The sequence below is a fragment of the Rothia dentocariosa ATCC 17931 genome (assembly GCF_000164695.2).
Lineage (GTDB): Bacteria > Actinomycetota > Actinomycetes > Actinomycetales > Micrococcaceae > Rothia > Rothia dentocariosa.
On the sequence record NC_014643.1, the window covers coordinates 1672047 to 2133419 of the forward strand.

379 protein-coding genes, 11 tRNA genes, 3 rRNA genes, 1 other RNA gene, 1 pseudogene and 2 riboswitches (2 of these 397 running past the window's edge) are annotated in these 461373 nt (G+C 51.5%); of the genes and pseudogenes, 287 read left to right on the forward strand and 108 right to left on the reverse strand.

Annotated features, from left to right (window positions below; translation table 11 throughout):
* The 11 genes from HMPREF0733_RS07210 to HMPREF0733_RS07260 all read left to right on the forward strand — a co-directional run.
* Positions 1-406 carry the end of a GNAT family N-acetyltransferase gene (locus tag HMPREF0733_RS07210; RefSeq protein WP_013398713.1) on the forward strand. Its footprint begins 659 nt before the window's first position, so only the last 406 of its 1065 coding nucleotides appear in the window; the start codon falls outside the window, past its left edge; the stop codon is at positions 404-406.
* A 141-nt stretch (positions 407-547) separates the two neighbouring features.
* Entirely contained in the window at positions 548-1714 is a 1167-nt protein-coding gene (gene dusB / locus HMPREF0733_RS07215) for a tRNA dihydrouridine synthase DusB (protein WP_013398714.1), read from the forward strand.
* Between the two features lie 110 nt (positions 1715-1824).
* On the forward strand, positions 1825-3186 hold the full coding sequence (locus HMPREF0733_RS07220; RefSeq protein WP_013398715.1) for a deoxyguanosinetriphosphate triphosphohydrolase: 1362 nt from the start codon (positions 1825-1827) through the stop codon (positions 3184-3186).
* A gap of 101 nt (positions 3187-3287) precedes the next feature.
* Positions 3288-5318, forward strand: a complete 2031-nt coding sequence (gene dnaG, locus HMPREF0733_RS07225) for a DNA primase (protein ID WP_013398716.1) — start codon at positions 3288-3290, stop codon at positions 5316-5318.
* Positions 5319-5407: 89 nt separating this feature from the next.
* Positions 5408-5480, forward strand: a tRNA-Asn gene (locus tag HMPREF0733_RS07230).
* A gap of 549 nt (positions 5481-6029) precedes the next feature.
* Positions 6030-6893: a phage holin family protein gene (locus HMPREF0733_RS07235; RefSeq protein WP_013398718.1), complete on the forward strand. Its 864-nt coding sequence runs from the start codon at positions 6030-6032 to the stop codon at positions 6891-6893.
* Positions 6894-7085: 192 nt separating this feature from the next.
* Positions 7086-8297, forward strand: a complete 1212-nt coding sequence (locus HMPREF0733_RS07240) for a glycosyltransferase (RefSeq protein WP_004006220.1) — start codon at positions 7086-7088, stop codon at positions 8295-8297.
* Positions 8298-8369: 72 nt separating this feature from the next.
* Positions 8370-8443: transfer RNA gene (locus HMPREF0733_RS07245), tRNA-Ile, on the forward strand.
* A 218-nt stretch (positions 8444-8661) separates the two neighbouring features.
* Positions 8662-10017 (forward strand): hypothetical protein, encoded by a 1356-nt coding sequence (locus tag HMPREF0733_RS07250; protein ID WP_013398720.1) that lies wholly within the window; start codon positions 8662-8664, stop codon positions 10015-10017.
* A 247-nt stretch (positions 10018-10264) separates the two neighbouring features.
* Positions 10265-11263 (forward strand): proline-rich domain-containing protein, encoded by a 999-nt coding sequence (locus HMPREF0733_RS07255; protein ID WP_244864676.1) that lies wholly within the window; start codon positions 10265-10267, stop codon positions 11261-11263.
* Positions 11264-11275: 12 nt separating this feature from the next.
* A complete protein-coding gene (locus HMPREF0733_RS07260; protein WP_013398722.1) occupies positions 11276-13348 on the forward strand; it encodes a hypothetical protein in 2073 nt (690 codons plus the stop codon).
* Between the two features lie 101 nt (positions 13349-13449).
* Here HMPREF0733_RS07260 and HMPREF0733_RS11020 read toward each other — a convergent pair whose 3' ends face one another.
* Positions 13450-13926, reverse strand: coding sequence for a murein hydrolase activator EnvC family protein (locus HMPREF0733_RS11020; protein WP_244864678.1), 477 nt, complete (start codon positions 13924-13926; stop codon positions 13450-13452).
* A gap of 814 nt (positions 13927-14740) precedes the next feature.
* Here HMPREF0733_RS11020 and rpsB point away from each other — a divergent pair.
* The 30 genes from rpsB (at position 14741) to HMPREF0733_RS07410 (ending at position 47968) form a co-directional block, all read left to right on the forward strand.
* Positions 14741-15535, forward strand: a complete 795-nt coding sequence (gene rpsB, locus HMPREF0733_RS07265) for a 30S ribosomal protein S2 (protein ID WP_004006225.1) — start codon at positions 14741-14743, stop codon at positions 15533-15535.
* Between the two features lie 131 nt (positions 15536-15666).
* Positions 15667-16497 carry a translation elongation factor Ts gene (gene tsf, locus HMPREF0733_RS07270; protein WP_013398724.1) on the forward strand — a complete coding sequence of 277 codons (831 nt, stop codon included), beginning with the start codon at positions 15667-15669 and terminating at the stop codon, positions 16495-16497.
* A 379-nt stretch (positions 16498-16876) separates the two neighbouring features.
* Positions 16877-17620: a UMP kinase gene (gene pyrH / locus HMPREF0733_RS07275; protein ID WP_004006227.1), complete on the forward strand. Its 744-nt coding sequence runs from the start codon at positions 16877-16879 to the stop codon at positions 17618-17620.
* 201 nt (positions 17621-17821) lie between these two features.
* A complete protein-coding gene (frr, locus tag HMPREF0733_RS07280; protein WP_004006228.1) occupies positions 17822-18379 on the forward strand; it encodes a ribosome recycling factor in 558 nt (185 codons plus the stop codon).
* 9 nt (positions 18380-18388) lie between these two features.
* Complete coding sequence (locus HMPREF0733_RS07285; RefSeq protein WP_013398725.1) at positions 18389-19267, forward strand: phosphatidate cytidylyltransferase; 879 nt, start codon at positions 18389-18391, stop codon at positions 19265-19267.
* A 90-nt stretch (positions 19268-19357) separates the two neighbouring features.
* The gene (locus HMPREF0733_RS07290; protein ID WP_013398726.1) at positions 19358-19951 is read left to right on the forward strand and encodes a DivIVA domain-containing protein; all 594 of its coding nucleotides are present in this window, start codon (positions 19358-19360) and stop codon (positions 19949-19951) included.
* Positions 19952-20013: 62 nt separating this feature from the next.
* Positions 20014-21342 (forward strand): 1-deoxy-D-xylulose-5-phosphate reductoisomerase, encoded by a 1329-nt coding sequence (gene dxr, locus HMPREF0733_RS07295; RefSeq protein ID WP_013398727.1) that lies wholly within the window; start codon positions 20014-20016, stop codon positions 21340-21342.
* A gap of 136 nt (positions 21343-21478) precedes the next feature.
* Positions 21479-22912 (forward strand): M50 family metallopeptidase, encoded by a 1434-nt coding sequence (locus tag HMPREF0733_RS07300; RefSeq protein WP_013398728.1) that lies wholly within the window; start codon positions 21479-21481, stop codon positions 22910-22912.
* 226 nt (positions 22913-23138) lie between these two features.
* Positions 23139-24281: a flavodoxin-dependent (E)-4-hydroxy-3-methylbut-2-enyl-diphosphate synthase gene (gene ispG / locus HMPREF0733_RS07305; protein WP_080513870.1), complete on the forward strand. Its 1143-nt coding sequence runs from the start codon at positions 23139-23141 to the stop codon at positions 24279-24281.
* A gap of 143 nt (positions 24282-24424) precedes the next feature.
* Positions 24425-25411 carry a GNAT family N-acetyltransferase gene (locus tag HMPREF0733_RS07310; RefSeq protein WP_013398729.1) on the forward strand — a complete coding sequence of 329 codons (987 nt, stop codon included), beginning with the start codon at positions 24425-24427 and terminating at the stop codon, positions 25409-25411.
* Positions 25412-25574: 163 nt separating this feature from the next.
* Positions 25575-27392, forward strand: coding sequence for a proline--tRNA ligase (locus HMPREF0733_RS07315; RefSeq protein ID WP_013398730.1), 1818 nt, complete (start codon positions 25575-25577; stop codon positions 27390-27392).
* Between the two features lie 65 nt (positions 27393-27457).
* Positions 27458-28123, forward strand: coding sequence for a ribosome maturation factor RimP (locus HMPREF0733_RS07320; protein WP_013398731.1), 666 nt, complete (start codon positions 27458-27460; stop codon positions 28121-28123).
* Between the two features lie 130 nt (positions 28124-28253).
* A complete protein-coding gene (gene nusA, locus HMPREF0733_RS07325) occupies positions 28254-29291 on the forward strand; it encodes a transcription termination factor NusA (RefSeq protein ID WP_004006237.1) in 1038 nt (345 codons plus the stop codon).
* A 176-nt stretch (positions 29292-29467) separates the two neighbouring features.
* Positions 29468-29761 (forward strand): YlxR family protein, encoded by a 294-nt coding sequence (locus HMPREF0733_RS07330; RefSeq protein ID WP_080556871.1) that lies wholly within the window; start codon positions 29468-29470, stop codon positions 29759-29761.
* A gap of 230 nt (positions 29762-29991) precedes the next feature.
* Positions 29992-32781: a translation initiation factor IF-2 gene (infB, locus tag HMPREF0733_RS07335; RefSeq protein ID WP_013398733.1), complete on the forward strand. Its 2790-nt coding sequence runs from the start codon at positions 29992-29994 to the stop codon at positions 32779-32781.
* A 116-nt stretch (positions 32782-32897) separates the two neighbouring features.
* Positions 32898-33338 carry a 30S ribosome-binding factor RbfA gene (gene rbfA, locus HMPREF0733_RS07340; RefSeq protein ID WP_172461384.1) on the forward strand — a complete coding sequence of 147 codons (441 nt, stop codon included), beginning with the start codon at positions 32898-32900 and terminating at the stop codon, positions 33336-33338.
* A 4-nt stretch (positions 33339-33342) separates the two neighbouring features.
* Positions 33343-34425, forward strand: a complete 1083-nt coding sequence (gene truB, locus HMPREF0733_RS07345) for a tRNA pseudouridine(55) synthase TruB (protein WP_013398735.1) — start codon at positions 33343-33345, stop codon at positions 34423-34425.
* A complete protein-coding gene (locus HMPREF0733_RS07350; protein ID WP_013398736.1) occupies positions 34422-34793 on the forward strand; it encodes a hypothetical protein in 372 nt (123 codons plus the stop codon). Before truB ends, HMPREF0733_RS07350 begins: the two co-directional genes overlap by 4 nt.
* 106 nt (positions 34794-34899) lie before the next feature.
* A complete protein-coding gene (locus HMPREF0733_RS07355) occupies positions 34900-35385 on the forward strand; it encodes a hypothetical protein (protein WP_013398737.1) in 486 nt (161 codons plus the stop codon).
* A 28-nt stretch (positions 35386-35413) separates the two neighbouring features.
* On the forward strand, positions 35414-36109 hold the full coding sequence (locus HMPREF0733_RS07360; RefSeq protein WP_013398738.1) for a DUF4345 domain-containing protein: 696 nt from the start codon (positions 35414-35416) through the stop codon (positions 36107-36109).
* 105 nt (positions 36110-36214) lie between these two features.
* On the forward strand, positions 36215-37180 hold the full coding sequence (locus tag HMPREF0733_RS07365; RefSeq protein WP_004006245.1) for a bifunctional riboflavin kinase/FAD synthetase: 966 nt from the start codon (positions 36215-36217) through the stop codon (positions 37178-37180).
* Between the two features lie 386 nt (positions 37181-37566).
* Positions 37567-38508, forward strand: a complete 942-nt coding sequence (locus HMPREF0733_RS07370; RefSeq protein WP_244864680.1) for a hypothetical protein — start codon at positions 37567-37569, stop codon at positions 38506-38508.
* Positions 38509-38746: 238 nt separating this feature from the next.
* Positions 38747-39208 carry an S-ribosylhomocysteine lyase gene (locus tag HMPREF0733_RS07375; protein WP_004006247.1) on the forward strand — a complete coding sequence of 154 codons (462 nt, stop codon included), beginning with the start codon at positions 38747-38749 and terminating at the stop codon, positions 39206-39208.
* The gene (gene mtnN / locus HMPREF0733_RS07380) at positions 39205-40122 is read left to right on the forward strand and encodes a 5'-methylthioadenosine/S-adenosylhomocysteine nucleosidase (RefSeq protein WP_013398740.1); all 918 of its coding nucleotides are present in this window, start codon (positions 39205-39207) and stop codon (positions 40120-40122) included. Before HMPREF0733_RS07375 ends, mtnN begins: the two co-directional genes overlap by 4 nt.
* Positions 40123-40286: 164 nt before the next feature.
* A complete protein-coding gene (locus HMPREF0733_RS07385; RefSeq protein WP_013398741.1) occupies positions 40287-40592 on the forward strand; it encodes a hypothetical protein in 306 nt (101 codons plus the stop codon).
* Positions 40593-40820: 228 nt separating this feature from the next.
* On the forward strand, positions 40821-42263 hold the full coding sequence (locus HMPREF0733_RS07390; protein ID WP_013398742.1) for an amino acid permease: 1443 nt from the start codon (positions 40821-40823) through the stop codon (positions 42261-42263).
* Positions 42264-42466: 203 nt separating this feature from the next.
* A complete protein-coding gene (rpsO, locus tag HMPREF0733_RS07395) occupies positions 42467-42736 on the forward strand; it encodes a 30S ribosomal protein S15 (protein WP_004006251.1) in 270 nt (89 codons plus the stop codon).
* Between the two features lie 280 nt (positions 42737-43016).
* Positions 43017-45236, forward strand: a complete 2220-nt coding sequence (locus tag HMPREF0733_RS07400; RefSeq protein ID WP_041321718.1) for a polyribonucleotide nucleotidyltransferase — start codon at positions 43017-43019, stop codon at positions 45234-45236.
* Positions 45237-45410: 174 nt separating this feature from the next.
* Positions 45411-46742: a M16 family metallopeptidase gene (locus tag HMPREF0733_RS07405; protein WP_013398744.1), complete on the forward strand. Its 1332-nt coding sequence runs from the start codon at positions 45411-45413 to the stop codon at positions 46740-46742.
* Between the two features lie 152 nt (positions 46743-46894).
* Positions 46895-47968 (forward strand): epoxide hydrolase family protein, encoded by a 1074-nt coding sequence (locus tag HMPREF0733_RS07410; RefSeq protein WP_041321719.1) that lies wholly within the window; start codon positions 46895-46897, stop codon positions 47966-47968.
* A gap of 19 nt (positions 47969-47987) precedes the next feature.
* On the opposite strand, the gene HMPREF0733_RS07415 is transcribed toward HMPREF0733_RS07410, so the two are convergent.
* Positions 47988-48953, reverse strand: coding sequence for a hypothetical protein (locus HMPREF0733_RS07415; protein ID WP_013398746.1), 966 nt, complete (start codon positions 48951-48953; stop codon positions 47988-47990).
* Between the two features lie 149 nt (positions 48954-49102).
* On the opposite strand from HMPREF0733_RS07415, the gene HMPREF0733_RS07420 reads away from it, so the two are divergent.
* The 3 genes from HMPREF0733_RS07420 (at position 49103) to HMPREF0733_RS07430 (ending at position 50747) form a co-directional block, all read left to right on the forward strand.
* A complete protein-coding gene (locus HMPREF0733_RS07420; RefSeq protein WP_239652982.1) occupies positions 49103-49552 on the forward strand; it encodes a hypothetical protein in 450 nt (149 codons plus the stop codon).
* Positions 49553-49657: 105 nt separating this feature from the next.
* Complete coding sequence (locus tag HMPREF0733_RS07425; RefSeq protein ID WP_013398748.1) at positions 49658-50215, forward strand: hypothetical protein; 558 nt, start codon at positions 49658-49660, stop codon at positions 50213-50215.
* Between the two features lie 28 nt (positions 50216-50243).
* The gene (locus HMPREF0733_RS07430; protein ID WP_013398749.1) at positions 50244-50747 is read left to right on the forward strand and encodes a hypothetical protein; all 504 of its coding nucleotides are present in this window, start codon (positions 50244-50246) and stop codon (positions 50745-50747) included.
* 250 nt (positions 50748-50997) lie between these two features.
* Here HMPREF0733_RS07430 and HMPREF0733_RS07435 read toward each other — a convergent pair whose 3' ends face one another.
* On the reverse strand, positions 50998-52941 hold the full coding sequence (locus HMPREF0733_RS07435; RefSeq protein ID WP_013398751.1) for an acyltransferase family protein: 1944 nt from the start codon (positions 52939-52941) through the stop codon (positions 50998-51000).
* A 284-nt stretch (positions 52942-53225) separates the two neighbouring features.
* Here HMPREF0733_RS07435 and dapB point away from each other — a divergent pair, with 284 nt between their 5' ends.
* The 12 genes from dapB (at position 53226) to HMPREF0733_RS07495 (ending at position 67320) form a co-directional block, all read left to right on the forward strand.
* Complete coding sequence (gene dapB / locus HMPREF0733_RS07440) at positions 53226-53993, forward strand: 4-hydroxy-tetrahydrodipicolinate reductase (protein WP_013398752.1); 768 nt, start codon at positions 53226-53228, stop codon at positions 53991-53993.
* A 21-nt stretch (positions 53994-54014) separates the two neighbouring features.
* Positions 54015-54665 carry a tetratricopeptide repeat protein gene (locus tag HMPREF0733_RS07445; RefSeq protein ID WP_013398753.1) on the forward strand — a complete coding sequence of 217 codons (651 nt, stop codon included), beginning with the start codon at positions 54015-54017 and terminating at the stop codon, positions 54663-54665.
* Positions 54666-54821: 156 nt separating this feature from the next.
* A complete protein-coding gene (gene dapA, locus HMPREF0733_RS07450) occupies positions 54822-55757 on the forward strand; it encodes a 4-hydroxy-tetrahydrodipicolinate synthase (protein WP_013398754.1) in 936 nt (311 codons plus the stop codon).
* A 279-nt stretch (positions 55758-56036) separates the two neighbouring features.
* Positions 56037-57761: a ribonuclease J gene (locus HMPREF0733_RS07455; RefSeq protein ID WP_013398755.1), complete on the forward strand. Its 1725-nt coding sequence runs from the start codon at positions 56037-56039 to the stop codon at positions 57759-57761.
* A gap of 231 nt (positions 57762-57992) precedes the next feature.
* Entirely contained in the window at positions 57993-61103 is a 3111-nt protein-coding gene (locus tag HMPREF0733_RS07460; protein ID WP_013398756.1) for a DNA translocase FtsK, read from the forward strand.
* A gap of 247 nt (positions 61104-61350) precedes the next feature.
* On the forward strand, positions 61351-61977 hold the full coding sequence (gene pgsA, locus HMPREF0733_RS07465) for a CDP-diacylglycerol--glycerol-3-phosphate 3-phosphatidyltransferase (protein ID WP_013398757.1): 627 nt from the start codon (positions 61351-61353) through the stop codon (positions 61975-61977).
* An 83-nt stretch (positions 61978-62060) separates the two neighbouring features.
* Positions 62061-62576: a CinA family protein gene (locus HMPREF0733_RS07470; protein WP_041321721.1), complete on the forward strand. Its 516-nt coding sequence runs from the start codon at positions 62061-62063 to the stop codon at positions 62574-62576.
* A gap of 234 nt (positions 62577-62810) precedes the next feature.
* Complete coding sequence (locus tag HMPREF0733_RS07475; RefSeq protein ID WP_004006266.1) at positions 62811-63218, forward strand: helix-turn-helix domain-containing protein; 408 nt, start codon at positions 62811-62813, stop codon at positions 63216-63218.
* Positions 63219-63375: 157 nt separating this feature from the next.
* On the forward strand, positions 63376-63597 hold the full coding sequence (locus HMPREF0733_RS07480; RefSeq protein ID WP_004006267.1) for a DUF3046 domain-containing protein: 222 nt from the start codon (positions 63376-63378) through the stop codon (positions 63595-63597).
* A 322-nt stretch (positions 63598-63919) separates the two neighbouring features.
* Positions 63920-65032: a recombinase RecA gene (gene recA / locus HMPREF0733_RS07485; protein ID WP_004006268.1), complete on the forward strand. Its 1113-nt coding sequence runs from the start codon at positions 63920-63922 to the stop codon at positions 65030-65032.
* Between the two features lie 139 nt (positions 65033-65171).
* Positions 65172-66257, forward strand: coding sequence for a regulatory protein RecX (locus HMPREF0733_RS11455; protein WP_013398760.1), 1086 nt, complete (start codon positions 65172-65174; stop codon positions 66255-66257).
* A 55-nt stretch (positions 66258-66312) separates the two neighbouring features.
* The gene (locus tag HMPREF0733_RS07495; protein WP_013398761.1) at positions 66313-67320 is read left to right on the forward strand and encodes a DNA glycosylase AlkZ-like family protein; all 1008 of its coding nucleotides are present in this window, start codon (positions 66313-66315) and stop codon (positions 67318-67320) included.
* A 1-nt stretch (position 67321) separates the two neighbouring features.
* Here HMPREF0733_RS07495 and HMPREF0733_RS07500 read toward each other — a convergent pair whose 3' ends face one another.
* Positions 67322-68644 (reverse strand): hypothetical protein, encoded by a 1323-nt coding sequence (locus HMPREF0733_RS07500; protein ID WP_244864682.1) that lies wholly within the window; start codon positions 68642-68644, stop codon positions 67322-67324.
* Between the two features lie 40 nt (positions 68645-68684).
* Between HMPREF0733_RS07500 and miaB the strand changes: the two genes are divergently transcribed.
* From miaB to dapF, 3 genes are all read left to right on the forward strand, one after another.
* Positions 68685-70202 carry a tRNA (N6-isopentenyl adenosine(37)-C2)-methylthiotransferase MiaB gene (gene miaB, locus HMPREF0733_RS07505; RefSeq protein WP_013398763.1) on the forward strand — a complete coding sequence of 506 codons (1518 nt, stop codon included), beginning with the start codon at positions 68685-68687 and terminating at the stop codon, positions 70200-70202.
* Between the two features lie 57 nt (positions 70203-70259).
* Complete coding sequence (gene miaA, locus HMPREF0733_RS07510) at positions 70260-71234, forward strand: tRNA (adenosine(37)-N6)-dimethylallyltransferase MiaA (protein WP_013398764.1); 975 nt, start codon at positions 70260-70262, stop codon at positions 71232-71234.
* A gap of 75 nt (positions 71235-71309) precedes the next feature.
* Entirely contained in the window at positions 71310-72248 is a 939-nt protein-coding gene (gene dapF, locus HMPREF0733_RS07515; protein ID WP_013398765.1) for a diaminopimelate epimerase, read from the forward strand.
* 94 nt (positions 72249-72342) lie between these two features.
* Here the strand turns inward: dapF and HMPREF0733_RS07520 are convergent, their stop codons facing one another.
* Positions 72343-72972 carry a class I SAM-dependent methyltransferase gene (locus HMPREF0733_RS07520; RefSeq protein WP_041322031.1) on the reverse strand — a complete coding sequence of 210 codons (630 nt, stop codon included), beginning with the start codon at positions 72970-72972 and terminating at the stop codon, positions 72343-72345.
* Positions 72973-73089: 117 nt separating this feature from the next.
* Between HMPREF0733_RS07520 and hflX the strand changes: the two genes are divergently transcribed.
* Together hflX and HMPREF0733_RS07530 are read left to right on the forward strand one after the other, a co-directional pair.
* Positions 73090-74739 carry a GTPase HflX gene (gene hflX / locus HMPREF0733_RS07525; RefSeq protein ID WP_013398767.1) on the forward strand — a complete coding sequence of 550 codons (1650 nt, stop codon included), beginning with the start codon at positions 73090-73092 and terminating at the stop codon, positions 74737-74739.
* Positions 74740-74756: 17 nt separating this feature from the next.
* Complete coding sequence (locus tag HMPREF0733_RS07530; RefSeq protein WP_013398768.1) at positions 74757-76775, forward strand: ATP-dependent DNA helicase; 2019 nt, start codon at positions 74757-74759, stop codon at positions 76773-76775.
* Between the two features lie 162 nt (positions 76776-76937).
* On the opposite strand, the gene HMPREF0733_RS07535 is transcribed toward HMPREF0733_RS07530, so the two are convergent.
* A complete protein-coding gene (locus HMPREF0733_RS07535; protein ID WP_013398769.1) occupies positions 76938-77306 on the reverse strand; it encodes a VOC family protein in 369 nt (122 codons plus the stop codon).
* Between the two features lie 102 nt (positions 77307-77408).
* Positions 77409-78077, reverse strand: a complete 669-nt coding sequence (gene lexA, locus HMPREF0733_RS07540; RefSeq protein ID WP_013398770.1) for a transcriptional repressor LexA — start codon at positions 78075-78077, stop codon at positions 77409-77411.
* Positions 78078-78536: 459 nt separating this feature from the next.
* Here lexA and HMPREF0733_RS07545 point away from each other — a divergent pair, with 459 nt between their 5' ends.
* The 20 genes from HMPREF0733_RS07545 to HMPREF0733_RS07640 all read left to right on the forward strand — a co-directional run bounded on the left by HMPREF0733_RS07545 (position 78537) and on the right by HMPREF0733_RS07640 (position 97613).
* Entirely contained in the window at positions 78537-79178 is a 642-nt protein-coding gene (locus HMPREF0733_RS07545; RefSeq protein ID WP_013398771.1) for a LysM peptidoglycan-binding domain-containing protein, read from the forward strand.
* 293 nt (positions 79179-79471) lie between these two features.
* Complete coding sequence (locus tag HMPREF0733_RS07550; protein WP_013398772.1) at positions 79472-80134, forward strand: imidazole glycerol phosphate synthase subunit HisH; 663 nt, start codon at positions 79472-79474, stop codon at positions 80132-80134.
* Between the two features lie 38 nt (positions 80135-80172).
* Positions 80173-80352 carry a hypothetical protein gene (locus tag HMPREF0733_RS07555; RefSeq protein ID WP_004006282.1) on the forward strand — a complete coding sequence of 60 codons (180 nt, stop codon included), beginning with the start codon at positions 80173-80175 and terminating at the stop codon, positions 80350-80352.
* Between the two features lie 4 nt (positions 80353-80356).
* Positions 80357-81109, forward strand: a complete 753-nt coding sequence (locus tag HMPREF0733_RS07560) for a HisA/HisF-related TIM barrel protein (RefSeq protein ID WP_013398774.1) — start codon at positions 80357-80359, stop codon at positions 81107-81109.
* Between the two features lie 187 nt (positions 81110-81296).
* Positions 81297-82007, forward strand: coding sequence for an SseB family protein (locus tag HMPREF0733_RS07565; protein WP_244864684.1), 711 nt, complete (start codon positions 81297-81299; stop codon positions 82005-82007).
* A gap of 71 nt (positions 82008-82078) precedes the next feature.
* The gene (locus tag HMPREF0733_RS07570; protein ID WP_013398776.1) at positions 82079-82498 is read left to right on the forward strand and encodes a DUF1844 domain-containing protein; all 420 of its coding nucleotides are present in this window, start codon (positions 82079-82081) and stop codon (positions 82496-82498) included.
* 372 nt (positions 82499-82870) lie between these two features.
* Positions 82871-83572: a translation initiation factor IF-3 gene (gene infC, locus HMPREF0733_RS07575; protein WP_013398777.1), complete on the forward strand. Its 702-nt coding sequence runs from the start codon at positions 82871-82873 to the stop codon at positions 83570-83572.
* A 168-nt stretch (positions 83573-83740) separates the two neighbouring features.
* Positions 83741-83935: a 50S ribosomal protein L35 gene (gene rpmI / locus HMPREF0733_RS07580; protein WP_004006287.1), complete on the forward strand. Its 195-nt coding sequence runs from the start codon at positions 83741-83743 to the stop codon at positions 83933-83935.
* A 113-nt stretch (positions 83936-84048) separates the two neighbouring features.
* Entirely contained in the window at positions 84049-84429 is a 381-nt protein-coding gene (rplT, locus tag HMPREF0733_RS07585) for a 50S ribosomal protein L20 (RefSeq protein ID WP_004006288.1), read from the forward strand.
* 170 nt (positions 84430-84599) lie between these two features.
* Positions 84600-85544, forward strand: a complete 945-nt coding sequence (locus tag HMPREF0733_RS07590) for a TrmH family RNA methyltransferase (RefSeq protein ID WP_013398778.1) — start codon at positions 84600-84602, stop codon at positions 85542-85544.
* 65 nt (positions 85545-85609) lie between these two features.
* Positions 85610-86560, forward strand: a complete 951-nt coding sequence (locus tag HMPREF0733_RS07595; protein ID WP_013398779.1) for a cation diffusion facilitator family transporter — start codon at positions 85610-85612, stop codon at positions 86558-86560.
* 66 nt (positions 86561-86626) lie between these two features.
* Complete coding sequence (locus HMPREF0733_RS07600) at positions 86627-87067, forward strand: (deoxy)nucleoside triphosphate pyrophosphohydrolase (protein WP_013398780.1); 441 nt, start codon at positions 86627-86629, stop codon at positions 87065-87067.
* A 277-nt stretch (positions 87068-87344) separates the two neighbouring features.
* The gene (gene efeU / locus HMPREF0733_RS07605; protein WP_013398781.1) at positions 87345-88331 is read left to right on the forward strand and encodes an iron uptake transporter permease EfeU; all 987 of its coding nucleotides are present in this window, start codon (positions 87345-87347) and stop codon (positions 88329-88331) included.
* Positions 88332-88374: 43 nt separating this feature from the next.
* Positions 88375-89718 (forward strand): iron uptake system protein EfeO, encoded by a 1344-nt coding sequence (gene efeO, locus HMPREF0733_RS07610; RefSeq protein ID WP_013398782.1) that lies wholly within the window; start codon positions 88375-88377, stop codon positions 89716-89718.
* 207 nt (positions 89719-89925) lie between these two features.
* Positions 89926-91260 (forward strand): iron uptake transporter deferrochelatase/peroxidase subunit, encoded by a 1335-nt coding sequence (gene efeB / locus HMPREF0733_RS07615; RefSeq protein WP_013398783.1) that lies wholly within the window; start codon positions 89926-89928, stop codon positions 91258-91260.
* Positions 91261-91411: 151 nt separating this feature from the next.
* Complete coding sequence (locus HMPREF0733_RS07620) at positions 91412-91933, forward strand: ABC transporter ATPase (protein WP_239652978.1); 522 nt, start codon at positions 91412-91414, stop codon at positions 91931-91933.
* 278 nt (positions 91934-92211) lie between these two features.
* Positions 92212-93339, forward strand: coding sequence for a phenylalanine--tRNA ligase subunit alpha (gene pheS, locus HMPREF0733_RS07625; protein WP_013398785.1), 1128 nt, complete (start codon positions 92212-92214; stop codon positions 93337-93339).
* A gap of 5 nt (positions 93340-93344) precedes the next feature.
* Positions 93345-95897, forward strand: coding sequence for a phenylalanine--tRNA ligase subunit beta (gene pheT / locus HMPREF0733_RS07630; RefSeq protein WP_013398786.1), 2553 nt, complete (start codon positions 93345-93347; stop codon positions 95895-95897).
* A gap of 213 nt (positions 95898-96110) precedes the next feature.
* Positions 96111-96872: a hypothetical protein gene (locus tag HMPREF0733_RS07635; RefSeq protein ID WP_013398787.1), complete on the forward strand. Its 762-nt coding sequence runs from the start codon at positions 96111-96113 to the stop codon at positions 96870-96872.
* 258 nt (positions 96873-97130) lie between these two features.
* Positions 97131-97613 carry an arginine repressor gene (locus tag HMPREF0733_RS07640; RefSeq protein WP_041321724.1) on the forward strand — a complete coding sequence of 161 codons (483 nt, stop codon included), beginning with the start codon at positions 97131-97133 and terminating at the stop codon, positions 97611-97613.
* Between the two features lie 112 nt (positions 97614-97725).
* Here the strand turns inward: HMPREF0733_RS07640 and HMPREF0733_RS07645 are convergent, their stop codons facing one another.
* Positions 97726-98163: an ankyrin repeat domain-containing protein gene (locus HMPREF0733_RS07645; RefSeq protein ID WP_004006300.1), complete on the reverse strand. Its 438-nt coding sequence runs from the start codon at positions 98161-98163 to the stop codon at positions 97726-97728.
* Between the two features lie 256 nt (positions 98164-98419).
* Here HMPREF0733_RS07645 and HMPREF0733_RS07650 point away from each other — a divergent pair, with 256 nt between their 5' ends.
* From HMPREF0733_RS07650 to der, 24 genes are all read left to right on the forward strand, one after another.
* The gene (locus HMPREF0733_RS07650; RefSeq protein WP_013398790.1) at positions 98420-100024 is read left to right on the forward strand and encodes an AMP-binding protein; all 1605 of its coding nucleotides are present in this window, start codon (positions 98420-98422) and stop codon (positions 100022-100024) included.
* A 97-nt stretch (positions 100025-100121) separates the two neighbouring features.
* Complete coding sequence (locus tag HMPREF0733_RS07655) at positions 100122-100667, forward strand: adenine phosphoribosyltransferase (RefSeq protein ID WP_013398791.1); 546 nt, start codon at positions 100122-100124, stop codon at positions 100665-100667.
* Positions 100668-100793: 126 nt separating this feature from the next.
* On the forward strand, positions 100794-103112 hold the full coding sequence (locus tag HMPREF0733_RS07660; protein ID WP_013398792.1) for a HelD family protein: 2319 nt from the start codon (positions 100794-100796) through the stop codon (positions 103110-103112).
* 155 nt (positions 103113-103267) lie between these two features.
* Positions 103268-104572: a tyrosine--tRNA ligase gene (gene tyrS, locus HMPREF0733_RS07665; protein ID WP_013398793.1), complete on the forward strand. Its 1305-nt coding sequence runs from the start codon at positions 103268-103270 to the stop codon at positions 104570-104572.
* 801 nt (positions 104573-105373) lie between these two features.
* Positions 105374-106900: ribosomal RNA gene (locus HMPREF0733_RS07670) — 16S ribosomal RNA — on the forward strand.
* 341 nt (positions 106901-107241) lie between these two features.
* Positions 107242-110343 (forward strand): 23S ribosomal RNA (locus HMPREF0733_RS07675).
* 93 nt (positions 110344-110436) lie between these two features.
* A 5S ribosomal RNA gene (gene rrf / locus HMPREF0733_RS07680) occupies positions 110437-110555 on the forward strand.
* The 16S, 23S and 5S rRNA genes sit together here, the layout of an rRNA operon.
* Positions 110556-110846: 291 nt before the next feature.
* Positions 110847-111977, forward strand: a complete 1131-nt coding sequence (locus HMPREF0733_RS07685) for a tetratricopeptide repeat protein (RefSeq protein ID WP_013398794.1) — start codon at positions 110847-110849, stop codon at positions 111975-111977.
* A gap of 62 nt (positions 111978-112039) precedes the next feature.
* A complete protein-coding gene (locus HMPREF0733_RS07690) occupies positions 112040-113074 on the forward strand; it encodes an HAD-IIA family hydrolase (RefSeq protein WP_013398795.1) in 1035 nt (344 codons plus the stop codon).
* Between the two features lie 3 nt (positions 113075-113077).
* Positions 113078-113278, forward strand: coding sequence for a hypothetical protein (locus tag HMPREF0733_RS07695; protein ID WP_004004338.1), 201 nt, complete (start codon positions 113078-113080; stop codon positions 113276-113278).
* Positions 113279-114013 (forward strand): TlyA family RNA methyltransferase, encoded by a 735-nt coding sequence (locus HMPREF0733_RS07700; protein ID WP_013398796.1) that lies wholly within the window; start codon positions 113279-113281, stop codon positions 114011-114013.
* A gap of 127 nt (positions 114014-114140) precedes the next feature.
* Positions 114141-115109, forward strand: coding sequence for an NAD kinase (locus HMPREF0733_RS07705; RefSeq protein WP_013398797.1), 969 nt, complete (start codon positions 114141-114143; stop codon positions 115107-115109).
* A 140-nt stretch (positions 115110-115249) separates the two neighbouring features.
* Complete coding sequence (gene recN, locus HMPREF0733_RS07710) at positions 115250-116959, forward strand: DNA repair protein RecN (RefSeq protein ID WP_013398798.1); 1710 nt, start codon at positions 115250-115252, stop codon at positions 116957-116959.
* Positions 116960-117198: 239 nt separating this feature from the next.
* A complete protein-coding gene (locus HMPREF0733_RS07715; protein WP_041321725.1) occupies positions 117199-118896 on the forward strand; it encodes a CTP synthase in 1698 nt (565 codons plus the stop codon).
* Positions 118897-119047: 151 nt separating this feature from the next.
* Positions 119048-119770: an NUDIX domain-containing protein gene (locus HMPREF0733_RS07720; RefSeq protein ID WP_013398800.1), complete on the forward strand. Its 723-nt coding sequence runs from the start codon at positions 119048-119050 to the stop codon at positions 119768-119770.
* Positions 119771-119776: 6 nt separating this feature from the next.
* On the forward strand, positions 119777-120952 hold the full coding sequence (locus HMPREF0733_RS07725; RefSeq protein ID WP_013398801.1) for a site-specific tyrosine recombinase XerD: 1176 nt from the start codon (positions 119777-119779) through the stop codon (positions 120950-120952).
* A 343-nt stretch (positions 120953-121295) separates the two neighbouring features.
* Positions 121296-122723: a C4-dicarboxylate transporter DctA gene (locus HMPREF0733_RS07730; protein ID WP_004004345.1), complete on the forward strand. Its 1428-nt coding sequence runs from the start codon at positions 121296-121298 to the stop codon at positions 122721-122723.
* Positions 122724-122957: 234 nt separating this feature from the next.
* Complete coding sequence (locus HMPREF0733_RS07735) at positions 122958-123854, forward strand: ParA family protein (RefSeq protein WP_013398802.1); 897 nt, start codon at positions 122958-122960, stop codon at positions 123852-123854.
* A gap of 144 nt (positions 123855-123998) precedes the next feature.
* Positions 123999-124991 carry a segregation and condensation protein A gene (locus HMPREF0733_RS07740; RefSeq protein ID WP_013398803.1) on the forward strand — a complete coding sequence of 331 codons (993 nt, stop codon included), beginning with the start codon at positions 123999-124001 and terminating at the stop codon, positions 124989-124991.
* Positions 124988-125923: an SMC-Scp complex subunit ScpB gene (scpB, locus tag HMPREF0733_RS07745; protein ID WP_013398804.1), complete on the forward strand. Its 936-nt coding sequence runs from the start codon at positions 124988-124990 to the stop codon at positions 125921-125923. The genes HMPREF0733_RS07740 and scpB overlap by 4 nt, the downstream gene beginning before the upstream one ends.
* A gap of 86 nt (positions 125924-126009) precedes the next feature.
* Complete coding sequence (locus tag HMPREF0733_RS07750) at positions 126010-127083, forward strand: pseudouridine synthase (RefSeq protein ID WP_013398805.1); 1074 nt, start codon at positions 126010-126012, stop codon at positions 127081-127083.
* Positions 127083-128219, forward strand: coding sequence for a prephenate dehydrogenase (locus HMPREF0733_RS07755; RefSeq protein WP_013398806.1), 1137 nt, complete (start codon positions 127083-127085; stop codon positions 128217-128219). Before HMPREF0733_RS07750 ends, HMPREF0733_RS07755 begins: the two co-directional genes overlap by 1 nt.
* A gap of 96 nt (positions 128220-128315) precedes the next feature.
* A complete protein-coding gene (cmk, locus tag HMPREF0733_RS07760) occupies positions 128316-129041 on the forward strand; it encodes a (d)CMP kinase (RefSeq protein WP_013398807.1) in 726 nt (241 codons plus the stop codon).
* Between the two features lie 92 nt (positions 129042-129133).
* Positions 129134-130723 (forward strand): ribosome biogenesis GTPase Der, encoded by a 1590-nt coding sequence (gene der, locus HMPREF0733_RS07765; RefSeq protein ID WP_013398808.1) that lies wholly within the window; start codon positions 129134-129136, stop codon positions 130721-130723.
* Positions 130724-130816: 93 nt separating this feature from the next.
* On the opposite strand, the gene HMPREF0733_RS07770 is transcribed toward der, so the two are convergent.
* The gene (locus HMPREF0733_RS07770) at positions 130817-131416 is read right to left on the reverse strand and encodes an NAD(P)H-dependent oxidoreductase (RefSeq protein WP_041321726.1); all 600 of its coding nucleotides are present in this window, start codon (positions 131414-131416) and stop codon (positions 130817-130819) included.
* Positions 131417-131706: 290 nt separating this feature from the next.
* On the opposite strand from HMPREF0733_RS07770, the gene HMPREF0733_RS07775 reads away from it, so the two are divergent.
* The 3 genes from HMPREF0733_RS07775 to HMPREF0733_RS07785 all read left to right on the forward strand — a co-directional run bounded on the left by HMPREF0733_RS07775 (position 131707) and on the right by HMPREF0733_RS07785 (position 134635).
* A tRNA-Pro gene (locus HMPREF0733_RS07775) sits at positions 131707-131780 on the forward strand.
* A 616-nt stretch (positions 131781-132396) separates the two neighbouring features.
* Entirely contained in the window at positions 132397-134055 is a 1659-nt protein-coding gene (locus tag HMPREF0733_RS07780) for an L-lactate permease (RefSeq protein ID WP_041321727.1), read from the forward strand.
* 184 nt (positions 134056-134239) lie between these two features.
* Positions 134240-134635, forward strand: coding sequence for a DUF1304 domain-containing protein (locus HMPREF0733_RS07785; RefSeq protein ID WP_013398811.1), 396 nt, complete (start codon positions 134240-134242; stop codon positions 134633-134635).
* 110 nt (positions 134636-134745) lie between these two features.
* Here HMPREF0733_RS07785 and HMPREF0733_RS07790 read toward each other — a convergent pair whose 3' ends face one another.
* Positions 134746-135450 (reverse strand): DNA-3-methyladenine glycosylase I, encoded by a 705-nt coding sequence (locus tag HMPREF0733_RS07790; protein ID WP_013398812.1) that lies wholly within the window; start codon positions 135448-135450, stop codon positions 134746-134748.
* A 98-nt stretch (positions 135451-135548) separates the two neighbouring features.
* A complete protein-coding gene (locus tag HMPREF0733_RS07795; protein ID WP_013398813.1) occupies positions 135549-136142 on the reverse strand; it encodes a methylated-DNA--[protein]-cysteine S-methyltransferase in 594 nt (197 codons plus the stop codon).
* A gap of 195 nt (positions 136143-136337) precedes the next feature.
* On the opposite strand from HMPREF0733_RS07795, the gene HMPREF0733_RS07800 reads away from it, so the two are divergent.
* From HMPREF0733_RS07800 to HMPREF0733_RS07810, 3 genes are all read left to right on the forward strand, one after another.
* Positions 136338-137315, forward strand: coding sequence for a hypothetical protein (locus HMPREF0733_RS07800; RefSeq protein WP_013398814.1), 978 nt, complete (start codon positions 136338-136340; stop codon positions 137313-137315).
* A 294-nt stretch (positions 137316-137609) separates the two neighbouring features.
* Positions 137610-137954: a hypothetical protein gene (locus HMPREF0733_RS07805; RefSeq protein ID WP_013398815.1), complete on the forward strand. Its 345-nt coding sequence runs from the start codon at positions 137610-137612 to the stop codon at positions 137952-137954.
* Between the two features lie 197 nt (positions 137955-138151).
* The gene (locus tag HMPREF0733_RS07810; protein WP_013398816.1) at positions 138152-138784 is read left to right on the forward strand and encodes an endonuclease III domain-containing protein; all 633 of its coding nucleotides are present in this window, start codon (positions 138152-138154) and stop codon (positions 138782-138784) included.
* 202 nt (positions 138785-138986) lie between these two features.
* On the opposite strand, the gene glpK is transcribed toward HMPREF0733_RS07810, so the two are convergent.
* From glpK to HMPREF0733_RS07825, 3 genes are all read right to left on the reverse strand, one after another.
* A complete protein-coding gene (glpK, locus tag HMPREF0733_RS07815; RefSeq protein WP_013398818.1) occupies positions 138987-140543 on the reverse strand; it encodes a glycerol kinase GlpK in 1557 nt (518 codons plus the stop codon).
* Positions 140544-140648: 105 nt separating this feature from the next.
* The gene (locus tag HMPREF0733_RS07820; protein ID WP_041321729.1) at positions 140649-141440 is read right to left on the reverse strand and encodes an MIP/aquaporin family protein; all 792 of its coding nucleotides are present in this window, start codon (positions 141438-141440) and stop codon (positions 140649-140651) included.
* 266 nt (positions 141441-141706) lie between these two features.
* Positions 141707-143473 carry a glycerol-3-phosphate dehydrogenase/oxidase gene (locus HMPREF0733_RS07825; RefSeq protein ID WP_013398820.1) on the reverse strand — a complete coding sequence of 589 codons (1767 nt, stop codon included), beginning with the start codon at positions 143471-143473 and terminating at the stop codon, positions 141707-141709.
* 133 nt (positions 143474-143606) lie between these two features.
* Here HMPREF0733_RS07825 and HMPREF0733_RS07830 point away from each other — a divergent pair, with 133 nt between their 5' ends.
* Entirely contained in the window at positions 143607-144554 is a 948-nt protein-coding gene (locus tag HMPREF0733_RS07830) for a sugar-binding transcriptional regulator (RefSeq protein ID WP_013398821.1), read from the forward strand.
* A gap of 16 nt (positions 144555-144570) precedes the next feature.
* Here HMPREF0733_RS07830 and HMPREF0733_RS07835 read toward each other — a convergent pair whose 3' ends face one another.
* On the reverse strand, positions 144571-145476 hold the full coding sequence (locus HMPREF0733_RS07835; RefSeq protein WP_004004365.1) for a LysR family transcriptional regulator: 906 nt from the start codon (positions 145474-145476) through the stop codon (positions 144571-144573).
* 576 nt (positions 145477-146052) lie between these two features.
* On the opposite strand from HMPREF0733_RS07835, the gene HMPREF0733_RS07840 reads away from it, so the two are divergent.
* The 6 genes from HMPREF0733_RS07840 to HMPREF0733_RS07865 all read left to right on the forward strand — a co-directional run bounded on the left by HMPREF0733_RS07840 (position 146053) and on the right by HMPREF0733_RS07865 (position 155171).
* Positions 146053-149544 carry a bifunctional proline dehydrogenase/L-glutamate gamma-semialdehyde dehydrogenase gene (locus tag HMPREF0733_RS07840; RefSeq protein WP_013398822.1) on the forward strand — a complete coding sequence of 1164 codons (3492 nt, stop codon included), beginning with the start codon at positions 146053-146055 and terminating at the stop codon, positions 149542-149544.
* 298 nt (positions 149545-149842) lie between these two features.
* Positions 149843-150229 (forward strand): glycine cleavage system protein GcvH, encoded by a 387-nt coding sequence (gene gcvH / locus HMPREF0733_RS07845; RefSeq protein WP_004004367.1) that lies wholly within the window; start codon positions 149843-149845, stop codon positions 150227-150229.
* 452 nt (positions 150230-150681) lie between these two features.
* Positions 150682-151458: a transcriptional regulator FtsR gene (gene ftsR / locus HMPREF0733_RS07850; protein ID WP_013398823.1), complete on the forward strand. Its 777-nt coding sequence runs from the start codon at positions 150682-150684 to the stop codon at positions 151456-151458.
* A 584-nt stretch (positions 151459-152042) separates the two neighbouring features.
* The gene (locus HMPREF0733_RS07855) at positions 152043-152630 is read left to right on the forward strand and encodes a MerR family transcriptional regulator (RefSeq protein ID WP_041322042.1); all 588 of its coding nucleotides are present in this window, start codon (positions 152043-152045) and stop codon (positions 152628-152630) included.
* A gap of 228 nt (positions 152631-152858) precedes the next feature.
* Positions 152859-153632, forward strand: a complete 774-nt coding sequence (locus HMPREF0733_RS07860) for a ParA family protein (protein ID WP_244864685.1) — start codon at positions 152859-152861, stop codon at positions 153630-153632.
* Between the two features lie 102 nt (positions 153633-153734).
* Positions 153735-155171: a mycothione reductase gene (locus HMPREF0733_RS07865; RefSeq protein WP_013398826.1), complete on the forward strand. Its 1437-nt coding sequence runs from the start codon at positions 153735-153737 to the stop codon at positions 155169-155171.
* Between the two features lie 75 nt (positions 155172-155246).
* Here HMPREF0733_RS07865 and HMPREF0733_RS07870 read toward each other — a convergent pair whose 3' ends face one another.
* Together HMPREF0733_RS07870 and HMPREF0733_RS07875 are read right to left on the reverse strand one after the other, a co-directional pair.
* Positions 155247-157352, reverse strand: a complete 2106-nt coding sequence (locus HMPREF0733_RS07870) for an AMP-dependent synthetase/ligase (protein WP_013398827.1) — start codon at positions 157350-157352, stop codon at positions 155247-155249.
* Between the two features lie 28 nt (positions 157353-157380).
* Entirely contained in the window at positions 157381-158244 is an 864-nt protein-coding gene (locus HMPREF0733_RS07875) for an alpha/beta hydrolase (RefSeq protein WP_013398828.1), read from the reverse strand.
* A 338-nt stretch (positions 158245-158582) separates the two neighbouring features.
* Between HMPREF0733_RS07875 and HMPREF0733_RS07880 the strand changes: the two genes are divergently transcribed.
* The gene (locus HMPREF0733_RS07880) at positions 158583-159332 is read left to right on the forward strand and encodes a lysophospholipid acyltransferase family protein (RefSeq protein WP_013398829.1); all 750 of its coding nucleotides are present in this window, start codon (positions 158583-158585) and stop codon (positions 159330-159332) included.
* Between the two features lie 119 nt (positions 159333-159451).
* Positions 159452-160813, forward strand: a complete 1362-nt coding sequence (locus HMPREF0733_RS07885) for a class II 3-deoxy-7-phosphoheptulonate synthase (RefSeq protein WP_013398830.1) — start codon at positions 159452-159454, stop codon at positions 160811-160813.
* A gap of 80 nt (positions 160814-160893) precedes the next feature.
* Here HMPREF0733_RS07885 and HMPREF0733_RS07890 read toward each other — a convergent pair whose 3' ends face one another.
* The gene (locus HMPREF0733_RS07890; RefSeq protein WP_013398831.1) at positions 160894-162558 is read right to left on the reverse strand and encodes a serine/threonine protein kinase; all 1665 of its coding nucleotides are present in this window, start codon (positions 162556-162558) and stop codon (positions 160894-160896) included.
* 197 nt (positions 162559-162755) lie between these two features.
* On the opposite strand from HMPREF0733_RS07890, the gene HMPREF0733_RS07895 reads away from it, so the two are divergent.
* Positions 162756-163124 (forward strand): Rv2175c family DNA-binding protein, encoded by a 369-nt coding sequence (locus HMPREF0733_RS07895; RefSeq protein ID WP_013398832.1) that lies wholly within the window; start codon positions 162756-162758, stop codon positions 163122-163124.
* A 109-nt stretch (positions 163125-163233) separates the two neighbouring features.
* Here HMPREF0733_RS07895 and HMPREF0733_RS07900 read toward each other — a convergent pair whose 3' ends face one another.
* Positions 163234-164376 (reverse strand): polyprenyl synthetase family protein, encoded by a 1143-nt coding sequence (locus tag HMPREF0733_RS07900; protein WP_013398833.1) that lies wholly within the window; start codon positions 164374-164376, stop codon positions 163234-163236.
* A gap of 168 nt (positions 164377-164544) precedes the next feature.
* Between HMPREF0733_RS07900 and dinB the strand changes: the two genes are divergently transcribed.
* The 24 genes and pseudogenes from dinB to nrdR all read left to right on the forward strand — a co-directional run bounded on the left by dinB (position 164545) and on the right by nrdR (position 195368).
* Entirely contained in the window at positions 164545-165879 is a 1335-nt protein-coding gene (gene dinB / locus HMPREF0733_RS07905; RefSeq protein ID WP_013398834.1) for a DNA polymerase IV, read from the forward strand.
* A 256-nt stretch (positions 165880-166135) separates the two neighbouring features.
* Positions 166136-166555, forward strand: a complete 420-nt coding sequence (locus HMPREF0733_RS07910; protein ID WP_004004380.1) for a DUF3040 domain-containing protein — start codon at positions 166136-166138, stop codon at positions 166553-166555.
* A 246-nt stretch (positions 166556-166801) separates the two neighbouring features.
* On the forward strand, positions 166802-167233 hold the full coding sequence (mraZ, locus tag HMPREF0733_RS07915) for a division/cell wall cluster transcriptional repressor MraZ (protein WP_004004381.1): 432 nt from the start codon (positions 166802-166804) through the stop codon (positions 167231-167233).
* A gap of 239 nt (positions 167234-167472) precedes the next feature.
* Positions 167473-168399 carry a 16S rRNA (cytosine(1402)-N(4))-methyltransferase RsmH gene (rsmH, locus tag HMPREF0733_RS07920; RefSeq protein ID WP_049775462.1) on the forward strand — a complete coding sequence of 309 codons (927 nt, stop codon included), beginning with the start codon at positions 167473-167475 and terminating at the stop codon, positions 168397-168399.
* Between the two features lie 78 nt (positions 168400-168477).
* Entirely contained in the window at positions 168478-169455 is a 978-nt protein-coding gene (gene ftsL / locus HMPREF0733_RS07925; RefSeq protein WP_115333573.1) for a cell division protein FtsL, read from the forward strand.
* A 50-nt stretch (positions 169456-169505) separates the two neighbouring features.
* Entirely contained in the window at positions 169506-171353 is a 1848-nt protein-coding gene (locus HMPREF0733_RS07930) for a peptidoglycan D,D-transpeptidase FtsI family protein (RefSeq protein WP_013398837.1), read from the forward strand.
* Between the two features lie 127 nt (positions 171354-171480).
* The gene (locus tag HMPREF0733_RS07935) at positions 171481-173199 is read left to right on the forward strand and encodes a Mur ligase family protein (protein WP_013398838.1); all 1719 of its coding nucleotides are present in this window, start codon (positions 171481-171483) and stop codon (positions 173197-173199) included.
* Between the two features lie 9 nt (positions 173200-173208).
* On the forward strand, positions 173209-174816 hold the full coding sequence (locus tag HMPREF0733_RS07940) for a UDP-N-acetylmuramoyl-tripeptide--D-alanyl-D-alanine ligase (RefSeq protein WP_004004387.1): 1608 nt from the start codon (positions 173209-173211) through the stop codon (positions 174814-174816).
* A 2-nt stretch (positions 174817-174818) separates the two neighbouring features.
* On the forward strand, positions 174819-176024 hold the full coding sequence (gene mraY, locus HMPREF0733_RS07945; RefSeq protein WP_013398839.1) for a phospho-N-acetylmuramoyl-pentapeptide-transferase: 1206 nt from the start codon (positions 174819-174821) through the stop codon (positions 176022-176024).
* Positions 176024-177625: a UDP-N-acetylmuramoyl-L-alanine--D-glutamate ligase gene (gene murD / locus HMPREF0733_RS07950; RefSeq protein WP_004004389.1), complete on the forward strand. Its 1602-nt coding sequence runs from the start codon at positions 176024-176026 to the stop codon at positions 177623-177625. Before mraY ends, murD begins: the two co-directional genes overlap by 1 nt.
* Before the next feature lie 103 nt (positions 177626-177728).
* Positions 177729-179705, forward strand: a complete 1977-nt coding sequence (locus HMPREF0733_RS07955; RefSeq protein WP_013398840.1) for an FtsW/RodA/SpoVE family cell cycle protein — start codon at positions 177729-177731, stop codon at positions 179703-179705.
* Positions 179706-179838: 133 nt separating this feature from the next.
* On the forward strand, positions 179839-180933 hold the full coding sequence (gene murG, locus HMPREF0733_RS07960; protein WP_004004391.1) for an undecaprenyldiphospho-muramoylpentapeptide beta-N-acetylglucosaminyltransferase: 1095 nt from the start codon (positions 179839-179841) through the stop codon (positions 180931-180933).
* On the forward strand, positions 180934-182418 hold the full coding sequence (gene murC, locus HMPREF0733_RS07965) for a UDP-N-acetylmuramate--L-alanine ligase (RefSeq protein ID WP_013398841.1): 1485 nt from the start codon (positions 180934-180936) through the stop codon (positions 182416-182418).
* A gap of 2 nt (positions 182419-182420) precedes the next feature.
* Positions 182421-183641 (forward strand): cell division protein FtsQ/DivIB, encoded by a 1221-nt coding sequence (locus HMPREF0733_RS07970; protein ID WP_244864687.1) that lies wholly within the window; start codon positions 182421-182423, stop codon positions 183639-183641.
* Between the two features lie 209 nt (positions 183642-183850).
* Positions 183851-185062: a cell division protein FtsZ gene (gene ftsZ / locus HMPREF0733_RS07975; RefSeq protein WP_004004394.1), complete on the forward strand. Its 1212-nt coding sequence runs from the start codon at positions 183851-183853 to the stop codon at positions 185060-185062.
* 94 nt (positions 185063-185156) lie between these two features.
* Positions 185157-185972 carry a purine nucleoside phosphorylase YfiH/LACC1 family protein gene (locus HMPREF0733_RS07980; RefSeq protein WP_041321732.1) on the forward strand — a complete coding sequence of 272 codons (816 nt, stop codon included), beginning with the start codon at positions 185157-185159 and terminating at the stop codon, positions 185970-185972.
* 54 nt (positions 185973-186026) lie between these two features.
* Entirely contained in the window at positions 186027-186848 is an 822-nt protein-coding gene (locus HMPREF0733_RS07985; protein WP_013398844.1) for a YggS family pyridoxal phosphate-dependent enzyme, read from the forward strand.
* An 812-nt stretch (positions 186849-187660) separates the two neighbouring features.
* Positions 187661-187972: pseudogene (locus HMPREF0733_RS11460) on the forward strand (cell division protein SepF); the annotation flags it as partial.
* 3 nt (positions 187973-187975) lie between these two features.
* Positions 187976-188278, forward strand: a complete 303-nt coding sequence (locus HMPREF0733_RS07995) for a YggT family protein (protein ID WP_004004398.1) — start codon at positions 187976-187978, stop codon at positions 188276-188278.
* 274 nt (positions 188279-188552) lie between these two features.
* Positions 188553-189137 (forward strand): DivIVA domain-containing protein, encoded by a 585-nt coding sequence (locus tag HMPREF0733_RS08000; protein ID WP_013398846.1) that lies wholly within the window; start codon positions 188553-188555, stop codon positions 189135-189137.
* 170 nt (positions 189138-189307) lie between these two features.
* Positions 189308-189931 (forward strand): signal peptidase II, encoded by a 624-nt coding sequence (lspA, locus tag HMPREF0733_RS08005; protein ID WP_013398847.1) that lies wholly within the window; start codon positions 189308-189310, stop codon positions 189929-189931.
* Positions 189932-189997: 66 nt separating this feature from the next.
* Complete coding sequence (locus tag HMPREF0733_RS08010) at positions 189998-190906, forward strand: RluA family pseudouridine synthase (protein ID WP_172461401.1); 909 nt, start codon at positions 189998-190000, stop codon at positions 190904-190906.
* Positions 190907-190962: 56 nt separating this feature from the next.
* Complete coding sequence (dnaE, locus tag HMPREF0733_RS08015; RefSeq protein WP_013398849.1) at positions 190963-194505, forward strand: DNA polymerase III subunit alpha; 3543 nt, start codon at positions 190963-190965, stop codon at positions 194503-194505.
* 251 nt (positions 194506-194756) lie between these two features.
* Positions 194757-195368, forward strand: a complete 612-nt coding sequence (gene nrdR / locus HMPREF0733_RS08020; RefSeq protein ID WP_013398850.1) for a transcriptional regulator NrdR — start codon at positions 194757-194759, stop codon at positions 195366-195368.
* A gap of 111 nt (positions 195369-195479) precedes the next feature.
* Here the strand turns inward: nrdR and ppgK are convergent, their stop codons facing one another.
* Together ppgK and map are read right to left on the reverse strand one after the other, a co-directional pair.
* Positions 195480-196271 carry a polyphosphate--glucose phosphotransferase gene (gene ppgK, locus HMPREF0733_RS08025; RefSeq protein WP_172461400.1) on the reverse strand — a complete coding sequence of 264 codons (792 nt, stop codon included), beginning with the start codon at positions 196269-196271 and terminating at the stop codon, positions 195480-195482.
* 123 nt (positions 196272-196394) lie between these two features.
* Complete coding sequence (gene map, locus HMPREF0733_RS08030) at positions 196395-197291, reverse strand: type I methionyl aminopeptidase (RefSeq protein WP_013398852.1); 897 nt, start codon at positions 197289-197291, stop codon at positions 196395-196397.
* A 249-nt stretch (positions 197292-197540) separates the two neighbouring features.
* Here map and HMPREF0733_RS08035 point away from each other — a divergent pair, with 249 nt between their 5' ends.
* Positions 197541-197735 (forward strand): hypothetical protein, encoded by a 195-nt coding sequence (locus HMPREF0733_RS08035; protein ID WP_013398853.1) that lies wholly within the window; start codon positions 197541-197543, stop codon positions 197733-197735.
* A 106-nt stretch (positions 197736-197841) separates the two neighbouring features.
* Here the strand turns inward: HMPREF0733_RS08035 and panB are convergent, their stop codons facing one another.
* From panB to HMPREF0733_RS08050, 3 genes are all read right to left on the reverse strand, one after another.
* A complete protein-coding gene (gene panB, locus HMPREF0733_RS08040) occupies positions 197842-198756 on the reverse strand; it encodes a 3-methyl-2-oxobutanoate hydroxymethyltransferase (RefSeq protein WP_013398854.1) in 915 nt (304 codons plus the stop codon).
* 99 nt (positions 198757-198855) lie between these two features.
* Positions 198856-200391 (reverse strand): hypothetical protein, encoded by a 1536-nt coding sequence (locus HMPREF0733_RS08045; protein WP_013398855.1) that lies wholly within the window; start codon positions 200389-200391, stop codon positions 198856-198858.
* A gap of 59 nt (positions 200392-200450) precedes the next feature.
* Positions 200451-202103: a hypothetical protein gene (locus tag HMPREF0733_RS08050; RefSeq protein WP_041321734.1), complete on the reverse strand. Its 1653-nt coding sequence runs from the start codon at positions 202101-202103 to the stop codon at positions 200451-200453.
* Between the two features lie 479 nt (positions 202104-202582).
* Between HMPREF0733_RS08050 and HMPREF0733_RS08055 the strand changes: the two genes are divergently transcribed.
* The 5 genes from HMPREF0733_RS08055 to HMPREF0733_RS08070 are packed head-to-tail and all read left to right on the forward strand — an operon-like array spanning position 202583 to position 208724.
* The gene (locus HMPREF0733_RS08055) at positions 202583-203923 is read left to right on the forward strand and encodes a glutamine synthetase family protein (protein WP_004004410.1); all 1341 of its coding nucleotides are present in this window, start codon (positions 202583-202585) and stop codon (positions 203921-203923) included.
* Between the two features lie 27 nt (positions 203924-203950).
* Positions 203951-207337, forward strand: a complete 3387-nt coding sequence (locus tag HMPREF0733_RS08060) for a bifunctional [glutamine synthetase] adenylyltransferase/[glutamine synthetase]-adenylyl-L-tyrosine phosphorylase (RefSeq protein WP_013398858.1) — start codon at positions 203951-203953, stop codon at positions 207335-207337.
* Positions 207338-207361: 24 nt separating this feature from the next.
* A complete protein-coding gene (locus tag HMPREF0733_RS11180) occupies positions 207362-207781 on the forward strand; it encodes a hypothetical protein (RefSeq protein ID WP_141744352.1) in 420 nt (139 codons plus the stop codon).
* A complete protein-coding gene (locus tag HMPREF0733_RS08065; RefSeq protein WP_013398859.1) occupies positions 207751-208446 on the forward strand; it encodes a hypothetical protein in 696 nt (231 codons plus the stop codon). The genes HMPREF0733_RS11180 and HMPREF0733_RS08065 overlap by 31 nt, the downstream gene beginning before the upstream one ends.
* A gap of 14 nt (positions 208447-208460) precedes the next feature.
* Positions 208461-208724: a type II toxin-antitoxin system Phd/YefM family antitoxin gene (locus HMPREF0733_RS08070; RefSeq protein ID WP_013398860.1), complete on the forward strand. Its 264-nt coding sequence runs from the start codon at positions 208461-208463 to the stop codon at positions 208722-208724.
* 68 nt (positions 208725-208792) lie between these two features.
* On the opposite strand, the gene HMPREF0733_RS08075 is transcribed toward HMPREF0733_RS08070, so the two are convergent.
* Both HMPREF0733_RS08075 and HMPREF0733_RS08080 read right to left on the reverse strand, forming a co-directional pair.
* Complete coding sequence (locus HMPREF0733_RS08075) at positions 208793-209431, reverse strand: hypothetical protein (RefSeq protein ID WP_013398861.1); 639 nt, start codon at positions 209429-209431, stop codon at positions 208793-208795.
* A 119-nt stretch (positions 209432-209550) separates the two neighbouring features.
* The gene (locus HMPREF0733_RS08080) at positions 209551-209967 is read right to left on the reverse strand and encodes a hypothetical protein (protein WP_244864689.1); all 417 of its coding nucleotides are present in this window, start codon (positions 209965-209967) and stop codon (positions 209551-209553) included.
* Positions 209968-210321: 354 nt separating this feature from the next.
* Here HMPREF0733_RS08080 and HMPREF0733_RS08085 point away from each other — a divergent pair, with 354 nt between their 5' ends.
* Entirely contained in the window at positions 210322-210576 is a 255-nt protein-coding gene (locus HMPREF0733_RS08085) for a type II toxin-antitoxin system Phd/YefM family antitoxin (protein ID WP_013398863.1), read from the forward strand.
* A 2-nt stretch (positions 210577-210578) separates the two neighbouring features.
* Entirely contained in the window at positions 210579-210839 is a 261-nt protein-coding gene (locus HMPREF0733_RS08090; protein WP_013398864.1) for a Txe/YoeB family addiction module toxin, read from the forward strand.
* Positions 210840-210928: 89 nt separating this feature from the next.
* On the opposite strand, the gene hrpA is transcribed toward HMPREF0733_RS08090, so the two are convergent.
* Positions 210929-215368 carry an ATP-dependent RNA helicase HrpA gene (gene hrpA / locus HMPREF0733_RS08095; protein ID WP_013398865.1) on the reverse strand — a complete coding sequence of 1480 codons (4440 nt, stop codon included), beginning with the start codon at positions 215366-215368 and terminating at the stop codon, positions 210929-210931.
* Positions 215369-215479: 111 nt separating this feature from the next.
* Between hrpA and HMPREF0733_RS08100 the strand changes: the two genes are divergently transcribed.
* Positions 215480-216175, forward strand: a complete 696-nt coding sequence (locus tag HMPREF0733_RS08100) for a GNAT family N-acetyltransferase (protein ID WP_013398866.1) — start codon at positions 215480-215482, stop codon at positions 216173-216175.
* Here HMPREF0733_RS08100 and HMPREF0733_RS08105 read toward each other — a convergent pair.
* From HMPREF0733_RS08105 to HMPREF0733_RS08115, 3 genes are all read right to left on the reverse strand, one after another.
* On the reverse strand, positions 216172-217116 hold the full coding sequence (locus tag HMPREF0733_RS08105) for an NADP-dependent oxidoreductase (protein WP_013398867.1): 945 nt from the start codon (positions 217114-217116) through the stop codon (positions 216172-216174). The genes HMPREF0733_RS08100 and HMPREF0733_RS08105 overlap by 4 nt on opposite strands.
* A gap of 223 nt (positions 217117-217339) precedes the next feature.
* On the reverse strand, positions 217340-217858 hold the full coding sequence (locus HMPREF0733_RS08110) for an HXXEE domain-containing protein (RefSeq protein ID WP_013398868.1): 519 nt from the start codon (positions 217856-217858) through the stop codon (positions 217340-217342).
* A 125-nt stretch (positions 217859-217983) separates the two neighbouring features.
* A tRNA-Arg gene (locus HMPREF0733_RS08115) sits at positions 217984-218056 on the reverse strand.
* A gap of 118 nt (positions 218057-218174) precedes the next feature.
* Between HMPREF0733_RS08115 and argS the strand changes: the two genes are divergently transcribed.
* From argS to HMPREF0733_RS08160, 10 genes are all read left to right on the forward strand, one after another.
* A complete protein-coding gene (argS, locus tag HMPREF0733_RS08120) occupies positions 218175-219839 on the forward strand; it encodes an arginine--tRNA ligase (RefSeq protein ID WP_172461383.1) in 1665 nt (554 codons plus the stop codon).
* The gene (locus HMPREF0733_RS11185) at positions 219839-219994 is read left to right on the forward strand and encodes a hypothetical protein (RefSeq protein ID WP_013398870.1); all 156 of its coding nucleotides are present in this window, start codon (positions 219839-219841) and stop codon (positions 219992-219994) included. Before argS ends, HMPREF0733_RS11185 begins: the two co-directional genes overlap by 1 nt.
* 28 nt (positions 219995-220022) lie before the next feature.
* Positions 220023-221537, forward strand: a complete 1515-nt coding sequence (lysA, locus tag HMPREF0733_RS08125; RefSeq protein WP_013398871.1) for a diaminopimelate decarboxylase — start codon at positions 220023-220025, stop codon at positions 221535-221537.
* A 205-nt stretch (positions 221538-221742) separates the two neighbouring features.
* Complete coding sequence (locus tag HMPREF0733_RS08130) at positions 221743-223026, forward strand: homoserine dehydrogenase (RefSeq protein WP_013398872.1); 1284 nt, start codon at positions 221743-221745, stop codon at positions 223024-223026.
* A gap of 79 nt (positions 223027-223105) precedes the next feature.
* A complete protein-coding gene (gene thrC, locus HMPREF0733_RS08135) occupies positions 223106-224206 on the forward strand; it encodes a threonine synthase (RefSeq protein ID WP_013398873.1) in 1101 nt (366 codons plus the stop codon).
* A gap of 195 nt (positions 224207-224401) precedes the next feature.
* Positions 224402-225382 carry a homoserine kinase gene (gene thrB, locus HMPREF0733_RS08140; protein ID WP_013398874.1) on the forward strand — a complete coding sequence of 327 codons (981 nt, stop codon included), beginning with the start codon at positions 224402-224404 and terminating at the stop codon, positions 225380-225382.
* Between the two features lie 389 nt (positions 225383-225771).
* Positions 225772-227862 carry a transcription termination factor Rho gene (gene rho / locus HMPREF0733_RS08145; RefSeq protein ID WP_041321737.1) on the forward strand — a complete coding sequence of 697 codons (2091 nt, stop codon included), beginning with the start codon at positions 225772-225774 and terminating at the stop codon, positions 227860-227862.
* A 164-nt stretch (positions 227863-228026) separates the two neighbouring features.
* Positions 228027-229109 (forward strand): peptide chain release factor 1, encoded by a 1083-nt coding sequence (gene prfA, locus HMPREF0733_RS08150; protein ID WP_004004426.1) that lies wholly within the window; start codon positions 228027-228029, stop codon positions 229107-229109.
* Positions 229110-229126: 17 nt separating this feature from the next.
* A complete protein-coding gene (gene prmC, locus HMPREF0733_RS08155) occupies positions 229127-230068 on the forward strand; it encodes a peptide chain release factor N(5)-glutamine methyltransferase (protein ID WP_013398877.1) in 942 nt (313 codons plus the stop codon).
* A gap of 92 nt (positions 230069-230160) precedes the next feature.
* Positions 230161-231210, forward strand: a complete 1050-nt coding sequence (locus tag HMPREF0733_RS08160; RefSeq protein WP_013398878.1) for an L-threonylcarbamoyladenylate synthase — start codon at positions 230161-230163, stop codon at positions 231208-231210.
* A 119-nt stretch (positions 231211-231329) separates the two neighbouring features.
* On the opposite strand, the gene HMPREF0733_RS08165 is transcribed toward HMPREF0733_RS08160, so the two are convergent.
* Positions 231330-232340, reverse strand: a complete 1011-nt coding sequence (locus HMPREF0733_RS08165; protein WP_013398879.1) for an NAD-dependent epimerase/dehydratase family protein — start codon at positions 232338-232340, stop codon at positions 231330-231332.
* 307 nt (positions 232341-232647) lie between these two features.
* Between HMPREF0733_RS08165 and HMPREF0733_RS08170 the strand changes: the two genes are divergently transcribed.
* The 13 genes from HMPREF0733_RS08170 (at position 232648) to HMPREF0733_RS08230 (ending at position 245740) form a co-directional block, all read left to right on the forward strand.
* A complete protein-coding gene (locus HMPREF0733_RS08170) occupies positions 232648-234567 on the forward strand; it encodes a glycosyltransferase (RefSeq protein ID WP_244864692.1) in 1920 nt (639 codons plus the stop codon).
* Positions 234568-236478: a polysaccharide biosynthesis protein gene (locus HMPREF0733_RS08175; RefSeq protein WP_013398881.1), complete on the forward strand. Its 1911-nt coding sequence runs from the start codon at positions 234568-234570 to the stop codon at positions 236476-236478. It abuts the gene before it with no gap.
* A gap of 151 nt (positions 236479-236629) precedes the next feature.
* Positions 236630-237736 carry an MraY family glycosyltransferase gene (locus HMPREF0733_RS08180; RefSeq protein WP_013398882.1) on the forward strand — a complete coding sequence of 369 codons (1107 nt, stop codon included), beginning with the start codon at positions 236630-236632 and terminating at the stop codon, positions 237734-237736.
* A gap of 134 nt (positions 237737-237870) precedes the next feature.
* Positions 237871-238224 carry a hypothetical protein gene (locus HMPREF0733_RS08185; protein ID WP_244864694.1) on the forward strand — a complete coding sequence of 118 codons (354 nt, stop codon included), beginning with the start codon at positions 237871-237873 and terminating at the stop codon, positions 238222-238224.
* Positions 238225-238263: 39 nt separating this feature from the next.
* Entirely contained in the window at positions 238264-238518 is a 255-nt protein-coding gene (locus HMPREF0733_RS08190) for a DUF2339 domain-containing protein (RefSeq protein WP_013398884.1), read from the forward strand.
* A 99-nt stretch (positions 238519-238617) separates the two neighbouring features.
* Entirely contained in the window at positions 238618-239415 is a 798-nt protein-coding gene (gene atpB, locus HMPREF0733_RS08195; RefSeq protein WP_004004435.1) for a F0F1 ATP synthase subunit A, read from the forward strand.
* 126 nt (positions 239416-239541) lie between these two features.
* A complete protein-coding gene (atpE, locus tag HMPREF0733_RS08200; protein WP_004004436.1) occupies positions 239542-239733 on the forward strand; it encodes an ATP synthase F0 subunit C in 192 nt (63 codons plus the stop codon).
* Between the two features lie 50 nt (positions 239734-239783).
* Positions 239784-240341 carry a F0F1 ATP synthase subunit B gene (locus HMPREF0733_RS08205; protein WP_013398885.1) on the forward strand — a complete coding sequence of 186 codons (558 nt, stop codon included), beginning with the start codon at positions 239784-239786 and terminating at the stop codon, positions 240339-240341.
* On the forward strand, positions 240341-241156 hold the full coding sequence (locus HMPREF0733_RS08210) for a F0F1 ATP synthase subunit delta (RefSeq protein WP_013398886.1): 816 nt from the start codon (positions 240341-240343) through the stop codon (positions 241154-241156). The genes HMPREF0733_RS08205 and HMPREF0733_RS08210 overlap by 1 nt, the downstream gene beginning before the upstream one ends.
* A 152-nt stretch (positions 241157-241308) precedes the next feature.
* Positions 241309-242934: a F0F1 ATP synthase subunit alpha gene (gene atpA / locus HMPREF0733_RS08215; RefSeq protein ID WP_013398887.1), complete on the forward strand. Its 1626-nt coding sequence runs from the start codon at positions 241309-241311 to the stop codon at positions 242932-242934.
* Between the two features lie 79 nt (positions 242935-243013).
* Positions 243014-243958 (forward strand): F0F1 ATP synthase subunit gamma, encoded by a 945-nt coding sequence (locus tag HMPREF0733_RS08220; protein ID WP_037230839.1) that lies wholly within the window; start codon positions 243014-243016, stop codon positions 243956-243958.
* A gap of 55 nt (positions 243959-244013) precedes the next feature.
* Positions 244014-245456: a F0F1 ATP synthase subunit beta gene (gene atpD / locus HMPREF0733_RS08225; protein WP_013398888.1), complete on the forward strand. Its 1443-nt coding sequence runs from the start codon at positions 244014-244016 to the stop codon at positions 245454-245456.
* A gap of 2 nt (positions 245457-245458) precedes the next feature.
* On the forward strand, positions 245459-245740 hold the full coding sequence (locus tag HMPREF0733_RS08230; protein ID WP_013398889.1) for a hypothetical protein: 282 nt from the start codon (positions 245459-245461) through the stop codon (positions 245738-245740).
* Between the two features lie 113 nt (positions 245741-245853).
* On the opposite strand, the gene nucS is transcribed toward HMPREF0733_RS08230, so the two are convergent.
* Positions 245854-246567 (reverse strand): endonuclease NucS, encoded by a 714-nt coding sequence (nucS, locus tag HMPREF0733_RS08235; RefSeq protein ID WP_041322057.1) that lies wholly within the window; start codon positions 246565-246567, stop codon positions 245854-245856.
* A gap of 112 nt (positions 246568-246679) precedes the next feature.
* On the opposite strand from nucS, the gene HMPREF0733_RS08240 reads away from it, so the two are divergent.
* Positions 246680-247006: a hypothetical protein gene (locus tag HMPREF0733_RS08240; RefSeq protein WP_004004444.1), complete on the forward strand. Its 327-nt coding sequence runs from the start codon at positions 246680-246682 to the stop codon at positions 247004-247006.
* Between the two features lie 66 nt (positions 247007-247072).
* A complete protein-coding gene (locus HMPREF0733_RS08245) occupies positions 247073-247891 on the forward strand; it encodes an alpha/beta hydrolase (protein ID WP_013398891.1) in 819 nt (272 codons plus the stop codon).
* Positions 247892-247972: 81 nt separating this feature from the next.
* Here the strand turns inward: HMPREF0733_RS08245 and HMPREF0733_RS08250 are convergent, their stop codons facing one another.
* Positions 247973-249295, reverse strand: a complete 1323-nt coding sequence (locus HMPREF0733_RS08250) for an AI-2E family transporter (protein WP_013398892.1) — start codon at positions 249293-249295, stop codon at positions 247973-247975.
* Positions 249296-249508: 213 nt separating this feature from the next.
* On the opposite strand from HMPREF0733_RS08250, the gene HMPREF0733_RS08255 reads away from it, so the two are divergent.
* The 5 genes from HMPREF0733_RS08255 to HMPREF0733_RS08275 all read left to right on the forward strand — a co-directional run bounded on the left by HMPREF0733_RS08255 (position 249509) and on the right by HMPREF0733_RS08275 (position 255740).
* Positions 249509-250465: a co-chaperone YbbN gene (locus HMPREF0733_RS08255; protein ID WP_013398893.1), complete on the forward strand. Its 957-nt coding sequence runs from the start codon at positions 249509-249511 to the stop codon at positions 250463-250465.
* Between the two features lie 298 nt (positions 250466-250763).
* Positions 250764-251612: an ABC transporter ATP-binding protein gene (locus tag HMPREF0733_RS08260; protein WP_013398894.1), complete on the forward strand. Its 849-nt coding sequence runs from the start codon at positions 250764-250766 to the stop codon at positions 251610-251612.
* Positions 251588-253243 (forward strand): hypothetical protein, encoded by a 1656-nt coding sequence (locus HMPREF0733_RS08265; RefSeq protein WP_013398895.1) that lies wholly within the window; start codon positions 251588-251590, stop codon positions 253241-253243. The genes HMPREF0733_RS08260 and HMPREF0733_RS08265 overlap by 25 nt, the downstream gene beginning before the upstream one ends.
* A 168-nt stretch (positions 253244-253411) precedes the next feature.
* Positions 253412-253711, forward strand: coding sequence for a DUF3039 domain-containing protein (locus tag HMPREF0733_RS08270; protein WP_004004450.1), 300 nt, complete (start codon positions 253412-253414; stop codon positions 253709-253711).
* Between the two features lie 238 nt (positions 253712-253949).
* Positions 253950-255740, forward strand: coding sequence for a DEAD/DEAH box helicase (locus tag HMPREF0733_RS08275; protein WP_172461382.1), 1791 nt, complete (start codon positions 253950-253952; stop codon positions 255738-255740).
* Between the two features lie 17 nt (positions 255741-255757).
* Here HMPREF0733_RS08275 and HMPREF0733_RS08280 read toward each other — a convergent pair whose 3' ends face one another.
* Entirely contained in the window at positions 255758-256384 is a 627-nt protein-coding gene (locus HMPREF0733_RS08280) for an isochorismatase family protein (protein ID WP_013398897.1), read from the reverse strand.
* A gap of 41 nt (positions 256385-256425) precedes the next feature.
* On the reverse strand, positions 256426-257724 hold the full coding sequence (locus HMPREF0733_RS08285) for a nicotinate phosphoribosyltransferase (protein ID WP_013398898.1): 1299 nt from the start codon (positions 257722-257724) through the stop codon (positions 256426-256428).
* Positions 257725-257875: 151 nt separating this feature from the next.
* Here HMPREF0733_RS08285 and clpS point away from each other — a divergent pair, with 151 nt between their 5' ends.
* The 7 genes from clpS (at position 257876) to HMPREF0733_RS08320 (ending at position 263806) form a co-directional block, all read left to right on the forward strand.
* On the forward strand, positions 257876-258223 hold the full coding sequence (gene clpS / locus HMPREF0733_RS08290) for an ATP-dependent Clp protease adapter ClpS (protein WP_013398899.1): 348 nt from the start codon (positions 257876-257878) through the stop codon (positions 258221-258223).
* Between the two features lie 3 nt (positions 258224-258226).
* Positions 258227-258793: a DUF2017 domain-containing protein gene (locus tag HMPREF0733_RS08295; RefSeq protein WP_013398900.1), complete on the forward strand. Its 567-nt coding sequence runs from the start codon at positions 258227-258229 to the stop codon at positions 258791-258793.
* 223 nt (positions 258794-259016) lie between these two features.
* Positions 259017-260057 (forward strand): glutamate racemase, encoded by a 1041-nt coding sequence (gene murI, locus HMPREF0733_RS08300; protein WP_013398901.1) that lies wholly within the window; start codon positions 259017-259019, stop codon positions 260055-260057.
* A 12-nt stretch (positions 260058-260069) separates the two neighbouring features.
* Positions 260070-260957, forward strand: a complete 888-nt coding sequence (locus HMPREF0733_RS08305; RefSeq protein WP_013398902.1) for an MBL fold metallo-hydrolase — start codon at positions 260070-260072, stop codon at positions 260955-260957.
* Positions 260958-260964: 7 nt separating this feature from the next.
* A complete protein-coding gene (gene rph / locus HMPREF0733_RS08310) occupies positions 260965-261702 on the forward strand; it encodes a ribonuclease PH (RefSeq protein WP_013398903.1) in 738 nt (245 codons plus the stop codon).
* Positions 261703-261709: 7 nt separating this feature from the next.
* Complete coding sequence (locus HMPREF0733_RS08315) at positions 261710-262372, forward strand: non-canonical purine NTP pyrophosphatase (RefSeq protein ID WP_013398904.1); 663 nt, start codon at positions 261710-261712, stop codon at positions 262370-262372.
* Between the two features lie 204 nt (positions 262373-262576).
* A complete protein-coding gene (locus tag HMPREF0733_RS08320; RefSeq protein ID WP_013398905.1) occupies positions 262577-263806 on the forward strand; it encodes a hypothetical protein in 1230 nt (409 codons plus the stop codon).
* An 88-nt stretch (positions 263807-263894) separates the two neighbouring features.
* Here HMPREF0733_RS08320 and HMPREF0733_RS08325 read toward each other — a convergent pair whose 3' ends face one another.
* The gene (locus tag HMPREF0733_RS08325; RefSeq protein ID WP_013398906.1) at positions 263895-264107 is read right to left on the reverse strand and encodes a DUF7455 domain-containing protein; all 213 of its coding nucleotides are present in this window, start codon (positions 264105-264107) and stop codon (positions 263895-263897) included.
* A gap of 227 nt (positions 264108-264334) precedes the next feature.
* Here HMPREF0733_RS08325 and HMPREF0733_RS08330 point away from each other — a divergent pair, with 227 nt between their 5' ends.
* From HMPREF0733_RS08330 to cydC, 4 genes are all read left to right on the forward strand, one after another.
* Complete coding sequence (locus tag HMPREF0733_RS08330; RefSeq protein WP_013398907.1) at positions 264335-266437, forward strand: DNA gyrase/topoisomerase IV subunit B; 2103 nt, start codon at positions 264335-264337, stop codon at positions 266435-266437.
* A 487-nt stretch (positions 266438-266924) separates the two neighbouring features.
* Complete coding sequence (locus tag HMPREF0733_RS08335) at positions 266925-268502, forward strand: cytochrome ubiquinol oxidase subunit I (RefSeq protein WP_041322060.1); 1578 nt, start codon at positions 266925-266927, stop codon at positions 268500-268502.
* Between the two features lie 20 nt (positions 268503-268522).
* A complete protein-coding gene (cydB, locus tag HMPREF0733_RS08340) occupies positions 268523-269596 on the forward strand; it encodes a cytochrome d ubiquinol oxidase subunit II (protein WP_013398911.1) in 1074 nt (357 codons plus the stop codon).
* Between the two features lie 180 nt (positions 269597-269776).
* Positions 269777-273571, forward strand: a complete 3795-nt coding sequence (cydC, locus tag HMPREF0733_RS08345) for a thiol reductant ABC exporter subunit CydC (protein ID WP_244864696.1) — start codon at positions 269777-269779, stop codon at positions 273569-273571.
* Positions 273572-273684: 113 nt separating this feature from the next.
* Here cydC and HMPREF0733_RS08350 read toward each other — a convergent pair whose 3' ends face one another.
* Positions 273685-274155, reverse strand: coding sequence for a GNAT family N-acetyltransferase (locus HMPREF0733_RS08350; RefSeq protein WP_013398913.1), 471 nt, complete (start codon positions 274153-274155; stop codon positions 273685-273687).
* 207 nt (positions 274156-274362) lie between these two features.
* Here HMPREF0733_RS08350 and HMPREF0733_RS08355 point away from each other — a divergent pair, with 207 nt between their 5' ends.
* Positions 274363-274740, forward strand: coding sequence for a nuclear transport factor 2 family protein (locus HMPREF0733_RS08355; RefSeq protein WP_013398914.1), 378 nt, complete (start codon positions 274363-274365; stop codon positions 274738-274740).
* A 62-nt stretch (positions 274741-274802) separates the two neighbouring features.
* Here HMPREF0733_RS08355 and HMPREF0733_RS08360 read toward each other — a convergent pair whose 3' ends face one another.
* From HMPREF0733_RS08360 to HMPREF0733_RS08380, 5 genes are all read right to left on the reverse strand, one after another.
* Positions 274803-275402 carry a tetratricopeptide repeat protein gene (locus tag HMPREF0733_RS08360; protein ID WP_013398915.1) on the reverse strand — a complete coding sequence of 200 codons (600 nt, stop codon included), beginning with the start codon at positions 275400-275402 and terminating at the stop codon, positions 274803-274805.
* 163 nt (positions 275403-275565) lie between these two features.
* On the reverse strand, positions 275566-276081 hold the full coding sequence (locus HMPREF0733_RS08365; protein WP_013398916.1) for a GNAT family N-acetyltransferase: 516 nt from the start codon (positions 276079-276081) through the stop codon (positions 275566-275568).
* 21 nt (positions 276082-276102) lie between these two features.
* The gene (locus HMPREF0733_RS08370; RefSeq protein ID WP_244864698.1) at positions 276103-277434 is read right to left on the reverse strand and encodes a tetratricopeptide repeat protein; all 1332 of its coding nucleotides are present in this window, start codon (positions 277432-277434) and stop codon (positions 276103-276105) included.
* Positions 277435-277637: 203 nt separating this feature from the next.
* Positions 277638-280016, reverse strand: coding sequence for a tetratricopeptide repeat protein (locus HMPREF0733_RS10785; protein WP_013398918.1), 2379 nt, complete (start codon positions 280014-280016; stop codon positions 277638-277640).
* 151 nt (positions 280017-280167) lie between these two features.
* Positions 280168-282696, reverse strand: coding sequence for a DNA gyrase/topoisomerase IV subunit A (locus tag HMPREF0733_RS08380; RefSeq protein WP_013398919.1), 2529 nt, complete (start codon positions 282694-282696; stop codon positions 280168-280170).
* A gap of 213 nt (positions 282697-282909) precedes the next feature.
* On the opposite strand from HMPREF0733_RS08380, the gene HMPREF0733_RS08385 reads away from it, so the two are divergent.
* A complete protein-coding gene (locus tag HMPREF0733_RS08385) occupies positions 282910-283506 on the forward strand; it encodes a DUF5998 family protein (RefSeq protein ID WP_013398920.1) in 597 nt (198 codons plus the stop codon).
* A 1-nt stretch (position 283507) separates the two neighbouring features.
* Positions 283508-284752 carry an alkaline phosphatase family protein gene (locus HMPREF0733_RS08390; protein WP_013398921.1) on the forward strand — a complete coding sequence of 415 codons (1245 nt, stop codon included), beginning with the start codon at positions 283508-283510 and terminating at the stop codon, positions 284750-284752.
* A gap of 59 nt (positions 284753-284811) precedes the next feature.
* Here HMPREF0733_RS08390 and sepH read toward each other — a convergent pair whose 3' ends face one another.
* Positions 284812-285885, reverse strand: coding sequence for a septation protein SepH (gene sepH / locus HMPREF0733_RS08395; RefSeq protein WP_244864700.1), 1074 nt, complete (start codon positions 285883-285885; stop codon positions 284812-284814).
* Between the two features lie 341 nt (positions 285886-286226).
* Here sepH and HMPREF0733_RS08400 point away from each other — a divergent pair, with 341 nt between their 5' ends.
* Entirely contained in the window at positions 286227-286526 is a 300-nt protein-coding gene (locus HMPREF0733_RS08400; protein WP_004004482.1) for a DUF4193 domain-containing protein, read from the forward strand.
* A gap of 66 nt (positions 286527-286592) precedes the next feature.
* On the opposite strand, the gene HMPREF0733_RS08405 is transcribed toward HMPREF0733_RS08400, so the two are convergent.
* Positions 286593-287042, reverse strand: a complete 450-nt coding sequence (locus HMPREF0733_RS08405; protein ID WP_004004483.1) for a DUF3093 domain-containing protein — start codon at positions 287040-287042, stop codon at positions 286593-286595.
* Between the two features lie 209 nt (positions 287043-287251).
* Between HMPREF0733_RS08405 and dut the strand changes: the two genes are divergently transcribed.
* The 5 genes from dut to HMPREF0733_RS08430 all read left to right on the forward strand — a co-directional run bounded on the left by dut (position 287252) and on the right by HMPREF0733_RS08430 (position 292154).
* Positions 287252-287698, forward strand: coding sequence for a dUTP diphosphatase (gene dut, locus HMPREF0733_RS08410; RefSeq protein ID WP_238382320.1), 447 nt, complete (start codon positions 287252-287254; stop codon positions 287696-287698).
* A 108-nt stretch (positions 287699-287806) separates the two neighbouring features.
* Positions 287807-288670 carry a DUF3710 domain-containing protein gene (locus tag HMPREF0733_RS08415; protein WP_013398924.1) on the forward strand — a complete coding sequence of 288 codons (864 nt, stop codon included), beginning with the start codon at positions 287807-287809 and terminating at the stop codon, positions 288668-288670.
* A complete protein-coding gene (locus HMPREF0733_RS08420) occupies positions 288670-289227 on the forward strand; it encodes a nucleic acid-binding protein (RefSeq protein ID WP_013398925.1) in 558 nt (185 codons plus the stop codon). Before HMPREF0733_RS08415 ends, HMPREF0733_RS08420 begins: the two co-directional genes overlap by 1 nt.
* Positions 289220-289960, forward strand: coding sequence for a DUF3159 domain-containing protein (locus HMPREF0733_RS08425; protein WP_013398926.1), 741 nt, complete (start codon positions 289220-289222; stop codon positions 289958-289960). The genes HMPREF0733_RS08420 and HMPREF0733_RS08425 overlap by 8 nt, the downstream gene beginning before the upstream one ends.
* Positions 289961-290048: 88 nt before the next feature.
* Positions 290049-292154 carry a hypothetical protein gene (locus HMPREF0733_RS08430; protein ID WP_013398927.1) on the forward strand — a complete coding sequence of 702 codons (2106 nt, stop codon included), beginning with the start codon at positions 290049-290051 and terminating at the stop codon, positions 292152-292154.
* Positions 292155-292267: 113 nt separating this feature from the next.
* Here HMPREF0733_RS08430 and HMPREF0733_RS08435 read toward each other — a convergent pair whose 3' ends face one another.
* Both HMPREF0733_RS08435 and HMPREF0733_RS08440 read right to left on the reverse strand, forming a co-directional pair.
* The gene (locus HMPREF0733_RS08435) at positions 292268-292921 is read right to left on the reverse strand and encodes a potassium channel family protein (RefSeq protein WP_004004494.1); all 654 of its coding nucleotides are present in this window, start codon (positions 292919-292921) and stop codon (positions 292268-292270) included.
* A gap of 12 nt (positions 292922-292933) precedes the next feature.
* The gene (locus HMPREF0733_RS08440) at positions 292934-293701 is read right to left on the reverse strand and encodes a potassium channel family protein (protein ID WP_004004495.1); all 768 of its coding nucleotides are present in this window, start codon (positions 293699-293701) and stop codon (positions 292934-292936) included.
* A gap of 97 nt (positions 293702-293798) precedes the next feature.
* Here HMPREF0733_RS08440 and HMPREF0733_RS08445 point away from each other — a divergent pair, with 97 nt between their 5' ends.
* The 3 genes from HMPREF0733_RS08445 to dxs all read left to right on the forward strand — a co-directional run bounded on the left by HMPREF0733_RS08445 (position 293799) and on the right by dxs (position 299800).
* Positions 293799-295880 carry an APC family permease gene (locus HMPREF0733_RS08445; protein WP_013398928.1) on the forward strand — a complete coding sequence of 694 codons (2082 nt, stop codon included), beginning with the start codon at positions 293799-293801 and terminating at the stop codon, positions 295878-295880.
* 111 nt (positions 295881-295991) lie between these two features.
* Positions 295992-297626, forward strand: a complete 1635-nt coding sequence (locus HMPREF0733_RS08450; protein ID WP_013398929.1) for a class I SAM-dependent RNA methyltransferase — start codon at positions 295992-295994, stop codon at positions 297624-297626.
* A gap of 164 nt (positions 297627-297790) precedes the next feature.
* Positions 297791-299800 carry a 1-deoxy-D-xylulose-5-phosphate synthase gene (dxs, locus tag HMPREF0733_RS08455; RefSeq protein ID WP_013398930.1) on the forward strand — a complete coding sequence of 670 codons (2010 nt, stop codon included), beginning with the start codon at positions 297791-297793 and terminating at the stop codon, positions 299798-299800.
* A gap of 138 nt (positions 299801-299938) precedes the next feature.
* On the opposite strand, the gene HMPREF0733_RS08460 is transcribed toward dxs, so the two are convergent.
* From HMPREF0733_RS08460 to HMPREF0733_RS08495, 8 genes are all read right to left on the reverse strand, one after another.
* A complete protein-coding gene (locus tag HMPREF0733_RS08460) occupies positions 299939-300460 on the reverse strand; it encodes a Rieske (2Fe-2S) protein (protein ID WP_013398931.1) in 522 nt (173 codons plus the stop codon).
* Positions 300461-300652: 192 nt separating this feature from the next.
* Positions 300653-301927 (reverse strand): HRDC domain-containing protein, encoded by a 1275-nt coding sequence (locus HMPREF0733_RS08465; RefSeq protein WP_013398932.1) that lies wholly within the window; start codon positions 301925-301927, stop codon positions 300653-300655.
* 173 nt (positions 301928-302100) lie between these two features.
* Complete coding sequence (msrB, locus tag HMPREF0733_RS08470) at positions 302101-302517, reverse strand: peptide-methionine (R)-S-oxide reductase MsrB (protein WP_013398933.1); 417 nt, start codon at positions 302515-302517, stop codon at positions 302101-302103.
* A gap of 22 nt (positions 302518-302539) precedes the next feature.
* Positions 302540-302758 (reverse strand): GNAT family N-acetyltransferase, encoded by a 219-nt coding sequence (locus tag HMPREF0733_RS08475; RefSeq protein ID WP_013398934.1) that lies wholly within the window; start codon positions 302756-302758, stop codon positions 302540-302542.
* Positions 302739-303239, reverse strand: a complete 501-nt coding sequence (gene ybaK / locus HMPREF0733_RS08480) for a Cys-tRNA(Pro) deacylase (RefSeq protein WP_013398935.1) — start codon at positions 303237-303239, stop codon at positions 302739-302741. The genes HMPREF0733_RS08475 and ybaK overlap by 20 nt, the downstream gene beginning before the upstream one ends.
* An 88-nt stretch (positions 303240-303327) precedes the next feature.
* Positions 303328-304254 carry an anti-sigma factor gene (locus HMPREF0733_RS08485; RefSeq protein ID WP_013398936.1) on the reverse strand — a complete coding sequence of 309 codons (927 nt, stop codon included), beginning with the start codon at positions 304252-304254 and terminating at the stop codon, positions 303328-303330.
* The gene (locus HMPREF0733_RS08490; RefSeq protein ID WP_013398937.1) at positions 304244-304873 is read right to left on the reverse strand and encodes a sigma-70 family RNA polymerase sigma factor; all 630 of its coding nucleotides are present in this window, start codon (positions 304871-304873) and stop codon (positions 304244-304246) included. Before HMPREF0733_RS08490 ends, HMPREF0733_RS08485 begins: the two co-directional genes overlap by 11 nt.
* 115 nt (positions 304874-304988) lie before the next feature.
* Positions 304989-305366, reverse strand: coding sequence for a hypothetical protein (locus HMPREF0733_RS08495; RefSeq protein WP_013398938.1), 378 nt, complete (start codon positions 305364-305366; stop codon positions 304989-304991).
* Between the two features lie 360 nt (positions 305367-305726).
* On the opposite strand from HMPREF0733_RS08495, the gene HMPREF0733_RS08500 reads away from it, so the two are divergent.
* The 6 genes from HMPREF0733_RS08500 (at position 305727) to HMPREF0733_RS08525 (ending at position 309682) form a co-directional block, all read left to right on the forward strand.
* Entirely contained in the window at positions 305727-307538 is a 1812-nt protein-coding gene (locus tag HMPREF0733_RS08500; protein ID WP_013398939.1) for a cytochrome c biogenesis protein DipZ, read from the forward strand.
* A gap of 239 nt (positions 307539-307777) precedes the next feature.
* Entirely contained in the window at positions 307778-308830 is a 1053-nt protein-coding gene (gene zapE / locus HMPREF0733_RS08505; RefSeq protein ID WP_013398940.1) for a cell division protein ZapE, read from the forward strand.
* A 206-nt stretch (positions 308831-309036) separates the two neighbouring features.
* Positions 309037-309109: transfer RNA gene (locus tag HMPREF0733_RS08510), tRNA-Gly, on the forward strand.
* 45 nt (positions 309110-309154) lie between these two features.
* Positions 309155-309225, forward strand: a tRNA-Cys gene (locus tag HMPREF0733_RS08515).
* A gap of 24 nt (positions 309226-309249) precedes the next feature.
* Positions 309250-309321, forward strand: a tRNA-Val gene (locus tag HMPREF0733_RS08520).
* 288 nt (positions 309322-309609) lie between these two features.
* Positions 309610-309682 (forward strand) — tRNA-Glu (locus tag HMPREF0733_RS08525).
* A gap of 165 nt (positions 309683-309847) precedes the next feature.
* Here HMPREF0733_RS08525 and HMPREF0733_RS08530 read toward each other — a convergent pair.
* The 3 genes from HMPREF0733_RS08530 to msrA form a co-directional block, all read right to left on the reverse strand.
* Complete coding sequence (locus HMPREF0733_RS08530) at positions 309848-310597, reverse strand: DUF6318 family protein (protein WP_244864702.1); 750 nt, start codon at positions 310595-310597, stop codon at positions 309848-309850.
* A 131-nt stretch (positions 310598-310728) separates the two neighbouring features.
* Positions 310729-311493: a DUF6318 family protein gene (locus HMPREF0733_RS08535; protein ID WP_013398942.1), complete on the reverse strand. Its 765-nt coding sequence runs from the start codon at positions 311491-311493 to the stop codon at positions 310729-310731.
* Positions 311494-311626: 133 nt separating this feature from the next.
* On the reverse strand, positions 311627-312151 hold the full coding sequence (msrA, locus tag HMPREF0733_RS08540) for a peptide-methionine (S)-S-oxide reductase MsrA (protein WP_013398943.1): 525 nt from the start codon (positions 312149-312151) through the stop codon (positions 311627-311629).
* Positions 312152-312285: 134 nt separating this feature from the next.
* Between msrA and HMPREF0733_RS08545 the strand changes: the two genes are divergently transcribed.
* Positions 312286-313176, forward strand: a complete 891-nt coding sequence (locus HMPREF0733_RS08545) for a Nif3-like dinuclear metal center hexameric protein (RefSeq protein ID WP_041321751.1) — start codon at positions 312286-312288, stop codon at positions 313174-313176.
* Positions 313177-313361: 185 nt separating this feature from the next.
* Here HMPREF0733_RS08545 and HMPREF0733_RS08550 read toward each other — a convergent pair whose 3' ends face one another.
* Together HMPREF0733_RS08550 and HMPREF0733_RS08555 are read right to left on the reverse strand one after the other, a co-directional pair.
* Complete coding sequence (locus HMPREF0733_RS08550) at positions 313362-314120, reverse strand: S-layer homology domain-containing protein (protein ID WP_244864703.1); 759 nt, start codon at positions 314118-314120, stop codon at positions 313362-313364.
* Positions 314121-314393: 273 nt separating this feature from the next.
* Positions 314394-315179 (reverse strand): YaaA family protein, encoded by a 786-nt coding sequence (locus HMPREF0733_RS08555; protein WP_013398947.1) that lies wholly within the window; start codon positions 315177-315179, stop codon positions 314394-314396.
* Positions 315180-315244: 65 nt separating this feature from the next.
* Here HMPREF0733_RS08555 and rnpB point away from each other — a divergent pair.
* Positions 315245-315634: RNase P RNA component class A (gene rnpB / locus HMPREF0733_RS10830), an RNA gene on the forward strand.
* An 85-nt stretch (positions 315635-315719) separates the two neighbouring features.
* On the opposite strand, the gene def is transcribed toward rnpB, so the two are convergent.
* From def to HMPREF0733_RS08575, 4 genes are all read right to left on the reverse strand, one after another.
* On the reverse strand, positions 315720-316292 hold the full coding sequence (def, locus tag HMPREF0733_RS08560; RefSeq protein ID WP_013398948.1) for a peptide deformylase: 573 nt from the start codon (positions 316290-316292) through the stop codon (positions 315720-315722).
* A 61-nt stretch (positions 316293-316353) separates the two neighbouring features.
* A complete protein-coding gene (locus HMPREF0733_RS08565; RefSeq protein ID WP_013398949.1) occupies positions 316354-317547 on the reverse strand; it encodes an acyl-CoA dehydrogenase family protein in 1194 nt (397 codons plus the stop codon).
* Between the two features lie 64 nt (positions 317548-317611).
* A tRNA-His gene (locus tag HMPREF0733_RS08570) sits at positions 317612-317684 on the reverse strand.
* Between the two features lie 133 nt (positions 317685-317817).
* A complete protein-coding gene (locus HMPREF0733_RS08575; RefSeq protein ID WP_013398950.1) occupies positions 317818-318480 on the reverse strand; it encodes a single-stranded DNA-binding protein in 663 nt (220 codons plus the stop codon).
* A 384-nt stretch (positions 318481-318864) separates the two neighbouring features.
* On the opposite strand from HMPREF0733_RS08575, the gene HMPREF0733_RS08580 reads away from it, so the two are divergent.
* Positions 318865-319770 carry an HNH endonuclease family protein gene (locus tag HMPREF0733_RS08580; protein ID WP_013398951.1) on the forward strand — a complete coding sequence of 302 codons (906 nt, stop codon included), beginning with the start codon at positions 318865-318867 and terminating at the stop codon, positions 319768-319770.
* A 104-nt stretch (positions 319771-319874) separates the two neighbouring features.
* Here HMPREF0733_RS08580 and HMPREF0733_RS08585 read toward each other — a convergent pair.
* Both HMPREF0733_RS08585 and mptB read right to left on the reverse strand, forming a co-directional pair.
* Positions 319875-319947: transfer RNA gene (locus HMPREF0733_RS08585), tRNA-Arg, on the reverse strand.
* Positions 319948-320119: 172 nt separating this feature from the next.
* A complete protein-coding gene (mptB, locus tag HMPREF0733_RS08590) occupies positions 320120-321763 on the reverse strand; it encodes a polyprenol phosphomannose-dependent alpha 1,6 mannosyltransferase MptB (RefSeq protein ID WP_013398952.1) in 1644 nt (547 codons plus the stop codon).
* A gap of 256 nt (positions 321764-322019) precedes the next feature.
* On the opposite strand from mptB, the gene orn reads away from it, so the two are divergent.
* From orn to fabF, 14 genes are all read left to right on the forward strand, one after another.
* The gene (gene orn / locus HMPREF0733_RS08595) at positions 322020-322655 is read left to right on the forward strand and encodes an oligoribonuclease (RefSeq protein WP_041321757.1); all 636 of its coding nucleotides are present in this window, start codon (positions 322020-322022) and stop codon (positions 322653-322655) included.
* A 254-nt stretch (positions 322656-322909) separates the two neighbouring features.
* Positions 322910-323257, forward strand: coding sequence for a 50S ribosomal protein L19 (rplS, locus tag HMPREF0733_RS08600; protein ID WP_004004530.1), 348 nt, complete (start codon positions 322910-322912; stop codon positions 323255-323257).
* 94 nt (positions 323258-323351) lie between these two features.
* Positions 323352-323912, forward strand: a complete 561-nt coding sequence (gene lepB / locus HMPREF0733_RS08605; protein ID WP_239661837.1) for a signal peptidase I — start codon at positions 323352-323354, stop codon at positions 323910-323912.
* Positions 323913-324017: 105 nt separating this feature from the next.
* Positions 324018-325136 carry a signal peptidase I gene (gene lepB / locus HMPREF0733_RS08610; protein ID WP_013398955.1) on the forward strand — a complete coding sequence of 373 codons (1119 nt, stop codon included), beginning with the start codon at positions 324018-324020 and terminating at the stop codon, positions 325134-325136.
* 164 nt (positions 325137-325300) lie between these two features.
* Positions 325301-326095, forward strand: coding sequence for a ribonuclease HII (locus HMPREF0733_RS08615; RefSeq protein WP_013398956.1), 795 nt, complete (start codon positions 325301-325303; stop codon positions 326093-326095).
* Complete coding sequence (locus HMPREF0733_RS08620; protein ID WP_013398957.1) at positions 326095-326430, forward strand: DUF2469 domain-containing protein; 336 nt, start codon at positions 326095-326097, stop codon at positions 326428-326430. The genes HMPREF0733_RS08615 and HMPREF0733_RS08620 overlap by 1 nt, the downstream gene beginning before the upstream one ends.
* A 278-nt stretch (positions 326431-326708) precedes the next feature.
* Positions 326709-327155, forward strand: a complete 447-nt coding sequence (locus HMPREF0733_RS08625; RefSeq protein ID WP_238789094.1) for a YraN family protein — start codon at positions 326709-326711, stop codon at positions 327153-327155.
* Positions 327155-328699 carry a YifB family Mg chelatase-like AAA ATPase gene (locus HMPREF0733_RS08630; protein ID WP_013398958.1) on the forward strand — a complete coding sequence of 515 codons (1545 nt, stop codon included), beginning with the start codon at positions 327155-327157 and terminating at the stop codon, positions 328697-328699. The genes HMPREF0733_RS08625 and HMPREF0733_RS08630 overlap by 1 nt, the downstream gene beginning before the upstream one ends.
* 50 nt (positions 328700-328749) lie before the next feature.
* Positions 328750-330234: a DNA-processing protein DprA gene (gene dprA / locus HMPREF0733_RS08635; RefSeq protein ID WP_013398959.1), complete on the forward strand. Its 1485-nt coding sequence runs from the start codon at positions 328750-328752 to the stop codon at positions 330232-330234.
* A gap of 60 nt (positions 330235-330294) precedes the next feature.
* Positions 330295-331365 (forward strand): tyrosine recombinase XerC, encoded by a 1071-nt coding sequence (locus HMPREF0733_RS08640; protein WP_013398960.1) that lies wholly within the window; start codon positions 330295-330297, stop codon positions 331363-331365.
* A gap of 294 nt (positions 331366-331659) precedes the next feature.
* Positions 331660-332559, forward strand: a complete 900-nt coding sequence (locus HMPREF0733_RS08645) for an ACP S-malonyltransferase (RefSeq protein ID WP_013398961.1) — start codon at positions 331660-331662, stop codon at positions 332557-332559.
* A 56-nt stretch (positions 332560-332615) separates the two neighbouring features.
* Positions 332616-333641, forward strand: coding sequence for a beta-ketoacyl-ACP synthase III (locus HMPREF0733_RS08650; protein ID WP_013398962.1), 1026 nt, complete (start codon positions 332616-332618; stop codon positions 333639-333641).
* 203 nt (positions 333642-333844) lie between these two features.
* On the forward strand, positions 333845-334087 hold the full coding sequence (locus HMPREF0733_RS08655; protein ID WP_004004541.1) for an acyl carrier protein: 243 nt from the start codon (positions 333845-333847) through the stop codon (positions 334085-334087).
* A gap of 88 nt (positions 334088-334175) precedes the next feature.
* Positions 334176-335444, forward strand: coding sequence for a beta-ketoacyl-ACP synthase II (gene fabF / locus HMPREF0733_RS08660; protein WP_013398964.1), 1269 nt, complete (start codon positions 334176-334178; stop codon positions 335442-335444).
* A gap of 197 nt (positions 335445-335641) precedes the next feature.
* On the opposite strand, the gene HMPREF0733_RS08665 is transcribed toward fabF, so the two are convergent.
* Positions 335642-337117 (reverse strand): GH25 family lysozyme, encoded by a 1476-nt coding sequence (locus HMPREF0733_RS08665; RefSeq protein WP_013398965.1) that lies wholly within the window; start codon positions 337115-337117, stop codon positions 335642-335644.
* Positions 337118-337597: 480 nt separating this feature from the next.
* Positions 337598-337737, forward strand: a riboswitch (FMN riboswitch).
* 123 nt (positions 337738-337860) lie between these two features.
* On the opposite strand from HMPREF0733_RS08665, the gene pnuC reads away from it, so the two are divergent.
* The 12 genes from pnuC (at position 337861) to lgt (ending at position 349863) form a co-directional block, all read left to right on the forward strand.
* Positions 337861-338580 (forward strand): nicotinamide riboside transporter PnuC, encoded by a 720-nt coding sequence (gene pnuC / locus HMPREF0733_RS08670; protein WP_013398966.1) that lies wholly within the window; start codon positions 337861-337863, stop codon positions 338578-338580.
* On the forward strand, positions 338577-339824 hold the full coding sequence (gene ribD / locus HMPREF0733_RS08675) for a bifunctional diaminohydroxyphosphoribosylaminopyrimidine deaminase/5-amino-6-(5-phosphoribosylamino)uracil reductase RibD (protein ID WP_013398967.1): 1248 nt from the start codon (positions 338577-338579) through the stop codon (positions 339822-339824). Before pnuC ends, ribD begins: the two co-directional genes overlap by 4 nt.
* 192 nt (positions 339825-340016) lie before the next feature.
* Positions 340017-341294, forward strand: a complete 1278-nt coding sequence (gene ribB / locus HMPREF0733_RS08680) for a 3,4-dihydroxy-2-butanone-4-phosphate synthase (RefSeq protein ID WP_041322074.1) — start codon at positions 340017-340019, stop codon at positions 341292-341294.
* Positions 341291-342052: a GTP cyclohydrolase II gene (locus HMPREF0733_RS08685; protein ID WP_013398969.1), complete on the forward strand. Its 762-nt coding sequence runs from the start codon at positions 341291-341293 to the stop codon at positions 342050-342052. The genes ribB and HMPREF0733_RS08685 overlap by 4 nt, the downstream gene beginning before the upstream one ends.
* Before the next feature lie 82 nt (positions 342053-342134).
* Positions 342135-342608, forward strand: a complete 474-nt coding sequence (gene ribH, locus HMPREF0733_RS08690) for a 6,7-dimethyl-8-ribityllumazine synthase (RefSeq protein ID WP_013398970.1) — start codon at positions 342135-342137, stop codon at positions 342606-342608.
* Between the two features lie 139 nt (positions 342609-342747).
* Positions 342748-344340, forward strand: a complete 1593-nt coding sequence (locus HMPREF0733_RS08695) for an anthranilate synthase component I (protein ID WP_013398971.1) — start codon at positions 342748-342750, stop codon at positions 344338-344340.
* 24 nt (positions 344341-344364) lie between these two features.
* Positions 344365-345048, forward strand: coding sequence for a Trp biosynthesis-associated membrane protein (locus HMPREF0733_RS08700; RefSeq protein ID WP_013398972.1), 684 nt, complete (start codon positions 344365-344367; stop codon positions 345046-345048).
* Between the two features lie 172 nt (positions 345049-345220).
* Complete coding sequence (locus tag HMPREF0733_RS08705) at positions 345221-345475, forward strand: HGxxPAAW family protein (protein ID WP_004004555.1); 255 nt, start codon at positions 345221-345223, stop codon at positions 345473-345475.
* Positions 345476-345569: 94 nt separating this feature from the next.
* A complete protein-coding gene (gene trpC, locus HMPREF0733_RS08710; protein WP_013398973.1) occupies positions 345570-346364 on the forward strand; it encodes an indole-3-glycerol phosphate synthase TrpC in 795 nt (264 codons plus the stop codon).
* Positions 346365-346551: 187 nt separating this feature from the next.
* Positions 346552-347883 (forward strand): tryptophan synthase subunit beta, encoded by a 1332-nt coding sequence (trpB, locus tag HMPREF0733_RS08715; protein WP_013398974.1) that lies wholly within the window; start codon positions 346552-346554, stop codon positions 347881-347883.
* Complete coding sequence (gene trpA / locus HMPREF0733_RS08720) at positions 347880-348731, forward strand: tryptophan synthase subunit alpha (protein ID WP_013398975.1); 852 nt, start codon at positions 347880-347882, stop codon at positions 348729-348731. Before trpB ends, trpA begins: the two co-directional genes overlap by 4 nt.
* Before the next feature lies 1 nt (position 348732).
* Positions 348733-349863: a prolipoprotein diacylglyceryl transferase gene (gene lgt / locus HMPREF0733_RS08725; RefSeq protein ID WP_080556873.1), complete on the forward strand. Its 1131-nt coding sequence runs from the start codon at positions 348733-348735 to the stop codon at positions 349861-349863.
* A 228-nt stretch (positions 349864-350091) separates the two neighbouring features.
* On the opposite strand, the gene HMPREF0733_RS08730 is transcribed toward lgt, so the two are convergent.
* Entirely contained in the window at positions 350092-350664 is a 573-nt protein-coding gene (locus tag HMPREF0733_RS08730) for a flavodoxin domain-containing protein (protein WP_013398977.1), read from the reverse strand.
* A gap of 509 nt (positions 350665-351173) precedes the next feature.
* Here HMPREF0733_RS08730 and pyk point away from each other — a divergent pair.
* Positions 351174-352652 carry a pyruvate kinase gene (pyk, locus tag HMPREF0733_RS08740; protein WP_013398979.1) on the forward strand — a complete coding sequence of 493 codons (1479 nt, stop codon included), beginning with the start codon at positions 351174-351176 and terminating at the stop codon, positions 352650-352652.
* Positions 352653-352851: 199 nt separating this feature from the next.
* Here pyk and HMPREF0733_RS08745 read toward each other — a convergent pair.
* Positions 352852-352931 (reverse strand) — tRNA-Leu (locus HMPREF0733_RS08745).
* 211 nt (positions 352932-353142) lie between these two features.
* Between HMPREF0733_RS08745 and HMPREF0733_RS08750 the strand changes: the two genes are divergently transcribed.
* The gene (locus HMPREF0733_RS08750) at positions 353143-353757 is read left to right on the forward strand and encodes an ANTAR domain-containing response regulator (protein WP_004004567.1); all 615 of its coding nucleotides are present in this window, start codon (positions 353143-353145) and stop codon (positions 353755-353757) included.
* A gap of 440 nt (positions 353758-354197) precedes the next feature.
* On the opposite strand, the gene HMPREF0733_RS08755 is transcribed toward HMPREF0733_RS08750, so the two are convergent.
* On the reverse strand, positions 354198-354662 hold the full coding sequence (locus tag HMPREF0733_RS08755; RefSeq protein ID WP_013398980.1) for a PaaI family thioesterase: 465 nt from the start codon (positions 354660-354662) through the stop codon (positions 354198-354200).
* 112 nt (positions 354663-354774) lie between these two features.
* Between HMPREF0733_RS08755 and HMPREF0733_RS08760 the strand changes: the two genes are divergently transcribed.
* Positions 354775-355188, forward strand: a complete 414-nt coding sequence (locus tag HMPREF0733_RS08760) for a nuclear transport factor 2 family protein (RefSeq protein ID WP_037230878.1) — start codon at positions 354775-354777, stop codon at positions 355186-355188.
* A gap of 79 nt (positions 355189-355267) precedes the next feature.
* Here the strand turns inward: HMPREF0733_RS08760 and HMPREF0733_RS08765 are convergent, their stop codons facing one another.
* Complete coding sequence (locus HMPREF0733_RS08765) at positions 355268-356545, reverse strand: dicarboxylate/amino acid:cation symporter (protein WP_013398982.1); 1278 nt, start codon at positions 356543-356545, stop codon at positions 355268-355270.
* Between the two features lie 229 nt (positions 356546-356774).
* On the opposite strand from HMPREF0733_RS08765, the gene polA reads away from it, so the two are divergent.
* Positions 356775-359720, forward strand: coding sequence for a DNA polymerase I (gene polA, locus HMPREF0733_RS08770; protein WP_080556875.1), 2946 nt, complete (start codon positions 356775-356777; stop codon positions 359718-359720).
* 323 nt (positions 359721-360043) lie between these two features.
* Entirely contained in the window at positions 360044-361504 is a 1461-nt protein-coding gene (rpsA, locus tag HMPREF0733_RS08775) for a 30S ribosomal protein S1 (protein WP_004004572.1), read from the forward strand.
* A gap of 115 nt (positions 361505-361619) precedes the next feature.
* Here rpsA and coaE read toward each other — a convergent pair whose 3' ends face one another.
* Entirely contained in the window at positions 361620-362240 is a 621-nt protein-coding gene (gene coaE / locus HMPREF0733_RS08780; protein WP_244864704.1) for a dephospho-CoA kinase, read from the reverse strand.
* 33 nt (positions 362241-362273) lie between these two features.
* Between coaE and HMPREF0733_RS11465 the strand changes: the two genes are divergently transcribed.
* The 5 genes from HMPREF0733_RS11465 (at position 362274) to HMPREF0733_RS11190 (ending at position 368335) form a co-directional block, all read left to right on the forward strand.
* On the forward strand, positions 362274-362966 hold the full coding sequence (locus HMPREF0733_RS11465; protein ID WP_115333568.1) for an IMPACT family protein: 693 nt from the start codon (positions 362274-362276) through the stop codon (positions 362964-362966).
* Positions 362967-363105: 139 nt separating this feature from the next.
* The gene (locus HMPREF0733_RS08790; protein WP_244864706.1) at positions 363106-364305 is read left to right on the forward strand and encodes a hypothetical protein; all 1200 of its coding nucleotides are present in this window, start codon (positions 363106-363108) and stop codon (positions 364303-364305) included.
* Between the two features lie 114 nt (positions 364306-364419).
* Complete coding sequence (uvrB, locus tag HMPREF0733_RS08795; RefSeq protein WP_013398987.1) at positions 364420-366588, forward strand: excinuclease ABC subunit UvrB; 2169 nt, start codon at positions 364420-364422, stop codon at positions 366586-366588.
* 209 nt (positions 366589-366797) lie between these two features.
* A complete protein-coding gene (locus HMPREF0733_RS11040; RefSeq protein WP_080556877.1) occupies positions 366798-367481 on the forward strand; it encodes a transcriptional initiation protein Tat in 684 nt (227 codons plus the stop codon).
* Positions 367482-368020: 539 nt separating this feature from the next.
* Positions 368021-368335, forward strand: coding sequence for a hypothetical protein (locus HMPREF0733_RS11190; RefSeq protein ID WP_141744372.1), 315 nt, complete (start codon positions 368021-368023; stop codon positions 368333-368335).
* A 21-nt stretch (positions 368336-368356) separates the two neighbouring features.
* Here the strand turns inward: HMPREF0733_RS11190 and HMPREF0733_RS08800 are convergent, their stop codons facing one another.
* The gene (locus tag HMPREF0733_RS08800) at positions 368357-368755 is read right to left on the reverse strand and encodes a winged helix-turn-helix transcriptional regulator (RefSeq protein WP_041321764.1); all 399 of its coding nucleotides are present in this window, start codon (positions 368753-368755) and stop codon (positions 368357-368359) included.
* A 158-nt stretch (positions 368756-368913) separates the two neighbouring features.
* On the opposite strand from HMPREF0733_RS08800, the gene HMPREF0733_RS08805 reads away from it, so the two are divergent.
* Complete coding sequence (locus tag HMPREF0733_RS08805; protein ID WP_013398991.1) at positions 368914-369516, forward strand: NAD(P)-dependent oxidoreductase; 603 nt, start codon at positions 368914-368916, stop codon at positions 369514-369516.
* 76 nt (positions 369517-369592) lie between these two features.
* Here HMPREF0733_RS08805 and HMPREF0733_RS08810 read toward each other — a convergent pair whose 3' ends face one another.
* The 4 genes from HMPREF0733_RS08810 to HMPREF0733_RS08825 form a co-directional block, all read right to left on the reverse strand.
* The gene (locus tag HMPREF0733_RS08810) at positions 369593-371044 is read right to left on the reverse strand and encodes an alpha/beta fold hydrolase (RefSeq protein ID WP_013398992.1); all 1452 of its coding nucleotides are present in this window, start codon (positions 371042-371044) and stop codon (positions 369593-369595) included.
* 667 nt (positions 371045-371711) lie between these two features.
* On the reverse strand, positions 371712-373052 hold the full coding sequence (locus HMPREF0733_RS08815) for a hypothetical protein (protein WP_041321766.1): 1341 nt from the start codon (positions 373050-373052) through the stop codon (positions 371712-371714).
* Positions 373053-373745: 693 nt separating this feature from the next.
* Entirely contained in the window at positions 373746-375110 is a 1365-nt protein-coding gene (locus tag HMPREF0733_RS08820; RefSeq protein ID WP_041321768.1) for a hypothetical protein, read from the reverse strand.
* A gap of 534 nt (positions 375111-375644) precedes the next feature.
* Entirely contained in the window at positions 375645-378251 is a 2607-nt protein-coding gene (locus HMPREF0733_RS08825; protein ID WP_013398997.1) for a DEAD/DEAH box helicase, read from the reverse strand.
* Positions 378252-378616: 365 nt separating this feature from the next.
* On the opposite strand from HMPREF0733_RS08825, the gene HMPREF0733_RS08830 reads away from it, so the two are divergent.
* The 3 genes from HMPREF0733_RS08830 (at position 378617) to HMPREF0733_RS08840 (ending at position 382989) form a co-directional block, all read left to right on the forward strand.
* The gene (locus HMPREF0733_RS08830) at positions 378617-379201 is read left to right on the forward strand and encodes a hypothetical protein (RefSeq protein ID WP_013398998.1); all 585 of its coding nucleotides are present in this window, start codon (positions 378617-378619) and stop codon (positions 379199-379201) included.
* Positions 379202-379436: 235 nt separating this feature from the next.
* Complete coding sequence (locus HMPREF0733_RS08835; protein ID WP_013398999.1) at positions 379437-381263, forward strand: ABC transporter transmembrane domain-containing protein; 1827 nt, start codon at positions 379437-379439, stop codon at positions 381261-381263.
* Positions 381256-382989, forward strand: a complete 1734-nt coding sequence (locus HMPREF0733_RS08840) for an ABC transporter ATP-binding protein (RefSeq protein ID WP_013399000.1) — start codon at positions 381256-381258, stop codon at positions 382987-382989. The genes HMPREF0733_RS08835 and HMPREF0733_RS08840 overlap by 8 nt, the downstream gene beginning before the upstream one ends.
* A gap of 112 nt (positions 382990-383101) precedes the next feature.
* Here the strand turns inward: HMPREF0733_RS08840 and HMPREF0733_RS08845 are convergent, their stop codons facing one another.
* Complete coding sequence (locus HMPREF0733_RS08845) at positions 383102-384190, reverse strand: hypothetical protein (RefSeq protein ID WP_244864715.1); 1089 nt, start codon at positions 384188-384190, stop codon at positions 383102-383104.
* A gap of 43 nt (positions 384191-384233) precedes the next feature.
* A complete protein-coding gene (locus HMPREF0733_RS10790; protein WP_013399002.1) occupies positions 384234-384989 on the reverse strand; it encodes a DUF6318 family protein in 756 nt (251 codons plus the stop codon).
* A gap of 198 nt (positions 384990-385187) precedes the next feature.
* Positions 385188-385312, forward strand: a riboswitch (TPP riboswitch).
* Positions 385313-385412: 100 nt separating this feature from the next.
* On the opposite strand from HMPREF0733_RS10790, the gene HMPREF0733_RS08855 reads away from it, so the two are divergent.
* Positions 385413-387056: a bifunctional hydroxymethylpyrimidine kinase/phosphomethylpyrimidine kinase gene (locus HMPREF0733_RS08855; RefSeq protein ID WP_013399003.1), complete on the forward strand. Its 1644-nt coding sequence runs from the start codon at positions 385413-385415 to the stop codon at positions 387054-387056.
* 118 nt (positions 387057-387174) lie between these two features.
* Here the strand turns inward: HMPREF0733_RS08855 and HMPREF0733_RS08860 are convergent, their stop codons facing one another.
* The 10 genes from HMPREF0733_RS08860 to HMPREF0733_RS08905 form a co-directional block, all read right to left on the reverse strand.
* Positions 387175-390600 (reverse strand): DEAD/DEAH box helicase family protein, encoded by a 3426-nt coding sequence (locus HMPREF0733_RS08860; RefSeq protein ID WP_013399004.1) that lies wholly within the window; start codon positions 390598-390600, stop codon positions 387175-387177.
* A 129-nt stretch (positions 390601-390729) separates the two neighbouring features.
* Positions 390730-391947 (reverse strand): 3'-5' exonuclease, encoded by a 1218-nt coding sequence (locus tag HMPREF0733_RS11050; RefSeq protein WP_218564876.1) that lies wholly within the window; start codon positions 391945-391947, stop codon positions 390730-390732.
* Between the two features lie 145 nt (positions 391948-392092).
* Positions 392093-392407: a hypothetical protein gene (locus HMPREF0733_RS08870; RefSeq protein ID WP_013399006.1), complete on the reverse strand. Its 315-nt coding sequence runs from the start codon at positions 392405-392407 to the stop codon at positions 392093-392095.
* A 71-nt stretch (positions 392408-392478) separates the two neighbouring features.
* Positions 392479-393582, reverse strand: coding sequence for a restriction endonuclease subunit S (locus HMPREF0733_RS10800; protein WP_013399007.1), 1104 nt, complete (start codon positions 393580-393582; stop codon positions 392479-392481).
* Positions 393582-395090: a type I restriction-modification system subunit M gene (locus tag HMPREF0733_RS08880; RefSeq protein ID WP_013399008.1), complete on the reverse strand. Its 1509-nt coding sequence runs from the start codon at positions 395088-395090 to the stop codon at positions 393582-393584. Before HMPREF0733_RS08880 ends, HMPREF0733_RS10800 begins: the two co-directional genes overlap by 1 nt.
* A gap of 186 nt (positions 395091-395276) precedes the next feature.
* Positions 395277-395831: an NAD(P)H-dependent oxidoreductase gene (locus tag HMPREF0733_RS08885; RefSeq protein ID WP_013399009.1), complete on the reverse strand. Its 555-nt coding sequence runs from the start codon at positions 395829-395831 to the stop codon at positions 395277-395279.
* 247 nt (positions 395832-396078) lie between these two features.
* Complete coding sequence (locus HMPREF0733_RS08890; protein ID WP_013399010.1) at positions 396079-396627, reverse strand: NAD(P)H-dependent oxidoreductase; 549 nt, start codon at positions 396625-396627, stop codon at positions 396079-396081.
* A gap of 209 nt (positions 396628-396836) precedes the next feature.
* Positions 396837-397619: a slipin family protein gene (locus HMPREF0733_RS08895; RefSeq protein WP_041321775.1), complete on the reverse strand. Its 783-nt coding sequence runs from the start codon at positions 397617-397619 to the stop codon at positions 396837-396839.
* Between the two features lie 158 nt (positions 397620-397777).
* Positions 397778-398587: a transposase gene (locus HMPREF0733_RS08900; protein WP_013399012.1), complete on the reverse strand. Its 810-nt coding sequence runs from the start codon at positions 398585-398587 to the stop codon at positions 397778-397780.
* A gap of 5 nt (positions 398588-398592) precedes the next feature.
* Positions 398593-401004 (reverse strand): nitric-oxide reductase large subunit, encoded by a 2412-nt coding sequence (locus HMPREF0733_RS08905; protein ID WP_013399013.1) that lies wholly within the window; start codon positions 401002-401004, stop codon positions 398593-398595.
* A gap of 461 nt (positions 401005-401465) precedes the next feature.
* Here HMPREF0733_RS08905 and HMPREF0733_RS08910 point away from each other — a divergent pair, with 461 nt between their 5' ends.
* From HMPREF0733_RS08910 to HMPREF0733_RS08990, 17 genes are all read left to right on the forward strand, one after another.
* Entirely contained in the window at positions 401466-402146 is a 681-nt protein-coding gene (locus HMPREF0733_RS08910; protein ID WP_013399014.1) for a lysophospholipid acyltransferase family protein, read from the forward strand.
* A gap of 91 nt (positions 402147-402237) precedes the next feature.
* Positions 402238-404211 carry an excinuclease ABC subunit UvrC gene (gene uvrC / locus HMPREF0733_RS08915; RefSeq protein WP_013399015.1) on the forward strand — a complete coding sequence of 658 codons (1974 nt, stop codon included), beginning with the start codon at positions 402238-402240 and terminating at the stop codon, positions 404209-404211.
* Between the two features lie 103 nt (positions 404212-404314).
* Positions 404315-405205, forward strand: a complete 891-nt coding sequence (gene rapZ / locus HMPREF0733_RS08920; protein ID WP_013399016.1) for an RNase adapter RapZ — start codon at positions 404315-404317, stop codon at positions 405203-405205.
* Complete coding sequence (locus HMPREF0733_RS08925; RefSeq protein WP_004004599.1) at positions 405205-406275, forward strand: gluconeogenesis factor YvcK family protein; 1071 nt, start codon at positions 405205-405207, stop codon at positions 406273-406275. The genes rapZ and HMPREF0733_RS08925 overlap by 1 nt, the downstream gene beginning before the upstream one ends.
* Positions 406276-406411: 136 nt before the next feature.
* Complete coding sequence (whiA, locus tag HMPREF0733_RS08930; protein WP_004004600.1) at positions 406412-407377, forward strand: DNA-binding protein WhiA; 966 nt, start codon at positions 406412-406414, stop codon at positions 407375-407377.
* Between the two features lie 476 nt (positions 407378-407853).
* Positions 407854-408858: a type I glyceraldehyde-3-phosphate dehydrogenase gene (gap, locus tag HMPREF0733_RS08935; RefSeq protein WP_013399017.1), complete on the forward strand. Its 1005-nt coding sequence runs from the start codon at positions 407854-407856 to the stop codon at positions 408856-408858.
* Positions 408859-409130: 272 nt separating this feature from the next.
* Positions 409131-410354, forward strand: a complete 1224-nt coding sequence (locus tag HMPREF0733_RS08940; protein ID WP_013399018.1) for a phosphoglycerate kinase — start codon at positions 409131-409133, stop codon at positions 410352-410354.
* Between the two features lie 118 nt (positions 410355-410472).
* Positions 410473-411930: a hypothetical protein gene (locus HMPREF0733_RS08945; RefSeq protein ID WP_013399019.1), complete on the forward strand. Its 1458-nt coding sequence runs from the start codon at positions 410473-410475 to the stop codon at positions 411928-411930.
* Between the two features lie 142 nt (positions 411931-412072).
* On the forward strand, positions 412073-412849 hold the full coding sequence (gene tpiA / locus HMPREF0733_RS08950) for a triose-phosphate isomerase (RefSeq protein ID WP_013399020.1): 777 nt from the start codon (positions 412073-412075) through the stop codon (positions 412847-412849).
* 129 nt (positions 412850-412978) lie between these two features.
* The gene (locus tag HMPREF0733_RS08955) at positions 412979-413323 is read left to right on the forward strand and encodes a DUF6176 family protein (RefSeq protein WP_041321777.1); all 345 of its coding nucleotides are present in this window, start codon (positions 412979-412981) and stop codon (positions 413321-413323) included.
* 290 nt (positions 413324-413613) lie between these two features.
* Entirely contained in the window at positions 413614-415236 is a 1623-nt protein-coding gene (locus HMPREF0733_RS08960; protein ID WP_004004609.1) for a BCCT family transporter, read from the forward strand.
* 144 nt (positions 415237-415380) lie between these two features.
* Positions 415381-415791: a hypothetical protein gene (locus HMPREF0733_RS08965; protein WP_013399022.1), complete on the forward strand. Its 411-nt coding sequence runs from the start codon at positions 415381-415383 to the stop codon at positions 415789-415791.
* Positions 415792-415913: 122 nt separating this feature from the next.
* On the forward strand, positions 415914-416171 hold the full coding sequence (secG, locus tag HMPREF0733_RS08970; protein WP_172461380.1) for a preprotein translocase subunit SecG: 258 nt from the start codon (positions 415914-415916) through the stop codon (positions 416169-416171).
* A gap of 247 nt (positions 416172-416418) precedes the next feature.
* Complete coding sequence (locus HMPREF0733_RS08975) at positions 416419-417798, forward strand: SWIM zinc finger family protein (RefSeq protein WP_013399023.1); 1380 nt, start codon at positions 416419-416421, stop codon at positions 417796-417798.
* Positions 417799-417864: 66 nt separating this feature from the next.
* Positions 417865-420519, forward strand: a complete 2655-nt coding sequence (locus tag HMPREF0733_RS08980; protein WP_013399024.1) for a DUF6493 family protein — start codon at positions 417865-417867, stop codon at positions 420517-420519.
* Between the two features lie 22 nt (positions 420520-420541).
* The gene (locus HMPREF0733_RS08985) at positions 420542-423208 is read left to right on the forward strand and encodes a DUF6493 family protein (RefSeq protein ID WP_013399025.1); all 2667 of its coding nucleotides are present in this window, start codon (positions 420542-420544) and stop codon (positions 423206-423208) included.
* The gene (locus HMPREF0733_RS08990; protein WP_013399026.1) at positions 423198-425873 is read left to right on the forward strand and encodes a DUF6493 family protein; all 2676 of its coding nucleotides are present in this window, start codon (positions 423198-423200) and stop codon (positions 425871-425873) included. The genes HMPREF0733_RS08985 and HMPREF0733_RS08990 overlap by 11 nt, the downstream gene beginning before the upstream one ends.
* Before the next feature lie 54 nt (positions 425874-425927).
* Here the strand turns inward: HMPREF0733_RS08990 and HMPREF0733_RS08995 are convergent, their stop codons facing one another.
* The 9 genes from HMPREF0733_RS08995 to HMPREF0733_RS09035 form a co-directional block, all read right to left on the reverse strand.
* Positions 425928-426893 (reverse strand): 6-phosphogluconolactonase, encoded by a 966-nt coding sequence (locus HMPREF0733_RS08995; RefSeq protein ID WP_013399027.1) that lies wholly within the window; start codon positions 426891-426893, stop codon positions 425928-425930.
* A complete protein-coding gene (locus tag HMPREF0733_RS09000) occupies positions 426886-427872 on the reverse strand; it encodes a glucose-6-phosphate dehydrogenase assembly protein OpcA (protein ID WP_013399028.1) in 987 nt (328 codons plus the stop codon). The genes HMPREF0733_RS08995 and HMPREF0733_RS09000 overlap by 8 nt, the downstream gene beginning before the upstream one ends.
* Entirely contained in the window at positions 427869-429422 is a 1554-nt protein-coding gene (zwf, locus tag HMPREF0733_RS09005; protein ID WP_013399029.1) for a glucose-6-phosphate dehydrogenase, read from the reverse strand. The genes HMPREF0733_RS09000 and zwf overlap by 4 nt, the downstream gene beginning before the upstream one ends.
* Before the next feature lie 211 nt (positions 429423-429633).
* Positions 429634-430740 (reverse strand): transaldolase, encoded by a 1107-nt coding sequence (tal, locus tag HMPREF0733_RS09010; RefSeq protein ID WP_013399030.1) that lies wholly within the window; start codon positions 430738-430740, stop codon positions 429634-429636.
* Positions 430741-430851: 111 nt separating this feature from the next.
* On the reverse strand, positions 430852-432993 hold the full coding sequence (gene tkt / locus HMPREF0733_RS09015) for a transketolase (protein WP_013399031.1): 2142 nt from the start codon (positions 432991-432993) through the stop codon (positions 430852-430854).
* 324 nt (positions 432994-433317) lie between these two features.
* Positions 433318-434229, reverse strand: coding sequence for a heme o synthase (locus HMPREF0733_RS09020; RefSeq protein ID WP_049775467.1), 912 nt, complete (start codon positions 434227-434229; stop codon positions 433318-433320).
* Between the two features lie 301 nt (positions 434230-434530).
* On the reverse strand, positions 434531-435577 hold the full coding sequence (locus HMPREF0733_RS09025) for a COX15/CtaA family protein (RefSeq protein WP_013399033.1): 1047 nt from the start codon (positions 435575-435577) through the stop codon (positions 434531-434533).
* Positions 435578-435672: 95 nt separating this feature from the next.
* Positions 435673-436503 (reverse strand): ABC transporter permease, encoded by an 831-nt coding sequence (locus tag HMPREF0733_RS09030; protein WP_013399034.1) that lies wholly within the window; start codon positions 436501-436503, stop codon positions 435673-435675.
* Positions 436500-437516: an ABC transporter ATP-binding protein gene (locus HMPREF0733_RS09035; RefSeq protein WP_370447724.1), complete on the reverse strand. Its 1017-nt coding sequence runs from the start codon at positions 437514-437516 to the stop codon at positions 436500-436502. The genes HMPREF0733_RS09030 and HMPREF0733_RS09035 overlap by 4 nt, the downstream gene beginning before the upstream one ends.
* 326 nt (positions 437517-437842) lie before the next feature.
* Here HMPREF0733_RS09035 and HMPREF0733_RS09040 point away from each other — a divergent pair, with 326 nt between their 5' ends.
* From HMPREF0733_RS09040 to HMPREF0733_RS09060, 5 genes are all read left to right on the forward strand, one after another.
* Positions 437843-438667 carry a helix-turn-helix transcriptional regulator gene (locus HMPREF0733_RS09040; RefSeq protein WP_013399036.1) on the forward strand — a complete coding sequence of 275 codons (825 nt, stop codon included), beginning with the start codon at positions 437843-437845 and terminating at the stop codon, positions 438665-438667.
* Between the two features lie 93 nt (positions 438668-438760).
* Positions 438761-440218, forward strand: a complete 1458-nt coding sequence (gene sufB, locus HMPREF0733_RS09045; RefSeq protein WP_004004625.1) for a Fe-S cluster assembly protein SufB — start codon at positions 438761-438763, stop codon at positions 440216-440218.
* A complete protein-coding gene (gene sufD, locus HMPREF0733_RS09050; protein WP_013399037.1) occupies positions 440218-441492 on the forward strand; it encodes a Fe-S cluster assembly protein SufD in 1275 nt (424 codons plus the stop codon). Before sufB ends, sufD begins: the two co-directional genes overlap by 1 nt.
* 18 nt (positions 441493-441510) lie before the next feature.
* The gene (sufC, locus tag HMPREF0733_RS09055) at positions 441511-442269 is read left to right on the forward strand and encodes a Fe-S cluster assembly ATPase SufC (protein WP_004004627.1); all 759 of its coding nucleotides are present in this window, start codon (positions 441511-441513) and stop codon (positions 442267-442269) included.
* A gap of 36 nt (positions 442270-442305) precedes the next feature.
* Positions 442306-442635, forward strand: coding sequence for a metal-sulfur cluster assembly factor (locus tag HMPREF0733_RS09060; RefSeq protein ID WP_004004628.1), 330 nt, complete (start codon positions 442306-442308; stop codon positions 442633-442635).
* A gap of 103 nt (positions 442636-442738) precedes the next feature.
* Here the strand turns inward: HMPREF0733_RS09060 and HMPREF0733_RS09065 are convergent, their stop codons facing one another.
* Both HMPREF0733_RS09065 and HMPREF0733_RS09070 read right to left on the reverse strand, forming a co-directional pair.
* Positions 442739-443206, reverse strand: coding sequence for an HD domain-containing protein (locus tag HMPREF0733_RS09065; protein ID WP_115333565.1), 468 nt, complete (start codon positions 443204-443206; stop codon positions 442739-442741).
* 114 nt (positions 443207-443320) lie between these two features.
* Positions 443321-444295 (reverse strand): GNAT family N-acetyltransferase, encoded by a 975-nt coding sequence (locus HMPREF0733_RS09070; protein WP_244864717.1) that lies wholly within the window; start codon positions 444293-444295, stop codon positions 443321-443323.
* A gap of 334 nt (positions 444296-444629) precedes the next feature.
* Here HMPREF0733_RS09070 and HMPREF0733_RS09075 point away from each other — a divergent pair, with 334 nt between their 5' ends.
* Positions 444630-445442, forward strand: a complete 813-nt coding sequence (locus HMPREF0733_RS09075; RefSeq protein ID WP_013399040.1) for a DUF4253 domain-containing protein — start codon at positions 444630-444632, stop codon at positions 445440-445442.
* Positions 445443-445492: 50 nt separating this feature from the next.
* On the opposite strand, the gene HMPREF0733_RS11560 is transcribed toward HMPREF0733_RS09075, so the two are convergent.
* From HMPREF0733_RS11560 to HMPREF0733_RS09090, 3 genes are read right to left on the reverse strand one after another with little or no spacing between them, the layout of a single operon-like run.
* Complete coding sequence (locus HMPREF0733_RS11560) at positions 445493-446140, reverse strand: CbiQ family ECF transporter T component (protein WP_013399041.1); 648 nt, start codon at positions 446138-446140, stop codon at positions 445493-445495.
* 36 nt (positions 446141-446176) lie between these two features.
* Complete coding sequence (locus HMPREF0733_RS09085) at positions 446177-446968, reverse strand: energy-coupling factor ABC transporter ATP-binding protein (RefSeq protein WP_013399042.1); 792 nt, start codon at positions 446966-446968, stop codon at positions 446177-446179.
* 6 nt (positions 446969-446974) lie between these two features.
* Entirely contained in the window at positions 446975-447568 is a 594-nt protein-coding gene (locus HMPREF0733_RS09090; RefSeq protein WP_004004635.1) for a biotin transporter BioY, read from the reverse strand.
* A 267-nt stretch (positions 447569-447835) separates the two neighbouring features.
* On the opposite strand from HMPREF0733_RS09090, the gene abc-f reads away from it, so the two are divergent.
* The gene (gene abc-f / locus HMPREF0733_RS09095; RefSeq protein WP_041321781.1) at positions 447836-449434 is read left to right on the forward strand and encodes a ribosomal protection-like ABC-F family protein; all 1599 of its coding nucleotides are present in this window, start codon (positions 447836-447838) and stop codon (positions 449432-449434) included.
* A gap of 592 nt (positions 449435-450026) precedes the next feature.
* Here the strand turns inward: abc-f and HMPREF0733_RS09100 are convergent.
* The 4 genes from HMPREF0733_RS09100 to HMPREF0733_RS10805 all read right to left on the reverse strand — a co-directional run bounded on the left by HMPREF0733_RS09100 (position 450027) and on the right by HMPREF0733_RS10805 (position 452787).
* A complete protein-coding gene (locus tag HMPREF0733_RS09100; RefSeq protein ID WP_041321782.1) occupies positions 450027-450743 on the reverse strand; it encodes a metal-dependent hydrolase in 717 nt (238 codons plus the stop codon).
* A gap of 131 nt (positions 450744-450874) precedes the next feature.
* Complete coding sequence (locus HMPREF0733_RS09105) at positions 450875-451843, reverse strand: SURF1 family cytochrome oxidase biogenesis protein (protein ID WP_013399045.1); 969 nt, start codon at positions 451841-451843, stop codon at positions 450875-450877.
* Between the two features lie 168 nt (positions 451844-452011).
* Entirely contained in the window at positions 452012-452245 is a 234-nt protein-coding gene (locus tag HMPREF0733_RS11470) for an acetone carboxylase (RefSeq protein WP_080513836.1), read from the reverse strand.
* A gap of 50 nt (positions 452246-452295) precedes the next feature.
* Positions 452296-452787, reverse strand: a complete 492-nt coding sequence (locus tag HMPREF0733_RS10805) for a DUF3099 domain-containing protein (RefSeq protein WP_013399047.1) — start codon at positions 452785-452787, stop codon at positions 452296-452298.
* A gap of 208 nt (positions 452788-452995) precedes the next feature.
* On the opposite strand from HMPREF0733_RS10805, the gene HMPREF0733_RS09115 reads away from it, so the two are divergent.
* The 6 genes from HMPREF0733_RS09115 (at position 452996) to HMPREF0733_RS09140 (ending at position 458052) form a co-directional block, all read left to right on the forward strand.
* The gene (locus tag HMPREF0733_RS09115) at positions 452996-453712 is read left to right on the forward strand and encodes a beta-ketoacyl-ACP reductase (protein ID WP_041321784.1); all 717 of its coding nucleotides are present in this window, start codon (positions 452996-452998) and stop codon (positions 453710-453712) included.
* Between the two features lie 66 nt (positions 453713-453778).
* A complete protein-coding gene (locus HMPREF0733_RS09120) occupies positions 453779-454522 on the forward strand; it encodes an SDR family oxidoreductase (protein ID WP_004004640.1) in 744 nt (247 codons plus the stop codon).
* Between the two features lie 86 nt (positions 454523-454608).
* On the forward strand, positions 454609-455394 hold the full coding sequence (locus tag HMPREF0733_RS09125) for an ABC transporter ATP-binding protein (protein WP_004004641.1): 786 nt from the start codon (positions 454609-454611) through the stop codon (positions 455392-455394).
* 66 nt (positions 455395-455460) lie between these two features.
* Positions 455461-456333 carry a TrmH family RNA methyltransferase gene (locus HMPREF0733_RS09130; protein WP_013399049.1) on the forward strand — a complete coding sequence of 291 codons (873 nt, stop codon included), beginning with the start codon at positions 455461-455463 and terminating at the stop codon, positions 456331-456333.
* A gap of 166 nt (positions 456334-456499) precedes the next feature.
* On the forward strand, positions 456500-456757 hold the full coding sequence (locus HMPREF0733_RS09135; RefSeq protein ID WP_004004643.1) for a type B 50S ribosomal protein L31: 258 nt from the start codon (positions 456500-456502) through the stop codon (positions 456755-456757).
* Positions 456758-456918: 161 nt separating this feature from the next.
* The gene (locus tag HMPREF0733_RS09140; protein ID WP_004004644.1) at positions 456919-458052 is read left to right on the forward strand and encodes an LCP family protein; all 1134 of its coding nucleotides are present in this window, start codon (positions 456919-456921) and stop codon (positions 458050-458052) included.
* 102 nt (positions 458053-458154) lie between these two features.
* Here the strand turns inward: HMPREF0733_RS09140 and HMPREF0733_RS09145 are convergent, their stop codons facing one another.
* Together HMPREF0733_RS09145 and pepN are read right to left on the reverse strand one after the other, a co-directional pair.
* Positions 458155-459384: an HIRAN domain-containing protein gene (locus HMPREF0733_RS09145; protein ID WP_013399050.1), complete on the reverse strand. Its 1230-nt coding sequence runs from the start codon at positions 459382-459384 to the stop codon at positions 458155-458157.
* A 217-nt stretch (positions 459385-459601) separates the two neighbouring features.
* A protein-coding gene (gene pepN, locus HMPREF0733_RS09150; RefSeq protein WP_013399051.1) for an aminopeptidase N crosses the window boundary here: on the reverse strand, positions 459602-461373 show its 3' portion. The gene runs 901 nt beyond the window's last position; only the last 1772 of its 2673 coding nucleotides appear in the window; the start codon falls outside the window, past its right edge; it ends in the stop codon at positions 459602-459604.

Sequence of the window (461373 nt, forward strand, 5' to 3'; positions counted from 1 at the left end):
AGGGACCGTAAACCGGTATTTCCTCTCGGACGAGGCACGCGCCTTCGGGGCGTTGGTACTGCGCGATAACATTCAGCAGGCTGAGAAAGAGGGGAAGAAAGGCGAAATCATTGCCTTTGCGGTGAGTTATCACCCCTTTGAGACTGACCCCGCCGCCGCGCTGGTCGATGAGAATACCGCGACTGAGGTTTTGCTCGGATATGACATGCAGAACGAAGGCGCGGTCGAGGCTATTATGCAGCTTCTTTCGCTATTGACGGCGCAGTACCCGGTGTTGGTTGAGGTAGACGACTCGATGACCGCTCTCGTAGAGGTAACCGATGCTCTTCTGCGTGCCGGAATCGCGAGCGTGGAAGGCGACCCAACCTACATTTACGCAAGCGATTATCCGGGTGCCGCTTCCTAAAGAACAAAGTGCCCAGAAGAGGCCCCAGAAAACTCGCAGCGTGAGGGCTTGACAACCTTGCCGAACGCTGACCGGTGCGCCTGTCGTGAACCGGGGTAGGTGCATCCGCGCCGATTTGCGTGTGTATGCCACAATATAGAGGTGAATTCTGAAGCCTCCCACCTGAAATTACCGCCGCTGAAACTCGGTAAACTGACCGTTGAAACGCCTGTAGTGCTCGCCCCGATGGCGGGTGTGACGAATAAGGCGTTCCGTCGTCTGTGCCGCGAGTACGGCGGTGGATTATATGTGACCGAGATGGTGACGGCGCGCGCCCTCGTGGAACGCAAACCCGAGTCGATGCGTATTATCGAACACGATGCGGATGAGCAGATTCGCTCCATCCAGATTTACGGGGTAGACGCGGTTAACGTGGGTAAGGCTATTCGGCTGGTCGTGGAGGAAGACCGTGCGGATCATATCGACTTGAACTTTGGGTGCCCGGCGCCGAAAGTCACAAAACGCGGCGGCGGCGCGGCGCTTCCGTGGAAAACCGATCTCTTCACCGCGATTGTGCACACGGCGGTCAAAGAAGCATCGCGCAACGATATTCCCCTGACCATCAAGATGCGTAAAGGCATCGATGATGACCACATCACATTCCTTGAATCCGCTAAGATCGCCCGGGATGCGGGAGTCGCCGCCATAGCCCTGCACGGGCGCACCGCTGCCCAGCACTATTCGGGAACAGCGGATTGGGACTCCATCGCGCAGCTTCGCGAGGCGATTTCAGACGTTCCCATCTTAGGCAACGGCGATATTTTTGCCGCTGAAGATGCCGTGCGTATGGTCGAACAGACCGGTGTGGACGGCGTGGTGATTGGGCGCGGCTGCCAAGGGCGCCCGTGGCTTTTTGGCGATCTGCAGAATGCTTTTGAGGGTAGTACCGAGCGTATCCGACCTACTCTGAGTGAGGTTGCCGCAATGATTTACCGGCATGCCGAGCTGCTTGTTGAGACTTTTGCGGATGAGTACAAGGGACTGCGTGAGATCCGTAAACATGTTGCCTGGTATTTCAAGGGTTACCCGGTGGGCGGCGAGCTGCGTGCCAAGATGGCGACCGTACCTGATTTAGCGACTTTCCGCGAACTGCTGGGGCAGCTTGATCACAGTATCGGGTATCCGGGGGCTGCGGTTGAAGGTTCGCGCGGCCGGGCCGGAAGTCCGAAGAAACCGCATCTGCCGGATGGGTGGCTTAATTCTCGTATTCTAGGGGATGCTGAAAGGCTTGGACTCGTGGAGGCGGAACTCGATATCTCGGGCGGATAATCGGTTGGAGTTTGTCGTAGTCTGATAAAAACATTGCGTCTGAGTGAAATAGTGCTTATATAGGTAGTAAACAATGTGCCAGACGCACCGGAAGCAGGAACGGAGGAGCGATGACTCGCATTGCCGAAGAGGGGCAGGAACGTTGGGAATGGAACCTGCCCGCAGGGTACACCCCCGACGATTCGGAACGCTGGGTGCCCGAAATACATCCGTTCCGGGATCGCACCCCCTTTGAACGTGATCGTGCCCGTGTGCTTCACTCCTCAGCGCTGCGGCGTCTAGGCGCTAAAACCCAGGTTATGAACCCGGATACGGACGATTTCGTGCGTACCCGTCTCACTCATTCCCTTGAAGTCGCCCAGGTCGGGCGCGAAGTGGGCGGGATGCTCGGATGCGATCCAGACGTAGTTGATACTGCTTGCCTCTCTCATGACCTGGGGCATCCGCCCTTTGGACATAACGGTGAACGTGCCCTGAACAAGCTCGCCGCCCATATGGGCGGGTTCGAGGGCAACGCCCAAACCCTTAGGCTGCTCAGCCGCCTTGAACCGAAAGTGATCGCCGAACATGACGTATCTGCGGGTCTGAACCTGACACGAGCATCCCTGGACGCAACCTGCAAATATCCGTGGACGCGCACAGATGCACCACGTCGCGCAGATGGTACCCAAACCCACAAATTCGGTGTTTACGAGGATGACCTGCCGGTCTTTGAATGGTTCCGCGAGGGCGCGCGTGATGCCGGGGTAGAGTCCCAGCGCAAATGCCTGGAAGCGCAGGTTATGGACCTTGCCGACGATATTTCATACTCGGTGCACGACGTTGAAGATGCAGTCTTCGGCGGGCACGTGCAGTTAGAACAGCTGCGTGAGGCGAAGCATCGGCAAGCCGTCTTCGACATGACCCGCCAATGGTATCTGCCAGCCGCTACTGACGAACAGCTGGATGCGGCACTCAGCCGGTTAGAGACCCTGAACCGGTGGGTTCCGTGCATGACCGGTTCGCGCGCCTCCCTAGCCCAGTTCAAGGGACTCACCAGTAAACTCATCGGTCGTTTCGCCTGGAGCGCTGTGGAAGCAACCCGTGAACGTTATGGGCGAAACACCCCGCTAACCCGCTACAGCGCCGAACTGATCGTACCGGAAGATACCCGAGACGAAATCGCCGTCATGAAGGGGATCGCAACAGCATTCGTTATGACGGTTCGTGACGCCCAACCCCACTACGAACACCAGCACGAAATACTGGGTATTCTAGTTGAAGCGCTCTACGAAGATTCCCAGCGCGCAAACCCGCAGTATATCGACAGCATCTTCAGAACGGACTACGCGCAGCTGGGGACTCATGACGACGATGCACGCCTGCGCCTTGTCATTGATCAAGTGGCATCCCTAACCGACAGGTCGGCGGTTGCGCTCTATAAACGCATTAACGGAACCCCCTGGATGCTGGGGGAGAAGCCCTTGTGGTAGCCGCAGCCTTCCACGCGGCAAAGACAAGACAGAGACCCGTGTATAGACGGGCATGAAATACCTAAAACTGTATTACAGCACGGTGCAGCAGAAATGAGACGATGGCTGGACTAATCCGCAAAGAAGACATTGATGAAGTACGCGCCCGTACCGACATCCGCGAAATCGTTGAGGGATACGTAACCCTCAAAGGTGCAGGTATCGGCGCGTACAAAGGGCTGTGCCCGTTCCACGACGAACGCACGCCCTCCTTCAACGTGCGCCCGCAAATGGGCACCTACCACTGCTTCGGATGCGGCGAATCCGGTGACGTCTACTCCTTCGTCATGGCGATGGAACACACCGGGTTTACCGAAACCGTTGAACGCTTAGCGGCGCGTATCGGCTACACCCTGCACTATGAAGGCGGAAACCCGCGAGACAGGTACGAAGCAAGCCTGCGCCGCCGACTTCTCGACGCACACAAAATCGCCGCAGAATTCTTTGAACGCAGCCTCTACTCAGCGAACGCAGGGGAAGCACAACGCTTTCTCGGCGCTCGCGGGTTCGACCCAGCCGCCACCAAAACCTTCGGGGTCGGATACGCCCCCCGCGGCTGGGACAATCTGCTCAAACATCTGCGTTCCCAAGGATTTACCGACGAGGAACTGCGCGCTACCGGTATGTTCTCTGAAGGGAACCGCGGCCTCTACGACCGTTTTCGTGGGCGCATCATCTGGCCCATCCGCACCATAGCGGGCGAAACCATCGGATTCGGTGCACGCCGTCTCTTCGACGACGACCAAGGCCCCAAATACCTCAACACCCCCGAAACGCCGCTATACAAAAAATCGCAAGTGCTCTACGGCATCGACCTTGCCAAACGTGAGATGACCAAAACCAAACAGGTCGTCATCGTCGAGGGCTATACCGATGTTATGGCGGCACATCTGGCAGGCATTAAAACCGCCGTAGCAACCTGCGGCACCGCCTTCGGTGCAGGGCACATCAAAGTGGTACGCCGCATGATCACCGATGACGGTTCCGGCGGAGAAATTATCTTTACCTTCGATGGCGACGCTGCGGGGCAGAAAGCCGCGCTCGCAGCGTTTGAAGAGGATCAGCGTTTCGTGGCACAAACATATGTGGCGGTCGCCCAAGAAGGTATGGATCCGTGCGACCTTCGCTTGCACAGGGGTGATGCGGCGGTACGATCCCTTATCGCCTCTCGCCGTCCGCTCTTCGAATTTGTCATCGACACAACCCTCAAACGCTTCGACCTGACCACCCTAGAGGGGCGTGTGCTGGCGATGCGTGCCATCGCGCCCATTATCGCCGGAATCAGGGACCGCGACCTGCGCCCGGCCTATATGCGTAAAGTCTCTGGACAGCTCGGTATGGAACTTGAGGAAATACAGCGTGCAGTTGCCTACGCCCAGCGCCACCCGCAGCAGAAAAAGCGTTACGAACCGGTGGCTCAGCAGGCCCAAACGCCCCGGTACGAGCAGGTATCTGGATACGGTCAGCAGGTTCCGCAGAACTACTCAGCTCAGCCGTGGAACGCATCTGCTGGAAACCCTGCGTATCAGCCAGAAGGATCCGTGAACCCCGGAAATACTATGCCAGACACTCACAGTGATACTAGCGTGGCAAATACCGCCGGGGGAGAGCCAATACTCGCCCCCGATCCCGCCGACCCCGTGGCGCGTTTGGAAAAGGCCGCGCTCGAAATCGCCCTGCAGCATCCTCACTTGATGAGCGTATCCCAGTGGCAGGAATTCGCCCGCGTAGAATTCCGCTACCGTATGCACCGCGAAATTTCTCGCGGCATCATACACGCGGCCTCCACGGTAGCGCCCGCTGCCGGGGTTGAGTGGCTCAACGTAGTGCGTTCCGGTACTATCGCCGAGGTACACCCCGCGATCGCCGAACTGAGTGTAGCGGCGCTGCCCATAGCCCACGAAGAGCACCTCCCCAGGTTTATTGAGGGTACTCTCAACAGCCTCTTTATCCACCAGATCACCCGACAGAAATCCGACCTCATGATGCGCCTGGAGCAGCTCAGTTCGGCCTCTGACGGTGAAGAGTATGCGCACGTGCAGCGAGAGCTTTTAGAGCTTGAAATGCGCCGCAGAACACTCACAAAAAACTAGTAAGGTACATCACTATACCCTAAGTTGCGGAGGCAACAAACAGCCGGTATAGTTATTACTCGTTGCGGATAAACGCCGTAACGGGATAATCCCCCGTAGCTCAATTGGCAGAGCATTCGACTGTTAATCGAAGGGTTACTGGTTCGAGTCCAGTCGGGGGAGCATTTAAAAGCCTCAGAGCAAAGCTCCGAGGCTTTTTTGTATGGTGACTGGACTTTGCCAGTAACCCACTTCGCCCTACAGAGGCGCTGGGGCACCTCCTATCGGGCTTCGTCTATTTCGAGTCCAGTCGGAGAAGCTTAGTAAAGGGCCTCAGAGTACGCCAGAGGTCCTTTCTCTATATGGTGACTAGATTCGAGTCAGTAAACCGCTCCATATTTTCTCAACGCTGGGGGTCTCTAAATACCCTCGCACAAGAACCCTCTCGCGCCTCAAACATCGCTGTCTCGAACACTATATGAATGCATACGCACAAAAGTTTTCGAGAAATTACACAGCACACGGTAGAATGCGAAAGATACCCTACGCACCATAAAACCGTATACTGCCGCCTTCTGAAGATTTGATGAGAGCAGAAAAACCATACGGTTTGGTTGGTGTGATCGCTGGGGCGGCTGTGTAACAACACACCTGCGGTAAGAATAGAGCTAGAATAATAACCGTGGGGTGCTAAACAGAAGCTCCACACAGAACAATCACGGAGAGGTGGGCATGACCACAAACACTAATCCCCAAGGCATACGAGCAGGCATTGCAGGGATTAAGTCAAGTATCGCGGGTCTCTTTGATGCCGCTAAGGTACTTAAAACCCTAGGTATTAACCAGGTCAAAGACGAAGTCCAGATTGCAAAGCACGAGCTTAAGACCAAAGGCGTCGCTCTTGGCAAAGGTGCAGCCTTCCTCGCCGTCGCAGCTGTTTTTGCGTGCTTCATGGTCATCGCTATTATCGGTCTGCTTATCTTCCTCCTTGGACAGCTTGTACCTTTATGGGCCTCGGCGCTGATTTGGGCAGGCGTCTTCCTCATTATTCTCGCCATTTTAGGGCTTATCGGATATAAAAAGGTTAAAGCCCAGCTGCCCTTTGCTCCCGAATCGGCAATCTTCGGCGTTCTCTTCGATCTCGGTGTGCTTCGTGAGGGCAGCGCAATGACAGCCTCCCGTTTGAAACAAGAGCAGGCTGAACGTGCAGCGCGCAAGCAGGCAGAGCGTGAGGCCGCTGCAGAGAAGGCACGCCAAGAAGCTGAGGAGCGTAAGGCACGCGGCGAAGAAGAACCCAAGCCGCTCACCATTGAGCAGATTCAGCAGCGCACTAAAGAACGTCGCGCACACCTTGCAGCTTTGCGCGATGATATGCAGAAGTACGCACAGAATGCTCAATCCTTCACCCAATCAACCGTAGACTCCGCAAAGACCGGTGTGCAGAACGCGCCCAGCAGCGCGGCTACCGTTGGGCGCAACATGGTCAGCAATGCATCCAAGCCTGAGGTTGTTAAGGCTCGGTGGAAGTCCTTCGCAGCTCTGGGCGCATCGCTCTCTGCAGTCGTACTCTTCCTCCGAAAGATTGTGCGACGCTAACGTAAGTATCTGCACCACAAACTCCGTATCATTGGCCCGTCACCTTCGCGGTGGCGGGCCATTTTTTGAGGGTTTTTGGAGAGACTCTCAGAGAACTCCAAGGCCTCTCTATGCTGAGGAACGCGATAACACCCGATAAAATAATGAAGAACACCCCATACACCTGAGAAGTCAGACCAAGGAGAACAGGCGATGCAGCAGGCAAAGAAGATCCTGATCGGTGCTGAGACCTATCCCCCCGATGTGAACGGCGCGGCACAATTTGGGCACCGCCTAGCGACCTCTATGCTCAAGCGCGGGCACGAAGTACACGTGGTTGCCGCAAATCCCAGCCGTGGACCTAGCTACCGAACCGTCGTAGAGGGCGGCATCGTCGAGCACCGTCTGCGTTCGCATCTGCCCCCCACTCATGAAACCAACCGCATTTGTATTCCCTGGGAAATCCACGCTGAGGTGGGTCGTATCCTTGACGAAGTTAAGCCGGATGTTATTCATGTGCAGTGCCACTACATTATCGGGCGCGCATTACTGAAGCAGGCACATAAGCGTGGAATTCGAGTTATCGCCACCAACCACTTTATGCCCGCAAATTTAGATCCATTCCTGCCGTTTCCGGAACCCATCAAAAAGGTGTATGCGCACATTACCTGGGCGGATATGCGCCGTCTTTTCAAATATGCGGCGGTGGTGACAACTCCGACTCAGATCGGCGCCGATGCGATGCGAGATCTTGGAAGATTTACTCGCCCCGTTATGCCTGTTTCTAACGGCATTGAAATCAGCGACTACGAGCTTGCTGAGGGCGCAGATTTGGGCAAAGCACCCGGCGAACTGCGTGTAACCTTCGTGGGCCGTCTTGCTGAAGAGAAGCACGTGGATGTGCTTATTGAGGCGCTCTCTCTTCTCCCCGAAGACCTTGACCACGTTCGCCTTGATATCGCTGGAGGCGGCGAGCTTCGTGAAACCCTCGAACAGAAGGCACGCGAATGCGGTGTTGAAAACCGAGTAACGTTCCGCGGGTTTGTTCCGGACGAAGAACTGCCGGGTGTTTACCAGAGGGCAGATATTTTCTGTCAGCCTGGGACCGCAGAGCTGCAGTCGCTTGTCTCCTTGGAGGCTATGAGCGCATCCACCCCCGTAGTCTTGGCAAACGCCCTAGCGCTTCCACATCTCGTGGAAGAAGGCGTTAACGGATACCTCTTTGAGCCTAATAATCCGCAGGATTTGGCGGATAAACTTACAGCAATTCTTCGTCTACCTGCCGCTGAACGTGAGCAGATGGGGCGTGAGAGCCGCCGTATTGTGGAATTCCATAGTGCGGAGAATACCTGGCGCACTTTTGAGGAATTATATGTATCGGATGCCCCCTATGAGCGTTTTCTTGCTCAACGTTCTGAAAAATAAGGTGTGTCTAAGATTCGCCAAAACTGTACCCCTCAGGTACTCTAGAGACGTGGCTTACGCGCTAAGCCTCTAGGGGAGTTAGCTCAGCCGGTTAGAGCAGAGGACTCATAATCCTTTGGTCGTGGGTTCAAGTCCCACACTCCCTACAGACCCCGCTCGGTATGACTCATTTATTACATGTCGCCGAGCGGGGTCTTTTCGCTTTATATCGGGGTTCGAGTTACGCGAGTTAGAACAGAGAGCATAAACACGCTACATTAGATACGAACATTTGAGAGATAAAGTGTTTGCCAGCTACTTTTGAAAAGCACCATTTTCTCTCGGAACCCCTGCTAGAGACTCCGGCTCACTCAAAAGAGGAATAATGACCACCGATAAATCCTGCATGAGAGCGCTACACGGTTTATATGAGCGCCGCTTTCTGCGTTTTGCCACCGCGTTTACCCTCGCCTCTGTTCTTGGCGTGGCGGCACCCGTTCTCGCGCCGGTGCCTACACACGATCATGGCTCGGCCTTCCTGACAGCGGCTCGCGCAGATCAGCAGGATGTTCCTTCGCCTCATGTTCGCAATCTTATTTTTGTGCTTCAGCTCAAGGAAGACGGTACCTTTGAGGGGCACTTGCTTCTCGGAGATTTTAAAGGTGAGATTGGGCAAAGCGAGCTTCAAGACCTAGATACCTATCTGGAGGCCGTCAAAGTTGATAACCAAAAGGTAGAGTCCGATATTCATTCGTATCAGCCGTATTTTGTGGGTAAAGATGCTCTTATCCCGAAAGAAGCGCAGGGTCGGCACGTAACATTTACTGCGAATAGCATCGACCAGGTTAATAGAGACCTCGAACAGCTTCTCGGAACCAAGAATAATTCCATCTCTTTCAGCGAGTCCACAGGAGAAAATCAAGAGCTTTTATCAACCGCAAATGTACATATTGATTGTGCCGGTATTTGTGATGCGAGCATGTCATCCCCGCCATTGGGGCTTGTGGCAGCGCCCGCATCCTGGGGTAAGAGCGGCGACGAAGCTCTGTACAGCGTCAACGAGGCAGCAAAATACGATTCTGGTACATCTTCGGTTGTTAGCTATACGATGAGCCGCCGAGTGGTTCCTGAGAAATTTTCAAGCACTTTCTACATCAGCTCCGAGTCTTCTTTGAGTGCGAGCTTCCAATATACCTTTAGCCCGCTCGATGCAATGCTTTTTAGCCGGAGTATTAATGAGATCTTTGGTGCCTCCAATACAAAGACCGGTGAACATAATATGGAGCGTAATGAGCAGGGTATAGGGCGTACCTTTACTACCCGGATCAGCAATATCAAAGTTCAAGATTTCCAACGTTTGCTCAACAACTATATGCCCGGCAGCGAGGTAAGTCTTGAGAAGGGTGAGAACGATCAGCTGACGTTGCGTGCCAAGCTCGTTGCGGATGCTAAAGTCACCGATAGATTCAGTGGCGACAGTGAATATATTGTGGTGGCTCCGGACGGTATGGCGGTGGTAAATCCTCCTGCTAATACTGTTGTAGATCAGTCCGATGGGGCAATTCATGTGCGCGCCAAGGGTATTAACACCGCCACAATGGAAATTCATATGCAGAAGGCCCCCCGCAACTATAGGCCAATTATGATTGCTGGGATTGTCGTAGCATCCCTGCTCATCGTGGTGCTGATCTCTATCCCCATCGTGGTGACTCGTCGCGTGAAGAAATTAGAAGAAGAATAAATACCTTATTTTCTGAAGATATGACGAATTATCGTGAGTAGAAGCGAGATTTAAGGTAGGGTAAAAAGTAACCTCGCATGCACACGCGAGACATCGCCGATAAACACACGGAGTACTGTTGCTCCAGCGCCTTCTTCCTGGAATAAGGCTTAGCCACGAGATCTTCAGACTTATCTGGTTTCTTGAAGCAACGTCCCGAGTGTATATCGGCTTGTTGCATAGGAAAATCCGAGATAAGGATAAGATGATGAGTGAGAATATTCCGCAGTCCGGTCAAGGTCAGCCACAACAACCTCAAGGCTATGGCAATGGCGGGTACCAGAACCCCAACCCCGCTCAACCGTATGGGAACCCTAATATGCACCAGTCTGTACCTCCCCAGGATCAGGGCGGGCAATACCAGCAGGATCCTAATCAGTTTGGAAACCCTGTTCCGGGTGCTCCGAACCAGCAGATTCCCCAGCCGAACGGGTTTAACCCGCAAAACCCTGCACAGCCTCAGGGAGACCCGCATGCTGGTTTCGCCCAGCCAGCAGCACCGGCAGCGCCAAACCCTTTTGCTGAAGCTCTCAAGAATGTTTGGGGCAGCTTCCTTGATGTCTTTAAGAGCCAGCCGGGCGAAGCACATAAAAGACTGCAGGACAGCCAACCTTGGGGATGGATTATCGCTGTAGCAGCACAGTCCTTCGCAGGCTCTTTGGTCATTACGCAGCTGGTCAGCGGTCTTCTTGGGCTTTTCTACATGTTCCGCGGATCATTCTACAGCAGCCGGGGGAGCTCCTCTCAGGGAGGAAACTTCGGGCAGACCGTCATGATTTTCCTGATTTTCTTTGTCGCAATTTTTGCGATTCACGTTCTGCGCGGCTTGCAGCTCATGCTGACCGCTCGTATCGGAAAAGTTCAGTCGAGTTTCAACGACTGCATGAGCGCGGCAGGTGTTGCGGCTCTTCCTTTGGTTGGCTCCTATCTTCTGCTCTACCTCTTTGTTCTTCTCACAATGGGTACAAATGGGAAGAACTTTGCAGAGAACCCCATCCTGACGATATATCTTCTGGTAGCAATCTTTGCGTTCTCGATTGTGATCGGTGAGTCTCTTATCTACCTAGGGCTGAATCGCCTGGGCCGTTTTGAGAAATCGCCTGTGTTAATGCACGCTCTTCTTACAACTGCATGGGTTATTGTGGCCATCATCGTATACAACATTGCGTTCCAGATGATGCCTAACCCCATGGCATCAAGCCTCTAGGAGCATTGTAAGATGAGCCAGCTACTACAGCAGCGCTCGTCAAGACGGCAAGGAAGACTTGGGTTCCTTGCCGTCTTTCTGACGGTTCTAGCGCTCGTTATGTCTGCCTGTGGTGCAAAAGTTGAGACAAATCTCGGGCTTGAAAATTCCGAGAAGGGCTCCCGCACCATTACAGTGTCTTTCAGCTTGAAAGATAATAAAGATTACCTCAAGGGTGACGTTAACGCTCTTGATGCTTCGATTAAGAAACACAAACCTCAAGAACTTGATTACGAGGGCATTCGAACCGAAGGTGATAACGCTCAGGCCACCTTCAAAGTGAATTTTAATAGCGTAGATGAGTACCGCACTAAAGTCTCCGCTATTTTGAGAGCTTCGAGTTTTGACAAAGAACCTCAGATTCTGATTAGCAACAGCAAAGACGGGTTGGTTCAGGGCATTGAAGTTTCCGAAAACTTCACCTCGCAGGACCTTATCAAGTGGCTTCCCGAAGCACTTGTAACAGACGGCTTGGTCGAAGCAAAACGCAAAGACAACGTCCTGCAGTCAAGTGGGAAAAACAGCGTTACCTTTGAAGGTCGCGAAATTAAAACAACAGAGTCCTCCAACGAGGTTCAAGCTAAAGACCTCAAAGATAATGGGTTTGACGAAGTTGTGATTGCGGTCGATAAGAAGGACGGTAAATATAACGCCAAGATTGTCTTTCTCGCAAAAGAGATCATGGTACCTGACCGGGTAAATGCTGTAGACACTTATCTTAACTCGGTGAAACCTGAGGGAGCTGAGCTTACCAAGGGTATTGACGAAGAAATCGCCAAAAAGTCTTACCGGAGCTTACCATCCACGCAATCTGGTAAAGATGAAAGTGGTCGCAACTTAAAATTTACTGCCGATTCTTTCGAGGATCTCAATGCTAAACTTCAGAAAATTCTGGGTACTCAAGAGACCGCGTTAGAAAGTTCCCAAGAAGTTAAAACTGATTCTTCTGGGGCGAAGATCATTGAGCATGTAACAGGTTCAGTTGATTGCAGCCGTGTGTGTTCACCGGGAACCAACTACGGGGTGAAGTTTAGCTTCTCTGACGACGGTAAAAATTTTGACCAGGACTACGGCTCGTCGAATAGCTCAAGCTCAAGCGCATCCGCGTCGGATAGGGTAATAAAAGTCAACCTAAAGAATTCGCGCACGATTCAGCCTGAAAGTCTAAACGTGACTTCTGCGCTGGGTATGGACGGTTCTGTTGAAGCGAAGTTTGAACTTGCCTTTAAGAGTTCTGATGTCGCGCAGGCTGGGGATGCCCTTAAGTCTTTCGTTCAGGGGTCTGATGAGGCTCAAGCGACATTTGAGGAACGTACTGACGGCGATAATACGATATATTCAGCAAAGATACGAGGCAAAGATTCTGCGGAATTCAATACCCGTATTGGTACTTACCTACCCGGTTCTGAAATGACGATTCATCATCCTGGCGGGGTTAATCTTTTCGGGGCAGACTATACGGTTTCGCCCAAGTTTAACCTGCAGGAGCGTTTTGGTCAGCTACAGCCCAAAAACTACGATTTCAAGTTTGAACTCCCTATCATGAGCTCGGTTAAAACCGATGCTCTGCAGGGAAGTAACTCTATGTTTGGTCGCCAAGATTCACATCTTTCTGGCGACGGGCGTAACGTTAGGGTTAATAGCTCAGAGGGTTATGTCAATACCTCATCCCTCACCATTCCAGCGCATGGGTTTACCATGACGGACTTTGTGGTGGATGCTATTTTGCTCGGTCTGCTTCTGCTGATTCTGTTGGTGCTCTTCATCTTCCGCAAGCGCATTCGTCGCGCAAGCCAGAAGGCACGCGAACGCCGAGCTGCACAGCAAGCGGTGCAGCCGACAGCAGCCTACACAGCTTCAGACTCGGATGTTCTCAATTACGGCGACGATTCGCCGACCGTTGCGTTCTCGTCCGGAAGCTCCTATGCGGCTGAAACGGACGGTACTATTCCGCTGCCCGCCCAACAGGCTCCTACCCCGAAGCACGCTGCAAAGTCACAGCAGAAACCCGTTTCGGGTGATAGTGACCAGGACTTTTTGCAGTAGTGCCGTGCCATAACGTATAGCAAAGCAGAGACCGGTTGGTCAGGCACACAGTGAGCCCCGCATCGTGTACGATGCGGGGCTCACGACATATAGGTAATATTTCAGGCGTTGAAACTCTCGTCAACGGGAAGTAGTATAGTCGGTTCTGCTGGTCCCAACAGAAGCATAGGGTTAATATATTCTGCGTTTTTGCCGCTTCCATTCTTGTGGTCGCCGCCGCGCCGAACGCTCCAGTAAAGGCATGTGGTAGAGCACCGAGGTTTTGTGGGATGCGCATCCACCCGAGCGATAACCTGCCCCGCCTGAACGTGAGTACCGACTGGCAGAGGATCGGTGACAGGCTCGAAACTCGACCTATACCCGTTCGGATGCTCAATGACTACTACCTGTCGATCGACGACAGTTCCCGAGAAAACTATGGTTCCAGGCGCTGGAGCGCGTACTTGGTCCTGTTCTGTTGCCTCAAGATCGACTCCGCGATGCCCTGCCGACCACCGCTGACTGGGCTTGATAAAGGCATGAATAACATGAGGTTTTCCAGATATAGGTGAAATCCATGAACGCGCAGAAGTGTGCATGATCTGTAGGGGACCGTGTCGGTACTTTATACCGTTGACGTGTGACCCGAAGCCTAAAGATAATGCCACGGTAAGGACTATGATCTGGATCGTTAAAACCCGCAAGAATATTGGATAAGGCACCCAGACTTTTATAGGATGCCCTGAGCGCCAGCATGCTAGAAGAAACAGGGGAGTACGCCGCAGCGCAGATACAAAGTGTCGTCTGGACATCGTAAAAATACGTGCCTGTGCCGCCAGACCCGCGCGGTGCATCCACGCCCCTAACCAATCACATATCATTCTTCGAGCACACCACAGTCGAAGACGCATAAAGATATGTACAAGGCTGTACTGTGGAAAACTTACCCTTTCGGGACATTTTTATTCGATATCCACAGACGGTATTTAGCGTTTTCGTGAAAAACAGGTGAGACGGTTCAGCGTTTTTCACAAACCTCCAAAATATGAAGACTCGTGATTCTACGGATTCAAGTGAGGTGGTAGCAACAATTTTTACAAAAACCACGTTTATACGAACGAAAAGCTCACGGTACTAAAGACTTAAGACCCAAATATCAGGTACAATTTTCTATTGCAGTGTGCCTAGCCTGGTAACGGAAAGGCTCGCTGACGACGCGTGGCGTGAGCACCTGGAACCTAAATACCAGGTGATAAAAGACCTTCGGTCCGCTTAGAACAAGCGGTCAGGGCTTGAGACACGGGGCAACCCGAATGTCTAATCGCCACTAGGATAAACCGATAACTACTATGCGCGCGTGTGGCTAGCCCGAGATGGGAGGTCAGCGCGGCACCCTGATATAAAGGAGACGACATGCCCGTCGTAACTATGCGTGAGATGCTGGATTCCGGCGTTCACTTCGGTCACCAGACCCGCCGTTGGAACCCCAAGATGAAGCGTTTCATCCTCACCGAACGCAACGGCATTTACATCATCGACCTGCAGCAGTCCCTCGAATTCATCGATAAGGCTTTTGAGGCTGTTAAATCCACCGTTGCACACGGCGGCAACATTCTGTTTGTGGGTACCAAGAAGCAGGCACAGGAAGTTATTGCTGAGCAGGCTACCCGCGTGAATATGCCTTACGTTAACCACCGCTGGCTTGGTGGTATGCTCACCAACTTCTCCACCATCGCTAAGAGCATTGAGCGTATGAAGGAACTTGAGCAGATCGACTTTGACGATGTCGCAGGTTCTCGTTACACCAAGAAGGAACTGCTCTTGATGCGCCGCGAGTTTGAGAAGCTCGAAAAGACTTTGGGCGGTATCCGTAACCTGAGCAAGGTTCCCTCCCTCGTATGGGTTGTTGATACCAAGAAGGAGCACCTGGCGGTTAACGAGGCTCAGAAGCTGGGCATCCCCGTGGTAGCTATTCTTGACACCAACTGTGACCCTGACGAAGTTGCATTCCCCATCCCTGGTAACGACGATGCGATCCGTTCCGTCAACCTGCTCACCCGTGTGGTGGCAGACGCTGTCGCTGCAGGTCTCATTGAGCGTAATGCTAAGAAGACCGGTAAGGCAGAGGCTGCTGAAGAGCCTATGGCTGCGTGGGAGCGCGAACTGCTAGAGCAGCACGAGGCAGCTCAGGCGGCTGAAGCTAAGTAGGCTTTAGCTTTTCCACGATGGGAAAAGCAGTACGGACGGTACCTACCCTGTGGCGGGTAAGGTGCCGTCCGCTCATAGCTCATGGGCGTTATCACGCCCACATCTTAAATTAAGGAAAAAGAGGAGTTCACATGGCGAACTACACTGCAGCAGACATCAAGGCACTGCGTGAGAAGACCGGCGCAGGTATGCTCGACGTCAAGAAAGCTCTCGATGAGGCTAACGGCGACCAGCAGAAAGCAATGGAGATTATCCGTGTGAAGGGTCTGAAGGGCGTCACCAAGCGTGAAGGTCGTGCAACCGCTGAAGGTTTGGTTGCAGCTCGCGTAGAAAACGGCGTTGGTTACATGGTTGAGGTCAATTCTGAAACCGACTTCGTGGCTAAGTCCGAACCCTTCATTACCTTCGGGCGTAACGTGCTGGAGGCTACTATCGCGGCTAACGCGTCCACTCTGGAAGAGCTGCAGGCCGCATCCTTCGAGGGTAAGACCGTTGAAGAACTCACCACCGATGCTGCCGCCCTGCTGGGTGAGAAGGTCGTGGTGCGCCGCGTAGCACGTGTTGAAGGCGAGAACGTGGCAGTTTACCTGCACAAGACCTCTAAGGACCTGCCCGCACAGGTTGGTGTTCTGCTTGCTGTTTCCGGCAATAACGTTGATGAAATTGCGCACGACGTAGCAGTCCACATCGCAGCGATGAGCCCCAAGTACCTGGACTCTGAGTCTATCCCGGCTGACCAGGTTGAAGCTGAGAAGCGTGTTGCACGTGAGACCGCAATTGCTGAGGGCAAGCCCGAGAAGATTCTGGATAAGATCGTTGAGGGTCGTCTCAAGGGCTTCTTCAAAGAGAACACCCTGCTTGACCAGGACTTCGCAAAAGACACCAAGAAGTCTGTGGCACAGGCTCTCTCTGAGGCTGGCGCAACCGCTACCGGTTTCGCACGTTTCCGCGTTGGTGCCTAGTTTCTAGGAGCTTTCCTCAAGCAGACAGCCTTTATCTGAGGCTATATGCTAAAGTCGGATGCTTGCCCTGTGAAGGGTGAGCATCCGACTTTTTTTTGTATAAATATTGTGCAGGTTGCGCACCTAGCGCAAAGAAAGTTCCAGAACCTATTTTCTGTATAGATTATCTTGCAGATACAGTGTTGACCTGAGGTTTTATAGGGTTTTATATGCCCGGAGCATTTAGTCTCTCAATCTCTACGTCTTCTGGCATGTCGAATGAGAGAGAAAAATATCGAAGGGTGTACCACAAGACAGTGTTTCCGTAGCGTATCCTTGATAAGGACTATTGAGTGTTCACCCCGTTATCAGCATAAGTTTTATCCGTTGGAGGGTATTTATGACCGACTCGCACACGCACCCAATCCATCGAGACGACACCGGTCGTCGCCGTGTTCTACTCAAGCTCTCAGGCGAAGTTTTCGGCGGGGGAGAAGTTGGTATTTCGACCGGGGTTGTGCGTAATATTGCACAGCAGATTGCAGCAACTGTGGGTAAGGTAGAGACCTCCATCGTGATTGGCGGCGGTAACTTCTTCCGTGGCGCCGAGCTTTCACAGGCAGGTATGGATCGTTCCCGCGCAGACTATATGGGCATGCTCGGTACCGTGATGAACTCTCTGGCTCTTCAGGATTTCTTGGAGCAAGAAGGTATTGATACCCGCGTACAGTCTGCTATTACTATGCCGCAGGTTGCAGAAACCTACATTCCTCGCCGCGCTATTCGCCACATGCAGAAAGACCGTGTGGTTATTTTCGGTGCCGGTGCCGGTCTGCCCTATTTTTCGACCGATACCGTAGCTGCCCAGCGAGCCTTGGAAATTCACGCTGACGAAGTTCTGGTAGCAAAAAATGGTGTGGACGGTATCTACACTGCAGATCCGAATAAAGACCCTCAGGCTGAGCGCCTGTACAACCTCACCTACGATGAAGCTATGCAACGCAACATTCGTGTGTTGGATCAGACCGCATTCTCCCTATGTCGCGATAATAACGTGACGATGCGCGTCTTCGGCATGCAGGGCGAAGGTAACGTAACCCGCGCTATTCTGGGGGAGAAGATGGGTACTCTTGTAACCCGCTAAAGAAACGTTATGCCGTTATACTCCTTGCATTAGAAGCCGTTCAACAGCTTAGCCATAAGGAAAAAACGGTGAGAAGTCGCCCGAGATAGTCTCGGGCGACTAAACTATAACTAGGTCGCGGTTTGCACCGTTTGGTGTTTCCCGTAGCCGTAGCTACCAAAATCGGCATGAGCCGACTTCCCCTATAAAGGAGATTCCGTCGTGATCGAAGAAACCCTTGCCGAAGCCGGCGAGAAGATGGATAAGACCATTGAAGCTATCAAAACAGAATTCGCCAAAGTCCGCACCGGACGTGTGAACCCTGCGATTTTTAGCTCTATTACCGCAGACTACTACGGCGCGCCGACTCCATTGCAGCAGCTGGTGTCGTTCAACGTTGAAGATGCCCGTACGGTTAAGATTGTTCCATTTGATGTGAGCGCTTTAGCTGCTATCGAAAAAGCAGTGCGTGACTCTGACTTGGGTGTAAACCCCAGCAACGACGGTGCCGCTATCCGCGTGGTTATGCCCGAGATGACCTCTGAGCGTCGTAAAGAATACATAAAATTGGTCAACCACAAAGCCGAGGAAGCTCGCGTTTCGGTACGTAATGTGCGCCGCCATGCTAAAACCGTCATTGATAAGCTTGTGAAAGACGGCGAGATCGGTGAGGACGACGGTGCCCGTGCCGAAAAAGAGCTTGATGCCCTCACTAAGAAACATGTAGATACTATCGATGAGCTCTACAAGCACAAGGAATCTGAGCTGCTTGAGGTTTAAGGCTCAGAGATGAACACACGAGAAGATACGGGGGATAAGAAGAGCGAAACAGCCCCCGCCCCAGGGAAAACAGCATCCCGAGCGGGGCGCAACTTACCCGCCGCTATCGGCGTAGGCGTAGCATTCGGCGCAGTGCTGACTACAGGGCTTTTCTTTCCTCCGTTTCTTGTGCTTCTCTGCGCGATCTCTACCGGGCTGGGAAGCTGGGAGCTTGCCTCCGCACTCAACAAAAAACGCGACTACAATTTACCCCTGACCCTGGTGACGGTGCTGGCTCCGATCCCCACAGTCTCAGCGTATATTTGGGGATTCACTGGTTTGGGGATCTCCTGCGTTGCTGTCGCCTTAGTACTTGCTTGTGTCACCTTGGTGGTACCCAGGAAACGTACAGTCTCACGGTATAAAGTTTTGAGGGGTCTCATTCTAATTTTGGGATGGGTACCCTTGACCCTCGGAATTTCGATGGTGTACTTTAGCACCGAGCGCGGTTGGGCAGGCATCCTGATGATCCTTCTGATGGCAGTCAGCAACGATACTTTCGGGTATATTGCCGGTGTTATATGGGGTAAACATCCTATAGCACCTACCATTTCGCCAAAGAAGAGCTGGGAGGGCTTTGCCGGTTCCTATCTTGGGTCTGCCGTGGTAGCGTGTATTGCGCTAAGTATTTTGGGGCAGAAATGGTACTGGGGAATACCACTCGCTGCAGTCATGGTCATCGCCTCTACGGCGGGTGATCTTGTAGAATCTGTTTTTAAACGTCGAATAGGCATCAAGGATATGTCAAATATCCTGCCTGGGCACGGCGGCATGATGGATCGTCTGGACTCGGTACTTTTTGCGGCCGCGGTTGGGTGTTTGATTTTTACCTTTGTGCTTCCTCTCTAGAGTGGAACACAAGATAGCGAAAACTTTATGCGTAGGGTACGCACACGAGCCACTCACGTCGTGTGCCCTGCCTGATGATAAGGAGAATCCTTGGCAACGAATACTAGTCGTACAGATAACGGCTTCAGCCGTGCGGCAGAACTCGAACCTGGTTATAAACGAACCGAGGTCGATCGTCTCTTTGCCCGACTAGCCGAGGATTACGAACAGCTAAGCGGCGCTGTACAGCAGCACGCTAATATCTACACATCGCGGCTTATTCGCCAGGTTGTTTTTCGTACCGAGCCCGGCGGCTATGCGGTAGGGGACGTCGATCGCGCTCTAGAGCGTATAGAAGAACGTTTTGCCAAGCTGGAACGCAGCCGTTATATCGAACAGTACGGTTTAAGCAATTGGGAGCTGTCCCTCGTAGATGCGGGTGAGCTTCTGGCGCAGCGCCTAGAGCGACCGGATGGTGAACGTTTTCGCCGCCCCTCTAAACGCAAGCACGCCGGGTATTTTGTGGGTGATGTTGATAAGGTATGCCATCATATCTATGCTCAACTCAATAGCGAAGAACCGCTTGATACATCCGTTATTCGTAACGCTGTCTTTAGGTCTGCGACCGGCTCGGTGAGCTATGAAGAAACTCAGGTTGATGCCTTTATGGATCGCTGTATCGAGCTTATCCAAGATCTGACCTAAGACGTTGCTGGTAGCCGCAGGACCTTCTGAGGCCGTGCTGGCAGCATGCGATACTAGTAAACATGAAGTTTGGTTCCTCTACTCGGGTTGGGGTCTTCCGCGAAACCCTCACTGATGCTCTTAAACATGGACTTTGCGATGCTCGAAGGGTTACTTTACTCGGTTCCACCGGGTCTATTGGCACCCAAGCAGTACAGGTTATAGAGCATCTTGCGCGTCTTGCAGGCACCACCGTCGATGCTGAGGATGCACCGCTGAAGGTTGTAGCTCTCAGCGCCGGTTCACGCTCCCTCGAATTATTAGCACAGCAGGCGGTTCGGGTACGTGCCGAGCTTGTTGCCACCAGCGGCCCGGCGCAGGATGCACAACGGTTGCAAGAATACCTTGATGCGGCCGCCCGCAGTGTGGGCATTAGCGGGTACAGTCCGCGCATCGTCTGGGGAGAACGTGCCAGCGTTGAGGCGGCGGTGCATCCGGCAGATGTAGTGCTCAACGGCATTACCGGATCTATTGGTTTAGAACCCACACTGACCGCCCTCAAAACGGGACACCGGGTTGCCCTTGCAAATAAAGAATCTCTGATCGCGGGTGGACCGCTTGTGCGTGCTGCCGTTGATGCCTCACCGTTAGAAACCCCGATGGTTCCCGTGGATTCGGAACATTCGGCTCTTGCCCAAGCATTAGCCAGTGGCACCGACGCCGAGATAGACCGGCTGATTCTCACGGCCTCAGGTGGACCTTTTCGAGGATATACCCGTGACATGCTTCATGACGTTACCCCACGGCAGGCGCTGGCGCATCCTACCTGGGATATGGGGCTGGTGGTCACAACCAATTCGGCAACTATGGTGAATAAGGCCCTTGAGGTATTAGAGGCACACCATCTTTTTGGGGTTGATCTTGACCGCATTGATGTTGCGGTACACCCGCAGTCGATTGTGCATTCGATGGTTCAGTTCGTAGACGGCGCGACTATCGCCCAGGCGTCCCCGCCGACCATGCTTCTGCCTATTGCTCTGGGACTGACGTGGCCGCATCGCATTCCGCAGGTAGCGGCTCCCTGTGATTGGACTCAGGCGCAAACATGGACTTTTGAGCCGCTTGATTCGACGGCTTTCCCTGCTGTGCAGATGATTAAAGAGGCGGGCAAGCGGGGCGGAACCTTTCCCACCGTTTTTAACGCCGCTAATGAGGAAGCGGTTAGCGCTTTCCACGCCGGTAAAATTCGGTTTACCGATATTGTGGATTCCGTGGCGCGTGTTTTGGAGGCGCACGCCGCCAGTAGCGAGGTTACGGCTGAAGCCGACATGAGCTTAGAGGCTGTTCTGAACGCCGAAGCTTGGGCACGCGCATACGCTCGTGAGCTCTGCGCCACGAAGATGCCGTCATAACCATCACGAAGGTTTTCCCTACGCGGCGCATAACCTGAGCGCCACGTACCCTATAATTTCACAGCTTAGGGGAGTACCCTAGAAACTTCGCGGGAAACCGCTTGAGAACCCGTACCTTTTGTTGCGAAGGAGAAACGTGGAGATTCTGCTCTACGCCACAGGCGTCATCATTATGGCGATAGCTATTGCGCTGTCTATTGCTCTGCATGAGGTGGGACACCTGGTACCTGCAAAACTCTTTAAGGTGCGTGTACCGCAATATATGATTGGTTTCGGCAAAACTATTTTTTCGTTCCGCCGCGGTGAAACTGAGTACGGGTTTAAAGCTATTCCTTTAGGCGGATATATTTCGATGATTGGCATGTATCCGCCTGCGCCCGAACACGCGGAGCGTGCGAAACGGGCAATGGAGCATCCCACAGAGGGGAACGCCGAGGGTACCACTGGCGTGGAGGAAGAACACGAACCCGAGATCGAAACTCTTCGCGCCGGAACTACCAGTCCTTTTGGGTCTTTGGCGAATGCGGCCCGTGAGGCTGACTTAGAGCGCCTGAAACCCGGAGATGAAAATCGTCTGTTTTATAAACTTCCCGTGTATAAACGCATGATTATCATGCTGGGCGGGCCTAGCATGAACTTGCTCATCGGGATCGTATGCACCGCCATTCTTATCTGCGGTTTTGGAACCCTGTCTGCAACTAATAAAGTGGCATCGGTTTCCGATTGCGTGCCAAAAGCAACGATCACCGAAGACCGTATCTCATATTCCGAATGTACTGACTCTTCGGCACCATCTCCCGCGAAAGCGGCAGGACTGCGTAAAGATGACCGTATAGTTGCTATCAACGGCAACCGTACGAGCACCTGGGAACAGGTTTCTTCTAACATTCGTCAGGCAGGGAATAATACCGTAACCGTCACTATTGAACGCGATGGTTCTGAGCAGCAGCTCACCATGACCCCGGCGCTTTTGGAGCGTCCGGTCGTGGATGAAAAGACCCGAGAATATGTGCGTAACGACGATGGGTCATTCAAGATGATGACCGGCGGCTTTATCGGTATCTCACCAACTTCGGAGATGGTTCCAGGCTCGTTGGGCGATGTTATGCCCAATGTGGGCGACACTCTGGGACGTATTGCACATTCCATGTGGTCGCTGCCGCAGCGCGTATGGGAGCTGGGAGTAAATCTCTTCTCTAATCAGGAACGCGATGCGAACTCCCCGGTATCCGTAGTGGGGGTAAGCCGGATTGCTGGTGAAGTGGCCTCGACAGACCGTATCGATCTGAAAGCAAAAACTGCGACCTTAGTCTCGCTGATAGCCGGAATGAACCTGATGCTTTTCGCCTTCAACCTACTTCCGCTTCTTCCCCTGGACGGAGGGCATGTTTTTGGTGCCCTGTGGGAGGCAATTCGACGTGGCTTCGCCAAGCTTACCCGCCGTGCCGATCCCGGTCCGTTTGACCCGGTCAAGCTTCTGCCGCTTACCTATGTTGTAGCAGGTGCTTTCATTCTGATGTCCATTGTGATTATTGCCGCCGACTTTATTAAACCCCTGCGACTGTTCTAAATGGCGGAGCAAGCTATGCACCGCATAGCGTCTAGTGAGGATCGTGTACGCAAACGAATTGTGAGCGGGACTACCGCTTTTTCATCTCATCGTGATATTGCTCGCGGTTAGGGTATCCGTATTAGTGGTTCTGCGCGCGACGGTGGCACAATAGGAAGCTGAGCGGCGCATCCCGCGCCCCAATTTTTATGACATTTGGAGGATTGCCTTGTCGGTTAGCCTTGGTATGCCGAAGCCTGCCCCTGCGGTTCTTGCGCCCCGCCGCAAGACCCGTCAATTCAAGGTAGGTGCCGTGGGTATCGGTTCCGAATCTCCCATTTCGGTACAGTCTATGACGACCACCAAGACCCACGATATCGGTTCGACCCTGCAGCAGATTGCCGAGCTAACCGCCGCCGGATGCGATATTGTGCGCGTGGCATGCCCGACCGATAAAGACGCTGAGGCACTACCCATCATCGCAAAGCAGTCTAATATTCCGGTGATCGCGGATATTCACTTTCAGCCCAAGTACGTGTATGCGGCTATTAAAGCCGGATGCGGCGCGGTGCGTGTGAATCCCGGTAACATTCGTAAATTTGATGACCAGGTAAAAGAGATCGCCGAGATGGCTTCAGATCACGGTACCTCTATCCGTATCGGCGTGAATGCTGGTTCGCTCGATAAACGTCTGCTCGAAAAATATGGCCACGCCACCCCGGAGGCGCTGGTTGAGTCCGCTGTATGGGAAGCCTCTCTTTTTGAAGAGCACGGGTTCCGCGACTTCAAGATTTCCGTTAAACATAACGATCCGGTGGTTATGGTTGAGGCATACCGGCAGCTTGCCGCACGCGGCGATTGGCCTTTGCACCTAGGCGTAACCGAAGCAGGTCCCGCATTCCAGGGAACCATCAAGAGTTCGGTAGCATTCGGTACCCTCCTCTCTCAGGGGATTGGCGATACGATCCGTGTTTCTCTTTCGGCCCCTCCGGTGGAAGAAGTCAAGGTGGGAACCAAGATTCTGGAATCCCTTAACCTGCGCCCGCGCAAGCTCGACATTGTTTCGTGCCCCTCATGCGGTCGCGCCCAGGTGAATGTGTGGGAACTCGCCGAAAACGTGACCAAGGGCTTGGAGCATATGAAGGTTCCGCTTCGCGTCGCCGTGATGGGATGCGTGGTGAACGGTCCAGGCGAGGCACGTGAAGCAGACTTAGGAGTGGCGTCCGGTAACGGTAAGGGACAGATTTTTGTGAAAGGGGAAGTCATTAAAACCGTTCCGGAAGATCAGATCGTGGAAACCCTTCTTGAAGAGGCAACCCGTATTGCCGCCGAGATGGAAGCTTCGGGGGAGTATGTGCCCGAAGGCGCCCCCGCTGTTACCGTCAAATAGTACGGCTGTACCTCGTCCGTAGCGTTGAATATAAACGCGACGAGTCTGAAATCTCTAAGCGCCTCGCCTTCAACGGACGCGGGGCGCTTTGCTATGACACATTCAAAACCGCGATAGCTCTCTCGTTAGATAGAATCGAAAGCGTGCTCAAAAAGTTTTTCTCCTCATCCGCCCCCCAAGTGGTAGCTCTCGATCGGCGCGATGCAGATGCCCTCGAAGAGCTTCTCTATGCGGATACGCTGGGGAACCTCTACGCTATTGAGCATTACGATATTTACGGGCTGCCGCCAGCATCAGCATCCGGAGCACGCCTGACGGGGAATAAGCTGCCAGCACAGTATCGCGGATTCGTGGGGATTTACGAAGATGGCATCTTGCTGAGCGCGCTGTTGCTAGGTAGCAATACCGTTCCCATCTGGTTACCTGACGACGATCGAATGCGCTCACATGCCGAGGTTTTTGCTCACCTCATTTACCGTTCTCGGGGCAGCATTGAGTCTCTTTTTGGGCCCAGTGAATGTGTGCTTCCAATCTGGGAGCACTTGAGGAAACGCCTCGCGAGTCCTTTCTCTGTTCGAACGATACAGCCGCTACTGTACCTGCCCCCAGAAACAAATCTATTCTCACTCTATTCGGCCTCTCTGCCTGAACTGCCCGGCTATCTACCCTCGTTACAGTCGGTTCCAGAGAGTCCTGGAGGATATGTGCGCTGTACTGTTCTGTCAGATTACGATGATGTTCTGCCCGCCGCAGCCGCTATGTTCCATGAGGAAGTCGGTATTGAACCCATCGCACGGTACGGCAGCAACTACAGAAACCGTGTACGGTCGATGGTATCCGAAGGCAAAAACGTGATTGTCACTAACGATCTCGGCGCGGTGGTCTTCAAAGCTGATCTGGGTATATCGCATCTGGACGCTGCGCAGATACAGGGCGTTTGGGTGCACCCCGACTATCGCGGTCTGGGGCTTGCGGCTCCGTTTCTTGCTGCGGCCTGTGAGCTTTTCCGAGAGAGGTACCCGCATCTGAGCCTCTACGTTAATAACTACAACGATCGGGCACTTTCTCTCTATCAGCGCACCGGATGGGAAGATATTGGGCAATATTCGACCATTATCCTTACTCGTTAGCGTCTGAAAATATACACGTTGGTTTTTTATACCAACTATGCTTCGCCTGTGAGCGCGGAAACCTATAGACTTGTTATATTATTCATCGCCGTTCGCCGCCGCTTTCGGGTTAAGGAATGTGGGATGCGGTGAAGGTCTAGCATCAAATCCAAGGAGAACACACATGGTACTTCGCTTGTCCAACCTCTTCGTGCGGACCCTGCGTGAAGATCCTGTAGACGCTGAGGTAGCAAGCCATAAGCTTTTAGTGCGCGCAGGTTATATTCGTCGTGCCGCTCCTGGCGTGTATACCTGGCTGCCCTTGGGTTTGAAAGTTCTGCGCAAGGTAGAAAATATCGTGCGTGAAGAAATGAACGCAATTGGAGCCCAAGAAGTTCTCTTCCCGGCATTGTTGCCGCGAGAACCCTATGAGGCGACTAACCGGTGGGAAGAATACGGTGATAATCTCTTCCGCCTGCAGGACCGCAAGGGTGCCGATATGCTTCTGGCGCCCACCCATGAGGAAATGTTCACTCTGTTGGTGAAAGACCTTTATTCCTCCTACAAGGATCTGCCGCTGTATATTTACCAGATCCAGAATAAGTACCGTGACGAGGCGCGACCCCGCGCCGGTTTGTTGCGTGGGCGCGAATTCGTCATGAAGGATTCCTACTCTTTTACTGTGGACGACGAAGGCTTGAATGAAGCTTACGAGGCTCACCGAGCCGCTTACCAGCGTATTTTTAACCGCTTGGGATTAGACACAGTCATCGTGACCGCGCAATCGGGTGCTATGGGCGGTTCACGCAGTGAAGAGTTCCTGCATCCGACCCCTGTAGGTGAAGACACCTTTGTGCGTTCAGCTGGTGGCTACGCCGCAAATGTGGAGGCAGTCACTACTGTTGTGCCTGCAGACATTGATTTCACGGATACGCCCGCAGCTATCGTGCTCGATACCCCCGAATCTCCCACGATTGAAACTCTTGTAACCCAGATGAATGACTTGCACCCTCAGGTGACCGGTGGTGAACTCACCGCAGAGCAGACGCTTAAATGTTTTGTGGGCGCAGTCATTACCCCCGCCGGGGAGCGTAAACTCTTTGCCGTGGGCGTACCCGGTGACCGCGAAGTTGATCTGGGACGCGTCGAGGTTAACATTGGTGCGCTCATGGGTATCGGCGGCGAAGTCGAGGTTGAGGCAGCTTCTGAGGAGGATCTAAAGAAATTCCCGCAGCTCGTCAAGGGCTATATTGGCCCGGGTCTTACTCTCGATCAGCCCATGTTGGGTGAGAATACCGAAGAGCGTCAAACTGCTACCGGTATTCCGTTTTTCGTTGATCCGCGCGTGGTTCGCGGTACCTCGTGGGTTACTGGTGCTAACGAGCACGGCAAACACGTGGCAAATCTCGTTTACGGGCGGGACTTTAGCGCAGACGGTACTTTGGAAGCGTGTGAAGTACGCGAAGGCGACCCAGCACCGGATGGTTCCGGACCGCTTATTGCCGCACGCGGCATTGAGATGGGACATATCTTCCAGCTTGGTCGTAAATACGCCGAGGCACTGGGGCTGAAAGTACTCGATCAGAACGGTAAACTCCAGACCGTGACGATGGGATCTTACGGTATTGGCGTTACCCGTGCGCTTGCCGCAATCGCTGAGGGCAATCATGACGAGAAGGGTCTGATCTGGCCGCGTAACTTGGCACCCGCCGATGTGCACATCGTCATCACGAATAAAGACGCTCAATCCCACGAGTACGCAGAAACCTTGAGCGCCGAACTTGAAGGTGCCGGGGTGCAGGTGCTTTTGGACGACCGTCTGAAAACCAGCCCGGGCGTTAAATTCGGCGATGCCGAGCTTCTGGGCGTACCCACCATCTTAGTGATTGGTCGCGGGTTCAAAGACGGTACTTTGGAGCTCAAAGACCGGCGAAACGGAGAGGCACGCGATATTGCTGTATCGGATGCGGTGCGCGAAATCCTCGCCGAGATCCGGTCTTAGGTCCTATTCCCAGGCATAGACGCGTTCATCATCCTCGACAAGATTATCGAGAAGAGAAGGAAGATATGGCGTATAAACCTAAACGGTCCGGTAAGAAAGACGGCGCCCCCAATGCTCGCTCTCGGCGTGCCGCATCACGAACCGCCAGGGGTGTAACTCGTCCCTTCGAATCCGCAGGGGCAGAAAAATCGGTACCGGCAAAAATTGGGACACGCTCTCTACATGAGGACGAGGTAGGCGAAGCTATCAAACCTGTGCTCAGCGAGTTTTCGCTCGTGCTTGAAAGGATTAAGATCAGCGGTCCGGCAGCTAACCGAACGGTAGAAATTACCGTGGACTATATGGAAGATCGGACAGATTCTCTTTCTCTGGACAGCCTTGCGGAAATCTCGGGGGCTATCTCACAGGCTCTGGATAAAGCTGATGAGCATGATGAGTTCTTCCCCTACATGTTGGAGGTTTCCTCTCCTGGAGCTACCCGAGAACTTACTGAGCGCCGCCATTGGAAACGTGCTCGCACTCGACTTGTGGCGGTGACACAGACAGATGGCACGGAATACGTGGCTCGTCTTGACGAGATTACGGACGAAGGCCCTGTACTTCGGCGTAAGAAACAGACTAAGAAAGGGCAGAAGCAGACATACCATGACGCTGTGATTGTGCCCTGGGAAAATATTGGGCACGCTAATGTTGAAATTGATTTCAATTCTACTCAAGAGACTGTAGAATAGGTACAAAATAGGCTTTCTGTTTGTTTTTTCACACTCAACAAACATAAAGCAAACCGTTCGGGAGCCGGGGCGCAGAAAAAGCGTCCCGGCGCCGTGCTACAGGGAAAGGCTGAAGAGCGTGGACAACAATATGACGATCGACTTAGGCGTTCTGCATGCACTTGCAAAGCAACGAGGTCTCGTTTTGGAGGAACTGTTCTCGCTGGTTGAAAATGCTCTGGTGCTTGCCTATATGAAGCAGCCCGGCGCCATTAAAGGCTCCCGAGCCGTCATCGATCGAACCACCGGCGACTTCGCTATTCTTGCGCCGGAACTTGACGATGACAACCAGAAAATCGATGAGTTCGATGATACGCCCAATAACTTTGGGCGCATTGCTGCGGCGACGGTGCGTCAGGTTTTATCGCAGCGTCTGCGCGATGCCGAAGATGCATCCGTGCTTGGTGAATTTAAAGACCGAGAAGGAACCTTAGCATCCGGCGTTATTCAGCAGGGGAATAACCCCCGTATGGTTCAAGTCGATTTGGGAACTATTGAGGCTGTACTTCCCGCGAACGAGCAGGTTCCCGGAGAACAATATCCCCACGGAACCCGTATTCGTGCATATCTCTTAGAGGCGCGCCGCGGGCAGAAAGGGCCCTCGATTGTGCTCTCGCGGTCGCATCCGAACTTGGTGCTTCGCCTATTTGAGCATGAGGTTCCAGAGATCGCCGACGGATCGGTCAAGATTAACTCCATTGCTCGCGAGGCAGGACATCGCTCGAAGATAGCGGTAAGCGCAACGAACCCCAGTATCAACGCTAAGGGTGCCTGCATCGGTGATATGGGCGCTCGCGTGCGTGCTGTTGCCGCTGAACTTAATGACGAGAAGATCGACATTGTTGATTACTCGACGGACCCTGCAGAGTTTATTACGGCTGCGCTCTCGCCCGCTAAGGTGACCGAAGTTATTATTGCGGACCCCCGCGAATATTCTGCTCGTGCGATTGTCCCCGATGAGCAGCTTTCGCTGGCAATCGGGCGGGAAGGCCAGAACGCGCGCCTTGCCGCGAAACTAACCGGCTGGCGTATCGACATTTTGGCAGAGTCAAAATATGCTCAGATTCGTGCCGAAGAAGAGGTGGCTGAGCGAGTAGCCCGCAGCCTTGATTTAGACGAAAACGAGTAGTAACCGGTATTCTAGTAGGAGTACCCTGTAGCCCCTGAAGGGTCTTCCGCATTCGTGAAACCGAATACGGACGTGACCCAGATGAGGGGCTACACTTAAGATGTGCGTTTGGTGCGTGCACCTCAGTGGTGTGCCTAAACGACTGTGACAGTTTTGATGGGGAAGAGGGGAGAGCAATGAGTGAACCTCTCCGTACCTGTATTGGCTGTCGCCTCCGCGATAGTCCGCGGAATATGCTCCGTATCGTCCGTTTCGGCGGCGACGGAGAACGGATGCGCATCCTTCCGGATGTGCACCGCACCTTGCCCGGTCGCGGTGCGTGGCTACATATGCGTGAATCCTGCCAGCAACAGGCTTTTCGTAAAAATGCTTTCGCCCGCGCCTTTAAAGTTTCAATTGCTCGCGCAGACCTTATGGTTTTGACCGAATACTTCGCTCAGCGCAAGCCCGAAACTACGGGCTATGAGTGAAACTCACATCCCCATAAGTCAACGAGTTTGACGACTTCTTGCAGATTACGAAAGCGAGTCAGAAAACTGATGGATATCTAATGAGTGCCGCGACATGAGTACCCATCTGTGCTCACACCCCGGCAAGTTTATGCCCACGCGTGTGTTAGGCGTAACCGAGAGCCTAGTGCGCGCATACACACATCATTAGTGTTCGCACCGTCCTGGTGCGAGCCAGGACAGGAGAAAATTTGGCTAAGCCTCGCGTACACGAGATTGCTAAAGAACTTGGTGTAACGTCAAAAGAAGTTATTGCAAAACTAGCCGAACAAGGCGAATTCGTAAAGGGCGCATCCTCGACCCTTAACCCGCTCGTGGTTAAGAAACTGCGTGAAGCGTTCCCCGCCCCCGCTCAGGCACCTGAAAAACCAACTAAAGCGTCAGGGAAATCTGCAGCTTCCACAGCTAAAACTGCTAGTGCTAAGCCCGCCGCTCCAAAGAAGTCGGCGGACGCGAAATCTGCCGCTAAACCTGCGGCACCGAAACCTGCCCCTAAACCGGGTGCAAAACCTGCAGCTAAATCTGCGGCTCCTAAGCCCGGTGCCAAGGGCGCCGCTAAATCTTCTTCGGGTCCTCGTCCGGGCAACAACCCCTTCTCCTCACAGCAGGGAATGGCTCGTCCAGAGGCTCCGAAGCCTGCTGCTCCAAAGCCCGCACCGAAACCTGGTGCATCGGCTCCAAAACCGGGCCCGAAGCCTGGTCCTCGTCCGGGCAACAACCCCTTCTCCTCACAGCAGGGAATGAAACGACCCGAACGCGGCGAACAACGTTCTGGCGGTCCTCGTCCACCCCGCGGTCAGCGTTCAGGCAATAATGCCCCTCGTCCCGGCGGTGGGGGCAACGGTCCCCGTTCCGCATCGGGGTCGCGCTCGCACGCGCCTCGTTCCGGCGGCGGCAACCGTCCTAGCCCGTCCATTATGCCGTCCAAGGTCTCGAACGTCGGTTCCGGTCCCGGAGCACCCGGTGGTGGTGGCGGAGGCGGTAACCGTCGTGGCGGAGGCGGCTATAACCGCGGTCCTTCGCGTCCGGGGCCCGGTGGCCGTGGAAATGCACAGGGCGCTTTCGGCCGCGGCGGATCCAAGCGTAAGAACCGTAAGTCGAAGGCAGCTCGCCGCAATGAAATCGAGCAGATGAATGCACCCGCACCCGGTGGTGTGGTAGTACCTCGCGGCGATGGTTCGACCGAGGTACGCCTGCGTCGCGGCGCGTCCATTATGGATTTTGCCGAGAAGATTGGTGCTAACCCGGCCTCGCTGATTACCGTGCTCTTCCACTTGGGTGAAATGGCTACTCAAACCCAGTCGCTCGATGAAGAAACCTTCGAGCTATTGGGTGTCGAGCTAGGGTACGTCGTAAAGATCGTGTCTCCCGAGGACGAAGAACGCGAGCTCTTGGAGTCATTTGACATCGACCTTGAAGCCGAGGCAGAGGCGGAAGGCGATGATGTTCTTGAAGCTCGTCCTCCGGTCGTGACCGTGATGGGTCACGTTGACCACGGTAAAACTCGACTGCTGGATGCTATTCGGAATACCAACGTCATTGAGGGTGAAGCCGGCGGTATTACCCAGCATATCGGTGCGTATCAGGTACACACCACCGTCGAAGGTGAAGACCGTGCGATTACCTTTATCGATACCCCCGGTCACGAGGCGTTTACCGCTATGCGTGCCCGCGGCGCGAAGGTTACCGACGTAGCCATCCTTGTGGTCGCTGCGGATGACGGCGTGATGCCGCAGACTGTTGAGGCGTTGAACCACGCTCAGGCAGCTGATGTGCCGATCGTCGTAGCTATCAACAAGATCGATAAGGAAGGCGCATCGCCCGATAAGGTCAAGGGCCAGCTGACCGAGTATGGTCTGGTACCTGAAGATTACGGTGGAGACACCATGTTCGTGAACGTTTCGGCTCGGAATGGCACGAACATTACCGAACTGCTTGAAGCCGTAACCTTGACTGCCGACGTTCTGGAACTGCGCGCTAATCCGAATAAGGAAGCTCGTGGCGTTGCCATTGAAGCGAATCTGGATAAGGGCCGCGGTGCGGTCTCCACCGTCTTGGTGCAGTCCGGTACTCTGCATGTGGGCGATGCGATTGTCGCCGGTGTGGCGCACGGTCGCGTGCGCGCCATGTTCGACGAGAATGGTCACGCAGTGAAAGAAGCCGGTCCGTCCCGTCCCGTTCAGGTTCTGGGTCTTTCGACCGTTCCCCGTGCGGGAGATACCTTCCTCTCGACCGAAGAAGAGCGCACCGCACGCCAGATTGCTGAGAAGCGTGAGGCCGCAGACCGTAATGCACAGCTCGCGAAGCGTCGTAAGCGTGTAACTCTTGAATCCTTCGATGCTGCTGTGGCTGAGGGCAAGATGGATACCCTCAACCTGATTATTAAGGGTGACGTCTCCGGCGCTGTTGAAGCTCTGGAAGAGTCGCTCATGAAGATTGATGTGGGCGGCGACGAAGTTCAGCTGCGCGTCATCCACCGCGGTGTAGGTGCTATTACTCAGAACGATGTGAACCTGGCAACCGTGGACAACGCGGTGATCATTGGCTTCAACGTTCGTCCTGCAGAGCGTGTCTCTGAGCTTGCAGACCGCGAGGGCGTCGAGATGAAGTTCTACTCGGTCATCTACCGCGCGATTGAGGAAATTGAGCAGGCTGTCAAAGGCATGCTTAAACCTGAATACGAAGAGGTCGAACTCGGCTCGGCGGAGATCCGCGAAGTGTTCCGTTCCTCCAAGTGGGGTAACATCGCAGGTTCGATGGTCAAGAACGGCATTATCAAGCGTAATTCCAAGGCACGCCTGGTACGTGACGGTGTTGTGGTGTCAGAAGACCTCACCATCGAGTCGCTGCGTCGTTTCAAGGACGATGCTACCGAAGTACGTGAAGGCTTCGAGTGCGGTATTGGACTCGGTTCCTTCAACGACATCAAGGAAGGCGACGTCATCGAAACCTGGGAGATGCGCGAGAAGCCGCGCGTCTAAGACCCGCAGAAACGCGCCCGCTCCCCGTATCTCGCTTCGTTCCGGTTTTGTACCGGAAGATGCGGGATGCGGGGCGGGCGTTTCCACTATCTGTACTTGACCACAAGGAGAAAACTATGGCTGATGCAGCACGTGCAGCCCGTCTCGCCGATCGTATTAAGGTGATTGTGGCGCAGGCGCTTGAACGCCGAGTCAAAGACCCCCGCCTCGGTTTTGTGACGGTTACCGATGCCCGGGTCACGAATGACCTGCAGCACGCAACCCTGTACTACACCGTATACGGTTCTGAAGAAGAACAAGAAAACACAAAAAAGGCGTTGGAATCCGCTAAGGGCATTTTGCGCTCTGAGGTGGGAAAAAATATTACCGCGCGTCTGACGCCGACCCTCACCTTCGTGCCAGACGAAGTGCCGGTCAATGCGTATCATCTCGAAGACCTCTTGAAGAAAACCCGTGAACGCGACGCCGAACTTGCCGCAGCATCCACGGGCGCCCAATATGCGGGTGACGCTGACCCTTACAAGAAACCTGAGCAGGCCGAAGTAGAGGAAGACTAATACAGTGGCAAAAGCTCGGGAGCGTGGACCGTCAGGTTTGCTGGTGGTGAATAAACCTGCTGGCATGACGAGCCATGATGTAGTCTCGAAGATCCGCTGGATTGCCGGTACGCGGCGTGTTGGTCATGCAGGTACTCTTGATCCGGCGGCGACCGGTGTGTTGGTTTTGGGCTTGAATAAAGCGACAAAGCTTTTGACGTATTTAGTTGGTCAGGATAAAACTTATGAGGCTCGCCTGGTGTTAGGGGCCGCAACTCTGACAGAGGACGCTGAGGGAGAGCTCACCGGGATTGCTCGCGCGGAGGCTGTGAGGGCTCTGACTCGGGAGAAGATTGAAAACGCTGTACGATCTTTGACGGGTAATATTATGCAGGTTCCCTCCGCCGTTTCGGCGATTAAGGTTAAGGGTGTGCGTTCTTATGCTCGGGTTCGTGACGGCGAGGATATTGAACTTGCCGCCCGAAAGGTCACGATTCATGAGGCCGCTGTTCATGAGGTGCGCGATAGCGAACTTGATACTCGACTATATACTGTTGCCGAGGGGCTTGATATTCCTGCGTGTGTACCAGTTGTTGAGGTAGATATTACGGTTTCCTGCTCTTCTGGAACCTATATTCGTGCTTTTGCTCGTGATGTGGGTAAAGCCCTGGGCGTTGGGGGCCATTTGAGTGCTTTGAACCGTATTCGTGTAGGGAATGTGTATCAGCGTGAGGCGCTTGATTTAGCTGAACTCATGAAGGAGCGCGAGAACGCTGATGGGCCGCTAGACTTACCCGTACTTTCTCTTGAGGAGGCGGCACGGCGTCTGTTCAACGTTCGGCAGCTTTCGACGCAAGAGGCGACCGATATTTCATTTGGTCGGTGCATTACAGCCGGTGAGGAGGGCTCAGATGTTTTTGCTTTAGGTACACAAAGCCCGGAGTCTCAGCATGCCAGTACCGAGGGGATAACTGCCGCATTTGCGCCGGACGGAACACTGGTGGCTCTTATAGAGAATGTGAAGTTTCGGGGAACCCGATGTGCGGCGCCCGTGCTCGTATTTGAAGCAGGAATTGACTTCTCGCGGGAAGCGGGGGAGCGGTTATGATCGCTGGTTTGGACTGGTGGTTTTGGATTACTGTGGTACTCGGTACGTTATCGTGCCTGGCCTCTTTGGTACAGTATTTCCGTGGTTATGAACCCGATGACTATTCACAAGGCCCGATGCTCATTCTTGAAGCATTTTTAGTGGTATACCTGGTAGGGTCGATCATCATGCAGGCCGTGGGACCGGGACCTCGTGGTGATTGGCTAGAGTATTACGGGTATCTCGTTACTGCCATGCTTATTCCCGCCGGCGCGTTCTTCTATTCTCTCAGCGAGCGTACGCGATGGGCGACTCTGCTACTGGCGGTTCCAGGGCCCGTGCTCATCGTGATGGTTCATCGAATGAATATGCTGTGGTATTACTATTAGACACAGGTTTTACTCCACATAGCTGGGGCACAGAGCCTGAATTATAGAGCAAGTACGCAAGCATCTAGAGACACCTTCTGCGCACACACCTTGGGAAGGACACGATGTGAATAATACTTTGAACCCTTGGGGTTCCCGCACTACAAAAGGCAATTCTAAATCCGATGCTGTTTCCTCAGCTGGCCATGCCTCCGGTCCGGGTAAAGTTATCGCTGTGGTGTACGGGATTTTTACACTGTCGGCGGGCGCTCGCGCGTGTTATCAGCTGATTCGTAAATTTGATGAGGCGCCCTTGGCGATTCTGCTTTCGCTTCTTTCCGCAATTATTTATGCTATTGCTGCTGTTTCTTTAGCAAAGCGTGGAGAACGTGCTAGGCAGCTTGCGGTTATCACCATCGTAGTGGAGCTTCTTGGCGTCCTTGGCATAGGAGTTTTCTCGTATGCCGCTCCGCAGTTTTTCCCCTTAGCATCCGTGTGGTCGCATTTCGGGCAAGGATATGGGTATATCCCCTTGGTACTGCCGGTGGTGGGGTTGTGGTGGCTGTACCGGGCAGCGCATCGCACTACGAACAGGTCGCAGAATTCTCGGTGAGGATAGCGAAAACTAAAAGGAGAGAACTATGACTCGTGATAAGAACTCGCAGAAGGCCGAGAAAAAATCGCATTCAACCTCTGAACCGGTAACTCAGCCGCAGCCGGTGATTTCAGCGCAGTCGGAGTATCCGCAGAAAGCGCGCACTGCGTCGGCCCAACAGCCTGCACAGAAAATCGGATCTGAATCCAGTGCTCAGAAATCTGCTCGCGGATCAAAAAATACTGCCCCTGCAGGATCGCAGAAAACGACGGCCGTGCGTACGGTGGAGGACGTCGCCAAGCCTCAGAACCAAGGGGTTTTTCGCGCTGTGACCGCACTTTACGGTGCTTTGGTTATGCTCTATGCGGGGTGGCAGATCTTCTCAGGCGCCCGTGCTGTGCCAGAGAATGATGGTCTGGCGGCAAATGCTTCTCTGGAATCAAATTATGCGTTTTTCGCCGCAATATACTTCGGCTTGGGGCTCTCATTCCTTGTTATCGCTGTGAAGTTCAAGTGGGTCAATATGCTGGCAATATCCTGTCTGGTGGTTTTCTTAGGCGGCGTGGGACGTATTATGTCGTGGGCTACTCACGGTACCCCGCATTGGTCGCTGATCGTGCTGATGGTGACTGAGCTGGTCATTCCTCCATGCCTGTTGATTTGGTACGCCTGGATTAATAAGTCCAATAAGATTCGGCAGGATATGCTTCAGGCTTCGCAACAGGGAAAATCCTCTCGTTAGCGTTGGGTCTCGAAAATCCTTCAGGTTTATCGGGGTGGTAATTCTACATACGTCTTCAGACTGGTTTAGGATGTATAGGTACATTATTTCTTACCAGGAGAGCCCGTGACCCTCTATACCGAGTTGAGCGATATTCCAGCGGATTTCGGTCCGTCCGTAGTGACTATCGGCAATTTTGATGGCGTGCATATTGGTCACGCTCGCGTTATTTCACGTGTTGTCGAGGTAGCGAATGAGCACGGGCTTGTTTCGGTTGCTGTTTCGTTTGATCCGCACCCTATGCAGGTGCATCATCCTGAACTGAAGCATCAGGAAATTATGGGTCAGGGGTCAAGACGTTATTTCATGTGCCAGCTTGGCCTGCAGAACTACCTACTGCTGCATTACGACCTAGAGTTTGCGAAGCAGAGCCCCGAAGAATTTGTGAAGTCCGTCTTTGTTGATACCCTGCGTGCACGTTATGTCGTGATCGGCGATGATGTGCGTTTTGGGCACAAGAATTCGGGCGATTTAAACACAATGCGCGAACTGGGGAAGAAATACGGGTTTGAGGTCATCGTGGTTGATGATTTGATGGCCGATGAAAAAACTCGATGCTCTTCAACCCGCATCCGCGAATATTTGAACGCGGGGGACATGGAAGGTGCGGCTCGGCTGCTTGGTCGTCCGCACCTGATGTACGGGGAAGTCGTGCACGGCTTGGCGCGTGGGCGTGAACTGGGGTTCCCTACAGCAAATTTGGAGCTGGAGGCGCGCGGCTTTATCCCGGTTGATGGTGTGTATGCCGGATGGTTGACCGATGAATCTGGTGAAAAGCATCCGGCGGCTATATCCGTGGGTACAAACCCAACCTTCGACGGCATTGAAAACCGTCAGGTTGAGGCGCATGTTATTAACCGTCCTCAAGAACGCGTTGAGGACTTTGACCTTTATGGGCAGCATGTGGTTGTGGAATTTGTGAAGCACCTGCGCCCTATGGTTGCGTACCATGGCATTGATGCTTTGATCGAACAGATTAATCAGGATGTTGCGCAGGCGCGCGATGTGCTTGCCGCCGGGTCTTACGCTTAGGTAATAAGACTCTGGCGTTTTCTGTCGTCTGTAATCTTATGAAGACCAAAATAAAACATAACTGATTCTGCAACTTTCATGTTTATCGTGAAGGTTTAAAATATTTTTTATATTAATTGTATAAATGTATAGATAAACCGCACCCTGAGAATTTAATTGTAATATTTTTGTTTACTTCGAGAGAAATATCTAATTTCGTCTCTTGCTGATGTGTGCATGAGATACACTAAAAATTACAAATTCCCGATAGCTTATTGACGCATGCAATATATCTTGGGTCTTTGATGACATAAGATATATTAGAGAGTAATCTACCTGGAGAATATATCCCTGACTTATTGCGTAAATCAGGGATAACAATCACCTACTCAGCACAAAGGAATATTGTGAATACTTCGAAAACACTGTCTCGGCGCACCTTGGCAAAAGGTACCGCCTGGGCCGCCCCTGTTGTGATAGCCTCCTCCGCTGTACCCGCATATGCGTCCAGCGTGCCGGATTGTTCATGGCTTGCGACTCAGAATGTTGTGGAGACGAGCGTTTCTAATGAATTCTCGGATAACGGTAATCCGAATATTACCGTCGCGGACTGGGGGAACCAAGGGGGTGCTGGTGTATCTTATAAGTTTGCCGATACATATGACAACGGTCGTAATCCTTACGCCGTTAATACACCCATTGAGAGAAACCCTTACCACGATTTCACCTTTACGTACCGCATTACAGAAGATTTGCGGAGTTTTAAGGCGACCCCCTGGGTTAACCAGGCAACTCCAGTGGGCGAACAAAATGCAAAGAATAACGCTGTGCTCGATACTCAATTTAACGGTGTTGGGTATAAAGTTACAGGCGCTCAACCTATCAAGCAGGCAACCTTTGGGTGGGGAAGTTTCAACCACAAAAATATTGATGGTATGCCTTCAAAAACTACTGGGTCTTACGGCTGCTATGAGGACCGCAAGTTCTATCCGTTCTCTCGTTCTCAGGCACGTTCCGTAGTTGAAGGCAGCCGCTGGCGCGGACAGGTCTATCTTGATTTCGGGCCGGTGAGTGCGGGAACGGTTATTAAGGTAACTATTCGTGTTTACTCGCTTCAAGAAATGTCCGCCTCGTACATTAATCAGCGCTACTACAACAACAACTGCAATCCAACCTATAATGGTGGTCCCAAACGTTGGGCTGGAGATAACGACCAGGTTGGTGTGGTGGGCGAGTACTCTTACGCACTCAAAGATCCCCGTGTTGCAGAGTGCAGCAGTTCTGCCAATAAGCATGCGGTGCCGGTCAGCGGATACTGGGCTTTCGGCGGTAACTGGACCCAAGAGTAATATCCTCCAGCAAAGCTATGCACCATCAAGCTGTTTGGCACTTATATAAAGAGGGCTAGTGCAGCAGTGCATGCTGTACATGGAATACGGCGGTATTGCAATAACGCGATGCCGCCGTATTCTTGCGTCATGAGACCGAGCTCAGCGGCATTTATGCAATGAGAATGCAGGAACTCTCTTAGGGAGAGTATCTTATGAAGGGTTCCGACGAAGCGGGTGCTTAAGAGAGAATATAAGCATGAAAAAAATGAACGTCGAGTCTTTCAACCTTGATCATCGTGCCGTTGTGGCCCCCTATGTGCGGATTGCAGACCGCAAGGAATTGCCCGGTGGAGATACCCTCATCAAATACGATGTCCGCTTCACTCAGCCTAACAAGGGCCATCTTGAAATGCCCGTCGTACATTCGATCGAGCATATGAGCGCCGAGCACATGCGCAACCACACCGATAAGCTCATCGATTTTTCACCAATGGGATGCCAAACTGGGTTTTACGCCCTCACCCTGGGGCTAGAGCTGCAGGAGTTCTTGCCCATCCTGGAAGCGACTCTACGAGATATTCTCACGGCTACCGAGGTGCCCGCCGCGAATGAAATACAGTGCGGTTGGGGCGCTAACCACACCCTTGAAGGGGCGCAGAATGCTGCACGTGAATTCCTCGCCGCACGTGCTGACTGGGAGCAGGTGATGGCGGCGTGAGCGAACAGCATCACTCTGGCGAACAGGGGCACTCCGAAGAAGCTGCGCAGATGTTCCCCACAGACTTTACGCCGGCGGATATTTTTAACGAAATGTATGCCGACTTGGAGAACCTGAACGACCTCATGATGAGCTTCTCAAACGCGATCGTCATTCAGGTTGCGATGGATGAAGAGCTAGCCCCGTTCCTCGCAGCGACCGAGCAAGCACAGCCCTCCTTCACTGAAGGCGTAGCAAAATTCTACCCACGTTATCTTATGCTTGAAGAAGATCAGGTTCCCCTTCTGCTGGTTCGCTCCAAAATTGGGTTAGTCAATGCCGCATCCGCCGTCACGGAAGCTATCAACTACGCGACTAACTGTTTGGGGGTTATCAGTGCAGGAACCGCCGGTGGTCTTGCGCAGCACATCAACGTTGGAGATATAGTACTGGGGTCAAATTACCTGTACACTGATGCCGACGCAACCATTTTTGGATACGAACGCGGGCAGATTCCTGGGATGCCCGTATCCTATGGCGATCGTGACTCGGACTGGGAAGAGGCGATTGAAGCGGCGCTTTCAGCTCTTAAATCGGCACAGGAGGAAGGTTCCTGGGCGGTGCACCAAGGGCGGATGCTTGCGGGTAACTCATTCGTGACTGAGTACAACGTGAAGGACACCCGAGAGGCCTTCGATGCGGCACTCAGCACCGATATGGAGACCACGGCGATCGCGCAGATCTGCAGTAACTATGATGTTTCTTTTATGGCGGTACGCTGCATCTCTGATTTATGCGGCCCAGCAGCAGATCAGGAATTTCATCTTTCGGTCGATGTGGTGGCTCCCCGCTCGGCGCGATATGCGCTGCAGATTGCCGCTGAGCTCTGGACACAGCAGGAATTACCCGCTCTTGAGTTGAACCTTGAAGACTAAGTGGACGGATCTGCTTAAGAAGACCATGATGCTTCAGGCCCCAAGTGCTCAGACGGTTGCACAGAAACACTCATTACAAGAAAAATTCCGAGAGAATTCACATTTAAGCCGTCATAGCGTATGGTTAACACAGCAATAACGTACTCGTGACTCAGGAGAGCACCATGAAAATCTGCCCGACCTTAGCCTCTGCGGCTGGTCTTCTTGGCGGTTACAAGGTCGCATCTACAACCGGCAACCGGCCTCTTGGTGGTGCCGTGCTGGGTCTTGCGGGTTTTATTGCTTTCAAGAACTGGAAGCGTAAAGCTGGAGTTGGGCGTGCTACGTTCCTCACCGGCGTTTACCTTTCTGCCTTCGGTTACTCCCATCCACTCGCCAAGAAAATTGGCGCGTGGCCGGCAGTCTATACCGTGACTGGCGTAACCGCTCTGTTGTCGCTCATCGTAGGACGTAAGCGTAAACAGAAATAGTCTTCAACAAGACGGCGGGTTGGCTATCGTTGCCAAACCCGCCGTCTTTTTGCGTTACGGTTCACTGCAACTAAGAAATCGCAAGGATGCACGGGGAGTACGCTGGGCGCATCCCACAACCTCGATAGGGGAGGTGCACGGCATACGGCAACAAAAGCCACACCGCAGAACCAACCAGAACACAAGATTTTCGAGAGGTTACACCGCTAACCCGCGAGGTGAGGAAAAATGAAGAATAACGCTAACTCTGCGGCAACCACCGCAAATGGCGCTATCTCCACCGAGGATGCGCCCCAGCTATCGCGCGGACTCTCCCTGCGTCACATCATGTTCATTGCGCTTGGCTCGGCAATCGGCACCGGACTCTTTTACGGCTCCGCCTCCGCTATTCAACTGGCGGGCCCCGCTGTACTACTCGCCTATGTGATTGGCGGAGCTGCCGTTTTCATGGTGATGCGCGCTATGGGGGAGCTCGCACTGGCACACCCCGTATCTGGCGCATTCTCGGAATACGCAACCCGGTATCTGGGACCTTGGGCTGGGTTCGTCACCGGCTGGAGCTATGCTCTGGAAATGGCGCTCGTTGCCATCGCGGATGTGACAGCATTTGCAGTATATATGAAATTCTGGTTCCCCCAGTCGCCCTCGTGGATCTGGATCGTATCGGTGCTGCTCATTTTGCTCGCCATTAACCTTGCCAAGGTGAAAGCCTTTGGCGAGACAGAATTTTGGTTCACTATTGTCAAGGTAAGCGCTATTATCGCCATGATTGTGGGCGGAATTATTCTGCTTTTCGTCGGCGTGCAGGCACACACCTCGGTGAAGCCGTCCGTTACGAATCTGTGGGCGCTTGATGGTGGTTTTATGCCCGAAGGGTTTACTGGTTTCCTGGCATGTTTTACCGTGGTAATGTTTGCCTTTGGCGGTATTGAGAATATCGGTATTGCGGCGGGGGAGGCGGAAAACCCACGCACGTCGATTCCTAAGGCTATTCGTACTGTGCCGTTCCGCATTCTGATCTTCTATGTGCTGACTCTCTCCGTCATTATGTCGCTCTACCCTTGGTACTCTGTCACTAAAGAGAACTCGCCTTTTGTGCAGATCTTCGAGAACCTGGGAATTCCGGCGGCAGGATCAATCCTCAACGTGGTTATTATTACCGCCGCCGTGTCTGCGATGAATGCCGATGTTTACGGTGCCGGGCGTATGATGTACGGGCTGGCAAAGCAGGGGCTGGCCCCGAAATCATTCGGCAAGGTTGCAAAAAACGGTGCGCCCTGGATGACGACTCTTCTGATGATCGTGGTTATGGCGGTGGGCGTGATCGTGAATATCGCGTTCGAGAATGCTTTTGAAGTAGTCGCTTCGCTGGCAACATTCGCGACCGTTTTCGTGTGGGTTATGATTCTGCTGGCGCACATCGCCTATAAACGTGGGGGTTGCGAAGACGAAGTGCAGCCCGTGCGGCTTCCTCTGGTCGTCAGCTATATAACGCTTGCGTTTATGGCGTTCATCGTCGTGCTATTCGGATTCTTCGATGACACTCGTTTGGCTCTTGTTGTTGGCGCTATATGGTGTGTTTTCCTTCTCGCGTACTATCGCCTAGCGGTAGCGCCACGGTTGGCAAAGAACACAAAACTGGCGATCACGTCTGATGCTCAGGATGGATAAATGCGGTATTGCGGGCGGAAATGCTAGGCCTAAATACGGAATGTGCTGCGGCGGTAATCTTTCAAAATCCGTAAAAGTAGCGTAGAATATGTTAAACGCGTGTCTGCGGTCCGCGGCAGAAGACGTGAGGGGCATACGCCCAAAACCCCGGCGACATACGGTCGTACGGGCAGCTACGCGGCACTAACTCTAGGAGTTATACAGTGGCATTGGATCCCGCTATCAAGCAGGAAATCATCAAGGAATACGCAACTCACGAGGGTGACACTGGTTCTCCCGAGGTGCAGATTGCAGTTCTGTCTCGTCGAATCTCCGATCTGACTGAGCATTTGAAGTTCCACAAGCACGATCACCACTCCCGTCGTGGTCTGATGATCCTCGTGGGTCGTCGTCGCAATATGCTAGGCTACCTCAAGGATATTGATATTGAACGCTACCGTTCGCTCATTGAGCGTCTTGGTCTGCGTCGCTAAGGTTTTCGTACCTTGCAGGTAACGCTAAGCGGGCGCATCCTCCGTCGCACGGCGGGGGATGCGCCCGCGTTATCATGTACGGAAACCCGTCCATTTTTCAGATAAACAGTTTATAAAGAGTGCTCGTTCCAGGCACGCCCCGGTGCGGTCCTCGGTAGCGAATTACGGAATACTCCTGTGTACAACAGAGGTTCAGGGTACGACGTCCGTGGTTTCCTATCGAAGGCCGATAGATTGGGTGAAAACGGCGACGGGCACACGAACACAGAAAGAAGGAATCGTGGAAGGTCCCGAAATCCAATTCTCTGAAGTAGAAATTGACAATGGTATTCATGGCAAACGCCATGTACGTTTTGAAACTGGCCGTCTCGCCAAACAAGCGGCAGGATCCGTGCTCGTCACGATTGATGACGAAACAACGCTGCTTTCAGCAACCGCAATTGGTAAATCTCCCCGCGAGGGCTTTGACTTCTTCCCGCTGACCGTAGACGTTGAAGAGCGCATGTACGCCGCCGGTAAAATTCCCGGTTCGTTCTTCCGCCGCGAGGGGCGACCCCCGACCGAGGCGATTCTTGCGGCACGTCTAATCGACCGTCCGCTGCGCCCCGCTTTTACCAAGGGTATTCGTAACGAAGTGCAGGTTGTCGTCACCGTTCTGACCATCGAGCCAGACGAAATTTACAATACCTTTGCGATTAACGCAGCATCCGCATCAACCGCGTTATCGGGTGCGCCCTTTAGCGGGCCTATCGGTGGTGTGCGTATGGCCCTTATTGACGGGCAGTGGGTGTGCTTCCCCAAATACTCTCAGCTGGAAAACGCCGTATTCGATATGGCTGTGGCCGGTCGCATCGTGACCAAGGCCGATGGCAGTGAAGACGTTGCGATCATGATGGTAGAGGCAGAGGCAACCGATAATTCTTGGAAGCTCATCAAGGAAGACGGACACGCTGCTCCCACCGAAGAGATCGTGGCTGAAGGTTTGGAGGCTGCGAAGCCCTTTATTGCTGCTCTGTGCAAGGCGCAGGTTGATCTTGTTGAGCGTGCCGGTAAACCCGATCTGGAGCTTCCCTACTTCGGCGGGCATGGTGAAGACGTTGACGCCGCCGTGAAGGACTTCGCGGGCGAGCGCCTCGTGGAAGTTTACTCCATCGCGGGTAAACAGGACCGTGAAGCCGCTGCCGCTGAGCTTGAAGCCGAGCTGATGGAAGCCCTCACCGGGGAAGGTAAAGAGTTTGAGGAGCGCGCTAATGAAGTTTCAGTGGCGTTTGCGGCTCTTACCAAGCACACCGTGCGCCAGCGCATCCTCACTGAACAGGTGCGCATTGATGGTCGCGGACTCACCGATATTCGTCAGTTGACCGCCGAGGTTGAAGTACTGCCGCGCGTGCACGGTTCGGCGATTTTTGAGCGCGGCGAAACCCAGATTATGGGCGTGACTACCTTGAATATGCTCAAGCTGGAACAGCAGCTCGATTCGCTGTACCCGGTCACGTCCAAGCGTTACATTCACCACTACAACTTCCCGCCGTACTCTACCGGCGAGACCGGCCGTGTTGGTTCGCCCAAGCGCCGCGAAATCGGTCACGGTGCACTTGCGGAACGTGCACTTACCCCGGTGCTGCCCTCACGCGAGGAATTCCCCTACGCGATCCGCCAGGTCTCTGAGGCTCTGGGCTCGAACGGCTCCACGTCGATGGGCTCGGTCTGCGCTTCGACCCTGTCGCTGCTCAATGCCGGTGTGCCTCTGCGCGCGCCCGTTGCAGGTATCGCAATGGGTCTTGTCTCTGATGAGGTTGATGGCGAAACTCGTTACGCCGCACTGACCGATATTCTGGGTGCCGAAGATGCCCTAGGCGATATGGACTTCAAGGTCGCCGGTACCAGCGAATTTGTGACTGCTATTCAGCTGGACACCAAGCTCGACGGTATTCCTGCATCTGTGCTGGCGGGCGCACTGACCCAGGCACGTGAGGCTCGCCTGCACATTCTGGATGTGCTCACCGCAGCCATCGATGCCCCTGATGAGATGAGCGAATTTGCGCCGCGCATCATCTCGGTGAAGGTTCCGGTCGCTAAGATCGGCGAGGTGATCGGCCCGAAGGGCAAGATGATTAACCAGATTCAGGAAGATACCGGTGCCGATATTTCGATTGAAGACGATGGTACTGTCTTTATCGGTGCAACCGACGGTCCTTCGGCTGAGGCTGCACGCACCGCTATCAACGCGATCGCGAACCCGCAGGTTCCCGAGGTCGGCGAGCGCTACCTGGGTACCGTTGTGAAGGTGACCGATTTCGGTGCGTTCATTTCGCTTACCCCTGGTAAGGACGGTCTGCTTCATATTTCTGAGATGCGCAAGCTCAACGGTGGTAAGCGTGTGGTGGATGCCGAAGACGTTGTTTCGGTGGGGCAGAAGGTGCAGGTTGAGATCACTAAGATTGACGATCGCGGCAAGCTTTCGCTCTCCCCGGTGATTGATGCTGAGGATGCCGAGTAGAAACTCTCCCCGATATAAACCGCACCTTGACTAAGGAACTTGCTGGTTTTTCTGTCGGATAAGCAGCGCCAGCTCGTCCTGAGACTCCTGAGGGTTGTTCTCATGATGGGCTGGCGTTTACTCTGACTTGTACGGCTCGCTATATACATTTGGTTTGCTAAGGATTATTCACTAATGCCTATTTCTCTTCCCGTTGCGCGCGATGAGATTACCGCTGAGCTCGACTATGAACGCGGTCGCCTGGTTTACGAGGGCGTAAATGGTAATGAAGTTCGCCGATCGATTTTGCCCGGTGGTGTTCGGGTGATAACGGAGCGGATGCCTGGCACCCGCGGCGTTTCCCTCGGATTCTGGGTGGGGGTCGGCTCCCGGGATGAAGCACCCGGTATGTTGGGGTCTACCCACTTTTTGGAGCACCTGCTCTTTAAAGGAACTCCGTCTCGAACTGCTTTTGATATTGCCCAGGCATTCGACGCGGTGGGAGGCGAATCAAACGCCCTCACTGCGAAGGAACATACCTGCTATTATGCGCGTGTACTTGACGATGATACCCCGATGGCGGTTGATGTTCTGGCTGATATGGTGAGTAACGCTTTGCTCGATCCAGAGCATCTGGAGCAGGAGCGCGGGGTGATTCTGGAAGAGATTGCCATGGACCAGGATGATCCTACGGACGTTGCCTTCGAGAATTTTGTAGAACAGCTTATGGGCCAGAACCCGCTGGGTCGCCCGATTGGTGGTACTCCGCAGGAGATTATGCAGGTTCCGCGGGATGCTGTGTGGGAACATTACAAAAAGTATTACACGCCGGATCGCCTCGTCATCTCGGCGGCTGGGTCGCTGGAGCACTCGCACATCGTAAACCTTGTGTTGGATGCGCTCACCCGCTACGGCTGGAACCTTCTTGAGGGTGTGGTTCCGGTACCGCGCCGTGTGCGTACTGAGAGCGGTATTGTCCCGTTTTCCAAACTGCACGAGGTGCAGAAGGGCTTTGAACAGACCAATATTGTGATGGGGTGCCCGAGTATTATCGCTGGGGATGAGCGCCGCTACGCGATGAGTGTGCTGTCGAGTGCTTTTGGGTCGGGCATGTCTTCGCGGCTTTTCCAAGAGATTCGTGAAAAACGCGGGCTGGCGTACAGTACGTTTGCGTTCTCGGGCGCCTACTCCGATGCGGGGTATTTCGGCATGTACGCAGGGTGCTTGCCCGCTAAAACCGAGCAGGTGTGTGAACTCTTGCAGTATGAGTTTGATAAGTTGGTGTCCGCAGGAATTACTGAGGAAGAGCTCAGTAAAGTACGTGGGCAGCTGGCCGGTTCAACTGTTTTGGGCAGTGAGGACTCGGGTTCTCGGATGTCCCGACTGGGGCGTGCCGAGCTGGACTCAGGGAAATTCACGAGCACCGATGAGCTATTGGAAAAAATTCGTGCGGTTACCCTTGACGATGTGCACGACCTTGCCAGGTATCTGGGGGAGCAGCAGATGATCACTACGATTGTGCGCTAACACCCTTTATTATTCCCGAAAACCCCGCAGCGCGTAGACGTTCTCGTGTCTGATGACGAAAACGTCTGTGTCCCTGCGGGATTTGTTATATGGTGGCATGTAATGCGGTAAGGAGTATTCATAGAGAGAAGGCTGGGGGAGGAAAGAAGCTTATGCGAGACCTATATATTGACGTATCGCACGAAGTACTTGAAGACCTGAAGGTCCGTTTGCGGGGTGCACGTTTTCCTGTTGTTCTAGATGAACAGGAAAGTAGCGCAGGAATCTCGGTCGAGTTTATGAAAAATCTCGTGGACTATTGGCTTACCGAGTATAACTGGGCGGCGCAACAGAAAATATTGAACTCGTATCGTCATGGCATCTATACAATACAGGGCAAAGAGCTGCACGCTCTTCATGAGCAAAGTCCACAAAATCTTGGTACAGTTCTGCTGATTCACGGCTGGCCCGATTCTTTCTTACGGTATATTCCGGTGATTCATCCTCTTGTTGAGGCGGAGTATAACGTTGTTGTTCCCTCGCTTCCCGGATTCGCTTTCTCGGAACAGCTGGAAAAACATACTGTCGCAGATATTGCCGAGCGGCTCCATACGTTGATGGAACAGTTGGGTTATGAACACTATATGGTACACGGCGGTGATTGGGGAGCCTCGATTGGTCAGCAGATGGCGCTGCGTTATCCGCAGAGTATCCTGAAACTGCACTTGACCGATGTCCCGTTTTCAAACCAGTATTCTCTCGATAGGAGCACGCTTTCGGATGCAGAACAAGATTATTTGAACCGGGTTGCGCGTTGGTCGCAGGTTGAAGGCGGTTACTATATGCTGCTTTCCACAAAACCTTTGACTGTTTCTTACGGTTTTGCCGATTCACCAGTATTTTTGGCTGCTTTTATGGCGGAGAAAATGCAGTCGTGGAGCGAAAACGGGATTTCATGGGATATTATTATCGCAAATACGATGCTGTACTGGATAACGAATACCGGGCACTCTGCCGCAAGGATATATCGGGAGGCTTTGGGCACCGGGAATATACAGCAGGGTAGGGTAGAGGTGCCAACCGCATTCGCGATTTTCCCGCACGATATCAGTAATCCTCCACGCGAATATGCGGAACGGTTTTTCAATGTTGTTAGGTTTACACATCCTGAGCGCGGCGGACACTTTGCGGCTCTGGAGGAGCCGGAGCTTTTCGTTCAAGACCTCCTGGAATTTCTGGCAGCCTAATCGTGCTGACCTTAACTTTTTACCGATCTGCTAGATATGCCTCTGCATCAGTGCAAAGCATATCGGCCGTGTAATCCTCCGATAAAAGAATCCGCAGAGCCTTCAGGAGGCGCGTTTGCCCTTCACACTCGAAGAACAGCTCGTACTGGGCGTGGGCGACGCGGGCAGCAAGATCAACTTGAGAGTATGCGGGACTGCTCAATTCACCAAGCGTATCCGCGAGAATGCTGTACTTCTGCATGAGCCGCTCACTGTCGGCAAAAATCTCATCGTCAGACGTGCGAAACAGCTCGTGCCAGTCAAGCTTGGGAATACCGACTGGATTCACCACATCCTCCGAGCCTATTTCCTGAAGGAAGGAACGCAGATCATCCACGGGCCAGGTGACGGATTCAAGAAGACGTATACCAAGGTCCGCGAAGACTGCCAGATCTTTACCCTGATCCGCCAGCTCGCGGCAGAGGTCTGGTAGTTTAAGCAGACACGCATGCCGATCAAGGTAATCTTGAAGATCACGTGTGAGGTCTTCAACCGAATAATCTTTTCCCACAAGCCCCTCAATCGCACAGCTAACACGCCTGCGCGGGTCTGGCTCAAAATACGAGCTGTAGTGGGCATTGACGATTTTCCACAGGATGCGAAGATCGTATCCTGCCAGGGTCGTATCTCTTGGAGCGGCAGTAGATATGTGATGGGAAGTTACCGCCTCGTCGAAAGCTTCTAGAAGGATAGAATATTTGCCCATGATCCATTCGCTCTCCAGAAACTTTGGGTTTGTTCGGAGCTCGGCAGGATCGCGTGGAGCTGCCATATCTTCGGGCTCTAACCCCCGCATAAAAGCCTTAACATCCCAACCGTGCTGTGGAGACCGCGCAAGCAGACGAAGACAGAGACTTATGTAGAAACTAAAGTCTTCTTCACGCTCTACAAACTCTTGAAGAAGAGACTCTAATATATCGTGTGATGTTTCCTGCTGTGACTCCATAGAATCCCTTTGATATTGGGTATAGGGGCGGTGCTTTTATGGTAGAGATTATCGTGTACAGCTTTCACGAGTTTCTCATGAGGAGATTCCTCCCTGTTTCACTTTATCCTTGTGCTAAGGTTGGGAGAATTCGCGAAAGGAACCCCGCTATGTTCACTATCGTTGTCCCTCCCGACTATACCGAAGAACTACAGCAAATCTGCGGTCTAGATGCATCACAACGTGAGAAACTTATCAGCCTTTTAGCATTGGCGTGGCTTGACTGGAAACAGCAGCACCTTTCAGCGCTTGAAGTGGCTGAGGATATTGTGCGTATAGTGCGTGAGCAAGAAATATTCTCCCACGCCGAACGTCTCCAGCAGTGGGCAGAGAGCATGGACGAGATGTACCTTGAGGAGCTCGACGCCGATAAACCGTACGATATTGTACAACCGCTTTTCTACCGTGCCCGGTTTGCCGCCTCTTTATCGTATGCTCAAGACGCTCTTACGGAGGATAAAAGCCTGGATTATCTGCTCTACGAGTACTCCTTCTCACAGGAGACCGATACGGATCACCTGATGCTTGATGCCCTGCGGGTAGCTCGTCAAGGCTCTTAGCGGTAGAGAACTTTCTGAGAGATTTTTAGCGACATCACCGTCTAAGAGACAACTAACATCACCGCTGGTGTATTTTCAGCATGTCAGAGAGAAAACCTATAACTCATGATGAACTTTGAAGATTTTGATCAAGCTTACGATTGGTTTACGCCGCGTCATAAGCCGATGCCGTTCGACGTAATGACTAGAGCCCAGCTGCGGCAGGTCGTTAAAATGTTCAAAGAGGATCAAGGGCCAAGGATCGCGTATGTTGCAGAGTATCTAGGCTCCACGAGCGGCAAAGAATTTCCCACTCTCAGTGATTTAGAACAGCTGTTGCGGTTGGGGAGGGAATCTATGGATAGGACTGGGCCAGAGATGGATGATATTTCTGGTACTTTTTTCAGCTTGGCCAATGATTTTGCTTTCTGCCTGTGTGTATTCTTGCAAAAGTATCGGGATGATGTGGATTGGGTGGCATCGAAAACCTCAAAGAAGTCAGGTGCGTACAATCGACCATTGATAGCTCGCCCTAATTATGAAACCTCAAAAGGGTATATTGATGGTCTGCAGTTCTTTCTTGGATCAATAAGGTCATCTATTCGGCGGGAGGAAACGGTTGATGATGTGATGGATGAGTTGAAGTTTGCGATCAAAAGGAATTTTGACATAGATCTCAGCTAACGCCTTCAGGTAGCAGGAGGGAAGACACATGCCAGACTTTAGTGAGATGATGCGCCGTAGCCCAACCATCAAGGAGTTCTATTTTGAGTGGGAGGGGCTGCAGATTTTCGGAGCGATTGATATCACGGATGTCCCGAAGGAACTGGAAATACGGTTCACGTCACCGCATCAGGCTGGAGAGGTAGCTTTACGATTAAATGCCTATGGCTGTAAGTTTACCCATCCAGACGGAAAGCTATCGGAGAGAATCAGGTTGGTTCATGGTGATGTGAACCCGACACAGGGCGACGAGAATTACGCCCGAATACCTATTCATGGTGCCACTCAAGAATCATCAATCCTTGTGTACAACGAGTATTTAGCTGGTCCTCGGGGACTTACGGATGTAAAGCAACTAGAGTCTTTCACCGGTGATAGCGGAATGCTAGTTGAGCGCTGTGAAAACAGCATTTTGTTTCGCTGCAATTCGTGGAAACCTGCCGATAGGAAGGCTTTTGCTGATATGCAGGGGAGTATTACTTTGTTGTACTAATGTACTAAGCAAGCAAAGCTGGATCCCAAAGACGTCTTGACGATGTGGAATAGATTTAGCAGGTCATGCAGACGTACACATGATGCTACTCCAGGTACGTGAAGTTCTTGAAAGGTTTAATTACTTTCAAAACTCCTTCCTCCAACCTGCCAGTATCAAAACGGTTTGTTTTTCTTGACCCGTAGTTTGAAGCGTGTGGATTCAAAAGGTTTAAAAAACGCCACCAATACACTACACGTACGATTTCCTCCTAACTTTGTGCCCGAGCAACCGCCTCCGTCAGAATACGGGCGTAGAGCATCTGCCCCTTAACCTCCGGATGCACACCGTCCGAAGTCATCAGGCTTGGATCGCTCCGCACCGCCTGCGTTATTGCACCGTTCCAGTCTGCAATATAGACGCGGGAAGAATTTTTCTGCGCAAACTCACGAATCAGATTATTTGAAGAATCAATCCAGGTGAGGGTTCGCGGACCGTACCCCGTTGCGAGCACCAACTTCGTGTCTGCCGGAAGCGCCCGCAAAACCTCTTCAAGCTGACCGGGCATCAGCGTCGAGTTAGCGGTTACCGAGAGTACTAAAACTTTCCCAATTTTTCCCTGCGATGACCAGGATTTAACCATGGGCAACGCCTGAACAATGGTGCGTCCCTCCGCCGCATCGATCGTGGCGTCCGGCATCGCATCATAAATATCGGGCTCTGCAGAAAGCACTACAGAATCGCCGATCACGGTTACATCAGCAGAATTCACCTGCGGATATTCATACGGCACCGCCGGGGCTGCAGAGCTAGGGGTCGCTGCTGCCGCACTTGCTGTTGGCGAGGCGCTCGCATGTGCTCGTTGTTCCTCACGCGCTTTTAAACGTTCCTGGGCGCGCTTTTTGCCTTCTTCAACGGCGCGTTGTGCACTAGTTTGATCAGGAGCAGTTCGTACCGCGACGGCAGTCGCTGAGCCTGCGCCCATCACAAGGGCTAAAGCAATAATGGGTAGAGCACGATACCTGCCGTAACGAATGCTTCCAAAAAATTGTGCGAACGAGCTACGGAAACCATATCGCCGTACTGGAGTTTCAAGGTAACGATAAGAAAGCTCAGCAATAATGACGGTAACCAGCAGAACGACAACGTTCCACAGCGGTGAACGATCCACACCCAGAAGATAATGCGCCATAACGGCAAGCGGCCAGTGCCAGAGGTAAAGTCCGTAGGATCGCTGCCCAATCCAGGTGAGGGGACCGAAAGATAACACCGAACGTAATAGAGACGATGCCCCGGCGAGCATATCCGGCAGGATTCCTTGAATAACTCCAAGAGTCAGCAGCGAAGCGCCGAGGAGCCCCCAGGGGATAGTGCCCGGCGCCTTCTCAGGCATAAGAAGAGCAAGCGAAATGAGAGCAACCAAGCAGAGCCAGCTGAGAATTACACGCAGGAAAGTCACCGCTCCAAAGGGTTGCGCCACTCGATATATAACGTGTTTATCACGAGGTGGATAGAGCGACCACGGGATCGAAAAAGCTAGTAAAACACCTAGAAGCAGACCGTAAACATGGGTATCGGTACCGTAATAAATACGGCTGATGGGCGCTCCAAACGCCAACATAACCGTGCCGCTTGTTAAGGATGCAATGATAGCTATAAAGATAATGAGGCTGAATCGTCTCCACCGTCTGCCGAGGATAACACCCGCCGCTACCAGGAGAAGAGGCCAGAACAGGTAGAACTGCTCTTCAACGGCAAGCGACCAAAAGTTCGTGAAAAGTTCGGGAGAAGTCTGAGCAAAATAGTCGTTACCGCTGAAAATAGAGAGCCAGTTAGATGAGAATGTGCCTGCGCCAGTAAGCTGTCTGCCCAGATTGACCTGTATATCGCCGCCTATTGCTAGTGCGATGGGTCCGGTTACTAAAATGAGTAGCGCAATCGCAGGGAGGAGCCTGCGAGCGCGGCGCTTCCAGAAAAGGAACAGGTTAATACGTCCAGTTATCGCCCCTTCACGGAGTAAGAGGGCGGTAATCAAATATCCCGAGATGACGAAGAAAATATCGACCCCGATCATACCGCCCGGCACCGAAGTAGGCCAGAGATGATACACAATTACCAAGAGTACGGCGATGGCTCGCAGGCCGTCGAGCCCGGGCAACATAAAAGAGCGGTTAGCCTCATGGGGGCTGACCGCGGACGGAAAAAGTTGCTTCATGATGTGTTGTTACTCCGGGGCGATGAAAGAGTGAAGAAAAATACTGTTTACTAGTATAAAAGTTTATTTGTTAGATAGAGACGTTTGGAGCCATCGGGAAGTTTTGTGAAATTTAAGAAACGCGGTTACCAGATATTTTGGTATCTATAAGGGTGTTGTGCTGGTGCTTGAGCGTTGATGGGGCGTAGTACATAAGCAACATAGTGTCTCGATTCGTGCTGTACACCACATGCGATAATAGGGTAGAGATAACTGGGCTATTCGTAAGTTTTGGAGGCAACAGAATGGTAGAAGCAACGCAGACTAAAATACGGCGGGTGGCGGTTCTTGGCGCATCGGGGCGTATGGGGTCGGAAGCGGTCAAGGCTATTACCGATGCCCCCGATCTTGAATTAGTTGCCGCTTTAGGACGTGAAGACTCTCTTGAAAAGCTCGTTGAAACCAATGCTGAGATTATGGTTGATCTGACTGTGCCGACCGCTACCGAGACGAACGTCCGTTTTGCCGTAGAGCATGGAGTGCATGCTGTTGTGGGTACTACCGGCTGGACTGAAGAACGTGTGGAATCCTTGCGTGAGCTTCTTGATGAGTACCCGCAGGTGGGTGTGCTGATTGCACCGAATTTTGCGTTGGGCTCCATTTTGGCGACGGAATTTGCCGCTAAGGCAGCGCCGTATTTTGAATCGGTTGAGATTATCGAGATTCACCACCCCAATAAGGTCGATGCCCCCTCGGGAACAGCCGCTCACACAGCACGCCGGGTTGCGGCTGCGCGAGAAGAAGCGGGACGTGGGATCAGCCCGGATGCTACCGAGAGTGATCCTCTGGGCTCTCGCGGCGGCAAAGTTGAGGGTATTAACGTGCATGCGGTGCGGCTTCGCGGCATGGTTGCGCATCAGGAAATTCTGCTGGGCGACCCCGGACAGCTTTTGACAATCCGCCACGATTCTTTCGACCGCGCATCCTTCATGCCCGGTGTGCTCTTAGGTGTGCGGCAGGTTGCGGCGCATCCGGGGTTGAGTGTTGGACTCGATAAGTATATGGATCTGTAGATCGTGCGGATACCGACTCCAATGACCTCAGAACAAGAAACGGTAAAGTCTTCGCGGCGCGGTGCGTGGCTGACCTCGCTGAGATTATGGGTTGCGATTGCCTGTCTCTTATTAGTCTGTACCGTGCTTCTGCTGCCTCTGCCGCTGGGTATTCGTGCGTCAATACTGGGCGTGCTGATTTTTAGCGGAGTATTTATGCTGGTGGATGCGGGCGGTAAAGGTAAAATCTTTGCGGCGCTCACAGTGGCGCTCTTGGGGCTGTATCTGCTGTTTACGGCACAGCGTGGGGTCGTGCTCATTGCGTCGGGGAATATCCTAGGTATTCTGCTCGGGGCGGGACTATTACTTTTGCCCGCAGTGGGTGCGTGGGCGCTTGTGCGCGAGGTGATATTTGGTGCGCGTATACAGCGGATGGCTCAGGAGCTTGATGCCCAGGGTAAACTTCCCGAAGATACGCTGCCGCGAAGTCCTTCCGGAAGGGTTGATCGTGAGGCTGCTTCAGTAGAACTTGAAAAATTTGCCGATGTTCTCGAAGCAAATCCGGACAGCTGGGAAGCCTGGTTTAATCTCTCGTGCATGTACGATGTCTGCGGTGAACGTAAACGTGCCCGCGCCGCTATGCGAAATGCGATTTCTCTGCGCCGCGGCCGTGGTGTGACCGACCTGAAATAGCGCGGCTGTTAGGGGAGTCCATGGGTGTTCATGAGGAGTGCTTGAAGTTGCGTTTTGAGCTCAAGAATGCAGAACTCCACAAAAAAGTGAAAATTTTCGGGACAAAAGCAAAATTAATGTAGCGTAAGAATAGCTTAAGATAGTACTCTGGGGTGTATGGCTGAGAACGTGATGAACCCCGGTACTTTTGTAAACCCGCCCTTTGGGCGTCTGCTCACGGCGATGGTAACGCCCTTCGCTCAAGACGGATCTGTGGATGAAAAACAGGTTGCACACCTGGCGGAATACCTCATTGACAATGGTCATGACGGGTTGATTGTCTGTGGCACCACAGGAGAATACTCGACCATGACCGATGATGAGAACGAGCGAGTTTTCGCCATCGTCAAAGAAGCTGTAGGAGACCGTGCCTCTATTGTTGCTGGCGTGGGCTCGAACGACACCGCGCACACCATTGAGCTTGCCCGTCGCGCTGAAAAGGTTGGTGTTGACGGTTTGCTTGTAGTGACTCCCTACTATAACAAGCCCACTCAGCATGGCGTTTACGCGCATTTTAGCACCGTAGCAAAAGCCACCAGTACACCCATCATGCTCTACGATATTCCGGGGCGTGCCAGCATCCCGATTGCCCCCGACACCTACCGTCGGCTGGCAGAACTTGATAATATTGTTGCTGTTAAGGATGCGAAGGCTGACTTTGGCGCCGCAACCGACGTTATGGCAACCACAGATTTGCATTACTACAGTGGTGATGATGGTTTGACTCTGCCTTGGATGGCAGTAGGAGCCGTAGGCTTAGTTTCAGTTACCGCGCATGTGGCACCCATGCTCTTCCGTGAGCTTATCGATGCCGTTGTAGCGCAGGATCTTGTGAGTGCGCAGCGCATTAACCTGCAGCTCGTGCCCATTGTGAACGCCACCATGGGACGAGCCCCTGGCGCCGTTGCTGCCAAAGAAATCCTGGCTTGGCAAGGCGTTCTTGGCACACCTGTTGTACGCCTGCCCCATGTACTTTCCGAACCCGAGGTGGCGGAGGCTATCCGAGCGGATCTGCTTTCCTCCACTATCGCGCAGACTCTTAAAAACGCATAAGACTTTCTGCGGCTAGTTTCGGGCGGACCCAGCGTGACTCGTATGTAGCGAGAAGATCACGCGGGTCCGCTTTCCGTGCAGAAGCGGAACGTGAAGGCGTGGACCCCCTCCTCTAGAGGCGAGATGCGTCCACGACCTTTGGCGAACGGACTCTCAGCCCCTCAAGCCGCATGAGCAGCACCCGCGAAGCAGCCCGATACGCTTCGGAGTTTGATACTCACAGTGGGTGCGCCCTTAGACGACACGAAAAATAGAATCATAGAAAATAAGGAGATACGCATGAGCGTTTTTGAAAATGATCTGCCGGCGCCTCCCAAACTGCAGAAAGACACCCTGCGCGTGGTGCCTCTCGGTGGTCTGGGTGAAGTCGGTCGAAATATGACCGTCTACGAAATCAACGGCAAACTGCTGATTGTAGACTGCGGTGTGCTCTTCCCTGAAGAGTCCCAGCCCGGTGTAGACCTAATCCTGCCCGACTTCAGCTATGTGGTCGATCGCCTGGATGATGTAGTCGCCATGGTTCTCACTCACGGGCACGAAGACCACATTGGGGCGGTACCTTATCTGCTTAAGAAACGTCCCGATATTCCCCTCATCGGTTCCGAACTCACTCTCGCGCTGGTAGAAGCGAAGCTTGCCGAGCATCGCATCAAGCCTTATACGCTCACCGTAAAGGAACACCAGATCGAAAAATTTGGTCCTTTTGAATGCGAGTTCATCGCGGTTAACCACTCTATTCCGGATGCACTCGCCGTATTTATCCGAACCGCTGCAGGAACTGTGCTACACACCGGCGACTTTAAGATGGATCAGCTTCCACTGGATGGGCGCATCACCGACCTGCGTCACTTCTCGCGTCTGGGCGACGAAGGTGTGGATCTATTCCTGCCTGACTCCACAAACGCAGAGGTTCCCGGGTTTACACCCACCGAAAAAAATATCGGACCTGTTATATCGAGCGTATTCCGCGATGCGCCCGGTCGTATTATCGTGGCCTCGTTCTCCTCACACGTTCACCGCGTGCAGCAGGTGCTCGATGCCGCAGTCGAGCGCGGGCGCAAAGTTGTGCTGGTCGGACGCTCCATGGTGCGCAACATGACCATCGCTGAGAAACTGGGTTACCTCAAGGTACCTGAGGGCGTTCTTGTAGATTTGAAGAAGGTCGATGAATACCGCCCCGATGAGCTTGTACTCATGTGTACCGGTTCGCAAGGCGAGCCGATGGCAGCTCTGTCGCGTATGGCTAATGGCGATCACAAGGTTCAGCTTGAACCGGGCGACACCGTCGTGTTGGCTTCTTCGCTAATTCCGGGTAACGAAACCAGCGTGTACCGCATCATTAATGCCCTGATGAAACTTGGCGTGACTGTTGTGCATAAGGGCAACGCAAAGGTTCACGTTTCCGGTCACGCGGCGGCGGGAGAGCTGCTGTACTGCTACAACATTCTGGAACCGAAGAACGTCATGCCTGTTCACGGCGAGGTTCGTCACCTGATTGCTAACGGGGAACTGGCGAAAGAGACAGGTGTTCCCGAAGAAGGCGTGCTCCTGTGCGAATCCGGTACCGTTGTGGATCTCAAAGATGGCGTAGCGAAGATCGTTGGCGAAGTTCCCTGCGAATACTTGTACGTGGATGGACGTTCTGTCGGTTCGGTGACTGAGGACGATCTTAAGGCCCGCCGCGTTCTGGGCGAAGAAGGATTCGTCTCTATCGTGACGGTGATCGATCGTGCTACCAAACGTGTGGTAACCGGGCCAGATATTCATGCCCGCGGTATCGCCGAAGACGATTCGGTCTTCGACGAGATCACCCCCAAAATTACCGCCGCCCTTGAGGATGCGCTTCACCGTGCGCCCGAGAAGGTACATACGGTACAGCAGCTTCAGCAGATTGTGCGTCGTACCATTGGTGCATGGATCTCCCGCCGCCTGCGCCGTAAGCCCATGATCGTCCCGGTGGTCGTTGAGACTAAAACGGATGAGGAGCCTAAGCCGACGGTGTAGTGAGCGCATAGCCCACGGCGAAAGGCGGTGCGGGCACGCTCTGTGCGAACGCACCCCGCACAATACACGACAAACGGGGCCGATAGCTACTTGAGCGGTCGGTCCCGTTCCCGTGTACGGTAGCATATGAATACTATGGATGCGTATCACGTTCTTGCCCCGATTGCATCGGTCGCGAGAGAATGACGGCATCTAGCCCCAAGCACATGGAAGGTTGCTAACCTAGTAAATATGGCTTCACGGAGTAATCAAGGGCGTAAAAGCAAAACCGGATCAGCCAAGAAAACCTCGGCACGCGGCTCCCGAGGCACGTCTAAGCGCGCGAATACCCCCGAAACCAACCCTGTAGCAAATGCTATTGCGAAAGTGTGGTTAGGCATCGCCCACACGGTGGGCGGTGCTGTGCGTGCTCTTGGGGTGCATCGCACAGATTTAGATCCACAGGCACGCCGAGACGGCGGAGCGCTCTTCATTCTGCTTTTCGGCGTTATTACGGCGGGGGTCGAATGGTATAGCTGGCGCGTCATGTCTGCACCGGCCATTATTCATGCCCCAATTTCGGCATGGCACACCATGCTGGGCGGCGTTTTCGGTCAGGGTGCTATCTTGGTACCGATTCTGAGCTTTATCTTGGCATGGTGCGTTTTCCGTACGCCGGATGATGTTCGCCGCACCAATCGAGTCTCGCTCGGTCTGCTGCTTATCCTTATTGCAGCGTCGCTTTTCTTCGCGATGAATGCCGGATACCCCAGTTTTTCGGGCGGTTTTGAGGTTGTCTGGGCCGGGGGTGGCGCCATTGGTGCACTTCTTGGGCCTCTCATGCAGCGCATAGCATTTGTGCAGTGGCTCGTTATTCTGGTTCTCTTCGTCATGGGGCTTATGGTATTGACGGCTACTCCGGTGCGTCAGGTTATTCCGCGGCTTACACATCTCATTCGCGTGGCCTTGGGTGAAAAGCCGGTTGCATCCACCGATGACGATCCGACCATCGCATACCCGCAGGACGGCTATGATGCGGATTCCACGGCAGCGACTCAGACCGTCGATTTGAGTGCCTCGGAACATGATCGCAGCTATCTTTATGGTGATGAGGAAGAACGCCGTACATCTCGCGGCGGTATCTTCGGGTCAATTAAGCGGTGGTTCGGATTCGGTCGTTCCCAACAGGCCGATCAGGGACTGGATGAATACGTTGGCGATGAGGCATTCGCCAGCCCTGTGGTTAATACTCATGAAGAGTTTTCCGCAACCTCTGCGGATGCACCCGCACCGCATTCTTCGGCGTCGTCTCAGGGTAGGTTGAGCCGCCTGCCCAAACGCCGCACCGAGAACACCGTGTTCGATCATGAGGCTTCGGATGCGCCCTCGGCACGCCTGGCTCAGGCGCAGCGTGCCGCCGTTGAACACGGTCGTGTAGCACCGGATGCGCTCTTTGATGTAGAGGCATTTGATGACACATCGGCGCAGTCGGTTGTGCCCGCTGCATCCGAGCAGAATGTTGCGACAAAGCAGATAGCAAGCCCTCAGATGCAGCCTCCTCAACAGTCACAGCCGGAAGCAGTGCAGCAAGGTACATCAGCTAAACCGCAGCAAAGTAGTGGTGCATCCCGCATGCCCCAGACGAAGCCGCAAGCTACGGTCAGCGGAGCAGCGGCTGCCGGTACGGGGGCGTCACGACCCCTGCAAAACAACACGCGCACCGCGCATACCGAGCAGGCCCGCCCCGAACAATCCGTCGAGTCTTCGCAGGGCACTTATAACCTGCCCGCAGAGCAGATGCTGGTGGCAGGTCCCCCTGCTAAGGAATCATCCGAAGTGAATGAACACGTGGTCGAGGCACTGACCAATGTTTTAGAGCAGTTTAAGGTTGATGCGGTTGTCACCGGATTCTCGCGCGGTCCGACCGTGACCCGCTACGAGATCGAGCTGGGTGCCGGTACGAAGGTTGAACGTGTGACCGCGCTGAGTAAGAATATCGCCTATGCGGTCGCCAGCCCGGATGTGCGTATCCTATCGCCTATCCCCGGTAAATCGGCGATCGGTATTGAGATCCCAAATACCGACCGCGAGACGGTATCTCTGGGTGATGTCTTACGGTCCCCGCAGGCTCACTCGAACCCGCATCCGATGGTTATGGGCGTGGGCAAAGATGTCGAGGGTGGTTTTGTGCTTGCGAACCTGGCGAAAATGCCGCATATGTTGGTTGCGGGTGCAACCGGTGCCGGTAAGTCTTCGTTCGTGAACTCGATGATCACCTCGATTCTTATGCGTTCTACACCTGATCAGGTGCGTTTGGTGATGGTGGACCCCAAACGCGTGGAGCTTACTGCCTATGAGGGAATTCCGCACCTGATTACGCCTATTATTACTAACCCGAAGAAGGCAGCGGAGGCGCTTCAATGGGTAGTACGTGAGATGGATGCACGCTATGACGACCTGGCGCATTACGGGTTTAAGCATGTGGACGATTTCAACAAGGCCGTACGCGAGGGCAAGATTCAGCCTGAGCCGGGGAGTAAACGAAAAATTCACGAGTACCCGTACCTGTTGGTTATCGTGGACGAGCTTGCCGATTTGATGATGGTTGCCCCGCGTGACGTTGAAGAGGCGATTGTTCGTATTACGCAGTTGGCGCGTGCAGCTGGTATTCACCTGGTGCTTGCAACTCAGCGTCCTTCGGTTGACGTGGTGACCGGTCTGATTAAGGCGAACGTTCCTTCGCGTATGGCGTTTGCGACGTCATCGGTCACGGATTCGCGTGTGGTGCTGGATCAACCAGGCGCTGAAAAACTGATCGGTCAGGGCGATGCGCTCTTCCTGCCAATGGGTGCCTCGAAGCCGATGCGTGTGCAGGGTGCGTGGGTCTCTGAATCCGAGATTCACGCGGTTGTTGAGCACGTGAAGCAGCAGGCTCCGACAATTTACCGTGAAGACGTTATGGTTTCTGCCGCGAAGAAGCAGATTGATGAGGAAATCGGCGATGACCTTGATGACCTGCTCCAGGCGGCTGAAATCGTGATTACCACGCAGTTTGGTTCTACCTCAATGCTTCAGCGTAAACTCCGCATGGGCTTTGCGAAGGCGGGGCGCATTATGGACCTGCTGGAGTCTCAAGGCATAGTTGGTCCTTCCGAGGGTTCGAAGGCGCGCGATGTGCTGGTGCGCCCGGACGATCTACAGAATACCTTGGCACGCATCCGGGGTGAAGAGGTGCCCGAACCCGTTGAGGAAACTTTTGAAGACCCGTACGCGCAATCGGTGAACCCCGCAGAATCTGCCGAATATGCGGTGGAAGAGAGCGATGAGGGCTCGGAGGACGCCTGGCAGCTCACGGGGCGATAACCCAAACAAGTCGTATTCAAAGTAGTTCTCACACCCTAGAGAGATTCCCGCTTCTGCTGGCATATCGTGTTGCGGAAGCGGGAATTTTTCTATTACTACGAGCCCAAACAAGGATTTATCGGAACGCCATTCTTATGGGAACGATACCTCGTATACTGGAAAGATATGAGGCGAGGGCTACGCTCTGGGAGTTCCTTGCAGCCAACAACGAGTCGTTGGTACCAGACTGTAGAGACGAAGGGTAACAGTGAGTCAGGAATCAGTATCGGCGGTATCGCAGACCGAGCGTCATGTATCTAACTGGAATCTGCCGAATATTCTGACGGTTGTGCGTATTATTGCAGTTCCTTTTTTCGTTGTAGTGCTCCTTGCGGGCGGGACATTCGGAGCTGAAGATGTGGCGCAGCGGTGGCTTGCTTTCGCCCTCTTCATTGCTGCGATGATTACCGACTGGGCGGACGGTTACCTGGCTCGAAGCCGTAACCTCATCACGAGCTTTGGGAAGATCGCTGATCCTATTGCTGATAAGCTCCTCACCGGTGCGGCGTTCATTACCCTTTCTTGGTTGGGCGAGCTGTGGTGGTGGGTGACCGCTGTAATTCTCCTTCGGGAGTGGGGAATCACCATCATGCGTTTTTTCGTTATCAAATACGGGGTTATGGCGGCAAATAAGGGCGGAAAGATCAAAACCGTTTTACAAACCATTGCTCTCGTGGTGATGCTTTTACCCTTAGGACTCCTCGGCAAACCTTGGTTGGTTCCCGGATGGGTTCTTATGGCGGCGGTAACCGCTATTACCGTCTGGACAGGGGCGGTTTATGTGCGTGATGCCCATCAGCTTCGCCAGACATGGCTGGCGCAGCATCCCGCATAGGCATGAGGCTGGGGACGGTTCTAGATGGACTGTCCCGGTATTTTATACGTCGGATATATCTCGTTGGGAGGAGAGGAGTACTTATGGACGTACTCAAAACGGTACCGCATAGTGCGAAGGAAGCCTCTCAGATGCTTCACGATGCGTTGGTCGGTACAGGTCTGACAATCTCTACGGCGGAATCTCTCACCGGAGGAGACGTCGGGGGTACTATCTGCACCGTTGCGGGAGCCTCGGAATACTATCGCGGCGGGGTTATCTCATATGCGAGCGCGGTCAAGGCATCCGTTTTAGGCGTAAACAAGGAGCTTTTAGCTAAGATTGGCTCCGTTGATCCGGAAGTTGCCCGGCAGATGGCGCAGGGAACCGCACGAATCTGTGGAGCTGACTACGGGGTTTCGACCACTGGAGTTGCAGGGCCAGAGCCGCACGATGGTAAGCCCGTTGGTACCGTATTTTTGGGTGTGCACACTCCAGAGGCAACCTATGCCGTACAGCGGCACTATGAGGGGGATCGGGTACAGATTCGCGCCTCGGCAACGGCGGATGTAATTCTCCTGCTGACCCAGGCTGTGCACGGTACTAAGGACGCATCGTAGCCTTATCTAGAGGTCAGCTGAAGTATCTTTTCACGGGATACTTTAATCAAGTTTCCAGGGATTTCCCAGGTGCATGGGAATAAAACTATAGCTTGGTAAGTTTGAATATATACTAGCCAGGCTCATATAAACGCTACAGTACCCGAGGCTAGCCGAGAACTAAAAAATGAGTTAGGCTTAATAACTGTAAGAACCGAACACTGGTTGACCTACGTACGAGGAGAAACAACGCATATGACCAAGAAGCGTGTATCTATTAATGGTATTACCCGGTGGAAAGAAATTAACCCAGCTCCGCAGCAGGTAGCTCCTGTTGTGGAAGAGGCAAAGACTGTACCTCTGCGCCAGGCTATTGGCGAGGTTCTTCGTGACGTTCGTCAGCGCCAGGGTCGTACCCTACGCGAGGTTTCACAGAGCGCACGTGTTTCCCTGGGTTATCTCAGCGAAGTTGAGCGTGGGCAGAAGGAAGCTTCTTCGGAGCTTTTGGCATGGATTTGCCAGGCGCTTGATATCCCGATGTACCAGATGCTCCGTGAAGTCGCCGACCGTATGGCAATTCTAGAGGGCGTACACGTTCCGGATACCGTTCCCGCCGAGCTTGCTGAGCAGTACCGTAACGATTACATGATGGCTTCGCTCTAAGAAACCTATGTGAGCGAACCGCGCATCCGTTATGATGCGCGGTTCGCTTTTTTATGCATTGACAACGGTAGAGGTCTACCTTCGCAGGGGACTCTGATGAAGCATTCTCGTGATTTTTTCGGATGTGCTCTGAAACAGGAGAGCGTAAGGAGGGATGATGAAACTCAGCGAGTTTTGGACAAATATGGACTACGAATTCGGTGCTGGGTATGCCCGAGTTTTGGCGGGAGATTTGGTGCTTGGGTCGCTTGGGAATATGACGGCTTTAGAGGCACTTGAAGCTGGGGTTGCACCGAAGGATGTTTGGCTTGCGGTCTGCGAGACACAGGATATTCCGGAGGTTCGCCGTTTGGGACCCGACCGTGAACCGCGCAGGTAGCCGAATCCATGAATTGCTGCGGAATAAGTCCGGTTTAGGGGTTGTTGCGACGCTGTATGTGGAGACTCTGAGATAGACACGGCGAGCATAAATTCGAAAAAATTTGCCGAAAATTTGTGCGATTTATAGGATTTTTGTTCGAGTCATGCTAATCTATCCACAGAGTAAAAATATCTGTACTTTCTGGGGGATTTTTCCACATTCTTCCGCCGCCGGTCTTAAAGTGTCAGGCGGACTTCGTAGAGTAGTGTGCAGAGGGTGGCGAGAAGCACCTCCCGAAGAATCATTGAGACCTTCTATTGATAGAACGAGGTAACTAACCGTGGCAAAGAACAGCAAGGCACAGGGCGTCGCTCGTGTTCCTGAAGAAGGCCGTGCCAAGGCACTCGAAGCCGTGATGGCTAAAATCGACAAGGATTATGGTAAAGGCGCGATTATGCGTCTAGGCGATAAAGAGACCGTGAAAACGGAGGTTATTTCAACCGGCGCTATCGCTTTGGATGCTGCTCTCGGTATCGGCGGACTGCCCCGCGGCCGTGTGATTGAAATTTATGGTCCTGAATCTTCTGGTAAGACCACTGTCGCTCTGCATGCTGTAGCGAATGTGCAGAAAGCGGGCGGTATCGCGGCGTTTATTGATGCTGAACATGCACTCGATCCGGTCTATGCTGCCAAACTCGGCGTTGACACCGATGCCCTCTTGGTATCGCAGCCCGATACTGGGGAACAGGCACTCGAAATTATGGATATGCTGGTTGGTTCCGGCGCTGTTGATATCGTTGTAGTCGACTCTGTAGCGGCTCTCGTTCCCCGCGCCGAGATTGACGGCGATATGGGTGATTCTCATGTGGGCCTGCAGGCGCGTTTGATGAGCCAGGCTCTCCGTAAGATTACGGGTCGCCTGGCATCCACCGGCACTACAGCAATCTTCATTAACCAGCTTCGTGAGAAGATCGGCGTGTTCTTTGGTTCTCCCGAAACCACGACCGGCGGTAAGGCCCTGAAGTTCTACGCCTCGGTGCGTATCGATATTCGACGTATTGAGACCTTAAAGGACGGGGCGAACCCCATTGGCAATAAAACTCGTGCCAAGATCGTGAAGAATAAGATGGCTCCTCCCTTCAAACAGGCCGAGTTCGACATTTTGTATGGTGAGGGTATCTCCGTTGAAGGCGGTATTCTTGACCTCGCGGTAGAGCATGACATCGTCAAGAAGTCTGGCGCCTGGTTTACCTATGATGGCGAACAGCTGGGGCAGGGGCGCGAGAACGTGCGTAAACTGCTCAAGGATAACCCGGAATTGACTGAGGAACTACAGTATAAGGTCCTCGTAAAACTCGGAATTATCGATCCTGAAGGCGAGGAATCTTCGGAAGAAGCTGAAGCCACATCGGTTGAAGCCGATCCTCTCGACGAGCTCGCAGAAGAATTCTAAATAAGATGGCGTGTGCCGCGCATCCACGATAGCCTAGCTTTGAGGATGCGCGGCACACGCTCAGCATATCTGAGGACTCTACGCCTTTGAGGCGTTGTACCTACAGGATTACAGCATCGAATCAGCACAGGAAGGCGGCATGGGTAACGATTGGTTGGCGGATGCCTGGGGTGATAACCCGTTGAGTGACCCTACGATTTCTGACGCTGAAACAATTTCTGATGCTGCAGAGGGCAAAGCCACAGGATTCTCTGATTGGCATCCCGCCGCACACGGATATGTGGAAGACAAACCCGACCCCGATTCTGTACCCTATCGTTCTTCCTCATCGCGCTCGTTCCCAAGCACACGAGGGGGAGGGGCGGCAGCTCAACATGATGCAGAACCCCGTACACAAAACGCTTCATCAAAAACTTCAGCAGAGCGTACATCGGGCGCCCGTAAGAAGCGTCGAAACCCGGACTGGAAAAAAGGATTCCGGCGCCCCAAGAACACCGAAAAATCGCCCTTCGCCCCGGCTATTGGGGCTCATCGTGCAGAGGAAGAACATCCAGAAAAAGTACGAAAGAAGAAAAGGTCATCAGGCCCATTATTTCGTGAGGGGAGTGCCCTCAACGAACCTTTGAGCACCGAAGAAGAAGCTCTTATTCGAGGTATCGCTGCCGAAGAAAAGACGAATGTTCCGGGCACCAATCGCTCAGGACGTTGGAAACAGCGCGAAGAGCCAGATCCGTACACGCGAGCAAAGACTCTGGTTTACAATCAGCTGGCGTATTCTGCTAAATCCCGCGCGCAGTTGCAGAAAAAACTTGCCGATAAAGGGTTTGAGGAAAGTCTTATAGAGCCGCTGCTCGATAAATTTGAGGCGGCTCACCTAATCGACGATGCCGAGTATGCGCGTTCCTTTGTGGAACAGCGGGGAAAACATAAGAAGCTTTCCCGAACCGCTCTGCGCCGTGAACTCAAAGAGCGAGGAATTACCGGAGAACTTGCTGAAGATGCGCTCGCTGCACGCACGGACGAAGATGAGCACCGGGATGCGGCGGAGCTCGTGCGCAAAAAACTGCGTCCTTCCATGAACTTCTCAGATCGTACCGAGAATGAGAAAATCTTGCGTCGGCTAGTAGGGATGCTGGCACGTCGAGGATATTCTTCATCTGTAGCGTTTTCGGTGGTAAAAGAAGAAATCGAGAGGTACCGCAGCGAGCAGGAAGAAGACTGTTGAATATTCTTCATCAGAAGAGTATCCAGCGGATCCAGCAACAGATAAGAGGTAATCTATGCAGCCGTTACAAGAACTTCGTGCCAGGCGTATGATCGCTCAGCTCCTCGCTCCAAGTGCAGCGCATCGTGGTATAGGTGTAGACGCTGACACTCTGTACCAAGAGACAAGCGCCCCGATACATGTGTTAAATCATCTCTACGCTGTTCAGGGGCAAAACTATAACGCCGGTGTGCGTGCCATTGCGCTACGAGCTGGGTGCAGTACTGACACAGTTCTTGAAGGCATTCACGACTACAGCATTGTACGTTCGTGGCCCATGCGCGGGACACTCCACTTTTTGACTCTTAACAGTGCAGATTCGCTGTATGCTGCTGTCGCCGGCCGAGGCGCGAAGCCTCAACCCACCTATATGCGTCAATGTAACTTTACGCTCGAAGACTTTGAGCGGTGGCGTGAGCACCTTCATGACGCTTTACAAACCAGGGGACATCTTGAGCCGCTCACTCGCACTGACCTCTACACCATTCTGGATGAATACGGCTATAGCGGGCCAAGTTCGCGGCGCAGCCACCTCATTCGACTCTACGGCGGTGAGGGCACGGTTCTTCAAGGGCCGCTCCGGGAAAAAGAAGAAAGCTTCGTGCACCGCGACTCCATACCTGTGCCCCGCACAAAATATGAGCGAAAACAGGCACTGGCTGAACTGGGTACACGTTATATATGCGGTCACGGGCCGGTGACCGCGGAGGATCTGCGCTGGTGGGCTGGGATTACAATAACCGATGCCCGGTATGCGTTTGAACATGCTCGCTGTACCCAGACTATTGTGCTGGGCGGGCAAGAATATGCGGTAGGTTCCTGGCAAGAAGGCATTACCCGTTCGGAGCTTAAGGATGCACTCAACCGCGAGCTTAGCCTCCCGGCCTTCGACGAGTATCTGCTGGGGTACGCCGATAAGAGTTTTGCATTGCGTGAGGAACTGCGTCCGCAGGTTCTCACCTGGAACGGAATTAGCTGGGATTTTACGCTTGCCGCCGGTGAGGCAACTGGACGTGCCGTCTAATCTACTTTTCGAGGTTCTTACCGTAATCGCCAAGGCGCTGGATGAGATCGTAAAGCGCAGGGTCTTGGGTGTTCCCAAGAGTAAGCAGGATGCGCATCAGCTCAACACCCTGGCGGCAAATGCGGGGAAGAACCCGCACCCGAGCTCCGTCGGCGTAAAGCTCCAAAAGCGTACACACTGTAATAGCTGCGCACACCGCAATGTCTTCTGCAAGCCTGGCATCTAAAGGTATTTCACCGAAGAGGACCGTATAAAATTTAGGAAGCTCCTGTTCCCTATCTACCCGGTAAAGCGGGTACTGGGGCGACGAGGGAAACCCGAGCATCGCCTCCACAAAAGGGAATCCGCGGTGGTGGATACAGGTTCCCTCCGTATCAAAAGCGCGGGTGCCGATACCGCGAGAAGGTGCCATATCGGCAGGGGAGTACAGCACGTTATGCGGCGAAAAATCTCCCGACGAGAGCATATAGACCTGTCCGCGGCTACGTTTAAACTGCTCGGGTACCGGCGGGCGTTTGAGGAAAAATGGCTGAGTGATGCGATGGAACCGGAAGATTAGTTCTTGGAGATCGTTTGTAGGTTCTTCGGCATCTTCGCTCCGTTCTGCTGGGAGATCGGGATATAGGCGTTGAAGCCCCTTCTCGGCAAGTTTCGGGGAGGGCATTGCCCCCGGGAACTGTGCCCTACGGTCCGCCCTCGCAAGCGATGCGCGATATTCATCGACGGTGTCGTCAAAAATTCCCTGCCGAGCAAATTCACCCCACACTGCCGCGTAAGCCGCAAAAGCGCGTGCCGTATTATTCTGGTTGAAAAGCTGCGTGGAAGTATCAGCTATGAGGGAGTTTGCAACGGGTACCGACCCTTCAAAAACCACGTCTTCGAGTGCTAAGCAGCGTAGATCATCATCAACACCGTAGAGGGCAGGGTAGATATCTGGAACCATTTCATCGAGGGCAACCGCACCGTATTTTTCCCGAAGGTATCCAAAACCGCCTGCGTTAGTCGCCGAATCTCCGCGGCGATAACGTTTTAAGATGACAGATTCGGGCTGCCAGGGTGTATGCGGGTTAGATCCATAGCGTACTCGCAGCACTACCGAGCGCATTCCGGTTGATAGGATCGTCAGCGAGAGCGGAATCCGATCTCCGATAGCCGGTAGGGTTGCCGCCCACGAAAGCATCTTGAGAACACTGACCCGGAACGCCTCAGAATCGGCGGGGGAGTGCGTGGGCGCGGGATGGTATTCCGCGATGGCACGCTCAAGAATAGTCGCGAGGGGATCATCAGGATATTGGCCGGAAGAATTACTAAGGGATACCTGCATAGAGCCATTATCCACCATCCGCTACCCTAATGGCGTGAGCATGACCCTAAATGATTTTTCTGCTGAATCCGCAACGTCCGCCGAAACTCCCCGAACCTATGAAGTTCGCACCTTTGGCTGTCAAATGAACGTTCACGATTCTGAACGTATGTCTGGTTTGCTAGAAGCGAACGGGTATGTACGCGCCGCCGAGGGAGAAGAACCCGACCTCGTGGTGTTTAACACATGCGCGGTGCGCGAGAACGCATCAAATCGTCTCTATGGACATTTGGGACAGTTGGCCTCCGTGAAGCGACGCCACGAAGGCATGCAAATTGCTGTAGGCGGATGCCTGGCTCAAAAAGACCAGAACACTATTATCGAAAAAGCCCCTTGGGTAGATGTCGTGTTCGGCACCCACAATATTGGTTCGCTCCCCACACTCCTTGAACGCGCTCGCCACAATCACGAAGCGCAGGCGGAACTGCTCGAATCGCTTGAAGTGTTCCCCTCGACCCTACCCACGAAACGTGACCATGTGTACTCGGGCTGGGTTTCAATCTCCGTAGGATGTAACAACACTTGTACCTTCTGTATCGTGCCGTCACTGCGCGGTAAAGAGAAAGATCGTCGACCCGGCGATATCCTCGCTGAAGTTCAAGCGCTCGTCGATGACGGCGCGATCGAAGTAACTCTGCTTGGGCAGAACGTGAACTCCTACGGCGTGGAATTTGGGGATCGTCAGGCATTCTCCAAACTATTGCGCGCCTGCGGTGATATTAAGGGACTGGAACGAGTACGGTTCACGTCACCGCATCCAGCTATGTTCACCGACGACGTGATAGAAGCGATGGCAGAAACCCCGAACGTCATGCCTGTTCTGCATATGCCGCTTCAATCGGGATCAGATAAGGTGCTCAAAGACATGCGCCGCTCATACCGATCCAAGAAATTCTTGGGCATTTTAGAGAAGGTGCGCGAGCGCATTCCGCACGCTGTCATTACCACCGATATTATCGTGGGGTTCCCCGGTGAGAGCGAAGAAGACTTCCAGGATACGCTACGCGTGGTGGAGCAGGCGCGGTTCTCGTCAGCATTTACCTTCCAGTACTCAATTCGCCCCGGCACCCCGGCGGCGACTATGGAAAACCAGATTCCAAAAGATGTTGTGCAAGAGCGCTACGAACGCCTAGTGGCTCTGCAAGACCGTATTGCGGGCGAAGAGAACCATAAACAGCTGGGGAAGACTGTCGAGTTGATGGTTGTCGCAGAGTCTGGACGTAAAGCGCAGCAGACGCATCGTCTGGCGGGTCGCGGACCGGATCAGCGCCTCGTACATTTTTCGGTGCCCGCTGGATGCGAAGAGCCTCGCCCTGGAGACATGGTGACCGTTCCTATCACTGAGGCAGGGTCATTCCATCTGATTTCAGATCCCACCGCTGAGCAGTATCAGCTTCGCCGCACCCGAGCCGGGGAGGCCTGGGACCGTTCACAGGCCGAATCTTGCGGTGCCGGAACTACCCAGGCTTCGGGCGGTCCGGTGGGGCTTGGCATGCCCACTATTGGGCCTAAATCCTAGATACCGTAGGGGGTGCGCGCGGTCTCATAATTATATGTAGACCCGTACAATAGACCCATGACGTACCCCTTGGAGCCTCCTATTCTCGCTATTGTCGGTGCCACCGGTACTGGTAAGAGTGCGCTCGCAATTGCTCTTGCCCGGCATCTTGACGGTGAATGCGTAAACGCGGATTCCATGCAGTTCTATCGCGGTATGAATATCGGAACTGCTAAGATTACCGCTGAGGAAATGCAGGGGGTTCCTCACCATCTGCTCGATATTTTGGATATCACGCAGGAAGCTTCGGTAGCAGAATTTCAGCATCAAGCCCGGCAGCTCTTTGCGGATATTAGAGCACGCGGTAAGTACCCTATTCTGGTGGGCGGATCCGGTCTCTATGTTCGGGCAGCTCTTGATAAACTCGAATTTCCCGGCACGGATTCGGCGGTACGGGCTCGGCTGGAGCAGGAAGCCGCCCAGCAGGGGCTCGGTGTTTTGCGCACACGCCTGGCTCAGGTCGATCCTGACTCTGCGGCGCGTGTTCACGACGAACGGCGCGTTATACGTGCCCTCGAAGTTTTTGAGGTGACGGGACGTCCCTTTTCTGCCTTCATGCCAGTACGCGAATATGTCTCACCCGCCATACAGATTGGGCTTGATATGGATCGTGAACGCCTCCATGAACGCCTACACCGCCGGGTGGTGAACATGGCGGAATCAGGGCTTTTAGATGAAGTACGAACGCTGGAACAGCATGGTCTGCGTGAGGGAAAGACCGCCTCACGTGCCATCGGGTACGCCCAGTTTTTGAAGGTTTTGGATGCGCAGACTACCGCCTCCGACCCCGCGTTGAGCGCGACGTATACTCTGCACGATGCGATCGAAGACACCGCGACGGCAACCCGACAATTTGCGCGCCGTCAGATAACCTGGTTTCGCGGGGACGACCGCGTACACTGGTTTGACGCCGAATCGAAGAACCTGCTCAGCCAAGCGCTTGAGGTCGTGCACCAGGCGAGTCAAGGCTGTAAAGGGCCGAAACCCGCTTAAGCAGCGCATCCTCTGCGGTAAACCGGTAGAATTTACAGAGATTTAGTCACGAAGAACGAAGGGTAGAAAACGAGCATGACCGATGGCGTATCCACGTGGGGAGAACTAGCCGGGCGTACTCTGACAAAGGGGCATGGAACGGGTAATGACTTTATATTTCTGACCGACCCAGCCTCTGAGATCCCGCTCGATGCTGACCTCATCGCGCGTGTCTGCGATCGTCATTTTGGAATCGGTGCTGACGGCTTTATCCGTGCAGCGTATACCGAAAATTTCAGGACCGGGCAGAATATGCTGGAAGAACATCCAGACGCTATCTGGTTTATGGATTACCGTAATGGTGACGGCTCGATCGCCGAAATGTGCGGGAATGGTGTGCGTGCCTTCGTCGATTACTTGCGTACTGAGGGAATGATTGACCTTGAGGTAGGTGAGACCGTCAAGATTGCTACGCGAGGTGGCGTCAAAATCGTGGCGCGCACCGAAGAAGGATATGCCATTGATATGGGTCCGTGGAGTTTTATCCACGGAGACACAGCACGCGAAAGTGGTGAAGATTCGCATGTTTCGGCGCGTGGACTGATGACTCCCCGAGCCGGTCTGTCGATTTCGATGGGTAACCCCCACACTGTGGTGATGCTGGGTCAGGAAGGCAAGTTGGACGGACTCGATCTGAACAGCCAACCACAGGTAAATCCAGCCCCCGAAAAAGGAACTAACGTTGAGTTTGTGGTTCCGGTTGATCTAGAAACATCCGACGAGAATAAAAATGTTGGAGCCATCAGGATGCGCGTATACGAACGCGGCGTAGGTGAGACTCTATCCTGCGGGACTGGTGCATGCGCGGCCGCGGCGGCAACCCGTTTTTGGGGCGGCGAAGAGGCGCCCGATGAATGGCTGGTTCATGTTCCCGGCGGCACGCTCGCAGTAACCTTCGTCCTAGGCCCCGACGACCTCGAACACGTCGTTCTAGCAGGGCCAGCTCAGACGGTTGCCAAGATTGAGCTCCACTAACCTACGAAGGAGTTTTGAGAACTTATGCCCGTCAGCCTTCTTCTGAGGCGGAGAAGCTGGCGGGCATTATCGCGTGAGCATCCACCTGAAGCCTTTAAGAACCTTTGGAAGAACGCACAACCTCCAAGATACGGAACCCCTTCGACATGGCATATCGAGATACCGAAAACTCGGGTCCAAAACGTTCGGTGAGCTGTGCATCCAGCCATTTTTGCAGGGAATCAGAACCCAAATTCTTTTGAACCACCAGATAGGCAGCACCGCCGGGGGCTAGCCGCGGAAGCCACGCGAGCAGAATATTGTGCAGAACCTCTTTACCCACGCGAATCGGAGGATTGGACCAGATAGTATCGAAACGTAATGTGGGATCTATCTCATCAGGGGTGCTCACCGAGACGTTATGCAGCCCCAAAGCGCGGGCATTCTGTTCCGTGAGCGAAAGCGAGCGGGAATTGACGTCAATCCCATAAACCTCAGATTGCGGAGCAAGCATAGCTAAAGATAATGTGATGGGTCCCCAGCCGCATCCAATATCGAGCATATATTTTCCGTGCGGCTCAGGTACTTGCGCTAAAAGAACCGCAGTTCCCTTGTCTATTCCCGAAGGACTAAAAATACCGTTCGCGGTCGTCACGGAAACCTGACGCCCCGCCAACTCAACCTGAACCGTTCGAGGTTTGAACTCGACCTCGGGAGACGAGGAAAAATAATGCTGTTCGCTCATGAATCCAGTGTACCCGGCTGCACCCCGCATCATCGCTGCTACGCTGATGCGCCCACAGCGAGAGATAACCGAAAACCGCGACAACTGCGGCATGCGACCGCTAAAATAGAGGAACATATGAAATTAACAGATACCTCTTTTTCCAGCGAAAAGCTGCCCAGTGATGAGCAGCTACGCCGAACCGTAGAACGAGTCTTAGGCCGTGCAGATGCAGCGGCACAGACCACTATCTACCCCGAAAGCACCGGTAGCACCGCACAACGCCGCGTGCTCGATACCCGTGCCCGAGAAATTTCCGATAATCAGCGGGAACACTCAGAATTTGACGGCGAGCAGGAAGACCTCGCCGAACGCCGCGCATTACGCCGAGTCGCCGGGCTTTCTACCGAGCTCGATGATGTGACTGAAGTTGAATACCGTCAGCTGCGCCTAGAACGCGTGGTTCTCGCCGGGCTGTGGACCGAAGGGACCGTCGAAGATGCTGAAAACTCCCTGCGAGAACTCGCTGCACTCGCCGAAACCGCAGGATCTGAAGTGCTGGACGGGCTAGTTCAGCGTCGCCTCAAACCAGACCCCGGAACTTTTCTTGGCTCAGGAAAAGCCCTCGAACTCAAAGACATTGTTGAGGCAAGCGGTGCTGATACTGTGATCGTCGATTCTGAATTAGCACCCTCACAACGACGAGCCCTCGAAGATATCGTTAAAGTCAAAGTGATCGATCGTACCGCCCTGATTCTAGACATCTTCGCTCAACACGCGAAGTCTCGTGAAGGCAAAGCACAGGTCGAACTTGCCCAACTCGAATACATGCTTCCGCGTCTGCGCGGCTGGGGCGCATCCCTGTCACGCCAGGCAGGCGGGCGTGCAGCATCCGGTGAAGGCATTGGTTCACGCGGACCTGGTGAAACCAAAATCGAGATGGATCGCCGCCGTCTGCGTGCCCGCATGGCAAAGCTCAAGCGCGAAATAGCTGCTATGGCGCCCGCACGTGAGACAAAACGCCTAAGCCGTAAACGCAACAGGGTACCCTCGGTCGCTATCGCGGGGTATACGAACGCAGGTAAGTCGTCGTTGCTGAATCGTCTGACCGATGCCGGTGTTCTGGTGGAGAACGCTCTCTTCGCAACCCTGGATCCGACCGTGCGCAAAGCACAGACTCCGGACGGCATCGGCTATACGCTTTCGGACACTGTAGGATTCGTGCGCTCGCTGCCCACCCAGCTCGTGGAAGCATTCCGTTCCACGCTCGAAGAGGTAGCCGATGCAGACGTGATTCTGCATGTGGTAGACGCATCTCACCCAGACCCTGAGGGGCAGATTCGCGCCGTGCGTGAGGTTATCGCAGATTTAGATGCTCGCCGTATACCCGAGATTATTGCGCTCAATAAAGCGGATGCGGCAGATCCCTTTATCCTCGAACGCATGCGGCAGCGCGAATCGAACCACGTCATCGTCTCGGCGCGCACAGGGGAGGGCATTGACGAACTCAAGCAGAAGATTGCGGATACAATTCCGCGGCCATCGCTTGAAGTTAAATTACTGATCCCCTACAACCACGGTGAAGTTATTTCCCGTCTTCATGCTTGGGACGCTGAGATTAAAAGTACTGCGTTTGTCTCAGATGGAACCTTTGTCACCGCTTTGGTGCGTGAGGATGTTGCCGCAGAACTCTCTGACTATGTGATCGACGGCGAGCTCCTTGAAGTGCTTGAATTGGAGCTTCAAGACTCTGCCTCTGAACCCGAAAACGTCTGTGAACTCGCGTAATGAGAGCGTGAGCGTCCGTGACCGATGATAATATTACTGCGCCCACCGGAGCGGAGCTTGAAACTCTGCCCGGTGCAAAGCCCGTGTTAGATTTGCTCGATCGTGCGATTGAAAAAACGGGCGGGCAAAAACGCCTCGGACAACGTAGGATGGCAGCCCATGTTGCGCAAGCTTTCGACCTTGAGCGGCATCTCCTCGTGCAGGCAGGCACCGGAACCGGTAAATCCCTCGGATATTTGGTGCCAGCCCTGCATCATGCGGGTGCGAGCACAAAACCCATTATCGTGGCGACCGCAACCCTAGCCCTCCAAGCGCAGATCGTAAAACGAGACCTTCCAAAACTTATGGAGGCGCTCTCTTCTGAGCCCGAATCTGAAGCTCAGGTCGCAATCCTCAAGGGCAGGAACAATTACCTGTGCCTGCACAAACTCGACGGGGGATACCCCGAAGAGGAACCTGATACCCTCTTCGACATGCCTCAGCGTAGTATGTCTCGCATTGGTGAAGAGGTGCTGCGGTTAAGGTCCTGGGCGGAAAAAACCGAGACCGGCGACCGCGATGAACTTAAACCCGGTGTATCGGATCGTGCCTGGGCGCAGGTATCCGTGAGCGCCTCAGAGTGTTTGGGAAAACGCTGCCCCCTCGTTGAGGAGTGCTTTAGTGAGCGGGCGCGCCAAGAAGCATATGAAGCCGATCTTGTGATTACTAATCATGCGCTGCTTGCCATCAACGCTTTTGAAGGCTTAGGTGTACTTCCCGAACACGATATCGCTATTATTGACGAGGCGCATGAGCTCGCAGACCGCGTGACCGGCGCGGTGACGGATTCTCTTTCTGCTTCCTTAATTAGGCGTGCTGCTCGCGATATCCGCAAGAACTCCAAAGCAGACTCCAGCGCGCTTGAACAAGCCGCCGGTTCTTTAGAAACCGCATGTGAAGGTGTTTCTGAGGGCTTGATAGAAAGGCTCGAAGGGCGACTTCTGAACGCGCTCGCGGCTGTAGCCGATGCCGCACGGGCGGCGCTTTCCGACTCTAAGAGTGACAATAAAGAGGCGGATGCCGGGCTTCAGATGGCTCGTTCACGTGTCTCTGAGGTACACGATGCCGCAACGCGCATGCTGGAGTCTGCCGAACACCGCGAAGTGCTGTGGCTATCTCGCCAGGGTAATTGGGAAAACGGACGATATACGGCGGCATCCGATCAGGATCCCGCCACACTCCACGTTGCTCCTTTGAACATCGGAAGCCGTTTGCGTGAGGGGCTTTTTGAGGACCGTACCGTTATTCTTACGAGTGCAACCCTTACCGTGGGCGAATCCTTCGATGCGGTAGCAGGTGCCCTAGGGTTAGCGGGGCCGCAAGCTCCGCGCTGGGAAGGTCTTGATGTAGGCTCTCCTTTTGATTATCCACGGCAGGGAATTCTGTACGTGGCTTCCGACTTGCCCAAACCGAGCTTTGGCGTGAATCCTCAGCAGCTCGAACGATTACGCGAATTATGTGAAGCTTCTGGTGGTGGGGCTCTGGGGTTATTCTCATCGAAGCGAGGTGCCGAGCAAGCGGCTGAATATGTACGTCAGCACACGGATTTGAATATTCTCTTGCAGGGAGAGTCTTCGTTGCGGGCTCTTGTCGAGGAGTTTACTGAAGATATAAATGCTTGTCTTTTCGGCACCATGAGCCTTTGGCAGGGAGTAGATGTTCCCGGAGACTCCTGTCGTCTGGTACTGATGGACCGTATACCGTTCCCGCGCCCAGACGATCCACTCGCTCAAGCGCGTACCCGTGCCGTGGCAGAAAAAGGCGGGAATGGGTTTATGGCTGTTTCGGCATATCATGCGGCAATCCGCATGTCTCAGGGAGCAGGGCGATTGATACGTTCCGTCCACGATCGCGGGGTAGTGGCGATCCTTGACTCTAGGCTGGCGACTCAGCGATACAGTGGGTACCTGATGCGGGCGATGCCTAACCTTTGGACCACCCAGGATAAGAATGTTGTTTTGGGTGCTTTAGAACGGCTTTACCAGAGTATTGACTAAAAGCAATAAGATACGCGGGCTTAATGCACGTTGTATTCCGGTACTGGTGCCGAGACATAAACGTAGCGAAGCGTCCATAGATGTAATGTGAGAAAGGGAGGGTACCGTTCAACGGTGCCCTCCCTGATGTATTGTGCGCTTATGGCTGCCTATAGTAATTAGTTAGTCTATCGGGGAAACTCGGATACGGTTCCCATCTAGATCACTTGCTACGAAAGTCATCCCAAATACATCACGATGGGGCTCTTCCAATATGACAACCCCTTGTTCCACCCAGGCTTGGTACTGCGTGAGGATTTCTGCATCGGAACCCTTGAGATTTATACATACCTCAGACGTACGTGTTGAAGTTTCATGAAGAGTATTGCTTGCTCCGGTCCACAACGCTAGCGAGACTCCCGGCGCTAAATCCATGGTGACATAGCGTGGCGAGGTAAAACTGACCTCAAGATTTAAAATGCTCGTATAGAAGGACACTGAGGCCTCGATATCCGATACATAGACAATAAAAACGATCTCACGGTCAATCATTGTGCTGTTGTTCCTTCTGGACATGAGACGGTTGAATACGCAGGAACGGAACCTCTAGCGCGTGTCTTTTGAGAAAAACGCGCGCAGTTCAGAAGATCCCTGTTAGATGCTTCGCAGAACAGAAACTACTTTACCCATCACCGTGGCGCGGTCGCCGAGTATGGGCTCATATTGGGAATTTCGGGGGAGCAGCCAGGTATGACCATCTACTTGGCGGAATACTTTGACGGTCGCTTCGTCGTCAAGAAGAGCCGCAACAATGTCTCCATTATCAGCGGTGTGTTGTTCACGCACAACAACCCAGTCACCGTCGCATATGGCGGCGTCAATCATAGAATCCCCTTTGACGCGAAGCATGAAGAGCTTCCCGCTGCCCACGAGCTGGCGGGGGAGAGAGAGAACATCCTCAACGGATTGCTCAGCCGTAATAGGCCCACCAGCAGCAATGCGACCTACGAGGGGCACGGGAACCATATCCTCATCGCTCACCTCAAATGTAGGCAGCTCCGGAAAATGGGCTGAAGTGCCCTCATGCTCTAGATCGTCAAGAATCTCAATGGCACGCGGTAGTTTTGGATCGCGGCGAATATACCCCATCTTCTCAAGACGACCGAGCTGATGAGTCACCGAAGAAAGCGAAGCCAACCCAACGATATCGCCAATCTGACGCATCGAAGGGGGATATCCCTTCTGCTCGATTTCTGTACGAATCGCATCCAAAATTTTCTGCTGACGCGGAGTCAGCGGAGGGCGCTGAGCTTCGGGTGTCATGCGGAGCCTTCTTTCTAACTATTTACGCACGCCATGGTTCCTAGAGTATTGACTGGATCCAGGTAAGCATAACGATGAACCGTCTCGTTCTCAGTCTAAAGCATCAGAGAGAAAACTTCAAACAAATATTCTATGAACCTCGAATATAATCGAAGAAATATTTAGTAACTTTCTACTAGACTATCGAAACTAGATTCGATATAGTTGGTGTCTACGGAAGACATATTCGATAAAAGTTGAGGTCTTTCGGTGAAATGTTCTAGTTCAGGCTCTTGCTATGCAGGGATTATCGGTCTTCGAAATACTTCGGTATTTCTAGAGCATCTTGAGAGAATCCGAAAGCAAAATATGTGCTTTCTGCAGGAATATGAACTCATACCAACCGCATTATGAGCATTGAGAATGGTGTGTAACGGCGAGGATATGAACTTGTCACACACCAGAGGAAAGGAAAATACTATGGCAACGGCTGCTTCTTCCTCCCGGATTCCGGCGGGGTTAACCGTCATTCACCCGGCTCGTGTTCGTCAGGGCTCTTATCGAGCACGTACACACTATGCTTCACCGAGCCGTTCCCGTGTGCCTCATCCTCATCCTCGACTGACTTTTCCTCAAGTACAAGCTGTATACGAGACTTCATTCTCAGCTGCACCACAGAAAGTGAACGTCACATCTTCCTCTCAGACTCAGCAGAGCGTAACCGGTAAAACATCAAGCGGACAGCGGCGGGTTCCAGAAAAACTTAAAGGTGTGTCGGTGGTTAATAAGCGCAATCCCTCATTTTTCACACGTGCTATGCATTGCTCTAGGGCTCTGAAAAATTGGGTTTTTGGCATTCCGCTGATAACGCTGGCGGCCCTTGTCGTTCTTGGGGCGATCATTCTTATATCGCCGCATACAGCAAACGCTGGAAATAATTCTCAAGGCGCAGGAACCCGGTACGTGACCGTTCAATCTGGAGATACGCTCTGGGATATTGCACAAGAGGTAGACCCGAAGACTGATCCACGCGACACCATGGTGCAGATCAGTAAACTTAATGATCTGCAGGGTTCAACTGTCAAAGTCGGGCAGCGTCTAGAAGTCCCAAATGTGCGATAGCAGCCATAGTTGCTATCTAGAAAACGTGACTGGATGTGCGCTTATTATAACTATTCCGCATTCTTTGCTCTCATGACTAATTTGCGACTGGTGGCTTTGAAGGGACCTGTATCGCGTAAGGCCCTTTTATGGACATATGGTGCTCAATACAGGCGATATAACATGCGGTATGCGATGATAGCGTGAGATTAGGGGCAGAAACCTTGGAGTTTGTACCCTAGAGATACATGACATTTGTATGCTCGCCCGGTTGTTCGTCTGGAATCCGGTGGGAGCGGAACTAAGGAGTCTCTATGCCCACACGTCCCACAGTAGCTATACTTGGCGAATTTGGCACATATGGCGAGCTCCAGCAAGCGTGCGAGCGCGTCGGTGCCCAAGCGTTCGTTACCACAGATCTCGATTCTCTACGAGACGCTGATGGTACGGTGATTGCTGGCCATAAGAAATCTCTCGAAACATACGAGGCTGTGCGGAAACTCCACGGTGATCGGGTGCTTGGCAGGCGCGTTGCAGGCGGCCGTCCTGTCCTTGTTGCGGGGGCTGGTTTTGGGATGTTATTTGAAGTTATCCGAACCGTGAACCCAGAGCTTGGAGACCTTGATATTTCTGCACTAGGAGAGTGGCCGGGTGCTGCACAAGATCTAGCCACCGCTGGGGCTCATCCAGGATGCTATAGGGTTGAGGCCGCTGTGTCCAGTAAATTTTTACAGGATCTTCCTGAACCCCTAAATTTCAAAGCAGAGGATGGCGTGTTTACCTGGGATTTTGACCAGAGTATAGACTATATGGAGCCGCCTGCTGTCAGTTGGACTGATGCAGATCCGCGTTATATTGCAGCTGTCGAGAATGGTCCTCTCACAGCAATTCAATTTTGTCCGGTAGCTTCGGGTGCTGCAGGTGAAGAATTTCTTCGCCGCTGGGTTGCGCATCTTCCCGTCATGAACCGTTTGTAGCATCATAAATTTTACGAAAAACTGCGAAGGAGCATCACATGTCACCTCTATACTCCGGACTTATTCTTATGACTGTTGGGGCATTCTTTGCCGGTGGGGGTATATCTTTCCGTAAACAGGGCATATCTCTTGGCGCGCAGATTGTGCTGTGGATTATTGCTTTAGCCCTCTTCGGCTACGGAGCATATGTAACTTTCGTATACGGGTCACAGGGATAAGAATATGGGTACTCTAGAACTTCTTCCCGCAGTCGATATTGCTCAGGGGCGTGCAGTGCGTCCCGTAGGCGGTCGCCTCTCCCAACAGAGTGAGGGTACAGATCCGGTGGAAGCGGCTCTATCGTGGCGCCGCGCGGGGGCACGATGGATTCATCTTGTTGATCTGGATTTGGCGTTTGGCCGTGGTAACAACATTCGCACCCTTCGCAAGGTTATTGATCGAGTTCGTGCGATAGCTCAGAATCCTATAAAAATACAGGTCAGTGGCGGTGTTAAAGATGAACGTTCTTTGGAAATCGCCTTGAGTCTTGAACCCGATCGCATCAACGTGACGTCGGCGGCGCTGCAGCATCCGGCATGGTTAGAGAAAACACTAGGGCACTATGGTGAGCGGATAGCTCTGGGTTTGGATGCTCGCAATGGAACCGTTGTAGCACGTGGGACCGAATGGTGTGGCGATTCCGTGCATAACACAGTGCGATGGCTGCAAACTGCGGGAGCATGCCGATATATTGTGACAGATGTAAGCCGAGATGGTGCTCTCTCAGGGCCTGGGCTACAGCTGCTTCGTGAAGTTCTCAGTCTCACTGAGCATCCCGTTGTGGCTTCGGGAGGTGTTGCTTCACTGGAAGATATTCGCACTCTTCGTGCGCTGACGAATCAGGGCTTGGAAGGTCTTGTCCTAGGGAAGGCACTGTACGTCGGCAATTTTACTTTTGAAGAGGCTCTTAAGGCGGCTAATGATGATGCCTCATAACCCACAAGAACAACGGAATCTGTCTGAACCCCAAAAGCGTGCAGTTGCACAGCGCGCGTTGCCGGAGCATATTGCGGCTCAATTGCGCAGCGCTGGGAGGCAAACTGATACTGGCGGACAGCCCTGGAAAGGGAGGAACCTGGGAGAGGGAACGTCACAAACCCATCAATACTATGGAGACGATGGTTTGACAAACCCAGATTTAGTCCGGGTTCTGACCTCTTTTGAAGCTGATGAAGTTGATGAGGCAGCAGTTGTTGAAGCGTTGAGTGAAGTGCGAATATTTGCTCCGATTGTTGCTCAGCTTTCACAAGCTCATATAACCCATGATGGTCTGGTATCTGATAAAGAAGCTGATATGGCATTAGTTAGCTTGCAGGCTCCAGATGGTCGAAAAGCTCTTCCTGTTTTTACGAGTGTTGATGCTTTGACGCAGTGGCATCCGCAAGCTCGCCCGGTTGCGGCCTCTATGCGTAAAACGGCATTGAGTGCTGTGGAAGATGATAACCAACTCATCGTTGTGAATCCTGGTCAGAACCTCACATTTGTGGTACGTCGCCCCGCTGTTTGGTCTTTGGCGCAGGGGAAACCGTGGATCCCTTCGTATCTCAGCGACGAGGTACTAAATGAACTAAAGCGCCTTATCTCTACACAACCCGCTTTGGTGGATGTTCAATGCGATGTTGGTGACGGCGTACAGGCACGCACAGGCACGGGAAAGATCCTAAGGGGCGGAGGACCTGGTCCTGAGCTTGCGATTAAACTTGCTGTTCTTCCCGGACTCACCCGCGAACAGCTCAATATGGTAATTCAGGATTTTCAGCGGAGTCTGGCGAGCAGCGACCTTATGTCACAGGCGGTTGATTCTGTGCAAATTAAGCTTCTTTCTGCTTCATAGATTTGTGTAGTCTCAGTTGATGATGTCTTGGTGAACTTTAGAGAGTGTGAGATTCTAGAACCATGAGTAATATGACGAATAGTTTTCAATTTGGCGCATCATCAAATGAATCTGTACCTGTACACGGCGGTACAGAGCTAACTGATGAACAAATGCATGCCGTTAGTGAACAGATGCGGGATATTGCCGATGTGCCAGCCGTTGAGATTATCGGTGCTGCGGCTGTCCATCTCATGAGCGCTGCAGCCGTCAAATGCGGTCTGGCTGCCGAAGATAATGCTGCGGAGTTACAGGACTTGGATGAAGCACGCAAACTTATTACTGCATTGGCGGGGTTTGTGACGGCGGCGGCGCCGGAAATTGGTTCGCAGCATGCCGCCCCGCTGCGTGATGGGCTGCGGACGTTACAGCTGGCGTTTCGGGAAGCATCGTCAATCCCAGATGAGCCGGGGCAAGGGCCTGGCGAGAAATTTACCGGTCCTGTGTACTAATTCTGCGTGCTGAAGTACCTTGAACGATCCGTGAATGTAAATCTTCATATGTTCGCTACACAGGTTTTCAGATAAGATTTTGCCTTGTGCGGGGTAGCGTAATGCGCATAATCGTAGCTGCCCCTCACGGCAGGTTTACTGGGCTGACTGACCGGCTTCACAGGGATAAAACGGGAATATGACGAAGAAGGTTATCGTTCTTGGCATTTTCTTGTGAATTAGCTGTAAACCCGGTAGACTAATGTACTGTTTGCAAGTGGAGTCTACTCCCACCCGCATCCGCCCGCATATGGTGTGAGGCAGACGGGTTAGATAACCGAATTTTCGGTATTCGATGTGTGCCTTCGCTTGTAAACGGCGAGGGCTTTTTTAGTGCTCGCCACGGATAATATTCACGGGGAAACCCACAGAGCACAGGAGCTACTCATTAGCGAACCACGCATAAACGATCGTATCCGCGTTCCGGAGGTCCGACTTGTTGGCCCCGGTGGCGAGCAGGTAGGCGTTGTTCCTCTTAAAGATGCCTTGCGTCTTGCTGAGGATGCCGAACTCGACCTTGTCGAGGTTGCCCCGAACGCGAAACCGCCCGTTTGTAAGCTCATGGACTACGGTAAGTACAAGTACGAAGCTGCGGTCAAGGCTCGTGAATCCCGCAAGAAACAGGTTAACGCCGTTCTGAAGGAAATCCGTTTCCGTCTGAAGATTGATACCCATGACTATGAAACCAAGGTTGGGCACGCTCGTCGTTTCTTGACCGGTGGGGATAAAGTCAAGGCCATGATTCAGTTCCGAGGTCGTGAACAGCAGCGCCCCGAGATGGGTGTGCGTCTGCTTGAGCGTTTGGCAGAAGAACTGGCTGAGGTGAGCACCATTGAGTCTCGTCCTCGTCAGGATGGACGCAACATGGTGATGGTTCTGGCACCGCTTCGCGGTAAAGCAGAAGTGCGCCGTGGACAGAACTCAGGCAACCGCAAGGGTCGCGAGCGTCTCGACACGACTACGGCGAAGCCCGTTAGTAACTCATTGGCAGATGCTATGCCTGCCGAGTTGAAAGCTCAGGCTTCAGCCGAGTAATAGAGCCGAAACACAGCTTGGGGGCGCCCCTCGTGGAGGTGGCGTCCTTGAACTTTGAGTTTGGCACGGCGGGTTAATCCCCGATCGTAATTCGTCCTTGGGGGAGGGCACTCTTCCCCCTCAAGCTACTCCGCTCGCGCGGGGATGAATGTAAGGAGAACGGCAGCTATGCCGAAGCAGAAGACCCACTCTGGTGCTAAGAAGCGCTTCAAGCTCACCGGTAGCGGCAAGGTTAAGCGCCAGCAGGCGAACCGCCGCCACTACCTGGAGCACAAGTCATCTCGTCTGACCCGTCGTCTGGCATCCGACCAGATTGTTACTGGTGGCCAGGCAAAGGTTGTTAAGAAGATGCTGGGTAAGTAAGCTACGCTTACAATTCGCCTAGAGAAGCGGGAAAATCCGCATCACAGACCAAGACTCGCTCCTGCACGGTATAACATGATGGCCGTTCAGGACATAAGACGAAGGAGACACACGTGGCACGTGTGAAGCGCGCGGTTAACGCGCACAAGAAGCGCCGTACTATTCTCGATCGTGCATCCGGTTACCGCGGTCAGCGTTCGCGCCTGTACCGTAAGGCTAAGGAACAGGTCACCCACTCGCTCGTATACAGTTACGACCACCGTCGTAAGAAGAAGGGCGATTTCCGTCGCCTCTGGATTCAGCGTATTAACGCTGCATCCCGTGCACAGGGGTTGACCTACAACCGTTTCATTCAGGGCCTTAAGGCTGCCGGTGTTGAGGTTGATCGCCGTATGCTGGCTGAGCTCGCTGTGAACGAGCCAGCAGCTTTCAATGCTCTGGTTGAGATCGCTAAGAAAAACCTACCTGAGGATACCTCGGCTCCTAAAGCATAACTGAGAGCCAGGTAGTACCTGCAGCAGTGCGGGTATTAAAGCGTAAACGGTCGCCGTGTCTCATGACGGCGACCGTTTTCTTACTGATATAGAAAATCCCGTAAATGCAGCCCCACTTCAGCGTGTGCGGGGGAGCGCATCGGTTACCTGTTTGCCTGTACCCTTAAAGGGTGAATCTTCTAGAACGCATAAGTTCCCCAACCGTGATGTCGAATCCGCATGCTGATCGTGTACGTGACATCGCCAAACTGAGCACTCGTCGTGGGCGTGCCAAGAAAAAACAGTTCATGGTCGAAGGACCCCAAGCCGTGCGTGAGGCACTGAAAGCGCATCTGCAATCACCGGTGTTAGACGCCGTATACGTTACGGAAAGCGCCTATGAGCGTCACCCCGATATTGCTGAACTTCTGGAACAAGCGCACGGTACCCCTACACCTGAGGAAGGCCGCCGTGTCTTTATGCGTGTCGTGACCGATGAAGTCTTGGCGGCTATGGCGGATTCCGTAACCCCGCAAGGTATTATTGCCATTTCGTTCATGGTGGATACTTCGTTCTCTGTCTTATGGGGTGAAAACGCTCTCAACCCTAAACTTATCGCTGTACTATCCAGGATTCAGGACCCTGGGAATGCGGGTACTATTCTGCGTGTGGCGGATGCGGCAGGGGCCGATCTCGTTATCACCACGAAGGGGTCGGTTGATCTTTATAACCCCAAGACAGTACGTTCAACGGCAGGTTCTCTCTTTCACGTTCCCATTATTCAAGGTGTTGAGCTGGAAGAATTTGCCGAGGATGTAAAATCTCAGGGAACCGTTGTGCTTGCCGCCGATGGGTACGGTACTGTAAATCTTCAAGACCTTATTGACCACGCGGCAGTTCTTCGCGCTGGTCTTGACGGTGAAGCTCCGGCGGGGGTAAAAGGTGCTTTTGACCTTTCTCGTCCTACTATGTGGCTTTTTGGAAATGAAGCCCAAGGACTTAGCGCCGAGGAGAAATCTGCGGCTACGATGCGCATTGCAGTTCCAGTGTATGGCGCGGCCGAATCGTTGAATGTAGGTACTGCTGCAGCGATATGCCTCTATGCTTCGGCAATGGCACAACACCAGACTCAGTAGCTTCCTGACTCGGCGGCTCATATAAAATAAGAACTTTTGAAACACAGACATGTATTGGAGAAAGAATGTCCGCTCATTCTGGTCACACCGGATCAGGCGCAATTTTTGCGGCTTTAGGCGCAAACCTAGGCATCGCGGTTCTTAAATTTATTGCCTACCTTCTGACCCGTTCATCCTCAATGTTGGCTGAGGCTATTCACTCGGTAGCAGACTCGGGTAACCAGTTACTTCTGCTGGTAGGCGGCAAAGTAGCGCAAAAAGAAGCAGACGAAGAGCATCCTTTTGGTTACGGGCGTAACCGCTATATCTATGCCTTCATCGTATCTATTATTATCTTCGCGCTTGGTGGCCTCTTCGCGCTCTACGAGGGGTACGAGAAATGGCATGACCCTCACGGAATTACGGAATGGCAGTGGGTACCGGTTGCGGTACTTGTAGGTTCTATTCTCCTGGAAGGTAACTCGTTCCGCGTTGCTATTAAAGAATCGCGCGAGATGAAGGGGCAGCAGAGTTGGCTTCGTTTCTTGCGTACCTCAAAGAATCCGGAGCTTCCGGTGCTTCTTCTGGAGGACGCGGGCGCACTCCTTGGTCTAATCCTGGCTCTCTTTGGCGTTTCAATGACTTTGCTGACCGGTAACGGTCTGTGGGATGCCGCCGGAACTTTGGCTATCGGTATACTTCTGGTTTTTATTGCTATATTCCTTGCTTCTGAGATGAAGTCTTTGATTCTGGGGGAGGCTGCTTCCCCGGAGGATCTCGCGAAAATTCGTGCTGCAATCGAAAACGGGGACCAGGGTCGTGTTATTCATATTAAGACTGTGCATCTGGGACCTGAAGAGATTTTGGTTGCGGCTAAGATTCGCATTCATGATGCTGATACGGGAATTACTGTTGCGAATGAGATCGACAAAACTGAAGAACGTATTCGTGAGGCGGTACCGGCGGCACGTGTTATATATCTGGAACCGGATGTTTACCGTCCCGAAGCGCAGGACTCCACGAGCGTATCCCATTAGCCGGTAGAAATCCCGGACTTATAGATCTTCTTGGTCTGCTGGAATGCTTATTCTCGAAAGGAACAGATGTCGGAATATTCCGTTCAAGTGGTGGGCGCTGCTATTGTAGACAGCCTTGAATCACCCTCTTGGATGCTTGTTGCGCAGCGGTCTGCCCCCGAATCCCTTGCGGGTTTATGGGAATTTCCGGGTGGCAAGGTTGAGCCGGGGGAATCTTGCGAGCAGGCACTGGAACGTGAACTGATAGAAGAACTTGGTGTGAGCGTACATCTTGGTTCTGAGGTACAGGGAGATCATCCGCAAGGCTGGGTCTTAAACGAGAAGGCTGCTATGCGGGTGTTCCTTGCCGAGATTAGCAGGGGTGAGCCTTTACCGCTCCAAGATCATCGTGAACTTCGATGGGTTTCGGTGAAGAAGCAGAGCGTTCAAGATATTCTTGATTTACCCTGGATTCCTGCCGACTTGCCTATAGTGCGGGAGCTGCTGAGCATACTCCATCGGAGCTGAAATATAACGGTGTGTCTTGTGAGGCATTTCCAGAGCGTAAAGGCATAAGTATCCGTTATTTCTGTAAAAAATGAAAGGTTAACGGATATTTCTCTCTGAACAAGCGTTGGGTCCCTTGTTATTATGCAGACATTCTGTAGGTAAACTATGCCTATCCCAACACTACACTTATGGTGTGCTAAGTCTCACACGATCCTGATGGGGTGTGTAACCCAGGGAACCTTTAGAGTTAAATTAAAGAAAAGAAATTTTGTCTAATCTAACGTGGTGACGAATTATGGGTCTTGATGCACAATCATGGGGAATATTCATTGGTAACTTCCTCATCGGTCTACGGGAAGGGCTAGAAGCCGCGCTTGTCGTGGGTATCCTTATTGCCTATGTGCACAAGACCAAGCGTAATCACCTTCTCCCACCTATTTGGATTGGTGTTGCAGCCGCCATAGCTGTTTCGCTCATCTTTGGAGCAATCCTGACCTTTGGACCTGAAACGCTGACCTTTGAAGCTCAAGAAGCCATCGGTGGGTCTCTCTCGATTATTGCGGTTGGATTTGTCACCTGGATGGTGTTCTGGATGGCGGAAAACGCTCGCGCCCTCTCTGCGGAACTCCAAGGAAAACTTGACGCGGTTCAAACTAGCTCATGGGCCGTGATAGTTCTTGCGACTCTCTCGGTAGGGCGTGAAGGTCTTGAAACCACGCTCTTTATCTGGTCTGCCACTCGCGCCGCTACCCAAGGTACTGAGATTGGTACGGTGCTTCCCGTCATTGGCGCCATTGTTGGTATCTTGACGGCAGTACTCATCGCGTGGGCTATGATGCGCGGCGTTATGAAGATCAACCTTGCGAAGTTCTTCACCTGGACCGGTGCCTTCCTCATTATTATTGCCGCTGGTGTGCTCTCCTATGGTATTCACGATCTACAGGAAGCACGGATACTGCCGGGACTGAACAATATAGCATTCGCTTCTCAAGACTTTATCGAACCGGGCGGCTTCCTTGCCACGATCCTGAAAGCAGTCTTTAACCTTTCGACCACTACCACGTGGGTCGAAGCTATAGCGTGGGTGCTGTATGTGGGCATCGTTATGCCCCTCTTCTTCTGGAAACAGAAGCGAGGCCATATTCCTTCACGCAAAGTTGCTGACGCGCCCAAAGCATCCGGCATGGTACACGTGTCGAAGGTGGTTAATAAAGTCACGAGTGAAGCTACTTCTTCGTCCAGCTCGGCAGATAATAAAACCCCTACTTCCGACGCCGGATAACTGATTTTTCATATTTCTCTGTCCCCGAACAAAGGAAAACACAATGCGAAAGTCCCTTTACTCCGCAGGTGCTCTGCTGTCAGTCGGTGCTATCGCGCTGACCGGGTGTACACCCAATAGCGCGAACAACGCCTCGGGTAATTCTGGTGGAACCGCCGATGGTTCCATTTCGGTAACTTCAACCGATACCGCGTGCAAGCTTTCTGCCACTGAAGTCAAAGCTGGTAAGGTTACCTTCAATGTAAAGAATGAAGGCTCGAAGGTGACCGAGTTCTACGTCCTAGGCTCCGATGGTCTGCGCATTATCTCTGAGGTCGAAAACATTGGTCCCAATCTTTCTCGTGATCTCACTGTTGAGCTTCCCGAAGGTTCGTATAAGACGGCCTGCAAGCCTGGCATGGTTGGCGACGGCATTAAGGGTGATCTTAAAGTTGTCAAGAACGAGAGCGCTAAACCTATCTCTGCTGATGAGCAGGCTATGCGTGATACCGCGGTAACTCAGTACTCTGCATATGTGAAAGATCAGGTAGAGGCGCTTAAGACAGATACCGACGAATTCGCCAAGCTCTACCAAGAAGGCAAGAACGACGAGGCTAAGGCCAAATATGCGGCAGCCCGTATCCACTACGAGCGTATCGAGCCCATTGCCGAAAAAAGCTACGGTAAAACCCTTGACCTGAAGCTGGATGCACGCGAAACCGATCTTGAAGAAGGAAATGTTCAGGAGTGGACCGGCTGGCATAAGATCGAGAAGGATCTATGGCAGCCTAAGGCAGACGCCAACGACGGAAAAGAATACAAGCCGCTCACTACGGAAGAGCGGAAACAGATTAGTGAAAAGCTCGTAAAGGACACTCAAGAGCTCTACGATTACGTGCACTCGGATGAATTTAAGCTTGATGCTTTCCAGATTTCAAACGGCGCGAAAGAACTCTTGGACGAAGTCGTAAACACTAAGCTGACGGGTGAGGAAGAGAACTGGTCGCACACCGACCTCTCCGACTTCCAGGGTAACGTAGACGGTGCGAAGGTGGACTACGAAAACCTTCTGCCGATTCTGCAGAAGAAGAACCCTGAACTTGCCAAGACTCTGCAAGAGAAATTCGACGCCGTGCAGAAGATCCTGGATAAGTACAAGCAGGACGACGGTTTCAAACCCTATAACGAGCTGAGCAAAGAAGAAGTCCGTGAGCTCTCCGATGCCGTGACTGCGCTCGCAGAGCCTGTCTCGCAGATGACTGAGACCGTGGCAGGCGGTGAGTCCGCTGAGGGCAAGAGCGGTGATACTTCTTCGTCGAAGCCGGCTGCGTCATCTGAGTCGTCCGCTGGAGCTTCGCAGGATGCTTCTGAGCCAGCGGCAGGTACCTCATCGGCAACAGCTAAGTAACGTATCAGCATTTCAACGTACAGATCCTGATCACACAGGGGATTGATGGCGTTGGGAGATGTTGCCTAGACGCTGAGCCGTCCGTGAGCGTTTCTACATTCGCGAGATAATCGCGGATACAGGGACGCTTGCGGGCGGTCGGTTCTCAAATATTCAACTGACACACAGTTGTCACATAATCTCCAAAATATTTAGGGAGAATATCTCATGCGTGAAGAAAAGACACCCACGACACAGGTTCAGCAATCCCACACTGCTGACCAGTCAGACGTATCTCGTGGTACCAGTCGACGGACTCTGATGACGGGCGCAGGTATAGCGGCTGCCTCTGTGGCAACTGTAGGCGCTCTTGCTGGATGTTCCGCAGAAGACCAAAAAAATGCTGAGGCCTCGGGTAAGTCTGCTGTTAAAGACTCATATTCTTTCTTTGGTGAGCATCAAAGTGGTATCTCGACAGATGCCCAAGACCGCATGTATTTTGCGGCTCTCACTCTTAAAACCACATCGAAGGATGAGATTAAGAAGCTTTTTAAAGAATGGTCAGAAGCATCGCGTAAACTCATGGCGGGAGAAATCGTGGGGGAGGACTCCTCCTATGAAGCACCTCCAAAAGATACAGGCGAAGCTATGGATCTTTCTGCTGGGCATCTAACTATCACCTTTGGCTTGGGGCGATCGTTTTTCGTGGATTCAGAAGGCAAAGATACGTACGGGTTTAAAGATAAACTTCCGCCCGCCTTGGTAGACATTCCCAAGATGGCGGGGGATGTCATAGAACCCGAACGAAGCGGCGGCGATCTGTGTATTCAAGCCTGTGCTGATGATCCCCAGGTGGCTTTTCACGCTATCCGAAACCTAGTGCGTATTGCTGCGGGTCGTGCCGTTGTAGCGTGGAGCCAGCTCGGATTTGGGCGTACCGCATCCACGTCAAGTACGCAGGATACCCCGCGCAACCTCTTCGGGTTCAAAGACGGTACCAACAATATTAAGGTTCAGAATCCAGAGTTGTTGGAAAAGCATGTCTGGGCTTCAAAATCTAATTCGGAGGGGCACCCCGATTGGATGGACGGCGGCACCTACCTTGCGGCACGCCGCATCCGCATGATTATCGAGACATGGGACCGCTCCCGGCTACGGGAACAAGAAGAAATCGTGGGGCGCACCAAAGTAACAGGCGCGCCGCTGTCAGGCGGTGAAGAATTTACCGCTCCGGATTTTAATATGAAGGGCAAATACGGTCCCATTATTCCCGATGATTCGCATATGCGCCTGATGCACCCAGACCAAAACAACGGGGTGCAGATGCTTCGTCGTGGGTATAACTACACGGATGGTTCTGACGGGCTGGGGCACCTGGATGCCGGTCTCTTCTTTATCGCTTTTATCTGTGACCCTCGCACGCATTTTATTCCTTTGCTCAGTACCATGACGGCATCGGATGCTATGAGTGAGTATCTGCGGCATACCGGGAGCGCGGTCTTCGCTATTCCGGCAGGAGTTAAAGACGAGAACGATTTTATAGCATCAAAACTTTTTAACTAAGCTTCGTATTCAACCTTTAGCGGCTGGTCTACGTTCATATAGCGGACGTTGGCCAGCCGCTATGCGTCATATTGTGGAAATTTAATTTGTTTCCGTAAGCCCTCAGGGTACTATTGAGCTAGAAATCACATATACATCGTGGGAGACAATGATGACTACTCCAGCACCTCAGTACGATCCGAACACTTTTAGACGTGATTCAGCCCCGTCGGATACTCAAGCGATTTACATCCAAGAAGGCGGCGAATCACACGACAGCCTATTTAATTCACCATCGAAACACCCTAAAATTTTCCGTCTTCAAGAAATCATGATTGTATCGGCGCTTTTGTGCTTTCTTCATGGTGTTATCTCAGCTTTTGCGCCAAACAACTTCAAACCGCTTGAAGGCCTTCCGGAATTTGGGGTTTGGGGCGGTCTCGTGCTTCTTGCCGTGGCAGCGGTCGTTTATCTATGGGTTTATTTCACCATTCAGAAAGGTAAACGCATCGGTCTTACTTTTGGACTGATATTTGCGATTTTGGGCGCTTTTATCGCTATTATGTCGATGATCGGCAATATTCTTAACTCCCAGCATTACGGTCTTGTTCCCATCTATGCTGGCTGGTTTATCACGAACGTCCTATGGATTCGTTCCGCTTTTGACCCCGCTGTTAAAGAGCTCCTCGTCTAAATACATAAATGACGACATAATTCCTGGCTGCATTCACAGAGGTGATGCGGCCAGGATCTATTTAAATTTAACGCTGGTTGCGCTGAGATTTTGTGGAAAGCTTTCGGCTACTCTGATCGGGAGAATGTTCTGTAGTTTTTCATGCCTAGGGCCTATAGACACAAGCTATCGTGAAAGAAGACTCCAACTGCACTAAACTAGAAAGATAGCGCGTGTCTGCGTGCCCTGCGGCGCGCCCGCCTGGTGAGAACAATGCACAAATGCAGAGAAGAGTAGTTATGACCGATTCCGTGCAGGAACATGAGAACGCGCCCGAATCAGCGCACATTCTTGCCCGTATTGCACAGGTTTTAAAAGAGAACCCTGAGAACGGTTTAGAAACCGTTCGAGAAGCCTTCGAGGCAGAACGTGAACGCGCGCAGAAAGCTCTGCGTGAGCACGCGCAAGACTTTGACTCGCTCAAGGAAGTACGTCTTGGATTCTTTGGCGATAAAGGCAGCTTAAGCCTTGCCAACCGGCAGATGCGTGACCTTGAAAACCAACATAAGGGGCCGGTCGGTAAACTTTTGGGACAGGCGCGTGCGGCACTCACCGAGGCTATTGAGGCCCGTACCGCAGAACTTGAGGCAGAGCGCGAGGCGCGCATCCTTGCGGAAGAAGCGGTAGATGTCACCGCTGCCACAGCACGCCATTCATTGGGTGGGCGTCACCCTGTTGCGTTGATGCAGGAAAAACTTACCGATATTTTCGTGGGTATGGGCTGGGAAGTCGCCGATGGACCGGAACTAGAGTCCGAGTGGTATAACTTCGATGCCCTGAATATTAAGCCAGATCATCCGGCACGCGAGATGCAGGATACTTTCTATGTAGAGCCTAAAGAAACGCATCTTCTTTTGCGCACCCATACCTCTCCGGTACAGATGCGTTCCATGCTTACCCGTGAGCTGCCACTGTACATTGTGTGCCCTGGTCAGGTTTATCGCACAGATGAGCTTGATGCTACGCACACTCCAGTATTCCATCAGATTGAAGGCTTGGCAGTCGATAAGGGACTGACCATGGCTGATCTGAAGGGCACTCTCGAATATATGGCGCGTGCAATGTTTGGTGAGGACGCGAAGATTCGTTTGCGTCCGAACTTCTTTCCCTTCACGGAACCTTCTGCAGAGCTCGACCTATGGCACCCCCACGCGAAAGGCGGGCCCCAGTGGATTGAGTGGGGCGGTTGCGGCATGGTGCATCCCAATGTTTTACGTGCCGCTGGCATTGACCCCAATGTATATTCGGGTTTTGCGTTCGGCATGGGTATTGAGCGTACCCTCATGTTCCGTAATAATGTCCTTGATATGCACGACATGATTGAGGGCGATATCCGTTTCTCTGAACAGTTCGGGATGGAGATTTAGACACTATGCGTATACCCCTATCATGGCTGCGCGAATTTGCGCCTGTTCCCGCGGATGCTTCGGCTGAGGACGTTCTTGCAACTCTCGTGAAGGTAGGTCTAGAGGAAGAGGATGTTCATCGTCCTACCGATGAGATTTCCGGTCCCATCGTGGTCGGTCAGGTGCTTTCACTGGAGCCCGAAACTCACTCCAACGGCAAGACCGTGAATTGGTGCCAGGTGCGCGTAGTTCCCGAAGGACAAACACAGACTCTCACCGGCAAAGGCATTGAAGAATCCGGCGTGCAGGGTATTATCTGCGGTGCCCACAACTTCAAGGTCGGCGACAAAGTCGTAGTAACTCTTCCCGGCGCCGTACTGCCCGGAAACTTCGCCATTACCGCCCGCAAAACCTATGGGCACAAGTCTGCCGGTATGATCGCTTCTACCCGAGAGCTGGGGATTGGTGAAGATCACGGTGGTATTTTGGTGCTCTCTACGCTGGGTCTTGACCCGGAACTTGGTTCCGATGCGTTGGAACTTTTGGGTCTGCATGACGAAGCAGCAGAGGTTAATGTGACTCCCGACCGCGGATATGCGTTTTCGATTCGCGGTATTGCCCGTGAATATGCGCATGCGACCGGAACTTCTTTTAACGACTTCGTTCTGGAATACGGCGCTCGCGCCCCCAAGGCTAACTCTGAAGGCATCTCGGTACGTCTAGAGGATTCCGCGCCAATTCACGATAACCCGGCAACTATACGCTTCACCATGCGCCAGGTTAATGGTGTGGATGCAACCGCGCCAGTACCCACGTGGATGGCTTCACGCTTGCGCTTAGCGGGTGTGCGTTCTATCTCGCTGCCGGTTGATATTTCCAATTACGTGATGCTTGAGACTGGTCAGCCGCTGCACTTCTATGATGCCGATAAGGTACAGGGAGAAATCGTTGTGCGCCGAGCAGTCGCAGGGGAGAAGCTGACGACTTTGGACGGCGTTGAACGCGACTTGCATCCAGAGGACATCGTGATTACCGATGATTCCGGCGTTATCGGTCTTGCTGGTGTCATGGGCGGTGCTTCTACCGAGGTTACGGCTGAGACGAAGAATATTCTGATCGAGGCGGCGCGTTTCGATGAGGTATCTATTGCGCGTACTGCCCGTCGCCATAAGCTGATCTCTGAGGCATCTAAACGCTTTGAACGCGGGGTCGATACAAAACTTCAGCCAGCGGCTGCCCAGCGTGCAGTTGAGCTACTTGTCGAGCTCGCAGCAGGAGTTGCGGATGCAGGGGTGACCGATGTAGTGATTTCTCGCGATCCGGTGGTCATCGACCTTCCCCGGGATTACGTGGCGAACCGTATCGGGGTGGAGTACTCACCCGAACAGATCGTCAATACTCTCACAGAAATAGGATGTGAGGTTGAGGCGACCGCGACGGGATACACCGTAAAAGCTCCTTCGTGGCGTAATGATTTGCTGGCTCCGGAAGATCTAGCGGAAGAAATTGCTCGTTTGGATGGATACGAGAATATTCCGTACACTCTACCCGTCGCTCCCGCAGGTCACGGATATACCCCAGAACAAGCCGCCCGTCGGCGAGCTGCTAATGCGCTCGCGGCAGCTGGGTTGACCGAGGTTTTCGCTTACCCCTTCGTCTCGGAGGAAGCGAATAATCTTTGGTCTTCGCCAACCGCTGGCGAAAAAGTGAACTCGGTACGGTTAGCGAACCCAATTTCTTCTGCTGAGGGATGGCTGCGTCGCTCGCTCCTGCCCGGTTTAACAGAGGTTTTGCAGCGGAATCTCTCGCGCGGTTTCAAAAACTTGAAGATTTTTGAAGCTGGCCGCGTTTTTATTCCTGGTGAACGACAGGGCTCCGCTAGTATCCCTCCTTTGGGTGAACGGCCCAGTGATGAGGTTCTTGCGGATTTGAACGCGGGTATCCCCGAGCAGCCTGTGTATTTTAGTGGCCTGTTTGCTGGTGCTGAGCACGAGCCAATGCCTGGCACTCAGGCTCGTGCCTATGACTGGCGCGATGCGCTGGATGCGGCGCGCCTCATCGCGGATGTTTTAGGTGTTGAGATTGTGATTGCCCAAGGAACCCATCAGGCATTCCATCCTGGACGAACCGCTCAGCTCCGCACACAGGACGGACAAACTATTGGTTATGCTGGCGAGCTGCATCCGAAGCTCCTGCAGACCGAGAATCTCCCTGAACGTACCTGTGCTTTTGAGGTGAACTTTACTGAACTGTTTGCTTCCCGCTCGGGTGTGCCTCAGGCATCGCCTATTTACGGTTATCCGGCAGCTACTCAGGATGTTGCTCTTGTGGTCGATGAGGATATTCCTGCTTCTGAGGTAGCTCAGGCTCTTCGTGATGGCGCTGGGGAATTGCTCGAAGATTTGCGAGTCTTCGATGATTATCGTGGTCAGGGTGTCGAGAGCGGTAAAAAATCATTGGCGTTTGCTATGCGCTTCCGCGCACCTGATCGCACGCTCACTGCTGAAGAAGCAAGCGCTTCGCGTGAGGCAGCGGTTGCTGTTGCTGCGGAACGCTTTGGGGCTGTGGCGCGTGTGTAGACGCACTATGGCATAGTTCATCACTCTAGCGCCCCTTCGCCCGTTACATGGATCAGAAGGGGCGTTAGCTATGTGTTCATACGAGTCATGTACTTGCCAAGTTGTAGGTGAGCGTTAGAAAATCGTCACTCTGTGAAGGTTCTATCACGTCTTAACTTTCCGTAAGGCTAAGGCACCGGTACCCTAGTACAGGAAACACGATAAGGAGAGCGCATGACACAGCGTGATGACGAATACGAAGACGTCGATTACGAGGGTACTGAAGAATCCAGGGATGATTTTTTCGGCATGAGCGATGCCGACGATGAATACTACGAAGAACGACCCCACATCAACTGGGTATCGGTATTTAGCGTACTTCTGGCTATCGTGGTTGCAATCGTTCTGTGCGTTGTGGGTGTTCGTGCGCTTTTCTCCGCGAATCAGGACGCGGAATACGAGGGCAAAAGCTGGGTTATTGAAGGCAGTTACGTTGATTTGACCCCCGATTTAGAAACAGACTCGAATGTAGCGCAATATAAGGGTAATCTGCCGAAGGATAACCGCATCGACGGCATGAAATATCGCTCGAACCTGAAGGACACCTATGAGGTCCATGCGGGTGAAAATATCGATTTCCGTGGTACGCAGACTGGAAACTATGCGCAGGATTTCCCCCGTGAGGTAAGTGCTTTAGTCGCAGAGACCTCTGACCACCAGATTGAGGTTGTTCGTACCGGTGAAAAAGGAAGCGTTAAAGCGATTGAGCAGGGCAGCGTAGGTCAGCAGTACCTTGTTGGCTGGGGTAGTTTTGCGCTAGCTCTTGTTGTGTTGATCGGTGGATGCGCCTTTGGCATATGGTCTAATCGCCGCTCTCGTGTTGATTATGTAGATGTCGACGGATTCGAGGAATCTGACGACTATGAAGAGGACGATGAGGGCTACATCGTTGAGGAAGAATCTTCACAGGACGATGTAGAGTCGCGGCAAAAGTAGCACAGTAGTAGGCGGAACCTGACTTTGTAGAATATGCGAGGTCAGGTTCCGCTTTTGTATGCGGGAATAGAGGATATAAAGTCCACAAAGTATGCTAGGAACGTAAAAGTTTTCAAATAAAGTTGCGCATAATCGATATTTAGGTCGCATAATTATGTGTATATGTATTATCTTTGAGTATTGAGAGCGGTGCGGTACCTCGTGGGGTCCGTGACTAGACTCAACCTGTGGTTGGAACCGAAGGAAGTAGAAGACAAAATGCCTTTCCCCTCGACAAAAATCGCGCGTCAGGCACGTATCGTGGAATTGTTGCAGACCCGCCGTGTACGTTCTCAGGCTGAGCTGGCGCAATATCTTACCGATGACGGTATGAAAGTTACTCAGGCTACGCTCTCACGTGATCTTGTAGAAATTGGTGCTGAACGTATTCTTGATGAGGGTGCTGGTCTCATATATGCTGTTCCAAACTATCCTGCGCGTCGTGGGGGAGGGGCAGCTCCCGATGCACGCATGATTTCGCTCTTTAAAGAGCTGCTTATCACGGCGGAAGGCTCGGGCAATATTGCGGTTTTGCGTACCCCACCCGGTGCCGCGCAATTCCTAGCGTCCTCTATCGATCAGAGCGGCTTAGAGGCAATTCTTGGCACAATAGCTGGAGACGATACCGTAATGGTAATATCCCGCGATCCTGCTGGTGGACAGGAACTTGCAGCTAGTTTCTTGGCATGGTCTACAAACTAATAAAAGACTTTATTGAATATTCAGATACGTTGAATGCCGTGTAAAGCTATGGTTTGCACGAGGCGGTGGGCGCAAAATTGAGACGTGATGGTTTGTTCCCACTGCCTCTGTGCTATTCAGCGGTTGATGCTGCCGTAGCAAGAAGTTCTTGCATACGTGGTAGGTCGAAGAACCGGGCAACATCCGCAGGGGTTTGTGTACCTAAAGACGCATTGGCGCCAGCATCAAGAAGCAACTGAGAGATAGTGAGGTTATCGCGGAATACCGCGCAGACTAACGCCGTTTGCCCACGGTCATTGAGACGATCTGGGTCTGCGCCCGCTTTGAGAAGAACGCGCACGATTTCTTCATGCTCATGGTAAGCGGCAAGGATGAGGAGGGTGTCTCCGTGGGAGTTTGTGAGATTTACCGGTATGCCTTGATCGAGGAGCGACTGGAGCGCAATAGGCTTATTATTGCGGGCAAGGTCGAAGATCGAATTGAGGAATTCGAGCTCTTGGTCTTTTAGCTCGGGGGAGACCTGAGATGATGTTGAAAAGTTATCGGTCATGGAGGCTTCCTGCATGAGAGATTATCGTTTATTTTGATTTATTCGTAAATACTATTATGAATTCATCAGAATACAAATTTGTTGAATAAATGTGACAGGTAAAAAGCTCGGTTTATAGGTATGCTGTAAACTCTGCCTGAGATTGACGGGTTTAGAATGGAGAAGGCTAAACAAACGCCATATTGTGCTGTTAGCACTACCCCGAGTTAGAGCTTTTTCATGCTACGCAAGAACATACAACAGGAATAAAGAAACGATGCCCGTTACTGTTGAGAATGCCTCCGCCCCTGAACCGGCAACATCGCACAATATTGCACGTCTGCTCGCAAGCCGCATACACGAGAACACTCCAGCGCTAGTATTTTCAGCCTCCTCGAATATCGCTACGGTGACATATCGAAAACTGGGGCAGGCGGCGGCTCGGGTACAGACACATCTGCGAAAATGTGGTGTGAAGGAAGGCGATCGAGTAGCGCTCTCTTTGCCTAATGTTCCCCTGATGCCCGCTCTATACTATGGCATTCTGGCAAGCGGTGCTCTCTGTGTTCCGTTAAACCCTCTGCTGAGTGGTGCCGAGCTTGAACATCATCTGCAGGATAGCGGCGCTACCGTGCTCTTTGCCTGGGAAGGAACCCGCCTAGCAGCGGAAGCACACCAAGTGCCCCTCGTGTGTGACGGAACCGTGCATCTTGAGATATTAGGCGGCACGAGTGCAGACCCTCAATCTTCATTAGCTCCCTTTGGAACAGACCATCCGTCTGAACCAGAACTCAAATTATGCCCCGTAAGCCCGGCGGACCCGGCGCTTATTCTCTATACCTCGGGAACCACAGGAAAGCCCAAGGGTGCGACCCTAACGCACGCTAATATTCTGAGTAATGCCCAAAGCTGTGCTCAAGTGTTCGGATTTACCGCTGAAGATATTATTTTTGGTGGCTTACCTCTTTTTCATGCATTTGGGCAAACAGTCACCCTCAACGCGGCATGCGCTGCTGGCTCAACCATCGCTCTTTTGCCAAGGTTCACTCCCGAAAAGGCAATCAAACTCATCGACCAAGCTGATGTGACGGTTCTTGCAGCAGTACCCAGTATGTATGCTGCGCTTATAGCCGCACTCGAAGAAAACCCGTCTAACGCTCGCCAGCTGAAAGGACGCATCCGATATGGTATTTCTGGAGGCTCGCCCCTGCCCGCATCTGCGCACAGTGCATTTGATGCGTTAATTTCCTGTCCTATATATGAAGGGTATGGGCTGAGCGAAACCTCACCAGTTGTCAGTTTTAATCAGGCCCAGTTTGGGCACGTAACTGGCTCCGTCGGACGTGTGCTTCCGGGAGTGCAGGTGCAGATACGTGACGATGAAGGTCGATCTTTACCTGCAGGAACTCATGGGCAGCTTTGGGTTTCGGGCGAAAATATCATGGCGGGATACTGGAATAACCCTCAGGCTACGGACGAGGTTTTCGACGGTACATGGTTTGCCACCGGAGATATAGCTCGTCTGGATAACAACGGCAATATTTATATTGTGGACCGCATTAAAGACATGGTGCTGCGTAATGGGTATTCCGTTTATCCTCGTGAAATAGAGGATGTTCTTCAAGCGCATCCGCAGGTTCGAGCCGTTGCCGTTATTGGTCTTGATGATGCGCTTGTTGGCGAGGAGATTACAGCTGTTGTCGTCTCTCGCGGGCACAAGGATGATGAATCGCTGATTCAAGAATTAGATACTCTCGCGCGTGAGAAACTCGCTGCTTATAAGTATCCGCGCCATTATCGAATTGTAGATTCCATGCCGTTGGGGCCCACTGGAAAAATCCTTAAACATGAACTACGTGCCATGTTTATCGAAAAAAGGTAGAATTCTTGAGGCTGTCAAAGCCACCGTGCCGCATTAATTCTGCGGCGAACATACATCGACTGATCCCAAAACCCGCTGACCTCCGAAAGAGAGAGTAATGAACGTTTCTGCGCTCGCATCCATGCAAGAGCTTATTCCGGCGGCATGCGCAACCATTCAGGATTACCCACATCAGGGAATCCTGTTCTACGACGTCACCACTCTCTTTGCAAACGCTGAGGTTTTTAAAGCATCTATTGACGGGATAGCACGGCTTTTTGAAGGTACTTATGACGTTGTCGCTGGTGTAGAAGCCCGTGGTTTTCTTATGGCTTCAGCGCTTGCTTATGCCTCCGGCAAAGGCATTATGACGGTACGTAAGGCCGGTAAGCTGCCCCGTGAAACATACCGCGAAGAATATGAGCTTGAGTATGGTACTGCAGCTATCGAGATTCACTGTCATGATTTCGCACCGGGAACCCGCGTGCTTCTACTCGACGATATCTTGGCAACCGGTGGCACGCTGGTGGCTGCCGCGAAGCTTATTGAACGTGCGGAGCTGAAAGTAGCAGGAATTGGCACTCTCTTGGAGCTCAAAGGTTTGGGCGGGCGTGAAGCTCTGGCGCAATACCGAGTAGAAACCTTAAGTGTAGTTTCTGAGTAACGTCCTGCCTCAAAGCACATAGACATAGCTTTTGAGCGTGCATATAACCCTGTAAAATAGATACTCTGTTTTCGGCATCGCCGTAAATCATGAGTTAATCGGCGTTATGCCGTTAAAGGAGTTTTTATGCCCGCAGAAACATCTAAGAATGTTTCCGAGAATGTTGCTACACGTGTCTTTGCGCAGCAGCTTGCCCAAGAACGCGAACATGTTGCAAAAATCTATGCACGACTAGATGATTTACGGGAAGAAACCTCACAAAAACTCGCGGATGTTCGCAAGAATCAGGCGGTTGGTGGGCATCAAAACCGTTCCGAACGGGACTCTTTTGCCACCCATTACGAAGATCGCCTGGCCCAGCTTAACGCAGTGGATGCGCGGCTTGTTTTTGGCCGTCTTGACCTTACAAAAGACGGAGCCGATGAGGTTCGGTATATCGGCCGTTTAGGAATTATGGATAGCGACCAGAAGCGGCTTTTGATGGATTGGCGTGCCCCCGAGGCCGGCACGTTCTATCAGGCTACGGCGTTTAATCCGTTAGGGGTTCGGCGTCGGCGGCATCTGATGCTGGAGGGACGTACCGTCACCAACATCGAAGATGAGGTGTTCGACTCCGAATTACTTCAGGATAGCGACACTTTGCATGGTGAAGGTGCGCTTCTCGCGGCTTTAAATAAGAAACGTACCGGGCGGATGAATGATATCGTCGCAACCATCCAAGCCGAGCAGGATGCGATTATTCGTTCCGAGCTGCCCGGCGTTCGGGTTGTTCAGGGCGGGCCGGGTACCGGTAAAACTGCAGTTGCTCTGCATCGTGCGGCATATTTGCTGTATACAAATCGAGAACGCCTCGCTAAAGCGGGTGTATTAGTGGTAGGACCGTCGCATTCATTCATGTGGTACATTGAGCGTGTTCTGCCTTCTCTGGGGGAAACCGGAGTGGTCATGGCATCCTTGGCAACACTGTACCCTGGGCTTCGCGCTGTACCAGAGCACGATCGTCGTATCGCTGCGCTTAAGGGTGATTTGCGCATGGTAGAGGTAATCAAGAAAGCAGTTGAAGATCGCCAAAAAGTTCCTGAGCGGGAACAGCGCCTCAACGTTGAGGGCACTGATGTTGTTCTTACTCCACAGATGGTACGTTCAGCACGTTCTCGGGCTCGTGCTACTGGAAAACCACATAATGAAGCTCGCGAGACGTTCGTCAAAATTTTGCTTAAGGAACTGACGAGCGTGCTGGACGATCAGCTTAATAAAGCCGCCGGTCGCATTGTGGACCGCCCTTATTTACAAGATGATGTGCGTGCTTCTTTGGATGTACGACGTGCTCTTAACCTTGCCTGGATGCCGCTTTCACCTGAAACGCTGGTGCGTTCCCTGTTCTCGAAACAGCAATATCTAGAGTCCGCAACTCAGAATTTTACTGAGGCAGAAAGGGAACTTCTCAAACGCCCTGCCGATGCTCCTCTGACTGAGGCTGATGTTCCTTTACTGGATGAAGCTGCGGAGCTTCTCGGTGATTTCTCCCGGGTCACGGGTGCGGCAGCAGCAGCGCGCGCAGAGGCTGAGCATCGAGCTAACCTTGAGAATGCTTCAAAAGCACTTGAGAATGTGCATCAGACACTCGCCGATATTGGCGCAGACGGCGTTGTTACGGCCGAGCAGATCGCCGCTCTCAACGAGGTAGGTATCAATCGTATGACTGCTGCAGCTGCGGCACAGGCGGATCGCACCTGGGCCTATGGGCATATTGTTGTGGATGAAGCGCAAGAGCTTTCGCCTATGCAATGGCGCTTGCTGATGCGACGATGCCCTATGAAATCGTTTACGGTAGTGGGAGATATTGCGCAGGCATCTTCAGCCTCTGCCGCTTCATCGTGGTCTCAGGCTCTTGAACCTTTTGTGGGGGAGCGGTTTACCCTTGAAGAATTGACGATTAACTACCGTACCCCGGCGCAAATTGCGGATGCCGCAGTCGCCGTTGCACGCGAAGCCGGGTATGAAGTGTCAGCACCTCGTGCTGTGCGTGAAGGACAATGGGCACCTTTTATCCATCAGGTGCCCCAGGAACATGTGGTTGCTGAGACTGTCCAGCGCGTGAGTGATGAGGTTGCCCTGGGAGATGGGGCTCTTATCGGAGTAGTCTGTTCTCCCGCCCAGTACACACAGGTGGCGCGTGCAGTTATGGAAACACATGCGGATCGTACAGGAACCGCTGAGGACGCCGTCGAAAATCAGGTTCTTGTCTTGACTCCTTGGGAAGCTAAAGGGCTTGAGTTTGATGTTGTCATCATCGTGGAACCGCAGCAGCTTCTTGACGATGCACAAGGTGCTGTAGGTGATCTATATGTATCAATGACTCGCCCCACACAGCGGCTTCATCTGGTAGGAACCTCAATGCCCGCAGGTCTAGGTGCTGAAGCAGCCGGATCTGCCCAGTCGTAAAGTGGACCCGTAAGTAGTGTTGGCATGTATCGCAGGTAGCGACGTAGTGCTAGGCTATAACTATCAATCTTGGGTGTACTTACTATGTGCAGGCTGTATTCTGCGCATCAAATATTTTTACACCGTATGTCATGGAACGGAGAACATAGAGAACCATGTCTGCCGACATCCTTAATGCGCAGCACAATGACGACACGTTCGAGAACATCTGGCAGGAGCTCAAATGGCGCGGACTCGTGCATGTGAGTACTGACGAAGAGGCACTCGAAAAAGCATTGAGCGATGAAAAGCTTACATTCTATACCGGGTACGACCCTACTGCCGCATCCTTGCATTTGGGGCACCTTGTGCAGCTTTTGGTAATGCGTCGTCTGCAACTTGCCGGGCACTACCCCCTAGGTCTGGTGGGCGGTTTTACTGGCCTAATCGGAGACCCCCGGCAGACATCGGAGCGCGTACTTAACTCCCGAGAAGTCGTTGCTGAATGGGTTCAATCTCTACGGTCTCAGATTGAGCGTTTTCTTTCGTTTGAGGGCGAGAATGCGGCTCGTATGGTGAATAATTTGGATTGGGGCGGGCAGCTTTCGGCTATCGATTTCTTGCGCGATATTGGTAAGCATTTTCGTGTGGGCACGATGGTCAAGAAGGAAATTGTTGCTAAACGCCTAAACTCTGAAGAAGGTATTTCTTATACCGAGTTCTCGTACCAAATCTTGCAGGGCTTGGATTATCTTGAGCTTAACCGTCAGTACGGATGCACTTTGCAAACCGGTGGTTCTGATCAGTGGGGTAATCTCACCAGCGGCACCGAGCTGATTCGCAAGGTCGAGGGAAAAACTGTTCATGCTATTGGAACCCCTCTGATTACAAACTCTGATGGCACGAAGTTTGGTAAGAGCGAAGGCAACGCAATTTGGCTGAACCCCGAGATGTGTTCTCCATATGCCTTTTACCAGTTCTGGCTTAATACCGCTGATGCGGATGTAATAGATCGTTTGAAGGTCTTTACTTTCTTGACTCGTGCGGAGATTGGCGAATACGAGCATAAGGTCGAAGCCGAAGCGTACAAGCGTGAAACACAGAAACGGCTTGCTTATGAGGTTACGGCCCTTGTTCACGGTGTTGAGCCTACGGAACAGGCCATAGCGGCTTCGGAAGCCCTTTTTGGCAAGGGAGACTTTGCGGCCTTGGACGAGAGCACTCTTCAGGCTGTAATGGATGAGCTGCCTTCGGTTGAGCTCTCTTCGGATCGGCTGGATCTGATTACTGCGCTTACGGAGCTTGGTTTTGCTTCTTCCAAGTCTGAGGCGCGACGCATCCTGAAAGAAGGCGGCGCATCTGTCAATGGTGTGAAGGTTCAAGGTGAAGATGCCCGGATCTCATCTGAGCAGCTTTTGCACGGTAAATATGCAATCGTGCGTCGGGGTAAGAAAAACCAGGGCGCGATTACCGTAGTATAGGGTTTACTATTCCCGTTTACCACAGGATCTTGAAGGGTTTCCACACAGTTTCGATGTATGGGAACCCTTCATTTATATCTTCAGTATGGTGGTCTAGAGGGAAAAGAATATCTTAGCGATTCGAGTTTTTGAGGTGACATGACGGGAGTACGCGCTTTTTTAAGAACAGTGAAGAGCTGCGTAGTTTCGGGGTCTTTTGCACCCCCAACCAGCACTGTAGAATTTATAGATATCTGACTAGTGTTTTTGTGAGTGTTCTATCTCATTACTCCTCGGGTTGCGGTGGTGGGTGTGGGTGTGTATAGTTGTATGAGTCGCCGCGGCGAGGACTTCATTTCTGGTTGTGATCCGGGTGGGGTTGGTTGCGGTGATTTATCATGTGATGACCGGCTGATGATGACTCTGATGGTGTGTTGTTGTTGGTGTGGTGTGTTGTTTGAGAACTCAAGAGTGTGCTTTGTTCAATACGTTTTAGACACAACTGTGTGTTGTGTTGTGATGATGTGTATTGGTGAAACGGGATGTTGTGACAGTGCACTGGTACCCCCTTTTTTTTGGTGGGGTGTTGGTGTGCGGGGTTGATACCGTATATGTTTTTTGATCTTATTGAGGTCATGTTTTTTGGTGTGGTCTTGTAGTTCTGAAAATTTTGTTGTGGTGTCTGCTGGTTGGGACATTCGTGTGGGACAGGAAGCATGGGGTGCGTTGGTGTGCCTGGTGTTTTGTGTCCTTGTTTTTTGTTTTGTCAGTAGTTCATTGTTTTTTGAGAGTTATGGGATCATGCGTTTGCTTTTTGTTTTTGTAACGGAGAGTTTGATTCTGGCTCAGGACGAACGCTGGCGGCGTGCTTAACACATGCAAGTCGAACGATGAAGCCTAGCTTGCTAGGTGGATTAGTGGCGAACGGGTGAGTAATACGTGAGTGACCTACCTTTGACTCTGGGATAAGCCTGGGAAACTGGGTCTAATACCGGATACGACCAATCTCCGCATGGGGTGTTGGTGGAAAGCGTTATGGAGTGGTTTTAGATGGGCTCACGGCCTATCAGCTTGTTGGTGAGGTAATGGCTTACCAAGGCGACGACGGGTAGCCGGCCTGAGAGGGTGACCGGCCACACTGGGACTGAGACACGGCCCAGACTCCTACGGGAGGCAGCAGTGGGGAATATTGCACAATGGGCGCAAGCCTGATGCAGCGACGCCGCGTGAGGGATGACGGCCTTCGGGTTGTAAACCTCTGTTAGCATCGAAGAAGCGAAAGTGACGGTAGGTGCAGAGAAAGCGCCGGCTAACTACGTGCCAGCAGCCGCGGTAATACGTAGGGCGCGAGCGTTGTCCGGAATTATTGGGCGTAAAGAGCTTGTAGGCGGTTGGTCGCGTCTGCTGTGAAAGGCTGGGGCTTAACCCTGGTTTTGCAGTGGGTACGGGCTAACTAGAGTGCAGTAGGGGAGACTGGAATTCCTGGTGTAGCGGTGGAATGCGCAGATATCAGGAGGAACACCGATGGCGAAGGCAGGTCTCTGGGCTGTAACTGACGCTGAGAAGCGAAAGCATGGGGAGCGAACAGGATTAGATACCCTGGTAGTCCATGCCGTAAACGTTGGGCACTAGGTGTGGGGGACATTCCACGTTTTCCGCGCCGTAGCTAACGCATTAAGTGCCCCGCCTGGGGAGTACGGCCGCAAGGCTAAAACTCAAAGAAATTGACGGGGGCCCGCACAAGCGGCGGAGCATGCGGATTAATTCGATGCAACGCGAAGAACCTTACCAAGGCTTGACATATACTGGACTGCGTCAGAGATGGCGTTTCCCTTCGGGGCTGGTATACAGGTGGTGCATGGTTGTCGTCAGCTCGTGTCGTGAGATGTTGGGTTAAGTCCCGCAACGAGCGCAACCCTCGTTCTATGTTGCCAGCACGTGATGGTGGGGACTCATAGGAGACTGCCGGGGTCAACTCGGAGGAAGGTGGGGATGACGTCAAATCATCATGCCCCTTATGTCTTGGGCTTCACGCATGCTACAATGGCCGGTACAGAGGGTTGCGATACTGTGAGGTGGAGCTAATCCCTAAAAGCCGGTCTCAGTTCGGATTGGGGTCTGCAACTCGACCCCATGAAGTCGGAGTCGCTAGTAATCGCAGATCAGCAACGCTGCGGTGAATACGTTCCCGGGCCTTGTACACACCGCCCGTCAAGTCACGAAAGTTGGTAACACCCGAAGCCGGTGGCCTAACCCTGGTGGGGGGAGCCGTCGAAGGTGGGACTGGCGATTGGGACTAAGTCGTAACAAGGTAGCCGTACCGGAAGGTGCGGCTGGATCACCTCCTTTCTAAGGAGCTCAACTATTGTTTGGTTGGCCATGCTGCTCGCGAGTGTCGGGTGGGTGGTTTGCTCATGGGTGGAATGTCAGCCCCTTTTTTTTGTTGTTTGTTTTGTTTCACGGTGTTGTGTATACGTCATCATCTTTTCGTGTTGTTCGGGTGCGTTCTTGGGTTTTCGGGTTGCACGCTAGGTGTGGTCTGAGTTGGTGACTGGCTGGTGCTGGTGCTGGGTTTGTTCTCGGTGTTGGTGTTGGTGTGGTTTGTTGTTTGAGAACTATATAGTGGACGCGAGCATCTTCTGGGAACTGCACGGTTGTGTGGTTTCTTGATTCTTCTTTTTCTTGATTGTGTGTAAGTTGTTAAGGGCACACGGTGGATGCCTTGGCATCAGGAGCCGATGAAGGACGTGTGAATCTGCGATAAGCCTCGGGGAGCCGATAACTGGGCGTGGATCCGAGGATTTCCGAATGGGGAAACCTCGCTCATCGTTGTGGTGGGTGACCGCTGGTTGAATGTATAGGCCAGTTGGGGGGAACGCGGGGAAGTGAAACATCTCAGTACCCGCAGGAAGAGAAAATAATAATGATTCTGTTAGTAGTGGCGAGCGAACGCGGATGAGACTAAACCTGTGGTGTGTGATAGCGGTTAGGTGTTGCATCATGGGTGTTGTGGGAGTTGTTGTGGTGGTTCTAACTGGTCACCGGCGTAGTGCATGATGGTAGGCGAACTGGCTTGGAATGGTCGACCGTAGTGGGTGAGAGTCCCGTAGTTGAAAGTGTTGTGTGTGCGTTGACAATGTCCCGAGTAGCACGGGGCTCGTGGAATCTCGTGTGAATCTGCCAGGACCACCTGGTAAGTCTAAATACTTCCTGATGACCGATAGTGGATCAGTACCGTGAGGGAATGGTGAAAAGTACCCCGGGAGGGGAGTGAAATAGTACCTGAAACCGTGTGCTTACAAGCCGTTATAGCCCCCTTTTGTGTGGGGTGGTGGCGTGCCTTTTGAAGAATGAGCCTGCGAGTTAGTGTTTTGTCGCGAGGTTAACCCGTGTGGGGTAGTCGTAGCGAAAGCGAGTCTGAATAGGGCGTTGTAGTGGCAGGATCTAGACCCGAAGCGGAGTGATCTATCCATGGCCAGGTTGAAGCACGTGTAAGAGCGTGTGGAGGACCGAACCCACCTAGGTTGAAAACTGGGGGGATGAGCTGTGGATAGGGGTGAAAGGCCAATCAAACTCTGTGATAGCTGGTTCTCCCCGAAATGCATTTAGGTGCAGCGTTACATGTTTCTTGCTGGAGGTAGAGCTACTGGATGGCCGATGGGCCCGCGAGGGTTACTGACGTTAGCTAAACTCCGAATGCCGGTAAGTGAGAGTGTAGCAGTGAGACAGTGGGGGATAAGCTTCATTGTCGAGAGGGAAACAGCCCAGACCATCAACTAAGGCCCCTAAGCGTGTGCTAAGTGGGAAAGGATGTGGAGTTGCTGAGACAACCAGGAGGTTGGCTTAGAAGCAGCCATCCTTGAAAGAGTGCGTAATAGCTCACTGGTCAAGTGATTCTGCGCCGATAATGTAGCGGGGCTCAAGTACACCGCCGAAGTTGTGGCAATCAGTCTTTGTGGCTGGTTGGGTAGGGGAGCGTCCTGCACGAGGTGAAGCTGCCACGGGAGTGTGTGGTGGATTGTGTGGGAGTGAGAATGCAGGCATGAGTAGCGAATCACGGGTGAGAAACCCGTGCGCCGGATGATCAAGGGTTCCAGGGTCAAGTTAATCTGCCCTGGGTTAGTCGGGGCCTAAGGCGAGGCCGACAGGCGTAGTCGATGGAGAACGGGTTGATATTCCCGTACCAGTGAAGGACCGTCCATACTGATATTGTGATGCTAACCATGCCGATCACGGTGTCATGAAGTTTTTCTTTGTGGTGTTGTGGGGTGTGTGGGACCCAAGCTTTGGAGGTAAGCGTGTTAACAGGTGTGACGCAGGAAGGTAGCCAAGCCACGCGGTGGTTGTCGTGGTCTAAGCGTGTAGGATGACTGGTTGTTAAATGCGCCGGTTGTGTGTCTGAGACGTGATGGGACCCCTTGTTTGTGGGGGATTTGGTGATCCTATGCTGCCGAGAAAAGCATCGGCGTGAGGTTTTAGCTGCCCGTACCCGAAACCGACACAGGTGATCAGGTAGAGAATACTAAGGCGATCGAGAGAATCATGGTTAAGGAACTCGGCAAAATGCCCCCGTAACTTCGGGAGAAGGGGGGCCCTGAGCGTGATCTGCCCGTGCGGTGGGGAGCGTGTAGGGGTCGCAGAGACCAGGGGGAAGCGACTGTTTATCAAAAACACAGGTCCGTGCGAAGTCGTAAGACGAGGTATACGGACTGACTCCTGCCCGGTGCTGGAAGGTTAAGAGGATTGGTTAGCCCTGTGTGGGCGAAGCTGAGAATTTAAGCCCCAGTAAACGGCGGTGGTAACTATAACCATCCTAAGGTAGCGAAATTCCTTGTCGGGTAAGTTCCGACCTGCACGAATGGAGTAACGACTTCCCTACTGTCTCAACCATGAACTCGGTGAAATTGCAGTACGAGTAAAGATGCTCGTTTCGCGCAGCAGGACGGAAAGACCCCGTGACCTTTACTATAGTTTGGTATTGGTGTTTGGGTTGGCTTGTGTAGGATAGGTGGGAGACTGTGAAGCCGTCACGCTAGTGGTGGTGGAGTCGTTGTTGAAATACCACTCTGGTCAATCTGGATGTCTAACTTCGGGCCATGATCTGGTTCAGGGACAGTGCCTGATGGGTAGTTTAACTGGGGCGGTTGCCTCCTAAAGTGTAACGGAGGCGCCCAAAGGTTCCCTCAGCCTGGTTGGCAATCAGGTGTTGAGTGTAAGTGCACAAGGGAGCTTGACTGTGAGAGTGGCGACTCGAGCAGGGACGAAAGTCGGGACTAGTGATCCGGCAGTGGCTTGTGGAAGCGCTGTCGCTCAACGGATAAAAGGTACCTCGGGGATAACAGGCTGATCTTGCCCAAGAGTCCATATCGACGGCATGGTTTGGCACCTCGATGTCGGCTCGTCGCATCCTGGGGCTGGAGTCGGTCCCAAGGGTTGGGCTGTTCGCCCATTAAAGCGGTACGCGAGCTGGGTTCAGAACGTCGTGAGACAGTTCGGTCCCTATCCGCTGCGCGCGTTGGAGAATTGAGAAAGGCTGTCCTTAGTACGAGAGGACCGGGACGGACGAACCTCTGGTATGTCAGTTGTACCGCCAGGTGCATGGCTGATTGGCTACGTTCGGGAGGGATAACCGCTGAAGGCATCTAAGCGGGAAGCCTGTTTCGAGATGAGTTCTCCTGGCACCCCTTTGTGGTGTGTGAGGCTCCTTAGAGATGATGAGGTTGATAGGCCGGGTATGGAAGCGTTGTAAGGCGTGGAGTTGACTGGTACTAATAGGCCGAAGACTTATTCACACTATGTTGTTTGTGGTGTTTGCGTTCGCTGTATAGTTTTGAAACAACAAGCTGGGCCCCGTTTTTGTGGGGTGGGTTGTTGTTTGGTGGTTTTGCGGTGGTGATAGCTTGGGGGAAACGCCCAGTATCCTTTTCGAACCTGGTGAGCTAAGCCCTGTGGTGTTGATGGTACTGCATCTTGGTGGGTGTGGGAGAGTAGATGGCTGCCGCAATAAATATTTTGTTTAGAGGTAAGTATGGGTGGGGGTTTCCTGTGAGGGGGAGCTTTCGCTCATGCTTTTTGTGTTTAACGGTGGTTTTTACTCAACAACCCCAACCTACTAGCCCGCCTTCTACGAGTAGATGCAGAAGACAAAGCTATCTTGGATCTAGTATCTCTAGGGTATCGGTCTATGCCAACCTGTACTAGAATATAAAAGGTGCATTTAGCACCCTGAGATTATCTTCCAAAATTTGTAGCGAAGATTCTGTGTTTGATCCCGCCTTCCCCTTTGAGGAGATTCATGTCTGAGACCCCCCAGTCTAAAAATAAGCAGGGTGCTATTGGTGCTTCCACTGCGAAAAACTCCCAGAAGAGCAACTACCACAGTAACGCTCAACATTCTGATGGGGCTGGGGCAAATCATAAGGATAGCGATGGAGGACGCCGAAACGACTTGAAAAACCCGAATAAATCGCATCGTTTCGGTTTTCGGAGTAAGTCACCTAGGCAGCACGCGTATAAGACAGAGTCTCAGGAGAACGTGCGATCTGTTGACGGTCGAGCGGGTTATCGTCCTGCCAAGCCAAAGGCGCCTGAGATTGACAGTGATGTAACAGGTCGTGAGTTAGACAGTGCTACAAGCCGTCAACTTCGCGCGCTTGAGTCTAGGAATGCCGCTACCGTTGCAAAACATCTTGTTATGACTGGACGATATCTGGAGCTTGATCCCCAGTTTGCGCTTGAGCATGCTGTTGCTGCGTCTCGAAGCGCAGGACGTATTTCTGCGGTACGTGAGGCTGTAGGTGTCGCCGCATATGTCGCTGAAGATTACGAATTAGCATTACGTGAATTACGTACGCACCGTCGCATAAGCGGTTCTCTGGATCATCTTGCGCTCCTCGTAGACTGTGAGCGCGCTCTTAACCGTATTTCTAAAGCTCTTGACATGATAGAGGAAGCTAAACGCGAAGAGCTTCCTGCCCAGGTTCGCGTTGAACTCGCCATTGTTGAATCTGGGATATATGCAGATCAGGGCAAAAAATCGCAAGCGATATCGGCCCTTCAAATTCCGCAGCTAAACCCAAAACGTGCTTTCGAATACAGCCCTCGACTCTTCACAGCATATTCCGAGGCGCTAGATAATGCAGGACGAAGCCAGGAAGCAGAGCAGTGGGCACGCCTCGCGTTCAGGGCCGAAGCCGCTTTGGGACAGGGTGAGTTCGCCGAGCCTGAGATTTTCGATATTTATGGTGAATCCGAGCTCTTTGAACCTGAGGAACCTGTGTTAGAAGACCTCGAACAACAAAGCAATACTGACGAGGGAACACAGTCAGAGAAAGAAGAGGCATATAGTTCTGATAAGTCAAAGAACTTGGCGGTTGCATCTTCTGAATATGAAACGAAGCCTTCCCAAAATGAAAAAGAGCAGTAGAAACTATCCGTTCCTCACCTGAGAACACTTGCTTTATCTATAACCAGAAAGAATTGAACATTATGACGAGCGAACCCCTACTAGCTCAGTACGATGCCTTACTTTCAGATCTCGACGGGGTAGTATATGCTGGGCCCTACGCTATTGAGGGAGCACCCGAAGCCTTGAACCGTGCTGAAAACAGTGGGGTTCCCGTCGTCTTTGTTACTAATAATGCCTCGCGCTCTGTAGAATCTGTAGCGGCTCACCTGCAAGATTTAGGCGTGCGCACGCAGGCGGAACGTGTTGTCAGTTCTGCCCAGGCTGGTGCTGCTTTATTGGCTCAACATGTGCCCGCCGGGTCTAAAATTCTGGTTACCGGTACTGAAGCTTTAGCAGATTGTCTACGTGCCGTTGGGCTGGAACCTGTATCATCACAGTCCGACAACCCTGTTGCCGTGGTTCAGGGTTTTAACCCGCAACTCAGCTGGGAAGATTTGGCAGAGGCAGCGTACACTCTCGCTGATCAAAACGTCTTATGGGTTGCCACGAACACAGACCAAACTATTCCTAAGGAACGAGGGCAAGCGCCCGGTAACGGTACTCTAGTAGCGGCGGTGGGTATTGCGGCACGCCGTACTCCGATAGTCGCGGGGAAACCTGAAGCCGCTATTTTTGAGACTGCGGCTCAATCAGTAAAAGCCTCAAAGCCCGTTATTGTAGGGGACCGCCTTGACACCGATATTCTGGGAGCCAACAAAGCTCATATGGCGGGTGCACTTGTGCTGACCGGTGTGCAGACCTATCAGGATGTTATATCGGCGGTCCCTGAACAACGTCCCATATATATTTTGCGCACTCTTGATGACTTTTTCGAACCATATCCACAGATCGAAATTCTCCATGAGGACCACGCGATTACAGCGCATGGACCATCATGGACTGCCAAGGTGCAGGGAAATAACCTCTATTTAACCGTCCAAGGCTCTTTCGCGCCAGAGGGTTTTTCCGGCAGCGATGCGGAAGCAGAAGCCTGGCGCGTAGCCTGCGCTGCCTGGTGGGCGGCGCATCCGGAGCAGGCAGTGACCCCGAATATTCAAGGCCTTCCCGAGGTTTAACTTATGGGTAAGAAACAACAAAACTCTACAGAAAATGCTGATAGCCATGAGTCCCTTGAAGAAGCTGATTACCAGGAGTTTGAAACACAGCTGCAGGCTGTTTTAGCGATGGATCCTGTAGAGCGTATTCGGGCCTATGGAACCTTAGTTGATAACCTCGAAGATAATGTACGTTTTTCCCGAGAACCCGGGGAGAACTCCTAGGTGCGGCTCGATAAATTTCTTGCCGAGCATGGGCTTGTTGCATCTCGTACTTTAGCGGCAAAACTTATTGATGCCGGGTGCGTGAGTGTTAATGGGAAAATTGTGTATAAGGCATCGCAGCCTGTACATCGTGACGATGATGTACTGGTACAAGAAAGCCCTCTTACAGAATATGTGAGTCGTGCCGGGCATAAACTTGCTGGTGCCTTAGATATTTTTACGCACATAACTGTAGCCGGTCGTCGCTGTCTGGACGCAGGTGCCTCTACCGGAGGATTTACCGACGTACTCTTGCGCCGTGGGGCTTCACATATTGCAGCAGTTGATGTGGGTCATGGTCAACTTGTTGAGTCGTTACGTGTGGATCCCCGGGTCGATGCTTATGAAGGTCTTAACGTACGGTATCTTACCCCAGAAGATATTGGGGGGTTAGTTTCCCTAGTTGTCTCTGACCTATCTTTTATCTCGTTGACGTTAGTCATAGATGCTCTTGCGCAGGTAACCGAGGAAGATGGGGACTTAGTGCTCATGGTGAAACCACAATTTGAAGTAGGAAAACATCAAATTGGGCGTGCAGGAGTGGTTACAGATCCTCAAGCACATGCTTTCGCCGTGCGTAAGGTGCAAGACTCGGCTCAATCATGTGGTCTTCGCGTGATAGATACTGTGCAAAGTCCTTTACCCGGGCAAGATGGTAACGTCGAATTTTTCTTATGGTGCAAGAAGCAGAAATAACAGACAAACCTTTTTATCGAAATAATATTCTAGAAAATATGTTCCAGTATAATGGGAAATTCGGCTATACTAAAGAAGTAGTCGTGGGATAATTCGCAAATAATGCCTGCTGTGAGGAGGGTAGAACGTGTCAATAACGGAAAATCGTAAAATTCTAGTCTTTGCGCATACTGGCCGCAAAGAAGCACGGGATGCAGCCCGCCAGGCGTGTAAACAGCTGCATAGTGCAGGTCTAGTGCCCGTGATGAACCGTTCTGATCTGGAAGCCTTGACGGAAAATTGGGACGATCCGGTGCCTGTGCAGGTGGTGCATGAGAGTGTTGCGCTTATTGATATTGAGCTTGGTATGGTCCTCGGCGGTGATGGTTCTATCTTGCGTGCTGCAGAAATGGTGCGACATACAAGCATTCCGCTGATCGGCGTGAATCTGGGACACGTAGGATTCTTAGCGGAATCGGAAGAAAGTGATCTGCAAGAAACTGTAGACCGCATCGTCAAGAGCGAGTATGCGGTCGAAGAGCGTATGGCAATCGACATTGAAGTATGGCACGAGGAGAAACGTGTTCATACGGATTGGGCGCTTAATGAAGTAAGCGTTGAAAAAGGCAACCGCGAGAAGATGATTGAGGTCATCATTGAGGTAGATCGTAAGCCAATAAGCACATTTGGCTGTGATGGTGTGGTGATAGGTACGCCCACGGGATCCACCGCATACGCATTTTCAGGTGGGGGACCGGTAGTCTGGCCCGAGGTAGAAGCTATATTATTGGTGCCGCTTTCAGCACATGCCCTTTTTGCACGACCGCTAGTAGCATCTCCGTCTTCTATGGTAGCTGTTGAAATGATGGCTCATGGTGCATCCGGTGTGTTGTGGTGCGATGGACGGCGTATGAATGATCTGCTGCCCGGTTCCCGTATTGAGGTGCGTAAATCTGAAAAACCAGTGCTTTTGGCACGTATCCACCCCGCCCCGTTCTCTGAACGGCTGGTTCGTAAGTTTGCTCTGCCTATTCGAGGATGGCGAGGCCCAACCTCTGAGGAAGAGCGTGAGGCGTGTGATGCCGGTGAAAAAAACAGCTCACAAGATCCTCATTAGTTTATATCTGGTACTCACACGGAAACCGAATGTTTGGGTACTCCAGCAGGAAGTCGGTCAGTGCAATAGAGTCGCACATAGCTTGCGTATGTGGCACGACTCCAGCCCCTATGCGGTAAGGACTTTAAGGTAGACGCATCGTGATTGAAGAAATCCATATTCGGGACTTGGGCATTATTACTGATGCTCGATTACCCTTGCAGCCCGGGCTGTCGGTTCTAACAGGTGAAACTGGTGCCGGTAAAACTATGGTCGTTACGGCGCTTGGTATGCTTCTTGGGGCACGTAGTGATGCTGCAAGTGTGCGTCAAGGGGCAAAGAGCGCCTTAGCGGAAGCCATTGTGCGCCTACCTCAAGAACATAAGGCTTTGACCCTCGCGGAAGAAGTGGGCGGAACAGTTGACCCGGTAGATGAAAAAACAAGCGAACTTCTCTTAGCTCGCACCGTTAATGCTTCTGGGCGTTCTCGAGCACATGTAGGAGGATGCACCGCGCCTGTCGGTAAGCTTTCAGATATTGGGCAAACTCTTGTAGCTGTGCACGGTCAGTCGGATCAATTGCGTCTCAAGTCTGCCAGCGAGCAACGTCGTGCACTAGACCTTTATGCGGGCGAAAAGCTTTTTGACCTGTTGGAGAAGTACCAGCATACCTATGAGCGGTACCGAGTCGCAGCCGCTGAATATAAAGAGGTTCGTGAGAATTCTCGTGCACGAGCATTAGAGGCGCAAAGCTTGCAGGGGGCGCTTGAAGAAATAGACTCCGTAAACCCACAGATGGGCGAGGACGAAGCGCTTAAGAATGAAAGCATCAAACTGATGAATGTTGAGGCGCTTCGTACCGCAACCGGTGTTGCAGCGGCGGCGCTGTCGGGCAGCGAATATACGGAAGGTACAGAGGCAAATGTACTGAGTCTTCTGGATGCGGCACATACATCTCTTTTGGGACAAGCCGATGCTGATAGCGATATAGAGAATTTAGCTCAACGGGTTAACGAACTTTTAGTTCTGGCGACTGATATTGCCACCGATATTTCTACCTATTCGACCTCGTTAGATTCTGAAGGGCCTGAACGCCTAGCGCAGGTACAGGAGCGTCGTGCGCAGCTGAAAACTTTGACGCGAAAATATGGTGCAGATATTGCGGAAGTCCTTGAGTGGGCCGAAGAATCTCGTGATCGCCTGACTCACCTTGTTGATGATCCAGAGCGACAGGAATCTCTGGAACAAGAGCTCACCGACCTGCGTCAGGCTTTAGGAGAGCAGGCAACTCAGCTTATGAAAGCGCGTCAAGAAGCCGCTTCGCGTTTAGCGGATTCTGTTAGTGAAGAACTAACCGCGCTTGCCATGCCGAATGCTTCTCTTGTTGTTGAAGTTGCCGAGGCAGATAAATTTTCAATTCATGGTCGTGACACAGTGACCTTTATGCTTGCTCCGCATCGTGAGGCAACCCCTCGTCCACTTGGGAAAGGCGTCTCTGGAGGTGAGCTTTCGCGCGTAATGCTTGCGTTGGAGGTTGTGTTGGCGGAAGTGGATCCGGTACCTACCTTTATCTTTGACGAAGTAGATTCGGGCGTTGGCGGTAAGGCTGCTATTGAGATTGGTCGCAGGCTTGCAATGCTTGCCCAGCATGTACAAGTTTTGGTGGTAACTCACCTACCACAGGTTGCGGCTTTCGCGGATCAGCATATTCTGGTCCTTAAAAATGATGACGCATCGTTATCGAAAGTACAGGTGCTTTCTGACCAAGAGCGTGTTGTGGAACTCGCTCGTATGCTCGCCGGACACGATCAGTCGGAAGCAGCCCAAGAACACGCGCGAGAGCTTTTACGCGCAGGGGACCAGCTTGAGTAAACAGGTGCTGAAAAGATAATGGTCATAGCTGATATATCTGGAGGAGTATTCCAAGGATATTCGGTAGTGTTGGGGCGCAGATATTTCTAGAGGCCGTTGTGGTGCAACACGGTATTCAGCGGTAGGTGAAGCGTTTATTATGGCGTAAAAACTGCGCGAAATACGGGAAAAAGCTCATTAAATCTAGGGAAGAGAAACGCTCTCGTTCGCTAGTGTTCTATTGGATAGGGGAAAAGAAAATGGTAAGCTTGAATTCCGTGGTGAATGAAAATAATAACGCTCTTAACGCGTCCGCTAACGGTAAGGTAACCCGCCAAATCTTTGTTACGGGTGGTGTTGCTTCTTCTCTCGGTAAAGGTCTTTCAGCTTCTTCTCTCGGTCAGATTCTACGTTCTCGTGGCCTATCGGTCACGATGCAGAAATTTGACCCGTACCTTAACGTAGACCCCGGTACCATGAACCCTTTCCAGCACGGCGAAGTCTTTGTAACTGACGATGGTGCTGAAACAGACCTTGATATTGGGCATTACGAACGCTTTCTTGATGAGAACCTTGACCAATCCGCTAACGTTACAACCGGTCAGGTGTACTCGACCGTTATCGCAAAAGAACGTCGCGGAGAATATTTGGGCGATACCGTGCAGGTTATTCCTCATATCACTGATGAAATCAAAGCACGTATGCGTTACGCCGCCGAAATCGAGAACGCGCCCGATATCATCATCACCGAAATCGGCGGTACGGTAGGCGATATTGAATCGCTGCCCTTTATGGAAGCGGCACGCCAAGTACGCCGTGACGTTGGACGCCAGAACGTGTTTTTCCTCCATGTATCTTTGGTACCCTTTATCGGCCCTTCCGGCGAACTCAAAACGAAGCCTACTCAGCATTCCGTTGCAGCATTACGTGGTTTGGGTATCCTGCCCGATGGCTTGATTCTGCGTTGTGAGCGTGATGTTCCGGAATCGCATCGCGCCAAAATCGGTAACGCCTGCGATGTTGATACTGCCGCCGTTATCTCATGTCCCGATGCCCCCAGCATCTACGATATTCCCAAAACCCTTCATTCCCAGAAGCTCGACGATTATATTCTGGATTACTTTGGCATGACTGCCCCTGAGCCAGATTTCACGCAGTGGGATCGTTTGTTGGATGCGGTGCACCGCCCCTCCGCCGACGTTAACATTGCCCTCGTGGGTAAGTATATCGATCTTCCCGATGCATACCTCTCGGTTTCTGAGGCTCTGCGCGCCGGGGGCTTTGCGAATAATGCAAAGGTCAATATCAAATGGGTCGCTGCAGACCTATGCGCCACCGATGAAGACGCAGACCATCAGCTGCACGATATGGATGCCATTTTAGTACCCGGCGGTTTCGGTATTCGCGGTCTGGACGGCAAGATCGGCGCATTGAAATATGCTCGTGAACATAAGATTCCTACTCTGGGCATTTGCCTGGGGCTGCAGTCCATGGTGATTGAGTACGCTCGAAACGTTTTGAATCTTTCTGACGCATCCTCAACCGAGTTTGACCCGGAGACATCGGTTCCGGTCATTGCCACGATTGAAGAACAAAAGCAGTTTGTGGAAGGCGCAGGTGATTTGGGCGGAACCATGCGTTTGGGCCTGTACACAGCTAACCTGGTTCCCGGTTCACAGGTTGCTCAGGCCTATGACGAGACCGAAGTGGCGGAACGGCATCGTCACCGGTACGAAGTTAATAACGAGTACCGTGAACAGCTTGAGAACGCGGGCTTGGTTATCTCCGGCACTTCACCGGATTCCTCGCTCGTGGAGTATGTTGAGCTCCCCGCTGATGTGCATCCTTACTATGTGGCGACTCAGGCTCATCCGGAGTACCGTTCGCGTCCTACGCGGCCGCATCCGCTTTTTGCGGGGCTGGTGAAAGCAGCTCTCAAACGTAGCGGTAAAGAATAAGAACTTCCTTCATAAGAAGTCGCGGACTGCCGATGTAGTCCGCGACTTTGCTCTGCCAAAGGAAAATAGAAACGTCAGCGCTGTCAGCTGATAGCTCTGTCCTTAAGGTTCTGATTCTGGCGACCGCAAGTATGCAAATTAGAATAGGGATATGAACACTTCAGAGAACAAGAATCCGTATCGAATAGACCCTATGTATGCTGATGTGATCGATGCTCCCTCTACGCGAGAAATCCTAAGCCGTGAGGTGCAGTATAGCGGATATGTTCTCCAAGCAGCCGTGGAACACTATGATCTCGACGGGCACGGTACCACTTTAACGCGGGATGTTATCGACATGCCCGGTTCCGTTGCGGTCGCCGCATTGAACAACTGGAATGAGATTTTGCTTCTGCGTCAGTATCGGCATCCCGTGCGTATGAACCTCTGGGAGGTTCCCGCAGGACTTCTTGATATTACTGGTGAAGACCCTCTTTATGCAGCCCAGCGCGAACTCGCGGAAGAAACCGACCTTGGGGCTCATCGCTGGCGCAGCCTGGTCGATTATTACACGACTCCGGGAGCCGCTTCGGAAGCGGGCCGTATATACCTTGCCCAAGACCTGTACGAGATTCCTGAAGCAGACCGTATAGTACGCAGGGACGAAGAAGCGGAGATTACCTACCGGTGGGTTCCGCTTGAACAGGCCGTACGCCTTGTGCTCGCGGGCCGACTACATAACGGTTTGGCTATTCAGGCTATTCTCGCGGCATATTGCGCGGTCGAGGCTCGGCAAGAGCAATTGCCCTTGCGAGATGCCGCCGATACCTGGGATTTTCACCCTTATTTGGGAGAGCGCCGTATCCGACCCGAAACTTTTAAACACGAGGAATAATTCGCTATGGTTTCTCAGCACCTGAGCGAAGGAATACATCGTATAAGTCCGCTTGAGCGGGATATTGAACAGTATCTTATTCACCTGCGAGTTGAAAAAGGCAGCAGCGAGAATACGATAGCTTCGTATGCACGTGATTTAAGGCGGTATGTAGAATTTATGGCGTCACGCGGTATCATTGATGCCCACCGAATTCGCACTGCCGATGTGCGTGCCTTTATGCGTGAACTTGCCCAACCGTCACTGCCGCGTGCGGGGGAGAACAGAGATTCGGGGCATCCCAGCAAAAGCCAGGGAGAAAAACCATCTGAATCTGATACCCGAGCAGAGGAACTCGAAGACACCCTGGAGTCTTTGGCGGTTTCCCTCTACACCTCGGATCAGACAAAGGCTCCTTCAACGAGTACGCGTGATGTCACACTGCCTCTGCCGCTGGGCCCTAATTCAATTGCACGTACCATGGCTGCAGTTCGTGGCGCGCATAGTTTCTGGCATGCTTCGCGCATCCTGGAGACCGATCCTGCCGCTGCCGTGAAACCGCCTAAAAATGTGAAGCGATTGCCCAAAGCCGTATCCGTGGAGCAAATGCAAAAGCTCCTTGCCATTCCCAGTCTTAAGACTCCTACCGGTCTGCGTAATCGAGCGATACTTGAGTTCTTATATGCTACCGGTGCGCGCGTGAGCGAGATGCTGGCAACAGATCTGGACGATATACACCTGGGCGAAAAACCCCGCGATGAAAACGGGGAATCTATTGCCGTGCCTGGGTATGTGCGTCTTTTCGGCAAAGGGGGTAAAGAGCGTTTAGTACCTTTGGGATCCTATGCGCAGAGGGCGCTGGAAGACTACATTGTGCGCGCTCGCCCCAAGTTTGCGTCGCACGGCAAAGGTACTGCTGCGCTTTTCCTCAACGGGCGGGGGAGCCGGCTGGGTCGACAGGGAGCATGGCTTATCCTCAAAGAAACAGCTGAGGAGGCGGGGCTGAGCTCTGATTTTTCGCCCCACTCTATTCGACACTCGTTTGCGACGCATCTTGTACAGGGCGGCGCCGATATTCGCGTGGTTCAGGAACTGTTGGGACACGCCTCGATTGCGACTACACAGGTGTATACCAAGGTTACTCCGGAAGGGATGCTGGAGGTTTACCGTATGGCGCATCCTCGTGCACATGAGCGTACTTAGTAGGTGATTAGTAGAAGTAGACTGTGGGGAATAGCTGCGATGAAGAACGACGACACTATGTCTGTATAGCTATGCCGACAAATATGTGTTTAAAGAGAAAATACGCCAATAAGATACTATAATTTAGCTTATTTATACGATTTACACTCTAAAGATGTAATATTTATGCTGTTTGTAACAGACATGTAAATATTCTGTTGCAATGGCATATTTTAGTCAGAAAACACCCGCGTTAATGTTGCCGTAGGTGTAGCCTGTATAACATCCTGAATCCGGAACAATAAAGTTCTGGTCGGTATAGACACACAGCACCGTGCGTCCCCGGCGCGAAAGGAAAGAATTAATGAGTACGGAATCCGCAAAGAAACCGTTCTACAAAGACCCAACCCATATGCTTTACCTCTCGGTGATTGCCGCTGTGATCCTTGGGTGTATCTTGGGAATGACCGTTCCCGATTTTGCAAAAGAGCTGCAGCCCATCGGTACTGGTTTTATCGCTCTCATCAAGATGATGATCGCCCCTGTAATTTTCTGCACGATTGTGCTGGGTGTAGGGTCTATTGCTAAGGCAGCAACCGTCGGCAAGGTCGGTGGATTGGCGCTGCTGTACTTCGTACTCATGTCGACCTTTGCCTTAGGAATTGGCTTGGTTGTAGGTAATATTATCGAGCCGGGAAGCTCGCTGCACTATGACCCGGCAACAACGAAATACACGCTTCCAAATTCGTCTGAAGGACATGGCGGTGACAGCACTGTCTCGTTCCTGCTCAACATCGTGCCGACTTCTTTGCTTTCGGCATTGACAAGCGGTAATATTCTGCAAACCCTTTTCGTGGCGCTTTTGACCGGCTTTGCCCTGCAGAAGATGGGGCCGGTTGGCGCTCCCATTCTCAAATTTCTGACCTACTGTCAGGCGCTCGTATTCCGTCTGCTCATGATGATTATGTGGTTAGCGCCTGCTGGTGCGCTTGGTGCGATTGCAGCTGTTGTAGGTTCTACGGGTTCCCGTGCGATATCCTCAATGTTTATTTTGATGGTGGCATTCTATATCACTTGTATTCTCTTTGTCGTAATCGTTCTGGGCACTATTCTCAAGCTCGTAACCGGTGTGAATATCTTTACCCTGTTGAAATATCTGGCGCGCGAATATCTCCTCATCTTCTCAACATCCTCGTCTGAGGCGGCGCTGCCGCGTCTTATCGCCAAAATGGAACACTTAGGTGTTTCGAAGCCTGTCGTAGGCGTTGTGGTTCCTACGGGGTATTCCTTTAACCTGGATGGCACCGCAATTTACCTGACGATGAGCGCCCTCTTTGTTGCGGAGGCTATGGGGACTCCACTTGCATTAGGCGAGCAGATTTCTCTGCTGGTCTTCATGATCATTGCTTCGAAAGGAGCTGCCGGTGTTTCGGGCGCAGGGTTGGCGACCCTGGCAGGCGGTTTGCAGTCACACCGCCCCGACCTTGTTAATGGTGTGGGCTTGATCGTGGGAATCGATCGCTTCATGTCTGAAGCACGCGCGGTCACTAACTTCACAGGCAACGCAGTGGCGACGTTACTCATGGGGAAGATTGTTAAAGAGGTAGATATGGATCGTGTTCATGCGGTGCTGAAAGGGGAGATCCCCTTTGACGAATCCACCATGGGCGGCGAACTACACGGTGACCAATACGTGGATAATGCGGTAAGTCAAAAATCTCCCACCAAACAGATGTCCGTTGTGGCTGAACCAAAGATTAAAAATACTGTGACGCTACCGGAAGATCAATAAGTTAAAAAGTATGCGGGGAGGTGTATCTGTTTCTAGGGGGAAAGCGCCTTCCCGCATATTGCAAGGTCTGATTTAGCATGAGAATTACATAACGCTGTGGCTTATGGTGAGCGGGGCCTCTAGAATTCCCAAATATTTGGTTTATAGACCTGAACAGAGCGCGATGTAACATAATTCGTACGTAAAGCGAACTCACAAACCTGCTGAGCGGGCGTGTGTGGGGTAACCTTATACATGAAGAGAAAATTCGTTGACGAAGGTGAAGATAAGTTGACCGAAGCACCGGCACAAGAACTCGGACCAACCGGCCGACCCCTACGTGAATACCCCGACCCTGCGCCTATAAGCCAACATGGTCCCGCCCGCATCATCTCAATGGTGAATCAGAAGGGTGGCGTAGGAAAGACGACCTCAACCATAAATCTTGGTGCTGCACTTGCGGAGTGTGGTCGTAAAGTGCTCCTTGTAGACTTTGACCCTCAGGGTGCCCTGTCCGCTGGTTTCGGTACAAATCCGCATGAGCTTGAGCTGACCGTGTACAACGTGATGATGGATCGTAAGGTCGATATTAACGACGTTATTCTACCGACCGATATCGAGAACATCGACCTTCTTCCCGCAAACATCGACCTTTCTGCGGCTGAAGTTCAGCTAGTAAACGAAGTTGCTCGCGAGCAGGTACTCGCCTCAGCCCTACGTAAGGTACAGAATGAGTACGATGTTATTCTGATTGACTGTCAGCCCTCGCTCGGCCTGCTAACCGTAAACGCATTGACAGCATCACATGGCGTTATCATCCCGCTTATCTGCGAATTCTTTGCCCTACGAGCTGTGGCGCTTCTCGTGGACTCTATCGAGAAAGTGCAGGATCGCCTGAACCCAGATCTAGAAATTACCGGCGTTCTTGCGACCATGTTTGACGCCCGCACCATCCATTCTAAAGAAGTGCTTGCACGTATTATTGACGCTTTCGGAGATAAAGTATTTGACACCGTGATTAAGCGAACCGTTAAATTCCCGGATGCTACAGTATCGGCAGAGCCTATCCTCTCATATGCCAGCAACCACACCGGGGCTCAAGCTTACCGGCAGGTAGCCCGTGAACTTATTTACAAGGGCGGAGCCCGATAAGACCCTGGATCCCATGTGCCTTGACACCACCTATAAACCTTGAAGGTATGGTGTCAAGGCACGTATAATATGGGCGGTGCATCCCGTATCTTTTATAATCTCGCAGGTTATCCTGCAATCCCCAGTAAAGGAAATCGGTCAACTATGACCAAAAATGTCGCTGCCGTGAGGGTACCGACACCGCATGAGACGTCTGATGCCTCCAATCCGGTGAACGGTGCTGGATTCACGCTTAATTTACCGAATTTTGAGGGCCCATTCGACCTTCTCCTAACACTGATCACACGTCGTAAGCTCGATATTACAGACATTGCGCTTGCTGAAGTAACCGACGAGTTCCTGGAGTATCTGCATGCCCTATATTCACAGGGCACCGAACGCGCATTAGACGAGGCAAGCGATTTTTTGGTAACGGCAGCGACTCTGCTAGAGCTTAAAGCCGCCCGGCTACTCCCGCAGAATCATGAACCATTGGATCAGGATGTGGCTCTTCTAGAAGCGCGTGATTTGCTTTTTGCCCGGTTGCTTCAGTACCGCGCCTACCGTGAGGTAGCCGCTATTTTCGCTGATCGTTGGCGCGAAGAGACCCAGCGCTTTCCGCGGACCGTGGCGCTTGAACCTGTATTTGTGAAGGCCCTTCCAGAGCTTGTTTTCAAAGGGGGAGTGGAGGAATTTGCGCGTATTGCAGCGCAAGCATTTGCCCCGAAACTTTCGACTAATCTAGAACCGAATCCGGCTGATGTTGCTGAGGAACTGAATGAGCACCTTCACGGCGCCTCAACAACGATTGCACACGAAGAACAATATATTCTGGATGTACTTCTTGCGTGTAAACCGACGGTATCATCGGTAACATTTTCGGCACTGGTGCATGATGCTAAGGGACTTGACATTGCAGTTGTGCGTTTCTTGGCGCTCTTAGAACTGTATAAAGAGGGTGCGGTAGACGTACATCAGGATGCGCCGCTTGCCGAAATTTCGGTACGTGCTACCGAATATGCGCGTGCTTTTGTTCCTGCTGAACCGGCAGTGTCAGCACATGATACAAGGCAGGGCTACAGTCCAGAACATCGCGATAGCGCGGATGATCTTACCTTGTCAGAGAACGTTAAAAATGCAGGGGAGGAGACCGCATGAGCGAAGAATCCTTCGACTCTGCTGGTAAGACAGCCGTGCAGCAGCAGGGGAGCCGATTTGAGGATGAATTCACCGAGAATGATTTAGCGATGGTGAACCTAGGCTACTGGGACCCTAATGCCGATACTGAGACAGACAGTGAATCCGGAGAAGAATCTGATCGCGAAAATGCCTCGGTACCCGAGCAGACTTCTACTGACCAGGAACACAAAGCCGAAACTGAGCGCGATTCTGATAAAAATATAACGTCTTCGGATGCTCGGCATCCCGCTAAGATAACCCGGGCGGTTGCCGCTGATGCAGAGGAATTCTCGCGCGTTGAGCTTATTCCTGGGGGCGTGAAAAGCGCTATTGAAGCTATTCTTGCTGTTGCTGATACTCCTGTAAGTGTGCGCGAACTCTCTGCTGCCTTGATTGTCAATGAGCGCAGTATTGAGCACGCTCTTGACGAGCTTTATCGTGAATATAACGGTGACGATTCGGAATATGGTGAAGACACTCCCGCCCACGAGCCGCGTGGTTTTGAGCTTCGCCAAGTTGCCGGTGGCTGGCGGTTGTATTCTCGCGCCGATTTTGCTCCCTGGGTAGCGAGGTTTGTGACCCGTTCACAGAGCGCTACCCTGAGCAAAAGCGCATATGAAACCCTGGCAGTTATCGCTTACCGGCAGCCGGTTACGCGTGCCGCAATAGCCGCAGTCCGAGGAACAAACGCGGATGCATCGGTACGTCAGCTTGTACAGCGCCAGCTCGTGCGCGCGGCCGGTAAAGAGGAGGGAACCGGCGCGGTTCTTTACGAGACTACGGAACTTTTCTTGACAAAATTAGGTCTCAATTCTCTGGAAGAGCTTCCCGCGCTTGCGCCTCTTTTACCTGATGAAACCGAGGCAGCAGTGCTCTCTGACAGCCCCTCTGAACACGGTAATCGTAACTAACCTATCCGCCCGCGGACTAAATCTAGGAAGCGGCGGGCACCAAAATCTTGTGAAAACTTCAGACGAACGACATAAGGAATAAGACTATGACATATGGAAACTCTCGCGGTAAAAACCCCGAGTCGCGGAAACCTCGACCCGGCGCGAAACGTAATGGCGTGGGCGCTAGCTCCTCAACCCGAGGCGGTAAATTTAGCGGCAAAACTTCAGGCGGTGGAAAGTCTAAAGCCGGTACATCAGGGTCTCCACGCGCCGCGCGTAGCCACGGTGCGGGTGCTTCCAAGCGGGATAGGCGGGCGCCGCATCGCCCCTATCGTTCCGGTGAAGCTTTCCCGCATGAGCGCGGCGAATACAGGGTAAATAACTACTCTGGGCCACATCGCCCACGCCGTCCCCGTAATGCGCCTGTGGATCATTTTGATTTCTATGATCACGAAGGTGTACGCCTGCAAAAATTGATGGCGCAGGCAGGTGTTGCATCGCGTCGTGTATGTGAAGAGATGATCACGGAAGGACGAGTGACCGTTAACGGTGAGGTCGTGACCGAGCTGGGGGTGCGTGTTAATCCTGCCGATGTGATTGTGCAGGTTGATGGTATGACCGTGCAGACTAACGAAAAGCTCATCTACATGGCGTTCAATAAACCTGCTGGCGTCGTTTCCACGATGGAAGACCCCGATGGCCGCCCCTGCATTAAAGATTTTCTACGTGACTCTATGAATGAGCGCGTTTTCCATGTGGGACGATTAGACGTGGAAACCGAGGGTCTGCTGCTTCTTACTAACGACGGCGAGCTCGCAAACCGTTTAACACATCCTTCGTATGAGGTACCCAAAACGTATCTGGTGCAGGTGCGCGGTCCAGTAGAATCAGGTATTGGCGCTGAGCTAAAGAAAGGTATTCGCCTTGAAGACGGCGTATCGAGGGTGGACTCCTTTAAACTTGTGGATTCGGCACCCGGCCATGTGCTGATTGAAGTGACCATTCACTCGGGCAAGAACCGTATTGTGCGCCGCCTCTTTGAAGCCGTGGGGTATCCTGTGGAGAAACTTGTTCGTGTGCAGATGGGTCCCATTCGTATCGGATCGCAGAAGCAGGGGACTGTTCGTAATCTTTCTAAAGTCGAAATTGGGCATCTGCTTGCTTCGGTGGAGATGTAATGACAGAAACAACTATGACCCCCATGCTGGAAGGACCGGTCCTCGTGGTAGGGGCTGGCCTATTGGGTGCATCTATCGGGCTAGGTTTGCGTGCTGCGGGGCTTGAAGTTTATCTGCAGGATATTTCGCCCACCGTTGAAGCCGTCGCCGAAGATATTGGGGCAGGAACCCGGCTCGGTACCCTTGAGTCCGATGAGCGTGAATCCTTCGCCCCGCAGCTGGTAGTTGTGGCTTCTCCGCCGGATATAGCCGGAAAGCTTTGCATACAGGCATTGCGGGAGTATGCGCCTAGCCCCGGATATGCGGGCGCTACCGTGACCGACATTGCCTCCGTTAAAGTACAGCCTTTAGAGCAGGTACTCGCCTCTGATGCTGATGCTTCACGATACGTTGGTTCGCACCCGATGGCTGGGCGTGAAAAGACCGGCCCGGTTGCGGCGCGTGGGGAGCTTTTTCAGGCGCGTCCCTGGATTATCTGCGAACATGACGATGCACGTATCGAGTGCGTGCGATTAGTGCGCGCCCTTGCGGTAGAGCTTGGGTCTTTCGTGACGACTCTTAGCGCTGAAGAACACGACGAAACTGTTGCGTTGATTTCACATCTGCCGCAGGCTATGAGCTCCCTGCTAGCGACTCGGCTGCAGGAAACTCCCTTATATGCGCTTGGTTTAGCAGGGCAAGGGCTTCGCGATACGGTTCGCATCGCTGCTTCCGACCCCGCACTCTGGGTGCAGATTTTTGCGGCGAACGCAGCGCCTATCGTGAAAAGCCTCTATGGTGTGCGAGAAGATTTAAACCGTCTGATTGAAACATTAGAAGATCCTTTGGCATCGGGCGCCAGGCTTGATCTTGCGCAGCTGATGAGCGAAGGTAACGCCGGTGTGGCACGCATCCCTGGTAAACACGGCGGAGTTCCGACGGCTTTTGCGACCCTCACCGTTTTGGTTGATGATGAGCCCGGAACTTTGGCACGGATGCTGGCAGATATTGGTGACTTGGGGGTTAACCTTGAAGATTTGCGACTGGAACACTCCACGGGCGCGCCCGTCGGTATGGCTGAGGTTTCGGTAAACCCGGCAAAACACGACTATTTGGTAGACGGGCTTACGGAACGAGGCTGGAAAGTCGTAAAATAGCTGGCGTTCTTCAGCAGTTACCCCCCGTAAGCCTGGATATTCAAGATTATTTTGACACTCAACATGCGGGACCCCTCGCAGACAGAAAGTAATGTTATGCATGAGAACCCTAAACTTACGATCGCGATCGATGGACCGTCAGGTTCTGGAAAATCATCGGTCTCAAAAGAAGTCGCACGCCATTTTGGGTTAGCTTACCTAGACACAGGCGCTATGTATCGTGCCGCAACCTATCGTGTACTTCAACTCGATATTGATCTTGCTGACCAAGACGCTATCGGGAAAGCTGTGCGAGAGATGCCGCTCGTCTTCGGAACCAATATCAAAGAAGAAGAAATTTTGATGGGCACCACCGATATTCGCGAGGAAATCCGCACTGAACGAATTTCTGGTGCCGTCTCTGCGGTAGCCTCTGTGCCTGCCGTTCGTGAACACCTCATCGAGCTACAGCGCTGGACGATCAACCACGCAGTCAACGGTATTGTGGCAGAGGGGCGAGATATTACGACCGTGGTGGCACCGGATGCAGATGCACGCATACTGCTAACCGCATCGGAAGAGGTACGCATGGCACGCCGTGGACTAGAGAACACCGAAAAATCAGGGGAGTCCGGCGACCTTACGCAGCAGATCTCTGAACGCGATACCCAGGATTCTAAGGTAAACAATTTTATGGAAGCCGCCCCCGGTGTAGCCTTGGTAGACAGCTCGGATCTGGATTTTAACGAGACCGTATCAGCAGTTATTAATGCTGTTAATGCACAGGTGAAGGCGAAACGACAAGCATCACGGGATGCCTCTGCAGGGACCGAGACCGCATAAAATACTTGAAAAGACAGCGAACATACTAGTGAGAAATTAAAGCTGCTAGGACAAGCCTTAAGCTGGCGTTCGCGCAGAAGAAAGGACGGCGCATGGCTGAGAACGACGCTACCCGCGACGACTACGAAGACAAATACCTAGGCGGCGGAGAAGATGACCTCACCGAACGTTTAGCCGATATTGACGACGAAACCGCAGAAGCGCGTGCGCAGGCTCTTCTGGAAGGACTCGACGACTATGACCTTGATGAAGAAGACCGTGCCCTTCTTGGCGCTTGGGGCTTTGACTTTGACGAAGACAACGAACAATTCGCCGATCCTGTAGTAGCTATCGTGGGGCGCCCCAACGTGGGAAAATCCACCATTATTAACCGCATTCTGGGGCGTCGGGAAGCCGTGGTAGAAGATAAGCCGGGCGTGACTCGCGACCGCGTCTCCTATAAAGCCGAATGGGTTGGCAAACGCTTTACCCTTGTCGATACCGGCGGCTGGGAGTCCGATGCTCGTGGTATTGACGCTCAGGTAGCGGATCAGGCAGAGATTGCGGTTGAGCAGGCCGATGTTGTCATCCTCGTTGTGGACGCACGCGTGGGAATTACCGCCTCAGACGAACAGATCGTGCGTATGCTTCGCCGTGTCAAGAAGCCTATCATTCTGATGGCAAATAAGATCGATGATTCCCACCTGGAACCGGAAATCTACAGCCTGTGGTCGCTGGGCATGGGACAGCCCTTCCCTGTTTCGGGTTTGCACGGTCGTGGCCTGGCGGATGCCCTCGACGAGCTTCTAGAGGTTATGCCCGAGCACTCCCAGTACGCGCAGCCGGAGGCACCGGGCGGACCTCGCCGTGTGGCACTTATCGGCCGCCCCAACGTGGGTAAATCCTCACTGCTGAACAAACTAGCGGGTTCCGAACGCGCCGTCGTGAACGATCTCGCGGGTACTACACGCGACCCTATTGATGAGGTTATTGATCTGGGGGGTTACCCGTGGCGATTCATCGATACAGCAGGTATTCGCCGTCGTCAGCATATGGCGAAAGGCGCTGAATTTTATTCTTCACTCCGCACCCAGACAGCTCTGGAACGCTCTGAAGTCGCGGTCGTACTTCTGGATGTTTCCGAACCGCTGAGCGAGCAGGATGTGCGCATCATTCAGACCACGATCGATTCCGGTCGCGCTATGGTATTGGCCTTCAACAAATGGGATACCCTCGATGAGGAACGCCGCGACATGCTCGAACGCGAAATTGACCGCGACCTGGCACATGTGAAATGGGCTCCGCGTGTGAATATCTCGGCAAAAACCGGCTGGCATAAAGATAAGCTGGTTCCCGCCCTGGAACGCTCGCTGGAATCTTGGGATTCGCGTATCCCAACCGGGCGACTGAACGCTTTCTTAGGTGAATTGGCGGCGGCGCATCCCCATCCGCTGCGTGGCGGTAAGCAGCCGCGCATCCTGTTCGGTACACAGGTGTCTTCACGCCCGCCGAAGTTTGTGCTCTTTACAACCGGGTTCTTAGACCCGGGGTATCGGCGTTTTATCACGCGCCGCCTGCGTGAAACCTTTGAGTTCACAGGTACGCCGATCGAAATTTCGATGCGCGTGCGCGAACGCCGCTCCCTCGGGGACCGTCAGGGGAGCAAAGCGAAAAAGAGCGGCAAGGGCTCACGCAAACGCTAACTTGCTACCCAAACGTGAACGAGCATAAGCACCCCACCCTTTATATCTTTGGTGGGGTGCTTATGCTTCCCTTGGCTAATTCGTCGCGCTCATCTAAAAAGGTACGTTTGCGAGTAACTGGGCGCGTTGCTCAGCTGTCATTTTGTCTACCCGCGCATAAGGAAGCCACCGGAAATTTTTGATCCCGGTCTTCCGGAAAATACTTTGTTTGAAAATTCTGACGGCGGGCGCTCGCATGATGTATTTGTATATGGGCAAGGGCATACCGAGCGGGGTTACAAGAACGATTTCGGTATCGTGATTCAGCGTAGTGACAAGCCGGTATTCGCTAGGCTGTGTGTACAGCAGATCTTTGGCGTAGACTTTATCGATAAAGCCCTTGGTCATGGCGGGCATAGAATCCCACCAGATAGGGAAGATAAAGATCAAGCGATCTGCGGATTTTACACGCGCCTGATAGTCCGCTATCTGGTTAGTGATGGGATTACCACGACGCCAGTTAGCAAGATCTTCTGCTCGCATGACCGGGTCGAAACCATCGGCATGTAGATCAAGAAGATCGACCTCGTCGCCGCGTGCCTCAAGTTTATCGGTTATATTCTTGCATAGGGCAGCGCAAAAAGACCGCTGATGGGGGATATTACGCCAAGCCTCGGCAGTGTAGGGATGATCGAAAATAATGAGGTTTTTCATGATGCCCTCTCTAAAAATCTGTAGCGTCTGTGAAGAGTCAGTGTGTTTTAACACTGTCATCGCAGTAGCCCATATGCAAGCAGGGCTTTGGCAGGAATCCAAGCATTCTGAAGAGACGCTATGTTCTCAAAGTTCCCTTAGTCGTCTGTGTGGAATATATATTGAGCGGCAGCGAAAAATCCAGTATTTTCGCGTTTTCTAAGTTGCACGGGGTGAGAACCTGGGGTATAGTTATTCGAGTGTTCGCAGGGATTTCCTGGAAACACGGTACATAATAGTGTGATGTACATCGGGTTGTGGCGCAGCTTGGTAGCGCACTTGACTGGGGGTCAAGGGGTCGCAGGTTCAAATCCTGTCAACCCGACGCAGAAGACGCTCTAATCGGTAAAACTATCGATTGGAGCGTTTTTATATTGGGTTTATCGTATATCGCTGTTTTCTGTCTACAACGCCGTTTTTTGTTAAGCTCTGCCGTGGTACGGGTAATCCCCGTCTTGGTTATTGGGCTGCTACTCTCGTATTTTTTACCGCATCTGAACATTCTTTAGATCTGTGAGGGCGATGTCACTGCAAGCTCTTTCTTGGATAGATTATTTCGCGAATCAATATCGTTTTTTGTCTCGATTCGTATACTTTGCGTATTATGGCTTTCACTAGGCAAGAATACGCTTTAGGTGAAAGTACAACTATGATGTTCCTGTCTTTGAGTGGGAATACTTGCGAATTATTCTGTCGATAGTGGTATATTTTGGAGTGGATGAGGTGTCTACAGCTGGTCTGCCAAGGTAAATTCCTTGACACTACAAAGAGGTACTGGTAGCGCAGTGTGGAAGCAACATCCGCACACACTGGCTTTCATAGCCAAAAACCACAGAATCGCAACCGTGGATCTTGGGTAAAAGTTCATGAACCCACGTTAATCCACATTAGCGGTACGCAGTGACCACTAAGAACCGCGTATGTCGCGGAAAGGAAAAACCATGTGGCAGCAGGTATATGACCCGCTCAATTCCACTATGCTCTCAGCACTAGTAGCGGTAATCCCCATTGTCTTCTTCCTCCTTGGACTAACCATTCTCAAACTCAGCGGTATCAAAGCGGCGATTATTTCTCTCGCACTCGCACTCGGTATCGGAATCTTCGTATTTGGGCTGCCAGTAGGCGCTGGAGCGGGCTCAATCCTTTATGGTTTCTTGGCTGGCCTATGGCCTATCGGCTGGATCGTGCTCATGGCGGTGTGGCTATACCGCATTACAGTGCGTTCCGGTCACTTCGACATTGTTCGTTCCTCTATCTCGGCCATCTCCACTGACCAGCGTATCCAGATGCTGCTGATCGCATTCTGCTTCGGTGGATTTCTCGAAGGCGCGGCAGGGTTCGGTATTCCGATCGCAATTTGTGCGGCTTTGCTGGTCAGCCTCGGGTTTAACCCGCTCAAGGCCGCAATGTTCGCGCTGGTTGCTAACGTTTCATCCGGTGCATACGGTGCTATCGGTATTCCGGTCAGCACCGGCGCCGAAAAAGGCAGTATTCCTCTGGCCGAATTATCGGCAAATATGGTTCCTGTGCTGCAGATTTTTGCGATGCTTATCCCAGTGCTCATGGTCGTTATCCAAGACGGGATACGCGGGTTACGCGAAACCGGCTTGGTGGCTCTGATTGTTGGTGCCGTTTACTCTGGCGGACAATCCCTTCTGCTACTGACCTTGGGAAACCCTGAGCTGGTTGATATTATTCCGCCGCTTCTATCATTGATCGTTTTGGCTCTCATCATGCGCGCATGGCAACCCAAGCATATTTTCCGTGAGCCTACCGCTCCCTCCCTGGAGGAAGTGCAAGCACAAGGCGAGACCAAGCATACCTCCGGTGAAATATTCAAGGCTTGGAGCCCATTCATCTACCTGTCCGTCGCAATTCTGCTCTGGTCTACGGTTCTAAAACCGGTATTCGCTAAAGCAGCTAAAGCAGGGGAGAGCGATGGCCCCCTAGGTTTCACTAATATCCTTGTCAATGTTCCTGGTATTCATGGGGCGATCGAGCAGGTGGCTCCTATCGCTAAAAACCCGACCCCTGTGAAAGCCGTCTTCACCTGGAATATTCTGGGAGCCTCGGGTACCGCGATCCTTGTGGCTGTTATTATTACCGTGCTGTTCTCCTCCATCAGCTGGAAGGCCGCTTTCGAAGAGCTGGGCGGTGCTTGGAAACAGCTGCAGACGCCCATCATTATGATCTGTCTTGTGATGTCAGTTGCTAACGTGATGAACTATGCGGGTATGATCTCTTCCATCGCACTGGCCGTTGCGACGGTGGGTACATTCTTCCCATTCTTCTCACCGATTATTGGTTGGATTGGCGTTTTTGTGACCGGTTCGGTGGTTAACAACAATATTCTCTTCGCGGGTCTGCAATCGACTACCGCTCACCAGATCGGCGTGAACCCCACCCTGCTGGTGGCATCAAATACCGCCGGCGGTGTGATGGCGAAGATTGTCTCGCCGCAGTCTATCGCTATTGCGGCTGCATCTGTGGAAAGCTCTGGGCAGGAGTCGAAGATCACCTCAATGGCGATCAAGTACAGCGCCATTTTGCTGGTGCTGACCTGCGTGTGGGTATACCTGCTGTCGCTCGTCGTCCACTAGCACATACCCCCGAATGCGCCAGTCTTGTGCCTCGAACGAGGTATGAGCTGGCGTATTCTGTATGTAAGTGGGAGGAGGTTCCTCTTGTTTATCCTTGAGCCTTGGCTGTCTTACGGATTATGACGATGAGATAGTAGAATTGGTGCTTGATTTACCGACTACCTTCGAGAAAGAGGAAATAACAATGTCTACCTTGGCAAGCGTCGTCACGGTCTTCGCATTCGTGTCCATCGCTATTCACGTGTATATCTGGATTCTTGAGACTTTCCTGTGGACTAAACCTCGGGGTCGGAATACCTTCGGTACCACGGAAGAATTTGCCGAAGCCTCCAAAGAAATGGCTGCAAATCAAGGGCTCTACAATCTCATGCTGGCCTGGATTGCAGCAACCGGCCTGTTAGCGTTCTGGGTTGGTGGTCTGCCTCAAGTTGGCATAGCCCTCATGTTTGCCGGTCTAGGTTCGATGGCCGTCGCGGGAATTTATCTCTTCGCGACCTCACCGGATAAGCGTAAACCCGCGCTGATTCAGTGCGTGCCGCCAATCCTATCTCTCGTACTGCTTTTCACGATGGTGTCATAACGCAGAGCTTCACGAAATAAGACCGAGCTTGCAACATGATAGAGGTTTCTGCTTTCGCCTTTCAGTAGGCGGGGCAGGAATCTCTTCGTTTTAACCAAGACCCTTTATATCTATGAGCCCCGACGCAATTCTCCTTCGGGAGTGAATAATCCTGATGATCCACGCCGGTGTGAGTCCAGTAGGTGCGCATCTACCATACCAATGGCACACATTAAGGCGTAACAGCTGGTTGGACCTAGAAATTTGCCTCCGAGCTTCTTGAATGCTTTCGACATGGTTACAGAGACGTCGTTTTGTGTAGGAACCTCCTCAAGGGTGCTTGGAGTAATAGTGCTTTCGGGAAGGAAAGACCAGATAAAAGCGGGTAAACCAGGTTCAACCCATAACCCGTTCGGAAGGTGAAATCCCGCTAATGACTCGTCTCCAGCAGCTGCACGCTCGCGTAGGTTAAGAGTTAGTCGTGCGTTTGAGATAGTGGCACGAATCTTGAGGTTGTTCCGAATAATACGTTTATCGTGGAGTAGCCGTTCGACATCATCGTCTGTAAAGGCTGCAAGTTTTTCAGGAACAAAATCGGCAAAGACTTCTCGAAACACTGGCCTTTTGACTAAGACCGTATACCACGAAAGCCCTGCCTGGAATCCTTCGAGGCACACCCGTTCAAGCATCCCGGTTTCATGGGTGATAGGTATGCCCCACTCCTTATCGTAGTAGTCGCGTTCAAGGTCATGACGTACCCAAGCAGGATATTTTCGGTCTGCACTCGTTTCGACTTTGCCAGAAGCGACAGCGTTCGCAGAATTATCTGACGCCATGACTACCTCCTAGTATCGTAAATATGTACTAGTATAGTATATAGAAATTCAGCTGGAAGGCAACTATAGAATATTATTTCGATAAAATAGTCGAGAGTCTAAAAGAGTCGACCCTCGCGAATTTCTGCAGGTTCTTCGAGGTTTAGAAGGAACTGTTTGCGGTCGAGCCCGCCTGCGTAGCCGGTGAGCTTGCCATTAGACCCCAAAACGCGATGACAGGGGATGATGATTGAAATTTTATTGTGCCCAACAGCTTGTCCTACCGCCTGTGCGGGTGCTCCCGGTCCCACGGCATGCGAAATGGTTCCGTAGGTCGTGGTGTATCCGTAGGGGACTGAACATAAATATTCCCATACCATGAGCTGAAAATCTGTTCCCTCAGGCGCTAAAGGAATTGTGAAGGTTGTACGTTTGCCGCCGAAATACTCCTGCAGTTCGCGAGTGGTGTGCTTAAGGATGCTCGCTGCAGGCGCTGGCTCGCTGTTTGCAGCGATTGCCGAGGGGTCTGGAATAAACTCACCGAGCTCGTCTGGTATAGGAAAATGTGTCTGTTCTTCATACCAAAGCCCGGTAAGAGCTTTGGAGCTTGCTGCAAGATAAAGGTGTCCTACTGGGCTGTCGATGAGGCTGTGCCAGCGCTTTGTTGTGGTGTTAATGGGCTCTTGTGGTGCTTTAGGTTTCTTCTCGCTCATGACAGCTCCTTTGCGTTTTTACTTCCTTAATCATAAACTCTGCCGCGAAAACATGACATAGAAAAACTTTACATTGCATATTACTATATAAAAATATGATATAAAATACATAGTTGTTTTTAAATTTTTTAGTTATTTTGGGTAAAATAAAACTTACACACTCACTCTTTCACTCATATAATTCGGGACCCAAAGATGACTTCCTTGACTTACCCGCAAAAAACTGTGGGCGCGCATACCGTACATTCGGTGCCAAACCTAGATTACTGGCGTAATTTAGTTCTTGACTATCTTGATGATAGTGATGACATAAATCTTTATTTCGCTGCCCAAAAGCTCAACGTTTTAGTACCTGAAGACCCGGTAGGTTTATATGGACTAGCTTGCGCTCAACGGTATAGAGGGGAACTTAATACCGCATATTTTAATGTTATCCAAGCACGTCGACGATTGGCATACAATTCCGGGTTTCCCGTAACCTATGAGGAAGCTCTAGAACTTGAAGCAGCTATTGCCGTCGATCTGGGACATATTACAACTGCGATCGATCGGTATGGGGAACTCATTGAGTTGAACCCCTTAGAACCTAACTATGTATCGGCTCGCGCAAAGTTATTCGATACTGCTGAGAACATGACGGTTAGCGCGCATAAGCGACGGCAGGGGCAGGACGATTCCTCTCTGACTGATGCGCAGACCAGCCTGTTTTTGCGCGCTGCTGAGGCGCACGCAATCGAGTTTGAAGGTAAGCCTGTTTTTGTCTCTTACGAGGCCGCTCTCGATGCAGCCAAGACGCTGGGGCGCATCCGGGATATTCAGAAGGCGTCGCAAAGTCTCAGAACGCGATATGCCGAATTGCAATCCGCTGTTACCTATGCTCTCCGTAGAAATTTTGTGCGTTACCAATGGTGGCAATTTTGTCTTTACGTTCTGTGCGGAATGACTCTGCCAGGATCGGTCATGAACAATATTGCAAAAGATATTGCAGAAAAGGGGAGCGCTGGAGTTTTCTCTGGAATATTCACGAGTATTATGATGATTTCTATCTTTACGCTTGTGGGACTTTATTTTTTCTACCCCGCAGGGCATAAATACAATGCTCGTCGTGTGCGTAAACGTGATGCAAAACTACGTGCAGAGATGCTTGAAGAACCTGAGAGCATCTCTAGTTAACCCTGCGAATCCTGCGATGATAGACTCGTATCCCGTACACTTTCCTGCATATCGTCCGCTTTTCCCTACGAAGATGCAGGAAAGTGTACGGGATATTTCTAATCCTCTAGGTGTATCACCTAATCTTCTGAGACGCTGGCTGCTTTTTCGATAGGTTTGATACCCTAAACATACGCAGCGCCGAAGGGAGTGCGTAGATGCCCATACGTTTTTCTAGCGAGCAGGAAGCCAGAGACTATTCTCAGAGCGTGCCGGTTCTCCCGCTTTCGACGATGCGCGTGAGTATCAGTCCTGATGCTCGTAAACACAAGCGGCTATTTTTTGCCCCGGTTTTATTATATAGATATACAGTTTGAGACCAGCCAAGAGACCGTTGTTATTGGTGGGTATGAGTTCTATGACCGTGCGTTGACCATGTTAGACACTGATCCTGATCACGTGCTTATTGGTGATAATAGGCCACCTTTTCTGATGGGCGGTGGTTTCCCAGGTGTGTATGCAGGAGAACTCAGAGATGCATATCATGTCCCAGAAGATTATTTAGCTTTAACCAGCGCAGATTGTGAACGTATTATCGCGACCGTTGACCCGAACGAAATTCCTATGCTTCGTACTTGGATGGCTAGAGTTGTCTCTTAAAATCCGAACGGTATACCTTATATCCGGTGGCTTAACTACTCGACAGCATAGTTTGTCAATGTATAGGGGACTCTGCTTCCCAAATTGCCAGCGTCTAGGATAATCATCAATATCAAGTGTGATGGTGCCGGAGTTGGACTCTTTCACGATTTCAGGTGCACTATAGGTTACGCGAAAACCTATTGGAGGGGTTTGCTATGGAATCGATGCGCCAGATGATGACGGTGCTCCAGCGCGCGATTCCTGATGCGGGCGTGTGGTGGCCAGCCGAAACAAAATTCGAGATCTTGGTAGGCGCAGTATTGGTGCAAAATACCACGTGGACGAACACCGAAACCGCATTGGCAAACTTGCGTACCCTTGACCTTCTCACTCCTGAAACATTCGCTGCAGCTGATTCGGCTGTGGTACAAGAAGCGATCCGCCCCTCAGGATATTGGCGTACTAAAACCGTCTATCTGCAAACCGTTACCGATTGGTTCCTCACTACTGACACCCTTGCTGAATCTATGAGTGATACACAGTTGAGAGCATCGCTGCTCGGGGTGAAGGGTGTAGGTGAGGAAACCGCTGACGATATTTTGCTGTATGCCTACCACCGAGGCGTGTTTATTTACGATGCTTATGCGCGCAGGCTTCTCGCAGCGGCTGGATGGGGAGATTACACCACCTATGCGCAAGCACGCAAAGCGTGTGATGAACGCATCCGTTCTGAAGCATTGAGTGTTGAAGAGTACGGGCTGTTACATGGGCTAATCGTCCAAGCAGGAAAAGCAGCCCGAACCGCCGGAGGATGGCAAACCTATTGGCCTGCCATTGCTGGTAACTAGGGTTGTTCTCATACCTGATATAGACACGTGCTGTAATTACCCCGTACATTTTCCTGCAATTTCGTAGGGTAGAAGCGTACGATATGCGGCGAAATGTACGGGATACAGTAAAAATTAAAGCCCGCACTCTTTTGCATATCTCGAACAGCGGTGCTGTGCGTTTTACGCAAAAGAGTGCGGGCTTTATGTACGAAGAAAATTCTTAGGAAGTCGGCACGTCCTCATCCACCCAGTCGAGGGTACGTGCCACGGCCTTCTTCCAGAGGCGGTACTGGCGGTCTACCTCGGACTGCTCCATGGCAGGCAGCCACCGCTTATCCTCAGCCCAGTTTTCGACAACGTCTTTCTCGCCGTCCCAGAAACCGACCGCAATACCGGCTGCGTAGGCGGCACCCAACGCAGTAGTCTCAATAACCTTCGGACGGATCACCGGAACCCCAAGAATATCTGCCTGGAACTGCATCAGGAACTCGTTCGCGGTCATACCGCCATCCACACGCAGCTCGGAAAGCTTCACACCGGAATCGGCGTTCATCGCATCCAACACCTCGCGGGTCTGGAAAGCGGTTGCCTCCAACGCCGCGCGCACAATGTGCGCCTTGTTTACATAGCGGGTTAAGCCCACGATCACGCCGCGCGCATCTGAACGCCAATGCGGTGCAAACAGACCCGAGAATGCGGGAACCACATAGCAACCACCCGAATCCTCAACCGAGGTTGCTAGTGCTTCGGAATCAGAGGCGTTGGTGAGCATGCCCAGGTTATCGCGGAGCCACTGAATCAGCGAACCGCTCATCGCAACCGAACCCTCTAGGGCATAAACGGGGTCAGCGTCCCCAATCTTGTACGCCACGGTCGTAAGAAGGCCGTTATCTGAGAATACGGGCTCTTGTCCGGTGTTCATCAGCATGAAGTTACCGGTGCCGTAGGTGTTCTTTGCCATGCCCTTCTCGAAACAAGCCTGCCCGAAGGTTGCCGCCTGCTGATCGCCCAGAATACCGGCAATGGGTGTGCCGCGCATCAGACCGGTGGGGCGACCATAGCCGTAGACCTCAGATGAAGACTTGATTTCGGGGAGCATGCTCATGGGAATGCCCATATCGGCAGCGATCTGCGGATCCCACTCAAGAGTACGAATGTTCATGAGCAAAGTGCGGGATGCATTCGTAACGTCGGTTACATGTACACCGCCATCAACGCCGCCGGTTAGGTTCCACACTACCCAGCTGTCGGTGTTGCCAAAAAGCAGATCACCACGTTCGGCACGTTCACGGGCGCCGGGAATGTTATCAAGAATCCACTTAATCTTGGGTCCTGAGAAGTAGGTTGAAAGATTCAGACCCACAACATCGTGGTACTTACCCACGCCATCATCGCCAGCAATTTCATCGACAATCTCTTGGGTGCGGGTATCCTGCCAGACAATTGCGTTATAGACCGGCTCACCAGTGTTCTTATCCCACACCACCGTGGTCTCGCGTTGATTGGTGATGCCCACTGCAGCAATCTCGTGATGGTTTACCTCACCGTTTGCCATGGCCATTGCGGTGGCTTTACGCACGTTATCCCAAATCTCAACGGGGTTGTGCTCAACCCAGCCTGCCTTGGGGAAAATCTGCTCGTGCTCAAGCTGACCCACAGAAACGATCTTGCCCGCCTTATCGAAAAGGATAGCTCGGGAACTGGTGGTGCCCTGATCGATAGACATAATGTATTTACGTTCAACATCCAAAGTTGCCGAATGCAAGGAAGTAGTCATGAGTAACCTCACTTAAATGGTTGGGGGAGGCGCATGACCTCGCCATAACAAGGAATAATGGGTGATGCCCATTCATTAAAATATCTTTAAACCGTGCAGTGGTTTCTAGAATCCCAAGACTGCAGGCACGATCAAGCCAGCCAATACGCCACCGATGATGGGGCCCAGAATCGGAACCCAAGAATACGCCCAATTCGAGCCGCCCTTACCGCGAATAGGCAGAACAGCATGGGCCATACGAGGGCCAAGATCACGCGCAGGGTTAATAGCGTACCCGGTAGGTCCACCTAGACTCATGCCGACAGCTACTACAATAAGTGCCACGGCCAGTGGACCCAAGCCGGAAGGAGTCTGTCCGGAGGCAACAACCCAGCCAACAAGTACGAATGTACCCAGAATCTCCGTCACCAGGTTCCAACCATAAGACTTGATCGCGGGACCGGTCGCAAAGATACCCAGACGATTACCGGGCTCTTCATCAAAGTGCTTCTTATAGGCCAAGAACGCGGCAACAGCACCTAGGAAAGCACCAAGAATCTGCGCCACAATATAGATCGCAATGTTTTCCGGAGTTGCTGGAACCCCCTTGGTCAAATCTTTACCGGCCGCCGTTAAACCAAGGGTAACCGCCGGGTTAAGATGCGCACCCGAAGGCCCGGAAAGATAAACGGCCGCAAAAACCGCAAATCCCCAAGCAAAAGTAATGACAACCCATCCGGCGTCCTTCGCATATGATTTGGGGAGTGAGACACCGGCGACCACGCCAGCGCCCAGAAGAATCAAAATGAACGTTCCAAAGAACTCGGAGGCAAAAAGCCCAAGATGGGTAGCAACACCATTATCTCCCACCAGCAGGCTTACCGCCTGTACGGGAATGGTTGCAGCCAAGAGAGACATATTTTTCCTTTCGTCGCCGCACAAGACATCCGCCCTAGGACACGTTACCGGGTAGTCCGGTCGCGCCATTGCGGATGCGCCATGACGGTGCGTTTGTGAGGTAGAGGAATCTCATGGGATACAACATATCGTAGGATTCCAAAATTATGGGTGGTGTGCCTGCTGGAAAAATACTAAATCAAACAGGCATACCATGCAGGATACGGCAATGATAAATGCCGTATCCTGCGGCAGTATTGAGCGAAACTCTGAGCTTCGCACAAGTTTTAGTGGTGCTGCACGTTGAGCTTCCTGCGGGGAACCACCGGGTCTACAGCCACAATCTTGGCAGACGCCTCAGCATCGGTAGAAGTGGACTCTGCCTCGCGAATAGCTTTTACCCGTTCGGTGTAGAGTGCAAGTTCGCGCGCGACCTTCGCATCATCCCAGTTGAGTTCGGATCGTATAATCTCAAGGATCTCAGGGGCCGCAGCCAACCCGCGATCACGTTGTTCGAGGTCAAGACGCACGCGGCGAACCAGTACATCCTCAAGGTGCAGGGCACCTTCGTAGCGAAGAGCGAACACGACATCGGCGCGTAAGAACTGCGGTGCATGTTTAAGAGGTTTGCCAAGATCTGGATCAGCATCAATAAGCGCACCAAGATCTTCAATCTGCGCGCCATAGCGTTCCAGCAGATGGGTAATACGGTCTTCATCCCAACCATAGCGTTGCGCGTAACGGTCACGGCCTGCCTCAATAGCGCGATATCCCTCGGCACCCACCAGCGCGATTGTTTCCGTCACCGACGGACGTTCCTGCGCACGATCACCGAGTGCAAAATCAACCGCATCCGCCGCCATTACGCGGTAGGTAGTCAGCTTGCCGCCAGCAATGGCACTCATACCGGGGGCAACCTCTGTGACAGTATGCTCACGAGACACCTTGGTGGACTGTGCGCCATCACCCTTAACCTTCGGCTGCAAGAGGGGGCGCAGCCCCGAATAGGTACCGATGATGTCGTCGTGGGTCAATGGATTAGCAATCAGCTTATTCGCCTGCTCCAGCACATAATCAATATCCTGACGCGTTGCCACAGGGCGCTCGCGATCCTCGGTATACGGGGTATCGGTCGTACCAATAATCCAGTAGCGCTGCCACGGGATAATGAAAAGCACTGATTTTTCGGTCTTCGTGAAAATACCGCTAGTAGCCTGGATACGATCACGCGGCACGACAATGTGAATACCCTTAGAAGCGAGTACTTCAAGGCCGGCATCCGGGCTTGCCAGAGATTCGGATTCTTCGGTCCAGACCCCGGTGGCGTTAATAATGTGCTTGGCTTTGACCGTGAGTTCCTGTCCGCTTTCAAGATCGGCCAGTCGCGCACCTACCACCTTGCCAGAGGTGTCTTTATCAATACCCACCACCTGGGTACGTGAGGCAGCCAGGGCACCATAACCGCTGGCGGTGCGAACAACATCAACGACCAAGCGGGCATCATCTACACGGGCATCGTAGAACTGAATAGCGCCGGTAAAAGCGGAGTCTTTGATATCTGGGAAGACTGTTTTGGTGCCCTTTTTTGTAAAGTGACGCTGCAAAGGAACTCCCTTTTTACCACGCGAACCGATATATGCGAGAGTATCGTACATGCCAATGCCGATAGCGGAATAGGAGCGCTCAATGACCGGCGTCTTCAATGGCCACAAAAAGGGCTGCGCGTGCACAAGATGAGGTGCAATTTTTTCGAGCAACAGACCGCGTTCCTTGAGAGCCTCGGTTACGAGTTTGAAATCTAGGTTATAGAGGTAACGTAGGCCACCGTGAATAAGTTTTGAGGACCAAGCGCTGGTGCCCGCAGCCCAGTCCCCGGCCTCCACAATACCTGTGCGTAGGCCGCGAGTCGCCGCATCAAGGGCAATACCGGCACCAGTAATGCCGCCGCCAATTACCAGAACATCAAGTTCAGTACCGCTGCTCATCTCAGCTAGGGCACGTGCACGGGATTCTGTTGTTAGGTGCGAGAGTTGCGCAAATTGTTGAGAGCTCATAGGTATCTTTCTTCTTGTGAGTATGGAGGCCGGACTACATGCCGAACCGAGGACGTATTGCTCTCAAGTAAAACTTAGTGGTGAAATAATTACCAAGTGGAGTGAACGGATTTTCACTTAAGGTTAGGAACGAATGAACGAACGACTCAGCCAAACCTATGAGGTCGCGCAGCTGTATTACATCCAAAATCTCACAATGGATACTATTGCATCCCGCCTAGGAGTTTCACGCGCAACTATCTCGCGTTTACTCAAAAATGCGCGCGAGACAGGCATGGTGCAGATTCGCCTCGACGACTCGTATAGAACCCGACATGAGCTCGAAAAACGGTTGGGGGAGCGGTACAAAGTTCGCGTTACTCTTGTGAATACCAAGCAGGACGCTACCCCAATCGCTAGGATGAGCCAGGTTGCGCGTTCTGCCGCGCAACTTCTTGATTCGCTAGTCGATAACGGCACAAGCATCGGGGTGGCCTGGGGTGCAACTCTCACAGAGGTTTCGCGGCATCTGCCTAAACGACCACTAGAGGGGGTGAGCGTGGTGCAATTAAACGGGGCAGGGAATGCGCATCATTCTGGAATACCATATTTAGGCACGCTACTGGGACGCATGGTAAGCGCCTACGATGCTTATATGATTCATTTTCCGGTACCCGCATTCTTTGACTTTGCCGATACCAAAGCTGCGATGTGGCGCGAGCGGAGCATCCAAGCAACACTGCAGGTGCAAAGCCGGGTCGATGTAGCAGTTTTCGGTATTGGTGCTTTCGGAGGGGCTATTCCCTCTCATGTGTACTCGGGTGGGTACTTTGATGTGACAGAACAGCGCTTACTGCGTGAGCAGGGAGTGGTTGGCGATATATGTACGGTGCTTCTGCGGGAGGACGGAAGCTGGAATGACCTTGAGATTAACCGTCGGGCATCCGGCCCCAGCCCTCAAGAGCTTTCCCGCATTCCTCGTCGTATATGCGTAGCCTCCGGAACGCACCGTGCGGCAGCGCTAAGAGGAGCGCTGCGTACGGGCGCTATTACAGACCTGGTGCTCGACGAAAAACTCGCCCGAGCCGTGATGGAGAAATAGTGTTAAAGAATTCTTGTTATGAGCCGAATGCTTCTTTAACGGCGTGCTGAAGCGCATCACGAACCATTACTAGGGCCGGATTCTTCGCGGACTCTGTGCGCACTGCGGTAAAGATCTTGCGTGAAGGCTTACCCGGAAGATCTACTGTGCGAATACCCTTTGTGTTAGATAGGCTTGAGAGTACGAATCCTGGCACTATAGTGGTTGCGCATCCTGAACGCACCAAGTTTGCATTAGTGATCATGTCGTTTGCGCTGTACCGAATATCTGGTTCGAACCCTACAGTGCGGCACTGATTGATAGCCCACTGACGCGATGTATTCTGTTCCATCTCAAGAACCCAAGGCAATTCGTTGGCTTCTTTGAGAGATTTGATGCTGGATTCTTCGGGGACGATAAGACTCAGGGGATCCTCTACCAAAAGCTCAGAGTGCAGGTCTGGATACTCGGGGATAGGATGGTGCGGATAAGCCTCTGAAAGAACCATGTCGTACTCGCGGCTTCGAGTGAGTGAAGTTCCCGTCTCTGGGTCGATCTGTAGAACGTGCAGAATTAGACGCGGTGCATGTTCTTCGAGGTACTTGATAGCGCGGGGCAGAAGCGCAAAGGAAGCGGATTGGAAGATCGCCAGGCGCACGGTTCCTGCTGGTTCTCCTGCAAGGTTTGCTACTGCTGTCTGCATGCGGTCTATCTCGCGCAGTATAGTACGAGCACTATCGACCATGACAAGACCGGCGTTCGTGAGCTGAACGCGCCGCCCAACACGTTGTAATAATGCTGTACCTGTATCTTTTTCGAGGTTTGCAATTTGCTGTGACACAGCAGATGGGGTCAAGCTGAGAGCATCCGCAGCAGCGATAATGGTGCCGCGTTCGTGAATCTCCAGAAGCATTTGCATACGCCGGATATCAGATACAGACATAAAGTCTCCTTAAATTAGCGCGGTCGTGGTTGGTTTAGTGGAGTAAGTGTGCGCTGTTCGCATCGGTCTTGCTGCCCCTCATTTTGCGGAGTACTAGGCTGCCTGATGCGGTATCTTAAACCACCTTAAGCTTTTCTTCATGGTATCGAAATAGGTACTTTCTGTGTCGCAGAAACGACGGACGCAACGATAAAGTTTTCATAAACATTTTGGGATGTCATTCTCTTGTAATAAATGAACTCTGTTCGTTTTGTCCAGTACTAAGTACTGTATTTTGATTGCAAACAAGTCTGGTTTAAAGCCGTAAATCTTTAAGGTTTAAAGTGCTTGTTGAATGTTGGATGAGGTGGGGTTGGATGGTAGTTGTTTGGCTTGTAGTGCGCTCAGGCCCTTCCGCCTATTTCATGGGGCTTAGTGGGGATTTGCGGCCGTCAAAAATATTTAGATATTCTAAAATATTATTGGCAAAAACATTCAGTTTTTCTAATGAGGTATTCAATACCCTTTTGTGGTGAAATAGAGACATCAATACGCTTCGTGTGCTTATAGCACACCGTAGTTAGTTAGGAGTCAAGGATGACGCATCCTTTCGCATCTGAGCATTACCAGAAATTGGCTCAGGACGCTCGTGCACTCGTTCGTCAATGGGTGACTGAGTCTCAGTCCATTAAGCCAACTTATGCTGCCAAGCAACTGGCTGGTGTTTTGAAAGACCCAAAGGGTCTGCCCTTTACCGTTGGATTTGTCGATGGCGTCATTCGCCCTGAGGACGACAACGTTTCGGGTCGTAACCTATCTCGTATTTCTGGTCTAGCTCCTTCCTTCTTGCCGTGGTACATGAAGTCCGCCGTTGGCTTCGGCGGCAAGCTGGCCGGTAAGATGTCGTGGCCTACCGTTCCTGTGGCGCGTCGCGTATTGCGCGAAATGGTAGGTCACCTGATCGTCGATGCTTCCGAAGAGAAACTGGGAGATGCCATCGCAGAACTTACCAAGAGTGGTAACCGTTTGAACGTTAACCTGCTGGGTGAGGCAGTGCTGGGTGATAATGAAGCCGAGCATCGCCTCTCTGAGACTAAGCGTCTGCTCGCTCGTGACGACGTTGATTATGTTTCTATTAAGGTATCTGCTGTCTCTGGTCCTCATCAGCACTGGGCATTTGACGAAGTTGTCGAAGAAGCAGTTCGACGTTTGACTCCGCTGTATGAGCTGGCCGCATCCTCTTCCCCCAAGAAGTTCATTAACCTGGACATGGAAGAGTACAAAGACCTCGATATGACCATTGAGGTCTTTACCAAGATCCTGGATCAGCCTCATCTGAAGGATCTTGAAGCAGGCATCGTGCTTCAGGCATACCTGCCCGATACTCTCGCCGCAATGCAGCGGTTGCAGGCGTGGGCAGCGGAGCGCGTTGCTAACGGCGGTTCTTCCATCAAGGTTCGTCTGGTTAAAGGCGCCAACCTCTCCATGGAAATCGTGGAAGGTGTTATGCATGGTTGGCCTGTTACCACCTGGGACACCAAGCAAGCTGCAGACACCAACTACAAGCGCATCCTCGATTACGCACTGCGTCCCGAGCATGCGAAGAACATCCGCCTAGGCGTTGCCGGGCACAACCTCTTTGACGTTGCGTTTGCGTTACTTTTGGCTGAAGACCGCGGCGTTAAGGATCGCGTGGAGTTCGAGATGCTGATCGGCATGGCCGAGCAGCAGGCAGAAATCATTCGCCGTCGTGTGGGACACCTGCTTCTGTATGTGCCCGTGGTGAACCCCAAGGAATTCGACGTTGCTATTGCATACCTGATTCGTCGCCTAGAAGAGAACGCATCTTCCGAAAACTTCATGTCGGGTATTTTCGATCTCGCAACTGACGAAGAAATCTTCAAGCGCGAAGAAGACCGCTTTATGCGCTCACTGAACTCGGTCACTGATGAGGTTCCGGAAGGCAAACGCCATCAAAACCGTCAGACTGAGAATGCAGATAACGTCTTCGTACCCGCAGGTCGTTTTGAGAACACACCCGATACCGACCCATCGCTGTCTGGTAACCGTGAGTGGGGCCGAGCTATCCTTGAGCGTTCCAAGACCACTCAAATCGGTATTGCTACTTTGAAGGAAAACGAGCTAACTTCTGCCGCTGAGGCTGAACAGCTTGTTGCTGATGCTGAAGCATCGGGTAAGGTTTGGGGTCGTCTCTCCGGCGCTGAGCGTGCTGCTGTACTGCGTAACGTTGGTAAGGAAATCGCCCTGCACCGTGCCGAGCTTCTGGAAGTTATGGCTGCTGAGGCCGGCAAGACTCTGGATCAGGGTGATACCGAGGTTTCTGAAGCTATCGACTTTGCCTATTACTACGCAATGCTTGCTGAGGACTTGGAAAAGATTGACGGTGCTCAGGTACAGTCGGTTGATTTGACCGTGGTTGTTCCGCCGTGGAACTTCCCGACGGCTATTCCCGCCGGTGGTGTTCTTGCCGGTCTGGCTGCAGGTTCGGCTGTTATCTTCAAGCCTGCAACTATTACCGCACGTACTGGTGCTCTGATTGCTGAGATCATGTGGAAAGCAGGCGTTCCCAAGGACGTTCTGAAGCTCGTCAAGGTTGTTGACCGTGAGGCTGGCAAGGTTTTGATCTCTCACCCCGAGGTTGATCGTCTGATCCTCACCGGTGGTTACGAGACGGCAGAGCTCTTCCGCTCCTGGCGCGATGATCTTCCGCTGTTTGGCGAGACCTCTGGTAAGAACTCTATCATCGTGACCCCCAACGCTGACATCGATCTTGCTGTCAAGGACGTTGTATACTCGGCATTTGGACACGCAGGTCAGAAGTGCTCCGCAGGCTCTACCGTCATCTTGGTAGGCGCTGCCGCACAGTCCGAGCGTTTCCGTCGTCAGCTTCTTGACTCCGTCAACTCTCTGCACGTGGCACATCCGCAGGATATTGAAGCTCAGATGGGGCCTGTTGCACAGAAGCCTGAAGAGAAGCTTCTGCGTGGTTTGACTACTCTAGGGCCGGGGGAGCGCTGGCTCATTCAGCCTAAGGAACTTGACGATACCGGTCGCCTATGGAGTCCCGGTGTTCGTGAAGGCGTTAAGCCTGGATCTGAGTACCATATGACCGAGTATTTTGGTCCGATCCTGGGCATCATGACCGCGGATACTTTGGAAGAAGCTATTGAGCTTCAGAACGCACCGGATTACGGCCTCACCGCTGGTCTGCATTCGCTGGATGCTGAAGAGCTTGAGCTCTGGCTCTCCAAGGTGCAGGCAGGTAACGTCTATGTGAACCGTGGTATTACCGGCGCTATCGTTCGCCGTCAGCCCTTCGGTGGCTGGAAGAAGTCCACTGTTGGTTCTGGTACCAAGGCAGGCGGTCCCAGCTACCTTATTGCATTGTCCGATTGGGAGCGCACCGAGGCTACCGCAACCGCTGTTCCTCAGTCAGTTGCTGTACGTGAAGTTCTGGCAACAGCAGATAACGCCGATTTGTGCACCGCAGAAGATTTCGCCTTCCTGACCCGTTCGGCATCCTCGGATGCTGAGGCTTGGGAGAGCGAGTTTGGTTACGGCTACGATCCCTCAAAGCTTGGAGTTGAGCGTAACATTCTGCGTTACGTTCCCACTCAGGTGCTGGTACGTGCTGACGAATCCGCCTCTGTGGCAGATGCTGTTCGTGTGGTTCTTGCTGGCTTGGCTGCGGGTGCGCCGATGGCTCTGTCTGTGGGCAAGGATCTGCCAGTCGCTGTACGCGGTATTCTTGAAAACAAAGGCATCAAGTACCTGGTCGAGTCCGATGAAGCATGGCGCACATACTTGGCTTCTAACGCTAAGACTCCGGTTCGCGCTCTGGCTGGTACTCCGCTTGAAGGTACTCGTATCCGTTACATCGGTGATGACGTCAAGTCCGTGTACACGGCCCTGGGTGGTCGTCCCGATGTTGCTGTGTACTTCCACCCCGTGACCGAGGCTGGTCGTATCGAGATGCTCCCCTTCCTGCGTGAACAGGCCGTTTCGATTACCGCACACCGCTTCGGTAACCCGAACCCCTTCTCAGAGAGTGTTATCTCCTCTCGATAAGATAAGTGCTGTTCTAGCCTGAGTTGGGCTAAATGGAATGAGATGCCTCGTCTCTGCTATACGTAGAGGCGAGGCATCTCACTATATTCTGTCTGGTTTTCAGAGTGTGAAGTTTTAATGAGGTACGTTTTCAACCTTATAGAAATTGCTTCTAAGAACCCATGACACGATTCGGAAAAAACGTGCTCAACATTACGTATCTATGAGATAATTTGTGTATTGCCTCTCGTATCCCACACCGTGAGAGGTTCGCACAGAACCGTGCGTAGCAAGAACACACTGAAAGGAAATCGCTGCTATGAGCAACGTTCCCGCAGAACTTCTGTACACATCTGATCATGAGTGGGTTTCCCCCCTTTCGGCTGAAGGTACTGTTCGCGTCGGTATTACCGATCACGCGCAGGATGCGCTGGGTGACGTGGTTTATGTAGACCTGCCCTCTGTCGGTGACTCCCTCGATGCTGAGGGTAGCTTTGGCGAGATTGAGTCCACGAAGTCCGTATCCGATCTTCTGTCACCAGTTGCTGGTGAGGTTGTCGCCGTCAATGAGGCGCTGGCTGATGACCCCGCACAGGTGAACTCCGATCCTTACGGCGAGGGCTGGCTTATCGAACTTCGTCCTGAAAATGCTGATGATGTGGCAAAGCTTCTTTCAGCGGAGGCCTATCAGGCTGAGTTGGACTAATTACTGGTACCTAGGCGTAGATATATATCTGGTGATTACCGCCAAAAAGACGGTAATCACCGGATAATTTTGTAAAATGTGACGAACAATAAATACAAATAATTCTAAAAATTTATCAATACCTATACTTATGTGTCGCGTGGAAAAATAAGGGTTTTTGGATGAATTGGTATTGTTTTACTACTTGATGGTTAAAGTTTTGTAATCTTTCGGCATCGAAAATGCCGTTATTCGGCGGTTTTCTAATGGAATTCTGAGACGGAACACTATAAGATTGACTCAAAGGTTCAGTGTTTATCATTTTGTGATAAATTATCTGAACCTCACTCACTCACAATACAAAAGAACAAGTAACGCCGTCTGCGAAGAAGCCGATTAGGTACTATGCAGCACGCCGAGGCGGTCTGCGCATCGGCGTAACTTTGACGAGCACAATTTCTCAAAGGAATACTATGAACTCCCGCATTGATGACAATCTCGCTCGGGCAGAGGCTCTAGTAGAGAGCGCTGAACGTGGCAAAGATAGTCGTGACCCCCGAGATATCAAGAGCCGCACTATAGGACAGGTTTTAAGTCAACTGGATCTTGATTTTCCGGGGATCAGCGCCTCTAAGATTCGTTTTTTGGAGGAGCGTGGTTTGGTCCACCCCAAACGTACCGATACTGGGTATCGAAAGTACTCCCAAACCGACATCGAGCGCCTGCGGTATATCTTGACGATGCAACGCGACTACTACATGCCGCTCAAGGTTATTCGTCAGCATCTTGACGATCTTGAGGCTGGTCGCGCCATTAACTCTGTACCTGCACCCGTTTCGGACGAGATGTTGGACCAGGTTTTGGGATCCACCAACGTTGCGGAAGGGCGTACATACAGTATCCGTGAGCTTGCAGAGTACTCGGGTGCTTCTGTTGAGCTTATTCGTGAGCTTATTGACTTCGGACTTCTGGATGACGAAGCAGACGCAAAATACACTGAATATGATGTGCTGATCGCCCGTGCTAGCGCCGAGCTTATGGGGCATGGTATTCAGCCCCGTCATCTGAGAGCTTTCAAATCTGCAGCAGACCGTGAAATCTCTCTTGTTGAGATCGCGGTGGCTCCTTTAGCTTCGCGCCGTGATGCAGCTTCTCAGACACAGGCCCAAGAGCGAGCCGATAAGATTCGCAAACTTTGTCTGCAGTTGCATGCAACCCTTGTAGAGTCTGCAATGCCGACGTATAACTAGGGCTTTCTGTACGCATGTAGTTAGAAGCTTGCGCTGGCTTCTGCCTCCGTAGATGGAGCAGGAGTCAGTCCTGCCAAGAAAAATATCACTCAATCTCAGTGTTGGATGCGTGAAAGTTTGATCGCTTTTGCGCATCCAATTTTTAAGGTTTGTTGCGGATATAGTGCTCAGAGTGAGGGTTTACATGTTTCCATGATCGTATTCTAGGCGCGTTCAGACGTTGTGCGGGCGAAGAATAATTTACTAAAGCTCAACTCCCACCCTGAAGATGTGCAAGTTTTATGCTAAGGGGAGAGATAGGTTAAACTATAAAGGCTGCCGTAGCTTTCAGAAGGCGCGGTTCCTCTTTTATCCCGTAATGTATTTGCTCTCTAAACGTGTAAAAACTGCTGGAGCTTAGTGCCCGGTATTTCCGTGCATTTGAACGGGTAACAAGGTAGGATAACAAACAGAAGTAACCCGTTCGGCTACGGACATCGGATAAGAAGGAGGTATTGCCAATGGCGCGATACGGCGTCGGTGACAAGACCACACCAGGGAATACCTCAAAAACTGGATCTCGTTCTTCTGAGGCTTACCATGATATGCATGGTACAGCCGAGCAACTAGAAGGGTTTGAAGTTCTTCTTCCGATGGCACCGCCTCCGCGTGGTGAACAGGGGGTTCTTTTTAAAGATCCTGTATCAATCGTCGACGAGAACCTAGGGTATCGCGGGTCTGTTGCCAGGAAAGCCGCCGGGATTAGCTATCGGCAGCTTGACTACTGGGCTCGTACGGAGCTTGTGGTGCCTACTGTGCGCTCCGCCTCAGGGTCTGGGACTCAACGGCTCTATAGTTTCCGCGATGTATTGGTTCTCAAGATCGTTAAGCGCCTTCTCGATACCGGAGTATCTTTACAACAGATTCGTACCTCTATTGACCATCTTCATACTCGGGGGATCGAGGACCTTGCAGGAATCACTCTGATGAGCGATGGAACCACCGTTTATGAGTGTACGTCGCCGAGCGAAGTTATTGATCTCGTACAGGCTGGTCAAGGTGTCTTCGGAATTGCTATTGGGCGAGTATGGCGTGAGATCGAAGCGAATCTGAATGGACAACCTGGTGAAGAGATGCAGACGGTATCGGACGCGGAAGACGAACTTGCCGCACGCCGCGCCCGTAAAGCCTGACGTGCACTAAAACCTCAATACTCTAGTAGAGTGGTTTTAAAGACATACGCTGTGGCACCACATATGCGTGATATACACGAGTGTAAAGATTATTGGGAAAACTTGCGATCGAGAGTTATCGAACGCAAGTAATTTCGATAAAATAAGAGTGCACTCATTCAATTGTTGAACTTATAACTTCGGAGCGCCATGCCTAGAATTGTCAGTGTTAGTAGCCTCAAAGGTGGCGTGGGTAAGACCTCCATTGTGTTAGGTCTTGCATCAGCAGCGTTGCACGGTGGGCTCAAAACCCTTGTCATAGATCTCGATCCCCACGGGGACGCTAGTACCGGACTTGCCGCGGAAGGCGGGTGCCCGGACATTGCCTCTATCCTGCTTACCCATGACACCGATGCGCTCACCCGCCTTGTGAGCCCGTCAGCTTGGAATAGCCTGGTGGGTACACCTACGCTACTCACGAGCAATCCTATAGAGGGCGGCGAAATTCATGTAGCTCGTGGTTCGGCGCGTTCGGCCCTTCTCGATACGAAAGAGCCTGCGCCCTTCATTGAACGGTTGCAGAACCTTATTGAAAATACTGGGAGCACATACGACTTAGTCCTCATCGACTGCCCACCGTTTTTAGGGACCCTTACAGCAACTGGATGGGGTGCAAGTCAGCGAGTGCTTTCGATTGCGGAGCCTTCACTTTTCTCCGTGGCGGGTACTGAGCGTACCCTCCGTGCGATTGTTAGGTTCCAGAAGGACGAGAATAGTTCTGTTGAGGCTGCTGCCGTTGTCGTGAATAAATTACGTGCCGACGATCCCGAGCACAGCTATCGGTATGAAGAATTGAAGGCACTCTTCGGGCAGCTTGTTGCTGAGCCTACGTTCAACGAGGAAGCTGTTATTCAGCGTGCTCTTGGGGCAGCACATCCGATTCACTTCTGGCCCGACGAAGAAGCTGTGGAGCCCTCCATACGATTTACACGTCTGCTTGCCGGACTCATGGCAGCACTGTAGAGCCTAGAGACGGATGTCCTGTGCCCCGGAATAAAAAACCCGGGGTATAGCGTTGTAACGTACGTATCAAGACTCAGTAATCTTTATTGCAGGTGAGGGACTATGAGTATCAAAGAGCTCGAAATTATTGATGGCGTAGCACAGTACGACCTTATCGTCATCGGCTCGGGATCGGGGAACACCCTGATAGGACCGGAATGGGATAACAAAAAAGTAGCGCTTATAGACGGCGGTACTTTCGGCGGAACATGCCTGAACGTTGGGTGCATCCCCACGAAAATGTTTGTGTACCCGGCAACTACTGCGCAGAAAGCACGTGAGCTCAATAAGTTAGGTATTGAGGCTGAAATTACTGCGATTAACTGGGCACAAATACGCGATCGTATTTTCCCTCAGCGCATCGATAAGATTTCTGCTGGTGGGCGTGACTGGCGCGCTGGTCTACCTAACGTGGATTACTATCCCGAATACGCTCATTTTATTGATGCTCATACAGTGCAGACAGAGTCCGGGCAGAAACTTTATGGTCGCCAGGTTGTAATTGCTGCGGGTTCGCGGGCGGTTCTTCCTGCGGTTCCCGGTATTGACTTACCACAGGTTCATACAAACGACACGATTATGCGTTTGGAAGAGTTCCCTCAACGTCTTGTGGTGCTTGGCGGCGGGGTTGTCGCTGCTGAGTTTTCACATGTATTCTCTGCTTTGGGGGCACAGGTTTATCAAGTTGTTCGTTCTAACCGTATTCTCCGTGAGGTAGATAAAGAAGTTGTAGACCGGTTCGTGGAAGCCGCATCTCACCAGTGGAACATTCTCCTGGAACGCTCTCTTGTTGAGATTCGCGAGAACGGCGATGGAACCGTTACCGTCGTAGTTGAACACGATGGCGAGGTAGAGGAGATTGTTGCGGATGCCGTACTTGCCGCAACTGGTCGTCGTTCCAATAGCGATACTCTTAAAGCATCCAGTTTCTTTGACGTCGATAGCCGCGGGTTTATTGGAACCGATAAATACCAGCGTGTGCTGTATAACGGTTCTCCCGTACCTGGAGTATTCGCGCTAGGTGATGTCTCCTCGCCATTCCAACTCAAGCATGTGGCAAACCATGAGGCACGGACCGTTCAACATAACCTTAGCCATCCCGATAGCTTTGTTGCCAGCGATCATCGTTTTGTCCCTGCTGCGGTTTTCAGTAATCCGCAGATAGCAACTGTGGGGCTCTCGGAAGAGAACGCCCGGAAGCTGGGGGAGCGTGAGGGCTTCGAAGTTACGGTGAAGAGCCAGAACTACGGCGATACCGCTTATGGATGGGCTATGGAAGATTCCGTGGGACTGGCGAAACTTATTGCCCGCAAAGACACGGGACAGCTCTTAGGCGCCCACCTTGTAGGGGAAGAAGCTTCAGTGTTGATCCAGCCGCTTATTCAAGCCATGAGCTTCGGATTGGGTGTGAAAGACATGGCCCGTGGTCAGTATTGGATTCACCCTGCTTTGACTGAAGTTATAGAAAATGCTCTTCTTGGGCTAGATGTAGATAACTAGTTTTCATATATAAAGCTGTGGGGGCTCTCACCAATCTTGGTGAGAGCCCCCACAGCTTTTAGCCTCTTTTCGCGTTCAAGAGCTACGATTCTTCCGAAGAGATTCATGAAGCTTTTTGTTGTTTTCTAAATCTCCGCGCATGTGCTCTTTACCATCAGGGTATGTACGTTCTTCATCTGAAGGTGTGGCTCGGACTGGCTGATGCTGAGATAACTTTTCCGCCGCTTGTCCTTTAAACTCTTCAAGGCGTTCAGTCGCTTCGACCTTTAGATCATGAAGTTTTTCTGTCTTCTCTGTTTTGAACTCTTGGAGCCTATCAGAAGCTTGCTCGGCGTAGCTTTGCAGACGTTCGAGTTTATTATTAGCGCTTTCCGAAACACGGCTATAGATGTCATCCACATAAGCAGAAAAATCCTGCAGAATCTTAGCCCGTTTGAGCTTTTGAGAAGGTGTTAAATAGCCGTCCGCCTCCGTCAAATCCTTACCCATAATGCGGAATTCGCGGATAGCTTCTGCGCGAGATACCAGTTGATTAGCCTCGTCAATAATGCGCTGGATCGCGGCACGCACGGCAGGATGCACGGCGGCCTCCGGCATGGAAAGGGAACGCGGAAGCCCCAAATGTTCAAGCTGATCGGGGAGAGTATCGGGATCGAGAGTAACTAAAGCCGCAATAAAGGGTTTCTGATCTCCCACGAGCATAGCCTGAGATACCAAGGGAGAAGTTCGTAGATGGTTCTCCGCAGTGCCCGGAATAACATTCTTGCCCCCGGCCGTCACGATGATTTCTTTTTTGCGCCCCACAATTTTGAGGAGCCCTTGATCATCGAAACGGGCTAGATCACCGCTCTTGAACCATCCATCGTCAGTGAAAGACTGGGCATTTTCAGCGGGGTTTTTGTAGTATTCCTTCATCACGCCGATTCCACGCAGTTCAAGCTCGCCATCTTCGGCAAGACGGCCTTGAGAACCTGGCAGAAGCGGACCAATAGCCCCGATCTGAAAATTGCTGATGCGCCCGGCAGCAATCGGCGCACATGTTTCCGTGAGACCATAACCCTCAACCACTCGGACTCCTACTGCATGGTAGAAATGATTCAACCGTGGGGAGAGAGGCCCGCCTCCACAAACCGCGTAACGTAATTTGCCGCCCATAGCGGCACGCAATTTCGCATAAACTAGCTTATCGTAGAGTGCATATTGCGCCGCTAACTTGAGAGGAAGCCTCCCAGAAACTTTAGCCTCAGACCAAGCGATAGCGGCGTTAACTGATCGCTTAAAAAGATTTTTGTTTAAGGTACCGCCTCGCGCCGCCTTTGCTAATGCTCCCTCATAAATCTTCTCAAAGACCCGCGGTACTACCAGCAGCATAGTGGGCTTAAAACTATCCAGATCAGCAGCAAGATTCTTAATGGTAGGGGAGTGTCCAACAACAACTCCGGAATCCAAAGCAAGAATCTGAATAAACCTTGCCAGAACATGCGCTAAAGGTAAGAAGATAAGGGAAGAACTGCGCGGATTAGCGATTTCCGGTTCCACTATGCGCGTGTTAAGACTCAAGTTAAGAAAGTTTCCGTGCGTGAGTGCGCATCCCTTAGGTTTACCTGTTGTACCGGACGTGTAGACGATGGTTGCAAGCGAATCGGCATGAGCATGCGTGCGGGCCGCTTCAAGTTCGGCATCGGAGACGTCTAAACCTGCTCTGATGAGCATATCCAAATCCCCATTTTCAATGACCCAACGGTTCTTAATACTGAGAGGCTGAAATTTATGCGCTCTATCAGTAATCTGGGCCAGTTTATCGTTCTCCACAAAAATCGCTTGTGCCTCAGAATGCGATAAGGCCCAGGCAACTTGTGCGGGTGCGTTCGTCTCGTAGATAGGTACCGATATGGCTCCGGCATACCAGATAGCAAAATCTATTAAAGCCCACTCAAAGCGGGTGCGGCTCATAATACCTATGCGATCACCAGGTTTAACGCCATGGGCAATGAGTCCCTTAGCTACGGAAACCACCATGTCATGAAACTGATGTGCGTGAATGTCCTGCCAATTGCCAGGCGACATCTGCCACCGATACAGCACTGGATTTGAGGTGTCGGAGGCATGGCGTTCCACAATACTGGTGAGATTCAACGCTGGATCTACCATAGCTTCTGCGGGTACGGAGACAATTTGCATACAAGGCCTTTCAACGCTGTAGCTTGGATTATGCTTCACAGTCAACGACAAAATCTTGTATCACGGATAAGATAAGTTCCGCGTCGTAGTCTAGAGTCGGCACATGGTAACTGTGAGTCAACCATTTAAAGTTTACCGGTGCTGAGCAGTGTTCTAGAAAATAGCGGTGCGAACTATCTGAGACAACATGATCGTGGAGGGAACGCAGATAAAGCACCGGAGCCCGTAGCAAGGGTATCAGCTCACGAGTCTCTCGGCCCAAAAGGTGAAGCTGCCGTACAGAAACGGTAGGAGTTCGTGGATATGCACCTTCATCAACTCCAGGACGGGCAATGTCAGATCCAACAGACTTGAGCGAAGGAAATATAGGGGCAACTCGGTGTGCCACTTTCATCATGGGGTTTACATCCACAAAATAGGGGTTAATGAGCACCATGCCTAGAACATCATGCCGAGCCGCTAAATTGGTAGCAATGCACCCGCCCATAGAAATACCGATTACGATAACCCGATAGCCTGCATTGAGGAGTTTCCAATATCCTTCTTCGACACCATCAACCCACTCTTTATACTCGGTCGCCACCATGTCTCGCCAGTGTGTGCCATGCCCAGCAAGACGAGGCATCTCAACAGGGTAGCCGAGCTTAATAAAGTGATCTGCTATAGGTCGCATACTGTGCGGGGATCCTGTGAAGCCATGAATGATGAGAAGGCCAACATCACCCTCATAGAGTTCACGGTCAGCCGGATGGGAAATAGGATCGTGGTTGAACTCCGACTCTAAAGAGTTTTGCACACGCATTGTTGAGGGCTGGACGGCAAGCTCACGACGCTGATGTGCCTGACGGCGGATGCGGCGCAACGGTTCACCTGCATTCTCGAAAATATTCATGGCTTCCTTTCAACAGTACGCTCTCACTTTGAGACTTGGAACCGTTCAAGAGTTGAATAGGTTCGTGGTCAATTATTACCTACAGCTCTGGGATAACACCGTCTGAGCTACGCTAAGAGCGCGAAAACGATAATATTCACAGATAACTATCAGACAAAAGTCACCTCGGCGTCGGGAAAGAGGGGATTTCGGCACGGTACTGCTAAAACCGTTACAATCTAATCACGTAGAGGTTTCGCATTGTTGCCGTCCTCTCGTGATATGTGCTCGCTAACCACATCCGTCATATACGGGTACGCGTGCCTATCCCGCATTTATTGTTTTATGACGGAAGAGCTATGACCCTCGCCTACAGCACCCTCAAATTTCTTAGTACGCCCATTCTGCATAGTCTCTATCGGCATGAGATTATCGGGCTTGAGAACATACCCCAGGGACCGGTCATTATTGCAAGTAACCACCTAGCATTTTGCGATTCAGTTTTTATACCTCTTGCGCTCGATCGCCCTATTAATTTCTTGGCGAAAAGTGATTACTTCACAACATCCGGTGTCAAAGGTCGCGCTATGGCTAAATTTTTTACAAGCATGGGTCAGCTTCCCATGGATCGTTCCGGTGGGGTCAAAAGTCAAGAATCTCTTGCCAGAGGCCTTCGGGTGCTAGAATCAGGCGGCATACTGGGGATCTATCCCGAAGGCACCCGCAGTCCTGACGGGCGTGGCTACCGTCCCAAAGTTGGAGTAGCAAGATTAGCCCTTGAATCTGGAGTTTCCGTCGTACCAGTAGGGCAGATTGGTACGGACCTGGTGCAGCCGCTGGGAACAAACAGGCCGCACCTGCACAATCGCGGACAAAAGATAACGATTCGTACAATTTTTGGAAAGCCGCTAGATTTCTCCAGCAGAAGTCACGAAGCGCATCTTTTCTCCGTACAACGTGAGATTGCGGATCGTGTAGGTGTAGCTATTCGTGAGCTTAGCGGGCAAGAATATGTTGATGTGTACGCGGATGCGGTGAAAAAACTCATGGCGTCCGACAGCTTAACCGCCGAACAGGCTGTAAACCGTCTGTGTGCAGAGTGCCCATAAACTTATCTAAGACTGCGCCATATGCTCAGATACGGCATTTTAGGAAGGTACAATAATCTTTATCCTTGTAACGCCGCGTCAGCGTGCTGAACCATACAGAAATTCTGGAGTACACACCCATGAGCAACGCGAACCATAACCACCAGCTTGGCGCAGATTACGGGTTGGATACCTGGCGGAATCTGCATATAGATCAGCAGCCTACATGGGCAAATCACGCTGATTTTGACGCAACTGTTGCCGAGCTGAGCTCTCTGCCCCCGCTAGTTTTTGCTGGTGAGGTAGATTCTATGCGCGAACAGCTGGCGGAAGTAGCCGAAGGACGTGCGTTCTTGCTACAGGGCGGTGACTGTGCCGAAACTTTTGAAGGTGCCACAGCCTACAAAATCTCTGGTCGCATCAAAACTCTTCTCCAGATGGCGGCGGTTCTTACCTACGGCGCTTCGATGCCTGTGGTGAAGATGGGTCGTATGGCTGGCCAGTTCTCAAAGCCACGTTCCTCGGATACGGAAACACGTGGCGATGTTACTTTGCCTTCCTTCCGGGGCGAAACCGTCAACGGTTTTGAGTTCACGCCTGAAGCTCGTGAGCATGATCCTAAACGTATGCTGCGCGGCTACCACACCAGTTCCGCCACCCTTAACCTTGTGCGTGCTTTTACAAAAGGTGGCTTTGCAGATCTACGCGCGGTACATCAATGGAACCGCGGGTTTACTTCAAACCCAGCGCATGAGCGATACGAACAAACAGCTGATGAAATCGGCCGCGCCCTCAAATTCATGGAAGCCTGTGGAGTTGATTTTGATGCGCTCAAAACTACCGATATGTATGTGGGGCATGAGGCTTTAGTCCTTGACTATGAAAGGTCCCTCACCCGCATCGATTCACGAACCGACTTGCCCTATGACACCTCAGCCCATTTCTTGTGGATTGGTGAGCGAACTCGTGGGATTGATGATGCGCACGTGGATTTCCTCTCTAAAGTGCGTAACCCCATCGGCGTAAAACTCGGTCCCACAACCACCGCCGAAGATGCACTGGCCCTTATCGATAAACTTGACCCGAATCGTGAACCCGGTCGCCTCACTTTTATTACCCGTATGGGGGCTAAGAATATTCGAGAGAAGCTGCCTCCTATCGTCGCAGGGGTACAAGCTGCTGGTGCACAGGTTATCTGGGTAACCGATCCTATGCACGGTAACACAATTTCCGTTCCTTCCGGCTATAAGACCCGCCGTTTTGACGATGTACTCGATGAAGTTCGCGGTTTCTTCGAGGTACATGATGCTCTCGGCTCATTCCCTGGCGGTATTCACGTTGAGATGACCGGGGATGACGTTACTGAATGCCTAGGTGGCTCAGACGCTATTGATGAAGAAGCCCTAGCTGATCGTTATGAATCTCTTTGCGATCCCCGGCTGAATCACTCGCAGTCGCTTGAAATCGCGTTCTTGGTATCCGAGTATCTCAGGAACCGATAAGCAATCTAGTTTTAGCTTTATGCTGAAGGTCGCATAGAACTTTACAGAGTTTCTATGCGACCTTCGCATATGGGATTACTCTATAATCCGCCGAAAAGCCTGGAAAAATCTTGCCACCAGGCGGCCTGCAGCACTGATGTGGCGAGCATCCAGCCCGTAAAACCAGCCGCCATAAAGAGAACGACCACCACTAATGCGGCGAGGCTCCACGCTGTAGCTGAAGGTGGCTCGGCAAGAGACTCGGTAGGGAATCGAGGATCAAGAATGTGCCGACGTTCGCGCTCCTGCGTTTGAGAAATCCAGCTTTGTTCAGAGTCTAGAGAGGAATTTTGCTCCTGGTTTGCTTGGACAGGAACACTTGAATTCCGGCGATCATATATTCGTTGCGGATCTGCATAGGCAGAGAACGATTCATCATCTAGCTGCTCTTTGGACATAGACTTTTCTTGCTGAGGAACGTGCTGAGTGGAAGGTGATTCTGATCGTGGTACTGGCGATGGCTCTGGTTGTAGCGCGTTATGGAGATTCGCTGGTGCACTAGGGGTTGAAGATGGGGGAGATATTAGGCTCTCGTCGGGACCATGTGGTTCTGGACCAATACCGATATGCCCTTGTTCATGGACAGCAGGGGAGAGAGGGACACCGAAATCGTCAATTACTGAATTCTCTGCATCTACGTCGAGAATCAAATCTACCGCGCTGCCGTACGCGCTAATAGGAGTATCACGCACCATTTGCGCCATGCCGCTGCGCTCAGCAATATCACCCACCTCATCCCAAAGTGCAAGCTCGGGAGGTTCAAGATGCGGGGAACGCCATGCACGATCTTTAGGAGTCATCCGCTGGGCTATCTCGGATAAAGCAGTGAAAAGTTCCGTGGCGTCCTCGGGGCGTGCATCCGCTTGTTTACGTGTGCACCACCTGATAATCCCCGCTATATCGGGGTCGATTCCCGGAGCTACTTCCGTAATTGGAGGCATCTCAATGTTGGCGTTGTGGTAGAGAACCTGTTGATCGTTGTGTAAACCGGTAAACGGTAAACGACCGGAGAAAATACGGTACATCATAACGCCCAGCGCAAAAATATCCGCTGGAGCACCAACACGTCCTTGCGGGTCTAAAATTTCAGGCGCCACATAGGCGGGGGTACCCATAAGAACCCCAGAGTCATATTGGTCGTTGCGGCGTGTAAGACCAAAATCTGCTAACTTAATGCGCCGCTGAGTATCTAAAAGAATATTCCCCGGCTTCATATCGAGGTGAACATACCGATGCGCATGCACCTCTGAAAGCCCTTCAACAACGGGAAGCAAAATTTCAAGACCTTCCCCCATAGACAGCGCTTGGCGAGAGCGAAGGAGCTGGCTGAGCGTACACCCATAAACGTACTCCAAAGCGATATACATAATGCGCTGCCCCTGAAGATACTCGGTACCTGAAGACAACACACCTACTGTGTGACCCCCGCCAATTTTACGCAGAGAGCTTTCCTCACGATGGAATTTTTGCCTGTTCTCCGCTTGTTCGGCAAGTTCGGGTGTAAGCACTTTAATAGCTACGGGATTATTCGACCACAAGTCAGAAGCGTAATAGACTTCACTCATGCCTCCGCGGGCTATCATTCGTCCCATGAGGTAGTGCTTTTCGAGCACTTGACCGGTTAACCGCAGCGGCTGCTTATGATTCGTTTGGGGAGCAGGACCGGGCACAGAGGAACCGGAATTAGGCTGTGGAGTATGACTCATAGTGATAAAAATTTTAGGCGATGCATTTGAATGATGCGACCCTATTTGTCATGTCGGAACCTAACCCTCAGCAGATTTTCAGGAAAGGTGTATACCTATGATTTAGTCGTAGGCTAGATGAGCACGCTACTTGCAACACACCAGCTTGCGGCACGGAATAAGTGGTAATTGATTAGGCTCTCTGGCACTCTTAAAGGGTGACTAACGAAAATATTGCTCAGACCTTTGCCCTTGTAGGCGAGTGGGTCACTATTCCAGAGATCTCTGAGATCCTCGATCTGAAGATCACTCGCATACATAATCTTCTTTCTGACGGGTCTTTGATAGCCTTGCGCGATCCCGAAACCAACGTGCGTAAAGTCCCCGCACTCTTTTTGAACGGGAACCGCGTCTTGGAATCTTTAAAGGGAACTCTAGTCGTACTCAAAGACTCAGGGTTCAGCGATGAAGAAGCAATCGTCTGGCTATACACGGATGATGACTCTCTTCCTGGGCGCCCTATTGATGCTTTGAAAGACGGACGCAAGACAGAGATCCGCCGTCGCGCACAGGCGCTTGCCTGGTAAAACAAAACTAAGAAGAGTTTTTATCAAGATCGAGTTCCAACGGTACCCGAAAAATATATAGTTATGCGGCGCATCTAACAGCTTGGACGCGCCGCATCACCATTCTCTACTAAGCTTTACGGTGCAGCGCCTTAGCCGCTATAGCGCTGAGCGCGCAGCGTATCGGCTCGGATACCGGCAGCGCATGAAGAGCAGTATCTACAGCTTCTGACTTCTGAGCGATAAGCTCTTCGACATGCTCTAGAGCCCCAGAGCCTATCATAAGCTCTCGGATTTTAGAGATTTGCTGGTTCGTGAGTTCCGGGTTCCCTAAGGCGCCTTCAAGCATCCTGCGGTCTTCAGCAGAGATATTTTGTGTTGTTAGCGCTATGAGAACGGTGCGTTTTCCCTCACGAATATCATCTCCGGCGGGTTTGCCTGTGGCGCTAGGTTCTCCAAAGACACCAAGTTCATCATCACGAAGCTGAAATCCTTCTCCCAGCGGAAGTCCGAAAGCACGATATTTCCCAAGAATCGGGTGGTCTTGATGCGCGATTGCGGTGAGTGCTAAAGCCCCTCCTAAGACGAGTGGGTGCTCACAGGAGTACTTTGCGGATTTGTATTGAATAACACGGTGAGCACGAGCGAGAGCGTTCTCAGGAGTCTCTGCTGGAATAACTTCGGAAAGCACATCAAGGTATTGGCCAGCCATAACTTCGGTACGCATAGTATCGAAGATGTTTCGCGCTTCGGTGCCGGATAAAGCACCTTCTCCGATGGATGAGAACATCTGTTCCGACCACGAAAGGCACAGATCGCCCGCGATGATTCCACCGGTTAGTCCGTAGTTGAAAGTATCGCCCACCCATGAGTTCTGGATGTGCTGTGTTTCAAACTTTTTATGTACTGAGGGCTTTCCGCGGCGTGTATCAGAGCGATCGATAATATCGTCGTGAATAAGAGCCGCTGATTGAAAGAGCTCAAGGGCAGCCCCTGCTCGAATAATAGGGGCAGGAGCCGACCCTTCGAGTATGGAGTCTCCTCCAGCACCTCGCCATCCCCAATAGCTCAGAAGAGCCCGGAGACGTTTCCCCCCGGAAGAGAGCGACTCGATAGCTTCAAGAAGGGGCAGTGCATCGTGAGATATAGCGGTCAGCAGAGTGCGTTGTTGTGCGAAAAATTCTGACATAGTAGCTTCGACTGCGCGTAGGTAAGCTTCTTGCTCAGACTTAACGCCGTCGCTGAGATTTTCAGGTTTCGGCTGTTCTGCCATGTTTGTGTTCCTTAGGGGAGTGCGCGCGAATACTCCTCTAGAGTAAAGCACCGGTCGATATTTGCGAATATTATAACCTTCCTAAGGTCTGAGGTTTCTATAATGTAGAATACAAGTACTAATTATAGAATATATATGCTATTATATTGTGAATTGGGAAGGAGGGGTATGAACCAGCAGCAGGGGCGCGTTGTTATGCATCTTGATATGGACGCTTTTTTCGTTAATGTGGAGCTTCTGGAGAGCCCCGAATTACAGGGTGCACCTATCATCGTTGCTCCACAGGGGCCTCGCGCCGTGGTGTGTTCTTCCTCGTATGAGGCTCGCATATATGGAGTTCGTTCTGGTATGCCCCTTTCACGAGCTCTTTCTCTATGTCCTGCTGCTGTGGTCATGCCTCTTCGCGGTAACTATAGGTATTATTCGCAGGCTGTTATGGATATTTTGCGTGCAGAAAGCCCGTTGGTAGAACAGGTAAGCGTGGACGAAGCTTTTGTGGATCTCACGGGTGCAGTTATCCATGGAACGAGTCCTGTAGATATCGCTCAGCGTGTGCGTTCACGAATTGCGGAGGAATTTCATCTGCCAAGCTCGGCAGGCATTTCCGTCAATAAACTTATTGCCAAGATGGCTTCGACCGGTAGTAAACCTAACGGGCTATGGGTGGTTCCTCCCGCAAAAGTCCGTGAGTTTTTAGATCCACTTCCTGTCTCAAAGCTCTGGGGTGTAGGGTCTAAAAGTGCTGCAGCCCTCGGTAAATACGGTATTACAACAATTGCTGGTTTACGCGAACTCGACATAAGCTGGCTGCGTGCACGGTTCGGACGAGCTGCTGGAGAGCACCTTTGGGCTACATCTCGTGGGCTCGATAGCCGTGATGTTGTGCCCTATCGTGAAGAGAAAAGTATAGGCGCTGAGCACACATTCGGGACTGATACTACGTCGGGGTATGAGATTACAGATGCTTTGCGCTCGCTTTCGTTTAAAGTGGGTATACGTTTGCGCCGTGCACGTAAGCTGGCAGGTTCTCTCAGCCTCAAAATTCGGTATGAAGGATTTGAGACTCATACGAAATCTGTGCCGTTGTCAGTTTCTTGCGACTCAGGTATGGAAATTTATCGGGCATCTCATGCTGCACTGCGCGGGATGGGGCTTTTGGCCTTTTCTGCTGAGCAGTCTCAGGAGTATGCGACACGCGCTATTCGCCTCATTGGTGTTCGCGCCGAAAAACTTGAACGTAGTGAGCTCGGAGTGCAGTATCCACTCTTCGACGATGCAATACTGTTAGATTTAGAGGCAGGTTCTAAACATCTTGAAGATACTGTGGGTGATGATAGATTCAGGCCTGGTGCTTGGAGTGGAATCCGCAATGCTCCTGACTGGAGCGCAGTGGAACATGCTCTCGATAGTATCCGTCAGAAGTTTACTGATGCAGCTGTTTCTAGTGCTTCTGATCTTTCATATATTCACAAGAGCAGCCCAGAAAAACAGAAAACTTCTTAGGGGAGCGCTCTGGAGTATAGGGGAGTAAAAAGTGGAGGGAATCGAAGGATCTGGGGTAGAAAAATCTGTCCTGAGGTGAATCTTCCCATAAAGAGTGTAAAAAAGACCATATTTGGTTAGAGAAGAAAATTTTCACGCGAGCGAGCGGTAGGTATCTTAAAAAAGGATTGCGGGGTAGTATAAAAGCAACGGAGTGTTGTAGGTTTAGGATAGACGAATAAGCACTCATGTCACCGGTTCGTTCAAGGAGAATGAAATGGCACTTTCTGAGCGTGAACAGAAGGTTCTCGACCAGCTCGAAGAACTGATGAGCGCTGAGGATCCACATTTTGCGTCATCAATGTCATCAACGGGTAATACAGCTCCCGTATTTAGTGCCCGACACATGGCTCTCGGCATTTTAGGCGTGTTAGCTGGGTTGGGTATTATTATCGGTGCCGTTGCCTCAAAGATGATATGGCTGGGCATTATTGGATTTATTATTGCTGCCGGTGGTGTTTATTTGGCGACAACAAGTAAGAAGACTCCGGTGGATTCGTTCTTAGGAGACAAGGCGCAGGGAGCAACCCAAGCTCGCCAGGAAGGTGCGGGTTCTTCTGAAAAATCTACAAAGCAGTCGAAGTTCATGTCTCGCCTCGAAGAGCGTTGGGACGATCGTAACCGTGGTGAAAACTAACTTTTGATGATTTAAATTTTACTAATAAGTTTAAAGAAACGTCCGAGAGGGCGAGTGGTTTTTGATAAACCACTCGCCCTCTTTGGCGCTTAAAACTAAGGAAAAGCTGTGTTCTTTCTGAGAAAAATCCTCATGAGGTAGGAATAGTGGAGCAAAATGGAGTAAAGTGGAGGGGAAGATAGTTTCAGGGGTAGACATGCCTAATTGGAGTCGCGGGTATTCCGCTTGTCAGGAAAGGGGTGCCGCATGTTTCTTGGAACATATACACCCCGCCTGGACACCAAGGGGCGCATCATCCTGCCAGCGAAATTTCGCGATGAGCTATCAGCTGGTCTCGTGCTAACACGCGGTCAGGAACGCTGCCTATACGTGTTTCCTGTCGCCGAGTTTGAGCGTATCCACGAAACGATGCGAAGCTCTCCGCTTCCTGGGCGGCAAGCACGTGACTTTATGCGCATGTTCCTTTCGGGAGCTTCTGATGAGGTGCCTGATAAGCAGGGACGTGTAACGATCCCGCCTGTGCTGCGTGAGTATGCAGGTCTGTCGCAAGAGCTGACTGTGATTGGTTCAGGAAGCCGTGCGGAAATCTGGGACTCCAAAGCATGGGAAGAATATATGGCACAGACAGAAGCAGAATTTGCGTCGTTGGACGAAGATCCTTTCGCCCCAATTCTGTAATGACTATGTCACCACACAGTTTTGTTGCCCCAAACGTAACCTGTGATCCGCTGTGAACGACCGCTAGAGCTATGGGAAGGAGCATCATGATCGCCGAGTCTCACTCACTTACCGGCGTGGTTGCCCCAACGCACGATGTTTCGACATCCCCCAATGCTGTATCTGGCGACCCTGGATATCGGGAAGGGCTTTTGGGGCAGCTTTCACAACGACAGGCACAGGAACGCCATGTTCCGGTTATGCTCGATCGTTGCCTGGAGCTGTTGGAACCCGCTATTTCGCGTCAGGATGCGGTTGTCATTGACGGGACTTTGGGTATGGGGGGTCATACAGAAGCAATGCTTGAAAGGTTCTCCAACCTAACAGTTATCGGCATAGACCGTGACGCACAGGCACATGCTATTGCTGTCGAACGTCTGGCGCGTTTTGGAGATCGCTTCGTGCCTGTGCACACCGTATATGACCATATAGAAGATGCGATGTCTGCGGCGGGAGTCACCTCTGTAGATGGCGTTCTTCTGGATCTAGGCGTGTCTTCGATGCAGCTGGACGAGCGTTCCCGTGGGTTCGCGTATTCCTATGATGCACCTTTGGACATGCGCATGAACGGTGATGATGAGCTAACTGCCCGCATCGTTGTCAATGAGTACAGCGAGAATCAGCTGCGTCGCATCATCAAAAACTGGGGTGAGGAGAAATTCGCTGCCCGTATTGCCCAGCATATTGTGGAACAGCGAAAACACACACCCTTCACCACGACTGGGGAACTGGTAGCTGCCATTCAGAAGGCTGTACCCGCTGCAGCACAGCGCAAGGGCGGTCATCCGGCTAAGAGAACTTTCCAGGCTTTGCGTATCGAGGTTAATCATGAGCTAGAAGCTCTTGAACGGGCGGTTCCTGCGGCTTTGGATGCTCTGAGACTCGGCGGTCGTTTTGTCGCTATGAGCTATCACAGCCTTGAAGACAAAATCGTCAAACGTGCTTTGACCGAGGCTGCTACGTCGAAGGCCCCTAAAGGCTTTCCCGTGGAGCTTGACGAACATCAGCCGACGATAAGAGTTATTACCCGCGGTGCAGAGCCGCCTACAGAGGCTGAAATCGCCGAAAACCCGCGTGCAGCAAGCGCTAAACTGCGTGCCGGAGAAAAAATCAAAGTATCCAGCTGAATCTCTAAGACAGCTTAACTCTCCCGGCACATCTACCTAATTGGCATAACAACAGATACAGACTTGAAAGAGTAGGATATGACCCCTCCGCAACACTCTCCGAGCGTTACCACTCCCGAAGCGCCGACTGTAACCGGCGTAGAGGAGACGCCCCGCGCTGCCACTCAGCGCAGGGGAACTCGGAACGCTAATTTGCGTATTATTCCTGAGCATAAACCTGCTCAGAAACACCCAACGCGCCGGGGTGTACCGGGGCGGAATAAACCTGCGTCAAACGTGAAAAGCCGTGTTTCTCAAATCCAGGTTCCACGTACTTCTGTAACTTCTGATACGCACGCTCGAATTGCTCATCGTGCACAGAACCGGTTGTCGGAACATGTAACCGCATACGCTGGTCCGCGCACTGGCGGTGCTCAGCATCCGCGTACTATCGGATACCCGGCGAAATCTGCATACCCAGCTCGTTCGATTGCGGCTAAGAGCTCACGAGTAAAAGCCCAGGCTCGGGAGACTCGTCGTGTACCGCTTGCCCTGTCACTGGTACGTCCGCGAAGCTGGAGTCCTGTGGCGTTGGTGGGTGTATTTGTTGCTATCCCGTTGACCTTGGTCTTTATCTTGATGCTCAATATCTTGATCGCAACCCGTCAATACGACCTTGTGGACTTGCGTACCCAAGAGCAAACACTGACCCAAGAGAACCAAGCCCTGCAACAAGAAATTGGGTACCAACAGGCCCCGCAAAACTTGGCGAACCGTGCAAGCTCGCTGGGTATGCATGCGACGGATATTCCGGCAACTTTGGATATCAACAGCGGGCAGATTAACGGCACGGCTACTCCTGTAGCGAAGCCTAAAGATGATGCCCCGGGCGCTCGCAACCTCGTGGATGCCCCCGCCGTTCCCAGTCAGGGGAGTCGCGCTTCGACATCTGCAACGCCGAGTGCAGCACCGTCTGCATCGGCGGATAAACAGCAACCGGCTTCGAGTGCGTCTGCTTCATCGTCGGCGTCTGCAAAACCCTCGGCATCCACTAACCCTTCAGCATCTCAACGATAGTATATTGGTGGGGACTGGAACGAACTGTTTAAGAGTTTGAAAGGACACCTTTGAGCTTTCATGAGAATGCGCCCGTGCCGCCCGAGCCTCAACAGCTTGGGCGTCGCGGGTTTGTAGTGGGTGCTTTGGCTACTGGCGGCTTGGCGGCCGTGGGTGCACGGCTTCTCTATCTACAGGGGTTTGATCCACAGCATACTGCCGAGAAATCGCGTGAGAAACGCATGCGCTCTCAGACTGTTCCAGCGGTTCGAGGTCAGATTCTCGATATTAACGGAGTGGTGCTTGCTCGAAGCGTGCAGCGGTACAACATCATTGCTGATCAGACTATTGTTGCTTCGTATAAGCGCTACGATAATGACCGCGATACTAAGAGTGAAATCACTCCAGAACAGTTGGTGTATGAGCTAACCGACATTCTGCATACCGTTGACCCTACGGTTACCGACGAGTTTATCAAGTCTAAGCTTGACGGAGACTCAAAATATGCCGTCGTGAAATCAAATGTCACCCCTGAGATATTTCGCCGTATTGATGCTCTAGGAGCCCCGTTCCTTTATGGGGAAGCCATCTCTGAGCGCCTGTACCCAAACGGACCCGTGGGCGGCTCTGTTGTGGGTCGTTACCGTATTGTTGATGAGGCAACCGGTAACGAGAACGAGACGATCAAGAAGAATTTATCTGTAGGTATTGAGCGCGTCTTTGAAAAAGATCTTGCGGGCGTGGACGGTCAGCGTACCTACGAAATTAGTGCCGATGGTGTGCGTATTCCTGTTACTAAAGAAGAGGCGACCGATGTAGAAAATGGGAAGAACGTACGTTTGACCATTAACCAGGATATCCAGTATTTCGCGCAGCAGATTGTCAAAGCGCGTGTGGACGAGCTCAAAGCGGAATGGGGAACCGTTATCGTTATGGATGTGCGGGATGCCTCGATTTTGGCAATGGCCGATTCTACGATGATGGATCCCGGCGCTGAGAAAGTTAAGAACGAGCAGGATACAAGCCCACGTGCTATTTCCCAGGTTGTTGAGCCTGGCTCGACTGAGAAGATTCTGACTGCATCAGCTTTGATCGAAAGCGGCATTACGACCCCTACCTCGGCGTATGATGTTCCGGAACGTTTGGTGATCAACGGGCAAACATTCACGGACGCCTTTGACCACCCCGCACAGCGCCGGACTTTTTCAGGTATTATTACCGATTCAATGAATACCGGAACGGTACTTGTCGGGCAGAAACTCCCCAAGGAAGATCGCTATAACTGGCTCAAAAAATACGGTATGGGGGATTATACGGGTATTGAGCTGACTGGCGAACAGCAGGGACTAGTAACTGATTGGCATGAGTGGGACGGTCGTCAGGAATACACAGTTTTCTTCGGGCAGGGTATTGCCCAGACCCCTCTACAAACCGCCATGATTTTTCAGGCACTCGGTAATAACGGTGTGAAACTTAAACCGCGCATCGTTGACGCTTTGATTGATGCCGATGGTACGGTGCATAAACGCGATGTGGAACCCGGCACCAGGATGGTGAGCGAAAAAACTGCTGAACAATGTCGAGAACTAATGGAGAATGTTGTACTTCAAAGCCATGCGAAAACAGCCTCTGTCGAAGGGTACCGGGTCGGCGGTAAGACGGGTACAGCTGAAGCTCCCAGCGATAAAGGCGGATATGACGGATACACCACATCCTTTATAGGTCTTGCGCCTATAGACAACCCGCAGTTTCTCGTAAGCGTTACTCTGCAGCGCCCTCAGGGTGATGTGCGTAGTGTGGGAGCAACAAGCCAGTTCTCACAGATTATGGAGAAAGTACTGCATACGTATAACGTGCCTAAATCCACCACAGATCCAGTAAAAATTCCTATTTTTGCGGATGGAAAATCTAACGGGTAAGTCACATGCGGTCACCCGACCGTGTAGAACTTATTACAATAGGAACGTACCTTGGCGTTGATCGAGGACGATAACAATAAAAATCTCGGCGGCAAGAAATGCGTATGACCGTCAGGAAAGAAGGATAATGGACAGCGAAACGCGCTTGGCTCAAGACGCTCGTCGCACCTCGCACTTGGGAGGCGATGTGCAGAGTCTGCGACCTCGGAATCCACGAGGGAGCACGGTTACTGAGCTCGTGGAGCATCTAGAGGCTTTAGGTGCGCATCCTGTTCTAGAACATCAAAGCTCTGAAGAAGATGTGCGAGGGATCAGCATGGATTCTCGTGCAGTTCGTCCTGCAGACCTATATGTTGCTCTTCCAGGCGCGAAAGCTCATGGTGCACAATTCGCGCAAAAAGCGCTGGAGGCCCAGGCTCACGCTATCCTCACGGATACTGCAGGCGTTCGGATGATTCGGGAGGCAAATCTTTCTTTAGATAGGTGCTCCCTGCTGGTCTGTGACTCTTTACGTCCTGTTATAGGATCACTCGCCGCTTTGATCTATGGGTCACAAGATTACAAGGGTCTGAATCGCTACGCTGTCACAGGAACCAATGGAAAAACGACGACTACCTACATGCTGGAGTCGGTATTCCGAACTGCTCTCAAGGCTAAGACCGGTCTTATCGGTACTATCCAAATTCTTGTTGATGGTGTGAGCGTTCCTTCAGCTCTAACCACCCCAGAGTCTGTTCACGTTCATTCTCTCCTTGCGATTATGGGGGAGTGCGGCGTGTCTCATGCAGCAATGGAAGTTTCCTCGCATGCTATCGACTATCACCGTGTGGATGGTGTAGTTTATAAGGTCTCTGGGTTTACAAACCTCACCCAGGATCATTTAGATTTGCATGGCACCATGCAGAATTATTTTGATTCTAAAGCACAGCTTTTTACACCCGAGCGGACTGAGCGCGCTGTCATCACTGCCGATGACGAGTGGGGCGAGAAGATGCTTCGCCACGCCCAGATTCAGCTGGGGACAGGTAATGCTGTTCGGCTTGTTACTGAGTACGGCATGGGTCTAGCCGAGGTTCCAGCTGAGTTCGGTCCGCTTGATTGGGCGGTAATCAACGTTGAACGTGATGGGTTAGGGCATCGTTTCACGCTGGCTAACGGCGCGGGAGACACCATTCCCTGTTGTACCCATCTTCCGGCAGATTTCAATGTTTCAAACGCCGCACTCGCCGCACTGATGGTATATATTGGTGCTTCTGAGGAAGAACGCATTATCCTACGACCTGCCCTAGCTGATGGCACGGCACTAACCCCTATAGTGCCCGGGCGTATGCAGCTGATTTCTCTGGCACCGCATACTATTGTCGATTTTGCCCACAACCCTGACGGGCTCACTCGGGCGCTTGAAGCCATGGACCGACCAGGTGGTGGGCGAGTCATTATTGTTTTCGGGGCAACAGGCGAACGCGATCATCTCAAACGTCCCCTAATGGGAGAAATTGCTGCACAGCACGCCGATATTGTGATTGTGACCGATGACGATCCGCACGGTGAAGATCCCGCCCCAATTCGTGAGGCTGTTGTTGCCGGGGCTGAACGAGCTAATGCCGAAGGTGCGCGAGCATCCCAAATCCTTAATCTTGCTCCGCGAGAAGTGGCGATTGCTCGGGCAATTGAACTCGCAGATGCGAGAGATGCTATTCTTATCGCCGGTCGTGGACATGAAACGGCACAGGATGTTGCCGGTACCGATGTGCAACTTGACGACCGCGTGGAGACCGCGAAAGCGCTTGTCTCCAACGACTTCGAAATTCTTCCGGATTATCGACGCATGCTTGAAGAAGCATAAGGAGCATAGATGATTAAGCTTTCCGCCGCCGAAATTATTACGGCAACAGGCGGCTCACCGCTCGGCTTAGCCGGGCGTGAGAGCGAGCTAGGTGCTACCTTCGCGACCACCGATTCGCGTGAGGTTATACCAGGCACCCTATTTGTTGCTAAGCCAGGTGAGGTGACCGACGGACACAACTTCGTGTCAGGAGCCTTCGACAAAGGTGCTGTCTTAGCGCTTGTCGAACGCCCTGTTAAAGATGAGCGGGGTATTCTGTACCCCAGCATCCAGGTTGATGATGTGGTTCTCGCCATGGGTAAGATCGCACAGTACGCTGTTGAAAAGATGCGGTCTCTAGGCGATCTTACGGTTATCGGTATTACCGGTTCTGCGGGGAAGACCACCACAAAAGATTTATTAGCAGCGATCCTAAGTTCTCAGGGCGAAACTATAGCCCCTGTAGGTTCGTACAACGGCGAAGTTGGCGTACCTTTGACTGTATTCCGCGCTGACGAAAGTACTCGCTACCTTGTGATTGAGATGGGTGCCGATCATGTGGGGAATATCGAATACCTGGCAAATATTGTGCACCCTGACCATGGTGTGATCCTTAAAGTTGGCACCGCACATGCTGGCGAGTTTGGCGGGGTCGACAACATCGAACGTACTAAAGGGGAGCTTGCCGAAGGTATTCGTACTGGCGGAACCTTGATCCTCAATGCTGATGATGAGCGTGTTGCACGCATGTCAGCTCGTGCAAGTGCGCCGGTAACCTACTTTGGGGTGGGGGAGAAACCGCAGTACGAACGCTATACTGCCGCTTTGGGGCTGCATACTAATGATGCTGGTTGTCCGGAATTTACTCTTCGCCTTCCCGACGCCAGCGAATATGAGATTTCCTCCAAACTCATTGGTGAGCATCATGTATGCAATATTCTGGCGGCTGCTACGGTAGCCTATAACGCTGGTGTTCCTGGAGACGCTATTGCGCATGCCCTCAATAACACCGGGGCGCTGTCTAAATGGAGGATGGCTCGCACAGACCGCGCAGACGGCGTGACTGTTATCAACGATGCGTATAATGCTAATCCCGAGTCAATGACAGCCGCTTTACGCACTTTGGCCCAACTGGGACGAGGCGCGAAGCCACGACGGACTTGGGCAGTTTTGGGGGCCATGCTCGAACTGGGCGAGGCCTCTTTGGAGGAGCACGATCGACTCGGTCGTCTGGTGGTACGCATGAATATATCAAAGCTTATTGCGGTTGGGAATGAGGCGAAACCAGCCTACAACGCCGCGCATCTTGAAGGTTCATGGGGTAACGAAGCTACCTGGGTAGAGACACCGCAAGAAGCACTAAATATTTTGCGTGCAGAGTTACGTTCTGGCGATATTGTGCTGTTTAAATCTTCAAATGGCGCTAAACTAGGTTCTTTGGGCGATGAGGTTGCCTTCTGCACCGAGACCTTTGGCGAGGCTCAAGAACAGGCTCCAGCTTGGCTGAGTGCTGGCGATTTTGTTGAGGTGACGGATTTAACGGGCGCCGCTCTGAGCACGGTATCAGCTGGTAGTTCTGCAGCGCAAACCTCGACGACCGCCCTAGACCGTAGCCATCTTCACGAAGGAACACATTAACCATGATTACTGTGCTTATTGCTGGAATCCTAGGGTTTATTATCTCCTTCTCAGCAATACCGCTCTTCATCAAGCAGATGCAGAAGCTCAAGTTGGGGCAGCTGATTCGTGAAGAAGGCCCCGCCGCGCATCAGCATAAGGCGGGGACGCCCACGATGGCAGGTCTTATTTTTATCCCAGCCGCCGTTGTTGCCTACTTGCTTGCGTTGCTGATTAACGCTGCGGTTTTTGGAACCTCGCCGGTTCCTAGTGCGACGGCTTTATTGACCCTCGGGTTTACACTAGGAATGCTCGGAGTCGGTGCCGCCGACGATATTATGAAGTTCCGCAACCAGGGGAACGAAGGACTTACCGAGAACCAGAAGACTATTGGTCTGCTGGCGGTGACTCTTCCTTTTGCGTATTTGGTGTTTCAATTTCCTAATGCGGCGGGAGTGACCCCCGCCTCGACGGCGATTTCGTTTGTGCGTGATCTTTCGTTCGACTTCATGGCTGCTGGGGCTATAGGCGGTACTATCCTCATGGTGTTGTGGATTACCCTGATTTCTCTTTCGGGCACTAACGCCGTGAATTTCACTGATGGTCTCGATGGACTTGCGGGTGGCGCAACGATGACCATCTTTACTGGATACCTTGCCATGACTATCTGGCAATACGTACATGCCTGCAGCGGTGGGGCGGGAAATGCATGCTATGATGTGCGGGATCCAGGGTCGCTGGCACTTATTGCAGCCGCACTTGTTGGTTCCCTCGCCGGGTTCCTATGGTGGAACGTTTCTAAGGCACAAATCTTTATGGGAGACTCTGGTTCTCTTGCTTTGGGGGGTGCACTGGTCTCCTTCGCTATTTTCACCCGTACCGAGCTCCTGCTTCCCATTATCGCGCTTGTGCCGGTTCTGGAAGTGTTTTCGGTGATTGTGCAGAAAGTTGTCTTCAAAGTTAGCCGTAAACGTTCTGTATCTGTTGGCGATAAAATTCCTCATGCCTACCGTTTCTTCCGCATGACTCCTTTCCACCATCATCTTGAGAAAACCGGTGCAAACGGAAGATACTCCATAGATAAGAAGGGTCTTGTCCCCGGCTCTGTCAGCAGTGGTGAAGTGAACTCGGTATTCCGTCTGTGGATTGCAAATGCGCTTTGTGTGCTGGTTGCTCTTGCAATTTTCTTTGGAGATTGGTTCTCACAGACGTCTGGAGTGATTCACTAATGCCTGACGCTAAGAACTCGCAGCGGGCCTCCAAGTATCAGGCACAGCGTGCCCAATATGCAGATGCTATCGCTGTCAATCCAGTCGTCAATAATCCTCGGCTTGCTGAGCTCACTACCTGGGACGGGCCTTGGGCGGGGCTGAAGGTTGTCGTGATAGGCCTCGGCACCAGCGGCGATGCTGCAGTGGATGTGCTGGCCCAGAAAGGTGCCCACATTACCGCTATTGATGCGCAGGATACGCAAGAAAAGCGAGAGCGCATCCGAATTTACCAAGAGGCCTATGGAAACGTGGCGGGTTTATTTGGTGAGGAATACATGGAATGTGTGCCTCGTGTCGATGATCAAGACCCGGATGTTATCGTGACTTCGCCAGGAATTCGTCCAGATAGCCTGGTCATGCTCGATGCTTATGAACGGGGTATCCAAATTTGGAGTGAAATCGAACTGGCATGGCGTCTGAATCAACGTCAAGGTCGGGTTACTCCAAAGTGGCTGTGCCTGACGGGAACCAATGGGAAAACTACGACCGTGGGCATGGTCGATTCGATTCTTAAAGCAGCCGGTAAAAAATCTCTGCAGGTTGGGAACGTGGGCATGCCAGCAGTCTACGCTGTTGCCGACGATGAACCCTATGAATTTTTTGCGGTAGAGCTTTCGAGCTTTCAGCTGCATTGGACTTCTTCACTATCGCCATACGCTTCCGTGGTGCTTAACGTAGCGGAAGATCACGTCGATTGGCACGGTTCCTTTGAGGCTTACAAGGCCGATAAAGCACGTGTGTACGAAAATACTCAGGCAGCGTGTATTTTCAATACCGATCATGCTGATACTTTGCGTATGGTCGAAGAAGCAGACGTTATAGAAGGTGCCCGTGCCATCGGTATTAGCTCAACCGAGATCCCCTCAGTCTCCATGTTGGGCTTGGCGGAAAACATTATTGTTGACCGTGCGTTTTTGAAGAATCGATACAGCGAGGCACTTGAGCTTGGTGTTCTTGAAGATTTAGCGCCCGTTCCCGGTCAAGCTCCCGCACAGCACACCGTGGAGAATGCGCTAGCCGCTGCCGCATTATGTCGTGCTGCAAATATTGCTCCTGAGGCTGTGCGGGATGGACTGCGTTCTTATAAGCCTGGTGCGCATCGTAATCAGACGGTGCTTTACCGCGATGGAATCCAGTGGGTCAACGATTCTAAGGCTACTAACCCACACGCCGCTAACGCTTCAATGAGCGCTTATCCTTCGCTGATTTGGATTGCTGGAGGTCTTTCTAAAGGGGTGGAGTATGATGATCTTATAGCTCAGCATGCTTCACGTTTGAAAGCAGTATTAATCATTGGCACTGATACGGCGGGACTTAAAACATCTTTGGCGAAGTATGCAAGCCATGTTCCTACCTATAATATGACGGCTTCGGCGAATGATCCCTCTGACGGGGTTACTGTTATGGAAGCTGCCGTAGTCAAAGCAGAAGAGCTAGCCGCTGAGGGTGATACAGTACTCATGGCGCCTGCCGCTGCTTCGATGGATCAATTTAACAATTATGCCGTTCGTGGTAACGCTTTTGTGGATGCGGTCAAATCTCATATTGTCGGTATCTGAAGGCATATTGATTGCTCTGAAACGATAAACGCCGTGTAGACTTTTCTGCTGTAGGAAAAAATCTATTGAGTTTGTCGTGTTAAGACACAGAAGAGGAGAACGCATGAGTAATGCACCCGGTCAGACTCACTCGTCGACCCGTGGAGGCGTAAGTCATGCACAGCGCCAGGGCAGGAACGGCTCAACGAGGCTCGGTTCTTTTCTGCATAACGCTATCTCGTCTCTTTATAAGCGTTCCGCATCGCGCGATTTAGCGGATGTGCCGCGACTGATTCTTTTAGTATGCGCTGGTCTCACAGTTTTTGGCGTGATCATGGTACTGTCTGCATCATCTGTGAGCATGATTTCACAGGGAATGTCCCCTTTCTCACAGGTAACCCGTCAGGTAATGTTTGCCGCTCTAGGCGCCGCTGCATTAGGGGCTATAGCAGTATTGAAAGTACAGCGGTACCGCAAAATGTGGGTCGTTAATATCCTCTTAACCCTGGCGATTCTTGCCCAGATTGCCGTTCTTGCTATTGGTACCGATATTAATGGCAACCGTAACTGGATTAGGTTCAGCGGCATTCAGATTCAGCCTTCGGAGTTCTCTAAACTCGCTATTGTGCTGTGGATAGCGATGGTCATGACTCGGCAGGGCAGTAAACTCAAAGAGAAGACATCTCGTGCAATTTTTCCCGCACTTTTTGGACTCTTGCCTTTGATGCTGCTTATTCTGGCAGGTAAAGATCTCGGTACCGTGATCGTCTACGCCTTTATCTTCTTGGGCATGGTATATATTGCGGGCGCAAACCGTAAGACTATGGTATGGCTTTCGATTATTCTGATCGTGAGTGCCGTAGTGGGGTCAATTTCGAGTTCAAACCGTCGTGAACGACTGATGAGTGTTCTCGGTGTGTGCACCGGTTCTGTCTGTGATCAATCTCAGGCTGGCGGGGTTGCGTTGGCAACCGGTGGGTTCTGGGGCGTTGGTCTAGGACAATCCCGCCAGAAGTATAACTATTTGCCCGAAGCACATAACGATTACATTTTCGCCATTATCGGCGAGGAACTGGGGCTTTTGGGCACGCTTACCGTAGTGCTTTTGTACCTGGGCCTGATCTATTGTGCGTTACGCATTATCGCCCGAACCGCAGACCCGTTTATTCGTATTGCAACGGGCGGTATTATCGCATGGCTTTCCACTCAGGCTATTGTGAATATGGCGATGGTTTCCGGTATTCTTCCCGTGATTGGTGTGCCGCTTCCCTTTATTTCATACGGCGGTTCATCCTTGATTTCATCAATGCTTGCCGCAGGTATGCTCTATGCTTTTGCGCGGCAAACTCCACTTGTAGGTGGGCCCATACCGGCCGCCGATTTAACGAAACAGACACCTCGCGAAGTGCGACGCGCTAATGAAGACTGGAAGCGACGACTGTCTCTTCAAGCCATCGTTGAAGATGAGCGGCTTCAACTGCAAGAAGCCGGTGGAGCTCTTGGTAAAGATTACTGGGGTGGGGGCTTACTGCGTAGAGTTAAAGAACTGCCATCCTGGTTGGGCATAACCCAGCGACAGCGTGAGCATACTCGCAAGACGTATGAGCAGCGCGCTCAAGCACGTGCCGATCGTGCTGCTGAGCGTCGCCGTGAGGCGGAGCATCAGGAAGCTCTCGCTCATGAAGAGCAGCGTATTCAGCGTGAACGGCAGCGACTTCGTGAGCAGCGGTTCCAAGAGGAACATCCAAATGGATTGCATACCCATGAACGGGTTCCTCAATTGCGCCGTAAGGGAGATGCGCATCCTGCATCTCGCCCCTCGCAGGGCAAGCAACGGTCAACCCCTGCAGACCATGAAGACACAATTCCCCTGCAGAACCTGCAAAAGCGCACAAACGCCAATCGAGCGCGTCACCGTTCTTCGTCATCGGGACGTTTGCCAGCCGGGTTGCGACCTTTGCACCCTCAACCGGGTTCCCAAACATCTTCTTCAGGGCAGCCTTCTGCGGGAACATCACGTCAGATACGTCGGCAGCAGCCTTCACAGAGTCAGCAGAACCCGCGAGGCCGTAAACCTGGCCAGGGTGGTTCACGCTCATAGCCTCTGAAATAGGGAAAGGAGGAATACCAGGCTCGGGACGTGGGTATATACCCGACTTCATATTCTTTCACTACGGGGTTAGTCCTGCTATGTCGTAAAATGAGGTGAATGTATTTGTTGGGAGTTATTATCTATGTCTAAGGCACCCTCTGTGGTTCTCGCTGGCGGCGGCACCGCTGGTCATATTAACCCGATGCTTGCTATAGCACGCGAAATCCGCCGGATTGAGCCGGAAGCTAATATTCTGACTCTTGGCACCAAGGATAAGATGGAAGCTCAATTAGTTCCTGAAGCTGGATTTGATATTGAGTTTATTCCGCGTGTAGCTTTCCCCCGAAGTCTATCGCTTAACGCATTAACCTTTTTACCAAGATTCGCAAAAGCGATTTCGCAAACCCGTAAAATTCTCAAAGATGCGAATGCAGATGTTGTAGTAGGCGTAGGTGGTTATGTGTGTCCGCCAGCATATCTTGCCGCTTTTTTCTCCCGCATTCCTGTTGTTATTCACGAGGCTAATGCAAAGCCCGGTCTGGCGAATAAACTGGGTGGTCCTCTAGCGAAGTTTGTGGGTGTGGCTTTCTCCAACACCCCTTTCCCTCGCGCCAAACTTGTGGGTATGCCCATGAAAGATGAGATCGCGCATCTGAACCGTCGAGCGGCACGAGCACAGGCGAGGCATACTCTAGGTCTTGACCCTGATAAGCCTGTTCTGATTGTGACGGGCGGTTCCTTAGGCGCACAAAGCCTTAATAACGCCGTCGCTGAGAACATTACGAATTTTGAGGACTGGGGTTTTCAGGTTTTGCATATTACTGGTAAAGGCAAAGCTATTGTGGATGATTCAGGCGAGCCCGTTACAGCCCCAAATTATCGTCAGATTGAGTTTAGTCACGGCATGCAGGATGTTTATGCCGCAGCCGATCTTTTGATAGTCCGTGCTGGAGCCGCAACCGTAAGCGAAGTTGCTGCGGTGGGTGTACCCGCAATTTTTGTTCCGCTCCCGTTTGGTAATGGTGAACAAAGTCTCAATGCTCGTTCTCTGGTTATGGCAGAAGCCGCGCTTCTCATCGAAGATAAGAAAATGACCGGGGCGTGGTTTGCCCGTGAAATTCCATCGTTGATGGCTGATGCTCAGAAGTTAAAAGAAATGGGTCGTCGAGCATATAAATTGGGCATTCGTGATGCCGCACATGTTATGGCTGAGGCAACCCTGAAGGTGGTTAAATAAATGTCCGAACTGATGAACCTTAACATGGTGCTTCCTGAGCCCCTGAACCCGCCGTTTCCCGCGCGCGCATCTCTGCAGGAGTTGGGACGTGTGCATTTTGTAGGGATCGGCGGTGCCGGTATGAGTGCTATTGCAACGTTGATGCTGAAAGCTGGTATTCCCGTAAGCGGCTCTGACCGAGCAGAAACGGCGACTATTCAGGCTTTACGTGAAGCGGGCGCTCGTGTTTATACTCCCCAAGATGCTGCGAATATTCACGATATTGATACCGTTGTTATCTCAACGGCCATTCACGAAGATAACCCCGAACTGATTGCGGCTCGTGCTCAGAACCTTCGGGTATTGCACCGCTCTGAGGCTTTGGCTGCCGCTATGGGAGCATCACAGGTTGTAGCGGTTGCTGGCACGCATGGTAAGAGCACAACCAGTTCCATGATTGCCGTCATGCTGGATAAGTTAGGGTTTCACCCGTCTTTCGCGGTAGGAACAGTTATTGCAGGATACGGCAGCAACGCGCGATTGGGGGCCACTGGTGAAGGCTCTTGGTTTGTAGCAGAGGCTGACGAATCCGATGGGTCTTTTGTGCGCTACCAGCCTGCGATCGCAGTGGTTACCAACGTTGAACCTGACCACTTGGATTTCTACGAAACTCCCGAACGCGTGTATGAGGCGTTTAACCGTTTTGTTGCCTCTATGGTCCCTGGTGGCGTCTTGGTGACATGCTGGGATGATGAAGGCGCTCGTGCGCTTGCAGAACGTGCGCGCGATGCTGGGATTGAAGTGGTAACTTACGGCCAGTCTACTGAGGCTGATCTACGGGTTTCACGCATTACGAGCCACGGCTCGGAGTCTTCGGCAACACTGCGCTGGTCTTTCGAGTGCGCGAGTAAACATTACGAAGGCGAACAGGATGCTCAGCTGCGGGTACCCGGTATTCACAATCAGTTGAACGCAGCGGCAGCTTTTATTACCGCTCTTCTCGCTGGAGCACAACCTGAGGACGCGGCCGCCGCGTTATACGGCTTCGGAGGAGCAGATCGACGTTTTACTCTGCGTGGTGACGTAGCGGGTATTAAAGTCTTTGACGATTATGCTCATCACCCAACAGAGGTATTCCGTGCACTTGAGACCGGCCGCACGGTTGCCGATGGGCATAACCTCTATGTGGTTTTCCAGCCGCATCTGTTCTCACGCACCCAAGAATTTGCCGCCGATTTCGCGCAGGCTCTTTCGAAGGCTGATCGTTCGTATGTACTGGATATTTATCCTGCCCGGGAACTTCCGATTGAGGGAGTCACGAGTGAACTTATCACCGGTGCTGGATTTTCTGAGGTGCATTATGCGTCGGATGCAGCTGCAGCCATTGAAGATATTGCTATGTGTGCTGTTCCAGGCGATATTATTATGACCATTGGTGCAGGTGATGTTACCGCATTAGGAGAGCGTATTCTGCATGAGCTACATGCCCGTTACCTTAAGGAGTAATAGTGGCTAAAGGACGTCAAAAGCGAAAACCGGGCACGGAAGCGTTTGCAACCTCGCCGATACGTACTCCGAAGTTACCGGTTGTTCGCGGCAAAAAGAAAGCTAAACCTGCTGAAGATACGTCAAAATCTTTTGAAGGTATGAGCCCTCAGAACCAGACGAATCCTGTTGAGCAAGAAACTCATACCGAAAGTAAGAGCCAGACGGGTTCTTCCCGTGCAACGTATTCTGAATCTTCAGAGCTCAAGGACCGTGATATACGTCTGGATGCAGGGGAATCTGAACCGGATGAGTTGGATTCACAATCGGCGAAATCTACGTCTAGTACCTTTGGCCGATGGCGTCGTGAACGTGAGAAGGAACGCCAAACCGAGATAGCGCGGGAACAGGAGATCCGCGAAGAGCAGGGGCGTATCGCCCAATTACGCAATGACCCTGGGCTCGACGGGCTTTTGGCAGAAGACCAAAGTAAGAGTCAGACTTCGAAGCGCCGACGTCCGCTCACTCGCTTGCGGAAAATCCTTTATGGCGTTGGTGCGTTTATGCTTGCTGTGCTTCTATATATCGGTTTGGTCTTTTATTCTCCGCTGCTCTCTGTTCAGACTATTCGAGTTGAAGGCGCTTCGCTATTGGATAGCGTGCAGGTTGAGCAGAAACTGGAACCACTCAAGGGCACGCCGCTGACTCGTATTAATGATCAGAAGGTGCGTGAACTTATCGACCAGGAGCATGTACTGCGCGGCGTGCAGATTGAGGCGCATCCTCCGCATGAACTAGTTGTAAACCTCAAAGAGCGTACCCCTGTTGCCGTCATTCATCAGGACGGGAAATATATGGTTGTTGATAGTGAGGGAATCAAACTTCGTGAAGTTGAGAATGCTGATGGAATCAATGTTCCGCTTGTCGATGTTGGACAGGAAGCTCCCCAGGACTCTGCGGCCTTCCGCACGGTTGCAAATGTGCTCTCTGCTTTGCCCTCGTCAATCCTGACACAGGTGAAGGAGGCACGGGCAAGCTCAACCTCAAATATTAACTTAACCTTGAAGGATGGGGTTGTCGTACAGTGGGGTACAGCTGAAGAGAGTGACCTTAAAGCTAAGGTTTTAACCAAACTGATGGAGGCGGTACATGAGGACCAGTCAAAAACCGCACAACAAGGACAAGCTACTAATAAAGTAAACACTTATGATGTTTCTTCGCCGCGTGTTCCGGTTACTCGTTAGCCTTTAACCTTATGGTTAAGCATCGGGTAAAAAGATAGATTTTTTATAAAAATCTATAAATAATACACGTCAAATACCTCAGGCAACTAGGAACCTGGTGAAACTGTTGGTATCCTTGCAGATAAAGTCACTATGAGGTTAGGAAGACTAAGGTTCTACTTGAACCTTTGGTTTTTTCTAGAGATTTACACGAAATAATCGAGGGATAAATGGACGCTGGAACTCCCCAGAACTACTTGGCAGTCATCAAAGTCGTCGGTATCGGTGGCGGTGGCGTCAACGCAGTCAACCGTATGATCGAGGTTGGCCTGCGAGGCGTAGAATTCATCGCTATTAACACAGATGCTCAGGCACTTTTGATGTCTGACGCTGACGTCAAACTTGATGTTGGTCGTGAACTAACTCGCGGTCTCGGAGCGGGCGCAAACCCCGAGGTCGGTCGTCAGGCTGCTGAAGACCACGCCCAGGAAATCGAAGAGGTTATCAAGGGCGCAGACATGGTCTTCGTGACTGCAGGTGAAGGTGGCGGCACCGGTACCGGCGGTGCTCCCGTTGTAGCACGTATTGCACGCTCTTTGGGTGCCCTCACGATCGGCGTGGTAACTCGTCCCTTTACCTTTGAAGGTCGTCGCCGTTCGAACCAGGCAGAAACCGGCATTGCTGCACTTCGTGATGAAGTAGATACCCTCATTGTGATTCCGAACGATCGTTTGCTCTCTATCTCTGATCGCAACGTTTCGATGCTTGACGCCTTCAAATCGGCAGATCAGGTTCTTCTCTCCGGTGTGCAGGGTATTACCGACCTGATTACTACTCCGGGTCTGATCAACCTTGACTTTGCAGATGTTAAGTCTGTTATGCAGGGGGCTGGTTCGGCTCTGATGGGCATTGGCTCTGCCGCTGGTGAAGACCGCGCTGTTAAAGCCGCCGAGCTCGCTATCGCATCCCCACTTTTGGAAGCATCCATTGATGGGGCACACGGTGTACTCCTCTCCATTCAGGGCGGTTCCGATCTCGGTCTATTTGAGATTAATGAGGCTGCACGCCTGGTCCAGGAAGTCGCACATCCTGACGCAAATATTATCTTCGGTGCTGTGATTGATGACGCCTTGGGTGATGAAGCACGTGTGACCGTTATTGCCGCTGGATTTGACGCTGTCAATCCTGAGACTAACACCAACGCTAACAGTTCAGCTTCGGCAAATGCTCAGGCGCAGCGTACTCAGCAGGCATTCGGCGGCTCTGCGCAGGCCGCTCCTGCAGCTCCCGCATCAACCGGATATGGTTTCGGCGGTGCGCAGAATGGTACTCAGCAGAATGATGTTCCTGCCGCGGCTGGCTTTGATGTTGATCTACCGCCCGTCGTGGAAGAGTCCCCGGCGCGGCGCGATACCCTCGATGTGCCCGACTTCTTGAAGTAAGTCGCACACATCCTTTTTAGACATAAGGGAGCCAAGGACATATACGTCCTGGCTCCTTTGTGTATGCTTTGACCTTATGACAGCAGAAAGAACCATGAGTACCCTCAACCCGTTCTACTCCACAGGAACTTATACCAGCGGCCCATATACCGTGCATATCGGATTTACTTCACGGTCGGCCGGTAATTTGGGGCTTCATGTTAATGCGGGCGAGTCCCATACCGCAACGCTGAAAAACCGTGCTGATGTACAAAGTCTCTGCGGTTCGGCTCCTTTCCTCTACCTCAATCAAGTACACGGTGCAGATATTGTATGCGCCGATCATATTCTGAGTACACAGATTTCTCCGAATGACGAGCGTGGAGCATATACGTTGAAACGTGCCGATCAATTACGCGAGCAGGCTCCGCAAGCAGATGCTGCCTACAGTACAACAGGTCAGCCTCTAGCTATTATGGTTGCTGACTGCATTCCACTCGTGTTCGTGGGAGAGAAACCTACCCCACATGACGTGCCCATTATTGCTGTGGCACATGCAGGGCGTCCTGGGCTACTTGCAGGAGTTATTCAACGCACAGTTGCGACGATGCGAGAGCAGGGCGCAACACAGATTCACGCGTGGTTAGGGCCTAGTATATGCGGAAGCTGCTATGAGATACCTGAAGATATGCGCGAACATGCGACACAGCAGATTCCTGAAACGTACGCTCAGACAAGCCAAGGAACACCGGCTTTAGATTTGCCAGCGGGAGCGATTGCTCTCTTGAATAAGCTGAAGATAGAGGTTTCTACCGACTTGGCAGCCTGCACTTATGAAAGCACCAGTCTTTTTTCGCATCGAGGATTTATGAATCGAGGTGAAGCACCCGGACGTATCGCTGGGCTCGTATGGGTGACGAAACCTTCCTAAGATCTTAAAATCGAAGAAGAGCTGAGTATGAGGGTATATCGGTAAAGGGGACTGATGATGAGCGAAGAACAGACATTGACGTACACCTCGGAACGCGCGCAGCAGCTTGCGGATAACTACGCACGGGTTATGGCGCGCGTCCGCGATGCTGAAGCCGATACCAGTGGTGTGCGCACCGAGCATAGCCCTACAGTTCGCCTTGTCACCGTGACCAAGTTTTTCCCTGCCTCTGATGTAGCAGCGCTTTACACCCAGGGGGTACGTATTTTTGGTGAGAACCGTGATCAAGAGGCGGCTCCTAAAGCTCGTGCTCTTCGAGCCATCGAAAAACCTGCCGACCCCGCTTACTGGACGTTTATTGGGCAGTTGCAAACGAATAAGGCAAAGTCCGTCGTAAAATATGCCCATCAGGTACAGTCCGTAGATCGTTCGTCTCTGATTGATTCTTTAGCAAAAGCCTATCGCAACCAAGTAGCTCGCTATGAGGCGGGGGAGCAGGATGCCCCAGCGGCTCTATCCCAAGGAGCTCTAGAATGTCTGATTCAGGTTTCGCTTGAAGCGCAGGCAACGGCCGGACATGCATCGGAAGGGGCGCGTGGTGGAACGGACCAAGACGAGATTTTAGAGCTTGCTGAGCGTATCGAAGCTCAAGAAGAATTACGCTGTGGGGGTATTATGGCGGTGGCGCCACTGGGTGCGAACCCCGACGAATCCTTTGAAAAACTCTGGGAATTGGCGCAGGGCCTGCGCGCCGAGTTTCCGCATGCAGATCAGATTTCGGCGGGTATGAGTGCAGATTTAGAAGCCGCTATTCGCTGGGGGTCTACGTGTGTGCGGGTAGGAAGCGACATCATGGGGAAGCGAGATTACCCCTAGATTTTTACCAGGTTTTGTTGTGCAAGGCATGCAGCAGATGAGAAATACGCTGATAGGATTTTCAAGCGCTGGTAGAATGTACACCTGTGAGGGATGGTTGACGTCGTCTTTAAGAATATGCATCATCGTCAATAAAGCCCGTGGGAATACCCCCAAAATTCTCTGTGAACATATATAATCGGTGTCGAACCGACAGCATGTGCGGTGCTATTTCCCACGTTAGAATCTCAGGTATCGGTGGAGCGAATCTCCCGCATATATGTGAATGTACGACTGCGAAACGAGAGTAAAGAATGGCGAAACAAGGCGGTGGCAAACTTGCCAATAGCCTCGGTTCTTTCTTCGGCGTGACTCGTTATGGGTCGGAAACTGAAGAATTATCGGAAGGTATGCAGGATGTCCATAGTCATGATTCGACGGATGAGGCATCTATTCCTTCCACTGAAACTCCCGCTCCATCACCTGGAATCCGGCTGAATGCATTACCCACACCAGCATCTGCTAACCCTGATACCGCAGCTATGCCACAGGCAACGGGCGCTGCGGAGCCACTATCTGTAGAATCAGAAGCGATTACGGCATCGTCTGCTTATCAAACTTCAGCTCAGCGGCAAGAAACCAACCAGTTTGCCGCGACTTACACGCCAATCCCACACCGGGAACAGAAAACTAACCGAGAGGAATACCAGGTGCAAAATCACTACGAGACCGACGAGTACCCCTACCCTTCCTCCGGCTACGATCAAGTTCATGAGCTTGATGTGAACTCTTACGGCATTGACGAGGGTCTTGGTGCCGGATACCCCTACGAGGAAGATGAGGACGAATTGCGCCGCATTACAACAATCCACCCCCGCTCATACAACGACGCCAAAATTATTGGTGAAGCGTTTCGTGAGAATATTCCTGTGATTATGAATGTCGCTGAAATGAGCGATTCGGATGCTAAACGTCTTGTGGACTTTGCCTCCGGACTCGCATTCGGGCTCTCAGGTCGCATTGAACGTGTGACCGGGCAGGTATTCTTGCTAACCCCCGAAAACCTAGAGGTACTGGGGGCTGACACGACTCCGGCACCGGGCGCTTTTGAGGCTGAGGGTCCGTTTCCTTTTGACCAGGGGTAATGCATGGGGTACATCTTCGCCATCATTACCATAGCCCTGCACATTCTGTACATTGGGTTGCTCTTGCGGATGCTTCTGGACTGGGTGCGTGTCTTTGTGCCGGGGTGGCGTCCGCGAGGGATTGCCCTGCTGTGCGCCTCTGGAGTGTATGCTCTGACGGACTGGCCTATGAACCAGCTTCGCAAGGTTGTACCGCCACTGCGTATTGGTAATTTCGCCCTTGATACTGGGTTTCTGATTCTGATTTTAGGCGTGGGACTTTTATTGTCAGTGATGACCTCTTTGACACTAACTTTTTCACGCTAAATAACAGTTATATTTCCTGGTCAAAGCATAAATTTTTCTGATATGCATAAAGATGTATGAAGCAATAACGGCGAGGCAGACTTTCCGTCAGGAAATACATTTACTATGATGGTAAGAGGTTCTCTGCGCCGAATTCCTGGAAAATCGGGTCTTGAAGTGTAGAGAAGAGTAGAATAATGGGCGGTACCCTAGCCAGCACCGTAAGTTTATTTAATAAATTTATGGGCATCCCAAAACCTATTCACAGATAACTTTATTCCAAAGGAGATAAGCTGTGGCTATCACCCCCGAAGATCTGATTAACAAGAGCTTCAAAATTGTGAGAAACGAATCCGGGTACGACCGCGATGAGGTTGATAATTACCTTGATGAGCTTGTTGTTGAGCTCCGCGCGCTGTACACCGAAAACGAATCCCTCAAGCGTAAGCTTGCAGCCGCCCAGTCTGGTTCGGCAACTCCGGCGACCAACAATACGTCTTCTTCGTCCGCAACGGCTAAGTCCGCTGCACAGGATAAGACCAGCACCCCAGCACCCGTTGCTGCTGGCGGCGCTCAGGATGCAGCAGGTCTGCTTGCCATGGCCCAGAAACTCCATGACGAATACGTCTCTCAGGGTGAAAAAACCCGTGCAGAACTCGTTGCTAAGGGTGAGAAAGAAGCTAAAGATCTGGTGGCAGCTGCACGTTCTCAGCGTGATGAGGTTCTTTCCAAGCTCACCGATGAGCGTGACAGTTTGGAAATCACCGTGGAATCCCTGCGTGGTTTTGAGTCGCGTTACCGTTCGAAGTTGCAGGAACACCTCACCTCTCAGCTTGAAGAGCTGAAGACTCTTAAGTCTTTTGAAGCAGATGCTCGCTAAGCTCTAAGCTTCGATACCTTTTTATAAACACCGTCCGCATCCGTGGCAAGAAGAACTTTGCTACTGGCTTTGCGGGCGGTTGTTTATACCTGGCTTAAGATAAGCTAGAGGAGGGCGAATTCAGGTACAACATCCGCCGCCCTGCTCATTGCCCTTCACCGAGGAGATACATGGAATCTGAAGAGACCACTGCGTCTGCCGCTGGTTCAACAGCATCGCATAAATCTGTTACGCGCATACTCTCATCACGCGGCGCATGGGTAGTCGGGATTCTAACGGCTCTTACTATTTTTTTCATTGACCAGGGCACAAAACTTCTGGTGGTTACCAAGATGCAGATTGGGGAGCGCATCCCCGTGATCGATGGTCTTCTGTGGTGGTATTCCATCAGGAATTCTGGCGCTGCCTTTTCTCTCGGCGAGAATGCAACCTGGATATTTACGGTTATTATGGCGCTTGCCGCTGTAACCGTCCTTTACCTCTTCCGAAGGACGCGGGCTCTGAACTGGACCCTTGCCCTTGGAGGGCTGCTGGGCGGTGTTCTCGGAAACCTTTTTGATCGTCTTTTCCGTGAGCCAGGATTCGGTATGGGACACGTGGTGGACTTTATTTCGGTGCCTAACTTTGCCATCTTTAATATTGCCGATTCGGCGATCTGCGTTTGTATGGCTTTAATCGTACTGCTTAACTTCCGTGGCATAACGCTGCTCGGTACACGTGCTAAATCCTCTGCGAAGAAGGCTTCCGCACTATCTACCCACGTGAAAACTCAGAAGATCTCCGAAGGGGAATAATTGACCGATAATGTTGCGCCAGCAGGCATAACCGCCGAGTTCGATGTTTCTGAGGCTCTAGTAGGTATGCGATTGGACGCTGCTCTCGCCGGTGCCCTTGAGATACCGCGTACCCGCGCATCCGGCTGGATTCGCGACGGGCATGTGCGTGTGGTTCAGTGTGGAAATGAGCTGAAAATCGGTAAGTCGCATAAACTTTCTGCGGGCGAGACTGTGTTTGTGAATGCGCCTGCTCCGCGTGACCTTGCCGATATTCAGCCCGAAAAGGTAGATGGCTTCGGCATAGTCTATTGCGATGACGATATTGTGGTGGTCGATAAACCTGCTGGCGTTGCCGCGCATCCTTCTCACGGGTGGCATGGGCCTACTGTTCTTTCGGCTCTTCTGGGAGAAGGCGTTACCGTGGCTACCTCCGGGGCGGCGGAGCGTCAGGGGATTGTACATCGGCTGGACGTCGGCACTAGCGGGCTTATGGTGGTGGCACGCAGCGAGCGGGCATATACCGAGCTTAAACGTGCCTTTAAGGATCGTACCGTTGAGAAGGTATATCATACCCTGGTACAAGGACTGCCGGATCCTCTCATGGGGACTATTGATGCTCCTATCGGCAGGCACCCCGGACATGAATGGAAATTCGCCGTTATTGAGGATGGACGTTCTTCTATTACCTACTATGAAACTTTGGAATCTTTCGGGTCTGCCTCTCTTGTTGAGGTGCATTTAGAAACGGGACGGACTCACCAGATCCGTGTGCATTTCTCTTCATTACGGCACCCCTGTTGCGGCGACCTCACTTATGGAGCCGACCCCCGGTTTAGCGCCGAACTTGGCCTGACCCGGCAGTGGCTGCATGCGCATCGTCTAGGGTTCACTCACCCTACCACCGGAGAGCGCGTTGAATTTGAGAGCCCCTATCCGCAGGATTTAGACTATGCACTTGAGGCACTTCGCACCGGGAACATTACTAGAGCATAACTAAAACTCAGTCAGCACACTAAGAGACCAACAACCACAGCTAACGAGGAGAAAACGTGGCTAAGAAGGGCTTCGCGCATCTGCACGTGCATACCGAATATTCCATGCTGGACGGCGCTGCCCGCCTAGGCGATCTCTTTCAATACGCACGGGAACTCGGAATGGACTCTATGGCCACTAGCGACCACGGGTTCCTTTTTGGTGCTTTCGACTTTTGGCGTCAAGCGAAGGCCAATGACATTAAACCCATTATCGGTGTGGAAGCGTACCTGACTCCCGGAACCCACCGTACCGACCGTTCACGTGTGCGCTGGGGCGATGGCTCTCGCGACGATGTTTCCGGTGGTGGTGCATACACCCATATGACTATGTGGGCGGAAACCACCGAGGGCATGCACAATCTTTTCCGCGCATCATCTGTCGCCTCACTGGAAGGCCAGCTGTACAAGCCGCGTATGGATCGCGAAGTACTGCAAACCTACTCTAAAGGGCTCATTGCCACGACCGGATGTCCTTCCGGAGAAATTCAGACTCGTTTGCGTTTGGGGCAGTACCAAGAGGCAGTCGCCGCGGCAGCAGAATTCCGTGACATTTTTGGCAAAGATAACTTCTATTGTGAGGTCATGGATCACGGGCTTGATATCGAGCGTAATGTGCAAGCAGATCTGCACCGTCTGGCCAAGGAACTCAACCTGCCGTTTGTCGCGACGAACGATCTGCACTACACTCGCCAAGAAGATCACACCGCGCACGCTGCACTTTTGTGCGTGCAGTCTGGTTCGACCCTGACCGACCCTAAACGCTTTAAATTCGATGCGGACAACTTCTACCTGCGCTCGCCGGAAGAGATGTATCAGATATTCGGCGATGTTCCGGGTGCCTGCGAAAACACTCTTGAAATCGCCGAACGATGCAACGTCGAGTTCAATACCAAAGCGAACTATATGCCAAACTTCCCTGTACCCGAGGGAGAGAACGAAGAATCCTGGTTCGTGAAGGAAGTTGAACGAGGACTGCACTACCGATTCCCCAATGGCGTGCCCGATAAGGTACGTGAACAAGCGGAATATGAGGTAGGCGTTATTACCTCCATGGGATTCCCCGGATACTTCCTGGTGGTGGCTGACTTTATCAACTGGGCAAAGAACAACGGTATCCGTGTGGGCCCAGGGCGTGGCTCCGGCGCAGGCTCGATGGTCGCCTACGCCATGCGTATTACCGATCTGAACCCGCTCAATCACGATCTGATTTTTGAGCGCTTCCTCAATCCCGACCGCGTGTCAATGCCCGACTTCGACGTGGACTTTGACGATCGCCGCCGTGCCGAAGTGATCGACTATGTGACCGAGAAATATGGCGAGGACAAAGTTGCACAGATCGTCACCTTCGGAACTATTAAGGCGAAGCAGGCGCTCAAAGATGCTTCTCGCGTGATGGATCAGCCTTATTCGGTAGGTGAGCGCCTCACGAAGGCGATGCCGCCGGACGTTATGGGTAAGAACATTGCACTTGCCAATGTGTATAACCCCGAAGATAAGCGCTACTCCGAGGCGGGCGATCTGCGTGCACTTATCGAGGATCCGGTCGATAAGATTTACGGCGAAGTCTTCGAGACCGCAAAAGGTCTGGAAGGTCTGAAACGTCAGTGGGGCGTGCACGCCGCGGGCGTTATCATGTCGAGCAAAAACCTGACTGACGTGATTCCTGTGATGCGCCGCGAGGCTGATGGACAGGTTATTACCCAGTTTGATTACCCCACCTGTGAAGGTCTGGGTCTTATCAAAATGGACTTCTTGGGTCTTCGCAACTTGACGATTATTTCTGACGCACTAGATAACGTCAAGATGAACCGCGGTATAGAGATAGACCTTGAAAACCTAGAGGTTGATGACAAAGAGTCCTACCGCCTACTGGCGCGTGGTGACACCCTAGGCGTATTCCAGCTCGATGGCGGTCCAATGCGCAGCCTGCTCAAGCTTATGGAGCCTGAAGAGTTCGAGCATATTTCCGCTGTGCTTGCCCTGTACCGCCCTGGACCTATGGGCGCGAACTCGCATACGAACTATGCCCTTCGTAAGAACGGTAAGCAAGAGATTCAGCCGATTCACCCCGAGCTTGAAGAGCCTCTTGCCGAGATTCTTGATACTACCTATGGCCTGATCGTATATCAGGAGCAGGTGATGGCGATCGCCCAGAAGGTTGCGAATTATACGCTGGGTGAAGCGGATCTGCTGCGCCGCGCGATGGGTAAGAAGAAGAAAGCTGAGCTGGATAAACAATATGAGGCTTTCCACGATGGCATGATTTCTAACGGGTACTCGGAGGGCGCAGTTAAGGCTCTGTGGGATATTCTGCTTCCGTTTTCCGATTACGCATTCAACAAAGCCCATACTGCGGCATACGGTTTGGTATCGTACTGGACCGCCTATTTGAAGGCGCATTATCCGCAGGAATATATGGCGGCTCTGCTAACGAGTGTGGGCGATAACAAGGATAAGCTGGCTCTGTACCTCAACGAATGCCGTGCCATGGGTATTACCGTGCTGCCCCCGGATGTGAACGAATCCACCCTGACCTTTGCGCCTGTGGGGAAGGATATCCGTTTCGGTATGGGCGCTATTCGTAACGTGGGCGCAAACGTGGTCGACGGCATGATTGCAGCCCGCGAAGAGAAGGGGCACTTTGAGTCTTTTAACGACTTCCTGAAGAAAGTTCCGCTGGTTGTGTGTAATAAGCGCACCATAGAATCGCTGATTAAGGCGGGTGCTTTCGACGAACTGAAACATACTCGCCGTTCGCTTTCGCTGGTACACGAGTCGGCAGTGGACGCGGCGGTCTCCGTAAAGCGCAAAGAGGCAGCAGGCCAGTTTGACCTCTTCGGCTCCCTGGGTATGGATGACGCACTCGGTGACGATCTTTCGGTGACAGTTCCAGATATTCCCGACTGGGAACGCCGCGAGAAACTGAATTTCGAACGTGAAATGCTGGGTCTGTACGTCTCCGATCATCCGCTGCGCGGTCTGGAACGTGCGCTTTCGGACGCGGCAACCGCATCTGTGCACGATATTATCGACGAGGACTCGCATATTCGCGACGGCGAAGTGGTAACGATCGCGGGCATGCTCACGAGTGTTTCGCGGCGTATTGCCAAGTCGAGTGGTAATCAGTATGCTTCGGTAGAGCTTGAGGACTCATCGGGTGCTACCCTGACCGTCATGTTCTTTTCCCGTGCATATGAGACGATGGGCAACGCCCTGGCAGATGACCTGATTTGTTCTATTAAGGGCCGTATTCAGCGGCGTGATGACGGCAGCGTGAATATGAGTGCTCAGGAAATGCAGATTCTTGAGCTGAGCGATGATGGTCGCGGCGCCCCGATTACGATTTCGGTGCCCGAGTACCATGTGACGGAGGACCGTCTTAAAGAGCTGAAGGACGTTCTGCGTGATCATCGCGGGAATGTGGATGTTCGGATGCTCCTGCGCACTCGCGATAAAGAGCAGCTGGTCCTTCTGGATTCGAGTGTGCGAGTTGATCCCAATCCCAGCCTCTTTGGTGAGATTAAGACGATTTTCGGTCCCAGCTGCATTCGCCGGTAGGGGAGAAGCTCTCAATATCTAGCGGTATGGGTAAGGCTTATTCAGGAGGGGTAATTCCCCTGGATAATCTTTACCGAACCGTTAGGTCAGTTCTTCAGAGATCTACACGGCGGGCTAAAACTGGGTGTTAAACCATCGTGGGCGTGGCTAGGATGGACACAAGCCTCTGACGGTTCTCTTGACGGCATCTGTAAAATAAGAATGATGATGCTCGACGCGGGTGCTGCACAGTGCCCACCTGAGGAGACACCATGTACTGCCCGTACTGCAAGCACACAGACTCTCGCGTAGTAGATTCGCGAACCACCGACGACGGCGCGGCTATCCGCCGCCGCCGCCAATGTACCGCGTGCAGTCGGCGTTTTACAACCGTTGAAACAACCACTATTTCCGTTATTAAACGCTCCGGCGTGACCGAGCCATTCGACCGTTCTAAGATTGCTGCCGGTGTGCGCAAAGCCTGCCAGGGGCGTCCAGTGGGCGAAGACGATTTGGCAAAACTCGCCCAAGAAGTCGAAGAACTTATTCGGGCCCGCGGACTCGCCGAAATTAACGCGCACGAAGTGGGACTTACTATCCTTGAACCGCTCTCCAAACTGGATGCGGTAGCCTACCTGCGCTTTGCCAGCGTTTACCAAGCGTTCGAGAACCTTGAAGACTTTGAATCCGCGATCGCTCTTCTGCGTGAAGACCGCGTGGGAGACGCCGAGCCTCCAGAGGACGCGGTAGCCTCTTCGGATAAAACTTCCCAAGACAAACGAAATAAAGACGCGAAGCCTGCGAAGAAAAATACCGCCAAAACTACCAAGGCTCGCTCCGGGAAATCAAACGAGAGCAACCCGCTTCAGGGGACGTTCCTCTAAAACTTCAACAGCTACTCCTCGCGAGCAGATAGTATTTTGACGAACAGATAGCCGATTGCTATCTGTTCGTCAAAATACTATCTGCTCGCGCTTTATGAAGTTTTACGGGCTTTAGAGTTCGCCGCGCCGCTGACGTTCGGAAGGCATTCCGCCAGCCCAAAGCGCAGCGCCCACGATGCCTGCATTATTGCGCAGAGTCGCCATCACCATAGGGGTACGAATCTCGTCCTCGAAGTAGGGCATAAATTTTTCGGGGTTCTTTGAGATGCCTCCACCAATAATGAAAAGGTCAGGGGAGAACAACGCTTCAACATGCTGGAAATACCGGCGCAGACGCTTTTTGGCGTACTTCTTCCACGAAAGATCATGAACTTCGCGTGCTCGCGCGGATGCGCGGGACTCCGCATCATACCCGTCAATTTCAAGGTGTCCGAGTTCGGTGTTCGGTACCAAAACCCCGTTGTTAATCAGGGCGGAACCAATACCGGTTCCTAAAGTGATAACGGCGATGAGCCCCGTCTTGTCTCGTCCTTGCCCGTAGGTGGCTTCGGCAAGACCTGCGGCATCAGCATCATTAATGCCGTAAACAGTCCTTGAATCCAGAGCGTCGCTGATGAGCTGCTCAAGGTTAGTGTTAATCCAGGCGGGATCAACATTTGCAGCTGAGAAAACCACACCATTCTTCACAACGGCGGGGAAATCGACGCCGATAGCAGAATAAGGCTCTGGCGCTATCTCACGTGATTGAAGCTCATCAACAATCTGGCGTGCCACCTGTGCGATAGCCTGTGGGGTTGCTGGCTGCGGGGTGGGAATACGAAAACGCTCGGATACCAGGTTACCGGTTCGCAGATCGACGATACCGCCTTTCATACCGGTACCGCCAATATCAATACCGATCATCAGGTCTTTGGGGGTGGGCGCCGGAACATCGACGTATTCTACCGAGTTTTCGACCGGAGGAATTGCAGCAGTAGTCTCGTTCATAGGTCTCTCTTTCGTCGTGTCTGTGTTATTGGGAGGAAACTAAGGTAGGGTGAGAACATCCACGCCGTCTGCTGTGACAACCATGGTGTGCTCAAATTGGGCGGTGCGTTTGCGATCGCGGGTGACCACAGTCCAATCGTCATCCCACAGATCCCATTCGATCGTGCCGAGGGTCAGCATGGGTTCGATGGTGAAGATCATGCCCTCTTTGATTTCCATATCATAGGCGGGTGCCGCATCGTAGTGAGGAATAATAAGGCCCGAGTGGAATTCGCGCCCCACGCCGTGCCCGGTATAGTCACGCACTACACCGTATCCAAAACGCGCCGCGTATTTTTCAATCACGCGACCGATAACGTTGATCTGACGGCCCGGTTTAACCGCCTTCATCGCACGGTTGAGGGCTTCTTCAGTACGTTCGACCAGCAGACGGGATTCTTCATCGACATTGCCCACCAACAAGGTTTTATTGGTGTCGCCGTGCATTCCACCAAGGTATGCGGTGACGTCAAGGTTCAGAATGTCGCCGTCCTCAAGTACCGTGGAGTCTGGAATGCCGTGGCAAATAACCTCATTCAGTGATGTGCATACCGATTTCGGGTAGCCGCGGTAATCCAGGGTGGAGGGGTAGGCACCGTGATCGCAAATATACTCGTGGATCAGCACATCGATCTGATCGGTTGTCGTGCCCGGGACGGCAATCTTTGCCGCTTCCACAATAGCGCCTGCAGCAACCTTACCCGCTGCACGTACTCTCTCAACCTCTTCAGGGGTGTACATATTTGAGTCGTTGCCCTCATTGGGGGTTTTCTTCCCCACGTATTCGGGGCGAACAATATCTGCCGGTACAGTGCGCATGGGGGTGACAACTCCGGGGGTCAGGCACCCTATGGGCGCGGCACCCGGTTCTGCGGGAAGATTATGAGAAGTAGCCATAAAATTATCTTACCGGCAGAACACAGGTGTATCGCTAGGTACCCCATACAAAACCCGAACCTTTTTCCATATATGCAGAATATTTTTCATCATGCGCGCACAAGCTCTAAAACGGCTATAGAGTAGTCCACGAAAAATAGTGAAACGGTACATGAGGATGTAAAAGATGTGTAAATACGTTACTGTAAAGGGCATAGAAAACCCGCATAGTTTTCTGTCACCAAAGCGCAGGCATGCTGAAGGAGAATAATGAGTATTACCGACAATGTCACCCCAGGCCCACACCCGGTGCAGTACTGGTACAACACCTTTACTGGGCAGGTAGAAGAAGGGCAGCAAAGCAAGATTACCCACCTGTGGGGTCCTTATGCGACACGCGAAGAGGCCGAAAAGGCCATGGAAACAGCGCAGAAGCGTAATGAAGAATGGGACAATCAGGACTAGCCGATTTCCGCGCAAATCTTAAGAGCCAGACTCACCGTGTGTGAGGCTGGCTCTTGTGCTTTGTAGATTTTCTGCTGCTCCCTAAGACGGTTTTTCTGAGGAGATCCTACTCAAAAGTGTGTTCGTGTGCGGGGAATTCACCCGAACGCACCTCGGCGCGGTAGGTACGTGCCGCATCTTCAAGAAGCGAACCGATCTGCGCAAATTGTTTGACGAACTTGGGGAGTTTACCCTCGCGCATTCCCATAGCATCTTGCCAGACGAGAACCTGGCCGGTAGTGACGTTACTTGCGCCAATACCGATAGTAGGGACTGCGCCCACCGCCTGATCAACGCGGCGCGCGGTCTCTGTAGTCACCATTTCAAGAAGCACACAGAATGCGCCAGCTTCGGCGAGGGCGCGTGCATCCGCAACAACGGCATCGCTTTTTTCGCTGCGGCCCTGCACCCGGAAACCCCCGAGAGCATGCTCCGACTGCGGGGTGAAGCCGATGTGTGCGACAACTGGAATACCTGCACGAACTATGGCGCGAACCCACTCGGTCATAGCGGCGTTGGCCTCGATTTTGATAGCGTGTGCCCCGCCTTCTTTCATGAGGCGCGCCGCCGATGCGACCGCTTGTGCGGGAGACTGCTCATAACTGCCGAAGGGGAGATCGGCGACCACCATAGCACGGGATGCGCCGCGTGCTACCGAGGCTACGAGCGGAATCATCTCGTCAAGAGTGACGGTGAGGGTGGACTCATATCCGTAGACGACATTAGCGGCGGAGTCACCGATAAGAAGCATATCGATTCCCGCGCGGTCAAAAATCTGGGCTGTTAAGAAGTCATAGCAGGTGAGCATTGAGAACTTTTCGCCCGCAGCTTTAGCTTGCGCGAGGTGGAGGGTACGCACTTTTTTCACCGCTTCAAGGCTGAAAGGCTTATCCCCGGTTCCCGTGGGGGTGGCACTCGTCGCGTTGTGCGGGTGCTGTGCAGACGCGGATGGTGCGTAAGGGGCGTTTTCGTTCTCGCTCATGGGGTCTATTTTATCGTGGTTGCTCCGGTATTGCTGGGGAACGGTTCGCTGATAGATAACGCCTGATGCTATGGCATACCAAAATACCCATCATCTGGTTTAGTACAGGGCGCGTAATGGAGAGTAGTCGCCTCTGACAAGGGACTTTCGCCAGCCCCAGCGCCAACCGTGACGTTCTGCGTGGAAGAGGAAAACGGTATCTTGTGTGAGAGCAGGGGTCCAGTACACGAGTGGGTCGGTACCGGAGCCTCGTTTCTCAGCGGCGAGCGCATCGCATTGGAATTGTTCAAGACAGTGTTGTGCTTGGGTTTGCAGTTCGGCTGAAGACCGGGTCAGAGCCTCCGTTACAGTCGAGAGAATTTCTTCATGCGTAAAAGCTGAGAATTTTTCGTGAGATTCAGTGCGGGCGCGATGGTGCAGCGCAGATGCGGATTTCATGAGGCGTTCGCACACGCGGACCATCTGGCTAAGCGACATCATCTCGTAGAGTTGGGGTACCTGAACATGTGCCTGAGAGAGGGCGGCGCGAAGCTCTGGGCTTACAGGCAGAAGGCGACCGAGCGTGTACACGTTGGTGCGGGCTAGATTAGCCGAGATAAGTGTTTCGGTAGTGGTGCTCAGGAGGGCTCGCGCATCGTTTTTAGTGTCTGCGGAAAATGCGTATCCGAGAGCTTTGACAATATCGAGAGTAAGCTGTGTTGCCTGTACCAGCGCGGTGATGGGGTCTTGTGATGGCACCGCCGATTGTAGCTCCGTGAGCCTTGCACGATATTCGGTAAGTGTCTGAAAATGCTCTGATGCGTGGTCATCAATCTGCTGAAGCAGATGCTCAAGGGTTTTCAGCGTTGGGTTCAGCTGTGATTGTGCGGAGTCGAATGCATCCATGAGCAGAGTGAGGTGTCGATAAATCGTCTGGGCACCTTGGAGATATCGTTCATGGTGTGTATTCTCGTGCAGCGTTTGGGCTAGGCGAAGGTGCCTATGTAGTACATCAAATGGGAATGAGGTGATGGCTGGATAGCGTGTCTCAAGATCGTGAATTTGGCGCGATAAAGCCTGTTGGTGCTCCCGAGCACGGTCGGCGATATGCGCGAGTTTTTCCTCGTTGAGATAACTCTCGGGAACGGGCAAATAGGCAATGCTCAAGAGCACCCCGAGAGAGCAGCTGAGAGACTGCGCTACAGCGGTTTTGAGGGCTTGATCGTCTCTGTGCACCGTGGTCGCGAAAGCATAATATGCAGCGTGCATATTCTGGATGAAACTATCGGTATCTTCCAGATAGTCACGACTGACGGCTTTGCTGACTCGAACTTGGGCTATCTGCGCCCGTTCTCGTAGCAGCTGAAAATATTGGTCGGCGTATACAGCTTCGCGGTACCAGGCGGTGCATCTGTGCATGAGTTCCGCCTGCGATAGCTCGAAAATTGAAGGGTGAGCGTTGACAGGGGCGAACCCTTGGGGAGAGAGTGCTACTGCCGAGAGCGCATACGGATCGGCCACGATAAACTCGGGCTCATAGACTCCATTGGGTAAAGGACAGGGCTCTTTGAAAGAAGAGATATAAGAAATAAGCCAGATGATACTGAGCATAACGAGCATGAAGGCGCCGCTGAAAATAAGATACTCCACAATCATTCCTTCCTGGTTTTACGAAGGGCAGCTCCGCCACTTTATACGACGTGATGAACCGAGTATCAGACTTTCAGATAGTCCGGTCGTGGGTAATCTGGCTCCTCCCACACCTTATGCCAGGGTACAAAAAAGTCATCCTTATACAGGGAATGATAAAACCAACTAGGGTTTTGCAGCATCCAGTAATGATATTCCTCTGAATCGGGCTGCAGTCTGCTGCGCTTATCGCGTTCGAGCATACGCTGGCATTCGTCATATGCCGCATACATTTCGGTGTCAGAGACAAGAAGCTCGTAGCTTAGCGCCGTCACAAACCGTTTTTGGCTTGGGGAATCTGGTGTCATATCGGGGAAGTAGCCGTCGTATGTTTGCAGCATTTCTTCTCGCGTATGCCGTAATTGTTTTACCAGGTTTACCAGGTACTCTAAAGAGCCCGATAGATCATCTTCATCCTCCAGAAGTATTTGGCAAGCATACTGATTCAGCATAGCCGTGCAGAGCTCATGTGTATTCAGCGGCGCGTATTCCCCAGCAAGAAGGAGCTTTGTGTAACCGTATTCGCGTCGTATCTGCGTTATGCATAGGCGTTGAATAAGGCGCTCGCAGCGTGTATAAGACTCCTCTGAAAGTACCGGCTTCACCTCCGTAAGCAAATCTATGCAAAAGCTCGTTATGCGGTCTCGAATCTCATGATTCTGCGGCAGGTCAGCGGGTGCTTTGCCAGTTGTTGCTAGGATTTCTTCGAGCTGTTCGGCACGGTGGCTAACAATCTGCCGATAAAAACGGTTGCGGCGTTCTTCGGCTCCGTACTGCGCCGCTTCAAGAAGTTCAACGGCAGTCTGCGCTTCGGGGGCAGTACAGCAGTACTCCTCGCATGCATCAAGGGCTTCTTGCAGCGCCGTCAATATAGTCCTAACGCCGCATATTGCACGCTGAATTTCGTGGTGCAGGTAAGTGCGTGCTGCATCCCCACGAATATGCGGATGTTCGGCGAGTTTATGCTGCGCTGCCTCTAGAACCTGTGTTGCGGCGGCAAGCACCGCACAAGCAATTTGTTGGGGAAAATCACTGTTCTTATGCTGCGATAGTGTGGTGGAAAGATGCTGTTCGGTTTCATCACGGATGCCGCAAAGTTCTTGTACCTTAGCTTCTTGCCCTTTAAAGATTTTTGCGGATATATTTCGCGGTTCTTTCCACTCTCCAAGTATCAAACCTGTCTGACGTATAACACCCCGAGAGTATCCGAGAGCGTCGGTACTCGCCTGACGGAGTTTCTGCGGTTGAGGGGATTTAGCCTCTAGTGCGCGTTCGTACCTGTTTAAGGCCGTGTAGGCTCGCAGAATGTCAACACGGACAGCTTCAGAATAGGCATCGTCCAACGCGGGTTTTTTGAGGGTATCAGGGTGGATAGCGATATTGAGGTAAATACGATGCGTCCACCGTACGTACAGTTCATGCCGGTCGCGCAGTTGGCGAGGCGATAGAGCCCAGGTAATTTCGTCGAGTTTAAACGGGTTTTTGGGAGTCTCTGGAACCGGGGTAGGATTTCGGTTCCGGAACTTGTCTATGACCCATAGGATTGGCGTGAGGGGTATAGCTAGAAGGGCGCATACGATAAATCCAGCGAAAATGAGAACAGGAATTCCTATAACGATAAAACATATGATGTACATGAACGCTATAGCTATCATTCTGCATATTTCTGCAATGCTCATATGTATTTCCTCTGGAACGTATTCAGTGATTTCGTGGTTGGGCTGTACACAAAATTTTGAAGTGATGGGAGTCACCCAGCAACTTCTATCTTAGGCGACTCGCCGGACAGATCAGCGCCCGTTAGCGTGAATTGAACGTGAATTTTGGGGGAATAAACTACTGTGTGCATATGAAGCGGGATTTTTGGTCGGGAACGAGAGAGGCCTACTTTCTCAGCCAAAAGCCCGCCTCTTGTGGTTCAGTTTTCAAAGGTGGGTAAAACGCGGAATATATAGCAACAGAACTAAGACGCCTACCTGACCCATAGAATTTACATAAACGAAACCTGAACATCAGGCTTTTGCGGGAAGAAACCGATAGTCTAGAAAGAGACATAAAACCGTGCCAGCGCACTCGCGTCTTGCGGCACCAACATATGCGTGAGCACGGCATCACTCACCGCCGAGTCAGCTACCGCCCGGAATACAGGGAGATATCTATGGACCGTCAACAGGAATTTGTACTGCGCACCATCGAAGAGCGCGACATTCGCTTTATTCGGCTGTGGTTTACCGACGTGGTGGGAACCCTCAAATCCGTGGCATTAGCCCCAGCTGAGGTTGAAAGCGCCTTCGAGGAAGGGCTCGGCTTTGACGGTTCCTCCATTGAGGGTCTTTCACGCGTGTACGAATCCGATATGCTGCTTCAACCTGATCCCTCCACATTCCAGATATTGCCTTGGCGCGGGATTGAAGACCATACCTCCCGCATGTTCTGCGATATTCTTACACCCGATGGTGAGGCGAGCGCATCCGACACTCGCGGTGTACTCAAGCGAACCCTCAACAAAGCTGCTGAAATGGGGTTCACATGCTACACATCGCCCGAAATTGAGTTTTATCTGCTCAAATCTGCTCAGCTGGGTGATGACGGTTTTCCGGTACCGGTAGACTATGAGTCTTATTTTGATCACACACCTGGCGGGATTGTGCAGGATTTCCGTCGCAAGGCAGTGACCATGCTTGAAGAGGTCGGTATCTCGGTGGAGTTCAGCCACCATGAAACTGGTCCCGGACAGAACGAGATCGACCTGCGCCATGCTGATGCCCTGCAGACCGCCGATAATGTGATGACGTTCCGTACCGTCATCAAAGAGGTTGCGTACACGCGGGATCTTTACGCAACGTTTATGCCTAAGCCTTTCACCAAATATGCCGGCAGCGGTATGCACACCCATTTCTCGCTTTTTGAGGGCGATACCAACGCGTTCTTTGAGGCCGGGGCTGAGTATCGTCTCTCAAAGACGGCACGGCACTTTATCGCCGGGGTACTCAAGCATGCCCCGGAGTTTACCTCGGTCACCAATCAGTTCATCAATTCATATAAGCGGCTGTGGGGCGGTGGGGAAGCACCCAGTTACGTTTCATGGGGGCACAATAACAGGTCGGCGCTGGTGCGTGTACCGCTCTATAAGCCAAATAAGATGCAGGCGGCGCGCATCGAATACCGCGGGCTTGATTCGGCCTCAAACCCTTACCTAGCATATGCGGTAATTCTCGCCGCAGGGCTCAAAGGTATTGAGCACGAGTATGAGCTTATGCCTGCCGTGACTGAAGACCTCGCCGCCATGACAACCGCAGAACGCCGCGCTATGGGCTACAACCCGTTGCCTGCTTCTCTGCGTGAGGCTATTAACCGTACCGAGGACTCCGAGTTTATGGCAGAGGCTCTAGGGGAGCAGGTTTTCGAACAATTCTTACGCAATAAGCGCGCCGACTGGGAACAATACCAGGCTCAGGTCACTCCGTATGAGCTCAAGCATAATCTGGGTATTCTCTAGCGGATAGGCGAGTTTCGGGAGGGGACCATGCCAGAGCAGCAACCTACTGAAGGCACAGCGGCGGCACCGGCGGATGCGGAACGTCAAGAACACGCACGCAGGCGCACGCGCATGGTCGCCGCCGGGTTCTACGATGCCGCAAAGAGCGAGCGCTGGCTTGATTCCCCCGAGCTCGCCCAGGTTAATACAGATGCTCTCTTCGCCGGGCTCCGCTGGGCACCCTCGCCGGATATCGCGTTACCTTCGCTGGTGAGGCTTATCGAAAAGCACCCCGCAACGGCGGAGCGCGCGAACCGCGGGGATGCCGAGTTTAGCATGTTCCGGCTTTTGGGTTCTTCGCAGGCGTTGGGCGATTTTCTGTACCGCAACCCGCATTTGATCGACCATGTTTTCGACAGTCACGGGCTAGACTCTGAACCTGAGCTCATCGCCACTCAAGAGCCCAGCACCGTTCAGGCGGAGGATATCGAGCCGCAGATAGATCCGCACGATGTTGAAGAAACCCCGCATATTCGCGGGTACAGCGGCGCTGCCGGGGGTAAAAAGCTCGACGATATTGATGAGCCTACGGCCCCGTTGGCAACCGCATACCGCACGGATCTGTTGGAAGCGGTGGGCGCGAATCCCGACGATGAGCGGCCGCGCGCATCACGTGAGATGACGGGTAAAGAGGGGTATACAGCGTTGCGTGTGGCGTACCGTGCCGCACTCACGAAAATTGCGCTTGTTGATGTGTGTTCGCCCGATCCTGTGGAACTTATGCCCACGGTTGGGCGGCATCTTGCTGATCTTGCCGCCGCTGCGCTGGAAGGAGCGCTCGCGATAGCCCGCACCGAGGTTGCCGAGGGGCTGGGCGGTGGACTGTGCGCGGCACCCGCGCGGGGTGCATCCGTAGATGCCCTGGATTTGGCGATTATCGGTATGGGCAAATGCGGGGCGCGCGAGCTGAACTATATTTCTGATGTAGATGTGGTGTATGTGATAGAACCCGTTCCCGCCAGTGAACTGCCCGAGGGAGTAGCATCCCTCACCGAGCAGGACTGCGCCCAGATCGGTACTGAGCTGGTGCATGCGCTAACGAAGGCGATCATGGCACCTGCCGTTGAGCCTCCACTGTGGGAGGTAGACGCGAACCTGCGCCCCGAAGGCAAAGACGGCCCGCTGGTGCGCACCGTCGAATCCTATGTGCGGTACTACAAGCGTTGGGCTGAGAACTGGGAGTTTCAGGCGCTTTTAAAGGCCCGACCGATTGCCGGTTCTGCGCATTTGGGTGAAAAATACGCACGCGCAATCGAGCCGTTCGTGTGGGAATCAGCCGCTCGGGATTCCTTCGTGGAATCTGTGCAGGCTATGCGCGCCCGCGTGACCGATAATATCCCTGCCGCCCAGCTGGAACGTCAAATAAAGCTCGGCCCCGGTGGGCTGCGCGATGTCGAGTTCACGGTTCAACTTCTGCAGCTGGTACACGGGCGCACCGACCCCGCCGTGCGTACCAAATCTACCCTGGATTCGCTCGCCGCGCTCACCCGTGCCAGCTACATTAGTCGCGCCGATACCGAGGCGTTCTCACGCGACTACAAGAAATTACGTCTGCTGGAGCACCGCATTCAGCTTATGCATCTGCGCCGAACCCACCTGATGCCCGATCGCGCCGGGGAACAGCGCGCCCTTGCCCGCTCCCTGGTGCCCGCAGAACGCATGGGAACACTCTCGGCTGAGCAGATGCTCAAAGCTTGGCAGAAACTCAAACGCAATGTGCGTTCCCTACACGAACGTATATTCTTCCGCCCGCTGCTGGCCGCAGTTTCAACCCTGAGCCGCGATGAAGTGGCGCTTTCTGATCAGGCAGCGCAAGACCGTCTGGCTGCGCTCGGCTACCGCGACCCGCGCGGAGCCATGCGGCATATCGAAGCGCTCACCAATGGGGTCAGCCGCCGCGCTGAGATTCAACGGCACCTGATGCCCGTACTCTTGGGCTGGTTTGCTGAGGGCGTGGATGCAGACGCCGGGCTGCTGGGGTTCCGCCTGGTCTCAGAGTCTTTGGGCACCACAAGCTGGTACCTGCGTATGCTTCGCGATTCGCCCGCCGCGGCGGAGCGGCTGTGCCAGATACTCTCAAGCTCGCGGTATATTACCGATCTGCTGGAAGACGCGCCCACCTCCATCACCTGGCTTGATAAGGTTGCCGACCTGCAGCCGCTGAGCGCGGGCGCGCTCAAGGCCGAAATTACCTCGCTCCTGTCACGTCACGAGGACTCTGCGGACGCTATGCGCGCGGTACGGTACCTGCGCCGCCGCGAGATTTTGCGCATCGCCATGGGAGATGCCCTGAACCTGCTGAGCGTGCAGCAGGTGTGCACCGGGCTGGCGACCGTGGACGAGTGCACCATCGGCGCGGCGCTCGCCCTGGCGGAACGCGAAGAGGCCAACGCAGGGGAGCGTGACGAGAAAACCACGCCCCAGAAGAGCGACGCACCGCAGAATGATTCTCAAGAGGCAACGGGGGAGAGCCTCGAAGATGAACAGAGGAATCCGCTACTAACCGAGATCACGGTAATTGCAATGGGTCGCCTGGGCGGCGCAGAGAACGGCTTCGGTTCGGATGCAGACGTGATGTTTGTGCACCGCCCCGTGGAGGGAGCCGATGAGAAAGAAGCCCAGGCGCAGGCAAACCACATTGTGAACCGGCTGATGCAGCTGATTAAACAGCCGGTACGTCCGGCAATCCGTGCCGAACGCCCGCTTGAGGTAGACGCGGATCTGCGCCCGGAAGGTAAGCAGGGGGCACTGGTTCGCTCGCTGGATTCGTACCGCGCTTACTATGAGCGCTGGGCTGAGACCTGGGAGTTTCAGGCGCTCTTGCGGGCGCGCCCGATTGCCGGGTCTGAAGACTTGGGGCGTGCGTTTGTTGAGCTGGTTAATCCTTACCGGTATCCGCGTGAGTTCACGGTGGAGCAGGTACAGCAGGTGCGGCGCATGAAGGCGCGTGTGGAGCATGAGCGGATGCCGCACGGGGCGGACCGTACCCGGCAGTTGAAGCTGGGGCGTGGCGGGCTCTCTGATGTGGAGTGGCTGGTTCAGCTGATTCAGCTTCAATATGCTCATAAGGTTGAGGGGCTTCGCACGACCTCGACTCTGGAAGCGTTGGATGCAGCCGTTCAGGCTAACCTGGTGGCTGCTGAGGAAGCCGAAGTTTTGCGGGATGCGTGGCTGCTGGCGACCAAGATTCGCGGCGGCAACGTGCTGCGCGGCGTACGCCAGTCCGATTTGCTGCCGACTCTGCGCGATGCTTTGGAAGCGGTTGCCCGCTGGAGCGGCTACACCCCAGGCAGCGCCCGCCAACTGGAAGAAGACTATCTACGCGTTACCCGAAATGCCAGGAAAGTTTACGAAAGGCTTTTCTTTGAGGGATAAGGGAATAAAAAGGAGTGTGTAACGTTGAAATATGAACAAAATATTCCAGGTTATATGAGGAATTATTTAAATAATAAATCTAAAAGAAAATATATGGAAGCTGCATTAGGTATCTTATGGAGAATACCAAAAACAGCTCCTTTATATATGAGTGTATTAGGTGTTTTTCATTTATATTTATGGGCATTTTTTATATCTTCAGGAAATCCAGTGGATATTTCCTTCATAATTCAGAAGGAGGGTATAACAGGTGGAATACCCCGGCTGCTGCCATTAATAGTATCGCATTTTATGATGCTAATAATAGTCTCAACGCCCGGTGTGGTAATAATAATTTTAACATATTTAGCAGTGAAGTTTAAAAGTTGGGTTTATAAGAAAAGTGGGAATACATGGAATAAGCGTAGTTACATTTGTGGTTTTTGTTTTTTGGTTTTGAGTTAACTTTAATTTATTTAGCTTATGTGTTTTTGATTAGTGATTTTATAAGAAATTTTCATCTCAATACATCTTTTGTTTATTGGATTGAGTCAGAAAATATTCTTCCTCAACTAATAATTATATTTATATTACTTATAATTCCTATACTATTCTTTGTAAAATACCAAGAGGATAGTCGTAAGTTATCAATTTATAGAATAGTTTTGTGGGTAGCTATTCTCTCTATCTCAGTAGTCCCGTTTTCTATGTTTGGAGGTGTATATTCTAAGGGGTATGGTACTGAGTGTGTTTCTCTTGAAACTGAAGATAATATGATTGTGGATTCAAGTGCAAAGATGGGTAATGGGGAAGAAGGGAAAAAGATATTAAAGATTTCGGAAGTTATTCAATCAGGTGGTGGATATGTCGCTGATATACTGAGTGAAGGTAAAGGGAATAAAAATTATATTTTATCTAGTTATGTCTATTCTGAGGATAAGGACTACTTGAATATTATGGTTTTTTCCATTCGAGAATGGTATAAGGACGATGGGGAATATGATCGAACAGGGAACGACCTGTTAATTGACAATAAGGGTGAAGGGAGGAATGGGGTGCTAGTATCCATCAAAAAATCTTCTATTAAAAATAGATTCATGTCTACTCCCTTGTGTTTTAACGGTAATTAGCGAGGGAACACCCTATGAAAACTTTTTCCTATAACGGTTCTGCCGGGCAATTGACCGAAGTTCTCGACTGCGTCGAAACGTATTGTGAAGAACTCGTGATTACCCATGTTGGGCATGAGTCCATTGTGGTTTTACCTCTTTCTGAATACGAATCACTCCGAGAAACTATGTACCTGATGAATTCTCTGGCGAACGCTCGTCGCCTCATGGATTTGATAGCCCATCTTGAGCAGCATATTCACAAAACAAGAGCGGTTTCTTTATCTGAGGGTATTTGAACCGCTCTTGGATAAAGAAACCGCTCCCGAAATGGGCGACGACTCTATGTATATGTCCCTGCTGAACGTTACACCTGTTGACCGCTTAGATTTTGACCGATGGGGTTTTCCGTAAGATATTGCGGAGCGGCTGCCAATGAGGCTTCCTGCATCAAAACCTGTTGATCCTCGGGGCTCGTTGGGGAAGGCCAGCGACCATTAACCTGACGAAATACCAGCGCACACATAACCCGTTCACCTCGCAGATACCGGGACGTAAATGCAATCTTACGCTTATCTGCTGTCTTGAGAACCAACCATCCACCGGGATGCCCCGAGCTATACGCGTACGAATCAATCTCGTGAAAGGGGATGCGGGTAACTTTGCCGTACCATGTGCACTGCTCTATGTAATCTACGCCGGTTTCAACATACTGACGTTGGCCCATGAGAATTGCCCAGACGCCAAACACTAAGCAGATTCCAATAACCCCAAACGCCATATATGGAGGCATCGGATTACTGCCCGAGATCAAGGCTGGGGTGATAAGGGCAAAGAGCACTCCCACAGCAACAAGGAAATAACCACAAAATCTATACCAACCGGGCAGCTTTGCCCTGATTGTCCCATCGGGTTGAGGCTTTACCTGCGCGGCATGTTTTCTATAGAAGTAGCCGCTAACCGCACCGATACACACCAGAAGAATCGCAGTAATAATAAAAGTCATATATCCATAATACGTGTTCAAAAACTGAGGAAGGGGAGACCAGATACTTGCGGGACCGATCTTAGAGCAAGGTTTTCTTGCCCACCTCCAAATCTTTGCTGTTGTAGGCACCGTATCCGTTACCGCCGCAAACCCCGAGCTTTCGGAGTCTTCGCAAGGTACTGCTGAGCGGCTCTCATGGATGATTCCTCTCCCAAGACTCGTTGTTCCTCCTGGTTGTATGGGGAGGGCCAGCGGCCATTAATCTGGCGAAACGCCAACGCAGCAATCACCCGTTCACCCCGTAGAAAACGAGAGTTAAACGCTATCCTGCGTCTATCCGTCGTCTTAAGAACCAGCCAACCGCCAAGGCCCGCTGGACTATACGAGTACGAGTCAATCTCATGGAAGGGAATTCGGGTCACTTTGCCGTACCAAGCGCGGCGTTCGATATAGTCCACGCCGGTTTCAATGTATTGGCGCTGACCCATAAGAATCGTCACGATACCAAGACCGAAGGTCATAGCAGGAAAGCCAATCGCCATGTTTAGGGGCATAGGATTGCTGCCTGAACTTAAAATAAGTGAAGCAAAGGCTAAGAAGACTCCTGCTGCAATGAGAAAATAACCAAACGCGATGTACCAGCCGGGCAGCTTCGCTCGGACGGTTCCATCAGGCTGAGGTTTTATCCGCGCGGCATGTTGTCTGTAAAAATAGTTGCTTCCCGCACTAATACCTATCAGAAGAACCAACGTAGCGATAAAACTCATACCATCATCATACGTGTTCAAAACCTGCGGATTGGTGCAGAAATAACTGGAGAAACCGACCCAAGTGCATGGATACCTGAGCTTTATTGCTTCCCTATCAAGCTTTCTGTACATTATACTGTACGGAGAAGGAAGGTGTTTATGAAAACCATGTCTTACACCGAGTCGCGGGCTCGGTATGCTGAAGTACTTGACCACGTTGAAGATCACCGTGAAGAGGTTATTATTACACGTGCCGGGCATGAACCGGCAGTCATTCTCTCATTGTCTGAGTACGAATCTCTTCAAGAGACTGCCTACCTCATGCGTTCCCCGGCTAATGCACGTCGTCTTATGGAATCCATCTCCCGTCTTGAAGCTGGTCTTGGGTCTGAGCATCAGCTGGTTGAGGAATAGTCGTGAGAATTATTTTTGACGATTCAGCATGGAGCGACTATCTCTGGTGGCAGGTGCAAGATCGGAAGGTTCTCAAGCGCATTAATCTACTGATCAAAGATGTTGAGCGAAATGGTAATGAAGGTATAGGGAAGCCTGAAGCTCTCAGACATCAATTTTCAGGCTGGTGGTCACGCAGAATTACTGATGAACACCGTCTCGTATACAAGCTTACTGATGACTCTATTGTCATAGCTTCATGCCGATATCACTATGGCGCGTAGAAGGGTTGGGTGTTGCCACAAGATTCAGAATCTTGTGGCAACACCCAACCCTTCGAGGAACGAAAACCTAGATAGAGCTCGCCGAAAACCTACCTTTTCACTTGCTCCAGCGCCTCGCGCTGAGCCTTGGCGATGCGCTTCTCAGAGACCGTGTACGCCGTGCCGAGTTCCTGGGCGAAGAAGCTCACGCGCAGTTCCTCAAGCATCCAGTTCACGCGGGCGAGCGCATCGGGAATAAGAGTCCCCTCGGGCAGCGACTTGATAGCAGAATCGTAGGAATCCTCTAAATCCTGCACCGTGAGCATGAGCTGATTATCTCGGTTCAGGTTCGGTCCCAGCTTCGTCAAGCGTATCTGCGCTGCCTTCAGATAGCGCGGCAGGTGAACCAGCTGATCGTACCCGGTGTTCGCCACGAATCCGGGGTACACCAGATTATCGAGCTGCCCCTTCACGTCTGAGACGGCGTGCATGGTGCTCAATGAGGTTGCTTTCTTAATGGCTTTGCGCAGCGCCGCCGCTTCTGAGAGGATTTCGGCAACCAGCTTGGTGACCTCAAAGACGGTATCGATTAGTTCGGCGCGCACCTGCTCGAACAGCTCGCGGTACTCGGCACGCGTGAACACGGGCGTATGCGGCACCAGCTTGTCGAGCGCGGCAACCGTGCAGTCCCGAATCAGCTCATCAATCGAACCATGCGGGTTCTGTGTGAACACAATCTTCTCTTTATTTGACAGGTGATCGCTTACGTACCGCTCAGGTGAGGGCACCTGCAGCTGCAGAAGACGAATAATACCGCGCCGCTGCGAATTCACCTGCTCGGCCTCGGTGGGGAAAATACGGATGCCCGCGCTCGTTTTTTCGTCCACCAGCGCCGGGTATCCACTGACCGCCTGGGTCGCAATAATGCGCTGTACCTTGCGCGGAATCTCCTCGCCGGGAAAGTCAGTCAAGCCCGTGGTCTCACGGATAGAATCTTGCGATCCTATACCTTGAGCGGCGGTTTTCTCGGGTTTTGCGCCCGGATCTGAGCTGTTTTCCTGCGCGCCCTGCTGCGCCGAACCGGTTTGCGATGAGGCCCCCTGCGCGGAGTTCCCACCTGCGAGCGCCGCCATCTTCGCCACCGTATCTTCAGAAGCACCCAGCGAATCTGCCAGGGCGGAGCGAATCTGCGCATGGAGTTTTTGCTGCAGTTCACGGATATCTTTGCTTTCGCCCAGAATCTTATTGCGGGCATCGCGCACCTGGAACGTGAACTTCAGATGATCCGGCACGGACTTCCAGTCGAATGCATCCGGCTCAACCACCACGCCGCGCAGACGACGCAGCACCAGTGCGAACGAGGGCAAAAGCTCGTCGGTCGCGGGGGAGTAGTCAGCCTCCAGAGACTCCAACGCCATGCGTGCAACATCCGGGGCGGGCACAAAATTACGGCGAATCGCCTTCGGAAGCGATTTAATGAGTGCCGTTAAAAGTTCATGGCGCATCCCCGGAATCTGCCAGCGGAACGGCTCGGGAGTCAGCTGGTTCAAGAACAGAATCGGTACCTGAACCGCCACGCCGTCGCGTTTTGCCGCATCCGTGCGGGCACCGCCCAAACCTGCCCCCGGGGCGTATTCGTACCGCAAATCCAGGGTGAGTTCGCCGCCGTCAGTACGCTGTACCCACTGGCGCGGGAACTGCGAATCGTCATAATCGGCGGCATCCTCATTAATAAGGTTTTCCGGGTTGAAATCGAGCAGGTTATCGTTTTCTAAACGCGCGTGCTTCCACCATTTATCGAAGGAACGAACGTCCGTCACATGCTCGGGGATGCGCGCATTATAGAACTCGAAAAGCACGGCGTCATCCACTCGCAGATCTCGGCGGCGCAGGCGGGCCTCAAGCTCCTCAACCTCAGCCAGGGCACGCAGGTTGCGCTTGTAGAACTTGTGCTGGGTGCGCCAGTCGCCCTCCACCAGGGCGGAACGAATAAAAATCTCACGTGCAGCGGCGGCATCTACCCGGGAATACTGCACTGGGCGGTCGGCATAAATCGTCAGCCCGTACAGTGTGCCCTTCGTATACGCCACGGCGGCGCCCCGGCTTGCCGACCAATGCGGCTCGGAATACTGCTTTTTCAGCAGGTGCCCGCCCACTTCTTCAACCCACTGCGGCTCAATCGCGGCGTTTGTGCGCGCCCACAGCCGGGAAGTCTCCACAAGCTCGGCAGAAAGCACCCAGTCAGGGTTCTGCTTGAAAAGCCCTGAACCTGGGAAGATAGCGAATTTTGTGCCGCGCGCCCCCAGATATTCACGCGGGCCACGCGGGGCTTTGCCGTAGGTTTTCTCACGCTCCTCCTTAGCGCCCACATGCGAGAGCAGGCCCGAAAGCAGGCTCTTATGAATCTCAACCTCACGCCCCGACGCGTCAATATCGCGCCCGTTCGACACGCGGATATTCGCGGTGCGCCCCATCTCGCGCAGCTGGGCGAAAAGATCCTGCCACTCACGAATACGCAGAAAGTTAATAAACTCGCGGTGGCACATCTTTCGCAGCTGTGAAGAGGAAAGCTCAGCCTGGCGCTCATTAATGTACTGCCACAGCAGCAGGAACGACGAAAAATCAGATTTATCGTCCGTGAAACGGGCATGCATCTCATCGGCGGTGCCACGCACCTCAGCCGGGCGTTCACGCGGATCCTGAATCGTCAAAGCAGCGGCAAGAACCATCATCTCTTTAGCACAGTCACGGCGCGAACCCTCAATAATCATGCGCGCCAAGCGCGGATCAACCGGGAACGCACTCATTGCACGCCCCGTAGCGGTCAGCGTCGAGGTAGCACGATGATGCTTCCCCCTCTTATCCGTGCGCGCCGGTTTTTCAGAAAGCGCCCCAAGCTCACGTAGCAGATTCACGCCGTCATTAATCGCGCGCGATGCGGGCGGCTGCACAAACGGGAAACGCGCAATATCGCCGGGCTCACGCACCACGCCGATCGCAATCATCTGCAAAATAACGGCCGCCAGGTTCGTGCGCAGAATCTCCGGGTCGGTAAACTCGCTGCGCGACGCGAAATCCTCCTCAGAATACAGCCGAATTGCAATACCATCGCTCACACGGCCGCACCGCCCCGAGCGCTGGTTCGCGCTTGCCTGCGAAATCCGTTCGATCGGCAGGCGCTGCACCTTCGTGCGCGCCGAATACCGCGAAATGCGGGCGGTACCGGTATCGATCACATACTTGATACCCGGCACCGTCAGCGAAGTTTCCGCAACGTTCGTCGCCAGCACGATGCGCGGCCGACTCCCCGGCGTAAACACACGATGCTGCTCCGCGAGAGACAGACGCGCATACAGCGGCAGAACCTCATAGTTCATACGTGGGGACTTGGCAACCAAAGACTCTAAAGCATCGTGAGCATCGCGAATTTCACGCTCGCCCGAGAAGAAAATCAGGATATCGCCGGGCGCCCCCTTCGACAACTCCTCAACGGCGGCAAGGATTCCATCGGTTGGGTCACGGTCTTCGTCGCCTTCATCTTCATCAGCGTAGTCGTCCCCATCGAGCGGGCGGTAGCGAATCTCCACCGGGTAGGTGCGCCCCGAAACTTCAATAATCGGGGGAGCATCATCGGGAAGAATCTGCTCGGCAAGCTCACGTTCCTCATCGCTGAGAGAATCGTCTACCACACCCTTACCTGGCACGAAACTCGGTGCGAAATGCCTCGCGAATCGTTCAGGATCAATGGTTGCGGAGGTAATAATGACCTTCAAATCGGGGCGCTTCGGCAGAATCCGCTTCAGATACCCCAGAATAAAATCAATATTTAGGCTGCGCTCATGTGCCTCGTCAATAATGAGCGTGGAATACTTGCGCAGCAGCTTATCGTGCTGAATTTCGGCGAGCAGAATACCGTCCGTCATGAGTTTGATAGCGCTGTTCTCGCCCACCTCAGAGGTGAAACGCACCTGGTAACCCACGGTCTCACCAATTTTCTGCCCCAGTTCTTCGGCGATGCGCTCCGCCACCGAACGTGCGGCAAGGCGGCGCGGCTGGGTGTGCCCAATCATGCCTTTTTCAGCAAGACCGAGTTCCAAGCACATCTTGGGCAACTGCGTGGTCTTACCCGAGCCGGTCTCGCCAGCGACAATGATGACCTGGTGATCACGAATAGCCGTCTTAATGTCTTCGCGGCGCTCGCTGACGGGCAGTTCTTCGGGATAGGTAATCTCAGCGGGAATCAGCGGGTTGTAGGGACGCTGTTCGGGCCGGTCCCGGTGGTTCTTGTGATGCGCGCGTTTTTGCGGGTTTTTGGAGCGTGAAGCGTTATTTTTACGCGAGGAATTCTTGTGGGAAGTATCCCGCTTTGCACCTGGCTCTGCTGTGGAAGCATCGCCGGGTTTCTCACCGGATATTTGGGATGTGCGCGCGGGCTTTTGAGGTGCGCGCACCGGCGCCGCATGAATGGCAGCCGCCATGCTCGCCATACTGGGCGCGGTTCGAGTGGTCTTAGGAGTATCTGTGTGTTCGGTGGGTTTCTGCTCAGACATATTGTTACTAGTTTACTCTTCTGTATTTGGTACCCAAGAGGGACGTGCTTTCGGCGGAGACTTGTGTAATCTTGGAGCAGATACTAATAATCTCAAACGCAAAGGCAGGTCATGAAAATAAAACTGCGGGCTTGGCGGGAAGATGATGCCGCAAGACTCTATGACATATACCGTGCAACGCCCGATCTTGTACATCAGATGCCAGCTCTCGGTGGTGTAGAAGATGCACGTATTCTCATCTGCGAAGAGCTTCTTCCGTCTTCTGAACACATCCCATGGTGTTTGGAAGTTGATAACCAAGCTGCCGGGTGCGTAGGTTTCAGATGTATGGGGCGCCAGCCTTCTGGAACCTGGGATAGAGCTTGGGTTTACTACTGGATCTCGGCAGAAACCCGAGGGCTCGGTATAACAAGTAGATGCGTGCGTGCGGCGTGCGACTGGGCACAGAATATAGACGCGTCGAATGATAGCGCTGTATCACCTGGAAAACCCGCAGAACAAGCCAAGATCAGCTACGATTTCTCAGCTCTTACATCCGCAAGGTCCCCACGTGTTCGCCGTTTAGAGCTTGGGTACCGCACCAATAACCCTGCATCAGCGGCAGTGGCACGCCATATAGGGTTCGTGGTTGAGGGCGTAGAACGTGAAAAGTTCTGCTACAACGGCGTGCTCTATGATGCCGCCATAGCCGCGCGCCTTCACAGAGACGTGGACCATATGCTGGCAGCCACCTCATCGTCTGGAGTGTCGGCAGCGCAGCCCTATAAAGATTCAGGTTCTTCTTCCAGAGAACACGTAGAATCCTAAGGAACAAGCACCACTTTGCCGCGCACATGCCGGGAGCCCACAAGCTCATGAGCTTTCGCTGCCTGCTCTAGCGGGAAAGTCTGATCCACGTGAATTTTCACGATCCCCAGCGACATGAGTCGAGCAATCTCACCCAGCTGATAACGGTCGGGATGCACCGTCAGCCACTCTGCCGTAAACCCGCGCTCGCGTGCAGTCTCTAAAGGATCGGGGCTTGTGAGGGTCACGATTCGACCGCCCGGAACCAGTACATCCAAAGAATCTACGAAGGTTTGTGCACCCGTAGAATTCAGTACCACATCAAGGGTAGGACCTAGAACCTGCCGGAAATCTTGGGTTGTGTAGTCGATAAATTCTGCGCCCAAAGACTGTATAAACTCACGGTTTTTCTCAGAAGCCGTAGCGTAAACTGTAGCGCCAGCGTCGAGGGCAAGCTGAATCGCGAGATGACCAACACCGCCTGCGCCCGCATGGATCAGCACGCGCTCCCCGGAAGAAAGTTTCGCAACCTCAAAAAGTGCCTGGTATGCCGTCAATGCTGCCAGGGGAGCGGCACCCAGCTGCTCATCGGGAATATCTGCAGGGGCGTGCACAAGCTGATGGGCAGGAGCCAAAACGTATTCGGCATATGTCTTACCCGGATGCGGAAACTGCACCAGCCCGAAAACCTTCTCGCCTGGCTGGAATCCCGTGTAATCGCCCGCCGTTTCACAAACCAAACCGGCAACATCCCATCCTAAAACGGCGGGTTCTTGGTCAAGATTAATCAATGATGCCGCAGGGCCCAATCCCTTGCGCGTTGTAAGGTCTATAGGATTAACACCAGCGGCGGTAACTTTGAGAAGAACATGCCCGCGAAGGGGCGAAGGCATAGGAGTCTCTGTAAAATGCAGATTCTCGGGCTCACCCCATACGGTGAGCTGTACCTGGTGCATGGTCATGATGAGCCCCTTCTGCCGTGACGATAACGATTGGAAACATTCTCTCAAGCGCAGGTCACGGGGCAAAATAGCATGTCATAAAAGGCAACTCTCACACATGCCGTTTTCGTGGCGAGTGTGTGTATATCCTAGCTAAATTGAAGCCCTATAAGTTCCTGTAGCAGAGAACTATCAGCGCCGTGGGGGCTTATTGCCTAACTATAGAAACCCGGGAACCCTAGTATTACGCGATCTTCTGAATGAACGTTTCAATCTTTCCCGATAGTCGGTAAAGCATCTGTAGGTTAATAAGAACCACAGCGCTCAAGACCACGGTCAAAATAACTAATTTGAGGTAATCGATATGCTGGGTAGCAAAGATAGCGTATAAGGTAATAGCGTTAAACGGCATCGTAAATACTGCGGTCCTGCTGCCCGGTGCCCATCCCGGAAAGATAAACGCCTCGCGGATATGAAGGATAAGATGCAGGATATAAGCGATAAAGATAGCTGTGACGGTCTCAATGGAATCAAATATGACCCCGCTAAAAAGGATCAGACAAGCAACAATAAATTCTTCACCGATCATGGCGGCAATAGCTGCGGTTGAGGGGTAATGGTCTTGCCCCGCTATAAACATTTCGTCGTGGTACCGGTTATCGCTGGAGTACTTCTCGATATAGCGGCGCACGAAGATGATCTCCTCAAATTCGTGCACCATGAAGAGAGCGATCGTAATAAATGCAAAAGTGCCTATAGACATCCTAGCCTCCCAGGTTCCTGCATAGTTTCGTTTCTCCACGTTATTTCATGGTATGGCTCAGCGGGCTAATGTCAGTAGTTCAATAAAAATGGTCTACCCGCTGAAGCAGATAGGCCCGTAAAAAGTGCCCTTGAAAGGATTCGAACCTTCGACTTCTTGCTCCGGAGGCAAGCGCTCTATCCACTGAGCTACAAGGGCTGACATATGAAATTTTGGTGACCGCCTTGGCACCTCAACCGGAAACTAGGCGTTTCAGCCGCATACGGCGCACAAGCGAACCTCTATATCCTATCAGATGTTGCTAGAATATGTAGCTATGACTCCCGAAGAATTATCAGCAGCAATTGCTCAAGAACTCGATAAAACTATCGCATCCGGTCAGCTTACCCTCGCAGATAACGCAGAGCTTCCCCTCGCGCGCGTGGAACGCCCGAAATCTCGCGAACACGGTGACTGGGCGACTAATATTGCGCTGCAGCTCGCCAAGAAAGTTGGCAAGAATCCTCGCGAAGTAGCAGCTGTTCTTGCCGATAAAATTGCCTCAATTCCGGGAGTTTCAACGGTAGATATTGCCGGTCCAGGCTTCCTCAATATAACCCTGGATGCGGCTGCGGCAGGCACCCTCGCCGCCACTATCGTCGAAGCTGGAAATACATACGGAACCAGCGATAAATTCGCGGGAAAAACCATTAACCTTGAATTCGTCTCGGCTAACCCCACCGGCCCCATCCACTTGGGTGGAACCCGCTGGGCGGCCGTGGGCGATGCGCTCGCCAATATCCTCGAAGCCGAGGGCGCAAATGTGGTGCGCGAATACTACTTCAACGATCACGGCACCCAAATTGATCGGTTCGTAAACTCGCTTCTTGCCGCTGCCAAGGGAGAGCCTACCCCTGAAGACGGCTATGCGGGCGCCTATATTACCGATATCAAAGATCAGATTCTCGCCCAGCGCCCAGACGCGCTCGACGCTGAAAACCCTGCAGAAGTTTTCCGTGAAATCGGAACCGAGCTTATGTTCGCGCAGATTAAAGAGTCTCTGCACCGTTTCGGTACCGACTTTGATGTCTTCTTCCACGAAAACTCGGTATTTGAATCTGGCGAGGCCGACCGCATCATTGAGCAGATGAAACAGGATGGTCAGCTTTTTGAATCCGAGGGCGCGTGGTGGATGCGCACCACCGATTACGGCGATGATAAAGACCGGGTGGTCATTAAATCGGATGGTAATCACGCCTATGTTGCTGGAGATATTGCGTATTTCCGCAATAAAATGACCCGTCCTGAGAACCCTGCGGACATAGCCATCTATATGCTTGGTGCAGACCATAGCGGCTACGTAGGACGACTCAAGGCTATCGCTCAAATCTTGGGGTACCGGACCGAGCAGATTGAGGTCATGATTGGGCAGCTGGTGAACCTTGTCAAGGACGGCAAACACGTGCGTATGTCGAAGCGCGCCGGTAACGTCGTCACCCTTGAAGACCTTGTAGAGGCTGTGGGTGTGGATGCGGCACGTTACGAACTGATCCGCTACTCGGTAGACAGCACAATTGATATCGATCTTGATCTGCTTGTGCAGAAGAGCAGCGATAACCCTGTCTATTATGTGCAGTATGCGCACGCCCGCACTGCGGCTGTAGAACGTAATGCCATTGATGCTGGCGTGCATCTTGCCGATGGCGTGGACACAGGGCTTCTGAATACGCCCGCAGATACTGAGCTTCTTGCAGTGCTGGGGCAATACCCGGCAACCGTGCGTACTGCAGCGGAATTCTACGAGCCGCACCGCATGAGCCGTTATCTGGAAAACCTTGCGGCGGCCTACCACAGCTGGTACGGCCTCTCGCGCGTGGCTCCAAAGGGCGATGAGCCAGTGACTGATCTGCACCGTACCCGTTTGCTTCTCAACAATGCAACACGTCAGGTACTCGCCAACGGATTGGGTCTGCTGGGGGTCACCGCCCCCGAGCGTATGTAATGCCGAACCGACCGGAAGCTGCGTACCCCGCCAACACGATGACGGGGCACGCGGCTTTTGTATATTGGTTTATCCGCTATCTGAACACCACCTATGAGCAGCATCGTGGCAGCAAGGCGTTCCGATATAGTGGTGATGGCATCACGAATCTGTGACCGTGACACAAGACCCGAGGACTTCTGCATGAGCGACGCACAATCCCTGTACGCCCCCGACTGGCTTACCTGCCCCGAACATCCGGCTGAGCTGAACCGTACCATCTGGACGGACTCATTTCAGCGTAATCATGGGGGAGAGCTAACCATCGACGGCATTGCAGCGAGTGAGCTTGTCAAAGAGTTTGATACTCCGCAGTACGTATTTTCGGAAGATACATTCCGAGCTAGGGCACGCGGGTACCGCCAGGCATTCAAGGATGCTTTCGCCCGGTATGGCGCGCAGGTGAGTGTCTACTACGCAGGAAAGTCATTCTTGTGCACGTCCGTGGCGCGGTGGGCGCATGAAGAAGGTTTGTGTCTTGATACGGCATCGGGAGGGGAACTGGCGATTGCCCTGCGGGCTCAGGTTCCCGGGCAAAATATTGCGCTGCACGGTAATAACAAGTCGCACGGCGAGATTGTGCGCGCCATCAAACACGGAGTAGGGCGTGTGGTGGCAGATTCCGTTGACGAGCTTAAACTCATCGCGGATGTGCATGCCGAGCTGAACGCAGAACGCGCTGCAGCGGGGCAGGAGCCGTATCCGGCGGTTCCCGTGCTCATTCGGATTACGCCCGGTGTACATGCCTCCACCCACGAATCTATTGCTACGGCGCATGAAGATCAAAAATTTGGGATGTCGCTTCAGCCTGGAACCGCGCGTCTTGCCGGGTTAGAGGCAGATGAACTTGAGTATTGGTCAACCACTGAGGACGAATCCTACGCGATGCTTGCCGCCGGTATCCTCACCGCTACGGATTCCCTGGAATTTCGGGGTATTCACTGCCATATAGGCTCACAGATTTTTGAGGCGCAGGGCTTCGAGCAGGCGGCAGATACGGCTCTTACCTTTATGCACGCCGTGAACCAGAAATACGGTCTTAGCCTGCCTGAGCTTGACCTGGGCGGCGGCTACGGTATTGGCTATACCGAGGCCGATACCCCGCGCAGTATTGAGCAGATTACCGTCTCGATTGCGGATGCAGTCGCGGCAACCTGCGTGCGTCTTGGCCTGGCGATTCCGCATATGTCTTTTGAACCTGGCCGCTCGATTTCAGGCCCCTCAGGGGTGACGCTTTACACCGTCGGCACCATCAAAAACGTGAGTATTGAGGATGAGCACGGTCAGATTCGAGTGCGCCGGTACGTCTCTGTGGACGGCGGTATGAGTGATAATGCGCGCCCAGTGCTCTATGACGCCGACTATGCGGTAACCCTGGCAAACCGCGCCCCGGCGGGAGAGCACGTGCTTTCACGTGTGGTAGGTAAACACTGCGAATCGGGTGATATTGTGGTGCGGTATTGCTATCTTCCTGCTGACCTGCGTGCGGGGGATATTCTCGCGGTGCCAGCTACCGGTGCGTACTGTTATGTGCTGGGGTCGAACTATAACTACCTGAGCCGTCCGCCGGTTATTGCTACGTCGGCGGGGGAAGCGGCGCATCCTATTATTCGTCGCCAAAGCGAAGATGAGATGCTTGCTCTCGATACGGGCTTCTAGTACGGGCACCAAATCTTTTCCGCATGATGACCCGCATGGCGTATGTTTGGGTAAGAAACTGCTTGTAATATAACGACACCCCCGTAAATGGCGGTAATGTTGGCGTCTTGACCGCGTCCAGGCGCCGCTCTCTTGATACAGTTGATGATGACGTCGCCCGTTCGTACAGGCGCGTTCACCACTCGGTCAAAATGTAGGAGATAACGTGACTGACACCATTAAGGTTGCTCTGCTCGGCGCTGGGAACGTTGGTTCTCAGGTAGCGCGTATTTTTAGTGAGGATAGCGCGGTTCTCAAAGAACGGATAGGTGCGCCTGTTGAGCTGATCGGTATAGCCGTGCGTGATACTGCGGCTAAACGCCACTGGGATGCCGAACCAGGGCTGTATACCACCGATGCAGACGCCCTGATTGACGCTGCCGACGTGGTGATCGAGCTGACCGGCGGTATTGAACCTGCACGAACCCGCATTCTGCGCGCTCTAGAGGCAGGTAAATCGGTGGTTTCAGGGAATAAAGCGCTTCTGGCAAAACACGGTGTTGAGCTACAGGCTGCTGCCGATAAGTCCGGTGCACAGCTTTCCTATGAGGCGGCGGTCGCCGGTGCAATTCCGATTTTGCGCCCCCTGCGCGATTCTTTGGCAGGAGATACTGTCACACGTGTGCTGGGCATTATGAACGGCACCACCAACTACATTCTGGACCAGATGGATACCACCGGCGCAACCTTTGCCGATGCGCTCAAAGACGCCCAGGAACTCGGCTATGCCGAAGCAGACCCCACCGCTGACGTTGAAGGTCATGATGCTGCATCAAAGGCGGCTATTGTAGCCTCATTGGCGTTCCACTCTGATTTCACCATTGATGACGTTCACATAGAGGGTATTACCGCCGTAAACGCCGATGACGTTGCCGCCGCAGATGCCGACGGCTACGTGATTAAACTCCTGGCTATTTGTGAGCGCGACGGTGACGGAGTCAATATTCGCGTAGCTCCTACGCTCATTCCACGGCAGCATCCGCTAGCAGGTGTCCATGGCGCGTTTAATGCCGTGTTTGTACAGGCGCAGAACGCAGGCGAGCTGATGTTCTATGGCCCTGGTGCCGGTGGGGCACCGACCGCTTCTGCTGTTCTGGGTGATTTTGTGTCGTTGGCGCGCCGTCTGGTATTGGGCGGTCCGGGTGTGCCCGAGTCCTCTTACGCGCAGCTGCCTGCTACCGGATTGGGCGACATTATCTCCCGCTATTCGGTAGGCATGTTGGTTGATGACAAATTGGGCGTACTCGCAAATATTGCTCGTATTTTCGCCGAACACGGTATTTCGGTGGATTCTTTGCGTCAATCTACTCCGCGGGATGGCGCCGCACAGATTCGCCTGGTGACGCACTCTGCCAAAGACTCTGACCTGCGCCGCGCGATCGCGGTGATCGACGGTTTAGATACTGTGCGTGAGATTATTTCCGTGATTCGCGTCGAGTCCGGTAAATAGATCAGGAAGACTAGAATTTCAGCGCGGAAATTCTCAAGTCCGCGCGAGTAAAACCATCAGCAGAAAGTAGGAGAATCCCATGGCACATGTGTGGCAGGGCGTCATTAACGAATACCGCGATCGTCTTCCGTTCGGGGACGAGGTAAAACCGGTAACTCTAGGCGAAGGCGGAACCCCGCTGATTCACGCACCGGCGCTGTCAGCGCAGACTGGCAATACGGTATACCTCAAATTCGAGGGGATGAACCCCACCGGATCTTTCAAAGACCGCGGCATGACGAGCGCTATTACTGCCGCTAAACGCGAAGGTGCGAAGGCTGTTGTGTGCGCTTCGACCGGTAATACTTCAGCGTCGGCAGCGGCATATGCGCTTCAAGCGGGGATGCGCTGCGCGGTACTCGTGCCGGACGGCAAGATTTCGATGGGCAAACTCTCGCAGGCCATCGCCCACGGCGCTGATATTATTCAGATTGACGGAAACTTCGATAACTGCCTCGAAATTGCCCGTAAACTCAGCGAGAATTACCCAGTATTCTTGGTGAACTCGGTGAACCCCTACCGCATTGAGGGTCAGAAGACCGGTTCTTTTGAGGTCGTCGACACCCTGGGAGATGCCCCCGATTACCATCTGCTCCCGGTAGGTAACGCGGGCAATATTACCGCTTATTGGAAGGGGTACAAGGAGTATTCCGAGCCCTATACGAACCGTGACGGCAAGGTCCTAGAGCCGGTCGCCACCAAGCGACCCATCATGTGGGGTTTCCAAGCAGCTGGCGCGGCCCCGATTGTTGCAGGGCACCCGATTGACACTCCCGAAACGATTGCGACCGCAATTCGCATCGGTAACCCTGCCTCATGGGAGAAAGCTGAAGCGGCACGCGACGAATCCGGCGGCGTGATTGAAGCTGTCACCGATGAGGAGATTCTTGAGGCGCACCGCTGGCTCTCTTCCCGCGAGGGCGTTTTCGTTGAGCCCGCTTCAGCCGCTGGTGTTGCGGGTCTGCTCAAGAAACATCGCGCGGGTGAGGCTCCCGAGGGCAAGACCATTGTCATTACGGTGACGGGTCACGGTTTGAAGGATCCGCAGTGGGCGCTGGAACCGGTCAACGGTGCGAAAGTTGAACCGACTAAGGCAGCCTTCGATGTTGTGGCTGTGGCAGATATTCTTGACCTGAACTAACCACCCTATAGCCTGTTAACCGATAGGTCGATGCGCCCTTGTCCGAGAAAATTTTCTTGGGCAAGGGCGTCTTATTCTGTCCGTAACCCGCTCAATGCTAGGATAAATTCTCGTAAAGTAAGTGACATTAGTGTTGTTCCACCGCTTGAACAGCACAGTATGCGCTCCTAACATCCACATGCACCCGAGGTTTCCATGTCGAATTCTGATACCCCTATCACATGCGCAGATATTCCTGTCGGTAAAACCGTCACCGTCAAGGTTCCGGCATCAAGTGCTAACCTCGGGCCCGGCTACGATACCTTAGGGGTGGCTTTAGGGTTTTATGATGAACTTAGGGTTGAGCGTATTTCTGAAGGTTTAGAATTTGAGCTTTCCGGCGAGGGCAGTGAGGCCGTACCGCGCGATGAAACCCATCTGGTGATTCAGGCGATGCGTTCCACTTTTGAGAAGGTCGGACTTCATGATTTCCCAGCCCTCAGGCTGACGGCGCACAACCGTATTCCGCATTCACGTGGCATGGGCTCATCTGCCTCCGCTATTGTTGCGGGCGTTGCGGCGGCTTCCGGGTTGCTTCCCGAGCACGCTCAATTGAGCCGTGACCAGATTCTTCAAGTAGCTTCAGACCTTGAAGGACACCCCGATAATGTGGCGCCTTCGGTGTATGGTTCGCTATCAATATCCTGGGGCGAACTGGGGGACTGGCGCTCGTTGGTCGTACCGGTTCATTCTGCCGTTGTACCTATCGTAGCGGTACCCGATTATGAAGTTTCTACAAAACTTGCACGTTCGCTGATTCCTGCTGAGATTCCGCATGAGCAGGCTGCGGCAAACTCAGGTCGTGCTGCTTTATTGATTCAAGCCCTTTCGCAAGCACCGGAGTATCTTATGGATGCAACCGTGGACTATCTGCATCAGGGGTACCGTATTCCTGCGATGCGACCGAGTGCGGCGCTGGTTGCCTATCTGCGTGATCGGCAGCTTCCCGCCGTAATTTCGGGGGCCGGGCCTACCGTATTAACCTTCTCCCGTAGCTGTGAAGAAGTCGCTGCAGCACAGCGAGCGATCGCTGAGTTTGAGGTTACTCATGAGGGGAACGAATATGAGGGGCGTCGCCTGTCATGGCGCGTCATGCCCCTTGAAATCGATGCAGAAGGTGTTATAGTTACACAGTAAGGTGTTTTTCACCTGACATGGTTTATCGTGTTTGTTTTATCTCCCGGTCGCACGAAGAACCGCCACATCCGGGAATGGAAAGTATTTTCTTTGAACCACGTCTTTTTGTGTGTTCGCGTATGCTTCTTCTTCCGTGGGGAGCTCGCGAGGAAATATTTTTCTGTGGTCATGTATTTTTTGCCTCACTTCACAAGGACTTTGCCGTTTCTTGACCTCACGTAACGACGGTTCGAAAGTGAGTGCCTCGGATATACATGAGGCAGTATAGCGTAGCGCGATACCGCACAGTATGCGGTATGTAGTTTCTACACTGTATGCATGATGAGAAAAACCCGATCCTCAATTCTGAGAGGATTTTCTGGGTGTCCCTGACTAAAAGGATAAATCGTTTGGCAAAGAACATTGTCGTGATCGAGGATAATGGCACCGGTTCCGGTGACGCTTTCTCCGAATTCAGCGGCTTGAAGGTCGCACAGCTTCGTACTCTCGCTCAGCAGCTCGGTATTCGTGGATACCTGAAAATGAAGAAAGCTGAGCTTGTGGAAGCGTTAACCCTGCATCAGCGCGGCGGCACCACCGAAGGTGCCGAGGCTGCCTCGACTCAAGAAAGCACAAAAACTTCTAAAAACACCCGCTCAAAGTCGCAAGATTCTCAAGCGCAGGATGAGACTCCGGCACAGAAGCGCGCGCGTAGTCGCAAGGCCGCTAAGGCAGCTTCTGAAGAAGCCGCTAAACCTGATGAGGCTTCCTCAACAAAGAAATCTTCCGAAGGAGCAGCATCTGGCGAGAGTACCGAGACCCCCGAGCGCGAGGAACGTACTACTCGCCGCACTCGAAATTCACGATCTCGGAAAGACCGTGAAGCTAAGAACGGTCGCGGTCCCCAAGAGGGTAAGAATACGGATTTGCCTCCCTTAGATGTGAAAGCAGAACTGGCTTCTGAAAGCATCGGTTCGCGTTCTGCACAGCGTGATCTTCCCGAGAATTCCGCCGATTTGAAAGCCACAACTTCGGACGGCTCTACTACCCTGGACTCCATTACGGCGGCTCTGGATATGACTTTCGGCTCTGAACCTGAGAAGCCGACTAAACGTACCCGCACACGCGAGCGGAATAACCGTCGTAAGGGTGAAGAAGAGGCCGAAGAGCGCACTAGCCGCCGTAACAAGCGTGACCGTTCTGAGAAGAATGAGCGTTCCGAGAAAAACGATCAACGATTCGAAAAACAGAATCAAAATCGTGAGGAGCGCACTAGCCGCCGCAATAAGCGTGACCGCTATGAAAAGAACGATCGTCGTAACCGTCGTGGGGATTCCGATGAGCCTCAGGTGAATGAGGATGACGTACTGGCACCGATTTCAGGTGTTCTCGATATCCTCGATAATTACGCCTTTGTGCGCACCTCCGGCTATCTGCCCGGTCCGAACGATGTCTATGTATCCCTGGCTCAGGTTAAGCGTTACCACATGCGTAAGGGTGACCATATTCTGGGCGCTATTCGCGTGCCGCGCGAGGGAGAACAAAACTCGCGCCAGCGTTTCAACGCGCTTGTGAAAGTTGAAGCTATTAATGGGCAGCCTGTGGAAGAAGCTTCCAGCCGTCGTGAGTTCTCGAAACTTACCCCGCTGTATCCCAAGGAGCGACTGCGCCTAGAGACCACCCCGAAGAAACTGGGTACCCGTGTTGTTGATCTGGTATCTCCGATCGGTAAAGGTCAGCGCGGTCTGATCGTTTCGCCGCCAAAGGCCGGTAAAACCCTTATGCTGCAGTCGATCGCGAACGCTATTACTGCCAACAACCCTGAGGTTTACCTCATGATGGTTTTGGTGGATGAACGCCCTGAAGAAGTAACCGACATGCAGCGCACGGTCTCCGGCGAGGTTATAGCTTCAACCTTCGACCGTCCTGCTGAGGATCACACCACCGTCGCTGAGTTGGCTATCGAACGTGCTAAACGCATGGTTGAGCTGGGCTACGATGTGGTTGTGCTGCTGGACTCCATGACTCGCTTGGGGCGTGCCTACAACCTGGCGGCTCCTGCCTCCGGACGTATTCTCTCCGGCGGTGTTGATTCTGCCGCTCTGTACCCACCGAAGAAATTCTTCGGTGCCGCTCGTAACATCGAAGAAGGTGGCTCGCTTACTATTCTGGCGACGGCTCTGGTAGAGACCGGCTCGAAGATGGATGAAGTTATCTTCGAAGAGTTCAAGGGCACCGGTAATATGGAACTGCGTCTGTCACGTCAGCTCGCGGATAAGCGTATTTTCCCGGCGGTGGATATTAACGCCTCCGGCACACGCCGCGAAGAGAATCTGCTCTCTCCGGACGAAGTTAAGATTATGTGGGGTCTGCGCCGTGCTCTGGCCGGTATGGAACCCGAGCAGGCTCTAAATATTCTTACGAACCAGCTTCGGAAGACTGAGAGCAACGTTGAATTCTTGCTGACCGTTCAGAAGAATGGGCTGCGCCTTGTGGATTAGCATGGTAGCCGTCTCGTAGCGGTTATCGCACAGCATTGTTCGCCCCGTACCGCCCAAGAGATTGTGCGGTACGGGGTGTGCGGTGCCTAGACCCTGTAATAATGAAGTGAAGATATACGCGAGTTCCGAAAAAACGGCGCGTATACCAAGGTAAGAGAGCAAAAATGTTTGAGTCTATCCAGGTGCTCCTTGACGAGCACACTGAGCTTCAGGAGCAGCTGGCTGACCCCGCCGTTCAGGCAAATCAGGGGAAGGCTCGCCGCGTGGGACGGCGTTATGCGGAACTCACCGGTATCGTGACCGCATATAACAAATACAAGTCCTTGGCGGATGACTTAGAAGCGGCGCGTGAAATGGCCTCAGAAGACCCTGATTTTGCGGCTGAGATTCCTACTCTTGAGGCCGAGCTTGAAGAAGCCCAAGAGAGGCTACGCCGTCTTTTGATCCCTCGTGATCCTGATGATGGTCGCAACGTTATTCTTGAGGTCAAAGCGGGCGCGGGCGGCGACGAGGCGGCTCTCTTCGCGGGTGATCTTTTGCGTATGTATCTGCGTTATGCCGAGCATAAGGGCTGGAAGACCGAGGTTATTTCCTCCACCAGTACCGATGTGGGTGGGTACAAGGATGCCCAGATAGCAATCAAGGGAACCTCCAACGAACCTGCCGAAGGCGTATGGGCACACATGAAATATGAAGGCGGCGTGCACCGAGTTCAGCGTGTTCCCGCGACTGAATCGCAGGGGCGCATTCACACGTCGGCTGCGGGCGTGCTTGTATTTCCTGAGGTTGATGAACCCGAAGAGATCGAGATCAGTCAGAACGACCTGAAGATTGATGTTTACCGTTCTTCCGGTCCCGGCGGACAGTCTGTGAATACAACCGACTCTGCCGTGCGTATTACTCACCTTCCTACGGGCATTGTTGTGGCTATGCAGAATGAGAAATCACAGCTGCAGAACCGCGAAGCTGCAATGCGCGTGCTGCGCGCCCGTTTGCTGGCGCATCAGCAGGAGCAGATCGACGCTGAGAACGCCGCGCATCGTGCCTCTCAGGTGCGTACGATGGACCGTTCGGAACGCATACGTACCTACAACTTCCCCGAGAACCGTATTGCCGACCATCGTACCGGATACAAAGCATATAACTTAGACGCGGTTTTGGACGGCGACCTTGATCCAGTCGTGCAGTCTGCCATCGAAATGGATGAGGCTCACCGACTGGAACAGGTTGGCCAAGAGCAGGAATAATCCGAGGCAACGCAGAAGTGACAGGATTACGGGTCACCCCAACAGCACACCGCGGCGAAGGGCTTGATGAAGCCTTGCGCCGCGGTGCTGACGTACTGCGTCACGCCGGGATAGAACAATATCGGGCAGATGCCGAACTTCTTGCCGCATATCTGTTAGGTACTGGCTCTCAAGGCATTCAGCGCGGTAGCTATGGGGAATCTTCAGTAACTCGTGCGGACGTGCAGCGGTTCGCCCTGATGGGGCGTAGGATTACGCCACAGGATTCAGTACGCTATACGGAACTGCTAGAGTGCAGAGCTCAGCGCGTTCCGTTGCAGCATATTACGGGGGTCGCACCTTTTTATCACCTGGAGATAAAGGTAGGTCCGGGTGTTTTTATCCCTCGTCCTGAAACTGAGCTTCTAGTGGAGGAAGCTCTGCGGGTCTTGGCGACATACGAGTCTAACGCTCGCCCTCGCGTCGTGGATTTATGCACGGGATCCGGGGCAATCGCCGCAGCGGTTAAAGAAGAGAATCCTCAAGCAGAAGTTTTTGCGGTTGAACTTTCCGAGCAGGCTCTCCTCTGGGCACGCAAGAATCTTGATCCTCAGAACGTACACCTTATTCCGGGCGATATTCGTACCTCGCTTGAAGATCTGCCCGGATACTTTGACTTGGTGCTTTCAAACCCTCCATATATTCCTCCCCACCGCAAACCCCAGGCTCTTGAAGTCGCCGAGTATGACCCGCAAATGGCGCTTTATGGCGGGGGAGAAGACGGCATGGAAATTCCTCGGGAGGTGATCGCTCGGGCTCACTATCTTTTGCGTCCCGGCGGTTTCTTTATGATGGAGCACGATGATTCACAAGAGACCCGAGTGACTGAGACATTGGCGGCACAGGGGTTTGTGAGCATATACTCAATCCGAGATTTGAACGGCAAACCCAGACACACCGCGGGATATAAACCCCGGTAGAGAGCGGTATATTCGGGCGTGGCCACTCGCTTATTGCGTAACCTTGTCACACCATCCACCGCCTCGTACCAAAACATGAGAGAATAAGGCACGTGAACGCAAAGCTGTACCCAGTAACGACTGATACCGAGACCACGGAGGCCGTCGAAGCCGCTCGTGAGGCATTGAATGCCCACGAAACTATCGTGATTCCTACCGATACCGTCTACGGCATCGCCTGTGATGCTTTCTCGCATCAGGGCGTTTCGAAGCTTCTGGCTGATAAAGGCCGTTCCCGTACCATGCCTCCGCCTGTGCTGATATTCGACCTTGCAGCTCTTGCGGGCGTTGCTGACGAAATCCCAAACGATGTTTATGATTTGGGCAATAAGTTTTGGCCCGGAGCTCTAACGATTATTCTGTATTCCTATCCGTCGCTGACGTGGGATTTGGGCGAAACTCAAGGGACGGTTGCTGTACGTGTGCCCGACGATAAGTTTGCGCTCAAGCTTTTGACTGAGCACGGTCCATTGGCGGTGTCTTCGGCTAACAAGACAGGACAGCCTGCGGCAGCTAAGGCCGAAGAAGCGCTTAATCAGCTGGGTGAGGACGTCACGCTTGTTGTGGACGATGGTCCTCGTCCTGCACCGCAGGAAGACGGAAGCGTTGGCGATAGCAAACCGTCCACAATTCTGGACTGTACTTCGACTCCTTATGTCGTGGTCCGTGAAGGGGCTATTACCGTTGAAGAGCTTCGTGAGGTTGTGCCTTCAATCGTAACCCGTAGTGAGCTTAATGCTCGTAACGAGGAGAAGGACAAGCAAGAAACTTCCACTCAAGAAGATACTGAGCAGAAACCTACCGGTCAGGAAGACCTTGATGAAGCATATGACCAGTGGGACGCAGAACATGCCGGCAGCGGCAAAGAACCGGAGCGTGCAGCATCACCAGTAGCCGGTTCTATCGCAGACATGCTGTTGGGCGCCGTTAATACCGCCACCTCGCTTGCTGCCGATAAAAAGCCTGAGGTTGATCAAAAACGCTCGCGTGGTTACCGCAATAACACACCTCAGCCGGTCAAGACAGCGCAGGCTCCAGTTAAGCCGGTATCGACGGATGCCGCTCGCGCCCTTGTGCACGGCGAAGCGAAATCAGAATCTTAGAGGGCAGATAACTCTCACAAGAAAATACTGCTATTCAAAAACGGTGAGGGAATCGAGATACTAACTCTCGAATCCCTCACCGTTGCTTATTCTGTGTAGAAAAGTGTAAGGACCTGTAGCTAGGCGTTCTTAAATCGCTTATCTTTCTTTTTACCGAGTGCAGTATGGGCATTGCGCAGCACTTCACGCACTCGCGGCTCGGGTAGAAGACCGTTTTCACGAGCCCAGGAATCGTCGAGTTCTTGTCCAAACCACATGAGCTCGACTTTGCGAACGGAACCTTGGAACCTATCGTTCATCATTTCGGAGACCGTATACCCGGTCTTAACCGCCAGATTGCACAGCCATTCAGGCAGGTGCACGGGCTTGCGGCGACCGGCATCCGCCATGGTAGAGGCTACCGTCTCGCCTTCCCACGGCTGCAGCACAATAGAGGGCAGTTCACCCTTAAAGGAGCCGACTTTAACCACAAATTCAGCCAGCGCATATGAGCTCGATACGGGGGATTTGCGGGTTCCTGCACCTGCTACAGAAGCTAACGGGGAAGAGGCTATTTTGGCGAAGACCTCGGTAGTGCGGCGCCCGCGCCCCTGCACGCTGGTGGCACGCAGGATGCACAGCTCAACAGGTTCAGAGGTTTCGCCATGCGAGGCCTCGTGGAACGTATCCTGCAAGTCTAAAAGAGCTTCTTCACCCAAGGCTTTTGAAAAGGAGTATGCGCTAAAGGGAGCTGTGTATTCGCTCGCATCAAGAACAGATTTTGCGCCCTGAACTGCTGCCGAACTGAGGTGAATAACTCGGCGTACTCCGGTACGGTGTGCTGCTATAGCGATAACCGCCGGTAACAGAGCATTAGCACCCACTAGCGCAGGTACGTCTTGCATATTGGGGGCAGCAAGACCTGCTGCGTTAACAACAACCTGAGCCCCGGCAAACGCATCCGCTAGGGAGTCGATGATGCCTTCAAGGAGCTGAGCTTCTTCGATAATAGTTCTTGAGTCGAGTGCTCGGGTTGCTAAACGGGGTGCCTCAATGGGATCTACGCTGATTCCTTCGGCATTTAGTCGTGCCACGATGGACGACCCCACGAAGCCACTTGCACCGATAACTTTCCATTTAGACTCGGACACGTCTTTTCACCTTTCTCACCCCAAACTGTTACGGAGTGTGTATTTCAACTTTCGCATATTCGGTGGTGTTTAAGAAACAGAAATAACGTTTTAGAGTAGTACTTCAGGGCAGAAGAGAGCTAAAGCATAGTCGTGGCACAGGAGCACGTGGCGGAGCTAACTTTTTGGTCTCTAGTCGAAACTGAAGCTGGAACGTAATGTTTAGCTATAGAGCTTTCGACGGGTAGAATAGCTATCTTGGGATGTCTCATATATCCGTGTGTTTATAGGTCCGCCTGAAAAGTGCGTGCTGGGGGAGGAAGCGTCGATGCCTGATGAGAGCGAAAACTCGGTGAGTGCGCCTGTCTGCGGTGTGGCACAGCTCGGTAGGCCGCGTGTTGTAGCGGTTGTTGTGACCTATAATCGTCAAGATTTATTACCCATTACCCTTGCGGGTATCGCCGCAGGGCAGGTTGTGCCGGACGCTGTTGTCGTGGTTGATAACGCCTCTACCGACGGCACGGTCGAGTATCTAAAAAATCTAAGCTATTCGCTTCCGCTCGATATCATCACATTGTCTCAGAATATGGGAGGTGCGGGTGGATTCGCCGTTGGAATCGATCGAGCGTTAGCGCGCCACAATCCAGATCTTGTGTGGGTTATGGATGATGACACTGAACCAACCGAAAACACCCTGCATGAGTCTGTTCAAGCATGGGAATCATATTCGCCGGACCGCAGCCGTCGTCCCGCCTTGATAGCTTCACGGGTTGTGTGGACCAATGGGGAAGACCATCCCATGAATACGATGCGCACTATGTTCGGTGCTGGCTCTGGGCGGCATCGTCGTGCACAAGCGGTGGGGGGTCGGCCTATACGCAGCGCCTCCTTTGTATCTTTGGTGATGGACGCTCAAGTTATTCGTCAGAATGGCGGCCTACCGATTGCGGATTTTTTTATCTGGAATGATGATTTTGAATTTTCGACCCGTCTTGCACATCATCGAGATGCCATTGCTGTACCCGCCTCGGTGGCTCGTCACCACACGAAAACTTTTGGGACGACGAATGCGAAGCCGGGCCCACGATTTTATAACGATGTTCGCAATAAAATGTGGGTTTTCACGCGATCCCGTACTCTTAGCCCGCTTGAGAAGTTGTTATATGGCGGGTCGGTAGCAAGACTTTGGGCTTCGACGGTTCTGCGTACGGACGAAAAATCTATTTATTTGGGGTATTTCCTGAGGGGCATCAAGGATGCGCTGCATGCCCCTCGCCTTAATCGTGATGTGCTTCGCGAAGTGTACGACCTTGAATTTCCGGGGCATTATGGCGCTCAAAAAAATCGTGGTTCCTTCGGCGCACCACATTCTCAGGCAGAGTTCTCTGTTCTGATGAGTGTTTACGCTCGGGAATCTGCTGATCATGTGGAGGCGGCTATTGCCTCGAACGCTCAGCATCAGACCCTTCGGCCTGCTGAACTGGTTTTGGTTCAGGATGGCCCGTTGCCTTCTGAAGTACGCGCGGTCGTTGACCGTTGGGTCGAACGTAGCAGGGCGGGGGAATGCGCTCCTATCGTCACAGTCAAACTGCCTCAGAACGTGGGTCTTGCCGCTGCACTCAACGAGGGGCTGAATGCTTGTTCTTACGGCATCGTTGCCCGCGCGGACTCTGACGATATTTCGGAGCCAGACCGATTTGCAACCTTAATTCCGGCGCTTATCGAGAGCGACTGCGCGGTGATGGGCTCTGCCATGTACGAAGTTGATGCGCAGAATACCGCAGTAGAGGCTACCCGCCAGACGGTAACTGACGCATCTCGGTTGGCTGACATGATGCCTTCGCGCAATCCCCTGTACCACCCAACGGTGGCTTTCTACAAAGACGTTGTTCAGCGTTTAGGCGGGTATGAATATGTACCCGGGGCCGAAGACTGGTGGCTGTGGTCGCGGGTTATCTCCGCCGGTTATAAGATTGGTAATGTGCCTGAGCCATTAGTCCGTTATCGTGTGGGTGCAGGTGCCTACACACGGCGGGGCGGACTTAACGCCTGGAAACAGGATTGGGCGATTCAACGTCGACTATATACCGGGCACGCGATCTCAAAGCTCGGGTGGATTAAGAATATGAGCGTTCGAACGGCGTACCGGTTTATTCCGGAGAGTACACGCCGTAAGGCATTTCGAGCGCTCACCGATATACGGCCTAGTAGGAACGTAGAGAATAGTTTGCAGGGGAAGGACGCATAAGTGGAGAACTATCCCACGACTCAACCGATTGCGGTGGTGGATCGCCAACGCCCCTACACCCCTAAAAGCTGGTGGCTTCTCGTTCAGATTGCATTAGATTCCGTAGCCTGGATTATAGGGCTTGTCATCGCGTTTATGCTACGATACAGCCTGCTTCTGAACCAGAATTCTGTCTTTGATGTGATTGATCTTCAAAGCGTGGCGCTCAGTATGGGGTTTGCGATTATTCTGCAGATTCTTGTGGGCTACGGTATGAAGGTGTACCGCGGCCTGTATTCTTACGGTTCTTTCGAGGAAGTCTGGCGTACGGGCGCAACTGTAGGTATCGTCTCGGTGGCGCTTTTCCTCTTCAGCTACGTAGATGAAGCTCTCGGACTAGTACATGTGCCTCATGGTGTGCCGCCTATCTCGGTGGGTATTACATTGCTGTTCATGGCGGCGATGCGCATGGTTAAGCGTATTTATGTTGAGCATAAGACTTTGCGTAATCTTGATGGTGAGCCTGTTATTGTCTATGGTGCCGGGTTCACGGGTCGCACAGTTATCGAAGCTCTTATGCATGATGACTCTGCATATATGCGACCTGTTGCGGTGGTGGACGATAACCCTCAGCTACGCGGTATTAACATTCACAATGTGCCGGTTTATAACACCGGTAAAGAACTGGATGCGGTCATCAGGCGCTATGCCCCTAAAAAAATGATTGTCGCTATCACCAACATGCCGCATGATCGTTTCGACCGGGTCTGGGCACGCATGCAAAAACACGGAGTCGAAGTAACTCGTGTAGCGAGCGCCAGCGAAAAGCTCTTCGGCAACAACGTGGTAGAAACCGACGATAACGAGCTCATGAAGCTTATCCGCGGCGAAATTAACTACGATGTCGATACTGAAGTTTTGCGCAGCTACCTTCAAGGTAAGCGGGTCTTGGTGACCGGCGCAGGAGGATCTATTGGTTCTGAGCTATGCCGTCAGATCCACGAATACGACCCTGAGCTGCTCATGATGCTCGATCGTGACGAAACCCTGCTGATGGAAACAAAGCTCTCGATCACTGGCGAGTCCAGCCTGGATGATGAGCGTATTATTCTCGCGGATATTCGTGAGGGGGAAAACCTGCGTAATATCTTCCTTGAACGAAAACCGCAGGTGGTTTTCCACGCCGCAGCTTTGAAGCATGTTTCTGCACTGGAGGCATACCCTGAGGAAGCATGGAAAACAAATTCGCTGGGCACCCTTAACGTTCTATATGCTGCGCAAGCGGCGGATGTTGAAACATTTGTGAATGTTTCAACAGATAAAGCGGCAGATCCTAAGACCGCTTTGGGGCAGTCAAAACGAACCGCTGAATGCTTAACCTCGTGGTTTGGACAGCAGACGGGGAAGACTTATGTATCGGTTCGATTCGGTAACGTTTTTGGCTCGCGCGGCTCTATCAAACCTCTGTTTACGCAGCAGATTCTCAATGGCGGTCCCATTACACTTACTGATGAGAACGCTACCCGATACTTTATGCTCATCACGGATGCTTGCCTGCTGGTGATGCTGGCAGGGGCTATTGGTCATCCGGGTGAAGTTATGGTGCTTGATATGGGTGAGCCTGTATCTATCTACGATGTTGCACATGAGATGCGTAAAGCCTATGAGCGTTACGATGTTGATATTGTAGTGACCGGTCTGCGTCCTGGCGAAAAATTGGATGAAACCCTCTTTGGTGCTAATGAGCAACACACTCGAAGCACTCAAAACAAGTTTATTTCTCACTCGACGGCACCAGCTCTCAATCCTGAGGATTTGGATTATGAGCAGTGGATTCAGAATTATGAAGCGCATCGTTCTTATGAGCGTCATGGATTTACCCGCGTAGTAGATCCGCGTCAGGGTCGTCTTCTGGAAGAACACAGGAATTAGCCGTTTTTGAATATTGAACGATGAAATTTTGCCCCGTTAACGTCTACATAGGCGTGTACTACGTGATGAATTCGTCTTGTAGAACCAGCAGCGGGGAAGTAGAATCCCAAATTACACCCTGTTACGAGGTTTTACCGTCTAGAGGAGAGACATGAACCAGGCATCTCTGGTGCTTATACTAGCGTTTGTGTTAGGAGCGCTTCTGCCTTTTGCGGTACGCCCCCTGTTGCACGCGCTAAATATGGTTGATATACCCAATGAGCGTTCCTCGCATACGATTCCGACGTACCGGGGCATGGGGCTGGCAACCGCTAACGCTACCTGTTTGAGCTTCGCGGTCGCTACCCTCATGGAGTGGACTGTAAATCTCCCCATCTCGTTAACTTTTTTGGCAGGCGGCGGTCTTGCTTTGCTTTTGGGATGGACCGAAGATGTCTATGGGGTCAGCGTTGCCAAGCGTGCCGGGATGCAGCTTGTTATAGGACTCGGTATTGCACTTTCTCTCGCTATTATTCAAGAGGCATCATTGCTGTGGGTTCCTGTAGCAGGGATCTTTATTGCGGGGTATATAAACGTTACAAACTTTATGGACGGCATCAACGGTATCTCCGGATGCCATGGGCTGGTGGCTGGGCTTGCCTACGCCTATATGGGTGGCGTAAGTAGTTTGCCGTGGATGACGATAGGCGGTCTGGCAATTGCAGGTGCCTATACGGCTTTCCTACCTTGGAATTTACGCACGGGTCACAATGTTTTCTTAGGTGATGCTGGGTCTTATTTCCTGGGTGCCTCTCTTGGAACAATTGCTGTTGGTGCTTTCTATGCTGGAATTCCGTTCCTTGCGTCGATAGCCCCGCTTCTGGTTTATCTTGCAGATTCTGCGATGACTCTTATACGTCGTATGGCTGCTGGGGAGCAGTGGTACAAACCGCATCGAACCCATGTGTATCAGCGTCTGACTGACGTCGGATTGGGACATATCAGCGCAACAATTATGGTGAGTTCTGCGACTGCGATTGTATGGGCTTTTGTACTCTTTGCCTCAGATCTTTTCCTAACAGGTGCCTTTTTCGCTGGTGTTGGCGTTCTTGCCCTTGCTGTAGCTGTCATTGTTTTATACCTGCGGCTTCCCGAACTACTGGATACGCGTCTGCAGCCTGCCGAGCAGGGGCACGCTAATTCCAAGCAGAATATTGCAGATCTGAACACAGAGACGCATCCTGTGAGCGAGCGGAAGTCTGAGGGCTCACAGGAGTGAAACAACGGCGGCTAAATTCGATTCGGAGAGCTCTGTGGAACCCAAAATTTATCTATGGTATAGGTAAGAAAGACAATAAGCAAAATAGGGTGCAAGGCTTTTCCTGGGGGCTTTTAGCCTATCGCGAGACCGTAATGTTTGTACTGGTTTTAATTCTTTGTTTACCGATTCTGGGAATCATATTGGGCATTCGCGGGTCGGCGGGATTTATGGTTGGGTTTCTGGTAGTCTATATATGTTTCACCATGGGCGTAGCAACTGCTTTGGGGGCACACCGTATAAAGATTGGGATTCCTCAGGCTTTGCTTGTAAGTTATGTGGTGAAGGTGTTACTCATGGCGATGGTGCTTTTACTAGTACCTATGCCAGAGGCACTTAAACACGGTTGGACGCTTGGTGGTGCCGTCATAGGAGCGGTACTGTGGTTAAGTGTCGAGGCTGTAACCATTATGAATTCAAGGATTTTGTACTTCGATCCTGAGTCTTAGCACACACAAAGGCTTACTCAGAAGTAGATAGGGAAATTTTTGACCGATTCTGAGAAGAAATGGTGGGACGGAGATAAGAAACTCCGTACCACAGGAGAACTGGTATCCGGCGGTGGACTATCTGGCGGCGTGATGTCTGTTTTGTATCTTATTATCGGCATAGCTTTTTGGGGATTGGTCGGCTTTGGAGCTGACTGGCTCCTCAATACCCGGTGGTTTGTATGGGTTGGTGTTCTGATAGGTGCTTGCGGAGGCATCTACCTGGTATATCTGCATACGAGCCGCTCTAAATAAATAGCCTAAAAATTTTAGGTTTTGCACACATTCCATCCAGTTAGTTGAGCATAGTTTTGCACCAGCAAGTAGCCAGCTAACGGCAAGAAAGGACTTGCTTTGAACGAGAACGGGTCTGTACTCGCAGAAGGCTATACGCCGCCGACACCGGCCGATATGCATCTGCCTGACTTCTTCCAGGTTGATTCTCTTGGGTTCGGCTTTGGTAAACAGATGCTGCTCGTCATCCTGTCTGTCGTAGTCGTTTCCCTATTCTTTATGATGGCTGCACGCAAGCGTGCAATGGTTCCGGGTAAAGCCCAGTTCATTGCAGAATCAGGCTATCTCTTCACCCGTAATTCACTTGGCAAAGACCTGATTGGCGCACAGCATTTCAAGCCTTTCGTGCCCCTGCTCTTTACTTCTTTTTTCTTTATTCTGATTAATAACCTTTACGGTTCAATTCCCCTTATTCAACTTCCTTCTTTTTCTCACCCAGGCAGTGCCTATGCATTGGCTATCGTCGGCTACCTTACCTGGGTCGGTGTAGGTATCAAGCGCAAGGGACTGGTTGGATTTTTTAAAGATCTGACGATGCCCTCCGGAGTTCCGGGGTGGGTGTACGTTATTTTGGTACCGATTGAGTTCCTCTCGAACCTTATTATTCGTCCCGTGACTCACGCGCTTCGTCTTTTCGCTACGATGTTCGGCGGTCACATGGCAATGATGGTGGCAGCATCCCTAACTCAGTTCCTAGTGATGAGCGTCGGCGGGGCTGCAGCTTTGGGCGGTATCGCCTCTGGGGCGTTGGGTCTATTCCTCTACTTCCTGGAACTGATGATTCAGGTAATCCAGGCTTATGTCTTCACACTGCTCCTCGCGGTATACCTGCAAGGGTCAGTTTCCGAAGGACATTAAAAATAGGTTTTCGTAACTGGCTATCCAGTTGCGAAGAAAGCAACCCGTTTTACGGGTCGAATACACATAAGTAGCTCTGTAACTTCGGTATTTTCACTGAAGCACACACTGTTGAAAGGAATCAACATGAACGTTATTGGTTACGGCCTCGCAGCTATTGGTGGCGGCATCGGCGTGGGTCTAATTTTCGCTGCCTACATGACGAGCGTTGCACGTCAGCCCGAGTCCCAGCGTACCCTGCAGCCAATGCTGTTCATGGGTTTTGCGGTGGTTGAGGCTCTGGCGATTCTGGGCCTCGTTCTGGCATTCATCATCTAAGCTCAGATATAGCTGTTAACGAACCAACCTAAAGAACAGGAAATCCCTCAATGACTTATCTGGCAGAAGGAGGGGGCGCAGAGCACAGCTCTAACCCTCTAATTCCCAATCTCTGGGAATTGGGCATCACCGTCGTTGGGTTCGTGATTCTCTATTTCATCGTTCATAAATACGTTGTCCCGGCGTTCGAGAAGATCTACCAGGACCGTAAAGAAGCAATCGAGGGTGGTCTTGCCAAAGCTGAGAAAGCTCAGGCGGAGGCCGCAGCGGCTCGCGAAGAGTACAACCAGCAGCTTGAAAACGCTCGTTTGGAAGCTCAGAAAATTCGCGAGGAAGCGCGTACCGAAGGCGAATCAATTATCGCAGCGGCTCGTGAGCGTGCAACCGTTGAGGCTCAGCGTATTACTGATAATGCGCAGAAGACTATCGAGGCTGAGCGCCTAGCTGCTTCAGTATCTCTTCGTCATGAAGTTGGTACTTTGGCGACTACTCTTGCAGGAAAGATTGTGGGCGAAGCCCTTGACGATGATGAGCGATCGGCCCGCGTGGTAGATCGTTTTCTTGCTGACCTTGAAACCGAGCAACAGAATGCAGGTGCAACTCGGTAATGGCAGGAGTATCTACTGAATCACTGAGCAAGGTGGAAGCGGTTCTTGAAGCCAACGCTTCGTTGAACCCACTCAACCTAGCTAGCGAGCTTTTCGCCGTGGTCGATGTACTTGACCACGATGGCGGTTTACGCCGTGGTTTGACCGACTCTTCGCGTGAAGGGAAGGACCGAGAAAATATTGCACAGGCTATTTTTAGCGGCAAAATTTCTTCTCAAGCACTCAAGGTGCTGACTACGGCGGTAGCACTGCGTTGGTCTCAAGAGCGTGATCTTGCAGACGCGCTTGAGAAGGCTGCGGTACTCGCATCCATCGCATCCGCTCAGTCTCGTGGTGGTGCTGATGCCCTTGAAGAGGTTACCAACGAGTTGCTGACGTTTGTGCGCAACGTTGATGGTACCCCCGAAGCGCAAGCGGCGCTGTCCGACAACTTGGCAAGCAAAGAAGCAAAGAAGAAGCTCGCTGTAGCATTAGGCGGTCCAGCCGTCACTGCGGAAGGCGTACTTCTCTTGGAACGAATTGGTAGCGAATCCCGTGGTCACCATGCCGCTCGCCTCGCTGATGAATTCGTGGAAATCATCGTCACGCGACAGAACCGTTACATCGCAAAGGTAACTTCTGCAGTAGCGCTGTCGCAGGCACAGCTTGAACGCCTGAGCCGGACCTTGAACAAGATCTATAATCGTCAGCTTAAACTCGACGTATCTATAGATACAGCTGTTCTAGGCGGTATGCGCGTACAGATTGGAGATGAGGTTATCGACGGAACCGTTGGTACCCGTCTTGATGATCTTGAACGTGACCTTCAAGCATAGAGATTAGCTGAACATTTCTGCGATACGTCGCAACGGTGATTTAGAAGATACCTTGGGAAGCAGACAAATTTTTAGAATATTGTTCCTTCCCACGAAGCAAGTTTCGGTTGTTCCGAGAGGTGCAACCACAATTAGGAGAGCAGGGACATAAGATGGCCGATTTGACCATCAACGCCGATGATGTCCGTAACGCGCTGAACGAATTTGCAGCGTCTTACGAACCCGGCAACGTGGAACGTGTTGAAGTGGGGCGCGTTGTAGCAGCCTCCGATGGTATTGCGCGCGTCGAGGGTCTGCCCTCGGTGATGGCGAACGAACTACTTCGTTTTGAGGATGGCACCCTTGGCCTCGCGCAAAACCTTGATACCCGCGATATTGGCGTCATTATTCTGGGCGACTTTACCGGTATCGAAGAAGGACAGCCAGTTCACCGTACCGGTGAGGTGCTTTCGGTCCCGGTGGGCGAAGCTTACCTCGGTCGTGTAGTCGATCCGTTAGGTAACCCTATTGATGACCTGGGTCCTATTAAGGATGAAGGGCGTCGTGCTCTTGAGCTGCAGGCACCTGGTGTAACGCAGCGTAAGTCTGTGCATGAGCCCCTACAGACCGGTCTGAAAGCTATTGACGCTATGATCCCGATCGGTCGAGGGCAGCGTCAGCTTATTATTGGTGACCGTCAGACCGGTAAAACTGCGATTGCAGTCGATACGATTCTGAACCAGAAGGCTAATTGGGAAACCGGTGACCCCAGTAAGCAGGTTCGTTGTGTTTACGTGGCAGTTGGACAGAAGGCCTCCACCATTGCTGCTGTTCGACACACTCTTGAAACCAGGGGAGCGTTGGAATACACCACGATCGTTGCTGCCCCCGCATCTGACGCAGCAGGCTTTAAATACTTGGCTCCCTACACCGGTTCTGCCATTGGTCAGCACTGGATGTATGGCGGAAAGCACGTCCTGATTATCTTTGATGATCTTTCAAAACAGGCAGAAGCGTACCGCGCCGTGTCGCTATTGCTTCGTCGTCCGCCAGGGCGTGAAGCATACCCCGGTGACGTTTTCTACCTGCACTCTCGTCTATTGGAGCGTTGCGCTAAGCTCTCTGATGAGTTGGGCGCAGGGTCGATGACCGGTTTCCCCATTATCGAAACCAAGGCAAATGACGTTTCTGCCTTCATCCCGACCAACGTCATTTCTATCACTGACGGCCAGATCTTCCTACAGTCCGATCTGTTCAACGCTAACCAGCGCCCCGCCGTGGATGTTGGTATTTCCGTCTCTCGTGTGGGTGGTGCAGCGCAGACCAAGGCTATGAAGAAGGTCTCCGGTACTTTGAAACTGGACCTTGCTCAGTACCGTGCTATGGAAGCGTTCGCAATGTTCGCCTCCGATCTCGACGATGCTTCCAAGGCACAGCTGACTCGCGGCGCCCGTCTTACCGAGCTGCTTCGCCAGCCGCAGTACACTCCGTATGCGGTAGAAGAGCAGGTTGTCTCCATTTGGGCAGGTACCAACGGTTACCTTGATGATCTTGAGGTTTCTGACGTTCTTCGCTTCGAGGCAGAGTTCATTGACTATCTGCGTCACCGGACCTCGGTGTTGAGTGATATTGCCGCATCCGGCAAGCTTGAGGATGAAACCCTAGATGCCTTGAAAACTGCCGTTGCAGATTTCAAGAAGGGATTCCGCTCGGAGGGTACAAGTCACCTTGTTGACGCAGGTCATGAGGAGCATAAAGCGGCTCAGGATCGTGACATCACTCAGGAAACCATCGGTTAGCGATTAGTCCTAGGTGTTAGCCCCGCTCTGAACTTTCAGAGTTATGGGCGGGGCAGATGTCCAGGAGAAAGGAAGCTCTATGGGAGCCCAGATTAGGGTTTACCGACAGAAAATTGCTTCGACATCGTCTATGCAGAAGATCTTCAAGGCGATGGAGATGATCGCGACCTCCCGTATTAACAAGGCGCGTCGGAGCGCTCAAACCACGGGTCCTTACGCAAACGCATTGACCCGAGTTGTGACTGCTTTGGCAACGCAACAGTCCGTGCAGCATCCTCTGATCCATCGTCCCGATACATTCGGCAAGCATGAGCATAAGCGCTCTGCAGTCTTGGTGATGACGAGTGATCGCGGTCTTGCAGGCTCGTATTCGTCGTCTGTGCTGAAGAAAACAGAAGAGCTTATCGAGAGGCTACGCGGCGAGGGGCGCGAAATACAGCTGTACTTGGTGGGGCGTAAAGCGAAGTCTTATTTTGAATTCCGGGAACGTCCCTATGAACGTGCTTGGGAAGGACACACCGATAATCCGCATATTGATACCGCAGTTGAGATTCGCGATGTGTTCTTGGAGGAGTACGAAAAGGGACATGAAAACGGCGGGGTAGACGATCTGCATATCGTATACACCGAATTCAAGTCCATGGTGACTCAAGAGACCAAGATTCTTCGTTTGCTTCCCATCCACGTGGCAGAAGCAACTAAATTGGGCGAGGAAATCGTACCTGATGAAGAACTTTCTTCAGCCGATTATCAGCAACCCGCATCCTTTGAATTTGAGCCTTCTCCCCAGGAAGTATTGGATGCGCTGCTACCGCGTTATATCGCTTCTCGTATCTTCGCGTGCCTGCTCCAAGCCGCTGCAAGTGAACTTGCGTCGCGTCAGCGTGCGATGAAGACTGCGGGCGATAACGCTGAGACTCTAATCAAGAAGTACACTCGACTGATGAACAACGCTCGTCAGGCCGAGATTACTCAGGAGCTCTCTGAGATTGTGGGCGGCGCAGACGCTCTCGCCTCCTCTTAAGAACACTGCTAACTCGAAGCTATCTACTTTCAACTTTTCAAGGTAAGTGAGAAACATGACTACTACCACCACCCAGGGCGCAACGGGTCGTATTGCCCGCGTGATTGGCCCCGTGGTTGACGTTGAGTTCCCCGCTGGTCAGGTGCCGGATATTTACAATGCACTGACCACTGAACTCACCCTCGACGGGAAAACCTACACCATCACCTTTGAGACTGCTCAGCATTTGGGTGATTCGATTGTTCGTGCCATCTCTATGCAACAGACTGACGGTCTTGTGCGTGGGCAGGCTGTTCTAGATACCGGGGCTCCTATCGCTGTACCCGTGGGCGATGGCGTGAAGGGGCACCTCTTCAACGTTCTTGGTAACGCACTAGATGTGCCGAACTCCGATATCGATGCTGACGCATACTGGCCTATTCACCGCGCCGCTCCCGGCTTCGCAGAGCTAGAGGGATCGACCGAGATGCTAGAGACCGGTATTAAATCTATCGACCTGCTCACCCCTTACATTAAGGGTGGTAAGATCGGTCTGTTCGGTGGTGCTGGTGTTGGTAAGACAGTGCTGATTCAGGAAATGATTACCCGTGTGGCGCGCAACTTCGGTGGTACCTCGGTGTTCACCGGCGTTGGTGAGCGTACCCGTGAAGGTAACGACCTGTGGGTTGAGATGGAAGAAGCAGGGGTTTTGAAAGATACTGCCCTTGTCTTCGGACAGATGGATGAACCCCCGGGAACTCGTCTGCGTGTGGCACTCACCGGCTTGACTATGGCGGAATACTTCCGCGATGTGAAGAACCAGGATGTGCTGCTCTTTATCGATAACATCTTCCGCTTTACTCAGGCAGGTTCTGAAGTTTCGACTTTGCTCGGCCGTATGCCCTCTGCTGTTGGTTACCAGCCTAACCTGGCGGATGAAATGGGTCTGCTTCAGGAACGCATTACCTCGACTCGCGGTCACTCTATTACTTCGATGCAGGCAATCTACGTTCCTGCAGACGATTACACCGACCCTGCACCGGCGACAACCTTCGCACACTTGGACGCGACTACCGAGCTTTCGCGTGAGATCGCATCGCGCGGTCTGTACCCGGCAATTGACCCGTTGACCTCGACCTCTCGTATTCTTGATCCGCAGTACATTGGGCAGGAACACTATGACACGGCTATTCGAGTGAAGGCTATCCTGCAGGAAAACAAGGACCTTCAGGATATTATCGCGATTCTGGGTGTTGATGAGCTTTCTGAGGAGCAGAAGGTCGTTGTTTCACGTGCACGCCGCATTGAGCAGTTCCTTTCACAGAACACCTATACCGCAAAGCAGTTCACTGGCGTTGAAGGATCCACTGTTCCGTTGAAGGACACCATCGAATCATTCCAGATGATCTGCAATGGCGATGTAGACCATATTCCTGAGCAGGCGTTCTACAACATCGGTGGCATGGATGACGTGATGCGTCAGTACGAGGAAATCAAGGCACAGACCGGAGCCAAGTAATTATGGCACTAACAGTTGAAGTTGTTTCTCGCGAAAACGTTGTGTGGACTGGTGAAGCCTCCTACGTACGGGTACGTACTATGAACGGCGATTTGGGTATTTATCCCGGACTCATCCCCACCTGTGCGCTTCTTGCGGAGGACGGAGAACTTCTGATTCGACCCGTCAATGGTGGCGAACTCACCACGCGTTTGCATGATGGGTTCTTGACCGTCTCAAATGATAAGGTAACGATCGCGGCAAAGCATGCCGAGATCGCTACCCCTACGACGGGTAAGAAGTAAACCGTTAATAAGGTAAAAGCCGGTACAACCTATTGTTGGTTGTACCGGCTTTTACTTTCCCGAATACTTGAGTTTTAGAGTCGCGAAGATCTCTACAGTGCATAAATGTTGGCTTAGAAAAGCCGATCTGCTGCGTCGTCGATACCGCGCATCGCATCGTAATCGAGAGAGATGCAGCGGATACCGCGATCTTCGGCAAGAGTCCGTGCCTGGGGCTTGATCTTTTGTGCAGCAAAAACTCCCTTGACGGGTGCCAGCCGTGGGTCGCGGTTGAGCAGATCGAGGTACCGGGTAAGCTGTTCCACTCCGTCAATATCGCCCACGCGCTTGAGCTCTACCGCAATGCTGATACCATTGGAGTCTCTCGCCATAATATCTACAGGACCAATAGCTGTAGGGTATTCACGGCGTACCAAGGAGTAACCCTTGCCGAGTGTTTCGATCTGTTCAGCAAGAAGACGCTGCAGGTCGGCCTCTACGCCGTCTTTGATAAGTCCAGGATCGACTCCTAAATCATGGGCGTGCTCATGAATAACTTCGTACACGCGGATAAGGAGGCGGTCATCACTTTTAGCGGCTTGTACCGTCCACAGCTGCTGCACATCTGTATCAAGATCTTCCCGGGTGCTATCTGGAATCTCGTCATAGTCTGCGACAAGGAGAGAGCATGGTGGGCTCATCCAGTTTAGCGGCTTATAGGAACCGCCATCGGAATGGATAAGCACAGAACCGTCATTCTTCACCATAAGTAAGCGGGTAGCACGGGGGAGATGGGCACGCAAACGCCCTTCGTAATCAACGGAACAGTCAGCTATAACGATACGCACCCCATCTACTCTACCGAGGAAGAGTATGACATGCCAGCTGTAGAAACCGCTGCCTGGCGGCATCAAAGCAGCTAAAAGATGGCATGCCGTACTGAACGCTAGAATAGAAAGCATGGCACGCAAGAATCACCCCGGTAAACGTTCCTCGGGCACAACCTCCAACAAATGGACGCGGTCTGCACCCGGTGGACGTGATATATCTCGTATTCTTGACCCGGCGCCGCGCATTGAACGTGACCGTTTTGGTGATTGGCTGGTGCAGTACATTCCCGCCGTAAATGCTCTGAAAACCTATACGTGCCCAGAATGCAACCGTCCAATTCCGCCAAGAACAGCGCATCTTGTTGTATGGCAAGAAAGCCATACACTGGGGCGTTCTCGCGCCATTGATGAGCGCCGCCACTGGCACCAACATTGTTGGCGTACCAGACGCGCTTAGAACTATTACGAGATCGGAATACCTATCGTGGGCGCGAAGACCTGTTAGAACGAAGAAAGTGACACTATGGCGACTGAAGAGTCCTCTGGAAAACTCCGAGAGTTTGATCCCTCACGGTATGTTTTCACCCAATCTGATCAGCCTGTTCTCATTAAATCTCGCACGGTACTTCCCGCGCGCCGAGAGAATTTTGATGTTACAACCGCTGACGGGAAGCGCCTTGTGGGTGAACTGGCACTTCCCGAAGGGGAAATTAAAGCTACTCTCGTGACTTTTCACCCGCTTCCAACGCACGGCGGATATATGGATTCGCATGTGTACAAGAAGGCTTCATTCCGTCTGCCAGCGCTTGCAAATATTGCGGTTCTGCGGTTTAACACCCGCGGTACTTCTTCGATCCGCGGTACAAGCGAGGGAGTGTTCGACGGAGGATTTGCTGAGAAAAAAGATTTTGACGCGATCTTACAATATGCCGTAGAACGCCAGCTGCCGAATATCTGGTTAATCGGGTGGTCCTTCGGCACGGAGCTTGTGCTCAAGTACGCCCCAGAACATGCATCAGAATTTGTGGGGGCTATTCTGCTTTCTCCGCCGCTGCACCGAGTGCATCCCGCCGAACTGGACGAATGGAATAAAATCTCAAATCCGCTCTATGCCTTTATCCCGGAGTTTGACGACTATCTACGCCCCACCGAAGCGCGCGAGCGTTTTAAATCAATAGCCCGCACTCAGGTCGTGCCTTTTGAGAACTGTAAACACCTTTGGGTGGGCGAAAAGTCAGTAAACAGCGTGATCAACGCCCTTGTCTCAGTGGTGACGGGCCAGCAGACCACACTTCCTACCGAATACAACGGCCCGGTCGCAGAAGAGATTACTGAACCATAATCTGTCTACTCCGTCTATACGAAGGATGCGCCTGCCGCTTTTCTCAACGGCGGGCGCATCCTTATTTTGAAGAAAAGGGTTTTACCGATGGTCTTGGCGGGGAATAAAGACTTCCTTCACCAGAATCAGTAGCGATGCGGCAACAGGAATCGCGATAAGCGCGCCCAAGACGCCCCACAGCGCACCGCCTGCAGCGACAGCGATAATAGCGACACCGCCGGGAACCGAAACAGCCTTTGACATAATACGCGGCGAAATTACGTACGCCTCGATCTGCAGGTAAATGAAATAGGCGATCGCAAATGTGACAGACATTTGCCAGCCTTGCGTCAGAAGAATAAGAGACACCAGAACAAGCGCCGCTACGCCGCCAACCAATGGGATGAAGGCCAAAATCAAGACGAACACAGCCACAAGTTGAGGGAATGAGAACCCCAAGATAATCATGGTGATAAGCGCGAAGGTTGCGTTGAGAACAGCGACAACTCCCTGCCCCATCACATAGTTACCAACGGCACCCGTGATACGTTCGGTAAGTTCCTCAACACGTTCCCGCTTGGAAGCCGGAGCCAAACGCGACCCCCACGCCTTAATAGTGCGCATTGATGAGAGGAAATAGAGCGAGAGGAACAGCACAATAATAGTGCCGGTCAAAATCTGCGCAATTGTGGAACCCGCAGTAATTAGGTTGCTCATGAATCCGCCGACCGCAGAGCTTGATGTAAGAGACTCTAGGAACTTTGGAACGTTGTTATTAACCCAATCGTTAACATGCAGAACGTCATCAATGCGTTTGAAAGTATCAGAATCGATGAAATCCTGATAAATAGCGGGTGCCCGATAGACAAAGCTGCTGGCCTGTGCGCTGATAATAGGCACAATCCACACCACAAGTCCGCTAATGATGGCTGCGAAGGAAAGAACCACAATCACCACACCGGCACTGCGTTTAACGCCGAAACTCTCAAGTTTACGAACAATGGGATCAAGCCCAAGCGCGATGAAGATAGCGCCAGTGACCCAGCCGACAAGCGCGCCGACATTGGTAAAAGCGTAGTAAGCCAGCAGGGCCAGACCAACACCAACCGTCGTCAGGAAACCGAAAGATACAGGATTATGCAGCGGTGAGCTTTTCTCATAAATATGAAGTTCAGAAGCCTCATCGACTTTTGGAGAGATGCGGGGAGGAAGAGAAGCTTTGCGGCGTTGTGAACGTGCCTGACTGATGCTATCGGTCAAATCGCTGATGGTACCCGTAATATGTGAAGTCAGGGATTCGCGCTTTGTAGACGATACGGAACCGTCCTGTTCAAACATGGGTTCTTCCTGCTCCGGCTTTTTCCGCGGAACCCGGGGAACTGGGGGAGGAGTCTGCTGGGCTTGCGGATTCGAGCTATCGGACATAGTCTGCCTTTCATAAAGCTTACCTGGCTATTCTACCGGGCATCTCTGAAAACTGTATGCGCTCGCAACATTCTTGAGGCAGAAAGCTACCGAGTAAGCCTATCTGAAATTTCGCGCACCTCGAACGATTGCCGAGAATCCTGTAAAACAGCGGGTCGCGCGGGATAATTAGGGAGTACGTTAAATTTCTCTGAGGCTCGCAAAGGATTCTCGATGACAATTCCTCCCACCCCGAACCAACTGCCAACAAACCCCCAAGGCTCAGCAGAACAAATTCCCGCGTCGGTACGTAGCGCTCCAGTGCTTGGCGGTCACGATATCAGTACTTCTACACCCACTGCAGCACAAAGCAATTCGGCGAAAAGCTGGCGTTTCGATGTTGCAACACCTGAAGATTTTCAGAAGTACGTACAACTGTCTACTCAAGGCGCCGTGATCTTTGGGCTATATGCCCCGCATTCTCCAGCGTCGCTTGAAATGCTAGACGCCGTCGAAAACCTAGTCAATGCGGCGGAAGGTGCGATGCTGCTTGCCGCCGTCGATATTACGAAACTTCCGGAGGCTGCCCAAGCGTTTGGCATGGACGGCGTACCGGCAGGTGTGGCCGTTATCGCCGGTCGCCCGGCCCCTCTTTATAACGGTCAGATCAGTCCGCAGGATCTGTCAGAAATGCTGAAGCAGGTCTTGCAGGTTGCTGCGCAGTATCAGCTTCCCGGTGGATTTGAGCCTGCTCCTTCGGATGAGGAAGAGAAAACCCTGCCGCCGCTGCACGCTAAAGCACTGGAGGCCCTTGATGAACGCGACTATGAAGGAGCACGAGCCGCCTACCGCGAGGCTTTGACAGAGAACCCAGGCGATCATGATGCTAAAGTTGGGCTTGCTCAGGTTGATTTATTAGCTCGCGTGGCAGATTTGGATCTTGCCAAAGAGCGTGAAGCAGCTGCATCCGACGCTCTCAACATTGAGGCTGCCTTTAACGTTGCCGATCTTGACGTTATAGGCGGGCATGTTGAAGATGCCTACGCACGACTGCTGCGACTTTTTAAATCTGTTTCTCCGGAAGATAAGACCCGAGTACGTGAACGTCTTGTGCAGCTCTTTGACGTTGTGGGTGCTACAGACCCGCGAACGGTCAAAGCACGAGCTGAGCTGACGACGGCAATTTTCTAGACCCATAGAAGAGAAAATAAGGTGGGATGTATGTAGCTTGTGACGCATCCCGCCTTATTCGCACCTTCAACGTGAAGGTAATAAAAAATACTCTAGTAATCCTTATAGTTCATGCTTTAAAAAGTTTAGAGAATTATTGGTGATATAAGCCCCAAATATGGTTCTGAAGTATTCCCAAACTGGTACCGTTGTATGTATGAAAGAACACAATTCTGTGCCTGGGACGGTACCTGAAGACTACGGCTATTCACCAGAGAATACACAAGCTGGTGCACCAACGTATGATGCAGGCCAATCAATGACCGATCAGAGTTATGCAGACGCGCAGCCGGGGAGCTTGCCTCAAGTCACACGTGAGGCTCTTAGTCACCAACCTGGTGCGCACCTTGTTAATGCCATCGAAATTCATGGTTTGACGAAGGCGTTCGGCATGACTGTTGCCGTTAATCGCATTAATCTTTCCATTCCTACCGGCTCTTTTTACGGTTTGGTAGGGCGCAACGGTGCCGGTAAGACGACGACTATCTCAATGGTTTCTGGTATGCTGCAGCCCACCGAAGGCGTGGCGTTGATTAAGGGAACCGATATGTGGCAGAACCCTTTGGAAGCCAAAAAGCACTTGGGCGTTCTGCCGGATGGCGTACACCTTTTCGATAAACTCACAGGTGAACAGCTTATTACCTATTCGGGGTACCTGCACGGTCTCGAACGTGACACTGTCGCCGAACGTACCAAGGATCTTCTGCAGGCTATGGATTTAACCGATGCAGCAGGTCGCGCGGTCGCCGACTATTCAGCAGGTATGACTAAGAAGATCGCCCTCGCAGCAGCGCTGATTCACGCCCCTTCAGTCTTGATCTTGGATGAGCCCTTTGAAGCGGTTGATCCGGTTTCAGCGGCTAATATTCAGGATATCCTCAAAGGATTCGTCGCCTCAGGCGGAACAGTTATCCTCTCCTCGCATGTCATGGACTTGGTGCAGCGTTTATGCGATCACGTCGCCATTATGGATGAGGGACGGATTCTCGCTGCGGGTACGGTTGATGAAGTGCGTGGGGAATCTACTTTGGAAGAACGTTTCATACAGCTCGTGGGCGGACGCACCACCTCGGAAGGACTATCATGGTTGCGCACCTCGTCTCACTAAAATGGCGGTATGTGCTTGCTTCGCTCAAACGTAGTGTGTGGGCGATTATTGGTATTGCCTTTGGCGCCCTATATCTGCTTGGCACACTGACTGGTTTGGGATTCGCTTATGTTGGTTTAGGGATTGATGGTAGTTTAGATGGTCCTGCACTCGCCCTATTCCTCGGGTTTCTTGTATCTCTTGGCTGGGCTCTTATCCCCATTGTCTGGACTGGCCTAGACGGAACCCTTGATGAAAGCCGCTTCGTGTTATTCCCGCTAGAGGCTAAGACGCTGCAGAAGGGGCAATTCTTCGGTGGGTTTATAGGTCTTCCAGGTATAGCGACGATTATCCTAATCCTTCTGGGAACCCTCGGATTTATTGGTAATCCTGTGGGATTAGCAGCCTATCTGCTGAGCATAGTGTTGGGGCTGGCTTTGCTGATGACAGTGGCGCGCCTTGCCAATCAGCTTGGCGTTTATTTGAATGCTAACCCCCGTATTGATCTGATCTTCAAGATTATTCTGGGCGTGCTGTTGGTAAGCTCGGGCTTTATCTTCAGTGGAGCTATATTCTATGTGATAGATCATTTCCAGGAGATCGCTCAGAACGTTCAATGGTTGGGGTATACGCCTTTCGGGTCTGCTTTTGCGATTGCATACCATGTGGCGGCGGGTAACTGGGCTCTAGCAGGTCTAAGTCTGGTACTTTCCCTCATATACCTGGGTGGTGCTTGGGTATTGTGGGGTCGTAGCCTCGAACGCTCAATGCGTAATGTCAGCGGTGAACAAAAACGGGGCAAGGCTAAGAACCTGACGGCAGGAGATATTGGTATTTTTGCGAGGTTCCCAAACACTGGTTGGGGTGCTGTGGCTGCACGTACCATTCATAGCTACTTCAAAGATACGCGCATGACTTTGCTGATCGCCATGACTGCCATGCTCTATGTACTCTTTGCTCTCGTGATGCCGCTCTTCACGGGCAGCATGGGGTCTCGTGGCGTGACGACGGGAATCCAGCTCGCTAATTCCGGGGCTGGACCTGAAACGCTCTTCGGCTTCTGGGTTTATTTCTGCAATGTTTTCACAGGATTCTACATAGCATATATGGTCTCGTACGATAACACGGCTTTTAGTCTGCACGTGCTCTCGCCGCTGCGTGGGCGTGATGATAGGCTTGGGCGTGCACTCGGACACTCCATCGTAATGCTGCCGATCGTCGTGGTGATGTTCTTTATTATGTGCGCTGTCCACGGGCTTATAGCCTATTACCCGGTCGTGCTTTTGCATCAGCTGGGAGTCTACGCAGGAACCGTAGGGTTCGGATTGATGCTTGATACAGTGCTTTCGCCACCGGTCGCGCCTCCTGGAGCCAACCCCTTCAAAACGCCTAAGCAGCCAGACGGCTTTGCGAAGCAGCTTTTACTGATGGGCAGCATGATTATCTGCATGCTGATCGCTCTTCCTGGTGGGATTGGCTCGTTCATCTACATCGTCGGCGGCAAGGATGACATGGTGCTGATTATCTCCGGCGTTATCCAGCTGGTTATCGGCGCTGCACTGTTTATCATTGGAATTTCTGCAGGTGGTAAACTCTACGATCGCCATAGCTCGATGATGCTTCAGCGGGTTGCAAAGTTCAATACGAACTAGAGCCTATATAGAGAATATGGGGCGGCATTATGGGCAGTTACACGTATGTTTCCAAGCGTCGCCCTTATTCTCTATGGAATAACTATACTTCCCTTCCCGTTGTTACACTAGTTTCTACAATAGAACTAGTAGCACTAAGACGGCGAGAACATACTTGAAGGAGAGAACATGAGCTCCATTGAAGGCGTTGAAGATCCCTTCGGTCCCGAGACTGCGGGCGGTACCGCACTACTTGAGCGGGAAGAAGCCCAGCTTTCTGAGCCGGGCGACCATGAACGCTTCTCGCACTACGTGCGTAAGGAAAAAATCATGGAATCCGCCCTTACCGGTGAACCCGTTCGCGCGCTGTGCGGTAAGGTGTGGACTCCTGGACGCGATCCGCAGAAATTCCCAGTCTGCCCAACCTGCAAAGAAATCTACGAGGGTCTTAAGCCTGGTAAAGATAATTCGGATAACGGCGACAAATAACGGAAGTTTCGCTCCGGAATATGCAGAAGTATGTGCTTGTATCCCCAGCATGGGGTGCAGGCACATACTTTATTTTTGGACTCAAACAGACTTCGCACTGGGCAAAATAATTAAGCGAACCCTCGCGGACGTATCACGACACGGTGGTAGAATTTATAACCTGTGTTTCTGCAGGAGCCTTTGTACACAGGAAATACTGAAGCAGAGGTAAACCAGAGAAAATATGGGGGAGAAAAGCATGAGCGAGTACGAAGAGCCTACATTGTTTGACAGCATGGTTAAGCCAAAGCTCTCCCCGGCATACCCCGATCGTGCCCCGTGGGGTACTTCCGTCAGTTTGCGTGCCTGGCAGGCCGAGGCGATGAAAAAATATTTTGAGACGAACCCTCGGGACTTTATGGCTGTAGCAACCCCTGGTGCGGGCAAGACAACCTTTGCTCTCACCTTGGCACGCGAACTCTTCGATCGCGGGGTTGTGCGAAAACTTACCGTGGTAGCACCCACCGACCACCTCAAGAAACAGTGGGCGGATGCCGCTGCTAAGGTCGGTATTCCGATCGATCCTAATTTCAAAAACGCCGATGTTCACGTTGGACGCCAGTACAAGGGCGTAGCGCTCACATATTCGCAGGTTGCTAACAAACCGCAGCTGCATGCCCGAAATACCGAAAATGACAAGACTCTTGTTATCTTCGACGAAATCCACCATGCAGGTGATGCTTTATCATGGGGCGATGGTCTGCGTGAGGCTTTCGATGAGGCCACACGCCGCCTTGCGCTGACCGGTACACCATTCCGATCTGATGCCTCACCTATCCCATTTGTTACCTATGAGCAAGACCATGAAGGTATTCGTCGGTCGCGGGCCGATTACTCCTATGGTTATGGCCCCGCGCTGAAAGACCACGTGGTGCGGCCAGTTATTTTCATGGCATATTCCGGACAAATGCGCTGGCGGACCTCCGCCGGAGAAGAAATGGCGGCGAATCTAGGGGAAGGATTCACTAAAGATATTACCGCCCAGGCATGGCGCACCGCACTTGATCCTCAGGGTGAGTGGATTCCCACCGTGCTCTCTGCGGCCGATAAACGACTCACCGAAGTGCGCCGCACTGTTCCTGACGCGGGAGCGCTCGTCATCGCAACTGACCATGCCGACGCCAAAGCCTATGCCGAAAAACTGCACAAGATCACGGGTGAGAAGCCGACCGTAGTACTTTCTGACGATCGTGAAGCATCCGCTAAAATCGACGATTTTCGTGAAAGCAACAAGCGGTGGATGGTCGCGGTACGCATGGTGTCCGAAGGGGTGGACGTACCCCGCTTGGCGGTGGGCGTGTATGCTACCAGCACCAGCACACCTCTCTTCTTCGCACAGGCGATTGGTCGTTTTGTGCGAGCCCGTAAACGTGGGGAAACCGCATCTGTCTTTCTGCCGTCTGTGCCGCAGCTGATGATGCTTGCTAATGATATGGAAGTTGAGCGTGACCACGCCCTCGACCGCCATACCACCGACGACGATATCGATCCAATGGCTGAAGGGCTGGACGATGAAGCGCTCGAAGAAGCAAACCGCGAGGAACGCGCTTCCGAACAACTAGCGCGCGGTAAATTCGAGGCGATTGGTTCGCAAGCTTCCTTCCACGGCGTGCTCTTCGATGGCTCCGAATTTTCGTCAGGTGGTCTGGAGATCGGTTCGGAAGAGGAACAAGACTTCCTCGGTATTCCCGGTTTGCTGGACGCCGACCAGGTGGGTACTCTGCTTCGTGCACGCCAGCGTGAACACGCATCCCGCCGCCCAGCGACAGCAGCTCCCGCAATTGTGGACCACCGCCAGCTTAAAGAGATGCGCAATAAACTGGCGAAAAACGTGGCAGCTTGGTCTATCCGTTCAGGCAAACCACACGGTGTTATCCATAATGAGCTGCGTAAAATTTGCGGTGGTCCTGCGGTCGCGCAGGCGTCAGCGGAGCAAATTCAGGCTCGCCTGGATAAATTGGCGGACTGGTTCGTGGGCAGGAGCTCGTAGAATAATTTTTCGCCTGACTAAAGCACTTCCGCAACGATAATACCGTCATCCTCCATATTGGCGATAACATCATTCAGTTTGTCTTCATGAACCGGCGCCGTGAGGTCAATCAGAACGCGAGTTTCGTACCCGGCGTCTACTGCATCCTTTGCTGTCGCTAGTACACAGAAGTCGGTCGCGATCCCGACAATATCAACATCTTTAACATCATGTTCGTCGAGCCAATCGGCGAGCGGGGTGTTAGGTGCCTCATCTTCCAACGATGCTTCGGGATCGTGCTCACCGGTCATCACGGAATCTTCGGCAGCTTGAAGACCCTCGAAGCCCGAATATGCCGCCTCATACTTGCCTTTGCGGAAATATGCTTCGATATAGTCGGTATCAAGATTCGGGTGAATCTCTGCCCCCTCGGTGTTGGCGACGCAGTGTACAGGCCAGGAATTCACATAATCTGGATTTTCTGAGAAATGATCGCCCGGATCAATGTGCCAGTCTTGAGTTGCCACAATGGCATCGTACTGGTGATGGTGTTCCTCAACGTATTCGCTAATTAGCGACGCAACGTTGGCGCCTTGCTGTGTTGCAAGGGCTCCGCCAGGGCAGAAATCATTCTGAACGTCGACAATAATAAGCGCTTTTGCCATGTGTATAGTCCCTTTCTTGGCAATATCTGGATGGGCTGTGGCTAGATGAATTCAGTGGGAATAACGGGTTCGCCTTCTGAAAGGCGACGAGCGGATTCGGGAAGTTCCGCTAGGGATGCGCTATGTCGTTTGGTTGCGTTGCGTACCGCCTCTTCGCCGGTAAAACCGGGCAGGAGCTCGCCAGAAACCACAAAATCGCGAATAAGGTCGCGAGTATTTTCGAGGGCAGCGGGGTTGTTCCCCGTTCCGATAAGCTCGGCGGTGGCGATACCCAAGGAATTGTGGCGGCGCGCGGCTTGCTTTGCCCCACCTGGGGAACGTTTGCCAGCAGAGGTTTTAGCGACGGGTTCCAGTTCGCCAGCGGCATTTTCACGTTCCACCAGCTTGTACACCATTGCAGAGGTAGGGGCACCGGAACCGGTCACCAGCCTGGTGCCCACACCGTAGGAATCTACCGGCGCGGCGGCTAAGGAAGCGATAGCATATTCATCAAGATCACTCGTCACTGTAATCTTGGTGTTGTGGTTGCCCAGAGAATCGAGAAGTTCACGCACGCGCTGTGCCGATGCTACCAGATCACCTGAGTCTAGGCGGACTCCGCCGAGCTCTTCGCCCGCGAGTTCCACGCCAAGGCGTACCGCATTCTCGACATCATAGGTATCAGCAAGAAGAGTCGTGCGTGCCCCTAACGATTGCAGTTGCGCTTCAAAGGCTTCGCGCTCAGAGTCGTAAAGAAGGGTAAAGGCGTGGGCGCTGGTACCGAGAGTGTGAAGCCCATAGCGCCTGCCCGCTTCCAGGTTGGATGTTGCAGTGAAGCCTGCAATAGCAGCGGCACGTGCCGCCGATACAGCGGCACGTTCGTGCGCACGGCGCGAGCCCATCTCAATACAGGGACGGTGGCCCGCCGCCGCAGTCATACGTGACGCGGCAGATGCAACAGCTGAATCATAGTTCAAGATAGACAGCAGGTAGGTTTCTAAGACGCAGGCTTCTGCGAAAGTTGCTTCGACCTGTACAACGGGGGAGTGTGGAAAGAAAATCTCTCCCTCGACATAGCCTCGAATATTGCCGGTAAACCTAAAATTCTCAAGGTATTTTAGGGTTTGCGCATTCACAACATTGCGAGAGGCTAGAAAAGATAGATCTTCGTCATCGAAGCGGAAAGACTGAAGCCCTTCGAGAAAGCGTCCTGTACCCGCGAGCACGCCGTAGCGGCGACCCGCGGGCAAGCGACGTGTAAAGACTTCAAAGGTACAGCGGCGATGCGCAGTTCCAGAGGCGAGTGCTGCCTGGAGCATCGTAAGTTCGTAATGGTCGGTTAGAAGCGAGGTAGTTGCCATATGTCTCATTTTAGTTGTCTGTTAGGCAGGTTACTACCTTTACGGGATGTGTTGTCCGCGACATAATGTAAATTTGACTTTAAGATATTTATGATTATTTGAACGGAATCAATCCCGCAGGAACAAAGCCCCCACGAGTATAATCTTATGCATGACCAACAAGCTCACCCATCTTTCCAACCACACTGTGACGGCTGTTCTTGCGACCGATACTCTAGATGCCACTGAGCTTGATGCGACGATTGACGAAAATCTTGAAACGCAGACGCCGTGGCAGGTAATCGTCTGGAACGATCCCGTTAATCTTATGACCTATGTTTCCTATGTTTTTCGCGCTCATTTCGGGTTTAGCCGTCGTCGTGCCGAGAAACTGATGCTCCAGGTGCACAATAATGGCAAGGCTGTTGTGTTCACCGGTAGTCGTGAGGATGCGGAAAAGCATACCCAGGCCATGCACGCGTGGGGTTTGATGGCGAGCTTTGAAAAGGCGGAGAACTAATTTATGGCGCAGGGTTTTCGACATACACCGCATGGCTACGCCGCTCGATTTGAGAAGGCTGAATTTGATCTTATTCGAGATCTAGCCGAAGACGTGATTGCTCTTCTGGAATCTCCGGATTCGGAAAATCATGATCCTCTTGAAGCTCTCATCGGTATTGTCGAGAATCCCAGCATCCCAGACGATCCAGCGGTGGCACGAGTACTGCCTGCAGGAAGTAGCGATCCTGAGGCGGCGCTGGAATATCGCCGGTACACTGAACAGGATTTACGCGCCACGAAGGTGGCAAATCTGAGTCTCCTCGCTTTCGATATTGAAGCGGGAGACATCGTGCTTAGTGATGAGCACGCGCATGCGTGGGCGTCTGCACTTAACGATATCCGTTTAGTCTTGGGAAGCCGTTTAGACATTATCGATGAAGAACGTGCAGACCAGGTGCACCATCTCACGGACTGGTCAAAGGTTGAGAACGATGACGATTATTTGGCGGTCGTGTACAATTTCGTGACCTGGGTACAGGACTCGCTTATGGTTGCGATGCTTGATTCGATGGAAACCCCGCAGTCTTAGAAACGTGCTGGTCAGAGACAAAATAAGCGCATCGCACGATGCCCTCCAGATTAACGAGCTCAGTACCGCATGCGATAGAAACATCACTGCCCGAACCTTGATGTGGCTCATCCTATAGGGTGGTTTAGGACTCAGAGACGGCTATCTAGAACAGGACAGTATCTGTGACACCTTAGAATGAAAATAAAGTACATCATATGCTGAAGGAAAACAGGTAAAGTTCGTGAGCGATAACTTAGATACCTCAAATCCATATCGTACCCGCACCCCGTGGGGAACTCCCGCGCCACCGGCTGGTCCAACATCAAGCGCACCCATCGGAGTTTTTGACTCCGGGGTGGGTGGTCTGACCGTTGCACGCGCTATTATGGATCAGTTGCCACATGAGCGCATTATTTATGTAGGCGACACCGCTCATGGACCTTACGGCCCGCTCAAAATTGCCGAGGTTCGTGCCAACGCCCTGCGCATTATGGACGAGCTTGTTGATTCCGGCGTAAAAATGCTGGTTATTGCGTGCAATACTGCCTCTGCCGCTGTGCTCCGGGATGCGCGCGAACGCTACACCCGCCACTACGGTATTCCCGTGATTGAGGTAATTCAGCCTGCCGCGCGTCGAGCACTAGCCGCGACCCGCAACCGTAAGATTGGGGTTATCGCCACAGAGGCAACGGTGACCTCACGCGCTTACGAAGATACATTTGCGATCGCTCCGAACCTTATGGTGCAGTCTGTCGCATGTCCTCGATTCGTCGAGTTCGTGGAGAAGGGCGTGACATCCGGACCCGAACTTTTGCGTACTGCCGAAGAATATCTGCAGCCTCTTAAAGATTCGAGAGTAGACACGCTGGTACTTGGCTGCACTCACTACCCTTTGCTGACGGGCATTATTTCCTACATCATGGGGGAGGGCGTAACTCTTGTGTCTTCGGCAGATGAGACCGCCAAAGACGTTTATCGGGCACTTCTTACCGAGAATATTGAGAACCCTGACCTTGAAACGAATCCGCATCATGAATTCTTAGCGACCGGCGAATCTGAGACTTTCGAGAACCTAGCGCGCAGGTTCTTGGGCCCAGAAGTTCACAATGTGCGGCACACGGCATCTGTGGCAGAACGATTCCCCACAGGCTCTTTGGCGGCTCTTCCCGCACCAGCAGGCAGCGAAAAGGCCACTGCGAAAGACTCCAACTCCGAAGAAGCCTCAGGACTGCCTTCCGTCACGATTGACTCAAATCTTGCTGCTTTCACACACACCGAATAGGAAACACCCCGTATGCGCTTGACGATTATCGGCTGTACCGGCTCGTTTCCCGGACCAAATTCTCCGGCGAGCTGTTATCTGCTCTCAGCAACCGATTATGCTGGGCACACGTGGCGTGTGCTCATGGATATGGGCAACGGCTCACTAGGTGTACTTCAACGGTACATTGACCTGGCTGAGATTGACGCTATCCTGATATCGCATCTTCACCCTGACCATTGCATTGACCTCTCCGGTTTGCATGTCGCCGTGAAATGGGATCCCCGAGGCTGGCCCAAAGGCAGGATTCCTCTCTACGGGCCTGCTGCCATTAACGAATATCTTTCGGCAACGCACGGGCTTGACCCAGACCCGGGCATGAGTACCGAGTTTGAATATCATACTTGGGACGAAGGACATAAAGTCGAAATCGGTCCTTTCACAGTTGAACCCTTTAGGGTGCTCCACCCCGCTAAAGATCCTTACGCGCTACGTATTACCTGCAATAGCCGGGACGGCAGAACACTTTTTGCTTACTCCGGTGATACCGATACATGCGATGGGCTCATCAAAGCTGCCCGCGGTGCCGATCTTTTCCTATGCGAAGCGGCGTATCAAGAAGGACGTGACGATGCGTTGCGCGGTATTCACCTGACCGGTAAGCGCGCCGGTGAAGCAGCTCAAGAAGCCGGGGTACGCAACCTTTTGTTAACGCACCTGCCCGTGTGGAATGACCCCGATATCGCCCGTACCGAGGCACAAAGTGCATTCGACGGGCCGGTAGGCGTCGCCGAGGTTGCAGCAAGCTATCGCGTGCATCCTAGGCCAGCGCCTACGCATCCGCCAACCTCAACCCTGAACGTTATCGAACTGCTCGATCCGCCCATGTCAAACATATCTCTTCCACCGGAAGAAGAGTAGGAGAACTATGACTTCTGTAGCCCGTGCCGACGGTCGTGCCCTCAACGAACTGCGCCCCATCACTATCACTCGTGGGTGGTCAAACCAAGCCGAAGGGTCTGCGCTGGTAGAGTTTGGCGATACCCGGGTGCTGTGCACCGCATCCTTCACGGAAGGGGTACCACGCTGGCTCAAAGGTGAAGGAAAGGGGTGGGTAACCGCAGAGTACGCCATGCTTCCGCGCGCTACAGGCACCCGGTCTTCGCGTGAATCCGTCAAGGGAAAGATTGGCGGTCGTACACACGAAATTTCCCGTCTTATTGGACGATCCCTACGTGCCGTTATCGATATGAACGCGCTGGGGGAGAACACTATCGTTCTGGATTGCGATGTGCTTCAGGCAGATGGCGGAACACGTACCGCTTCGATCACGGGTGCCTATGTAGCGCTCGCCGATTCTATCGCGTGGGCACAGCGTAATGGTCTGCTTTCACCCAGTGCTAAGCCTTTGAAAGACTCTGTGTCAGCTATTTCCGTGGGTATTATCGACGGTACTCCCATGCTTGATTTGCCCTATACCGAGGATGTGCGCGCTGAAACTGATATGAATGTGGTCGTGACCGGCTCTGGGAAATTTGTGGAGGTTCAGGGTACGGCAGAAGGCGCACCGTTTGACCGTAATGAGCTGAATGCTTTGCTCGACCTTGCTTTAGAAGGCACCGCCGAACTTGCTCGGATACAGCGTGAATCTCTTGAAGAGGGGTAATACTTTTATGGTTAAGGTTGTCTTAGCGAGTCGCAATCAAGGTAAGCTGCGCGAACTTCGCGAAATTTTGCGTAACCGTATTGTTGGGCTGAACGTGGATACCGATGTGGTCGATGCCGCCAGCATCAATGCCCCCGATGTTCCAGAGACCGGGGTAACATTTGCCGAGAATTCATTGCTCAAGGCGCGTGCCGTGGCAGAATCTACAGGGTTTATCGCTATTGCCGATGATTCGGGTCTTTCCGTTGAGGTTCTTCACGGCGCTCCCGGCATTTTTTCGGCGCGCTGGGCGGGGGAGCATGGGGACGATACCGCGAATCTCACCCTGCTTTTAGGGCAACTTCGCGATATTAGCGATGAACATCGTGCCGCTAAATTCTGCTGTGCCGCCTCCCTCGCTGTTCCTTCAGCGCTCGGTGGGTATGAAGCAGTCGAGTACGGCGAGCTTCCTGGAACGCTTTTGCACGCACCGCAGGGGGATGGCGGGTTTGGGTATGATCCTATTATGATGCCGGTGGAGCTTAATGGTGATAACGCGCTTTATGACGGAGCCTATGCAGACCAGTCGTGTGCCCAGATCCCGGCAGAGATCAAAAATTCAATAAGTCACCGAGCTCGTGCCTTTGAAGCATTAGTTCCGCATCTGCAGCAAGCTCTTGAGCATAAATAATCATGCGTCCTATGAGATTCTTTCATAAAGACGCATGATCGGAGTGTTTTAGCACATCAATCGGGTATGTACGACATCTTCTAAAGAAAGAACGTTGCGGTTATCTCTTTCTCAGCTTCGACCGTGAAGATCATATAAAACGATTCTGGTACAAGGCACAATGGTAAGTAATATATACGGCAACAGATATGCTTTGAGGCCCTGATGATTGTTCTCTTTGCTGTAATGATTATTCTGTTGATTCCCGCGCTGTGGGCATACTCTTATATCTGGCGCGGGCTCAATCGGCGTGTTATCGCCGCTGTTAAAGTAGTTGATCCAGTGATAACTCTCGGGCCCTATGCCATGGGATGCTGGGGGCTCTTAACAGCATGGGTGGGCATCAATATCTGGGCGACAGGTACCGCAGCACTGGTTGGAAGCATCGTAACTCTGAGCGGCGCAACTTTATGTTTCCTCTGGGTAGGATTTTGGGTCTTGATGCACTGTTTGGGCGGGCAGACCCCCGGTAAACGGCCCCTTTGGTGGCGCGAAGCAGTTGCCGCAAAATACGCGTGGCGCAATCTGGAAAGGATGCCCGCCTACTTCGGCGCACGCACCAGCATTCTTCCGGTGCAGAAGCCGCGCATCGTCAAACCCTATTCAGGATCATGGACTCGACCAGTGGGAGCAACGCTGGAAGGTTATCTGCCGGATGGAAAATCCCGTGAGGGTTTTGACGAATATGGGCGGCCTATGCCCCGTATGTACCCTGTAGGACCAGAACCAACTATTTTTGAAGTTGCACGCTGGGGTAAATCGGTAAGCGCCGATAGGTTGCTTTACACTTTTCTGCCTACAGCACCCTTTGAACGGTTACGTTTGTCCGGTACTATTCGCGGTCCGTTCACCTTTGCGGGAGAAGTCCCTCATGGGGCCGTCACCAAATGGCCGCGTCGTTCCGGCGCAAACCGCGCTTTTGGGAACTACGCCAAGCTGGGAGACATCACGGAACGTCGGGTAGAGCTCTTGATTGACCACCGTCTTATCGCGGCTTTGCAGACAACCCGTGAATGCTATGAGCGCCGACATAGCTGGATGCTCGCGTTCACCGATATTATGCCCGATGATCTTCTTTATTCCACGACCGACGATGGGTTCTTGCAGATTACCTTCGGTACCGTCGCTGAAGGGTACGAGGAACCTTGGATTTTTACCTCGACGCAGAAAGATACACCACGACTTCGCCGTCAAGTAGCGCGCGCCATGCGTGTGCGTAAGATCCTGAAGCAGACAAGCGCCGAACTGATGGACTGGTATTTTGTGCCTAAGATCAGCGAATTTCCACACGGTCCTGTGACTAACGAACTGCCGGAAGAGTTCTATTTCTCGTCTAATATTATGGTGACAAATAGGCATGAAAGCTCAGCGCGGGCGACCGGCGAAACGCATTAGAAACTTCAAGGGTACGATTTCCTTCGTGAAGAGGAAACCGTACCCTTGGTAATTTACTGGCGGATGTCACACCCTCGGGAATCTCGCCCTAAAGTCGTGACGTCTGGTCGTCCCACAACAAGATGCCCGCAAGCCCTTTGAGTTTTTCTTCGTGGGCACGTCCGTGGTGACCGCAGAAGAACAGTTCGCCCCCGGAAGGCAAGACCGCACGAATATATGCCTGAGAACCACACACATCGCAACGGTCGTGGGAATTTAACGTACGCGAATCAACAGATTCGAGAGTTGCATGAGCGTTCACTGAAAATCTCCCTTACTGAAGTTCTCATAGGTTCCTAGAATTGTCGTAACTCTATCCAACCACATATACCCTCGGTGCCGTACTTTCGCCTCGAACCTTTCGCTCTCAGCGTCTAGGGTGGGCTACACATGAAATCGCTACATCGTTCGTAACGAGGGTAAACACAAGTTACCTACGGTGCACGATAGAATAGACTTACGAAGAAAACCATTTCGAAAGGGAACATCTTGGCTGCATCGAACTATACTGCCCGACACCTCTCGGTTCTCGAAGGTCTTGAAGCGGTGCGTAAGCGCCCGGGCATGTATATTGGTTCGACCGACTCCCGCGGTCTTATGCAGTGCCTTTGGGAGATTATTGATAACTCTGTTGATGAAGCTCTTGCCGGTTACGGACAGTCAATTCAGATCATTCTCTACCGAGACGGTTCTGTTGAAGTACAGGACGACGGTCGCGGTATCCCTACCGATGTTGAGCCTCGAACCGGGCTTTCCGGGCTAGAGGTGGTTTTCACGAAACTCCATGCCGGTGGCAAATTTGGCGGCGGATCGTACACAGCATCGGGCGGTCTGCACGGTGTGGGCGCCTCGGTGGTGAACGCGCTTTCATCGCGACTTGACGTTCAGGTAGATCGCGGGTCAAAAACCTATCAGATGTCCTTTCGACATGGGCTACCGGGCGTGTTCGATTCCGGGCGCACCCCTAAGCCTGAAGACTCTTTTACACCTGCAGATGAGAAACATCCTGCGCTTCAGATCGTAGGGCGCGCCAAGCGTGGTGTAACTGGAACCAGAGTACGGTATTGGGCTGATCCGCAGATTTTTACCCCGGATGCGCGTTTTAGCTACGAGGATTTGGTGGCACGTGCCCGCCAAACTTCATTCCTTATTCCCGGGCTGCGCATTGCTATTCGAGACGAGCGGCGCATCCCCGGAACTCCGGGGGAGTTCGGCCCTTACGAAGAGGTCTTTCAGCATGACGGCGGCATTAGCGAGTTTGTTGAATTCCTGGCCCATGACTCTGCCGTGACCGATATTTGGCGTTTTAGCGGCAGAGGCTCTTTTACGGAAACCGTACCCGTTCTAGGCTCGGATGGGCGCTCTAAGCTCACCGAAGTTGACCGTGAGTGCGAGGTTGATATTGCTCTGCGCTGGGGCATTGGCTACGAGACGACAATCCGCAGCTTCGTCAATATTATTGCCACACCCAAAGGCGGCACCCACTCCACGGGGTTTGAACAAGGACTTCTCAAAACATTCCGCAAGCACCTTGCCGACAACGCTCGAAAGTTTAAGGTTGGCAATGATAAGGTCGAGAAAGACGATGCCCTCGCCGGTCTTACCGCCGTGCTGACGGTGCGTCTTGCGGAGCCTCAATTCGAGGGGCAGACAAAGGAAATTCTGGGAACGCCGGCTGTGCGGCAGATCGTCTCTAAAGTAGTTGGTGATCAGCTCAAGGCTCGGCTGAACTCTACGGCACGCGCCGAGAAAGCGCAGGCTACAGCCCTGTGCGAGAAGGTCGTATCTGAGATGAAAACCCGCATCTCAGCGCGCATTCACAAGGAAACTCAGAGGCGCAAAACCGCCTTGGAGTCTTCCTCAATGCCAACAAAACTTGTAGACTGCCGCTCAACAAACGTAGAGCATTCTGAGCTGTTTATTGTGGAGGGCGATTCCGCACTGGGTACCGCCCGCTTGGCGCGTTCCTCGGCCTATCAGGCGCTTCTACCGATTCGCGGCAAAATTCTGAACACTCAGCGTGCCTCAGTAACAGATATGCTGGCGAACGCCGAATGCGCGGCCCTAATCCAGGTAATTGGTGCCGGTTCTGGGCGTACATTCGAGCTGGAGGCGGCACGCTACAGCAAAGTCATCATGATGACCGATGCCGATGTTGACGGTGCTCATATTCGTACCCTGCTTCTTACTCTCATGTACCGGTACATGCGCCCGCTCATCGAAGACGGTCGTGTATATGCGGCTGTACCACCGCTGCATCGTGTAGAGGTTATTAACCGAGGTAAACCGAACGAGATGGTGTATACCTATTCAGAACGTCAGCTGCATGAACTGCTGGGCCAGCTGCAGGCTGAGGGTAAGGGCTATAAAGAGCCCATTCAGCGCTATAAAGGTTTGGGTGAGATGGATGCCGACCAACTTGCCGAAACTACGATGGATCCCCGGCATCGTATGCTACGCCGCATCCGAATTGAAGATGCGGAGGCAGCTGAGCAGGCTTTCTCGCTCCTGATGGGGGCGGAAGTTGCTCCGCGTAAGGAATTTATTATTGCTGGTGCGCATCAGCTCGATCAGGACAATATTGATATTTAGCTTGCACCTGTGAACAATCTGACGCAGGGGAGTTGAAACCTCTTTCTGACAGATATTTGACGCTGCAAGTATTGGTGATTATACTCACTGTGTCCTTCTTCATAAATCATGCATGACTATAAGAAAAAGGTGTCTCTCCTCATAATTTGGGGGAGCCACCTTAGTACGTGTAAATTGCTGACCCTAGATTTCTTGGAAAGTTTTAGGAAAGGCATCACCAAGGCGTGATGCTTATCTTGAAGTTTCTCCCAATATCTACGGGTCAAAGCGCATAAAAATCAATAATTGTGTTAACTACCTTTATAGATTCGTCAAGCCACGCACACCTGAGTGTAAAACTTGCCTGGTTCATGCCGTTTTTAAAACGCGTTACCTTACCTATGTAAGACATCCTGAGATATGTGCACCTGACTTCCGGAGGTGTGCTACGCTCCCGGGCGTGTCTGCCAACAGTAGACTTTACACATTTTAGAAAAGGATCATGTACATGGATCCCCTTGACATTGGGCGGTGGCAGTTCGGTATCACGACCGTCTACCACTTCTTTATGGTGCCCCTAACCCTCGGCTTGGGTATGGTCGTCACCTTCCTGTACCTGCGCTATATCTTCACGAAAAAAGACGAATACAAACGTATGACGAAGTTCTGGGGAAAGCTCTACCTCATCAACTTCGCAATGGGTGTGGCAACCGGTTTAGTGCAGGAATTCCAGTTTGGTATGGCCTGGAGTGAATACTCGCGTTTTGTGGGTGACGTCTTTGGTGCGCCGCTAGCTATGGAAGGTCTTTTTGCCTTCTTTATCGAATCAACCTTCCTGGGGCTTTGGATCTTTGGGTGGGACAAACTCAAGCCCAAAGTTCACGCCCTATGCCTCTTCATGGCGGTTCTCGGTTCTTGGGTATCCGCATACTTTATTCTGGTGGCAAACTCCTGGATGCAGCATCCGGTAGGCGTTGAAATGGTCGATGGCCGTCCCCGCATGACTGATATTTGGGCTGTTCTCACAAATAACACCGCGCTTCTTACCTTCCCCCACGTGATCTTTGGCGCCATTCAGGTCGCCGGTGGATTCCTGGTCGGTATTTCTTGGTATAAGCTCTGGCGCCGACGCCGTGACGGCATTGACATCATAGAGGATGGCAAGGTTGTAGTTGGAGATGCCGAAGTTGGCGGTCGTGATAAGACCGACTACAAGGTTTGGTTCCGTTCCCTGCGCATCGGCGCGATTGTGGGTCTCATCGGGTTCTCTGGTGTGGCTCTTAGCGGTCACGCTCAAGCTCAGCTCATGATTCATCAGCAGCCCCTTAAAATGGCGGCTGCCGAGGCGGCATGCCATGACGGTACCGGTTTCTCGGTTCTTTCTATATCTTCTCTGGGGTCTCAAGACTGCGATAAGGTGCAGGCAGTGCTTGAGGTTCCCGGTGCACTCTCATTCCTGGCCCACGAAGATTTCACCACCGAGGTCAAGGGCGTGAAAACCCTTATGCCTGAATACGAAGCTAAATACGGTACGCATCTGGCGGATAACCCGCTTTACGGTGATCGCGCTGGGCAGAAGATCAACTATTTGCCCCTTATGGAAGTCACCTACTACGGATTCCGGGGCATGATCACGCTTGGTGGTATTGGTGCACTTTCGTACGTCTACGTACTGTGGGTTACCCGTAAAAAAGGAACTGGTACTGTTCCCGAAGCCAAGTGGCTGAAAACCCTGGCTTTGTGGGGAATTTGGGCTCCCTTCTTTGGCAACGCCCTCGGTTGGATCTTCACCGAAATGGGACGCCAGCCCTTCGTGGTGGCGCCCAACCCTGAGGGTGACCCATCCATCCTCATGTTCACGGCGGCAGCGGTTTCTCCGGGTGTGAGCGGCGAAGAGATACTATTCTCACTCATCGCCCTAGGAACGGTATACGGCATCCTGATGGTGGTCGAAATTTACCTGCTGACTAAATACATTAAGGCCGGCGTGGTAGCCGCTATGCCCGAACTCGTGCGTTCTGAACATGAGCAGGACGGCGAAAAGAGCGGTCACGATAAGCGCGATGTCTTGGAGTTCGCCTATTAGGCGGGTAAGGATTCTCAACGATGACCTTCGACTTTAATATCTTTGCCGGGCAGCCACTGCTGCCAACCATCTGGTTCGTCGCTATCGGTATTTTCTGGATTGGCTACCTTATCCTCGACAGTTTCGATTTGGGTGTGGGCATGCTCATGAGCATCTTCGCCAAAAACGAGAAAGAGCGACGCCTGCTTCTGAACACGATCGGTCCCGTATGGGATGGTAATGAAGTTTGGATCGTTACCGGTGGTGCTGCCACTTTCGCGGCGTTCCCGTTATGGTACGCATCCCTATTCTCAGCCCTATATATTCCACTAACTTTAGCGTTGCTTGCGCTGATCTTCCGCGTGGTTGCTATTGAGTATCGCGGTAAGAAAAACGATGAACGATGGATTCGCGGTTGGACTATCACTCTCTCGCTATCATCATTCTTCATCGCTTTACTGGTAGGTGCGCTTCTTGCGCTGACCTCCATTGGCTTACCAATTAATGCCAACGGTGACCGTGTAGGCGGTGCCTTCGCCTGGGCTTCCTGGCCCGTACTTCTAGGCGGTCTCTCTCTTGTAGGGTTTGCCCTCGTGCAGGGACTTGCTTTTGTTGCCTTGAAAACCGATGGAGATATACGCCACCGTGCACGCACCGCCCTGGTGCGTTGGCTTCCGCTTCTGCTTTTGCCTATCGTGCTCTGGGTACTGTACATGCAGGTTACAACCGGTAACGGTATTTCCTGGCTATGCACTATTCTTGCCGTATTTGCAGTGCTCTTCGCGTGGATAAGCGCCCGAAGCTCACGCGAAGGCCGTGCCTTCGCAGGTCTGAGCCTCTTCATGGCTTTTGGCGCGCTGGCGATTTTCACCGCTCTTTTCCCCAACGTACTACCTTCAACCTTGGACGCGGCTCATTCGCTCACCATTGCAAACGCTTCAAGCTCGGAGTACACACTCGGAGTCATGAGCGTTGTGAGCGGATTAGGACTGCCCGTTATTATCGTGTACCAAATCTGGACATACTGGGTGTTCCGCAAGCGTTTGCGCGTTGAAAACATCCCCGATGCCCACGATGCTAGCGAGCTGGTGACGCACCCGAACAGGGCGGCATAGCCAAGAACGTACCCGGTAATCGGGAGGGTACAGAAGTATTTCCGGTGCTTTCAGCAATATGTGAAGGCGCCGGAAATACTTTAAAACCGAAGGCAGACAAGCCCGCCACCAGTGTCTAAACTAGGAAACACACCGGAGAAAATATCCACACTCACTTTAGCGGTAGGGAAGGAACGAGACGTGAGCCCACGCGCCAATAAAACACAGCGCAACAACGATAAACGTCCTCCGCTAGGACCAGACGCCCGTAAAAACCTAGGGATTTTCGGGCTTATCACCGGGATACACACACTGGCAACCGTGATCTTTAGCGCGGCGCTCGCATCCCTCATTGCCCGGGCAGCCCACGCCGGATTTACTGCGCTCGCCGCCGAGCACGAGCATCTAAAGGCCGCCAGCGATCCAGAAACCTATCGCGCTCTCATCGAATTCTCGGGTAACTCACAAGCGAAACTCGACAGTACCAATGGATGGCTTCTAGGACTAGGCAATCTTCTTGGCACCGGAAACGCCATAACGTGGGGGCTAATCGTTACGGCGCTGATAGCGCTTGCTGTACGTGCAGGCGCCGATTACGCGCTGTCCGTAAGTGCTCAGCGTGCAGCCGTAGGAGCCAAAGCAAGTATCCGCCAAAAACTTGTGCATCGTGTCTTAGCCACAGGAGGGGCAGACACCCCTGAAGGTACAGGTGCAACCGCCGTTCTGCTGGCGCGGGGACTGAACGCGCTCGATGATTATTACACTAAAACCCTGACCGCCTTTGTCTCGGTCGCCGTAGTGCCCGTTCTACTATGGCTTATTGTGCTCTCACTGGATATCACAAGTGCCCTCGTTCTAGCGTGCACCCTGCCGCTTATTCCCATCTTCATGATACTTATCGGTAAAACCACACGTGAAGATACCGCCGCTGCTCAAGCCGAGCTGCACCGTCTATCAGACCATATTCTTGAACTCATCCGTGGGCTGCCCGTGCTGATTGGGCTGGGGCGTGAACGTGCACAAACTCGTGCCCTCAGGAAGCTGGGTGAACAATACCGCGAACGTACCATGCAGACGCTTCGCAGCGCATTTATGTCTTCGCTCGCTTTAGAACTTATCACGACCATCTCGGTGGCGCTGATCGCCGTGCTCATTGGCGTGCGTTTGGTACAGGGCACACTCGGACTCGATACCGCAATCCTTGTACTCCTGCTGGCTCCTGAATGTTACCAGCCTTTGCGTGATGTAGGTGCAGCCTACCACCAATCTGAAGACGGCATAGCCGCACTCCGGTCTGCACGTACAGTCCTTGATACTCCCGTACCAGAAGCCTCTGCGGATGCTTCCTGCGAAAAGGTATCGACGGCTCCCGAAACACCCGAGCACCTTGTGATTGAGAACCTCTCGGTCACATACCCCGGACGTACACAGATCTTAAACTCAGTAAACCTGAACATTCCACGTACTTCGAAGCGCCCAAGCGCGGCAGGAAAACAGCGCGGAGCGTTAGTAGGCATTCTGGGACCATCAGGATGTGGTAAATCAACGCTCCTCGGAGTACTTTCCGGGAGCGTCCGCGACGGATTGGTACCAACCGGAGCATCCGAACCGATTAAGGTAACCGGACGCATTATAGGTACCGGCAGCCCCCTGAGTATTCCGCAGAATCCTATTTTCGCCGCTCCCACAGTCCTGCACGAGATGGCGCTCTATGCCTTCAGCGCCGATCGCAGCGAAGAGGACTATGCGGCTAAACTTCTCACGGGGGAAACACAGATATGCCCCTCAGATCGTGAACGCCTAGAGAACTATTTGTGGAATCTCGGGCTCGAAAACCTGAGCGAGCTCAGCCCCGAATCGCTCAGCGCGGGTCAAGCGCGCAGGTTGGCGTGCGCCCGCATCTTAGCTCGCATTGATGCCCTCCACCGTGCAGCCGATCACCATCAAAATCTCCAGATTACCGTTCTAGTAGATGAACCTACCGCCCACCTGGACGCACACGCCGCCCACCTTGTAACTCAGTCTCTGGACGCACTCGCAGAACGCGGAGTAACCGTTCTAATCGTGACCCATGAAACGGAACTTACCGAGTACTGCGATAGTGTGGTGCAGGCATCGGCGGTAGTCGAGGGAGCGCATGCGAAACCATCGCATGAGCAAGCGTATCGGTGGAGCATCGTCCAGAATGAGACACCCAAGATTATCCCCGCTGCAGCCCCGCATAAGCAGGACTCAGCCGATACCTTTGCTGAGCATAGCCCAACGTTACACAACGCTCCTGAAAAGATGGTTCGAGAAAACACAGGACATGCTGTCGGAGTCGTGAAAACCCTCAAAACACTGCGGAATCTTACGGGACTAGGTATATTACAGGGACTGCCGCCGGTCATTCTTGCCGCCCTCACCTCCCTTGCCGCAATTTCTCTGACCGCGCTCTCAGGATGGCTTATCGTACGCGCAGCCGAAGGTCCAGCCATGATGTTCCTTATGGTAGCTATCGTGGGCGTGCGCTTCTTTGGGCTAGGGCGTGCCTGTGCTCGATATGCCGAGCGTTTGCTCACCCACGCTAAAGTCTTGACCGCAGCGAATAATCTGCGTGTGCGCGCCTGGACCGGGGCCTATCTTAATGTTGGCAGCGTGCGGGCCCTGCTTCGCGGAGACGCCCTGCTGGAAAGGCTTATTGGCGGCATAGATGAGCTGCGCGACAGGATTCCGCGTGTTCTCATTCCACCTGCCGCACATGTGCTTGTGATGTTAACAGCACTAATAACCACCATTGTTGTGCTACCTCAGGCTATTGTGCCCGTAGCGCTCGCAGCTTTGATAACAACAATTCTCGTGCCATGGGCTGTTACGCGCGCGGACGCTCACGCTGAGGAAACCACACGTGAAAGTACAGCTGAGCTTTTGCGTTTAGGCGCGGGTGTACTGAGTGCCGCAGAAGATATTCGCGCTAACGGGGTTGCGCCGAGCATCGAGATTGCTACAACACGTTTGAATGACCGCAATGTTGCCGCATTGACTCGCACCTCGTATGCCCAAGGTCTTGGTAGGGCGCTTGTGACCCTGAGCTGGTTCGGAGCAGCACTGTGGTGCGCAATTATCGCGTATCCGTTAGCGGTATCGGGAACGGTAGGTGCTCCGGAATCTGCCGCCGTAGTTCTTATGTGTACGGCAATGATAGAAAGTTCCGTGCAGCATATAGAAGCAGTGCGTTCGTGGCCTTCTTTTGCCACTCTGTTGGCGCAGATTGCTCCCGGTATTGCGGATGAAAATAGTATTTCAGACCTTGAGGACGATACACAGGATACATCTCATGCTGGGCGTGTTCGCGCCCCTCAGGGGCAGGAACCTGCTCTTGAACTTGTCGATGCTGCCGCTCGGTGGCCGAGCATGGACAAGCCCGTTTTTGAGCATCTTAACGCTACGGCGCATACCGGAAAGTGGACGGGAATTACCGGTCCCTCAGGTTCGGGCAAGAGCACCGTGCTGGCGACTCTTTTGGGCTTCCTGCCGTTGGAAGCTGGCGAAATTCGCTCCTACGGGAAAGCACTGGGGAACGATCAGCTCCGCGGGTATGCGGCATGGTGCCCACAGGCTGCGCATATTTTTGAATCTACTCTTGAAGGCAATTTACTCTTGGCGCGCGATCATGCTGATCGCCCGAGCGAAGAACAAATGATAGGGGCCCTGCAACGTGTAGGTTTGGGGGAGTGGTACAGCACCTTGCCGGAAGGTCTGCACACTCGTGTTGGTGCTGGTGGCGGGTTCCTTTCGGGAGGTCAACGGCAGCGTCTTGCGGTGGCTCGTGCTCTGCTCGTGGAATCTCCGGTGCTTCTGCTGGATGAGCCTACCGCGCATTTAGATTCTGAATCAGCTGCGGCGCTTATGACTGATCTGGACACTGCAACTCGCACCAGCGGAATGGCAACTGTTTTGGTCTCGCACCGCCCCGAAGATATTGCCCGCTGCGATGCGGTTGTTACATTGGAATAGGTCTATACATGACGTTGTGAGGGGTTCAAGAAATGTTAGAACCCGTTTTAGACGTCTTGAGAAGCGTAAGCTTTTGGAAGGATGAAGCCTACGCTCTATGTACGTCAAGCTAGTTAGATTGCTTTTACCATAATCAGACAGGGAGTATCTTCGCCCCACAGGTCTGTCTCTTCAAGAGGCAAAAACCCTACAGCTTTATAGAAATTTCGGGTGCGTTGGTACGGTTCGTTGAAAAAAGATTCTCCAAGCGTCTTTACCTGTATCAGCCTGATACCACGGTTACGTGCCTCTTCTTCGAATGCATTTATTAGGGAAGTACCAATTCCGTATCTGTGAAAGGCAGCATCTACTGCCAGCAAATGAATTTCTGCCTCAACCGGGTAGTGCTGGACGATAAGCATGATACCCACAATTTCGTGGGTTTCTGGATGAGTTACCGTCCACGTTTCCAGTCGTTCAGCATCATGTATGTATTCTGCATTGGACTCTTCACGTCCAAACCATTCAGGCAGGGTCTTGAGGATACGTGCCACCGCTTGAGGGTTATGAGCGGTTTGAGTTGCAGGGAGCCAGGGGATAGTCATGACTGTTTCCTTAAGAATTATGTTTTATGGGTGCTAAAGATAGCCGTGTTCACACTACGGGGTGTGACACGAATACATGGAACGGAATCGTCATAAGACAATAACTAAACAGTCATAAGACGAGCATACCTGATGAATATGAGGAATGAAACTTTCAGATGCTAGGCTGAGCTTGTACGTATTTCCACGTCAGAGAGCGAGGGCATCATGATTGACGAAACAATGAAAACACTTACCGAAGAATTAATTTCACGCGGTACCAGCTACGATATTGATTTTCTGAAGCGAGTGTATGCCGATAACCTAAAATTTGTGCGGATTCTACCGGATAATACCGTGCAGATTCTCTCGAAACAGGACAATATCGATTTCTTTCAAGCCCTCAAAGACAGCGGCGCCGCACCCCTGAACACAGCGCACACCATACTTTTTGCCGATTCTGACGGTGAAGCTGGAACTATTGTGCTCAAACGCAGGATGAGTCAGGGCTCGCAGGAGCAGGATTTTCTATTCACTATCACCTGGAAAAAGCGCAGCGAAAACTGGCAGATTGTTCAAGAAATTGTGGCGGTACTGAGCGAGTAAACAGTGTGCGCCTTAAAAGCAGGTTGCGGTGATAATACCTCACCGCAACCGTTGTTGAACTATTAGGAATCTTCGTCGTTCAGATACGACTGAGCCACCTCATAGAGCTCAGGAAAATCTGGGGAAACACGTTTCCAAGCCTCAAAAGCCTGGTCATTGTGCCCCATCTGCTGGTACAAAACGCCTAAATTCAGCTGTGCTCGTGCATACTGATCGGGAACACTGGCAGGTATTTTCTGATAGGTACTTAGAGCCGTGGTCAGGTTACCATGCAGGTGCAGGAGCACGGCGCTATTGAACTGTGCCATGGAATAGTGCAGAACATCTATTTTAGGAACTTTGCTGTATGCCGCTAAAGCAGACTCATCCTGCTCTAAAGCCTCGTGCACAGATCCGATATTGTACTGTGCTACGGCATAGGGCTGAGTCTCACTTTTGGGAACCTTCTGCCATGCCTTAATGGCCTGCTCATGCTGGCCTTGACCGTCGTAGACAATGCCTATATTTACATGCGCGATGGCGTATTGATCGGGAACACTTTCAGGTACTTTCTCCCATGCTTCACATGCCTGATCGAGCAGACCCTGTTCGTAGTATTGTGCGCCAAGATCTACCTGTTCCTGGGCGTAGCGTTGCATCTCTGCATGAGGCTGATCGACCATGATTTCCTTTCCTGCACCAGGTGTTGATAAGCACCTAATTTTGCCGGGGCTTACCCTCAAGCAAAAACTGTTTTCTCTAACTATACGGGAAGGAGCCTCAGCGTGAAGATAAGCGCATCCTTCATATCCTAACCGCCGAAGGGATTCAGGCTAGGCGCAGCGTTTAGGCGGCAACAGATTTCTTCATCAGGATATCCGTCTGCTGATCGTTACCCAGCTGAAAAATATGCGTACCGAAGGCGGTGAACCCGTTTTTCTCGTAGAAACGCAGGGCTCGATGATTATGCTCCCACACCCCTAGCCACACATAGCTTGCCTTTCGGTCTTCTGCCACGCTCATGGCGTGATGGTAGAGGGCCTGCCCAACACCGTTTCCGTGATAGTTGCTCAGCACGTAGATACGCTCAATTTCGAGCGCGTCCGCCGCCTGCGGTTCGGTTTGTGCGTGTGCAGTATTGAGCTTGAGGTAACCCACGACGTGCCCGTTTACCTCGGCAACGTAGAAGAATGAATTAGGGTTGCTGAGTTCCCGGGCGAGCTGATCTTCTGAGAAGTTCTCCGCAAGGTAGCGGTCCATATCTTCGGCTTTGTTTGCCTCTGAAAATGTTTCGGTAAACGTATCACGAGCAATGCCGCGCAAAATCGGAACATCGCTGATAGTGAGGGGAGTAATCCTCACGTTATCTTAGCCTTCCTACTTTTACCCGTTATTCTGCTTCTTCTGCTCAGAGGGTTTTTCTTGGTTCTTGGCGCTCCCGTCCTGCTGCTCGGTTTCGCCGCTATCCTTGGCTTTTTCCTGGTTCTCGGCGATGATACTCAGGTTGGTTTGTGCCATCTCGTACTGCTCCGAAGCAGACTCGGGAATATTCTTCCAGACAGCAACTGCCTCGTCCGTTTCACCCAGTTTGTAGTAGGCACCACCAATATTGAATTGGGCCTTGTAGAAGTGCTCAGAAGCATCCTTGGGAACACGTTCCCACGCCACTAGAGCATCGTCAATATTGCCCTGTTCTTCGTAGATAAGTCCGGTATTATATTGGGCTACCGCGTAGGGCTCAGAGGCGCTGGCAGGAATACGTTCCCAAGCCTCGACTGCTTTCGTCGGTTTGCCCTGCTCCACATAGGAAGTACCGATATTGTACTGTGCCGAAGCGTAGCGTTCCGGTAAGCTCTCGGGTACACGCTCCCACGCGGTAATAGCCTGTTCTAGCTTTCCTTGGCTGTCGTACACCATGCCCAGATTCATCTGCGCGGTCGCGTATTGTTCGGGAATATCGGCAGAAACGGTCTCCCAAAGTTCGAGAGCCTGCTCTGTCTTGCCTTGGTTGTAATAGGTTACGCCCAAGTTGTTGAGAGCCATCGCGTACTGGTCAGGAACGGTGCTGGGTACCTGCTGGTAGGCTTCAGATGCCTGTTCGGCTTTACCCTGCCCTTCGTAGAGCACGCCCAGGTTGTTGAGAGCTTTCGCGTATTTTGCGGGGGCTGCATCGGGAACGTTCTTGTAGGCTTCAGCGGCCTCGTCCATTTTACCCTGCTGTGTGTAGGTGGCACCCAGGTTGTATTGCGCGTGCGCATAAAGATTAGTGACATCCTTGGGAACACGCTGGTAAGCTTCAATAGCTTCATCAACGTTGTTTTGCTGTGCGTAGGTTACGCCCAGGTTGAACTGCGCCATCGCGTACTGCTTTGGGGCAGCAGAGGGAATATTCTTCCACGCTTCAAGAGCCTTATCAGTTTCGCCCTGTTTAATATAGGCAGAGGCAAGGTTGTTGTGCGCCTTGGCGTATAGTTCGGGAACATCTTTGGGAATGCGGTTCCAGGCTTCGACCGCCTGCTCTACTTTGCCCTGGTCTCGGTAAACGATACCGAGATTGTTTTGGGCTGTTGCGTAGGCTTGCGGGTTCTCGTCGGCAGAAATCGTGCTCAGCACGTCGATAGCTTTATCGAAAGCACCAGCTTTGTAGTGCTCCTTGCTCAGGTTAAGACGCTCCTGCACGGTCATCTGCTCTAACGGGTTCTCTGCTTCGGTCACGGTGATCTCCATAGGCGGTGTCTGTGGAATTTCGGGCAGGAAACAATCCTCTGCCTGAAACGCATATATATAAGAGTAACGGTGTGCAACCTCTGTGTGAAGTTTGACGCCCCCGTAGAAAGATGAAGATTAGAATAAGTTTTTGCGGGTAGACACCATGTTTTCACGCGGAGGAAGAACTCTCGTGCAGGCTCCGTGCTCCTTTACCCCTTGTTTCTAAATGGGTTTTGAGAGATGCGAACCTTGCTCTCCTTGACGTCTTCTTTTTGGTCAAGACCATCATCTTCTTTTTGATCTAGCAGGATGCGGAAGAAATCTTGGTACTTTGCCGAGCCGGGGGAGAGATAGATTTTATCGATACGTGGCAGTACAGGCTCCTCATACTCGACGTACATCCACTGTTTTTCCCAATCATGACGGATTTTCTCATCGTGAAGATGAGTAATGTACATTATCCGACATTCCTGTTCCTCTTGAAATGCAATATGTTTCACCAGGTACTGCAAGGGGAGAAGGATAAAACGGACGGCTTCAAGAATTTTCTGTTTTTCGTCTTTATTGCACTTATTGTATGAGTGATCTTCATCTGTAAATATTGATTTAAGTATGAGTGAGATAGATTTATTGCTATTATCTTCTTCGTTAAATAAGTTTTTTTCAACATTTTCCTCTTTTATTGAAATTGATTCATAATATTTTTCCCATTTTTCTTTCGAATTTGCGTCTTCATTGTGTTCGCGATAGAAAGTGGATTTGTCTCGTTGAGCCAGAGTCCAATACCCGGTCTCAGGGTCCAGGTAAATGCACCGGTAGAGTGTAGATTTGTCTATTAATAATCTCTTATTATCGTTCTCTGGTTTCCCTGCTTCGCCAGACTTATTAGATGGATCCGATGAGGCACCGGCTATATACTTTAGTGCGCCTGAGTGCTCGCTAAAAAACTCTTTGTTGAATACCAAGCTAACGCCTGTTGCTTCTCGACCATTCTCTTTTCCATAGAGGCGAAACTGGTTAAGACTGTCATGATTAAAAGTGAAACAACTAACGAAAGTTGCGGTATCGTTTGTATGTATGGTTTCTGGAATACCTTGCTGGTCCCAATAATCACTTAGAACTAGACCTTCCGTTGGGTCATTGACGCCACGAATAGTATTGAGTCGGAACTTTGATGGCTTCTGCTCATTTTTCTTACATTCAAATAGTTTAAAAGCTGTTAACGCTCGACTATAGTGTGCAACCTTCGACTCAAATTCTGGGATTATCTGAAGAGACTTTAGGATTTCATCAGTATTTTTAGCTAAACTATGAAGATCTTCCCTTAGTGCCAGAGGGCAATTAAGAATTTTGAATCCGCGTTCAGACTTATAGTAGGAGAAGCCACTCGCATTATCGTACGCTTCGTGTGCTTGTTCCTCTTTTTCTTTATCTAGTGAGTAAACCTCCCCAAGACCAAGTTGTGCTTCGACATAGGCTTCAAGGCTGTGGTTGGAGTCAACTTTTAACCAGGTATCAATGGCCTTTTCCGGTTTGTTCTGGTCTTTATAGACGAATCCGAGGCTGTACTGTGCCCATGCGTAGGCTTTGGGATCGTCGCTGTGGCGAACCTTTGACCAGGCTGCGATGGCCTGCTCCGGCTCGCCTTGGTCGTGATAGGCGACTCCGAGGCTGTACTGTGCCCATGCGTAGGCTTTGGGATCGTCGCTGTGGCGAACCTTTGACCAGGCTGCGATGGCCTGCTCCGGCTCGCCTTGGTCGTGATAGGCGACTCCGAGGCCTAGCTGTGCCCATGCGTAGGCTTGGGGATTATCGTTGTGGTGGATGTTTGACCAGGTGGTGATGGCTTCATCCAACTTGCCTTGGTCTTTATAGGCGTTCCCGAGGCCTAGCTGTGCGCTTGCGTAGGCTTGGGGATCGTCGCTGTGGCGAACCTTTGACCAGGCTGCGATGGCTTCATCCAACTTGCCTTGGTCGTGATAGGCGTTCCCGAGGTTGCGCTGTGCTCCTGCGTAGGCTTGGGGATTATCGTTGTGGTGGATGTTTGACCAGGTGGTGATGGCTTCATCCAACTTGCCTTGGTCGTGATAGGCGTTCCCGAGGCCTAGCTGTGCGCTTGCGTAGGCTTGGGGGTCGTCGTTGTGGTGGATGTTTGACCAGGTGGTGATGGCTTCATCCAACTTGCCTTGGTCTTTATAGGCGTTCCCGAGGCCTAGCTGTGCCCATGCGTAGGCTTGGGGGTCGTCGTTGTGGTGGATGTTTGACCAGGTGGTGATGGCTTCATCCAACTTGCCTTGGTCTTTATAGGCGTTCCCGAGGCCTAGCTGTGCCCATGCGTAGGCTTTGGGATCGTCGCTGTGGCGAACCTTTGACCAGGCTGCGATGACCTGATCCAACTCGCCTGGGCTTTCATAGGCAAGCCCAAGGTTGAGCTGTGCCCATGCGTAGGCTTTGGGGTTGTCATCACGGGTGATGTTTGACCATACTTCGATAGCCTCAGAAATTTTACCCTCATTGTAGCGGCTTCTTCCAAGTTCAAACCGTTCTTGTGCAGTCATCTGTTCTAGAGGCTTATCCGGTGTTGCCACGTTTTTCTCCTCGGGGTTAGTGAGATAAAACTTATGTGTTACCTAAAATCTCACTTTTAAAGGTAGCAGTGTTGCCTCTTATGCAGAGGTAACACTGCATTATTCCCCACAAAAGAATAAAAAATAACAATAGTGGCATGTCAGCACAAAGCTAGAACAACTTTTCCCCGTCAGACGCCATTTTTGCTTGCTCAGTGATAGCCGCATAGTTAGGGCCTACCGCGCCGATCGCCTGGGTAAGGGGCACACCTGAGCCGTCACGTGAACCGTGCTCGGTCGGCAGGGAACGCGCCACACCGCCCGGCGTGCCAGCCTTTGCGGGGCCAACGCCAACCCACGCCAGTGCCAGCTTCGACTCTCCCGTTAAGAAACGATGCGCCCGCACGCCACCAGTCGCGCGGCCTTTCTGCGGGTACTCCGCTAGGGGAGTGACCTTCGCACTCGCCATACCGTCCTGCCCGTTCGTAACGGTCACAACTTCGGCGGCAGAACCCGGGGCGGTCACGCCGAGTGCAATTACCGCATCCTGCGCGCCCAGCTTAATACCGGCGATACCGCCGCCCGCGCGGCCTTGTGGACGAACCTTAGCCGCATCGAAGGTCAGAAGTTTCGCCTCCTGGGTGACTAACGTTAGGGCATTATCGTCGGAAGAGCACACGGTTGCGGCAATGACCGTATCCTTCGGCTTGAGCTTGATAACGTCCCACTCCGTCTGGTTCAGCGGATACTCCGGGTTCACGCGCTTAATCACGCCGTTCGCCGTTGCCAGCGCAAGTACCTCATTCAACGGCACAAGCCCCACCAGCTTCTCACCCTTTGCCAAGGCAACAACCTCGGTAGCTTTGACGCCCGTAGTCAATACAGGAGTTCCCGAAGAATCATCGAACACCACCAAATCCATGACCGAAAGGCGCACCATGCGACCTGTAGAGGTCACCGCACCAATCTCGCCCCGCGCCGTCGTGGGAACAATAGAGGTGAAGACGTCATGTTTAATGCGTTTGCCCGGATCAACTAGAGCCTCACGCATTGGTTTACCCACCGTGCGCCCCAGTATGCCGGAAGCTGTCAGCAGCACCCAACAGGGCTCATCGGCAATTTCAAGCGCCAACCCGAGGCTCTTCTTCGCCTTTGAGGCCCCGTTTGAGACAGCCTCAATCGCAGACTGCATATCGTCTTTCGTCTTCAAAACGGTACGGCGATCGTTACCGTACTTCTCGGCAACCTCGGCAAGCTCGTCAGATACCAGCTCACGCAGCGCAGAATCGGAACCCAAAATACGTTCCAGCTCAGCGATCTCCTGGCGTAACTTATCACGCTCAGCCTCAAGCTCAATGCGGGAATACTTTGTAAGCTGGCGCAGACGCAACTCAAGAATATAGTTCGCCTGAACCTCCGTCAGATCGAAGACCGCCATCAACTTCTCACGAGCCTGCGCGGTTTCATCCGAAGACCGAATAATCTCAATAACTTCGTCAATATCGACAATGGCAATCAACAGACCATCCACCAAATGCAGACGGTCCTTATGCTTACCCAGACGGAATTCGGTGCGGCGGCGCACCACCGACAGACGATGATCAATATACACCCGCAGAAGATCAAGCAGTCCCAAGGTCTGCGGTTGACCATTCACCAGCGCCACATTATTAATGCCGAAAGAATCCTCCAACGGCGTGTGCTTATACAGCGAGGCCAGCACAGCCTGCGGATTAAAACCGTTCTTAATTTCAATAACAAGGCGCAGCCCGTGTTTGCGGTCGGTCAAATCGACCACATCAGAAATACCGGTCAGTTTCTTGGCGTTAACGCCGTCCTTGATCTTTTCAATAACCTTTTCGGGGCCCACCATATACGGCAGTTCAGTCACCACAATGCCCTGTTTACGGGGGGTCACCTGCTCAATAGAGACCTTGGCACGGGTCTTGAATGTGCCGCGCCCGCTTTCGTAGGCATCCTTAATGCCGCTCAATCCGACAATCGTGCCGCCGCTGGGCAGATCGGGGCCGGGAATGAACTTCATAATCTCTTTGAGCGTGGCATCAGGATGCGCAATCAAATGTCGCGTACCCGCAATAACCTCGCGCAGGTTATGCGGAGCCATGTTCGTTGCCATACCCACCGCGATGCCGGTTGTACCATTGACCAATAGGTTAGGGAACGCTGCTGGCAGCACGCCCGGCTGCATGAACTGGTTATCGTAGTTCGGCACAAAATCAACAACGTCTTCGTCAAGATCCGCAGTCAGCGCCGTCGCTGCGGGAGCCATGCGTGCCTCCGTATAGCGGGCAGCCGCCGGGCCGTCGTCTAGCGAACCAAAGTTACCGTGCCCATCCACCAATGGCAGGCGCATCGCAAAAGACTGCGCCAAACGCACCATCGCATCGTAAATAGCGGCATCACCGTGCGGGTGCAGCTTACCCATGACCTCGCCGGTCACGCGGGCGCTCTTCACATGCCCCTTATCCGGGCGCAGCCCCATCTGCTGCATCATGTAGAGGATGCGCCGCTGCACCGGTTTCAGCCCGTCACGCGCATCCGGCAGAGCACGCGAATAAATAACCGAGTAGGAGTACTCCAAAAAGCTGGATTCCATCTCGGCAGAGACATCAATATCGACAATATTTTCGACAATATCAACCGGGTAATCTTCAACGGCGGACTTGCTGCGGCGTGCCATTTCTCTCCTTGAGGCGCACAATAATGCACCCAATGTGGGGTGGGCGTATTCGTAATTCTATTCTACAGGTAGCGCAGAAAAATCCGCCCAAATGCCCGTCAAAGTAGCACAGGCGGCATGTAAAGCACTAAGGTATAAACTACGGTGTCTGACAACGGCACTACACATGCGCACACGAATCTGCCTTATTACCTATGACCCTAAGGAGTCTTCATGACAGCGACCGCATATGATCCGCGGGAAAAGCTCACGGCCGATATCGAGCGTGCAGGTTTCTACCCAGATCTAGTGCGTGACATTGTTGATGAAGCCCTTGCCGGTTTAGAACCAGAATCCCATTTTGTGCAGGTTGAAACGCATTTCAGCCATAATAATTTGCATCGCCATATCACGGTTTTAGTTGTTAGTGGATCTTTGTTGATTCTGGCCCATTTAGACGACCAACATCTTGAAGAAGAAGGGCAGCAGACCGTAGCGCATGTGGGCGTTGAAGCGGTTAAGCTGAGTTCTTTGCGCGCCGTCACTATTAGTTACGGGTACGATAATCCGCAGGCATATAAGCCCGGAACGGTCCCCACCGAACTTTCGATGCAGATAGCATGGACGGGTTCGCTGCACCTGGAACTGGCACCCGCTACCTGCCCCGATCCGCACTGCACCGCAGATCACGGGTATAGTGGTGACGCCAGCCGAGAAGATTTAGCATTGCGCGTCTCGGCAACAGCGGACGGTCCCGAAGCTATCCTTCAAGCGCAGCAGTTCGCCCGCGCCCTACACCGCGCACATATTCAGGTAAGCGAAAGCCGCTGATATGTCTGAATACCTCGATTACGCTGGAAACCCGGTGCCCCCGCCACCCGCCTATGGAAGTAACAGCGTGGCAGATGTTTTCGAATCGGCAGCATCATTGGTAGCGCAGAGAAGCTTACCGCGTGCTCAGCATCCGTTGGATGATGAACCAGGTTTCAGCCTGGACGCAGACCCGCTCAACCTGGCACAACGACTAACTGAAGTTGGGGCTGACCCAAACGGATTCCGTAATATCTGCCTGATCATGGTCGATGGTCTGGGAGAACAACTGCTGCAAAGCTACGGATCTTATGCGCCTTATCTAAAAAAAACAGTCTCTTTAGGGGCATTGGATGCTGCATTCCCCACCACGACTGCAGCTTCGCTAGGCTCGTTGGGCACCGCCTCCGCGCCGGGGGCTCATGGGATTGCTGGCTACGAGGTTCGCAACCCCACGACGAATACCGTGATGAACCATCTTTCGGGGTGGGATAAGAACGTTGATCCGCACGCCTGGCAACCCCTGCCCACCGTTTTCGAGCGGTACTGTACCGATAGGCGCGTGGTGACGATTTCACTGGAGAAATACCGGGGGAGCGGGCTCACCGAAGCAAACTTGCGCGGTGGCGAGTTTGTGGGCGCAGCCGACTATAACGCTCGTATCACTTATGCCTGCGAACTTCTGGCCTCGCGCACACCGACCTTGATATACCTTTACTGGGGAGAGCTTGACCAAGCGGGGCATCGCTACGGTGCGGGAAGTGACGAATGGCTTGAACAACTTGAAGAACTTAATCTGGCATTGCGTCGCCTTGCCGAACGTTCCCCGGCGTGGGCTGGTATTTTCCTCACGGCCGATCACGGCATGGTAAATGTTCCGCAGGAAAACCGCATCGACTATTCGGCGACCAAAGAACTTCTGGAAAATGTTGCTATGACGGCGGGGGAACCGCGAGTAGTACAGCTCTATCTGCACGATACTTCACCGGATGCCCGTCGCCAGAGCGCACAATGTTGGGTTCGGCACTGGGGCGAGCACGCTTGGGTGCTAGACTCGCATGACCTGTATGAGCGGGGCTACTACGGCACGGTAATTCGTGATGCAGCGCGAGAACGAATTGGCGATCTGATCGTTTGCGCTCGTGATAATTATGCGCTCTACGATATGCGCCGCCAGAAGGAACGCGCCCTTGCCATGGTGGGGCAGCATGGCTCGCTGACCGATGCGGAGCGTCTTATTCCTCTGCGGTATCTGCCGACCTCCTAACGTCAAGGACGACAGGCTAAATTGTCTGTATCTTCAGGAATCCTAGTAAGAAATTACTACTATTTACGCCCGCCGAAAAGGATATCATCCCATGCAGGAATGCTTCGGCGCTGCTTCTTCGAAGAACTGGTCTTGTTCCCATCACGATTGTTTTGGTGATGCTCGCCCTTGGGCTCCGGAGTGTGATGAGCATGCTCGGGCTTTGAAGCCACAGAGTCGTCGTTGTCATGCTCATCAACGGGTTCAACTGACTGCGGGGTATCCGGCTCAGGCTCATACACTTCCGGCTCTTCCACCACGGGAGTAACCGGGCGTACCGAGCGGGCGCGTTCGAGAAGCTCATTGAGTTTACGTTCGTCACGGCTTTCGCCCTTCAAAGAAGAGGTAGGCGCATTAACGTGTACCGGAGTCGTATGAGTAGTCACAAGCCGCTGCTGCACCGGGGCGGTTGCCTCAGGATGTTCTTCGTGCTCTTCATCTTCGCCATCCAAAGAAGTTTTCTTAGCCGCAGCTGCCACCGCAGCCGGGCTTCCCATCAGGAAGTATGCTGCCTCATTTGATGCGTACAGCCCTTGATTAGCCGGGTTGTAAGTCCAACGAGCGGGGAACCGTACCTTTTCAGGCAGGTGGGAGCGTGCCTCATCGGAGAGCGCAAAGTCGGCTTCGACTCGCCACTGCCCGTTTTCTTTCTGCCGAGTTTCCCAATCCTGGGTGGCATCCTCAAAACCGTGCTGGTGCGCAATCTCGGCGATACGAGCCGCAAGGGTGACAGGAATTTGCCCTATGCCAGAGGCTGAATCACGCCGTCCCACTTTCACGTTTTGAGCGGCGCGAATAATGTGCGAGCGCTCCGCCACGATAGGCCACTCGTACCTGCGCACGCGTTCCGGTTCCCAACCGGATTCTTCAGCAATTTCTTCTACGCTTGCACCCTGTCGGAAGCGAGTTTGAATATCACGCGGACCGAAAGACCCCTTAGTACCTCGCCCGCGAAGCGGCTGGATGCGTCGTGCCTTAGTGATGCTTGTGCGCAGATTCGCGTCAATTGGAAGGAGAAACCTAGTGCCGTCAGCAGACTCAAGCACCAGATTTTCACCGTCATCATGTACGCCAATCAGACGCAATTCAAGCATAAGAACCTCCAAATTCATGGGTGGGGCAACACCACAACCATGCCGTTATGCCGGTTTAAAAACATAAAGTTACCTACCAAGGGTACCGTGAGAGCCGTAAAAAACGGTAGTAAAACCCCCAAAACATCGTGAAAAAATCCTAAATTGATATCTTCCAAGAGGCCTTTATGACGGCTAAAAGTTCACTAACTGCGTCCCGATTAGACAAAATGGGTATCAATAGTGAACAATACCTGCATGCCGCCGTCGCATAACACGCCGATATGTGATGGGGTACTACCTATTTAGACCACCGTGGGCGGTAGGATTTCAGCCCACCAAAAACGACGGAGCGTGATAGTTTGGCAACTGATTACGATGCACCCCGCAAGCAGGATGACGAACAGAACGAAGAATCCTACGAAGAGCTGAACGCGCACCGTTCGGAGATGCAGTCCGGGGCGGTGGATGAGGATGAGAATACTGCGGCAGAAAGTTTTGAGCTGCCCGGTGCAGATCTCTCCAATGAAGAGCTCAACGTAGTGGTTCTGCCCGCACAGGAAGACGAATTCACCTGCGCATCCTGCTTCCTGGTTCGTCACCGCTCGCAGATTGCGCGTGAAGAAGACGGTCTGTTGTACTGCGTAGAATGCGAAGGATAAGAAGCTAAACCATACGACTCAAGGGCGGTTTCCTTAGGGAGACCGCCCTTTTAGCTGCAAAGAAAACTAGCCGTTTAGAATCTCGGCTATTTTTTCGGGATTACGAGTTGAGGCAATCCAGTAGGGGGTTGGATCGGCAGGGTCGGTAATATCGAGGCGGATTTTCGGTGTTATCCACCCGCGAAAACACATATATGCGCGCCCATCAAGGTCGGGACCAGCCGCAATACGGGCCTGTTCGCCACGAAATGCGTGTGTTTCACCCACATAAGCACGCTCAATACTTGCTCGCCCCACACGAACCCAATCCTGCGATATTTCGATAGTGGGCGCGGAGAAGTATAAAATCCACCCGAGAAGAAGCGTAACAACGACAGCAGCAATAATACCCACCGGAATACCAATAGGAGCGCCCACCAGATAAGATGCACCTCCGGCACACAGCGTGAGAAACCACATGCCAGGTCCAGGAGAAAGACGCTCATAATAGAGCGTATGAGGTGACGAAGAAGCCATCGTAATAGTCCTTCTAAGCTTGTTGGGTACCTGTTCAGATGGCGTCTAGAAAAAGAGTGTGTGCACCATCTGGGCAGAAAATCATATTCAACATTCTAACTGAGGTTATTTTCTGCGCACTCCAGCACCGTGCAGTACTTATGTGAAACTCCTGTACGCTAAAGGGACAGAGATGACGTAGCCCCTGTATGTTCGGTAGAGTGAAAGACATGATTAATCCCATTGATGTCCAGATTAAAATGCTTGATGCAGAGCTCCCAGCACCGTCTTACACCAATCCTGGTGATGCGGGCGCAGACCTGCGTTCACGAGTAGATTTTGCACTGGCGCCTGGAGAGAGAGCACTTGTACCTACCGGTATTGCTATTGCTCTTCCCGAAGGATATGTAGGGTTGGTGCATCCGCGTTCGGGGCTTGCTACTAAACACGGAATCACAATTGTTAACGCACCGGGAACTGTCGATTCTGGGTATCGCGGTGAACTTATGGTGACGTTATTGAATACGGATCGTGCAAAGTCTTTCCAAATCAAGCGTGGTGATCGTATTGCCCAGCTTGTCATTCAGCGTTATGAACACGCTAATTTTGTGGTGGTAGAGAACCTTGACGAAACCGAACGAGGATCTCAGGGATTTGGCTCAAGCGGCTTGAAATAATCTTTTACCGCGTAATTCGGCAGATAATAGACTTTAATCGCACAAAGAAATATACAATATCTGCATACAATATGAGACGCACTAACATCTACCAGTAAGGGATATTCAGTGTTTGGTTTTGGCAAGAAAAGCTCTGACGATGAGCGTAAGAAAGCAGAAGAGAAAACTACTAAGGTTACTTCTAAAGACTCCAAGAAAGAAGATGCTGAGCTAACCAAAGCTAAGTCTAAGTCCAGCCTTAACAAGGTCGATCGTGATGATGAAGAGCCCGAGGTAGTTATCTACGACCGTTCTGAAGGCCCCCACGATATTGGTGAGGTTGATGATACCGAAGAATACATCGACCTTGGTGCTCTATATATTAAGATGCTTGACGGCCTAAATCTGCGTCTTGAGATGGACGAAGGTACGGGAGCTGTAATTGCCGCAACCTGTATTCGTGCTGGTGGAACCCTCCAGATTCAGGCGTTCGCAGCGCCTCGTAGTACTGGTATATGGGATGATATTCGGCATGATCTTGCCGAGTCTGTGGCATCGCAGGGCGGAACCGCCGAAATGTATACGGGTGAGTTTGGCGCCGAGATGCTAACCCGCCTTCCCGCTACAACTGAGGACGGGAAACGAGGGGAGCGCATCGCACGATTCGTTGGCGTCGATGGCCCTCGATGGTTCTTACGCGGTGTTATTTCTGGCGAGGCCGTTCTAGGCAATGAAGAAGCTGCTGAAGCGATTGAAGAGGTCTTCCGTACCGCTATTGTCAATCGTGGCGACGACCCCCGCCCGCCACGTGAGCTATTACCCATGACGATGCCGGAACAGATATATACCTTAGACGACTCAGGTGATGAAGAGCAGGAACCTGAGGAGCAGGTGAGTAGTCGAGAGACTGAAACGAAGAAAAAGAAGAACGAGGATAAACGCGAACTACGCCCAATGCCTCGTCGCGGACCCGAGATTACAGAGATTGGGTAATGCCGCGCATAGATAACAGCCACGCTGCACCCGGTTCGGGGACTTCTTCTCAAATTGAGGCGGAGTACCCCGAACGTTTTCGTGTTCGCCTAGCTGGCCGTATCGATCAGGTGTGGATTCCTGCTGTTTACGATAAACCGCTCTACCAAGCAGAACTTATCGTGGCGAAATCAAAACCGCTTCAATGGGCCAGTCCTCTAGCCCTAATTGGTATGCCCATTGTTGAGCCTCCTGGCGAAGACTTTGACGATGAGCAGGAAGACTCGCAGAATGCTGAGACCATTATGCCTGATGGAGACCAGCAACAATCAGTTTTGGGGAAGAACCCCATGACGGAGAGCTTAGAAGTGCGGTTCCCCTCACGTCCGCCGTTTTCTGTGGGAGAAAGAGTAACCCTTATTTGGCATGGGCAGCGTGTGGTTCCTGGTTTACTGGCGGGGTGCCTGTTGCGGTGCTCTGGGGTTATTTCAACGCACACGTATCCGCCCGTGATGTACAACCCCCGATACGAGATTGTTCCCCAATACTTCTTAGAAAAGGATCCTCGACGTGGTTAATACTCCACATGACCCTCAGCATTCGAATAACCAGTATGCCTCTGACGGCGCCCAGAGTGCAGAGACAAACTCGATATCGGGGCAAGAATCATTAGGTAAGAGCCTAAGTACTTCTTTGGGAAGCAATATCCGCCGCACAGAGTCAGGTCATGTTGATGTGCTCCATGCAATTGGCGGGTGGCGTGGACTCGTAGAAACTTCTCTGCCTTCATTGCTCTTCCTTATCTTCTTTACGGTCACCAAAGATTTAAACTTGGCCTTAGTTATCGCGGTGGCAGCTGCAGGTATTTTTACCGTGCTGCGCCTTATACAGCGCAGTAAACTCATACCTGCGGTGTCGGGTATTGTGGGTGTTGCAATTTGTGCTTTCACTGCTTTTCGCACGGGGAACGCTGCCGATTACTATTTGCCGGGTTTTTGGACGAACGGCATTTACAGTGTTGCGTTCATAGCTTCGATTATTGTGGGTTGGCCTCTGGCGGGACTCATTTTCGGGTATATCAGAGGAGAGCAGCTTACCTGGCGACAGAAACCCGAACGTTTGAAAGCCTATAAGCTGGCAACGTGGATTATGGCGGCTGTCTTGCTGTTGCGACTTGCGATCCAAATACCGCTTTACTATATGAACGCTACCGAAGTCTTAGGTGCTATGCGCATCGTTATGGGGCTGCCTCTGTACGCGGCGGGTATCTGGCTGGCGTGGCGAGTATCTGATCCGGCAGAAACCTTATAAAACTCTTTACGTCACTAAGCATGCTTAAAGTATGCTTAGTGACGTCTTTGTAGCCTCTTGGTCTATCCAACCACCCAAGGAGTAAGTTATGATAAGTATTTTAAAATCATTATATGCTAAATCTATTTTAATTTTTGCATTTTTTATTAGCGCGTGTGCAGTAATTCTTATTACATTACGTGGAGATAATCCAGTAAACGTCGTATCTGGTGCTGTTATTTTTACAGCGTCTGTTATTCTTTCGCGATTTTTGTGGTATGTACTATGGGAGTTGATATTAGGTGCTTATAGGTATGAAGTTACAAAGACAAAATTTTTTGAGATTGTAGCCTGGGGGTATCTTCCCTTAATGTTTATGGGTTTAGCTATTTCATTCGATGATAAAAGTATCTGGGTATTTACAATATATACATTTTTCTCACTTTTAATATTAGATACCATGGTTATCCATACTCTTTATTTCCTTGTTAGCCAAGAATATAGTGCGGAAAATCTGTATACCCAGGTGGTGAAGCCTAGAGATTCTTTTGCTTTTATACGAACATTGGGGGAGGCTAAAAGTGAAAGCCAGAGGTATTTGAACTATAAAAAACCTATTTTACAGGAGTCTATAGAATATTTTAATCTAGAAATTGATGGGCGCAAAACTCGTGTTAGAGAATACGTATTCTGGGCAGGTTATGTCGATTATGTAAATTATATTATGCTGTTGCATAAAGATATTTTGAATCTTTCTGATGAGGACACCGTGGAAACATATAGCAATCATCGGCATTTGGCCCAGGCATACCGTTATTTACATGACGCTGAGAACCACTGGGAGTCTGGACATGAATCTATTAAAGCAGATGATGAAGCGATAAGGCATGCTTATGCCTTTATTCGGAGTAAAGCCCAACGTCTTGAAGATCCTATAAATAAGATTAAAATTCCCGTACTGCGCTCTCACATAAGCAAAGATTTAGAGCTGCGCCGAGAATGTTTTGAAAATGCTAAAACTAAAGTTGCTTCATTAGCTCCGCAGCTAAGTGATGTATTACTGCAGGGACGGCAACAGAAGAGTTCAATAGTTGAACCAATTATTATGTATTCTGCTGCACTTGATAATCTATTAAGCGATATTGATGATAATCTTACTGAAGCGGAAAAACAGCTGTTGTTAGTTTCTCGCAACGTATCGGACGAGCAACGCATCAAAATATTCAAGAGTGCATATATTGCGCAGGATGCAGAAGTTGCTCTTTGGATTCTATTTTTTAAACTTCAAGAATTTCTTAAGGAATGGGAAAAATCTGTTGATGCTCCCGCACATATTGAAGAAAGTTCTTCTCATCTTGCGCATTATCTTTTTGATTTTGCACAAGATCATGAAAATAGATTCTTCAAAAAATATTTTGATAGTCGCATACAAGAAATAAGTAGCTATGCGAAGTCTCTTGAGTCCGAAGAATTTTATGCTGTTGCAGACCATTTTTTGGAGTGGGTTATGAGGATATATCAAGGTTTTCCTATTCCTATGCCACAAGATATAAAAGATATTTTTGAACAGACTCTAATTTCTATAATTCAAAAAATTGCGGAACGTCTTCTCATTGAAACTAGAATGTATGCGCCTCTGGGTTATCTCTCTCTACAGCCAGAAGATATTAAGGAATATGCTCAGCTGCAACGCATCCAAGATCTTTTAGAGACTGAGCATGAGAGCACTACCCGAGTTCTTGAAGACCGCCAAGAAGCGCTCCGTTTGGTGCGGGCATCCCATGAATGGGCACAAGAAACCGGAAAATATTTATACCCAGAACTCTCAGGACGCCTCGACGCGCAAAATTTCGTGCTTGAAGCTCAACGTTATGCCGTTCCCACAACTGTTGGTGTTTTCAGTGTAAATGCTGTTTTGAAGAAGCTGCAGGAACTTGACCAAAAAGAAAGTGAGAAAACCGGGAGTGGCCGAACCTACTGGTTCCCGGTTCAGAACGTTCTTACACACGGAACCTATGCAAACAGTGCTACTCCCGAAACGAGCGGCTGGGATGTCGATCCTTGGCAATACTCGTGGGGATCCTGGTACGGCGACGGCTTTACTCCTGCCGACAACAGCTCCTCGGACTCTGGAATTAGCTTTAGCGGAGGTGACGGCGGAAGTTTTGACGGTGGTGGCGGAGGCTTTGGCGGTGGAGACGGCGGAAGCTTTTAGACCTCACACAATCCCTCAGCCATCATAGAGACGCTAAACGTGCGTCTATATTTCGCGCGTTTCAGCTGAGAAATAGCTCGTTTTCGCTGGTGCTCTAGGAGGGGAGAGATAATCTAGGCGAAGAGCGCCCGAATTTGGTCTTCTCCGTCAAGCGTTGTGATGAAGAAAAGTTCGTCGCCACCCTCAATAACAACATCGGCGGAAGGCGCAACCGGAACACCATCGCGCAAGATGGCGGTGAGTACCGTATCGGTTGGCCACTGCACATGGTCTATCCTGTAGCCAATCACAGGATGATCGAGCGGTACCGTATACGCCGCCAACGTCGCCCCGCCGGCCTGAAGCGTAAGCAGACGCACCACATCGCCCACCTCGACGGCTTCCTCCACGAGAGCCGTCATCAAACGCGGAGTGGAAACTGCCACATCCACGCCCCAGGCATCGTCGAAAAGCCACTCATTCCGGGGATTATTCACACGCGCTACAGTGCGTTGTACACCAAACTCGCTGCGGCACAGTAGAGATACCATCAGATTAACTTTGTCGTCACCGGTCGCGGCAACAATTACATCAGCGGTATTCGGGTGAACCTGGCGCAAAACAGATAGCTCACAGGCGTCACCAATATGCCAGCGCACCCCCGGCAGGTCGGTACGTTTTTTCATCTCAGGCTTGGAATCAATAATAGTGACCGTGTGCCCATTCGCCTTGAGCTCCTTAGCGATAGATGCCCCCACGGAACCGGCCCCAACAATAAGTACCTTCATGTTATAAGCTCCTTATGCTTTCGGGCGACGGCGGTCGCTGGGGTGCTGCGCCGGGTCTATCGGCTTCGCATGGAACCAATCCAGCCGCGGATCGGTACTGTACTCGACGTCTTCATCAGTACGAGGCGACCGCGAAAGAATCCGAGAGACTTCGTTAATATCGTCCGTGCGCATCATAATGTGTACGGTATCTCCCTGTTGATAGGCGGTATCTGGGCGCGGAAGCATGCCTTCACCGAATCGGGTAATGTAGGCGATGCGCACCCCGGCAGCACGCTCAATATCCACGAGTGCATGACCTGCCCATTGTTCATGCAGTGGAATCTCAGTAAGCATGAGCCTGCCCGATGGCTCTCGAAAATCACCCTTGAGTGCCTGCTCCGGTAACAGACGACGAAGCACCTGATCCGTTGACCACCGCACGGCGGCTACCGTGGGAATACCTAGACGCTGAAAGAATTCGGCACGATTTGGGTCGTAGACTCGGGCAACAACATTTTTTACTTTGAAAGTCTCACGCGCAACGCGGGCGGCAATAATATTTGAATTATCTCCCGAAGATACAGCAGCAAAAGCGTACGCGTCCGAAATACCCGCCTGTTTGAGCGTTTCTTGGTCAAAACCGACGCCGGTCACCAACTGCCCGCTGAACCCTTTACGCAAGGGCTGGAAAGCTCGCTCATCTTGATCGATAACGGCTACCGTATGCCCCGAAGCCTCTAGAGTACGGGCAAGCATAACTCCCACACGACCAGAACCCATAATGACGAAATGGGGCATGTGCTTTCCTCCTCAACAGACGACCGGTTTTCCTGTTAAGTGTACCGAGTAAGACCACTAAACGCCCGATGACCTGCGAAACACGCGGCAAATAAAATTGAGCTTTACCCCGCAGGCGGATAGCCTTAAACCTGTGAAATATCGTTGGGAAAAAATTCGCAGCGCCTTCACCGGTAAGCCGGTAGATTCGCGTCAAGTAGCGGCCATGTCGCTGCCTAAGCGTTTTGCCCTACCCCTTTTCGGCTCTGACGGTATTTCATCTGTCGCATACGCCGCCGACGAGATTATTCTGATGCTCGCCGTTGCTGGTAACGCAGCCATTGTCTATGCCCCTTGGGTTGGGTTAGCGGTCGCCGTCGTAGGTCTTATGATCGTAGGAACCTACCGATACAACATTAATCAGGTCGCTGCCGAAGGCGATTTTGAACTAGTACACCGGCGGTTGGGCAGTAAACCTGCCGTTATTTTGGGGGCCTCGGTACTTCTTGATTTCGTGCTTACGGTTGCCGTTTCCATGTCGTCGGCGGCAACATTCCTGGTGGCACTCTACCCAGAATTACAAGATCATCGTAGCGCCATCGCAATACTGCTCATCATTATTTTGACCGTAGTGTCTCTGCGCGGTCTACAACTCATGGGAAAGATAGCACACTGGCCGCTCTATATTTTCCTCGCGATCCTAGGCGTTACGCTGTGCATTGGAATTATAAAATCCTGGATGGGTGTGCTTGCTAAAGCAGAATCGGCAAACTACTCGGTACTCCCCGAAAACGTCGATTCACAGCTGATTGGCATAGCGTTCTTCTTCTTGATCTCACGGTCTTTTTCAGCGGGTGCCGTTGCGCTCTCCGGAGTTTCCACGATCTCAAACTCCGTGCGTTTCTTCCGGCGCCCCAAAAAACATAATGCCGCCCTCACCCTCATGATTATGGGTACCATAACGGGTGTGCTTCTCGTCAGCATACTTTACATAGCCCAAGTTACCGGCGTTACTATGGTGCATGACACCACACAATATTTGTTGATTGAGGGGCGCGCGCCAGGCGAATTCTTCCATCAGAAACCCGCGCTCTATCAGATAGCACTCGCTATCTATGATGGTGCCCCGCTCATACCTCAGCTGCTTGTTTTTGCCACAGTTGCAGTGCTGACCATAGCATCTTTTACAGCTTTTATCGGTTTTCCGTTGAGTTCATCTGCTCTCGCTGACCGCAGGTATCTGCCAGTTCAGCTACGGAGCATCAACTCTGTGGGCCTCTACCGTAACGGGGTTCTCCTGCTGGCTATTATGGCAACATGTCTAACGCTGCTTTTTGGCTCGGATATTTTCTCGCTCATTCAGCTCTATCTCGTGGGTATGTTCCTCTCGATGCTGCTCACTCAGGGATCGGTAGTGAGCTACCGCATCCGAAAACTGCGCATTACACTGGCATTTACTTCGCGCCGACACCTGATCCGTGACCTAGCCGTCAGTATCATCGGGGTTATCGTGACTGCCGCTGTACTCATTACTGTTGTTGTCACTAAGTTCATGGCAGGTGCCTGGCTTTCGCTTCTTATAATCGCTACCTTGTTCGGGGGTATGATGATAACCCGTAAACACTACGATGCCGTCATCAAAGCAGCAGAAATACCATATGAAGATCTAGAAACCGCCGATCTATCCTCGCTGCCTTCACGGGTGCACGCCATTGTTTACACGAAGGACCTCAACAAACCCGTGCTTCGTGCCCTAGCCTATGCGCGCGCATCCCACCCTTCAACACTGGAAGCTCTGACCGTTAATAACGACCAGACCACTCTTGACGATGTGAAGACTCGCTGGGATCGCATGCGGATTCCTGTGCGGCTCTCAGTGATTGATTCACCCTACCGAGATACCGTCCAAGCCGTACATAACTATGTGCGCCGCATTCAGAACAATACATCGCGGGATGTTATTGCTGTTTACATTCCAGAGTTTGTTCCGGAACATTGGTGGCAGCGCCTCATTCATCCACGAACTGTCAAACAGCTTAAGAAAGTTTTACAGCAAGAACCTAATGTTATTCTTGTGACTGTTCCGTGGAGCATTCATGAGAATGCAACGTCCATCGATACCGAGGACATTGATACCTCTGTTCATTCCCATAAAAACGATACGATGTATCGGGGCTCAACCCACACAAAAGAAACGTGATATTCCATGAGAACCCTTGAGATTTTCTCATGCTTATGGCAGGGGTGAACGGTTATTTAAAAATAAGCGGTGTAGAATGCTTCACATCAGAATTCTGTAAGGAGAAGACGCGTGAACACCCCTGAAATCAGCACAGTACGTGACTCCGGTGCGGATAACGCTACCTCGGAGCAGGGGTACACTATAGGCGAGCTAATCCAGGTAACCTGTGAGACCCCCGCTCACGGAGGTGCACTCGTTGCACGTACGCACGCCGGGGTCGTTTTCGTACGGCACGGTGTAGTGGGTGAAGAAGCCCAAGTTCGAATTACAGCAGTAGGCCCCAAAAACCGTTTCTACTTTGCAGATGTTGTAGCCGTCAAAGTGCCTGCACCAGTGCGCCGTAAGCATCCCTGGGCACAGGCAGATGCCCTCAAAACCCCCGAAGAACGTCAGAAACTCACCGGCATAGCAGAGCTTCTTGGCGGGATGGAGTATGGACACCTAGAACCCTCTGAACAACGGCGTTACAAAGCCGAGATCGTACGAACTCAGCTTCATCGCTTAGGCGGCATCCCTCTAGAATCACCACTCTTAACAAACCTTATCGTTGAGTCTATGCCTAATCGAGACCTCGTCGAAGGCGACCTCTCCTGGCGATCTCGTATACGGTACACCACCGCTAAAAGCATTGAAGACGGTACAACGTATTGGCGCATCGGCATGTACCCCTACCACAGCTCGCAGCCGGTACCCGTAGTTGATTTTCCCCTCGTGGCACGTGAACTGCGTGACCTAGAACTTCACAAGCTCAACCTGCGGGGGGTTCGCGAACTAGAAGCAACGCTGTCTTCACGTGGGCGTATTCTGCTCCAATTCATGGTTGATCCCCGGTTTGAGACAACCCACGTCGCCAAAGAGATTGAAAGGCAGTGCATCCAGCTTTGGGGCGAGCTTGCTAAACGTAAAATCTCACTTTTCTTCACCCCCTACAGCGGATCGAAAGCAAAACCGAGCAAGCGTTCGGGGCAGCCCAGCGTGCATAGCCCTTATCGGCGTGTGCGTCAGGGAGATATACTCCTTGGCGGTGGGTTACGTTCCGTAACCGAAGAAGTAAGTTTTGGTCCGCGAAGGTTCAGCTATCAGGTCTCCGCAGGTGGCTTCTGGCAGATTCACCGCTGTGCCCCCTCAACTCTCATGGGCACCATGTTAACCATGCTCCGCCCAACCTTAGGCGAATGCGCCCTCGACCTATACGCCGGTGCTGGACTATTTACAGCAGCGCTTGCGGATGCTGTCGGCTCAGAAGGAACGGTTATCAGCGTTGAAGGTTCCCCGGTAACGCACCGTGATGCGCGTTCCAACTTCGCTCCGGATGGTCCTTCCCGAAGCGATAACTCCAAGGAAACCCGTGTTGAGGTTATTCGTGGAGACGTTGCGCAAAGCCTTCAAGATCTTAAAGCAGCACATAGCCTTGGCCAGATACCTACCCCGGATGCCGTGGTACTTGACCCATCTCGCGAAGGGGCTAACCGCAAAGTTTTGGAACGCCTCAACGAACTCAAGCCCGGGCGCATTCTATATGTGGCATGTGATCCTGCAGCCTTGGGACGCGATACAGCTATTTTGCGTGAACTAGGCTGGGATCTCGTACAGGTCCGGGCATTTGATATGTACCCTAATACGCATCATGTTGAGACGCTCGCTCTTTTTCACCGTGCGCCTGCGCGTATTCGTCCAGCGCGTCTGTCAAAACGTCATAAGTAAATTCTCGTAGAGACAGCAAAACTGTATGTACCTAAGATGGCGAACACGGTAACCATGACTTTTTTCGGCAACCTTCAAATGGGTATATATAACCTAACCCGTTAGAATTTAACTGTTAGACCTAGAGGTACATTGTTGACCTCAACCGTGCAGAAGGAGAGTGTATGTCTGCTGAGAACGAGGCGAACAAGGAATCCTCAGGGCTCTTGTCCGATATTCGTGAACCTCGGGATTTGCGCCCCCTCAGCTACGAGCAGCTGCGTGAACTCGCTGAAGAGATCCGTCAGTTTATCGTAACGAATGTTTCTGCAACGGGTGGTCATTTAGGCCCCAATCTTGGTGTTGTTGAGCTGACTCTTGGTATCCACCGTATTTTTGATTCGCCCCACGATTCTATTCTCTTTGATACAGGGCATCAGTCCTATGTGCACAAGCTGGTGACCGGTCGTCACGCCTTTGACACCCTGCGCCAAAAGGGCGGGTTGTCGGGGTATCCGGATCGTGGCGAGTCTGAACACGATATTATTCAGTCCTCGCACGCTTCATCATCAATTTCCTGGGCTGATGGTATTTCACGCGCCTACGCTCTCAACGGAGAAAATGACCGCTATACGGTGGTTTTAATCGGTGATGGTGCGTTGACCGGAGGCATGGCCTGGGAAGCCGTGAATAATATCGCTGCCGACCGTAGTCGTAAAGTCGTTATTGTAGTCAATGACAATGGTCGATCGTATGCGCCTACTATTGGCGGTTTTGCTAACCAGCTGACGGCACTTAAGCACGAGGTGCAGCAGCAGGTTGACCGTATGCGTCTTGACCATCGATATGATCGGGCGCTTGATGCTATGCGCCGTGGTCTGCAGCGTGGCGGCCCGCTGGGGCAGATGATTTACCGGGGGCTGCACGGCATGAAGGTCGGTATTAAGGACGTTGTGGTCCCCAAGGGTATTTTTGAAGATCTCGGCATGAAATATGTTGGTCCAATTGATGGGCACGATCAAGAAGCTGTTGAGACCGCCTTGCGTGCCGCTAAGAACTACGGCGGCCCGGTGATTGTGCACGCTATTACAGAGAAAGGACACGGCTACGCTCCGGCACGTGCGAATGATGATGATCAATTCCATGCGGTAGGAAGGATTGATCCTCTTACCGGTAGGCCTGTCTCAACCAGCACCGAAGAGTCATGGACGAGTGTTTTCGGTCGTGAGATCAAACAGATCGCGGATGAACGCGAAGACATTGTAGGCATTACCGGTGCCATGCTCATTCCTGTTGGTCTACGTGAATTCGCGCAAGCGCATCCGAACAGAGTCATTGATGTTGGTATCGCAGAACAGCACGCCGTTGCGATGAGCGCAGGCTTGGCATACGGCGGTATGCACCCTGTGGTGGCACTCTATGCAACATTCTTAAACCGTGGCTTCGACCAGCTCTTGATGGATGTTGCCCTTCACAAGGCGGGCGTGACTCTGGTTCTTGACCGCTCCGGCATTACTGGACCTGACGGCGCAAGTCACCACGGCATGTGGGACTTATCGCTTCTGCAGTTTATTCCTGGGTTAAACTTGGCCGCTCCACGCGATGCTGCGACGCTTCGTGAAGCGCTTCGTGAAGCCGTCGCTATTGATGATGCACCGACCGTTGTCAGGTACCCAAAGGGGTCGGTGGGTGAAGATATCGCTGCCCTGGAACGCCGCTCTGACGGGGTGGATGTGCTGACCCGCACCGGGCGGCCGCATCCTGAAACTGGGCAGCGCGATGTGCTGTTTGTTGCCGTTGGCGCCATGGCACGGGTAGCGCTCGAAGTGTCTGAGCGCCTTGCCGAGCAGGGCATTCATTCGACGGTGATTGATCCGCGATGGGTTATGCCGGTTCCGCATTCGGTGGTGGATTTTGCACGAGACCACCGCATCGTTGTGACTCTCGAAGATGGTGTGCGTGCGGGCGGTGTGGGTTCACGCATTCGCCAAGAGATGCGTGCGGCTGGTGTGGACACGGCGTTGAGTGAGCTCGGCTTACCGGCAGAATTTATACCGCATGCGTCACGTGAGGAAATCCTGGAAGATGTTGGTTTGTGCGCGGAAACCATTACTGCCGATATTCTCGCGCAGCTTGCGGGTGATAAGGTTCCCTTCGCACGCGAAGAAGGGCAAAAGCCTCGGCATACTCAGTAATTTTTTTGTGGTGCTTTACCGAGTGCAAAAAATAAAACGTTGGGGTGTTTAGATTTTCACACACCCCAACGTTTTTATTGACATGAAATCTAGACGTTAAAAACTAACGTGCCGCCAATACTAATGTGTGAAAGATACCTAGCCCCCAACAATGATCCTGCCGTCTTTCGCCTCTGCTTTATAGGATTTCAACGGCGACTCGGCAGGACCGCCTTTGACTGCACCATCAGCGAGCGCAAACTGAGAACCATGGCATGGGCACACAATTTGGCTGTTGTTTTGTACGTTGAGTTGGCATCCTTGGTGGGTGCAGGTGGAGCTAAAAGCCTTGAAGACACCGTTTTCAGGCTGAGATACGATAACGGTAACGCCGCCTTTGGTAAGTTTCGCCGCTTTGCCGACGGGTACCTCCGAAGCAGCCGCAATATCGGTGGGGGACTCTGGCCCGGCAGCACCGTTACCGCCCCCTCCGCCACCACCGCTGGAACCTTCGGCACAGGCGCTTAAAGCAAGAGCTCCTGCGGTAGCTGTAGCCCCCGCTACGAGTGCATTTCGGCGCGAAAGTTTATGCTCCAGCTCCTGAATGCTCTGAGAGCTTGGCTCGTGCCCAGAAATTTCTGATTGTGCGCACGAACAGGTGCACGATGGTACTTCGTTCATCGTTCCTCCTTGAATTCCCCGGTGTGTGAAGCCGGGCTTGTGTGATGCTGAGGCGACCGTACCTGTGGGATAGCTGCGTGTCGCTCTTTTATAAATCTAGAAGATAAATCGTATGCACGCGAATAAGCCGTTTTGTTGTGTGGCGCGTGCCTCCATATTTTTCTTGGGTTGAGAGATCCATGTATTAAGGCATTAGCCAAGGTGTCGCTGGAAAACTTCATGAAGATCCGGGGCGAGGATTTCAATCTGCCACGGGCGCACATCATGCGAGCGAAGAGCCTCAAGAAGGGCCTCTTGAGAGTAAGGCTCGGGCGGATCCCAGCACAGACGCCGTATACAATCAGCGCTGATAATATTCTGTGCTGGAATATTGAGCCGCTCTGACTCCCGTTGTACTATCTTCCGCACTTCGCTAAGAATCTCTAGTGAAATAGGGCGTTTCGTTTCCCAAGCTTTAAGCGGGGGAGGCGCGGTTGCCGGAATGGTATAGGGCGCCGGGTCCTCACCCCGAGAAGCTGATACTATCGCACGCACCCAGCGGGGACCTTCACGTTTCAACAGTCGAGTACGGAACCCCGGAATCGCCATGATAGCTGGTACATTACGAGGCATTTTCTGCGCAGCCTCAACAAGTGCGGCATCTGAGAGTAAAGCCTTAGAATCTATATCTTTCTTCTGCGCTAATTTATCGCGCTCGAACCAAAGATTCCGCAGGGCTGTTAGTTGCGGTACGGACCGGAGCGTGTTCCGTCCCTTCGCTTTCCTCCACCGTTCGGCTTTCTTCGCAGCAGGGTCAGCGGGCGGCAGTGAACAGAGATAGGCAAATTCCTGGCGGGCATACTCAAGTTTTCCCTGGTCTTCTAAAACCTCTTCCAAGGCATCGCGTAAGTCTGCTAGTACATCAACATCAAGGCATGCGTAGTTCAGCCAAGACTCTGGCAAAGGACGCTGTGACCAGTCTTCTTGGGAATGCTTTTTCTCAAGTTTGTACCCTAGAAGCTCTTCGACAACAGCTCCCAGGTTCACCCGTTCCAGACCCGCTAAACGTGCACCGAGCTCGGTATCAAAGAGAAGACGCGGTCGCATTCCAAGAAGATCCAGACTCGGAAAATCCTGGGTTGCTGCGTGAATAATCCATTCGGCATCTGCTAGAGCATCGTTGATGATCCTAAGGTCAGAAAAAGCTTCGGGATCGATCAGGTAGAGCTTATCTTCGCGTTTCAGCTGTACCAAGAAAGCCCTGATCCCGTACTGTATACCCTGTGCGCGTTCCGTATCGACAGCAACCGGACCGGATGCAGCACGCAAAGATTCAGCAGCACGTTCAAGCGCCCTCTCCGTGTTAATAATAGAGGGGACCGGAACAGACGGGGTAGTTAGCGGAATAACATCAGGAACCGTGAAATCAGCAGGTAATCCGAGCATAGGTGGGAGTTTGATAGGCTCGGTACTCGGGCTGAGACTCATCTGAAAGTGGTTCCTTGAATATCCGTTTCTGGTAGCTCCCTCGACGGGGCTGAAAACAATGACTCCACCATTCTACCCGTTGCCGCTGTGCGTTACATGTTTCTTCAAATATACCGAAAACCCAAAGACCGGCACCGGGCTAACAGCAGTATTGTCTCGTAAATAGCTCTAGCTTACGACTTTTGCGGTTCCAATGTGAGACAGACAGAATTGATGCAATACCGCAGATCAGTCGGAGTATCGTATCCTTCGCCTTCAAACACGTGACCCAGATGCGAATCGCAGGCGGCACAACGTACCTCTACTCGGCGCATCCCTAACGTGGTGTCTTCCAGATACCGCACACGATCTTCGGCGAGTGGAGCGAAGAAAGAGGGCCAGCCGCAGTGCGACTCGAACTTCTCAGCAGAGCGGAAAAGCTCGGTCCCACAGGCTCGGCACGAATACACACCCTCGGTTTTCGTATCCCAGTATTCGCCGGTGAAAGCACGTTCGGTGCCGCCTTCACGCAGTACCGCGTATTCTTCGGGTTTGAGAACTTCACGCCAATTCTTCGCAATTTTACCGACACCTGGTAGTGAGTTTCCCACTGCTACTCCTTCAAATCTTCTCTTATGAGCTGTCGTCGTTATAACGGTGCTGGCTCGGGTTTTGTTCCCGATGGTACAGGGTACGCACCACCATATCCTCATAGTGAGCGAGTGAATCTGCGGGTCGCCCCAAATACTCCATGACGCGCGTATCCCTGAACAGCGCATACCATTCGGCAGCGTCCTCCGCTGCAGGGATCCGCAGCTCAAGACACGGCTGCTCAGGCGCGAAGAGGCGCATAGTTGCCGCCGGTGAGTTTAAGCAAGTCGGCGGGGGAGAGCTCAATATCAAGCCCGCGTTTACCGCCAGAGACCAAGATAGTTTGATACTGCTCAGCGCTGGCATCCAAAAGCGTGGGGGAAGGAGTTTTCTGCCCTAACGGCGAAATACCACCCACCACATATCCAGTGCGGCGCTCGGCAACCTTCGGATCGCACATGGAGGCGCTCTTCCAACCAAGGGCGTGTGCCGCCGCTTTCAGGTTTAGCTGCCCACTCACCGGCACTACCGCCACCGCAAAATCTTTGTCATGAACAATAAGAAGCGTTTTAAATACCTGCTCAGGATTGGCGCCAAGTTTCTGCGCGGCCTCCAACCCAAAGGAGGTTTCTCCCTCCACATGCTCGTACTCACGAATCTCAAAAGGAGTCTTAGTTTCCTTCAAGAGCGCGACCGCAGCGGTGGAGGCACCTTTCTTGCCGCCTTTATTCTTTTTAGCCATGAAGACTATTCTACGAAAACGTGAGGTGAACCCCTAAGGTATGTATCACCTTTACCTGCGTAGGGATGGCGTGCCTGCAAGCGTTAGGCTACACAACGTTTTCCAGCATAGCGGGTTTCTGACTAGGAGAATTAGCCGATTCATCTTCAATTGAGATACCAAAGTCGGTGACTGTACTCAGATCGTGCTCTGTCATGGTTGTGATCCCTGCACCGCGACCAGCAGAATTGAGGATTCCAGATCCCACAATATTGCCCTGAGCATCGTAAAACCAGAGTTTATAGACCTTTCCTTCGGGTAGCGCAGGCAGATTTGTCGTTGAAACACCCGCCATGTTGTGGGAAGGGGAGTACATGACCGATACTGGCATACCGTTGACTTTACCTTGGGCCATTGAAAGGTCAGGAGCCATGCTGATTTGCTCGACGATCGACTGGTCGCCAGGTCGTGCAGCTGCCGGATGTGCTGGAGCCGAAGAGGACACCCTCGCGGCTTGAAGCTCCTGGGAGGTACGTTCTAGTTGCTGATGCTGCGTGAAACCCCATATGCCCAGACCAGCAGCGATAATAATACTTGCCGCAGCCGTCATGCGCGATGGTGAGAATTTACCCTGGGTCCCGAACCAACGCCGTTTAGCTCGTGCATAAGCGGAATCCTCTGAGTCTGCGATAGCTTGAGCGTTGTCTGCATTATCTGATGCAAAGTAACCTTCGGAATCGGCATGATCACTCTTATGCTCGGCATTCACATCATCTGTACCTAGCTCATTAACTGGCTGGATTTGCTCGGTATGTGCAACCTGCGCCATCACACGCGCTTTAAGCTCAGCGGACGGTTCTTGCGGAGTGAGCGAAGTACCAAAAACCTCAGAGAGAACCGCAGCATCGGCCTTAGCATCTTCGCGTTCGTGTTTGGGGGCCCACGATTCAAACGCTATACGTTGCGTTGGTGAAAGCGTGTGAAGGGCGTAGTCGAGTTTATTGGGGAAATCTTCGGGATAGTCTTTAGTGCTCACGGGTGCCCTCCAATCGTTCACGTAGTTTCTGCATGCCAGCGCGCATGCGGGTTTTGACAGTTCCTAGAGGAATGCCCGTTTCATCGGAGATCTCGCGCTGTGATTTACCTCCGAAATATGCCATGGTGAGCAGCTGGGCTTGTTCGCGTGGAATACCCGATAGAGCATGATGAACCTCCTCCGTATCCATAAAAGCAGCTATTGCGTCATCAACATGATGATAAGATTCGCGATACTCCTCAAGACCGCGTGTGAAATCACGTTCTGTGGAGGCTGCAACGGAGCGCACCCTATCAACCGCACGGCGGTGAGCAATAGTTGCAGCCCACGACAACACGGTACCCCGTTCTGCACGGTATAAAGGCGCTTTTTGCCATATTTCTAGAAAAACTTCTTGAGTAACTTCTTCCGCATGCGTTCGGTTATGAAGAATGCGGTTAATAAGCGCGTACAGACGCGGAACAAGCGCATCGTATAGAGCTTCAAAACAGTGTTCGTTTCCTGCGGCAGCACACTCCATCAACGCAGTTAAGCGCTGATATTCCTGAGGAATTTGGGTGGCTTTTTGAGCTTCTTGATACGCCGAAGTCACCTGACGATCCAAAAAAGTCATGGTCATATCATCTCACGCCCTATGATGACATTTGATTATTGTGTCGGTGATAAGCGAAGTTTAGGTATGTTTTACACCCTAGAAAATATTCCAGGGTGTAAAGCAGCATACCGGCAAAATATTACTTCGACATGGCGGAAGCCGAAGGAGACATCATGGCGTCTTTGTTTTCCATCTTGCCCCCTTTGTCACCGTCCATCTTATTGTCATCATGCTTCATGCTGTCATGATCTCCCTGCATTTTATCGCCGTCCATCTTGCCGTGGTCGCCATCCATCTTGTCCCCAGACATGGCAGACTGACTCGGCATAGCTGAAGGCGACATCATAGCGTCTGAACTCATCATGGCAGAAGAAGAGGGGGTGGATGATGCAGAAGAGCTCGACGATGCGCTCGGCGATGAGTTCTGATCAGAAGCGTTAGAAGAACATGCAGAAACACCAGCAACGAGGGCTAGAGAAACAGCTGCAAAAGACGCAGTGCGAAGAATAACGGACATACGTAACTCCAATCTTATATCGGCACAGGTAACGCGGAGGAGCGCCCGTACCATTGCAAAATATTCAGAATCCTAAACTGGACTCATTAGGTATTCGGAACATTCAGCCCGCTCGGATTGCAAAACCTCAGAAAAATTTTTAAATGATGTATCCGACTACCTCTCGCAACACCTTGAGAAAAACTTCCATGAACTTGAATATTGCGGAGTAAAAGGCCTCATTAAGATGCTGTCAATTGTGCAGGCATCGCTATAAAAATAATTTCAACCAAACCGAAACCGCAGTTCGTTCCGAATATAACCATGACAACACGTGAGGCAGCATCGCCTCGCATTACCAATCCATGAGGAAGAATAACTATGCTGTTATCGCTCATCATCCTTGGCATACTCGGTGGTCTTATCACTGGGATCTCGCCCTGTATCCTGCCTATCTTGCCCGTTATTCTCGTCACTGGCGGTGCAGATTCAGCGCGCACTGCATCTACCGAATTTGGACAAACAGGCATAGCAAAAGATTCTGCGGACAATGTGCAAGCCTTATTCTCGCGCAGAAGCGCAGTTCTCGGAAACGCAGCTCCAGCACCCATGCAGCGTACTGCATCACGCTGGCGTCCCTATCAAGTTGTAGGCGGGCTCGTTCTGAGCTTCAGCCTCTTTACCCTGCTCGGTTCGGTTATTCTTGCTGCCCTGCACTTGCCGCAAGATACGCTGAGGATTTTAGGTATCACCTTCCTCATTATTGTTGGGCTGAGCATGCTTATACCCCCGTTGGAGCGCCTGCTTGAAAAACCTTTCGCGAAATTCTCAAAACTCGGAGCGAAACGCAGCACCACACGTGGCGGCTTCCTCATGGGGCTTGCTCTCGGTCTCGTCTATGTGCCCTGCGCAGGTCCGGTTCTTGCAGCTATTACCCTTGCTGGCGCAACCGGAAACATCGGTATCGAAACCGTAGCACTCACCCTATCCTTTGCTTTCGGAACAGCGATCCCGTTGTTGATCTTTGCTCTTGCGGGGCGGAGCATTGCAGAACGAGTTAAGACGTTCCGCACCCACCAGCGTGGAGTACGCACCGCCTCGGGTGTACTCTTGATCGCTCTTTCAATCGGACTAGTATTCAACGTTCCCGCCCAGCTACAGCGCGCAATTCCGAATTATACGGAAGGGATTGAGCAGACTATCAGTCAAGATACGCAGAATAATATTATTTCCTCCTCCACCGGTGGGTCGATAAGCTCGTGCCGACCCGATGAAGAAAAATTGCAGGACTGCGGCTCTGCCCCGGAATTAGCAGGTGGCACGGGTAACTTTAACACTGAGAATCAGCCAAGTCTCGCTCATATGCGTGGAAAGGTTACACTCGTTGATTTTTGGGCATACTCGTGCATTAACTGTCAGAGGACGGCACCGCACCTGAATGAACTCTACGCCAAATATCATGATTATGGTCTAGAAATAGTGGGAGTACACACGCCGGAATATGCGTTCGAACACGAAGGTAAGAATGTCCAGGCAGGCATTGAGAACCTAGGTATTAAATACCCGGTAGTTCAAGACAACGACTATGCTATTTGGCGTGCTTACAGCAACCGCTATTGGCCTGCACACTATCTCATTGATAGTGAAGGTAAACTTCGTGCTGTTCACTATGGTGAAGGTGGGCATAAGGTGACTGAGGCACAGGTACGCGAACTTCTCAAAGCTGCAAACCCACAAGTGCAGCTTCCAGACCCTATTCACAAGGATGATGTACAAGAGGAAACACAAAACGCGCATGATGCGCGAACCCCTGAAACGTATCTAGGCTCTAAACGCGCAATGTACTTTGCGGGGCAAGAAAGCTACGCTAACGGAACCCGAACCTTCAAACCAGCAGATCGTCTAGCTGTTGACCAATACGACCTCAACGGTACGTGGTCCATAACCCCCGAACGTATTGAGCCTCAAGGAAACGACGGCACTTTGCGGATTAACTATAGTGCCCACGGAGCGCAGGTTGTTGCCGGCGGCAGCGGTACCATCGAAGTGCGGCGCAATGGTACAACGGAAAAGATTCACGTAGACGGCGCTCCCAACGCCCACCACATTGTGCGCGGCGATGAGCAAAGTAGCGGAGTTATTGAGCTCAAGGTCTCGCCCGGAGTGCAGCTGTACTCGCTCACCTTCTCATAAGTCTCTGCCGAATCTCACACAGAATTCACCCCTAACGACTAAACCCGGGACTGTGTTTTCAAGGCTTTAGATCACACATGACTAAAACCACGTAAAACGCATAGTCCCGGGTTTTACTGCGTTTTCACCGCATCTGTACCCGAGGGAGAGAGCGCTCCGAGTACCGGGCTGCGGCAAGCTCAGCACATCCGTACTAAACTTAAGACAAGTAACATAGACGTCACTCAGAAAGTTATATCGTGCCCGTCACCTACGAACACCTTACCGAACGTATCCCAAACGTCTCAGCAGAAGAGCTTCTCGCTGGATTTCGTCCCTCAGAACGATTCGGTGAAGTGTCATTCGACAGCTATATTCCCGATCCAAACCAGCCCTCCCAAGCTGAAGCAGTACAAAAACTCAAAACCTTCGGCGATAAAATCAACAAAGGAGGAAGTTCTGGCGGGTTCTTCGGCAAACTTTTTGGCGGTAAAAAGAAAGACTCCGCAAAATCCGGGCTCTATTTAGACGGCGGCTTCGGTGTTGGGAAAACCCACCTTCTAGCCTCCCTATGGCACTATGTTGACGGGCCCAAAGCCTTCGGTACCTTCGTCGAATACACCAACCTGGTTGGTGCCCTCACCTTCCGCAAAACCGTAGAAGCGCTCAGTGGATACAAGCTCGTCTGCATTGACGAATTCGAGCTTGATGACCCCGGCGATACTGTCCTCATGTCCCGCCTGATGCGCGAACTCGCAGATGCGGGCGTCAAACTCGTAGCAACCTCCAACACTCTGCCCGGTGCCCTCGGCGAAGGACGCTTTGCCGCCGAAGACTTCAAACGTGAAATCCAAGTACTCGCCGAACAATTCGAAGTACACCGTGTGGATGGTGAAGACTTCCGTCATCGCGGTCTTCCAGCTGCACCGGAACCCGTAACTCCCGACGCGTTCGACGCTAAGGTTGAGGAAGTATTCGATGGAAAAACCGTGGGTATCGATACTTTCTCAGAGCTTGTCGAACACTTAGCGAAAGTGCACCCTTCCCGTTACCGCCAGTTTATCGACGGTCTGCAGGGTATCGCTTGGCGCGATGTACACCCGATTACCGAGCAAGCGGTAGCGCTGCGCTTTGTTGTGCTCGCTGACCGTCTTTACGACAAAGACCTGCCGATCGTCTCATCCGGTGTACCTTTCGACCAGGTCTTCACACCCGAAATGCTTGCTGGCGGTTACCAGAAGAAGTACTTCCGTGCCGTCTCGCGTCTGACGGCGCTCGCTCGTGAAGGCTTGCTAGGGGAATCAGAGGCTTAGACTTCATGGCATTGCGGTATAGCGTAGAATGCTGTGCTTGATATTTGCGACCTTATTTGTGTAGAAGGTTGTAAGGTTTTTGGTACTGACGCTCGGCCTAAAAAGTGCGGCAAAAGATTTGGCAAACGACGAAAAAACCCGTATAGTATTTATCTGTCAGTGTGACGGGTAAAGCCTGTTGTTGATGCTTGAAAAGCACCTGATAAGCGGTTGTAGCTCAGTTGGTAGAGCACCACCTTGCCAAGGTGGATGTCGCGAGTTCAAGTCTCGTCAACCGCTCGTAGGACTCCTAGAGTTCGAACTCATCTCGCGAGAGATGTATGCGGTGAGGTGGTCGAGTGGTTAGGCAGCGGCCTGCAAAGCCGTGTACGCGGGTTCGAATCCCGTCCTCACCTCGCAACAACACATTGATGTTGTAGGCGCGATTGGCGCAGCGGTAGCGCGCTTCCCTGACACGGAAGAGGTCACTGGTTCGAACCCAGTATCGCGCACAGATAACCCCAGCTCATGGTAAGCTGGGGTTTTTGTGTTTTTGGCTTATAGGAATTTTAGTCATCTGGAATATTTTCTCCACATTCGTAGAGATGAGCCGTCTAACAAGGGTAGTTAGTGAAGATTCAAATATGTTCGTTCCCCGCACCTGCGGGGATAACCTTTCAGCTCTATGAGGAATACTCCATTGAGTCTAGTGACGCATATCATGCTTACTAGAGTTGGTGGGGTATTCCCTTAACTGTATAGTTATATATGTTGTTCGGGCGGGTCCCGAAAAACAGTCCGGCCCCATCGTATAGCGGCCTAGTACTCCGCCCTCTCACGGCGGCAACACCGGTTCAAATCCGGTTGGGGTCACACTAGGAAAAGAGAATTCCCCGGTTCAGGCGAACCAGGGAATTCTCTATATTTTTATAAATGCCAAGCGGATCAGGATTTTCTAAAAGGCACTTATATAACCTTTTCAGCAAAACCTAACTCGCCCGCGTCATAATGTGAATAACCAGAAAACGGGGGAGCAGCCTACTTATTCTCCCCGCCCGCACTGGCAGAAGCACCCGCTGCGGCAGGAGCACGGCGCACCATACGCCACGTTCCCTCAAGATAATGAGCCGTCACCTGGCCCGAGACAACACCGCTCGGCACCTTAAAAACCTCAGGAAGCGGCTGCGAACGGTTCGTCGTCTTCGTATACACCGCAGACTCCCGATTAACCTTCATCGTTGTCTTCCAGGTATAAAATCCGTTCTTCTCATCCTTCGTTGGGTGATCTGTATCCAAAGACATCGTCAACGGGTTCTGCACGCCAGTCACCCAGCCAGTCTCTGAAGCGTACATATCCTGCATGAAATCGGCAATAGTTGTGTAATCGCCCGTATGATCAATATTCGTGAAATAGTTACCGTCACCCGTCAAAAGCATATAATTCAAAGTCGCGAGCCAGTAGGTTACAAAAGCGTGTAGGCCCTCAACCGAATCCTCACGTAATTTCACGGGTTCCACCGGAACAGGCACATGCTGCGCCGGATGCTCCTGCGTGCCAGGTTCAAATTCACCAGACGATCTGTAGTTCTCCAACTTCAACTCACCCTTAAAACTAGGGCCAGAAGGGGTAGCAGATGCAGAGGCAGCCGAATGCGATGGCGATGTAGCCTTGGCAGATGCGCTAGCACTTGGCGCCGCATCCTTATTCTGCGACGAGCACGCGGTAAGAATAGTTATAAAACCGGCACCTACAACAGTGAAAGCGCCACGACGCGACATTGAGCTCATGAGAAACCTTCCCATCAAAAAACGTTTTCCGCCTGCGCGAAAAACTTCACAAGAATAGAACGCAAAAATATATACGTTCTCTATAAAATCTACCGGTAAAACCCTAGCACACCTAAAATGTGTGGAGATTTCTAAGGTGCCTTAGTGCCACCGGGCGAAGCCTGCGAGCCGTCGTCCTTGAGCATGCGCCATGCCCCATTCTCATATTGAGTGATCACCGAGACCCTAGACCCAGACTGCATAAGGTCATTAAGGGGGTAAGTCTCCTGAGTCTGCGAATTATAGATTTCAGTACCTTCACCAAACTCAACGGTAGCAATCCACATATACGATGTTTCACTCCGTGGATTCTTCACCGGTTTTGCAGAGTTGAGTGAAATTTTCATAGGATGCTGTTCCCCAAGAACCCACACTACACCGCTGTCGTACAAGGCTTTATAAAGATCAATACTTTCGGTGTAATCATCAGCCGGATCAGCTTTACGCAACAGAGCACCGTCACCCGTTAAGTAAAGATAGTTTTGTGCCTCAACCCAGAATGCAATGAATGAGTACATGCCGTCCACAGACTCTTCATGCATATTTTCTGGTTCCACAGGAACCGGTACGTTCTCGGCCTTATGCTCGCGGGTGCCCGGTTTGAACTCACCTTTAGAATCGTATTTCTCTAGTTTTACAGATCCTTGATAGTTCTTCCCAGAACTTTGCAGACCCTCCGATGCTGATGGGGAAGCCCCCGCCGCCGAGGCTGCGCTCTCAGCAGATGCGGTACCACCGGGTGAGGGAGAAGCATCATTACCTACCGGCTGAACCTTTGGCGTACAGGCAGTAACCGTTGCCGCTGTGAGACCCGTACCGGTCAAATACACAGCTTGGCGACGTGAAACTAGAGTCATGATGCCCTTTCAAATCTGTACTAATTCCATCATAACGTCATCCTGCATGTGAAACATGGAAAATTTCTATTTCTCAAGGATAGATTTACGGGGCTCGAACTCCTTATAGGATTCTCAAGGGTCCGATCTGTATTTAGTCTTTCAAAAGATGAGCATATTGTTTGCGCACTTTCGCTACCTTAGGCCCAACTACTACGGAGCAGTACCCCTGATATGGGTTCTTCGCGTAGTAATCCTGGTGGTACCCTTCTGCTTCCCAAAACTCAGTCAGCGGTTTAATCTCGGTGACAACTGGGGAGTCGAAGAATGACTGAGCTCGCTCTTTCGCAGCCTCAAACACAGCCTTCTGTTCGTCAGAGGAATACAACAGTACGGAACGGTACTGCGAACCACGGTCGGCACCCTGCTGATCCCAACTTGTCGCATCGTGTGCGGCGAAGAAAATATCCAAAATCGCGTCTTCACCTATAACCGATTCATCAAAATCAACCCGAACAACCTCGTGATGCCCCGTCGTTCCCGAGCATACAGACCGATAATCGGGGTTTTGGGTGTGCCCGCCCGCATACCCGCATACGCTTGCTTTTACACCCTGGAACTGCCGAAAAACAGCGTCAATACACCAAAAACAACCGCCGCCAACAACCAAGCTTTTCATAAGACCTCTTCCACAGATAGATGTACATTCCTTTACAGCATAGCTGTATCAACTATTATTCCCCGTCCTACCCGAGGTCTGCTACGGGACGTGTAATAGCTCGTATTTCTGCTGCTAGATGCCACAATAGAATCATGACAACACCTACGCTATCCCACATTGTTGATACTTTTCATAGCCTGTATCCGCCGCACCTTGCCGCTAGCTGGGATTCTTCCGGGCTAGTCTGCGGACGTTTACAGACCCGCGTTAAACATGTGCATTTTGCAGTTGATGCCATATCAGCAACCGCCCAAGAAGCCGTAAATCTTGGGGTCGGTCTTCTTATCACTCACCACCCGCTTCTCTTGCGTGGTACCAGCTTCATACCCGACTCCGATTACAAAGGCAACGTGCTCCATACCCTCATTGAAGGCGGATGTGGCCTGCTCGGTGCGCACACCAATGCTGATGCCGCCGTCGCTGGTGTCAACGAGGCTCTCTGTGAAGCGCTTAATCTGCAAGGATGTGAACCGCTGACTGATCAGCAGCAGCAAGAACTTGCGGGCAAGGAATATAGCGTTGGAACAGGTCGTGTAGGTGTTCTTACCCGCCCTCTTACCTTGCAGGAACTCTCTGAAGAACTAGCTGCTGCTCTTCCTGCAACAGCGGGTGGGCTGCGCGTTGCGGGATCCCCACAAAAACTTATTCGCCGTGTTGCCCTCTGCGGAGGCGCCGGTGACTCGTTGTTTGATGCCGTGCGGGCATCTGAAGCCGATGTCTATATCACTGCAGATTTACGGCATCACCCTGCCAGTGAGTTCCGGGAGCAAGAACTTGTACGAGGTACTGATACTGCACTCATCGACTGTTCGCATGCTGCAAGTGAATCTTTATGGTTAAATCGTGCTGCGGAACGTCTGCAAGAAACCCTAGCGGGCCAGGGATACAGTATTGAAATTTCGGTATCCTCGCTAAATACCGACCCCTGGGATTTTCATGTAAGCACTGGACAAACCATTGGTTCGGCAAGCACACCTCGCTAAAAATATTCAGAACAGCCCGACGGGACTTCTAAAATAAATGTGAGAAAAACTAATATTTTGCAACATGCATTACTATTTTTCCTGAATAGTATTTTGGTGATAATATGACGGTTATAAATAAGATATAAGTATGGCGTGCCCCCTATTCTCTTAGGAGCACGCCATACTTATCTAGACTCTGATTATTAGCGCTTCATATGTGCATAACGGTAAATAAACGCCGCCATTGCTTCACGTGAAATAGGCTCATAGGGATGGAAGGAACCATCCGACCACCCGGTTGTAATACCTGTGCTGCGAAGCCAGACAATCTCTTTATAGAAAGGCTCGTCTGGACTCAAATCCCAAAAAGGAGAAACCTCAGGTGCCTCAAACTGAGGGTTGCCCGCAAAGCGGTAGAAGAACGCTGCCATAGCGTTACGATCTACCAGGTCATGCGGGCGGAAAGTTCCATCAGACCAGCCAGTGGTAAGACCCTGCTGATGGAACCACACCATTTCCTTATACCACATATCGTTAGGAGAAACGTCTGTGAAAGGCGACTTTTCGGGAAGGTCAACTTGCGGGGAGCCTGCCAGGCGATAGAAATAAACAGCTATACCCGAACGCTCAATATAATCTTTCGGGTGATATGTGCTATCGGGGTAACCGATCGTGATCTTACGGTTAAAAAGCCAAGTAATCTCATTATAAAAAGTAGAAGATTCAGGAACGTCAATAAAACGTTTCTGAGGCGAAACGGTCTGCGGAGTTGCGTTACCTTCCACCTGATTTAAGGTCGAGAGATCTTCCTGTGCAACAACGGCAGGCTGCCTCTGAGAATCGGTGGTTTGGGGCTGCTGAGTCTCTGCAAAGACGGGGGTGCTAGGTGCAAGAGTAGCGCCAACTAGGGTAAGTGAGCATATAGTCGTGGGAGCTTTACGAAGTTTAAAAGTGAAAGACATACAATAATCCATCATGGTTAGTGCGATATGACTCCCTATAATGTACCAGGGATGTCATATACGGTAAAGGATCTTCGAAGATATTTATAAAACTGTTATAAATCTTGTGGGAAAATTCTCTGGACACATTCTTAGAAAATGTGCCGAGTATACAGAACCTATTTCCTCTACACTTCGAAATTAGAATATAACAGTTCTTTCTTTAGGGTGTTGATAGCGGGAGAATTCTCGTAGATACCAGAAGGGTACACGCTATATTCATACCTGAAAACTCTATTCACGGATAATAAGGGTCAGTGTTCCTGCTTTCTTAGGTGTCGGTAATGTACATTCAAGCTCCCAATCGCGGTCAAGCGCCTCCAAGAATTCTGAAATGCCTGCTGTACCTTCAAAAGGTTGCTCAGCAAGGGCATGAGTGATCACGTAGCGAGCTAACTTTCCGCGATAATGCTTTGCCATGTGGGAGACAACCTTGCGTGAACCATCTGCTGCAACGCGTTCAACACGGACCGCTAATGTCTGGGCTGACGGCGATACCCACGATTTTGCGTAAGCGCTGGAGCGGCAGTCAAGAATGAGCTGCCCCTGCGCGTATGCGGTCAAAGCATTCCCCAAAACTCCGCGCCAATATGTAGCCAGAGTACCTATAGCGCCAAGCTTGGTTCCCATAGACAGCCGATACGCAGGAATATGATCCTCAAGTTGCACCACACCCCATAAAGCAGATGAAATAAGAACGGACTTCTGAGCCAACTCCCGTTCATCGGGGGAGAAACTGGCGTAATCCAGCGCCTCAAAGAGCACGCCCGTATAGACTTTAGCCGCCGGATGAGCAGGTTCCTCCACTAACCGCGTGTTTCGTTCAATCTCCGCCGTGAGTGAGGCACCCACCCCGAGGACATCTAGAGCGTCTTCCTGAGCGGAAACTCGCATGAGTTCTTCCAGCACATCTTCACGTTCGGTTGTGAGCTCTGGAAACGATAACTCGGCAAGATTAACTGGTGCGTGTGTGCGAGGCGCAGGGGTCTTACCCTCAGAAGGAGGCAGAAGAATCAGCATGCTTCTTATTCTACCGGGCAGAAATAGAGCAGCGATAATAACTCCGCTAGAATAGAAGGCTGAAGCAGGGTGCCTGGGCAATCGCGAGATACCTCTTCTGAGGGGTATGTCGAGGAAAGTCCGGGCTCCACAGCACAGCATGGTGGATAACATCCACTCGGGGTAACTCGCAGGCTAGTGCCACAGAAAGTAAACCGCCTCATCGAGGTAAGGGTGAAAGGGTGGTGTAAGAGACCACCAGTGGGCGCGGTGACGTGCCCAGCTAGGTAAACCCCATGCGGAGCAAGGCCAAACAGAACACGCCATGATAGGGTAGTGCGCCCGAGCCAGCGGCGCGTGTTCGGGTAGGCCGCTTGACGCTTATGGCAACATAAGCCCTAGATAGATGATTGCCTCAGGTACAGAGCTTTCATCGGTACCGATGACAGAACCCGGCTTATAGGGCACCCTGCTTCTCATGACGCTCGTATACAACACCGGTGCGCCTAATTCTGTGTATCAAGAATCAGGCGCACCGGTAGTGTAGATGATTTTATGTATTTAATGTCCAAACGGGTCAGGATCTACGCCGGGCATCCAACTATTGTCCTCAACAGTCCAGCCTTCGCGTTTAACAACTTTCTTCATGCGAGAAGTCCATTTTTTATTAAGACGATTCACATATAGTTTTCCATCAAGATGGTCGGTCTCGTGCTGCATACAGCGGGCAAACCAACCAGTTGCCTCAAACCTGAGCGGATTGCCTTCGACATCAAATCCATTGACAGTAACCCACTCAGCACGTTTGAGAGGAAAACCGTAGCCCGGGAACGAAAGACACCCTTCTTCTTCGTCATGAGGGTCGGGCTCTGCAGCGGACACCTTGCCGAGAGTTAGCCTGGGATTAACGATGCACCCGCGGGCAGGAACACCATCTTCATTTTCCATCTGGTAGGTAAAAACTCGTAAACCTACCCCGATTTGAGGAGCCGCGAGACCCACTCCGTGGGCTGCGTCCATGGTTTCATACATATCAGTGACAAGAGCCTTGAACTCATCGTCAAAAGCCGTGACCGGAGCAGCCGGGCGGTGTAAAACGGGATTGCCATAAATAACAACAGGGCGAATAGCCACAGATAAATCCTTCGTTCTCGAAATCACAAGGTAAAGAGCTATTGATAGAGTATATTGGCGTCTACTCAGCGAGTAGGTCAAATCCTATGCTATCGCGCAGAAGCTCGTTTGTACCCCCAAAAATAGGCAGTAGCCGTGCCGCGAGGAACGCTTGGGCTACAGGATGCTCATTAATATAGCCATAGCCGCCGAAAAGCTGCAGACACCGATCGGTAATTGTGCAGGCTTTTTCAGAGGCAAAGACCTTGGCTTTAGCGGCGTCCTCAGCGGTAAGCTCCCCAGCGTTAAAAGCCGCTATAGCGCGTGCCACGTAGAGTTCGGAAAGTTCTGTATTCATGAGAGCATTAGCTAGTTCAAAACGGGTATTCTGAAAATCTGCCACACGAGACCCAAAAACCTTACGTTCTTTTACATACTCTAGTGTGGCGTTGAGAGTAGTCCTGCTGATGACCGCGGATGCAGCGGCAATCGCTAAGCGCGCTTGGGGCAGATGTTGTTTAATATAGGTCAAGCCTTGACCAAGCTCACCGATAAGGTTCTCAGCGGGAACACGTACATTCTCGAAGAATAGCTCGGCAGTATCTGAGGCCCGAATACCCATCTTGTCGAGCTGCCGTCCCGGGGTGTAACCTTCAGATTTTTCGACAAAAAAGAGGGAGAATGAATCCTCAGAAGCACGTTCAGAGGAACCATCGGTGCGGGCCAACACGAGGGCTGCATCCCCCGAAATACCAGAGCCGATAAAAGTCTTCTGCCCGTTGAGAAGGTAAGAGTCCCCATCGCGCACTGCGGATGTGCGGCATGCCCGCAGATCGGAGCCTGCGCCTGGTTCTGTAAACGCGCATGAGGACACAAGGTCACCGCTTACCATTTGGGGCAGCCAACGTTCCTTTTGCTCATGTGTACCGTATGCGAGTAAATAGGGGAGCACCAGATCCTGTTGAAGATGCACTGCGAGCGCAAACCCATATCCTCCAACGGTTGCGAGTTCTTGGGTTAGAACTAATTGATACTCGTAATCGGACAGCTGAGCTCCGCCAAATTCTTCGGGGACAGCAAGTCCTAATACTCCTGCTTCTCCGGCGGCTTGCCATACTGAGCGAGGCATAATATGTGCTTGTTCCCATTCGGGGTAGTGAGGGGTTATTTCGTGTGCCACGAATTCACGGACTGCTTCTCGGAACAGCTCATGGTCTTCAGAAAATGTCAGAGTTGATTGCACAGAAAATCCTCTTTCCTCAGGGGAATAAAACATATAAAGTCTAGTAGGTAAAGCTATAGGGTCGCTATGGGGATTACCATAACGACCCTAGTGACGGGGTGATCGACGGGGGTTGAACCCGCGACCTCCTGGACCACAACCAGGCGCTCTGCCAACTGAGCTACGACCACCATGTGCATCATGCGGTTTCCCGCGCGATTGCAACGGATACTACTCTACATGAGTTCGATAACTTGTGACAAATCAATTCAAGGTGATACGCGGCACGCTATATGCGGTTTTTAGAAGTTGTGATGTTGAATTCTAGAAGGGTGCCATTTCAGATATTTGATCGCTTTGTTTCTCATACTCAAAACTATTTGTAGGTTCTGAAGATTGTTGAACAGTCTGGTGCGTATCTGTAGATGCTGGAACAGTGTTTTTGGGTTGTGAAAATTCCCGTTGAGGTGAAGATGCTGTTCCTCGTGGTCCAGTTTCTTGAAGGGCGCGGTTTGGGTATTGCTGTGTACTCGATGGTTGTTGGGGAGCGGCATGGCCGTCCTGCGATATATCCTTCTGAACCGGGTTTGTTGTGTCATCCTGAGTGTGGGATTGCGTGCCGCTGTGCTCTACAGCGCGTGAGAATGTGCTGGTGCCGAAGGTAAGGTCAAGACCGATACTGCTGGCATCAACTTCGACAGATGCACCTTGAGAACCGTCTTCGCGCTGCCACTGTTGTGTGCGAACGCGCCCGGTGAGGAGTACGGGACTTCCCACTGTGAGGGAGGCGGCAATATTTTGTGCCAGCTTGCGGTAGGCGCAGACAGTGTACCAGCTTGTTTGTCCCTCGCGCCAGGAGTTTGTTGCTGAGTCAAACCAGCGTGGCGTGCTTGCCAACCTAAAATTGACGACTGGAATTCCGGTCGGAAGTGTGCGTAGCTGTGGGGCGGTTGCGGTAAACCCGCGTAGGATAACGGTATCAGCCATGATAGAGCTCCCTGAAATGTTAGGTGGTGTGTTAATTAGATAATGTGCATCCCCTGTCAAAGTGGGGCACGGTTTTTCTAGTGTGCCTCAATGTAGTGTGATAAAGAGAGCGTTGTATGTGCACCTGTGGATAGCCTATCTGAACGGGACAAGAATTCTGATCCTGTGGATAGACAGGAGAGGCGGGGAACTTCTGATACGTGTCACAATATTGGTAAAGAAAACCCCTTACCTCTGGATTTCTTTCTAGCTCTATAAACCCCTATCCTTGTAGTGCAATACCGGTGAATTCGGTTTTAGCATGAGATTTTTTCTCATTCGTAAGCTTTATGAGCGCGCTAAATCTAACAGCATATCTATGCCGCAGACGTACTGGAGAACATCGTGACAAAGTCTAAAAGGCCTCCTACGCCGAATCTTCGCGATTTTAAGAAGATTGCCGATGTAGACCCGCGCAAGATTTTGCCTCCAGATATGGATCCTAAGAACAAGCGTTTTCTCTATACTGCTTTGGCTATTCTTGTGATCATCGTGCTGATTATTGCCGTTATCTATATTGGGCGGCATAGCCAAGGCGGGCTGTTGGGTAACCCTAGTGCCTCATCTTCTGCTACAGGGGACGGCGAAGAGCAAAACGTCAAAACTGAGTCTCTGGAAGAGGTCAGGAACCCGCATGATGCGGTTGATCCAGCCACAGCATATGCACCTAACTTATCGACGGCGAAGAAGGAGCTTGCTACCCTGCCTGTGAAAGAGCGGGCATCAAAAGCCGGATATACGCGTGAGCAATTTGGTGCTGCCTGGGACGATGTCGATCATAATGGATGTAATACTCGTGATGATATTTTGCGTCGTGATTTAACAAATATTCGTTTCAAAGCGGGAACTCGTGCTTGCACCGTACAAACCGGAACTCTTGACGATCCTTATACCGGCAGGACAATCGAATTTAAACGAGGTAAGAAGTCTTCAAGTGCCGTTCAGATCGACCATGTGGTGGCGCTTTCGAATGCGTGGCAGACCGGGGCTCAAGATATTGGCGAGGAAAAACGTCGTGAGCTCGCGAACGACCCCGAGAACCTGGTAGCAGCAGACGGGCCCGCAAATATGCAGAAATCTGATGCCGATGCTTCTGATTGGCTTCCTGGCAATACGGCCTACCGATGCACATATGTGGCGCGGCAGGTGCATGTAAAAGCAAAATATCAGCTATGGGTCACTGCCGATGAAAAACGCGCTATGGAGAACGTGCTGAATTCGTGTAAAGATACGAACCCTGTGAAGAAATAACGGTACACACCCGTTTGCAAGAATGCACAGGTGGTTACGGGGTTATCGGTACAAGCACGAGCGCCGCTCCCTCAATCTGAGGGAACGGCGCTCGTGTGTACGGGTACCCCAGGAGGGAATCGAACCCCCGACCAAGAGATTAGAAGGCTCCTGCTCTATCCTCTGAGCTACTGAGGCATGCATTTCACTGTCTTCGATATCGGTGTGAAATACATTTATAGAGTACACCGAAAAGTCACATTATGGTAAACGAACTCGAAAAATGACACAAATTTATGGAAAAAATCCTGAATCGCCATAGCATGGTTCCGCGCCATGACAGGGGTTTACGCTCAAGTGTCCGCCGAGCTTAATGTTTTTGCAATATTTGACGGGTGCGCCGCGCACGGAGCCTTTCACGTGTCTGAGGGAAGAGTTGCCACCACATCCGTGTGATAGTTCGCTTTACCTGATGTGGGTGGAAGCTCAAGTACACCATACGTCGCGTTGCCGGGTCTAACGCCATCAGATAGACGATATAGGCCAGACAGATCAAAATGGCGATAAGACGCGCCATTCCCTGGTTGAAATCGTTCAGATATGGTGAGATGTACAGCTGATCGCATACCGCATACGCCATAAAGAACAAGGTTGTCACAAAGTACCACATCAGCTGGAAGTGAGAGCGCAGACCTGTCGCAGCAATCATAGGAACAGCCCAGAGAATATACCACGACTGAATCATCGGGCTGAAAAAAAGCATGGCGAGAATCGCGAGGCCTGCGTACCGCACCACATTACGGTATCGACCGACAAATGCGAAGCTTAACGCGCTCAGGATGCCTAGAAGTTTGCCAATATTCTCAAGAATTTTCTTGACAGCATCGAAGGAATCACCGTGCGCGAAAAGCCCAATAAAACCGATCACCAAGCCGATGGGAGTGTACCAAATGTATTGACCGCCCGTAGTGGAGAGCGCGCTGACCCAACCGAAACCAAGGTCGCTTATATAACCTAAAATAGCGAGCTCGGCAAGAAGAATAATTCCTGAGATAAACCAGATAGTGAATTTGCGTACCCAGCTGGCGTTATTACCCGCCCACAGCAAGCCAACAAAGGGGAGTACCACAAGCGCTAGAGGCTTCACCCCGACGCCGAAAGTCACCATCGTAACGCCAAGAACGCCACCATAGACATTGGGGTATCGCTTCGCAAAGTAGAGACCTGCAAGCATAAACATGGTCATCAAGGAATCGTTGTGACCACTCGCTATGAAAGAAGCTATGAACAGGGGATTAGCGCCTACCTGCCAGAGCGCTCGCGTTTGATTATATTTGTAAAGCTGTGCGAGTTTTACGACAAAGAACAAGATGCCGATAACGGCGAGGACGCTGACAAGACGAAACAAGAAAATGGCGAGATCGATATTTCCATCGACGATGCGAGCGATGAATTCTTCGATTTTGAGTGAGATAGGCCCGTAGGGCGGAGGAGACTCAGCCCATTGCGGGTCCGCACCGTTCTGCATGAAGTTCGCTATCTCAGAAACCCCCTGTTTATAGGGGTTCAGTCCGTGAGCCATAACCATGCCCTGCCCATAGTAGGAGAACATATCGCGACTATAGATAGTAAGAGCAAAAACCTGGGGCAGTGACCAGCAGGTAACAATTGCGATCATCCACCGGAGCGATGAATTATTCCAGGTACCCATCTTCTGATAGATACGCAGCCACTCACGGCACATAATCATGGCGCCTAGCGAAAGTGCGATAATACAAACGATTACCCACGAAACTTCATAACGTATAGTGCGTATCAGGTTATTGCGCCAAAAACCTGAGCTATCTGCAATCCAGCCAACGCCGTATGAGCTAAGGGCGATAAGGACAGAGCCAAAAGCGCCCAGCAGCAGCGTGCGAAGACGGTTACTGTCAATGTACTTTTGCAGACGCGGCGACGTTGCGGTGGGCTTTGTAAAAAATCTTGACCGCCACTGCATATACCGCGTTTTCATGCGTTAGGAATCCCTTCACTAGGGGTTTTAGCTCTACATCCAATACGCTCTCCATAATACCCGAGCACCTTCATTGTCTCCTGTGTGAAACCCACAAGACTACCGTTCTTCGCACGTGTTTTAGGTCGCGTGTGGGGAAGGTTTGATTCTCATATAGGTCACAATCAAATTTTTTAGGGTGGTAGATACAGAAAAATGAGAATGCTGCGAACTGCCGTAGCTAGGAGAGCACGTAGAAAATCTGTAGAGTTAAAGCGTGAGTATTTCAAGTGAACGTATTGTATGGATTGACTGCGAAATGACCGGGCTTGATCTTACACAGGATGCACTGATTGAAATAGGCGTTCTTGTGACGGATTCCGATCTTAATATTTTGGGTGAAGGCGTAGAGCTCGTGATCAAACCCGGTTCTGAGGCACCCGCTGGAGCTCTTGAGAACATGAATAGCTATGTGCGAAAGATGCATGAGTCTTCGGGGCTGCTAGAAGACCTTGAACATGGCGTATCTATGCATGAAGCGCAGGAAGCAGTTCTTAAATACGTCAAGAAGTATGTTCCCGTAGCGGGCAAAGCGCAGTTGGGCGGAAATTCAGTCGGCATGGATAAACGCTTTTTGGAGCGCGATATGCCAGATCTTATGAAGCATTTGCACTACCGCGTAATTGATGTATCGACGATCAAAGAGCTCGCTGCGCGCTGGTACCCGGCTGCTCGTCATAATGCGCCAGTTAAGACCGGAAACCATCGTGCTCTTGGAGATATCAAAGACTCGATTGATGAACTCAAATACTACCGTCACGCAATTTTTGTTCCAGATGCACCGGATGCGATTACCGCAGCTCGTATAGCTCGCGACGTGGAAACAGAACGTCAGACTCTTGAAGAGGCGTAAGAGATACGCCGTAGTAGGCTCTGAAAACGTGCTTCGATAGAAGCTCGTAGTTGCTCACCACTGCGGTATCTGACATAATAAAAAACTGTGTTTGCGCTGGGCACGCCCCTGCCGTAGGGGGAAGAGCGACCATAACAGTGCGGACCTTAGAACATCAATCATGTTCTAAGTTATAGAACTTCTATCTACCACCTTGGACGATAGATTTAATCGAGTCTATTTGACCTGCGGCAGATGACTCAGGAGAGCAACACATGCAAACTCTTGATTTCCTCGACAAGAAGTCCCTTCGTGACGACATTCCCGAATTTGCACCCGGCGACACCCTGAATGTTCATGTGAACATCGTTGAGGGTAAGAACCGCCGTGTTCAGGTTTTCAAAGGTTTTGTTGTTGGACGCCAGGGTGCTGGTATTCGCGAAACCTTCACCGTGCGTAAGATTTCTTTCGGTGTTGGTGTTGAGCGTACTTTTCCGGTGCACTCCCCGGTAATTGAGAAGATTGAGCTTGTTAGCCGCGGCGATGTTCGCCGTGCCAAGCTGTACTATATGCGTGATCGCCACGGTAAGGCAGCTCGTATCCGCGAGAAGCGCGAGTTCTAAGACATATCAAGGTCTTATACATATGGAGTTAGCCGAATCTTCGGCAGAACCTCAGATGAGGCGTCATTCCGTTAGGGGATGGCGCCTTGTTCTTGTGGCTTGCGCTCTTGCACTATGCATTATGCTGGGTATCCGTACCTTTATAGCGGATGTTTACTATATTCCATCTGACTCTATGGAGCCTACCTATATGCCCGGGGATCGTGTTTTAGTCTCGAAGCTGTCTGATAGCTCCCACATACATCGAGGCGATATTGTCGTTTTTGATGGTACTGGGTCACTGTCGCCTTATAAATCAGGGGACGGGTTCTGGAACGACCCAGTAAAACACACCGGGCAGTGGTTGGGTCTAGCTCCTACAGAAACCGTTTACATCAAACGAGTGATTGCACTTGAGGGTGATACCGTATCCTGCTGTACCGACCAAGGCGAGATAACTCTCAACGGAGAGCCTCTAGACGAGCCTTATATCTACCCACAAGACTCACCTTCAACCACAAAATTTAACGTTGTAGTACCGCGCGGACGCATGTGGGTCATGGGCGATCACCGCTCGGTATCAGTTGACTCTAGGTCTTTACTAGGAGCACCTGGTGGAGGGCTAATCCGAACCGATAAGATTATTGGAACCGTGGATTTTCGTCTCCATTTTTGATATCTGTGTATGTCTACAGGCGTAAAACCCTCAAATAAACTGCATTTGAAGGGCAGACACCTATACAATAGCTAAGAACCATTCGCCCCTAGAAAGGTCTTCGATATGGCTAACCAGTACGGCTCATCACGCGATGAGAACTCCGTCCCAGCTAACTATCAGCCGCGGAGTCGCCGTGAGCGCCGGGAGCTTGAAGAGCGCCTGGTCTATGAAGAACAAGAACAGTCGTACATTGAGTCGCAAGAAGATCCAGAGGGCGAGTATACGGATTATGCTTATGAAGACGAGCAGGATGTGTATGAACCGGAAGAATACGATGCCTCAGAGTATGTGGAATACCCGGAAGATGAGGAAGAACCAGTAGATTCCGAGGAAGCCTCAGCTGAATATGACGATTATCCTTCCGAATATGATGGTAATGATGAGGCAGAATATACGGAAGAGATAGAAGCTGATGAGGAAGAACTGGAGACAGAGCCCGCTCCAGCTCTTAGCGCTAAAGAAGAAAAGAAGCGAAGGAAAAAAGAGAAACAGGCTTTGACCCTCAAACAGGCGCAAGCTGAGGGACGAGTAAGCGAATGGGCTTGGACTCAAGTTCGTGAAACAGGCACGATCATCCTTTATGCTCTGATTATCGCTTTCGTTATTAAAACATTCCTGATTCGCGGCTTTTACATTCCTTCAGGGTCTATGGAAAATACTCTGCAGGTTAACGATCGGGTCTTCATCAACGTTGCCGGGTCGTATTTCAATGACCCCAAACGTGGTGATGTTGTTGTCTTCAAAGACTCACAGGGCTGGATTCCCTCAGGGCAGAAGAGCTCCAACCCCATTTCCGATGGACTTACCTTTGTTGGTATCCTACCCGACACATCCTCAAACTACCTGGTGAAACGAGTTATCGGTCTGCCTGGTGATACGGTAGAAAGTGATGGCAGCGGAAAGATCAAGGTTAACGGTGTTGAGATCACGGAACCCTATCTACACCCCGGGTCAAACCCCTCAGACATTCCCTTTAAGGTGACGGTACCCGAAGGAAAGTATTTTATGATGGGTGACCACCGTGATAACTCTGCCGACTCCAGGTTTCACATTGCCGACGGGCACGCCTTCATCCCACGAGATGACATAGCGGGAACAGTTTTCGTGATTGCCTGGCCGCTGAACCACTTCGGAATGTTGGATGACGAAAAGAAGGTCTTCGACTCGGTCCCTAACCCGTAATTGACCAGTGCGAACATATTGCCCATCCACGAGGTGGAATAGGAAGAAAATCCTATTCCACCTCGTACCTATAAAACGGGTATACCTCATATACACGATGTTTATATAAGCGATACCATGCCCCTCGTCCGTTGGTATTTTCACGTGGAAAGATAAGACTACACATGCATAGCGCGAATCTTGAGCATGAACAAAAACTTTTTACCGCAGGGTATCGCTTGATCGCTGGTCTAGACGAAGTCGGGCGTGGAGCATTAGCAGGTCCCGTAAGCGTAGGTGTTGCCGTGTTAGACCAACAAAATCAGCAGATACTTGAAGGACTCACGGATTCAAAAGCCCTAACCCCAAAACGCCGTGAAGCCCTTATACCGCGTATCCAAAAATGGTGTTCCTACGCTATTGGGCACACTACACCCGCCGAAATAGACGTTTTAGGAATGACCTACGCACTACGACTGGCGGCGCAGCGAGCGCTCGCCGATCTTGCGCATCGAGGTTTATACCCTGAGGCCGTACTTTTGGATGGGAAACATGATTGGCTCAGCCCTCAGCCTGCGAACCTGCTCGATTCTATAGACCCTGTATACCGTCGGTATGAGGAATTGCTTCACCGCATATGGAACGGTGCTAACTCGGCCGCAGAAAAAGGTTGGAGTGGTCCAGTCACCACGATTATTAAGGGTGATTATCAGTGTGCTTCTATAGCTGCCGCCTCGGTGGTTGCCAAAGTCGATCGTGATGCCTTTATGGAATCCTTATCGGCAGAGAACCCACACTACGGCTGGGCGAAGAACAAGGGGTATGGGTCTGTGGCGCATCGTCAGGCTATTAGCGAGTATGGACCTAGTATTTATCATCGTCTTTCATGGTCGTTACCGGCTACAGAAGAGCAACTGACTAATACACGTATCGGTCGCAGCGAAGTATTGAAGGTTTCGGGGGAAGACGGGGAAAGTTAATGAGTGCAGAAGAACTGGAAAACTATGAGACCGATGCTCAACTGGCATTGTACCGGGAGTACCAAGATGTTATGTCGCTATTTAGCTATGCCGTTGAAACGGACCGCCGGTTTTATCTCGCAAATAAGGTTGATGTAACGCCTCAGATCCGGGAGGGAACCATATACTTTGAGGTCGTGATGAATGATGTGTGGGTGTGGGATGTTTTTCGCACTAATCGGTTCGTCAAGAATGTTCGAGCTTTTTCGACTCGTGACGTAAATGTTGAAGAACGGCTACCAAATCAGGACTTTACGGTGCCAGAAATTGCTGATCTTCCCGATGACTTAGGATAAAAGCAACCGTAGCGCGGCAAAAGACTGAGCTTAATATAGCGGTTTATAGCTGGCTCTCAGACTCAAATTTTTGGGGTTAATGGGAAGTTTTCGCATAAATCGCTGTGGATAACAAAGAAAAGTGTCCCTCTCCCTTAGGTTTTCCACAAGTCTCAGAGTAGAGCCCGCGTACTATGGATACAGCGGTCATAGTAGAGGCAAGAACATCTGCTATGCGCCAAGAATCTGGGGAGCTAGTGAGCTTCGCATGAGTTTTGGTGTTCTCATGAGGAGCCACTATGACAGCTATAACGTCGCGCACGCCATCGAGCCGCACACTGGGAAAGCCAAGCTGGATTCGTAGACCTGCGAAGGCACATCGGGTGGGGCGCTGGGGCGAAGACCTAGTTGCCCAGATTCTTAGTGTTAATGGGTACCGGATTCTGGAACGTAACTGGCGTCCGCCCGCAGGGCTAGATATTCCGTTGCGGGGAGAGCTAGATCTTATTGCTATTACTCCCCAGGACGAGCTGGCTTTTGTCGAAGTTAAAACTCGATCCTCAGAAGAGTACGGGCATCCTTTTGAAGCTATCAATGGTGATAAGGCTAAACGCACACGTGAACTCGCTATACTATGGTGTCGTCTACGCGAAAACCTTGATTTTGGGCATTTTCGTGTTGATGCTATTGCGGTGACAGGAACTCCTGAAAAGTTCACCTTCGAACACTTGATGGGGGTGGCGTAGTGGGGTTTGCACGTACGTACTCTGTAGCTTTGGTTGGGCTTCACGGTCATATCGTTGATGTTGAAGCGGATGTCTCTCAAGGGCTTCCTGGATTTGTGCTCTTGGGCCTTCCCGATACAGCTCTTAACGAATCTAAAGAGCGTGTTCGCTCTGCCGCTAAGAACTCGGGTATTTCGTTAACACAGCACAGGCTCACCATTAACTTGACACCCGCAACACTGCCTAAGCGTGGCTCTGGGTTTGATCTTGCGATGGTAATCGCGGCTCTGCAAGCTGAACGAAATTTACATCCTAGCGGCGATTGCGTTTTTCTTGGGGAGCTAGGGCTAGACGGCTCTTTACGGTCTGTTCCTGGCATACTGCCAGCTGTAAAAGCTGCCGCTGATGCGGGGCACTCGCGCGTAGTGGTGCCCCATGCCAACGTTGCAGAGGCATCGTTAATCCCGGGAATTCAGGTTGCCGGATTTCGGTGTTTGGCAGAAGTATTTTCTGCTTTCGGAGCGAGCATAGAGAACCTGAAATATCCACCAGCGCCGGTTGAGTCGATGACTCCGAATCCTTCTGCGCATACTGCGGTATTAGCTGATATGTCTGATGTTGCGGGGCAACAACAGGGAAGATTTGCCCTCGAAATTGCTGCCGCCGGGGGACATCATATTTTGCTGCAGGGTCCTCCCGGATCTGGGAAAACAATGCTGGCAGAGCGGCTTCCTACTATTCTGCCGCTTCTTGATGATGAAGCAGCTATGGAGGTAACAGCGATTCAATCGCTCTGCTCATCGGACGCATCTTTGAGCGAACTAGTGCGTATACCGCCTTTTGAAGCTCCGCACCATAGCGCATCTGCACCCGCTATTTTGGGAGGAGGTAGCGGAATCCCGCGACCGGGTTGCGTTTCAAAAGCCCATCGCGGAGTACTTTTTCTGGACGAAGCTCCAGAGTTTAAACGTACAGTGCTCGACTCGTTGCGCCAGCCTTTGGAGAGCGGAGAAATAGTTCTTGATCGAGCTGCGGCCTCAGCAATTTACCCGGCCCGGTTTCAATTAGTTCTTGCTGCCAACCCTTGTCCTTGTGGAATGAACGTAGGTACCGGTGCTGATTGCACCTGTACCCCTCGTGAGCGACGCTCATATTTCAGTCGTTTATCGGGACCACTTCTTGACCGTATAGACCTTAATCTGATGGTTCCTAAAGTATCCTCCGCCGAGCTTGCCAGCCAAGAACGCGGGGAAAGTTCTCGCAGTATTCGAGAAAGGATTATCACAGCTCGTGCTGCCCAGGTGGAAAGATTATCTCCCTATGGGTTACGGGTTAACGCTGAGACGAATGGAAAAATTCTACGCGGACCGCTTCGGCTGAACTCAACCTTGGTACAAGGTCTTAACCGAGCCGTAGACCGGGGCACTTTAACAGCGCGCGGATACGATCGCGTGTTACGCACCGCATGGACTCTGAGCGACCTAGACGGCACGACCTCACCCCAACAGGAACATCTTGATGTGGCTTTATTCCTGCGGCAGCAGGGTGGGCATCAAGGGCTATAAAAATTATCCACGTTGATGGAATAAACGAGCATAGTGAAGAGAGAACTATCATGCCAGACGTACTTTTAGACGTAGAAAACCATACATATTTTCAACAGTTAATGACGTATCGCCGGAAAGAGCTTGAAAGCCTAGACCAAGCGTACATCCCGGAACCTTTTGAAAGTTCGACACCGTTTCAGTGGCGAATAAATGCGAAGTTGCAGGATGAAGAAGCCGAGCTGCTATTTGAGGAAAACCTGGAACCGGAAGAACGGATACGCCAGGTGCGAGCCTATATTCGGTTATGTACCGCCCTTATTATGCGCTTTGCTGATCCTGCGGACCCTCTGATCGTTGAGGGACTAAAAACTTTGGGGGCTCCGCTTACTTTGTATTGCGTGACTAATCCGGAAGGAATGACGGAAACGTGGTGGAATGGGGGAGAACCCAGCGAAGAAATTGCCGATGTACTTCGTGCCGCAGGGGTCAGTTATACACCCGGTCAGCATTCCATGAGCTATGAGGACTTTACTCGTGGTATCGCAAAGAAGCGTAGGAGATGGCAGGGACGTCAGCGATTTGAACCTCGACGTGAATGCGCTATGGCGGTATCTTGCGGCATATGGCTTGTAACCCCTGTTGATGATTTTTGGCCTAACCACCTGCAAGATTTAGGGGATGAAACTCCGTATGGTCTGTGGGGCAAGGGTGATCCCGCAAAATTACGGATACTAACAGAGTATTTTCAGAAATGTGTTGCGGTCGTTGGTTCGCGCGATGCGAGTGTGTACGGGGCTGATGCAACATCATATTTAGTACATGAATTAGCGCAGAAGAGTCACATTATTATCTCCGGTGGGGCTTATGGCATTGATGTGGCTGCCCATCGTGCTGCGCTTGCCGCAGGAAATTCTGCGGTTCCTACGATTGCGCTCATGGCTGGAGGCCTGGATCATTTCTATCCCGTGCAGAACAGTGAGATTTTGCACCGTATTGTGGAGGAAGGCCTTATTCTGAGCGAAGTATCTATTGGAAATACACCCACACGGTGGAGATTCCTAGAGCGTAACCGTCTTATTGCAGCCCTTTCACACGACATTGTGGTGGTAGAAGCACGTTGGAGGTCGGGCGCCCTCAACACCGCCCGGCACGGACTTGAAATCGGACGGGAACTTTGGGCTGTTCCAGGGAATATTAACTCTCCGAACTCTGTAGGTTGTCACAGGCTTATTCGGGATGGCTATGCTCGTATCCTGAGCGAGATACAAGATATTCTGGAAGCTCGTGAAGGGTTCGATGCTCTGCAGGAAGAAAAGCAAAGTCATGATCACGAGCAAAGCACAGTTCTCGATACCATGTCGGAGGCGCAGGGACGGCTTTGGGACATGATGTCCCCGCGGACCTATCGATCGGCGGAGGAGCTTGCGGGCCACATCGGCTTGCCTTTGCGCGGTACTATGGTAGAACTGAGCCAATTGGCGCAACAAGGTCTGGCAGAAACCGATGGGTTCGGGTGGCGTAAAATACGGCAGGCAGCTCGCTCAGCATCATAGCTTAGTACATGGACTTGCTAACCTCGTAGAAGAGATAGGGGCAGAAAGGAGGAAGGAGAAATGACAGCAGCATTTTGGGATGATAATAAAGAGCTTTCAAAGACTTTACCTATGCCCGATGCAGTTCTACCGGAAAGTTCATTAGCCCCTACCCTCCCCATATCAGCAGACCAGCAGGACTCCACCCCAGACCTTGCTCCCGCCTTATCTGGAGAAGTATTTTTACCTATTGTCGAGCATTTCGAACGTTATCTCAGGTACGAGAAGTATCGTTCCGAAGAGACTATCCGATCATACATATCTGATCTCTGCGGGTTTTTCGGCTTTATCGGACGACGGGGAATTAGCCGTGTTGAAGATGTAAACCTGCAGCTTATCCGTGAATGGCTGGGGTCTATGCACCTAAAACAAAATGCCAAGACAACTGTAGCTCGACGTGGTTCGACCCTGCGCACTTTTTTCAGCTGGGCTCATGAGGAAGAACTCATCACAGAAAATCCTACCCGGGGAATGAGTACACCTAAGCGTGACCGACATCTTCCTGCTGTCCTGAGCCAGGAACAGATGAGCTCCGTTTTGGACACTGTAGCATTGCGATGCCGCGAAAATCCGCAGGATATCCGGATGCTGAGGCTTTGGGCTGTTCTAGAGGTTCTGTACTCATCGGGTATGCGTATCTCAGAACTTACAGGCTTGAATCTATCGAGTGTAGACCGAGCTAATAAGACGGTTCGCGTTATCGGTAAAGGTAATAAAGAACGTGTTGTACCATTGGGAACCCCCGCGATGAAAGTTCTTTCACAGTGGGTCAAAATAGGGCGCCCGTATTGGATAGCCAAAGGTTCACGCGATGTAACTGCCCTGTTTATAGGGCCACGCGGCAAACGTGCAAACCCTCGACAAATTCGTGAAGATATTAGCCGAATCCTACGTACACTTGAGAATACCGAGGTTTCAGGGGCACATGTCCTTCGTCATTCTGCTGCAACTCATCTTGTTGACGGAGGGGCAGATATTCGTACCGTTCAAGAACTGTTAGGGCACGCATCGCTCTCAACGACACAGATCTATACCCATGTCTCCATGAAACGTTTAGCAGATACCTATATTCGTGCTCATCCGCGAGCTTGATTGTACGGAAGCGGAAAAGGCTATTGAAGTTTTTCGTGTGCTTGCCCTGCGCGGTAAGCGAAAAATGATGACGTTACAAGAAGCAACTGATACCTAGAAGGCATAAGATATCAAGACCAATATCCAGCGGAGCCTGTGGTGGGCGCTTATGGAATATACCGGCTAGGACAAAAGATGAGTAGAATATCTCTGGAGCGTTTATCATAATATGTGGCATTTTGAGCTACTCCGTACGATGATAAAGCGATAGAATACTATACGCGAGAGCGTCATGAGCTATTTGAAAGGTCAAGAATGTACGCTATTGTCTGCCCCGGTCAAGGATCTCAAAAAAAAGGCTTTCTCACTCCTTGGCTTGAGATGGTTGGAGTTCGGGAACACCTTGAGCGTCTCTCACAAGCAGCAGAGCTTGACCTTATCCATTACGGCACCGAAGCCGAGGAAGAAGCTATTAAAGACACCGCTATTGCACAGCCTTTGATTGTTGCTGCAGGTATTGTCACCGGGCGTCTAACGCTTGCTCGTCTAGGATCAGAGAATCTACTTTTCGCAGGGCACTCCGTAGGAGAAATTACAGCAGCTGCGCTTTCTGGAATTCTTAGCGATGAAGATGCTATGCGTTTTATTCGCGTTCGTGCTACCGGCATGGCCCAAGCCGCCGCTGCATCCCCAACCGGTATGGCAGCAGTCCTGGGCGGCGATGAAGAAGAGGTTCGTGAAGCAATTAAAGCGGCGCAGCTAGTTGCAGCCAACTCCAATGGCGGTGGACAAATCGTTGCAGCAGGCGCACTTGACGCTCTTGAAAAATTCACTGAGAATCCACCGGCGCGTACTCGTGTTATTCCGCTTAAAGTTGCTGGTGCCTTTCACACAGAAGCTATGGCCCCGGTCGTGGAACCACTCAAGAAATTTGCAGACACGATCACGGTTGAAGATCCAAAGCACAAAATTTTGAGTAATCGCGATGGCTCTGCGGTCGCTTCCGGACAGGAATTTCTCGATTCTCTCGTCAAGCAGGTTACAAACCCTGTTCGGTGGGATCTGTGTATGGCTCAGATGTTGCAAGACGAAGTCACCGATATTATTGAGGTGACACCTGCAGGAACCCTCGTCGGATTGGCAAAACGCGCAATGCGTGGTGTACCTTTCACCGCCGTTAATGCTCCTGAAGACCTCGAAAAATTTGGTGTATAGGTTTAAGGCGTATCAAATCAGACCCACGAAGAAACAGCTCAAGGAACAGTAAACACGTGACTACCCTCAAACAATATGAGAACAATCGTTACTCCCGCATTTTAGGCTATGGGGCTTCCCGTGGTGAGGTGATCGTTCATAATAACGATATCGTTGAAGCTATCAACTCGTCTGATGAGTGGATTAAGCAGCGTACCGGGATTTCAACCCGACATCGAGCTAGCGAAAACCAAACCGTTAATGACCTTGCAATCGCAGCAGCTCATGATGCGCTCGCCAACTCACACGTGACGGGTGAACAGATTGATGCCGTTATTATCTCAACAATTTCCCATCCGTATGCTACTCCGTCACTAGCTGTTCTGGTTGCGGATGCCATTGGGTCTCGGTGTCCTGCTTACGATATTTCTGCGGCCTGCGCTGGCTTCTGCTACGGTATAGCTCAGGCAGATGCTATGGTTCGTTCTGGTATGGCGCAGAATGTTCTCGTGATAGGCGTTGAAAAACTTTCAGATTTTATAGATAATACGGAACGTTCTATCTCATTCTTGTTGGGAGATGGAGCGGGTGCGGCTGTTGTCAGCGTATCGGACGAACCCGGCATCGCCCCGACTATTTGGGGATCAGACGGCTCTCGTTGGGGGACTGTCGGAATGACCCATTCCCTCCTCGATATCCGTAACCGTGACTTTGTCGTTAACCCTGTGCAGGAAGATGAAAAGATTTGGCCGACCCTGCGTCAAGATGGACCTTCAGTCTTCCGCTGGGCTGTGTGGGAAATGGCAAAAGTTGCACAGCAGGCTTTAGAATCGGCAGGTATTACTCCGGATGAGCTGGGTGCATTAATTCCGCATCAGGCTAATGCTCGCATTATCGATCAGATGGCAAAAACCCTGAAATTGCCTGAAAATGTCGCTATTGCGCGAGATATTGCTGATGCTGGTAACACGTCTGCCGCCTCCGTTCCTTTGGCAGCGCATCGTCTTTTGCAGGAACAGCCTGAACTTTCTGGAAAATTTGCACTACAGATTGGTTTTGGGGCCGGTCTTGCATATGCGGCACAGGTTGTTGTTCTTCCGTAAGTTATCGAGATCACTCTTAAGGTATCTGAATATACCTTTTATGAGATAGCTCAAATTCGTACCTGCAAACACTAGATTTTATAGTACGAATTTGAAAAACTCGGGGTTATTGTGTGAGATACTTACACAGACACGATAAACTCGATTATGCACATGCTCTTAACCAGGAGCGTGCTACCACTTCTATGACAAAGGAGCCCTTCATGGCTAACAAAGAAGAGATCCTCGCAGGTCTTGCTGAGATTGTAAACGAAGAGACCGGTGTTGAAGTTGAAGATGTTCAGCTGGATAAGTCCTTCACCGAAGACCTCGATATTGACTCTATCTCGATGATGACTATCGTAGTGAACGCTGAGGAAAAGTTCGAAGTTACTATTCCAGACGAAGAGGTCAAGAACCTCAAGACTGTTGGTGACGCAGTAGACTTTATCGCAAAAACAGCCTAAATTAGGCTGCCGACGGTGGGCGCGGGCAAGTAGCCGCGCCCACCTGTCTAGTTTCACCCTCCACCGATATAACCAAGAAAGTGTGAAGATGTCTCGAAAAGTGTTGGTGACCGGTCTCGGCGCAACCACTCCTATTGGCGGCGACGTCCCCACCACCTGGGCAAATGCGCTTACAGGCGTCTCGGGTATCACTAAAATTGATGAGCCCTGGGTAGAAGAATACAGCTTGCCTGTTTACATCGCTGGGCGCCTCGCAGAGCCTGCTCACGAGTCAGAACGACTCACCAAAGTTGAAGCAAAGCGCTTAGATCCTTCAGGACAGCTAGCACTTATCGCTGCTCGTGAAGCCTGGGAGGATGCTGGTTTTTCGGGTTCCGACGCTGAATCCGCAGAAGAAGTTGATCCCTTACGCACCGGTGTAGCATTTGGTACTGGTATCGGTGGTGTGTGGACCCTGCTTGATGCATGGGATACATTGCGTGAGAAAGGGCCTCGAAGGGTTCTTCCCATGACAGTTCCCATGTTAATGCCTAACGGCAACGCAGCCGCTGTGTCGATGAACCTGAAAGCGCGCGCCGCTGCTCAAACCGTCGTATCTGCCTGTGCTTCTTCAACGGAAGCTATGGAGCTGGGGGTCGATATGATTCGCACAGGTAAAGCAGATGTGGTTGTTGTCGGCGGTTCCGAAGCAGCAATTCATCCTCTTCCTTTAGCGGCCTTTGCGCGTATGCAGGCGTTGTCATCGCGTAACGATGACCCTGAAAAAGCCTCACGCCCTTATGATATGGATCGTGACGGATTTGTGATGGGCGAAGGTGCTGCGGCTATGATTCTTGAGTCAGAGGAGCATGCCCGAGCCCGTGGAGCGCGAGTCTATGCCGAGCTAGCAGGTACCGGTGTCTCTGCTGATGCCTTCCATATAACCGCTCCCGATCCTGATGCTCTAGGAGCCACACGAGCTCTGCGTGAAGCACTCAAAGATGGGGATATTGACCCTGCTACAGTTGTGCATATTAACGCACACGCAACCTCAACTCCTGCGGGGGATCTACCGGAAGCAACTGCTATGCATGCTACTTTCGGTGAGCATACAAAGAATATTGCTGTTTCTGCAACCAAGTCTATGACGGGGCATCTTTTGGGTGGTGCAGGAGCCCTTGAAGCAGTGCTTACCGTATTGGCGATTTACAACCGCAAAGCTCCGGCTACTATTAATCTGGAAAACCAAGATCCGCAGATTGATCTTGACATTGTGACACAGGCACGGGAGCTTCCTGAAGGAGAGATTGTTGGTATCTCGAATTCCTTCGGCTTTGGTGGACATAACGCAGTCGTCGCGTTCCGTTCTGTTGAGTAATTCTGCATAATACTGCATTGGGGTCTTCTCAGGAATTACCTGAGAAGACCCTTTTTGTATCTGTGTACAGCTGAAGCCACGAAAAACAGTGAGGTATGCATACTTAACGCAGCTGTCATATCTGAAAATACCGCGGGTAATAATAAAGGGAGGATTCCCCACAGTTTTGTGGGGAATATTAATGAGGAGCGATTATTTTACTTGTGCTTATAGCGGTAGATAAACGCTGCCATCGCGCCCCGTTCAACAGGTTGCCAAGGACGGAAGGTGCCATCAGCCCAACCGGTAGCGATACCAGTACCTTTGAGCCACATAATTTCTCGATAGAATTGATTGTTTGCTCCAACATCTGAGAAATTACGACCTGCGGGTACCGCTGGCTTCCCCGCGAAACGGTAGAAGAAAGCTGCCATCGCATCGCGGTTGACACTATCGTGCGGACGGAAGGTGCCATCAGCCCATCCGGTAGCGATACCTTGCTGATGCATCCAGACAATTTCGCGATAGAACTGGTCTTGAGGCGCTACATCGCGGAAAGGTGAACGTGCTGGAAGATTAACCGGGGGAGAGCCAGCCATACGGTAGAAATAAGCTGCCATCGCAGCGCGTTCTACACCTGCGTCCGGTCGGAAAGTGCCATCCGGCCAACCGGTAGTAATTTTCTCGTTGGCTAACCATTCAATTTCTTTATAGAAAGGCGAGCTCTGCGGGACATCCCGGAACCGGGTCTTAGGAGCCGTTTCTACTCGGGGCGCGGGTTGAGGATGCCATGAACGGTTCTTTGCCCCCGCATTGGTGGCTAGTGCACGTAAATCGTGAACCGTACCCGGGAAGAAATTCGAGTCTCCAACGAAAGGTCCTTCAGAAGAGAACTGCCAGATATCGTAATTACCCCACCCAGCTGGCATAGGACCGGGATAGTAGTTGTAATTTGCCAGATGCAGGAGGTGGTTACCGAACTCTGTTGAGCCTACGCATTGCCTCCACCAGTAATTAGCGGTATAAATCATAGGATATCGACCGGTGAGGCTGCGGTAGGTCTCCATGAAATCACGAATCCACCGAGTGAGATCGGCACTGCTCATGTTGTAGCAGGTGTTGCCAAGACTCGGATATGGGTTGTATTCAATATCGAGTAGGCCGGGCATTGTAATTCCGTCGTTACTCCATCCACCGCCATGTCTGACGAAATAGCGTGCCTGTTCAGCTCCAGAGGTGGAGCGTGGGTTGGCAAAATGATAGGCACCACGAATCATGCCCGACTGTGCGGAACCGTTGTATTGTTGAGCAAAGTAAGGGTTAGTGTAATAGTTACCCTCTGTTGCTTTTGTGTATGCAAAACGGGAGCCCATATTATATGCACGGTTCCAGTCTACATTTCCTTGGTATGAAGAAACGTCCATACCGAGGGTCCCACCTGTGGGAGTCCACATGGAAGTGGCATTAGGGGAGATCTTGCCAAGAGTTGAGGATTGCGACTCTGCAAGGCGAGCTCGCTCACCTGCACCCATTGGAGTATTCATTTCCTCGTGAGCGGGAATTTGAGCTGTAGCAGAAGCATCAGAAGTATTTTCATGAGCTACTGCCGGGCTTATAGTCCCTAAAGCCAGCACCATAGCGCCAACGGCTGCTAGGGTCTTTGAAACAGACTTTTGCCGGTTAAAAAGTTTCATGTTTACCTGCAATTTTATTTAGTTGTGTATGTGAGAGTGATATATGTTGTGCATGATTTAAAAATGCGAAGAATATTTTTCGATTCTTAAAAATGCACTGCAGATCATGCTTCTCAAAGGAAGCGTGAACGAAGAGTATTCTAAAGATAATTTCCTATAAATTTCAAGTATTCAACCCTTTGTAGTGCGTTTTTGCGGAAGTATGAGTATTTTTTAAGTGTCAAGTATTAAAATATCTGATACCCCAGGAGTAATATCGTTAAATTGTATGTTAAACCTCATATGTGGTGGAAAAGTTTATATTTTTCAATATAAACAGGCAAGGAGAAAATTACATTCTATTTGAGAGTGCATAATGTCTAAATCACAAAATTAAGGGTAAAGAAATTGACATATCTTTAGCCCATACTGTGATAGCGCTGGTGCCTTCCTCAAGACCTGCTTTTGGCGATCTTGCGTGGTGTGCCATAATTGACCCGTAATCGTGCTCCGGGGTCGGTGAAATTCCGAACCGGCGGTGACAGTCCGCGAACCGTGCGTATCAGTTATTGTGATGCTTACGGCCGAACCGGTGCAACTCCGGTACCGACAGTACAGTCTGGATGGTAGGCAGCACGAGCAGAAAGCACGGGATGCGGTCACGGTATATATTCGAAACCGTTATCTAATGTTCCAGCAATTACTGGAATCAATGCATTTTGTTCTCCCCGGAGTCGCCGCAATGACGATGAAAAGGAGTAACAGTGAACGTTCTGCGGTGGCTCTTCGACGCACAAATACAATTTGGAGACCAGATTCTTCTTGTGCGCGAAGTTTTAGGTAACCTTTTCGGTTTAGCCTCAGCTTTGGGCGGAATGCGCCGTAAAGTCTGGGCATGGCCGATCGGTATAGCCGGAAATCTGCTGCTTTTTACCGTTTTTATGGGTGCCTTCTTCGGCAGCCCCAACCCCATTAATATGCTTGGTCAGGCTGGGCGCCAGATTATGTTCATAACTGTTTCTGTATGGGGCTGGTATCGTTGGCGGCAGTCCTGCAGAGCTCAAGGAACGCGTGCCGAGGGGGCAGCTGTAATTCCACGATGGGCATCCAGGCTGGAACGTCTTAGCATTATCTCTATACTTATTCTTGGCACGATAGCTTTAACTCCAATATTTCGTTCTCTAGGGTCATACGAGCCCGTATGGTCAGATGCTTGGATATTTACCGGTTCGCTTATAGCGACCTATGGTATGGCACGAGGATGGGTAGAGTTCTGGCTAATTTGGGTTGCTGTTGATATTGTTGGTGTTCCGCTGCTTTGGAGCGCAGGCTACTATGCCACCTCTCTGATGTATGTTTTCTACGGATGCTTTACTCTTGTAGGCTTCTTCGTATGGTGGAGTACTCGGAATCGTGAAGAAAAAACCCGAGTCCAAACGCAATTTCCGGATATTACTGTTGACGTGGAATCGAGCAAATCATGACAACGTATCTAGGTCCTGAGATGTATACGCCCGTAAATGATCTTGACTATTCTGCTGCGGAGTACGGTCATCTTCAAGGAATACCCGCTTCGGTAACTGTAAAGGTCCCTGAAGGGGCATTGACCGATGATCGTGCTATGAGTTTGGCTATAGAAGCCGCTCGTCAGGGTATACGAGGGGCTAACCCACTTGTTGGAGCGGTTATTACAAACTCTGCCGGTCAAGTACTGCATATTGGATGGCATCGCGGGGCAGGAACACCTCATGCTGAAGCTGATGTCCTAGCTCAAGCCCGCGCGGCTGGCACGGATATGAGCGATGCAAAAATGTATGTGTCGCTAGAACCCTGCAATCATACAGGCAAAACTGGTCCGTGCTCGCATGCTATCAAAGAAGCTGGAATTTCTCAGGTCTTTTATGCATATCCAGATAGGAGCGCTCAGGCTTCTGGCGGAGCAGAATATTTACGCTCTCACGGAGTCGTAACAACGTATATGCGAGAATTTGCTGAGGACTCGTACGCGCTAAATGAACGATGGTTTATTTCGGTCGCAGAAAAACGACCATTTATTACCGTTAAATCTGCTTCAACTCTTGACGGTTTTATCGCGGCAGCAGACGGCACCAGTAAATGGATAACTGGTTCACAAGCACGTGCTGATGGGCATCTCATCCGAAAACGCGCAGACGCCGTGATGATCGGAACCCGCACTACACTCCTTGATAATCCCTCACTAGATGCCCGTGATATCTCAGGGCAACGCTACAAGAAACAGCCTTTACGGGTTGTCATGGGAGAAACAGATATACCAAGCACCTATAAAGTGTGTGGTCTAGGTACAAGAGACCCAGAAAATTACATGCAGGTTTACACTCACGAGCCCCGAGTCCTTCTTGACGAACTTTACAGTCGTGGGGTGCGACACCTCATGATTGAGGGAGGACCGGGAATGGTTGGCCTATTTACCGGGGAAGATCTTCTTGACGAACTTGTTTGGTACCGCGCTCCTATACTTATGGGGCACGGTAAAAGTGCAATGTACCGACTTATTACCAACACGTTGGAAAATGCCCCTCGTCTGCAGCTTGATGATCTTGGGATGTTTCCATCAGTTCGGGTCTTAGGCGAAGACACCGCAACGCACCTGATACCAAGCCCCCGTAGCACTGCAAAAAATACACCGGGTATTCGTCGCGTACTTCCACGTTTCACGCACAAATATTTTCCAGAACCACGAGAATAAAAACTACAAAAGTTATGCATAATTCCTGGAAACAAAGTGTAGGAAAGGGAACATCGTCTTTGAGATCGTTCCGGTATGCACCTGCACGATATTTCGGGGAATAAAAGACTCATCTTTATAGTTATAGTGCAAGTTATCGTAGCGGCATCTGAATTCCATCCCGTTGCAGCTGCCACAGAGGAGAAGACACACATGTTTACAGGAATTATCGGTGCGCTAGGTACCGTTGAGTCCGTTCAACCAGTCTATGACGCTCAAGGGACTTCGACCGGAGCTGCATATATCACTATTAACGCTGGTGATATTGTCTCTGACTTGGATCATGGAGGATCCCTAGCTGTCAACGGTGTATGTCTAACTGCCGTCGATGAGGATAGCATTGAACCGCAGCAATTTCGCGCTTATGCCATGGGGGAGACGCTCACTCGGACTAATTTAGGCACACTAACTCAAGGATCGATCGTTAACCTTGAACGGTGCATGCCTGCCAACGGAAGGTTTGATGGACACGTAGTCCAGGGACACGTAGATGGTATCGCGACGGTTACATCAATAACTGAACATGATGCGTGGTGCACTATTCGTTTTTCCATTCCTCAAGAACTTGCTCCGTATCTGGTTGAGAAAGGTTCTATCGCCGTCTCCGGCGTATCGCTGACAGTAACCGCGGTTTCTGCCTCTGCTGAGAGCGCTCCCTGGTTTGAAGTCGGTTTGATTCCTGAAACTCTTAGCACAACTAATCTAGGGCAGCTTACCGTAGGAGACACTGTCAATCTTGAAACAGACGCGCTCGCTAAATATGTAGCCCGGTTGATGGAAATGAGAAATGTAGATTTCCATGAAACTTCCGTAGTTGCACAAGAGCTGGATCCTATTCAGGAGGCCATTGAGGCTATCTCCGCCGGTCGAGCTGTCGTTGTAGTGGATGATGAAAACCGTGAAAATGAGGGAGATATAATTTTTGCGGCTGAATATGCTACAGAAGAACTCATGGGATTTACTATCCGCTATACCTCCGGAGTGATATGTGCTCCAATGAGTCACGAACGTGCAGACAGCATGAACTTGCCGCCAATGACCGCGCACAATGAAGATCCTAAAGGTACTGCATATACGGTTTCTTGCGATGCGCGTGTAGGAACCACAACAGGTATTAGCGCCGCCGATCGTGCCCGTACAGTCAGAGTTCTTGCAGACGCCTCAGCGGGCCCTGAAGATTTGAGCCGTCCGGGGCATATATTTCCCTTGCGCGCCGTAGCTGGTGGGGTTTTGGAACGTGCTGGGCATACAGAAGCGGCCGTAGAACTTACCCGTGCGGCAGGTCTTTCGGGCGTAGGCGTTATTGCCGAGCTTGTCCATGATGATGGAAGTATGATGCGCTTTGAGGCTTTGCGCTCTTTTGCAGCTGCACACAGCCTCCCCATGATTTCGATCGAAGACCTTATTCAGTATGTGAAGGAACGAGCATGAGTGATACCCCAGAAAAGCAGAGCACTCAGCACAAGCACATACCCTCAGAGCTCGAATTTGAGAAACGCGATCTTGCTGAGAGATTTGCCCACCAATACACAGCTTCTCCTTTAGACTTAGTGCCTCATCCCAGCCCGCAACTGGTGGAATCGACCGTTGAGGTTATTGTTCCTACACCCCATGGAAACTTTGGGGTACGTGCTTGGCGGTTTGCCGATGGTGCTGAGCATATGAGCATTCGTGCTTTAGACGACCAAGGGAACCCTATTGCATTTTCGGGAGAAGCTCAGATTCCCGCAGTGCGAATCCACTCCGAATGCGCTACTGGAGATATTCTGGGCTCCTTCCGATGCGACTGTGGTCAGCAGCTTGAGAATGGGTTAAAAATTCTCTCGCGTTATGGTGGTTGGATTCTCTATATTCGCAATCATGAAGGGCGGGGTATTGGGCTTGTAAATAAGTTGCGAGCCTATGCACTTCAAGATGTTGGCCTTGATACCCTAGACGCAAATTTAGCGCTTGGCTTAGACGAAGATATGCGTGATTACACGCAGGCGGCACTTATTCTGCAAGAACTCGGGGTTCATAATCTGCGACTTATCACAAATAATCCGGCAAAGGTTGACGCACTGACCGAGCTGGGGCTTGAAGTACATGAGGTAATTCCTGACGAAATTCCGGCGCGTGCTGAGAACGCCAAGTACCTTGAAACAAAACGTCGGCGTATGGGACATAGGCTCCATGGGCCTAGTATATAGTTCTTCTGGCTGATAACAGCTTGCTGTGTGGTCAGAGGACGACTTTGCGATATAAACCAACGACACCAAGGAGTTAAGAAATATGAGCGGCGCAGGAGCAGCAGATACCACTCTCAATCCTGAGGACTACACTGGATTCAAACTAGCTATTGTTGCGGCAAGCTGGCACACTCAGGTCATGGAAGGGTTACTCAATGGGGCGCAGCGCGCCGCCGCTGATGCGGGGCTGGAGCCGACTATTGTGCGTGTTCCGGGGACTTTTGAACTACCTGTTGCGGCAACCCGTCTTGCCGAAAAATACGATGCGATTGTTGCCCTCGGCGTTGTTATTCGCGGTGGAACTCCTCACTTTGACTACGTATGTCAGGGCGCTACGAGTGGTCTGACCGATGTTTCCGTGCTGACTGGTCGCCCGGTCGGTTTCGGGGTACTCACTTGCGATAATGAACAACAAGCTCTAGACCGTGCCGGACTTCCTGGTTCCTCTGAAGACAAAGGCTATGAGGCAACGGCGGCAGCTTTGCAAACCGCAGCGACTCTCAAACGACTGAGCTAATTAACAGCGCGAAGTGTCAATTTTGATACTTCGCGCTGTTTGTTCAAACCACTGTTAGATGTGGTGGAACTTGTACACTAATACGAGAGCCCCAGGCAACAGTTTGGGCATCAGCAATCGAGCACGAAGGATTAGTCCTATGCAGGATTTGGGCATTATCTCACCCTCTCTTGAAGAATTCCGGGAACGCGCGGTGACTCACCGAGTTATTCCGGTGTGCATCAAAATTCTTGCAGACTCGCTTACACCCATTGGTATTTATCGTTCGCTGGTTCTACACGATGGTGCCGCTGATTCTGGAACTTTTTTGCTTGAATCGGCTAAGATCGCGACCGAGGGGGAATCGGCAGCTTGGGACCGGTATTCTTTTATCGGCGCTTCTTCTCGTTCAACCCTGACCACACGAGACGGCAAGATATATTGGCAAGGGCAAACTCCGGCGGGAGCCCCAACAGAAGGCGACCCCGTTGAAGCTATCGATCAAACCCTTCGCATGCTTCATACTGAACCGGTTCCTGGCCTTCCACCGTTAACATCGGGGTTGGTAGGTTACTTGGGCTGGGACGTAGTACGCCGCTGGGAGAACCTGCCGTATCCGCCAGCTGATGACGTGAATCTCCCAGAATTTGCCTTGAACATGGTTTCTGACATGGCAATCCATGATAATACTGACGGCACAGTGCTCTTGATCGCAAATGCCATTAACTTCAACGGTACCGATGAAAATGTGGATGATGCATACGTCGATGCGGTCGAACGTCTGCACCGTATGCTGCAGCAACTAGAACAGGGCGCCTCTGAAACGGCATCGGTTTTAACCGGCGTTTCTGACATAGATGACCGAATTCGTCGTGAAGTTACTCAAACCTGGTCGGTGCAAGGCTATCAAGACGCAATTGATCGTTGTAAGAAAAATATTATTGACGGCGACGTCTTTCAGATCGTGATCTCACGTCGTTTTGAAGTTGAAACTGGCGCGGATGCGCTTGATGTCTATCGCGTCCTTCGTCAATCTAACCCTTCACCCTACATGTACCTCTTTAACTTTGAGGATGCTGAGGGTATTCCTTTCCAAATTGTTGGTTCTTCCCCAGAAGCCTTGGTGACCCTCAAGGAGGGTCGTGCGACTTCGCATCCTATCGCTGGTTCCCGGCCTCGCGGTGCAACTCGTGAACAGGATATAGCTCTTGCTGAAGAGCTTCTTGCCGATCAAAAAGAGCGCTCTGAGCATTTGATGCTGGTTGATTTGGCGCGTAATGATCTGTCTCGAATTGCAAAGCCTGGAACGGTCTCTGTTGATGAGTTCATGGTGATTGAGCGGTTTAGCCATATCATGCATATTTCTTCCTCAGTGAGTGCTGAACTTGACCCTCAATTCAGTGCTTACGATGTACTTCGCGTTGCTTTTCCGGCGGGGACTCTCTCGGGGGCTCCCAAACCGCGGGCTATGCAGCTTATCGACGAGTATGAGCCGACCCGTCGTGGGGTTTATGGGGGTGTCTGCGGATATTTTGATTTTGCTGGAAACATGGATATGGCTATTGCAATTCGTACTGCTGTTCTCAAGGGAACAAAAGCTTATGTACAGGCTGGAGCCGGTATTGTGATGGACTCCAACCCGGAGTGCGAGACTGAAGAGACCGTAAATAAGTCAGCTGCTCCGCTCCGTGCTGTATTGACAGCATCGGGTCTGAAACCTCTGCAGACAAAACGCGTTACCACAGCAGATTAAGAACCTGCGGGAGGGCATAATCCCATGAATACACAGCGGCATAAGTCTTCGTCTTTGAATCAATCAAATAACCATGAGACAACGAGTACTGCTACGGCGTTTAGTGCGGCGGATGAAAACTTACACTCGAAACCTGTGAGACTACAAGCACCTGGACTGGTGCTTTTAACAGGGCTTGCTGTGGCTGCCCTTGCCTTTAGCACGACGCTTTTTCCTTGGGTCCAAGCGCATGTGAACGGGGTCTTGGGGGAACAAAATCTTGACGTTACTGGGTCTCGAGCGGCGCCCGCAGTAAGCGCACTGGCGATGGTAGCTTTAGCAGCTCCTTTAGCGGCGCGCATAGCCCCTCAGCTTTTGCGGTATGTTATCGCATTGGTAAGTTTAGGATCCGGGGTGGGTATTATTTTTTCTGCGCTGTCGGTGGTGATGAATCCCGCAGGTGCGGTTGTAACTGAGACCAGCAAGGTAACGGGAACCGTGGCGTCTACAGGTACATATGCTGTGACTGTTTGGCCGTGGATTTCATGCATATCAGGTTTTCTTATTATGTGCGTGGGACTTTGGACTCTTGTAGCGGCTCGACACTGGCAAGGTGGGCGTAAATATGACCGCACAGTGCGTAACCTGCAAGAAGCTCCTGGTGAGGTCGACAATATGGATGCATGGGACCTGCTGAGCAGGGGAGAAGACCCTACCGCAGAGAAATAGTTTTAATGGTAAAAAGGTTTTCAGACGCTGCGAGTTGTACAACATTGCTCGTCTAAATATTTGTACGATTCTCACCAGCAAATTCACAGAAGACGAGGTCATGACCTAAAATCGAAGAAAGGACGTCTGTACGCATTATTCGCGTATCTGTGCACACACATGAGGAGTTTTCGTGACGGAAGAGAAAGTTGTTATTGTTCCTGAACGCCCGTATGCAAATCACGGTAGCACCGTAGCATCGTGGGTTATGATCGCCATCATGACGACCGGGGTACTTGTTGGTGCCGTTGCGTATGATCTGGCTCAGCCCGTTATCGTCTTTGTTGGTGCTGGCATTATCGCGCTGGGTCTAGTGGCTGGATTGCTTCTCAAGAGTGCTGGCTACGGTCAAGGTGGTTCTAAAACCAAAAATACTGAGCGTCACTAGTAAATACGCTACGAGCGCCTCGCCCATGACGAGGCGCTCTCTCTTGTGCTATCTCAAACTTTTGGATATTTGATGACTATGAGAAGGAACACTGTTGAGTACCGTACTAGATGAAATTATTGGTGGAGTACGTGAGGATTTAGAGGATCGTCGTGCAAAACATCCTCTGGAAAAGGTGCAGGAGCTAGCGCTCTCTACGGCACCAGCTCTTGACGCTGTATGTGCTTTACGTGGTGATGGCCAAACTGTGCGCATCATTTCAGAGGTGAAACGTTCGTCTCCTTCGAAAGGTGTCCTGGGGGAAATAGCGGATCCAGCGGAACTAGCAGTGAAGTATCAGCGTGGAGGAGCAGCAGCTATTTCGGTGCTTACTGAAGAACGCCGTTTCGGCGGAAGCCTGGAGGATCTGGACGCGGTGCGTGCTCACGTCAGTATTCCCATATTGCGTAAAGATTTTATTGTTGATGAGTACCAGATTTGGGAAGCACGTGCACACGGCGCAGATCTGGTGCTTCTTATTGTTGCTGCCTTGGAAGAAGATACCTTGAGCGCTTTCTTAGAGCTTGCCGAATCGCTTGGTATGAATGCTCTCGTAGAAGCACATACTTCAGAAGAAATATCTATCGCTCAGCGTGTCGGAGCCAAAATTATAGGTATTAACGTTCGCAACCTAAAAACTCTTGAAGTCAAGAACGCGCATTATGCAGAGCTTGCGGCCGATCTGCCGGAAAGCGTTATTAAAGTTGCAGAATCTGGTGTATCTGAGCTGAGCGATGTACAGAACTACGCGCAGGCTGGTGCTGATGTCGTGCTTATTGGTGAGACTCTGGTCAAATCTGGAGACCCGGAGAAAACTGTACGTGAATTTTCGGCTGTACCTCATCTCTAATGCAGATTAGAGCTATCTTACGTAGATGACAGTTTTTCACATGTGAATAATCATAGGGCTTTTCTTTATATACGCTGACGCTATGTCATTCCGCGTAGAATAGTAAGAATACGAACAAGCCGTACCATGAGTTAAGTGTACAAACCTAACTCATGGATGAAAATAAAAGTACCCGGGAAGGACAACAATGAGCGAAAACCTGGCAGACGCATTTCTTGAGGGGAAATCCCTCAAAAATGCACCCGGTCCCTACTTCGGGCAATACGGTGGGCGATGGATGCCTGAATCGTTAATTGCCGCCATGGATGAGCTTGAGTCTACCTTCCAGAATGCTAAGCAGGATCCAGAGTTTATTGCGGAATTTCAGCGACTCTCTGCTGAATACTCGAATCGTCCTTCATTGCTAACGGAAGTTCCGCGGTTCTCAGAGCACGCTGGGGCTCGGATCTTTCTGAAACGTGAAGATCTTAACCATACCGGTAGCCACAAGATTAACAATGTTTTAGGACAAGCACTTCTCGCAAAGCGCATGGGTAAGACACGTCTGATCGCGGAGACCGGTGCTGGTCAGCACGGCGTAGCAACGGCAACGGCTGCTGCGCTTTTCGGCATGGACTGTGTGATTTACATGGGTGAAGAAGATACTGAGCGGCAGGCTTTGAACGTGGCGCGTATGCAGCTTTTGGGCGCGAAAGTTATTGCCGTTCAGAATGGCTCCCGTACTCTGAAAGACGCTATTAATGAGGCTCTTCGAGACTGGGTCGCTAATGTCGAGAATACCCACTATCTGCTGGGTACAGCGGCGGGAGCACATCCTTTTCCTACAATGGTGCGTTTCTTTCATGATGCTATTGGTTCTGAAGCACGCGAACAAATTCAACAGATGACTGGGCGTCTTCCCCACGGAGTTTCTGCCTGTGTTGGTGGGGGTTCAAACGCCATTGGAATCTTCCATGCATTCCTTGATGACCACGATGTAAAACTTTACGGTTTTGAGGCGGGGGGAGACGGTGTAGAAACCGGACGTCACGCCGCAACTATTAATCTAGGCCGCCCAGGAATGCTTCACGGTGCCGTAACCTACCTGATGCAAGACGAAGATGGGCAAACTATAGAGTCGCATTCGATTTCTGCTGGCCTGGACTATCCCGGCGTTGGACCCGAACACTCATACCTTTCAGACTTAGGCCGTGTCAGCTACCAGCCGGTGACCGATACTGAAGCTATGGATGCTTTTCAACTGCTTTGCCGTACTGAAGGTATTATTCCTGCCATCGAATCGGCGCATGCACTTGCCGGTGCGTTACGGGTCTGTCAGGAGTGGGCGCATCAAGATTCTGAGTCTGCCCGTGAAAAAATAATGGTGGTGTGCCTATCTGGTCGTGGCGATAAAGACATGGAGACTGCCTTGAAATGGTTCGATCTAGGGAAAGCAACCCCGTCATCTTCTCTCATGACAGGCAATAAAGAGGCAGTTGCTGAGAAGGCAGTGCAGGCAGAAAGCGAGGCGCACGCATGAGCTATCAAGACGCACAGCGGCATGCGGCAAAGTACGAAGTCCTTGACGGTACCTTCCCGCCCCAAAACCCGAACTCGCTTCTCGTGCAGCGGTTACGCGAATGCAAAGAAGATGGGCGTGCAGCACTTATCGGGTACCTCCCCGCAGGTTTTCCCAACTTTGAAGATTCTGTGGCAGCAGCTATCGAATTAGGCAATAACGGTGCCGACATTATTGAGCTGGGCGTACCGTACTCGGATCCGGTCATGGACGGCCCCGTTATCCAGCACGCAACAGGTGCCGCGTTAGAAGGCGGCTTCAAACTTTCTCGGGTTTTTGATGCTGTACGGCGCATTACTGAGGCAACCCAAGCTGTCGTTGTCGTGATGACGTATTGGAACCCCGTACTTGCCTACGGTGTTGATAATTTTGCACGTGATCTTGCGGCTGCTGGAGGAGCTGGAATGATCACTCCAGATTTAGTACCCGATGAAGCATCGGCTTGGTTCGAAGCCTCTGAAAAATACGGGTTAGATCGTATTTTCTTGGCGGCGCTATCATCATCGCCTCAACGTTTAGGGACTATCGCTAAGGCTTCGAGCGGGTTCGTTTATGCCGTTTCTGTCATGGGCGTTACAGGGGCTCGCACCTCAGTCTCAGAAGCTGCCCAAGGACTTGTCGAAAACCTTCATGCTGCAGGCGCTGAATACGCGTGTGTTGGTTTAGGCGTTTCAACTCGTGCCCATGTTGAAGAGATCGGAACTTATGCAGATGGTGTGATTGTAGGAACGGCACTTGTAAAAGCTCTAGCTGATGGAGGTCCTATTGCGGTGGGAGCATTAACTCGTGAACTTGCAGGACGTGCATAGTATGAATGTTATATTATCGGAATCCTTTACCTCAGCAGTATCCCTTCCTCTGGCGTCAATCCCGTCGCCGAGTGTATCTTATCTTCAGCTTGGGCCGTTTCGTATCCATTTTTACGCACTTTGCATTTTAGCCGGAATAATCGTGTGTCTATGGCTTAGCGCTCGGCGCTGGGCACAAGTTGGCGGCACACGTGAGCGCGTATATGACGTGGCAATGTGGGCTATTCCCGCTGGAATTATTGGGGCGCGTGCTTACCATGTGCTCATTACAGACCCTGGCAGCTATTTTGGTCCCAATGTCTCTGACCCTTGGGCTTTCCTGAAGATTTGGGAAGGCGGCATCGGCATTATGGGAGCGGTGTCCGTAGGAGCCCTGGGGGCCTGGATTGCTTGTCGCCGATACCAGATTAACTATGCAGCATTTGCGGATGCAGTTGCACCAGGTATTATTTTGGCGCAGGCTTTTGGTCGTTGGGGCAACTGGTTTAATCAGGAGCTTTTCGGTAAGCCTACTACCCTTCCGTGGGGTTTGGAGATTAGTCAATCGAGTGGGAATTTTCCTGCTCAATATCCCGCAGGAACTCTCTTTCATCCCACGTTCCTTTACGAATCATTATGGAACCTTGTGGGCGCATTCCTTCTAATTTTCCTGGGGAATAGGTTCCTGAAGCGCGGACAAACTTTTTGGCTCTATGTGCTGTACTACGGTATTGGGCGGTTCTTCATTGAAGTGTTCCTGCGTATTGATACCTCTGAAACACTTCTAGGGCTGCGGGTTCACGTGTGGACATCGGGTGCCCTGGTTGTACTAGGGTTGATCGGCTTTGTTGCCGCTGGTATGCGCGCTAGGTCGAAAGCTGCGGCGGGCATTGCTGAAGCTCCAGTGCAGGGATCATCTGTTCAGCAGACCCCCAACTCAGAGAAAACTGCCGCCCAAGATCCGGATGAGGTTTCTAACCAGGGTAAAGAGACCTTGGAAGAATCTCGGATATCCGAGAAGAAGGTAACGGAAGAGAAGAAAGCTACAAAAGACAAAGAACCAGGCACCCAGGAAGAGCCTGCAGATAGGGTTCAAGCCGGTGATAAGCAGGATAAAACCCCTGAGATCCCGTGGAAAAAATCTAAATCGTAAATTCTTGGACAACTAATCTTGGGTCCTCTTCACTATTTCAATGGTGGAGAGGACCTGACTTTTTCCTTGATGAAAGATAAAAGGAGGGGGCGGGCCGCACACACAAGACCCACCCCCTGCAACCGAATACGTTATCGGCGCGGCCTCGCACCCGCATCCGGAATCAATAGACCGGAGGAGGAGAGAAAACCTCCGGCCAAGTTTATTTTGGTAACCTGCTATGCAATATCAGAGGAATTTGGATATTGCTTCAACAAGTGGTTTTAGAGACTCTCGGTTAGTGTAATCCGCATGACCGGTTTTATAGCACTCAAGCATTTGCTGAATACCTTCGTTGGGGTTTGGATTAGCCATCAACCAAGCGCGAACCGGACCTTTAAGAGCGGTCTTATGAGCAAGTGAAAGCTCTGAAAAGTCAATCCCACCACGTAAATGGAAAGTCGGGCGTCCATCGGTGAGTTCTGCAGTATAACTTTTAGCGACAGCCTTGTCGAGCAGTTTCTTGGAGTACTCGCCTGTGAAGGAAACCGTGAAGAATGCAGTACGTTCCTTTTTAGGGAGAATAAAGGGAACAATCTTCTTCTTGAGGCTGGGAGCGCCTGTAAGGAACCCGCCGTAATCGCTACCGCCAATAATAACGGAGTCCGCTGCTTCCACAAGTTCAGGGGTTACTTCTGTAGCCCGTAAAGTATCGACTTCAGGAGCCTGTGGTAATGCTCGCAGATCTTCTGCTATCCAGTTCGCATAACGCTCGGTGTACCCATAGGTTGAACCGAAGATAATCAGCACACGAATGGTCACTGAAGCCTCCCAAAGCAAATTTGCATACAAGATACTAATTATTGATTCCAGTCTATGGCAGGTGGTGATAAATGTGAAATTGCTTAGCCAATACTGGCGTGTCGTTTTTATCACATGGAAGAGGGGAGTGAGCGATGAACATCAAGGTGTGTCATACATGATGTGGGCATATTTGTTTCTCGGACAGGAGCGCTTGGCCATAGTTTCAAATGAGATGTCAGAAAACAACTAAAACCTAATTATTGTTCTGAGGGGCAGGTAGAGAGCACGTGAGTCTTGAGTGGGCAACATGGTTCGAGGTTAAAACAAGGATTTCCTGAAAATACCGAGAATTTTCCTCCCGAAAACGCTTGAGAAGGAATATACTAGAAGGGATGAATGCCGCACATGCCATGTTGTGTATACATGGTGTTGTGTGGGAATAATTGGGATTCCTGATGAGAAGGTTCCATCTATATTGTGGGTATCTTTCTTAGAAGGTTCCACCCCAACACACGAAGGTTAGGTACATGAGGCGCGCAAAAATCGTTGCAACCATTGGTCCGGCTATTTCTTCTCCCGAAAAAATTGCGGAAGCGATCAAGGCGGGTATGAACGTTTCCCGTCTGAATATGAGTCACGGTGACCATGACGTTCACACTAACTCTTACACAACTATCCGTGAACAATCCGCGGCGTTGGGGAAAGAAGTAGCTATTCTTGCTGATCTGCAAGGTCCTAAGATCCGTTTGGAGCGCTTTGTAAACGGGGAAGAATATCTAAAGCCTGGCGCTGATTTTACGATTACTTCTGAGGACGTTGAGGGTACCAAGGATATCTGTGGTACGACTTATAAAGGTCTTCCTGGCGATGTGAAGCCTGGCGATAAACTTTTGCTGGATGACGGTAAGATCCAACTGGAAGCCGTTGAAGTAACTCCAACTCGTGTTCGCACTCGTGTGATTGTAGGCGGACCTATTTCAAACAATAAAGGCATCAACCTTCCTGGGGCGGCCGTTTCTCTTCCCGCACTGACCGAGAAGGATGAGGCTGACCTTCGTTTTGCCCTGAATTTGGGCGTAGATATTATTGCTCTTTCCTTTGTACGTAGCGGGAAAGACGTAAACCGCGTTCATGAGATCATGGCCGAAGAGGGTATCCGTATTCCGGTGATTGCCAAGATCGAAAAGCCTCAAGCCGTTGATAATCTGCAAGATATTATCGACAAGTTTGATGGCATCATGGTCGCCCGTGGCGACCTTGGCGTGGAACTGCCGTTCTCTGAGGTGCCACTGGTTCAGAAGAAAGCTATTGAGATGGCTCGTCGCTGGGCTAAGCCCGTTATCGTGGCAACTCAGGTACTTGAGTCCATGATCTCTAGCCCGACTCCTACGCGCGCGGAAGTCTCTGACTGTGCAAACGCAATCTTGGATGGCGCCGATGCGGTGATGCTCTCCGGCGAGACTTCGGTAGGCAATTACCCCATTATTACCATTGCGGCAATGGCCTCCATTATTCGTGATACTGAGGAAAAAGGTCTATACCGCGTACCACAGCTGGACCGTAAGCCCCGTACCCGTGGTGGTGCCATCACGCGTGCAGCTGTAAACATTGCGGAACAATTGGATGTAGATTACATTAGTACTTTTACCCAGACGGGTGACTCAGCACGCCGTTTAGCACGTCTACGCCCTGCGCAGCCGGTACTTGCTTTCACCCCCAACCCAAAGGTGCGTGCTTTTATCTCACTGTTGTGGGGTGTTGAAGCTGCGCATGCGCCGGTGGCGACCAACATTGACGGTACGACCGACATCGTAAATGACTACCTGGTCGAGCATAAGCTCGCAGAACCGGGTGATCTTATTGTGATTGCTGCAGGTTCGCCTCCCGGGGTGGCGGGATCAACCAATATGGTTAAGGTACACCGTATTAAGGAACAGGGTTCCGGCGAACATGAACCGGAAGAGCGTGAGCACCTGCGCCCCTACGGGGAAGACGAACATAAGTAAGGTTCTTCTTTATCGTGTAAACATTTTTCGAACTGAATCTATGAGAAGTCCCGCCTCTTTGATGCAGGAGGCGGGACTTTTTATATGCGGAAAGACCCACCATATGAGTTGCGGGTACCCAATCTATTGAACTGGAGCTCCAAGAAAATAAAAACTCGTCTCAAAACCATAACTATGGTCAAGACGAGTTTAGTAAATGTGCCCGAGGTGGGACTCGAACCCACACTCCGAAGAACCTGATTTTGAGTCAGGCGCGTCTGCCAATTCCGCCACTCGGGCTTGCACTCAAAGGTACGCATAAGATTCTACCCTATCGATTGGCAGAAAATCGAATTACAAAGAGCAAGAAATATCCACAGTATTCTTTGAATCCTCGACGATAGTTTTGCACCTAGACGAGAAACATACAAATTTCAACCTTATACAGTAGATGAAGTTTTATTAACTACTGTAGAATAAAGGCGACTGAAAATAGACCAAGGAGAGAGTTATGTCAGAGAAGACCGCTCACGAACACGAGGGAGATCAGGTCTCGGCGCGCACCGTTGTGGTTGCCGAAGACGAAGCATTGATTCGCCTGGACATCGTCGAAATCCTGAAGGACCAAGGGTTCGAGGTCGTGGCAGAGACCGATAATGGTAAAACCGCTATCGAGCTTGCCAAAAAACACCATCCCGATTTGGTGCTCATGGATGTCAAAATGCCGATTATGGACGGTATTACAGCCGCCGAGGAAATCGGAAAGGAAAAAATAGCGCCTGTGGTGCTCCTGACCGCTTTCAGCCAGAAAGAGCTGGTGGATCGTGCTGTTGAAGCTGGGGCCATGGCATATGTGGTCAAGCCCTTTACTCCTAATGACCTTTTCCCCGCTATCGAGGTGGCGCTTTCTCGATATGAACAGCTGCGTACGCTAGAGAAAGAGGTTACAACTATTCGTGATCAGTTTGAGACTCGAAAGCTCGTAGATCGTGCCAAGTCATTGCTTATCACCAAAATGAACCTCACCGAGCCTGAGGCATTCCGGTGGATTCAGAAGACCTCAATGGACCGTCGCCTCTCTATGCGAGAGGTATCCGATACTATTATCAAGCAGCTGTCTGAGTAATATTCTTGGGACCTTAGTGTCAAGTCCCAAACGATGATTAGCTGCTGCTCTAGAATATAAAATTCAGGAGTGTGGATTTTCAGGACAACAAGACTCTTGTTGTCCTGAAAATCCACACTCCTGTTTTACGCTTTCATTTGCTCACGACAGCATTGAAATGAATGTATTAGCGTCGCATTATACGGGTTATGTCGTCATCGTCATCACTACCATGAGGACCTTTAATCGGGCGTGCTGTTGGGGATCCAGCCCAGAGTAAAACGCCGGCTGCTATGAAAAGTCCTAGCCACCAGAAACTTCCTGGATTTCCCATAGCGGCAACCCAACATACCAGTAGAGCAGCTATGGCTAAGGGCAATGTAATACGTTTTGCACGGACGATTTTTGGATAGCGTTTGGAATACGGTTGGCGCGCCATATCAATCCTCTATATGTCTGCTTTAGGGTCGTGGAATGATCATATTAGTTATACGAGCTGCACAAATAGTTCGATCGGACTCATCCATAATCTCTATAGTGTGTACACAAACGGTACGTCCCAGCTTAACTGCCGTACAGATTCCCGTAACGTGGCCACTAATGGCGGGGCGCACGTGAGTTGCATTGAGATCTACCCCAACGGCTATGGAGTCAACTCCTCCATGGATACCTGCTGCTAATGAACCAAGAGTTTCTGCAAGAACAGCCGAGGCCCCTCCGTGGAGCAAACCGACAGGCTGGGTATTCCCCTGCACAGGCATGGATGCCACAGCTCGCTCAGCAGTTAGCTCACTAAAGATAATTCCCATACGGGGGATTAGCTCTCCCAAGCCCTTCGGAAAGAATTTATGAGTCTCTGCGGGCACACCGTGCTCGTTGAGCTGCGCTACAAGGTCAGCAGATAGTTTAGGGGTAGATTCAGTCATGCCTTCAAGTGTACTCCCAGTGATAGGGTGGAGTAGAAAAAGAGCTCTTATCAAGTATGTGTTTGTCGGGATTGAGAAGAAACGAGATTCCTGCTTTGGAAGGTGTAAGAATATGGATGATCATGCACGTATCTATGAAGAATGGCATCGGTACGCTAAAAACCGTGATACTGAAGGACTGCTCAGCCTTTATGCTGAGGACGCAGTTTTTGAAAGCCCCCTCGTGCCAGCAATAATTCCCGGAGCTGGCGGCGGAGTTTTGCGGGGACGAGAAGCGATTAAGCATTTTCTGGAAGAGGGCACCCACCGTCGTCCGAATGAACTTGTACGTTGGTACCGCACGGGGGAGTATCTGACTAATGGGAAAACTTTGGTGTGGGAATATCCGCGAGAAACTCCTGAAGGAGAACAAATAGATATCTTAGAGCTCATGGAAATATCTGATGGGCTTATTGTGAACCATCGCATCTATTGGGGTTGGAAAGGATGTCAGCATATTAGCGAAGCCCTCGTACGGAATAAGTAAGGTGTAAGTAAAGCTCCATATGAATAACGGGGTGCGCATCCAAGGTTTCTGGACGCGCACCCCGTCGTTTAGATCAAGGCTATGCCGAAATTGCTTCTGCTTTTTCGATGTCTTCATCGCTAATCCCGGCAGTTGGATCAACTCCCAATATCTTAGAGATACGTTCGGTAAACGTTGCAATGGTGGCATCTCCGGTGACATTAGTTGCGGTACCGAAAGAGTCTTGCGCAAGGTACAGAGCAATCATGAGGGCGATCATGGATTCATTGAAACCAAGCATCGACTCCAGCAGCCCAATGGCGGTCATCACGCCTCCGCCGGGTACGCCCGGGGCCGCGACCATCATAATGCCTAGCATAAGCACTACTGGAGTTACCGAGGCAAAATTGGGGTTTTGCCCAGTCATATACAGGACTGCGACTGCACATGAAGTAATCGTGATCATAGAACCCGAAAGGTGGATGGTAGCGCATAGCGGAATAGCGAAATCAACCACGCGAGGAGAAATACCAGCCTTCTTCGCGGATCGAACCGTTACCGGGATGGTAGCTGCTGAGGACTGGGTTCCGATGGCCGTGAAATAGGCGGGCATCATGGTCTTGAGCATCCTAAACGGGTTGCGCTTTGAAACGCTTCCGGCAACTGTGTACTGTAGCGTTAGCGTTACCCAGTGCAAGATAATGACCATAATGAATACCATGCCAAAGACCGAAAGAATCTTAGCAACCTGGCCCGCAAGGGTCATATTCGCAAAGACACCCACGATATGGATGGGTAGAAGCGGAATAATAACGTAGCTGAGAAGCTTCTCAATGATAACTTGAAAATCCTCGAAGAGATTGAGCATGCTACGAGTCTTGAGGGCTGTTATTCCCAGACCTAGGATAAAGGACAGAATAAGTGCGCTCATCACTCCCATAATGGGGTCAAGCTCAAACTTGATGTATCCTGTCGAGAGTGCATTTTCAGGGTTATCAAAAGATTCTAACCGTTGCCCCTTCAACAAAATAGGGTACAGGAATAGTGCCGCCGTTAAAGCTAAAAATCCAGCAACAATACTGGAAAGATATGATAGAGCTACGGTAATGCCCAGCATCTTACCTGCACCTTGGGCTAGCGAACCAATTCCTGGAACGATAAAACCGATAATAATAAGCGGGATAGAGAAGCTCAGGAACGCACTGAAAACAGTAGAGAACGAGACAAAGATCTGAACTACAACATCGGTAGGGATAGAGGTACCCAGCCCGCTATTTATGCCACCGATCATCCCAGGAGTTGTAGCACCGATAAGAACACCTGCAAGAATTGCAATCACAATCCAGGCAAGGAGAGGGATCTTTTTGAGTAGTTTCATAATTTCCTATGTGTGTTGGGACCGATAAGATCCATGCCGCTCATCCCCGGTATTCTCAGGGAACACTCAAGTATAGAGTTATATCCTAGCGTGAATGAATATGTTTATCCAGCGACAGGACAGACGTTCATGACATGAAAACGCCTAGCCGGTACTAGGCCTTTTAGAAGTTTTCAGGCGTGTTGCGTTCACTATCACTCACGCCGTCGAAAACCTCTAGAATGGGATTGTGAGTAACTCAGAAAATACCCTGCTCCTTATTGATGGACATTCACTGGCCCTTCGCTCTTTCTTTGGCATTTATACAATGGCAGAGAAAACGGGAAGCCATGTTTTTGTGCGAAGCGACGGGCAGCATACGGAAGCAGTTCATGCCTTCCTGTCTACCTTGCTGAACATTATTAAAGACCATAACCCTAGCCATATTGCGGTGGCATTCGATCTGCCCGGTGGTACTTTTCGCACGGAGGAATACAGCGAATATAAGAGCGGCCGTAACGTTATCCCTGAAGCCTTCGACGGGCAGCTTGATCTCATCAAGAAGATGCTCGGAGCTCTGAAAATCCCGGCGCTCACCCAGGAGAATTATGAGGCAGATGATATCGTCGCGACCCTGACACGGCAGGGATCAGAAGCTCAATACAAAGTGCTCATTCTTTCAGGAGACCGCGATATTTTCCAGCTTGTTACGGACGATGTTACATTGCTGTATCCCGTAACGACTGGTCCCTCCAAAGGTATTCAGCGTATGGATCCTGCAGCGGTTGAGAAAAAAACAAAAGTACCACCTCGGCTGTATCCGGATCTCGCTGCGCTCACCGGTGAGCAAGCCGATAATCTGCCTGGAGTCCCCGGAGTTGGACCAGGCTTTGCTGCTAAATGGCTTCACGAGTACGGTGATCTTGAAGGTGTACTTGCTAATAGCGAGAACATCAAAGGTAAAAAAGGTGAGGCTCTGCGCGAAAACATTGAGAATGTGCGCAGGAATCGTCGCCTCAACCAGCTTGTTGACACGCTCAATTTGGATGTTGAGTTCGATCAAATGCGGTTTATTCCGGACCTTCAAGAGCTTGAAGCGTTCTTCGATGAAGTGGAATTCCGCACTATTCGTAAGCGGGCCCAGGATATATTAGGGCCTGTCATACGTGCTTTGGGTGCGCAAGTTCGTACCGCAGGTGAAGAACCCATGACAGATAATGGTGTTCCGAGTGGTCCCACCTTTGAGCCGATTCGTACCGATGATGCGATCACCGTGAAATCGGCCGCAGATTTTCGTGTATGGTGCGAGCATGCAGCCCACGTTGGGTATGGGCGTGACGCATCGGGTAATGCCATTGAGGTTCCTGAAAGGCTTAAAGGTGCGGTTACGCTTTTCCCTGTGATTGATGTGCCTGTAGCCCGTGAAGGTGTGAAAGTTACCAAGACTAAGATTCGCGCTGCTGAAGAGAATCCGGTACTGCGAGGAATTATTCTGACCTCGAAAGAATCGTCGCTGTGGATCAACCTGACGAATATTTCCGAAGATCTCGCCTCAGCATTCGCGGAGTGGGTTTCTGACCCTCAAATGCGTAAGATCGTGATGGATCTCAAAAATCAGCGGAAACTCTTACGTGAGTACGGGTATAAACTCGATGGAGCCATCGAAGATCCGTCATTATCCTCATATATGTGCGGATACATAGCAGCTGCGAATCGTAGGCTCTTTGCTGAACGTATTGAGGATTTAGCCGAGAAATATCTTTGGATTCCCCAACAGGAATTCAGCGAACTTGTCTTCCCAGAGGAAGCACCCTCACTTTTTGAGATGCCCGGTGAAGAGAACCTACGTTACTTTACCCAGGTTTCACGGGTTATTCACGAACTGGCGCGTATTCTGCACTTCGAGATGCAGGAACAGGGTCAGCTTAAGATTTATGAAGATATTGAGCTTCCGCTTCTGTACGTTCTGGCCGATATGGAACAGGCGGGTATCGCTGTCTCAGATGCCTTACTAAACGAGCTTAATGATACGTTCAGCTCACGCGCATCCATGGCCGAGGAACAGGCGAAAGTACTTATTGGTGGTGACGTCAATGGTGAGCCCCTCAATTTGGCATCTGTGAAACAGCTCCAAACTGTACTCTTTGAGAGGCTCGGTCTTCCGAAGACCCGCAAAATTAAGTCCGGATATTCAACGGATTCAGAATCTGTGGCTGACTTGTTGACCAAAGTATCGCCGGAGTCAGATGGTGCTCAATTCTTGATTGCGCTCCAGGCATACCGAGATAACATCAAGCTCAAACAGACTGTCGAAGGTTTACAAAAAGCGGCAGTCGCAGATGGTCGTGTACACACTACTTTCCAGCAAAATGCCGCATCAACGGGGCGTCTGTCCTCAACGGCGCCGAACCTGCAGAATATTCCAATCCGCACTGATGAAGGGCGGCGTATCCGCGGCGCCTTTATCGTGGCTCCAAAAATTTTAGACGGCGTAGAGTATGAAGGCTTGCTCACCGCCGACTACTCGCAGATTGAGATGCGTATTATGGTGCATCTTGCCGCCGATGAGAAATTAATCCAGGCTTATGCGGATGGTGAAGACCTACATCGGTACGTTGGCTCTGAGGTGTTCGGGGTTGCCCCCGAAGAGGTGACACCCCAGATGCGTGCGAAAGTTAAAGCAATGTCTTATGGACTGGCATACGGTCTTTCTCGATTTGGTCTCGCGAAGCAGCTCAACATTAGCTCCGATGAGGCAGGGGAGTTACGCACCAACTACTTCAAACGATTTGGTCGTGTGGGGCGTTTCCTGCGCGGGGTCGTCAAACAGGCTCATAATGACGGTTATACCGAAACTATTTATGGGCGCCGCCGTTCACTGCCAGATCTTGACTCTCCAAACCGAACTCGACGTGAGGCAGCCGAACGAGCTGCCCTCAACGCTCCAATTCAGGGGACAGCTGCAGACATTATTAAAATCGCGATGATTAACATTCACCGCCGACTTCAAGAAGAGAACCTTAAGACCCGCATGCTCTTGCAGGTTCATGACGAGATTATCCTCGAAGTTGCCGCCGGTGAACGCGAAGCAGCGCAGCGCATCCTAGTAGAAGAAATGAGTGAAGCTATTGAGCTGAAGGTTCCTCTCGACGTGCAAGTTGGCTGGGGCAAGTCCTGGGAAGAAGCCGGCCACTAGTCAGAAGCCGTGAATAGAGATGAACGATGCCGTCGGACTTATTCGGAATATATTGCACACAGAATATAATGCAAAAAATACCCGCACCGATGCGCGTCATTCATTGACGACACGCCCGAAAAACACGTACACTAGTAATCGCGTGTATCAGCATCCCTATGCACCAGAGGTATGTACCTACGCATCTTCCGGATGATACGCGCGGTAAGTATCCGTCAGAATCGACGTCACCTCCCATGTTTTGAGTAGGAAACAGCAAGTGGGCGCTCGCAAACTTGCCGGAGACGTCGACCTATTATTAATCCAATTGGAGCCCTAACTACATGAGCACCAACATCCCTCAGGTCGCAATCAACGACATCGGCAACGAGGAAGAATTCCTCAAGGCAGTTGACGAGACCATCAAGTACTTCAACGATGGCGATCTCGTCTCCGGTCAGGTTGTTAAGGTTGATCACGACGAGGTTCTGCTCGACATCGGTTACAAGACCGAAGGCGTCATTCCCTCTCGCGAGCTTTCTATCAAGCACGATGTAGATCCCGGTGAAGTAGTCGCAGTTGGCGATGAAATCGAGGCTCTCGTCCTGACTAAGGAAGACAAGGAAGGTCGCCTGATCCTCTCCAAGAAGCGCGCACAATACGAGCGTGCATGGGGCGACATCGAAAAGATCAAGGAAAACGACGGCGTCGTCACCGGTACCGTTATTGAGGTTGTCAAGGGCGGTCTTATCCTTGACATTGGTCTGCGAGGCTTCCTGCCCGCATCCCTCGTTGAGATGCGTCGTGTTCGCGATCTTGCACCCTACATCGGTCAGCAGCTCGAAGCTAAGATCATCGAGCTTGACAAGAACCGCAACAATGTTGTTCTCTCTCGCCGTGCATGGCTTGAGCAGACTCAGTCCGAGGTTCGCTCCACTTTCCTCAACCAGCTCGAAAAGGGCCAGGTACGCGAAGGTGTTGTATCGTCTATCGTCAACTTCGGTGCCTTCGTCGATTTGGGTGGCGTGGACGGTCTGGTTCACGTTTCCGAACTCTCCTGGAAGCACATCGACCACCCCTCCGAGGTTGTCGAAGTTGGTCAGCCTGTAACCGTTGAAGTTCTTGAGGTTGATCTGGATCGTGAGCGTGTCTCACTGTCTTTGAAGGCCACCCAGGAAGATCCGTGGCAGGCATTTGCTCGCACCCACGCTCTGGGTCAGATCGTACCCGGTAAGGTTACTAAGCTCGTTCCCTTCGGTGCGTTTGTTCGTGTTGAAGACGGTATTGAGGGTCTGGTTCATATCTCTGAGCTTGCTGTGCGCCATGTTGATTTGGCAGAGCAGGTTGTTTCAGTGGGCGAAGAGCTCTTCGTCAAGATCATTGATATTGATATGGATCGTCGTCGTATCTCCCTGTCCCTCAAACAGGCTAACGAAGGCGTTGATCCCAACGCTACTGAGTTCGATCCCGCACTGTACGGTATGGCAGCTGAATACGATGAAGCTGGCAACTACAAGTACCCCGAAGGCTTCGATCCCGAAGCTAACGAATGGCTTGAAGGCTTTGACGCACAGCGCGAGGCTTGGGAAGCACAATATGCAGAAGCACAGGCTCGTTTCGAGGCACACAAGGTTCAGGTTGCTAAAGCACTTGAAGCTGACGCAGAGGCAGCCGCTGCTGCTCCCGTTGCCGCAGCTGAGCCAGCACCCGCATCATCTTACTCTTCCGATGAGAAGTCTTCCGCTGGTACTCTCGCATCTGACGAGGCTCTAGCAGAACTGCGTAAGAAGCTGACTGGTAACTAAGGTTTATTCGTTTATAGAGTAGCCTCTAGTTCTAGAGCATAAATATCACGCACGAGGGTTCCCCAAACCTGGGGAACCCTCGTGTAGTATTGTGCGTCTTTTCTCGCGTACAGTTTTAGACCTCAGCACGTAGTTCGTCCCAAACCTTTTGAACCTGTGCTTGAGTATCATCACGAGATCCACTATTGGTAATAACCCACCGAGCAATGGCGGAGCGCTGTTGATCGGTGGCTTGAGCAGAAATGCGTGCTTGGGCTTCTGCATAAGACATATTCCGATATTTGCTAAGTCGCTCTAGACGAATGGGGAGATCTGTCTGTACCGCAATGACAGCATCAAATTCTGCAGCGCGTTGAGTCTCAACCAGGAGCGGAATATCATCAATGATAATGCCCGAAAAGCTGGGGGAGTTTACCGCATCGTCAACAATCTCAGAGGCGCGAGCACGAACTTTGGGATGCACAATAGCATTGAGTTTCTTTCGCTCTGCGTCATGGGCAAAGATACGTTCCGCTAAACGAGCACGATTAAGGGTTCCGTCTGCATTGAGGACGGACTCTCCGAAGAGGTTGACTGTGCGAGCAAGGACTTCCTGCCCAGGCTCCATGAGTTCACGCGAGATCGCATCTGCATCAATAATAACGGCGCCTAGATCCCTGAACATCCGCGCGACTGTGCTTTTACCGCTTCCAATGCCGCCTGTCAGCGCGTAGCGACGGTACTGTGTAACGCCCATGAAACCCCTAGAATAGTAGTTGTGAGTACTCAAATGTTCCAAGAATCCCGTGCACAACGATACACAGTATTGCATGGAATAGAGCCCTATGAGAGTCTTCTTGAGATTAAGCGTAGCGAATTTATTGGTCATGTTAAACGCGTATACACAACAGATGAGGCACGCACTTACATAGATTCGCTTCGGAAGAGCTATCACGATGCCCGCCATGTGTGTTCGGCCTTTGTTCTTGGAGCGGACCGTGAAATTCAACGTTCATCGGACGATGGCGAACCTGCTGGTACTGCAGGAATTCCAATGCTTCAAGCTCTTTTAGCACGCCAGACACGCATTGATGAGGGCGGTACTGACCTTTCTGATCTTGTGGCCGTTGTTGTTCGTTATTTTGGGGGTATCAAACTGGGCGCTGGCGGATTGGTGCGCGCCTATACCGATGCGGTGGTGCAGACTCTCGATAACGCCCATTTTGATTCTCGGGAACGGATGCGGGTAGGCACCGTTTTAGTTTCTCTGGCTGAGGTTGGGCGAGTGGAGAATGAGATTCGGGCATCAGGAATTGAAGTATTAGGTACGGATTATCTTGTAGACGGCGCCCAGATCTCTCTAGGTGTTTTCGACCGGGAGCAGAAGAAGCGCGAGGCACAGGAACGTGTTATAGCAATAACTTCTGGTCGGAAAAATATCGTATGGGGCGATACCCGGTGGGTAGATATTCCCTGTTTTTAGCCTAGCCATATTAGATTTAGAGCATACCCTAAATTTTAAACTAGGATAGGCATAGTATCTTGGTGTTGATTGTGGTACGTTGAATACGGTGCAGCATTGTCTGCCACATACACCGCAAGTGAAAGCCGAGAATTTTCCCGTGCATTTTAACTCTGAACAGCATAGCTCCGTCACACATACGCCTAAACCCGATGTTGAACCTGCGACTGTTGAGCAGATTCTCAATGCTTATGCGCAGGGTAACCTAGATACGCTCCTGAACGTGTTGACGCAGCGGCCGCATGATTTTGCGCAACAGCTTAACCGTATTTGCCGTGCTTTTCCTTCTGAAATTGAACGTATTGCAGTCACTCTTCAAGAAGTAGGCGAAAATCTTCCTCAAGGAACCCTAGTTCGCCTCTATAATCAGTATTCCAACGCAGCTCGCGGCGTGGGGGAGAAAATCTCTCAAGATAATTCTCGTATGCTGCATATCATCCAGGCCCCTGTGATAACTCGTGCTCATGCTGCCCGTCTACTCCTAGCCCTAGAGCTCTGTTTGGCACCTAAGATGCGTGGACTAATTGTGACCATGCCGCCTCAAGATTTTTACCAGCCTATGGAAGCCGAACCCCAGCCGGTCTCATGTAATCCAGCGCTCGATGGTGCAGTTAACCCCTTTATACCCAGTCTGTGGGAAACTTTTCCGTTGGGAAACTCCAATGAAGCTGTGGCGCTGAGTGCTACAGGTATACGCGAAATTCCTGACGGGTATGAACTATCTGTTATGCTCCTCGACGATGACTACCAACGCGTGCATACCATAGAGCGGGGTGCACCAGATACATGTTTCTCATGTTTCTGGGATGAAGAAGTAGAAGATTCAGAGAACGATATTCGATGTGGGCTTGAGCTGGGATACCGTATTGAAGAATACGCTGAAATTAACGTGCACCGCGCCATGAAAATGGGAGCGCGGTATATTGTGGTGACGGCTCTTGTAGGTGAGTGCTTTCCTCAGAGCACTGATGAGGATGATACCTGTAATGCACCGTCGCAAAATGGCGCTCCACGGTTTGATTCTCGGGTTGCGCCAGATCTGCGATCTTTGATTATTACCCCGGATAAAAATATTCGCGCGGTTGCGCATCGCGGCAATTTTCACGTTCTGGATGTTCCAGGGCGCACGATCTGTGCTGTACTCGATCTTTATAAGCAACGGATTACTATGCCTGCGGTCGGCATTCCAATGAAAGCTGACGAAGACGATACGCTCGCCGCTCTCATGGGAGCGCTAAATGGCTACCTGCCCATGACAGTACGAGATTTCATGCAACTATCGGGAGCTATAGTTAAATAAGTATCAAGTTTGGATCGTGTGGGATATTGGACCCATCAATTTCTTAGATGGTGGCATGCATCTTCCTAGAGTGAAACCCTCTGATTTCTCGAATACATCAACTAGAATAGATGTATGAGTCTTGCTCCGGAGATTAAACGAGTCGTAGCCCCTTTTGAAGTTGTCAGTCCATATCAGCCAGCTGGTGATCAGCCTAAGGCTATTGTTGAGCTTACTGAGCGCGTGGAGAACGGTGAAAAAGACATCGTTCTGATGGGTGCCACCGGCACCGGTAAATCTGCTACGGCGGCATGGCTGGTCGAATCTGTGCAGCGTCCTACGCTTGTTATGGTGCAGAATAAGACTCTTGCTGCCCAGTTAGCCAATGAACTGCGTGAGCTCTTGCCCAATAACGCAGTCGAGTATTTCGTCTCATACTATGACTACTATCAGCCTGAGGCATATGTTCCGCAGACGGATACTTTTATTGAGAAAGACTCCTCGATCAATGAAGAAGTAGAACGCCTGCGGCACTCTGCTACGAATTCCCTTTTGACTCGCCGCGATGTTGTTGTGGTCTCGACTGTATCGTGTATTTACGGTTTGGGTACGCCCGAAGAATATGTGGAGCAGATGGTCACTCTTGAGCGCGGGGATGAGATAGATCGTGATGACCTGCTGCGCCAATTCGTGAATATGCAGTACGCCCGTAACGACATGGATTTTCACCGTGGAACCTTTCGGGTGAGGGGCGATACTGTCGAAATCATCCCTATGTACGAAGAGCATGCTATTCGTATTGAATTCTTCGGCGATGAGATTGAGGCTATTTATACTCTGCACCCGCTCACGGGTGAGGTTATTCGAGAGGAAGACGAGATGTATGTCTTCCCAGCGAGCCACTATGTTGCCGGTCCTGAGCGCATGGCTCGCGCTATTGCCTCTATCGAAGACGAACTCCAGGAACGTTTACAAACGCTAGAATCTCAGGGGAAGCTGCTGGAGGCACAGCGACTACGTATGCGTACCACCTATGACCTTGAGATGATGGAACAGATGGGGTTCACCAGCGGTATTGAGAACTATTCACGCCATATCGACGGTCGTTCAGCAGGTTCGGCTCCGCATTGTCTGTTAGACTATTTCCCCGATGATTTCCTGCTTATTATCGACGAGTCACACGTGACGGTACCTCAAATCGGTGCCATGTACGAGGGCGATATGTCTCGTAAACGTACGCTCGTGGAACATGGGTTCCGTCTGCCTTCTGCCATGGACAACCGCCCTCTAAAATGGGATGAATTCTTAGAGCGCATAGGGCAAACTATTTATCTTTCGGCTACTCCCGGCAAGTATGAGCTTTCGCAGGCTGATGGTTATGTTGAGCAGATTATTCGTCCAACAGGACTGGTGGACCCAGAGATTATTGTAAAGCCTACGAAGGGGCAGATTGACGACCTTCTTGAACAAATTCAAGAGCGTACTGAACGCGACGAGCGTGTTTTGGTGACGACTCTAACCAAACGTATGGCAGAAGACTTGACCGAGTATTTGGTGCAGCATGGAGTACGTGTGCAATATTTGCACTCCGATGTAGATACTCTCAAACGCGTAGAGCTGTTACGTGAGCTTCGCATGGGCACTTTTGATGTTCTGGTAGGTATTAATCTGCTTCGTGAGGGACTGGACCTTCCTGAGGTTTCACTGGTGGCTATTTTGGACGCTGATAAAGAAGGATTCTTACGTTCGACGACCTCGCTCATCCAGACGATTGGTCGTGCAGCGCGTAACGTCTCGGGGCAGGTACATATGTATGCAGATACTGTTACCGATTCAATGCGTACTGCTATTGACGAGACGAACCGTCGTCGAGAGATTCAGCAGGCGTATAACCGGGAGCACGGCATAGATCCGCAGCCTCTGAGGAAGAAAATTGCGGATATTACAGATGTTCTCGCTCGCGAAGAGGAAGACACACATGAGCTTTTGCAATTACGCAAGAGCGGTAAGAAAGGTTCTCGAACAGTTGAAGCCGGAGCGAAGACAGGGTCAAGTACTTCTTCGAAGATCGCAGCAAGTACCCCAGAGTCGGATGCTCTTCTTGCCAAAGCTCAAGACCGTGTTCGCGCCGATGGTCTCGCAGCTGAGCCTGCTGAGGATCTGTTGGAACTTATCGAACAATTGAGTGAGCAGATGCGTCTGGCTGCAGAAAACCTGCAGTTTGAGTTAGCGGCACGTTTACGTGATGAACTTACCGATCTCAAAAAAGAATTTCGGCAGATGCGAGAAGCTGGGCATGCGTAATGTCTTATTAAGAATGAAAATATAAAGGTTCAACCTTATACTTGTTGAGATATTGTGTTTTGTCCTAAAATTTAGAATATTGCTTCGATGAAGATATGCGTTATTTTCACTTCACAGATGTATAGGAATTTGCGCGTTATAATTACTTGTTAGCAGAGAAGCAATTACACTCACTCACAAGATATGCATAGGCATTCAAGGAGAAGCTTTTGCCCAGAAATAAGTCAATACCTATTAATCGACGTGCTGTGGCTAAGGGCGTCGCATGGGCTACCCCGATAGTGGTCGCTTCTACAGCGGTTCCAGCAGTTGCTGCATCCCGATGTGACCCTAAGAGCGCCCCTGGATTTCGCCAGGCGGGTTCGTGGGCCATTAAGAATCCAGACAGAGGAAAACTCAAGTCCGCTGGATCTAATCGTCCGAGCACGTTTCATGGAAAAGAATATTGGATTTCAAATACAACTGCTTTAGGTGAAGAACCCGCTACTATTAGGATTACTGCGGGGTTTGAATCAGGATCTGATGACAGCAGTATTTTAAATACTGAATGTGGTATGTATCGTGTACGTATCTATATGACGGCTATGGAAACACGAGCAGCTTCCGGAGAATACCGTGGTAATCCTAAAGTAACTATTACCCTGAGAGATCCTCGGGGAAAACTTATTAACGGAAAAACTCTTCGATATACCACTGACCCCGCTGGACAACCTGGGGGGTTTATTCCAGTTCCCTTAGGTGAAGATATACAGGCACAAGAATGGACTCTCAAAGCAATTCCTGGAGTCTATAGGTTTGAGGCTGTCTTTGACGTTCCTGCCGAGGGCCTGGAGTCTCGTCGAGTCCAGAATCGTGGTCTTGGCTTTACTGTGCCAATTTTTGAGCCAATGTAAAGTAGATTATTTTGCATAACCTTGTACATGCACAGAAAGATAATAATGTCGTAGCGCATATGCATAGATTTACACGTATACCTACACTCTGGATGTGTTCTTGTTCCATAAGGGTTTAGGTGGTCATCAAAACTTGAAAGAAGGAACAATACCTGTGCGAACCGGTGCGTCGCAGAGCTGCGATTACAGGGCAAATCGCCGCACTGTTACTAAAGGTATAGCCTGGGCTGTACCTGCAGTGCTGTCAGCAGTGACAGTACCAGCTTTTGCAGCTTCCGGCTGTGAAGATGTACCTGGACCCAGTTTTGCCCAGTTGGAGCGGTGGTCTATCTCCAATCCTGCATCCGGGGAGCTGATATCGCCTGCCTCGAATGGGATAAAAATTATTGGTGGGCAGGAATACTGGATGTCGGAAAGCACCGCAGTAGGCAATGAAAAAGCGAGTATTGTTTTGCGCACGGCGTACCGTGCTGGCTACGATTCAGAAGCTCAGCTACGACCAGGATGTCGGTATTCTTTTAAATACTCTGTAGCGGCACATGACGCAGACCATGGTAGGCGCAAAGGCAAAGGTGACGTCAAGTTGGATGTTTACCTCTATGACCCTGATGGGGTCCAGGTGCGTAATAGTGGGCATACCTATACGACAAAGCCGAGACAGAACACTAACAAACAAATCAACCTCTGTTCCTCTTGGCGGGCAGGTGTCTGCGCATGAGGTTTATGTAACTGCTCAGGAAGGGCTTTACCGTCTCGAAACTGTTATTACTGTTGCCGCAGAAGAAAAACGGCGCGATAAAGTCGTAGCCCGAGCAATCGGAATTACTTCACCCTGCTTTGAATTTGCGGGGTAGATGCTTCCTGCCTAGGAAAAACTATGAGGCAACAACGTTCCGATCGTAACGTTCGCGGGCGGCGAGAACTGCATCCATATTAGTTTCTGCCCACTGGCGTAAAGCATTCATCGGGGCAATAAGTGTATTACCAAGCGGAGTTAATGAATAATCTACACGTGGTGGCATGGAAGCCGTGACCGCGCGGGTGAGCAGGCCATCGCGCTCCATGGAGCGCAAAGTCTGGGTAAGAACTTTGGGGGATAACCCTTCGATATGATCCTTAATCTCCCCAAAACGAGCACTTGGCTGATCGGCAAGAACAGCAACAATCATAGGAGTCCAGCGGTCCGTAAGATGTCGCAATACAGTACGTGAAGGACACGCGCTAGCCAGAATATTGGCGGGGGCTCCATTATGTGATGTCAGAGTTGCAGCCATAACTACTTTCCAGTCCAAAAATTGAGAAAGTTTCTATAATTACCTTGAGGTATCTGGTTACTAAAGGATACTATTGTCTCGGAAGCCCGGCAAGCTGGGGGAGTACAAGACAAAAATCCGAGCTATTGGCGTGCTTGGAAACAGGAAAGGATATACAGATGAACATCGCGGTTATTGGGGCAACCGGCATGGTCGGGGAGCGCACTGTGGCAGAGGCAGTTGCGCGCGGGCATCAGGTCGATGCATACAGCCGTTCTGGCAATGCTGTACCCGGTGCAGAAAGCAAAACTGTTGATCTAGCTAACACCGACGAACTTGTCTCAATCGTTAACGGTCACGACGTTACCATTATTGCTGTTTCTGCCGGTCGCGGTACTTCTGCAGATCCGGTTATCAACGCCCATAAAGCGCTAATTGCAGCCAAGCCTGCTGGCCGTCTACTGATTGTAGGTGGTGCCGGTTCCCTCATGGACGAAAATGGTGTGCGTCTCGTTGATACCGCTGGGTTCCCCGAGGCGTACAAAAATGAAGCCAAAGCTTTCTGTCAGATCCTTGAAGAATACCGAGCATCCGACGGGCTAGCTTGGACGTTGCTTTCCCCCGCACCTCTTATCCGTCCCGGTGAGCGCACCGGAAAATACAATGTATCGCTTGATACTCCTGCTGGTACTGAGATTAGTGCTGAGGATTTTGCTGTTGCTCTGCTTGACGAAGCGGAAACCCCGAAACATCCTGGTGTTCGTTTTACCGTTGCTCACTAAAATGTAGGGTTGGAAATACTAAAATCCGGTACAGCTTCTTAAGAAGCTGTACCGGATTTTAGTATTCACAAAGAATTTACTGATTATGGACCTCGGCTAGCATATTCTTCAAATGGCCCAAAATAGTGAGTGGATCGGAACCAAAACCATCATGATGATGAGTTTTTGAGGTCCACACCTGAGTATTACCCACCCAGCGGGCTGTCTCCATTGAGTTCTCAAAATCCACATAAATATCTGGGTTGTAAGCTGCAGCAACTACCGGAACCTCATTCCGATGCAACTGTTCATGATCGTAGAGTCGGCCCCAGTCTTTCTTCTCCGCAAGAATCTGCGCAACATCTGCCAGAGGGCGCAGCGCAGGATCTTCTTCGTAGTACCACGGGAAAATATGCTCGCCCGTGAAGAATAGAGTATCGGCTTCAGGAGAAAACTCGGGGCGCTGTGCAGCTACCCGTGCCGCTGCCCAATTAGTGGGGGCGGGCGAAGGTGAGAGCTCATAACCCGCAATGCCCGGCAAGGTACCGTCAGCGGGACCATCTGCATAGATAGTCTCATGCATAAGGGCATAGAGAGGATTTGCCAGGAAAGAAACTTCGCTGCTCATAGATGAGAGGAACTGATCTGAGAGGCGATCGTCTCCTTCAGCGAAAGCAGTTTCTAAGAAGTAGTGCAGACCGCGCTCGCGCCAGCGCCCACCTAAATAGTGACCAGCCATCTGAAAACGGTGGTCGGTCAGGCGCTCACCCGTGGGAAGGTACTCTTCGTGGGTGCGCAGATGTTCTGCGATGCGAGTAGCGAGAGCTGCATCCTCGGGGAACCACTCATAGTATTCCTTGTTGCGCTCAGCCATACGATCGAAGGTATGCTGGTACACGTTGTCTACTGTGGTGCGAATTGGTGCCAAACCCGCAGTAATCCTCGAATCACGCAGTGATTGTGGGGCGAAGGACAGGTAAGACAGAGTCAAGAATCCGCCGAAGGACTGACCGATGGTTGACCACCGCTTGTCCTTACGGCTGGCGAGTAAGACCTCGCGTATAGCTTCCGCATCTGCGATGATAGAGTCTGCTCGGAAAAGCTCAACATATTCGGCCTGAATCTGGGGGTCACCTACCGCTGTAATGTTGCGTGCGGATAGGGGAGAAGACATACCGGTACCACGCTGATCCAGCAGGATAACGCGGTGAGTTTTAGCCAGCTCGGCTATCCACCCACCGATGGAACCGGTCTTAGGGGAACCAAACCCAGGACCGCCCTGTAGATAGACGATATAGGGACGCTTCTCGACGGGAAGAGTCAGAGTCTCGCTTGTATTGATGACTTCACGAGCAAAAATTTTGATGCTTTGATCTGCAAAACGTGAAGATAGCGCGGCATCACGCCCTTTGGAAAAAATCAGGCCGTGAGTGAGCGGAACCTGAAACCAATGGTCGATAATTTCGTATCCATCATGCTTGACGATAGCGCCTTGGCGGTATTCAACTTGAGGAAGTGCAGAAATGGTCAACAGTGAACCTTCTTTCATACCTATAAACTCATTTGTATATAGTCTATCGCGCCCCACCTCTCAAGGCAGAGCGCGATAATTTTATCGTAAAGCAAGAAGTCAGATTCGCTTACATGTGCGTACTTAATGCGTTAGGAAAGCTTGCACAGCGAAGACTCAGCGGTTCCATTAACACGACGACCTGGGGAACCCGGGGTCGTGCCTGAAGAAATATTAGAGTTATAGACTTGCGAGCTATCTACATATGAACCGCCTGCGCCGCCGCCTTGAGCAGAGACCTGATACGACCTTCTACAGCTACTGGTAATAGAAAATGTCATATCCTTCTTATCTACCGTCACTGTACATGTACGTGACGTACCATCGAATGAGGTATTTGCAAAGACTTGTTCTTAGCCGCCATATTCACATTCCACTGATGATGCGTGAGCTGGGAATGGTAGTGCTTGCTGTCACGAGGCGGACATGCCATGCCGACCCCTGTACAAGAAGTTCGACGAGATAAGAAGGGGATTTTGCTTTCATAGGATTAAGGTAAGGCATTAAGAAGCTGATATAAAGATTTGCAAAGTGCAGTAAGGAGGACGGAACAATCAACGTATAAGGTGTAGATTCCTAGTTACACGTATTATAGGGAAAGAAATACGGTGCGAAATACGTACAAGTATTTCGCACCGTACTTTATTTACTTGGTCTTCTTGTCTGCTGTGAAATTACGGCATACAACAGCGGTTGCCGCGCCATTCACACGCATACCGGGCTTACCAATGTTGCTACCAATAGTTATATTGGAGTCATAGACGCGAGAGGTATCGACGTAGGACCCTCCACCGCCACCTGCGCCGGAGAACGCCGCTGAGCCAACTGGTGACCAGTATCCCCCCTCGATGTAGTTCCCATCAACCCAACCTGTGACAGAGGCGTAGGATTGATCCGCGCCATAACCGGCAGCAGTAGTCACTGACGCGCTACCGCCGCCGCCGTATCCACCGCCGCCGGTTGAGCCGTGGAGAATGGAACACTGGTTCAGATCACTTGTGCGGTACCAGGTAATAGCCATACCGATACCAACCACGCCTGCACCGCCTTGACCTCCATTATTTCCTTGGGAATTTTTTGTGAGGGTAGCATCGGCACCTGCGTTACCGGCAACGTTTTGGCTGAATAAGTAGCGCTCTTGTGAACCCTCAAAGGAAATAGCGCTGTTGCTCTTCGGATCAGACAAAGAACCTGCAGGTGCACCTGCTCCGCCCTGCCCATTACCGCCGCCAAGACCACCGTTCATGTTGAGGGCAGGTCCTGGGAAGAACAAGTAGGTTTCTTGGTAGCTGCCGCCGCGTTCACCCACACGTCCGCCAGAACCGCCGCTTGCCATATCGCCTGTATTGAATTTGAGACCTTTAAAGCTTTCAGGCTGCGGACCGTAAAACTCCTTATTCCAAGAAGTACGCGAAATCTGGCGAGCCCCTGCACCGCCGCCGCCGCCAGCAATAGCAATAGGAGTACCATTCAAGAGAATTGCTGATGCACCGCCGCCAGTAGGACCATATAGCTCGTTTATTAGGCTCTTGCTAGAATGCTCCTTGTAGCGCTTTGTGTACTCATTTTCATCCATGATCGCTTCACTATGAGAGCCACCGTCAGCCCAGCCTTTACCCGGTGTAGACGGGGTATTATTATATGGGCCTCCGCCGCCAGCAATGATGAAGGTTACCTCATCGGTTGGGTTAAGATCGAGGGTTCCGGTAACAAGAGCACCAGAACCACCGTGGCCATCGCGGGCATTGCCTTGATAAGTACCACCAGCTCCACCCAAAAGGGTGAAGGTCATGACTTCAATATTGCCAGCGGTGAAGGTGTGGGTTACAGAATCACCGTTTGTCGTAGTGTTAGTGGGTACATCCAGAGTAATATCCGGGGTGCACAGTGATGATGCGAAAGCTGGTACTGAAGCGCTTGCTACGACTATAGGAGTAGCCCACGCAGCACCTTTCACAACATTGCGGCGAGATACGGAGTTCTTCATTGCATCCTTCCAATGTTTGATGTATGAGTGATATGAAAATCTTAGCGCTATTTTTGACGCACTATCGAATGATGGCATTATCGCCAATGTTATTAGTAGGCGATAGGTGTCATTTCCTTGGTATCTCTGTAGATTTATCAGTCAGAACGTTAAACCTCTGATATGAAGCGACTCTACGGAGACAAGAAAATTCTAAATCATTTTTATGTGACGGTGCCTTTCGGGGATGGATATAGTGCGATTACTTGAAGCGCATAGATTATTTAAGAATTATAGAGTATTTTCTCCGTGAAATGTATTTCCGAAGTTGGGAATATTATAAAATTCACTATTTTACGTCAATATTGATGTGATATTTATAAATCCCTCAACCTCTCACGGAGTGATTTCGAGTAAAAACATTAAAATGTGTCATGTAATGATTGAGGGAATATGATGAAATACATAAGAGGAGATTTTGGGTGTAGGGGTAGCTAGAAATAATTTATTGGTAAAGTTATTTTTGATAAAATTTAAGGGTTGCGATACACGTATGAAGTTGGATTCGAAATAGTATTGATGTCAACTTTTTACTTACTTGAGGTATATGGGATAAGGCTTTGCATGGTCGAATATCTACCCATGCAAAGCCTTATCTCTAGAGAGCACCGTAACGCGTAAGCATCATCATGTGCTACTCGGCGTTGTATTTACTTACTCACCTTTATTGTCTTTATTATCCGAGTTTTCTTTCTTGGGGTCCTCGTTGTTGGGGAGGCGGCACCAAGAAAGTTCTGCTACTGCGTTAATACGGCTCAAAGCAGTAGCCGGACGGGTGGCCAGATCCGGTAGGATCTGCCCTTCAAGGAGAGCATCGTCATGGGTTAGGTATGAACCGCCCGCACCCGCGCCGCCAGACACAGCGGCAGCACCAACAGGAGCCCAGCCGCCTCGGTCGTATTTAACCCAGCGCTGATCAGAAGCATAAGCACTTGCGGTTGTTACGGAGCCAGAACCGCCCCCGCCGTAACCCCCGCCACCGGTTGAGGAATGCACAATCGCGCCCTGGTGCAGATATTTGTGGGTAAACTGACGGTTATCGACAAAGGCTCGACCAACTACGCTGCCACCGCCTGTGCCGCCGTTATTGCCGAGGCTATTTCCGTCAAGGGTAGCGTCTTCACCCGATTTGCCAGCTACATCCTCATAAAATACGTCGTTTTCATCGTTAGTGGCAAAAATAATGGAAGCATTGGAATCCATATTGCGCAGACCACCTGTCGTTGCGCCAGCGCCGCCTTTGCCATTTTCTCCCGCAAAACCACCGTTTGCTCTTATGCTGGGACCGGGGAAGAACTTGTAGATCTCAGAGAATGAGCTGCCATTTGCGCCGTTTCCAGCACCGCCGCTGCCGCCTTGGGCAGCTTCGGTTGTTTCAAGAACGAGAGGGAGAAACTCTTTGGGTTGGGGGCCGGACTGCATATCGTTCCATACGGTGTAGGAGTAGAACCTAGTTCCCGCTCCGCCACCTCCACCGGCGACAGCAATGAGTTTGTCATTGAGGAATACCGCAGATGCGCCACCGCCTGTAGGGCCGTAGTATTCCTCGGCAGTGTTGGGGCCTTCAAAGAATTTGACGGTGCGTGCGTCGGTCGTTTTGTAGGATGGCCCGTGTGAACCGCCATTAGCCCAGCCTTTACCTGGTTCCGTTGGCTTATCGCGGTTATAGGCGCCGCCCCCAGCAAGAACAAACTTGAGAACGTCATTCTCCTTGACCGCAAGAGTCCCAGTAATGAGTGCGCCTCGGCCGCCGGAACCATGCATTGCAAGACCACGGTAAGAGCCGCCCACACCGCCAGTAATGCGGAAAGTAACGGTTTCAACACCAGCAGGAATGGTGAAAGCTTCTAGGGTAGATGACCCATCATTAGTGAGGTTCTGGTTAACCGGGACAGAAATGTCGGGAACGCATTTTTCGCGGGAGGATGCGTACACAGGGACAGCGGAGCTGGCGATAACAATGGGGGTTGCCCATGTGGTGCCCTGAATAACACGACGTCTAGAAATTGAGCTTGCCACGTATGATAATCCTAAATGTCTGAGATGTAGTGATAACTGTCTTTCCCTGTTTGCCTATCAGAGCAAATTCCGGGATGCGTTACTGAGCACAACAGACACAAAGAATTACATAGGCGAGCCTTAATATGTAATCAACAGTATATTTCAGGTACAAGTATATACTTGACAGAATATATGCTGATATTAAGGTTAGATTCTTGTTATCTGTGTGTTTTGAATCGTAACTGTATCTATAGTTTACGTGGTTGAAGGTTGTAGTGGTCGGAAGTGTAGAGAGATTTTGGTAGTGCACTTCCATAAAATTTGTTTCAGATCACAAAAAATTTAGGATTTATAGAAGTTTTTGTGATGTAAGATACTAAATATTCTAAAAATCTAGGAATTTTGGCGGAAGTTTGTGATTTGTAACATACTTATTCTAAATAAAGAAACTATTCTTAATATTTGGAAAATGAGCGTGTTCGATAAACGCGGTATGTGGACTATGAAATGTTTAAACAATGCATTGAAAGTACGCAGCTGATCGCACATATTTTAGAATTCACCCACACTTAGGATCTTCAGAACTGGGTAACCAGCATCATCGGAGGCAGCAAGATTTACCTCCGCCCGAATACCCCAGTCGAAGTTGTCCTCAGGATCAGCAAAGGTCTGCTGTACTTTCCATACGCCAGGATGTTCCCGCACATCATCGTCAATCTGAACGAGCTTAGGGGAGCGAGCCTCAGCATCCGTATAGATATCGTCGTAGGCATCAAAATAGTCATCCATCGCATCTGCCCAAGCGTCAGCATCCCATCCTGAAACCTCATCTAGTTCCCCAAGTATGTTCTCTCGCTCATCGGCGAAAAGCTCCACACGGCGGAAGAGAGCATTGCGTACCATCACCCGGAACGCGCGTACATTCTTCGTGACGGCTGGGGGAGTATCATCCTCAATCTCGGCGGCGGCACGATCAGCTGCCAAAGATGCAGCATCCTCGCCAGCAGCAAGTTTCTCCCACTCGTCCACCAGCGATGAGTCAGTTTGGCGCACTAGTTCACCCAGCCACTCGATAACCTCCGCAAGATCATCGTTGACGGCCGACTCGGGTACCGTTTGCCGCAGCGCCTTATACGCATCCGAAAGGTAACGCAACAGTACGCCCTCACCACGTTCTAACGCATAGTACTGCACAAAGTCATTGAAGCCCATAGCGCGCTCGTACATATCACGCACCACAGATTTTGGATGCGGCTCAAAGCGTGCCACCCAGGGTGCCGACTGCTGATACGTAGTGTATGCCTGCTCGATTAACTCAGTGAGAGGCTGAGGGTAGGTTACCTGATCGAGCTCATACATACGCTCGTTATACTCCACACCGTCTGCCTTCAGCTGCGCTGAAAGCTCGTTCTTAGCCTTACGCTCCTGTGCATATAGCACCAGGTGAGGCGGCTCCAAAGTTGCCTCAATCAGCGAAAGAACATCTAAAGCATAGTTGGGAGAATCAGGATCCAAGAGTTCAATGGCTGCCACCGCGAACGCCGAAAGCGGCTGATTTAAAGCAAAGTTATCCTGTAAATCCTCGGTAAGCCGCAGGTATGAGCCGTGCTCATCCGGGGTATCTGTGCGCTCAATAACCCCGCCGGTCAGTAGTTCCTTATAGATACTGACTGCTTTACGCAAAAGTTCCCGGCGACGTTGCGGCGGCTCATGATTCACCTGAAGAATGCGATAGGCTGCGACCACCGGGTTCTGCGGGCGTTGCATCAGGTTCAAAAGCATTGAGTGGGTAATATCGAACGAAGAGGTCAGCGGCTCAGGCTCTGCCGCGACCAGTTGATCGAAGGTCTTCTCTGACCAACCCACAAAACCTTCCGGCGCTTTCTTGCGTTTAGACGACAGTGACTGATTAATCTTCTTTGTATCGTCACCGAACTTCGCCTGTGCTTTGGCCAATAGGCGCGCATTTTCTATATCGTGTTCGGGCGCCTGCACCACTACGGTACCAGCGGTATCAAAACCAGCTCGACCGGCACGTCCCGCGATTTGGTGAAATTCACGTGCGCGCAGACGGCGATTCTTCGACCCATCAAACTTCGACAGGGCCGTGATAAGTACGGTGCGAATAGGCACGTTAATGCCTACGCCCAAGGTATCGGTACCGCAAATCACCTTTAACAACCCAGCCTGCGCAAGCCTCTCCACAAGGCGACGATATTTAGGGAGCATTCCCGCATGGTGAATACCGATACCAGCCCGCACCAGTTTATTCAGCGCCTTGCCGAAACCCGGACCGAACCTGAACTTCGCAATAAGCTGCGCGATCCGCTCTTTCTCTTCCTTCGAAGCAATAGCTACTGGCAGCAGCGCGTTTGCCTGTTCCAGGGCGGCCTTCTGTGAGAAATGAACAATATAGACAGGGGCTTGCTTAGTCTGCACAAGCTCCTGAACCGTTTCCTGAATGGGGTCGGTTGAGTAGTAGAAATGAAGCGGAATTGGACGTTCACTACTGGCAACCAGCACGCTTTCGCGGCCGGTGAGCGTCGTCATCTCTTCCTGGAAGCGCGTGGTGTCGCCTAGGGTCGCGCTCATGAGCAAGAATTGCGCCTGCGGAAGCTCTAAAAGCGGCAGCTGCCATGCCCAGCCGCGTTGCGGATCGGAGTAGAAATGGAACTCATCCATAATAACCTGGCAGACATCCGCAGTCTTACCCTCGCGCAGAGTAATATTCGCCAGGATTTCGGCGGTACAACAGATAATGGGGGCATCCGCGTTAATAGCCGAATCCCCGGTAATCATACCGACATTTTCGGCACCAAAAATCTCGATAAGATCAAAGAACTTCTCGGAAACAAGCGCTTTAATGGGTGCGGTGTAGTAGGAACGCTGCCCAGTTGCCAAACCGGTAAAATGCGCCGCCACCGCCACTGTAGATTTACCAGAACCGGTGGGGGTAGCCAGCACCACATTATGCCCCGCCGCAATTTCCAAGACAGCTTCATCTTGAGCCGGGTAAAGCGTCATGCCTCGGCTGGAGATCCACCCGGTGAACGCCTCATAGATTTCATCCGGGGTGAGTGGATTGCCGGTGTAGTCGCGCCGGTTGTAATCTCCGGGATTCTCCGCGAGTTTGGGGGAAAGGTATTCAAGAATGCTCATGGTGCTTCAATTTTACCGAGTCTAGAGGCAGAGAATTAGCAGAATCCGTCAAAATCAGCGATGCGCACAATATTGGGTGACTATTGCGTTGCGCAAGATATACACGCCGCAGGAAACTTAGGTTATGGTCATTTTTTACGCTAGCAGAAACCCCTCTGACTGTTAGACTTGCGTATAGCGAAGTGCGGTTAGTTTCCCTTCTGATAAGGAGTACGCAATATAGCATGAGAATATCCTTAAAGGACACACAAATAGCGGGATACTGGGCGACCGCAAGGAAAAATACTCTTGATGATTGTGTGTCAGAACTTCACCATTTTATGACCTCGTTTGAGTCATTGTACCCGGGTGGACACTAGCGTATCATGCGTGAAGCTCCTCAGCGGCTAGGGGCCAATGTTGAAAATTCTACTCCCGGACTGACTGATCTGCTATTGGGCCAGTTAGAGGGCGCAAAAACTCCAGATGCAGATGCCTCATTTGGGTACTACTTTAACCTTGAATATCTGGGGCCGCTCCCAATAATTGTCCAAGGATGCGTGGGAATACAAACCGACAATAAGAATTTTAAAAACTTTGTCCTGATCAAATTTTGGCGAGACCCCGAAGTGCCAGAATCTTCACAGGGAGAACTCACTCTTGAAGCCAGTCACCAACTGCTTGAAACAATTATTCGTTGTTGGTCACCGCACTTAGCGACATGGACAACAACCACTTGGTTACGTGCTGTACCGAAGAGAGAAGCGTATACACCATCTCTAGGATGGAAAACCTATTTCAGCGAACCAGCAGTATGCGAACTAATCAGCGACTTAGGAAAACCCCTGCATCAGGGAATACTTCTTGAAACCTCATCGGATATTCACGATGTCACCCCGGAGAAAATTGTGGCGCTCGCGCAAGAACTATCGAACCGTGGAGTAGAGAATGTACTCTACCGCGGCACATGAACGTATTGAATCAGCATCTTGAATCTTCGCACCAAAAATTACTGCGTGACATCCCCTGCTGAGTATGTTTCATCTAGATTGTCTACAAAACTATCGTAGCTAGTTTTCTTAGGCCCTCGTGAAAATAAGCGCTACAGCAGAAAACTATAAAATCTGCAATGCAACATGTCACATATATAAGGTAAATGTGTTAGCCTCAATATTTAATGAAATAGAGGGTATAAGCGAGGCACATATGGCGAATGCGGACGAGCAGTATCACCAAAGAAGTACAGAAGAAGCTCCCACTAGTACAAAGACGACGCAGAACCAGCAGAAAAATCATACACAGTCCTCACAAACCCCCAAGGTAGGTATTTCTGACGATGACCTGAAAAATCGGGTATCTTTACGCGTGAGTGCCCCCGGGTATAAATATCCCTGGTACCGTTGGGTTATCCCCATGCTTGGAGAAACTACTGCGGGTGTCGGCGCTATCGGCATTCCTGTTGTCGTGGGCACTTTTATCAATCACCAAATCGCAGGACACACGGCTGATGCTTGGCTGCTGTTTTGGGTCGTTGTCGTCTCCATCGGGTTTATCGCGCTCAACGAATATTTTGGGTGGGGCGCATCCATGAAATTTGGTGCCGAGCTAGACCGCGACTGGCGCACCTATATTAACGCCCTGCTCAACCGCGCAGCGCATAAGAACAATGCGGGTGAGATGGTTACCGTTATGAGCAAAGACGTGCGCCGTATCAGCGCAGTATTCTTCTCAATCCCTCTCTTCACTAACGCCATGATTATCGCAACTTTAGGCGCTATACAGTTGTGGCTCATTAGTCCGCTCACTGCGGCGGTGACTCTTACCGGAACAGCCTTAGTGATATGGGTTCTGGCGAAATACTCCACCTTCATGGAAAGTAAAGTGGGCGTCTACCGCGCGAAAGATGGTGAAAATTCTTCGCGTGCCTCAGATATAGCAACAGGACTACGCACCATCACAGGACTGGGCGCTGAACAGCAAATGCGCGAGCGCTATCACCAGGGAGCAGATGATGTTTTCGATGCTCTCATGGAGTATGAGAAAACTCATCGCTGGATGTTCCTTATCCGCGTATTCCTCAGCGGAACAGTCACCCTGCTTGGTATTGGTTTCGCGCTGACGGGACACGTTGAGAACGGACGCTGGGTACCTGATGTTCCAGCTGCTTCCCTAGTAACGGTTGCTTCTATTATCGCCATGATGGGTGGGCCCGTCTGGATTTCACAAAACTTTCTCACCGAATGGCGTTACGCCAAGGTGGGGCTGGCTAAAGTCGCTCGGCTTGAAGGGTACGCCGGGGTACGTAAAGGTGTGCTTAAAGAACCGCGAACAGATACCGAACTTGAAGCATATGTGAGCCATGAGAAAGAACACGATATGCCGGTCGTCGATATCCCGCAGGTTCCCGCAAAGGCACGCAACGCGCGCATTGTATACATCAATCCTCGACATTGGCAGCTGACTGCTCAAGAGTATGCAGAATCGCTTGTCGAACATGTGCGTGCGCTCGCTGCCGAAAAACTGCCGGATAAACAGCGAATCCTACTAAGTGAGCCTAACCCTATGATTTTCGCCGGAACTTTGCGGAATCACCTACGTCTGGGCACCGTACCGCCCGAAGATACTATAGCTGCGCAAGCGAAAGATGAAGCTCTCCTTCAGATAACCGACTCTAGCGAAATTGCTTACCGTTTGGGTGGGCGAAATCCAGATGAATATTTTGAAGCGCTGATCACTAGCGAAGGGGCTAACCTTTCGGGCGGACAACGCCAACGTTTAGCTCTTGCGCGTGCTCTCGCTCAGGACACCCAAATACTCATTTTGACTGAGCCCCTTAATTCTGTGGATGAGCCAAGCCAGAAATATATTTACGACAGACTTGAGGAATGTGTGGGCACGCCTGCAGCACCAGAGCTCTATCCTGGGCTGCTTGCGGGCTTTGAGACTATTTACATTATTTCGACAACTGCAGAAGTATCTCGGCGTATTGCGCGAGATAACAATATCGAAACCCAGAGGGTAAATCATGTCTAAGTTACCAACCGAACCGCCCCGTGTGGTTGTGCAGAAAATGGGTTCTTATATTGTGCGTTATAGAGGGCGTGCATTCTTCACTTTTATGGTTTATGTGTTGAGCAGCGTCATGGGCGCGGTAGTGCCTCTGCAGATTGGTGCAACTGTTGACGACGTTGTGGCTGGTAAGTATGCGCAATTTCCGTGGAAACCTGTATTGATCATTCTTGCCGCTACTGTTGCTCAAGCCATCGTGATGCTTTTGGCTATGTACAGCGCCGCCCGTCTTGGCGCCCTCGTAACACGCCAAGCAAGTATAGATACCATCGATGCAACTCTAAATCTTGATGCGCGAACCGTCGAGGAATCCGGCAGCGGCGACCTGCTCACACGAGTAACTGATGACCTGTCTTCAGCCTCGAACGCCGTCAGCTTTGACCTGCTCGAAATTCTTTTTGTGATTCTGTATTTCGTAGTTTCTATGGTTTCACTTGCCGCACTCAGCATACCTCTGAGCGTTATCTTCCTGCCTATGATTATCGGCTTGGGCTTGCTGATGGGATATTTTCTGCCGCGTCTTGCCCGTGAAAATCAGAGCGTGCAGGAGATTACGAGCGAGCTTAATAGCGTGCTGACCGAGAACGTCCGGGGCGCATCCACCATTCGTGAACTTGGGGTGCATGATGCCCGCAACGAAACATTCGAGGCTGATAACGATCGGCGTTATCGGGCTACACTCAAGATGGTGCGTATACGCCAGAATTATTACACGCTTGATGCTCTGAATGCGTGGTTCCCTACCGTTATCTGCTTGCTCTGGGGGTCCTTCTGCGTCATGCAAGGGTGGGCAACCTGGGGTGCCTTGGCGACTGCATCCATTATGGTTTTCAGCCTGAGAACTATGGCGGATATTTTGGGGCATCACGTGGGCAATATACGCATAATGCTGGTTAATATGGGGCGCGTGTTCGGGATTATTAATCTGGCGCAAGCGCAGCGTGCTCGGCGCAAAGATATTCGTAGAGCACAACATCATGAAACTTTGGGGAATACCACACATGTAATCGAATGCTCCCATGTGTCGTACGGTTATTCTTCAGATGCGCTTGTACTGACTGATATTAATCTAAAGATTGCGCCTGGGGAGTGCTTAGCGTTAGTTGGGCGTTCTGGCTCTGGAAAAACCACGCTTGCAAGGCTCATTGGTGGTTCCTTGAGCGCGCTTGACGGTACAATCCGTGTGCTGGGAAAACCAGTTGGCAATGGGGAATTTCCAACCGACAAGTACGAAGATGGTAGGCCGCGACTACTGGTTTGTACCCAAGAAGCGCATATTTTCTTTGGTACCGTTATTGATAATTTCACCGCTGTAGTACCAGAAGCCACCGAGAAACAGATCGGTGAAGCTCTGGATGCTGTTAGCGCTCGTTGGTGGCGTGAGCTTCCCCAAGGGTTGAAGACGCGCATCGGTACGGGAGAGCACGAACTCACCCGTGACCAGATTCAGCAGCTTGCTTTAGCGCGCATCGTCGCGGCAAACCCTCACGCGGTGATTCTTGATGAATCAACCACCCAGCTTGAGCTTGTGAACGCGACCGAATCATTACAGGCCGTGCTCGCGAATCGTGCTGTGTTGATTATTTCGCACGATGCGCGTATCGCCTCTCTGGCAGACCGCGCCGTTTTGCTTCAGGAAGGCATGATTACTGCTGAGGGCACGCCCGCTGAGATTTTCGCTCTGACCTAGAAGATGATAGTCAAAAGCCGTACACTCTCTGCCCCTCTCGTAGATGGGCACAACGGCACGATAGAGAAGAAAAGTGTACGACGCTCGGACAGGTTATAGAGTTAGTTGGGATTTATTTTTTCTTATGGAGCCGCCATTCGGTATCGCCTGCTCCCGAGTCATCGCGATGCCAATGCTGCCCTGTCACCGGGTCAGGCTGCGTTAACTTTGGATTCGGGTTATTACGATCGGGCTCATCCGGATGTGCTGGGCATCCTCGAGCACCAGGGTCTTCGTGGCAGGTTTTACCTACAGAATGCACCTCGGTATCCCACACGCGTACTAGAGTGGGATCACTGCGAACCGTAAGCGAGCCAACAATATTCCAATCTCCACCTTTGAGACGGTACCGACCCTGATAGGTGACAGTAACGTAAGCATGATAGTTGCCGGATTCTTTGAAAGCATAGCTGGTGTCGGTGGGTTTAAAGTTACGTTTGCTCTTGTCCCAGACAGAGCCTTGCGCGGTTCCTGAATCCCGCGTTGTGTACACAGGGTCGCCGGCACCGTACTCATAGGTATAGGCAACGGGAACAGCTTCTATCGTGACTTCTTCATCGAGGATAGTAGTATCACGTGCTTCGGTTTTAACACCGGTCACATAGAAGTTTGTGTTGATCCCGGTATTGACGTGGGGCTCATGCCCGTCGAAATGTAGTGCGGGTTTTGTGGTGGTAAGTTCGGCGAGTTGCTCCCGAACCTGGTGCTCTATCTTTTGGGTGCGAACTTGGGCGTTATCGGCAGTAGGTTCGTTTTCAGGTGTGTTTTGGTCTGCAGGATCGTTGGGAACGCACGTTATACCGCCGTTTCCTGACTGAACGACACCGTATTGTTTATAGTTGCCTGAATCGTCAATGGGTAGGGGAACACGGGCTACTTTACCGGGTTTCCCTTGGTAGAGACAGGGCGCATCTTTAGAAGCATTGCCATTGTAGACATCGAAGGTATTTCCTACACTACTCACGGTTGCGGGAGCGTTAGAGCCTGTATCGGCGATACCTTGCTTCGCGTCAGTATCTCGATATCCATTACTTTGTTGAGGTACCGTATGAGGTTCGTTAGGCTGTTGTGAATTGCTGGAAGACGAGGTTCCCTTAACCGTGAGTTTACCTCCGTGGATATTGCCTGAATAGTCGTTTGCAGCAGAAGAAGAGTATGACACTGTACAGAAGAAAATTACTGTTATAGCGCAAAAAACGCGTTTCTTATTTGAGCTCAACTTTTTCCATCCCAGCAAATGCCCAGTGACCAGTTGATTTGAAAACGATACCGAACTCGATAGTGTTCTTATTTTGTTCGGACAAGGGATAGGTATGGGTCTTATAGTCTTCGTTATCTAAGTAGACGACGTCGTTAGCGATAATATTTCCGATGATGAGGTAAACGTGATCGCTTGGCGATATCAGAGTGGACGGGTCAAAGGTGAGTTTTCTAGTACCACCAACTGCCCATCCTCCCTTTTGGTAGAGCCTATAGACATAGTTGGCAATCTCTTCCTCTTCTTTATAACCTTCAGACGTATAGTCAGCATATGGTTGTACGTCTCCAGTCTGTATAGCGTAATTCCGCAGGTCGTTCCAATACTGAATAAAGTGAAAAAGCGCCTCCGGTGTCTCAATCCCAATGTCTTCGGGCTTTTTGGGCTTGGGGACATTCTGCGCGGGTCCTTTTTCGTCTGCAGGACGGTACTCACCTTTGGGCGCTTCAGAGCCACCAGAATAACCCTTAGTGAAGGTCGGATGCGCCTGGGCCTCAGGTGAGGCAGATTCGGTACCATGTGGGCTGGAGCTACCGTCTGTGGTGTTGGATGTTTCGGCACGAGCAGGTGCCGTCTCATGTGCTTGCTCTCCGCAAGCGGTCAGGAACTCAGTAACGCAGATCCCCGATGCGAAGGCTATCAGGGCACGACGGTTGAGGACTTTTTGAGGCACACTGTTGTGCCTAAGGGCAGGAATGCTCATCAGTGAACTTTCGTGGTTGGGTGAATATACAGCAGGCCGCAGGGGAGCGCGACCCTTTTCAACAGTACTGTTACATGTAAAGAATAAGAAATATTACTTTATAAGAGTTTGAAAATTACCAAAACTTAGAGATATGTGCACGGCAATGACACATAAAGTCCGTGAACCTATTGGGCCCAACGGTATATGCTACAGTGAAAACGCGATATGGGGTGCTCCATTTTGTAACGGATACACAGCACGGCGCTGTGATCTGGAGCTGAGATATACCCATTGAACCTGCTCTAGTTAGAACTAGCGAAGGGATATCGAACCGTGGCAGAGCAGCCTTAACCTTCTTTCTGAAACACCCGATTCATCATTATCTAGATAGCGTGGTGCGTTTGCAGCGATGCCACGCCCATCCCAAGGAGACTTATAGCTATGACGCTATTAAACACATCTACGCCTCGTGTGCTTTCCATTGCCGGAACCGACCCTACAGGCGGTGCTGGAATCCAGGCCGATCTCAAGTCTATTGCCGCAAGCGGTGGTTACGGTATGTGCGCCACAACCGTGCTTGTCGCACAGAATACACAAGGGGTTCGCAGCATTTTTGCTCCACCCACCGAGTTTTTACAAGAACAGCTTGCGGCAGTTTTCGACGATGTGACTGTGGATGCCGTTAAAATTGGTATGCTCGGCGATGTTGAAACTATCACTACCGTCAAGACCTGGCTTGCAGAACATCCGGTACCAGTGGTGGTACTTGATCCGGTGATGGTTGCCTCCAGTGGCGATCGCCTGATTAGTCAAGACGCCGAGCAGGCACTGCGCGAATTGGTGGCGCAGGCAGATGTTATCACTCCGAATATCGCCGAACTCGCGGTGCTCTGTGAGAGCAACCCTGCCCAGACTTTGAAGGAGGCGCATAACCAGGCGGCTCAGCTCGCGGGGAGCACTGGCACGATCGTGATTGTTAAGGGCGGTCACCTGACGGGGGAGGACGCCGGAAACTCGGCTGTTTTTCCTGATGGAACTCATACACATGTGGCTACTGCTCGCGTCCAAACGAAGAATACCCACGGTACCGGGTGCTCACTCTCATCAAGTCTTGCTACCCGCCTTGGACTTGCTCTTGTGAATGGCAATAATGAGCTGAGTGTACGAGTACTCACGAACGCGCTGGCATGGAGCACCCGGTGGCTCAACGAAGCTATTATCGCTGGTGAGGAACTGCACGTGGGCAGCGGGCAGGGTCACGGACCGGTTGATCATCAGGCACGTGCTCGCCGTTTGGAGCATGCAGCCGATACGAAGCCGTGGGAGCACTTATACGCTGATAAAAATCTTACGGGCGAGAGTCCCAAGAATTTGGTGAAACCTGCGCAGCGGAAATCCCCAGAGCCGAAGGTAGCCCCGGCGGGTCCGTGGACTGCCGCCCTGTGGCAAGCTACCGGTGATATCTGGCGTGACATTCTCGATTTGCCCTTTATTCGCGGGCTGGGCGACGGCACGCTTGACGAAGATTTATTCGGCTTCTACCTTGACCAAGATGCGCAGTACCTTGCCCAGTATTCTCGCGCCTTAGCTACTCTTGCGGCACGTGCCACCTCATCGCAAGGTCAGGTGCATTGGGCTGCGGGTGCCCAGGCGGCAATTGTTGAGGAATCGCTTTTGCACGATGAATGGTTGGCGGCGCATCCCGCTATTCCTGCGGAGCAGGGTGGTATTCGGCGTGGTGCGCCTTCGGCAGTGACAATGGGGTACACGAACTTTTTACGTGCTACTGCTGCTGGTGAGGATTATGTGGTGGGCGCAGCTGCGGCGCTTCCATGCTACTGGCTGTACCTTGAGATCGGTTACCGGCTTTTGGAGAAAACCCACGAGGAACATCCGTATAATTCCTGGATTTCGGTGTATGGCGGCGAAGAGTTTGCTGCAGATGTGCGCCGCTGCGTGGCGGTTGTTGAGGAAGCATTTGAGCAGGCTTCCCCCAGTCAGCGTGTTGCCGCCGCTCAGGCATATATGAGCGCATGCCTATATGAACGTGACTTCTTCGACCAGGCTCATAGAGCGTTGCGGTAATCTCACACCATCCGGACCCCACGCGAAAAAGTAAAAAAGGCTCTTTATCCATATAAAGCGTATTTTTCACCGCTTGATTTGGATAAAGAGCCTTTTTTACATGGGCAGATAATAAGAATTAAGAACCCTGCACGCTCTGGGGTAGTCCATCATTAATATTCTTCACGGTTTGAGCAACTCGACTCGTCCATACGTAGTCGATTGTGTATTCATCAGAATATGGGATGCCGTAGAGGGCTTTCGGCTCTACCGTACCATCGTCAACAAGCGCATCAGTGAGCATCTTCAGAAGGTCAAGCTGAGCTTGCGTGGTGTCCTCTCGAATAAACTCTTTGAGATGTTTCTGCACAGCCTTACGATCCATGCCCACCATAGAACGCACATAAAGCCCTAGGTTCGGGTGGTCCTGCCGAACAGTCAGAATATCATCAACCGTGAATTCGCCGGATGCTACAAAAGCGGCATCGAGTTCCTGCATATCAGCGTCATTGAGCGCGTAGCCTTTACGAGCTTTCTGCACGGCAGGGTTATCCAGCAGCTCACGCATACGGTACTGGATTTTAGCCTCAAACTCCTGCGGACTCACGGTACCGGTTGTATTGAGCAGAATCTCTGTTTCAATGCTCTCGTGCGCATGATCGGCGAAATCGGTATAGAAAGGCTTGCGCTCGCTCTTTGAGAGCAAAGATAGAAGACCGCGCACATCTTGGCGAATAGACTCAAGGTATGCGAGGGAAACCTGCGGACCCCAAGCTTCCGAGAGTACATAATCAAAATGCGCTTTCTGCCGTTCGACGTCAGGGATAGTATCAACAAGTTTGCTAAGACCCAGAGCGATTTTCCGGAGGCGCTCCAACCGCGGTTTTGCCGCCGCAATATTGCCGTCCAACAGATCTAGTTGTAGCTTACGTATCGTGAGGTCGAAGGAAAGCGCAACGGGAGCGCCTTCACCAATATTGCCGCCTAGCTCAGCAAGTGAGAGTATTTGTTCTTGGGCTTCAGTATTGAGCGCGGAAGACCAGATACTTTCATCCTGCATGCGCTGTACCGCATGTAGGTGTTTACGCACGAATGGGCTGTCGGTATTGAGCGAGTTAATAAATGTACGCAGCTGCCCAACAAGCGCAGGGCGCAGAGACTCGTAGTCGGCAGAGCTAAGCTCACCAGCGTGAGAATCCAGTTCCACCAGCAGAGCTAAGGTGGTCTCGAAAGTGCGTGTTGCTTGCGGTTTCTGTGGGGTTCCGTTAGGTGCTTTGAAATCGCTCCTGAAGAACTCAAGATTTCTGCAGCAATCGAAAACTTTAAAATCGGTCTTTTTTGTGCCGGGACCAAAGACATCAGAGCATAGGCGAGTTCCACGCCCAAGCATCTGCCAGTATTTAGCGTAGGAACGCACGGGTTTGAAGAAAACCAAATTGAGAACTTCGGGTACGTCTATACCGGTATCGAGCATATCGACGCTGACCGCGATTTGTGGCATTTTTTCGGGGTCAGAAAAATCGTCGATTAACGATTGAGCTCGTTCAGTACTATGGGTAATCACGCGAGCAAATGTACCGCCATACTGAGGGTACAGGGCATCGAACCGCTGTCTTATGTAGTTGGCGTGGTTCTGGTTATGAGCGAAGATAATAGTTTTTCCCAGTTTGTTGCCGTTTTCCACACGATAACCCTGGGTCATTAGCTCGCTGAGTACATGGTCTACAGTTTGCTTGTTAAAAAGGTAATCGTTGAGTAGGTGTGAGGGAATGTGGTTGGGCTTCTCGTGAGTTTCTTCATCCCACTCAATTAAGTCCCATTTCGCCTTATCGTCGTCAGAGAGCTCGTCATAGTGAATGCCATCGCTCAGAAAATCAGTGCTCAGAGATATTCCCCGTGGTGGTACCAAGTATCCATCATCAACTGCCTGTTCAAGCGAATAGTAGTCGGTTGGCTCGCCTTGATTAAGCCCGAAGAGCTCATAAGTATCGTGGTCTACATCGTCTTTCGGGGTGGCGGTCAGCCCAACAAGAAGGGCATCGAAATACTCAAAAATCTGTTTATATTTGGAGTAAACAGATCGGTGTGCCTCATCAATAACGACTAGATCGAAGAACCCGGGTGAAAACTTGCGTTGTTCAATCAGGTTCATGATGGTGGGATAGGTACAGCCGTAAACACGACCGCTAGTGTCTTTATCGGTGAGCAAATTAACGATGCTCATTTCGGTTCTAAAGTGGGAGCGAAACGCATTCACCGCCTGATTAACCAAAGAGACACGATCAGCCAGAAAGAGCGTATTTTTTACCCAACCAGCGTCAGAAAGCATCTTGACGATTGCCATAGAGATACGTGTTTTACCGGCCCCGGTTGCCATGACGAGAAGAGCACGGCGACGGTTTTCAGCGTCGAAGGCAGTACCGACGGAACGCACAGCATTGATTTGATACTTGCGGTCGACTAGGTCGTGGCTAATGGGCGCATTATTGAGAGGCTGCGCACGTCTGCGGGCATGCAGACGTTCAAGGTCGTTACGGGTGGGGAACGCCAGAATACTACGTACCTGATAGCCAGGTTTACCTGTAGGGCTATCCTTCCACTGATCCCAGAGCTTATGTTGAGTTCCGTTGGTTGTGATAATTACCGGGTAAACCCCGTACATCCGGTAGAGTCCCTGCGCATAGAGCTCAGCCTGTCGTTCTCCTTCATGAGAGTCTCGACTGGCACGTTTTGCTTCGATAACGGCGAGCGGCTTGCCATCGGTACCCCAGAGAACATAATCGGCTTTTCCGGTACCAAGCGAACCGTCTTTACGAATAGGGATATTCGGTATGGAAACTTCGCGTAGGTTTTCAGCCGAAGTATCCCATCCTGCGAGTTCAAGCTCAACATCAATGAGAGCAGTACGAGTTTCTGCTTCGTTGTAGTCACGAATATCCTGGGGCGTAGTCTCGGTGAAGGTGGTCTTGAGTTGAGCTTCGAGATCGGCTAATCGTTCTTGAAGAGCTTTATTTTCTGCTTCTTTAGCGGCAAGTTGCGCTTGATGAGCTTCTCTAGCCTGTTCAAGTTCTTCGGCAAGCTTGATAAGTTCTTTTTGCGATACTTTTTGCTGTGGAGCCGATCCGGGTAATTGCGGTACCTTAGTCACCTCGAAGGCGGCACGTGGGTCTATTGCTGAGCCGTAGGGGGAGTGGTAGCGTGCTGCCCAGACGAGCAGATGGTGTAGGTCTCGCACGGTTTGCATAGCAACGTCACCACTAATACGGTTGCCGTGTGCGGCTTTGTTTCCGGCGAGCCTAATCAGGCGCATTTTGTCGTGGAGGGCAGGATGACGAACGAGGTTCTGAAACTCGGGATTGCGCAGACGGTCCACTAGGGTGGGCGTGCTCTTGCCATAAGGGTTCTGGAGGCTGCGCGCACGATAGAGATAATCGACAAGCTGTTCAAGCGTAATTCGAGCGTAGATAGCAACCATGGAAGCATCTATACGCAAGGCGCTCTCAGTTTTGAGAGCATTCGGGTGCACCTCTGGGATGCTCTGTTTCAGGAAGTCGAAGTTGCTCATCGGCGTGCGTACCTCGTGTGCGGTGAGTTGACGATATATTTCAAGTGTACCCCGCGATGACTGGGTATGCGCGTCTAACTGTTATACAGATCAGTAGAAGTGAAGATGTTTCTAGTACCTGACTTGAGACTAGGCTTCGAACCCGTAGGTCTGGAAGAACAGCACAATATAAGCACAGGCTTCAGCGTCAGAGTCGGCTTTGTGATGTTTCAGCTTGAATTTAGGCGCACAGGCTTTAATGACGGTCGGAAGCTTATGGTTTTCCAAGTGAGGAAGTGCTTTCTTCGCCATACGGTACGTACAGAAGAAATGCGTGGGCACGGTATGTACGTTGTAATAATCATCGAGTTCTTGCCATACCTTTGAGTCAAAGCTAGCGTTGTGGGCATATACGGGGAACGACCCTATAAACGCAGTGATAGCTGGCAGGACTTCGACCCATGTGGGTGCTACTCGCACAGTGCGAGCAGAAATTCCATGCAGGTGTGTGAATTCGAATCTTCGTAATTCGGCGGGTGGTTTAAGGTAGCTCACCAGACGGTCTACTACAAGACCATTCTGAACTTTGATAAGTGCAATCTGGCATGCCGAAGCGCCACTGACGCTATTAGCGGTTTCGAAATCTACTGCAACGTAGGTAGAAGCTGCTAATAATTCTGGCGTGGGAATGTACGAAGAGCTAGTACGTTTTCGAATCCTAGTGGGTTTCGTCCATTTGATTCCTGAAGAATGTGAAGATCCGCTGTTTAGTTTTAGCTCTGCGTGACGAGCTGTTGTGTAAGGGGAATAACCTGCCTTGATGCGTTCTTTGAGCTCTACTTCTTGCGCGCGCAGCTCTTTCCACTCTCTGTTGTACGGTGTGGGGTCTTGACTCTGTTGCTTGGCAAGAAGCTCTTGAGCTTTAGCGAGCCGTTTGAGCAGGTCGAGGCGATGGTCCTCCCGAGCGGGAGGGATACCTTCATCTAGCCAACCTTTGATGAGATCAACTTCATTGGCATATTGTTTCATTTTATGCTGCAGAATGGCAGCCTGCACAACGTAGTATTCCATAACATAGTCATGATTGGAAAGTGCGGCATCTCGCATAGAGTTTACACACTCTAGAGCTAGAGCCAGAGCTTCGTTGAGGTTACCTTCACGCTTGTAACGGGCTATATCTTCTGTGTAATCGCAAATAGCCCGTCCTTGATACGTGGGTATTACCCAGGTGTTTTCTATGATGGTTTCAGGCTCAGTCGCAAAACTAGTTGACTCGTGAGAAAGATTTAGCTGTGATACAGGGTGAGAGCCTGTCAAGGATCTCTGAATATTCTTGATGAGGTTGAAAAGAGCACGCAGAAAGTCCAAAGTGAACTCCAAAAGTTGAGCGAATGATCAACGGTAGTATACACCTGCTCTGAGTGAAGTATGAATTTAATATAGATATTTTTCTTATTTATTAAACTATCTGGTCAATAACTATACTTATTTCCATGAGAAATATATTTAAAAACTATTTCTCAACTGGATTAATTTTATAGATAACTCCATCGTGAAGCATCTGGCACAATGTTATTGCTAGGCTTACCATTGCTTTGGCTTCCAATATATCTGCTGGATCATGGTCGTTAAGATGTCTCTGCGGGCTGTAATAAATTAGATCTAAAAACTTTACGAATTGATTGGCTGCATATTCCTGAGATGAGTCTTCACGATGATCGGTTGGAAAGCCTGACTTCCACTTCCCAGTGGAAATCGCGTTTTTAAAATTACCCAGAGCTTTGCCCCATTGCCCGTTTTTGTCTTTTGAAACTGTTTTAACAAACATCCTCTCAATGGCTGCTTGAGCATCTCGCCATGCTAATTCTGGATTGGGGTTCCTGTTGTAGGTATATTTCCTTAATAGTTAAAGAACCTGGATTGGATAGATAAAAAGAGAGATTTATCATTTTCTAAAGATTTATGAATGAGAGTTTGTTGGGAAATTATTTTTGAAACCTTCCGAGAAAACCTGTTCTGTTTCCTGATTGGAGGGACGGGAACTTTTATGTTTTCAACACCCCTTTTGGATATCTCTTTGAAAGTTGCACCAACGCCTAAGCTTTGTATGTATTTCATGTGGGATTTGAGCCAGAAGAGAAGATAGAGGTTTGTTATTTCTTCTCCTGGAACAATACTCTTGAAACCCTGGTTAGTCGCCATGGGGACTGTATTTATTGCCAAATGGCCGATTGGCGCGCGAGAACTCATCATAACAGATCCGATCGGCAGAAGGACTGCCGAACTATTTTTTAACCCAGTATCAGTTATTTTACGTGACGAAGAGCTAAAATAAATACCTTCATGTTGACCGAGATCGGCGGGGGTTACCCATTCAATATTTCCGTTCCAATACTCTTGAACAGAGCTACGAGGAGTACCACCTGATAAAACTGTAGCTATTTCTTTTAACGGTTTATGTGGATAATCTTCTGCGTGGAAGCTATCTTTGAAAAATGATATTAGAAGCTCATCTAGGGTGGTAAGCTGGTGTTCGCGTGCCTCCTGAATTGATTTTGCTTTGTCTAGAATAGCAACAATACGCTTTTGCTCTTCTAGCGGGGGAAGAGGAACATCTAGTGACTCTAGAATTACACGGTCTAGGTGAGGAATTGTTGCCCCTTTAGTTTTAGCACGGAGATAACTTTGCTTGGAGGCTATAAAGTGACCTAGATATGCTGTATCAATGAGTTCTTCCTGCTGTATTCGTAACACCATAAGGGTACTACCAACAGAACCTTTTAAACCATGCGATGTAGTACCAGCATTTGCTCCGTCCCAGGCGATGATAACGTCATTAGGAACAGCTAATAATTCTTTTTTATCAGCTGGGCAATAACGAGGTTTGGCCCCAGGACGTAAATCACTAATCTGCAGAGAGCGACGGTAACCTTCGATTGGTTCATTAACAATTTCAAGAGGTTTACGCCCTTTGTAGAGCTTTACAAGATCCCCTAGACGCATTACTTAAGCAACTCCTTTAGCTCCGCCATAGAAACACGAATCTGCTCGTCCAGGTTCTCCAGTTCGGCAATGATTTCGGTGGGGGAGCGGTACTCCACCTCTTCGTACTGTATCTCCTTGTACCGGTTCAGCGACAGGTCATAACCTTGCTCCGCGATTTCACTCTTCGGCACGCAGAATGACTGCTCGGTGCGTGCACGCTCATGCTCAGCCTTAGCTGCCTGCTCATCGTCCCCACGTAGTGCAGTCCACCGCTTCAAGACATCAGGAAGGTCATTTGCTTTTACTGGTGCACGTTTATCATCCAGGCTAAACCCGTCAGCCTGCACATCATAAAACCACACATCATCCGTGCCGCCCGAATTCGTTTTTGTGAAAAACAAAATCGCCGTAGAGACACCCGCATACGGCTTAAATACGCCCGACGGAAGACTCACCACCGCATCCAGCTTCTGATCCTCAACCAGCATCTTCCGCAGCTTCTTATGCGCCGTTGATGAGCCAAACAGTACACCATCCGGCACAATCGCTGCCGCCCGGCCGCCTGGCTTAAGCAACCGCAAAAACAGCGCCAAGAATAGCAGCTCTGTTTTCTTTGTCTTTACCGTAGACTGTAAATCACGGGCCGTCTGCTCATAATCTATAGACCCCGTAAACGGAGGGTTTGCCAAAATCAACGAATACTTCTCAGATTCACCCGCCGCCCCTTCGGAGAGCGAATCTCGGTACTCCACCAGCGGGTTCTTCACCCCGTGCATCAGCAGATTCATACTCGCAATACGCAGCATCGTCGAATCGAAATCAAACCCGTGGAACATATCGTTGTGGTAATGGCGTAACGCTACCGTGTTCGTAAGCTCCTGTACCGAATGTTCACGCACATATTCGTTCGCAGCCACCAAGAACCCTGCCGTACCGCACGCTGGGTCACAGATCGTATCAGCTGCGGTAGGAGCCACCATATCTACCATCAGGTGAATAATATGGCGAGGTGTACGGAACTGCCCATTCGTTCCCGAAGCTGCAATCTTCGAAAGCATGTACTCGTAAATATCGCCATTCGTATCCCGATCATCCATCGGAATAGCAGATAGCGGATCAACTACTTTCGCCAACAGCGCCGGGGTAGGAATCGTAAAACGAGCCTCACGCATATGCTGGGTGTAGCTCGAAGACTCACCACCGAGCCGAGCACCTAACCCCTTAATAAACGGAAATACTCCATTCGCCACGGTCTCATACATGGCCGCAGGAGACTCGTTCTTGAAATTATGCCAGCGCAGATTCTCATCCTCTGGGCGGAACACAGGGTCTTCAAGAACGTAGTTAGGATCATGAACTCGAATAGAATTCGCCATCTCTTCTTGGCGTAACTGCTCATCATCGAGAAAACGCACAAAAAGAAGGTAGGTGATCTGCTCCATCACCTCAAGTGGATTAGAAATACCGCCTGACCAAAAAGAATCCCAAATGCGGTCAATCTTGCTCTTAATATCTCGGGTAATCACAAAAGATAATTGTACCGCTCAGAACACCTACGTGCTCTGCTGTCCGTCACCATAGTGGGCAAGGTATCCATTACGAAACCTGTAGCTGTCCTTCTTGCTCACGTAAAAAGGCTCTTTATCCAAATAAAGCGTATTTTTCACCGCTTGATTTGGATAAAGAGCCTTTTAGCAAGTAGGTAGAAGGGACTATGCCCCCAGAGCCTCCAGACGCTCAATCAGGCGCTTGCCGTGATCCTCACCGATGGCGCGAGCAACAGCGGGGTTATCGGGGTCGCCAGTGGTGCCGTAGCTGTATAGTGGCTCCTCAAGAGGCATACCGGTAAACGCTGCGGTGTTCTCAAACTCGGTCAACGTGGCAGATACGTCGCGTGGCAGCATGGTGCGGTAGACGTCTTCAATAGCGCCAGCGGTTGCAGAGATCAGAAGCTTCTTACCCTGCAAAGCGGTGCCGTTTTCTCCATACGCGAAGCCGTACTCGAAAACGTCGTCAATCCACTGCTTCAGCAGAGAAGAAATTGAATACCACATCACCGGGAACTGCAGAACGATGACGTCTGCTTCCACAAGTGCCTTCTGCTCAGCAGATACGTCAAACTTACCGTTTACACGCAGCTTGTCGAGCTCACGAATCTTGACGTTATCGCCGAACCGTGCCCGCACGGCATCAAGAATAGCCTTGTTAGCGTTAGAAGTCGTAAGGTCAGGGTGCCCCGAAATAATCAGGATATTAGACATAGTCATCCAATCTATTAAACATCAGAATCATGAGCTTGTGAGTGCTGATTCAAGTATAAGCTCAAGTTTGCCACCTTCGTATATTAGCACGCTATTCCCTATGTCTGCCTGTGAACATTATGCCGAATCTAATACATACTGCTAACAAGCTTTTAGTTTTCCAGAAGATGTACGATGCACAACATTACCCATAAAATGCATGACAAATACCTAATGCGATGGCGCCGAAAAAGAAAATAGCAACCGCAATATACTAAGCCCGCAAGGATTCTAACCTAGCGATGAGCTTGGTGCCATGATTCTCACCAATAGCCCGTACCGCTGCGGTATTCCCCGGATCACTTGATGCGCCGTAGCTGAAAATAGGTTCTTCCAACTCCATACCCGTGAAAGCGGCAGTATTCCCAAAATCGGCGTATGTGGTTGTGAGCTCATACGGCAAAGCATCACGGTACATATTCTCGGGAGCTCCCGCAGTCGCAGAAATCAAGAGCTTCTTACCGCGCAGCGCCGTGCCTTGCGGACCGTATGCAAAGCCATACTCGAAAACGTCATCAATCCACTGTTTCAACAAACCCGGCACCGAATACCAGTACACAGGGAACTGAAGCACTACGATATCTGCTTCCGCGAGTGCCTTCCGCTCGGCTGGAACATCGAATTTACCATTCACGTACAGCTTGTCGAGTTCACGCATGTTTATCGCATCGCCAAAATGGTTTTTTACGGCATCAAGAACCGTCTTATTTGCGGTGGAATCTGGCAGGTTCGGGTGACCTGAAATAACAAGAATCTTTGACATGATAAATCCAATCTGTGTGCGATAAACAGGAAAGTTAGGAATCCAATATATCGAGCCTCAAGTAGAGCTGCTAGGTTCCTTGCTTATTTTCACGATTTCTACGCCCTGAGGTGAATAGGTTAAAGAAATATCCGGAACAAGCTATATTCTCCGAGTCTGTGGGAAAGAACTGTTCCGGATATTTCTGTGATATTTATCGAAGGCTGCTGTTACTTTTCCTCGTGAGAAGCACCCTTCAAAGCCCCCATAAGCGGTCCCACAATATCCAGCGGAAGCGGGAAAACAACCGTCGAATTCTGATCAGCACCCAACTCCAAGAGAGTCTGCAAATACCGTAACTGTAACGAAGCCGGTGAATCACTGAGAATGTCAGAAGCCTCCTTAAGTTGAGATGAAGCCTCAAGCTCACCACGTGCCGAAATGATCTTGGCGCGGCGTTCACGCTCAGCCTCAGCCTCACGAGCCATTGCGCGCTGCATAGCCTCAGGAATCTCAATATCCTTGATCTCAACCAGCTCGACTTTAATACCCCACGGGCGGGTGCGTGAATCAATAATGCTCTGCAAATCCGCATTCAAATCATCACGATGCGCCAGCAAAGTATCAAGATCCACACGCCCCAACAGCGAACGTAGCGTAGTCTGAGCGATCTGAGAAGTAGCGATCGGGTAGTTTTCGACCTCAAGTACGGCGTCTTTTGCACTAATCACACGGAAAAGTACTACCGCGTTCACGCGCGCAGGAACGTTATCTTTTGTGATAACTTCCTGCGGGGGAATGGTCAGCGTAATCACACGCATGTCCACGCGCTGCAGCGAATCGATGAGCGGAACCACCAGGTTAATGCCAGGTTTTAGCTCGGAACGCAGATGACCGAAGCGGAAAGAAATACCGCGCTGATATTCAGGGATAACCCGAAGGGTACGAATAATCAGAAAAGCGACGATTACAAGAATCGGAATAACAATCGAAAGAATGGTAAGAGAATCCATCATGTCCTCTAAAGATACGTTGGTAACGGTCAGTGGGAATGACCTGTGTAGATGCGTGATGAGAAAAAATCTAGATGCGGTGACAATACGCACCCCGATCTCTAGGTTACCGATTCATCAACGACGGTACCTTAGAAACCGGGGCGCGCATCCTCACACTAACGAGAGACTTCTTCGAGATTCTGCTCCTGAATAACCTCTGCGGTAGTTTTATGCAGACGTGGGGTAGAAGTCCCCTCGCCGCTCCACGCCGGACGATCAGGATCAATCTGCGAAGAACGCACAGGCAAAGTTGCAGCAGAGATTATCTGCTTACGAGCATCGTCGGTGCGGCGCTTACGCTCATTGCCAATACCGCCCCACTTAGCGGCAAACCTATCCATCTTAACCGCCACCGATTCATCCGCAGTAGACCCAGGAATATGTTTAGGATCTGCCACAAAGTTCTCAGGTGACTTAATGAGCTTGATAGCCAAGGGATAGGTGAGTGATAAGCAAGCCACAATAACGGCGGCTTCCACCAGTAGCTCCAGGGGAGCATGCCAGGCCAGAGCCGTAGCACCCATGATAATAGGACCGAAAAGCGCAACCGTCACGGCAAGACCGCGATGGAACTTACCCGACTCCGAGTAAGGCCACTCATCAACCTCACGCGTAAGTTCACGGCCATTAGACGAGACGGTGCAAGTGTCCTTAATAGGGCAGGTATTGCACACGCTCGGCTTGGCGCGGTAGCGCATCACACGATTATCCGTATCAAACGCTACCGGCCATAGCCACTGATCCTCGGGGCAGAGCCACGCATCGTTACTCTCGTGGTAGGTGAACCCGAAAGTCCGGGATGCCACGAAACGTTGGCTTGTGCGCTTAGCAAGAATATCGAAGCCCCACCCGACGGCGACTAGCCCCAGCGCATAAACGCTGGATAGCCACACCATCAGGGATACTCCGGCAATTTGCTCAGGCATGATAGTCAGCCTCGACGATCGCTACGGTACGGACTGGTCTGTTCGGGAAGCTCGTCAGCAGCCTTAGCACCCGCAAACTCGGCAATACGCTCGTCATCCACCAACTCGTATAGCGGCGGCTCGGGGAGCTCCAGAACGGTTTCCTTGTTCTTCTGTGAGAAGTACGAAGTTATACCCAACCATGCGAGTTTGAGCAGCGGCATGATACCAGCCAAGAAGATCACGTCGCCCGGTAAGCGTAGCCAGTCCATAATCACAGTTGAACCATCGTGAATAAACGCGAAGGAACGGGCCTCGTAGTAGCCTTCACCCACAGACTTATACAACTGAGCGACACCCAGCGGCAGAAGCGAAATGAAGACCATCCAGATCAGGCCGATGTTCAAGGCCCAGAATGAGAACTTCAGCCCCTTCTCAGGCCATTTATTCTCAGGAATCAGGTAACGCAACGCGAACACCGCGAAGGCCAGTGCCAACATACCGTACACGCCCATCATAGAGCCGTGCGCGTGGTTTGCGGTGAGTGCGGTGCCGATTTCGTAGTACGAAACAACCGGCAGGTTGATCAGGAAGCCGAAGACACCTGCGCCCAAGAAGTTCCAGAAGCCTACAGCAATAAGGAACATCACAGCCCAACGATGCGGGAACGGCTTGGTGCGGTTGGAGTACTGGCGAGCCCCCAACTGCATGAAGCCCCACGCCTCAACAGTCAGGAAGGTCAACGGAATAACCTCTGCTGCCGAGAAGAACGCACCGAATGCCATCTGTTCCGAAGGAGTACCAGCGAAGTAGGTGTGGTGCATAGTACCAACCACACCACCGGCGGAGTAGAGCACTGCATCCATCATGATGATGGAGATAGCGATGCGCTCGCGCACCACACCCAAGAGTACGAAGACGTAAGCAACCATCACAGTGGTGAAGAGTTCGAGGAAGTCTTCAACCCACAGGTGCACCACCCAGAAGCGCCAGAACTCGGCGACTGAGAAATGGGTGCGCTGACCAGCGAGCATACCCACGGCGTAGAACATCGGAATTGCCAGACCTGAGAAGAGGAACAACCAAGGCATGGAGGTTTTCTTCCCGCTCTTGAGGCGTGAGCTAAGGGTACGCCAAACAATGACAATCCAGATGAACATACCAGCGGTGAGCAGAATCTGGAAGAAACGCGGCAGATCAAGGTACTCCCACTGCTGCGCAAAGATAGTGTTCTCGGGTATCCAGCCCTTTTGCGAGAACCATTCGTTGAGGAGCGAACCGAGCACCACAATAACCACGGCCACGAAGAGGACGACGGTGAGTAGACCTTGCTTCTTCGGCTCTTTGCGGGTAATAAGCGGGGCAATGAAGATACCACCAGCTAGGAACGCCGCAGCCGTCCAGAAGAGGGAGAGCTGTACGTGCCACGTTCGAGACACGGTGTAGGGCAGTAGCTCACCCATATTGATACCGAAGAACCCGTCTATTTCAACGCGATAGTGCTCAGTGAGAGCGCCCACCAAGGCTTGCAGGAGGAATAGAACAATAATCGTGATGAAGAAGAGTCCAGCTGCTTTCTGGGAGGGGGTGAGCTTAACTTCATCCGGCTGCCGGAAGTCAAGGACTGGGGCTTCTTCGCCATGCCAACCGATGGTGCGCGACCAACGACCATATATGGCAAACAACAAGCCGGTACCGCCAATGAGGGCGATGAGCGATAGAGCCGACCAAACCATGAGGTCTGCAGTAGGTTTATTATCAACGTTTGGTTCTGCGGGCCAGTTATTGGTGTAGGTGTAATCCTGGTTAGGACGCTCGGCGGCCGACGCCCATGCCGTCCACCCAAAGAATGCCGTCAAATCGTGCAGTTCTTCGTCGCTCTTAATAGCGTTAGGGAAAAGACCTAAGGAAGTATCACCACGGGTAAGGGTGTCCTTGTAGTGGTCTGTCATCAAGCTGAAACCCTTGGTCTGTCCTTCGGTCCAGGTAAGGGTTTTGCTGGATTCGTCGTATTTATTCTCGTGACGCCACTCGTTTTTAACGATTTCGCGCGGTTCTTGCTTGCCTTCTGAGCGGTATTTATCAACGGCGGCATCGGTGGTCTTGCGCAGGTATTCTGCGGTGAAGTCCGGACCGATGTACGCACCGTGACCCAGAACGGAGCCGTACTGCTGCAAACCGCGGCTCTGATAGAGCTCCTGACCATGCTGAATCTGCTCAGCAGTTGCGATAACTTTACCGTCATTGCCGACGATCTTATCTGGGAGCGGCATAGAGAGCGCGTAGGTGCGCATCGCCAAGACGGCCATGATGGTAAAGCCCAAGAGCATCACAAACGCTACAGCCTGTACCCAGCCTTTTCCAGCGTAGGCACCGACTGCATCCGTGCGGCGGGTGATCTTGGCGATCTCCCCACGCGTTACGGTTTTCTTAGCCATTTTGATGTGTCTCCAGTGTGCGTGGATTGATTTTTGTTAGTGCTCGCGGTAAGCATCCCCATAATTAGGAAACCCACAGGGGCACTTAGTTTTATTCTTGCATTACGAATACGAATTTAGAAAGTTTACAGACATGGTGTCATTATTATGAAAGAAATTACACAGGTAAAGTAAGAATAGTTCTCATGTTGTGTATTATTTTGATATAATTTAGTGCCTCAGTTTTATGTTTAGGTGAGACTTACCTAAGAATTAAGCAAGGTTTTTGTACTCTAATTTCTGGTGGGGTTCCGTAAGAATATGCATCTGCTTGAAATAATAAGAAAGTAAAGAAAACACTCCATAGGTTTTCATAATATCTTTGCTGATCCCGAGAAAGTTACTACCAGCGTCAAGCCTATAAAATCCGTATGGAATAATAAAGAACGGAGAAAACCACCAGAACCATAAGGAGTTCGGACATGCTGGCGTACAAGGCAGGGCAAAAAGTAGTAACGGGGCTACTGCGCACTGTATTCAGGGCACGGGTGACCGGGCTTGAGCATTTCCCAAAGAAGGGGCCCGTAATTGTGGCATCTAACCATTTATCCTTCCTCGACTCCATTATTATCTCCGCTATGATGCCCCGCCGAGTAGCATTCCTCGCGAAGGCGGAGTACGTAAATACACCAGGTATTCGAGGCAAGGCCATGAAGGCCTTTTTTGAAGCCGTAGACATTATCCCCGTGAACCGCTCCGACCGTTCGGAATCCCTTAAAGCACTCGATCTAGCTCTTGAAAAACTTGAAGAGGGTAAAGTCTTCGGTATCTACCCTGAAGGTACACGATCTCGTGACGGGTTTTTATACCGCGGCAAAATTGGTGTAGCCTGGCTAGCCCATATGACTGGAGCACCAGTAGTTCCTGTGGGTCTTATCGGAACCGAACGTCTGCAGAAGCCCGGCTCAAATATGATTTACCCTCACCGGTTTACCATCCGCGTGGGGGAACCCATGCATTTTGAGAAGACCGGCGAGAAAATGACCGGTAAACAGCGCCGTCAGACCACCGACCACATCATGGATACTATCGCTCAGCTCTCGGGCCAAGCCCGGAAGGACAAATACAACGTTTCGCCCTCCGCCGAGCGTGACGCAGGGTAGCGCTTGCCAGTCTAAAAACGAGTACACTTAACCGCGCATCCTGATTATGGATGCGTGGTTATTTTTCAGTACTACACCGTGAGGAGCGTTCGTGGCAGATCCCCAGAGCTATCGCCCAGCCTCCGGCGATATCCCAACGCACCCCGGTGTATACCGTTTTCGTGATTCCCACGGCAGAGTTATATACGTGGGTAAAGCAAAAAACCTGCGCAACCGACTGAGCAGCTATTTCGTAGCCCCAGAACGGCTGAGCCCGAAAACCTACGCTATGGTGCATACTGCCGCCAGCGTGGAATGGACGGTGGTTGGCAGCGAGCTGGAATCTCTACAGCTTGAATACACCTGGATCAAAGAATACAAACCCCGCTTTAACATAGCGTTCCGCGACGATAAATCTTATCCCTACCTTGCAGTCACAATGCGTGATAAATTCCCGCGAGCGCAGGTCATGCGCGGTGATCGTAAAAAAGGTGTGCGGTACTTTGGTCCTTACTCGCAGGTATGGGCTATTCGCGAAACTTTGGATGCGCTTCTACGCGTATTCCCGGTGCGTACCTGCTCGGCGGGAGTCTTTAAACGTGCCGAAGCATCGGGACGTCCGTGTCTTTTAGGGTATATCGATAAATGCGCAGCCCCGTGTGTAGGGCGTGTGAGCCCCGAAGAACACCGTGAACTAGCAGATGGGCTATGCCGTTTCATGGCAGGGGGCGCCGAAAAATTTATTACCCAGCTTACCCGACGCATGAAAGAAGCTGCAGCCGATATGGACTTCGAACGTGCAGCTGTATTACGTGACGATATTACCGCGCTAACAAAGGCATTTGAACGTAACGCCGTGGTTTTATCGGACTCTGTTGATGCTGATCTTTTCGCCTTTGCTCAGGACGAGTTAGAGGCATCAGTGCAGGTGTTCTTCGTGCGCGGTGGGCGTATTCGAGGCCAACGTGGCTGGATCGTTGAGAAGGTTAATGACGGTGGCGAAACTGAGCTAATAGAGCAGCTTCTCGTTCAGGTTTATGGTGAAATGGCAGCAAATATTGCTAGCGCTGCAGCTTTTGACGAAGATTCCGGGTTAGACGCCACACAACATGAGATCCCCCGACAGATTTTAGTTCCTACTATGCCGGAGAATACCCAGCAGCTTCAGGAATGGCTCTCAGGTATGCGTGGTGCCAAAGTCGATATTGCAGTACCGCAGCGCGGCGATAAAGCGGCACTGATGAAAACGGTCGCCGAGAACGCCCAACATTCCCTGACCTTGCACAAGAGCCGTCGTGCTGGGGATATTACCACCCGTTCAGCGTCGCTCGTGGAGCTCCAAGAAGCCTTAGAGCTTCCGGACCCGCTCATGCGCATCGAATGCTACGATATCTCCCATGTGCAAGGTACTAACGTGGTAGCCTCTATGGTGGTCTTTGAAGACGGCATGCCCACCAAAAGTGCCTACCGTAAATTCTCGATCACAGGGGATGCTGCTCGCGACGACACCGCCAGCATGTATGACGTCATCACCAGGCGATTTAAACGTTATCTCACCGAGCAGCAGCAACGTGCGGAAACACCTTTGTCCTCGGGAGAAGTTACGGCTGATGAGTCGGTACAAGAACCAGCTAAATTTGCGTATCCGCCGAATCTGGTCTTAGTTGATGGCGGCCCACCTCAAGTTGCAGCCGCTCAGTCCGCCTTGAGTGACCTCGGTATTGAGGATATCTACGTGGTAGGTATCGCAAAGCGCCTCGAAGAGCTGTGGTTACCCGACGATGATTTCCCAGTGATTCTGCCCCGTACCTCTGAAGCGCTATACCTTGTGCAGCGTATTCGCGATGAGGCACACCGTTTTGCTATTAGCTTCCACCGCGCAAAACGAGGTAAAGCTATGGTGGCTTCTGCTTTGGACTCTGTGCCCGGCTTAGGCAGTGTCAAGCGTGCAGCGCTTATTAAACATTTTGGGTCGGTTGCTAAAGTACGGAATGCCTCGATTAAAGAACTCCAACAGGTTTCAGGCGTGGGGCCTGCGCTCGCGCAAAAAGTGCATGACCACCTCAACCAAAAGGAAACTGCCTGAGGCAGCACCCCGGGTATTTATGCACAGATAGCCGTCCGCCATAAGGGGTTGTCTAGTATGATGGAGAACTAAAGACAATTCGTATCAAAGGAGAAACTGCATAATGAGTGACGAATTGCTAAATAAATCGCAAAAACCCCAGATATTGGTAATTACCGGTATTTCAGGCGCAGGTCGTAGCACTGTTGCTAATGTCCTTGAGGATGAGGGCTGGTATGTGATTGATAATATTCCGCCACAAATGCTGGAATCGATCGCGGAACTCGTTACGCAGGACGGCGCCAAAGTTCCGAAGGTTGCACTGGGGATTGACGTACGAGCCCGCGCGGTTTTCGACGACTTACCAGCGGCTATTGAAACTCTTCGCAAATCTGACGTTGATTTCTCGATGCTCTTTCTAGACGCCAAAGATGAAACTATCGTGGCTCGCTATGAGGCACAGCGTCGCCCCCATCCGCTTCAAGGAGAAGGTCGCGTACTTGACGGTATACGTGCCGAACGTTCCCTCTTCGAGGGGCTTCGACTCGCCTCTGACCGCACGATTGATACCACGGGCATGAACGTGCACGAGCTTGCACGTACAGTACGCGAGATGTTTGCTGACGGACCGGATAAAAAACTTAACCTTACTGTCATGAGCTTTGGGTTCAAACATGGATCACCCACAGACGCAAATTTCATGGCAGATATGCGCTTTATTCCAAACCCGCACTGGATTCCTGAATTGCGTCCGCTCACCGGACAGGATGCCCCAGTACGTGACTACGTGCTCAGTAACTCTGGGACTGAGGAATTTATCAGCAACTACTTGGAAGCTCTGCGTCCGGTTCTGGAAGGGTACCGTCGCGAAGGAAAATACTACGCCACCATCGCTATAGGATGCACCGGCGGGAAACACCGCTCGGTCGCTGTCACGGAAGAAATCGCTCGGCGCTTGAGCGCGTTCCCTGAAGTTAATGTGCATGTGTTGCATCGTGATAAGGGGCGTGAGTAATGGTACGCATCGGTCATTCACCTGACCTGCCTGTCGGCTCTGACACCCAGGGAATCCCGAAACTACCCGCGTTACCAACTCAGGCTTTACGGCTTCTTAAAAGTACTCACCGCGTTACCAAAGTAACAGCTTTGGGGGGTGGGCATGGACTTTACGGTTCGCTGTCCGCGCTTCGGCATGTCACAACAGATCTAACGGCTATAGTAACGGTTGCCGATGACGGGGGCTCATCGGGCCGCTTGCGTAAAGAGATGGGCGTACTTCCTCCAGGAGATCTGCGTATGGCTCTCTCGGCCCTTTGCGATGATACCGATTGGGGGCGAACGTGGCGAGACGTTATGCAGCATCGTTTTAGCGCGCCCGAGGGGTATAATGATGAGTTTCCTCTTGAATATCACGCCCTTGGAAACCTGCTTATTACGACGCTCTGGCAGCTTCTTGAAGACCCCGTTGCCGGGCTTGACTGGGCGGGAGCTCTGCTCAATGCCCGTGGTCGGGTGCTTCCTATGGCATTGGATCCTATGGTGATTTATGGTACGGTGCTACGGGAACATGCTGGCGGTGGCATCGAACGGGTGCGTATTAGCGGGCAGGTTAACCTCTCAAAAGAAAAGCAAGTGCACGATATTGGGCTTACTCCCAAAGACGCGCGCCCATGTCCGGAAGCGCTAACCGCTATTGAGGAATCCGATTGGGTAATCTTAGGTCCCGGGTCGTGGCGCACCTCCGTTTTGCCGCACTTGCTGTTAGAAGCACAGCGCGATGCTATCTGCCGTACAGAAGCTATGCGCTGTGTGGTTATGAATCTTTCGGATGACGAAGAAACCGCTGGATTCACCCCAGCCGCACATTTAGCACTCTTGAAACGATACGCCCCGAGTCTTCGATTGGACGCGGTCATTGCTGATGACGAAACACCCAAGTCTGTACGTAGCGAACTGGAACGAGAATCAGAATCTATGGGAGCGCGTGTGATGTGGGCACCCGTACGAGCATCAGCTGAAAACAATGTACATAATCCTCTGAAACTTGCAGCGGCGTACCACGAACTATTTTCGTTCAAGTTTTAGAGGTAAGGAGCGTGGAATTTATTTTCTATTTATGCCACCTCAAGATACACCGTTTCTCTAAGTAGAGCGTGTAGCATAGCTGAGTGCATTATCAGCACATCACATCATACGAACCTCACGGTGGGAAGGAACAACAATGGCTCTTACCGCGCTCGTTAAGGATGAGCTGGCCAGATACGAAACGAGCAAAGCATCAGTACGTAAGGCGGAAATTTCGACTATTCTGCGCTTTACTGGTGGTTTGCACATCGTTTCTGGGCGGATTGTTGTTGAGGCAGAAGTTGATTCCGAACAGACCGCGTTACGCATGCAGCAAACCATTGCTGAAATATACGGGCATGAGGCTGAGATAACTAGCGTCAGCGGTGGCGGTTTACGCCGCGGCGGGCGTTATATAGTGCGTGTTGACGCCGGGGGAGAAGCACTTGCTCGACAAACCGGTCTTTTAGATTTGCGCGGCCGCCCGGTGCGGGGGCTGCCGCCTGCTGTTGTCAATGGCTCCGTTCAGGACGCCGAAGCGGTCATGCGTGGTGCTTTCTTGGCACATGGATCGCTCACAGAACCTGGTCGCTCATCAGCAATCGAATTTACATGCCCGGGGCCGGAAGCAGCGCTTGCTCTTGTGGGAGCGGCCCGGCGTTTGGAAATTATTGCTAAAGCGCGTGAGGTTCGTGGAGTGGATCGTGTTGTGGTTCGCGATGGCGAGACTATAGCCCGGCTTTTGGAGCGTATGGGGGCTCAGGACGCCCTTAAAGCGTGGCGCGAGCAGCGTACCCGTAAGGAAGTTCGGGCGACCGCGAACCGTCTGGCAAACTTTGATGATGCAAACCTGCGTCGTTCTGCTCAGGCAGCTGTGGCCGCGGGTGCCCGTGTAGAACGTGCTTTGGAGATCCTGGGAGACGATGTTCCAGATCATCTGCGCTATGCGGGCGAACTGCGTGCCATGAATAAGCAAGCCTCTTTGGACGAGCTGGGACGTATGGCAGATCCTCCTCTGACGAAGGATGCGATCGCTGGACGTATTCGTCGTTTGCTAGTCATGGCCGATAAACGTGCAAAAGAATTGGGGATTCCTGGAACTGAACTCCCGAAGTCTTCATAAGTAATTGTCGTGTCAAGGGCAGGTTATCTGGACTCTCTACAGATAACCTGCCCTTCTGTTGCGTAAAAAATCTTTTATAGATAAGGGCAAGCTAATCCTACTTTGATGTGGTGGCGCGTGGGGTCGTGCGCTCTTTTACAGAAGAGAAGGTTCTAAGTATAAAGTCTTTATATGTATTTTGTCTTAGTTTGACATCAGTTGCGTTTGAGTAGCTACAACCATATCCCAACATATAGAGCCACTGAACTCAACGTAAAACAACAGAAAACAAAGGGTTTTTGGTAAATTTTGTAAGGTAAATCACAAAAATACCCGATAAAAACACACCCAAACGCACATAAACTAAGGTACGATTATAACAACACCGGCGGACACGTAACCAGCGTGAGACGAAAAACTCTAGAGACTCTTGCATGAGACCCATGAACAATGGCTCTAGTCCGTCAAACTCAATGCACTGACAAGGAGATACTCCAGTGACTGTACGCGTAGCTATTAATGGTTTTGGTCGCATCGGCCGCACTTTCTTCCGCGCCGCACGCGCTGAGGCTGAGGGCTTTGAGATCGTAGCAATCAATGATCTTACCGACCCGAAGACTCTTGCCAACTTACTTAAGTATGATTCCATTATGGGTCGTCTGGGGGCCGACGTAGAGGTCAAGGACGATGCATTGGTTGTTGACGGTAAAGAGATCAAGATTCTTGCTGAGCGCAATCCTGCAGATCTTCCCTGGAAGGACCTCGGCGTAGATGTCGTGCTTGAGTCTACCGGTTTCTTCACCGAAGGTTCAAAAGCACAGGCGCACATTGATGCCGGCGCTAAGAAGGTTATTATTTCTGCACCCGGCAAGAACATTGACGGTACCTTCGTGATGGGCGTGAACGACGAGCAGTACGATCCGCAGAACCACCACATTGTCTCCAATGCATCCTGCACTACCAACTGCCTGGCTCCTTTGGCAAAGGTTCTCAACGATTCCTTTGGTATTGAAAAGGGTCTGATGACTACTATCCACGCATACACTGCTGACCAGCGTCTGCAGGATGCTCCCCACTCCGACCTACGCCGTGCACGTGCAGCAGCTGTCAACATGGTTCCCACCTCCACCGGTGCGGCAGCAGCAGTTGGCCTCGTGCTTCCCGAGCTCAAGGGTAAACTGGACGGTTTCGCAGTTCGCGTTCCTACCATTACCGGCTCCATTACCGACCTTACCTTCACCGCATCCCGCGAGGTTACTAAGGAAGAAGTTAATGCGGCTCTGAAGGCTGCAGCCGAGGGTCCGATGAAGGGCATCATCAAGTACAGCGAGGATCCCATCGTATCGAAGGACATTGAGGGCGAAGGAATCTCCACTATCTTCGATGCGCCGCTGACCAAGGTTATTGGCGACCAAGTGAAGGTTATCGCTTGGTACGACAACGAGTATGGTTATGTATCCCGCTTGGTAATGTTCACCAACAAGGTTGTGGCTTCTCTCTAAACCTATCTACGCAAGGATAGCTACTTTACGAGCTGACGAGGAGACCCCCAATTCTACAGCATGTTTTTACCGTAGAGTTGGGGGTTTTCTTGTACCACGAAGTAAAAAATGAGGCGTGTATGTATGGAATATCGGTAGAACTTGCCTAAACCACCATCCGCGCCGCACCAGGCTAAAACTTGGTCATTTCAGCAGACTTACGGCTGTGTGACCACCAGACTTCTGTATTATTGAAAATACACACATCCCCACTAATGTAGGAGGAATTTCCCATGGCTAAGGCACTTGCAGAGCTGCTTGATGAAGGCGTAACGGGGCGTTACGTGCTGGTTCGTTCCGATCTTAACGTTCCCCTAAAAGACGGCGTGGTAACCGATGACGGTCGTGTGCGCGCATCCCTGCCTGTTATTGAAAAATTGGCTAAAGCTGGTGCTCGCGTTATTGTAACCGCGCATCTTGGGCGCCCCAAGGGTCAGGTAGATCCCCAGTATTCGATTGCTCCCGCAGCTGCACGCCTTGCCGAGCTTGCATCCGTTCCTGTAAAGGTAGCGACAGATCTTGTGGGTGAGGACGCAAAGGCGAAGGCTGCGGATCTCAAAGACGGTGAAGTCCTTGTTCTTGAGAACGTGCGTTACGATGCGCGTGAAACTTCTAAGGACGATGCAGAGCGTGGTGCATTTGCAGATGAGCTCGTTGCTCTCACCGGTAAAAATGGCGCATATGTGGATGACGCATTCGGTGCTGTTCACCGCAAGCATGCGTCAGTCTACGATGTGGCAAAGCGTCTTCCCGCGTACCTTGGCGACCTTGTTAAGAAGGAAGTTGATGTTCTCTCAAAGGCTCTCAATAATCCTGAGCGCCCCTTTGTTGTCGTCATGGGCGGTGCGAAGGTCTCTGATAAGCTCGCCGTGATCGACAACCTGATTGGCAAGGCAGACTCCATTCTTATTGGTGGCGGCATGGGATATACTTTCGCCTATGCGCAGGGTTACGAGGTCGGTAATTCCCTGCTTGAAAAAGACCAGGTTGAGACTGTAAAGCGTTATCTAGAAGAAGCTCCCAAGAAGGGAACTGAAATCGTGACCGCTGTTGATGTCGTCTGGGCTGATGACTTCTCGGCAGAGGCTAACACTGAGATTCGACCCGTCGAAGATCTCACCGGCGGTAAACTCGGCGCCGAAGCAGAAGGTCTGGATATTGGGCCGAAGACTCGTGAGCTTTTCGCAGAAAAAATTAAGAATGCGAAGACTATTTTCTGGAACGGCCCGGTAGGCGTTTTTGAACTTGCTCCCTTTGCCGGTGGTACGAAGGCCGTTGCGGAGGCAATTGTTGAGTCTGATGCATTCTCCATCATTGGTGGTGGCGACTCTGCATCGGCTGTGCGCAACCTTGGCTTTGCTGACGAACAGTTCGGACACATCTCTACGGGTGGCGGTGCATCGCTCGAATACATTGAGGGTAAGACCCTGCCAGGTTTGGACGCTCTAGGCGCATAACTCTTATTGCGCTGCCGCTAGGAAAACGCACCCGGCTCTCAACCTCAAGGACGTGCCGGGTGCGTTCCTATATGCTCATAGATAGATAGCCATAACCCACATCGCAAGGATGCATTCCATGGGATTTTTCTCTAAATACTTTGGTTCCCGCGAAGCTACAACAGTCGCAGACTATGAACGTGAAGTGCGGCAAGAAAGACAGGCATCCGCTCAAAATCTGAAAGAGCCTCGGAAGATGGGCGAAGCTAAAGTCGCATCAGCTTCAGAACATCCGGATTATTTGTATGGTGCCTCTGCTGATAACCCGTCAGAATTTTGGGAGAACTCGGCAGCTGATCGGGACCACAAACTGACTATCACCATGCTGCAAGCACAAAAATCTAGAGATCTTATTCAGACACTAGCAACTGACCTTGAAGATCACCTGGACGAGCTCCCTAGTTATCTAGAGAAAACCGTGACGGAGCTTCATCAAAAAACTACTCAAGCGCTCCTGAGCTACTACACTTATAACGCTGCGTGGGAGATAAACCCACAAAACCCAGAATTTGCCGAATATTATTTTCCGAGTTATAACGCTGCATACGATATTGTAAAAGTTGCTTACCGGTGTCTGCAGAATAATATCTGGACTACAACTAATATCTCAGGGCAAAAACACGAGATGATACGTATCTTATCTGAACGTGCACAAGATACGGCGCAGATTATTCCAGAGATTATGCCAACAGTTATAGATTCCCCGGTAGTCATGGCTCCATCAGACGCATTTCTTATTTCTGTAGAAGAACGTCAGAGCATTCTGAAGACAGGACAGCGTGTTGCCCAAGAAGCGATAGTACGCGCCCAGCACCTTGCCCAAAAGGCTAAGTCACAACCTGAAACGGGACTCTATAATCTAGCACTCGCGTATGAATCGGGCGCCTCAGATCTTGTACTTGCCCTTGAAAACTATGCAGACTGTGCGCGGGAAAGTCAACTGCTGCATGTGGATTTTGTTACTGCTTTTCGTCAAGTAGTAAGAATTTTGCGGGAGACTTCTGGCGATGAACAGTACGTTCATATACTCGAATATCTCGCGAGATTAGAGTCTATATCGATAAGAGCATTGGAATATTACTCTCTTGCTGACGACGCTGATACTGTGCTCTACCTTCTGGATCTTGTGCATTCGGATGTTCCTGAACAGACCTTTACAGAGATTTTGGGCTGTTTGCTTGAACCGTACCGGCGCTACCTCACAATGCTGCTGACTCAGTGGGATATCTATGCTCTAGGAAATTTTGCTCCGCTTATGGTAGCGACCTATGCGATGTATACCCATGCGCGTATATGTTATGAGGAAGCATTGGCTGAGAATGGAAATACCCTACAGGCCTGGAGCCTCGCCCACAGCGCTCATGAGGCGATCGTGATGGCGCATCGTTATGCGTACACTGATTACTGTGAGATGTTTCAAGATTACGACGAAGAAGAACTTGATGCTCTAATACTGCAGAACATGTCGGAAAATACTCGGGAATTCTTCATACAGGAGACAGAACAAATGGCAAACGCCTGGAAACTTGATCTGTAGCTTTTCGGAGTAGGCCTGACTAGCCTAAAAATCCAGATAAAACCTAGAGCATTTAGTGTTTTTTGAGTGATCAAACCATTAAAATAGAAGATAGAAATTTCCGAATCTATACCCTGATTTTTTGGGGGATTGGAGCGAAAATATGTCGCGCAAACCGCTGATCGCCGGTAACTGGAAGATGAATCTTAACCATGCTGAAGCCGTTACGTTGGTTCAGAAGCTAGCATGGACTCTTGATGATTCGAATTTTGATTTTACAAAGACTGAAGTAGCGGTATTCCCTCCCTTTACCGATATTCGCTCCGTACAAACCCTCATTGAAGGTGACAAACTGAGTATTGAGTATGGCGGTCAGGATCTTTCTGTACATGAATCCGGTGCGTATACCGGAGAGATCTCTGGTGCTTTTTTGCAAAAACTTGGTGCGAAATACGTTCTCGTAGGACACTCTGAGCGTCGCACTTACCATCACGAAAGTGATGAACTATGCGCTGCTAAGGTACAGGCTGCTTACACCTATGATTTGACTCCGGTACTGTGCGTTGGTGAAGCTCTGGAAGTTCGTGAGGCTGGCACTCATGTGGACTTTACCCTTGAGCAGCTTCGCGGTTCTATTGCAGGCTTGAGCGCCAAGCAAGCAGAAACTCTCGTGGTTGCGTATGAACCTGTATGGGCAATTGGCACTGGTAAGGTCGCAACTGCTGATGATGCGCAGGAAATGTCTGCGGCTATACGTGCTGAATTTGAAAAGCTCTACTCCGCAGACGTTGCTCAGAAGGTTCGTATTCTCTACGGTGGATCGGTTAAGTCTTCTTCTGCACCCTCTATTATGGGGAAAGAAGACGTGGATGGTGTGCTGGTAGGCGGCGCATCCCTTCAGGCTGAAGAGTTTGCAGCAATTGCGCGTTTTGATGCATAGCTAAGCAGCAATTCGTACTTAAAGGCGTCTAGCATACGTGTATTCGTGCGCTAGGCGCCTACCATTTTGTGTAATGTTACGAACATGAACACAAATATTCTCATTCCATATTTAGAGAGGCTGATATTGATGCAGGTTGAGCTCACCAGATTTCGGGTGCGAAAAGGTCAAGAAGAGCGAGCTGTAGAATGGATGCATTTTCTTTGCCAGAATATGGATGCCGTTGAGCAGACTTTAGCGCCCGAGAAAATGTATGTCGAAACGATCTTTTCGGAGGTTCGTGATGGGCATATGTACTTGTACTGGTACAGCGTACAGGGGCAGGGAGCACAACCTGTAGAAGAATCAGAGCACTGGGTGGATAAGGAGCATTTAAGATTCTGGCGCGAGGTTATTGACCCTACTCCGGGAGAAAATCTAACGATGGAGGTTCTGATGATGCTACCAGATGTTCGTAAAGTTGCCTCAGGGTAAGAGAATGAAGCTTTGGAGCACAATAGGCGGTGCCTAAAATTTTTTCTGTAAAAATGTGGAAAGGTAGCGATTTTCGGTATAGATCTACGGCTAATATTATTATAATAATATCTAAAATATAACAAAATGATTAAGGGTTTTGAGTTATTTTGATGCAGTTAGCTGTGTTTTATTTAAATTTAATTTAATTAAATATAATTCAAATGGTTTTTGTGTGTTTAAAATGTGTGGTTTTGTGGAGTCTTCGAGATTTGTTACACTTGTGCCTAAGCGTTTTAGGAGGGTGAGATATGAAATCACGCAAGTATACGTCTGTTTTTATTGGTTCATTAATTATTTCATTAATATTAGTGGCTCTGGGTTTTGTTCCGGGTTACGGGGAAATTGCCGAAAATTGGAGGTCACTGATCGGGACTGACTTCGGTTGGTTCTACCTCTTGCTTGTAACTCTTATTGTATTTGTCTGCGGCTTCTTTGTTTTGAGTCCTATGGGACAGATTAAACTGGGGGAGCCGGACTCAAAACCTGAGTATTCAACCGGATCATGGATTGCTATGCTTTTCTCGGCGGGTATGGGTATTGGTCTGGTCTTCTATGGTTCAGCTGAACCGCTTTCGCACTTTGCTAGCAAAACCCCGCATGCTGAACCCGGGTCACAGCAAGCAATGGCGGACTCTTTTCAATTTACCTTCTTCCATTGGGGTATTCACGCTTGGGCTGTGTACGGTATTGTCGCTATGGCTCTGGCATATTTTGGATTCCGTAAAGAAGAAAAGTATCTTCTCTCGGTAACTCTTAAGCCCCTTTTTGGTAAAAAAACTGATGGTTGGCTTGGCTATATTATCGACATTATTACTGTGGTAGCTACGGTTATTGGTGTGGCGACTACACTTGGTTTCGGTGCTATCCAAATCAATGGTGGGTTGAGCTATTTAACTCATAATGCTATTCCCAATGAAATGTGGGTGCAGGTCATTATTATTGTTGTGACCACCGGACTTTTTGTGCTTTCAGCTCTTTCAGGTTTGGGCAAAGGTATCAAAATTCTCTCAAACGTGAATATGGTTTTGGCTATTGCGTTGCTGGCAATCGCTATTGTGGTAGGACCCACCGTCAAAATCTTTGATAACATGACGGAATCTATCGGCCTATACCTACATGAATTCTTTGGAATGAGCTTCCGAACTGCTGCATTCAATAGTGGTGAACGTTCTTGGATTGATACCTGGACCATCTTCTACTGGGCATGGTGGATTTCCTGGTCTCCCTTCGTTGGCATCTTTATTGCTCGTATCTCCAAAGGCCGTTCAATCCGTGAATTTATTACTGTAGTACTTCTGATACCTACCGTCTTGAGCTTTATCTGGTTCTCCGCATTCGGTACTATGGCGAATACGGTACAGCAAAATGGAACAGCAGATCTGACGAGTCTGAAAGTTGAAGAGACGCTCTTTGGTACGTTTAGTCATTACCCATTGGGCATACTTATGTCGATCATCGCAATTGTTCTGATCTTTACCTTCTTCATTACCTCAGCAGACTCAGCAACTTATGTGTTGTCGATGCTCTCTGAAGATGGGAAGCTTATACCTACAAACGGTAAAAAGGTTGTGTGGGGTGCTATTGTTGCTGGTATCGCTATGGCACTGCTCTTCGCCGGTGGTCTGAAGGCCTTGCAAAGTACCTTGATTATTATTGCATTGCCATTCGCAGTTGTTATTGCGCTTATTGTGGTTGCATTGATAGTTGAGGTATATCACGAGAAGGTTCAGATGGGTCTGTCGATCTCGCCTAAACGGTACCCCGAAAAGGGACAGCCCTTCAAGTCATATGAACCTTACGAGGATAAAGATTCTGAAGATGCTCAGGTATTAGAAAAGTCTGAGGCAAAGGCAGCCGGAAAAAAGGTATAAATCTTTAGCCTTGTAAAATAAAAGACCTTCCCAGGTGTCGGTTATCACTCTTGGGAAGGTCTTTTATTTATGGAGTAGCAAACTGTAGCTACCCTATAAGCTAAGTTCCTGCATCCCGGAAAATCGACCCGTTAGACTTTAACTATGTTTGCAATTGTATCCCTTGTTGTTGCAGGTCTTTTGGCGGTCATAGTGGTCCTCATTATTCGAGGCCGACGAGTCTCTGCGCCTACTGCTGAGACTCCGCAGATCGTGTATTTTGAAAATAAACGTGATAGTTTCCTGGACTGGCTGTACCACCGTACAAGTTCCCCAGAAGTGCCAGTTCAGGTAAAACTACGCGATTGGGTAGACTTGGGATTCTATGCCGAAGGCGGCAACTACTGGGGTGTAGCCCAACAATTTACGTACTATCTTGTTCAGGGCGGTTATGTTTACGCTTACGATACTGAGGGAAATCCACTTGATGCGGGGCGAGCACTGCGAGACCGTCCGGATGCATTTCAGCTTACCCCCAGCGAATATCAGCGGCGTGTCACTCAGCTTAGGCAGTAATTTAGCCCTTCGCTCTACGCGTTATTACGTGTTAGAGAATGACCACAGAGTCTCTATACCGTATAGTTATTAAGGTCTGCCATGGGACAGGCTTTATTATCGACCTATTAGGAAGGCCCGCTGTGGACATCATTATGAATGTGCTTTTGGTAGTCATCGTGATTACCAGCATTATCACCGTGCTTCTGGTGCTCTTGAACCGCGGTCAGGGTGGTGGCTTGTCCGATATGTTTGGTGGCGGTATGACCAGCTCACTGAATTCTTCAGGTATGGCTTCTAAGAACCTAATCCGTCTGACCATTACAGTTACCGTTATTTGGGTTATTGCCGTGGTGCTTTACGGCCTAGCACTACGTTTTAACGGACAATTCGTCATATAGACTTTATATATTCCAAGAAGCCCCGGCAGGTATACCTGCCGGGGCTTCTTACATGTCCTACTGTACTAATTATGGAGATTGTCGGTGCATAATATGACGGAGGAGTAAGTCATGACGAGTGTCTGATATAGAGACAAGTAGATAATATTTTCCCTAGGATGACGGAAAAGAGGCCAAAACTTTCGGGGTTCAGGCATAGTAGTGATAAGGCGAAAACCTAGCATATCCAACCACTGAAGGGATCGCCATGGCACAGACTCTAACCTATACATATCTAAACCCTTCTTTACTGCATGAACAAGACGGCAGTCTTGGACTTGCTTTAGCAACTAGCGGTGGCAGCACACCGGAAGGCGCGGCGGCACACCCTTACTTCTTCTCAGGATTCATGGAGCACCCTGATGTAATCGCGGCGTCGCTATTGGTGGTTGCGCGCGTGGCCCGCACCCGCTACTACACCCCACCCGGCATGGTCGCCGCCATTTTGCGGGCTGCCGACCCGGTAGTGACCAGCACCAGCGAGGGACTCCGGTTTGAATCCTTTAGCGCCTGCTGCGGTGTCTACGCCCGACTTGACGTAGACTCCTCCGCCCTAGATGCCACCCACAGTGCTGTGGGCGTGACAAATGTGGACGTAAATCCGCCGCTTCGCACTGCTTTAGCTTCTCTCCGGGCTGGCGAACCTCTCCACATGGATGTGGGGAATGAAGGGTTGCTGACCACCACCCTAGACGGTGAAGTGAAGGAAGATAAAGTGCCCCTGCCAGTACGCTGGCTCAAAGGGTTCGCCGAAACACAGATGCTCTCGTCCCTGATGAAGCCCACTCATTCTCTGGATGCGGCGGCAGCCCGCATGTTCATCCAGGGGCTGCCGCGCCGATCCGCCACGAAAAGCGTCATGTGGGCAACCCGTGCGGTGCGTTCACTGAGGCTGGCTACCCGAGCCACCGTTGGGTCGGTGTGTGTGGCCGGACCGGAGCGGCTGCGGGTGCTTGAACCGCTCATCCGATTCATGACCCGCCTAGAAGCATACAGCGAACCGGTCACCTCAGGTAACACCCCGGTGTCAAGCGTGTGGGTGGCCCACTTGCCAGGCGCGCGCCTGAGCATTGGGCTGAGTCCCGAAAAATCACGCGGATTCTCAGGAGAAGGTTCTGTGTTGCAGGCGCTCTCCGATTCGTCAGTTGCTGAAAATGCAGATATGCTCAGTGTGCTTCTCTCCTTTGAGCCGCGTATTGAGGTGCCCGTCATGTCTGCACGCAGCGGGCTGAACGAGACTCAAGTACGCGACGCCCTCGCATTACTGGCATCCTCCGGGCAGGTCGGTTTTGATGTGCAGGCGGGGGAGTACTTCCACCGGCCGCTGCCCGTGCAGGCGGATGCTCTGCAGGCTATGCATCCGCGGCTGGTGGGCGCGCAGAAACTGGTGGACTCCAGCGCGGTGCGGGATGATGAAAGCGGTACTTACCGTGTGCAGTCGCGGGACACGTTCTACACGGTAACCCCCGCCGAGAAAATCGAAGAATACCGGTGTACCTGCCCGTGGTGGGTGAAATACCGGGGCACCCGAGGCCCCTGCAAACATGTACTGGCTGTAAGTATTAAACGTCGCGGCGGGCTGAAGTAGCCCGATACCGGGGTGCATCCATAAAGAGGCATATTTTCCTTACACACCCAAATATACGAACAGGTAATGATGGACGAGAAGAACTATTCGCAGCACACGAGCCTTGGAGAGCGTCGCGCCCGCCTGCGGGAGCTCATGAAACGTAACGATGCTACCGTTGAGGACTATCACACAGTGATTAGCGGTGCGACAGAGAAAGAACGCGCGTCGTTGGCAAGGACGCTATCACCCACGAAACTTTCGAAAGCCCGAGGGGAGGAAGCAGCCCTGGCCGCATATGCAGTAGGGGCTTTAACCTCTTCGACTCCGCGTGCGGTAAGGATCATAAGTGAACTTTTTCATCCTCTTCGAGATGAGAATTTTAATATTATTCCTGAGCCGCCTATGCCTGCTACTGAGCAGCTCTGGGAATTCTTAACTCAAGGGGTAATAGAACGATCCGATGAGTGGGTTCTGCATTTTGTTAAAGAATGTTCAGACGATTGGTCCATACGTTCCTGGACACACCTTAATAAACTTATGCGTGAACATTCGCTGACGAGCTTATCGCCAGGGTATCTTTGCATGATGATGAATGCCGTCCCACACGTGAGAGAAAAGTCTGCGGAAGAGTATCAGAATATAGAGCAGTTCTTCCGTCACGATCCTGTGCTGCTGGAACGAGAATTTTGGGATGCTTTCACAGCTGAAGGGGTACTCGCACAGTCTAAGTGGGATCCCACCTTGCAGCCTGAATATCGAAGTTCGTCGTCATTTTCGGCTCTTGCTCAGGTCATGTGCGAGACTTTTCCAGAGATTCGCCCCAGGTTCTTGGATGAAACGCTCAAAGGTCTCCTGCGCGACTACTCGGCCCACCACGTGCGGCATTTTTATCGGTCCCATGCTGCTCTGCAGCCAACACCTCAAGAAATTAAGGAGCGTTTTGCGCTCTACCTTTCGGTGCTGGGGACGGCGTATAGCCCAGCTATTGCCATGGCGCAAGATCTGCTGGAGCATACAGTTTACGAGCTTTCCGATGCGCAAGCACGTGAGCTCATTGAGGTTTCAGCAACAGTGCTGACGCGTACCGAAAAGAAAATTCTGCGCGCTCAGATACGGCTTCTTTCTCTACTGCTTAAAGTTCACCCCGAATGTACTGAACAAGTAAGCCAGACAGTACAGGATGCTTTCAAGTCTATGCCATTGGACCTTCAAGACAAGGCCCAGAAGCTCATCAACGATTCGGTGCAGGAGCCACCCATACCTCAGAACGCAGCGGGGAGCATCACGGTACCGGATATCACCCCGAAGGATCGTGAACCGCAGGGGTGCTTGACGCCTCGACCGCCTATTACTACGGATCGGGAACTAATGGAATGCCTGGCAGCAACCTTCCAAGGAGGCGATGGCACCGATATTCCGCGTATCCTGGAGTACTTGGAACATGCCGAGAGTCTGGAAATAAACGGTGCAGAGCAGAAGCTTCTCTGGGAAGCTCGTGAACTTCTCATAGAAGAATCATTCGGTATTTATACCCTCTCCAGTCCCAATATCCCGTACCTTGCCATTGCGGCACTCATCAAAAACGGGCAGATACAACACGCTGATATTGCTGAGATACCGATCATCCCCACCTGGTATACAGAACGTCTCTACCTAAGCGATGAGCACGGGGACCCGGTGATAGTAGATGAACAGACGGCTAAGAAGTATCACCCTCGTCCTTTTAACGTAAAAGCTACAGGGACAGAACTTCGTCTCAATGAGCGCGGACCTCACATGCTGCTGATGGAGCAGTTGTTCGCCCTGATTTTTGCGGGTCAAGACGCAGAAACCAGCGTAGTGGCTGCGCCTTTTGCGCCCCAGCGAGTAGCCCTTGAACGCACTACGGGTACAGTCCTCACCCAGTATTGGGAATCGCTATATCTTGCTCGGGAGCACAGCTTCCCTCTGCAATTCCCGCTGTGGGTTGGAACGGATACGCCCGATGCTGCCGCGCTCTCCGTTGAAGCTGCTGCGTTTAACACCAATAGCACGCAAATCGAGTACGTGCACCGTATGGTGGAATCAAAATACTATCCTTCGTACCGCACGGTCATGGGGTGGTACGGCTGGCTGATGCAGAACAACCCAGATATTTTCAGCGCACAGACCATGCCTATTCTTGTGGCAGCTATCCATGCCCATAATGCTTATGGCGCCGATATCATCATGCGCATCCTAGGCGATATGCACCGAGTACTGGGCGCTGCCTCCTACAGCTCACTCGGGCTTGGTGCCAGCGCTAAAACTACCGAAGTGCGCGCCAATGCTGCGGAGGCGCTCGCCTCCCTGGTGGATCGGGGCATGTTCGATACTACTTTATTCGCCAAAGAACTGTATTGGTTGTTGGGCCAGCACCACGTGATGGCTCAACGAATTGAGCAGACATTTAGGGATGCTGCGTCGATTAGCCCCTTGGCGGGCTGGCGGATTATGCAGGTACTAGAAGGCATACTGCCTGCCGTGGGCGAGGTGAACAGAGGCGGTACGCTGGTGCAGCTTTTAGCGCAATTAGCGGGGGAGTACGGTGTCAGTATCGAGATTCCTGAGGTTTTGCGGCCCAAAATGAAAGGATCGACCGTGCTGGCGAAAAGTCTGCGTGCGCTTGAAAAGCTGCAGCCTCATCCGACCGAGCTTGCGGAGCAGGCCCGAGACCAAGCCCAAGAACTGCTGGACCAACACCGCTGCGCACAACCCTAAACGCAGAAACTGAGAGCCCGTTATGACACCAAAAATACCGCAACCTAGTCTTACGGAACGTCGCGCCCGCCTGCGGGAGTTGCTGAAACGTGACGATGCCACCTTCTGGCAATACCATGAAGTTCTCACCGGTGCCACCGAGGATGAGCGCAAGAGCCTTGCACGCACACTTTCCATTAAAAAGCTCATAGACCGCTACAGCCGTGAAGGAACGACCGAGCAGCGGCTTGTGTGCGTCTACACGGCGGCCGCACTGGGTGGAACCTTCAAACATGTGGGTGTTGAGCTCTTAAACCTCATCGGCCGGGGATTACCCGGTGAGGCGAACTGGAAGTTTTCAACCGCTGAATCGGAACAATACCTTAGCCAACGCACAGAAGCCATGATGCTTGGACTCAGCGAACGTGATAACACCTGGATAACCGGGTTCGTTAACGAGCGTGGCTATGGCAGGTTTGGTTACGACTTGCCCACGCTCTGGGTGCAGATACATCAGCTTCTTCACGAACGCGGACTTACCAATACCACGCGCTCCTACCTCTGGGGGTTCGTGACGGCCGTTCCTGACATGTACATTGGCTCATCCGAGAACCGGGAAGAGGTTATCTCTTTCTTCAAGAACAACCCTCAGACGCTAGAACACGAAATGTGGGCGTGTTTCACAGATGAAGGGCTTCTGCGGAAAGAGTGGTCAGGGCGTGAAAACGCGGACACGCTCGCTCTCTTCCACATGCTGCAGGAGAATTTTGACGGATTCCGTGACCGCCTGCTTACTGAATGTCTGAAGGCGATGCTCCGCGACTTTTCTGCCAAGAACACCAGTATCTTTCACCACATCTATCGGGGGATGAACCCCACCCCAGACGAGAACCTTGGTAACACCAATCTGCTCACCTCAGTGCTCACTACCGTTCCCTCAACCTCCGTGGGATTGGCTCAAGAAATGTTGATGTCATGCGTCGAAAAGCTGACCGAACCCCAGATTCATGACTTACTTAATGTCTCTCGCACCGTGATGCTTCGCACCGAGAAGAAAATACTCCGGGCGCAGATCGCACTCCTTGGCGCTATTGCTAGAACGCACCCCGAGTATACTCAAGATGTGGACGGCTTGATGAGGGAAACCGCAGAATCTCTCCCGCCTGATCTGCAGCCCGCTGCGCAAACACTCATGTCTCCTGCTGAAGCCGCGGCGGATAAAACTAGCGCACCGTCTCACGCGGAGCAAGTAATGGGCAGCGTCATGATTCCCGAGAATCTGCCGCAACTTTTAGAGCAGCACGTTTCAACCCCACAGGTGCATATTTATAAGAGTGATGCTGAGTTTATGGATGGTCTTATTCCCTGTCTCCAAGGCACAGGTGACGGTTCGCAGCTCCCGCAACTCATTGATTATTTAGCGCATAATCCTCGCATTACTCTTGATACGGCCCAGCAGGACTTTCTGGCTGAACGATGCGTGAATTCCGGTATCCGCTCGGGTACTCATGCGTTAGGCAACTATCTGATGTACCGGGTGATTGCCCCGCACCGAAAACTTTTTAAAAAACTGCCGCAAGGTTTTACCGGGTACCGGCATGAATTCCATACCGACCCCCAGACTGGCGAAACCATCCAGCCCTACCAGGTTGAACACACTGGATCTCTGGGGCGTCAAAAACCCCGTATAGAGAAAACGACCACAAATTATCGTGGACCGGCGGGGCTCTGTCAAGAGCAGATTAACTGTTTAGAACATCCAGAAAACCTTGTATTTGCGCCTATACCTCACGCAGAAGAGAGCACCTGGACACGCCATGTTGAACCTCTCACTTACCGCCCGCGTCCTCACAATATGTACGACCAAGCCTATGCTGAGGCTCCTAACGGCAGCCTGATGATGTGGCTTATTGAAGATCACGAACTACCGACCGCACAGATGCCTTTCGCACAGGCGGCTCTGAACACGGCAGGCATTCCGGAAGAGTTTATGCACCGTGCTGTTCAGGCAATCGACGATTTTCACTGTACCCTTATACAATGGTATGCGTGGCTTCTGCAGAATAACCCCAATACATTGGCAGCGCAGAGCATGCCGTTCGTCACTACAACAGGATTCCAGAAACACGTCAAGGGGCTTGACGCCCTACTGGATACCATCACCCACACACATCAGGTTCTGCAAGACCCCGCCTATTCCGTGTTGGGCTGGCTAACTGGTGCAGCAGCAGCTGAGCACAGGGCTCTCACCGCCGAATCTATTGCCGCTCTTGCGGGTCGCGGAATGCTTGACACTTCTTTACTTGCGAATGAACTGGCCTACCTGCTCCGAGGGGGATGGGTTAAACCGATACGGGCAGCCAGCTGTTTACAGGACGCTGCATCCATTAGCCCGCTGGCGGGGTGGCGAATTGTGCAGGTGCTAGAGAACATGCTGCCTATGGTAGGTGAGATAAATCGGGGCAGTGCCCTGGTGCAGCTTTTATTGCAATTAGCGGGGGAGTACGGGGTGAGTATCAAGATTCCTGAGGTTTTGCAGCCGAAGATGAAAGGCTCGACCGTGCTGGTGAAGAATTTGCGGGCGCTCGAAAAGTTAGAACCGCATCCGACGGAGCTTGCAGAAAAGGCGCGGCAGCACGCTCAGAATCTTCTAGATAAGCGCCTCGGCAGGGATATTACCGTGAAAAAGGAGGAGAGGAATGCAAACTAACCCCGTTATTATGCTTAATAAGCGGCGAGAAGCACTTAAAAAGCTGGCTAAAAATCCGGAAGCACCTCTCAAAGAATTTCACGCTCTTTTAGGGGATGCTACGGAGGATGAACGCGCTATGCTGGCTAAAACCCTGCCTCCTGCCAGGGTTTTGGGGTGCGGCCACCAGGCTGTTTTGAGTCCTTCAGGCGCCTATGTTTTAGCAGCTTTGGGGACAAGCCCCCGCAGGACGCATGAGCGTTTTGTGGATTTATATACTGACAGTTCATGGGCGGCGCGCCGAAGCGACACTGACTCTTTCGAAAACCCTCATGACGCTATCATGCGCGGTTTATACTTGGGACTCTCCGGACGCAGCGATACGTGGATTCTGGATTATATAGCGGCGACCCCCGCTATGGAGGATAACGATGCCTACGGTATATGGCGCGTACTACACACGCTTGTACGGGAACGGGACCTCCACTGTGAAACCCCTTCTTATCTTTGGAGGGCCTTACGTACCATATTCCCAGAAGGAAACAGTGCTGAAGACCACCCGGAAATACCTGCCACCTACCAAGAGGCACTTGAGCATATCCGCCAGGATCCTCTCCTGATTGAACGAGAACTGTGGACCTGCTTCCGCGTCGGAACAGCACTAGGTGCGGCAGCAGATTTCAAGTTTTTAGATTATCTAGATTGTCACCTTGACGGGTTCCGCGGCCGTTTTCTCACCGAATGTTTGCGCTCAATACTCAGGGATTTTACGCCCAGGAAAACACGGGTCTTCCATATGCTTTACCGCGGCATGAAACCAACTACCGCGGAGAACCTGGCACGCACTCCACTACTGACCGCTATTTTACAGACGCAGCTATCCACGTCGGTAGGCCTAGCACAAGAGATGCTTACCCCCATTGTGGAGCAGCTTTCTACAGAACAGATCGACGCCCTGTTAGACGCATCAGCAGCAGTACTTCTCCGTACTGAGAAGAAGCTGGTGAAGGCTCAGCTAAATATCCTACAACAGCTGATTAAACATCACCCTGAATACACGAACCGGGTGCACAGCATGATAGCTGAGATTGAGCGAACTCTACCTTTGGAGCTTCAAGAGCTGGTGCAAAATGTAGGATCTAAAGATAGTACGAAACCTACCCGACGCGGTGTAAAGAAAATACTGGAGTCCCAGGAAAAGGCGGTAGAAGCACCACAAACGCAGGAACCCATTCTGATACCAGATGTCAACCCACGCCCACGGGCTCCGGGGGAACTTTTCATGGTGGATGCCCCTATTTCCAGCGACACGGAACTTTTTGATGTGCTGGTTGCCATGGTGACCGGTACAGCCCCCGAGACGGAACTGGTGCGTGCTCTCGCATATCTTAACCAGACAGAAAGTATCCGCTTTAACGAGGCACAGATAAAATACCTTGAGTCCGTCAACCTGAATTGGGGACGGCATATCCACGAGTTTGAGACCGCGGGAGAGGATATAGCTTTTCTGATCCTAGCGATATACGCACGATGTACAGGTACGCAGCCAAGAGAATTGCCACCGATTATAGTGGGTTACCGCGACTTTCTGTGGCTCGATAGGAACGGCCAGCCCATTATCACAAACAGTATGGAGTACCACCCCTTAGGGGCAAAAACCAAGCAGGATCTTGTGGTCAACACTCGCGGGTTGACAGGTCTTTTACAAGAGCAACTTCTTTCACTGATTCCCTCCAGCGGATATGCTGAAAAAATTTATATAGAACCTTTCGAGACACGAAATCATGCCATGCGACGTACCACATGGTCGACGGGATTAACACAGTACGCAAAACAAAGGATTATCAACAGCGATAGTGAGATACCCTATAACAGGAAACTCCTTCTGTGGGAAGACCCAAACGATACTTCTGCCCCCAGCGACCTAGGCTTTGAAGACGCCGCTTTTAATACTGGCGGTGTGCGAGAAGATTACGGTCACCGTATCCATACGTCAAAACGTTGTACCTATACTTCGCAGAAATACGCTGTTGGTTGGTATACCTGGCTCATGCAGAATAACCTGGATTATGCGGCAGCGCAGATGATGCCTGCCCTGATGACAGCCCTCTACGCGCGTACCGTTTTCGGGCTGAATGCGCTCCTCTATGCTCTTGGTAGTACCCCATGTCCTCTGGGCGCGCCTTCGTATAGCGCCTTGGGAATTGCGGCATCTGCGCTAGCACACGATATTCGGGCCTTAACAGCTGAGTCTCTTGCCCACCTGGCAGAGCGTGGAATGCTAGATCCTACACAATTCGCTGAAGAAGTAACGTGGCTTCTGCTACACCAGGATGTTCTGACTAACCGTGTGCTTGGGACCTTTCAAGATGCTGCATCCATTAGCCCGTTGGCGGGGTGGCGTATCGTGCAGGTGCTAGAGAACATGTTGCCAGCGGTGAGCGATATTAATCGTGGTGGTTCCTTCGTGCAGCTCTTGGTGCAATTAGCAGGGGAGTACGGGGCGAGTATCGAGATTCCTGAGGGTTTGCGTCCCAAAATGAAGGGTTCAACTGTGCTCGCGAAGAATCTGCGGGCGCTCGAAAGGTTAGAACCGCATCCGACCGAGCTCGCGGAGAAGGCACGGCAAGAAGCAAGTAACCTCAATACTTTCAATAGGGTGAATGAGACTAGGGACGCGAAATAAAAGTGGGAGTCATAATCCTAAGACCGTAACCCCCACTAGAAAAATTTGTGGATCCTAAGCTAGCGATTCTTCCGTCGCAAAAATCAGGGTCTGTTTCTGCCCACGAGCCCCGATAGCTGGAGTTTCTAGGAGCATATCGGCAGTAATGTCCTCAGCAGGAACCTGTGCACCCTTGAGAAGACGGGTTGTCGCATCCTGTTTATCACCGCCGGTAATCAAAAAGAATATATGGCGCGAATTATTGATAACCGGCAGCGTGACAGATACACGTTCGCTAGGTGGCTTAGGGGAATCCTTGACCATTACCGTCACAGCTTTAGCGCCGTCCACAGGATCCTCTGGTAAACCTGTGCCCAGAAGGACTTGCTGCCGATTGGGAAACAGCGAAGCGATGTGACCATCAGGCCCCATCCCTAGGAGCGTAACATCAAAAATGGGGACAGGCCATATATCCGAGCCGCCGCCGCATCCACAACCACCGCATCCGCAGCCGCCTCCAGATTGCTGAGAAGCAGATCCCCCGTGCCCTCCCGCTAATGGAAGCTCGGATGCCCCCTCAGGCATCTCAACACGCACGGGTTCGGCAGAACCCGCAAAATTACGCATTTCGTAGGCATAGTGCTCGGCAGCAGCTTCAACATCAATCATGACATCGGAAGGACCCATACGATGCGCGTTTTCAACCGGAAAACCAAGATCTACTAAATCTGCGAGAAGCACCTCGATTGCTTGTCCATCGTTCCGATCCGGATCACGCTCAGGAACAAAGCGTTCATCCGAGAACCAGAAATGAACGCGCGACCAGTCAATATCCTTAACACGTGGAGACTGAGCCCATGCACGAAGAGTAGCAATGCCCATCGTGCCACCTGTAAGAGAGACATGAGCCACGGTACGTTCCGTGAGTACATGCTCAATAATATCTAAGATACGCGTAGTGGCATCAGAGGCAAGCGCCTCCCGAGAAGGATGCGCTATTAAAGTTGGAGTACTCTCACCAATATTGTTGATCTTAGGCATCAAAAACCTCGGGAAATTCAGAAGTATCAAGGAAAGGTTCAGCATCGCACTGAGCAGGATGCATTTCCAGAGTAGGAAATGCCGACTTTAAAACTTCCCCATACATAGTGTCAGGGTCAAGTCGGCGTAATTCCTCAGAAATACAATCCGCTAGAGTACGAACTGGTAGTGGAATCTGCTGATCAGGTGTATAGGGAGTCTCAATAATAGCGATATTCTTGCCGGGGCGGAACATTATCGTTTGTCCATCTTCACGCTCAATAGCTACACGGTAAAGACCCCGTTCTGCTGCGCCGATAGTTGCAAGATGAACCTCAGCCTCGAGTTTCCAGCCAAGCCAAGCTCCAAGGAGCACAACCGAAGGAGACTTCTCAGACCCCCAAACCACTACACGCTTAACAGGGGAGTCAGGCATCTGCTCCAAAAGAGCTGCCAGTTGGGTACGCCACAGCGTCAAACGTGTCCAGGCAAGATCGCTATCCCCGGCCTGATAAACCTTAGAAAGATGCGTAAGAACAGCCATAGGATCATATGCGCGTGCCGAATCTGTGATACGGCGCTGTGCAATCCTACCAATTGAATCCTCACCCGGATTCTCAGGGACGGAATGCGGCCACCACACAACAATAGGAGAATCCGGCAAAAGCAGACCAGAAATCAACGATTCTGTCGGCGTTGATGCACTACCCCAACCGCGCAGAATAATAAGTTCAGAAGCGCCAGCTTCACCGCCCACATGAATCTCAGCATCCAGCTGATCGGGCGCATCACTATTATGCGCAATATGCACAATGATCCGGCTCGGATGCTCGTGCGAAGCGCGGATAGCCGCATTAATAGCCTCGCGAGAATGTCCTTTTTCTGCTAGTACCACCAAGGTAAGTACACGGCTGCTGCTAAGACTGCCGTTTGAAGCCAGAAGATCAGAAAGTTCCTTTGAAATAGCAGAAACATTCGTGTGTTGCAGATGCGAAATCACGGGCGCCTCCAGGCACGGTTATCACGCTCAAGCATCTTCTGAGCCGAACGTGGACCCCACGAACCGGATTCATAGGGTTCAGGCTTAATCTTGTTCTCTTCCCAATATTTCTCAAATGGATCCAAGATCTTCCACGAAAGTTCAACCTCTTCGTGGCGAGGGAACAGCGGCGGCTCACCTAAGAGCACATCCAGAATCAAACGTTCATATGCCTCAGGAGATGCTTCGGTGAAGGCGTGTCCATACCCAAAATCCATATTGACGTCGCGGATCTCCATCTGAGTACCGGGAACTTTAGCTGCAAGACGGATCGTCATACCTTCATCAGGTTGCACACGGATCACGATAGCATTCTGCCCTGCAGGAACCTCAGTCTCCTTACCAAAGAGACGGTCAGAAGATTTCTTGAAGAGAAGCGCAATCTCGGTTACTCGGCGACCCAGCCGTTTACCCGCACGCAGATAGAACGGAGTTCCTGCCCAGCGGCGGTTGTCAATATTGACTTTAAGAGCCGCAAAAGTTTCTGTGCGTGAGTCCGCAGGAATATCTTTCTCATCAAAGAACCCGTTGACATGTTCGCCGCCTTGATAACCGGGGGCATACTGGCCGAGCGCAAAAGAATTTTCCAGATCATCAATACGTACCGCTTCCAGTACCTTAGCCTTTTCAGCGCGAAGATGCTTAGAATCAAGACTAAGGGGTTCCTCCATGGCGGTTAGAGCCAACAGCTGAAGCAGATGGTTTTGAATCACATCGCGTGCGGCACCCACACCATCATAATAGCCCGCACGAGAACCAATGCCGATATCCTCAGCCATCGTAATCTGCACGTGGTCCACATAATTTGCGTTCCAAACCGGTTCAAACATCTGGTTTGAGAAACGCATCGCTAGAATATTCTGAACGGTCTCTTTACCCAGATAATGGTCAATGCGGAACACCGAATCCGGCGGAAAAACCCGCTCAACGATTGCGTTGAGTTCGCGCGCCGACTCCAAATCGTGGCCAAATGGTTTCTCGATCACCACACGACGCCACCCATTCATGAGACTGTCGTCAACAGCCACATCATCACGAGAAGCTAAACCGTGCTCGGCAAGTTTAGAAAGTACCTGCTCAAAAGCTTTTGGCGGAATAGAGAGATAGAACGCATGGTTGCCCTGAGCCCCACGTTTGTCGAGCTCTTCTAAGGTTTCCTTTAAACGCTTAAACGCTGCGTCATCATCAAAATTACCGCGAACAAACCGCATACCTTTCTGAAATTGGTTCCAGACATCCTCACGGAATGGGGTACGCGCATTTTCTTCCACAGACTTACGCACATAGTTACGAAAATCATCGTTATCCCACTCGCGGCGCCCATACCCAACAAGACCAAAACTTGGGGGCAACAAACCACGATTCATTAGGTCATAGACCGCAGGGAGCAGTTTCTTGCGGGCAAGATCGCCCGTGACGCCGAAGAACACAAGTGCGGAAGGACCCGCAATACGAGTGAGACGTCGATCGCGCGAATCTCGTAGCGGATTCGACTCATGACCGGTATGCAAGATAGATTCCTTTGATTGCTGATAATGTGCACATTCACCCTGCGATACTTTATGTACCTCTGGGGCACGTATCCCTGCATCTTACCGTCTTAATGGCAAACGAGAGATATCTGACAGCGAGCGCCGAAGCTAATTTTGTGCTATTTATAGCGACAGCGCTCGCCTTATGAACTTTAGAGAACGGGTATAACGAAAAATTATTCACTAGTCACTAACGTGACTCACTAAGTGCTTTCCTTACGGTCTCTAGAAGCTCTTCCCACGAAACGTCAAACTTTGCAAGACCTTCGGTTTCGAGCTTATCCACAACCTCTACATATGAGATACCCAGACGCTCGATATCGTCCAGAATCTTGTTGGAGTTCGTATACTCACCGGTTACAGTATCTCCCGTGATTTCACCATGATCAGCAACAGCGTTCAGAGTTGCTTCAGGCATGGTATTGACAGTGTGTTTAGCGACCAGACCGCTAACGTAGAGAGTATCTGGAAGTGCCGGATCTTTGACTCCAGTAGATGCCCAGAGCGGGCGCTGAACGTTGGCACCATGAGATGCCAAACGTGCCCAGCGTTCAGAAGAGAACATCTCTTCAAAAACTTCATATGCCAGACGAGCATTTGCCAGACCGGCCTTACCCTTAAGCGCTAAGGCCTCTTCAGTACCGATTTCATTCAGACGGGTATCTACCTCGCTATCTACGCGGGATACGAAGAATGATGCGACCGAATGGATCTTAGAGAGATCCTTACCGTTTTTGAGTGCTTCTTCAAGGCCGAGCATGTAAGCGTTAATGACTTCACGATAACGTGTTAGTGAGAAGATGAGAGTCACATTAACGCTGATTCCGGCTGCAAGAGTCTTGGCAATAGGCTCCAAACCTTCGACGGTTGCGGGAATCTTGATCATGACATTCTCACGGCCTACACGCTCGTAGAGTTCTCGTGCCATTTTCTGGGTTCCCTCGGCATCGCGGGCAAGGCGAGGATCAACCTCAATAGAAACCCTGCCGTCGTAACCTTTAGAAGCAGAATATATGGGTTCGAATACGACACAAGCAGCACGTACGTCGTCAGTAGTCGCTGCGAAGACAGCTTCTTCAACGTCTGCGCCGGATGCGGCAAGCTGACGCATCTGCTCAGCGTAAGCAGCACCTTTTGAAAGCGCACCGGCAAAGATAGTGGGGTTGGTAGTGACACCCACGACGTTCTTAGCGCTGATGAGCTCTGCAAGACTGCCACTGGTAAGACGGTCGCGGGAAAGATCATCAAGCCAAATGGAGACACCAGCTTCAGAGAGCTTTCGAGTCGAATCACTCATGCAATAAAACCTTCAATCTAAATTAGTCAATATGGACGGGTGAGCATTAATGAGCTATGCAAGATGCAAGTAGCATCAAAACTCACCGAAAAACTGTAACTTGCCAGCTAGCTATTTGGCTGCGGCGATAGATTCTTCAGCAGCAGTCACGACGGCTTCAGGGGTAATACCAAACTCACGGTACAAAGTCTTAGCATCGGCAGAAGCCCCAAAGTGTTCAATTGAGACAGCACGTCCTGCAGAGCCGAGCAAATCGTACCAGCTCATGCCCAAACCGGCTTCAACTGAGACGCGTGCTGCAACCGAGGAAGGCAGAACTGATTCTCGGTATTCGTTTGACTGCTCGTTGAACCATTCGCGGGAAGGCATTGAAACAACTCGGGCTGCAATGCCTTTTTCTGAGAGCTTGTGGCGGGCTTCGAGGGCAATTTCAACTTCAGACCCAGTTGCGATCAGGATGACATCTGGAGTTCCCTCGGTGTCAGCCATAACATAACCTCCGCGCGCAGTACCTTCTGCGGAAGCAAATTTTTCGCCTTCAGTGTCTGAATGAATATCCTCACGAGCCCAAACCGGTAGGTTCTGGCGAGAAAGTACTAGGCCGGCAGGGCGGTCTTTCTTCTCAAGAATAGTACGCCAAGCAACCGCAGTTTCGTTCGCATCCGCAGGGCGTACAACGTCGAATCCAGGAATTGCGCGCAGTGAGCTGAGATGTTCGATTGGTTGGTGGGTGGGCCCGTCTTCGCCAACACCAATGGAGTCGTGAGTCCAGATATACAGTGCAGGTACACCCATGAGAGCTGAAAGACGGACTGCAGGACGCTGGTAATCCGAGAATACGAAGAACGTCCCAGAGAAAGCACGGGTTGGCGAAGATAGCACGATACCGTTCACAATTGCGGCCGCCCCCTGCTCGCGAATACCGAAGTGCAACACACGACCGTAGGGGTTGCCGGTCCAATCCTCCGTACTGTGCGAAACCGGGTTGAATGATTCGGCGTTGTTGATGGTGGTGAGGTTAGAACCTGCTAGATCGGCAGATCCACCCCAAAGCTCAGGGAAAGTATCAGCAATAGCATTAATGACTTTGCCGGATGCTGCGCGGGTTGCTAGTGAAGTACCCGGCTCAAAGACAGGGAAAGCAGCCTTATAATCAACTGGCATTTCGCCTGACACCAGGCGGTTGTACAGCTTTGCCCGCTCAGGGTTAGCCTGAGCCCATGCCTCAAATTTTTCATTCCAGACCTTATGCGCAGCAGCCCCGCGTTCACGAAGTTCACGAGTATGCGCCAGAACCTCATCCTCAATGAAGAAGCTCTTTTCGGGGTCAAATCCTAGAACTTTCTTGGTTTCAACGATTTCTTCGGCCCCCAGCTTTGAGCCGTGAACGGACCCAGTATTTTGCTTGTTGGGTGCTGGGTAACCAATGATAGTACGCACCTCAATGAATGAAGGCTTATCCGTGACCGTTTTCGCGCGCTCAATAGCGTTGTAGAGTTCCTGCACATCTTCAACGTAGTTTCCGGTCTTGGTCCAGTCCACGTGCTGAACATCCCAGCCGTAGGCCCGGTAACGAGCTGGCACGTCTTCGGTGAATGCAACGTCAGTGTCTTCTTCAATAGAAATATGGTTGCGATCCCAGAGTACGATGAGATTGCCCAATTCTTGGTGCCCAGCAAGCGCACTGGCTTCTGCCGTTACGCCTTCCTGAACATCGCCTTCAGAGGCGATACAGTACACATAATGGTCAAAGGGAGAAGCACCAACCGGGGATTCGGGGTCGAAAAGACCACGCATATAACGTTGAGCATATGCAAAACCAACGGCAGAAGCGAGCCCCTGACCCAATGGACCAGTCGTAATTTCTACACCCTTGGTGTGCTTATATTCAGGATGTCCAGGAGTGAGCGCATCCCATGTGCGAAGAGATTCTAGATCCTCCATCTCAAGACCATACCCACCCATAAATAATTGGGTGTAAAGAGTCAGCGATGTGTGGCCGGGGGAGAGGATGAAACGGTCGCGACCTTCCCAACGGTCATCATTGGGGTCTTGGTTCATGACCTTTTGGAAGAGTAGATAGGCAACAGGAGCAAGGCTCATGGCGGTGCCGGGGTGACCTGACCCTACTTTCTCAACCGCATCGGCTGCCAATAAGCGAGCAGTATCAACCGCACGCTGGTCTACCTCAGTCCATTCGAACTTTTCGTTAGGGTTAGTCACGTATTGTCCCTTCGCTTGGTGGTACGTCATGCATGAAGTACACAAACAATAGTAGTCTGTGAACGCTGACTGCAGCAGATATAACTCAAAAGATAGGGTGCGTATTCCATGAGCACTCTCAACAAGTAATCATGTACATAGCATCTATAAATCTATCGTGAAATTCTACCTTCTTAAGGATAGTTCACCATCCTAGCGTTTATAGTATGTTCGCATGGTATTTAGACGACTTATGCCTCACGCTGAACTTACATACATAGGATGCTGTAGCCTAAGCTCCACGTAGATAAGTTTCAAAATAGACCACCCGTATCTTGAGATAGCTGCTTTACTCGCCTCAAGATACGGATGCTCTTAGAAAATAAAAGATTCTAATATAGGCTGCCCAACAAAAGGATCGATTGCCAATGCAATGAAAAGAATCGTTAGGTATGTGATGGACCCGAAAAATACCACCATAGCGGTACGGCTTGTCGCTACCTGCTGGAGAGCTAAATAATGGAGCTTGTGGCAGTGGTAGAGGAACCATGCACCAGCGGTAGCCGCGCTAACGCCGTACACCCAGCCCGCGCCTCCAATAGGGATCAGTAGAAGCGAACAGATAACCATAGCCCAGCCGTAGAGTACTACCTGTACAGACACTGTTTGAGCGGGAGCGATAGCACCCAGCATAGGAACACCGGCTGCTTTATAATCCTCCGCGTATTTCATAGAGAGTGGCCAATAGTGCGGAGGAGTCCAGAGGAAAATTACTGTAAAGAGAATTAAAGCTGGCCATTCAATGGTATTGCGAACAGCTGCCCATGCAATTAGGACAGGCATACACCCGGCAATCCCACCCCACACAATATTCTGAGTAGTGCGCTTCTTTAAATACATGGAGTAGAAGACTACATAGAGCAAAATAGCGGCAAGCCCTAAAAGCCCAGAGAGGGGATTTACCATAGTCCACAGATATACGACGGAGATAACAGCAAGTGCCCATGCGAAGACGAGTGCTTCTCGGTCTGTTAGCTCTCCGGTAACTAGGGGGCGTTTTTCGGTTCGCTTCATTTTTCGGTCAATATCACGATCGATATAACAGTTGAAAGCGCAGGAAGCGCCAGCCGCCATGGCTCCGCCAAGAAGCGTATTTATGACTAACCAGAAACTGGGCATGCCGTGTGCCGCAAACATCATTGTAGGGGCGGTTGTTACTAGAAGAAGCTCAATAATTTGGGGCTTTGTCAGGTGAATATACGCTTTTAATTTGCGTCCCAAGGTCATGTCCCTTGTTGCCCGCGGAGTAGGTACAGTCACCTCTGACGCCGCATGCGTGGAGGACGGAACCTCCTGAATTGTGTAACCCTTCATGATGGGCTCCTTGACGTGTGTGCGTGTGCCTAATCTGCGCGTATCAATCTGTGGGGTAAGGAGGTACTCACAGATAGGCATACCTTCGACTCAAAGACGTGCAGGCGCAGGAATGCTCCTTAATAGTGTACGCCTAACCTTAAATAGCTACCAAGGCATGCCAGCAATAAACCCATATATGACATTGTGCGCTTACCGTGTGAATAACTCAGCTCTAAGAAATTGCTAGCCGCTGTTGAGCTAGGGCACGGGTCTTCTGAGAAGATAGGGTCAGCTGCCTTTCGATCAGCGATAGTGATGCCCAGGTAAACATACCCGACCCCAGCATATGTGCCTCAACGAGTAGAGGGGGAAGTCCCGTGTTGTACTGGATATAGCCAATCGCGCCCTGATAGACCATGATTGCTGCCAGTACAAGTAAAGATGATAAGAAAGCACGTGGCATGTCGTACTTCCGCACTAGAACAAACATGATAACCAACAGAAAAAGAAACGCCCACACTGCCCATGCATGCGCACGGGATACTGCGATAGCGTCGAACTCGTGGCGATGCGTGCGTGGATCACCCGCATGCGGACCAGTCCCAGTGACTACGGTACCCATGAAAAGTAAGAACGAAACTAACGCCAAATCTATCCAACCAAGTAGGCGGATAACACCACTTTTTTGTGGGGGAAATTCCCTAGTAATATCTTCGCGCTCAGAGACACCTGCCCTAAAATAGCGACGCACACGGTTTACCAAGATTGCCGCTAGTCCAATCATGATGGCAGAGGCGAGGTAATGGGCTGTTACCATCCAGGGATTAAGCCGCTGCCATACAGTAATACCGCCAATAACGGCCTGTAGCGGAATACCCCACAGGAGCAGTAAAGTCAGATTGAAAAGATCACTGTACTTTGATTCGTGCGCTCGTAATCCCGTAAAAAGCTTTGCAAAGATTGCTTTGACGTGGTGCACATCAGGCAGCGCAATGCGGAGAATCGCTAAGAATGCAAGGATAGTGATCACCATGAGCACAAAAGTAAGCATACGGTTACCGAATTCAACGAGCCCATGGATACCGTCGGCAGGGGTAGTTGTCCACTGTTCTGCAGTACACCGAGGCCAGGTATCGCATCCAAGGCCTGATCCCGTAAGGCGCACAACGGCGCCGGTTACGATGAGTAAGAGATTGCTCAGGGCCGTACCCACCGCTGTGTACAAAACCCAGGGGGTGTATTGGATGGGGGATAGTTTATTTTTGAGGGTAACTAGCATAAGAAAAGCCTTTTAAACCGTGTATGCGTTAGGGATAATCGTTGATGGTGCTGATTGATCCCAGAGCTCGTCCCGAAATCCTGAACCTAAGAGCGCTAATCGGACCATTTAAATTTACGTGAAGCAATAAAACCAATCACTAGTGTCCAGACAAGTAGCACAGCATGGGGAAGGGGTAAAAATATATCCTGTAGATAATCACCGCGAATCGCTTCACCTAAAGCGCCTGAAGGCAGGCACAGAATGATAATACGGTACAGCTCAGGGAAATTATCCATTGGAATAAGGATCCCACCAGCGCTGGCCAGAACAACCCAGGCGATATTCACGATAGCCAAAGTTGCCTCAGCCCTCACCGTCCCAGCAACGAGTAAGCCTAGCGCTGTAAATGCGGCAGCCCCAAGCAATAAAGTACTAAAAGAGCGATACATCGCAAAAATATCCGGACGCCATCCAAGACCGAACCCAACAATAGTGACCATAATAAACTGTATGGCGATAACGGTGATAACTGCCAGTACCTTGCCAATAATAAGCCCGTTGCGTCCTAGAGGAGTGGTAGACAGAAAACGAAGAACACCGTACCGGCGGTCAAAACCAGTGGCAATCCCTTGACCGGAAAGTGCAGTTGAGACAACACAGAGAGCCAGTACTCCCGGCACTGCAACATTTATGCGGGTCGTATTCAACGCGTCTGCGTAAGAATCCAGAAAGCTTGTATAGCGAAGTCCGAAAAGCGCCATCACGGGGAAGGCAATATTGAGCATTAGCTGTTCACCATTTTTAAGCATGGCAAGGGTCTCATATTTGCCTTGAGCTAGAATACGCTGAAAACTAGAAGCAGCGCGCGGCTGCGGATACTCGTTACCTTCTCCCATCTGCTGACTATCAGGGACAGTGGGCAGCTCTGCATTTGTGGGGTTCATCGAATATCACGTCCCGAAATATCCAAGAATACGTCTTCCAAAGTCTTCGGTTCCATCGTGAGAGAGTTAGGCATAAGGTAGTGATGTGCTAGGGCTGTCGTGAAAGCGGAAAGATGTTCGGGTGTAAGGGGACCACGGAGCTCATATTCGCCTAAGCCGCCTAGTGAGTATGGCATATGCTCGATAAGCTCTACATCCGTACGAAGATGTACAGGCAATAAGTCGTCACGCGTAGGTGAAGGGGCTTCTAACGTGAAATGAAGACGTACAATCCCGTCTCCTGATACAAGTTCAGGGACTGTGCCTTCACGCACCGTTTGACCATCATCAATAATATAGACATAATCCGCGAGCTTTTGCGCATCATCAATGAGATGGGTTGTTAAGATAATGGCGACTCCAGCCTCACGCTGCTCACGAATAATGTCAAAGACGACATTGCGAGACTGCGGATCAAGTCCTGCTGATGGTTCGTCTAAAAAGAGTACCGAAGGACGCCCAAGAAGGGCTGCTGCTAATGAGACACGTTGTTTTTGTCCCCCAGAAAGGCGCCGAATATTGGTGCCGTTAAAAGCATCTATTCCTAAACGATCAACAAGTTCACCGACAGGATAAGGATTGGCGTACATCTGAGCAACATGTTCAAGAAGTGGTACGGGACGTACGGCGTTAGGAAGCCCCCCATCCTGAAGCATGATACCGACGGAGGCCCGCATCTCTGGGGATGCCAGAAGAGGGTCTTCTGAAAGAAGCTGAATAGTGCCGGACGTAGGTTCAGTAAGCCCCTGGGCACATGCAAGAGTTGTAGTCTTACCTGCACCGTTAGCACCCAAGAGTACAACAACCTCGCCGGGATAGACTTGAAGACTTATGTCAGCAACTGCGCGATGCATACCCTGAGCGGTAAGACGTTCAGGGTGTTTCTCGCGGAAAGAACGAGAGGGCTTAAACTCTTTGACGAGATGAGAAATCTTGAGTGCAGGATCGCTGCTAGTACCGCGAGCTGCTGAAATGTCTAATGCGGTAGCTGCTTGGTGTTGATAAGCTTCAGTTTCTGCCACCTCTCTATCTTAAGCCCTCAGAGAGTAATCTCTATGTTTCCCTCTAGCGATAGCATCTTTATGACGCGAGTTAGATCACGTCAAAGTGAGGATATGAACCGCTTAGCCCCCTCATGGAAATGCCCGAAGAGCAAAAATACCTAGAGGCCTAAAGGCGGTATTATCTTTCACCGGTTCTTATGGCTTGCCGCAGCTAAGCAAGAGACTAAACGGTGTGGTGTGTGCAAGTAGGAAGACCTTACTAGCCAAGATTGAAGTAATTAGGACATACTTTAGTTGTGTATTCCGTGAACAAGACATCTCATCGAGGGCTTCAACAGCAGCCTTCCTCGCATAAGAAGTCAAGCTCTGGCGCACGTAAAGCGGAAGTTGAAGAACGCACCCGTGACCGGGTTCTTCGTGGTGTCCTGAACCATGGTCCCGTGTCTGCGGCAAGCTTGGGAGAACTTTTAAGCTTGACCCCCGCCGCTGTGCGTCGGCACCTTGATGCGCTTGAACAAGCAAACATGATTGAAGTTGCTTCTCTCAAACAATATGGGGCAGGTGCGGGGCGCCCAGCTCGACGGTACGTCATCGCACCTCAAGGTCACGAACGTCTAGGAAATGACTATTTGATGATTGCGCGCAACGCTCTTGAAATGTTGCGTGACACTGTTGGGGAGAGCGCACTTGAAACTTTCGCATCCGCACGGGCTGCCGAAATGGAGGCGCGATACCGCCCTGTTGTGGAAGCGGCAGGGGAGGATGTTGCGGCGCGAGCCCAAGCTCTCGCTGAAGCCATGAGCCGTGATGGGTTTGTGACAACAGCGCAGATTACAGAACCACCTGCCGGTCGGCTCGCGCCGGGGAAATTGCTAGCTAGCATACAGCTCTGCCAAGGGCACTGCCCAATACGCGATCTGGCTGAAGATTTTCAGGTTTTCTGCGAACAAGAGACTGGGATTATTTCTGATCTTCTGGGCGTTGACGTACGTAGGCTATCAACGATGGCTGGAGGGGCTCACGTATGCACAACTCACGTTCCACTCAATCACTTAACAGAACGTGTGAATTCTGAAAAACCGGAAACATCAGAAAGCATGCGGGGTAATTCGGCACGGTAGAAATTACCCCAACCTAGAGTGTGTTATTCCAAAGACTACCGAGCCCGCATCTGCGGAGCCGGATAAATTTCAATCCATCTAAGAAAGGCCGTAATGACTGAGCAAGTTGAGCAGAGTGCCAACGACACTGTCATTTCAGAGATTCTGGAGTTGAACCCTGAACTCGAGGGCATTGGCAATTACGAGTATGGTTGGGCAGACTCTGACGAGGCGGGCCAGTCCGCTAAGCGTGGTCTGGACGAAGCCGTAGTGCGTGACATCTCTGCGAAGAAGAATGAACCCCAGTGGATGCTGGATATGCGTCTGAAGGCATTGAAGTTTTTCGAGCGTAAGCCGATGCCAACCTGGGGGGCAGATCTTTCTGACATCGATTTCGATAACATCAAATACTTCGTGCGTTCTACCGAAGGTCAGGCTGAGTCTTGGGAAGAGCTTCCTGAAGATATCCGCGTGACATATGAACGTTTGGGTATTCCGGAAGCAGAACGTAACTCATTGGTCGCCGGTGTTGCTGCTCAGTATGAGTCTGAGGTCGTGTACCACCAGATCCGTGAAGACTTGGAGTCTCAAGGCGTTATCTTTGTTGATACCGATACCGGTTTGCGCGATTATCCTGAAATATTTAAGGAATACTTCGCCTCTATTATCCCTATCGGCGATAACAAGTTCTCCGCTCTTAATACTGCGGTGTGGTCTGGCGGATCATTTGTGTACGTTCCGCCGGGGGTGCATGTTGAGATCCCTCTGCAGGCGTATTTCCGCATCAACACTGAGAATATGGGCCAGTTTGAGCGTACCTTGATCATTGCAGATGAAGGTTCATATGTTCACTATATTGAGGGCTGCACCGCGCCTGTATACCGCTCTGACTCGCTGCACTCAGCAGTTGTCGAGATCGTTGTTAAGAAGAACGCCCGTGTTCGTTACACTACCATTCAGAACTGGTCGAACAACGTGTACAACCTGGTGACTAAACGAGCAGTCGCGCATGAGGGTGCCACCATGGAATGGGTTGATGGTAACATCGGCTCTAAGGTTACTCAGAAGTATCCTGCAGTATATATGGTCGGTGAACACGCCAAGGGCGAGACTCTGTCAATCGCGTTTGCTGGTGAAGGGCAGCATCAGGATACTGGTTCCAAGATGGTGCATATTGCCCCGAATACTTCTTCAACGATTGTTTCGAAGTCCGTGGCTCGTAACGGCGGACGTAGCGCATACCGCGGTCTAGTGCAGGTACGTGAAGGTGCGAAGCACTCGAAATCATCCGTGGTGTGTGATGCTCTCTTGGTTGATACTGTGTCGCGTTCAGATACCTACCCCTATGTCGACGTTCGTGAAGATGACGTTACGATGGGGCATGAAGCTACGGTTTCACGCGTTTCTGAAGAACAGCTCTTTTACCTCATGCAGCGTGGGCTGGCCGAGGATGAAGCAATGGCTATGATTGTGCGAGGCTTCGTTGAACCGATTGCTCGTGAGCTGCCCATGGAATACGCACTTGAACTTAACCGCCTCATCGAACTTCAGATGGAAGGATCTGTGGGCTAATGTCGACTAACGAAGAGACCCTGGGATATCACAGCCCAATTATTCCCGGTATGGATCAGGAAGGCGAGAAGCTCGCCTCTGAGCATGTCCATGATGATACTATTCTGCGTGCTACCGAGGAACACCATCAAGGCTCAAACCCTAATAACGTGCAGAAGGTTCTTGACGCTTCCCGCGCAGAACGGAAAACCTCATATAACGTTGAAGACTTTGAGCCACTTACTGGACGCGAGGAAGATTGGCGTTTTACCCCGCTGAAACGTTTGGGCGGTCTTCACCTTGACACTCTGCAGGCACAAGCCCCAGCTCCGAAGATCCAAGCACCTTCTGAAGTTATCCTTGAAGAAGTATCCCGTGAAGATGAGCGCATTGGTACAGCAGGTGTTCCTGAAGACCGTGTAGCTGCAAATGCATGGACTCATTTTAAGACAGCTACTGTGGTGACTATTCCCGCCGAAACCGAGCTTACTGAGCATATCGAAATAGATATTGACGGACAGCATCGTGATGCTGCTGCTCAACATATACTGGTCGAGGCTAAACCATTCTCGAAAGCGGTTGTTGTAATTCGGCATACCGGATCGGCTGTTCTGGCGCAGAACATAGAATTCCTGATACAAGATTCTGCACAGTTGAGCGTTATTACTCTTCAACAATGGAATGATGATGCGATTCATGCCTCAGCGCAGTATGCCAAGCTAGGGCGCGATGCTCGTTTCAAACATGTGTGCGTTTCATTGGGCGGTGATATGGTGCGTGTTACCCCTTCAACGAAATTCACGGAACCGGGCGCTGAGACAGAGATGTACGGTCTTTATTTTGTGGATGCTGGCCAGCACATCGAGTCACGTTTGTTTGTGGATCATTCTGTGCCCAACTGCAAGTCGCGAGTGACTTATAAAGGCGCATTGCAGGGCAAAGCAGCGCACTCCGTATGGGTTGGTGACGTCCTCATTGGTAAAGATGCGGAAGGTACGGACACCTATGAGCTGAACCGTAACCTCCTCTTGGAGATTGGTCCGCGCGCTGATTCCGTACCGAACTTGGAGATCGAGACTGGACGTATTGAAGGTGCCGGTCACGCATCAACAACCGGTCAGCTAGATGATGAGCATCTATGGTACCTACGGGCTCGTGGTATTCCGGAAGCTGAGGCACGTCGTCTAGTGGTCCGCGGATTCTTAAACGAGATTATCCAGCAGATTCGCGTACCAGAGCTTGAAACAGAACTTACTGATGCCCTTGAAGCAGAGCTTGCTCTCAGCAACAACTAAGCCTTATTAGGAGAAACAATGTCTACCCTTGAAATCAAGGATTTGCACGTCTCGGTCATTCTTGATGATGAAAAAACTAAGCCTATTCTCAAAGGCGTGAACTTAACCATTAACTCGGGTGAAATCCACGCTATTATGGGTCCAAATGGTTCCGGTAAATCTACTCTTGCCTCAACTATTGCCGGTCACCCCAAATACCAGATTGATTCCGGGCAGATACTGCTTGATGGTGACGATATTACCGAGATGAGTGTGGATGAGCGTGCTCGTGCTGGGCTGTTCCTCGCCATGCAGTACCCAGTCGAGATACCCGGTGTCACGATGTCTAACTTCCTGCGTGCTGCTAAAACTGCTGTGGACGGTAAGGCACCTAACTTACGAACCTGGACCAAAGACGTTAAAGAAGCTATGAACCATCTGGACATTGATCCTGCGTTCGTTGCTCGTAACGTCAATGAAGGTTTCTCCGGCGGTGAGAAGAAACGTCATGAGATTCTGCAGCTGGAGCTTTTGAAGCCCAAGTTCGGTATTCTTGATGAAACTGACTCCGGCCTTGACGTTGATGCTCTTAAAGTCGTGTCTTCCGGCGTGAACCGTGCTCACGAGGAAAATAATATGGGTGTTATGCTGATTACGCACTATACCCGCATCCTGCGTTATATTAAGCCCGAGTTTGTGCATGTTTTTGTAGACGGCAAAATGGTCGATCAGGGCGGTCCTGAACTTGCAGATCGTCTAGAAGAAGAAGGCTATGTAGCATACACTGGGAAGAAATAATCTTACTCAGTACGAACTACTTGTAAGAGGTGCATCATGACTGAGACAGTGCAAGCTCGTCCCTCGCAAGAGGAAATTGAGGAAGTCCTCAAGGAAGTCATTGACCCTGAACTTGGGGTAAATATCGTTGATTTGGGTCTGCTTTATGGCATGCGCTGGGATGATAATGGAGTCCTGATCCTAGATCTAACGCTTACTACAGCTGCATGTCCGCTACAGGACGTTATTGAGGAACAGGTGGAAGCAAATCTCGATAGTGTCGTTGCTGAATGGCGCGTGAACTGGGTATGGATGCCTCCGTGGGGGCCCGAACGCATTACTGAGGATGGTCGCGATATGATGCGTGCTCTCGGCTTCAACATTTAGCGTTGCCATACGTTTGTTTTGCTGTAAGGGGTGGGTACCTGGAACATTCTAGGTACCCACCCCTTGATTTATAATTCCACCTGATATTTGTAATACTACTCGTTCATATGTTTTCGGTTACACCTAAGAATCTGAGTGATTTACTGTATTTCTTCGCCAGACGTTTGCGAGTATCTTCGTCAAGGTGGGAAACACGTTCCGGGTCAGTGTTATCGGCAATGTCAGCACGTTTGACCCACAGTGCAATTTCATTAGCGCGAACTCTCGCCATAGATGACTCCAGAGGTTCATACGGACGTTTGGTGAGCGCATCAACGGCATCAATAATGCGGGCTGAAAAGTACCGAGCAAGGTAAGGGAGAGTGACTTCTGTATCCTCTACGGTATCGTGCAATAACGCCACGATCTGTGCTTCTGTGCGAAGCTCTTCAGGGGCAATTTCGCGCACTTTAAAAGCAACCCGTCGTGGATGAGATATATAAGGCCAACCGTTTTTATCGACCTGCCCAAGGTGGGCGTTGTCAGCGATACTATCTGCGAGACGAATCATTTCTTTGAAATATGAATTCATCGTTGTCTCCTTCATCAACGTGATACTTCTAATGTACTCTGTACGTCATTGTGCTGCGTTACTGCTTGTCATACATCGAGCTTCTTTGCTTCTAGCTGGATGCATGTGAGATCTTCACATGTTAAAAGACCGGTCTCCAACCCATATATAACTTCCTACTACTGTGCGCCCTACCCCTTGAGCATTGCGCAGGGACGGAACATTGTCGACATGGATTGTTCCCCATAGCATATCTTGAGGATTTACCTGAGATAATTTGAGGAGATTTTTAATACCGTGACGTAGAACTGCATTCCCTAGCCCTTGTCTGCGAAAAGGCGCATCTAGACATAACTCTTCGACGCTAAACCCTCTAAGTCCCTGTTCGCCTCTGCGATCTAGAGTCAAAAACCCTGCTAAGGTGTTATCCACTGTAATATGCCAGCCTGTTCCTTGACGTATAGCATCTTCAAATGATTCTTCTCCCTGAGGAGTGGCCCACTCAAAAAAATTAGGGTTCTTAACTGCAATAGATTCATATATGCGCTGCGTTTCGTAACTGGCAGCAGAAGCATCAGCAGGAGAAAGCGGGATGAGATCTACTCGATCATAATTCTTCGGCCACGGGCGTTTGTCTAACTCACCTAGAGTCCCGGCGACAATGTGCATGTCAATAGTTGTTGCACGAGCACCAGGGAGTGAACCAAGGCCACGTACAAGCTGATCTACCTTACCTGGCACAAAGAAACGTGTGCATATAGGACGGAAGCTTTCATAGTGGCGAAGCAAAGATTGGCTTAGAGCTGCGATATAGACTGTAGTACAAGGAATATTCGTAGCTATTACATCTATAAAAGGTCGATTCAGATCTTGCCCACGGTATCGAATTCCTGTAAGCGTTTGGTATGTGGCATGTGAATCTGTTATCGAAAAGAATCTATTGGCCCAGTCTTGTGTGTCTTGCGTAGGCATGTAGTTGAACTGGTTCTGTAGAAGAGGACTTATATGATCTCGATACCACGCACCAAACTCTAGGGAGGTACGTTCCGTAAAATCTGCTGCGAAGTATTCTGCGCACTGCTGTGAAAGTTCCTCAGCCGAGTAGTACATATGGAAATTCTGAGGGACCCAAGAACGAGGGAGAAAGTCGTGGGCTTGTTCTGCGGGAAGATTTCCTAGTATAAACATAGAGATACCCTAACATATGTGATGTGAAGCATGCTTATATTCAATTTATGAAACTTATTCTGTTTTAAAAGAGATAAAAATCACAGTATATGAATGTCAAATAACAGGTAGTTTTGAAATACTTTGAGGGTATATCATGTGAATTGCTTAAGATGCTTTGGACTCGCCCCAAATCTAGCGTAGAAATCTGTTGTACGAGGCAGAAACTAACCGAAAACTCAGGTAAACTGATGGGAATCAAAGCATCGGAGACACCATGGCGGAACTCTACAAGAAGTTCACCTCTTTATATCCTTATCCGCACCTGCGGATAGCCCCTGGCGCTCCCAGCAGTTACATTCACCATTTGTATCTTAACCGTTTGGCGGATGGGCGAACCTACGGGTTCACCCCGGTTCTGGTCGTACTTGACGATCTTCTTCTGTCTACTATTCAGAACAATATATCGGCACGCACGAAAAACCCGCCAGCGGATATTAACGCTGAGTACGTTAAATCCTATGCCCAAGATATATTGACAGAACACCAAAAACGCCTTGATAAGGGTTCATTAGAAATTCTTGTGCGTAAAATATTAGCTCGGGCTGACTCGACTTTATTCGAGAACTATTATGAAGGATTTTTAACGTCGCAGGTAACGGTTCCTCGCGGCATTGCACCTGCTCTACGTGCGCCTGCCCATCTGACATTCGTATCAAGCCTGATGAACGAAGATGAGACTCTGGATAATTCAGCTGAAATTATCTTGCTTGAAATCCCTACAGCGTACCCATCAGACATCTTTGCGTATCTGCCGTTTGGCGGATGGGAAGACGTCCCAAGTGCGGAAGACATGCTAGCACTTGCGCAGTATTGGTATGAGCGGGATAGTGCTATTCCGGCTGTTATTGCAGCGACCTACCTTGAGTTTTACACTGCAGAGCCAATCACAACATTGCGCGACGCAGAGGTGCTTGCTTTAGAACAGGGGATAATAAGTCGAGCGCTAAAGCCCACAAGTTATGAGGATCTCTCATGTGTCGTGAAGGGGCTTTATAACAAGCCTTCGTGGTTCGTATGGTGGGAATAGTTTTGCTTAGCCGGGAATGATGTTTCTGGTGCCGTAAAAGAAAATTCCTTTTAGAGTTCTACGCCTCGTGCAGTTAAAACGTCCCCGGTTATTTGAGCGTATCCTACTGCTTGTACCACAAGAGGTACAAGCAGTCGCCAAGTGGAACGTTTGGGCAAACCGCGTGCGTGAGCAGCTTGTTGTAAAGCTCCCCAGTTATCCATAATGGCGGGAATAGATCTTATAACCAGAGCGAGCATCAGTCCTATACGTTTGGGAGATAAGCCTAGAAGTTTAAGCGGTGTGAGTAACCAGATGATTCCATCAAGTAAAAGAGGTAGCGGAGTAGTCGTGAGAAGAATCCGTGAGATTAGGACGGCGCTTAGCATGGTGCACATGACGTCTACCGCATTTTGCCACGTGCCCCAAAAGAGATAATAAAGTCCTAAAAGAATTATGAGCCATCGCAGCGTATAGACAATTTCTAAGAGCGTGCGGATGCGCATCCCAGCTGACCAGGACAAGATAAAACAAAAGAACAGAACGTATAGTGCTACTTCCCAACCGGTTACCGCGAGCGCGAGCAGTAAACAAGCGCAGAGGAGGCTTTTGCCCCAAAGCGGTGTGCGATGCAACAGCGAATTCCCCGGAGCGTAGCTTCCAATAAGTAAGTTACCGAGGAAAGTCGCATGGTGCGACCTCTGCGCGGTCCGAATCACGTGGTTAAATCCTTCCGGGATTGCCTGGTTCGTATATCATACAGAGGGGTTTTCGTTGGGAAAGCCTTGTTCACAATATAAACGGTATTGTTGAACCGCTTCGTGCGCTTTGCCATGGTATATAAGCTCTCCATTATGGATAATGACTGCTTCATCGCATGTCTCCGCCAAGTCGAGGTCGTGGGTACTGATAATAAGCATCTGATCGAGACTATTCAGAAGGTTTATCAGCCGTGTTCGATTACGTAGATCAAGAAGAGTCGTAGGCTCATCAAGTAAGAGGATTCGTGGTTCTACCGCTAAAATCCCAGTGAGGGCTACAAGTTGTTTCTCTCCGCTGGAGAGAGAAAAAATGTTCTGATCAGCCTTGTCGTCGAGACATTGTTGAGCAAGGAGCTTATGTGCTTGCTCTAGGCGTTGAGCTCGGGTGAGAGAGCTATGCCGACGGAGGCTAAGCTCTAGATCTTCGAGGACTGTAGGCATGATAAGCTGCGCATCTGGATTAGCGAAGAGCATGCCTATAGACTGACGAGTTATCTGGGGATGTTCGGAGATATCTACTCCACATACCTTTATGATTCCCTGGGAGGGCCGAGTAATACCGTTAAAAAGCCCTAAAAAGGTTGACTTTCCCATGCCGTTAAGCCCAATAATCGCAGTTTTAGATGCGGTTAAAGAGACTGATACATGGTCGATAATATTTCGAGTTTGTCCGTGAGCGTCTTCAGCTGACACGGTAACTGCATCAAGTTCAAGGGACGGGGGAGCGGACGGCATCGTTGGTGCTTCGCGCTCAATTTTGGCGCTACTTTTCTTGGAAAAAAACATCCTCAATTACCTGCGAGCTTTTGAGCGCACTAACCCAGGAAATGCCCGATGCACAGCAGACGCCACGATAGACGCAACGATAGATTTAAGAAGGTCTGGAAGAGCAAATGAAGCCGCGATGACAAACGCATGGGTAAATTCCATATGTCCGTTGGTCATAAGCCCTAAGATACCTCCTGCAGAAATTACCACGAAGCCTACCATAGCGCAGAAGATGCACAGGATAGCGGTAAGCCAGGGATTGAGCTTTCTACGGATTACTGTATAAGCTAGCGTCCCAGCCAATAACGCGCCCAGAGGATAGGCTAGAAGATAGCCACCGGTTGGCGTCGCAAGCGTACCAAACCCTGAAGCACCTTTAGCAAAGATTGGTAGCCCTAGGCACCCTAACAGTACGTAGAGGAGAGTTGCTATAAAAGCTCGAAAACCACCGAGTACTAGAGCGGTGGTGTAGATAGCGAAAGGGCCAAGAGCTAAAGGAATCGGGACACCTGGGATTGGTAGCGCCAGAGGACTAAGAACCGCGATAAATGCTGCGAAGACTGCTATAAGAGCTATATTGCGCCCTGGTGATTGATCTGGGGCATAAGAGTTAGGCACGAGAGTTGATCCTTAAAAATATGAAGTCGTGTGTGGCTGATTATGACGTTCGGTGTCAAAATCGAGGGTAGTGCCGCCCTCGACGCCGCTGGGGTCTTATATATTCTTATATACCTTCCTACCATAGAAAACGCATTATGTAATATATGTGACGTTTTACGGAGACTATCGGGTGTCAGCGTCTTCTAGCGTAACTCACGTAGAATAGATGGGTTGTTAAACTCCTCATTCACTAACTGTTTTGTTGATTCTCGGAAGGGACATGTTGTGATTTCAGTACAGAATTTAGAGCTCCGCGCGGGTGCCCGTCTGTTAATGGAAGATGTAACCTTTCGGGTAGATAATGGCGACAAGATCGGTTTAGTGGGGCGTAATGGGGCCGGGAAAACCACTATGACAAAAGTCTTGGCGGGATTAGCTCTACCAGCAGAAGGTACAGTCACCCGGTCCGGCTCTATCGGATACCTCCCTCAAGACCCCAAAGTCGATGATATGACTCAACTGGCGCGTGACCGTATTCTTTCAGCCCGCGGACTTGACGGAGTAGCCAAGAAAATGCGCCAAGCTCAAGAAGATATGGCGAGTGAAGATGATAGCATACGTACAAAGGGTATGCGGCGCTATGATCGTCTTGAGGCTGAGTTTATTGCTGGCGGCGGCTATGCCGCAGAATCTGAAGCCGCAGTTATAACCTCCAACTTGGATCTGCCTGAACGAGTACTCGCGCAACCTCTTGAGACTCTATCTGGTGGGCAGCGTCGTCGTGTGGAGTTAGCACGTATCTTGTTTTCAGCTGCCGATACGATGCTACTTGATGAACCAACAAACCATTTGGATGCGGACTCCATTTTATGGTTGCGTGAGTTCCTGAAAAATTTTTCGGGTGGTTTGCTGGTTATTAGCCACGATGTTGAGCTTATGGAGTTGGTAGTTAACCGTGTGTTTTATCTTGATGCAAATCGTTGCGTGATTGACCAGTACAACATGAGGTGGAAGAACTATCTGAGCCAGCGTGAGCAAGATGAACATCGTCGTAAGCGTGAGCGTGCTAATGCTCAGAAGAAAGCTCAAGCACTCATGGAACAGGCTAATAAAATGCGGGCAAAGGCAACTAAAGCCGTGGCGGCTCAACAGATGATAAAGCGTGCTGAACGTATGATGCGGGGGCTGGAAGACGAACGCCAAACAGATAAAGTTGCTGCTATCCGCTTTCCTGAACCTGCCCCGTGCGGTAAGACCCCGCTGTCTGCACAGAGTCTTTCAAAATCCTACGGCTCACTTGAAATTTTTACCGATGTTGATCTGGCTATTGACCGTGGTTCTCGTGTTGTCGTATTGGGGCTGAATGGTGCTGGTAAAACTACTTTGCTACGTATTTTAGCTGGCAACACTGCTCCCGACACCGGCGAAGTTGTCTATGGGCATGGAGCTAAGATCGGGTATTTCGCGCAGGAACATGAGATTCTCGATGGTGAGCGAACTGTTTTAGAAAATATGAAATCCGCCGCGCCGGATCTTGACGATACGCGGGTACGCACTATCCTCGGTTCATTCCTTTTTTCTGGTGACGATGTGGAGAAACCAGCAGGTGTACTTTCCGGAGGAGAGAAAACTCGTCTTTCATTAGCAACTTTGGTCGCTTCGAGCGCCAATATACTTCTCTTGGATGAACCGACTAACAACCTTGATCCTGCATCTCGTAAAGAGATTCTGAACGCGCTCAAAGCCTATAAAGGCGCTATCGTTATGGTATCCCACGACGAAGGAGCTGTGGAGGCTCTAAACCCCGAACGTGTTCTTTTGCTTCCGGACGCAGTTGAAGACCTCTGGTCGAAGGAGTATCAGGATCTTATCTCACTTGCCTAGACGCAATCTGCTCTTAGGACAAGGAAAAGGTGTTTACCTAGCATCTGTATGTGATGTAACGCGTGGGAATGCTCCTAACCTTTGTGGGTATAGGTGTGTATGTAAACTGGCGCATAAGTGAAAGTGCTATGAAACTTTGAATATATCCTTAGAGCTTTCGCATATTATGTTGGCTATGTGGGATTTTCTGGCTAGAAGACACCCTCTTTACTTGATTTAATGATATATTGTGTGGGTTTTATAAAAATATAGTGTGTATCTGCCTACATTGTGGGTTTTTGGCTGGAAAACCAATACATGAGCGGGTTAGACTTGAGTTGTTCCCGCAAATGCGAGGATGCAAAAGCACAGATTTTCGACTCTGACGAGCCGGATTAGCGCAGGTAGAGAGATTCTATCTGATCGTAAAAGGAGAACAGCCTTATGCATAACACTGAGTACGAAAAGTACCCCACCTCCGGTGAAGAGAACGTCGAGGTTGACGTCTTCTGGCCCATCCAGGACGCTTAAGTCTTGGCAAGACTGAGGTAAAAAGGTTTTATCTCCCGCTCCTAACCATATGGTTAGGAGCGGGAGATTCTTTGTTTGATGCTCAAGAAATAATAAAGTTATGGAGTGGGTAAGGGCAGAAACCTAAAAGAGCTGCCGTGTACCAAACGATATAACAGGTTAGGCAGAGAATAAGGACCTTTTCCCGGATGCTTCCTGCATCACCTAAAAGTGGGAGTGCCATGTAGCCGCTTTTCTTCCAGAGGGAAGAGGCAACAAGTGGTTTAACCGTAATGGGGTATAGCGGGAGAATACCTCGGGTGGTCAGTGCGTCACCTATAACATGTAAGGTTGCGCCCACTGAAATGGCCCAGGGAAGAAGCTCTAAAGAATGAGTGGTATACGCAGCATAGCCTAGGGCGCAAGCCCCAATCCAACCTCCTGGAGCTCCTAAAATCCGCAAAGCCAGACCTCCTGAGAATGCGGCGAGAGCAAGGGACAACCACGGAATACTTTGGTAAGTGAGTGTACTGCCAAAGTATGCGATAGCCCAGAACGCGATGATCCCTAAAATTGAGTGCGTTCCCTTTCGGTGCCCTCCACTGATAAGGCCTACAATCCGGGCGATCCAACCTGATACAGGAGGTATAGAACGAGCGATAGAACCATTATGGTGATCAATATCTGGTAATACTCCTGCGCCAGCACAGGCAAGGGTTGTAACAATGAGGGTAGGAGTATTAGGGATTTGGATTACACCAAGTTCTGAGAGAACCAACCAGCCAGCGGCAGCGCTGACGGTATGAGAATAACCCATCATGTGTGACGAAACCCCTCGTATTATTTCGAAACTATATATGAGATCTTAGATCCAGTATACAGGGAAAATTCGAAAAAGGTTTCGATTTTTGTGGTGGGTTACTTCCATATTCCTGCAGGAAAGCCTGGCGGTTACGGCCGTTCTAACCTGTCCAGGAAAGCGTCTTCTTCCTCTTCATCGGTCAGACGCGAGTGTTTCTTGGCAGGGCGGGGGCGTACAATAGATTTCATATGAGAAGGCATATCGTCGATCATATCCATCTTGCGAAGCACAACGGTTTCATCCTCATGCCCAATATAACTGCCATCCTCGGCATAGAACTGCCTATAATAGCGTTCTAGCTCCTGGGCTACCTGAGCATCTAATTCATCATTACGAACTTTTTGCCGTGCACTCCAGGCATAAACAGCATAAATAAGAACTGCAAAAGCATACCATTGCATAGAATAGGACAGATTAGGTCCATTATCGAGTTCAGGTTCGGATTTCTGTACAGGCCGTTGCACAGGCGTAGGTTCTTCAGAGTCCAGCAGACCGTAAGCCCCAGCGGCGACAGGTAAATGCGTACGTTCGCCGATTTCCTGAAGGTTGATAGACGCGACTTGGCCTTCGGGAGCATCCTTACCTGTAGCGCTCTCTCCTTGGTGGACTCGCGCCACAACAATAACATCATTTGCTGGTGGCGCAGGGACTTCGGTGCTGGGGCGTGAAGCATCTGAAGAACTCGCCGACATCCAACCCCTATTGATAATGACTATTTCACCAGTATCTGCACGAAAAGGGACCAATACTTCGAACCCATTTTGTCCCTGATAAGGACGGTTGCGTACCAGTAGCTGTTGATCGGTGATATACCGACCACGAAGGGATACAGGGTGCCACTGCGCCCCCGAATCAAAGTCTTGAAAAATTGTAGGATGGTCTTGGAAGCTATAGGGAGTTGCGTGATAATTCTGCACGATTAGTGAGTTGCGCCAATCTAAAGCCTCTTTTCGGCTCATCTGCCAACCAGCTAGATAAACACAGATTATCGAGAAAATAATGCACAGCACGAAAGAGCCTATCCACTTACCCGTGAAGAGAAAACGGTATGCACCCATAGCGAATTCCTCATGCCTTTCGAAGCTGATATGAGCCTATAAAAATAGATGTATATATAGAGACGGTGGTGTACCTGTATTACTTATGGTAGGGGAGAACGCTCGGACAATACAGTGATATGGCGCTTACGTCCCTATCTAACTATGGCTGAAATAGAGTTTATGAAGCTAGGACTTTTGGGGAAACGGTAGGGTCTGTTTCCAAAGCTCCCTCTCCCGTAAATAATTCTCAAGCCATTGAACGTGCTCATGACAAGCCAACCAGATCTTGCGGCGCTCAGGAGTGTGAACCTTCGGGTTATTCCAGAGAATCTGGTACGTTGCCTCGTTGTGGCAGCCTTTACGTGAACAAATATCTAAGCTAGGGGAGGAGCTCCCCGCTAAAGAGCCCAAAAGATCCACTGACACCTCCATCTTTATATTGCGCGTAACGGTATTTATGCCTGTTGAAACTATATTTCAGAAATATCTATGACATCGGTTCGATTATAAGGCGATGAAGAATCCGCATATTGTGCGTAGCAATGAGAGTTCTCAGAGGCGTCGGACTCATTATCTGCAGTAGATGTATTCGACGCTGCTCCTGTTTCTAAAGCTCGCCGATGATGCTCAGGCAAATAGGCAGTAAATCCACTCGATTCCTGTTTTGACTCACCATTCGCAAGTACTACGGCCACCCAAGGCAACAGTACTGCACCTGCGACGCATATCCAGCGCAGGGTACCATCTGTAAATACAGCGCCTACAATACAAACTACACGAATCGCCATTTTGAGGATGTAGTCCCGAGCACGTTTATCTACACGCTCCGATAACGGAGCAGAAGCATTACTGATTTCGTATGTCACTAAAGAGTCTTCAAATCGTTCTGCGACATCAACTGTAGATAAGTAGTAACCATGGGCCGCGAGGTCTTCGGCTGTCCAGTGCTTTTCAGCAGTCATTGACACACCTCCCTCAGAATTACAGTAACGAACTCTCTATGATAGACGTTTTAGCTTCGATTCACATGGTGGTAATTACCTGTACTGATTAGTCTAAACCTTCTATTCCTTATGGTGTTAAGTGTTGCAAGAACAGATGCTCACCACATCATATAGATAACGGGCTAGAATAGGTATGACCAGTAACCCCAAATTTATAGGGAAAATAATGAGTGATAACACCCCCAAGACCGTTCTTGTTACCGGTGGTAATCGTGGTATCGGCTACAAGATCGCGCAGGAGTTTAAGGCATCAGGGCACAATGTTTGTGTGACCTACCGTAGCGGGGAAGCGCCCACAGAGTTCTTTGCTGTTAAAGCTGACGTCCGAGACGCAGACAGCATTAATGAAGCTTTTAAAACTATTGAAGCGGAATACGGTCCTGTAGAAATCCTTGTGGCGAATGCGGGTATTACTCGTGACATGCTGCTTATGCGCATGAAGGACACGGATTTCATGGATGTTATCGATACCAACCTCACTGGTTCTTTTCGTGTAGCACAGCGTGCGATCAAAGGTATGATCAAACTCAAACGAGGCCGTATTATCCTCGTCTCCTCTGTTGTAGGGCTATATGGTTCTCCAGGACAGGTTAACTACTCATCGTCTAAAGCTGCTCTTGTTGGTATGGCTCGTTCCATCACCCGTGAGCTCGGAAGTCGAAATATTACGGCAAATGTTGTAGCACCTGGATTTATTAACACCGATATGACCGATAGCTTGCCTGAGGAAACTAAAGAGAGTTACCTGAAAACTATCCCGGCAGGACGTTTCGCCGACCCTGCTGAGGTAGCACGGGTTATTCGCTGGTTAGCTTCGCCAGAGGCAGATTACATCTCAGGCGCCGTTATCCCTGTAGACGGCGGTCTAGGTATGGGACACTAGGTTCTTCCTATCACATGCCATAAACGTCTTACTTTCAGAAAGCACAGAACCAACAAAGGAAAATGTATGTCACAGCTCGCCGGTAAAACCGTTATTATCACAGGGTCTTCACGAGGTGTAGGTGCAGATACTGCCCAAATCCTAGCGGCTCAAGGGGCAAACATCATAGTTAACTATCGCTCCAAAGCCCCTCGAGCCAATAAGGTCGTCAAAGCTATCGAAGAAGCTGGCGGACACGCGACCGCCGTACAAGCAGACGTAACTAAGCCTGAAGACCTCACAAACCTTGTGAATGTTGCTATCGAAACCTACGGCTCCTTGGATTATCTCATCTTGAATGCATCGGGCGGTATGGAAGCTGGTATGGGTGAAGACTACGCAATGCGTCTCAACCGAGATGCACAGCTTAACCTTGCACGACTTGCAGCTGAAAAAATGCCCAACGGAGGACGCATCGTCTTCGTCACCAGTCACCAGGCACACTTTATCCGCGAAGTTGAAACCCTGGCAGAATACCAGTCGGTTGCAGAGTCCAAACGAGCAGGGGAAGATGCGCTCATCGCCGAAATACCTGCGCTCACTGAGAAAGGAATATCACTTGTCGTCGTATCAGCTGACATGATTGAAGGAACTGTGACTGCAACTTTGCTTAACCGCCTGCATCCTGGGGCTCTCGAATATCGTCGAGAGACAGCAGGTAGGCTCTACACTGTCAACGAGTTTGCCCATGAGGTAGCTGCCATGGTTACCGCAGATATTCAGACTGGACACGTTGAGCTGGTCGGTGGAGCCCGCGGGTTCATCGATTAGAAGTACGTATAGAGCGAAGAAGCAGGACCCCAAAGGGCTTGCGCCTTCCCACATAGGTAGAGATCATATCGTAGAAGAGAATAACCATGAGCACTGTACTTAATCTTCAAAACGTGAGCGTCATGCGCGGCGGTCGCAATATTCTCGATAACGTTTCCTGGACTGTCAATGAAGGCGAACGTTGGGTTGTCTTGGGTCCAAATGGTGCCGGAAAATCAACACTTTTATCGGTCGCAGCGGCGCGTTTGCACCCCACAGTCGGACAAGTAGAGATCTTAGACGAGACTCTCGGCTCCGTGGATGTTTTTGAGCTTCGCCCGCGTATCGGGCTGTCATCGGGAGCAACCGCCACACAGATCCCTGACCGAGAGAAAGTTTCTGATGCTGTCATGACGGCCGCGTATGCTGTTTCAGGACGTTGGAAAGAGGAATACGACGCCCTCGACAGCGATCGCGCCCATGAGCTTCTTCAAGACTGGGGCGTAGACGCTTTGGCAGAGCGTCAATTCGGTTCACTTTCCGATGGCGAGCGCAAACGTACTCTTATCGCACGCGCTCTCATGACCGACCCCGAACTCCTATTACTTGATGAACCTGGGGCCGGTATGGATATCGCTGGACGCGAAGATTTGGTAGAGAGGCTTACAACACTCGCCGTTGATCCTTACGCACCGGCTACTGTACTCATCACACACCATCTTGAAGAAATTCCTGCAGGCTTCACACACGCTCTCATGCTCCGCGACGGTCGTGTGGTAGCATCTGGACCTATCGCTCAGACCATCACAGAAAATAATCTTGCATTAACATACGCGATGGATCTAGCTTTAACGGCCACTTCTACAGGGCGCTACAGCGCTTTTAAACGCTAAGCTTTATCTTGCTCCCACCATACATACGTACGTGGTGGGAGTAAGTTTTGACCCAGTAGTGTCTTTATGAAGAAGAAACAATTATCACCCCAAGAACTGCAAGCACGGGCAGAACGAGTGTACGCAATATCGTCTGTGGTGCCATTAGCTCAAGCGCCTGAACAAACACTTCGTTATTATACCCACCTAACTGATGTGAGATTACGTTCTGCCCTCGAACCTGACTGGGGTATTTATATTGCGGAGTCATCAAAAGTGGTACGGCGTGCTTTACATGCAGGACACCGTCCCCTCTCATTCCTTATGAGCGAGAAATGGGCAGATGATCTTTCCGATGTACTGACGAAGTATAATAATATTCCTGCCTTTGTAGGATCGGAAGAAGAACTTGAACGAATAACTGGCTTTCATCTACATCGCGGAGCTTTAGCAGCAATGGCGCGCCCTGCTCCTCAAACTGTAGAAGATATTATTTACGGAGCTCACCGCGTCGCAATCTTAGAAGATATTGTTGACCACACGAATGTTGGGGCTATATTTCGTTCCGCAGCGGCGCTAGGCGTAGACGCAGTTTTAATTACTCCACGATGCGCTGACCCGCTGTATAGGCGCTCTATCCGCGTTTCTATGGGAACTGTATTTCAAGTACCTTGGGCCAGGATTACCCGCTGGCCAAAAGACCTGGAAATTCTACACGAGCACGGATTTGAAAGTGCCGCACTTGCACTAGATGAGGACTCTCTTACCTTGGGGCAACTTTCAGCACGTCAGGATAAGAAGTTAGCTTTAATCCTAGGAACAGAAGGACACGGACTCTCACCGCATACATTGGCGCAGACAAAACACACGGTTATGATTCCCATGACCCACGGCGTCGATTCTTTGAACGTGGCAGCTGCGTCAGCTGTTGCGTTTTGGGAAACGAGGCTGCGTTCGTAACAACAAGCCCTCTAAGAACCTAGCGTTACCTCTTTAAAGGTGGTATCCTTGGTGGTTGGCTGTGCATTTTAAGCCGGTCTATGGTGCGCTCTGCGTGCATCGTAAAACCTACTCCATCTATTTAGGGTTACTGGCAAAATCCAGTGACAGAAGAAGGTAATTAAGCATGAAGGCAGATATCCACCCGGAGTACCGTCCGGTACTATTCCGTGACCTTGCATCCGGTAAAGTTTTCTTGACTCGTTCCACGATGACTTCGGATAAAACCGAGAAGTGGGAAGACGGTAACGAATACCCCATCGTTGAGGTCGAGATCTCCTCTGAGTCGCATCCGTTCTACACCGGTAAGCAGCGTATCATGGACTCCGCAGGTCGCGTCGAACGCTTCAACGCACGTTTTGCAAACTTTGGTAAGAAAGCGTAAAACGTAGAATGCAATAAAGAACACACCCCGTAATATAGATTAAAAATCTGATACGGGGTGTGTTTTTATTTTCTACCGTTACAATGTGAAGGTAACTCACTTTGTAGCGGTATTCTTATGCGGGTTATGCCGTTATCACATCACTCGAAGGAAACAAACCCATGAGCGAAGCGCTCGCTGAAAAACCCCGTCGAAAGACTCTTAAACGGGTGCTAATTATTCTTGCTATCCTTATTCTTACTCTTATCATCGGAGTGGGGATTTACCTGTGGAGCATTGGGCATACCTGGGACTCCAAGACTCAAAAATTTGATTCCATTACGAATTCACAAGGAGATTTAGACTCTTTAAGAAAAAACCTGGGAGACCCGAATAATGATCCAAATATTGTGGGTCCCGATGGTAAAACGGCAGATTCTCTTGCTAATGACCTTGACAAGAATGGTAACGGAATTCTTGACTCCTTAGAGGGTGGTAAGACGCGTCAGGTCGTAAAAGGCGAAGGAACTAATATTCTTCTTCTTGGTAGCGATCAACGTTCAGGGCAAGAAGCTGCAACAGTTAGTGGGGCTCGGGCAGATACTATTATGCTGATGCACATTCCTAAAAACGGGGAAGGTGTTTATTTAGTTTCTATCATGCGTGATTCGTGGGTAAGCATCCCCGGATATGGAAATGCGAAGGTGAATGCAGCTCTCAACTATGGAGGCATTAGCTTACAAATTGAGACCATTGAACAACTAATTGGTGTCAAGATTGACCATGTAGCAGAAATAGACTTTGATGGGTTTAAAGGGCTTACTAACGCTCTAGGTGGCGTTGATGTTCAAGTTCCTTTTGCTTTCCAAACAGGCGTTTGGAACTTTACACCGGGTACCATGCATATGGATGGCAGCACTGCTTTAGCGTTTGTGCGTGAGCGGTATTCTTTTGCATCGGGTGATTATCAGCGTGTACGTAATCAACGTGCATATTTACGTGGACTCTATACGACCATCCAAAAACAGGGGTTTTTGGGTAACATCACTAATTTTAAGAATATGGTGGATGCCTTTAGCGGCTACGTCAAGGTTGATAGTGGTTTAGGCTCTGGTGAGATTCTTCGGATTGCGGCACCTGTCATTAATGGTGGTTCGGCTGCTTTACATATGACGACGCTTCCTAACGCAGGCCCTGGCTGGTCTTATGACGGTCAATCAATCATTATTATTAATCAGCCTGCTGTTGATTCGTTGACGGAGGCTTTGAAAGCTGATCGTATGCAGGATTTTATGAATACTTATGGGTCTGACTAGGTATGTCTATATACGGGTCTATAGATCCTGCAGATAAAATTTGGGGTAGTCAGCACAGTATCTGACGTGCTGACTACCCCAAATTTTATCCGTATAACGCTATTAATGTTGCACGTGTGTTCTAGCTGGTATAGGAGTTACGGTAACAGTCTGGGATGCATGTTCTTCAGCAGCCAGTCTGAGTAACCGACGACCAAAATACAGAGCGACCGAGTAGAGAGCTCCGCCCATAATTGCTATGAGGACTCCAAGAAGAACACGCCAAATTGCAATTGCTAAGCCAACTATAAGAAGGGTTATACCTATAATTTTGACGAGGGTAAGCAGACGCGTGTGTTCTTCAGGAAGATCATCGAAAGATACGGGTTTAGCTGCTTTCTCTGGGATAACTTCGTGTGCCGTGATCGCCTCGCTGACTCCGTTTTTTCCTGCAACAGAGGTGATAAATCCGCGAATCTTCTGAGGAAGAATATGCTTCCCTTGAGTGTTTTCCGCTTCAGCTGGGACAAAAGCATCAGGAACCTCATACTTCTTGGCCTCAGGTAGGAGCTCAGGTACATCGTTGGGTAAATCTTTGTACCACTGTTCTGGGATATTCTCTGACCGCACCGCCTGAATAGTTAATGAAAGCTCGAGCCTGTTACCACGTATCGTGCCCCAGACATTGGTGAGTTTGTCATGTTTCGCAGCATGTTCAATGACAGGAATAAACTGTTCTGATATTTGGGAGCTTAAACGCCCTACATGAGTATCCTCATGGAAAACTTCTACCGAATTGGCCATGTGCCCATCTGGGTTTTTAACCTGTTGTACTTCAAGTCTTAAAATTACCCGTCCTTCACCTGTTGGCGGCAAAATACTGTGAAGATATTCAGCATGTCCATTCTCGTCAAGCACCTTGATTGAAGGACCTTGAGGAAGAATAGCTGCTCGCGCTGAGGCATGGTTGAGAGGAAACAGCAAGGTTGGTGACGACAGAAAGAGTTTTCCTACACTTTTAATGTGCGGTCCGCTATCAGCCCGTAGAGCAATAGCATTGAGTTGCAGCTGTGCTGTAGGAGAGAAACCGGAAGCAACAACGCGGGTAATCGCGTTCCAATAGTTTGCAGAATCGTCACGATTTAAACGTCCCACTTTATGATCCCCAACGTATACAGCAATGCTGTTTGCCTCGTAGGGGTTATCAGGTTCTGGAACAAGGCGAGCCTTGCCTTGCCAGGACTGTTCACGGTTGACATGGAGCTCTTGAAAGACTTGTAGAGTCTCAGCCTCATAGTAGTTGTCGGTGACAATTGTGAGGGTTCCACGGTCGCCGAGAGCATAATCGACCAAAGCAAACTCCTTAGGTGGTGATGAATATGTTCTAATTCTCTCACGTTTTTGGGAATAACTAGTACCCTACACGTAAAGTAACTTTTGGGTGACGTTTAAGGAATTGATGAATGTGGTCAAAATCTGCTTCACGTTAATGAAACCTATAGATAGGCTACAGCCCAGTACAGCGGCGTGAAGAAGAGATACTGTACCAGGCTGTAATGCCTAGAAAGTGCTAGTCGGATAAAGAACTATTGAATTGCTGACCGATCATATTCCGATGCGCATTATCTTGTGCCTCCAAAATGAGCCGACGTAGTGCGGAGGGGGCTGATGGATTCTTGCGTAACCATTCTTGGGCTAGAGCAACTGAAGGATTATCGCTAACCCCGGTTCCTTCAGCGGATCCGTAATTGTAGAGCGAACGGGGGTATAAACCGCGAACTATACGAGTGGCCATACCAATGGAACGGGTGTCCCACATTGATAGGAGCGAATCGAAGAAAGGCTTATAGTAAGGAGTTCGCAGCCCAACATCCCCTCGCAAGAAACCATTTGCTGTTGAGGTCAAGGCGTCGTTGGATAATGAAGAATCTTCCATGATGCGTTTATAAGCGGCTGCTTTGTGGTCGGCATCAGGAATAGCCGCTATCGCATATGCGTAGCCATTCTTTGAGATTGATGACGGATTATACTGTGCAGCTCGGTCTAAATCAGCAACAGTAACAAGGTTACGCCCCGCCAGGGTACCCAAAGCACTCCACCCAAGATTCTGATCGTAGGGGATACCAGTCGCATCGGCAATATCTCCCACAGTATCTTCAAAAGCCCCTCGGGCGATATCGCGGCAGAGATCTTCACCTTGAGTTGAGTAGGAAGAAATAGAGATAAGCCCCCGAAGCAATATGAGCTGCGTATCGGAGCCAGGTTTGGCGGCAGCGAGCGCTTTCGAGAAAGACTCATAGAGAGCATCATACAAAGGCTGTCGAGACTTGGGGGCACCAAAATTAGTAATAGCGTTTTGGCTGTTTGACACCATACTTCCCAAAAGAGATGCACTGCTCTCACGGGATACGTTCCGTACTACCGCGTCTACGAAAGTGGCAACGGGAAGTCTGGCATCGCGCACGCTTTCCCAGAGAGACCCCCAGATAAGACCGCGAGAAAGAGATGATTCAAGAGTGGATACTCCTGCAATTGCCGCTTGAAGACCATCCTCATCGGTGAGCATGATTTTTGCGTAGGTGTGGTCTTCTGCATTGAGCATAAGTAAGTCAGCTTCACCTACAGTCTTCTTATGCTCTTGGGGCAAAGAGACACGATACTCTGCGATAGGATCGGCAGGGTATTCAAGGGAGAGAGTGCCTGTTGAGACAAGTTTTCCTTCTTGAAGGATAAAAGTTTCAAGCTTTACCACATGCGGGCGACCGATACCGGCTGGCTGAGTGTCGGGTAGCTGCTGAGTGAGGTACAAATCCTGGAGCTTACCATCTTCGCGGTAAACACGTCGAGTACCGAGGGTAGATAGACCAGAAGTCTGTAACCACGCTTGAGACCAGGTCTGCATATCGCGTCCTGAAACCTCATTAAGTACATCAAGGAAGTCCTGAAGCGAGGTGTTCCCCCAAGCAAAACGTTTGAAATAGACGCGTGCCGCTTCGATGAAGGTATCAAAGCCTACATAGGAAACAAGCTGCTTCAAGGTAGAGGCACCCTTGGCGTAAGTTATGCCATCGAAATTTTGGGCTGCGGCTTCCAAATGAGGTATATCCGCGACAATGGGATGCGTCGTAGGAAGCTGATCTTGCAGATATGCCCAAGATTTACGGTGATTCGCGAATGTTACCCAAGCATCGTTAAAACCATTAGCTTCGATAGCACCTAGAGCACCCATGAAATCAGCAAATGACTCTTTAAGCCAGAGATCATCCCACCATTTCATAGTGACAAGATCTCCAAACCACATATGTGCCATCTCATGACAGATAGTGTTTGCGCGACCTTCAA

What these genes read in the sequence shown, in the direction of transcription:
- uvrB (WP_013398987.1), top strand. Translation starts at nt 364,420, where the DNA reads ATGAGTCTTGCTCCGGAGATTAAACGAGTCGTAGCCCCTTTTGAAGTT.
- HMPREF0733_RS08080 (WP_244864689.1), bottom strand. Translation starts at nt 209,967, where the DNA reads ATGCCCCTAAACATGGCGATTGGCTTTCCTGCTATGACCTTCGGTCTT.
- ybaK (WP_013398935.1), bottom strand. Translation starts at nt 303,239, where the DNA reads ATGGCTAAAAAGAATAAAGGCGGCAAGAAAGGTGCCTCCACCGCTGCG.
- HMPREF0733_RS07695 (WP_004004338.1), top strand. Translation starts at nt 113,078, where the DNA reads ATGGGTAAGAAACAACAAAACTCTACAGAAAATGCTGATAGCCATGAG.
- ribB (WP_041322074.1), top strand. Translation starts at nt 340,017, where the DNA reads ATGTTTACAGGAATTATCGGTGCGCTAGGTACCGTTGAGTCCGTTCAA.
- HMPREF0733_RS07405 (WP_013398744.1), top strand. Translation starts at nt 45,411, where the DNA reads ATGCCTATTTCTCTTCCCGTTGCGCGCGATGAGATTACCGCTGAGCTC.
- dinB (WP_013398834.1), top strand. Translation starts at nt 164,545, where the DNA reads ATGAACCAGCAGCAGGGGCGCGTTGTTATGCATCTTGATATGGACGCT.
- HMPREF0733_RS07235 (WP_013398718.1), top strand. Translation starts at nt 6,030, where the DNA reads ATGACCACAAACACTAATCCCCAAGGCATACGAGCAGGCATTGCAGGG.
- HMPREF0733_RS07865 (WP_013398826.1), top strand. Translation starts at nt 153,735, where the DNA reads ATGAGTATCAAAGAGCTCGAAATTATTGATGGCGTAGCACAGTACGAC.
- tkt (WP_013399031.1), bottom strand. Translation starts at nt 432,993, where the DNA reads ATGACGTACCACCAAGCGAAGGGACAATACGTGACTAACCCTAACGAA.
- pyk (WP_013398979.1), top strand. Translation starts at nt 351,174, where the DNA reads ATGAGGCGCGCAAAAATCGTTGCAACCATTGGTCCGGCTATTTCTTCT.
- murG (WP_004004391.1), top strand. Translation starts at nt 179,839, where the DNA reads ATGTCTAAGGCACCCTCTGTGGTTCTCGCTGGCGGCGGCACCGCTGGT.
- HMPREF0733_RS07725 (WP_013398801.1), top strand. Translation starts at nt 119,777, where the DNA reads ATGGTTTCTCAGCACCTGAGCGAAGGAATACATCGTATAAGTCCGCTT.
- rsmH (WP_049775462.1), top strand. Translation starts at nt 167,473, where the DNA reads ATGCTCGATCGTTGCCTGGAGCTGTTGGAACCCGCTATTTCGCGTCAG.
- HMPREF0733_RS08805 (WP_013398991.1), top strand. Translation starts at nt 368,914, where the DNA reads ATGAACATCGCGGTTATTGGGGCAACCGGCATGGTCGGGGAGCGCACT.
- ribH (WP_013398970.1), top strand. Translation starts at nt 342,135, where the DNA reads ATGAGCGGCGCAGGAGCAGCAGATACCACTCTCAATCCTGAGGACTAC.
- HMPREF0733_RS08655 (WP_004004541.1), top strand. Translation starts at nt 333,845, where the DNA reads ATGGCTAACAAAGAAGAGATCCTCGCAGGTCTTGCTGAGATTGTAAAC.
- HMPREF0733_RS08755 (WP_013398980.1), bottom strand. Translation starts at nt 354,662, where the DNA reads ATGACTGAATCTACCCCTAAACTATCTGCTGACCTTGTAGCGCAGCTC.
- HMPREF0733_RS07375 (WP_004006247.1), top strand. Translation starts at nt 38,747, where the DNA reads ATGAAAAAAATGAACGTCGAGTCTTTCAACCTTGATCATCGTGCCGTT.
- HMPREF0733_RS09025 (WP_013399033.1), bottom strand. Translation starts at nt 435,577, where the DNA reads ATGCTAGTTACCCTCAAAAATAAACTATCCCCCATCCAATACACCCCC.
- HMPREF0733_RS08205 (WP_013398885.1), top strand. Translation starts at nt 239,784, where the DNA reads ATGACTTATCTGGCAGAAGGAGGGGGCGCAGAGCACAGCTCTAACCCT.
- atpE (WP_004004436.1), top strand. Translation starts at nt 239,542, where the DNA reads ATGAACGTTATTGGTTACGGCCTCGCAGCTATTGGTGGCGGCATCGGC.
- HMPREF0733_RS08185 (WP_244864694.1), top strand. Translation starts at nt 237,871, where the DNA reads ATGTTTGTACTGGTTTTAATTCTTTGTTTACCGATTCTGGGAATCATA.
- HMPREF0733_RS07650 (WP_013398790.1), top strand. Translation starts at nt 98,420, where the DNA reads ATGCCCGTTACTGTTGAGAATGCCTCCGCCCCTGAACCGGCAACATCG.
- HMPREF0733_RS08050 (WP_041321734.1), bottom strand. Translation starts at nt 202,103, where the DNA reads ATGAGCATTGCAGAAATATGCAGAATGATAGCTATAGCGTTCATGTAC.
- HMPREF0733_RS09125 (WP_004004641.1), top strand. Translation starts at nt 454,609, where the DNA reads ATGAGCACTGTACTTAATCTTCAAAACGTGAGCGTCATGCGCGGCGGT.
- HMPREF0733_RS08355 (WP_013398914.1), top strand. Translation starts at nt 274,363, where the DNA reads ATGATTGACGAAACAATGAAAACACTTACCGAAGAATTAATTTCACGC.
- HMPREF0733_RS08350 (WP_013398913.1), bottom strand. Translation starts at nt 274,155, where the DNA reads ATGACTATCCCCTGGCTCCCTGCAACTCAAACCGCTCATAACCCTCAA.
- HMPREF0733_RS08230 (WP_013398889.1), top strand. Translation starts at nt 245,459, where the DNA reads ATGGCACTAACAGTTGAAGTTGTTTCTCGCGAAAACGTTGTGTGGACT.
- thrC (WP_013398873.1), top strand. Translation starts at nt 223,106, where the DNA reads ATGGCACATGTGTGGCAGGGCGTCATTAACGAATACCGCGATCGTCTT.
- hflX (WP_013398767.1), top strand. Translation starts at nt 73,090, where the DNA reads ATGAAATTAACAGATACCTCTTTTTCCAGCGAAAAGCTGCCCAGTGAT.
- HMPREF0733_RS08565 (WP_013398949.1), bottom strand. Translation starts at nt 317,547, where the DNA reads ATGTTTTATTCCCCTGAGGAAAGAGGATTTTCTGTGCAATCAACTCTG.
- ftsR (WP_013398823.1), top strand. Translation starts at nt 150,682, where the DNA reads ATGAACTCCCGCATTGATGACAATCTCGCTCGGGCAGAGGCTCTAGTA.
- HMPREF0733_RS07425 (WP_013398748.1), top strand. Translation starts at nt 49,658, where the DNA reads ATGATGAACTTTGAAGATTTTGATCAAGCTTACGATTGGTTTACGCCG.
- trpA (WP_013398975.1), top strand. Translation starts at nt 347,880, where the DNA reads ATGAGCTATCAAGACGCACAGCGGCATGCGGCAAAGTACGAAGTCCTT.
- HMPREF0733_RS08475 (WP_013398934.1), bottom strand. Translation starts at nt 302,758, where the DNA reads ATGCGCCTCTTCGCGCCTGAGCAGCCGTGTCTTGAGCTGCGGATCCCT.
- hrpA (WP_013398865.1), bottom strand. Translation starts at nt 215,368, where the DNA reads ATGTCTGAGCAGAAACCCACCGAACACACAGATACTCCTAAGACCACT.
- trpB (WP_013398974.1), top strand. Translation starts at nt 346,552, where the DNA reads ATGAGCGAAAACCTGGCAGACGCATTTCTTGAGGGGAAATCCCTCAAA.
- HMPREF0733_RS08535 (WP_013398942.1), bottom strand. Translation starts at nt 311,493, where the DNA reads ATGACTCTAGTTTCACGTCGCCAAGCTGTGTATTTGACCGGTACGGGT.
- HMPREF0733_RS08250 (WP_013398892.1), bottom strand. Translation starts at nt 249,295, where the DNA reads ATGTCCGATAGCTCGAATCCGCAAGCCCAGCAGACTCCTCCCCCAGTT.
- HMPREF0733_RS07350 (WP_013398736.1), top strand. Translation starts at nt 34,422, where the DNA reads ATGATCGCTGGTTTGGACTGGTGGTTTTGGATTACTGTGGTACTCGGT.
- HMPREF0733_RS07720 (WP_013398800.1), top strand. Translation starts at nt 119,048, where the DNA reads ATGAACACTTCAGAGAACAAGAATCCGTATCGAATAGACCCTATGTAT.
- HMPREF0733_RS09075 (WP_013399040.1), top strand. Translation starts at nt 444,630, where the DNA reads ATGGCGGAACTCTACAAGAAGTTCACCTCTTTATATCCTTATCCGCAC.
- rplS (WP_004004530.1), top strand. Translation starts at nt 322,910, where the DNA reads ATGCAAACTCTTGATTTCCTCGACAAGAAGTCCCTTCGTGACGACATT.
- HMPREF0733_RS08240 (WP_004004444.1), top strand. Translation starts at nt 246,680, where the DNA reads ATGGCACGCAAGAATCACCCCGGTAAACGTTCCTCGGGCACAACCTCC.
- HMPREF0733_RS08810 (WP_013398992.1), bottom strand. Translation starts at nt 371,044, where the DNA reads ATGAAAGAAGGTTCACTGTTGACCATTTCTGCACTTCCTCAAGTTGAA.
- HMPREF0733_RS09020 (WP_049775467.1), bottom strand. Translation starts at nt 434,229, where the DNA reads ATGACCTTGGGACGCAAATTAAAAGCGTATATTCACCTGACAAAGCCC.
- HMPREF0733_RS08275 (WP_172461382.1), top strand. Translation starts at nt 253,950, where the DNA reads ATGAGCGAGTACGAAGAGCCTACATTGTTTGACAGCATGGTTAAGCCA.
- HMPREF0733_RS07470 (WP_041321721.1), top strand. Translation starts at nt 62,061, where the DNA reads ATGGACGTACTCAAAACGGTACCGCATAGTGCGAAGGAAGCCTCTCAG.
- HMPREF0733_RS07800 (WP_013398814.1), top strand. Translation starts at nt 136,338, where the DNA reads ATGACTTCCTTGACTTACCCGCAAAAAACTGTGGGCGCGCATACCGTA.
- HMPREF0733_RS08905 (WP_013399013.1), bottom strand. Translation starts at nt 401,004, where the DNA reads ATGGCTAAGAAAACCGTAACGCGTGGGGAGATCGCCAAGATCACCCGC.
- HMPREF0733_RS07360 (WP_013398738.1), top strand. Translation starts at nt 35,414, where the DNA reads ATGACTCGTGATAAGAACTCGCAGAAGGCCGAGAAAAAATCGCATTCA.
- HMPREF0733_RS08105 (WP_013398867.1), bottom strand. Translation starts at nt 217,116, where the DNA reads ATGACCATGCACCAGGTACAGCTCACCGTATGGGGTGAGCCCGAGAAT.
- HMPREF0733_RS08545 (WP_041321751.1), top strand. Translation starts at nt 312,286, where the DNA reads ATGACAACACCTACGCTATCCCACATTGTTGATACTTTTCATAGCCTG.
- thrB (WP_013398874.1), top strand. Translation starts at nt 224,402, where the DNA reads ATGTCGAATTCTGATACCCCTATCACATGCGCAGATATTCCTGTCGGT.
- HMPREF0733_RS07520 (WP_041322031.1), bottom strand. Translation starts at nt 72,972, where the DNA reads ATGAGCGAACAGCATTATTTTTCCTCGTCTCCCGAGGTCGAGTTCAAA.
- HMPREF0733_RS07555 (WP_004006282.1), top strand. Translation starts at nt 80,173, where the DNA reads ATGTCACCTCTATACTCCGGACTTATTCTTATGACTGTTGGGGCATTC.
- HMPREF0733_RS07910 (WP_004004380.1), top strand. Translation starts at nt 166,136, where the DNA reads ATGGCACTTTCTGAGCGTGAACAGAAGGTTCTCGACCAGCTCGAAGAA.
- argS (WP_172461383.1), top strand. Translation starts at nt 218,175, where the DNA reads ATGACTCCCGAAGAATTATCAGCAGCAATTGCTCAAGAACTCGATAAA.
- HMPREF0733_RS08945 (WP_013399019.1), top strand. Translation starts at nt 410,473, where the DNA reads ATGGGATTTTTCTCTAAATACTTTGGTTCCCGCGAAGCTACAACAGTC.
- HMPREF0733_RS07495 (WP_013398761.1), top strand. Translation starts at nt 66,313, where the DNA reads ATGCAGCCGTTACAAGAACTTCGTGCCAGGCGTATGATCGCTCAGCTC.
- tpiA (WP_013399020.1), top strand. Translation starts at nt 412,073, where the DNA reads ATGTCGCGCAAACCGCTGATCGCCGGTAACTGGAAGATGAATCTTAAC.
- msrA (WP_013398943.1), bottom strand. Translation starts at nt 312,151, where the DNA reads ATGAAAAGCTTGGTTGTTGGCGGCGGTTGTTTTTGGTGTATTGACGCT.
- HMPREF0733_RS08495 (WP_013398938.1), bottom strand. Translation starts at nt 305,366, where the DNA reads ATGTCCGTTATTCTTCGCACTGCGTCTTTTGCAGCTGTTTCTCTAGCC.
- HMPREF0733_RS07240 (WP_004006220.1), top strand. Translation starts at nt 7,086, where the DNA reads ATGCAGCAGGCAAAGAAGATCCTGATCGGTGCTGAGACCTATCCCCCC.
- HMPREF0733_RS08060 (WP_013398858.1), top strand. Translation starts at nt 203,951, where the DNA reads ATGCCAGAGCAGCAACCTACTGAAGGCACAGCGGCGGCACCGGCGGAT.
- glpK (WP_013398818.1), bottom strand. Translation starts at nt 140,543, where the DNA reads ATGACTACTTCCTTGCATTCGGCAACTTTGGATGTTGAACGTAAATAC.
- HMPREF0733_RS08360 (WP_013398915.1), bottom strand. Translation starts at nt 275,402, where the DNA reads ATGGTCGATCAGCCTCATGCAGAGATGCAACGCTACGCCCAGGAACAG.
- HMPREF0733_RS09070 (WP_244864717.1), bottom strand. Translation starts at nt 444,295, where the DNA reads ATGTACTACTCGGCTGAGGAACTTTCACAGCAGTGCGCAGAATACTTC.
- whiA (WP_004004600.1), top strand. Translation starts at nt 406,412, where the DNA reads ATGGCTCTTACCGCGCTCGTTAAGGATGAGCTGGCCAGATACGAAACG.
- HMPREF0733_RS08815 (WP_041321766.1), bottom strand. Translation starts at nt 373,052, where the DNA reads ATGAAGAACTCCGTATCTCGCCGCAATGTTGTGAAAGGTGCTGCGTGG.
- HMPREF0733_RS07755 (WP_013398806.1), top strand. Translation starts at nt 127,083, where the DNA reads ATGACAGAAACAACTATGACCCCCATGCTGGAAGGACCGGTCCTCGTG.
- tal (WP_013399030.1), bottom strand. Translation starts at nt 430,740, where the DNA reads ATGAGTGATTCGACTCGAAAGCTCTCTGAAGCTGGTGTCTCCATTTGG.
- HMPREF0733_RS08870 (WP_013399006.1), bottom strand. Translation starts at nt 392,407, where the DNA reads ATGTTTGTTAAAACAGTTTCAAAAGACAAAAACGGGCAATGGGGCAAA.
- HMPREF0733_RS08010 (WP_172461401.1), top strand. Translation starts at nt 189,998, where the DNA reads ATGCGATTGGACGCTGCTCTCGCCGGTGCCCTTGAGATACCGCGTACC.
- HMPREF0733_RS08255 (WP_013398893.1), top strand. Translation starts at nt 249,509, where the DNA reads ATGACAATTCCTCCCACCCCGAACCAACTGCCAACAAACCCCCAAGGC.
- HMPREF0733_RS07690 (WP_013398795.1), top strand. Translation starts at nt 112,040, where the DNA reads ATGACGAGCGAACCCCTACTAGCTCAGTACGATGCCTTACTTTCAGAT.
- HMPREF0733_RS08390 (WP_013398921.1), top strand. Translation starts at nt 283,508, where the DNA reads ATGTCTGAATACCTCGATTACGCTGGAAACCCGGTGCCCCCGCCACCC.
- murD (WP_004004389.1), top strand. Translation starts at nt 176,024, where the DNA reads ATGCCTGACGCTAAGAACTCGCAGCGGGCCTCCAAGTATCAGGCACAG.
- HMPREF0733_RS07770 (WP_041321726.1), bottom strand. Translation starts at nt 131,416, where the DNA reads ATGAAAAACCTCATTATTTTCGATCATCCCTACACTGCCGAGGCTTGG.
- HMPREF0733_RS08170 (WP_244864692.1), top strand. Translation starts at nt 232,648, where the DNA reads ATGCCTGATGAGAGCGAAAACTCGGTGAGTGCGCCTGTCTGCGGTGTG.
- nrdR (WP_013398850.1), top strand. Translation starts at nt 194,757, where the DNA reads ATGTACTGCCCGTACTGCAAGCACACAGACTCTCGCGTAGTAGATTCG.
- lexA (WP_013398770.1), bottom strand. Translation starts at nt 78,077, where the DNA reads ATGACACCCGAAGCTCAGCGCCCTCCGCTGACTCCGCGTCAGCAGAAA.
- HMPREF0733_RS07825 (WP_013398820.1), bottom strand. Translation starts at nt 143,473, where the DNA reads ATGAGCTCTCAACAATTTGCGCAACTCTCGCACCTAACAACAGAATCC.
- ftsZ (WP_004004394.1), top strand. Translation starts at nt 183,851, where the DNA reads ATGGACGCTGGAACTCCCCAGAACTACTTGGCAGTCATCAAAGTCGTC.
- HMPREF0733_RS08995 (WP_013399027.1), bottom strand. Translation starts at nt 426,893, where the DNA reads ATGCCTAAGATCAACAATATTGGTGAGAGTACTCCAACTTTAATAGCG.
- cmk (WP_013398807.1), top strand. Translation starts at nt 128,316, where the DNA reads ATGCATGAGAACCCTAAACTTACGATCGCGATCGATGGACCGTCAGGT.
- HMPREF0733_RS07620 (WP_239652978.1), top strand. Translation starts at nt 91,412, where the DNA reads ATGACTACTCCAGCACCTCAGTACGATCCGAACACTTTTAGACGTGAT.
- HMPREF0733_RS08645 (WP_013398961.1), top strand. Translation starts at nt 331,660, where the DNA reads ATGTACGCTATTGTCTGCCCCGGTCAAGGATCTCAAAAAAAAGGCTTT.
- efeO (WP_013398782.1), top strand. Translation starts at nt 88,375, where the DNA reads ATGCGAAAGTCCCTTTACTCCGCAGGTGCTCTGCTGTCAGTCGGTGCT.
- HMPREF0733_RS11190 (WP_141744372.1), top strand. Translation starts at nt 368,021, where the DNA reads ATGACGCAGACCATGGTAGGCGCAAAGGCAAAGGTGACGTCAAGTTGG.
- HMPREF0733_RS08985 (WP_013399025.1), top strand. Translation starts at nt 420,542, where the DNA reads ATGACACCAAAAATACCGCAACCTAGTCTTACGGAACGTCGCGCCCGC.
- cydB (WP_013398911.1), top strand. Translation starts at nt 268,523, where the DNA reads ATGACCTTCGACTTTAATATCTTTGCCGGGCAGCCACTGCTGCCAACC.
- gcvH (WP_004004367.1), top strand. Translation starts at nt 149,843, where the DNA reads ATGAGCAACGTTCCCGCAGAACTTCTGTACACATCTGATCATGAGTGG.
- HMPREF0733_RS08640 (WP_013398960.1), top strand. Translation starts at nt 330,295, where the DNA reads ATGACAGCAGCATTTTGGGATGATAATAAAGAGCTTTCAAAGACTTTA.
- coaE (WP_244864704.1), bottom strand. Translation starts at nt 362,240, where the DNA reads ATGGGCGTTACACAGTACCGTCGCTACGCGCTGACAGGCGGCATTGGA.
- HMPREF0733_RS08270 (WP_004004450.1), top strand. Translation starts at nt 253,412, where the DNA reads ATGAGCTCCATTGAAGGCGTTGAAGATCCCTTCGGTCCCGAGACTGCG.
- HMPREF0733_RS07890 (WP_013398831.1), bottom strand. Translation starts at nt 162,558, where the DNA reads ATGAGTCATACTCCACAGCCTAATTCCGGTTCCTCTGTGCCCGGTCCT.
- HMPREF0733_RS07390 (WP_013398742.1), top strand. Translation starts at nt 40,821, where the DNA reads ATGAAGAATAACGCTAACTCTGCGGCAACCACCGCAAATGGCGCTATC.
- HMPREF0733_RS08320 (WP_013398905.1), top strand. Translation starts at nt 262,577, where the DNA reads ATGATTGTTCTCTTTGCTGTAATGATTATTCTGTTGATTCCCGCGCTG.
- HMPREF0733_RS08615 (WP_013398956.1), top strand. Translation starts at nt 325,301, where the DNA reads ATGCATAGCGCGAATCTTGAGCATGAACAAAAACTTTTTACCGCAGGG.
- HMPREF0733_RS08260 (WP_013398894.1), top strand. Translation starts at nt 250,764, where the DNA reads ATGACCGATCAGAGTTATGCAGACGCGCAGCCGGGGAGCTTGCCTCAA.
- HMPREF0733_RS07780 (WP_041321727.1), top strand. Translation starts at nt 132,397, where the DNA reads ATGTGGCAGCAGGTATATGACCCGCTCAATTCCACTATGCTCTCAGCA.
- HMPREF0733_RS07410 (WP_041321719.1), top strand. Translation starts at nt 46,895, where the DNA reads ATGCGAGACCTATATATTGACGTATCGCACGAAGTACTTGAAGACCTG.
- HMPREF0733_RS07715 (WP_041321725.1), top strand. Translation starts at nt 117,199, where the DNA reads ATGGTAAGCTTGAATTCCGTGGTGAATGAAAATAATAACGCTCTTAAC.
- dut (WP_238382320.1), top strand. Translation starts at nt 287,252, where the DNA reads ATGATTAATCCCATTGATGTCCAGATTAAAATGCTTGATGCAGAGCTC.
- HMPREF0733_RS07500 (WP_244864682.1), bottom strand. Translation starts at nt 68,644, where the DNA reads ATGCAGGTATCCCTTAGTAATTCTTCCGGCCAATATCCTGATGATCCC.
- lepB (WP_013398955.1), top strand. Translation starts at nt 324,018, where the DNA reads ATGGCTAACCAGTACGGCTCATCACGCGATGAGAACTCCGTCCCAGCT.
- HMPREF0733_RS08575 (WP_013398950.1), bottom strand. Translation starts at nt 318,480, where the DNA reads ATGGCTGATACCGTTATCCTACGCGGGTTTACCGCAACCGCCCCACAG.
- HMPREF0733_RS08890 (WP_013399010.1), bottom strand. Translation starts at nt 396,627, where the DNA reads ATGTCAAAGATTCTTGTTATTTCAGGTCACCCGAACCTGCCAGATTCC.
- HMPREF0733_RS08955 (WP_041321777.1), top strand. Translation starts at nt 412,979, where the DNA reads ATGCAGGTTGAGCTCACCAGATTTCGGGTGCGAAAAGGTCAAGAAGAG.
- HMPREF0733_RS09140 (WP_004004644.1), top strand. Translation starts at nt 456,919, where the DNA reads ATGAGCGAAGCGCTCGCTGAAAAACCCCGTCGAAAGACTCTTAAACGG.
- der (WP_013398808.1), top strand. Translation starts at nt 129,134, where the DNA reads ATGGCTGAGAACGACGCTACCCGCGACGACTACGAAGACAAATACCTA.
- atpD (WP_013398888.1), top strand. Translation starts at nt 244,014, where the DNA reads ATGACTACTACCACCACCCAGGGCGCAACGGGTCGTATTGCCCGCGTG.
- HMPREF0733_RS07460 (WP_013398756.1), top strand. Translation starts at nt 57,993, where the DNA reads ATGGCTTCACGGAGTAATCAAGGGCGTAAAAGCAAAACCGGATCAGCC.
- HMPREF0733_RS08075 (WP_013398861.1), bottom strand. Translation starts at nt 209,431, where the DNA reads ATGACTTTTATTATTACTGCGATTCTTCTGGTGTGTATCGGTGCGGTT.
- HMPREF0733_RS11455 (WP_013398760.1), top strand. Translation starts at nt 65,172, where the DNA reads ATGGGTAACGATTGGTTGGCGGATGCCTGGGGTGATAACCCGTTGAGT.
- HMPREF0733_RS08665 (WP_013398965.1), bottom strand. Translation starts at nt 337,117, where the DNA reads ATGAAACTTTTTAACCGGCAAAAGTCTGTTTCAAAGACCCTAGCAGCC.
- dnaG (WP_013398716.1), top strand. Translation starts at nt 3,288, where the DNA reads ATGGCTGGACTAATCCGCAAAGAAGACATTGATGAAGTACGCGCCCGT.
- HMPREF0733_RS07795 (WP_013398813.1), bottom strand. Translation starts at nt 136,142, where the DNA reads ATGAGCGAGAAGAAACCTAAAGCACCACAAGAGCCCATTAACACCACA.
- mraZ (WP_004004381.1), top strand. Translation starts at nt 166,802, where the DNA reads ATGTTTCTTGGAACATATACACCCCGCCTGGACACCAAGGGGCGCATC.
- dapF (WP_013398765.1), top strand. Translation starts at nt 71,310, where the DNA reads ATGACCGATGGCGTATCCACGTGGGGAGAACTAGCCGGGCGTACTCTG.
- HMPREF0733_RS10790 (WP_013399002.1), bottom strand. Translation starts at nt 384,989, where the DNA reads ATGAGCATTCCTGCCCTTAGGCACAACAGTGTGCCTCAAAAAGTCCTC.
- dapA (WP_013398754.1), top strand. Translation starts at nt 54,822, where the DNA reads ATGGCTGAGAACGTGATGAACCCCGGTACTTTTGTAAACCCGCCCTTT.
- HMPREF0733_RS07790 (WP_013398812.1), bottom strand. Translation starts at nt 135,450, where the DNA reads ATGGCGTCAGATAATTCTGCGAACGCTGTCGCTTCTGGCAAAGTCGAA.
- HMPREF0733_RS09120 (WP_004004640.1), top strand. Translation starts at nt 453,779, where the DNA reads ATGTCACAGCTCGCCGGTAAAACCGTTATTATCACAGGGTCTTCACGA.
- nusA (WP_004006237.1), top strand. Translation starts at nt 28,254, where the DNA reads ATGACGATCGACTTAGGCGTTCTGCATGCACTTGCAAAGCAACGAGGT.
- dxs (WP_013398930.1), top strand. Translation starts at nt 297,791, where the DNA reads ATGTCTGCTGAGAACGAGGCGAACAAGGAATCCTCAGGGCTCTTGTCC.
- HMPREF0733_RS08435 (WP_004004494.1), bottom strand. Translation starts at nt 292,921, where the DNA reads ATGAAGGTACTTATTGTTGGGGCCGGTTCCGTGGGGGCATCTATCGCT.
- rpmI (WP_004006287.1), top strand. Translation starts at nt 83,741, where the DNA reads ATGCCGAAGCAGAAGACCCACTCTGGTGCTAAGAAGCGCTTCAAGCTC.
- HMPREF0733_RS07735 (WP_013398802.1), top strand. Translation starts at nt 122,958, where the DNA reads ATGAAGAGAAAATTCGTTGACGAAGGTGAAGATAAGTTGACCGAAGCA.
- mptB (WP_013398952.1), bottom strand. Translation starts at nt 321,763, where the DNA reads ATGAAAACGCGGTATATGCAGTGGCGGTCAAGATTTTTTACAAAGCCC.
- HMPREF0733_RS08440 (WP_004004495.1), bottom strand. Translation starts at nt 293,701, where the DNA reads ATGCCCCATTTCGTCATTATGGGTTCTGGTCGTGTGGGAGTTATGCTT.
- HMPREF0733_RS09030 (WP_013399034.1), bottom strand. Translation starts at nt 436,503, where the DNA reads ATGAACCCCACAAATGCAGAGCTGCCCACTGTCCCTGATAGTCAGCAG.
- HMPREF0733_RS07880 (WP_013398829.1), top strand. Translation starts at nt 158,583, where the DNA reads ATGACCCTCGCCTACAGCACCCTCAAATTTCTTAGTACGCCCATTCTG.
- dxr (WP_013398727.1), top strand. Translation starts at nt 20,014, where the DNA reads ATGAAGTTTGGTTCCTCTACTCGGGTTGGGGTCTTCCGCGAAACCCTC.
- HMPREF0733_RS08885 (WP_013399009.1), bottom strand. Translation starts at nt 395,831, where the DNA reads ATGACTATGTCTAATATCCTGATTATTTCGGGGCACCCTGACCTTACG.
- HMPREF0733_RS08245 (WP_013398891.1), top strand. Translation starts at nt 247,073, where the DNA reads ATGGCGACTGAAGAGTCCTCTGGAAAACTCCGAGAGTTTGATCCCTCA.
- HMPREF0733_RS07955 (WP_013398840.1), top strand. Translation starts at nt 177,729, where the DNA reads ATGAGTAATGCACCCGGTCAGACTCACTCGTCGACCCGTGGAGGCGTA.
- HMPREF0733_RS08335 (WP_041322060.1), top strand. Translation starts at nt 266,925, where the DNA reads ATGGATCCCCTTGACATTGGGCGGTGGCAGTTCGGTATCACGACCGTC.
- HMPREF0733_RS07885 (WP_013398830.1), top strand. Translation starts at nt 159,452, where the DNA reads ATGAGCAACGCGAACCATAACCACCAGCTTGGCGCAGATTACGGGTTG.
- HMPREF0733_RS08555 (WP_013398947.1), bottom strand. Translation starts at nt 315,179, where the DNA reads ATGCTGATTCTTCTGCCTCCTTCTGAGGGTAAGACCCCTGCGCCTCGC.
- HMPREF0733_RS08765 (WP_013398982.1), bottom strand. Translation starts at nt 356,545, where the DNA reads ATGAAACTACTCAAAAAGATCCCTCTCCTTGCCTGGATTGTGATTGCA.
- scpB (WP_013398804.1), top strand. Translation starts at nt 124,988, where the DNA reads ATGAGCGAAGAATCCTTCGACTCTGCTGGTAAGACAGCCGTGCAGCAG.
- HMPREF0733_RS08975 (WP_013399023.1), top strand. Translation starts at nt 416,419, where the DNA reads ATGGCACAGACTCTAACCTATACATATCTAAACCCTTCTTTACTGCAT.
- efeB (WP_013398783.1), top strand. Translation starts at nt 89,926, where the DNA reads ATGCGTGAAGAAAAGACACCCACGACACAGGTTCAGCAATCCCACACT.
- HMPREF0733_RS08750 (WP_004004567.1), top strand. Translation starts at nt 353,143, where the DNA reads ATGTCAGAGAAGACCGCTCACGAACACGAGGGAGATCAGGTCTCGGCG.
- HMPREF0733_RS08045 (WP_013398855.1), bottom strand. Translation starts at nt 200,391, where the DNA reads ATGATTGTGGAGTATCTTATTTTCAGCGGCGCCTTCATGCTCGTTATG.
- HMPREF0733_RS07595 (WP_013398779.1), top strand. Translation starts at nt 85,610, where the DNA reads ATGTCCGCTCATTCTGGTCACACCGGATCAGGCGCAATTTTTGCGGCT.
- HMPREF0733_RS07455 (WP_013398755.1), top strand. Translation starts at nt 56,037, where the DNA reads ATGAGCGTTTTTGAAAATGATCTGCCGGCGCCTCCCAAACTGCAGAAA.
- HMPREF0733_RS08180 (WP_013398882.1), top strand. Translation starts at nt 236,630, where the DNA reads ATGAACCAGGCATCTCTGGTGCTTATACTAGCGTTTGTGTTAGGAGCG.
- miaB (WP_013398763.1), top strand. Translation starts at nt 68,685, where the DNA reads ATGACCCTAAATGATTTTTCTGCTGAATCCGCAACGTCCGCCGAAACT.
- HMPREF0733_RS09135 (WP_004004643.1), top strand. Translation starts at nt 456,500, where the DNA reads ATGAAGGCAGATATCCACCCGGAGTACCGTCCGGTACTATTCCGTGAC.
- HMPREF0733_RS07255 (WP_244864676.1), top strand. Translation starts at nt 10,265, where the DNA reads ATGAGTGAGAATATTCCGCAGTCCGGTCAAGGTCAGCCACAACAACCT.
- HMPREF0733_RS08085 (WP_013398863.1), top strand. Translation starts at nt 210,322, where the DNA reads ATGAAAACCATGTCTTACACCGAGTCGCGGGCTCGGTATGCTGAAGTA.
- rbfA (WP_172461384.1), top strand. Translation starts at nt 32,898, where the DNA reads ATGGCTGATGCAGCACGTGCAGCCCGTCTCGCCGATCGTATTAAGGTG.
- murC (WP_013398841.1), top strand. Translation starts at nt 180,934, where the DNA reads ATGTCCGAACTGATGAACCTTAACATGGTGCTTCCTGAGCCCCTGAAC.
- HMPREF0733_RS08550 (WP_244864703.1), bottom strand. Translation starts at nt 314,120, where the DNA reads ATGTCTTTCACTTTTAAACTTCGTAAAGCTCCCACGACTATATGCTCA.
- tyrS (WP_013398793.1), top strand. Translation starts at nt 103,268, where the DNA reads ATGTCTGCCGACATCCTTAATGCGCAGCACAATGACGACACGTTCGAG.
- HMPREF0733_RS09105 (WP_013399045.1), bottom strand. Translation starts at nt 451,843, where the DNA reads ATGGGTGCATACCGTTTTCTCTTCACGGGTAAGTGGATAGGCTCTTTC.
- lspA (WP_013398847.1), top strand. Translation starts at nt 189,308, where the DNA reads ATGGAATCTGAAGAGACCACTGCGTCTGCCGCTGGTTCAACAGCATCG.
- HMPREF0733_RS08285 (WP_013398898.1), bottom strand. Translation starts at nt 257,724, where the DNA reads ATGGCAACTACCTCGCTTCTAACCGACCATTACGAACTTACGATGCTC.
- HMPREF0733_RS07570 (WP_013398776.1), top strand. Translation starts at nt 82,079, where the DNA reads ATGACGAATAGTTTTCAATTTGGCGCATCATCAAATGAATCTGTACCT.
- HMPREF0733_RS08965 (WP_013399022.1), top strand. Translation starts at nt 415,381, where the DNA reads ATGTTTGCAATTGTATCCCTTGTTGTTGCAGGTCTTTTGGCGGTCATA.
- HMPREF0733_RS08070 (WP_013398860.1), top strand. Translation starts at nt 208,461, where the DNA reads ATGAAAACTTTTTCCTATAACGGTTCTGCCGGGCAATTGACCGAAGTT.
- HMPREF0733_RS07805 (WP_013398815.1), top strand. Translation starts at nt 137,610, where the DNA reads ATGCTCGTAAACACAAGCGGCTATTTTTTGCCCCGGTTTTATTATATA.
- HMPREF0733_RS07445 (WP_013398753.1), top strand. Translation starts at nt 54,015, where the DNA reads ATGACCTCAGAACAAGAAACGGTAAAGTCTTCGCGGCGCGGTGCGTGG.
- HMPREF0733_RS08620 (WP_013398957.1), top strand. Translation starts at nt 326,095, where the DNA reads ATGAGTGCAGAAGAACTGGAAAACTATGAGACCGATGCTCAACTGGCA.
- HMPREF0733_RS11185 (WP_013398870.1), top strand. Translation starts at nt 219,839, where the DNA reads ATGCCGAACCGACCGGAAGCTGCGTACCCCGCCAACACGATGACGGGG.
- HMPREF0733_RS07330 (WP_080556871.1), top strand. Translation starts at nt 29,468, where the DNA reads ATGAGTGAACCTCTCCGTACCTGTATTGGCTGTCGCCTCCGCGATAGT.
- HMPREF0733_RS08380 (WP_013398919.1), bottom strand. Translation starts at nt 282,696, where the DNA reads ATGGCACGCCGCAGCAAGTCCGCCGTTGAAGATTACCCGGTTGATATT.
- HMPREF0733_RS08830 (WP_013398998.1), top strand. Translation starts at nt 378,617, where the DNA reads ATGCGTGAAGCTCCTCAGCGGCTAGGGGCCAATGTTGAAAATTCTACT.
- HMPREF0733_RS08990 (WP_013399026.1), top strand. Translation starts at nt 423,198, where the DNA reads ATGCAAACTAACCCCGTTATTATGCTTAATAAGCGGCGAGAAGCACTT.
- HMPREF0733_RS07740 (WP_013398803.1), top strand. Translation starts at nt 123,999, where the DNA reads ATGACCAAAAATGTCGCTGCCGTGAGGGTACCGACACCGCATGAGACG.
- HMPREF0733_RS07250 (WP_013398720.1), top strand. Translation starts at nt 8,662, where the DNA reads ATGACCACCGATAAATCCTGCATGAGAGCGCTACACGGTTTATATGAG.
- HMPREF0733_RS07875 (WP_013398828.1), bottom strand. Translation starts at nt 158,244, where the DNA reads ATGAATATTTTCGAGAATGCAGGTGAACCGTTGCGCCGCATCCGCCGT.
- HMPREF0733_RS08220 (WP_037230839.1), top strand. Translation starts at nt 243,014, where the DNA reads ATGGGAGCCCAGATTAGGGTTTACCGACAGAAAATTGCTTCGACATCG.
- HMPREF0733_RS07900 (WP_013398833.1), bottom strand. Translation starts at nt 164,376, where the DNA reads ATGGCAGAACAGCCGAAACCTGAAAATCTCAGCGACGGCGTTAAGTCT.
- HMPREF0733_RS07980 (WP_041321732.1), top strand. Translation starts at nt 185,157, where the DNA reads ATGAGTACCCTCAACCCGTTCTACTCCACAGGAACTTATACCAGCGGC.
- HMPREF0733_RS08055 (WP_004004410.1), top strand. Translation starts at nt 202,583, where the DNA reads ATGGACCGTCAACAGGAATTTGTACTGCGCACCATCGAAGAGCGCGAC.
- HMPREF0733_RS08840 (WP_013399000.1), top strand. Translation starts at nt 381,256, where the DNA reads ATGTCTAAGTTACCAACCGAACCGCCCCGTGTGGTTGTGCAGAAAATG.
- HMPREF0733_RS08265 (WP_013398895.1), top strand. Translation starts at nt 251,588, where the DNA reads ATGGTTGCGCACCTCGTCTCACTAAAATGGCGGTATGTGCTTGCTTCG.
- HMPREF0733_RS09085 (WP_013399042.1), bottom strand. Translation starts at nt 446,968, where the DNA reads ATGTTTTTTTCCAAGAAAAGTAGCGCCAAAATTGAGCGCGAAGCACCA.
- HMPREF0733_RS08280 (WP_013398897.1), bottom strand. Translation starts at nt 256,384, where the DNA reads ATGGCAAAAGCGCTTATTATTGTCGACGTTCAGAATGATTTCTGCCCT.
- HMPREF0733_RS07600 (WP_013398780.1), top strand. Translation starts at nt 86,627, where the DNA reads ATGTCGGAATATTCCGTTCAAGTGGTGGGCGCTGCTATTGTAGACAGC.
- rph (WP_013398903.1), top strand. Translation starts at nt 260,965, where the DNA reads ATGACTTCTGTAGCCCGTGCCGACGGTCGTGCCCTCAACGAACTGCGC.
- HMPREF0733_RS07430 (WP_013398749.1), top strand. Translation starts at nt 50,244, where the DNA reads ATGCCAGACTTTAGTGAGATGATGCGCCGTAGCCCAACCATCAAGGAG.
- HMPREF0733_RS07855 (WP_041322042.1), top strand. Translation starts at nt 152,043, where the DNA reads ATGCATGGTACAGCCGAGCAACTAGAAGGGTTTGAAGTTCTTCTTCCG.
- HMPREF0733_RS08405 (WP_004004483.1), bottom strand. Translation starts at nt 287,042, where the DNA reads ATGGCTTCTTCGTCACCTCATACGCTCTATTATGAGCGTCTTTCTCCT.
- HMPREF0733_RS07810 (WP_013398816.1), top strand. Translation starts at nt 138,152, where the DNA reads ATGGAATCGATGCGCCAGATGATGACGGTGCTCCAGCGCGCGATTCCT.
- HMPREF0733_RS07545 (WP_013398771.1), top strand. Translation starts at nt 78,537, where the DNA reads ATGGCAACGGCTGCTTCTTCCTCCCGGATTCCGGCGGGGTTAACCGTC.
- HMPREF0733_RS08100 (WP_013398866.1), top strand. Translation starts at nt 215,480, where the DNA reads ATGAAAATAAAACTGCGGGCTTGGCGGGAAGATGATGCCGCAAGACTC.
- sufC (WP_004004627.1), top strand. Translation starts at nt 441,511, where the DNA reads ATGTCTACCCTTGAAATCAAGGATTTGCACGTCTCGGTCATTCTTGAT.
- HMPREF0733_RS08420 (WP_013398925.1), top strand. Translation starts at nt 288,670, where the DNA reads ATGCCGCGCATAGATAACAGCCACGCTGCACCCGGTTCGGGGACTTCT.
- HMPREF0733_RS07635 (WP_013398787.1), top strand. Translation starts at nt 96,111, where the DNA reads ATGACACAGCGTGATGACGAATACGAAGACGTCGATTACGAGGGTACT.
- lgt (WP_080556873.1), top strand. Translation starts at nt 348,733, where the DNA reads ATGAATGTTATATTATCGGAATCCTTTACCTCAGCAGTATCCCTTCCT.
- HMPREF0733_RS07320 (WP_013398731.1), top strand. Translation starts at nt 27,458, where the DNA reads ATGGCGTATAAACCTAAACGGTCCGGTAAGAAAGACGGCGCCCCCAAT.
- pheT (WP_013398786.1), top strand. Translation starts at nt 93,345, where the DNA reads ATGCGTATACCCCTATCATGGCTGCGCGAATTTGCGCCTGTTCCCGCG.
- ftsL (WP_115333573.1), top strand. Translation starts at nt 168,478, where the DNA reads ATGACCCCTCCGCAACACTCTCCGAGCGTTACCACTCCCGAAGCGCCG.
- HMPREF0733_RS07385 (WP_013398741.1), top strand. Translation starts at nt 40,287, where the DNA reads ATGAAAATCTGCCCGACCTTAGCCTCTGCGGCTGGTCTTCTTGGCGGT.
- HMPREF0733_RS07655 (WP_013398791.1), top strand. Translation starts at nt 100,122, where the DNA reads ATGAACGTTTCTGCGCTCGCATCCATGCAAGAGCTTATTCCGGCGGCA.
- rpsA (WP_004004572.1), top strand. Translation starts at nt 360,044, where the DNA reads ATGAGCACCAACATCCCTCAGGTCGCAATCAACGACATCGGCAACGAG.
- HMPREF0733_RS08960 (WP_004004609.1), top strand. Translation starts at nt 413,614, where the DNA reads ATGAAATCACGCAAGTATACGTCTGTTTTTATTGGTTCATTAATTATT.
- HMPREF0733_RS08835 (WP_013398999.1), top strand. Translation starts at nt 379,437, where the DNA reads ATGGCGAATGCGGACGAGCAGTATCACCAAAGAAGTACAGAAGAAGCT.
- HMPREF0733_RS07550 (WP_013398772.1), top strand. Translation starts at nt 79,472, where the DNA reads ATGCCCACACGTCCCACAGTAGCTATACTTGGCGAATTTGGCACATAT.
- HMPREF0733_RS08430 (WP_013398927.1), top strand. Translation starts at nt 290,049, where the DNA reads ATGATAAGTATTTTAAAATCATTATATGCTAAATCTATTTTAATTTTT.
- HMPREF0733_RS07830 (WP_013398821.1), top strand. Translation starts at nt 143,607, where the DNA reads ATGAACGAACGACTCAGCCAAACCTATGAGGTCGCGCAGCTGTATTAC.
- map (WP_013398852.1), bottom strand. Translation starts at nt 197,291, where the DNA reads ATGGCTACTTCTCATAATCTTCCCGCAGAACCGGGTGCCGCGCCCATA.
- HMPREF0733_RS07420 (WP_239652982.1), top strand. Translation starts at nt 49,103, where the DNA reads ATGTTCACTATCGTTGTCCCTCCCGACTATACCGAAGAACTACAGCAA.
- HMPREF0733_RS08855 (WP_013399003.1), top strand. Translation starts at nt 385,413, where the DNA reads ATGACGCTATTAAACACATCTACGCCTCGTGTGCTTTCCATTGCCGGA.
- HMPREF0733_RS08460 (WP_013398931.1), bottom strand. Translation starts at nt 300,460, where the DNA reads ATGAACGAAGTACCATCGTGCACCTGTTCGTGCGCACAATCAGAAATT.
- ispG (WP_080513870.1), top strand. Translation starts at nt 23,139, where the DNA reads ATGCCGAAGCCTGCCCCTGCGGTTCTTGCGCCCCGCCGCAAGACCCGT.
- HMPREF0733_RS10805 (WP_013399047.1), bottom strand. Translation starts at nt 452,787, where the DNA reads ATGACTGCTGAAAAGCACTGGACAGCCGAAGACCTCGCGGCCCATGGT.
- HMPREF0733_RS08490 (WP_013398937.1), bottom strand. Translation starts at nt 304,873, where the DNA reads ATGACCATGACTTTTTTGGATCGTCAGGTGACTTCGGCGTATCAAGAA.
- HMPREF0733_RS08035 (WP_013398853.1), top strand. Translation starts at nt 197,541, where the DNA reads ATGAGTATTACCGACAATGTCACCCCAGGCCCACACCCGGTGCAGTAC.
- atpA (WP_013398887.1), top strand. Translation starts at nt 241,309, where the DNA reads ATGGCCGATTTGACCATCAACGCCGATGATGTCCGTAACGCGCTGAAC.
- HMPREF0733_RS07685 (WP_013398794.1), top strand. Translation starts at nt 110,847, where the DNA reads ATGTCTGAGACCCCCCAGTCTAAAAATAAGCAGGGTGCTATTGGTGCT.
- HMPREF0733_RS08385 (WP_013398920.1), top strand. Translation starts at nt 282,910, where the DNA reads ATGACAGCGACCGCATATGATCCGCGGGAAAAGCTCACGGCCGATATC.
- HMPREF0733_RS08980 (WP_013399024.1), top strand. Translation starts at nt 417,865, where the DNA reads ATGATGGACGAGAAGAACTATTCGCAGCACACGAGCCTTGGAGAGCGT.
- HMPREF0733_RS07750 (WP_013398805.1), top strand. Translation starts at nt 126,010, where the DNA reads ATGACATATGGAAACTCTCGCGGTAAAAACCCCGAGTCGCGGAAACCT.
- lysA (WP_013398871.1), top strand. Translation starts at nt 220,023, where the DNA reads ATGAGCGACGCACAATCCCTGTACGCCCCCGACTGGCTTACCTGCCCC.
- HMPREF0733_RS09060 (WP_004004628.1), top strand. Translation starts at nt 442,306, where the DNA reads ATGACTGAGACAGTGCAAGCTCGTCCCTCGCAAGAGGAAATTGAGGAA.
- HMPREF0733_RS08315 (WP_013398904.1), top strand. Translation starts at nt 261,710, where the DNA reads ATGGTTAAGGTTGTCTTAGCGAGTCGCAATCAAGGTAAGCTGCGCGAA.
- sufD (WP_013399037.1), top strand. Translation starts at nt 440,218, where the DNA reads ATGTCGACTAACGAAGAGACCCTGGGATATCACAGCCCAATTATTCCC.
- HMPREF0733_RS08760 (WP_037230878.1), top strand. Translation starts at nt 354,775, where the DNA reads ATGGATGATCATGCACGTATCTATGAAGAATGGCATCGGTACGCTAAA.
- HMPREF0733_RS07835 (WP_004004365.1), bottom strand. Translation starts at nt 145,476, where the DNA reads ATGTCTGTATCTGATATCCGGCGTATGCAAATGCTTCTGGAGATTCAC.
- HMPREF0733_RS11465 (WP_115333568.1), top strand. Translation starts at nt 362,274, where the DNA reads ATGTTCCAAGAATCCCGTGCACAACGATACACAGTATTGCATGGAATA.
- HMPREF0733_RS08685 (WP_013398969.1), top strand. Translation starts at nt 341,291, where the DNA reads ATGAGTGATACCCCAGAAAAGCAGAGCACTCAGCACAAGCACATACCC.
- HMPREF0733_RS09115 (WP_041321784.1), top strand. Translation starts at nt 452,996, where the DNA reads ATGAGTGATAACACCCCCAAGACCGTTCTTGTTACCGGTGGTAATCGT.
- HMPREF0733_RS11020 (WP_244864678.1), bottom strand. Translation starts at nt 13,926, where the DNA reads ATGCACACTTCTGCGCGTTCATGGATTTCACCTATATCTGGAAAACCT.
- HMPREF0733_RS07315 (WP_013398730.1), top strand. Translation starts at nt 25,575, where the DNA reads ATGGTACTTCGCTTGTCCAACCTCTTCGTGCGGACCCTGCGTGAAGAT.
- HMPREF0733_RS08800 (WP_041321764.1), bottom strand. Translation starts at nt 368,755, where the DNA reads ATGGCTGCAACTCTGACATCACATAATGGAGCCCCCGCCAATATTCTG.
- sufB (WP_004004625.1), top strand. Translation starts at nt 438,761, where the DNA reads ATGACTGAGCAAGTTGAGCAGAGTGCCAACGACACTGTCATTTCAGAG.
- HMPREF0733_RS08925 (WP_004004599.1), top strand. Translation starts at nt 405,205, where the DNA reads ATGGTACGCATCGGTCATTCACCTGACCTGCCTGTCGGCTCTGACACC.
- HMPREF0733_RS07935 (WP_013398838.1), top strand. Translation starts at nt 171,481, where the DNA reads ATGGACAGCGAAACGCGCTTGGCTCAAGACGCTCGTCGCACCTCGCAC.
- HMPREF0733_RS08825 (WP_013398997.1), bottom strand. Translation starts at nt 378,251, where the DNA reads ATGAGCATTCTTGAATACCTTTCCCCCAAACTCGCGGAGAATCCCGGA.
- pyrH (WP_004006227.1), top strand. Translation starts at nt 16,877, where the DNA reads ATGACCGACTCGCACACGCACCCAATCCATCGAGACGACACCGGTCGT.
- HMPREF0733_RS07220 (WP_013398715.1), top strand. Translation starts at nt 1,825, where the DNA reads ATGACTCGCATTGCCGAAGAGGGGCAGGAACGTTGGGAATGGAACCTG.
- efeU (WP_013398781.1), top strand. Translation starts at nt 87,345, where the DNA reads ATGGGTCTTGATGCACAATCATGGGGAATATTCATTGGTAACTTCCTC.
- clpS (WP_013398899.1), top strand. Translation starts at nt 257,876, where the DNA reads ATGACCAACAAGCTCACCCATCTTTCCAACCACACTGTGACGGCTGTT.
- HMPREF0733_RS07940 (WP_004004387.1), top strand. Translation starts at nt 173,209, where the DNA reads ATGATTAAGCTTTCCGCCGCCGAAATTATTACGGCAACAGGCGGCTCA.
- ribD (WP_013398967.1), top strand. Translation starts at nt 338,577, where the DNA reads ATGACAACGTATCTAGGTCCTGAGATGTATACGCCCGTAAATGATCTT.
- rapZ (WP_013399016.1), top strand. Translation starts at nt 404,315, where the DNA reads ATGAGTGACGAATTGCTAAATAAATCGCAAAAACCCCAGATATTGGTA.
- HMPREF0733_RS07260 (WP_013398722.1), top strand. Translation starts at nt 11,276, where the DNA reads ATGAGCCAGCTACTACAGCAGCGCTCGTCAAGACGGCAAGGAAGACTT.
- miaA (WP_013398764.1), top strand. Translation starts at nt 70,260, where the DNA reads ATGACGTACCCCTTGGAGCCTCCTATTCTCGCTATTGTCGGTGCCACC.
- HMPREF0733_RS08940 (WP_013399018.1), top strand. Translation starts at nt 409,131, where the DNA reads ATGGCTAAGGCACTTGCAGAGCTGCTTGATGAAGGCGTAACGGGGCGT.
- HMPREF0733_RS07480 (WP_004006267.1), top strand. Translation starts at nt 63,376, where the DNA reads ATGAAACTCAGCGAGTTTTGGACAAATATGGACTACGAATTCGGTGCT.
- HMPREF0733_RS08305 (WP_013398902.1), top strand. Translation starts at nt 260,070, where the DNA reads ATGCGCTTGACGATTATCGGCTGTACCGGCTCGTTTCCCGGACCAAAT.
- HMPREF0733_RS08695 (WP_013398971.1), top strand. Translation starts at nt 342,748, where the DNA reads ATGCAGGATTTGGGCATTATCTCACCCTCTCTTGAAGAATTCCGGGAA.
- mraY (WP_013398839.1), top strand. Translation starts at nt 174,819, where the DNA reads ATGATTACTGTGCTTATTGCTGGAATCCTAGGGTTTATTATCTCCTTC.
- HMPREF0733_RS08530 (WP_244864702.1), bottom strand. Translation starts at nt 310,597, where the DNA reads ATGAGCTCAATGTCGCGTCGTGGCGCTTTCACTGTTGTAGGTGCCGGT.
- dapB (WP_013398752.1), top strand. Translation starts at nt 53,226, where the DNA reads ATGGTAGAAGCAACGCAGACTAAAATACGGCGGGTGGCGGTTCTTGGC.
- sepH (WP_244864700.1), bottom strand. Translation starts at nt 285,885, where the DNA reads ATGCTTGAATTGCGTCTGATTGGCGTACATGATGACGGTGAAAATCTG.
- rpsB (WP_004006225.1), top strand. Translation starts at nt 14,741, where the DNA reads ATGCCCGTCGTAACTATGCGTGAGATGCTGGATTCCGGCGTTCACTTC.
- HMPREF0733_RS07535 (WP_013398769.1), bottom strand. Translation starts at nt 77,306, where the DNA reads ATGATTGACCGTGAGATCGTTTTTATTGTCTATGTATCGGATATCGAG.
- HMPREF0733_RS07415 (WP_013398746.1), bottom strand. Translation starts at nt 48,953, where the DNA reads ATGGAGTCACAGCAGGAAACATCACACGATATATTAGAGTCTCTTCTT.
- HMPREF0733_RS08110 (WP_013398868.1), bottom strand. Translation starts at nt 217,858, where the DNA reads ATGTCTATAGGCACTTTTGCATTTATTACGATCGCTCTCTTCATGGTG.
- HMPREF0733_RS07645 (WP_004006300.1), bottom strand. Translation starts at nt 98,163, where the DNA reads ATGACCGATAACTTTTCAACATCATCTCAGGTCTCCCCCGAGCTAAAA.
- dprA (WP_013398959.1), top strand. Translation starts at nt 328,750, where the DNA reads ATGCCAGACGTACTTTTAGACGTAGAAAACCATACATATTTTCAACAG.
- HMPREF0733_RS08500 (WP_013398939.1), top strand. Translation starts at nt 305,727, where the DNA reads ATGCTGTTATCGCTCATCATCCTTGGCATACTCGGTGGTCTTATCACT.
- HMPREF0733_RS07435 (WP_013398751.1), bottom strand. Translation starts at nt 52,941, where the DNA reads ATGAAGCAACTTTTTCCGTCCGCGGTCAGCCCCCATGAGGCTAACCGC.
- HMPREF0733_RS07995 (WP_004004398.1), top strand. Translation starts at nt 187,976, where the DNA reads ATGGGGTACATCTTCGCCATCATTACCATAGCCCTGCACATTCTGTAC.
- HMPREF0733_RS07660 (WP_013398792.1), top strand. Translation starts at nt 100,794, where the DNA reads ATGCCCGCAGAAACATCTAAGAATGTTTCCGAGAATGTTGCTACACGT.
- HMPREF0733_RS07560 (WP_013398774.1), top strand. Translation starts at nt 80,357, where the DNA reads ATGGGTACTCTAGAACTTCTTCCCGCAGTCGATATTGCTCAGGGGCGT.
- HMPREF0733_RS07730 (WP_004004345.1), top strand. Translation starts at nt 121,296, where the DNA reads ATGAGTACGGAATCCGCAAAGAAACCGTTCTACAAAGACCCAACCCAT.
- HMPREF0733_RS08625 (WP_238789094.1), top strand. Translation starts at nt 326,709, where the DNA reads ATGACAGCTATAACGTCGCGCACGCCATCGAGCCGCACACTGGGAAAG.
- prfA (WP_004004426.1), top strand. Translation starts at nt 228,027, where the DNA reads ATGTTTGAGTCTATCCAGGTGCTCCTTGACGAGCACACTGAGCTTCAG.
- HMPREF0733_RS09100 (WP_041321782.1), bottom strand. Translation starts at nt 450,743, where the DNA reads ATGATGGGTTATTCTCATACCGTCAGCGCTGCCGCTGGCTGGTTGGTT.
- HMPREF0733_RS08210 (WP_013398886.1), top strand. Translation starts at nt 240,341, where the DNA reads ATGGCAGGAGTATCTACTGAATCACTGAGCAAGGTGGAAGCGGTTCTT.
- HMPREF0733_RS08895 (WP_041321775.1), bottom strand. Translation starts at nt 397,619, where the DNA reads ATGGATTCTCTTACCATTCTTTCGATTGTTATTCCGATTCTTGTAATC.
- tsf (WP_013398724.1), top strand. Translation starts at nt 15,667, where the DNA reads ATGGCGAACTACACTGCAGCAGACATCAAGGCACTGCGTGAGAAGACC.
- HMPREF0733_RS07870 (WP_013398827.1), bottom strand. Translation starts at nt 157,352, where the DNA reads ATGCAAATTGTCTCCGTACCCGCAGAAGCTATGGTAGATCCAGCGTTG.
- fabF (WP_013398964.1), top strand. Translation starts at nt 334,176, where the DNA reads ATGTCTCGAAAAGTGTTGGTGACCGGTCTCGGCGCAACCACTCCTATT.
- HMPREF0733_RS09065 (WP_115333565.1), bottom strand. Translation starts at nt 443,206, where the DNA reads ATGAATTCATATTTCAAAGAAATGATTCGTCTCGCAGATAGTATCGCT.
- HMPREF0733_RS10800 (WP_013399007.1), bottom strand. Translation starts at nt 393,582, where the DNA reads ATGCGTCTAGGGGATCTTGTAAAGCTCTACAAAGGGCGTAAACCTCTT.
- HMPREF0733_RS08860 (WP_013399004.1), bottom strand. Translation starts at nt 390,600, where the DNA reads ATGAGCAACTTCGACTTCCTGAAACAGAGCATCCCAGAGGTGCACCCG.
- HMPREF0733_RS08465 (WP_013398932.1), bottom strand. Translation starts at nt 301,927, where the DNA reads ATGAGTCTCAGCCCGAGTACCGAGCCTATCAAACTCCCACCTATGCTC.
- pheS (WP_013398785.1), top strand. Translation starts at nt 92,212, where the DNA reads ATGACCGATTCCGTGCAGGAACATGAGAACGCGCCCGAATCAGCGCAC.
- HMPREF0733_RS07820 (WP_041321729.1), bottom strand. Translation starts at nt 141,440, where the DNA reads ATGTCTCTCTTGGCTGCAACCATTCCCGTACAGGCGGTAAGCCTGCTG.
- HMPREF0733_RS07785 (WP_013398811.1), top strand. Translation starts at nt 134,240, where the DNA reads ATGTCTACCTTGGCAAGCGTCGTCACGGTCTTCGCATTCGTGTCCATC.
- HMPREF0733_RS07475 (WP_004006266.1), top strand. Translation starts at nt 62,811, where the DNA reads ATGACCAAGAAGCGTGTATCTATTAATGGTATTACCCGGTGGAAAGAA.
- ppgK (WP_172461400.1), bottom strand. Translation starts at nt 196,271, where the DNA reads ATGATCGGTATTGATATTGGCGGTACCGGTATGAAAGGCGGTATCGTC.
- panB (WP_013398854.1), bottom strand. Translation starts at nt 198,756, where the DNA reads ATGAGCGAGAACGAAAACGCCCCTTACGCACCATCCGCGTCTGCACAG.
- HMPREF0733_RS08910 (WP_013399014.1), top strand. Translation starts at nt 401,466, where the DNA reads ATGCTGGCGTACAAGGCAGGGCAAAAAGTAGTAACGGGGCTACTGCGC.
- HMPREF0733_RS09130 (WP_013399049.1), top strand. Translation starts at nt 455,461, where the DNA reads ATGAAGAAGAAACAATTATCACCCCAAGAACTGCAAGCACGGGCAGAA.
- HMPREF0733_RS08900 (WP_013399012.1), bottom strand. Translation starts at nt 398,587, where the DNA reads ATGCCTGAGCAAATTGCCGGAGTATCCCTGATGGTGTGGCTATCCAGC.
- HMPREF0733_RS07985 (WP_013398844.1), top strand. Translation starts at nt 186,027, where the DNA reads ATGATGAGCGAAGAACAGACATTGACGTACACCTCGGAACGCGCGCAG.
- HMPREF0733_RS07640 (WP_041321724.1), top strand. Translation starts at nt 97,131, where the DNA reads ATGCCTTTCCCCTCGACAAAAATCGCGCGTCAGGCACGTATCGTGGAA.
- HMPREF0733_RS08700 (WP_013398972.1), top strand. Translation starts at nt 344,365, where the DNA reads ATGAATACACAGCGGCATAAGTCTTCGTCTTTGAATCAATCAAATAAC.
- HMPREF0733_RS08295 (WP_013398900.1), top strand. Translation starts at nt 258,227, where the DNA reads ATGGCGCAGGGTTTTCGACATACACCGCATGGCTACGCCGCTCGATTT.
- HMPREF0733_RS07285 (WP_013398725.1), top strand. Translation starts at nt 18,389, where the DNA reads ATGAACACACGAGAAGATACGGGGGATAAGAAGAGCGAAACAGCCCCC.
- HMPREF0733_RS07840 (WP_013398822.1), top strand. Translation starts at nt 146,053, where the DNA reads ATGACGCATCCTTTCGCATCTGAGCATTACCAGAAATTGGCTCAGGAC.